The 461,373-nt window shown below is 51.5% G+C and carries 443 protein-coding genes, 5 tRNA genes and 11 pseudogenes; 241 read left to right on the top strand and 218 right to left on the bottom strand.

Translation table 11 applies throughout. The features are described from left to right. Positions 1 to 32: 32 nt before the first annotated feature. From MCON_RS11695 to MCON_RS16945, 7 genes are all read right to left on the bottom strand, one after another. The gene (locus MCON_RS11695; protein ID WP_013720170.1) at positions 33 to 614 is read right to left on the bottom strand and encodes a DUF655 domain-containing protein; all 582 of its coding nucleotides are present in this window, start codon (positions 612 to 614) and stop codon (positions 33 to 35) included. Between the two features lie 5 nt (positions 615 to 619). Next, positions 620 to 964 carry an RNA polymerase Rpb4 family protein gene (locus MCON_RS11690; protein WP_013720169.1) on the bottom strand — a complete coding sequence of 115 codons (345 nt, stop codon included), beginning with the start codon at positions 962 to 964 and terminating at the stop codon, positions 620 to 622. Position 965: 1 nt separating this feature from the next. Next, entirely contained in the window at positions 966 to 1,256 is a 291-nt protein-coding gene (locus MCON_RS11685) for a 50S ribosomal protein L21e (protein WP_013720168.1), read from the bottom strand. After that, the gene (locus MCON_RS11680; RefSeq protein ID WP_013720167.1) at positions 1,222 to 2,577 is read right to left on the bottom strand and encodes a tRNA pseudouridine(54/55) synthase Pus10; all 1,356 of its coding nucleotides are present in this window, start codon (positions 2,575 to 2,577) and stop codon (positions 1,222 to 1,224) included. Before MCON_RS11680 ends, MCON_RS11685 begins: the two co-directional genes overlap by 35 nt. A gap of 441 nt (positions 2,578 to 3,018) precedes the next feature. Then, a complete protein-coding gene (locus MCON_RS11670) occupies positions 3,019 to 3,264 on the bottom strand; it encodes a hypothetical protein (protein WP_013720166.1) in 246 nt (81 codons plus the stop codon). 38 nt (positions 3,265 to 3,302) lie between these two features. Next, positions 3,303 to 3,917, bottom strand: coding sequence for a tRNA (pseudouridine(54)-N(1))-methyltransferase TrmY (trmY, locus tag MCON_RS11665; protein WP_013720165.1), 615 nt, complete (start codon positions 3,915 to 3,917; stop codon positions 3,303 to 3,305). Further along, the gene (locus MCON_RS16945; RefSeq protein ID WP_269798803.1) at positions 3,918 to 4,043 is read right to left on the bottom strand and encodes a hypothetical protein; all 126 of its coding nucleotides are present in this window, start codon (positions 4,041 to 4,043) and stop codon (positions 3,918 to 3,920) included. A 346-nt stretch (positions 4,044 to 4,389) separates the two neighbouring features. Between MCON_RS16945 and MCON_RS11660 the strand changes: the two genes are divergently transcribed. Together MCON_RS11660 and MCON_RS11655 are read left to right on the top strand one after the other, a co-directional pair. After that, positions 4,390 to 5,112, top strand: coding sequence for a hypothetical protein (locus tag MCON_RS11660; RefSeq protein WP_048132418.1), 723 nt, complete (start codon positions 4,390 to 4,392; stop codon positions 5,110 to 5,112). Positions 5,113 to 5,238: 126 nt separating this feature from the next. After that, positions 5,239 to 5,877 carry an HAD family hydrolase gene (locus tag MCON_RS11655; RefSeq protein ID WP_013720163.1) on the top strand — a complete coding sequence of 213 codons (639 nt, stop codon included), beginning with the start codon at positions 5,239 to 5,241 and terminating at the stop codon, positions 5,875 to 5,877. A 59-nt stretch (positions 5,878 to 5,936) separates the two neighbouring features. Here the strand turns inward: MCON_RS11655 and MCON_RS11650 are convergent, their stop codons facing one another. The 5 genes and pseudogenes from MCON_RS11650 to MCON_RS16295 all read right to left on the bottom strand — a co-directional run bounded on the left by MCON_RS11650 (position 5,937) and on the right by MCON_RS16295 (position 9,769). After that, positions 5,937 to 7,187 carry an MFS transporter gene (locus MCON_RS11650; RefSeq protein ID WP_013720162.1) on the bottom strand — a complete coding sequence of 417 codons (1,251 nt, stop codon included), beginning with the start codon at positions 7,185 to 7,187 and terminating at the stop codon, positions 5,937 to 5,939. Between the two features lie 35 nt (positions 7,188 to 7,222). Beyond that, positions 7,223 to 8,137 (bottom strand): formate/nitrite transporter family protein, encoded by a 915-nt coding sequence (locus MCON_RS11645; protein WP_048132416.1) that lies wholly within the window; start codon positions 8,135 to 8,137, stop codon positions 7,223 to 7,225. 178 nt (positions 8,138 to 8,315) lie between these two features. Continuing rightward, positions 8,316 to 8,447 (bottom strand): annotated as a pseudogene (locus tag MCON_RS15735) (zinc ribbon domain-containing protein); the annotation flags it as partial. A gap of 222 nt (positions 8,448 to 8,669) precedes the next feature. Further along, positions 8,670 to 9,596 (bottom strand): sulfide/dihydroorotate dehydrogenase-like FAD/NAD-binding protein, encoded by a 927-nt coding sequence (locus tag MCON_RS11640; RefSeq protein ID WP_013720160.1) that lies wholly within the window; start codon positions 9,594 to 9,596, stop codon positions 8,670 to 8,672. Between the two features lie 20 nt (positions 9,597 to 9,616). Beyond that, on the bottom strand, positions 9,617 to 9,769 hold the full coding sequence (locus tag MCON_RS16295; protein WP_157863800.1) for a hypothetical protein: 153 nt from the start codon (positions 9,767 to 9,769) through the stop codon (positions 9,617 to 9,619). A 133-nt stretch (positions 9,770 to 9,902) separates the two neighbouring features. Between MCON_RS16295 and gltA the strand changes: the two genes are divergently transcribed. The 6 genes from gltA (at position 9,903) to MCON_RS11610 (ending at position 14,976) form a co-directional block, all read left to right on the top strand. Further along, entirely contained in the window at positions 9,903 to 11,315 is a 1,413-nt protein-coding gene (gltA, locus tag MCON_RS11635; protein WP_048132414.1) for an NADPH-dependent glutamate synthase, read from the top strand. An 18-nt stretch (positions 11,316 to 11,333) separates the two neighbouring features. Further along, the gene (locus MCON_RS11630) at positions 11,334 to 11,597 is read left to right on the top strand and encodes a UbiA prenyltransferase family protein (RefSeq protein WP_013720158.1); all 264 of its coding nucleotides are present in this window, start codon (positions 11,334 to 11,336) and stop codon (positions 11,595 to 11,597) included. 18 nt (positions 11,598 to 11,615) lie between these two features. Further along, the gene (gene alaXM / locus MCON_RS11625; protein ID WP_048132412.1) at positions 11,616 to 12,311 is read left to right on the top strand and encodes an alanyl-tRNA editing protein AlaXM; all 696 of its coding nucleotides are present in this window, start codon (positions 11,616 to 11,618) and stop codon (positions 12,309 to 12,311) included. 80 nt (positions 12,312 to 12,391) lie between these two features. After that, positions 12,392 to 13,084, top strand: coding sequence for a hypothetical protein (locus tag MCON_RS11620; RefSeq protein WP_013720156.1), 693 nt, complete (start codon positions 12,392 to 12,394; stop codon positions 13,082 to 13,084). Positions 13,085 to 13,147: 63 nt separating this feature from the next. Beyond that, entirely contained in the window at positions 13,148 to 13,573 is a 426-nt protein-coding gene (locus MCON_RS11615; protein ID WP_013720155.1) for a VOC family protein, read from the top strand. 116 nt (positions 13,574 to 13,689) lie between these two features. After that, on the top strand, positions 13,690 to 14,976 hold the full coding sequence (locus MCON_RS11610; RefSeq protein ID WP_013720154.1) for an anaerobic sulfatase maturase: 1,287 nt from the start codon (positions 13,690 to 13,692) through the stop codon (positions 14,974 to 14,976). A gap of 86 nt (positions 14,977 to 15,062) precedes the next feature. Here MCON_RS11610 and MCON_RS11605 read toward each other — a convergent pair whose 3' ends face one another. After that, positions 15,063 to 17,549, bottom strand: coding sequence for an arylsulfatase (locus tag MCON_RS11605; RefSeq protein ID WP_013720153.1), 2,487 nt, complete (start codon positions 17,547 to 17,549; stop codon positions 15,063 to 15,065). Between the two features lie 619 nt (positions 17,550 to 18,168). Between MCON_RS11605 and MCON_RS11600 the strand changes: the two genes are divergently transcribed. Further along, entirely contained in the window at positions 18,169 to 18,402 is a 234-nt protein-coding gene (locus MCON_RS11600) for a hypothetical protein (RefSeq protein ID WP_048132409.1), read from the top strand. Here the strand turns inward: MCON_RS11600 and MCON_RS11595 are convergent. Beyond that, positions 18,389 to 19,474: an ABC transporter substrate-binding protein gene (locus MCON_RS11595; protein WP_157863799.1), complete on the bottom strand. Its 1,086-nt coding sequence runs from the start codon at positions 19,472 to 19,474 to the stop codon at positions 18,389 to 18,391. The two genes, MCON_RS11600 and MCON_RS11595, sit on opposite strands and share 14 nt — an antisense overlap. Positions 19,475 to 19,804: 330 nt before the next feature. Between MCON_RS11595 and MCON_RS15325 the strand changes: the two genes are divergently transcribed. From MCON_RS15325 to MCON_RS17170, 3 genes are all read left to right on the top strand, one after another. Then, complete coding sequence (locus MCON_RS15325; RefSeq protein ID WP_232844285.1) at positions 19,805 to 21,265, top strand: transporter substrate-binding domain-containing protein; 1,461 nt, start codon at positions 19,805 to 19,807, stop codon at positions 21,263 to 21,265. Positions 21,266 to 21,453: 188 nt separating this feature from the next. After that, entirely contained in the window at positions 21,454 to 21,585 is a 132-nt protein-coding gene (locus tag MCON_RS17175) for a 4Fe-4S binding protein (RefSeq protein ID WP_342766295.1), read from the top strand. Then, a complete protein-coding gene (locus MCON_RS17170; protein WP_342766296.1) occupies positions 21,546 to 21,773 on the top strand; it encodes a 4Fe-4S binding protein in 228 nt (75 codons plus the stop codon). Before MCON_RS17175 ends, MCON_RS17170 begins: the two co-directional genes overlap by 40 nt. A 166-nt stretch (positions 21,774 to 21,939) precedes the next feature. Here the strand turns inward: MCON_RS17170 and mobB are convergent, their stop codons facing one another. Genes mobB through MCON_RS11570 form a run of 4 tightly spaced genes read right to left on the bottom strand, consistent with a single transcriptional unit; the run spans position 21,940 to position 25,866 of the window. Continuing rightward, positions 21,940 to 22,374, bottom strand: coding sequence for a molybdopterin-guanine dinucleotide biosynthesis protein B (mobB, locus tag MCON_RS11585; protein ID WP_013720150.1), 435 nt, complete (start codon positions 22,372 to 22,374; stop codon positions 21,940 to 21,942). A gap of 6 nt (positions 22,375 to 22,380) precedes the next feature. Then, on the bottom strand, positions 22,381 to 23,628 hold the full coding sequence (locus MCON_RS11580) for a M20 family metallopeptidase (protein ID WP_013720149.1): 1,248 nt from the start codon (positions 23,626 to 23,628) through the stop codon (positions 22,381 to 22,383). Between the two features lie 42 nt (positions 23,629 to 23,670). Next, entirely contained in the window at positions 23,671 to 25,200 is a 1,530-nt protein-coding gene (gene gpmI, locus MCON_RS11575) for a 2,3-bisphosphoglycerate-independent phosphoglycerate mutase (RefSeq protein WP_013720148.1), read from the bottom strand. Between the two features lie 30 nt (positions 25,201 to 25,230). Further along, a complete protein-coding gene (locus MCON_RS11570; RefSeq protein ID WP_013720147.1) occupies positions 25,231 to 25,866 on the bottom strand; it encodes a protein-L-isoaspartate O-methyltransferase in 636 nt (211 codons plus the stop codon). Positions 25,867 to 25,973: 107 nt separating this feature from the next. Between MCON_RS11570 and MCON_RS17165 the strand changes: the two genes are divergently transcribed. Continuing rightward, the gene (locus MCON_RS17165) at positions 25,974 to 27,110 is read left to right on the top strand and encodes an RNA-guided endonuclease InsQ/TnpB family protein (protein WP_048132406.1); all 1,137 of its coding nucleotides are present in this window, start codon (positions 25,974 to 25,976) and stop codon (positions 27,108 to 27,110) included. 44 nt (positions 27,111 to 27,154) lie between these two features. On the opposite strand, the gene MCON_RS11560 is transcribed toward MCON_RS17165, so the two are convergent. Beyond that, positions 27,155 to 27,718 carry an HVO_0476 family zinc finger protein gene (locus tag MCON_RS11560; protein ID WP_013720145.1) on the bottom strand — a complete coding sequence of 188 codons (564 nt, stop codon included), beginning with the start codon at positions 27,716 to 27,718 and terminating at the stop codon, positions 27,155 to 27,157. A gap of 145 nt (positions 27,719 to 27,863) precedes the next feature. Here MCON_RS11560 and MCON_RS11555 point away from each other — a divergent pair, with 145 nt between their 5' ends. Both MCON_RS11555 and MCON_RS11550 read left to right on the top strand, forming a co-directional pair. Beyond that, positions 27,864 to 28,076 carry a hypothetical protein gene (locus MCON_RS11555; RefSeq protein ID WP_048132404.1) on the top strand — a complete coding sequence of 71 codons (213 nt, stop codon included), beginning with the start codon at positions 27,864 to 27,866 and terminating at the stop codon, positions 28,074 to 28,076. 252 nt (positions 28,077 to 28,328) lie between these two features. Continuing rightward, positions 28,329 to 29,012 carry a hypothetical protein gene (locus tag MCON_RS11550; RefSeq protein ID WP_013720144.1) on the top strand — a complete coding sequence of 228 codons (684 nt, stop codon included), beginning with the start codon at positions 28,329 to 28,331 and terminating at the stop codon, positions 29,010 to 29,012. On the opposite strand, the gene MCON_RS11545 is transcribed toward MCON_RS11550, so the two are convergent. After that, positions 29,013 to 29,699, bottom strand: a complete 687-nt coding sequence (locus MCON_RS11545) for an N-glycosylase/DNA lyase (RefSeq protein WP_013720143.1) — start codon at positions 29,697 to 29,699, stop codon at positions 29,013 to 29,015. It abuts the gene before it with no gap. A 78-nt stretch (positions 29,700 to 29,777) separates the two neighbouring features. Here MCON_RS11545 and uvrB point away from each other — a divergent pair, with 78 nt between their 5' ends. Continuing rightward, positions 29,778 to 31,754 (top strand): excinuclease ABC subunit UvrB, encoded by a 1,977-nt coding sequence (gene uvrB / locus MCON_RS11540; RefSeq protein ID WP_013720142.1) that lies wholly within the window; start codon positions 29,778 to 29,780, stop codon positions 31,752 to 31,754. Positions 31,755 to 31,829: 75 nt separating this feature from the next. Then, on the top strand, positions 31,830 to 33,224 hold the full coding sequence (locus tag MCON_RS11535) for an MATE family efflux transporter (RefSeq protein WP_013720141.1): 1,395 nt from the start codon (positions 31,830 to 31,832) through the stop codon (positions 33,222 to 33,224). 228 nt (positions 33,225 to 33,452) lie between these two features. On the opposite strand, the gene MCON_RS11530 is transcribed toward MCON_RS11535, so the two are convergent. Beyond that, positions 33,453 to 34,583 (bottom strand): RNA-guided endonuclease InsQ/TnpB family protein, encoded by a 1,131-nt coding sequence (locus MCON_RS11530; protein WP_013720140.1) that lies wholly within the window; start codon positions 34,581 to 34,583, stop codon positions 33,453 to 33,455. A 249-nt stretch (positions 34,584 to 34,832) separates the two neighbouring features. Then, a complete protein-coding gene (locus tag MCON_RS11525) occupies positions 34,833 to 35,054 on the bottom strand; it encodes a hypothetical protein (RefSeq protein ID WP_013720139.1) in 222 nt (73 codons plus the stop codon). 339 nt (positions 35,055 to 35,393) lie between these two features. Here MCON_RS11525 and MCON_RS11520 point away from each other — a divergent pair, with 339 nt between their 5' ends. Next, positions 35,394 to 35,633, top strand: coding sequence for a hypothetical protein (locus MCON_RS11520; protein ID WP_048132400.1), 240 nt, complete (start codon positions 35,394 to 35,396; stop codon positions 35,631 to 35,633). A gap of 16 nt (positions 35,634 to 35,649) precedes the next feature. Here the strand turns inward: MCON_RS11520 and MCON_RS11515 are convergent, their stop codons facing one another. Next, entirely contained in the window at positions 35,650 to 36,117 is a 468-nt protein-coding gene (locus tag MCON_RS11515) for a hypothetical protein (RefSeq protein ID WP_013720138.1), read from the bottom strand. Positions 36,118 to 36,220: 103 nt separating this feature from the next. Further along, positions 36,221 to 37,144, bottom strand: a complete 924-nt coding sequence (locus MCON_RS11510) for a hypothetical protein (protein WP_013720137.1) — start codon at positions 37,142 to 37,144, stop codon at positions 36,221 to 36,223. 333 nt (positions 37,145 to 37,477) lie between these two features. On the opposite strand from MCON_RS11510, the gene MCON_RS11505 reads away from it, so the two are divergent. The 29 genes from MCON_RS11505 to MCON_RS11365 all read left to right on the top strand — a co-directional run bounded on the left by MCON_RS11505 (position 37,478) and on the right by MCON_RS11365 (position 53,546). Continuing rightward, positions 37,478 to 38,317 (top strand): putative RNA uridine N3 methyltransferase, encoded by an 840-nt coding sequence (locus tag MCON_RS11505; RefSeq protein ID WP_013720136.1) that lies wholly within the window; start codon positions 37,478 to 37,480, stop codon positions 38,315 to 38,317. Further along, positions 38,318 to 39,322, top strand: a complete 1,005-nt coding sequence (locus MCON_RS11500) for a 50S ribosomal protein L3 (RefSeq protein WP_013720135.1) — start codon at positions 38,318 to 38,320, stop codon at positions 39,320 to 39,322. A 3-nt stretch (positions 39,323 to 39,325) separates the two neighbouring features. Then, entirely contained in the window at positions 39,326 to 40,099 is a 774-nt protein-coding gene (gene rpl4p, locus MCON_RS11495) for a 50S ribosomal protein L4 (protein ID WP_013720134.1), read from the top strand. After that, positions 40,096 to 40,344 carry a 50S ribosomal protein L23 gene (locus MCON_RS11490; RefSeq protein ID WP_013720133.1) on the top strand — a complete coding sequence of 83 codons (249 nt, stop codon included), beginning with the start codon at positions 40,096 to 40,098 and terminating at the stop codon, positions 40,342 to 40,344. The genes rpl4p and MCON_RS11490 overlap by 4 nt, the downstream gene beginning before the upstream one ends. A 10-nt stretch (positions 40,345 to 40,354) precedes the next feature. Continuing rightward, positions 40,355 to 41,068 carry a 50S ribosomal protein L2 gene (locus MCON_RS11485; RefSeq protein ID WP_013720132.1) on the top strand — a complete coding sequence of 238 codons (714 nt, stop codon included), beginning with the start codon at positions 40,355 to 40,357 and terminating at the stop codon, positions 41,066 to 41,068. A gap of 9 nt (positions 41,069 to 41,077) precedes the next feature. Beyond that, positions 41,078 to 41,488 carry a 30S ribosomal protein S19 gene (locus MCON_RS11480; RefSeq protein WP_048133247.1) on the top strand — a complete coding sequence of 137 codons (411 nt, stop codon included), beginning with the start codon at positions 41,078 to 41,080 and terminating at the stop codon, positions 41,486 to 41,488. A 9-nt stretch (positions 41,489 to 41,497) separates the two neighbouring features. Further along, positions 41,498 to 41,959, top strand: a complete 462-nt coding sequence (locus tag MCON_RS11475; protein ID WP_013720130.1) for a 50S ribosomal protein L22 — start codon at positions 41,498 to 41,500, stop codon at positions 41,957 to 41,959. After that, positions 41,959 to 42,795, top strand: a complete 837-nt coding sequence (locus MCON_RS11470; RefSeq protein WP_013720129.1) for a 30S ribosomal protein S3 — start codon at positions 41,959 to 41,961, stop codon at positions 42,793 to 42,795. The genes MCON_RS11475 and MCON_RS11470 overlap by 1 nt, the downstream gene beginning before the upstream one ends. Before the next feature lie 5 nt (positions 42,796 to 42,800). After that, the gene (gene rpmC, locus MCON_RS11465; RefSeq protein WP_013720128.1) at positions 42,801 to 43,001 is read left to right on the top strand and encodes a 50S ribosomal protein L29; all 201 of its coding nucleotides are present in this window, start codon (positions 42,801 to 42,803) and stop codon (positions 42,999 to 43,001) included. After that, entirely contained in the window at positions 42,998 to 43,291 is a 294-nt protein-coding gene (locus MCON_RS11460; RefSeq protein WP_013720127.1) for a ribonuclease P protein component 1, read from the top strand. Before rpmC ends, MCON_RS11460 begins: the two co-directional genes overlap by 4 nt. Beyond that, positions 43,288 to 43,608, top strand: coding sequence for a 30S ribosomal protein S17 (locus MCON_RS11455; RefSeq protein ID WP_048132398.1), 321 nt, complete (start codon positions 43,288 to 43,290; stop codon positions 43,606 to 43,608). Before MCON_RS11460 ends, MCON_RS11455 begins: the two co-directional genes overlap by 4 nt. After that, a complete protein-coding gene (gene rpl14p, locus MCON_RS11450; protein WP_013720125.1) occupies positions 43,605 to 44,003 on the top strand; it encodes a 50S ribosomal protein L14 in 399 nt (132 codons plus the stop codon). Before MCON_RS11455 ends, rpl14p begins: the two co-directional genes overlap by 4 nt. Positions 44,004 to 44,010: 7 nt before the next feature. Beyond that, positions 44,011 to 44,370, top strand: coding sequence for a 50S ribosomal protein L24 (gene rplX / locus MCON_RS11445; protein ID WP_048132396.1), 360 nt, complete (start codon positions 44,011 to 44,013; stop codon positions 44,368 to 44,370). Next, positions 44,367 to 45,071 carry a 30S ribosomal protein S4e gene (locus tag MCON_RS11440; RefSeq protein ID WP_013720123.1) on the top strand — a complete coding sequence of 235 codons (705 nt, stop codon included), beginning with the start codon at positions 44,367 to 44,369 and terminating at the stop codon, positions 45,069 to 45,071. The genes rplX and MCON_RS11440 overlap by 4 nt, the downstream gene beginning before the upstream one ends. A gap of 5 nt (positions 45,072 to 45,076) precedes the next feature. Next, entirely contained in the window at positions 45,077 to 45,583 is a 507-nt protein-coding gene (locus MCON_RS11435) for a 50S ribosomal protein L5 (protein WP_013720122.1), read from the top strand. After that, positions 45,580 to 45,732 carry a 30S ribosomal protein S14 gene (locus tag MCON_RS11430; protein ID WP_013720121.1) on the top strand — a complete coding sequence of 51 codons (153 nt, stop codon included), beginning with the start codon at positions 45,580 to 45,582 and terminating at the stop codon, positions 45,730 to 45,732. Before MCON_RS11435 ends, MCON_RS11430 begins: the two co-directional genes overlap by 4 nt. A 9-nt stretch (positions 45,733 to 45,741) precedes the next feature. Further along, positions 45,742 to 46,131, top strand: a complete 390-nt coding sequence (locus MCON_RS11425) for a 30S ribosomal protein S8 (RefSeq protein WP_013720120.1) — start codon at positions 45,742 to 45,744, stop codon at positions 46,129 to 46,131. Between the two features lie 8 nt (positions 46,132 to 46,139). Further along, a complete protein-coding gene (locus tag MCON_RS11420; protein ID WP_013720119.1) occupies positions 46,140 to 46,670 on the top strand; it encodes a 50S ribosomal protein L6 in 531 nt (176 codons plus the stop codon). Positions 46,671 to 46,676: 6 nt separating this feature from the next. After that, positions 46,677 to 47,051 carry a 50S ribosomal protein L32e gene (locus MCON_RS11415; protein ID WP_013720118.1) on the top strand — a complete coding sequence of 125 codons (375 nt, stop codon included), beginning with the start codon at positions 46,677 to 46,679 and terminating at the stop codon, positions 47,049 to 47,051. A 2-nt stretch (positions 47,052 to 47,053) separates the two neighbouring features. Then, a complete protein-coding gene (locus MCON_RS11410) occupies positions 47,054 to 47,515 on the top strand; it encodes a 50S ribosomal protein L19e (protein WP_013720117.1) in 462 nt (153 codons plus the stop codon). 1 nt (position 47,516) lies between these two features. After that, positions 47,517 to 48,026, top strand: coding sequence for a 50S ribosomal protein L18 (locus MCON_RS11405; protein WP_013720116.1), 510 nt, complete (start codon positions 47,517 to 47,519; stop codon positions 48,024 to 48,026). Positions 48,027 to 48,030: 4 nt separating this feature from the next. Continuing rightward, entirely contained in the window at positions 48,031 to 48,654 is a 624-nt protein-coding gene (locus MCON_RS11400; RefSeq protein ID WP_013720115.1) for a 30S ribosomal protein S5, read from the top strand. 2 nt (positions 48,655 to 48,656) lie between these two features. Then, positions 48,657 to 49,112: a 50S ribosomal protein L30 gene (locus MCON_RS11395; RefSeq protein WP_013720114.1), complete on the top strand. Its 456-nt coding sequence runs from the start codon at positions 48,657 to 48,659 to the stop codon at positions 49,110 to 49,112. Positions 49,113 to 49,117: 5 nt separating this feature from the next. Next, on the top strand, positions 49,118 to 49,495 hold the full coding sequence (locus MCON_RS11390; protein ID WP_013720113.1) for an uL15m family ribosomal protein: 378 nt from the start codon (positions 49,118 to 49,120) through the stop codon (positions 49,493 to 49,495). Then, entirely contained in the window at positions 49,492 to 51,105 is a 1,614-nt protein-coding gene (gene secY / locus MCON_RS11385) for a preprotein translocase subunit SecY (protein WP_013720112.1), read from the top strand. The genes MCON_RS11390 and secY overlap by 4 nt, the downstream gene beginning before the upstream one ends. After that, positions 51,102 to 51,710, top strand: a complete 609-nt coding sequence (locus tag MCON_RS11380; protein ID WP_013720111.1) for a DUF106 domain-containing protein — start codon at positions 51,102 to 51,104, stop codon at positions 51,708 to 51,710. Before secY ends, MCON_RS11380 begins: the two co-directional genes overlap by 4 nt. A gap of 10 nt (positions 51,711 to 51,720) precedes the next feature. Next, complete coding sequence (gene cmk, locus MCON_RS11375; protein ID WP_013720110.1) at positions 51,721 to 52,245, top strand: (d)CMP kinase; 525 nt, start codon at positions 51,721 to 51,723, stop codon at positions 52,243 to 52,245. Further along, positions 52,236 to 53,426, top strand: coding sequence for an RNA-guided pseudouridylation complex pseudouridine synthase subunit Cbf5 (locus MCON_RS11370; RefSeq protein ID WP_083804725.1), 1,191 nt, complete (start codon positions 52,236 to 52,238; stop codon positions 53,424 to 53,426). The genes cmk and MCON_RS11370 overlap by 10 nt, the downstream gene beginning before the upstream one ends. A gap of 20 nt (positions 53,427 to 53,446) precedes the next feature. Further along, positions 53,447 to 53,546, top strand: a tRNA-Ser gene (locus MCON_RS11365). 115 nt (positions 53,547 to 53,661) lie between these two features. On the opposite strand, the gene MCON_RS11360 is transcribed toward MCON_RS11365, so the two are convergent. The 10 genes from MCON_RS11360 to tgt form a co-directional block, all read right to left on the bottom strand. After that, on the bottom strand, positions 53,662 to 56,853 hold the full coding sequence (locus MCON_RS11360) for a helicase-related protein (protein WP_013720108.1): 3,192 nt from the start codon (positions 56,851 to 56,853) through the stop codon (positions 53,662 to 53,664). 119 nt (positions 56,854 to 56,972) lie between these two features. After that, positions 56,973 to 58,100 carry a Fic family protein gene (locus MCON_RS11355; RefSeq protein ID WP_013720107.1) on the bottom strand — a complete coding sequence of 376 codons (1,128 nt, stop codon included), beginning with the start codon at positions 58,098 to 58,100 and terminating at the stop codon, positions 56,973 to 56,975. Beyond that, on the bottom strand, positions 58,097 to 62,185 hold the full coding sequence (locus MCON_RS11350; RefSeq protein ID WP_013720106.1) for an Eco57I restriction-modification methylase domain-containing protein: 4,089 nt from the start codon (positions 62,183 to 62,185) through the stop codon (positions 58,097 to 58,099). Before MCON_RS11350 ends, MCON_RS11355 begins: the two co-directional genes overlap by 4 nt. Positions 62,186 to 62,385: 200 nt before the next feature. Continuing rightward, positions 62,386 to 63,030, bottom strand: a complete 645-nt coding sequence (locus tag MCON_RS11345) for an MBL fold metallo-hydrolase (RefSeq protein WP_013720105.1) — start codon at positions 63,028 to 63,030, stop codon at positions 62,386 to 62,388. Positions 63,031 to 63,054: 24 nt separating this feature from the next. Continuing rightward, positions 63,055 to 64,398 (bottom strand): adenylosuccinate lyase, encoded by a 1,344-nt coding sequence (gene purB, locus MCON_RS11340; protein WP_013720104.1) that lies wholly within the window; start codon positions 64,396 to 64,398, stop codon positions 63,055 to 63,057. Positions 64,399 to 64,465: 67 nt separating this feature from the next. Then, positions 64,466 to 65,047 (bottom strand): hypothetical protein, encoded by a 582-nt coding sequence (locus tag MCON_RS11335; protein ID WP_013720103.1) that lies wholly within the window; start codon positions 65,045 to 65,047, stop codon positions 64,466 to 64,468. 112 nt (positions 65,048 to 65,159) lie between these two features. Further along, entirely contained in the window at positions 65,160 to 66,098 is a 939-nt protein-coding gene (locus MCON_RS11330) for a nucleoside recognition domain-containing protein (protein ID WP_013720102.1), read from the bottom strand. Between the two features lie 61 nt (positions 66,099 to 66,159). Beyond that, a complete protein-coding gene (locus tag MCON_RS11325) occupies positions 66,160 to 67,053 on the bottom strand; it encodes a class I SAM-dependent methyltransferase (RefSeq protein ID WP_013720101.1) in 894 nt (297 codons plus the stop codon). A gap of 32 nt (positions 67,054 to 67,085) precedes the next feature. Beyond that, complete coding sequence (locus MCON_RS11320; RefSeq protein ID WP_013720100.1) at positions 67,086 to 67,814, bottom strand: VUT family protein; 729 nt, start codon at positions 67,812 to 67,814, stop codon at positions 67,086 to 67,088. Continuing rightward, complete coding sequence (tgt, locus tag MCON_RS11315) at positions 67,796 to 69,157, bottom strand: tRNA guanosine(34) transglycosylase Tgt (protein WP_157863797.1); 1,362 nt, start codon at positions 69,155 to 69,157, stop codon at positions 67,796 to 67,798. Before tgt ends, MCON_RS11320 begins: the two co-directional genes overlap by 19 nt. Positions 69,158 to 69,280: 123 nt before the next feature. On the opposite strand from tgt, the gene MCON_RS16565 reads away from it, so the two are divergent. Then, positions 69,281 to 69,718 (top strand): COG4315 family predicted lipoprotein, encoded by a 438-nt coding sequence (locus MCON_RS16565; RefSeq protein ID WP_013720098.1) that lies wholly within the window; start codon positions 69,281 to 69,283, stop codon positions 69,716 to 69,718. A 68-nt stretch (positions 69,719 to 69,786) separates the two neighbouring features. Here the strand turns inward: MCON_RS16565 and MCON_RS11305 are convergent, their stop codons facing one another. From MCON_RS11305 to MCON_RS11290, 4 genes are read right to left on the bottom strand one after another with little or no spacing between them, the layout of a single operon-like run. Further along, positions 69,787 to 70,311, bottom strand: coding sequence for a ferritin (locus MCON_RS11305; RefSeq protein ID WP_013720097.1), 525 nt, complete (start codon positions 70,309 to 70,311; stop codon positions 69,787 to 69,789). A 38-nt stretch (positions 70,312 to 70,349) separates the two neighbouring features. After that, positions 70,350 to 70,511, bottom strand: coding sequence for a rubredoxin (rd, locus tag MCON_RS11300; RefSeq protein ID WP_013720096.1), 162 nt, complete (start codon positions 70,509 to 70,511; stop codon positions 70,350 to 70,352). 35 nt (positions 70,512 to 70,546) lie between these two features. After that, complete coding sequence (locus MCON_RS11295) at positions 70,547 to 71,398, bottom strand: 2-oxoacid:ferredoxin oxidoreductase subunit beta (RefSeq protein WP_013720095.1); 852 nt, start codon at positions 71,396 to 71,398, stop codon at positions 70,547 to 70,549. Then, positions 71,395 to 73,065: a 2-oxoacid:acceptor oxidoreductase subunit alpha gene (locus MCON_RS11290; RefSeq protein WP_013720094.1), complete on the bottom strand. Its 1,671-nt coding sequence runs from the start codon at positions 73,063 to 73,065 to the stop codon at positions 71,395 to 71,397. Before MCON_RS11290 ends, MCON_RS11295 begins: the two co-directional genes overlap by 4 nt. Positions 73,066 to 73,677: 612 nt before the next feature. Between MCON_RS11290 and MCON_RS11285 the strand changes: the two genes are divergently transcribed. Then, on the top strand, positions 73,678 to 74,193 hold the full coding sequence (locus MCON_RS11285; RefSeq protein ID WP_157863796.1) for a cytochrome b561 domain-containing protein: 516 nt from the start codon (positions 73,678 to 73,680) through the stop codon (positions 74,191 to 74,193). 35 nt (positions 74,194 to 74,228) lie between these two features. Then, positions 74,229 to 74,681 (top strand): Fe-S cluster assembly scaffold protein NifU, encoded by a 453-nt coding sequence (gene nifU, locus MCON_RS11280; protein ID WP_048133240.1) that lies wholly within the window; start codon positions 74,229 to 74,231, stop codon positions 74,679 to 74,681. Positions 74,682 to 74,772: 91 nt separating this feature from the next. Here the strand turns inward: nifU and argB are convergent, their stop codons facing one another. Continuing rightward, complete coding sequence (argB, locus tag MCON_RS11275; RefSeq protein ID WP_013720091.1) at positions 74,773 to 75,648, bottom strand: acetylglutamate kinase; 876 nt, start codon at positions 75,646 to 75,648, stop codon at positions 74,773 to 74,775. 29 nt (positions 75,649 to 75,677) lie between these two features. Further along, on the bottom strand, positions 75,678 to 77,384 hold the full coding sequence (oadA, locus tag MCON_RS11270) for a sodium-extruding oxaloacetate decarboxylase subunit alpha (protein ID WP_013720090.1): 1,707 nt from the start codon (positions 77,382 to 77,384) through the stop codon (positions 75,678 to 75,680). Positions 77,385 to 77,963: 579 nt separating this feature from the next. Between oadA and MCON_RS11265 the strand changes: the two genes are divergently transcribed. From MCON_RS11265 to MCON_RS11235, 7 genes are all read left to right on the top strand, one after another. Continuing rightward, positions 77,964 to 78,371, top strand: coding sequence for a DUF1699 family protein (locus tag MCON_RS11265; protein WP_013720089.1), 408 nt, complete (start codon positions 77,964 to 77,966; stop codon positions 78,369 to 78,371). 84 nt (positions 78,372 to 78,455) lie between these two features. Further along, the gene (locus MCON_RS11260) at positions 78,456 to 79,613 is read left to right on the top strand and encodes an FAD-dependent oxidoreductase (RefSeq protein ID WP_013720088.1); all 1,158 of its coding nucleotides are present in this window, start codon (positions 78,456 to 78,458) and stop codon (positions 79,611 to 79,613) included. Positions 79,614 to 79,751: 138 nt separating this feature from the next. Continuing rightward, on the top strand, positions 79,752 to 80,276 hold the full coding sequence (locus MCON_RS11255) for a hypothetical protein (protein WP_013720087.1): 525 nt from the start codon (positions 79,752 to 79,754) through the stop codon (positions 80,274 to 80,276). 15 nt (positions 80,277 to 80,291) lie between these two features. After that, the gene (locus MCON_RS11250; RefSeq protein ID WP_048133238.1) at positions 80,292 to 81,146 is read left to right on the top strand and encodes a shikimate kinase; all 855 of its coding nucleotides are present in this window, start codon (positions 80,292 to 80,294) and stop codon (positions 81,144 to 81,146) included. Continuing rightward, positions 81,143 to 81,427 (top strand): chorismate mutase, encoded by a 285-nt coding sequence (locus tag MCON_RS11245; protein ID WP_013720085.1) that lies wholly within the window; start codon positions 81,143 to 81,145, stop codon positions 81,425 to 81,427. The genes MCON_RS11250 and MCON_RS11245 overlap by 4 nt, the downstream gene beginning before the upstream one ends. Before the next feature lie 65 nt (positions 81,428 to 81,492). Further along, positions 81,493 to 81,882 (top strand): 5-(carboxyamino)imidazole ribonucleotide mutase, encoded by a 390-nt coding sequence (locus MCON_RS11240; protein ID WP_013720084.1) that lies wholly within the window; start codon positions 81,493 to 81,495, stop codon positions 81,880 to 81,882. Between the two features lie 46 nt (positions 81,883 to 81,928). Further along, a complete protein-coding gene (locus MCON_RS11235) occupies positions 81,929 to 82,360 on the top strand; it encodes a universal stress protein (RefSeq protein WP_013720083.1) in 432 nt (143 codons plus the stop codon). Positions 82,361 to 82,613: 253 nt separating this feature from the next. Here the strand turns inward: MCON_RS11235 and MCON_RS11230 are convergent, their stop codons facing one another. Beyond that, complete coding sequence (locus MCON_RS11230; protein WP_013720082.1) at positions 82,614 to 83,666, bottom strand: M42 family metallopeptidase; 1,053 nt, start codon at positions 83,664 to 83,666, stop codon at positions 82,614 to 82,616. Positions 83,667 to 83,724: 58 nt separating this feature from the next. On the opposite strand from MCON_RS11230, the gene MCON_RS11225 reads away from it, so the two are divergent. The 6 genes from MCON_RS11225 (at position 83,725) to MCON_RS11200 (ending at position 90,584) form a co-directional block, all read left to right on the top strand. Next, a complete protein-coding gene (locus tag MCON_RS11225; protein ID WP_342674285.1) occupies positions 83,725 to 85,005 on the top strand; it encodes a hydroxymethylglutaryl-CoA reductase, degradative in 1,281 nt (426 codons plus the stop codon). Continuing rightward, entirely contained in the window at positions 85,002 to 85,820 is an 819-nt protein-coding gene (pheA, locus tag MCON_RS11220) for a prephenate dehydratase (RefSeq protein ID WP_013720080.1), read from the top strand. Before MCON_RS11225 ends, pheA begins: the two co-directional genes overlap by 4 nt. Positions 85,821 to 86,095: 275 nt before the next feature. Next, positions 86,096 to 87,349, top strand: coding sequence for an IS110 family RNA-guided transposase (locus tag MCON_RS11215; RefSeq protein ID WP_013719824.1), 1,254 nt, complete (start codon positions 86,096 to 86,098; stop codon positions 87,347 to 87,349). Positions 87,350 to 87,465: 116 nt separating this feature from the next. Beyond that, complete coding sequence (locus MCON_RS11210) at positions 87,466 to 89,091, top strand: SagB/ThcOx family dehydrogenase (RefSeq protein WP_013720079.1); 1,626 nt, start codon at positions 87,466 to 87,468, stop codon at positions 89,089 to 89,091. Between the two features lie 125 nt (positions 89,092 to 89,216). Next, positions 89,217 to 89,825, top strand: coding sequence for a hypothetical protein (locus MCON_RS11205; RefSeq protein ID WP_048132393.1), 609 nt, complete (start codon positions 89,217 to 89,219; stop codon positions 89,823 to 89,825). Positions 89,826 to 90,173: 348 nt separating this feature from the next. After that, positions 90,174 to 90,584 carry a hypothetical protein gene (locus MCON_RS11200; RefSeq protein WP_013720077.1) on the top strand — a complete coding sequence of 137 codons (411 nt, stop codon included), beginning with the start codon at positions 90,174 to 90,176 and terminating at the stop codon, positions 90,582 to 90,584. Between the two features lie 193 nt (positions 90,585 to 90,777). Here MCON_RS11200 and MCON_RS11195 read toward each other — a convergent pair whose 3' ends face one another. From MCON_RS11195 to pyrB, 3 genes are all read right to left on the bottom strand, one after another. After that, positions 90,778 to 91,551 carry an FKBP-type peptidyl-prolyl cis-trans isomerase gene (locus tag MCON_RS11195; protein ID WP_013720076.1) on the bottom strand — a complete coding sequence of 258 codons (774 nt, stop codon included), beginning with the start codon at positions 91,549 to 91,551 and terminating at the stop codon, positions 90,778 to 90,780. 126 nt (positions 91,552 to 91,677) lie between these two features. Beyond that, the gene (gene pyrI / locus MCON_RS11190; RefSeq protein ID WP_013720075.1) at positions 91,678 to 92,181 is read right to left on the bottom strand and encodes an aspartate carbamoyltransferase regulatory subunit; all 504 of its coding nucleotides are present in this window, start codon (positions 92,179 to 92,181) and stop codon (positions 91,678 to 91,680) included. A gap of 10 nt (positions 92,182 to 92,191) precedes the next feature. Next, positions 92,192 to 93,118, bottom strand: coding sequence for an aspartate carbamoyltransferase (gene pyrB / locus MCON_RS11185; RefSeq protein WP_048132390.1), 927 nt, complete (start codon positions 93,116 to 93,118; stop codon positions 92,192 to 92,194). 83 nt (positions 93,119 to 93,201) lie between these two features. Here pyrB and MCON_RS11180 point away from each other — a divergent pair, with 83 nt between their 5' ends. Next, positions 93,202 to 94,059 carry a universal stress protein gene (locus MCON_RS11180; protein ID WP_013720073.1) on the top strand — a complete coding sequence of 286 codons (858 nt, stop codon included), beginning with the start codon at positions 93,202 to 93,204 and terminating at the stop codon, positions 94,057 to 94,059. Positions 94,060 to 94,173: 114 nt separating this feature from the next. Further along, positions 94,174 to 95,460 carry a sodium-dependent transporter gene (locus tag MCON_RS11175; RefSeq protein ID WP_013720072.1) on the top strand — a complete coding sequence of 429 codons (1,287 nt, stop codon included), beginning with the start codon at positions 94,174 to 94,176 and terminating at the stop codon, positions 95,458 to 95,460. On the opposite strand, the gene MCON_RS11170 is transcribed toward MCON_RS11175, so the two are convergent. Beyond that, complete coding sequence (locus MCON_RS11170; protein WP_013720071.1) at positions 95,457 to 97,142, bottom strand: Na/Pi cotransporter family protein; 1,686 nt, start codon at positions 97,140 to 97,142, stop codon at positions 95,457 to 95,459. The genes MCON_RS11175 and MCON_RS11170 overlap by 4 nt on opposite strands. A 156-nt stretch (positions 97,143 to 97,298) precedes the next feature. Further along, entirely contained in the window at positions 97,299 to 98,423 is a 1,125-nt protein-coding gene (locus tag MCON_RS11165) for an IS256-like element ISMco4 family transposase (RefSeq protein ID WP_013718283.1), read from the bottom strand. 308 nt (positions 98,424 to 98,731) lie between these two features. Between MCON_RS11165 and MCON_RS11160 the strand changes: the two genes are divergently transcribed. The 10 genes from MCON_RS11160 (at position 98,732) to ftsY (ending at position 106,019) form a co-directional block, all read left to right on the top strand. Next, positions 98,732 to 101,464 carry a cation-translocating P-type ATPase gene (locus tag MCON_RS11160; RefSeq protein ID WP_013720070.1) on the top strand — a complete coding sequence of 911 codons (2,733 nt, stop codon included), beginning with the start codon at positions 98,732 to 98,734 and terminating at the stop codon, positions 101,462 to 101,464. Between the two features lie 225 nt (positions 101,465 to 101,689). After that, entirely contained in the window at positions 101,690 to 102,157 is a 468-nt protein-coding gene (locus tag MCON_RS11155) for a 30S ribosomal protein S19e (RefSeq protein WP_013720069.1), read from the top strand. Between the two features lie 14 nt (positions 102,158 to 102,171). Further along, positions 102,172 to 102,513: a DNA-binding protein gene (locus MCON_RS11150; protein ID WP_013720068.1), complete on the top strand. Its 342-nt coding sequence runs from the start codon at positions 102,172 to 102,174 to the stop codon at positions 102,511 to 102,513. Beyond that, positions 102,510 to 103,193, top strand: a complete 684-nt coding sequence (locus MCON_RS11145; protein ID WP_232844282.1) for a DUF7411 family protein — start codon at positions 102,510 to 102,512, stop codon at positions 103,191 to 103,193. The genes MCON_RS11150 and MCON_RS11145 overlap by 4 nt, the downstream gene beginning before the upstream one ends. Beyond that, positions 103,132 to 103,284: a 50S ribosomal protein L39e gene (locus tag MCON_RS15720; protein ID WP_083804721.1), complete on the top strand. Its 153-nt coding sequence runs from the start codon at positions 103,132 to 103,134 to the stop codon at positions 103,282 to 103,284. The genes MCON_RS11145 and MCON_RS15720 overlap by 62 nt, the downstream gene beginning before the upstream one ends. 2 nt (positions 103,285 to 103,286) lie before the next feature. Beyond that, positions 103,287 to 103,553 (top strand): 50S ribosomal protein L31e, encoded by a 267-nt coding sequence (locus tag MCON_RS11140; protein WP_013720066.1) that lies wholly within the window; start codon positions 103,287 to 103,289, stop codon positions 103,551 to 103,553. Then, a complete protein-coding gene (locus MCON_RS11135; protein ID WP_013720065.1) occupies positions 103,543 to 104,208 on the top strand; it encodes a translation initiation factor IF-6 in 666 nt (221 codons plus the stop codon). The genes MCON_RS11140 and MCON_RS11135 overlap by 11 nt, the downstream gene beginning before the upstream one ends. 15 nt (positions 104,209 to 104,223) lie before the next feature. Next, complete coding sequence (gene rpl18a, locus MCON_RS11130; RefSeq protein WP_013720064.1) at positions 104,224 to 104,412, top strand: 50S ribosomal protein L18Ae; 189 nt, start codon at positions 104,224 to 104,226, stop codon at positions 104,410 to 104,412. Then, positions 104,405 to 104,860 carry a prefoldin subunit alpha gene (pfdA, locus tag MCON_RS11125; protein ID WP_013720063.1) on the top strand — a complete coding sequence of 152 codons (456 nt, stop codon included), beginning with the start codon at positions 104,405 to 104,407 and terminating at the stop codon, positions 104,858 to 104,860. Before rpl18a ends, pfdA begins: the two co-directional genes overlap by 8 nt. Next, positions 104,853 to 106,019, top strand: coding sequence for a signal recognition particle-docking protein FtsY (ftsY, locus tag MCON_RS11120; RefSeq protein ID WP_013720062.1), 1,167 nt, complete (start codon positions 104,853 to 104,855; stop codon positions 106,017 to 106,019). Before pfdA ends, ftsY begins: the two co-directional genes overlap by 8 nt. 48 nt (positions 106,020 to 106,067) lie before the next feature. Here ftsY and MCON_RS11115 read toward each other — a convergent pair whose 3' ends face one another. Together MCON_RS11115 and MCON_RS11110 are read right to left on the bottom strand one after the other, a co-directional pair. Further along, positions 106,068 to 106,694 carry a tetratricopeptide repeat protein gene (locus MCON_RS11115; RefSeq protein WP_013720061.1) on the bottom strand — a complete coding sequence of 209 codons (627 nt, stop codon included), beginning with the start codon at positions 106,692 to 106,694 and terminating at the stop codon, positions 106,068 to 106,070. A 123-nt stretch (positions 106,695 to 106,817) separates the two neighbouring features. Further along, positions 106,818 to 107,528, bottom strand: a complete 711-nt coding sequence (locus MCON_RS11110) for a rhomboid family intramembrane serine protease (protein ID WP_083804720.1) — start codon at positions 107,526 to 107,528, stop codon at positions 106,818 to 106,820. 195 nt (positions 107,529 to 107,723) lie between these two features. Here MCON_RS11110 and htpX point away from each other — a divergent pair, with 195 nt between their 5' ends. Continuing rightward, on the top strand, positions 107,724 to 108,554 hold the full coding sequence (gene htpX / locus MCON_RS11105; RefSeq protein ID WP_013720059.1) for a zinc metalloprotease HtpX: 831 nt from the start codon (positions 107,724 to 107,726) through the stop codon (positions 108,552 to 108,554). Between the two features lie 46 nt (positions 108,555 to 108,600). Here htpX and MCON_RS11100 read toward each other — a convergent pair whose 3' ends face one another. Next, a complete protein-coding gene (locus MCON_RS11100) occupies positions 108,601 to 109,089 on the bottom strand; it encodes a Fur family transcriptional regulator (RefSeq protein WP_013720058.1) in 489 nt (162 codons plus the stop codon). Positions 109,090 to 109,455: 366 nt separating this feature from the next. On the opposite strand from MCON_RS11100, the gene MCON_RS11095 reads away from it, so the two are divergent. The 4 genes from MCON_RS11095 (at position 109,456) to MCON_RS11080 (ending at position 112,216) form a co-directional block, all read left to right on the top strand. Further along, the gene (locus MCON_RS11095; RefSeq protein ID WP_013720057.1) at positions 109,456 to 110,121 is read left to right on the top strand and encodes a peroxiredoxin; all 666 of its coding nucleotides are present in this window, start codon (positions 109,456 to 109,458) and stop codon (positions 110,119 to 110,121) included. 39 nt (positions 110,122 to 110,160) lie between these two features. Then, positions 110,161 to 110,775 (top strand): superoxide dismutase, encoded by a 615-nt coding sequence (locus tag MCON_RS11090; RefSeq protein ID WP_013720056.1) that lies wholly within the window; start codon positions 110,161 to 110,163, stop codon positions 110,773 to 110,775. Positions 110,776 to 110,910: 135 nt separating this feature from the next. Next, complete coding sequence (locus MCON_RS11085; RefSeq protein ID WP_013720055.1) at positions 110,911 to 111,186, top strand: hypothetical protein; 276 nt, start codon at positions 110,911 to 110,913, stop codon at positions 111,184 to 111,186. After that, positions 111,167 to 112,216 carry a radical SAM protein gene (locus MCON_RS11080; protein WP_013720054.1) on the top strand — a complete coding sequence of 350 codons (1,050 nt, stop codon included), beginning with the start codon at positions 111,167 to 111,169 and terminating at the stop codon, positions 112,214 to 112,216. Before MCON_RS11085 ends, MCON_RS11080 begins: the two co-directional genes overlap by 20 nt. An 83-nt stretch (positions 112,217 to 112,299) precedes the next feature. Here MCON_RS11080 and MCON_RS11075 read toward each other — a convergent pair whose 3' ends face one another. Next, positions 112,300 to 112,533 carry a type II toxin-antitoxin system HicB family antitoxin gene (locus MCON_RS11075; RefSeq protein WP_048132386.1) on the bottom strand — a complete coding sequence of 78 codons (234 nt, stop codon included), beginning with the start codon at positions 112,531 to 112,533 and terminating at the stop codon, positions 112,300 to 112,302. A gap of 108 nt (positions 112,534 to 112,641) precedes the next feature. Between MCON_RS11075 and MCON_RS11070 the strand changes: the two genes are divergently transcribed. Continuing rightward, positions 112,642 to 113,865, top strand: coding sequence for an alpha/beta hydrolase family protein (locus MCON_RS11070; protein ID WP_013720052.1), 1,224 nt, complete (start codon positions 112,642 to 112,644; stop codon positions 113,863 to 113,865). Between the two features lie 176 nt (positions 113,866 to 114,041). Here the strand turns inward: MCON_RS11070 and MCON_RS11065 are convergent, their stop codons facing one another. Continuing rightward, entirely contained in the window at positions 114,042 to 114,941 is a 900-nt protein-coding gene (locus MCON_RS11065) for a DMT family transporter (protein WP_013720051.1), read from the bottom strand. Positions 114,942 to 115,219: 278 nt separating this feature from the next. Further along, positions 115,220 to 116,287, bottom strand: coding sequence for an AI-2E family transporter (locus MCON_RS11060; protein ID WP_013720050.1), 1,068 nt, complete (start codon positions 116,285 to 116,287; stop codon positions 115,220 to 115,222). A 121-nt stretch (positions 116,288 to 116,408) separates the two neighbouring features. On the opposite strand from MCON_RS11060, the gene MCON_RS11055 reads away from it, so the two are divergent. The 3 genes from MCON_RS11055 to MCON_RS11045 all read left to right on the top strand — a co-directional run bounded on the left by MCON_RS11055 (position 116,409) and on the right by MCON_RS11045 (position 119,067). Further along, positions 116,409 to 116,990 carry a DUF3786 domain-containing protein gene (locus MCON_RS11055; RefSeq protein ID WP_013720049.1) on the top strand — a complete coding sequence of 194 codons (582 nt, stop codon included), beginning with the start codon at positions 116,409 to 116,411 and terminating at the stop codon, positions 116,988 to 116,990. A 154-nt stretch (positions 116,991 to 117,144) separates the two neighbouring features. Then, positions 117,145 to 118,269 (top strand): RNA-guided endonuclease InsQ/TnpB family protein, encoded by a 1,125-nt coding sequence (locus MCON_RS11050; protein ID WP_013720048.1) that lies wholly within the window; start codon positions 117,145 to 117,147, stop codon positions 118,267 to 118,269. A 3-nt stretch (positions 118,270 to 118,272) separates the two neighbouring features. Beyond that, on the top strand, positions 118,273 to 119,067 hold the full coding sequence (locus tag MCON_RS11045; RefSeq protein ID WP_013720047.1) for a Y-family DNA polymerase: 795 nt from the start codon (positions 118,273 to 118,275) through the stop codon (positions 119,065 to 119,067). 120 nt (positions 119,068 to 119,187) lie between these two features. Here the strand turns inward: MCON_RS11045 and MCON_RS11040 are convergent, their stop codons facing one another. Next, a complete protein-coding gene (locus MCON_RS11040; RefSeq protein ID WP_013720046.1) occupies positions 119,188 to 119,745 on the bottom strand; it encodes a flavodoxin family protein in 558 nt (185 codons plus the stop codon). A 171-nt stretch (positions 119,746 to 119,916) separates the two neighbouring features. On the opposite strand from MCON_RS11040, the gene MCON_RS11035 reads away from it, so the two are divergent. The 10 genes from MCON_RS11035 (at position 119,917) to MCON_RS15320 (ending at position 130,222) form a co-directional block, all read left to right on the top strand. Then, the gene (locus tag MCON_RS11035) at positions 119,917 to 121,434 is read left to right on the top strand and encodes a cobyric acid synthase (protein WP_013720045.1); all 1,518 of its coding nucleotides are present in this window, start codon (positions 119,917 to 119,919) and stop codon (positions 121,432 to 121,434) included. 51 nt (positions 121,435 to 121,485) lie between these two features. Next, complete coding sequence (locus MCON_RS11030; RefSeq protein ID WP_013720044.1) at positions 121,486 to 122,172, top strand: diphthine--ammonia ligase; 687 nt, start codon at positions 121,486 to 121,488, stop codon at positions 122,170 to 122,172. Further along, on the top strand, positions 122,169 to 122,741 hold the full coding sequence (locus tag MCON_RS11025; RefSeq protein ID WP_013720043.1) for a type 1 glutamine amidotransferase: 573 nt from the start codon (positions 122,169 to 122,171) through the stop codon (positions 122,739 to 122,741). The genes MCON_RS11030 and MCON_RS11025 overlap by 4 nt, the downstream gene beginning before the upstream one ends. 69 nt (positions 122,742 to 122,810) lie before the next feature. Then, complete coding sequence (locus MCON_RS11020; protein WP_013720042.1) at positions 122,811 to 123,995, top strand: homocitrate synthase family protein; 1,185 nt, start codon at positions 122,811 to 122,813, stop codon at positions 123,993 to 123,995. A gap of 134 nt (positions 123,996 to 124,129) precedes the next feature. Further along, positions 124,130 to 125,182 (top strand): glucose-1-phosphate thymidylyltransferase, encoded by a 1,053-nt coding sequence (locus tag MCON_RS11015; protein ID WP_013720041.1) that lies wholly within the window; start codon positions 124,130 to 124,132, stop codon positions 125,180 to 125,182. A 5-nt stretch (positions 125,183 to 125,187) separates the two neighbouring features. Then, on the top strand, positions 125,188 to 126,189 hold the full coding sequence (gene rfbB, locus MCON_RS11010; RefSeq protein ID WP_013720040.1) for a dTDP-glucose 4,6-dehydratase: 1,002 nt from the start codon (positions 125,188 to 125,190) through the stop codon (positions 126,187 to 126,189). A gap of 12 nt (positions 126,190 to 126,201) precedes the next feature. Further along, a complete protein-coding gene (gene rfbD, locus MCON_RS11005) occupies positions 126,202 to 127,074 on the top strand; it encodes a dTDP-4-dehydrorhamnose reductase (protein ID WP_013720039.1) in 873 nt (290 codons plus the stop codon). 134 nt (positions 127,075 to 127,208) lie between these two features. Next, entirely contained in the window at positions 127,209 to 127,706 is a 498-nt protein-coding gene (locus tag MCON_RS11000) for a dTDP-4-dehydrorhamnose 3,5-epimerase family protein (RefSeq protein ID WP_013720038.1), read from the top strand. Between the two features lie 6 nt (positions 127,707 to 127,712). Continuing rightward, the gene (locus MCON_RS10995; RefSeq protein ID WP_013720037.1) at positions 127,713 to 129,173 is read left to right on the top strand and encodes a flippase; all 1,461 of its coding nucleotides are present in this window, start codon (positions 127,713 to 127,715) and stop codon (positions 129,171 to 129,173) included. Between the two features lie 56 nt (positions 129,174 to 129,229). Next, positions 129,230 to 130,222 carry a glycosyltransferase gene (locus tag MCON_RS15320; RefSeq protein ID WP_052297572.1) on the top strand — a complete coding sequence of 331 codons (993 nt, stop codon included), beginning with the start codon at positions 129,230 to 129,232 and terminating at the stop codon, positions 130,220 to 130,222. A 48-nt stretch (positions 130,223 to 130,270) separates the two neighbouring features. Here MCON_RS15320 and MCON_RS10985 read toward each other — a convergent pair whose 3' ends face one another. From MCON_RS10985 to MCON_RS16730, 4 genes are all read right to left on the bottom strand, one after another. Continuing rightward, on the bottom strand, positions 130,271 to 131,257 hold the full coding sequence (locus MCON_RS10985) for a glycosyltransferase family 4 protein (RefSeq protein ID WP_013720035.1): 987 nt from the start codon (positions 131,255 to 131,257) through the stop codon (positions 130,271 to 130,273). 101 nt (positions 131,258 to 131,358) lie between these two features. Further along, the gene (locus tag MCON_RS10980; protein WP_013720034.1) at positions 131,359 to 132,327 is read right to left on the bottom strand and encodes a glycosyltransferase family 4 protein; all 969 of its coding nucleotides are present in this window, start codon (positions 132,325 to 132,327) and stop codon (positions 131,359 to 131,361) included. Between the two features lie 35 nt (positions 132,328 to 132,362). Further along, entirely contained in the window at positions 132,363 to 133,487 is a 1,125-nt protein-coding gene (locus MCON_RS10975; protein ID WP_013720033.1) for a glycosyltransferase, read from the bottom strand. Next, positions 133,484 to 133,615 (bottom strand): 40S ribosomal protein S19, encoded by a 132-nt coding sequence (locus MCON_RS16730; RefSeq protein WP_232844281.1) that lies wholly within the window; start codon positions 133,613 to 133,615, stop codon positions 133,484 to 133,486. Before MCON_RS16730 ends, MCON_RS10975 begins: the two co-directional genes overlap by 4 nt. 83 nt (positions 133,616 to 133,698) lie before the next feature. Here MCON_RS16730 and glmU (MCON_RS10970) point away from each other — a divergent pair, with 83 nt between their 5' ends. The 3 genes from glmU (MCON_RS10970) to MCON_RS10960 all read left to right on the top strand — a co-directional run bounded on the left by glmU (MCON_RS10970) (position 133,699) and on the right by MCON_RS10960 (position 138,548). Further along, the gene (glmU, locus tag MCON_RS10970) at positions 133,699 to 134,907 is read left to right on the top strand and encodes a bifunctional sugar-1-phosphate nucleotidylyltransferase/acetyltransferase (protein WP_013720032.1); all 1,209 of its coding nucleotides are present in this window, start codon (positions 133,699 to 133,701) and stop codon (positions 134,905 to 134,907) included. Beyond that, on the top strand, positions 134,907 to 136,712 hold the full coding sequence (glmS, locus tag MCON_RS10965) for a glutamine--fructose-6-phosphate transaminase (isomerizing) (RefSeq protein WP_013720031.1): 1,806 nt from the start codon (positions 134,907 to 134,909) through the stop codon (positions 136,710 to 136,712). Before glmU (MCON_RS10970) ends, glmS begins: the two co-directional genes overlap by 1 nt. A 294-nt stretch (positions 136,713 to 137,006) precedes the next feature. Next, the gene (locus tag MCON_RS10960; protein WP_013720030.1) at positions 137,007 to 138,548 is read left to right on the top strand and encodes an IS1634 family transposase; all 1,542 of its coding nucleotides are present in this window, start codon (positions 137,007 to 137,009) and stop codon (positions 138,546 to 138,548) included. Between the two features lie 47 nt (positions 138,549 to 138,595). On the opposite strand, the gene MCON_RS10955 is transcribed toward MCON_RS10960, so the two are convergent. From MCON_RS10955 to glmU (MCON_RS10920), 8 genes are all read right to left on the bottom strand, one after another. Further along, positions 138,596 to 139,906, bottom strand: coding sequence for a transposase (locus tag MCON_RS10955; RefSeq protein WP_013720029.1), 1,311 nt, complete (start codon positions 139,904 to 139,906; stop codon positions 138,596 to 138,598). Positions 139,907 to 140,089: 183 nt separating this feature from the next. Then, the gene (locus MCON_RS10950) at positions 140,090 to 141,073 is read right to left on the bottom strand and encodes a glycosyltransferase (RefSeq protein WP_013720028.1); all 984 of its coding nucleotides are present in this window, start codon (positions 141,071 to 141,073) and stop codon (positions 140,090 to 140,092) included. Continuing rightward, positions 141,070 to 142,146: a non-hydrolyzing UDP-N-acetylglucosamine 2-epimerase gene (gene wecB / locus MCON_RS10945; protein ID WP_013720027.1), complete on the bottom strand. Its 1,077-nt coding sequence runs from the start codon at positions 142,144 to 142,146 to the stop codon at positions 141,070 to 141,072. Before wecB ends, MCON_RS10950 begins: the two co-directional genes overlap by 4 nt. Positions 142,147 to 142,158: 12 nt before the next feature. Continuing rightward, complete coding sequence (locus MCON_RS10940) at positions 142,159 to 143,355, bottom strand: nucleotide sugar dehydrogenase (RefSeq protein ID WP_013720026.1); 1,197 nt, start codon at positions 143,353 to 143,355, stop codon at positions 142,159 to 142,161. 54 nt (positions 143,356 to 143,409) lie between these two features. After that, the gene (locus tag MCON_RS10935) at positions 143,410 to 144,027 is read right to left on the bottom strand and encodes an acyltransferase (protein ID WP_013720025.1); all 618 of its coding nucleotides are present in this window, start codon (positions 144,025 to 144,027) and stop codon (positions 143,410 to 143,412) included. Next, the gene (locus MCON_RS10930; RefSeq protein ID WP_013720024.1) at positions 144,024 to 144,959 is read right to left on the bottom strand and encodes a Gfo/Idh/MocA family protein; all 936 of its coding nucleotides are present in this window, start codon (positions 144,957 to 144,959) and stop codon (positions 144,024 to 144,026) included. The genes MCON_RS10935 and MCON_RS10930 overlap by 4 nt, the downstream gene beginning before the upstream one ends. Before the next feature lie 2 nt (positions 144,960 to 144,961). Beyond that, positions 144,962 to 146,062: a DegT/DnrJ/EryC1/StrS family aminotransferase gene (locus MCON_RS10925; protein ID WP_013720023.1), complete on the bottom strand. Its 1,101-nt coding sequence runs from the start codon at positions 146,060 to 146,062 to the stop codon at positions 144,962 to 144,964. 70 nt (positions 146,063 to 146,132) lie between these two features. Beyond that, a complete protein-coding gene (gene glmU / locus MCON_RS10920; protein ID WP_013720022.1) occupies positions 146,133 to 147,347 on the bottom strand; it encodes a bifunctional sugar-1-phosphate nucleotidylyltransferase/acetyltransferase in 1,215 nt (404 codons plus the stop codon). A gap of 94 nt (positions 147,348 to 147,441) precedes the next feature. Between glmU (MCON_RS10920) and MCON_RS10915 the strand changes: the two genes are divergently transcribed. Then, positions 147,442 to 148,125, top strand: a complete 684-nt coding sequence (locus MCON_RS10915) for a hypothetical protein (RefSeq protein ID WP_013720021.1) — start codon at positions 147,442 to 147,444, stop codon at positions 148,123 to 148,125. A 39-nt stretch (positions 148,126 to 148,164) separates the two neighbouring features. Further along, positions 148,165 to 148,813 (top strand): annotated as a pseudogene (gene istA, locus MCON_RS15715) (IS21 family transposase); the annotation flags it as partial. Positions 148,814 to 149,319: 506 nt separating this feature from the next. Here the strand turns inward: istA and MCON_RS16415 are convergent. After that, complete coding sequence (locus MCON_RS16415; protein WP_162145018.1) at positions 149,320 to 149,511, bottom strand: hypothetical protein; 192 nt, start codon at positions 149,509 to 149,511, stop codon at positions 149,320 to 149,322. A 67-nt stretch (positions 149,512 to 149,578) separates the two neighbouring features. Next, a complete protein-coding gene (locus MCON_RS10900) occupies positions 149,579 to 150,850 on the bottom strand; it encodes a tripartite tricarboxylate transporter permease (protein WP_013720020.1) in 1,272 nt (423 codons plus the stop codon). 299 nt (positions 150,851 to 151,149) lie between these two features. On the opposite strand from MCON_RS10900, the gene MCON_RS10895 reads away from it, so the two are divergent. From MCON_RS10895 to MCON_RS10835, 13 genes are all read left to right on the top strand, one after another. After that, positions 151,150 to 151,509 (top strand): 50S ribosomal protein L18e, encoded by a 360-nt coding sequence (locus MCON_RS10895; protein WP_232844280.1) that lies wholly within the window; start codon positions 151,150 to 151,152, stop codon positions 151,507 to 151,509. Positions 151,510 to 151,514: 5 nt separating this feature from the next. Then, entirely contained in the window at positions 151,515 to 151,934 is a 420-nt protein-coding gene (locus MCON_RS10890; RefSeq protein WP_013720018.1) for a 50S ribosomal protein L13, read from the top strand. Between the two features lie 10 nt (positions 151,935 to 151,944). Then, the gene (locus MCON_RS10885; protein ID WP_013720017.1) at positions 151,945 to 152,343 is read left to right on the top strand and encodes a 30S ribosomal protein S9; all 399 of its coding nucleotides are present in this window, start codon (positions 151,945 to 151,947) and stop codon (positions 152,341 to 152,343) included. Between the two features lie 6 nt (positions 152,344 to 152,349). Continuing rightward, positions 152,350 to 152,535, top strand: coding sequence for a DNA-directed RNA polymerase subunit N (locus MCON_RS10880; RefSeq protein WP_013720016.1), 186 nt, complete (start codon positions 152,350 to 152,352; stop codon positions 152,533 to 152,535). 3 nt (positions 152,536 to 152,538) lie between these two features. Further along, a tRNA-Pro gene (locus MCON_RS10875) sits at positions 152,539 to 152,613 on the top strand. Between the two features lie 27 nt (positions 152,614 to 152,640). Continuing rightward, the gene (locus tag MCON_RS10870; protein WP_013720015.1) at positions 152,641 to 152,820 is read left to right on the top strand and encodes a DNA-directed RNA polymerase subunit K; all 180 of its coding nucleotides are present in this window, start codon (positions 152,641 to 152,643) and stop codon (positions 152,818 to 152,820) included. A gap of 32 nt (positions 152,821 to 152,852) precedes the next feature. Next, positions 152,853 to 153,455: a 30S ribosomal protein S2 gene (gene rpsB, locus MCON_RS10865; protein WP_048132379.1), complete on the top strand. Its 603-nt coding sequence runs from the start codon at positions 152,853 to 152,855 to the stop codon at positions 153,453 to 153,455. Positions 153,456 to 153,459: 4 nt separating this feature from the next. Next, on the top strand, positions 153,460 to 154,248 hold the full coding sequence (locus MCON_RS10860; RefSeq protein WP_048132377.1) for an MEMO1 family protein: 789 nt from the start codon (positions 153,460 to 153,462) through the stop codon (positions 154,246 to 154,248). Positions 154,249 to 154,260: 12 nt separating this feature from the next. Continuing rightward, positions 154,261 to 155,214 (top strand): mevalonate kinase, encoded by a 954-nt coding sequence (gene mvk, locus MCON_RS10855; RefSeq protein WP_013720012.1) that lies wholly within the window; start codon positions 154,261 to 154,263, stop codon positions 155,212 to 155,214. 16 nt (positions 155,215 to 155,230) lie between these two features. After that, positions 155,231 to 155,983, top strand: coding sequence for an isopentenyl phosphate kinase (locus tag MCON_RS10850; protein ID WP_013720011.1), 753 nt, complete (start codon positions 155,231 to 155,233; stop codon positions 155,981 to 155,983). Continuing rightward, positions 155,980 to 157,077: a type 2 isopentenyl-diphosphate Delta-isomerase gene (gene fni, locus MCON_RS10845; RefSeq protein WP_013720010.1), complete on the top strand. Its 1,098-nt coding sequence runs from the start codon at positions 155,980 to 155,982 to the stop codon at positions 157,075 to 157,077. The genes MCON_RS10850 and fni overlap by 4 nt, the downstream gene beginning before the upstream one ends. Further along, on the top strand, positions 157,074 to 158,411 hold the full coding sequence (locus MCON_RS10840; RefSeq protein ID WP_013720009.1) for an RNase J family beta-CASP ribonuclease: 1,338 nt from the start codon (positions 157,074 to 157,076) through the stop codon (positions 158,409 to 158,411). Before fni ends, MCON_RS10840 begins: the two co-directional genes overlap by 4 nt. 42 nt (positions 158,412 to 158,453) lie before the next feature. Continuing rightward, positions 158,454 to 159,413, top strand: coding sequence for a polyprenyl synthetase family protein (locus tag MCON_RS10835; RefSeq protein WP_013720008.1), 960 nt, complete (start codon positions 158,454 to 158,456; stop codon positions 159,411 to 159,413). Positions 159,414 to 159,813: 400 nt separating this feature from the next. Here the strand turns inward: MCON_RS10835 and MCON_RS10830 are convergent, their stop codons facing one another. From MCON_RS10830 to MCON_RS10805, 6 genes are all read right to left on the bottom strand, one after another. Beyond that, positions 159,814 to 161,145: an amidohydrolase family protein gene (locus tag MCON_RS10830; RefSeq protein WP_048132375.1), complete on the bottom strand. Its 1,332-nt coding sequence runs from the start codon at positions 161,143 to 161,145 to the stop codon at positions 159,814 to 159,816. A gap of 33 nt (positions 161,146 to 161,178) precedes the next feature. After that, a complete protein-coding gene (locus MCON_RS10825; RefSeq protein ID WP_013720006.1) occupies positions 161,179 to 162,261 on the bottom strand; it encodes a hypothetical protein in 1,083 nt (360 codons plus the stop codon). A 4-nt stretch (positions 162,262 to 162,265) separates the two neighbouring features. Further along, positions 162,266 to 162,895: a TetR/AcrR family transcriptional regulator gene (locus MCON_RS10820; RefSeq protein WP_013720005.1), complete on the bottom strand. Its 630-nt coding sequence runs from the start codon at positions 162,893 to 162,895 to the stop codon at positions 162,266 to 162,268. A gap of 268 nt (positions 162,896 to 163,163) precedes the next feature. Then, positions 163,164 to 163,898: a carboxymuconolactone decarboxylase family protein gene (locus MCON_RS10815; protein ID WP_202795800.1), complete on the bottom strand. Its 735-nt coding sequence runs from the start codon at positions 163,896 to 163,898 to the stop codon at positions 163,164 to 163,166. 82 nt (positions 163,899 to 163,980) lie between these two features. After that, positions 163,981 to 164,799, bottom strand: a complete 819-nt coding sequence (locus MCON_RS10810) for a nitroreductase family protein (protein WP_013720003.1) — start codon at positions 164,797 to 164,799, stop codon at positions 163,981 to 163,983. Positions 164,800 to 164,821: 22 nt separating this feature from the next. Continuing rightward, on the bottom strand, positions 164,822 to 165,385 hold the full coding sequence (locus tag MCON_RS10805; RefSeq protein ID WP_013720002.1) for a flavin reductase family protein: 564 nt from the start codon (positions 165,383 to 165,385) through the stop codon (positions 164,822 to 164,824). 99 nt (positions 165,386 to 165,484) lie between these two features. On the opposite strand from MCON_RS10805, the gene MCON_RS10800 reads away from it, so the two are divergent. From MCON_RS10800 to MCON_RS10780, 5 genes are all read left to right on the top strand, one after another. Then, on the top strand, positions 165,485 to 165,877 hold the full coding sequence (locus MCON_RS10800; RefSeq protein WP_013720001.1) for a winged helix-turn-helix transcriptional regulator: 393 nt from the start codon (positions 165,485 to 165,487) through the stop codon (positions 165,875 to 165,877). A 235-nt stretch (positions 165,878 to 166,112) separates the two neighbouring features. Then, complete coding sequence (locus tag MCON_RS10795) at positions 166,113 to 166,496, top strand: hypothetical protein (protein WP_013720000.1); 384 nt, start codon at positions 166,113 to 166,115, stop codon at positions 166,494 to 166,496. After that, complete coding sequence (locus MCON_RS10790) at positions 166,493 to 166,699, top strand: helix-turn-helix transcriptional regulator (protein WP_048133219.1); 207 nt, start codon at positions 166,493 to 166,495, stop codon at positions 166,697 to 166,699. Before MCON_RS10795 ends, MCON_RS10790 begins: the two co-directional genes overlap by 4 nt. A gap of 68 nt (positions 166,700 to 166,767) precedes the next feature. Continuing rightward, a complete protein-coding gene (locus MCON_RS10785; RefSeq protein WP_157863795.1) occupies positions 166,768 to 166,941 on the top strand; it encodes a hypothetical protein in 174 nt (57 codons plus the stop codon). A 30-nt stretch (positions 166,942 to 166,971) separates the two neighbouring features. Continuing rightward, positions 166,972 to 167,313: a hypothetical protein gene (locus MCON_RS10780; RefSeq protein ID WP_157863794.1), complete on the top strand. Its 342-nt coding sequence runs from the start codon at positions 166,972 to 166,974 to the stop codon at positions 167,311 to 167,313. Between the two features lie 141 nt (positions 167,314 to 167,454). Here MCON_RS10780 and MCON_RS10775 read toward each other — a convergent pair whose 3' ends face one another. Beyond that, complete coding sequence (locus MCON_RS10775) at positions 167,455 to 168,105, bottom strand: helix-turn-helix domain-containing protein (protein WP_013719997.1); 651 nt, start codon at positions 168,103 to 168,105, stop codon at positions 167,455 to 167,457. 86 nt (positions 168,106 to 168,191) lie between these two features. Here MCON_RS10775 and MCON_RS10770 point away from each other — a divergent pair, with 86 nt between their 5' ends. The 5 genes from MCON_RS10770 to MCON_RS10750 all read left to right on the top strand — a co-directional run bounded on the left by MCON_RS10770 (position 168,192) and on the right by MCON_RS10750 (position 172,296). Next, the gene (locus MCON_RS10770; RefSeq protein ID WP_013719996.1) at positions 168,192 to 168,812 is read left to right on the top strand and encodes a hypothetical protein; all 621 of its coding nucleotides are present in this window, start codon (positions 168,192 to 168,194) and stop codon (positions 168,810 to 168,812) included. 66 nt (positions 168,813 to 168,878) lie between these two features. Then, on the top strand, positions 168,879 to 169,226 hold the full coding sequence (locus MCON_RS10765) for a hypothetical protein (protein ID WP_013719995.1): 348 nt from the start codon (positions 168,879 to 168,881) through the stop codon (positions 169,224 to 169,226). A 1-nt stretch (position 169,227) separates the two neighbouring features. Then, a complete protein-coding gene (locus MCON_RS10760; protein WP_013719994.1) occupies positions 169,228 to 170,394 on the top strand; it encodes an ABC transporter permease in 1,167 nt (388 codons plus the stop codon). A gap of 2 nt (positions 170,395 to 170,396) precedes the next feature. Next, the gene (locus tag MCON_RS10755; protein WP_013719993.1) at positions 170,397 to 171,557 is read left to right on the top strand and encodes an ABC transporter permease; all 1,161 of its coding nucleotides are present in this window, start codon (positions 170,397 to 170,399) and stop codon (positions 171,555 to 171,557) included. A gap of 31 nt (positions 171,558 to 171,588) precedes the next feature. Then, complete coding sequence (locus MCON_RS10750; RefSeq protein ID WP_013719992.1) at positions 171,589 to 172,296, top strand: ABC transporter ATP-binding protein; 708 nt, start codon at positions 171,589 to 171,591, stop codon at positions 172,294 to 172,296. Positions 172,297 to 172,781: 485 nt separating this feature from the next. Here the strand turns inward: MCON_RS10750 and MCON_RS10745 are convergent, their stop codons facing one another. Together MCON_RS10745 and MCON_RS10740 are read right to left on the bottom strand one after the other, a co-directional pair. Then, entirely contained in the window at positions 172,782 to 172,976 is a 195-nt protein-coding gene (locus MCON_RS10745) for a hypothetical protein (RefSeq protein WP_157863793.1), read from the bottom strand. A gap of 341 nt (positions 172,977 to 173,317) precedes the next feature. After that, positions 173,318 to 173,791 carry a hypothetical protein gene (locus MCON_RS10740; protein ID WP_157863792.1) on the bottom strand — a complete coding sequence of 158 codons (474 nt, stop codon included), beginning with the start codon at positions 173,789 to 173,791 and terminating at the stop codon, positions 173,318 to 173,320. An 886-nt stretch (positions 173,792 to 174,677) separates the two neighbouring features. Between MCON_RS10740 and MCON_RS10735 the strand changes: the two genes are divergently transcribed. Both MCON_RS10735 and MCON_RS10730 read left to right on the top strand, forming a co-directional pair. After that, a complete protein-coding gene (locus MCON_RS10735; RefSeq protein ID WP_013719990.1) occupies positions 174,678 to 176,000 on the top strand; it encodes a tetratricopeptide repeat protein in 1,323 nt (440 codons plus the stop codon). Then, entirely contained in the window at positions 175,987 to 176,637 is a 651-nt protein-coding gene (locus MCON_RS10730) for a TerB family tellurite resistance protein (RefSeq protein ID WP_013719989.1), read from the top strand. Before MCON_RS10735 ends, MCON_RS10730 begins: the two co-directional genes overlap by 14 nt. Positions 176,638 to 177,427: 790 nt before the next feature. On the opposite strand, the gene MCON_RS10725 is transcribed toward MCON_RS10730, so the two are convergent. The 4 genes from MCON_RS10725 to MCON_RS10710 form a co-directional block, all read right to left on the bottom strand. Next, positions 177,428 to 178,309, bottom strand: coding sequence for a hypothetical protein (locus MCON_RS10725; RefSeq protein ID WP_013719988.1), 882 nt, complete (start codon positions 178,307 to 178,309; stop codon positions 177,428 to 177,430). A 77-nt stretch (positions 178,310 to 178,386) separates the two neighbouring features. After that, positions 178,387 to 179,502: a fructose-1,6-bisphosphate aldolase/phosphatase gene (gene fbp / locus MCON_RS10720; RefSeq protein ID WP_013719987.1), complete on the bottom strand. Its 1,116-nt coding sequence runs from the start codon at positions 179,500 to 179,502 to the stop codon at positions 178,387 to 178,389. 216 nt (positions 179,503 to 179,718) lie between these two features. Beyond that, positions 179,719 to 181,113, bottom strand: a complete 1,395-nt coding sequence (locus tag MCON_RS10715; RefSeq protein WP_013719986.1) for a class II fructose-bisphosphate aldolase — start codon at positions 181,111 to 181,113, stop codon at positions 179,719 to 179,721. 54 nt (positions 181,114 to 181,167) lie between these two features. Next, the gene (locus tag MCON_RS10710; protein ID WP_013719985.1) at positions 181,168 to 182,106 is read right to left on the bottom strand and encodes a class 1 fructose-bisphosphatase; all 939 of its coding nucleotides are present in this window, start codon (positions 182,104 to 182,106) and stop codon (positions 181,168 to 181,170) included. Between the two features lie 363 nt (positions 182,107 to 182,469). On the opposite strand from MCON_RS10710, the gene MCON_RS16940 reads away from it, so the two are divergent. The 12 genes and pseudogenes from MCON_RS16940 to MCON_RS10655 all read left to right on the top strand — a co-directional run bounded on the left by MCON_RS16940 (position 182,470) and on the right by MCON_RS10655 (position 192,249). Continuing rightward, positions 182,470 to 182,691, top strand: coding sequence for a hypothetical protein (locus tag MCON_RS16940; protein WP_269798798.1), 222 nt, complete (start codon positions 182,470 to 182,472; stop codon positions 182,689 to 182,691). A 54-nt stretch (positions 182,692 to 182,745) separates the two neighbouring features. Then, positions 182,746 to 183,458: pseudogene (locus MCON_RS10705) on the top strand (RuBisCO large subunit C-terminal-like domain-containing protein). Positions 183,459 to 183,614: 156 nt separating this feature from the next. Beyond that, positions 183,615 to 183,941 carry an ATP synthase archaeal subunit H gene (gene ahaH / locus MCON_RS10700; RefSeq protein ID WP_013719984.1) on the top strand — a complete coding sequence of 109 codons (327 nt, stop codon included), beginning with the start codon at positions 183,615 to 183,617 and terminating at the stop codon, positions 183,939 to 183,941. Beyond that, a complete protein-coding gene (locus MCON_RS10695; RefSeq protein WP_013719983.1) occupies positions 183,934 to 185,967 on the top strand; it encodes a V-type ATP synthase subunit I in 2,034 nt (677 codons plus the stop codon). Before ahaH ends, MCON_RS10695 begins: the two co-directional genes overlap by 8 nt. A 67-nt stretch (positions 185,968 to 186,034) precedes the next feature. After that, entirely contained in the window at positions 186,035 to 186,301 is a 267-nt protein-coding gene (locus MCON_RS10690) for an ATP synthase C subunit, lipid-binding protein (protein WP_013719982.1), read from the top strand. Between the two features lie 28 nt (positions 186,302 to 186,329). Further along, positions 186,330 to 186,878, top strand: coding sequence for a V-type ATP synthase subunit E (locus MCON_RS10685; RefSeq protein WP_013719981.1), 549 nt, complete (start codon positions 186,330 to 186,332; stop codon positions 186,876 to 186,878). 5 nt (positions 186,879 to 186,883) lie between these two features. Then, positions 186,884 to 187,933, top strand: a complete 1,050-nt coding sequence (locus MCON_RS10680) for a V-type ATP synthase subunit C (RefSeq protein ID WP_048132365.1) — start codon at positions 186,884 to 186,886, stop codon at positions 187,931 to 187,933. Position 187,934: 1 nt separating this feature from the next. Beyond that, entirely contained in the window at positions 187,935 to 188,234 is a 300-nt protein-coding gene (locus MCON_RS10675; protein WP_013719979.1) for a V-type ATP synthase subunit F, read from the top strand. After that, positions 188,225 to 189,955: a V-type ATP synthase subunit A gene (locus MCON_RS10670; protein WP_013719978.1), complete on the top strand. Its 1,731-nt coding sequence runs from the start codon at positions 188,225 to 188,227 to the stop codon at positions 189,953 to 189,955. The genes MCON_RS10675 and MCON_RS10670 overlap by 10 nt, the downstream gene beginning before the upstream one ends. Positions 189,956 to 189,967: 12 nt before the next feature. Continuing rightward, the gene (locus MCON_RS10665) at positions 189,968 to 191,353 is read left to right on the top strand and encodes a V-type ATP synthase subunit B (protein WP_013719977.1); all 1,386 of its coding nucleotides are present in this window, start codon (positions 189,968 to 189,970) and stop codon (positions 191,351 to 191,353) included. Positions 191,354 to 191,357: 4 nt separating this feature from the next. Continuing rightward, complete coding sequence (locus MCON_RS10660) at positions 191,358 to 192,053, top strand: V-type ATP synthase subunit D (RefSeq protein ID WP_013719976.1); 696 nt, start codon at positions 191,358 to 191,360, stop codon at positions 192,051 to 192,053. Beyond that, positions 192,046 to 192,249 (top strand): hypothetical protein, encoded by a 204-nt coding sequence (locus MCON_RS10655; protein ID WP_048132363.1) that lies wholly within the window; start codon positions 192,046 to 192,048, stop codon positions 192,247 to 192,249. The genes MCON_RS10660 and MCON_RS10655 overlap by 8 nt, the downstream gene beginning before the upstream one ends. A 10-nt stretch (positions 192,250 to 192,259) precedes the next feature. On the opposite strand, the gene MCON_RS10650 is transcribed toward MCON_RS10655, so the two are convergent. The 4 genes from MCON_RS10650 to rnhB all read right to left on the bottom strand — a co-directional run bounded on the left by MCON_RS10650 (position 192,260) and on the right by rnhB (position 197,082). Beyond that, entirely contained in the window at positions 192,260 to 193,384 is a 1,125-nt protein-coding gene (locus MCON_RS10650; RefSeq protein WP_013719975.1) for an ATP-NAD kinase family protein, read from the bottom strand. A 65-nt stretch (positions 193,385 to 193,449) separates the two neighbouring features. Then, positions 193,450 to 194,802 carry a TrpB-like pyridoxal phosphate-dependent enzyme gene (locus MCON_RS10645; RefSeq protein ID WP_013719974.1) on the bottom strand — a complete coding sequence of 451 codons (1,353 nt, stop codon included), beginning with the start codon at positions 194,800 to 194,802 and terminating at the stop codon, positions 193,450 to 193,452. 466 nt (positions 194,803 to 195,268) lie between these two features. Next, positions 195,269 to 196,414 carry a pyridoxal-phosphate-dependent aminotransferase family protein gene (locus MCON_RS10635; RefSeq protein WP_013719973.1) on the bottom strand — a complete coding sequence of 382 codons (1,146 nt, stop codon included), beginning with the start codon at positions 196,412 to 196,414 and terminating at the stop codon, positions 195,269 to 195,271. Positions 196,415 to 196,449: 35 nt separating this feature from the next. Then, positions 196,450 to 197,082, bottom strand: coding sequence for a ribonuclease HII (gene rnhB, locus MCON_RS10630; RefSeq protein WP_013719972.1), 633 nt, complete (start codon positions 197,080 to 197,082; stop codon positions 196,450 to 196,452). A gap of 266 nt (positions 197,083 to 197,348) precedes the next feature. Between rnhB and MCON_RS10625 the strand changes: the two genes are divergently transcribed. The 4 genes from MCON_RS10625 to MCON_RS10610 all read left to right on the top strand — a co-directional run bounded on the left by MCON_RS10625 (position 197,349) and on the right by MCON_RS10610 (position 201,024). Further along, a tRNA-Met gene (locus MCON_RS10625) sits at positions 197,349 to 197,423 on the top strand. A 371-nt stretch (positions 197,424 to 197,794) separates the two neighbouring features. Next, positions 197,795 to 198,532, top strand: coding sequence for a hypothetical protein (locus MCON_RS10620; RefSeq protein WP_162145017.1), 738 nt, complete (start codon positions 197,795 to 197,797; stop codon positions 198,530 to 198,532). Between the two features lie 516 nt (positions 198,533 to 199,048). Further along, positions 199,049 to 199,915, top strand: a complete 867-nt coding sequence (locus tag MCON_RS10615) for a DUF4198 domain-containing protein (protein WP_157863791.1) — start codon at positions 199,049 to 199,051, stop codon at positions 199,913 to 199,915. 368 nt (positions 199,916 to 200,283) lie between these two features. After that, the gene (locus MCON_RS10610; protein ID WP_013719969.1) at positions 200,284 to 201,024 is read left to right on the top strand and encodes a hypothetical protein; all 741 of its coding nucleotides are present in this window, start codon (positions 200,284 to 200,286) and stop codon (positions 201,022 to 201,024) included. A gap of 193 nt (positions 201,025 to 201,217) precedes the next feature. Here MCON_RS10610 and MCON_RS10605 read toward each other — a convergent pair whose 3' ends face one another. The 10 genes from MCON_RS10605 to MCON_RS10560 form a co-directional block, all read right to left on the bottom strand. After that, positions 201,218 to 202,048: an energy-coupling factor ABC transporter ATP-binding protein gene (locus MCON_RS10605; RefSeq protein WP_013719968.1), complete on the bottom strand. Its 831-nt coding sequence runs from the start codon at positions 202,046 to 202,048 to the stop codon at positions 201,218 to 201,220. Between the two features lie 38 nt (positions 202,049 to 202,086). Next, on the bottom strand, positions 202,087 to 202,836 hold the full coding sequence (cbiQ, locus tag MCON_RS10600; protein WP_013719967.1) for a cobalt ECF transporter T component CbiQ: 750 nt from the start codon (positions 202,834 to 202,836) through the stop codon (positions 202,087 to 202,089). Then, positions 202,833 to 203,255, bottom strand: a complete 423-nt coding sequence (locus MCON_RS15315; protein WP_013719966.1) for a hypothetical protein — start codon at positions 203,253 to 203,255, stop codon at positions 202,833 to 202,835. The genes cbiQ and MCON_RS15315 overlap by 4 nt, the downstream gene beginning before the upstream one ends. A 4-nt stretch (positions 203,256 to 203,259) precedes the next feature. Beyond that, a complete protein-coding gene (locus MCON_RS10590) occupies positions 203,260 to 203,577 on the bottom strand; it encodes a hypothetical protein (protein ID WP_013719965.1) in 318 nt (105 codons plus the stop codon). A 1-nt stretch (position 203,578) separates the two neighbouring features. Then, complete coding sequence (gene cbiM / locus MCON_RS10585; protein WP_013719964.1) at positions 203,579 to 204,208, bottom strand: cobalt transporter CbiM; 630 nt, start codon at positions 204,206 to 204,208, stop codon at positions 203,579 to 203,581. Between the two features lie 8 nt (positions 204,209 to 204,216). Beyond that, positions 204,217 to 205,002 carry a DUF4198 domain-containing protein gene (locus tag MCON_RS10580; RefSeq protein WP_083804717.1) on the bottom strand — a complete coding sequence of 262 codons (786 nt, stop codon included), beginning with the start codon at positions 205,000 to 205,002 and terminating at the stop codon, positions 204,217 to 204,219. Between the two features lie 99 nt (positions 205,003 to 205,101). Then, positions 205,102 to 205,896 carry a DUF4198 domain-containing protein gene (locus tag MCON_RS10575; protein ID WP_157863978.1) on the bottom strand — a complete coding sequence of 265 codons (795 nt, stop codon included), beginning with the start codon at positions 205,894 to 205,896 and terminating at the stop codon, positions 205,102 to 205,104. A 105-nt stretch (positions 205,897 to 206,001) separates the two neighbouring features. After that, positions 206,002 to 206,310, bottom strand: coding sequence for a hypothetical protein (locus tag MCON_RS10570; RefSeq protein ID WP_157863790.1), 309 nt, complete (start codon positions 206,308 to 206,310; stop codon positions 206,002 to 206,004). Between the two features lie 35 nt (positions 206,311 to 206,345). Next, on the bottom strand, positions 206,346 to 207,134 hold the full coding sequence (locus tag MCON_RS10565; RefSeq protein WP_157863789.1) for a DUF4198 domain-containing protein: 789 nt from the start codon (positions 207,132 to 207,134) through the stop codon (positions 206,346 to 206,348). 698 nt (positions 207,135 to 207,832) lie between these two features. Beyond that, on the bottom strand, positions 207,833 to 208,696 hold the full coding sequence (locus MCON_RS10560; protein WP_013719959.1) for a class I SAM-dependent methyltransferase: 864 nt from the start codon (positions 208,694 to 208,696) through the stop codon (positions 207,833 to 207,835). Between the two features lie 308 nt (positions 208,697 to 209,004). Here MCON_RS10560 and nikR point away from each other — a divergent pair, with 308 nt between their 5' ends. The 6 genes from nikR (at position 209,005) to MCON_RS10530 (ending at position 215,096) form a co-directional block, all read left to right on the top strand. Next, positions 209,005 to 209,427 (top strand): nickel-responsive transcriptional regulator NikR, encoded by a 423-nt coding sequence (nikR, locus tag MCON_RS10555; RefSeq protein WP_048132355.1) that lies wholly within the window; start codon positions 209,005 to 209,007, stop codon positions 209,425 to 209,427. Positions 209,428 to 209,452: 25 nt separating this feature from the next. Further along, positions 209,453 to 210,910, top strand: a complete 1,458-nt coding sequence (locus MCON_RS10550) for a tetratricopeptide repeat protein (RefSeq protein ID WP_013719957.1) — start codon at positions 209,453 to 209,455, stop codon at positions 210,908 to 210,910. A 393-nt stretch (positions 210,911 to 211,303) separates the two neighbouring features. Next, positions 211,304 to 212,860 (top strand): 2-isopropylmalate synthase, encoded by a 1,557-nt coding sequence (locus MCON_RS10545; protein ID WP_013719956.1) that lies wholly within the window; start codon positions 211,304 to 211,306, stop codon positions 212,858 to 212,860. 52 nt (positions 212,861 to 212,912) lie between these two features. After that, the gene (locus MCON_RS10540) at positions 212,913 to 213,695 is read left to right on the top strand and encodes a TatD family hydrolase (RefSeq protein ID WP_157863788.1); all 783 of its coding nucleotides are present in this window, start codon (positions 212,913 to 212,915) and stop codon (positions 213,693 to 213,695) included. Positions 213,696 to 213,831: 136 nt separating this feature from the next. Next, on the top strand, positions 213,832 to 214,317 hold the full coding sequence (locus tag MCON_RS10535) for a TIGR00288 family NYN domain-containing protein (protein WP_013719954.1): 486 nt from the start codon (positions 213,832 to 213,834) through the stop codon (positions 214,315 to 214,317). A gap of 23 nt (positions 214,318 to 214,340) precedes the next feature. Then, positions 214,341 to 215,096, top strand: a complete 756-nt coding sequence (locus tag MCON_RS10530) for a rhomboid family intramembrane serine protease (RefSeq protein ID WP_013719953.1) — start codon at positions 214,341 to 214,343, stop codon at positions 215,094 to 215,096. A 338-nt stretch (positions 215,097 to 215,434) separates the two neighbouring features. Here MCON_RS10530 and MCON_RS10525 read toward each other — a convergent pair whose 3' ends face one another. From MCON_RS10525 to MCON_RS10495, 8 genes and pseudogenes are all read right to left on the bottom strand, one after another. Next, positions 215,435 to 216,277 (bottom strand): glutaminyl-peptide cyclotransferase, encoded by an 843-nt coding sequence (locus MCON_RS10525; protein ID WP_013719952.1) that lies wholly within the window; start codon positions 216,275 to 216,277, stop codon positions 215,435 to 215,437. A 142-nt stretch (positions 216,278 to 216,419) separates the two neighbouring features. Beyond that, positions 216,420 to 216,623: pseudogene (locus MCON_RS10520) on the bottom strand (transposase); the annotation flags it as partial. A gap of 439 nt (positions 216,624 to 217,062) precedes the next feature. Further along, positions 217,063 to 218,706, bottom strand: a complete 1,644-nt coding sequence (locus MCON_RS10515) for a WD40 repeat domain-containing protein (protein ID WP_013719950.1) — start codon at positions 218,704 to 218,706, stop codon at positions 217,063 to 217,065. 402 nt (positions 218,707 to 219,108) lie between these two features. Beyond that, a complete protein-coding gene (locus MCON_RS10510; protein ID WP_232844279.1) occupies positions 219,109 to 219,624 on the bottom strand; it encodes a hypothetical protein in 516 nt (171 codons plus the stop codon). Between the two features lie 392 nt (positions 219,625 to 220,016). Next, a pseudogene (locus MCON_RS10505) lies at positions 220,017 to 220,933 on the bottom strand (helix-turn-helix domain-containing protein). Between the two features lie 420 nt (positions 220,934 to 221,353). Beyond that, positions 221,354 to 221,773 (bottom strand): hypothetical protein, encoded by a 420-nt coding sequence (locus tag MCON_RS10500; protein ID WP_157863787.1) that lies wholly within the window; start codon positions 221,771 to 221,773, stop codon positions 221,354 to 221,356. Then, a complete protein-coding gene (locus tag MCON_RS16290; RefSeq protein ID WP_013719948.1) occupies positions 221,724 to 222,038 on the bottom strand; it encodes a hypothetical protein in 315 nt (104 codons plus the stop codon). Before MCON_RS16290 ends, MCON_RS10500 begins: the two co-directional genes overlap by 50 nt. A 247-nt stretch (positions 222,039 to 222,285) precedes the next feature. After that, complete coding sequence (locus tag MCON_RS10495) at positions 222,286 to 223,722, bottom strand: transposase (protein ID WP_157863786.1); 1,437 nt, start codon at positions 223,720 to 223,722, stop codon at positions 222,286 to 222,288. 260 nt (positions 223,723 to 223,982) lie between these two features. On the opposite strand from MCON_RS10495, the gene MCON_RS10490 reads away from it, so the two are divergent. The 3 genes from MCON_RS10490 to pyrF all read left to right on the top strand — a co-directional run bounded on the left by MCON_RS10490 (position 223,983) and on the right by pyrF (position 225,550). Then, positions 223,983 to 224,336, top strand: coding sequence for a hypothetical protein (locus tag MCON_RS10490; RefSeq protein WP_232844278.1), 354 nt, complete (start codon positions 223,983 to 223,985; stop codon positions 224,334 to 224,336). Positions 224,337 to 224,433: 97 nt separating this feature from the next. After that, positions 224,434 to 224,838 carry a hypothetical protein gene (locus tag MCON_RS10485; protein WP_048132348.1) on the top strand — a complete coding sequence of 135 codons (405 nt, stop codon included), beginning with the start codon at positions 224,434 to 224,436 and terminating at the stop codon, positions 224,836 to 224,838. A 52-nt stretch (positions 224,839 to 224,890) separates the two neighbouring features. Beyond that, positions 224,891 to 225,550, top strand: a complete 660-nt coding sequence (gene pyrF / locus MCON_RS10480) for an orotidine-5'-phosphate decarboxylase (protein WP_013719944.1) — start codon at positions 224,891 to 224,893, stop codon at positions 225,548 to 225,550. A 214-nt stretch (positions 225,551 to 225,764) separates the two neighbouring features. On the opposite strand, the gene MCON_RS10475 is transcribed toward pyrF, so the two are convergent. The 5 genes from MCON_RS10475 to MCON_RS10455 form a co-directional block, all read right to left on the bottom strand. Further along, entirely contained in the window at positions 225,765 to 227,906 is a 2,142-nt protein-coding gene (locus tag MCON_RS10475) for a Tex family protein (protein WP_013719943.1), read from the bottom strand. 139 nt (positions 227,907 to 228,045) lie between these two features. Then, on the bottom strand, positions 228,046 to 228,240 hold the full coding sequence (locus MCON_RS10470; RefSeq protein WP_013719942.1) for a cold-shock protein: 195 nt from the start codon (positions 228,238 to 228,240) through the stop codon (positions 228,046 to 228,048). 174 nt (positions 228,241 to 228,414) lie between these two features. Beyond that, entirely contained in the window at positions 228,415 to 230,316 is a 1,902-nt protein-coding gene (locus MCON_RS10465) for a phosphoadenosine phosphosulfate reductase domain-containing protein (RefSeq protein ID WP_013719941.1), read from the bottom strand. A 225-nt stretch (positions 230,317 to 230,541) separates the two neighbouring features. Further along, entirely contained in the window at positions 230,542 to 230,973 is a 432-nt protein-coding gene (locus MCON_RS10460) for a hypothetical protein (protein ID WP_157863785.1), read from the bottom strand. Between the two features lie 119 nt (positions 230,974 to 231,092). Then, positions 231,093 to 231,512, bottom strand: a complete 420-nt coding sequence (locus tag MCON_RS10455; protein WP_013719939.1) for a hypothetical protein — start codon at positions 231,510 to 231,512, stop codon at positions 231,093 to 231,095. A gap of 101 nt (positions 231,513 to 231,613) precedes the next feature. On the opposite strand from MCON_RS10455, the gene MCON_RS10450 reads away from it, so the two are divergent. Then, complete coding sequence (locus MCON_RS10450; protein WP_013719938.1) at positions 231,614 to 232,516, top strand: ArsA family ATPase; 903 nt, start codon at positions 231,614 to 231,616, stop codon at positions 232,514 to 232,516. Positions 232,517 to 232,593: 77 nt separating this feature from the next. Here the strand turns inward: MCON_RS10450 and MCON_RS10445 are convergent, their stop codons facing one another. Continuing rightward, a complete protein-coding gene (locus MCON_RS10445; RefSeq protein WP_052297568.1) occupies positions 232,594 to 234,753 on the bottom strand; it encodes a VIT domain-containing protein in 2,160 nt (719 codons plus the stop codon). Between the two features lie 226 nt (positions 234,754 to 234,979). Between MCON_RS10445 and MCON_RS10440 the strand changes: the two genes are divergently transcribed. From MCON_RS10440 to moaA, 5 genes are all read left to right on the top strand, one after another. Further along, on the top strand, positions 234,980 to 235,924 hold the full coding sequence (locus MCON_RS10440) for a universal stress protein (protein WP_013719936.1): 945 nt from the start codon (positions 234,980 to 234,982) through the stop codon (positions 235,922 to 235,924). Between the two features lie 69 nt (positions 235,925 to 235,993). Then, the gene (locus MCON_RS10435; protein ID WP_013719935.1) at positions 235,994 to 236,596 is read left to right on the top strand and encodes a DUF2284 domain-containing protein; all 603 of its coding nucleotides are present in this window, start codon (positions 235,994 to 235,996) and stop codon (positions 236,594 to 236,596) included. Between the two features lie 102 nt (positions 236,597 to 236,698). After that, a complete protein-coding gene (locus MCON_RS10430) occupies positions 236,699 to 237,079 on the top strand; it encodes an Hpt domain-containing protein (protein ID WP_013719934.1) in 381 nt (126 codons plus the stop codon). Between the two features lie 53 nt (positions 237,080 to 237,132). Beyond that, positions 237,133 to 237,534 (top strand): hypothetical protein, encoded by a 402-nt coding sequence (locus MCON_RS10425; RefSeq protein ID WP_157863784.1) that lies wholly within the window; start codon positions 237,133 to 237,135, stop codon positions 237,532 to 237,534. Between the two features lie 61 nt (positions 237,535 to 237,595). After that, on the top strand, positions 237,596 to 238,531 hold the full coding sequence (gene moaA, locus MCON_RS10420) for a GTP 3',8-cyclase MoaA (RefSeq protein ID WP_048132343.1): 936 nt from the start codon (positions 237,596 to 237,598) through the stop codon (positions 238,529 to 238,531). Between the two features lie 27 nt (positions 238,532 to 238,558). On the opposite strand, the gene MCON_RS10415 is transcribed toward moaA, so the two are convergent. Continuing rightward, a complete protein-coding gene (locus MCON_RS10415) occupies positions 238,559 to 239,467 on the bottom strand; it encodes an RNA-guided endonuclease InsQ/TnpB family protein (RefSeq protein WP_013719931.1) in 909 nt (302 codons plus the stop codon). A 41-nt stretch (positions 239,468 to 239,508) separates the two neighbouring features. Here MCON_RS10415 and MCON_RS10410 point away from each other — a divergent pair, with 41 nt between their 5' ends. Beyond that, entirely contained in the window at positions 239,509 to 240,567 is a 1,059-nt protein-coding gene (locus MCON_RS10410; RefSeq protein ID WP_013719930.1) for an IS5 family transposase, read from the top strand. 282 nt (positions 240,568 to 240,849) lie between these two features. Here the strand turns inward: MCON_RS10410 and tnpA (MCON_RS10405) are convergent, their stop codons facing one another. The 4 genes from tnpA (MCON_RS10405) to mmp10 all read right to left on the bottom strand — a co-directional run bounded on the left by tnpA (MCON_RS10405) (position 240,850) and on the right by mmp10 (position 244,489). Continuing rightward, entirely contained in the window at positions 240,850 to 241,314 is a 465-nt protein-coding gene (tnpA, locus tag MCON_RS10405; RefSeq protein ID WP_013719929.1) for an IS200/IS605 family transposase, read from the bottom strand. Between the two features lie 200 nt (positions 241,315 to 241,514). After that, complete coding sequence (locus MCON_RS10400; protein WP_013719928.1) at positions 241,515 to 241,970, bottom strand: DUF2124 domain-containing protein; 456 nt, start codon at positions 241,968 to 241,970, stop codon at positions 241,515 to 241,517. Positions 241,971 to 242,072: 102 nt separating this feature from the next. Next, positions 242,073 to 243,242, bottom strand: a complete 1,170-nt coding sequence (locus tag MCON_RS10395) for a TIGR04083 family peptide-modifying radical SAM enzyme (RefSeq protein WP_013719927.1) — start codon at positions 243,240 to 243,242, stop codon at positions 242,073 to 242,075. Positions 243,243 to 243,265: 23 nt separating this feature from the next. Further along, entirely contained in the window at positions 243,266 to 244,489 is a 1,224-nt protein-coding gene (mmp10, locus tag MCON_RS10390; RefSeq protein ID WP_048133196.1) for a methyl coenzyme M reductase-arginine methyltransferase Mmp10, read from the bottom strand. A gap of 344 nt (positions 244,490 to 244,833) precedes the next feature. Here mmp10 and smc point away from each other — a divergent pair, with 344 nt between their 5' ends. Both smc and MCON_RS10380 read left to right on the top strand, forming a co-directional pair. Further along, positions 244,834 to 248,349 carry a chromosome segregation protein SMC gene (gene smc / locus MCON_RS10385; protein WP_013719925.1) on the top strand — a complete coding sequence of 1,172 codons (3,516 nt, stop codon included), beginning with the start codon at positions 244,834 to 244,836 and terminating at the stop codon, positions 248,347 to 248,349. Positions 248,350 to 248,357: 8 nt separating this feature from the next. Continuing rightward, positions 248,358 to 249,056 (top strand): segregation/condensation protein A, encoded by a 699-nt coding sequence (locus MCON_RS10380; RefSeq protein WP_013719924.1) that lies wholly within the window; start codon positions 248,358 to 248,360, stop codon positions 249,054 to 249,056. 163 nt (positions 249,057 to 249,219) lie between these two features. Here MCON_RS10380 and MCON_RS10375 read toward each other — a convergent pair whose 3' ends face one another. From MCON_RS10375 to MCON_RS10340, 8 genes are all read right to left on the bottom strand, one after another. After that, a complete protein-coding gene (locus tag MCON_RS10375) occupies positions 249,220 to 252,363 on the bottom strand; it encodes an ATP-binding protein (RefSeq protein ID WP_013719923.1) in 3,144 nt (1,047 codons plus the stop codon). Positions 252,364 to 252,390: 27 nt separating this feature from the next. After that, a complete protein-coding gene (locus MCON_RS10370; protein WP_052297567.1) occupies positions 252,391 to 252,633 on the bottom strand; it encodes a hypothetical protein in 243 nt (80 codons plus the stop codon). Beyond that, positions 252,611 to 253,027: a hypothetical protein gene (locus tag MCON_RS10365; RefSeq protein ID WP_013719922.1), complete on the bottom strand. Its 417-nt coding sequence runs from the start codon at positions 253,025 to 253,027 to the stop codon at positions 252,611 to 252,613. Before MCON_RS10365 ends, MCON_RS10370 begins: the two co-directional genes overlap by 23 nt. Before the next feature lie 48 nt (positions 253,028 to 253,075). Next, the gene (locus MCON_RS10360; RefSeq protein ID WP_013719921.1) at positions 253,076 to 256,039 is read right to left on the bottom strand and encodes a DUF1156 domain-containing protein; all 2,964 of its coding nucleotides are present in this window, start codon (positions 256,037 to 256,039) and stop codon (positions 253,076 to 253,078) included. Between the two features lie 12 nt (positions 256,040 to 256,051). Then, complete coding sequence (locus MCON_RS10355; protein ID WP_013719920.1) at positions 256,052 to 257,125, bottom strand: hypothetical protein; 1,074 nt, start codon at positions 257,123 to 257,125, stop codon at positions 256,052 to 256,054. Next, positions 257,122 to 257,694, bottom strand: coding sequence for a hypothetical protein (locus MCON_RS15310; RefSeq protein ID WP_052297566.1), 573 nt, complete (start codon positions 257,692 to 257,694; stop codon positions 257,122 to 257,124). Before MCON_RS15310 ends, MCON_RS10355 begins: the two co-directional genes overlap by 4 nt. Further along, the gene (locus MCON_RS10345) at positions 257,691 to 258,266 is read right to left on the bottom strand and encodes a UPF0175 family protein (RefSeq protein WP_013719918.1); all 576 of its coding nucleotides are present in this window, start codon (positions 258,264 to 258,266) and stop codon (positions 257,691 to 257,693) included. The genes MCON_RS15310 and MCON_RS10345 overlap by 4 nt, the downstream gene beginning before the upstream one ends. A 233-nt stretch (positions 258,267 to 258,499) precedes the next feature. Then, positions 258,500 to 261,943, bottom strand: coding sequence for a protein NO VEIN domain-containing protein (locus MCON_RS10340; RefSeq protein WP_048133191.1), 3,444 nt, complete (start codon positions 261,941 to 261,943; stop codon positions 258,500 to 258,502). 264 nt (positions 261,944 to 262,207) lie between these two features. Between MCON_RS10340 and scpB the strand changes: the two genes are divergently transcribed. Beyond that, positions 262,208 to 263,263 (top strand): SMC-Scp complex subunit ScpB, encoded by a 1,056-nt coding sequence (gene scpB, locus MCON_RS10335; RefSeq protein ID WP_013719916.1) that lies wholly within the window; start codon positions 262,208 to 262,210, stop codon positions 263,261 to 263,263. A gap of 246 nt (positions 263,264 to 263,509) precedes the next feature. Here scpB and MCON_RS10330 read toward each other — a convergent pair whose 3' ends face one another. Continuing rightward, positions 263,510 to 263,953, bottom strand: a complete 444-nt coding sequence (locus tag MCON_RS10330; protein WP_013719915.1) for a hypothetical protein — start codon at positions 263,951 to 263,953, stop codon at positions 263,510 to 263,512. A 322-nt stretch (positions 263,954 to 264,275) separates the two neighbouring features. Here MCON_RS10330 and MCON_RS10325 point away from each other — a divergent pair, with 322 nt between their 5' ends. The 4 genes from MCON_RS10325 (at position 264,276) to MCON_RS10310 (ending at position 266,831) form a co-directional block, all read left to right on the top strand. Further along, entirely contained in the window at positions 264,276 to 264,734 is a 459-nt protein-coding gene (locus MCON_RS10325) for a TIGR00725 family protein (RefSeq protein WP_048132340.1), read from the top strand. Positions 264,735 to 264,840: 106 nt separating this feature from the next. Then, a complete protein-coding gene (locus tag MCON_RS10320; RefSeq protein ID WP_157863782.1) occupies positions 264,841 to 265,971 on the top strand; it encodes a hypothetical protein in 1,131 nt (376 codons plus the stop codon). Between the two features lie 285 nt (positions 265,972 to 266,256). Next, positions 266,257 to 266,586 (top strand): DUF4258 domain-containing protein, encoded by a 330-nt coding sequence (locus tag MCON_RS10315; protein WP_013719912.1) that lies wholly within the window; start codon positions 266,257 to 266,259, stop codon positions 266,584 to 266,586. Beyond that, positions 266,583 to 266,831, top strand: a complete 249-nt coding sequence (locus MCON_RS10310) for a YgiT-type zinc finger protein (RefSeq protein WP_013719911.1) — start codon at positions 266,583 to 266,585, stop codon at positions 266,829 to 266,831. Before MCON_RS10315 ends, MCON_RS10310 begins: the two co-directional genes overlap by 4 nt. 331 nt (positions 266,832 to 267,162) lie before the next feature. Here the strand turns inward: MCON_RS10310 and MCON_RS15705 are convergent, their stop codons facing one another. Both MCON_RS15705 and MCON_RS10305 read right to left on the bottom strand, forming a co-directional pair. After that, positions 267,163 to 267,411 carry a type II toxin-antitoxin system HicA family toxin gene (locus MCON_RS15705; protein WP_083804714.1) on the bottom strand — a complete coding sequence of 83 codons (249 nt, stop codon included), beginning with the start codon at positions 267,409 to 267,411 and terminating at the stop codon, positions 267,163 to 267,165. Further along, positions 267,377 to 267,634 carry a type II toxin-antitoxin system HicB family antitoxin gene (locus MCON_RS10305; protein ID WP_048132338.1) on the bottom strand — a complete coding sequence of 86 codons (258 nt, stop codon included), beginning with the start codon at positions 267,632 to 267,634 and terminating at the stop codon, positions 267,377 to 267,379. The genes MCON_RS15705 and MCON_RS10305 overlap by 35 nt, the downstream gene beginning before the upstream one ends. Positions 267,635 to 267,874: 240 nt before the next feature. Here MCON_RS10305 and MCON_RS10300 point away from each other — a divergent pair, with 240 nt between their 5' ends. Together MCON_RS10300 and MCON_RS10295 are read left to right on the top strand one after the other, a co-directional pair. After that, positions 267,875 to 268,102, top strand: a complete 228-nt coding sequence (locus tag MCON_RS10300) for a hypothetical protein (RefSeq protein ID WP_013719908.1) — start codon at positions 267,875 to 267,877, stop codon at positions 268,100 to 268,102. Further along, complete coding sequence (locus MCON_RS10295) at positions 268,071 to 268,589, top strand: PIN domain-containing protein (RefSeq protein WP_157863781.1); 519 nt, start codon at positions 268,071 to 268,073, stop codon at positions 268,587 to 268,589. Before MCON_RS10300 ends, MCON_RS10295 begins: the two co-directional genes overlap by 32 nt. A 109-nt stretch (positions 268,590 to 268,698) precedes the next feature. Here the strand turns inward: MCON_RS10295 and MCON_RS10290 are convergent, their stop codons facing one another. Genes MCON_RS10290 through MCON_RS10280 form a run of 3 tightly spaced genes read right to left on the bottom strand, consistent with a single transcriptional unit; the run spans position 268,699 to position 273,055 of the window. Next, positions 268,699 to 268,971, bottom strand: a complete 273-nt coding sequence (locus tag MCON_RS10290) for a type II toxin-antitoxin system MqsA family antitoxin (RefSeq protein ID WP_013719906.1) — start codon at positions 268,969 to 268,971, stop codon at positions 268,699 to 268,701. 42 nt (positions 268,972 to 269,013) lie between these two features. Then, on the bottom strand, positions 269,014 to 271,866 hold the full coding sequence (gene leuS, locus MCON_RS10285; RefSeq protein ID WP_013719905.1) for a leucine--tRNA ligase: 2,853 nt from the start codon (positions 271,864 to 271,866) through the stop codon (positions 269,014 to 269,016). Positions 271,867 to 271,903: 37 nt separating this feature from the next. Beyond that, positions 271,904 to 273,055 (bottom strand): LL-diaminopimelate aminotransferase, encoded by a 1,152-nt coding sequence (locus MCON_RS10280; RefSeq protein WP_013719904.1) that lies wholly within the window; start codon positions 273,053 to 273,055, stop codon positions 271,904 to 271,906. 194 nt (positions 273,056 to 273,249) lie between these two features. On the opposite strand from MCON_RS10280, the gene MCON_RS10275 reads away from it, so the two are divergent. The 4 genes from MCON_RS10275 to MCON_RS10260 are packed head-to-tail and all read left to right on the top strand — an operon-like array spanning position 273,250 to position 278,298. After that, positions 273,250 to 275,559: an ATP-dependent DNA helicase gene (locus MCON_RS10275; RefSeq protein ID WP_013719903.1), complete on the top strand. Its 2,310-nt coding sequence runs from the start codon at positions 273,250 to 273,252 to the stop codon at positions 275,557 to 275,559. Then, positions 275,556 to 276,830, top strand: a complete 1,275-nt coding sequence (locus MCON_RS10270) for a hypothetical protein (RefSeq protein WP_013719902.1) — start codon at positions 275,556 to 275,558, stop codon at positions 276,828 to 276,830. The genes MCON_RS10275 and MCON_RS10270 overlap by 4 nt, the downstream gene beginning before the upstream one ends. A gap of 7 nt (positions 276,831 to 276,837) precedes the next feature. Further along, a complete protein-coding gene (locus tag MCON_RS15305) occupies positions 276,838 to 277,674 on the top strand; it encodes a radical SAM protein (RefSeq protein WP_013719901.1) in 837 nt (278 codons plus the stop codon). Positions 277,675 to 277,686: 12 nt separating this feature from the next. Continuing rightward, positions 277,687 to 278,298 carry an AAA family ATPase gene (locus MCON_RS10260; RefSeq protein ID WP_048133186.1) on the top strand — a complete coding sequence of 204 codons (612 nt, stop codon included), beginning with the start codon at positions 277,687 to 277,689 and terminating at the stop codon, positions 278,296 to 278,298. 263 nt (positions 278,299 to 278,561) lie between these two features. Here the strand turns inward: MCON_RS10260 and MCON_RS15700 are convergent, their stop codons facing one another. From MCON_RS15700 to MCON_RS10215, 8 genes are all read right to left on the bottom strand, one after another. Beyond that, on the bottom strand, positions 278,562 to 280,706 hold the full coding sequence (locus MCON_RS15700) for a transglutaminase-like domain-containing protein (protein ID WP_013719899.1): 2,145 nt from the start codon (positions 280,704 to 280,706) through the stop codon (positions 278,562 to 278,564). A 96-nt stretch (positions 280,707 to 280,802) separates the two neighbouring features. Beyond that, the gene (locus tag MCON_RS15695) at positions 280,803 to 283,211 is read right to left on the bottom strand and encodes a transglutaminase-like domain-containing protein (protein ID WP_013719898.1); all 2,409 of its coding nucleotides are present in this window, start codon (positions 283,209 to 283,211) and stop codon (positions 280,803 to 280,805) included. 105 nt (positions 283,212 to 283,316) lie between these two features. Then, positions 283,317 to 285,755, bottom strand: a complete 2,439-nt coding sequence (locus MCON_RS15690) for a transglutaminase-like domain-containing protein (protein ID WP_013719897.1) — start codon at positions 285,753 to 285,755, stop codon at positions 283,317 to 283,319. A gap of 97 nt (positions 285,756 to 285,852) precedes the next feature. Next, positions 285,853 to 287,994, bottom strand: a complete 2,142-nt coding sequence (locus tag MCON_RS15300; RefSeq protein WP_013719896.1) for a transglutaminase-like domain-containing protein — start codon at positions 287,992 to 287,994, stop codon at positions 285,853 to 285,855. Between the two features lie 100 nt (positions 287,995 to 288,094). Then, positions 288,095 to 290,497 carry a transglutaminase-like domain-containing protein gene (locus tag MCON_RS15295; protein ID WP_013719895.1) on the bottom strand — a complete coding sequence of 801 codons (2,403 nt, stop codon included), beginning with the start codon at positions 290,495 to 290,497 and terminating at the stop codon, positions 288,095 to 288,097. A gap of 274 nt (positions 290,498 to 290,771) precedes the next feature. Then, the gene (locus MCON_RS10225) at positions 290,772 to 291,509 is read right to left on the bottom strand and encodes a hypothetical protein (RefSeq protein ID WP_013719894.1); all 738 of its coding nucleotides are present in this window, start codon (positions 291,507 to 291,509) and stop codon (positions 290,772 to 290,774) included. Between the two features lie 57 nt (positions 291,510 to 291,566). Then, positions 291,567 to 292,322 (bottom strand): RodZ family helix-turn-helix domain-containing protein, encoded by a 756-nt coding sequence (locus MCON_RS15685; RefSeq protein ID WP_083804712.1) that lies wholly within the window; start codon positions 292,320 to 292,322, stop codon positions 291,567 to 291,569. A gap of 545 nt (positions 292,323 to 292,867) precedes the next feature. Further along, positions 292,868 to 293,611: a hypothetical protein gene (locus MCON_RS10215; RefSeq protein ID WP_013719892.1), complete on the bottom strand. Its 744-nt coding sequence runs from the start codon at positions 293,609 to 293,611 to the stop codon at positions 292,868 to 292,870. A 636-nt stretch (positions 293,612 to 294,247) separates the two neighbouring features. Between MCON_RS10215 and MCON_RS10210 the strand changes: the two genes are divergently transcribed. Together MCON_RS10210 and MCON_RS10205 are read left to right on the top strand one after the other, a co-directional pair. Further along, positions 294,248 to 294,922, top strand: a complete 675-nt coding sequence (locus MCON_RS10210) for a tetratricopeptide repeat protein (RefSeq protein ID WP_013719891.1) — start codon at positions 294,248 to 294,250, stop codon at positions 294,920 to 294,922. A 14-nt stretch (positions 294,923 to 294,936) separates the two neighbouring features. Then, positions 294,937 to 296,019, top strand: coding sequence for a transglutaminase domain-containing protein (locus MCON_RS10205; RefSeq protein WP_232844277.1), 1,083 nt, complete (start codon positions 294,937 to 294,939; stop codon positions 296,017 to 296,019). 430 nt (positions 296,020 to 296,449) lie between these two features. Here MCON_RS10205 and MCON_RS10200 read toward each other — a convergent pair whose 3' ends face one another. Further along, on the bottom strand, positions 296,450 to 297,802 hold the full coding sequence (locus MCON_RS10200) for an IS110 family RNA-guided transposase (protein WP_048131613.1): 1,353 nt from the start codon (positions 297,800 to 297,802) through the stop codon (positions 296,450 to 296,452). A gap of 341 nt (positions 297,803 to 298,143) precedes the next feature. Here MCON_RS10200 and MCON_RS10195 point away from each other — a divergent pair, with 341 nt between their 5' ends. The 3 genes from MCON_RS10195 to MCON_RS10185 all read left to right on the top strand — a co-directional run bounded on the left by MCON_RS10195 (position 298,144) and on the right by MCON_RS10185 (position 301,199). Beyond that, positions 298,144 to 298,695, top strand: a complete 552-nt coding sequence (locus tag MCON_RS10195; RefSeq protein ID WP_157863780.1) for a DUF333 domain-containing protein — start codon at positions 298,144 to 298,146, stop codon at positions 298,693 to 298,695. Positions 298,696 to 298,811: 116 nt separating this feature from the next. Continuing rightward, entirely contained in the window at positions 298,812 to 299,543 is a 732-nt protein-coding gene (locus tag MCON_RS16285; RefSeq protein ID WP_013719888.1) for a hypothetical protein, read from the top strand. A 57-nt stretch (positions 299,544 to 299,600) separates the two neighbouring features. Beyond that, positions 299,601 to 301,199 carry an IS1634 family transposase gene (locus MCON_RS10185; protein ID WP_083804763.1) on the top strand — a complete coding sequence of 533 codons (1,599 nt, stop codon included), beginning with the start codon at positions 299,601 to 299,603 and terminating at the stop codon, positions 301,197 to 301,199. Between the two features lie 161 nt (positions 301,200 to 301,360). Here MCON_RS10185 and MCON_RS10180 read toward each other — a convergent pair whose 3' ends face one another. The 9 genes from MCON_RS10180 to MCON_RS10145 form a co-directional block, all read right to left on the bottom strand. After that, the gene (locus tag MCON_RS10180; protein WP_013719887.1) at positions 301,361 to 301,915 is read right to left on the bottom strand and encodes a nicotinamide-nucleotide adenylyltransferase; all 555 of its coding nucleotides are present in this window, start codon (positions 301,913 to 301,915) and stop codon (positions 301,361 to 301,363) included. Positions 301,916 to 301,937: 22 nt separating this feature from the next. Further along, complete coding sequence (gene mer / locus MCON_RS10175; RefSeq protein WP_013719886.1) at positions 301,938 to 302,903, bottom strand: 5,10-methylenetetrahydromethanopterin reductase; 966 nt, start codon at positions 302,901 to 302,903, stop codon at positions 301,938 to 301,940. A gap of 1 nt (position 302,904) precedes the next feature. Further along, positions 302,905 to 303,663, bottom strand: coding sequence for an SAM hydrolase/SAM-dependent halogenase family protein (locus tag MCON_RS10170; protein WP_013719885.1), 759 nt, complete (start codon positions 303,661 to 303,663; stop codon positions 302,905 to 302,907). A 46-nt stretch (positions 303,664 to 303,709) separates the two neighbouring features. Next, positions 303,710 to 304,384: a saccharopine dehydrogenase family protein gene (locus MCON_RS16560; RefSeq protein WP_232844276.1), complete on the bottom strand. Its 675-nt coding sequence runs from the start codon at positions 304,382 to 304,384 to the stop codon at positions 303,710 to 303,712. Continuing rightward, positions 304,381 to 304,956, bottom strand: a complete 576-nt coding sequence (locus MCON_RS16555) for a saccharopine dehydrogenase NADP-binding domain-containing protein (protein WP_202795796.1) — start codon at positions 304,954 to 304,956, stop codon at positions 304,381 to 304,383. The genes MCON_RS16560 and MCON_RS16555 overlap by 4 nt, the downstream gene beginning before the upstream one ends. A gap of 66 nt (positions 304,957 to 305,022) precedes the next feature. Next, positions 305,023 to 305,415 carry a single stranded DNA-binding domain-containing protein gene (locus MCON_RS10160; RefSeq protein WP_048132327.1) on the bottom strand — a complete coding sequence of 131 codons (393 nt, stop codon included), beginning with the start codon at positions 305,413 to 305,415 and terminating at the stop codon, positions 305,023 to 305,025. A gap of 69 nt (positions 305,416 to 305,484) precedes the next feature. Beyond that, complete coding sequence (gene fpoO / locus MCON_RS10155; protein ID WP_013719883.1) at positions 305,485 to 305,661, bottom strand: F420H2 dehydrogenase subunit FpoO; 177 nt, start codon at positions 305,659 to 305,661, stop codon at positions 305,485 to 305,487. Between the two features lie 68 nt (positions 305,662 to 305,729). Next, a complete protein-coding gene (locus MCON_RS10150) occupies positions 305,730 to 306,536 on the bottom strand; it encodes an ABC transporter permease (RefSeq protein WP_013719882.1) in 807 nt (268 codons plus the stop codon). After that, the gene (locus MCON_RS10145) at positions 306,533 to 307,405 is read right to left on the bottom strand and encodes an ABC transporter ATP-binding protein (RefSeq protein ID WP_013719881.1); all 873 of its coding nucleotides are present in this window, start codon (positions 307,403 to 307,405) and stop codon (positions 306,533 to 306,535) included. The genes MCON_RS10150 and MCON_RS10145 overlap by 4 nt, the downstream gene beginning before the upstream one ends. A gap of 94 nt (positions 307,406 to 307,499) precedes the next feature. On the opposite strand from MCON_RS10145, the gene MCON_RS16280 reads away from it, so the two are divergent. From MCON_RS16280 to MCON_RS10125, 5 genes are all read left to right on the top strand, one after another. Continuing rightward, a complete protein-coding gene (locus MCON_RS16280; protein ID WP_157863779.1) occupies positions 307,500 to 307,673 on the top strand; it encodes a hypothetical protein in 174 nt (57 codons plus the stop codon). Positions 307,674 to 308,010: 337 nt separating this feature from the next. Then, on the top strand, positions 308,011 to 309,549 hold the full coding sequence (locus tag MCON_RS10140) for an ABC transporter substrate-binding protein (RefSeq protein ID WP_013719880.1): 1,539 nt from the start codon (positions 308,011 to 308,013) through the stop codon (positions 309,547 to 309,549). A 15-nt stretch (positions 309,550 to 309,564) separates the two neighbouring features. Continuing rightward, complete coding sequence (locus tag MCON_RS10135; RefSeq protein WP_013719879.1) at positions 309,565 to 310,314, top strand: ATP-binding protein; 750 nt, start codon at positions 309,565 to 309,567, stop codon at positions 310,312 to 310,314. 7 nt (positions 310,315 to 310,321) lie between these two features. Next, positions 310,322 to 310,891 (top strand): flavin reductase family protein, encoded by a 570-nt coding sequence (locus tag MCON_RS10130; RefSeq protein ID WP_013719878.1) that lies wholly within the window; start codon positions 310,322 to 310,324, stop codon positions 310,889 to 310,891. Positions 310,892 to 311,166: 275 nt separating this feature from the next. Further along, complete coding sequence (locus MCON_RS10125; protein WP_157863777.1) at positions 311,167 to 312,198, top strand: FmdE family protein; 1,032 nt, start codon at positions 311,167 to 311,169, stop codon at positions 312,196 to 312,198. A gap of 42 nt (positions 312,199 to 312,240) precedes the next feature. On the opposite strand, the gene MCON_RS10120 is transcribed toward MCON_RS10125, so the two are convergent. Continuing rightward, positions 312,241 to 313,410: an MFS transporter gene (locus MCON_RS10120; RefSeq protein WP_048132325.1), complete on the bottom strand. Its 1,170-nt coding sequence runs from the start codon at positions 313,408 to 313,410 to the stop codon at positions 312,241 to 312,243. 226 nt (positions 313,411 to 313,636) lie between these two features. On the opposite strand from MCON_RS10120, the gene MCON_RS10115 reads away from it, so the two are divergent. The 3 genes from MCON_RS10115 (at position 313,637) to MCON_RS10105 (ending at position 316,844) form a co-directional block, all read left to right on the top strand. After that, complete coding sequence (locus MCON_RS10115) at positions 313,637 to 315,028, top strand: NAD(P)/FAD-dependent oxidoreductase (protein WP_013719875.1); 1,392 nt, start codon at positions 313,637 to 313,639, stop codon at positions 315,026 to 315,028. A 144-nt stretch (positions 315,029 to 315,172) separates the two neighbouring features. Next, on the top strand, positions 315,173 to 316,069 hold the full coding sequence (locus tag MCON_RS10110; RefSeq protein ID WP_013719874.1) for a diacylglycerol/polyprenol kinase family protein: 897 nt from the start codon (positions 315,173 to 315,175) through the stop codon (positions 316,067 to 316,069). A gap of 37 nt (positions 316,070 to 316,106) precedes the next feature. After that, positions 316,107 to 316,844 (top strand): head GIN domain-containing protein, encoded by a 738-nt coding sequence (locus tag MCON_RS10105; protein WP_013719873.1) that lies wholly within the window; start codon positions 316,107 to 316,109, stop codon positions 316,842 to 316,844. Positions 316,845 to 317,273: 429 nt separating this feature from the next. On the opposite strand, the gene MCON_RS10100 is transcribed toward MCON_RS10105, so the two are convergent. The 13 genes from MCON_RS10100 to MCON_RS10045 all read right to left on the bottom strand — a co-directional run bounded on the left by MCON_RS10100 (position 317,274) and on the right by MCON_RS10045 (position 331,849). Then, complete coding sequence (locus MCON_RS10100; RefSeq protein ID WP_013719872.1) at positions 317,274 to 318,284, bottom strand: YbgA family protein; 1,011 nt, start codon at positions 318,282 to 318,284, stop codon at positions 317,274 to 317,276. A 41-nt stretch (positions 318,285 to 318,325) separates the two neighbouring features. Next, the gene (locus MCON_RS15290; RefSeq protein ID WP_013719871.1) at positions 318,326 to 321,322 is read right to left on the bottom strand and encodes a PAS domain-containing hybrid sensor histidine kinase/response regulator; all 2,997 of its coding nucleotides are present in this window, start codon (positions 321,320 to 321,322) and stop codon (positions 318,326 to 318,328) included. A 209-nt stretch (positions 321,323 to 321,531) separates the two neighbouring features. Beyond that, positions 321,532 to 323,304, bottom strand: a complete 1,773-nt coding sequence (locus tag MCON_RS10090) for an SLC13 family permease (protein ID WP_013719870.1) — start codon at positions 323,302 to 323,304, stop codon at positions 321,532 to 321,534. A gap of 140 nt (positions 323,305 to 323,444) precedes the next feature. Then, positions 323,445 to 324,980 carry a beta-ribofuranosylaminobenzene 5'-phosphate synthase gene (locus MCON_RS10085; protein ID WP_013719869.1) on the bottom strand — a complete coding sequence of 512 codons (1,536 nt, stop codon included), beginning with the start codon at positions 324,978 to 324,980 and terminating at the stop codon, positions 323,445 to 323,447. Continuing rightward, a complete protein-coding gene (locus MCON_RS10080; protein ID WP_013719868.1) occupies positions 324,977 to 325,624 on the bottom strand; it encodes a coiled-coil protein in 648 nt (215 codons plus the stop codon). The genes MCON_RS10085 and MCON_RS10080 overlap by 4 nt, the downstream gene beginning before the upstream one ends. Positions 325,625 to 325,803: 179 nt before the next feature. Then, the gene (locus MCON_RS10075) at positions 325,804 to 326,943 is read right to left on the bottom strand and encodes a hypothetical protein (RefSeq protein WP_013719867.1); all 1,140 of its coding nucleotides are present in this window, start codon (positions 326,941 to 326,943) and stop codon (positions 325,804 to 325,806) included. 348 nt (positions 326,944 to 327,291) lie between these two features. Further along, entirely contained in the window at positions 327,292 to 328,236 is a 945-nt protein-coding gene (locus tag MCON_RS10070; protein WP_013718511.1) for an IS5 family transposase, read from the bottom strand. 155 nt (positions 328,237 to 328,391) lie between these two features. After that, complete coding sequence (tnpA, locus tag MCON_RS10065; RefSeq protein ID WP_013718496.1) at positions 328,392 to 328,844, bottom strand: IS200/IS605-like element ISMco2 family transposase; 453 nt, start codon at positions 328,842 to 328,844, stop codon at positions 328,392 to 328,394. Positions 328,845 to 328,933: 89 nt separating this feature from the next. After that, positions 328,934 to 329,018, bottom strand: a tRNA-Leu gene (locus tag MCON_RS10060). A 141-nt stretch (positions 329,019 to 329,159) separates the two neighbouring features. Then, a complete protein-coding gene (locus tag MCON_RS16275; RefSeq protein ID WP_157863776.1) occupies positions 329,160 to 329,315 on the bottom strand; it encodes a hypothetical protein in 156 nt (51 codons plus the stop codon). Between the two features lie 148 nt (positions 329,316 to 329,463). Then, on the bottom strand, positions 329,464 to 330,345 hold the full coding sequence (locus tag MCON_RS10055; RefSeq protein ID WP_013719866.1) for a prohibitin family protein: 882 nt from the start codon (positions 330,343 to 330,345) through the stop codon (positions 329,464 to 329,466). An 80-nt stretch (positions 330,346 to 330,425) separates the two neighbouring features. Beyond that, a complete protein-coding gene (locus tag MCON_RS10050; RefSeq protein WP_013719865.1) occupies positions 330,426 to 331,322 on the bottom strand; it encodes a hypothetical protein in 897 nt (298 codons plus the stop codon). After that, complete coding sequence (locus MCON_RS10045; protein WP_013719864.1) at positions 331,319 to 331,849, bottom strand: hypothetical protein; 531 nt, start codon at positions 331,847 to 331,849, stop codon at positions 331,319 to 331,321. The genes MCON_RS10050 and MCON_RS10045 overlap by 4 nt, the downstream gene beginning before the upstream one ends. Positions 331,850 to 332,037: 188 nt before the next feature. On the opposite strand from MCON_RS10045, the gene MCON_RS16410 reads away from it, so the two are divergent. Genes MCON_RS16410 through MCON_RS10030 form a run of 3 tightly spaced genes read left to right on the top strand, consistent with a single transcriptional unit; the run spans position 332,038 to position 335,316 of the window. Next, positions 332,038 to 332,385 (top strand): hypothetical protein, encoded by a 348-nt coding sequence (locus MCON_RS16410; RefSeq protein ID WP_048132322.1) that lies wholly within the window; start codon positions 332,038 to 332,040, stop codon positions 332,383 to 332,385. After that, positions 332,375 to 332,785: a hypothetical protein gene (locus tag MCON_RS10035; RefSeq protein ID WP_013719862.1), complete on the top strand. Its 411-nt coding sequence runs from the start codon at positions 332,375 to 332,377 to the stop codon at positions 332,783 to 332,785. Before MCON_RS16410 ends, MCON_RS10035 begins: the two co-directional genes overlap by 11 nt. Positions 332,786 to 332,844: 59 nt before the next feature. Beyond that, complete coding sequence (locus MCON_RS10030) at positions 332,845 to 335,316, top strand: hypothetical protein (RefSeq protein WP_013719861.1); 2,472 nt, start codon at positions 332,845 to 332,847, stop codon at positions 335,314 to 335,316. Between the two features lie 54 nt (positions 335,317 to 335,370). Here MCON_RS10030 and MCON_RS10025 read toward each other — a convergent pair whose 3' ends face one another. Continuing rightward, positions 335,371 to 336,006 carry a phosphoribosyltransferase gene (locus MCON_RS10025; RefSeq protein ID WP_013719860.1) on the bottom strand — a complete coding sequence of 212 codons (636 nt, stop codon included), beginning with the start codon at positions 336,004 to 336,006 and terminating at the stop codon, positions 335,371 to 335,373. Between the two features lie 54 nt (positions 336,007 to 336,060). Between MCON_RS10025 and MCON_RS10020 the strand changes: the two genes are divergently transcribed. Further along, complete coding sequence (locus tag MCON_RS10020) at positions 336,061 to 336,999, top strand: DHH family phosphoesterase (protein ID WP_013719859.1); 939 nt, start codon at positions 336,061 to 336,063, stop codon at positions 336,997 to 336,999. 10 nt (positions 337,000 to 337,009) lie between these two features. Here the strand turns inward: MCON_RS10020 and MCON_RS10015 are convergent, their stop codons facing one another. Next, positions 337,010 to 338,212 (bottom strand): phosphoglycerate kinase, encoded by a 1,203-nt coding sequence (locus MCON_RS10015; RefSeq protein WP_013719858.1) that lies wholly within the window; start codon positions 338,210 to 338,212, stop codon positions 337,010 to 337,012. A gap of 129 nt (positions 338,213 to 338,341) precedes the next feature. On the opposite strand from MCON_RS10015, the gene MCON_RS10010 reads away from it, so the two are divergent. The 6 genes from MCON_RS10010 to MCON_RS09985 all read left to right on the top strand — a co-directional run bounded on the left by MCON_RS10010 (position 338,342) and on the right by MCON_RS09985 (position 345,586). Then, on the top strand, positions 338,342 to 338,560 hold the full coding sequence (locus MCON_RS10010) for a hypothetical protein (RefSeq protein ID WP_048132320.1): 219 nt from the start codon (positions 338,342 to 338,344) through the stop codon (positions 338,558 to 338,560). A gap of 264 nt (positions 338,561 to 338,824) precedes the next feature. Continuing rightward, positions 338,825 to 339,748: a pentapeptide repeat-containing protein gene (locus MCON_RS10005; RefSeq protein WP_157863775.1), complete on the top strand. Its 924-nt coding sequence runs from the start codon at positions 338,825 to 338,827 to the stop codon at positions 339,746 to 339,748. A 184-nt stretch (positions 339,749 to 339,932) separates the two neighbouring features. Beyond that, a complete protein-coding gene (locus tag MCON_RS10000) occupies positions 339,933 to 343,583 on the top strand; it encodes a PD40 domain-containing protein (RefSeq protein ID WP_013719856.1) in 3,651 nt (1,216 codons plus the stop codon). 172 nt (positions 343,584 to 343,755) lie between these two features. Further along, positions 343,756 to 344,649 carry a pyridoxal 5'-phosphate synthase lyase subunit PdxS gene (gene pdxS, locus MCON_RS09995; protein WP_013719855.1) on the top strand — a complete coding sequence of 298 codons (894 nt, stop codon included), beginning with the start codon at positions 343,756 to 343,758 and terminating at the stop codon, positions 344,647 to 344,649. Next, on the top strand, positions 344,650 to 345,228 hold the full coding sequence (gene pdxT / locus MCON_RS09990) for a pyridoxal 5'-phosphate synthase glutaminase subunit PdxT (RefSeq protein ID WP_013719854.1): 579 nt from the start codon (positions 344,650 to 344,652) through the stop codon (positions 345,226 to 345,228). Between the two features lies 1 nt (position 345,229). Continuing rightward, positions 345,230 to 345,586, top strand: coding sequence for a hypothetical protein (locus tag MCON_RS09985; protein WP_013719853.1), 357 nt, complete (start codon positions 345,230 to 345,232; stop codon positions 345,584 to 345,586). Between the two features lie 110 nt (positions 345,587 to 345,696). Here MCON_RS09985 and MCON_RS15285 read toward each other — a convergent pair whose 3' ends face one another. Together MCON_RS15285 and MCON_RS09975 are read right to left on the bottom strand one after the other, a co-directional pair. Then, on the bottom strand, positions 345,697 to 349,128 hold the full coding sequence (locus MCON_RS15285) for a COG1361 family protein (RefSeq protein ID WP_013719852.1): 3,432 nt from the start codon (positions 349,126 to 349,128) through the stop codon (positions 345,697 to 345,699). Positions 349,129 to 349,441: 313 nt separating this feature from the next. Continuing rightward, positions 349,442 to 349,897, bottom strand: coding sequence for a GIY-YIG nuclease family protein (locus MCON_RS09975; RefSeq protein WP_013719851.1), 456 nt, complete (start codon positions 349,895 to 349,897; stop codon positions 349,442 to 349,444). A 120-nt stretch (positions 349,898 to 350,017) separates the two neighbouring features. Between MCON_RS09975 and MCON_RS09970 the strand changes: the two genes are divergently transcribed. The 3 genes from MCON_RS09970 (at position 350,018) to MCON_RS09960 (ending at position 352,156) form a co-directional block, all read left to right on the top strand. Next, on the top strand, positions 350,018 to 350,608 hold the full coding sequence (locus tag MCON_RS09970; RefSeq protein ID WP_157863774.1) for a hypothetical protein: 591 nt from the start codon (positions 350,018 to 350,020) through the stop codon (positions 350,606 to 350,608). Between the two features lie 227 nt (positions 350,609 to 350,835). Then, positions 350,836 to 350,919, top strand: a tRNA-Leu gene (locus tag MCON_RS09965). Positions 350,920 to 351,235: 316 nt separating this feature from the next. Further along, positions 351,236 to 352,156, top strand: coding sequence for a hypothetical protein (locus MCON_RS09960; RefSeq protein ID WP_013719849.1), 921 nt, complete (start codon positions 351,236 to 351,238; stop codon positions 352,154 to 352,156). 178 nt (positions 352,157 to 352,334) lie between these two features. Here the strand turns inward: MCON_RS09960 and MCON_RS09955 are convergent. From MCON_RS09955 to MCON_RS09945, 4 genes and pseudogenes are all read right to left on the bottom strand, one after another. Beyond that, a pseudogene (locus tag MCON_RS09955) lies at positions 352,335 to 352,793 on the bottom strand (IS3-like element ISMco1 family transposase); the annotation flags it as partial. A gap of 89 nt (positions 352,794 to 352,882) precedes the next feature. Next, positions 352,883 to 353,098 carry a hypothetical protein gene (locus MCON_RS16270; RefSeq protein ID WP_013719847.1) on the bottom strand — a complete coding sequence of 72 codons (216 nt, stop codon included), beginning with the start codon at positions 353,096 to 353,098 and terminating at the stop codon, positions 352,883 to 352,885. A gap of 66 nt (positions 353,099 to 353,164) precedes the next feature. Further along, complete coding sequence (locus MCON_RS15280; RefSeq protein WP_157863773.1) at positions 353,165 to 355,363, bottom strand: tetratricopeptide repeat protein; 2,199 nt, start codon at positions 355,361 to 355,363, stop codon at positions 353,165 to 353,167. Between the two features lie 289 nt (positions 355,364 to 355,652). Next, entirely contained in the window at positions 355,653 to 356,918 is a 1,266-nt protein-coding gene (locus MCON_RS09945; RefSeq protein WP_013719845.1) for an alkaline phosphatase, read from the bottom strand. Positions 356,919 to 357,099: 181 nt separating this feature from the next. On the opposite strand from MCON_RS09945, the gene MCON_RS09940 reads away from it, so the two are divergent. Continuing rightward, the gene (locus MCON_RS09940; RefSeq protein WP_013719844.1) at positions 357,100 to 358,398 is read left to right on the top strand and encodes an erythromycin esterase family protein; all 1,299 of its coding nucleotides are present in this window, start codon (positions 357,100 to 357,102) and stop codon (positions 358,396 to 358,398) included. 56 nt (positions 358,399 to 358,454) lie between these two features. On the opposite strand, the gene MCON_RS09935 is transcribed toward MCON_RS09940, so the two are convergent. From MCON_RS09935 to MCON_RS09920, 4 genes are all read right to left on the bottom strand, one after another. Then, on the bottom strand, positions 358,455 to 359,186 hold the full coding sequence (locus MCON_RS09935) for a fumarylacetoacetate hydrolase family protein (protein WP_013719843.1): 732 nt from the start codon (positions 359,184 to 359,186) through the stop codon (positions 358,455 to 358,457). Positions 359,187 to 359,232: 46 nt separating this feature from the next. Further along, positions 359,233 to 360,003 (bottom strand): dihydroorotate dehydrogenase electron transfer subunit, encoded by a 771-nt coding sequence (locus MCON_RS09930; protein ID WP_013719842.1) that lies wholly within the window; start codon positions 360,001 to 360,003, stop codon positions 359,233 to 359,235. After that, a complete protein-coding gene (locus tag MCON_RS09925) occupies positions 360,000 to 360,899 on the bottom strand; it encodes a dihydroorotate dehydrogenase (protein WP_013719841.1) in 900 nt (299 codons plus the stop codon). The genes MCON_RS09930 and MCON_RS09925 overlap by 4 nt, the downstream gene beginning before the upstream one ends. Positions 360,900 to 361,006: 107 nt before the next feature. After that, entirely contained in the window at positions 361,007 to 361,285 is a 279-nt protein-coding gene (locus MCON_RS09920; RefSeq protein ID WP_013719840.1) for a winged helix-turn-helix domain-containing protein, read from the bottom strand. A 378-nt stretch (positions 361,286 to 361,663) separates the two neighbouring features. Here MCON_RS09920 and MCON_RS09915 point away from each other — a divergent pair, with 378 nt between their 5' ends. The 3 genes from MCON_RS09915 to MCON_RS09905 all read left to right on the top strand — a co-directional run bounded on the left by MCON_RS09915 (position 361,664) and on the right by MCON_RS09905 (position 364,322). Further along, positions 361,664 to 362,995: a phenylacetate--CoA ligase family protein gene (locus MCON_RS09915; protein WP_013719839.1), complete on the top strand. Its 1,332-nt coding sequence runs from the start codon at positions 361,664 to 361,666 to the stop codon at positions 362,993 to 362,995. Positions 362,996 to 363,256: 261 nt separating this feature from the next. Beyond that, positions 363,257 to 363,511 (top strand): hypothetical protein, encoded by a 255-nt coding sequence (locus MCON_RS09910; RefSeq protein WP_013719838.1) that lies wholly within the window; start codon positions 363,257 to 363,259, stop codon positions 363,509 to 363,511. Positions 363,512 to 363,728: 217 nt separating this feature from the next. Continuing rightward, positions 363,729 to 364,322: an acylphosphatase gene (locus MCON_RS09905; protein WP_048132313.1), complete on the top strand. Its 594-nt coding sequence runs from the start codon at positions 363,729 to 363,731 to the stop codon at positions 364,320 to 364,322. A 77-nt stretch (positions 364,323 to 364,399) separates the two neighbouring features. Here MCON_RS09905 and MCON_RS09900 read toward each other — a convergent pair whose 3' ends face one another. The 7 genes from MCON_RS09900 to MCON_RS09870 form a co-directional block, all read right to left on the bottom strand. Continuing rightward, positions 364,400 to 365,620, bottom strand: coding sequence for an ISL3 family transposase (locus MCON_RS09900; protein WP_013718150.1), 1,221 nt, complete (start codon positions 365,618 to 365,620; stop codon positions 364,400 to 364,402). Positions 365,621 to 365,708: 88 nt separating this feature from the next. Continuing rightward, on the bottom strand, positions 365,709 to 368,621 hold the full coding sequence (locus MCON_RS09895) for a DEAD/DEAH box helicase (protein ID WP_013719836.1): 2,913 nt from the start codon (positions 368,619 to 368,621) through the stop codon (positions 365,709 to 365,711). A gap of 92 nt (positions 368,622 to 368,713) precedes the next feature. Continuing rightward, positions 368,714 to 369,175, bottom strand: a complete 462-nt coding sequence (locus tag MCON_RS09890; RefSeq protein ID WP_013719835.1) for a hypothetical protein — start codon at positions 369,173 to 369,175, stop codon at positions 368,714 to 368,716. A gap of 172 nt (positions 369,176 to 369,347) precedes the next feature. Then, positions 369,348 to 370,172 (bottom strand): phosphate ABC transporter substrate-binding protein, encoded by an 825-nt coding sequence (locus MCON_RS09885; RefSeq protein ID WP_013719834.1) that lies wholly within the window; start codon positions 370,170 to 370,172, stop codon positions 369,348 to 369,350. A 158-nt stretch (positions 370,173 to 370,330) separates the two neighbouring features. Further along, the gene (locus MCON_RS09880) at positions 370,331 to 370,765 is read right to left on the bottom strand and encodes a flavodoxin domain-containing protein (protein WP_013719833.1); all 435 of its coding nucleotides are present in this window, start codon (positions 370,763 to 370,765) and stop codon (positions 370,331 to 370,333) included. 122 nt (positions 370,766 to 370,887) lie between these two features. Next, positions 370,888 to 372,123 carry an IS701-like element ISMco3 family transposase gene (locus MCON_RS09875; RefSeq protein ID WP_013718495.1) on the bottom strand — a complete coding sequence of 412 codons (1,236 nt, stop codon included), beginning with the start codon at positions 372,121 to 372,123 and terminating at the stop codon, positions 370,888 to 370,890. A gap of 202 nt (positions 372,124 to 372,325) precedes the next feature. Beyond that, positions 372,326 to 373,351, bottom strand: coding sequence for a hydantoinase/oxoprolinase family protein (locus tag MCON_RS09870; protein ID WP_013719832.1), 1,026 nt, complete (start codon positions 373,349 to 373,351; stop codon positions 372,326 to 372,328). A gap of 80 nt (positions 373,352 to 373,431) precedes the next feature. Here MCON_RS09870 and MCON_RS09865 point away from each other — a divergent pair, with 80 nt between their 5' ends. From MCON_RS09865 to MCON_RS09855, 3 genes are all read left to right on the top strand, one after another. Next, positions 373,432 to 374,523, top strand: a complete 1,092-nt coding sequence (locus tag MCON_RS09865; RefSeq protein ID WP_052297611.1) for a Coenzyme F420 hydrogenase/dehydrogenase, beta subunit C-terminal domain — start codon at positions 373,432 to 373,434, stop codon at positions 374,521 to 374,523. A gap of 19 nt (positions 374,524 to 374,542) precedes the next feature. After that, a complete protein-coding gene (locus MCON_RS09860) occupies positions 374,543 to 375,718 on the top strand; it encodes a redox-regulated ATPase YchF (protein ID WP_013719830.1) in 1,176 nt (391 codons plus the stop codon). A 139-nt stretch (positions 375,719 to 375,857) separates the two neighbouring features. After that, positions 375,858 to 376,367: an HdeD family acid-resistance protein gene (locus MCON_RS09855; protein WP_013719829.1), complete on the top strand. Its 510-nt coding sequence runs from the start codon at positions 375,858 to 375,860 to the stop codon at positions 376,365 to 376,367. Positions 376,368 to 376,463: 96 nt separating this feature from the next. On the opposite strand, the gene MCON_RS09850 is transcribed toward MCON_RS09855, so the two are convergent. Further along, positions 376,464 to 377,135 carry a lactate utilization protein gene (locus MCON_RS09850; protein ID WP_013719828.1) on the bottom strand — a complete coding sequence of 224 codons (672 nt, stop codon included), beginning with the start codon at positions 377,133 to 377,135 and terminating at the stop codon, positions 376,464 to 376,466. 558 nt (positions 377,136 to 377,693) lie between these two features. Here MCON_RS09850 and MCON_RS16935 point away from each other — a divergent pair. After that, complete coding sequence (locus tag MCON_RS16935; RefSeq protein ID WP_269798793.1) at positions 377,694 to 377,816, top strand: hypothetical protein; 123 nt, start codon at positions 377,694 to 377,696, stop codon at positions 377,814 to 377,816. A gap of 324 nt (positions 377,817 to 378,140) precedes the next feature. Beyond that, the gene (locus MCON_RS15275) at positions 378,141 to 379,253 is read left to right on the top strand and encodes a hypothetical protein (RefSeq protein WP_052297562.1); all 1,113 of its coding nucleotides are present in this window, start codon (positions 378,141 to 378,143) and stop codon (positions 379,251 to 379,253) included. On the opposite strand, the gene MCON_RS09840 is transcribed toward MCON_RS15275, so the two are convergent. From MCON_RS09840 to MCON_RS09830, 3 genes are all read right to left on the bottom strand, one after another. Beyond that, positions 379,250 to 380,398, bottom strand: a complete 1,149-nt coding sequence (locus MCON_RS09840) for an RNA-guided endonuclease InsQ/TnpB family protein (RefSeq protein ID WP_048133163.1) — start codon at positions 380,396 to 380,398, stop codon at positions 379,250 to 379,252. The two genes, MCON_RS15275 and MCON_RS09840, sit on opposite strands and share 4 nt — an antisense overlap. A 195-nt stretch (positions 380,399 to 380,593) precedes the next feature. Then, positions 380,594 to 382,180 (bottom strand): sodium:solute symporter family protein, encoded by a 1,587-nt coding sequence (locus MCON_RS09835; protein ID WP_013719825.1) that lies wholly within the window; start codon positions 382,178 to 382,180, stop codon positions 380,594 to 380,596. Between the two features lie 4 nt (positions 382,181 to 382,184). Continuing rightward, positions 382,185 to 382,373 (bottom strand): symporter small accessory protein, encoded by a 189-nt coding sequence (locus MCON_RS09830; protein WP_048132311.1) that lies wholly within the window; start codon positions 382,371 to 382,373, stop codon positions 382,185 to 382,187. A gap of 627 nt (positions 382,374 to 383,000) precedes the next feature. Here MCON_RS09830 and MCON_RS09825 point away from each other — a divergent pair. From MCON_RS09825 to MCON_RS09800, 5 genes are all read left to right on the top strand, one after another. After that, positions 383,001 to 384,254: an IS110 family RNA-guided transposase gene (locus tag MCON_RS09825; RefSeq protein ID WP_013719824.1), complete on the top strand. Its 1,254-nt coding sequence runs from the start codon at positions 383,001 to 383,003 to the stop codon at positions 384,252 to 384,254. 134 nt (positions 384,255 to 384,388) lie between these two features. Then, complete coding sequence (locus MCON_RS16265) at positions 384,389 to 384,553, top strand: hypothetical protein (RefSeq protein WP_157863772.1); 165 nt, start codon at positions 384,389 to 384,391, stop codon at positions 384,551 to 384,553. 261 nt (positions 384,554 to 384,814) lie between these two features. Next, positions 384,815 to 386,107, top strand: a complete 1,293-nt coding sequence (locus MCON_RS09820) for an AAA family ATPase (RefSeq protein WP_013719823.1) — start codon at positions 384,815 to 384,817, stop codon at positions 386,105 to 386,107. Further along, a complete protein-coding gene (locus MCON_RS09815; protein WP_013719822.1) occupies positions 386,104 to 386,847 on the top strand; it encodes an MBL fold metallo-hydrolase in 744 nt (247 codons plus the stop codon). Before MCON_RS09820 ends, MCON_RS09815 begins: the two co-directional genes overlap by 4 nt. A 1,469-nt stretch (positions 386,848 to 388,316) precedes the next feature. Next, complete coding sequence (locus MCON_RS09800) at positions 388,317 to 388,874, top strand: hypothetical protein (protein ID WP_013719821.1); 558 nt, start codon at positions 388,317 to 388,319, stop codon at positions 388,872 to 388,874. Between the two features lie 263 nt (positions 388,875 to 389,137). On the opposite strand, the gene MCON_RS09795 is transcribed toward MCON_RS09800, so the two are convergent. After that, a complete protein-coding gene (locus MCON_RS09795; protein ID WP_013719820.1) occupies positions 389,138 to 390,274 on the bottom strand; it encodes a pyridoxal phosphate-dependent aminotransferase in 1,137 nt (378 codons plus the stop codon). A 3-nt stretch (positions 390,275 to 390,277) separates the two neighbouring features. Then, the gene (ribH, locus tag MCON_RS09790; RefSeq protein ID WP_013719819.1) at positions 390,278 to 390,688 is read right to left on the bottom strand and encodes a 6,7-dimethyl-8-ribityllumazine synthase; all 411 of its coding nucleotides are present in this window, start codon (positions 390,686 to 390,688) and stop codon (positions 390,278 to 390,280) included. Positions 390,689 to 390,801: 113 nt separating this feature from the next. Here ribH and ilvE point away from each other — a divergent pair, with 113 nt between their 5' ends. Continuing rightward, entirely contained in the window at positions 390,802 to 391,668 is an 867-nt protein-coding gene (gene ilvE, locus MCON_RS09785) for a branched-chain-amino-acid transaminase (protein WP_013719818.1), read from the top strand. Between the two features lie 174 nt (positions 391,669 to 391,842). On the opposite strand, the gene MCON_RS09780 is transcribed toward ilvE, so the two are convergent. Beyond that, positions 391,843 to 392,241: a secondary thiamine-phosphate synthase enzyme YjbQ gene (locus tag MCON_RS09780; RefSeq protein WP_013719817.1), complete on the bottom strand. Its 399-nt coding sequence runs from the start codon at positions 392,239 to 392,241 to the stop codon at positions 391,843 to 391,845. A 1,016-nt stretch (positions 392,242 to 393,257) separates the two neighbouring features. On the opposite strand from MCON_RS09780, the gene MCON_RS09770 reads away from it, so the two are divergent. Beyond that, positions 393,258 to 393,833: an acetate uptake transporter gene (locus tag MCON_RS09770; protein WP_013719816.1), complete on the top strand. Its 576-nt coding sequence runs from the start codon at positions 393,258 to 393,260 to the stop codon at positions 393,831 to 393,833. A gap of 107 nt (positions 393,834 to 393,940) precedes the next feature. Here the strand turns inward: MCON_RS09770 and MCON_RS09765 are convergent, their stop codons facing one another. Further along, on the bottom strand, positions 393,941 to 394,828 hold the full coding sequence (locus tag MCON_RS09765) for a hypothetical protein (protein WP_013719815.1): 888 nt from the start codon (positions 394,826 to 394,828) through the stop codon (positions 393,941 to 393,943). Between the two features lie 673 nt (positions 394,829 to 395,501). Here MCON_RS09765 and MCON_RS09760 point away from each other — a divergent pair. The 6 genes from MCON_RS09760 to MCON_RS09730 all read left to right on the top strand — a co-directional run bounded on the left by MCON_RS09760 (position 395,502) and on the right by MCON_RS09730 (position 402,634). Then, positions 395,502 to 397,634 carry a thioredoxin domain-containing protein gene (locus MCON_RS09760; RefSeq protein ID WP_013719814.1) on the top strand — a complete coding sequence of 711 codons (2,133 nt, stop codon included), beginning with the start codon at positions 395,502 to 395,504 and terminating at the stop codon, positions 397,632 to 397,634. A 375-nt stretch (positions 397,635 to 398,009) separates the two neighbouring features. Continuing rightward, positions 398,010 to 398,666 (top strand): RimK-like ATPgrasp N-terminal domain-containing protein, encoded by a 657-nt coding sequence (locus MCON_RS09750; protein ID WP_013719813.1) that lies wholly within the window; start codon positions 398,010 to 398,012, stop codon positions 398,664 to 398,666. Then, complete coding sequence (locus MCON_RS09745; RefSeq protein WP_013719812.1) at positions 398,659 to 399,687, top strand: ATP-grasp domain-containing protein; 1,029 nt, start codon at positions 398,659 to 398,661, stop codon at positions 399,685 to 399,687. The genes MCON_RS09750 and MCON_RS09745 overlap by 8 nt, the downstream gene beginning before the upstream one ends. A gap of 62 nt (positions 399,688 to 399,749) precedes the next feature. Beyond that, on the top strand, positions 399,750 to 400,241 hold the full coding sequence (locus tag MCON_RS09740) for a YkgJ family cysteine cluster protein (protein ID WP_013719811.1): 492 nt from the start codon (positions 399,750 to 399,752) through the stop codon (positions 400,239 to 400,241). Between the two features lie 6 nt (positions 400,242 to 400,247). Next, entirely contained in the window at positions 400,248 to 401,429 is a 1,182-nt protein-coding gene (locus tag MCON_RS09735) for a glutamate-cysteine ligase family protein (RefSeq protein WP_232844275.1), read from the top strand. Positions 401,430 to 401,497: 68 nt separating this feature from the next. Then, a complete protein-coding gene (locus MCON_RS09730; RefSeq protein WP_013719809.1) occupies positions 401,498 to 402,634 on the top strand; it encodes a pyridoxal phosphate-dependent aminotransferase in 1,137 nt (378 codons plus the stop codon). Between the two features lie 233 nt (positions 402,635 to 402,867). Here MCON_RS09730 and MCON_RS09725 read toward each other — a convergent pair whose 3' ends face one another. The 6 genes from MCON_RS09725 to MCON_RS09710 all read right to left on the bottom strand — a co-directional run bounded on the left by MCON_RS09725 (position 402,868) and on the right by MCON_RS09710 (position 404,445). Continuing rightward, entirely contained in the window at positions 402,868 to 403,059 is a 192-nt protein-coding gene (locus MCON_RS09725) for a type II toxin-antitoxin system HicB family antitoxin (protein ID WP_013719808.1), read from the bottom strand. A gap of 33 nt (positions 403,060 to 403,092) precedes the next feature. Beyond that, on the bottom strand, positions 403,093 to 403,317 hold the full coding sequence (locus MCON_RS17015) for a type II toxin-antitoxin system HicA family toxin (protein WP_083804710.1): 225 nt from the start codon (positions 403,315 to 403,317) through the stop codon (positions 403,093 to 403,095). Continuing rightward, positions 403,307 to 403,567 carry a type II toxin-antitoxin system HicB family antitoxin gene (locus MCON_RS09720; RefSeq protein WP_048132303.1) on the bottom strand — a complete coding sequence of 87 codons (261 nt, stop codon included), beginning with the start codon at positions 403,565 to 403,567 and terminating at the stop codon, positions 403,307 to 403,309. Before MCON_RS09720 ends, MCON_RS17015 begins: the two co-directional genes overlap by 11 nt. Positions 403,568 to 403,642: 75 nt before the next feature. After that, positions 403,643 to 403,828: a hypothetical protein gene (locus MCON_RS15675; RefSeq protein ID WP_193373737.1), complete on the bottom strand. Its 186-nt coding sequence runs from the start codon at positions 403,826 to 403,828 to the stop codon at positions 403,643 to 403,645. 57 nt (positions 403,829 to 403,885) lie between these two features. After that, positions 403,886 to 404,173, bottom strand: a complete 288-nt coding sequence (locus MCON_RS09715; protein ID WP_157863771.1) for a type II toxin-antitoxin system MqsA family antitoxin — start codon at positions 404,171 to 404,173, stop codon at positions 403,886 to 403,888. Further along, a complete protein-coding gene (locus MCON_RS09710; protein ID WP_013719804.1) occupies positions 404,140 to 404,445 on the bottom strand; it encodes a DUF4258 domain-containing protein in 306 nt (101 codons plus the stop codon). The genes MCON_RS09715 and MCON_RS09710 overlap by 34 nt, the downstream gene beginning before the upstream one ends. Before the next feature lie 325 nt (positions 404,446 to 404,770). Here MCON_RS09710 and MCON_RS09705 point away from each other — a divergent pair, with 325 nt between their 5' ends. Continuing rightward, complete coding sequence (locus MCON_RS09705; protein WP_157863770.1) at positions 404,771 to 406,648, top strand: DNA polymerase; 1,878 nt, start codon at positions 404,771 to 404,773, stop codon at positions 406,646 to 406,648. Between the two features lie 518 nt (positions 406,649 to 407,166). Here the strand turns inward: MCON_RS09705 and MCON_RS09700 are convergent. From MCON_RS09700 to MCON_RS09665, 7 genes and pseudogenes are all read right to left on the bottom strand, one after another. Then, positions 407,167 to 408,186 (bottom strand): annotated as a pseudogene (locus MCON_RS09700) (IS110 family RNA-guided transposase); the annotation flags it as partial. A gap of 27 nt (positions 408,187 to 408,213) precedes the next feature. Next, on the bottom strand, positions 408,214 to 409,062 hold the full coding sequence (locus MCON_RS09695) for a transposase (protein WP_013719801.1): 849 nt from the start codon (positions 409,060 to 409,062) through the stop codon (positions 408,214 to 408,216). A 122-nt stretch (positions 409,063 to 409,184) separates the two neighbouring features. After that, positions 409,185 to 410,389: pseudogene (locus tag MCON_RS09690) on the bottom strand (IS3 family transposase). 53 nt (positions 410,390 to 410,442) lie between these two features. Further along, complete coding sequence (locus tag MCON_RS09680) at positions 410,443 to 410,949, bottom strand: hypothetical protein (RefSeq protein WP_157863769.1); 507 nt, start codon at positions 410,947 to 410,949, stop codon at positions 410,443 to 410,445. Positions 410,950 to 411,082: 133 nt separating this feature from the next. Further along, a complete protein-coding gene (gene mntA, locus MCON_RS09675; RefSeq protein WP_013719799.1) occupies positions 411,083 to 411,487 on the bottom strand; it encodes a type VII toxin-antitoxin system MntA family adenylyltransferase antitoxin in 405 nt (134 codons plus the stop codon). Positions 411,488 to 411,537: 50 nt separating this feature from the next. Beyond that, complete coding sequence (locus MCON_RS09670; protein ID WP_013719798.1) at positions 411,538 to 414,948, bottom strand: DNA polymerase II large subunit; 3,411 nt, start codon at positions 414,946 to 414,948, stop codon at positions 411,538 to 411,540. Next, positions 414,945 to 415,373, bottom strand: a complete 429-nt coding sequence (locus MCON_RS09665) for a PPC domain-containing DNA-binding protein (protein WP_048133158.1) — start codon at positions 415,371 to 415,373, stop codon at positions 414,945 to 414,947. Before MCON_RS09665 ends, MCON_RS09670 begins: the two co-directional genes overlap by 4 nt. A 539-nt stretch (positions 415,374 to 415,912) precedes the next feature. Here MCON_RS09665 and MCON_RS09660 point away from each other — a divergent pair. The 5 genes from MCON_RS09660 (at position 415,913) to MCON_RS09645 (ending at position 420,702) form a co-directional block, all read left to right on the top strand. After that, positions 415,913 to 416,875, top strand: a complete 963-nt coding sequence (locus MCON_RS09660) for a methanogenesis marker 2 protein (protein WP_013719796.1) — start codon at positions 415,913 to 415,915, stop codon at positions 416,873 to 416,875. A 3-nt stretch (positions 416,876 to 416,878) separates the two neighbouring features. Continuing rightward, positions 416,879 to 417,442, top strand: a complete 564-nt coding sequence (locus tag MCON_RS15270; RefSeq protein WP_052297561.1) for a hypothetical protein — start codon at positions 416,879 to 416,881, stop codon at positions 417,440 to 417,442. Positions 417,443 to 417,539: 97 nt separating this feature from the next. After that, entirely contained in the window at positions 417,540 to 417,686 is a 147-nt protein-coding gene (locus tag MCON_RS16260; RefSeq protein WP_157863768.1) for a hypothetical protein, read from the top strand. Between the two features lie 632 nt (positions 417,687 to 418,318). Next, a complete protein-coding gene (locus tag MCON_RS09650; protein ID WP_013719795.1) occupies positions 418,319 to 419,572 on the top strand; it encodes an IS110 family RNA-guided transposase in 1,254 nt (417 codons plus the stop codon). A gap of 53 nt (positions 419,573 to 419,625) precedes the next feature. After that, positions 419,626 to 420,702, top strand: coding sequence for an RNA-guided endonuclease InsQ/TnpB family protein (locus tag MCON_RS09645; protein WP_157863972.1), 1,077 nt, complete (start codon positions 419,626 to 419,628; stop codon positions 420,700 to 420,702). Positions 420,703 to 420,723: 21 nt separating this feature from the next. On the opposite strand, the gene MCON_RS09640 is transcribed toward MCON_RS09645, so the two are convergent. Continuing rightward, a complete protein-coding gene (locus tag MCON_RS09640) occupies positions 420,724 to 421,413 on the bottom strand; it encodes a HisA/HisF-related TIM barrel protein (protein ID WP_013719793.1) in 690 nt (229 codons plus the stop codon). 26 nt (positions 421,414 to 421,439) lie between these two features. Between MCON_RS09640 and MCON_RS09635 the strand changes: the two genes are divergently transcribed. Beyond that, positions 421,440 to 422,144: a (5-formylfuran-3-yl)methyl phosphate synthase gene (locus MCON_RS09635; RefSeq protein WP_013719792.1), complete on the top strand. Its 705-nt coding sequence runs from the start codon at positions 421,440 to 421,442 to the stop codon at positions 422,142 to 422,144. Here MCON_RS09635 and MCON_RS09630 read toward each other — a convergent pair. Then, entirely contained in the window at positions 422,122 to 422,640 is a 519-nt protein-coding gene (locus MCON_RS09630) for an NUDIX domain-containing protein (protein WP_013719791.1), read from the bottom strand. The two genes, MCON_RS09635 and MCON_RS09630, sit on opposite strands and share 23 nt — an antisense overlap. A gap of 12 nt (positions 422,641 to 422,652) precedes the next feature. Continuing rightward, positions 422,653 to 423,720 (bottom strand): endonuclease/exonuclease/phosphatase family protein, encoded by a 1,068-nt coding sequence (locus tag MCON_RS09625; RefSeq protein WP_013719790.1) that lies wholly within the window; start codon positions 423,718 to 423,720, stop codon positions 422,653 to 422,655. Between the two features lie 108 nt (positions 423,721 to 423,828). Here MCON_RS09625 and MCON_RS09620 point away from each other — a divergent pair, with 108 nt between their 5' ends. After that, a complete protein-coding gene (locus tag MCON_RS09620) occupies positions 423,829 to 424,449 on the top strand; it encodes a thermonuclease family protein (protein WP_013719789.1) in 621 nt (206 codons plus the stop codon). A gap of 77 nt (positions 424,450 to 424,526) precedes the next feature. Here the strand turns inward: MCON_RS09620 and MCON_RS09615 are convergent, their stop codons facing one another. Continuing rightward, positions 424,527 to 425,312: an ABC transporter permease gene (locus MCON_RS09615; RefSeq protein WP_013719788.1), complete on the bottom strand. Its 786-nt coding sequence runs from the start codon at positions 425,310 to 425,312 to the stop codon at positions 424,527 to 424,529. Further along, on the bottom strand, positions 425,309 to 426,358 hold the full coding sequence (locus MCON_RS09610) for a daunorubicin resistance protein DrrA family ABC transporter ATP-binding protein (protein WP_013719787.1): 1,050 nt from the start codon (positions 426,356 to 426,358) through the stop codon (positions 425,309 to 425,311). The genes MCON_RS09615 and MCON_RS09610 overlap by 4 nt, the downstream gene beginning before the upstream one ends. Positions 426,359 to 426,741: 383 nt before the next feature. Here MCON_RS09610 and MCON_RS09605 point away from each other — a divergent pair, with 383 nt between their 5' ends. The 3 genes from MCON_RS09605 (at position 426,742) to MCON_RS15265 (ending at position 433,836) form a co-directional block, all read left to right on the top strand. Next, positions 426,742 to 430,125, top strand: a complete 3,384-nt coding sequence (locus MCON_RS09605) for an S-layer protein domain-containing protein (protein WP_013719786.1) — start codon at positions 426,742 to 426,744, stop codon at positions 430,123 to 430,125. A 698-nt stretch (positions 430,126 to 430,823) separates the two neighbouring features. After that, positions 430,824 to 433,235 (top strand): cation-translocating P-type ATPase, encoded by a 2,412-nt coding sequence (locus MCON_RS09600; RefSeq protein WP_083804707.1) that lies wholly within the window; start codon positions 430,824 to 430,826, stop codon positions 433,233 to 433,235. Positions 433,236 to 433,278: 43 nt separating this feature from the next. After that, the gene (locus MCON_RS15265) at positions 433,279 to 433,836 is read left to right on the top strand and encodes a thermonuclease family protein (protein WP_013719784.1); all 558 of its coding nucleotides are present in this window, start codon (positions 433,279 to 433,281) and stop codon (positions 433,834 to 433,836) included. Positions 433,837 to 433,911: 75 nt separating this feature from the next. On the opposite strand, the gene MCON_RS09590 is transcribed toward MCON_RS15265, so the two are convergent. Further along, positions 433,912 to 434,376: a secondary thiamine-phosphate synthase enzyme YjbQ gene (locus MCON_RS09590; protein WP_013719783.1), complete on the bottom strand. Its 465-nt coding sequence runs from the start codon at positions 434,374 to 434,376 to the stop codon at positions 433,912 to 433,914. Between the two features lie 92 nt (positions 434,377 to 434,468). On the opposite strand from MCON_RS09590, the gene MCON_RS09585 reads away from it, so the two are divergent. Together MCON_RS09585 and MCON_RS09580 are read left to right on the top strand one after the other, a co-directional pair. Further along, entirely contained in the window at positions 434,469 to 434,768 is a 300-nt protein-coding gene (locus MCON_RS09585; RefSeq protein ID WP_013719782.1) for an MTH1187 family thiamine-binding protein, read from the top strand. 76 nt (positions 434,769 to 434,844) lie between these two features. Further along, positions 434,845 to 435,330 carry a hypothetical protein gene (locus MCON_RS09580; RefSeq protein WP_013719781.1) on the top strand — a complete coding sequence of 162 codons (486 nt, stop codon included), beginning with the start codon at positions 434,845 to 434,847 and terminating at the stop codon, positions 435,328 to 435,330. Between the two features lie 65 nt (positions 435,331 to 435,395). Here MCON_RS09580 and MCON_RS09575 read toward each other — a convergent pair whose 3' ends face one another. After that, positions 435,396 to 435,980 carry a restriction endonuclease gene (locus MCON_RS09575; protein ID WP_013719780.1) on the bottom strand — a complete coding sequence of 195 codons (585 nt, stop codon included), beginning with the start codon at positions 435,978 to 435,980 and terminating at the stop codon, positions 435,396 to 435,398. 321 nt (positions 435,981 to 436,301) lie between these two features. Here MCON_RS09575 and fdhF point away from each other — a divergent pair, with 321 nt between their 5' ends. Further along, positions 436,302 to 438,347 carry a formate dehydrogenase subunit alpha gene (gene fdhF / locus MCON_RS09570; RefSeq protein ID WP_013719779.1) on the top strand — a complete coding sequence of 682 codons (2,046 nt, stop codon included), beginning with the start codon at positions 436,302 to 436,304 and terminating at the stop codon, positions 438,345 to 438,347. An 11-nt stretch (positions 438,348 to 438,358) separates the two neighbouring features. On the opposite strand, the gene MCON_RS16255 is transcribed toward fdhF, so the two are convergent. Both MCON_RS16255 and MCON_RS09565 read right to left on the bottom strand, forming a co-directional pair. Beyond that, complete coding sequence (locus MCON_RS16255; protein WP_157863767.1) at positions 438,359 to 438,571, bottom strand: hypothetical protein; 213 nt, start codon at positions 438,569 to 438,571, stop codon at positions 438,359 to 438,361. A 7-nt stretch (positions 438,572 to 438,578) separates the two neighbouring features. Then, positions 438,579 to 438,881, bottom strand: coding sequence for a carboxymuconolactone decarboxylase family protein (locus MCON_RS09565; RefSeq protein ID WP_013719778.1), 303 nt, complete (start codon positions 438,879 to 438,881; stop codon positions 438,579 to 438,581). A 281-nt stretch (positions 438,882 to 439,162) separates the two neighbouring features. Between MCON_RS09565 and MCON_RS09560 the strand changes: the two genes are divergently transcribed. From MCON_RS09560 to MCON_RS17235, 5 genes and pseudogenes are all read left to right on the top strand, one after another. Beyond that, on the top strand, positions 439,163 to 440,539 hold the full coding sequence (locus MCON_RS09560; RefSeq protein ID WP_013719777.1) for a cyclic 2,3-diphosphoglycerate synthase: 1,377 nt from the start codon (positions 439,163 to 439,165) through the stop codon (positions 440,537 to 440,539). 2 nt (positions 440,540 to 440,541) lie between these two features. Further along, on the top strand, positions 440,542 to 441,465 hold the full coding sequence (locus tag MCON_RS09555; RefSeq protein ID WP_013719776.1) for a carbamate kinase: 924 nt from the start codon (positions 440,542 to 440,544) through the stop codon (positions 441,463 to 441,465). A 224-nt stretch (positions 441,466 to 441,689) separates the two neighbouring features. Then, positions 441,690 to 441,816, top strand: a pseudogene (locus MCON_RS17160) (ISAzo13 family transposase); the annotation flags it as partial. 136 nt (positions 441,817 to 441,952) lie between these two features. Continuing rightward, complete coding sequence (locus MCON_RS09550; protein WP_048132297.1) at positions 441,953 to 444,205, top strand: phospholipase D-like domain-containing protein; 2,253 nt, start codon at positions 441,953 to 441,955, stop codon at positions 444,203 to 444,205. Between the two features lie 210 nt (positions 444,206 to 444,415). Then, positions 444,416 to 444,700 (top strand): hypothetical protein, encoded by a 285-nt coding sequence (locus tag MCON_RS17235; protein WP_048132295.1) that lies wholly within the window; start codon positions 444,416 to 444,418, stop codon positions 444,698 to 444,700. Positions 444,701 to 444,809: 109 nt separating this feature from the next. Here the strand turns inward: MCON_RS17235 and MCON_RS09540 are convergent, their stop codons facing one another. The 3 genes from MCON_RS09540 to MCON_RS09525 all read right to left on the bottom strand — a co-directional run bounded on the left by MCON_RS09540 (position 444,810) and on the right by MCON_RS09525 (position 447,863). Continuing rightward, complete coding sequence (locus MCON_RS09540; RefSeq protein ID WP_013719774.1) at positions 444,810 to 445,712, bottom strand: hypothetical protein; 903 nt, start codon at positions 445,710 to 445,712, stop codon at positions 444,810 to 444,812. A 342-nt stretch (positions 445,713 to 446,054) separates the two neighbouring features. Then, on the bottom strand, positions 446,055 to 446,723 hold the full coding sequence (locus MCON_RS09530) for a Dph6-related ATP pyrophosphatase (protein WP_048132290.1): 669 nt from the start codon (positions 446,721 to 446,723) through the stop codon (positions 446,055 to 446,057). A 297-nt stretch (positions 446,724 to 447,020) separates the two neighbouring features. Beyond that, positions 447,021 to 447,863, bottom strand: a complete 843-nt coding sequence (locus tag MCON_RS09525; RefSeq protein ID WP_013719772.1) for a hypothetical protein — start codon at positions 447,861 to 447,863, stop codon at positions 447,021 to 447,023. A gap of 280 nt (positions 447,864 to 448,143) precedes the next feature. Here MCON_RS09525 and MCON_RS15260 point away from each other — a divergent pair, with 280 nt between their 5' ends. Further along, on the top strand, positions 448,144 to 450,570 hold the full coding sequence (locus MCON_RS15260) for a response regulator (protein WP_013719771.1): 2,427 nt from the start codon (positions 448,144 to 448,146) through the stop codon (positions 450,568 to 450,570). Positions 450,571 to 450,581: 11 nt separating this feature from the next. Here the strand turns inward: MCON_RS15260 and MCON_RS15255 are convergent, their stop codons facing one another. From MCON_RS15255 to MCON_RS09500, 4 genes are all read right to left on the bottom strand, one after another. After that, complete coding sequence (locus MCON_RS15255; RefSeq protein ID WP_013719770.1) at positions 450,582 to 451,448, bottom strand: class I SAM-dependent methyltransferase; 867 nt, start codon at positions 451,446 to 451,448, stop codon at positions 450,582 to 450,584. 129 nt (positions 451,449 to 451,577) lie between these two features. Then, positions 451,578 to 451,895: a hypothetical protein gene (locus tag MCON_RS09510; protein ID WP_013719769.1), complete on the bottom strand. Its 318-nt coding sequence runs from the start codon at positions 451,893 to 451,895 to the stop codon at positions 451,578 to 451,580. A gap of 222 nt (positions 451,896 to 452,117) precedes the next feature. Then, positions 452,118 to 453,218 carry a FecCD family ABC transporter permease gene (locus tag MCON_RS09505; protein WP_013719768.1) on the bottom strand — a complete coding sequence of 367 codons (1,101 nt, stop codon included), beginning with the start codon at positions 453,216 to 453,218 and terminating at the stop codon, positions 452,118 to 452,120. A 20-nt stretch (positions 453,219 to 453,238) separates the two neighbouring features. Beyond that, on the bottom strand, positions 453,239 to 453,469 hold the full coding sequence (locus MCON_RS09500) for a hypothetical protein (RefSeq protein WP_048132287.1): 231 nt from the start codon (positions 453,467 to 453,469) through the stop codon (positions 453,239 to 453,241). A 416-nt stretch (positions 453,470 to 453,885) separates the two neighbouring features. Here MCON_RS09500 and MCON_RS09495 point away from each other — a divergent pair, with 416 nt between their 5' ends. From MCON_RS09495 to MCON_RS09480, 4 genes are all read left to right on the top strand, one after another. Next, a complete protein-coding gene (locus MCON_RS09495) occupies positions 453,886 to 455,928 on the top strand; it encodes a putative cobaltochelatase (protein ID WP_048132285.1) in 2,043 nt (680 codons plus the stop codon). Between the two features lie 92 nt (positions 455,929 to 456,020). Then, positions 456,021 to 456,881, top strand: a complete 861-nt coding sequence (locus MCON_RS09490; protein ID WP_013719766.1) for an ABC transporter ATP-binding protein — start codon at positions 456,021 to 456,023, stop codon at positions 456,879 to 456,881. Between the two features lies 1 nt (position 456,882). Beyond that, positions 456,883 to 457,620, top strand: coding sequence for an ABC transporter permease (locus tag MCON_RS09485; protein WP_013719765.1), 738 nt, complete (start codon positions 456,883 to 456,885; stop codon positions 457,618 to 457,620). Positions 457,621 to 457,954: 334 nt separating this feature from the next. Beyond that, a complete protein-coding gene (locus tag MCON_RS09480) occupies positions 457,955 to 458,464 on the top strand; it encodes a hypothetical protein (protein WP_083804765.1) in 510 nt (169 codons plus the stop codon). Positions 458,465 to 459,167: 703 nt separating this feature from the next. Here MCON_RS09480 and MCON_RS09475 read toward each other — a convergent pair. The 3 genes and pseudogenes from MCON_RS09475 to MCON_RS09465 form a co-directional block, all read right to left on the bottom strand. Further along, entirely contained in the window at positions 459,168 to 459,767 is a 600-nt protein-coding gene (locus MCON_RS09475; protein WP_048132281.1) for a hypothetical protein, read from the bottom strand. 39 nt (positions 459,768 to 459,806) lie between these two features. After that, a pseudogene (tnpC, locus tag MCON_RS09470) lies at positions 459,807 to 460,949 on the bottom strand (IS66 family transposase); the annotation flags it as partial. A gap of 103 nt (positions 460,950 to 461,052) precedes the next feature. Then, positions 461,053 to 461,309 (bottom strand): annotated as a pseudogene (locus MCON_RS09465) (hypothetical protein); the annotation flags it as partial. Positions 461,310 to 461,373: the final 64 nt, after the last annotated feature.

Here is a 461,373-nt window from a genome sequence, read left to right as displayed (position 1 = left end):
CGAGCGATCGATCAAAAAATGCTGGCCCAGTCTCATCTTATGCGAGGCATTGTGGTAAAGACCCGGTACTTGATCCGGTCGTCCATCAACTCGTCCTCTATGCGCTTGGCTATGAGCTTCTCTGGATTGTGCAGGCCTTTCACTCTCTCCACCAGATCGGCAAAGCTCTTGAAGGGACCCTTCTTGCGTTCGTTAAGCACCGACCACATAAGCTTCTTGCCTATGCCCGGCAACAGCTCCAGGGCGTGCATGCGGGTGGTGATGGGGCCAGCATCATTGAAGTAGCGGATGAACCTGGGCTCATCCTCAAGCACTATGGTCTGGATGACAAAAGGCAGCTCCAGCTTGGCGCTGTTAGAGAGCTCTGAGTAGTCGATCCTGCGGTTGACATGATCGATCACATCACGGCTACCGCTGCCGATATACACCCGGGCTCCAGCTACAGGGACCACTCCCTCTTTGGGAGTCATCTCCATGAGCACGAAATTGGTCTCACCCACCGCCTGAACCAAAGGCTGCTTCTGATAGGTTCTGCTGTCCGGAGTGCGGCCATAGGGGAGATAATCGAGAACCCTGGCTATCTCTTCTCTCTTCGGCGGTCTCCCCTCAGGCATGCGCCTTACCCCCTGAATGCAATTTCTAAAATATTGCTGAGCTCTTCCTCGCTGAGATTGAATCGCTCCTTGGCGTAGATCGCCCTCAGCTCATCCTTGGTGACGGGCCTGATATCCGCGATCTTAACCGCTATGGTCCTCGTCATCTTCTCCATTTTCATAAGCTCAGCTACCATTGCCGTATTCTCTTCTGCGCTGCCCTTGGAAAAGAGCTCAGCATGCCTTATCGCCCGGCGAAGCTCATAGCCCAGCTCCTCTTCATCAGCTCGCTTCTCTCGGATCTGGTCGAGCATCTCCTTGACCTCCGCCAGGGTCAGGAATTCCTCTTCTAATACGCTCTTGACAATCATCTTATTTTTGCGCCTTAAGATGTTCAGGCAGTGTGATCAAGGTCTTGGTTGCATCGCCATCTGTGACCTTCAGGACGAATGCTCTGCCCCTTTTTCCAACTACCTCGGCAGTCTTCCCATGGAACCTGGGGTGAGGCATGCCCTTATGTATGCTGGGATCGATGAGCACGTGAACCTTTGATCCCGTATCGAACTCTTGAATAGCTCTGACAACGGGAGATATTCCACTGCTCCTGACAGTCTTGCTCAGCTTGTCTCTAGACTTCTTCCGCATTCCGTGATGATGTGCCATCTGATTCTCCACCTACATCTATTACATCTAGCTCTTCAACGACCGCGTCCACTCTGAGGATCTCCGCGAGGTTCGGCTGGGTTCTGCCTCCATCTCCGGAGATCAGCTCCTTGATGTAAAGACCGCTGTCGCCCTTTATATTTATTCGAGCCAGATTGCCTACTACCTCAATAAGATCTGCGCTATAAACCTTCCTCACCCTGAGCTTATCTGCCCTTCGGTGAGACACCCGAGTTGGCGTACGCTGATCGACCTGTCCAACTACTCTCTTCAAGCCAGATTTAAGCTTTTCTTCTGCGACCTCTGCTCCCAATCTGACCAGAGCGGAGTAGGTCTTCAGAAAAGTGGCCTCTTTGAGCCGTTCCACCATGGCGGAATCCGCCACAATAAGCTCAATAACCTCCACCTTGCCCTCTGCATGACGATTGATATTTTCTTGCAGCCCCGCCAGGTCGATGGTCCTTATCCGCGGCCGGACGGCCTCTACTATGAACGGCCTGCCGCTGCCAAGCATGCGGGCGTCGATATCCTCTCGACCGGCTCCGTGAAAGACGGTATCGTCAGCCTCAGCCGCCCGGATCACCGCTGGTCGGATGAGCTCGTCTACTGACTCCTGGTACATGCGGCCCGTGCCGTTGCATCGTGGGCAGCCCCGGCCACGGCACTCGCGACAGGGCCAGCGGGTCTGGGGAATGCCCCTGACGAGCTTTCTGTAGCGGCCGCGGAGGAATAAAGATGCCACCTGCAGCTCTGCCTCGCCCGTCTCCAGGTTCAGGTGCACCACCATATCCGGATCTTTCAGGTCGAACTCCTTTCCAGTGATCGCGGAGAGGCGTTTGCCGACCTCCCGGTTCAGCTCGGACTTGAAAGGCTCGGCATGGCGAGAGCCGCCGTCCGCGAGGAGTAGCTCCTCGTTCTCTGCAAGAAGGCCGGACACTTTTGTGCCCACCAACAGGGTGGAATACTCCCAGCCGGCAAGGGCGGCGGCTGCCCTCTCCGCCCACTTGTCGAGCATTTCTGGCGATATCTCTCCCAGGCAGACGGTGCAGCGAACGTCCTTTTCGCTCTTGCGGCCCAGCTTGAGCCGGGCTGACTGGAAAGAAGGCGCCAGATCTTCCAGCAAAGATATGTCACCCTCTGCGGAGGCCTGCATGGCCAGGACGGTCTTTATAGATCGACCCCGCTCAGCATTGGTAAGGCCGGTGGCCAGCATGGCAAACTGCCTTCCCAGGCAGCTGTCGCAGATGGGACCCAGGCGGACGATCCTCTTGGCCGTCTCCAGGATATCATCTTTGGGATTTTCCATGATCTCTTCACTCATAATGACTCTTCTTTTCCGGAGAGATCGAGCTACTGGTTTATTAGATCTTGCCACATGCCAATCCAGGAATGGTCTTTTCTCCCGGCCTTTTTCCCGAATTTCTGCGTGGTGCAAGCAAATTCATGGGAATCGGGCGCACAGAGAATCCTGACGGTCTATCTTCTGATGAAAAAATAAAGGGCTCTTCGCTGAATCATGTGGGTGAGGTCCGGCAGAGAATATGGCCTCTGTTCCTCTGTGTCTCTATGGTTGGGTCAGTGCATCGCGGTTCACCACAGAGGCGAAAAGATACAGAGAATTCCCGATTTCAAGTTCACCCATTCCAAATAGCGAGGAGCCAAATAGAGATTTCCCGGCACCTCGCCAGGATCACTGGGACTTCCCTGTATCTGGCTTGATACCGGATTATTCAGTACAGATCGTCATTTGCCAATAGAATGGTCATTCGCCAATATATTCACTCAGGAAGTCGAATGGAGCGGGTCTGCCCTTGGCCAGCTGCCAGGCATCGTATGAGCAGAAGATGACGGCCACGATCCATCCCAATCCAGCGCTCATGGCGCCTATCAGGAAGCTCAACAGGAAGAGAATTATTCCTCTCCTGGGGTAGCCCAGATAAATGTGGCCCAGTCCTGCAATGAGGAGGTTCAATATAACCGCAAATATTGCGCTCTTTGAATTCGCCATACAGCATCTCCAGATGATAGTTGATTCGTTAGCCTGTATTATCCGCAATCTGACATAAAGGCATTGGTATCCAGCAGCCAGTTCGTGACCACTATGCAATGATCGGCGTGCAGGCTGGTCGGCCCGAGGGCAACAACCTCTGCCCCGGCTGAGGCGAGGAGCGACTCCTCCTCCGCAGTCATTCCTGTGTGGTCTCCCAGGACGAATGCCATCTCCCTCTCCAGGGGCTCATCCTTCAGGCAGCGGAAATCCCGTCCATCCTCCCTCAGGTACACCAGCCGGACCGATCTCTGCTTCAAATCCTCCAGCAGCTTCTCCAGGCCACCGGTGCGGACGAATATGCCCGAGGTGGACATGGCCCATTCTGGCGTGGCCTCTACTGCCAGGGCCTTTTTGAGGAGAGCAGCAGTTGTTCTCTCATCGGGATTGAGGTGGCGGAGGGTCTCGCCCACCAGCCGGATGGTCTTGGGGGTCTCTCCGCCGAGCAGTACCAGGTACACCAGAACATCCTTTCTGATGCCGTGAGAGAGGACAAAAGCGGCGGTAACGGAGCGGCAGAGGATGTCCAGGCGGCCGGAGGTGCCGGGGATATCCTCTAAAGAGAAGCTGGGCTGGGTGGTAGCCTTGTGGCCGACGACGACGAATATGCGCATTTATCTATCTCCATTGATTCGCAATAGGTTATACATCCACACTGCATCCTCCGCCCTGCCATCCTCGTAGCCCAGTCTGACCAGGTCGGCAATACCTGTGCCCTGAGTGGCCTGGATTATAAGCATGGAATGCATCAAAATTTTCGCCATTATATTTTTCCGTGACATCCTTTTTCACTGGGACTAAGTGGCATGGGCCACTTTATAGCTTTTGACCTTTAATTGTCTGCCTGGGATGCTGGCTGAAAATGCCTCAAGCTCATTTTCTGCATATGATAGTATGGTGGACAAAAGGCGCTTTTGCCTATTAATTTCCTGGATATCCGGCCAATTCGACCATTGACGAGACCGAAATCGTCATATAATATAATCATAATAGACTGCTCAATTGGCTTTCAGAGAGTCTGTGTGATAAGGGCCTTGGAGTGTGGTTAGTACGAAATCCAATGATGTGAGTATAATATGCCATAGATTGATCTCATGCATAACGATTGCCGCCTTCCTGATCCAGGCAAATGCCGACGCTGCCGATCCCCTCGACCCAGGCCAGCTCGGAGAATCGATGTCTATGCCCCTGCCCCAGGAGCTATTATTAAATGCAGTGAAAGCGGGAGTGATAGCAGATTCAGATTCGCTTGACCAACCCGATATCAGCGAGACTTCTATTTCCGTCAGGCCTAAATCGGAGGCAGAGGCATTCAACCCAGCTCATATTAATGTAACCGGCAACTGGCTCCTCAATCTATACGGCGCATCTTTAGAGCAGATGGAGCTTTATCTCTTCCAGAAAGATGATGCGATCTTAGGCCAGGGAGCGATAATCAGAGGAGATGGGAGACAGAACGCTACCGCCAGCGGATCAATATCAGGGGATGAAATGAGTCTGGTTGTGGTTCCCTCAGGATCTTTAGACATGTATCAACTCAATCTATCCTTATCCACCCTGGGAATAGGGAGCTATACTACTTATATGACCAACGGTAGCAGCCGGTCTGGGGAGCTTGCATTCACCGCCACCACCAATATATTCAAGCCTGTATCGCATGAGTCATCGGATAGGTTCGATGCAACGCCTGCACCTGTGCAGCTTTCTGGATCAGCAGGTAGCGACAAGAGGATAAGCTCCAAGACAGCCATCAGCATGATGGATGGTGGGGGTTCCATGAGCCAGGCCACATCCAGCTCTTCGTTTTGAGCCGGCCAATGCAGATGTGACTGAGCGCTATGTTCGTCTTGCCACCCCGCAAGGCGATCTCATGATCCCATCCAAAAGAATAATAAACCTAATAGGCAACTATTTCCTCTTCAACAGGAGTTCAAGATGATTCGCATAATATCCCTGGACATGGATGGCACCCTGGTAAATTCGAGGTTTGTGGACAAGGTCTGGATGGAAGGCATGCCCAGGCTTTATGCCGAGAGTACGGGATTGGACCTTCCCGCAGCCAGAGAATACGTGATTGGCGAGTATATGAAAATCGGCAGCGATCACCTGGAGTGGTACGACCTCAAGTTCTGGATAGACAAGTTCGGCCTCTCCATAGGCAAAGAGGAGCTTTTAGAGCTCTACGAGGACGAGATCGAGGTATATCCCGAGGTAGAGGAGGTGCTGGAGCTCCTTTCCGAGAACTATGAGCTGGTGGTGACATCCAATGCCGCTCGGGAGTTCATCGACATCGAGCTGGATGGCCTGCAGGGCTACTTCCGGGAGGTCTTCTCTGCAACCAGCGATTTCAGGGAGGTGAAGAAATCGCCTCTCCTCTATGGAGCCATCTGCGCTCATTTGGATGCCAGGCCCTTTGAGGTTCTGCATATCGGCGACCACTACAGCTATGACTATGAGTCCGCTTTGGATGCCGGCCTTGATGCCCTCTTCCTGGACCGCAGGGGCGAGCGCCAGGGCCCCGAGGTCATAGGCGACCTGAGGGAAGCAGTGGAGCTGATCGGCGGGTGCGCATGAGGGCTGACCTTTGGTCATCTCTTCATGACTTGATCATCCTGACCTTTTTTTGATGCCTTTCAACGCCGCTCTGGCGACACTACCTGCCGGATGGAGAGAGCGGCCAGCAGGCTGAATGCTCCCAGATAGAGAAAGATGGGGATGAAATTGCCGCCATTCAGATCCAACAGATATCCTGAAAGGGTGGGCCCCAGTGGTCCGGCGAGAAATCCGTAGGCTGCAAAGGTTAGTCCGAATATGGCACCGAAATGGTCCAGGCCGAAGCAGTCCGCCACCAATGGAGCAGAGACGGAGAATAAGGTGCCAAAAGAGAGTCCCACCACTGCTGCCAGGATTGCCGATGTAGGCAGATCTCCTGCCAGGGGAAAGAGAAAATATGCAAGACCAGCAGCAAGGAAGGCCAGGCTCATGACCCTCCTTCTTCCCAACCGGTCGGAGAAGTATCCGCTTGCCAGCCTCCCGGTGCCATTGGTGAGGTTGAAGGCGGTGAGAATGAGAACCGCACCCTCCAGAGGAAGGCCTAAAGATAATCCATAGCCGGTGGAGAGGACGGTCATGGAGACTCCCGCCGCTCCGGCCAGGATCCAGGTTGTCCAGAGAAACCAGAAGCTTCGAGTGTGGAGGGTCTCAGATACTGTGAGTGGTCGCCTCTGCTCATCCTTATCTATCTCATTCCCCTCTCTGATTTGCCGCTTCAAGGCGTCCCTCATTTCGTTTTGCCTTTTTATCGTCTCATCATCCCGCTCCCGGGCGAAATATGCGCCCAGCAGGCCTGCAGTCAGAGTAAGGACTGCCAGGACCAGGCTCATGTTCCTGTAGCCGAATGCATTCAGCATCAGGCCGAATACTGGTGACATGATGGCAGCGGCCAGACCAAATACCATGCTCACCGTTCCCGAGACCAGCCCCTTCCTCTGAGGGTACCACTGCTGCACCAGAGTGAGGGCGGGGATGTAGACAAAGCATGAGGCTGCACCGTTGAGAAAAGCCCAGGCATAGACCATGGTAATCGAATTTGCAAAAGCGGCGAGGATGCAGCCGATGGAGGTGAGGAGGATTCCCAGAATTATCATCCTCCTGATGCCATATCTCTCCTGCCAGCGGCCCGCCAGAAACATGAAGATGCCCACGGCAGAGAGCATGAAGAAGATGGTAGACCCAGTGGCCCCGCTGCCAACATGAAACATCTCCTGCCATAGGGAGGCCATCACTCCGGGAAAGCCGAAGGTGAGGGCGCCCGGCCAGAAAATAGCGATGCAGCAGCCGATTATAGCCAGGGCTCCATTCCTCTCTCCGTTATTTTGATTCATGCTCTATTTGCAGCCAATAGAACTGCCGGGCATTGTTACTTCTTTGCTCCCTTCTCAGGGATTGCCTTGCAGACTGGCCCCTTGAGATAGACATACCAGTAGAGCGCCGCCACGAAGAGGGCCGCTCCCACGATATTGCCCAGCGTTACTGGAATAAGATTGGTGATAAAGAAGTTGTACCATCCCATTCCACCGGCGAGGTTGGTCGTAGCCACTCCAGCGGTCGCCAAATTAGCGGCGATGGCCGGATCGTTGGCGGCGAAGATGCCAAGAGGAATGAAGAACATATTGGCCACGCTATGCTCAAAGCCAATGGTAACGAAGGCCATGATGGGGAACCAGCAGGAGAAGATCTTGCTTATCACGTCCTCTGAGCTGATGGCCAGCCAGACGGCGAGGCAAACCAGCCAGTTGCAGCCTATCCCTCGCAGGAAGGCGGTGCTGAAGTCCAGGCCGCACTTGGTGTTGGCCACGGTTGCCGCCCAGCCCGCCCAGGGGAGGTTATCGAACAGTCCGCACTGGTAAGCAAGGAAGTAGGCGACGAAGACCGATCCCACCAGGTTGCCTACGTAGACGAGCGACCAGTTCTTGACCAGGCCTCCCAGGCTTGCCTCTCCGTTCAGGACGCTGATGGGGGCGAACATGCAGTTGCCGGTAAAGAGCTCCGATCCGGCGATGACGACCAGCATCAGGCCCACGGGGAAGACCGCTCCGGCGGCGAACTTGACCAGGCCCCCTGGCATAGCGATCTTCCAGATCTCGCCGTCTGGGCCGGTTATGGTGCCGTTGGAGAGGCCTCCGGCCACAATCTCGCTCAAAAGGGCTCCAAAGGCGATATAGGCCCCGGCCAAAAAGCCTAAAACCAGCAGCTTCTGCCAGGTCATATTGCATTTCGTGCATCCGGCAGCTATTGCTGCCTTAGCGATATCAGCGGGAACTTTGAATGCTATTGTCTCTCCCTCCCAGACGGGCGAGTGCAGTCCCGACCAGGAGCTGCAGATACTTCATTCCTTGATCTATGCTGCTCCCGGACGAACTGCTCAGTGAATCGCTCGCAATTGTGGACACTCCTTGCCGGGATATGACGTAAAAGGCTTGCGGTTTGCAGTGGGTGACTACTCCCACCCCTTAAAAGGGGCAGGCTTCAACGGTTTTGATTCCGACAGATTGTAGTCCCAATCTGAGAATATTGATTGCCGCATTCCAATCTCGATCCAAGGATAGCCCGCACTGAGTGCAGTTATGGATGCGATCAGAAAGCGGGATGGGGTATGCTTCGGGCCGCGCGCCCGGTTAGCCGGATTTCAGAAACATCCGAACCTTCGGTTTCCTGGATCTGTACATCAGAATAATCTCGTATCAGCGTTCGGTTGCATTATCGCCAGCTAATCAGTCTCAGGAAAACATGAAATCCGGGCGAGGGTTCACTTCATCCCCAACCTAAAGGATGGGGAATTCGTGACCCTCCGCACTCCCGTTGCATTAAACCCCCGCCAGCTTGCAGTTGGCCTCGGTATGCTCTATCTCCTCGACGCTCATTCTCTTTGCAGGGTTGAAGCTCTTCTTATGCCGGCAGTCCATCAATTTATGCCAGTTGTCTCTCTCCCAAATGTTGAAGGACTTGTCCTCCTCCGGTATCAACTGGCGCAGCCTCAGTACCAGCCCATCCCAGTTAATATCGTGCCCCTCGAATTCCGGCCCATCCACGCAGGCGAACTTGGTCTCTCCTCCCACCTCCACCCGGCAGGCTCCGCACATCCCCGTTCCGTCAACCATGATCGGAGTCAGGCTCACAGTCGTGTCCACTCCCGCAGCACGAGATGCATCCGAGGAGACCTTCATCATAAAGGGACAGCCGTGGGCGAAGATCCTGTTGATCTTTTTTCCGGATTGCAGCTCCTGCTCGATGAAGTCATTGGCCCAGGCGGTCTTGCCGCAGCCTGTCACCACATGAACCTCGTCGCTGAATTCTCCCAGCCTGTCCGTCCAGAAGACGAAATCCGGGCCCCGGCCCTCCACCACGGTGATGACATAGTTGCCTTTCTCCTTGAGGGCCTTGACCAGTGGTAGCGAGGGCCCCACGCCGAAGCAGCCGCAGGCGCATATCACCCGGCCGAAGTTCTCGATCTCCGAGGGCTTGCCCAGGGGGCCGGCGATGTTGGCCAGAGAATCGCCTTCACACATGGTGGATAGCTTTGCAGTGCTGGTTCCCAGGACATAGAAGACGATATCTACTGTTCCCTCTTTTTCGTCCCAGCCGGCAAGGCCCATGGGAATCCTCTCCCCTTTCTCGTCCACCCTGATGATCACAAACTGACCGGGCTTCGCGCTGCTGGCGATCTTGGGCGCCTTGAACTTCATATGGATGATATTGGGAGCCACTGTCTCCTTGGTTACTATCTCGTACATCTAGCCTCCTCGAACTTTATTCAGCGAATAGACCACTCCCGCCGGGGACTTTTTGGCGCAGCGGCATAGAGCGCTAGCGCATAAAAGCCAGCTTTTTGGGCCGCTTCTGGAATTGTCGATCCCTTCAAGACCACAACCTCTCGCCCATCGTTGGCAAGCTTGAACTCCGACATGTTCCCGACCGCACCAGAAGATGATGCGGATTGATCGTATTAGTAGGTTGCTCTGAAAGGAAAATCTTTTTTATATAGCAGGGCGATGCTCAGCGCTAAGAGATCATAGCCTCTGAGGCGCGGTGTGGAAGAAATGGCAGAAAAGTTGAAGTTAAACCGGGTGGAGATGCCCAAGCAATCTCCAGAGAAGAGGAGGAGCAATTTCGAGGAGGTTGCCCTGGGCTACACTCCAGAGCAAGCGGCTCTAGAGGCCAACAGGTGCATCCAGTGCAAGAAGCCCAAATGCGTTGAAGGCTGCCCCGTGGGAGTGAACATCCCCGAATTCATCCTCGCCCTGCGGGATGGTGATATGCCCGGAGCGGCATTATCGCTAAAAGGAAAAAACAGCCTACCCGGGATCTGCGGCCGGGTCTGTCCCCAGGAGGTGCAGTGCGAGAGCCGTTGCGTTCTTGGAAAGAAGGGCGCGCCCATAGCCATAGGTCGCCTGGAGCGCTTTGTGGCCGACTGGGAGCGGGTGACGAAAAAGTGCCCGCCCTGCGAGCTGCTGCCTCCCTCAGGCAAGAGCGCTGCTGTTGTGGGCTCCGGTCCCGCAGGGCTCACCTGCGCTGCAGACCTGGCCAGAATGGGCCACAAGGTCACCATCTTCGAGGCCCTGCACGAGGGCGGAGGGGTCTTGGTCTACGGAATTCCCGAGTTCCGCCTGCCCAAGGGGATCGTCCGCTCGGAGATCGAGTATGTCAAGTCCCTCGGCGCTGAGCTGGAGCTGGACTCTGTGGTGGGCAAACAGGTCCAGATAGATGAGCTTCTCAAGGGCGGCTACGATGCCGTATTCCTGGGGATCGGCGCCGGAGCACCACGATTTCTCAATGTCCCCGGCGAGAACCTGAGCGGCATCTACTCTGCCAATGAGTACCTCACCCGGGTCAACCTGATGAAGGCCTACAAATTCCCCGATTATGACACTCCCATTAAAAAGGGTAAGAAGGTGGCCGTGGTGGGAGGAGGAAATGTGGCGATGGACGCCGCCCGGTCGGCATTGCGTCTGGGAGCAGATGAAGTGCACATAATCTACCGCCGCTCTCGGGAGGAGATGCCTGCTCGCCTGGAGGAGGTGGAAAACGCCATGGAAGAGGGAGTGATCTTCGACTTCCTCACCAATCCTACCCGGTTTTTGGGCGACCACCGGGGCATGGTCAATGCCATGGAGGTGGTGGAAATGGAGCTGGGCGAACCAGATGCCTCCGGCAGGAGAAGCCCCAGGGTGAAGAAGGGCTCAGAGCATATAGTGAACGTGGATACAGTGGTCATCGCCGTGGGAACGGTGCCCAATCCCCTCATCACCTCCAGCACGCCTGAGCTCAAGGCGACAAAGTGGGGGACTTTAGTGGTGGACGAACGTGGAAGGACCACCATGGAAGGGGTCTGGGCAGGAGGAGACATCACCACCGGTGGAGCGACGGTGATCAGTGCCATGGGAGCGGGCAAGATCGCTGCCGCGGATATAGACCATTGGCTGAGGAAGAATGGGAAGTGGAGCGAGAGCTGAGCACTAAACCCCTTTTCCATGAGTGACAATTCTCCTGGCACTGGAATTGCAGCAAAGGCAAAAGCAGTGCACGATCTGGTGAAGCCCGAGCTGCCAAGTGCTGCTGGGGTATGCGTTGTGGCTGGCGAGGTGATAGCATCCGGATCAGTGCCAGAAGCCTCTATTGGAATTCTTGGCTTTCTTGCCGGCTTTTTCATCTCCGGCACCGCCATGATCACCAACGACTATTTTGACCTGGAGGTGGATCGGGTGAATCACCCCGCCGATAAGCTGATAAAATAATGGGTTAACATTGTGGCGATGAAGTCAATCTATATCGAAGATAGTTACATACGATCTTTTGATACGACTGTTGCTGATGTAAAGGGGGATGGCGTCATCCTTGAAGAGACTGCATTCTATCCTCAATCAGGTGGACAGCCATCGGATTTGGGGTCATTATTTCGAGATGAGGATGAGTTTTGCGTCTTGAGAGTTGAGCCGTCAGGACCAATCCACATCATGGACAGGACCGGCCTTGCTCCGGGAGATAGGGTATCGGGAAGAATAGATTGGGATCGACGTTACAGATTTATGCGCAGCCATACCGCCTGCCATATTCTCAGCTCGGTAATATTCGATAAAACTGGCGCCAGGATAACTGGAAACCAGATAGATATTGCCCGGTCGAGGGTGGACTTCAGCCTGGAAGCCTTTGACAAATCGAAGATAGCCGAATATGTTGACCAGGCCAACCAGTTGATCTCCGAGGATCATGCTGTAAGGATAAGCCTGCTGCCAAGAGCTGAGGCCATGGCTATACCGGATCTGGTGCGTCTTGCCATGGATGTCCCGGATAGAGAGGAGATAAGGGTGGTTGAGATCGAGGGCGTGGACCGGCAGGCATGCGGAGGGACTCATGTCGGCAGAACTGGTGAGATAAAGGGAATTAAGCTGGTAAAGGCAGAGAACAAGGGAAAGGCCAACCGACGAGTATACTTCGAGCTGACCGAATAAGGTTACAGCATACAGGGTCGGAACCCAGGTCACGAACAGATCTGAAGGTATCAAAAGATTAATTATCTAATCTTTCAATTATGATTCCAGTGATCGGGAATTCATTCTGTCTAATGCTCATCGTGAGTGTGGCGGCAACGGCTCTTGCGGCAGGCTTTTTCTGCGATACTGGAGAAGCAGCAGCAACCGAAATAGAAGATCTTGGCGCCAATCTTCTCAATTCAACTCCCGACCTTGGCCATAATAATCCCATATGTAAGAGCACTGTTGCGGATATGGAGTTTCGTTTTGAAGAATCATCAACGGTGAGGGGTTCGGGCGAGGTTTCCATCAAGGGATCATTTCACGATACTGGAGTGGATTCCAGCGGCTGGATGAAAGGCTCTGGATCGATCAGCCTCGAATCTCTGCGCAACATGAGCAAGATTCGCCAGGAGGTGGAATTCACCCAGAAGGACGATCTGGTCTTCGCTGGCGGACAGCTCAAGAATAGGAAAAGCATGAGCCTGCCCTTATTCGAGAACGGCACCGGCGCAACTGTCCGGGAGAGGTTCAATCTGAGCCATGTGGACCGGAGTGAGACCAATGCGATCAGGTCTTTTGACCGCTTCAATAATTCTATGATCTACGACACAGCGCTCGCCTTTGACGGAAAGTGGGACCTCGAGAACAGACGTGGGTGGTCGATCTATATGAATAGAAGCAAACAGTCCTATTCGGGATCATTCCAGACCCAGAAGAAGATCGTGTTTGATGATTCGGATCAAGGTTAGGTTCGGAGAGGAGCCTTTAATGCCTCTGGCAGCATTAAACCCTCTAATTCAGAGGAGTTAAATATGGAAGCACGATTGAACATCGTCACGCTAGGGGTTCGAGATCTGGATAAAGCCATTCGATTCTATCGAGATGGTCTTGGATGGCCAATGTCCAGCGTTAGCGCAGGAGATTTTGCGATATTCAAATTGAGCACAGGCACTGCATTGGCTTTATTTCCCAGAGAATTGCTGGCCTTAGATGCCAATGTTAGGGATCCTGGAGGATTTGGCGGAATCACCCTTGCCCATAATGTAGCAACCCGTGAAGAGGTGGATTTGGTTTTATCTCAAGCTATTCAATCCGGAGGTAGCATCCTTAAGCCAGCCCAGGCACCCGAATGGGGTGGCTATTCAGGATATTTTGCCGATCCAGATGGGCATCCCTGGGAGATTGCCTGGAATCCTCATTTCGAACTTGAGCAGGGTTGCTTGGTTTTGCCCGATTAGAGAGCGTATTGCAGCGCCAGTCCTACTCCCAGATGACCAGAACGGCAGAGCATCTAGTGGAGCTGAAAACCTAATTGGGGGAAGATTGATTTGCTTTGAGGAAATTTCCACCATCAATGGGAAAGACAGACTCATTGCCCGGCTTTCATCTGCTGGCCAAGCCCACGGGAGCAGCATGCAATTTAGGCTGCAAGTACTGCTTCTTTCTCTCAAAGAAGAGCCTTTATCCTGGCAGCAGCTTCAGGATGTCCGATGAACTGCTGGAGACATATATCCGCCAGTACTTGGAAGCGCAGAGAATTCCACAGGCTACCATCGCCTGGCAGGGCGGCGAGCCCACGCTGATGGGCTTGGATTTCTTCCGGCGTTCGGTCCAGATCGAGCATAAGTACAGCCGTCCGGATATGATTATCCAGAACACCATGCAGACCAATGGCACTCTGCTTGACGACGAATGGTGCGAATTCTTCCGCGAAAACAACTTTCTCATAGGTCTATCCCTGGACGGGCCCAGAGAGTTTCACGACGCTTATCGAGTGGACAAGACAGGAAAGCCTACCTTTGACAGGGTGATGAAGGCGGCCCGACTCCTGCGGCATCATAAGGTGGACTACAACATCCTTACCACAGTTCATGCCGCCAACGGCGATCATCCACTGGAGGTTTACCGTTTTCTCAGAGATGAAGTGAAAGCTAATTTCATCCAGTTTATACCCATAGTGGAGAGAGAAAACGACACCGGCTTTCAGGAGGGAGATGTCGTCACCGATCGTTCAGTGAAAGCGGAACAGTATGGCCGTTTCTTGATCTCTGTCTTCAATGAATGGGTGTGCAGAGATGTAGGGAGGATTTTTGTTCAGATATTCGATGTGGCTTTAGCCGCCTGGTCTGGAATGCCTTCCGGAATGTGCGCATTTTCAGAGACTTGCGGCACGGCCATGGCCTTGGAGCATAACGGAGACATGTACTCTTGTGATCACTTTGTTGAACCGAAATACCTTCTGGGCAATATCTGGAAGAGGGACATGGCCGGATTGGCCAGATCGACAAAGCAGCAGAAGTTCGGTCGGGATAAGCTCGACGCGCTGCCGGAATATTGCCGCCGCTGCGAGGTGAGATTCGTCTGCAATGGCGAATGCCCTAAGAACCGCTTTATAAAAACGCCTGACGGAAAATCTGGTCTAAACTATCTGTGCGCCGGCTACAAGGAGTTCTTCAGGCACATTGACGGGCCGATGCGGTTCATGGCTCATGAACTCCGCCTGGGCCGGGCTCCAGCTAGCATTATGAAATACACCAAGGACGGCAAGATTCCCCAGGTCATCTTCAAGCCAGGAAGGAACGATGCCTGCCCCTGTGGCAGTGGGCTGAAATACAAGAAATGCCATGGAAGGGCGGGATGAATGAATTCCTGTTCCAGTCATCGTTGACCAAGTCATAAAATAAAAATAAAGGTATGGACAGTCTGAAGACTGCCCGTACCTAAGGTTCAGTCGTTAGCGACAGTCATTTCCACTTTCTCCAGATCTCCAGTATACTTGAACGGGCTCTGGTAGTCGTCTGTCACAGGCGTCTGCGGATCTTGTCCAACCTCCAAACCCTCTTCGAAGGAATAGCGTGCGGGCACTGTGAAAGACATATCCACGCTTCCTTCCTCATTGCCATTGATGAAGAGCCTGCCTTCGCCCTTCCACCTTCCGGTCTTCTCGAACTCAAAGCCCAGGGTGGCCTCTCCTTCAGGTACCTCATTTATCGAGGAGACTCTGTAATGCTTCATGTTGAAGAGATTGTAGTCGAAGATGAGGTGCTTATCCTTGACATAGAGCGACAATCCTGCGAACCTGCCACCTATGGAGAAGAGAACGCCTTCGCTATCGTTTCCGGAGGTGTTCACATATGCAGTCAAAGTGTAGGAGCTGTTGCGCGTGTCGGGGATAGCTGGCTCCATGATCTTTTCTACTCCGGGCAGGTAGGTGAAGGTCGATATTCCTCTTGCCTGGAGAGCGGAGTACCTTGCGCCTGCGCGGTCATCCAGGGGCAGCACGTTATACTTACTGGCCTCGGCCCACCAGCGATCCTTCATCTCTTCAAGCTTGGCAGGATACTGGTCTGCCAGGTTGTGTACCTCAGAGACATCGTCGGTGAGGTTGTACAGCTCCCAGGTATCGTTTTGGAAGTCAGGGCCATAGTTCAGGTGGTGGAACGCAACCGCCTTCCAGCCATCGTACCATATGGCGCGGGTTCCCATCATCTCGAAGTACTGGACCTTCTTATGAGTAGGCTCGGTGGAGTTAGCGAAGGTATAGGCCAGGCTAATTCCTTCGATAGGCTTCTGGGTGACGCCATTGTAAACCTCAGGAGCATCGAATTCCAGGACATCAAGAACAGTTGGCACAACATCGATAGCGTGACAGAACTGCGACCGGATACCGCCCTCTTCCTTGATGCCATCAGGCCAGTATATTATCATTGGGTCGTGAGTTCCGCCTTCATGGCTGGTCCACTTGTAGAGCTTGTGGGGGGTGTTGTCGGCCATAGCCCATCCCAGAGGATAGGTCGGGTACGACAGAGGTCCGCCAATCTCATCGATCTTGGAAAGCATAGTGCTGATATTGGTTATATTGCGAATGGGCAGGAAGTCGTTTTGGAATCCGGTCGAGTCTCCTCCTTCGGAAACCGAGTTTGCCCACATGACCGTGTTAGTAAAACCATTGGCGTCACCCTCTGGAGATGCGCCGTTATCAGATATCACCACTATCATGGTGTTATTGAGCTGGCCGCTGTCCTCCAGGTAATCCAAGAACCTTCCAATCTGCTCATCAGTGTAATCGATGTATGCGGCGTGAACCTCAGCAAACCTTGCATAAACCTTCTTCTCGTCTTCTGTTAGGTTGTCCCACGCTTTTACCCACTGGTCACGTGGCGCCAGATCGGTGTTCTCAGGTACGACTCCCAATTCCTTCTCTTTAGCCAGAGTCTGGTTTCTCATGGCATCCCAGCCCATATCGAATCTGCCCTTATACTTATCGATGTAGGCCTTGGGAACGTGATGCGGCCAATGGCCAGCACCGAAGGCCAGGTAAAGGAAGAAAGGCTTGTCCGGCTGGAGGGATTTTCCGTCGCTTATGTACTGTATGGACTGGTTCACCAGGTCCTTGGAGAGATGGTAACCCTCCTCTGGGGTGGCGGGCGGCTTTATGCGGGTACTGCCGGAAACCAAGTCAGGATACCACTGGCTGGTGTGGGACTCAAGGAATCCGTAGAACCTCTCAAATCCCCTGCTCATTGGCCACTGGTCGTAAGGTCCTGCTGCGTTGATAGAATCGGAAGGCGCAAGGTGCCACTTGCCCACGCAATACGTATCGTACCCTTGCCCAACCAGCATCTCAGGCATGGTCGCTGCTTCTTTAGATAGATAAGTCGTATATCCGGGGTAGCCCGATGCAAACTCCATTAAAGAACCGACCCCTACAGAATGAAGATTTCTGCCCGTGAGCATGCAGGCACGGGTGGGAGAGCAGATGCCAGTGGTATGGAAGTTGGTGTACTTGAGCCCTCCTTGAGCCAATCGATCTATATTTGGAGTCTCGACAGGTCCGCCAAAGCATCCAAGGCCACCATATCCAATGTCATCTAAAACCAAGAACACGACGTTGGGCGACCCCTTTGGAGCCTTTACGGTCTCAATGGGACATGGTGTTGAGTCTGCATAAGTCAGGCCAATCTGAGGTACGCATTTCTCACTTGCCTCGGTTGTGCCCTGAGAAGAAGCGGACGTAGATTCGCTCTTTTCAGACTTGATGACCAGTACGGTCTCCTGCTCGGGCGAGATTACGTCCTCATTGGACACATCTGCCAGGGTCGAACTCTCGGATAAGACCTTTCTTCTATTCGTAACCAGTTCCAGGCCAGAGTCTTCCAGCAATCCGTTGCTGGAGCGACCCTTGGCGTCGGCTGCTATCGTCTGGGTGATCAATTGGCTATCAGAAATCGCTAAAGCATCTGATGCTTCAGCAGAATTGCTGCTATCTGCAGAAAAGCTATCTGATGCTGCTATTGCGAATAAAAAAATCAAAAAAGCCATTGTCACTGTGGCTTGATTTGGAATTAGTATTCCTCCTTAATCCAAGGAATGCATCATGGTATAGATAATTATCCGTCCGGTGATCCTGACAAAAACACATTATTGAGAGTATAATAGGGGTGATTTTATCAAAAATCTCATGATAAAATATCCCCTTGCCGATTCCAAAAACCGTCAAATATTTCGAGCTAATTCTTTCTTTTCTCGTAAAAATGATAATATCTTCAATTGATCCGGATGGGGAATACCTTTTGAAGAGGAGAAGACAGTGCAGACACTGTCTGCACAGCTCTCCTGATCACATTTCATATAAATCATCTACATCAAGGATCCTCTGAAGTGCCATCTACCGGAAGCCGGAGGAGCTGGCCAGGCAGGGGCATAAAGCCCTTCACGAGGAGGTTCGCATAACCTTGGATCTGGTCTTATGGGATGGCTCTTCGCTGAATTTTGTGGTGGATTCAAGTTCAACCATACAACATAGCGAGGAGCCTATGGGATCCCATACCTCATGGGCTTCCTGGAGCTGGAGGACGCCAACCGGGCCAGGTGGTCACAGAAGCCGATTCTAACATTATACCTCATGGGCTTCCTGGGGCTGGGGGACGCCAACAGCGAGCGGGACCTGGGGGCGGGTATTCTCAGGTGCTGGAGAGGTTTATGTTTGAGCTGGATCACGGATTTCTCCTTCATCGCCCGACAGAAGCGCATGACCACGGGGAGAAGGACTCCTATCCAGATATAAGCGGCATATTCGTGGATTGCATCACTTCCAAATCAGCAATTTCCCCATCTATCAGCGATACTATGGTTACGTCCTTGTTAGGTATGCGACAGTCATCCTGGTAGCTTATATCCCCTGTCACTCCACTAAACCCTGAAGTATTTCCAAGGGCCTGAAAAATCGCCTCCGGATCGCTCGATCCAGCCCTGTCAATGGCCTCGGCCAGAAGTTTGACTGCATCATATCCCAGAGCAGAGAAGGCGTTCTCAGGAGGATATCCGTACTCGGATTTGTAGGCCCGAACGAATTCACCTGTGCGGGAGGAGTTTTCATCCAGAAGGGCATGTGTCGAAAAGATGATCCTTCCCATCCCATCTCGCCTCAAGTCAAGCGAATCGAGGCTATCGCCGCCAAATATAGGACTATCAATGTCGGCCTTCCGCAGAGCTTCGATCACAGCCTTGGCCTCTTCCGGTCCTGCTGCAAGGTAAATCATCTCAGAATGCGCATCAGAGACTTCCTGGCTCAGAATCGCCTGATCTGAATCATTGATGAAGGCTTCCATGATGATTTCTCCTCCCAGATCTGCATATCGTTCCTTGAAATAGTAGGCCAGGAGGCGAGCGAATTCCATATCCCCATCCACTAGAAGTGAGCATGTTTTGATTCCCATCTCATTAAAGGCATACTCAGCCCCCGCTCTGGCTTGGACATTGTCGCCAAAGCATGCCAAGAACAGGCCTTCATTCTCCTCTGCCAGTCTGGGAGAAGTTGCTCCTGATGTGACAAAAGGTATCCCTGCGGCAGATGTGATTGGTCCTGCTGCTAGGACCATATCTGTGTCACTCAGGCCTATTATTGCCGAGACGTTTTCTGCGATAAGGGCTTTTGCGCATTCACCAACATTTGCAGTATCGCTCTTGCCATCACATAAGATCAGTTCGATCTCTTTGCCATCGATTCCACCAAGTCTGTTGATCTCATCAACTGCAAGCCCAGCTCCCCTGGCGGACGGCAGATCCAAGGGCGATTGCGACCCCACCTGGTTGTATATCGCCCCGATCTTTACCGTCTGTTCAGATGCTCCCTCCATAGCAAATTGATCCCGATCTGTTTGAGCTAATGCCATTGAACCTATGATGCATATCTCCAAGAGTGCAATAAAGGCGAAAGCAGATGCCATTCTACAAATATCTGAACTCAAGACGCGAACCTCCTTTTTTTGATTACTAAAGACAAGCCAAACGCATTATGGCATCTGCAATTTGAACTTTTGCATGCACCTCAAATCGTATGGAGCCCGATACAAAAATGGTTGCGAAATGTTAAAATGCAGTAGTGCCCGTCATTAATACTGACAATTCCAGGAGGGAGAGATATCAGGGTATTTTGTGCATTAAGATATATAGCAATATTGCTTCTAGTGAATATTTCGATAGCTAATATCCCATGCTTGGCTGCTGATCAGACAACGTCAGCGGAGGATCTGACCTATATTACCGAGCAATATCCACCTTACACTTTTCAAGAAGACGGCAAATTGCAGGGGATTTCCGTAGATCTTCTCGAAAGGATATGGCAAAAAATGGGCGTTGACCTTAATAGGAGCATAATATTGCTTCTTCCCTGGACAGAAGGCTATCAGAGGACATTAAGCGAAAATAATACCGTTCTCTTTACAACGGCCAGGCTTCCCGAGAGAGAGCAGCTATTCAAGTGGGTGGGGCCTGCTGCCTCTGGCAGGGATGTTCTCTTGGCAAAGAGGGATAAAAATGTCACCATTGCAGATCCACAAGATCTGAAAAAATATAAAATAGGGGCTATCAAGGATGATGTGGTGGTCGAAAGGCTTCTTAACAGCGGCTTGATGAGGGAGGATCTGATTCTTGAGAACGCATCTGCACCGATTATCGAGAAGCTGGAAGATGGTAGCATTGATGCCTGGGCATATAATGACTTAGCAGGTATCGTGCTTATCCAGGAGGCTGGTGCAAATGTAAGCAATTACGAGATAGCATACGTACTCGCCCAAAACGATGCCTACTTCGCATTTAATAAAGAGACTCCTGATTCAGTAGTGCGGTCTTTCCAAGAAGCTCTGGATAGCATCAGAGAGGAGAAAGATGCAAACGGTGTCTTTATGCTTCTTCAGATTCAGGCGGATTTGCAGGGAAGCCTGAATGATTTAGATTCGGATATTGCTAATGCTGCTCAAAATCTCTCAACAGCAGGCCTCGAGGGAGATGCTGCTCGCAGAGTTCTTGGTGAGCTGATAGGGACTAACTCAAACATAAGCAATGCAGTCACAATTGGCAAGGATGGAAAGATCATCGTAGCTGAAGGCAGAGGAAGCGAGAGAGCCGAAGGAGCCGATATAAGTAACCAGGAACATATTGCCCGCTTATTGCAGACCAAAATCCCTGTGTTTAGCAAACAGCTGCCATTGGTAGAGGGATACAACGGCACATCAATTGCGTATCCGGTATTCTCCCCGCATGGGGAATTCCTGGGGGGCATCAGTGCCATCATTGAACCAGACAAACTGCTAGATGCCATTGTAGCACCCCATCTCTACTATGATGTCTCTAACAGGAGCAATATCACTGACTACAGCTTCTGGTCAATGCATCTGGATGGTCTAATTGCCCACGACCGAGATGAGAGCCAGATAGGGAAGTATCTATTCGAGGACCCGCTTTATGCGCCATATCCCGGCCTGCTGGCCTTGGGAGAGAGGATAATCGTGGACAGGTCCGGGCACGGAAGCTATAGCTTCCAGGTCACTGAAGAAGATAAGAAGGCAGTGACCAAGGACACATACTGGACTACAGCTGGGCTGCATGGCAGGGAATGGAGGCTGGTCATCACCAAGATACTGCAGTAATTTCTTATGTAAGGAATTGCTCATCGTGGGCGTGCCGGTGTACATGGGAAGGGGGCCGGCACTCCTAACCGACTGGCTGCATACAATCAGGGCCTGCCATACCCTGCGGTCTGCGTAATCGTTTATGGCAACCAGACGTTCGAGAAGATGCACTCTCCCGAAATTAAGGATATCCTGGCGAAGGACGGATGCGTCAAGGTCGTCGGAAGGGCCTGGATCGGAGAGCATTCATTCTCGAGGTGAGTGATGCCTGTATCCAGTGCGGGATCTGTGCAGAGGCATGCCCTGTAGGTGCCATCGCCCGGACCACAGCGAGGTGATCGATACAAATAAATGCATCACTTGTTGCGCCTGTATCAAGCTCTGCCCGGAGAATGCGAGGACGATGAAACCTGGCCTGGTCAGGGACGCGCGTCCAAGAGGCTGCATCTCCGGCACTGGAAGCGAAAGGAGCCGGAATGTTTTCTATGATGAGCACCGCATGCTAATAATGGCGGCTCTTCGCTGAATTATGCAGGTGAGTTCAGGCAGAGAATGTAGCCTCTGTGACTCTGTGGTTGGGCCAGTGCATCGTGATTCATCACTGAGGCACAAAAGATACAGAGAATTTGCGATTCAAGTTCACCCATAACAAACAGCGAGGAGCCACAATTTTTTTCGCTGAGGTCAATTCTCTAGCCCGCTGTTTTGTAGTCCTCCATCCCCCGGACCATCTCAGCGAGCTCCGCCACCAGGTCCTCGTCCACCTCAGGGAGCCTCACCCTTCGCACCATGTTCGACACCTCTATATCCGCCATGACGATCTTGAATAGAGAGCTGTTCTTGAAGCCCTCCACCACCGCATAGTCCATCCCCTCTCTCTCCAGCTCCGCCAGGGCAGACTCCAGGTCTCCCCGATCCCGTCTTACCAAAAGGCGCGCCTCGCCCAGACCTATGACCACATCCGCCCCAGCATCGAAGTGCCTTCTGGTGTCCCCCCGGTCCACGGGATGATCGACCATGTTCTTGACTGTCCCCACCTTTCCGTGCTTTGCCAGGGATCTTACCAGCGCCTCCACCAGGGTGGTCTTTCCCGTCTTCTTGGTCCCGACAACCGCTATGACCTTCATATCAGACTACTGCAATAGCTCAATTAAGAATTTGGTATACCCTTCCAGATCAGCTATGCGCACGTTCTCATTTGGAGCATGGATATTGCTCTCCAGCTGCCGGCCCACGCCGTAGACGCAGGTGGGAATCCCCGTCTTCTCTGTGGCATAGGCCTGGTCTAAGCTTCCCTGGGCTGCTGAGAGCTGGGGCATAAATCCCATCCTCCTCTCCACTGCTTCCCTCACCTCATTCACCCAGGCATGCTCCGGGTCAACGCTCATGGGCGGATATCCGGGATAGAACTTCAGCTCAAAGTCGATACCCTCTGACCTCAATGGCTCCAGCGCCCTCTCGATCTCCTCCATCGCCTCTTCCATCCTCTCCTCCGGTATCACCCTGCGATCCCCCCGGAGAACGCACCTATCGGGCACTATGTTCTCTTTGACCCCTCCATTGATCATGGTGATATTGAGGATTGGCATGAGGTTCTCTATTCCCACCGATTTCACCGGCGAGCTGGCGGGAAGGCGGGACCGTCTGGCTTGTACCACCTTCTTCAGGTCTATAAGCCTCTCCATGACCAAAATCGACCTTTCTACCGCATTGACCCCCAGGAAGCTCGATCCGCTGTGGGCCGACCGACCTTTAACCATTACATCCCAGGTTATGATGCCATTGCTCCCGATCCCCACGTCATCGGAAAAGCCATCCATGCAGAGCATCAGATCCCCTTTCACCTGGCCCAGATCAGTCAGATAGCACAGGCCGGAGTAGCCTCCAACCTCCTCATCGGTGGTCAAGAGAATGCTCAGATTGTACTTGGGCTTTTTCTTGGACAAAAGCGCCTTCAGAGCAGCGACGAGGGCCGCGACCGATCCCTTGCAGTCTGAGACCCCCCGGCCATAGACCCGGCCGTTCTTCTGCACCGCACAGAATGGATCGGTGTCCCATTCGCCCTCTGCCGGCACCACATCCAGGTGGGCATATATCACCAGGGTCTTTTCCGCTCCAACCGATAAATCGGCCTGGAGGTTGTACCGGTCTCCTACCAGCCGGCTATCACTGCATTTGGCGGCAAATACCTCCGCGGGCATCTTCATTTTGGTCGTCTCAAATCCCATATCCCTGAATATGGGCTCCAGCCACTCCACTATCTCCTGATAGCAGTCTCCTGGAGGGGCGACCGTCCTGAAACTTATGATATTCTTGAGCAGATCCATAAGATAATCTCGATCTGGAAGAATGGTCTCTTCGGGCTTTGAATCTTCTCGCATCTCTAATCCCTTCTCTAAACAGCTAATTACCAATTCAGCAACCTATAAAATGCTTCTGAGATTTATGAGAGTCCTTCCGGTCATGGCCTCGGGCTGGGGAATATGCATTAGCTCCAATGCAGTCGGTGCCACATCAGCCAAAATTCCGTCCTCTCGCAAGCGGTAGCTTTTCCGGTCAGAGGTGATCAAAGAGATGGGCACCGGATTGGTGGTATGGGCAGTATGGGGCTGGCCTGTATCGGAATCCTGCATCTTCTCTGCATTGCCATGATCTGCGGTCAGAAGGACCGCTCCGCCCAGGCTCAGTATCCGGTTAACGATCTCACCCACGCAGCCGTCCACCACTTCCACTGCCTTCACCGCTGCCTCAAATATGCCGGTATGGCCGACCATATCCGGATTGGCGAAATTGAGTACGACCAAATCATACCGGCCGGAATCGAGACGGGCAAGGAGCTCGTCCCGGACCTCATAAGCGCTCATCTGGGGCTGCAGGTCGTAGGTTGCCACTTTCGGCGAGGGTATCAGCACCCGATCCTCTCCCGGATTGACCTCTTCCTTTCCCCCATTGAAAAAGTAGGTGACATGGGCATACTTCTCAGTCTCAGCTATCCTCAGCTGCTTTAATCCTGCCCGGCTGACCACCTCTCCCAGGGTATCAATGAGGTTCTCCGCTGGATAGGCCACCGGTGCGTTCAGGGTGGCATCATACTGGGTCATGCAGGTGTAATGGACCCGGATCGGTTTGGTGGCGAACTCCTGAAAATCCTTATCCACAAAAGCGCGGGTTATCTCTCGGGCCCTGTCCGGCCGGAAGTTGAAGAATATGATGCTATCCCCATCATCCACCATGCCCTTATCATCCACCACTGTGGGCATGATGAACTCGTCGTTCTCCCCCCGATCGTATCCCTTTCTGACCGCCTCTTCTGCGCTGTCCGCCCGCAGACCCTCGCCATAAACCAGGCAGCGGTAGGCCTTCTCTACCCTCTCCCAGCGGCGGTCCCTGTCCATGGTGTAGTAGCGGCCGCTCACAGTGGCCGTGCTGCCGGTGCCCGTCTGAGAGAATTTCTCCTCCAGATCCCGGAAATAGCCAAGAGCGCTGCGTGGAGGCACATCCCGGCCATCTAAAATGGCATGCACGAATACCCGGGAGAGATCCATGGATCTTGCCATTTCCAGGAGGGCGTAAAGGTGAGTGATGTGGCTGTGCACCCCACCGTCGGAGAGAAGGCCGATCAGGTGAAGCTTACTGCCCCCCTTCCGGGCCAGATTCATGGCCTCATGCAGAACGGGATTACTGGCAAATGTGCCCTTCTCCACCGCCAGGCTGATCCTGGTCAGGTCCTGATAGACGATCCTTCCCCCGCCCAGGTTGAGGTGTCCCACCTCGGAGTTTCCCATCTGGCCTCGGGGCAGACCCACCGCCAGGCCGGATGCCTTGAGGGTGGTGGTGGGATATTCCTTCCACAATCGCTCCAGGTTGGGTTTGCGGGCATGAGCAATGGCATTTCCCTCCTGGGTGGGGCTTATGCCGAAGCCGTCCATGATTATTATCGCTATTGGCCTCATCTTGTCAGATTGATCATTCAGCCGAATATATCAAATCTGCCGTTCTCCAAACCCCTCTTTGCCGATGAGGGGGACGAAGATCACTCCCATCTTTTCCTCCACGGCAAAGCCGTTCTTCCTGGTGACTAAGACCAGCTCCTGTGATGTCTCTCCAACCGGAAGTATCAGCTTGCCTCCCACCCGGAGCTGCTCTTTTAGGGGTTCGGGAACTCTGGGAGCTGATGCTGCAACGCTGATTCTATCGTAGGGAGCATGCTCTGGAAGGCCCAGGCTGCCGTCGCCCTCAACCACGGTGACACCTGCAATTCCTGCCGCCTGCAGATTTTTTCTGGCGGCAAGAGCGAGATCAGGCATCCTCTCCACAGAGAAGACCTGGCCCTCGGGACCTGCAAGAGCTGCCAGCACGGCCGCATGGTAGCCGCTTCCACCGCCCACCTCCAGGATCTTCATTCCCGGCCTGACATCAAGAAGGTCGCACATTATAGCCACCATATGTGGGGCGGAGATGGTCTGGCCAAATCCTATGGGCAGGGGGAGGTCCTCATAAGCCCTATCTCGAAGCTGCGCGGGAACGAATCTATCTCTGGGAACGCGGGCCATGGCTTTCAGGACTGATTCATTTATCCTGCCTCGCATGCCGTCAAGAAGCCTTTTGCCTGGTTCCATATCGTAGGCGCAAGGGGACCCTTCTCCTTTAGGGGAGGGGAGGAATTGTGCCTAGTCACCTCCACTAACCTGCAAATTATTTATTCTCATGTGGTATCTCCTAATTGATGTTTGCTCAAAGAACCTTGCAGATAGTTATCGAGCCGGATGAATCTCTCATCAAGACTCTCGATAGCTTTACTCAGATATGCAATAGCATATCTAAGACTGCCTGGAACTCCGGTAAACCTCTTAAAGCTCTGGATCTGCATCGCAGAGTCTACGATAATATCAAAGGAACCGTATCTAGCCAGCTCACCTGCACAAGCATCAGGCTTACTGCTGGTGCTTATGCTTCTGCCAAAAAGAACGGACACGACTTGGATCATCCTTTCAACTGGCATCGGCCTTTTGCCCTCTTTCTTGTAGGAAAGAGGGGGCGTGATGCCAGTTTCATGAGAGATGGTCTCCTGAGCATTTCTACAATCGATGGCAGGAAACACATTAAGTACACGGTTCCTTATGCATTTAGGGAAGAATTCTGTAATGCCACTGAGATCGATAGCATCATAGTCAAGAATCTTGGAGACAAGATTATTGGTTATGTAGCCTATACAATTGAATTTCCTGATGTTGAGGGGATTCACCCAGTTGGAATCGATCTCAACGAGACTAACGCTATTGTGGCTGTCGATGCAGATGGTAACGAGCTTTTTATAAGCGGCCTGGATCGGAAAATCAAGAACAAGCGCACTTCTAAGACGATCAAGCGACTTCAGAGAAAGCTTGCTCAACGAAAGGCAGAGGGAAAGAATACTCGAAGTGTTGTTCGAGACCTCAAACGGCTGAGAGCTAAGCGATCTCGTAGAACTAAGGATTTCTGCAATTGCGCTTCTAAGGAATTGATCGAATGGGCTCCTGATAATTGTGTTCTTGTCTTCGAGGATCTTAATTTCGGTCAAGGCAAGCATGGATCTAAGGCTTGGGACAGACGGTTCTCCGTCTGGCCTCGTGGTATGATATTCAATATGACCAGCTATAAGATCCAAGGAAAGGGCATAGTTGCTAAAGTCGATCCTAGGAACACTTCCAAGAACTGCTCTAGGTGTGGTCTTCCTGGGACCAGGAAGCGACATTCCTTCAATTGCCCTAAGTGTGGATTCTCGATTCATGCAGACCTCAATGCCGCTTATAATATTCGAAACAGATTTACTAGCTCAAGGGCTAGTGAGGATCAGTCAGTATCCTCTGAAGCCTCGATATAACCAGGAGGCAAGCCCGCTTCCTTCAGGGGGCGGGTAACTGACAATCAGATCTCCCGTCCCCAAACCCGAACGATGTTTTTGGCCTCAGCTGCGTCGGCAAATCCCTCTCCACGCAGCTTGATCTTGACTATGATGAACTGGAAGTTCTCCACCCTCCTTTTCTCGCCCACCTCCAGAAGCTCATCTCCCGGAACTGTGATCTTAAGGGGATGGCTCTTGCCCCCTCGAAATACGGTTATCCTCAGCGGCACCTCGTCCGTAGCCCTTGCCCAGACGGTCTTCACAGTCTCGGCAAGAGCGCTCCTGACACGGCGATCCGTCTCCAGAGAAGTGATCTGGGTCATCACCACATCCTTTGTTGGATCGTCCACCAAAAGCTCATCTCCGACGTTCAGCAACTCATTTGCCCGGATGGTTATAAAATGGGGCAGAGCGCGGTCATCCCAATTGACTATCACCTTGAGGTTGACCAAACGCACCCGTTTCACCTCAACCGGATGAACAGTTCCGCAGTCATCGCAGCGAACTAGGTTCTCCTGTCCGGATTTAATCAGGGTATGGTCGGTATCCGTGCCGCAGGCTGGGCAGAAGATCTGATCTTCAAGCATGGAATACTGTTGTCCTTTGTGGTATTAAGCATGACCGGAGATGATGAGAGAAAAGGAGGCGAGATGATCTGCACTGCTTTTATGCATCCACTTCCGGCTTCTATTCAAGGAAAAATTTTTTAAGCAAGATGTTCAATTAATACTTATGACAAAAATGGATAAAGATGGGCGAGATGGATCTGGCCGGGGAACGGATGAGTGCTGCCTCATAGCAGAGAGCATGATCGATGAATTGCATCAGATCACAATATCTGAGAGAATAGCCACCCCCTCGGGTGGTCGAAGGAACAAAGTCTCATTCAAAAGAAAGATAATGCAGCAGATAAGAAATGCCAGGAGGTTTGCTACGGTCGGTTGAAAATAATACGTGATACTTCTAAATGTTTTATATAATTTATATTCTAAATAAAATCTCTTTCATTCGAAATAACGAACATATTTAATGAAAAATATATTACACTTAATAATAATTTCTTAAAGAGCTTATTCGGAGTATAATCGAGCTATTTGTTATCAATCACAAATTCAAATCATTTAAAATTATTTAAATTATGTGAAAAGGGCCTGCGCCGCGCAAACTATAAATATTAATTTAGCGAGTTACTATAGTGTGAACTCCAAATCATGCTCCATCCCGCAGTCGTGCTCTGAGCTGGAGATAGACCTCAAGAGGCTCGACCGCACGCTTCAGGCCGCTCACAGAAGCTCTATAGACATAAAGGATGCCTATGACTTCTATGTCCTCGCCTTAAAGGAGTTCAACAAGGAGAACCTCTCCGACTCATTTCTCTACTGCGATCGGGCGAACTATGAGCTCACAAGTGCCGTCAACGAGGCCAAGATCAATATCAGAGGCTCCCGGTTCCATAGCCTGAGAACGATCTCCTACTTCTTCCAGCTCTACGGCCTTTATGCTATAGTATTTGCCGTACTGGCCATCCTATTTTTCAGCATGCTGATCTATCAGCATCCTCAAGCGGAGATTCTCGATGTCCCTCTCTGGTCCTCGTTCTTCGCCGGCCTGGGGGCATCAGCTCAGATCCTCACCGGAGTGGCAGAAGACCTGCGCCGCTACGGCCTGGCCACCCGGTACAAGAGGCTCTGGTATATGGCCATACCCCTGATCAGCATGGTCTTCGGTTATATGGCCTATCTGATATCTAGCTCTGGACTGATAGCGCTGAATGACGGTATCGGAGATGGGGTCTTCAGCATAATGTTCATCTGCTTTTTAACCGGTTTCCTGACCAAATGGATAATAAACAGGCTCTCGCGACTGTCCAGGGATATTTGATTACTTGAATATCTCTCCCGCTTCCTTGTACCAGAGCAATAGATCAAGCTGGCCCATCGGAATTCCCGCCTGGGAAGAGAAGGCGGTCATTTGCCTCTCGATCTCAATGTAACGCCTCTTGGTGGGCGATTCGGGAACTTTGTCTATCACTCCCAGCAGGGCTAGATTTTTGAGGATATGCCGGTCGAGAATAGCCAGATCCTCCCCCAGGCCTATGTTCCTCAAGAAATGGCTGGCCTCCTTATAGCCAAGGCCCAGGACGTTCGCCACCAGCCACTCCCGGGCAGCGGCATGACTGGGAAATCCTGCCAGAGTGGTGCGAAGGGATCGATGGCTGAACATTGACCGGGCAAGACATACATACTCCGCCTTCCGCTGGTTGAACCTCACGCCCACCAGCTCTTCTTGAACCTGGCATGGCTCACCAGAAGCGATAAGGCACTTTCTCTCCAGCCTCTCCACCGCCCTCCAGCATATTCTGGCCTTGGACTGAGGGGTGAGAAGGCAGAACACCATCTCACGGAAGAGGTCCTCGTCGCTGGCCGTCTCCCATATGCGCTGAAACTCTGCCAGTCTCTCCTCGATCTGATCTTTTATTGGATCATAGAGCTCATGCAGATCCTGGACGGAGAGGGGCTCGCTTTTTACACTCTCCGGGTTTAATTCTTCTTTGATTTCTGATTTCATCCCTCTTGACCTCTGTCTCCGGATTATTTAGCCATTGTGCAGGGCAAAAGCTATTAGCACCAAGGATTATGCCTGCCAATGAGCATGGCAGAAGATTCATTATCCCAGCACCGTCCGGTTGAGCAGCAGTTCCGCCTCCACTCCAGCTTTGCTCCCTGCGGCTCCCAGCCGGAGGCCATAGATCAGCTTGTTTTGGGCCTGCAAAGGAATGAGAGGTTCCAGACTCTTATCGGAGTCACGGGATCAGGCAAGACCTATACGGTAGCCAATGTCATTTCACAGGTTCAGAAGCCTACCCTTGTGATCGTCCACAACAAGACCCTGGCTGAGCAGCTTTACAATGAGTTCAAGGAGTTCTTCCCGGATAACCGGGTTGAATATTTCATCTCTTATTATGACTACTATCAGCCGGAGTCGTATATCCCCTCAAAGGATCAGTACATAGAGAAGGACTCTCTCATCAATCCCAAGATAGAGCAGATGAGGCTGGCCACCACCGCCTCGCTTCTCTCCCGCCGGGATGTGATAGTAGTGGCCTCCGTTTCATGCATCTACGGCCTGGGCAATCCCGAGAACTTCCAGAGCATGGGGTTTGAGCTGAAGGTGAATGAAAGGATCTCCAGAAAGGATATCCTGGAAAGGCTGGTGGACATCCTCTATGAGCGCTCAGACCTGGACCTCTCTCCGGGACGCTTCCGGGTCAACGGCGAGACCATCGATATCATCCCCGGCTACTTCAACAACATCATTCGAATTGAGCTCTTTGGAAATAAAGTAGAGAGGATCTCTGAGGTCGACAGGATCACCGGCAAGAGAGTCGAGGATATGAGCTACTTCTTCGTCTATCCGGCCAGGCATTATGTCATACCGGAGAACGAGCTGAAAGCGGCGGTCGACTCCATAAAGGCGGAGCTGAACGAGAGGCTTCAAGAGCTTGGGATGATCGAGGCCCACCGGCTCCGGCAGAGAACAATGCATGATATGGAGATGATAGAAGAGACCGGAAGCTGCAAGGGAATTGAGAACTACTCCCGCCATTTTGACCGCCGCCAGCCAGGAGAGCCTCCATACTGTTTGATCGACTATTTTCCCGATGACTTTCTGCTCATAATCGATGAGAGCCATCAGACCCTCCCCCAGCTCAGGGCGATGAACAGAGGCGACCGATCCCGCAAGAAGAACCTGGTGGATTATGGCTTCCGGCTGCCCAGCAGCTATGACAACCGGCCGCTTGATTTTGAGGAGTTTGAGCGGTTCATGAGAAATGTGATATTCGTCTCCGCCACCCCAGGAGACTATGAGCTCGAGCATTCGAAATCTCCAGTGGAGCAGATCATCCGCCCCACCGGCCTTCTCGATCCGGAGGTGGAGGTCCGGCCCATCGACGGGCAGGTGAAGGATGTGATGACGGAGATCTCCGGAGTGATCTCGAGAGGGGATCGAGCACTGGTTACCACCCTCACCAAACGGCTGGCAGAGGAGTTGACCGATTATCTGAGCCAGAATGATATTCGGGCCCGCTATCTGCATTCAGAGATTCAGCCTCTGGAGAGGACGGAGATCATCCGTGAGCTGAGGCTGGGCAAATTCGATGTCCTGGTGGGAATCAACCTCCTCCGAGAGGGGCTGGACATCCCCGAGGTGGGGTTCATAGGAATTTTAGACGCAGACAAAGAGGGATTCCTCCGGGATGAGAAGAGCCTGATCCAGACCATCGGCCGGGCCTCAAGGAACGCCAACTCCCGGGTGGTCCTCTATGCGGACCGGATGACCGGCTCCATAAAGAAGGCGATGGAGACCACGGAGAGGCGCAGATCTCTGCAGATGGCATACAACCAAGAGCACGGCATCATCCCTCAGACCATCAAGAAACCCATCCGGGAAAAGGTGGTGGAGATCACCGACACCAGGCATATTCCAAAATCGGATATTCCAAATGCGATCATCGAGCTGGAGGCGGAGATGATGGCAGCGGCGGAGCGTCTGGAGTTCGAGAGGGCCATTCAGCTCCGGGATACCGTCCGCAGGCTGGAGAGGGAGATGAAGGTGGCTTGAAAAGAGACCATAAGCAGCATCTCTCTTTCCAGAGCTGTGAATTCAAAGGGCCCCAGTGATCGGATGAGCGGTGGGATGGAAGCGAGGGAGGAAGAGGCCCAAAAAGAGATTACCAGAGGGGTTTCCCTGTTGATCGGAGAGCCGAAAAAGGCCCTCTTGAAGCTCTCCGGCCCTATGATCGTCGCCATGTTGATCCTTGCCGCCTACAATCTGGTGAACGCCGTCTGGGTGGCAGGCCTGGGATCGGATGCCCTGGCTGCAGTAGGATTTGTGACCCCCATATTCATGGTGGTGGTTGGCCTGAGCAACGGCCTGGGGGCAGGGGTTTCTTCTTCCATCTCCCGCAGGATAGGGGCACAGGACAAAAGAGGGGCGGATAATACCACCATGCATGCCCTCCTGCTGGTTTTGCTGGTCTCAATGATACTGACAGCAGTCCTCCTCTTAACCCTGGAGCCTCTCCTTTCCGCAATGGGTGCAGGCTCCTCTCTTGGTCTGGCCATGGAGTACGGCAATATCGTCTTTTCCGGATCCATATTTATGGTCTTCACCAACATCGCTTATGCCATCCTGAGAGGAGAAGGGGATACAAAACGCACCATGTACGCCATGGGCGCGGGATCGCTGATCAACGCCGTCTTGGATCCCATTCTGATCTACTGGGCGGGGATGGGGATAGCAGGAGCAGCATGGGGCACAGTCATCTCTCTCTTGATCGTGGCCATGGTACAGATCTACTGGCTGATCGTCAAGAAGGACACCTACGTTTCCCTGTCCCGGAATGCCTTTGTCCCCAGCAGAAAAGTGATGAGTGACATCCTCAAGGTGGGGATTCCGGCCAGCGTCGAGTTCCTCCTTTACTCCATAGATGCCATCATCATCAACAGCATGCTGGTTCGGGTTTCGGGAACGGACGCTGTAGCTGTTTATACTGCAGGCTGGCGGGTGATAATGATGGCCACCATTCCTCTGATCGCCATTGCCACGGCAGAGATCTCTGTGGCAGGAGCAGCAATCGGCGCCAGAAGATATGGCAACCTGCCGGTTATTCATAACTATTCCACAAAGCTTGGCTTCGCCATTGGAACGGTCACCGCCCTCATCACCGGCATATTTGCCCCTCAGATAACCATGTTTTTCACCTATACTCCCGAGAGCGCTCACCTTGCCGGAACAATGGTGGCATTCATGCATGTGATGTGCCTGTTCTACCCATTCATGTCCCCGGGAATAATGTCCGCCTGCCTCTTCCAGGGGGCGGGCAAAGGTCTCACCTCCCTCTTGCTCAATGTCCTCAGAGATGTGGTTCTCATTACAATGGTAGCCTTCATCCTGGGAATGGTCTTGGGGCTGGGTCAGGAGGGGATATGGTGGGGAATCGTGTTTGGAAACATAGCAGGAAGCCTCCTGAGCTATTTATGGGCCAGGCTCTATATATCCCGGCTGATGAAGGTCAAAGGGACAGCATAAAGGATTAGATCACCTATTTATATGATTGATCATATCTGCCAGGTATGGTCGGTAGGACAAAGGAGCGTCTCTACGCTCTTGTGCTTGCGATCGTTGCCCTGTTTGTGTTATGGTTTATCCTCTCCCGGCTCAGGATTATTGTGGTGGCCTTTCTGCCCTGGTGGATGCTCGCTCTTCTTTTCCTTGCCGTTGGGGTGGTGCTGTTTCTGGCAGTGACTGCTCCCCGCCCTAAAGAGCGGGGCTTCCACGGCTTCCTGTGCCGACAGATTGCAATCCCAATCTGAGAATATTTATCGCTGCGTTCCAATCCCGGTCCATCGACAGCCCGCACTGAGTGCAGTTATGGACTCTATCAGACAGCGACTTTTCAATGAGAGTACCACACCTGGAACACATCTTAGACGTATTCCTTGGATCTACCAGGACCACCACCGAACCGGCACTTGCAGCCTTGTAAGAGGTTAAAGTCACTAGCATGTTCCAAGCTACGTCTGAGATGCTTTTAGCCAGGCAATGATTATGAACCATGCCTTTGATGTTAAGATCTTCAAAAGCTATTAGACCAAATCTATCTACCAAGTTATGACTAACCTGATGGGCAAACTCATATCGCTTGTTAGCTATCCGCTCATGGACTCGCTCAACAACCTTAAGAGCTTTCTTGCGATCTGGAGTTCCTTTAGGAGCCTTAGAGAGTTTCCTTTGGGCTCTAGCTAACTCGTGTTCTTCTTCTCGGAAGAATCGAGGATTAGCTATCGTCTCACCATTGGAAAAGGTGGCGAAGCTCTCAAGGCCGACATCAATACCTACTACAGCCCCATCTTTCCAGGGGGGGAGAGGAACATCTTCAGTTTCGACGGAGAAGCATGCAAACCATTTGCCTGTGGCTGTCCTTCTGACGGTCAGCCGTTTGATCTTGCCTTCTATCTGGCGATGGAGCTTGATCTTGATATCGCCTATCTTGGGAAGACGTACCATGCCGTTAACAAGATTGCCGCCCTTCTCAGGTTGTGGATAAGTAAATGAATCGTACCAACCTCTTCCCCGAAATCTTGGATATCCGGGTTCTTCTCCCGCCTTAACCCTTCTGAAAAAGGCTTTAAAGGCTAGATCTACCCGCTCCTGAACATTCTGAAGGGTCTGAGCATATACGTCTCTCAGTTCGGGTTTATCCTCTTTCCAACCAGGAAGAAGAGCGTTCGTTTCATATTTGGAAACTGATTTGCCTTCATTCTCCCAGGCGTTCTTTCTGTATGCTAGAGTCTGGTTGTATGTCCATCGGCACAAGTCCAGCGTTCGCTCCATCTTGGTTATCTGAGACCTTGTGGGATAAAGCCTGAACTTGTAAGCCTTAAGCATGTACAGTTCTACGCTGTTATAGTATATTAAGGTTCATAGCGTAGGGCGGGGTACGATTCATCTCCGGCCTAAAGACCGGAGCCCTCTCTACCCCTGCGCCCCAGCACTGTAGATCAGCTGATGGGTCGCAGCTAGCATATCTGGCGGCTGCGCAAGGGAAAGCAGATCGTTGATCGGTTGCTATATGGCCCGCCGGAAGGGCGGGCCTCATTTGACCTGTCCGGAAACGCATGATCTGTTAAAAATGCTTTAGCTCTCCAACCAGAACTCCTGCGGCCACAGTCCCTCTTCCTGGCGAGCTTCGGTTTGTACCTCCGGCAGGCGGCTGGAGATCATATCTTCTACCTCCTCCAGGTTGATTCTGAATACCTCCGCCAGGATCTCCATTGCTGCCTCCAGCTCCATTGCCTCAAGGCCTCCATGAACTGCCCTTTTATGACGCCTGGTGAGCTGCTCGAAGACTCCTGCCATATTGGGAATCTACTACGTGTAAGTTTAAGTATTTTTGCTAGAAATTGATAGCTGAAAAGCATTTTTACATAATAGAAAGTATGAATAAGATACAAAAGACAGAATGATGATTTCTGGGGCAGGCAATCCAGGGGCTCTCTATGCCCTGCTAATGAAGTGGGGATGGATTGGACAGCTTTTATAAAAAGCGATGGTGGCAGTTCTGGAGATAGAGAGATGGGCCTGAAAAGAATTGTGACCGGCCTTGAGGCTCTATTAGCCAGGTCATATTCATCGGCTGTCGGATGTATGGGGACTGGACTGATCGGTTTATATAGCTTACAGGTCAATTAATCTATTATGCCGGGGAAGCTGAATCCTTCCGGAAGGCTGCTTTATGGCGGAATAGCAGCCTGTCTGTTCATATTAGGGCTCGTTTTGATCGTGCTCTTGTTCTGGCTGGTGTTCCCGGTCATAATCGGATTGGGGCTGTGGTTTTTTGCATTGATATTCCTAAATCTGGCGATGAAGGGGAGGACATTCAGGGACTGGAACGAGGAAAAGATCGCCAAAAGGGTGCTGGCCAAAAAGAGGGGATGAAATGGGTTTATATATTTTATGCGCTCGAGCCAAGAGCAGCGGAGACCTCATTAAGGAGTACCTCTTCCGGTTCGCTGACCGCTACGCCCTGCTCTTTCGCAGCCTCTGCAACCTTTTGTCCTATCGCCAGCACCCACTCTTTGTAGGCAGCAGCCTCTTTTGAAGAGACCTTGGTAAGGGCGGCTGCGGCCGACCTGCAGGCCTCGATGGTCCTAGATCTAAAGCCGTTCTGGTCCTTCTTGAATAGATCCTTCTGCTCATCGATCAGCTCTCTTCCTCTGGATTGGATCTCGCCTGACAGTATGCCGACCAGATCGCTGCTGGCAGAAGCTGCAAGCTTGGCCGGCTCAGTGATCAGCGCCTTAGATTCGTGAAACGTGCCCAGTAATGAGGGTGCGGCCAGGACAATCGCCATTGATACGGCATAAGGAAGGCTGACCAAGCCCCTCCATTCCTCAGCGGTAAAGCTCTCTTTTATTCCCATAATCAAATCCTCTGCATGAATCAAATGAACCCGAATCCATGCTAATGCTGGTATTGCCGTCTTTCTATATATCGATTGTGAGATATCGGTTTTTGGTAAATGATCATACATACTCAATGGTGCAGCACTCCTTATTGACAGCTATATGTTCAGCATTGGCAGACTTAGTAAGAGTTACTTTGACCTTCCCATCAAAGGGAATCTTATCGGCAGGGATCATCAAGTAGCCAATTGCCTGGTAGCCCCAACCCATGGTGTCTGCAGGCATCTGGAACTCAGGATGGGTGTTCTTCAGCGAAACGGTCGAATTTATGTTCCTGGTTCGAGTTTCATATGTTATCCTCACATCGGTTGAATATCCGCTGCCTCCGCCGTTTCCAGAAGGACGAGTTACCAGAGGAGTAAGATAAATGTAAAGCCTCCGATTGGTGGGCAGATTATAAAAAGTCCAGGCTGCAGATTGACCGGGTTGCGTCAGCCAGGTCCAGCCAGATACATTGTTGACGAGGCTTACAAGAAAATCAGCCTCGTTTGTCACAGAGGCTACATTTACTGGGCCGTATTGAGCAACCTTGGCGGGAATGGTTCCTGTGAGTGTCGTCCAGTTGTAGTCATGCGGGCATAACCAGCTGGCGGCATTTTCGGGCATCTTCATCCATCCAGAGAGGAGGGTGCGGTTTGCCGCATCGTCCACAAGGGCGCATTCCCTGGTCAAATCATTTTTAACCAGGTTTTGGCAGTCTCCTGATGCCCCTGAATGCCACTTTGTGCAGCAACGCTCATTCTCAAAGCCCTGGCAATTGCTCCTTACAGTAACCAGTGTGTAGTCTTCCGGGCAAGGGCCATATGGACCCAATATCTCCCAGCCATCGGGCGGCGTGCAGTCCATGCACTCATCCCCTGGCAGGAAACTCGCACATTGCATCGTATCATTGTTGACTATCAACTGAAGTGGCAATGGAGCAGCAACGACAATTCCAGATATTATGAAGAATGCCAGGATGGCCGCAATATTAACGATATTCATACATGACAATTGTTGATAACAAGTATTTTTTATTTTCCATCATGGGGTGAACAGGAAGCGATCAATCGCCTCCTGCATCCATGTGAGCTCTTCCGGAGTCAGGATATCCCGGTAGCGCTCGAACAATCCGGCCATATCCGGCTAGTAAATCACTTCTGGCATCCTAAATCAGATATCGGTTAATATTTGGTTTGGCTTTGAGCATAACTTGATATTCCGGTGAGTTGATAGGTATTTTGGCTCAGCCCATACTGAGCGATTATCGGAACGCGTCCGTTATCTCCCTTCCAAACCTTTTTATATATCCACTCTCTTGTGAGGAGGGAAAACCTGATGACTGGACGCTGCGAGAGAGCCATCCTTATCCCGTCCTCTCTCACCATGGAGAGCAGGGATACGCGTGTCAACACGCTCAAAGTTGGCCAGATCGCAAGGGCAGCAGCAGTCTTCCGTGTAAGCCGCATAGTGATCTACCGGGACCAGGAATACAACGATTCCCGGTTCATATCCATGATCCTGCGCTACATGGAAACCCCCCAATATCTGAGAAAGCTGCTCATCCCCCGCAAAGAGGAGCTGCGCCACGTGGGAATGCTGCCCCCGCTGCGCACAAGTCATCATCCCATCAACTCAAAATCAGAATCGCTCAAGATTGGCGAGTTTCGCGTCGGAGCAGTCGTTGAAAGCGTCGGATCTGATGGCGGCGTATGGGTGGAAATCGGAATCAATCGCCCAATTCCCCTTCGCACCGGAGAAAAGTATCCGGTAGGGCAACGCCTAAACGTCAGAATCTTTTCGCAGGAACCGCTCGCCGCTGAGCCTGTTGACCAAAAGGATATACCCCATTACTGGGGGTACGAGACCGAGGTAGTGGATAGCCTGGAGAGCTATCTGGAATCAATGAGAGATACCCGGATCGTTCTTGCCTCCAGAAGCGGTCGGGCTATAACGCCCCAGGCACTTCTGGAGTTGGTCCAATCGGGCAACAAACGCGACCTTGCGGTGGCCTTTGGCTCACCCGCACGAGGGCTAGATGCGTTCTTGAGTAAAGAATCAATGAAGAGGTATGAAATGATCAACACCATTCCCCATCAGGGAACAGAGACGGTTCGAGTGGAGGAAGCGGTTTTCGCCACCCTCGCCCTTCTCAACCTGATGAGTTTGGAGGACTAAATGGCAACAATACACCGACCTAGACGAGGTTCGCTGGCCTACAGCCCCAGAAAGAGGGCCAAGAGCGAGGTCCCCAGAATCAGAAGCTGGCTCGAGGAGGACAAGGCCAGGATAGCAGGCTTCGCCGGCTACAAAGCAGGCATGACCCATGTTATGATGATAGATGACCGACCGCGCAGCCTCACCGAGGGCATGGAGATCAGCACCCCCGTGACCGTTCTTGAGGTCCCCCCCATGAACGTGGTGGCTGTGCGCGCTTACGAGAGCTACAATGGCGGCCTACGCCCGGCAGGCGAGCTTTGGGCAGAGAACCTAAGCCCGGAGCTCTCCCGAGCGATGACCGTTCCCAAGAAGACCCGAGGAACCGCTCCCGGAGATCTGGTCGCCCTGGGCGATGATATCGCCGATGTCCGCGTCCTGGTGCACACCAATCCCACACTAGTATCCGGAATTCCCAAGAAGGTTCCTGAGATCATGGAGATGCCGATCAACGGTGGCTCGATGAATGACAGACTCTCCTTTGCCCAGACGCTGCTGGGCCAGCAGGTCCCGATTTCCAGCGTATTTGAGCTGGGCGACCTGATGGACACCTCTGCCGTTACCAAGGGCAAAGGCACCCAGGGACCGGTCAGGCGCTGGGGAATCGCCATGGCCAAGAGAAAGCATGCTCGCACAGGCAAAGTCCGCCATGTGGGCAACCTTGGCCCCTGGCATCCAGCCCATATCAGCTGGCGCGTTCCCCAGCTGGGCCAGATGGGCTACCACCAGAGGACAGAATATAATAAGAGGCTCATGTTCATCGGAACCGACGGATCGAAGATCACTCCGGACGGGGGATTCCCCGGCTATGGCGTGATCAAGAACCAGTATATCCTGATCAAAGGAAGCGTCCCCGGCCCCATCAAGAGGCTCGTGCGGATGAGGCATGCCATGAGGCCAGGAAAGAACTTCGTGAAAGCTCCCGAGCTGCTCCATGTGAGCCAGGAATCCAAGCAGGGGGTCTAAGCAATGAAAACCAATGTTATAGATCTATCGGGAAACGCAGCTGGCGAGATAGAGCTGCCAGCAGTCTTTGAGGAGGAGTACCGACCGGATATCATCAAGAGAGCGGTTCTGGCTGCCCAAGCAAACAGGCTTCAGGCTTATGGGCCGCACTTTTATGCCGGCATGAACACCTCCGCCGTCTCCTGGGGCACGGGACACGGCACCTCCAGGGTTCTCAGGCTTAAGAACGGCAGGAGAGCAGCAGGCGTCCCCATGGCAGTGGGCGGCCGCAGATCGCATGCGCCACAGCCAAACGCCGTCTACAGCGAGAAGGTCAATAAGAAGGAGAGAAGAAAAGCCATCCGCTCAGCTATTGCAGCTACCGCCTCATCCGGCCTGGTCGAGGCCCGGGGTCATAAGTTCTCCCGAGAGCTGCCGGTCGTGGCCAAGAACGATCTCGAGGCCCTTAGCAAGACCTCGGATATCATCAAGTTCCTCATGGCAGCGGGCCTCTGGGATGACGTCCTGAGGGCAAAAGCAGGAAGGCACATCCGTGCCGGCAAGGGAAAGCTGCGGGGAAGGAAATACAAAGGCAGAAAGAGCTTGCTCATCGTCGCTGGCAACGACGCAGGCCTGGGAAAGGCAGCCCGGAACCTTCCAGGGGTTGACTTCGTCACCGTGGACATGCTGAACGCAGAGCTGCTCGCCCCTGGAACCCGTGCCGGCAGACTTACCGTATGGACTGAATCATCCCTTGAGAAGCTGGCAGGAAAAGGCTCCCCGGAGGCAAATCAATGATTATCAAGAGCCCCTATGTTACAGAAAAGGTCACCAGCATGATCGACTCCAACGACACCCTGGAGTTCCTGGTGAACACAAATGCCACCAAGCCTCAAATCAAAAAGGCCCTGGAGGATCTTTATGATGTCGATGTCCTGGCAGTCAGGACCATGATCACCTCTCAGGGACAGAAGAAGGCAGTGGTGAAGCTGGCCGGAGAGGGCAGCGCGAACGAGTTGGCCACAAGGCTAGGACTGCTGTAGGTGTAATACAATGGGACATCGAATCATATCTCAAAATAGAGGCGCAGGAGGTCCTAGGTATAGGGCACCCTCTCACCGGTACAGAGCAGACATCAAGCACCTGAAAAGAGATCAGAACGAGACCGTCAAGGGCATCGTCCAGGATATTATGCGAGACCCAGCTCGAACTGCTCCCGTGGGCCTGGTGACCCTGACGAGCGGCGAGATGAGGTACATCCTGGTCCCTGAGGGGGTCTGCATCGGCCAGGAGATAGCCTGCGGCATATCTGCGCCAATCGAGCCGGGAAATACTCTCCCTCTCTCGGAGATACCAGAGGGCATACCTATCTGCAACGTCGAGTCGCAGCCCGGGCATGGCGGCCAGTTCGCTCGCTCCTCCGGAGTCTGTGCCATCCTCGTGGCTCATGATGTAGGCCAAACCGTGGTCCAGCTTCCCAGCGGGGAGATGAAATGGCTCAACCCGAAATGCATGGCGACCATCGGAGTGGTAGCGGGAGGCGGCCGTCTGGACAAGCCCCTGGTTAAGGCAGGAAAGAGCTTCTTCAAGTACCGCTCCAAGCCCAAGAACTGGCCCGTGGTCAGAGGGGTGGCAATGAACGCCGTAGACCATCCCTTCGGCGGTGGCGGCCGTCAGCATCCAGGCAGGCCCAAGACGGTCAGCAGGAATACATCCCCCGGCCGAAAGGTCGGCTCGATCGCCGCACGGAGAACCGGTAAGCGCTAGGTGATAGTTTTGGCAAAGAAAGCAGGATCCAAGCTTCCCAAGAGAAAGGAAGAGTTCTTGTATCGGGGCCGGAAGATGGCCGACCTCGCCAAGTTAAGCATAGAGGAGCTTGCCGGGCTGTTCCCAGCGCGGCAGCGCAGATCGATCAAGAGAGGTCTTGCCAAGGAGAACAAGAAGCTCCTTGCAAACCTGAAGAACAAAGACTCAGTTCGAACCCACATCCGGAACATGCTAATTCTGCCGGATATGGTGGGCAAGAGCATCGAGATCTATAACGGCAAGAGCTTTGAGAAGGTAGAGGTCATGCCCGAGATGATCGGGCACTTCTTCGGCGAGTTCGCTATGACGCGCGGCCGCGTCCAGCACGGAGCCGCAGGCGTAGGCGCTACCAGATCAAGCAAGTATGTGCCGCTGAAGTGAGGTGTGAGATTGGGCAGATTGAACTATTCGCTTACGCCTGCAGAACGCTCTTCAAGGGCCATGGGGATGGAGCTTCACATCTCACCAAAGCATGCCCGCGAGATCTGCAGGACGCTAAGAGGCATGCGGGCTAACCGTGCCCGAGACTATCTGGAAGATGTTATCGCTTTGAAGAGGCCAGTTCCCTTCAAGCGATACAACAGGAATGTAGCCCACAGGCACGGCCTGATGGGCTGGGATGCAGGCAGATATCCCGAGAAGGCGGCACGAGAGGTCCTGAAGGTCCTGGATAATGCCATCGCCAACGGCGAGTACAAAGGCATGGAGTCCGAGAAACTCAGGATCTACCATGCCGGCACTCTCACGGGCAGAACCATCCAGGGCTGGATGCCCCGGGCCATGGGAAGAGCAACCCCTAAGAACACCCAGACCGTGACCATAGAGATGGTCCTGACCGAGGTGAAGAGCTGATGTCCGTCGAGAAGAAGTTCGTGGCCGAGGGCATAACCAAAGCTCTGGTCAATGAGTATCTGGCTGATGAGCTGGAGAGAGCAGGATACGGCGGCATGCAGATGAACCGCACCCCCATGGGCACCCAGATCACCGTCTATGCGGAAAAGCCGGGAATGGTCATAGGCAAAGGCGGCAAACTCATCCGCAAGATAACCCGTGACTTGGATCGCAGGTTCCACCTGGACAATCCCCAGATAGATGTGCAGGATGTGGGTCGGGGCGACCTCAACGGCCGAGTGGTGGCCAACCGTCTGGCATCATCCCTGGAACGGGGCTGGTACTTCCGGAAGGCCGGCCAGTCCATGATGCGAAGGGTGATGGACGCAGGGGCTTTGGGCTGCGAGATAGTGATCAGCGGCAAGCTGACCGGTCCACGATCCCGAACAGAGAAGTTCATCGCCGGCTACATCAAGCATTCCGGCAAGCCGGCCATAGACCTCGTGGATCGGGGCTACTCCGTAGCGGTAAAGAAGCTGGGAGTCATCGGCTGTCAGGTCAGGATCATCCCACCGGATGTCCGGCTGCCAGACGACTTCCAGATTGAAGCTCCACAGGCGCCACCGGCACCAGAACCAGCACCATCAGCCGCTCCTGCTCCTGTGCCCGCGCCAACACCAGCGCCCGCTGAGGAGAAGAAGAGCGAACTGGATCAGCTCCTGGAATCAGAGCCCGAGGCGGCCGAAGTCAAGCCTGAGCCCCTGGAAGAGCCATCCATGCCTGCAGAGAACGCGACAGAGATTGCTCCCCTTTCTGAAGAGAAGGCAGAGAGCGAGTCCGTCCTTAAGGATGAGTGATCCAAATGGCCATCTTCAAGATTGATGAGATAAGAAACATGAACGCGGAAGAGATATCCGAGGAGCTGCATAAGCTCGAGAGTGAGCTCATCCGCGAGAGAGGCGTCGTCACTGCTGGTGGCGCCCCGGAGAAGCCGGGGAGGATTAAAGACATCCGCAGGACGATTGCCCGGATCAAAACGGTCCAGACGGAGCGAAGGAAGTGAAGCTCAACCCCACGAACCTGGCGAGACACGAGCTCATTGGCCTGGATGTTCAGGTCGAGTCCAACAGCGAGCCGGGTATCGTCGGGCTCAGGGGAAGGATTGTGGACGAGACCAGGAACACATTCCTTTTGGAGACAGAGCGCAAGGTCTTGCGCATTCCAAAAAAGAATGCCAGCCTGACCTTCACCCTGCCCGACGGGCAGAGGGCGAGGGTCGCAGGCTCGGTTTTGATCTCGCAGCCTGAGAACAGAATAAGCAAAAGAATGCAGAGGACGAGGTGGAAGTTATGAGGGATATCGGACTGGACGTAGCCCCCCCGGAAAAGGAGTGCAACGATCCCAAGTGTCCCTTCCATGGTACCCTTCCTGTACGCGGCCAGGTCTTCAGTTGCACTGTGGTCAGCGACAAGATGGATAACACCGTGGTAGTTATGCGCAAGTTTGAAAAGAAAGCAACGAAGTACGAACGATTTGAGAAGAGGCAGTCCAAGATCCATGCGCACAATCCTCCATGCCTTGAAGCCAAGGCCGGAGATCGTGTCAAAATAGCTGAGTGTCGGCCCCTCTCCAAGACCAAATCCTATGTGGTAGTGGAGGTCTTGAAATGAGAGGACAGAAGGCCAAGATCCCAAGGGCGATCAACACTGGCGCATACCTGGATTGTGTAGACAATACAGGTGCGCGGACGCTACACGTTATCTCGGTAAAGAACTATCGAGGCGTGAAAAATAGACAGCCCTGCGCAGGAATCGGGGATATAGTGATCGTGTCCGTTAAGAAGGGAACTCCTGAGATGAGAAAGCAGATCTTTAAAGCTGTCATCATCCGCCAGAGGAAGGAGTTTCGCAGGCCCGACGGCCTCAGAGTGAAGTTCGAGGATAACGCCGCCGTCATAGTGGACGATGAGGGCGTACCCAAGGGCTCCGAGGTCAAGGGACCCGTGGCCCGTGAGGTAGCGGAGAGGTTCGGCAAGATCGCCTCCGCGGCATCCATAATTGTGTGATGATTCTATGATTACAAAACAGCCCAGAAAGCAGCGGAAAGAGAGGTACACTGCACCGTTGCATCGGCGTCAAAAGTACATGCATGCTCCCTTAAGCCGGGCCCTGCGTGAAGAGCTGAAGAAACGCAATGCTCAGCTCCGCAAGGGCGATACGGTCAAGGTTGTACGTGGAGATCACGCCGGCACAGAAGGTGCAGTCGAGGACGTAGACATCAAGAGATGCACCATAAAGGTAGCGGGAGTGAGCAACTACCGCGCCGATGGAACTGAGGTGCCCAGAACCATTCACCCCTCGAATGTGGTAATCGTCAAGCTCGAGCTTGAGGATGCAGAGAGGGAGAAGATCTTTGAGAGGCGATCTGAATGAGCCGACATCAGAAGAGGCTGACTATCCCGGTTAGCTGGCCGGTGGCCAGAAAGACCAGCGTATGGGTCCCCAAGAGCAGCCCAGGCCCTCATTCCTCTCAGGAGAGCATGCCTCTCTTGATGGTGATCAGGGATATGCTCAAGCTGGTGGATAACGCCCGCGAGGCCAAGAGGGTCCTTTATGAGGGCAAGGTTCTGGTGGACGGCAAATCCCAGAAGGATCATAAGCTCCCCATAGGCATATTCGATGTGATCGGTTTGCCGCTGCTCGATCAGCAATACAGAATGCTGAAGGACGAGAAGGGGATGTTCTATCTGAGTCTCCTTGAGCCGGGAAGTGCGAGAAAGCTGGCCCGGATCGAGAATAAAACCGTCCTCAGAGGCAATAAGCAGCAGCTCAACCTATCCGACGGCTCGAATAAGCTGGCGGAAGGTGACTACAAAGTGGGCGACTCTCTGGTTCTCTCTATACCCGAAAAAGATATCGATGAAAGGATCGAGTTCAAGGTCGGCAATCTGGCCATGGTCGTGGGCGGAAAGCACAGCGGCCAGACTGGGAAGATCAAGGATATCATAAAGGTGAAGAGCTCTCAGCCCAACCGGGTTATAATATCTGGAGACAAGGAGTTCGAAACCATTGAGGAGTACGTCTATATGATCGGAACGGACAGTCCCGTCATCAAACTGGGGGCCGCCAGATGAATATAATGCTCGAGCCCCGCATCGACAAGGTCGTCGTGCATGTGGGGGTAGGAGAGAGCGGTCAGAGGCTGGTGAACGCCGAGACTATCATGAAGACGATCACCAAACAGCAGCCAGTTCGCTCCATGGCCAAGAAGACTCTGCCCACATTCAACATAAAAAAGAAGGAGCCAATTGGCGCCAAGCTTACCTTGCGAGGGAAAGCAGCGGAGGACTTTCTGGCCATAGCCCTCAAAGCCGCGGGCAACAGCCTGAGGATGAGCCAGTTCGATCAGCAGGGCAACTTCTCTTTTGGTATCGAGGAGCACACCGACTTTCCCGGGATGAGATATGACCCGGAGATAGGCATCTTCGGCATGGATGTCTCCGTAGCTCTGAAGAGGGCCGGCTACAGAATCGCCCGGAGAAGGGTGTCTAAAAAGAAGCTGCCAAGCAGGCAGAGGCTGGGTCAGGACGATACCGTGGAGTTCATCAAAAAGAAGTTCGGCGTTGAGGTCTTGGAGGCAGCATGAAGAAAGGCAAGAAGGTCTATGGAAGAGGAGCAAACGTTTGCAAGCGTTGCAGCCGCAAGAACGGCCTGGTTAGAAAGTACGGTATCTACCTGTGCCGGCAGTGCTTCCGAGAGATAGCCCCTGAAATGGGATTTGAAAAGTATTCGTAGGTGGTTGCGTTGTTATTGGATCCACTGGCCGATGCGATGTCCGTTATAAAGAATGCGGAGAGCGTAGGCAAGCCTGAATGTATCATCCATCCCGCCTCTAAAGTCATAGGCAGGGCCCTGAAGGTCATGGCGGATAGGGGATACATCGGCGAGTTTGAGTTTATCGATGATGGAAAGTCAGGAATGTTCCGGGTGAAGCTCCTGGGAAGGATCAACCGCTGCGGTGTCATCAAGCCGCGGTTCTCCACCAAGGCTACGGAGATGGAGAAGTGGGAGAAGAGATTCCTCCCTGCCAAGAACTTTGGGGTGCTAATACTGAGCACCAACAAAGGGGTCATGGCCCACTCTGATGCCAGGGCCCAGTCCCTGGGAGGACAGCTCCTGGCGTATGTATATTAGGTGGTCTGATGGTCAAAGAGATTGCGCGACAGGTAGAGATCCCGGAAGGAGTTACAGTCTCCGTGGACAGGAATGTCGTCACGGTTAAGGGGCCAAAAGGCGAGTTATCCCGGACGCTCTCCTATCCCGACCTGGAGATCCGCAAAGAGGATCTTCAGGTGATCGTAAATTCCAGGGTCGACCGCAAGCGCCACAGAGCAATGGTGGGAACGCTGGCCTCTCACATAAACAATATGGTTACCGGCGTTACTAAAGGATATGAGTACAGGATGAAGGTCGTGTACTCTCACTTCCCCATCCAGCTCAAGGCAGCTTCCGATGAGTTGATCATAAACAACTTCCTCGGCGAGAGGAAGTCTCGATCTGCTCGAGTTCTGCCGGGAACCAAGGTCGAGATAGGCAAAGACGAAGTCGTGATTACAGGCATGGACAAGGAGAATGTTGGCCAGACCATGGCCAATATCGAACAGGCGACCAGGGTGCATGGCTTCGATGTCAGGATATTCCAGGATGGGATATACCTGATAGACAAGAGGTGAATTCGGATGGCAGAAAGATTGCTAAGAGTCAGAACCAGGCAGAAGTCCAAGAAGCCCGAGTTCAACTTTCATGATTCACATAAAAAGAAGAAGCTTGGCACAAGTTGGCGAAAGCCCCGTGGCCTGCACAATAAGCTCAGGCAGCATATAGCTGCCAAAGGCCGGGTTGTCCAACCTGGCTTTGGAAGCCCAAAGGCCGTTCGAGGATATCATCCCAGCGGAATGGCTGAGATTAGGGTGAACAATGTGGCAGAGCTGGCAGCCGCTCAAGGTTGCGCAGTGCGTATTGCCTCTGCCGTGGGGATGAAAAAACGGCTGGATATTCAGGCTAAGGCTGCGGAGATGGGGCTCAAGATCCTCAATCCCAAAGGAGGGGCCTGAACATGCCGGGATTTACCACCCAGCGAAGGCTGGCGGCATCTGAGCTGAATATCGGCGAGAGTCGGGTCTGGATCAATCCCGATCCTGAGTTGGCAGGCGCCCTGGGCGATGCTATCACCCGGGAGGATATTCGCTCTCAGATCAGCGATGGCAACATCAAAGCCAAGCCCAAGAAGGGCAACAGCCGGGGAAGGATCAGGGCCAAGAATGCCAAGAGAGCCTACGGCCATTGCAAGGGACCTGGACACAGAAGGGGTGCCAAAGGCGCTCGCAGCCCACGCAAAGAGCTGTGGATGACCAAGATCCGGGCTCTGCGAAAGAGGCTCAGGGAGCTGCGGGATACTGGTCAGATCGACCGGCATGCTTACCGACTGCTCTACCGCAAATCCAAGGGTGGAGAGTACAGGAGCACAGCGCATATGAATTCCTTTATAAAGGCCAAGGGCCTTGCTCGGGGTGAGTGACTTGGCAACTGGACCGAGATATAAGGTTCCTCTCCGCAGAAGGAAAGAGGGCAAGACCAACTATCATGTCAGATACAAGCTACTGCTATCCAAGAGACCGAGAGTTGTAGTCAGGAAGAGCAATGCCAGCACCACTCTGCAGCTGGTGGTGGCAGAGCTTGAGGGTGACAAGACCCTGCTGACGGTCAACTCCCGGGAGCTCAAAGGATTCGGCTTCTCCTCAGCTGTCGGCAATCTGCCTGCAGCATACCTTACAGGCCTGCTCTTCGGCAAGAAGATGCTAGCTATTGGGGTAGAAGGAGGAGTAGCAGACATAGGGCTGCATGCCTCCACCAAAGGGAACAGGATCTATGCCGCCATTAAGGGGGTAGTAGATGCAGGAGTAGATGTGCCCCACAGCCCCGAGATCTTCCCGGATGAGGAGAGGATCCGAGGGGAGCACATAAAGAGCTATACTGGAAAAGACACCGTAGCCCAGTTCGAGGCTGCTAAAGAGAAGATACTGGGGTGAGTGTATGGATCAGAAGAAGAAACGCGATTTTTACCAAGAGGAGTGGGTCCCCAAGACGAGGCTTGGAAAGCTGGTCTATGAGGGTCAGGTAACCACTTTCGATGAGGCCATTGCATCCGGCCTGCCCATAAAAGAGGCCGGACTGATAGATGCGCTCATTCCAGGGCTCGAGGACGAGGTTCTGGATATCAACATGGTTCAGAGGATGACCGACTCCGGAAGGAGGGTCAAGTTCAGGACCACAGTAATTGTGGGCAACAGAGACGGCTACATTGGACTGGGCGAGGGAAAGGATGTCCAGGTGGGAAAGGCCATCAAAAAGGGCATCGATAACGCCAAGAGGAACATTATGAAGGTGAACCGGGGCTGCGGCAGCTGGGAATGTGGTTGCGGCCAGCCTCACACTGTGCCCTATCAGGTAGTGGGTGAGTCCGGAAGCGTTCGGGTAGTTCTCATCCCTGCGCCTCGTGGCTTGGGCATTGCGGCCGGAGATACCAGCAAGAAGGTCATGGATATGGCCGGAATCAAGGATGTCTGGACCAGGACCGCAGGCTCCACCAGGACCACCATCAACTTCGCTAAAGCGACATACAACGCGCTCATCAATACCATAACTGTGAGGGCCTGAAGATGTTTGCCATAGTGAGATTGAGAGGGGAGGTGAACCTCAGGCCGGATATCAAGGACACCCTGGCTATGCTCCATATTCATAGGGTCAACCACTGCGTTGTGGTCAAAGAAGACCCCCATTACCGGGGCATGATCCAGAAGGTCAAGGACTACGTGGCCTGGGGCGAGATCGATGATGATACTCTGGCAATGCTGTTAGAGAGAAGGGGCAGGCTGAGCGCCAACCGACGCCTGACAGAGCAGTATTTAAAGGAGAATACACCTTATTCATCTTTTAAGGAACTGGCCAAAGCCATCAACTCCGGCTCTGCCAGTCTGAAAGATCTGCAAATCAAGCCCATATTCAGGCTGCACCCTGCTCGGAAGGGCTTAAGAACTACCAAGAAGACCGCTCAACAGGGTGGAGATCTGGGATTCCACCAGAATTTGGCGGATCTTATCAAGAGGATGAGGTAGAAAAAATGGTTAGACCAAAGACCAAAGAAAAGAGAGGTCATAGAACCTACCACGGCAAGCACAAGAACATGCGCGGAGGAGGAACCCGTGGCGGCCGTGGAGATTCAGGCAAATGCAAGCATCACTTCATGAGATCCATCCTTCTTGGCACCGAAATGGGTAAGCATGGCTTCGTCCGGCTGCCTTTAGCTGAGGAGGTAGATGTGGTCAATGTCGATGAGCTGGACCAGCTGGCCGGCCAGGACGGCAAGGTTGAGATCAATGAATTGAAGGTTCTCGGTCGAGGTAGGGTAACCCGGAAGCTGGAGGTTAAGGCTTTAGGATTCACTGCCGCGGCTAAGAGCAAGATCGAGGCTGCTGGTGGTCAGGCAGTAGTAGTATGAACCAGCAAAGTTTCTTTTATGCGATAGAGCCCTTTGTGCGCCGGCTCCCTTCGGTGGAACGGCCCACAGGGCACGTCCATTTTAAGAGAAAGCTAAGCTGGACTCTGGCCATATTGCTCCTTTACTTCATCCTTGGAAACATACCTCTATTTGGCCTCTCTGCGGCATCTATAGACCTCTTCAGCTCTTACCGTGCCTTTTTCGCCGGATCCTTCGGCACGATGATGCTTTTGGGCATCGGTCCCATCGTTACCGCATCCATTGTGCTCCAGCTTCTGGTTGGCGCGGAGATCATCAAGCTCAATCTGAGCGATCCCCGGGATCAGGCCATCTATCAGGGCACCCAAAAGGCTCTGGTCTTTCTGATGGTTGCCGTAGAGGGCTTGCCCCAGGTGCTGGGCGGCTATCTCCTGCCTGATGAGGGAGTAGCGAACGCTTTAGGCGTATCCCTGGGCATAATATCCTTATTGATATTTATTCAGGTCTTTATTGGCGGATCCCTTATTGTTTATATGGACGAGGTTGTGTCCAAATGGGGCGTAGGATCAGGAGTGGGCCTGTTCATCGTGGCGGGAATCAGCCAGCAGCTGGTCACCGGTCTGATCAATCCGGCTACAGGCGAAGCCGGCCTCTCGGTGGGGATCATCCCCAAGTGGATTGATATCATCAGGCTGCAGCTGATCAGCTTTGACACACTCTTCACCTCTGAAGGCATCCGGTTTATCATGATCACCGGAGGAATTCTGGCCCTCATATCCACCATTCTGATCATATTGCTGGTCGTTTTGGTGGAGTCTACGAGAATTGAGATTCCTCTGGCCCACAGCCGGGTGCGGGGTGCAAGAGGCCGGTTCCCGGTTAAGCTGGTCTATGCATCAGTCCTTCCCATGATCCTGGTGAGGGCTATTCAGGCCAATATCGAGATGCTGGGGGCATTGCTGGCATCAAGGCTTGGAACAGTCTCCACAGCTACTGTGACTGGCGAGGGAGTGACCACGGTCTATACCGGCTACTCCAGCCTCCTGGGCAATTTCATATCTCAGTCCCAGTTTGATGCCGCCACCGGCGCTGCCATCAGCGGACAATCACCCCAGCCGGTATCAGGGCTCATGTATTTCCTCTCGCCCATAGGAGGGCCGGAAGACTGGATTCCCAGCATGGTGACCACCTCTACTGCGGGGATGGCAGAGCTTGGATTCTCGCCCATTGCCGGCTGGCAGATCCTCTTGCATGTGCTCACAGATTCCGCTTTCCTGATCATCGGCGGCATTCTGTTCGCCATATTCTGGATTGAGACCACTGGTATGGGACCCAAGAGCGTTGCTGCCAAGATCCATAACTCGGGACTGCAGGTCCCCGGTTACAGAAGGAATCCCGCTTCAATTGAGAAGCTAATGGAGCGGTACATTCCTAAAGTGACTGTGATCGGCGGCGTGATCATTGGGGTTTTGACCCTGATTGCCAGCCTTATGGGAACCCTGGGTGGTGCAGGAGGCACTGGTCTCCTTCTGGCGGTGAGCATAGTCTACCGGCTCTATGAGCAGATAGCCAGCGAGCAGATTCAGGAGATGTACCCGATGATGCAGAAGTTCTTTGGAGCTTCCGCATGAAGCAATCCATGTCCAGTACGCTGGACAGAGCGGCCCTGGTACTGGGCATCCTCTTTTTTTTGGGGGTGATGATCGAGGATTACAGGAACCTCTTAGGGCAGGTCATGGATCACCTTCTGGGATGGCTGCCCCAGACGGGGCTGTCCTTTCCGGTCATCCTCTTCATCCTGGCGGCCATTACCGGCCTTTATGCCAGCCTGGTTCAGAAGTACACTATGGACTGGGATTTTATGCGCCGCCAGCAGGAGAAGATGAGAGCCCTGCAGGCCAACATGAAGGCAGCTCAGCTGGCTGGGGACCAGTCTAAGGTTCAGTCTCTGCAGACTGAGCAGATGAAGATGGTCTCGGAACAAGGAAAGATGATGCAGATGCAGTTCAAACCCATGCTCTACATCGGCATCATATCTATTCCCCTCTTCATGTGGATATATTTCTACATTCATAACTCCGGTGGAATCAACATGACCTTTCCCTTCTGGGGGACGCATAGTATCACCGAAATGGTTCTGGGGCCGATCCTCTACTGGTTCTACTGGTATTTCGTCTGCTCTCTGCCCGTATCGCAGATCATCAGAAAGGCTCTGGATATAGGGAGCATGAGCTGAAGATGATAATATGATAATCACCGTTAGCGGCTCGCCGGGCACTGGGACCACCACCCTGGCCCGGGCTCTTTCTGTCCAGCTTGGCCTCCCCTGGGTCAACTCCGGGGAATTGTTCCGCAAGATCGCCAGCGAGAAGAACATATCAGTCAAGGAGATGAACCGCATGGCAGAGAAGGGACCGGAGATCGATTATCTGATCGATGATGCCCAGAGGTCTCTGGCCAAAGAGAGACAGGGAGTCTTCGAGGGCAGATTGTCCGGGCACCTTCTGGATGCCGATCTCAAAGTGCTCTTGAAGTCCGATCTTAGGACAAGAGCGGAGCGCATATCCAAGCGGGAGTCCAAGCTGCTGGAGGATGCCTGTCAGGAGACGAGGCTGCGGGAGGAGAGCGAGGCCCGCAGGTACAAGAAATACTATAACATCGACATCAATGACCTCAACGTATACGATCTGGTGGTGGATACGGGCAGGTTCAATGAATCGGGAACTTTGGCCATAGTGCTGGCGGCGGCGAGGTCAAGGCAATGTCCGTGATTCACAGGCCTAAAAGGGAGGGTTCATCGTCATCCGGAGATCGAGGCTCCCGGCCACCCTCAAAATCCTCAAACCGGTCTGATAGACATTCGTCTTCCACTCGACCGCGCTCCTCTTTTCCTGAAAAAAAAGGTGCATATGTCGCATCCGGCTCCAAGACCCTTCCTGCGGACAAGAAGAGGTCGGTCCTGGTCAAAAGGAATGGTAAGACAGATCCCGCTTATGGCACTCCACCTCTCGAGCGGAGCCTGGAGATGCACCTTCGTTTAGGGGCGATCAATCTGGACAAGACCTCCGGGCCGACCAGCCATGAGGTTGTGGCCTGGGTGAAGAGGATTCTTGAGGTGGAGAAGGCTGGACATAGCGGCACTCTCGATCCCAAGGTGACTGGCATCCTGCCCGTTCTCCTGGGGGATGCAACAAGAGTTATGGATACCCTTCTTCTGGCGGGAAAGGAGTACATCTGCCTGATGCATGTTCATAAGCCAGTGCCAAAAAAGCAGATCACCGATGTCTGCGGTCAGTTTGTCGGACCCATACTGCAAAAACCTCCCCTGAAGTCATCCGTGGTCAAGGAATTGCGCACCAGGACCATCTATTATCTGGAGGTGCTGGAGATCGAGGGGCAGCATGTGCTGATGAGGGTGGGCTGCGAAGCTGGAACCTACATCAGAAAGCTATGCTACGATATCGGCCTTGCCCTGGGCACGGGGGCGAACATGGAGGAGCTGCGCCGGACCCGGGCCGGTCCTTTTCGCGAGGATGAAACCCTGGTCACCCTGCACCAGCTGATAGATGCCCATGTAAAATATATGGAGACAGGGAATGAGAACCTGCTTCGCAGGGTGATTTTGCCGGTGGAGGCAGCTTTAGTGCATCTGCCCCGACTGGTGATAGCGGACAATTCGGTGGATGCCATATGTCATGGCGCGCCCCTTGCTGCCCCCGGCCTATTAAGTCTGCAGACGGAGATCAATCGGGGCGATGGTGTGGTGCTCTTCACGCTGAAAGGAGAAGCAGTGGCCGTTGCCCAGGCGGAGCTCTCGAGCGAGGAGATGCTTGCCTCAAAGTCTGGAATCGTGGCTGCGACCGAAAGGGTAATAATGGAGCCGGGCACCTATCCGAAGGCGTGGAAGCTGGCTGAAAGGGACGGCTCCACCCAGCCGGAAACGAAGCGATAAAACCAAAAATCCAAACCTGTGCCGAGGTCGTCTAGCGGTAGGGCGCCAGCCTGGAGTGAGTTTCTCCTGGATAGCTGGTGACTCGCAAGGGTCTCGTGAGTTCGAATCTCACCCTCGGCGCTATTTTACCCGTAAGATGCTTGGGCAGTACGGGCTGGATATCAACGACCCCAAGGAGACGCATGTTCTGCTGGGCTGCTCGCCTGGATATCTCATCTTCATGACAATTGCGATTCTACCAGTTGGTGATGGCATCTTGAACCTTCAAATCTGTTGGAGTGAGGAACTCGTATCCCACCACAGTCAAGTCCTGTGGATTCAGCTTTATACATCTTCTTTTCTCATGGCGGCTTGAGTCAATCTTATACCGCATGAAGAGGGATCTTATGGAAGCGAGCAAAACCTTGGCATCCTGATGAATCCTATAATCTTGATAGAATTCAAAGAACTCATCCTCCCAGGCAACCAGGTTCTGCCTATTCAGTATCGCATAAATCTCAGAAGCATCTTCTCTGGAGATCCTGCCTGCACTAAGTGCAGCAAGAATCATGCCTCGAAGCTCACGTTGGTGCTTGGAGCCTGTCTTTTGGGCATTCTTCGCATCTAGAGGAGAATTTATAATCGATATCAGCTCCTCTCTGGCCTTGGCATCAATTCCTTTGAACAGCCTAAAAGCTTCTAAGCCTTTCAGTGGGATATGCAGTGGATCGTTTTCATCGCATTCCATCCTTTGAAAGATCCAACTCACATCATTGTAGTGCTCAAACCTTTTTCCCTTGAAATCATAGAATAAAAGATGTATTCCCTCCAAGGATTTAATCTCTCGGTAAAATATGATCAAGCCACTCTCCTTAGAGATCTTTCCGCTTCTCTTTCCTGAGCTTATGCCTTTTAGCCCTTTTTCGCCCTCTTTTCGCAAATGAGTTAGGATCATCTGATAGGGGGTTCTTGCAGGCAGAAGCTCAGAATCTCTTTCCATGTCATCCAGAACTGTCTGATCTTGTTTTGCAATCCTGGCCAAGGCATTAAAGTTCTTAGGGGTCTCTTGTTCTCCAAGAATGGTAGAAGGCTCTCCGATTGTCTCGGAGATCTTTTTTATCTTCTCCTCAAGTCGCCTCACCAAGCCGAGAATATCTTCAAGTGCATTCTCTGGCCAGAAAACCGCTGCAGTAACAATTTCGTAATCGCTACCGATACGATCCACTCGGCCCACTCTCTGCACTATGCGCATGGGATTCCAGGGAAGATCGTAATTTATGACGTAGTTGGCGTCTTGCAGGTTCTGGCCCTCAGATAAAACGTCGGTACTGATGAGAATATCCGTCTCCTCTGGGATAGTGCCGGAATCCAGCTTATTGGCCTTTGGAGCGAAGGCCATGATGATCTTCTCTCGCTCGTTGGCTGCGGTCTTTCCGGTAAGGATGTTGATTTTTTTCCCCTGCTTTTGTAGATGCCCTTTGAGATTCTTGTAGATGTATTCGGCGGTGTCCATGTACTGGGTGAACAGCAGGCACTTCTTCCCGTCGCTTTCGAAGACTCTATCCTCAGCTAGAAGCTCTCCTAATGCCAAGAGCTTTTTGTCGGCGTAAGCAGGTATCCGATCCAGATCTCGCTTTAGGACTAGCAGTCTCTCCAGATCTTCTTTGAGGTCTCTTTTCATCTGTAGCTTATCGTACTCCGCGGTCAGGGGAACAAGTTCGATCTTTTCCATTTCAGCGAAGAAAGCTGCTTCATCCTCTAGAGAATTGCCTATTTGATTGAGAGCCTTTCTGAAGGCCTGGCTGCTCAAGATCTTGCCTGAAGCCAAGATCTTGTCGAAATACTCGTAGAATTTCACCAGCCGGATGATGCTGGTTCTTATAGCCTCTACGCTGCTTTCAAACCTCTTGAGAAGACCGAACTTCTGCAGCTCTGCACGCAAATCAGCCTCTTTCCTTGCTTTGTCCTCCAGGGTCTTGATGTAGAAGTCAGCTCGATAGGGCACAAGGTGGAGACCTTCGATGGTATCCAGCACTTTATTGTAGATCTGGTCTCCGAAGAGAGCGGTAAGGCTGTACTCCACTTTTCGAAGCTGTCTCTTAGGAAAGCGGACCGGCTTTCCGTTGATGGTGGTCTGTGGGTAGTTATCGATTATGAATTGTCTTGTCCTTCGGATCATGATCTCGTCTAAGAGGCGCACTATTTGCTCTATTCCTTCCGTCAGTTCTTTTCGTTCTGCCGACAAGAAATGGCTTCTCAGATCAGGAATTCCCAGTTCTGCAAAATAGGAATCATCTCCGGCTGTGATTAGAGTAAGCTGATGATAGAGGTCAAGGAGGGAGTTGTTCACGGGCGTGGCGGTCATGAGCACCACCATCTTCCTCTTGCCTCCGGCGATGAGCTTTAGAAGATTTGCGTACCTATTGGTGGAAGCGTTGCGATAGTTCTGGCTCTCATCGATTACCAGGAGATCGTAATCGATGTACTTCTCCGGTTGGAAGCTCGCCGTACCAGTTCTCTCGATGGTGACGTTCATGGTCTTTATGCTCTCCTCCATGAGCTTTGGCTCCCAGACGGCCTTGAGAACCTGTGATGGAGCGATCACCATGGCCTTCAATCTTCTTACGGCAACGTACTCTCGCAGCAGCTCCAGGGCTATGTGCGTCTTGCCGAGGCCCGTAGAGTCCGCGATTAGCACGCCATTGTACTTGGCGAGAATTCTTTTGGCAGAGCTGAAGGCGTCCTGCTGAAATCCGGCCAGCTCCAGTATCTTGCCCTTATCCTGCTCCAGTTCCTCTAGCCTTGGCCGGTAGTACTCGTAGAGGAACTTCATGTACATCTGGAATGGGTCTAGCGGGTGGCCGAATTTGGAATCCTCCAGGACTCGGATAATCTGCTCCTTGATGTCCGCTCCCTTAGACCATCTTCTCTCAAACCATTGCTCTACCAGATTTTGGGCAGATGGCTGGTAGAGGGCGGCATTCAGCTCGATATTTTTTTTCAGGCCCGGCCTGGTGAAGTTGCTTGATCCCACGACGGCCAGATCATCAAATATGTAGCACTTGGCATGGGAGAAACGTTCAGGATTCTGGCGCAGCTCCACTTTCTCCTGCCTCAGGAATTCGACCAGATCGCTCACGAGAGCAGCGTAATTATCATTTATGGTGAGCCCCTCCAGCTCCTCGGGCAGGGAGCCTTCTGCCTCAGCTTCGCACTGCGGTGTGGCATCCTTCTTGACCACGGCCTCATTGCCGATCAGAAGGCGGAGATGAAAATCATTCTTCTTGGCGGCTTCTTGGAGGGGGCTTCTCAATTCAGCATAGCCCTCCACGTTGAAATAGCCCGTGGCAATGGAGACTCGGCCGTCGTTATCCTTCAAGGCGTTTTTTAGGAACTCGGCCATAGTGCCGTCCTCGTTGTCGATGATCTCCTTTTTGCTCTTGCTCAATTTAGCACCTCTATCAATTCGTCTCCCCACGTCACGGATGACGGGCAAATCCATCTGTGCGTCACAATTGCGTAGATATGACGCGCAAATTCATTTGCTCGTAACGAATGACGTGCGATTCATTTACCCTCTCTCTCAGTTATATCAAGAAGCCCAGAGAATAGATATACTGGAGAGCGGCTTCCCTTTCCCTCACGAAGCAGCCGCAAGATTCCCTTCTGCTCCAATCTCTCAACAATCCTCTGCGCAGTTCTGTTCGGAATCCCGGATTTTATTGCGAAGTCGCGGGAGCTGATGACCGGGCTGGAGAACAAGACATCAATTGCCTGGACGGAGTATTGCGAGCGTGTGATCTCTGGAACCTGCGTTTTCATGTCGTTGAACAGATTCAGAATCGACCTTGCTTTAACGCTGTTCTCTTCTGATTGTAGAACAATGGCTTGAAGGAAAAAGGATATCCATCCGTTCCAATCCCCATCCCTGGATATCGCAAGCAATCGCTCATAGTAGGTTTCCCGGTTTCGTTCTAAGTAGGCGCTGATATAGAACGTGGGCCGGGAGAGTATTTTCTTGTGATACAGGATTATGGGCACAATCATTCTTCCGATTCTGCCATTTCCATCCAGAAACGGATGAATCAGCTCAAACTGGGCTTTGAGGATGGACAACTGGACGAGCGGGTCTCTTTCATTGCTGTAGAGGTATTCCTCCCAGTTGGATAGGGCATCCATCAGAATTGAGGGTGCCGGCGGAATGAAGGTTGCTCTCTCGATGGGAGTGCCAGGAGGTGCAATGTAGTTTTGGATGTGCCGGATCTCGCCGGGGTCCTTGTGCCCTCCTCGAACGCCTGTAAGAAGTATGCGGTGGAGGTTTCGAATGGTGTTGATGCTGAATGGTCGGGCTGCCAGTTCCTCAACCGCTGCACCCATCGCTCTTCGATAGTTGATTATCTCGTGAATGTCCCTGATCTGAGGGGTATCAGGAATTTCTTGATCCGGCCTGGGCTCTCCAACATCGGCCTCGTATTGCAGGACCTCCTCCAGCGATGCTTGAGTGCCTTCAATCCGCGATGATAAGACGGCCTCACGAGTGGTCAGCGGCGATAGCAGCACCTGAGGATTTACCATTCCCAGAAGAATCCCATCGTATCGAGCTAGAGCGGCGTTGGCCTTGCCGATGAGGGTTACGTGCCTCTCCCAGTCTATGATCTTCAGGGGCAAAGTATCGGGAATATAGGGTTCGATCATTCCGCACCCCCATGGGCAGGGCTTTTTTCCAGAGCATCGAAGTACCCCATGACCCTCCGCCGCACCTCACCATTGAACTTACGCATGAGGGTGTCGCTCCATTTTATCTCCTCCAAGCTCTCAAGCCCCGGGTCCTCCTCGAAGCTGGCAAAGCTCTCCAGGATTACAGCCAGATCCTCACGAGAGAGGCCGTAGTGACGGGCTACCAGGGCGTTTAGCTCCGCGGTCATCTCCAGACGCTCCTTCATGGTGAGGGGACCAAAGGGCACGTCCATCGCCTCCGCTAGCTCCCGGAAACGCTCGTCTGGGGAGCTAAGGCGGGCGGCTAGCTGGATGATTTTTTGGGCGGTACTATTATGATAATTAGCGGGGATGGGTGTTTGGTATACGTAGAAGAAGTTGAGATTTATGCTAACGCGAGTTCGAATCAGGAAATCAAACACAAATGAATCGAAAACGCCAGCTAAATAGCCAATAAATTGCAGATAACTCTTCCCCTTTTGAACACAGTTGTTTTCGAGTGGAATTGTTAACGGCGCCTTATTCGAACAGAGTGTTTTTGGCGGCAAGATGCAAGCAATCATGCTACGCACATTTGTGCTGCTTGCTATATCTCTAAAAGCCAATCTAGGCATCATATGCAGGAATCCGTTCATTCCGTCTTTGTAAAATTTGCACCTTGCTGTTCTCTTCAGCCCTTGGTCAGGATCTACGGTAAAGATGGGCTTCTCGTAATCCGGCAAGAACTGGTGGAAAGATTTGCCTTCGATGAGTGGCCAGCCCTGACCATCGCTGCGGAAAAGCTTGCTGTCATTGGTTCTGTGCAGTTCGGCGACAAGGCCTACATGCCATCCCTTCTCCGGGTCTCCCAACAGGGGATGCGCCCTGCAAAGCTTGGTGAACACTCGCAAATGCTGCTGGTTTCTCACCTCAGGAATGGAGAGACTATCTGGGGCACAAATCCGGACTAACTCCATAGGCATCTCCAGAAACTTCTCCTGCTCTGCCTTTCCCTCCAGGGCCCTTACATCCTGCAGGTAGAAAGCCGCCGGAAATACGGGAACTGGCTCGTCCTTGTCCCAGAATAGTAAGGCAAATTTATAGCTTCGATGAACATCCGGAAAAATTCCTCTTTTGTTCTCAAACTCAAAAATGCCTCTGATCTTTCCCTCAAACAGCTTCTCCCTAAGCGGTTTTCCCCCTTCATCCGTGATTATGCCGGATGGCACAACGACAGATAACGTCCCGCCTTTTGCCAGAAGGCGCATGCCTCTTTCCATAAAGAGCTTCCAGAGATTGGTGTCCCCGCTTCCTCTCAGAGAATACTCAGAAGACCGATAAAAATTGATGCGCTGCTCGATCTTTTTTCTGTAATCCAGGTAAGCGGCTTTGGCTGCTGGGTCCAGGAGCAGCTTCTCCATCACTTTTCTCTTCTCAGGTTTGCTCTTTATTCTGCGAAAACCCGGGGATAGGTTGGAGAAGAAATCGTCATCCTCTGGCTTGACCACATCCCAGGGTGGGTTCATCACCACCAGGTCAAAGCCCCACTCCGTCTCTATAAAAGCATCCGGAAACTCATACTCCCAGTGAAAGGCTCGGAACTGCCGGGTCAGGCTTGCGTCTTCGGCCTCTGGATCGATGATGGATGCCACCTGCAGGTCCAGCAGCTCCTCCTGGGGCTTTGTCATCTGCCTCGCCCGCTCGTAGCCCTCCTTGCTTTGTCGCAATTCCTCTAGATTCAGGTCATGGGACTGGCTGACACTATGAAAGAGGGCTTTGCCTGCCGCTTCAAGCTCTCCTGTCCACTGTCGCAGGCGGGTCTGCCGCTCCTCCTGCAGGCTGTTTCGCCATAGTCCCATGAGGCTGTCTCCGCAGCGCATGTGATGATCCAGGAAGGTAAGGGGCGTTCCAATTGTGAAGGACTCCAGCCACAAGGAGAGCTTGGCCAGCTCCACGGCCATGGGATTGATGTCCACGCCAAAGACGCAGCGCTTCATTACCATTCTCTTCAAGATGACGGCATCAGTGAGTTGATCGGCATCAAGCATTATGCCCCTATTGGCCTGCTCCTCCAGGACCATCCTTCTATCCTCTTCCACCTGGGTATTGAGGGGAGCATCCGGGTTCTCATGCAGAAGCGAGATGGCCCAGGAGGTTATCTCATTGGCGGCCGCCACCAGAAAATGACCGCTTCCCATTGCCGGGTCCACGACCTCCAATCCCAGGAGATCGTCGATGCTCTTCATCTCAAGATTTGGGTCGCTGCCCTTCAAGGCGCGGAGCTTTTCCATGTCCTGGCGAAAGAGCGCTTCTCGGCGCCGGAAATGAGGCTTGAGCCCCTCTTTGGCAAGAAATCTGACAATACCGTCTGGGGTGTAGTAGCTGCCGGTCCCTTTCCTAGCCAGTCCCCCTACGGTCAGGTAGATCTCGCCTGCAGGGATGAAGCTCTTGGGCTTGGCCTGCAGATCTGAGGCGAAGGTAGCATCAAGGATGGTCAGGCCGTTCTTGCCGGCACTATCCTTATAGACCATCAAATCGGTGGCAGCCTGCTTGACGGAATATTCGAGCAAGGCCTCATAGATAGAGCCGAGCTGCCGGACGCCCAGGTTCAAGTAGTCGATGCCGGTTCCCGAAGAGAGCATCAGGTCCTTAATGGCTGGGAGGAGATGGTCGTTGACGATCTTTTTGCCATCTACTTCATCTTCTGCAAATAGTTCTCCATCATACTCCGGCATCTGGGCGGCCGGGTTTCCGCAGTGGATCATGCGGAAAAGTGCCTGCAGCGACTCCCAGGCCTCTGTCCCAGAATGAACCTTCTCCAGAGCATTTAAGCGCGACCGCATATTTTCCAGGGAGACTGCACGATAATTTTCGTTTTGCATGGGCAGCAGCCCCCTGGCCTCGGCATAGAGTACGAATAGCAGCCTATACAGCAGCTTCAGCGCCGTTTTCTTGCCCTGCTCAAGGTCAGCTTCGCTGTAACGTCTTCTTTTATCGAAGACAAGCGTGCTCCTCACCAGATTGAGGAATAACTGATCGTTGAATACCTTGCTGCGCAAATCCTCTTCCAGGCCATGGCCAATTATGATGCTTCCTTCGTAGATGAGATCTATATCCGAAATCCCGCCCTTCCGGACAAACGATAACGCAGAGAATATTGCAGCCAAGAAAATCAGGCGCTGATCCGATGGATCCGATAATCCCTCCAGGTTCAGCTCGAAGAAGCTGGTACTCTCAGAGGGCGACTTCTTGCAGTATATCCTCCAAAGAGGGCCATTGCTCAAGAGTGCCCAGTTGAAATCCCGCAGCTTGGCAACCGCCTGGTAGCTGGGCGCAGCCATCTCTCCAGTCCTGAAATCCAAGGAGTCAACGGGAGCAAAGATGCAGCAGACGTCCAGCTCTTCGCCTTTAAAGTCAAGAGCGTATTCAGGATATCCGGAACTTGTCTTTTTATGGGCATTGAAGCCCAGGGCCTCCAAGATGCTCACTGCCTGCAGAGGATCCGAGAAGACACACTTATCAATTTTTGAAAAAAGATCTTGAGCCTCCTTGGAAAGATTGCGCCCTCGCTCAGACATCTTCTTTGTCAGACGCTCCTTTAAGAAGTAATTGGAAAATAGGCCCTTGTTTATGAAAATGGCTCCCACGGACCTCTCCAGAAGCTCTTTGGCCGCCTGAAGCGAGGCATGGGCCATCAAGTCGTCTGATTTAAGATCAAATTTTCGAAGAGCATTCGCCGCTTCATCATAGTCCTCGGACTTTCGCAGAAGCTTGAACAGAGGCTTTTCCCCCTTCCCCTTCCCGAATGTCTTTATCACTAAGACCGCGGCTTCTCCCAGATCGGCTAGGAGCATGAAGTTCTCGGCAGATATTCCAGAGCTCAATCTTCGTATCTCAGATTGCCTTGCGCTGGGGGCATAAATATGCCAGAAGGGAATTGCCAAGTCGGAGGTGAAGCATTTCCAGCTTGTGGGAATGGGCTTGGTTTTAGAAAAGGCAAAGGAGCAAGTTGACCTTTCGCTCTCAGCTACTTTCAGTGCCTCAAAAATTTTTTGAATAAACCTCTGTGCGAGCACGTCTGTCATATGATTAGGCGCCTCCTTCTGGAAGAGATTTTGTAATATCGTGGAGATAGAAGCGCACAAGGTCTGCTGCAAACCCAGATAGATAATAATCGACTCTCTTAAATACTATGCGGCGTTCGCTCATCCTTCCCATCCCTTCGACTTCTTCAATTCTGAATTATCTCTCGATATAGCTTTCGGTAGCTGCTATTTCCTTGACTTTAGCGGGAGGATGCTGTCATGAGCCCAACAAATCGTTCCGGGCTCTCTTCCTGAAGGGAAAACGGACGGTCGTGGCCTGGTATGACCACATCCGCAATTGCGATAATCTTGTTCATGCTGGCCACCGCCAGGGCGCGATCGTAGTGCACTGCCGGAGGAACCTTTTTTTGGAAGTTGCCTAAAGTGGGCAGGGCGTCCCCTGCTATCACCACTATCCGGGTCGCCGGCGCCGTTCCATCCCCTCTGGGAGGATGGATGGCAGCATCGACCAGCACGGATATGCTGTCCGGGCTGTGGCCGGGCGTGGCCAGGGCCCGAACGCCGGGTGCGATCAGCTCTCCATCTTTTGGATATATCGTCTTAGCCCGGGAAAACAGCCGGTTGTTGGCGCAGTGGTCGGGATGGGAATGGGTGTTTACAATTATGTCGATATCCGACTTCTCCAGCCCCAGGTCAGCCAGAGCCTTCAGTATCTCTTCCTCATCTCCCACCTGGCCGGTGTCCACTATGATCCACCCCCTCTCTGTCTTGATCAATGTCACTGAGGAACGGGCGTCCAGGATGTTGCCCCCCTGGTCCCGCAGGATCGAGCCCGGCTTGAGGAGAAAGACCCTGGGCAGCATCTTATCCGGCCTCATTCCCATCGGAGTTCACTTTTTCCGGCCGATCTAAGCCAGGTAGAGCTTTTTCAGCTTCTCGTTGAGCCTTTCCACCTGCAAGACGGCAGTGCCGATGTACTGATGAGGATCAAGAAGGGCGCTGATCTCCTCAGGCTTCAGGAAACTTCTGACCGTCTCGTTCTCCAGGAGAACGTCTTTGAGATCCTTTTTCTCTTCAAAGGCAGTCATGCTGCTCTGGCGCATGATCTCATGGGCCTGCTGGCGGCCCACTCCTTTTTTGGCCAGCTCCACCATCACGTTCTCCGCCATGTTCAGGCCATGCAGGAGCATGAGGTTTCGCTCGATGTTATCCGGCCTCAGCCTCATATTGCTCAGGGTGCGAACGGCCAGGGCGAGGATGTGGTCGGTGAATATGAAGGCCTCCGGAAAGACAACCCGCTCGCAGCTGCTGTTGGTCAGGTCGCGCTCGTCCCACAGGGGAATGTTCTCAAAAGCGGGGATGAGCTGCGCCCGTACCACCCTTGCCAGGCCGCAGATCTGCTCGGACTTGATCGGATTTCTCTTGTGGGGCATGGTGGATGAGCCCACCTGCTTTTTGCCAAAGCCCTCTTCCACCTCGGCGATCTCCGTCCTCTGCAAGGTCCTCATCTCGATGAATATCTTATCCAGGGTGGAGGCGACGAGCGCCATCCAGCATACCATCTCTGCATGCCTGTCCCTCTGCACCACCTGATTGGAGACGTCCACCTCGAACAGCTCCAGGTGGCTCATAACCCTCTCCTGAATCTCCATGCCGAACCGGCCATAGGCGGCCTGGGTCCCCACGGCGCCAGACATCTTGCCCACTGCCGCCCGGGGTCGCAACTCCTCGAGCCTCTGGATATGGCGCCCAACCTCAGAGGCCCAGATGGCGAACCTCAATCCGTAGGTGGTAGGCACTGCTATCTGGCCGTGCGTCCGGCCGGCGCAGACCAAATTTCTGTTCTGCATGGCCAGGTCCAGGAGAAGAGCGAGCATTTTTTTCAGCTTCTCCTCCAGGATTTCCAATGAGGCCTTGATCTGCAGTCCGGTAGCGGTATCCAGGATATCATTGGAGGTCGCCCCCAGGTGGATCCACTCCCCAAACCTGGGGCTCTCCTCGGCCAGGGCGAGCACAGTGGCCATCATGTCATGGCCGATCTCATCCTCGATCTCCTTGGCCCTCTGGGGCCGGGTAACCTCTGCCGCCCGAGCGATCTCCTCTGCCGCCCCGGGGGGAATCATTCCCAGCTCCTCTTCCGCTTGAGCCAGGGCCGCCTCCACCCGGAAGAGACAGCGCAGCCTGAAATCCTCTTCCCAGATGGCCTTCATCTCTCGTGTGCCATATCTGAACTCCATGGGGCGAATAGACATGGCAGGATGGATGGCAGAGGGGATTGATGGAGCTTTTGGTCTGAGAGATAATCGAATATCTTATCCTCTATCTCTTCATCCGCCAAAGGACGAGGATCAGCACAAGGCTTGCGGCCAATGCCCCTGGAGCGGGGCTCTCCTTCTGGCTTTCAGCGGGCTTGTCGGGCTGGGCAAGAGGTTCCGTCTCAGGCTCTTGGAATTCTCCTTCTTCTGCATCCTCCAGGGCGGGCTGATCCACTCTCACAGGCTCAGAGGCACGATTGCCACTTCTTCCAATGATGTTGACATAGCCGGTCTTCTTTCCGGAAGGGGCACCAGCGACGACCACATCTGCCACAAAGGAGTAGTTGCCGGGAAGAAGATCTCCCGCCGCAACAATACAATCATAGTTGGTCACTCCCTGAGGGAAGATGTTCTGGATCTTCTTGGGGCAGGTGATCGTCAGCCCCTCTGATACATTCCTGAAGACCAGTTCCACATAGGCTCTGTCGCTTCCCAGTCCCTTGACCGAGACCGTGAAGTTGGCCTCGCTATTAGGCAGCATCTCCACCGGTGTGATATCGATCACCTGAAACCAGTACGATGCATTTGCCTGGCCCGGAAGAAGCAGAAATACGGCCAGCAGAAGGAGGAAAAAGCAAGCTCTCATAGGATTTAATTGTCTGGATGATTATAAAGATGTTTCGGAAAGCGGCGCAATATCCATCATACGACTCTTTCACCCCCATAAATTGGGAAAGGCGAGAGCTCTGAATTCTAATTCAAGTGGCGAAGAGTAGCAGCAGCAGTACAAGCAGCCTTACCATTATGCTGATGCCCGCTGATACGGCGGTCAGGGAGACTCCCAGCCTCACGCCGAAGATCGACGTATAGTTGGGCAGAGTTGACCTGATGGTGAAGACGGGCAGCATGAACATGCTTCCCAGCATCAGGACCATCAGGGCTTTCAGCTCCGATATACCGCCATTCTGGATCAATGGTCCGAGGAGGACGATTCCCGCCTTGGGGCTGGCCACATAGATGGTCAGCGGTATCACAGTCTCTGCTGGGATCCGGAAGATGCTGGCAAGAGGCGCCACGTTCAGCGACTGCAGTAATCCCGCATCGCTCAAATAGAGAACGAGAAATGTCATAATGAAGTAAAGTGATGCGATCCGCAAAAACAGCTTTTTCTGACCGCTCAGTGATTTTCGGCCAGCATCGATGATGCTCTTCTCCTTTGCAATTGGTGAAGGCTCTAAAGAGGAGATGACCTCTCCTGCCAGATAGGCTCTGCCCAGGATTATGACAATCAAGAGCTTGATCAATCCCGTAGACAGAGACACAACAGCATAAGCTCCTCCCACATAAAGGCCCAGCACCGGAACTACAAAGGCCAGCTGATAGGTGAAAAGCTCTCTGAAATAGACCGGAACGCTGTTCATCAGAGCGGAGAGAAAGGCCTGACGATCGCTCAACTGCCCATCATGCCGGAGCCTGGCCGTCATGGCATTTGCTGCCAGGGCAGATCCCAGGCCTACCACAAAGGTGGAGGCTGCGGCTGCAGGCAGGCGGGATAATGAGACCAGGGGACTGGCAAGATAGGAGAACCTCTGAAAGAGGCCCATCTCATTCATGATGCCGGTAATAAAAAGCATCAGGAATACGGTGCCCATAGTATAGACGGTCCCGTCCAGAGTCTGCCAGAGTATATCGATCAATTCCGCTCCCAACCTCCGAGCTGAATGAACCTTCAGAATGGACTCGAGGTCGAATCAGCCCTCATATCCGGGCAGCACTGTCCTCTTGCGGGCCATATCCGCAAGAGCTGTCCTCCTGCTTCTCCCACCATATCTTCACCCGGATCGATGAGCCGTTCAGAACAAATGCCCCCTCCTCCCATTTCATAGCCTTTTCCAGATAATCACGCAGCACAGCCTTTTGTTCTTTGGTATCAGCCCGGGCCTGGGGGGCAAGCTCTGCCACCGCATCCTCCAGGGTGGAGTGGCGCTGATCGTGCTTCATCCTGAAGGTGGTGATATTCGGATAGATGCCCATCTGGTAGAGCACATTGTAGAGCACGTCGCTCATTGGACCGCAGATATAATTCCTTCCATGCAATCTGGGCCAAAGCTCCTTCCACATCCCGCTCCAGGTGCTCTCCCCGGCGAAATGGTAGAGATAGATGTATCTGGATGAAGCCTGGATCATCTTCTCAATGGCATCGCGGATGTCCATCATCCCTAAAGAGAAGGATGCAACCACTACATCATAAGGAGGATCCAGATCCCTGGCCACATCCACCTCCTCCCAACGCTTCTGGACGATTGTGATGTTCTCGACGCCATACTCGGCCATCTTCTCTCTCATGACGCTGCACATGCCGTCTGCCGGCTCCACCGCCGTTACATGTGTCGCTTTTTGGGCTAAGGGGATGGCCAGGGTGCCGGGCCCGGCGCCGATATCCAGCACGCGAGACTTTTCTGTGATATCCGTCTCCCAGATAACTCTTTCAATCCTGTTCTGCTCCTTTTTGCACATATCCCAGAATCTAAGAGCGCTCTCTTTGCTGCTCCAGATGCGGGCACAATCCCTGCCGGGGCTTGACTCTCTGCTCCGCTTCATCTGGCTCTTCCAGATCTCGTTCCAGTCGATATCTTTTCCTGGGTCGATCATTGTTGCTGCATCCTCTCCTATTTTAAATCGCTTCAGCTCTCCTCATATATTGGCTTCTCGGGAACCAGGTAGATCGTCCAGAAGACCAAAAGAGTGATCGCTGCTTTGACGATAATATTGGTCCAGATCATCTGCACCAGCCCTTGAGTTCCCAAGATACCCATAAAGGCGATCACCGGAAAGAGAAGGCTATCTAAGGGTATGGAGACTGCATTGGAGGCGAAGACTCGCGTCCATTGGGGCCAGCTTTTGCGTGCTCCCTGGGTCCAGATACGATAGACCCTGGTGTCGATCAGCTCCGCCAGGAGTGCAGTGAGAATTGAGGCTAAGACGATTCTCATCTGCAGGGAGAGGACCGACTGCCACCCCTGACCAGAGCTGTCCAGGATCCCGAATAGAAATGTCCAGGCCGCCTGCCCACCGCTATTTGCCCAGTCCGTCTGGGCGGGCAGGAGGACCACGAACTGAAAATAGATGGCCGCAAGAAGATTAAAGCCCGCTGCCAGCCAGATGGTGGTTAAGGCCGCCCTCTCCCCCAGTTGCTTGTGGATCAGGTCCCTCCAGGTGAAGGTTAGAGAATAGATGAAACCGGCATCCATGACCAGGCTGCCGAAGCTTGTGACCTTGGTGGCGGCGATGTTTCCCGCCAGGGAAAAGAAGAGGTAAAAGCCGCAGAGGATTATGGTGGCCTGAGTCTTATCGAGCTTCAGCCGTCCCCATGCGATCAAAGATCCTTCCTTAGCTAAATCGCTTTTAGCCATCTGTCCCTGAGCTCCATGAAGCTGCCACATCTTATGCTTTCCCTTATACTCTCCATCAGCCGAAGCATGAAATGGAGGTTATGCAGGGTGGCCAGTCGGAAGTAGGAGAGCTCTCTTGATACGTATAAATGGCGGAGATAAGCTCGGGAATATGTGCAGCAGGTGGGGCAAGAGCAGGCAGGATCAACGGGCAGATCGTCCCCCTTGAACCTGGCGGACTTGATATTCAAGCGGAACTTGTTTTGCCGCGATCCACCGGACTGGGGCGATAGGAGAAGGCTTCCTCTGCGGGCGATCCTGGTGGGAGAGACGCAGTCGAAGGTATCAATCCCCCTGGCCACGCACTCGAAGATGTCATCAATCTCCCCGATCCCCAATAGGTGCCGCGGCCGGTCGTCCAGCCTGGGGATCGTCCAGTCCAAGACCTGATGCATATCCTGCTTGCTGTTCCCCAAAGATCCGCCGATGGCTATGCCGTCAAAGGGCTGGGAGACGATAAAGTCGGTGCTCGTCCGCCTCAGGTCCTCAAACCACCCTCCTTGGATGATTCCGTAGATGGCCTGGCTCTTATCATGATAGCGAATGGACTCTTCCGCCCAGTCATGAGTCCTGTACATGGCCTTTTTAGTATAATCGTAGTCTGACAGGGGGGAGGTGCACTCGTCAAAGGACATGATGATATCTGAGCCCAGGTTTGATTGAATCCTCATCGACCTTTCAGCATCCAGGAAATGCCAGGCCCCATCGGCCATGGACTTGAAAGAGATGCCCTGGTCTGTGATCTTTGTCAGGTTCTCCTTCCTGGCATTCTTCTGCCCCTTCCCGTCCGCCCTTTTGGATCCTTCTTTCGCTCCCCCTCCGTAGCTCTTCCTGTAGTTTGATCTGTAGATCTCGCTCTCCAATGGCTCCTCTTCGCACTGTTCATCGCCCTGCTGCTGGCAATCATTTCCCCCTGGAATAAGGTTCAGCTCCTGCGGGAAGATGTTGCCGATCTTGGCAATGTTATGCTCTCTTCCAAAGCCCAGGGAAAAGGCTTGAAAGCCGCCCGAGTCGGTGAAAAGGGGGCGGGAAAATCCCATGAACCTGTGCAATCCCCCCAGCCGCCGGATCAGCTCGTCTCCGGGCTTCAAGTGAAGGTGATAGGTGTTGGCCAGGGCACAGGAGACGCCCAGGGACACCAGGTCATCGGAGCCCAGAGCGCGCACGCTGCCCAGGGTGGCCACGGGAACCAGATAGGGAGTCTGGATGTCACCCCTTCGGGTTTTTATCAGCCCTGCTCGGGCATTGCTCACCTGATCCCGGTCCAGTACCTCAAAGGAAAATCCGCTCATCTCGGTCTGCATCCATGCAACTATGTCATTAATGGACTTTATGGCTCTTTTTGCCCTTTTTCTCCTCCGCTACTGAATCGGATCATGGGCAAACTTATTTAACAGGATGCATTAAGGTCTGGGGAGGTGTTAAACATGTCAAAGAGCCGAATGGTTTTATTCATGCTGCTGTGTATATCTCTTCTCTCCATCAATGCCTTGGCAGATGATGAGAACTTCAGTGTGAACATCTCCGCGAGCAAGTTCCTGGGAAGCTATCTGGTGAACGAGACGGGATTTGCCCTTTACTACTACCAAAATGATAGCAGTCTCGATGGAATGAGCACCTGTAATGATGATTGTGCAAAGATGTGGATGCCCTTTTATGTCGAGGATCTGACCCTGCCTGAGAGCCTCAATCCATCCAACTTCGCCACCATCGAGCGAGCTGATGGTTCTAAGCAGACGACCTTCAAGAGCTGGCCATTGTACCTCTATTCCCGGGACAGTTCACCAGGAGATGCTCGCGGGAATGGCCTGGAGGATGATCAGTGGCGCGTCATCGATCCGGCCAATCAGCCCGAGCTCATCTGAAGAGCAAAAAATTGGTGATTAAGCTCTAAATAGCGATTTAAGGCCCCAAACAGAGGCCTCATACCCTTTTATGATGGAAACATCTGGAACCCGCGGGGGAATTTGAAGCCTCTCTTGCCCAGCTCCTCATCCGCTGCCCGGAGGGCTTTTGGATCGTTTCCGGCAGCCAGCACCCTCTTCAGAACACCGTCCGAGGACTCCTCCTCTTCCACCTGCTCGTCCACATACCACTGCAAGAATTTCCGTGTCATTGCGTCCGATTCGCTCTCGGCCACTGCCACCAGATCATGAATCATCCTGGTCACCGCCCGCTCGTGCTCCCAGACGTGAGCAAATGCCTGCTGGGGCGACTCCCAGCTATGCTGTGGCGCCTCCACGGCGAGCATCTTCGCCTTCTCGCCGGAAGCGGCAACATAGTCCAGCAATTTCATGGTGTGGACCAGCTCTTCTCCTGCCTGAACCCTCATCCAGCTGGCAAACCCCCTGAATCCGATGGATTCAAAGTAGTAGGACATGGAAAGATACAGATAGGAGGAGTATAACTCCCGATTTGCCTGATAATTGAGGGCTTCATTCATCCTTTCGCTGAGCATAGTGATCTCCAAGCAGACAAAGCAGCAGATTCTGAGCTTTACTCCACCTTATTGAACAATTCCTTTCCCACGCCGCACTCCGGACAGGTCCAGTCATCCGGCAAATCCTCGAAAGCCGTCCCTGGTGCTATGCCGGATGCCGAATCCCCTTTCTCTGGATCGTAGATATATCCACAGACAGTGCATACGTATTTGTCCATTTCTGTCTCACCACTCCTTCGTTTTTGCCTTCTTGCTAGATGAAACTTTCCAGCTTGGATCCGATCTTATCCCCTCTCGCCAAGAGCGGCTTCGTCTGGCTGTAGGCCTGATCGAATCGCGGTGCGTCAATCTGATAGAACTTGCCCAGGGGTATGGGCGACTCGGAGTCGTCATAGCTCCAGCGGCGTATGATCTCCTGGGCCTGGTCAAAGCTGGCGGCATCGTTTCCTTCCACGGAATAGGTTCTCCTGTTATAGCTCTCATACATATTGAAGTAAGAGACGCAGACCTGTAAGACATCCACAAATGAGAAGCCTTTGTGCAGTATCGCCTCTTTAAAGAGGGTCTGAAGCTGCTCAATCCCGTGAGAGTAGCCCCGGGCGATGAAGGTGGCGCCGGCAGAGAGCATAAGGTCCAGAGGGTTCAGGGGTCGCTCAATGGATCCCTCAGGAGTGGACTTGCCCCGGAATCCGGTTGGTGAGGTGGGCGTGTACTGGCCGGTGGTCAGGCCGTAGACCCGGTTGTCATGCAAGATCAGGGTTATGTCGATGTTCCTCTTGGCGGCGAAGATCAGATGGTCCATACCCTCAGCCAGGCTGTCGCCGTCTCCAGAGAAGCAGATCACATTCAGATCGGGGTTGGCCAGCTTTATGCCTGTGGCGACGGGAATGGTCCGGCCGTGGATGGAGTAGAAGCTGTTCACATCCAGATAGTCCACGATCTTGCCGTGGCAGCCGATGCCCGAAACCAGGACGGTGTTCTCTACTGGGAATCCCTCCTCGTCCATTCGGGCGAGGACCGCTTTTATTGCATTCAGAATGGAGAAGTTACCGCAGCCGGGACACCAGGTATTGCGGGCAGTGGTGGATAGGTCCTGAGGCTTCATGCTTCCCTCCTTTCCAGCTCGATTTCAAGATCGTTCAGGGAAAAAGGCCGGCCGTCGTATTTCAGGATTCGATCATCGACATCGATGCCATACTGGCGGCATAGAGTTGCCAGCTGGCCTGTGGCATTGCATTCCACAGCGATCAGCCTCTCCACACCCCTGAGGGCATCCTTTAGCCTATTCTCAGGGAATGGCCAGAGAACCAACACCTGAACTGCCCTCAGTCCCAGACTATCGGCGGCCTCTTTGCATACCCCCTTGTTCGAGCCCCAAAACAAGAGGCAGGTCCTGCTCCTCTCATCACCTAAGAGCTTCACAGTCTCGTATCCCTCCAATTCCCTGGCCAGGGATTGAGCCTTGAGCACTCTTTTGTCGCTCATCTCCCTTGTTATCTGAGGGTCCTCAGTGGTTATGCCTGTGGCATCGTGCGCATAGCTGTCCGCCTTTATCACCTGCCCCCTCTGAGGAGGATAGGCCAGTGGAGAGACGCCGGTATCGGAGTGGCGGTAGCGATGGTAGTCACCCTGCTCATTCCATAGCTGTGCCGGTCGAGCAGTCTCTGCCTTTCCTGTAAGCCCGAGGTCAAGGCTATACTGGCTCTCGCTGACGATCTTATCCGAGAGGATAAACGCGGGAATCTGATATTTCCAGGCCAGGTTCAAGGCTGCAGCAGACCAGAGATATGCATCCTCTGCGTCACCCGGGGCGATCACCAACCTGGGAAACTCCCCCTGGCCGGCATTGATTACAAAATGCAGGTCGCCCTGTGCGGTATAAGTGGGAAGGCCGGTTGAGGGCCCGGTCCTCTGAGCCACGACGATGGCCAGGGGGATCTCAGCCATCCCCGCCAGGCTGAGGGCCTCGGTCATGAGACAGAATCCTCCTCCTGAGGTCCCCACCGCCGCCCGGACACCGGCATAGGCGAATCCCTCTGCCATGAGGATCACGGCGATCTCGCTCTCCGGATGGACGACCTTCAGGCCGAACTCCTCCGCCGAATTGGCCATGAAGTCAAGAATGGCCGAGGATGGGGTCATGGGATAGGCCACATAGGCCTCAAGACCTGCCCTGATCAGGCCCAGGCTGATGGCCTGGTTGCCGGTGATGATGGGCTCAGGACTGTTGTCCAGCCATGCGATGCGGCAGAACTCCGAGGCCTGGTCATATCCCCGGCGGGCGACCTTGAGGTTCAGTTCCAGCTTCTTTGGGATATGCTTTTTCAAGACCTCTTCCAGCACCGTCCATTCGATGCCTACCGCATGACAAAAGGCACCCAGAATGCAGCTGTTCTTCATAACTGAAGGGGCCCCCTCCTCTTTCAGGATGCCGGTGACGGAAATGCCGCAGCTCTTCTCGGCTATGCCCTCTCCCATTACGTTATCTGCATCGAAAATGAAAATTGAGCCCTCCTTGAGGCGGCCGGAATGTCTATCCACGGTATCCTGATTGAGGGCGATGAGCAGGTCTATCTCATCTCTGCAGACGCCGATCCTCTCGGATGAGGCTCTGACCATCGAGAAGTTGTGCCCGCCTTTGATCAGAGAGGGATAGTCGTAGTACATGAATATGCGATAGCCCAGGCGGTTCATGAGCCGGGCGGCAGTCAGACCCGCCTCGTTTATGCCGTCACCGGCGATGCCGCCTATGAGGATAGAGAAGTCTTCCATCAAATCACCCTGTGCAATTCAATGCAAATAATTTGTCTTTATCTTTGATTGTATAAAGCCCCTCGCATTGGTGCTATCATATAACATATTGAAGAATTCTTCTCTGTTTAACTTGTAGGATTGCGAAGGACGAAGCGGGAAGTCCCCATCCTTCAGGGTGGATCTCCCGGACTGCGAGTCCGGGGGAGTTGCGACGAAGTCGCAACAGGATGAAAGCGGAGTCCTTTGCCCCAATTACATTTGTCCGCGCAGAACAACTATATATCTCATCGTTCCCTCCACTTAACTAAGATATGATTCCATGCAGGCTTCAAGTGCTACTTGGATGATCGATCACTTCTCCCTCGGGGAGATTTTGAATTCGCCAGACGATTCCACAGAGTAGGGAGGGAACACCCCGAACCTGTCCGATGAGATCTGAACCTCTGCATTGCGAATCTGATGCAAGTTTGGGCCAATGAAACGAAAACCGAAAATTCCCGCGAAACGCGCCCCGATGCCAGAGGGCTATGACGGCGTAAAAGCGAAGAAGCAGCAGGGAAGCCCCGGCCTTTAGGCCGTGGGAGGAGTTCACGTAGCATATCCTTCATAGTGATCCGCAAGGTGGCAGTCATGAACAGCAAAGGCATCTTTTTCCGATTATCCTGGCTGGCGATTGCATTGCTGGCAGCGTCTTCCTCACTCATAGCCGCCTCGGCAAATGAGCTCGAGCCCATCGAGGATAAGATCTTGATCCTCTTTCCTTACCATGCCCTCCTGGTGTTATCCGGCCTTCTCTTCCTAATAGCGGGAATGGTCTGTGCTAGGTACCTGAAAGGGAAGAGATGGTGGTTGAAGGCTCATAGGACCCTGGGGATCGCCGGAGCCGCATTGACCCTTTCCGGGATTACCGTCGCCATCTATATGGTCTCAGCAAGCGCGGGATTGCAGCCCCCAGGAGGACCTCATGCCTATCTCGGCATCATCGTCTCCTTAATGGTGATCTTAACTCCCGTTCTGGGTTTCATCCAGCTGAAGAAAAGGGATAAAAGGCTGCAGACAATTCATAGATGGTCCGGCCGGATGACCATAGCTCTTATGATCATCAATGCCTACCTAGGCTGGATGATGATCCAATCATTCCAATAAAATAAAATTTTGTGATGGCGAAAGGTGATAGATGGATGGCACAGATAGGCTACAATGAGACAGTTATGGATCACTTCATGAACCCCAGGAACGTGGGGGTGATCGAGAATCCTGACGGCTACGGCAAAGTGGGAAATCCCGTCTGTGGGGATCTCATGGAGATCTTCATCAACGTCAAGGACGACCGGATCGACGATATCAAGTTCAGGACCTTTGGCTGCGGCTCGGCCATAGCCGTCTCCAGTATGGTCACGGAGATGGCAAAGGGTAAGATCTTGGACGAGGCGATCAAGATCACCCGCGATGATGTAGCCGGTGAGCTTGGCGGGCTGCCCCCGCAAAAGCTGCATTGCTCAAACCTGGGGGCCGATGCCCTGCGCGCTGCTATCAAAGACTACTGGGTGAAGATCGGCAAGATCAGCCCCCAGGAGGCTGCGGTGGAAGAAGAGGTCCAAGAGGGAGATCATTGCGATACCGATGAGGGTTGATTGCATAAAATGAGTCCCGGGCAGGAGGGACGCCGAAAGCGTCATCCTGCCATCCTGAAGATGCCCAGATCTATTGTTATAGCAGCACAATTCAGCTTCTGCTGATCATCGTACCGATTCCTTCTGTGGTGAGCAGCTCCAACAGGATGGCATGGTGCTTTCTGCCATCGATTATATGGGCTTTCTCCACTCCACTCCGCACCACCGATACACATGCCTCCACCTTGGGGATCATTCCCCCCTTGATTATGCCCTCGGCCACCAGCCGGCCGAAGTCCGAAGCAGGGAACTCGGAGATGACGCTCGCCGGATCATCCGGATTCATGCGCACTCCTTCCACATCGGTGATGGAGAAGAACTTCTTCGCCCTCATGGCTATAGCTACTGCTCCCGCAGCGGTGTCGGCATTGACATTGAAGTTATTTCCCTGATCATCGGTGGCAATGGGGGATATAACCGGGATGTAGCCCTTTCCTGCCATGATCATCAGGATCTCCGGGTCCACCTTCTCCACGTCTCCCACAAATCCCAGGTCCACAGGCTCCTTTCCCTCCACCATCTGCAGAGCTTTCTTCTTGGCCTTCAGGAACATGCCGTCCTGGCCGGATAGGCCTATGCCCTTGCCCCCATGCTTGCCGATGAGGTTGACAAGCTCTGCATTGATGTGACCAAGCAAGACCATGCGGGCAATGCTCAGGGTCTCCCGATCGGTCACCCGCAGGCCGCCTACGAACTCCGCCTTCTTGCCGAACTTCTCCATGGCCTGGGATATCTCCGGGCCGCCCCCATGAACGATGATGGGATGGATGCCGATATAGCGCAGGAGCACCACATCCTGAATGAAGTCCTCCAGCACTGCGGTGTCGGACATGATAGAGCCGCCGATCTTGAAGACCATGATGGAATCATAGAACTCCCGAATGTAAGGCAGAGCCTCAATGAGCACCTGTTCTCTCTTAACTGTCAATATTCATTCCTCTCGGATTTAGGGTTCCTCTACTCAATGGATATCAAGACATCGCCGGGAGCGACTGTAGTCCCTTCTTTGACATAGATCTCTCTTATCTTGCCATCCTTATTGGCCAGGATATTCTGCTCCATCTTCATCGCTTCCAGGACTGCTACTGGATCCCCTTTGGCCACCCGGTCGCCCTTCTTGACCTTATAGCGGATGACCACGCCCTGCATGGGAACGGTCACCCCATCAGTGGGAGCCTTGGGCTGGGCTTCTTGAATGGTCATGCCCGCTGGAGCCACCTTGACCAGATAGGCCTCGCCATCGATCTCGACATTGAGGGCCAGGGGCTCGGCTTTTAGGGAAGCTCCCAGATCCGATGCCATATCTTTTTTAACCAGGGATTCCTCTGTGGCTGCTCCCTTGAGGAACTTCAGGGCCACCTGGGGATAGAGGGCGTATGTGAGGTAATCCTCCTCCTTCTTGGCGAGGCCGAGGGCGTCAACTGCTTTCTTTGCCTCCTCATATTCGGGGGGCAATAGGTCTGCAGGCCGTACGGTGACTGCGTCCTCATCGCACAGGACCTTGATCCTGACCTTGGGGTCGATCATGGCGGGCGACTTTCCATACAGGCCTTTGACGTAATCCTTGACCTCTTTGGGAACCATCTTGTAGCGGTCGCCTGTGACCACATTCAGGACCGCCTGGGTGGTCACTATCTGGCTGGTGGGTGTGACCAGGGGAGGATATCCCAGATCCTTGCGAACCTTTGGCACCTCTGCCAGCACCTCCTCGTACTTGTCCATGGCCTTCTGCTCATTCAGCTGGCTGACCAGGTTGGAGAGCATGCCCCCCGGAATCTGATAGACCAGGACATTGGTGTCCACCCTGGAGGCGATGGCATTGAATACCGGGGCATAGATCTCCATGATCCGTTCGAAGTATCTTTTGATCTCAGTCAAGAGCTCTAGATCCAGGCCGGTGTCATAAGGGGTTCCCTTCAGAGCTGCCACCAGGCTCTCTGTAGCCGGCTGTGAGCTGCCGCCGGAGAGAGGAGACATGGCAGTATCCAGGATATCTACTCCTGCCTGGCAACCATGGAAGTAGCTCATCTGAGCCATGCCGCTGGTGCAGTGGGTGTGCAGGTTCACCGGGAGGTTGACCTCCTTTTTTATGGCCCGGATGAGGTCATAGGCATTCTTGGGGGTGATCAGGCCGCCCATATCTTTGATGCAGATGGAGTCGCAGCCAAGCTCTGCCAGCTGGACGGCGAACTGGGCAAATTGCTCATTGCTATGCACGGGGCTGATGGTGTAGCTTATTCCGGCCTGGACATGCTTGTCCATCTTCTTGGCAGCCTTGATCGATCGCTCCATATTTCTTATATCATTGACCGCATCGAAAATCCTGAAAATATCGACCCCGTTCTCGGCTGCTCGCTTCACAAATCTGTCCACTAAATCGTCTGCATAATGCCTGTAGCCCACCAGGTTCTGCCCGCGAAGCAGCATCTGCATAGGGGTGTTAGGCATGGCCTTCTTAAGAGCTCTCAACCTCTCCCAGGGATCCTCATTCAGATAGCGAATGCAGCTATCGAAGGTAGCTCCCCCCCAAACCTCCAGAGAGAAGAAGCCGACCTGGTCCATCTGCTCTGCTATGGGTAGCATGTCCCTGGTCCTCATTCTGGTGGCCAGCAGAGACTGATGAGCATCTCTAAAAACCGTTTCTGTAAGCATTACCCTGCCCATAAAGATCACCTCTTATTTGGTCCCTCTTTAAAATCCCTTCGCCTAATGAATATTGTATCAAGAGCTTCCATCGATCAAGCTGCCATGGATCAAGCGCTTGCATCGATCTGGGATATCATGAGTCAACTGTCGCGAGCCCCTCCATTTTAGCCTGGCGGTGGTATTCCTCTCCTGAGAATCGCGATGCATTTTTTTTTAGCTGTAATGTGTTAAAAAATCTCATTAGATGACTAATTTCCACCAACTCTGCACATTTGCATAATATTTCTTAAAAGTTATTGCATAGAAGCTTTTTTTTTGGGAATTGAATCAGAAAAGCCTCTAATATGCTGGCTGAACTTATCGCAAAGCGAATCAATGGCACTTGCGAAAGGTTTTATTAGCAATCAACTCAGGAGCTTGGGACTATTTGCCTGGAGCGATGCGAACGCAAATGCTTCTTTCTCTCTCTTTCAAAAGAACAGATGAACTAAATTTTTGCCGCTATTAAGTTATCTTGTGCTCGATTTGTACGGAAGTGTACAGCGGAAGTATCTATTAATAATACTACTGCCCTTTAAGGGTTGGAGCTGATTAGAGATGAGACTTAGAGTTGTAAGTGCTAGAAACGAGATATCAAACCTTAATCCAAATGAGAAGACGGTTCATCTGGCATTCAGGGCCAGCAATGTAGATTTTCTCAACTTGATGCAGAGATGCCCAAGGCTAAGAATGATTCAAGTACCACCCTCCTACCGTAAGACCATGTCCAACGCTATCCAGGTGTTCCTCGATATGCAGGGCATAGAGCTATTAGAGGGCGATGTTTGGGGCCACAGAAAGGATCTGGATGAGTACTTCACCGTGGATGATACCACTATCGATGAGATCCGCTCCCTTGCAGCCAGTGGGGCCAGCATGGACGAGGTGGCAAACCAGATTCAGAAAAAGGCCAGGCTCGGTCCAGAGCTGATCAAGTATATCGCCCGGACAAAGATCACCGCCTGATTCTGGCCCAGCCAGATATCAGGTTTGGCTTTGCCTTCTATTTCTGGGAAAGGTTCATCTCATCTGAATATATGATCTATTTTTGTGAACTGCGATGTACTGGTAGTGGGCGCCTCATCTGCTGGTATGATGGCGGCCATATCCGCTGCGGAGGGTGGGGCCAGCGTTATGCTGCTGGACAGAAACCTCGGCCGCCTGCACCATGATGCCAACACCCTCTTCGAGGGAATGGCGGCAGTCTCTGGAATCGAGATCAAGGACTGTCTGCTGAAAAAGGAGCTAGAGGGCATGCGCATTCTCAGCCCCTCGGGCAGGGGGGTCACCATTCCTGCCAAAGGCTACTTCATAGACCGGGATGCCTTTGACCGCCACTATCTCCATCTGGCAGAGAAGGCAGGAGTCGCCCTTCTCTCCGGTGAGGTCCGGAGCCTCCACCTGGAAGGCAATGGAAGGACGGTCGGCCTGAAGGGAGTCCAGATTCATGCGCGAGTGGTGATAGATGCCTCTGGGGTCCAGTCCGGCCTCTCGGAGAAGGCAGGCCTCAAGCCCATGCGCCACCCAGAGGATATAGCCTGGGCAATGGAAGCAGATATAGAATACCCCTATCTGGGCGAGGAGATGTTCTTCCAGTACTGGGTGGGAAGCATGGCACCGGGCTGGAAGGCCACATTCTCGCCCGCCGGAGGTGATCGGGCTACAATAGGGGTGTTCGTGCGCGGCCACGGCCAAAATGTGCAGCCATTCTTCGATAGATTCAGCAGGCTCTTCAAGGCCCAAAAGGCTTCCCAGTACAAAAATATCGACCGGATGAAGGTACTATCTGTCAGGAGGGGAGGCGATCCCATATGCGTCATGCCAGGAGAGATGGTGGCCGACTCCCTGATGGTCGCTGGCGGCGCAGCCGGCCAGAGCGGCCTGGCCTACAGCATGCGAGCCGGCACCATCTGCGGCATAGTGGCGGGGGAAGCCGTCTTGAAGGATGATGTATCTCATCGCTCGCTCTTTGAATATGTGCGGCGGTGGAAGCGGGAGTTCTACTGGCAGTACCGCATGGGCCGGTCATCTCTTCAGACCCTCGGCCAGATGAAGGATGAAGAGATAGAAAGGCTGATTTGCGGCCTCTCTGGAAAGGGGCTCGTCTCCAAAGGACCCTTCTTCAAAAAAGCGCTCTATGCCGGGGCGCTCGTCACAATGATACGCCCTCAGACCCCCTATGACCTGCTTGTGAACCTCATACGATAGTGGTTTTTGCCCTTCTGGATAAATGGGCACTGGGCCGATGGATTGGAGGGCCGCCGAACCTCTGAGATTGTATACTCAAAATGGAGATGGCAGTATCCTTGGAAAAGTCCATTTAGCAAAAGATCGAAAAGGTCAGTTATGATCGAGCTGTCAAGCGACCCCTATGTTCTGAAGACCAGGAACACTCCTCTGACCGAGGCGGACTTCAGGATTCACCTTAACATAAACTGGTGTCGCGGAGTCCTTTTCAACGTGGTGGCATTGAAAAACTCAATCGCTGTAGTGGAGTATGATGCTATTCTATGGTCGGAAGACTCCATAATGTTCATTGAGTACAAGGATTCGCCCGCCGCCTATAAGGATCTCTCTTCCCGAAGGGTCCAGCAGATGAACAGCTTCGCCAAGAACATCGCCCGTGGCCTGGGATTCAAGAGCTTTAATTTCGTGGTGGTGGTAAAGGGTCTGGAGGAATCGACGAGCAAGGGTGGAGTGGTGGTCATGCCCCTGGTTGAGCTGGGAAGCTACCCGCCGAACTTCGTCTCATCAATCGCCGAACTGGAGTATCTTGATAAGATGATTGCCAAGTACTCACGGGCGGGTGAGGTGCAGTTTGCTTTGGATCTGGAAAAGCTCAGGAAGATCTTCGAGATAGAGCAGGCCTGAGGATTGGATCTGATGATGAAAATGAAAGGATACGGATGGTCGAACGGTGCTGCCTCCATTATAAATGCCGTGGCAACCTGGAAGGGCTCGGCCTTTGCCATCGAGCTTGTAACCCGGGCCGTGGTTGAGCTGGACCACTCTTCTGGAATCAAGGGAGAGGTCCCAGGGGTGGATACCCGCTTGATTGAGCGCTGTGTGGAGAGGGTCTTGGACCATCTGGGCCTTGAATACGGGGGTCGGGTGAGAACATCCAGCGAGATTCCCATAGCTAGCGGCCTTAAGAGCAGCAGCGCAGCCGCCAATGCCGTCATCCTGGCAACACTTGATGCACTTGACGTGGATATGGATCTGGTGAGTGCTGCCAAGATCGGGGTTGAGGCGGCAAGGGAGGTTGGAGTCACCATAACCGGCGCCCTGGATGACGCTCTCGCCTCGATGCTCGGCGGGGTGGTGGTCACAGACAATCGCGAAATGTCCCTCCTTCGCAGGGATGAGCTCAACTGCAGTGTTATGCTTCTGGTTCCCGATCAGAGGATCTTCTCCCGGGATACTGATATCTCTCGATCCAGGATCATTGCTCCGATGGCGGATCTGGCCTTCGATCTGGCCATGCAAGCCGACTATGGCCGGGCTATGACCCTGAATGGGCTGGCCTATTGCGCCGCTTTGGGCCTTTCGTCTGAACCCCTGATCCTGGCGCTGGAGAAGGGGGCACGGGGCACAAGCCTCTCGGGGACCGGGCCCTCTTATGCTGCTCTGATCGATGAGAGCAAGATGGATGGGCTTGAAGAGTCCTGGAGGGCATTGGGCGGAAGAGTGATAAGAACGAAAGCAAATAACAGGTGCGCATCCAGGGGGCAAGGATTTTGACGGATCTAAATAAATACAGGAGTGATATCGAGGAGGTCGACCAAACCATCATAGAGCTCATCGATAAACGAATAGGAATCACCAAAAGGATCTTCGAGGTCAAGAGGAGAGAGGGAAAGCCGATCCGCGATCCTGAGCAGGAAGGCCGAGTCTTGAGACGGGCGATGGACCTGGCCACGGAGAAGAATCTGGATGCTGGTGCCGTAAAAAATATCTACGAGATTCTGATCCGTATGAGCACCCAAAAGCAGCAAGAGCTTCAGGGCGAGAATCAGAGCTGAGCTCTCGATGAAACCCTTGATGTGATGGAAGGATTTTTGGCCAAAATTGATCTCTTGGAGCAGCCATGGTTGATATTGCTGTTATTTCGGGGTCCAAATCAGATCAGCTGATTGTGGACAGGATTTTGGGCAGGCTGAAGGATGAGGGCGTCTCCTTTGAGCATCGAGTGCTTTCCGCACACAGAAATCCCAAAGAGCTGGAGGGGTATGTATCTGGAACCGACGCCCACGTCTTCATCGCCGTTGCCGGCCTCTCTGCTGCCCTGCCGGGAGTCATCGCCTCCCAGACTCATCGCCCAGTGATAGGGGTTCCAGTTAGCGCGAAGCTGGGTGGCCTGGATTCATTGCTCTCCATTGTTCAGATGCCTCCAGGCGTTCCAGTGGCATGTGTTGGCATCGACAATGGTGAGAATGCGGCGTTGCTGGCTATTAGAATTCTGGAATCTGGAAGATAGCTATTTATACAATGTCCGTGAGATAACGGCTCAAAGGTGGGATAGGATGTACAAGCGGATTTTGATCGCCACAGATGGCTCAGAGAAATCTAAAGCAGCCGCTAAGGAGGGCATGGAGCTCGCAAAGGCGCTGGGAGCACAGGTCATAGCGCTCAATGTTGTCAACGAAGTCGTTATTGCAAGCGCCGTTCGCCAACTTGGATCAGATAGAAAGGATGTCGAGGCCAGGCTGAAGGCTGCAGGAGAGAAGGCAGTAGAAGAGCTCAAATCCATGGGTGCCTCTGCCGGCGTAAATATCGACACCGTGGTGAGAATCGGCGCACCCGCAACAGCAATCATAGATACCGCAGGGGCAGAGAAAGCCGATCTGATCGTCGTGGGAAGCCACGGGGAGTCCGGTGCCACTAAGCTATTGATCGGAAGCGTTGCACAGAAGGTTCTTTATTGGGCCACGATTCCTGTCCTGGTAGTGAGATGATCTGAATGGAAGCTCTAGTATTGGGAACTCCCTTGCTCTATGCCTCCTTTGCCATTGTATTCGTGGTGGGTGTAGTCCTGGGCTACTTTGTGATTAGCTTGATCGGCTCAAGCTGAAAGGTCGAGGAAGGTCACCGGATCACTCCGGTGAAAACTTTTTCTTTTTCATATTTAATTAAAAGGTGCTATCTTTTGAAACTGCAGAATAAAGCGAGCAGAATAAAAAAGAGTTGAGCCGATTTGACGGCAACGCCTCATTCTTTGAAATATCTGGACGCCGTCTCCAGGCTTCTGGCCATAAGATCTGCTGCCCGTTCTATATCATTTAAATTCAGCACCTCTACTGGCGAGTGGATATAGCGCGTGGCGACGCTGATCACGCCGGTGGGAATCCCGGATCGAGTTAGGTAAATGGAGGTGGCATCAGTCGTCCCGCCGTCCGAGGCCTCGAGCTGCACCGGAATCTCAAACTCCTTGGCCGTCCCCACCAGCCACTCAATCACCTGCGGAGTAGCGATCAACCCTCTTCCCGAGCCGTCGGCCACGACCAGTACCGGGCCTTTGCCCATCTCTATGGGCGCATCCTTCTTCTCAATCCCCGGATGGTCTCCGGGTATGGTCACATCTGAGGCGATGGCGATATCCGGGTCCAGGCCGAAAGCGGCGACCTTTGCTCCCTTCAATCCCACCTCCTCCTGCACTGCGGCCACTGCATAGATGGTTGATTTTGATTTGGTCCTCTTAAGAGCCTCGATCATAATAACCAGGCCGGCGCGGTTGTCGAAGGCCTTGCCAGTTACAGTGTCTCCATGCATCGGTACGAACTCTCGATCTATGGATATTGGCGTGCCCGGCAGGATTCCCAGCTCCTCTACCTCTGCCTGGTTTGAGCAGCCGATATCGATGAACATATCTCTGGCCTCTACCACCTTCTTTCTGTCCTCATCCTTCATAACATGAGGAGGCTTTGAGCCGATCACGCCCACCACCGGGCCGGAGCTGGTATGGATGATGACTCTCTGATTTAGCAGGGTCTGGTCAAACCAGCCGCCAATGCGAATGAAGCGGATGAAACCCTTCTCATCAATCTGTTTTACCATCAGACCGATCTCGTCCGCATGGGCATCGATCATAATCGATGGGCGGTCTCCCTTTTTCGTGGCAATGAGATTGCCAAGCTTGTCCACTCTCACCTCATCTACATAAGGAGAGATCTCTTCCCGTACGATCTTCTGCACCGACCCTTCCCATCCGGATATGCCGTGGGCGTTGCTCAGCTTTTCCAGCAATGATTTGATGTCGCTCATTAAACCCACTCGTGATTATGGGAATAAAGTTTTTCCCTTCTCAGTGTCATCCAGATATCTGATAACGATGACCTCCAGAATACCAGGATTCTACAAGCTTCCTCCAAATGAGAGGCTCAAGGCTGTGGCAGAGCAAGTGGCAGTTGGATCAGAGGAGATCTCTCAGGTTGAGAGGGGTCTGGTCCTTGATCAGGCTGAGAAGATGGTGGAGAATGTGATCGGAATGTTCCAGGTGCCCTTGGGCATAGCCACCAACTTTGTAATCGATGGCCAGGAGGTCCTCATACCAATGGCCACTGAGGAGCCCTCGGTGATCGCCGCCGCGAGCAACGGCGCCCGCATGGCCCGAGGAGGGGGGGGTTTTTTAACCTCCAGCACCGGGCCGGTTATGCGCGCCCAGATCCAGGCCACGGGAATTGATGATCCCTTTGCCGCCCGCCAGGCCATCCTCCTCCACAAGGATGAGCTGATGGCGATGGCAAATGAGTTGGATCCCATGCTCGTCAAGTACGGTGGCGGGGTTAAGGACATCGAGGTTTATGTCATCGACTCCCGGCTGGGGCCAATGGTCGTCACCCATCTCATAGTCGACTGCCGGGATGCCATGGGGGCGAACGCGGTCAACACCATGGCCGAGGCTCTGGCCCCCAGGATAGAGCAAATAGCTGGGGGCCGGGTCTATCTCAGGATCATCTCCAATCTGGCTGATCTTCGTTTAGCCAGGGCTAAAGCGGTATTCAGGGCGGAGGATATCGGCGGCCCGGAGGTGGTGGACGGCATCATCCTGGCAGCAGAGCTGGCGGTGGTCGATCCCTATCGAGCGGCAACCCACAATAAGGGAATCATGAACGGGGTGACGGCAGTGGTTTTAGCCACAGGAAACGATACCCGGGCAGTGGAGGCAGGAGCTCATTCCTATGCCTCCCGAACTGGCCGCTACATGTCTTTAACCAGGTATGAGAGGAACAGGGATGGCGATTTAGTGGGAACGATTGAGCTTCCTGTTGCGGTGGGACTGGTGGGAGGCGCGACCCGGGTCCATCCAGTGGCGAAGACTGCAGTGAAGATCCTTGCGGTGAAAAGCGCAGATGACCTCTCCCGCAAAATCGCTGCGGTGGGCCTCTGCCAGAACTTTGCAGCCCTCAGGGCCCTGGCCTCAGAGGGAATTCAGAGGGGGCATATGTCTTTGCATGCCCGCAATGTGGCCGTCCAGGCGGGAGCGAAGTGCGACCTCATCGAGCTGGTTGCTGCCCGCATGGCTGCGGAGCGGAGGATCAATGTGGACCGGGCGGCTGAGCTGATACGGGAGCTGGAGGATCGTGGGCAGGAGGGAGTTTGAAGACTAGGATCGGAGTCCTCGGCCCTGAGGGGACCTACTCAGAGAAGGCGGCTTTAATCTGGTCAGAGGGCATGCCCTCCACAGTCCTAGTCTATTTCAAGGACTTTGATGGAGTCTTGCAGGCGGTGGAAGAAGGCGAGCTGGACTATGGAATCGTCCCTTTGGAGAACAGCCTGGAGGGTGCGGTGACGGTGGTCAATGATCTTCTTCTGCGCTTGAATGTGGTGATCGTGGGGGAGGTTAACGTTCCCGTTAGGCACTGCCTGGTGGGCCAGGGAGAGAGCGAGATAAAGATCATTCTCTCACATCCCCAGGCTCTGGCTCAGTGCCGCCAGTTCATAAGGGAGCACTATCCAGGAGCGGAGACCAGGACCACGGGATCGACCAGCCATGCCGCCCGCCTGGCCCAGGAATTTGGGGAGATGGCGGCAATTGCCGACGCAGGCGCAGCAGAAAGGTATGGCCTGCGCGTCCTGGCCAGAGATGTCCAGGACGTGAGGGAAAACGTCACCCGATTCATAGTAGCAGGGCGGCAGATCCCCGGGGCCACGGGCAAGGATAAAACCTCGCTCGTCATCCATCTGGCTAAGGACAGGCCGGGGGCACTTTATTCCATATTGCAGGAGTTCGCCCAACGCAGCATAAACCTGACCAGAATCGAGTCCAGGCCCAGCCGTCGAGGTCTGGGAGACTACTACTTCTATATCGACCTGGAAGGGCATCAGGATAACAGCGTGGTTTTGGACGCCCTGGAAAAAATTAGGGAAAAAGCGGGAATGGTCAAGGTTCTGGGGTCCTATCCCCGGGACAGCTGATTAGGATAGTTCAAAATTGCAGCCCTAGTGGTATATACGGGAATAAACCACAAAGAGCCCATGATCCTCAGGCGGGGATCATGCCCAAAGCATGAAAAACCCATAGAGCCATAGGCAAGGCTGATATGGGCAGTGAAGGTTGATCTGTGACCTGAGACATGATCTCGACACAAAGACAACCATGATCTCGTGGATGCCCAAATGCGTCTTTGAACGCGTATGTGAAGTTGCACGCACGAGTGATCATCATCTGCCCATATCAGGCAAGTGAGACGATGGACTCAGATAAGGAAATAGTTTGCGGAGCAGATATCCACAAGGATTTTCTTATTGCTACAATGATATCCCGAAGTGGATTGAAGCTCCAAGAACGTTTTAATATGAACCAAGATGGCCTCTTGGCATTCAGATCCTGGATAATAAACCACAGATGCCAGAGGCTGGCTGTAGAATCCACGGGAGGTTTTTGGTATCCTATCTTCACCATTCTAGAAGGTCATGTCGAATTTATCCTGGCCAATGCATATCAGATCCGGAATATTGAGCACAAGAAAACCGATAAACTTGATTCGGAACGAATCGCGATATATTGTCTCAATAATCTCATCACGCCCTCCAGAATCTATCCAAAAGACTACCGAGATCTAAGAAGCATAACTCGTGCTCGTGAGACACTGGTCAATGCAAGGTCCAAAATCAAGAACCAGATTCATCAATCACTTTCGACCTGCTGCATCAAGCTCTCCTCAGTCATATCCGACTCTTTTGGCAAATCTGGAAGATATATCATTGATAGGCTTCTGGAAGGAAAGACGATCGATCAGATCATATCTGGAATACCTTCGAAGAGGATTCGGAAAAAGGAGGACGAACTCAGAGAAGCCATCAAGAATGGATTAGATCCCGTTCAGGTATTTTTGATCAAGGCAAATCTTGATGTCATAGATGATATTAGCAAGAAGATAAAAATTCTGGAAGCTGAGATCGCCGAAAAAGTCAAACCCTTCGAGGATGATTTGAAAATTATTTTGTCTGTTCCAGGTGTTGGATTCATTTCGGCAGCTACCATTATTGCAGAAATGGGAGATTACAGGGACTTTCCGAGTGCGGATAAGATGGCAAAGTACTTCGGTATTGTGCCTTCGGTCTACCAATCGGCAGGGAAGCTGCGAACTGGGAAGATCACTAAGACGGGATCTAAGCATATGCGAAGGATCTTGGTGGAAGTTGCAAAAGCCATATCCAGGACCAAGAAGAATTCAAGGTTAATGAGATTCTTCCAGAGGATATTGGCGAGGTGCGGAAAGAAGAATATTGCAACCGTTGCGCTCGCCAGAAAAGTGCTCTGCATCATCTATCATTTGCTTATGAATCACGAGAATTATCAAGAACCAGAGGTCACGAAAACCAAACCAAAAATTCCCAGCTCTGTTTCGCCCATAAGAATGATGGATATCGACGAGATGATAAAGATCATCAGTCAGGCAGGATACTTGGTGGAGAAAGATTTGAAGGAGGGATGCGGATGATCCGCAGCATCTTGTTTTTTTAAGTTTTTCATGTGGAGTCACAGAGCGCACGGAGGACGACAACCCAAGGGGGGCTTTTCAAGATTGAATGGAGGGATAATTCTACGTCCGGCGCATTGGAACGGATCATAGCTTATCATCAGCAGACCAAGCACCAGCCCAATCGAATGGCACGCGGCCCGGGGAGGATGGACTGGTCAAATCAGCCAGATCCCTTCCGCAGCTATGAGGGATCAAAGCGATTGGCTCTTGATCGCCTGGGATTCGAAGGGATGACTGGAAAGCTCAGGCCATCTCCTCTTACAAGCGAAAACCTCTCTCGATTCTTCTTCGAAAGCCTTGCCCTCTCCGGCAGGAAAGCAGTTGCGGGCGCAGAATGGACGTTAAGGGTCAATCCATCCAGCGGCAACCTCCATCCCACGGAATGCTATCTTTTGGCTGGAGGGGGGGAGGAACTGGATCTCTCTCCAGGCGTTTATCACTATCAGCCGAAGGATCATTCCCTGGAGCTTTTGGCTGGCATAAGAGAGGAGAGCTGGCAGTCTCTTCACCTTCCCTCGGGCACCATTTTGCTCATCCTCACCACCATCTACTGGCGTGAGTCCTGGAAGTATGGAGCGAGGGCTTTTCGCTACTGCATGCTGGATCTGGGGCATGCTCTGGCTGCGGCTGGCGAGGCGGCATGTTGCCTGGGCTGGACGCTGTCCCTGCAGGAGGAGTTGGGCACGGACGACCTGGCCAGGATTCTATGGAATGAGCCGGATAAAATGACGGATGGCCCCACAGGAAAAGAGCGACCCGATGTGATGCTAGCCTTATTCAGCGATGGTAGGGTCCACAGAATAGATGAGTGCCTGATCTCCGGGATAGAGACTGAGCCTCTATCCCTTCGACCCAATATCCTGAGCCCAAGCATCGTTCCCTGGCAGGAGATCGATATGGTAAGCGAGGCAGCGAAAAAGCTCACCACCCCTGATATCTTCTCGCGATCTGATGTCAAGGCAGAAGAGATAGCGCGGTTTTCATTAAAAGATAACTCAGATCCATCAAAAGAAACAACTGGCTATGCATCTGAACATGCAATCAGGGAATACTGCCACCTATTTCGCAGGCGGCGCAGCGCGCAGGCCATGGACGGGAGGGCCACGATGCCACTGGATAGTTTTCATGCCATCCTGAAGGCGACGATGCCCGAGCGGGCAAAGCCCGGCCTGCCCTGGAGGCTACAGGTCAATCCGGTGCTCTTCGTCCACCGGGTGGAGGAGATGGACCGGGGGCTGTACATCTTCTTGCGAGATGAAAGGGCAAAAGAGGATCTGCGAGGAGCGATGGATCCGGACTTTTTCTGGGAGAGGCCATCGCGCACGCCACCGGGCCTGGAGCTCTACCAGCTGGCCCAGGGCGACGCCCGTCTGGCAGCCAAAGAGTCGTCCTGTGGGCAGGGTATTGCATCGGACGGATGCTTTGCCGTCGCTATGATATCCCGGTTTGAAGATCCTATTGGGGAATATGGTCCCTGGTTTTATTCCCGGCTCTACTGGGAATGCGGCATGATCGGCCAGGCACTCTACCTGTCAAGCGAGGCAACGGGCTACAGGGGTTGCGGCATAGGCTGCTTTTTCGATGATATGGTTCACCGCATGCTGGGCCTGTTCGATTTAGGGTACCAGGACCTCTACCACTTCACCGTAGGCCGGGCGCTCACCGATCCCAGGCTGATCGATCTGCCCGCTTACGGCTGATCGACCTTCCTTCTTTGGCCGGATCGATCAGCTGGCGGGATGATGGCTGACTGCAGTATCCAGGGCCAGACGCATCTGCCTGCTACCAAAAGGATAAAATGGGTCCCAGGAGAATTGGCCTTTTAATGATGATGGCGGCACGAGCGATGCATGAGAAAGGAAAGCTATTCACTCTAACCCTTCTTATGGTGTTGGAACTGGCCTCTTTGGCCTCTGCAGCTCATGAATCCGGGCCGGTAGGGCCCTACAATGTCTCTTTTGATATGAACACCACTGAGGACTACATCGTGGTGGTTGAAGCACCCACTCAGGGCGTTACATCAGATGGGATCAATTTCACCCGATACAATCTGACTGTAGACGGCAGCGATCACTTCATCTTCCTCATTCTCACCAGATATGATGTGCCCATGCTCGCCAATACTACTGCCAATGCGTATATCGTCTGGGACGCCCTCATAAATGCAGGAGCTGACGAGCCGGCCATCTATCAGCCTTTGATCGATGGAAAGCCAGGGGTGCTGGGCAACTTTAGGTTCGAGAGGCAGAATCTGGGCGGGGGGCAGTATGAGGAGGGCGATCTGATCGTCGCGGCCAGCTACTCTCCCGATGGCAAAGAGTATGAGGACGGGATCTACAGGGGAAATACCGACTGCCGGGTCATATCCACCTTCCCCTGGGAGGTTATAAGGGATATGCTGAACACCCTGCATATAGAAGTGCCTGATCAATGACCGGCGCGCACAATGAATGACAGGGTTACTACTGATCTGATTTTTTATGGATCTTCGCGAGGAAGATTACTGGTCGATTGATATCGAAAAGGCTACGCCTCCATCGGAGAAGAGCATTAACGCCCTGTCAGGATATCATGACCGCTGAGGGGTGCCATGCCGATTGATATCGTTTATGTGCCAGCAAGTTTTAGAGCGGCAACACTATTTTTTTTAATTCCAGATTGCCCCCTCCTGCCTCCGAAATGGATTAATTCAGCATCAAGAGGTTCATGGAGGATTCATATAGAAGCTAGGTGATATCTACATAAAAACCACCTTTTAATATTTGGCTAGGGAACAAGGTGCATGGAGGAATCAGAAATAAAAGCAATCAAGTTGATATTGGCAGTGCTCGCATTGGGACTCTTAGTTGCCGTAGGGGCAGCCTTCGAGGATTACGGCGGATCTCATCACCACGGAGGCCCGTCTGATGGTTATCATGACTTCGGCGGATTCTACGACTGGCTCAGCCCAGGTGCATATTACTACAGCTATAGCTATTATCCGACCTATACCTACTACCCAACCTATTACTATCCGACCTACTATTACCCGACCTACACTCCCGTCTATACATATACTGCCCCTGTGGTCTACGATCCTGTGGTCTATGATCCCTGGTGGGCAGCAAATGTCTACGGGCTGGGCGCTACCACATACTACTACACGAACAGCTGGTCCTGGTCGTCATATCGCAGCGGATTCTACTTCCGCTGAAGCATGAATAGCATATAGAATATCCGATGAAAGATCAAAGGGCGCTGGCATTAGATGGCGGGCCCGGCTGAATATGCAGCCCGGGCCTCTCCATGCAATACGATACAAACCAACGGATGCAATGCCTTCGAAGCCCTATAATCAAAAAGTAAAAGAAAAAAAGATTTTATAATTTTATTTATATCTTGGTCTTTTAGACCGCCGCATCACCAGAGACCGAACTCTCCTCTGCTGTCTTTGATTCCATATCCTGGGGCCCCTCAGATCCGCTCTCTTTTCCTGGAGGGGATATGAGCTCAGCCCGGACCTTCTCTCCCGTGTGCTTCTCGATATAGTGCACCTCTTTCATGCCCAGATGCTGGATTATCATCTCAGCCAGACCGCGGCGGATCATAACCCATTCCTTATAATAGTTCAGCTCCCAGGGTACGGTGATCACCGCTACCTCATCCTTTATCTCCGCTTCAAGATCCACCCGGCCAAAGGTCTTGATAAGGGCTTTCAGCCTCTCGGTCTGATCCTCAACCGTTTCCCTTATGGTGTACTCGTAGACTACAGTCTTTCCTGCCAGAGGATGGTTGAAGTCTATGCTCACTTTTCTGCCGATCACCCTGGTAACCGTACCCGTCCGGTTATCCATGCCCACCCGCATTCCGGGAACTGGCCTTTCTTCCTTGAACCTGTTCAACGGCACTAGTTCTATATTTTTGGGATCATGCAGGCCGAAGGCATTCTCGGGATCCATTTCCACCCTTCCAGAGTAGCCTATCTCTTTTCCGACCAGATCGCTCTCAAAGCCTTTTACCAGCTGGCCTGCTCCCACCACCACCAGATGTGGGCCGTACTGGATCTCCTCGCTGAAAATTCCCTTTTCCTCTGCCAGATCCTTAACGGTGGTGGCTATTGCCTGGCCATCAACGAACTCTGTATAGTCAATTCTGATGAAATCGCCATTTTTAACCGTCATTTCTTACTCCATCCTGATATTACTGGAACTTTATTCTCAACCTGGGCCGTCAATTTGCGACGATCCTATCTTATACTTTCGCATCCCCTATGGCTTGGGCGGTCGGTTCTCCATCCGGCCGCCCCACTAGATCAAGTATTCTGCAATCCCATTTGCAAGGGGCTGCTCGCAGTAAAGGCAGCGGAGCAATACCGGATTTTTTACTTTGACCAGCATTCGGGATTTTATCGGCTCATGAGTATTGGATATGCAGTTGGGATTCTGGCAGCGCACCACGCCCACGATCTCATCGGGCAGGTCCACCGGTCGCTTCTCTATCACCCTGCAGTTACGAATGATATTGATGGAGGCAGCAGGAGCTATCAGTGCGATCCGGTTCAGCTCCTCCTCTCGCAGCTCCCGGTCCTCGACCTTGACTATATCCTTCTTGCCCAGCTTCTTGCTCTCCACATTCATCACCACGGAAACAGTAGCTCCTGTGGTACCGGATATGCCCAGGATCTTGAGGACGTTCAGCGCCTGACCACCGGCAATGTGATCGATGACCGTTCCATTATTGATGGGCTTGACCCGGAGCCCTCCGGGCTCTTCTTTATTTTTATCGATTTTTTCGTTATTTTTATCTGTCATCGCGGAAAAATCAGTCAACCTGATCACCCTCTAGGAGCATCTTCAATAGAGCCATTCTCACCGGAACCCCATAAAAGGACTGCTGGAAATAGCGAGCATGAGAGCTGTCGTCGACAGAAGGTGAGATCTCATCCACCCTGGGAAGGGGATGCATGATGATCAGATTCTGCTGTGAGCCGGCCAGAGATTCAGGGGTAATCCGGTAGCTGCTTGCCACCTTCTGGTACTCCACCGGGTCAGGGAATCTCTCCCTCTGGATGCGGGTCATATAGAGCACATCCACATTGTCTATCACCTCGCCCAGGTCGGCTGTCTCGCGCACAATGGTGCCTTTGCTCGATAAGTCGGCCTTGATGGGATCGGGCATCCTCAGGGTGGGCGGGGAGACCAGGGTGATATCTGCTCCATAAAGGGAGAGGGCATAGGCCAGGGAGTGGACGGTGCGGCCGTACTTCAGATCGCCTACCAGGGCGACATGCAAATTCTCCAGGCGGCTCTCCTTTCTGATGGTATACAGGTCCAGCAGGGTTTGGGTGGGATGGTGACCTGCTCCATCACCGGCATTGAGCACCGGCACGGGCGAGAACTGGGAAGCCAGGCGGGCTGACCCCTCCTTGGGATGGCGGATGACCAGGGCATCGGCATAACCACCTATCACCCGAACCGTATCTGCCAGCGATTCACCCTTGGAGATGGAGCTGCCTTCCGCTGGACCCAGGTTGATCACGCTTCCTCCCAGTCGCTTCATCGCCGTCTCAAAGGACATTCGGGTTCTGGTTGAGGGCTCGAAGAAGAGGAGAGCCAGAATCTTGCCCGCGAGCATACTGCTCTTCTTGCCTCGAGCCAAGGGCTCCAGAGACTGGGCAAGGTCCAGAACGGAATCGATCTCCTCTTTGGAAAACTCTCGCATGCTGAGCACATGCCTCTTCCTAAACATATTCGATCCCAACTCATCTCTGAGATAATAAGTCTTCCACTTAATACCACTACATTGATAAACTGTTGAGCCTAAATGCTATTATGTTTCAGAGAATTCTCATTCCAACCGATTTTTCCAGGTATTCGCAGAACTTGCTTGAGTGCATAGCCGAGCTTCCCGGTGAGAAGACTGTGGTGCTCTTGCATGTGATTCAAAGAAAGGCCGTGGAGCGGGTATGGGATCCGACAGCCGAGGTCGCAGAGGCCAAAGAAAAGATCGAAGAGCAGAAGCGCTACCTTGAAGCCCTCAGGATCGAGGTCAAGACCAGGGTGGAGACGATAATGGAGGGAAGTATAGCAAAGACCATCCAGAGGGTAGCAGATGAGGAGAATGCTACGCTGATAATGGTTGGGGCGCGGGGAAGGGGGCGGATAAGCGGCCTACTTCTTGGGAGCGTCTCCCGCGATGTTCTGCGCTATGGGCAAACCGATCTTCTGATAATGCGATACAAGGTTTTAGAGGGAGATAACCTGGGCCGGTTCTGCAGGAGCCTCTTTACCAAGGTCATTTGCCCCACGGACTTCTCAGATCCCGCAAAGGATGCGATACTCCTCGTCAAAGGAATGAAAGAGACAAGCGAGATCGGGCTGGTGTATGTCGTATCCAGCGGCGAGAGCGACGAGCAGATAGATGCTGCTGTGCGGGTGGCTGGCAGCAAGCTCAACTCCATCGTCAAGGAGATTGATAGGCCTGGGCTGAAGGTTACGACCCATGTCAAGGTGGGAGATGCGCCGCATGAGATCAGCTCATTGGCAGACAACGAGGATGCATCATTGATTGCCATGAGCTCACACGGAGCCGGCTGGCTGGAGCAGATGGTTGTCGGCAGCACGACCTATGACACCGCCAGGATCGCCAACCGCCCGGTTCTGATCGTGAGAACAGAAAAGAGGGCCTGATTTCAATTTTTCTGGAATCGCCTTCTTTTTGCTGGCTGCCGGTTTTCAGTTCGATCCTTAATTGAACCAACCCGATCCACCCGTTTTTGAGCGGAAAGAAGAGGTGTTAAAGAGTTGGAGAGATGGTCTTCTCGCCTGGTCTTCGTCCTGGCCGCCATAGGCTCGGCGGTGGGCATAGGCAATATCTGGCGCTTCCCAATGGTTGTGGGACAGAATGGAGGCGGAGCCTATCTAATTCCTTATTTTTTGGCGGTAGTCTGCCTCGCTGTCCCCCTCATGATCCTGGAGATGGCGGTGGGAAGGCACTGGAGGAGAAATCTGGTCGCCTCCTTTGGCCGGGCCGGAAAACGGTTTGAGATCGTCGGCTGGCTGATCTGCCTGATCGTCCTCTTAATCCTGAGCTACTACCTGGTCATAATGGGCTGGACCCTGGCATATCTGCTCTTCTCTCTTCTGGGCTCTACAGTCACCTTCTCCTCCTTCACCTCATCGCTAGAGCCATTAGCATATTTCTTGATCTCAGTGCTGGCGACGGGATTGATTGTGAGCCTGGGGGTGAACATGGGAATTGAGAGGATCGTATCGATCATGATCCCGTTCGCATTTCTCATTTTAGTGGCTTTGGTCCTGTTCTGCGTCAGCCTCCCCGGATTTCATCCCGGCATGGACTTTTTTATCCAGCCGGATTATTCCATGCTCCGCCGTCCTGATGTATGGAGCGCGGCTATTGGCCAGGCATTCTTCTCCCTGTCAGTGGGCATGGGCATTCTCATCACCTATGGCGCCCACCTGGAGGACGATATGGATATACCACAGTCAGCATTGATCATCACCTTCTCCGATCTTCTGGCCGCTATGCTGGCGGGGATAGCCATCTTCTCTTTGGTCTTCACCTTCGGCCTGGAGCCTGCCGCAGGTGCAGAGCTTGCCTTCACCACCTTGCCCAGAGCATTTGAGCTGATGCCTTACGGCCAAATATTCTCCGTGGCCTTCTTTGCTCTCCTGTTCTCCGCCGCCCTCACCTCGTCGATATCCATGATGGAGATGAATGTGGCTGCCATCATGGGCCAAACCAAATCGAGCAGAAAGAGAGCGAGCATCCTTCTGATGATCCTCCTCGTAGCCCTAGGTACCCCCTCCGCTCTGAGCTACAGCTCCCTGGATCTGAGATTTTTTGGATCAAGGATCCTGGATCTGATGGATGTAAGCGTGGGGACAATTGGACTTCCCATTGCCGCACTTCTGGTGGCGATAACCTTCCGATGGCTGATAGATGATGATGTATTGGCCGGCCAGGTACATCTCTCGGAGAGATGGCTCAGAACTCTTAGCATCCTCACAAAGTATGTGATACCAGCTGCCTTGCTGCTGATAACCGCGGCAATGATAATGGAGCTTTAAGTAAGCTGATGCTCCGAGCCGCTCTCTTCAGCGCTGACTTCACTGCCGTTCTCATTATTGGGATCGATCAGATCAGGCATATGGACGGCAGAGGCAGGAATTCCCATTGTCTTTGAGGTTTTCCTAAGCTCTCTTATGATTGATCCTATCCTCTCGAAGGAGAAGAGGATATCTGAGAATATGCCGCCAGAAGAGCTCTTTGCTACCAGTTGGATAAGATATGTTTTATAGTGCCAGTTGAGCACCTGGCGGAGCAGCTCGTCATTGGAGCGCATCTCTTTGTCGATATATTCCGGCATCTCGGGAAATACGCCTATGAGCTGCTCGGTATTCTCTCGGCAGAGGGCCGCCATCTCCTCGATTCCTCGGAGAGATTCAGGAGAGAGCGTGATCTTCTTCTCGTTCATCTGCTCGAAGCTCCTGGCCATGGAGGTCATCTGATGGGCCATCAGAGCGGATAGATCGGTAACCCTTGCCAGAATGGCAACATGAGCCGCATCTTCCACTGAGATGTCACGATTGGTCAGATTAATAACAGCAGACATGATCTGAGTGCGCAGATAATCGATGTAGTCCCGCAAATGGGCAATTCTCGAGCACATATCGGTGTTGCCCTCAGCGACCTCTAGAGTGTTATCGAAGATATCCTTGCAGATGCTGAGCATATGCACGATCTCTCTTTCCACTAATGATGCCGCAATAGGGATGTCGTCCGGCAGTCTGGAGGTGACGTGCTCGGTGACGAAGACTATCTCCCCATCCTTTTGGGGCAGTATGTGCATGATCAGTCTGCTGAAGGGCTTAATGGCCAGCAGGAAGATGACTGCACAGGTGGAATTGAATATGAGATGGGCATTGGCAACCTGTTGAGCAGCTGTGCCTCCCAGGTCCTCGATGAGCAGGGAGAAGTTGTCTATGAAGGGCAAAAAGAGCAGAACTCCAAGGAAATTGAAGAGAAACTGGGCAGTGGCGGTGCGCTTGGCAGCGGTGTTCATGTTCAGGGATACGACCAGTCCGGTGGTTGAAGTGCCAATATTGGCTCCCAGCAGAATTGGCAGGGCCTGAGATGCATTGATCAAGCCGCTTTGGGCCATGACCACAATCAGCCCAGTGGTAACCGAGCTGGATTGGAATAGATTGGTGATGATAAAGCCAATGATAATTGCTATCAGGATATCGTCCGTCATGGAGAGCAGGGAGAGGACCTCAGGATCATCCTGCAGGGGAGCAACTATGGATGAGATCAGGTTGAGGCTATAGAACACCAGGCCGAAGTAGAATACTGGCTTTCCATAGGCTCTATAAGGGGTGCGAATCAGGCTCAGCATAAATCCGGCGATGACGATCAACGGGGCAAATGCGGTCAGCTTGAAGGCGACCAGTTGCGCGGTCAGGGTTGTGCCCACATTGGCACCGATGACAAGGCCCAGGGAGGCCAGAAAGGAGATCGCTCCCGCGTTCACTAGGCCCACGGCGATGATGGTGGTGGCAGTGCTGGATTGGACCAGAGCGGTGACCGCAGCCCCGGCGAGAGCGCCACGCAAGGAGGTCTTCGTCGCATTTTGCAGAATCGTGCGGAAGCGTTCGCCGGCCGCATGCCGGACCTCTTCGGAGAAGTTCTCAATGCCGTAAAGAAATAGAATCACAGCCGGAACAACGGCAATAAGCAGATCCCAAATCATACAGCTCTCATTTCTCTAGAGCATGGAAAAGACGATAATTCCATTCTTCGATTCAGATGCTCATCTCTTGATTTTCTTCTCGGTATCAATTCCACGATTCCGGTAGCGTGCCATATCTGCTGTAATTTCACAGTGGCCCTGTATCCTGATTCCACTCTACTCTTCCAATGATAAATACCTTTTACCTGTTATCCAATCCTCGTTAATGTCCATCATGATGCAAACCGCCACCCTCAGAAGCGACTGATCATTTGAATAGGCTCCAGCCACACGACTTCTTCGTTTCAGCTCCTTGTTGATTCTCTCCAGGACGTTAGTTGTTCGGATCCTTTTCCAGTGCGATCTGGGAAACGATTTATAGTTCCAAAGGTCAAATCGGAAGCTATCAATCGTATCCGCCGACTTTTTGAATCCTTTATCATCAAGAATGACAGCCAGCTCCTGCATCTTGAACTCATCTTCAATAGCATCCTTCAGCATGTAGGCGACCTCCTTTTTCTCTTTCTTAGGTATGTTCTTGAGCACAGCACGCATAAAGTGAACATTACACATTTGCCAAGATGCTCCAAGAAATGACTTCTGGACGGCTGCTTGTATCCCTTTATGCGCATCAGATATCACCAATTTGACTCCTTTAAGTCCTCGAGCCTTCAAGCTTTCAAAACAGTTTTCCCAACAGGATTCATCTTCGCTATCATCCACCGTGGCACTGAGGATCTCGCGATATCCATCATCATGAATGGCAACGACAACGAGCAATGCCTTATTTACGTATCTGCCATCTGTTCGGACCTTGAAGTAGCTTGCATCCACGAATATGTAGGGGATTGATCCTTCGATGGGCCTGTTCAAGAAATCTTTGACCAATTTATCCAGCTTTTTAGCAATTCTTGAGACTTCAGATGCAGATATGTTCTTTAATCCAAACTTCGAGAATACTTTCTCGACTTTTCTGGTTGATACTCCCTCAAAATAAGATTCTGCTACAGCAACTCTTAATGAGTCTTCCACACGAGAAAATCTCTCGAATACTGCGGTTTCGAATGGGAATTCTCGGATTTGAGGTTTATCAAGCTCTATCTCGCCGTAGATGGTCTTTAGTTTTCGCGATCTCGTTCCGTTGCGGTGTGCTCGTCTCTTGCCAGTCCGTTCATAGGGACGGGCCTGGATTTGATTTTCAGCCTCAAGCTGCATTACCTCATTCAGAAAACCCGCGGTCAGCTTCTTCATGCCCTCTTTTCGATCGATAAGATAATCATCTGCTATGTCGGATATATTCATGGCTCTGTGTCCCTCCCAAAGTTTCGACGACTTGGGGATACAGGGCCAATTATAATATCTCATGAAGAAATAACTTGCTGTTATCTCGTGAAGAGCAAGTCAGTTCTTGTTACTGATATTTCTGCAAATTTTACAGCAAAAATGATACGCTACCACGATTCCTGAACGATTTCCCAGAACAAAAGCTTTATGATCACATAGAAAAGGTTTTAATGAATTATCCCTTTTAATGCATATATCTGAGAATGCCTATATCTTGAGGAGCAAATAATTAAAAGATGTATTTTTATTTATAAGGAGTGGATGCGATGGCGTCTGATGCTAATAATAACTGGCATGCATTAAGTGCTGACCGGGTTCTGCAAAAATTGGATAGCACCACCCGAGGCTTGAGTACAGAAGAGGCAGCCAGACGCTACAAGGCCTTTGGCCCCAATGAGCTGGAGGAAGGCGAGAAGCTGAGCAAGCTAGATATTCTCATCGAGCAGGTTAAAAATCCTCTCATTGCCGTGCTCGGCCTGGCGGCGGTCATCTCCTTCATGGCTGACAAATTCATAGATGCTGCAGTGATACTTGCGGTAATTCTCATCAACACATTGCTTGGGTTTTTTAAAGAATACAGCGCGGAAGAGGCCATCTTGGCCCTCAGATCCCAGGCATCAGCCGAAGCCCGGGTCTTGAGGGATTGCCCGGAGACGGGAACCTGCCAGGAGATGCGCATCAAATCCCAGGAGGTAGTGGTTGGGGATATAATTCTGGTAGAAGCGGGGGCAAAGGTCCCGGCAGACTCCAGGATCATAGAGCAGGCGAACTTGGAGCTGGACGAATCCATGCTTACCGGTGAATCGGTACCGGCGAGAAAGATGGCGGAAGCACTGCAGGAGGATCTGATCACTGCAGAGATGGACAATATCATCTTTGCGGGAACTGTGGTCACACAGGGAAGGTGCAAAGCGGTGGTCTTTGCCACCGGAATGGATACCGAGATGGGCAAGATCGCCCACCAGATAGCCAGAACGGAAAAGGCAAAGACTCCTCTCAAGAGGCGCACCCTGGACCTATCCAAGAAGCTGATGATCCTGGCTCTGGTCGCCAGCAGCCTGACCCTGGTAGTGGGCTTTTGGCGCGGATTTGAGCTGATTGAGCTCTTTCTCTTCACCCTGGCCATGGCGGTCTCGGCCATCCCCGAGGGCCTTCCTGCGGCCATAACCGTTGCTTTGGCTGTGGGTGTCAGCCGCATGGCCAGCCGGCATGCCATCATCCGCAAGCTGGATGCAGTGGAGACGCTGGGATCGATAACTGCGGTCTGCACTGACAAAACCGGTACCCTGACCACCAACCAGATGACGGTCCAGAAGCTCTTCCTGGCGGGCAGGATAGTCGATGTATCGGGGGTCGGATTTCAGCCGAAGGGCGATTTTGAGCTGGACGGAGTGCCGCTAAAAGCCTCAGAGGATAAAAGCCTGAGCATGTTCCTGAAGATCGCCTCCCTCTGCAATGATGCCTCCCTCAAGAGCCATAAGGAAGAAGAGGATCGATGGGAGATCCTGGGCGACCCGACTGAGGGCGCCCTGTTAGTGGCAGCGGCAAAAGCGGGCCTGGATAAGAGCGAGCTGGAGGAAAGCCATCCCCGGGTCGATGAGATCCCCTTTGATCCCAAGAACCGATACATGTCAACCTTCCACCGCACCGGCTCTGCTGAGCTGCTGGCATTGCTCAAAGGAGCGCCGGAGACCATCCTGGACATGTGCTCATATGTCCTGGATAGGGGAGAGGTAAAGGAGCTTGACCAGAAGAGAAAGGAAGAGTTCTTGAAGGCCAGTTCGCAGATGGCAGCAGAGGCTCTGCGCGTTTTGGCCCTGGCCTATGTCACCATTAAGCCGGAAGAGGTGGATGAATTCAAGAATAAGGGTCCAGCTAACCTGATATTCACCGGCTTTTCCGGAATGATCGATCCGCCCCGGCCGGAGGCCATAAGATCGGTTCATCTGTGCAAGAGGGCGGGGATCAAGGTGACCATGGCCACCGGGGATCATAAGATTACCGCACAGGCCATAGCCAGGGATATTGGGATCTATGAGGAAGGGTCGAAGGTCCTCACCGGCTCGGATTTGGATGATCTGAGCGATGAGGAGCTGGACGGTCTGATTCAGGATACCTCCGTCTTCGCCCGGGTATCACCCAAACATAAGCACCGCATAGTCCAATCCCTGCAGAGGAAGGGGCATATCGTAGCCATGACCGGAGACGGGGTCAACGATGCTCCTGCCCTCAAGGCGGCAGAGATCGGCATCGCCATGGGGATAACTGGAACCGATGTCACCAAAGAGACGGCGGACATGATCCTGACGGACGATAACTTCCAGAGCATAGTGAACGCAGTGGAGGAGGGCCGGGTAATCTTCGAGAATATCCGAAAGACAGTGAAGTATCTCATCAGCACCAATGCTGGTGAGATCCTCACCATCCTGGTGGCCCTGGTCTTCATGGCCATAAATGTGCTGATCTTCACCCCGGTGCAGATCCTATGGGTTAACCTGGTTACCGACGGGCTCTTAGTGGTGAATTTGGCCATGGAGCCTAAAGAAGAGGATGTGATGGACCAGCCGCCCAGAAACCCCAAGGAGAATATAATCAACATGGATATAGTTAAGAATGTGCTCTTCGTTGCCGCCTTTATGGCTGCGGGCACCCTCCTGGTGTTTACCAGGGAGCTTAACGGTGGAGATATACACCGCGCTCAGACCCTGGGCTTCACCACCCTGGCCATGTTCCAGATCTTCAATGCCCTCAACTGCCGGTCTGAAGACAAGTCCGTCTTCAAGATCGGCCTTTTCAGCAACAAATACTTGATCGGGGCAATAGTTGCATCGATAGCCCTGCAGCTGATGGCGACGACCCTGCCATTCTTCCAGATGGCTCTGGGAACGGTGGCCCTCTCGCTGTATGATTGGGCCATCATCTTCGCCGTCTCAAGCACGGTATTCATCGCCGACGAACTGAGGAAGCTGATAAAAGGGAAGAGTCTTATACGGATCTAGATGATAATAAGCTGAAAGATCAGAAAGGGAAATCCGGGTGGGCTTGAATTCTCCTCAGGCTCAAACATCCCATTCTCTTGGATTGCAGCCTGTGCTTCTACGGGAATGGGGATAATTGCCCTCTTGGAGAATCGCGCCTAGAGTGAATAGTGCGGAAAAAGCATTTATACTTGTTTTGGCGTAAGGGTTCTGGTTTGTTCCTTATCATCTCGGAGGATTGAAAAATTGACAACTGTTTACGACGTACCTCCCCATGACTTGATAGCCGCCACAGCTTTAGAGCTGAAGGCAGCGGGCAAGGTCCAGCCACCTGTTTGGGCTGAATTTGCCAAGACTGGGGTAAATAGGGAGATGCCACCCACCAATCCAGATTGGTGGTTTGTGAGGTCGGCATCCATTCTGCGCAGAATATATATCGATGGGCCGGTGGGAGTATCCCGGCTCAGAACCTTCTACGGCGGAAAGAAGCGCAAGGGAGTGGCCACTGGAACCTTCGCCAAGGGCAGCGGTTCGGTGGTAAGAGAATCCCTGCAGCAGCTGGAGAAGGCAGGCCTAGTTAGGAAGCTGAAGAAGGGACGCCAGATGACCCCAGAGGGCCAGGCATTCCTCGACGGCATAGCCCATAAGGTGGCCAGCCAAAAAGAGGCTTCAATTGCACCCGCATCCGAACCAGCCGCAGAATCGACAGCATAAGGAGGAATCAAACAATGGCTGATGATGAGCTTGCAGAACTGAGACGAAAGAGGCTGGAGCAGATCCAAAGGCAGCAGGCGGATTCGCAAATGGCTGCTGTTCAGCAGGAGCAGGCCCAGCAGGAGATGGAAGCCAAAAAGGCGGCCATAATGCGGACCATCCTCACACCTGAGGCTCGCGAAAGGATGAATGCCATTCGCATGACCCGGCCTGAGTTCGTCTCCCAGATCGAGGCCCAGCTCATCATGCTTGCACAAAGCGGCAGGCTGAGAGGCCCGATCACTGACGAGCAACTCAAGGCGATACTCACCCAGGCCCAGCCCAAGAAGAGAGATATCAATATAACAAGAAGATGAAAAATCTCGGAATCGGTCGATACATGAAGGTTGCAGTCCTATTCTCCGGCGGAAAAGATAGCAGTCTGACGGCCCTCCTTCTCGAGCCATTCTTCGAGGAGATAGAGCTGGTGAATTTCAGCTTTGGCCACGACGATTCCTGGATGAGAGCAAAAGAAGCAGCAAGAGAGCTGGGATATCCCCTGAGAAGAATGGTATTCGATGCGGATGTCCTGGAGAGAGCCCTGAAGATATTGCAGTCCACGGGCTATCCCAATGATGCTCTCAATTATGTTCATCCCATTGCAGTAGAGACAGTAGCAAAAGAGTGCGAATTTGTGGCGGACGGTACAAGAAGGGATGATCGCGCCCCGAAGATGGATTTCGGCGCCATCCGAAGCCTGGAAGACCGGTTGCATGTGCAATACTTGAGACCTCTGGCGGGCCTGGGTGGAAAGGCCATCCGGGCGATGGCCTCGCGCTATTTGGACTTCGAGGAGGAGCTCTCCGAGAAGCATCCTGCCTCAGACTTTGAGGTGGGCCTGAGATATGCGCTAAAAGAGAGGCATGGCCAGATGGAGGTCGACAGGATATTCCCCTCCAATCATACGCACACGAGAGTAATTCGGAGGAAGAGATTTGTCCAAGAAATTAAAGGGCAAGAAGATCAGGCTTGCCAAAGCATTCAATCAGAATCGTAGGGTTCCCTCCTGGGTCATAGTCAAGACCATGAGGAAGGTAGTCGCTCACCCCAAGAGAAGACATTGGCGAAGAAGCAGTCTAGAGAGATGACAATGGCGGACACAGAAAGAGTTTACACCATACCCCTGGGTATTGTGAAATGCGTTCCCGTTTACAGAAGGTCCAACCGGGCCATGGCTGAGATAAGGAATTACCTTGCCCGGCATATGAAGACCCCCGCAGAGGATGTGAAGATCGATCCCGGCCTAAACCAGGTTATCTGGAGAAGAGGGGATATGAAGCCACCAAGGCGGGTAAGGGTGCGGGCGGTCAAGTTTGAAGACGGCGGAGTGGAAGCAGAGTTTGCCGGTGAGAGATAAGAGGATCAAGATTGCAGGTAGCAGTCTGCTGGGTGTATTCGCCCGCTGCACAGATGATATAGTACTGCTGCCAGCAGTAGTCGGGCCAGAGGATCTGGCATTCATAGAAGAAGGGCTTCACGTAAAGGCAGTATGCATCCCTGCTGGCATCGGATCGGTCACAGGCTCGCTCATTTCCGCCAACAAGAGCGGATTTGTGGTCAGCCGCCATGCGGAAGCTGAAGATCTGAAGATCCTCCAAGAGCATGGAAAGGTCTCCAGGCTGCCGACCAGGATCAATGCCGCCGGCAATGTCATCCTGGCCAACGACAGCGCCGCTATGGTTCATCCCGGCCTCTCCACCAGAGCCTGTCGGGCGATAGAGGAGACGCTTGAGGTCAAGGTGCAAAAGGGCACCATCGGAGGCCTGAAGACCGTGGGAATGGCTGGTGTTGCCACCAACAAAGGCCTTCTTGTCCATCCCAGGGTATCCGAACAGGAAATGGCAGTGCTGGAGGAGCTATTCGAACTGCCTGTGGATGTGGGCACAGTCAACCTCGGCTCGCCACTGGTGGGCTCAGGTCTGTTGGCGAACAGCTACGGCTACCTCGCAGGAGACGAGACCACCGGCCCGGAGCTGGGCCGCATTGAAGATGCATTGGATTTCCTGGCGTAATAGAGGTGAAAATTCATGACTAATTTTGAGATCAAGGGAAGATATAAGGGAGGGCTTATTGGCAAGACCTGGCTTCCTTTCAGCAAGGTAGTGGATAGCCAGAACGAGAAGAATGCCAAAAATATGGTCTACTCCCTGATGGGAAGTCAACATGGTCTGAAAAGAGGCCTTATCAAGATAGACGAGGTGAAGACAGTTGAGTAGCTCTCCTGGGAGCGAGGAGGAGATCAGAAGGCTCCTGGCCGCATATGAGCAGTACCAGGCTCAGGCAGAGGGAATCTCCCATCAGCTCGGCCTGAGCCAGATCGCTGCCCAGGGGCTAGAAAGTGCTCTCGCAGCAGTTGATGCTCTGCAGGAGGCTGAGGTCGGTCAGGAGATTCTGGTTCCCATAGGCTCTGGATCTTTCATCCACGGCAAACTCGCCTCCAAGGAGAATGTGATCTTGAATGTCGGGGCAGGTGTGAGCATAGAAAAAAGATCTGAAGAGGCCATAGAGATCCTGAGGACTCGGAAGAATGAGGTTCTTGAGGGCTCGAAAAAGCTCACGGAAGTTCTTGCCAAGATCGATCAAGAGATGCAGAAGATTCAGGGCATAATGCAGCAGTACGAAAGCCGCCTCAGCGGTGGCCAGGGGAGCGAAGGGGTTGTTTAACCGGTTCAAAGAGAAGCTCTCCGGCTTTAAGGAGGCCCTGTCTGCCAAGGTCGCTGAGAAGGTTTCAGCCAAGGGCTCGAAGGGAGCAGCACAGCCAGAGGAGATCGAGGCAGAGGATCGGCCTGCTCTGGAGGCTCCGGATGCCGGCAGGATGGATTCGAAGGCAAAGGAGCCCAAAATGGGAGCATCTTCTGGATCTGCTACGAAGGAGCCCTTGGCCAAGCCCTTGGATAATGGAGAGACCAAAAATAAGAAAGGCAGATTCTCATTCCTGCAGAAGGCCAAGACCCTGGTCTTCGAGCAGGAGATAATCTTAGAGGAGAAGGATCTGGAGGAGCCCATGTGGGCATTGGAGATGGCCCTCATGGAGAGCGATGTCGCCCTTCCGGTGGCTGAGGAGATCGTAAGAGAGGTCAAGTCCGATCTGGTTGGGAAGAAAAAGAAGATCGGTTCGGATACCGGCCAGCTGGCTGAGGACTCTCTTAGAAATGCGCTGATAACCCTTCTATCCAAGAACCACCTGGACTTCGATGAGTACATCCGGGCGAAGGATAAGCCGGTCAAGATCCTGTTCGTGGGAGTGAACGGCACCGGTAAGACGACCAGCATCGCCAAGGTGGCAAAGTATCTCATGGATCAGAGCTACTCTGTGGTCCTTGCCGCTGGCGATACCTTCAGGGCGGGAGCCATTGAACAATTAGAGGTGCATGGCAACAATCTGGGGCTGAAGGTGGTCAAGCACAAGACGGGCGGAGATCCGGCAGCGGTGATATTCGATGCCATCGAGTATGCCCGGGCCCATAACAAGGATGTAGTCCTGGCGGACACGGCTGGCAGGCTGCATACCAACATCAACCTCATGGATCAGATGAGAAAGATCGTCCGGGTCACAACCCCCGATCTGCTGATATTCGTGGATGAGGCAATAGCAGGCAACGATGCCGTGGAGAGGGCGCGCCTGTTCAATGAGTCGGTGCCCATCGATGGATCGATCCTCACCAAGACCGATGCCGACGCTAAGGGCGGATCTGCCATATCCATCGCTTATATAACCGGCAAGCCGGTGCTCTTCCTTGGCGTGGGACAGACCTATCCCGACCTGGTGAAGTTCGAGCCCGAGTGGCTGGTGAATAGATTGATGGGTGAGGCAGAGGCATAAATTCTCGATGATACAAGCCACCTCTGACCTGGTCAGGGCAGCGGCCGCCTATGAGTCCCTTCCCAGCTCCATAAGTGCCGCCTCCCTGCAGCTGTAAGCCTCTACCATATCCGGGTCGATCTGGATGGCCTTCTGGGCAGATGATAACGCCAGATCGTACTCCGACCGGTTGATCAGCGAATTGCAGCGGTTGCACCAGGCCTGGGCAGAGTGGGGATCGATCCCGATGGCTCGATCGTATGCTGCCACCGCCTGCTCATGCCTGTTCAATTGAAAGAGCACATTTCCCTCATTGATCCAGGCCCTGGCATCTTCACCATTCAGCATCGTGGACCTATTGGACGCCTCCAGAGCCTCCTCGTATCTTCCCAGGATGTACAGGACCACTCCCCTATTATACCAGGCCTGGGAATTTTGCGGCTCGATATCGGTCACCCTGTCGAAGGCGATGAGGGCTTCTTCGTACTTGCCCTGCTGGGTTAGAGCAACCCCCTTGTTGTACCAGGCCCGGGCATAATCCGGATAATCCTGGATGTAGCGGTCAAACTCCGCTATGGCCTCATCATATCTGCCCTGCTCGGCCAGGTCTATGCCCTTATTGTAGCAGCTTATGCCTTCCTCATCATGCGAAGCGGGTGCACAGAAGCCCGATTGAGCTATGAGTGATATCTGCATTAAGATAACGCCAGAAACCAGGATACAGATAAAACTCCCTTTAAAGATCATTCCTCCTCAAGGATGTCCATTCTGCATATCTGAAGAAAAAGATTTTGGAGGCCCTTATTGCTCTCCTTTCCCTCAGTGCGACGGGAATAGATGCCGTCTCATGATTGTCTTGTAGGCAAAAGCGAGCAGTAATCCTGCTATGAAACCTCCAATGTGAGCCCAGTAGGCCACACCACCGCCTTCTGCCACCGCTCCCAACGAGGCCACACCGCTGAATAGCTGGATGACGAACCAGACGGTGATGAAGAGCAGCGCTGGTATCTTGGTGATTCGGTAGAAGAATCCGAAGAATATAAACAGGCGTACAGTGCCCGTGGGCAGGAGGACGAGGTACCCGGCCAGAACCCCAGAGATCGCCCCGCTGGCCCCCACATTGGGGATGATTGAGGAGGGGTCAGCAGCAATCTGGGCGGCTGATGCCGCAAGGCCGCAGAGCAGATAGAAGATGAGATAGGGGATGGGGCCCAAGAGGTCCTCCACGTTATCGCCAAATACGGCCAGAAAGACCATATTGGAGAGGATATGCAATATGCCCGCATGGATGAACATGGAGGTGAAGAATGTTGAATATGGTGGCAGCATGCTGCTCTGGACGCTTGTGACATCGGCAGGCACCAGGCCGAAGGTATTGAAAAAGGAATTCAGTCCCTGTGATCCATCTGTGATCAGAATATAGATCTCATAGATAAAAAAAAGGACGTTAATTGCCACTATCACTGCCGTAACTATCGGAAAGCTTCGGCGCGGTATGATCTCCTCTGTGCCCACCGGTGCAAACATCATTCACCTCAAATTATCTTATCCTGTACTCTCTCAGGCTCTTGTGCTCACAATCAAATTACCTGTCAATATACTTATCCTATGCATCGAGTATGGACAACTCCTCTCCCCAAAAAACTGCCTTTGAGGACATCCATTCGATGGTATCCGATCAGCCAATAGCAAAAGATAAATAACTCTCTAGACGAACCAATACCTATGGCCAATATGATCAGAACGACCCTATTGCTGGCCGGTCTGACAGGAATTTTGCTGCTGATCGGCGGCTACTTTGGTGGAAGAGGTGGCATGCTCATAGCCCTGATCTTCTCCATTTTGATGAACTTTGGAACCTATTGGTACAGCGACAAATTGGTCTTAAAGATGTATAAAGCCCGCGAGCTCACAGTAGCGGAGGCTCCGGAGCTCTTCGGCATGGTGGAGAATCTGGCCGCCAACGCTGGCCTTCCCATGCCCAGGCTTTATATAGTCGATAATCCCATGCCCAATGCCTTTGCCACGGGCAGGGATCCCAAGCACGCAGCAGTCGCCGTTACCACTGGGATCACCAGGATCCTAAATAGAGACGAGCTGGCAGGAGTGATCTCTCATGAGCTGGCTCATGTCCGGAATCGGGACACTCTGATCAGCACCATAGCGGCTACCCTTGCCGGAGTGATCACATTTATGGCCAATATGGCCCAGTGGTCGCTGATCTTCGGCGGTGGGGACGATGATGGCCCCAACCCCCTGGGAGTTTTAGCCATGGCCATCCTGGCTCCTTTGGCCGCCACCATCGTCCAGCTGGCGATATCCAGGGGCAGGGAGTTTGAGGCCGATGCCGGTGGAGCGAAGATAAGCGGCAAGCCCCTCTCCCTGGCCAGTGCCCTGGCCAAGCTGGAGTCGGGCAATAATGCAGTGCGTTCGGACGTGAACCCATCTACGGCTCATATGTTCATCGTCAATCCCCTCAAAGGAAAGGCAGTGGCGTCACTCTTCTCCACCCATCCCAGCACAGAGGAGAGGATCGCCCGGCTCAGATCCATGTAAATCAAGTGATTAAGACTGGTATCGACAAAAAGGCTTATAACGATTTTTACTCGGCCGATATTGATTCTGCCGGTGGGGAGGCGCTTTTCAGGGCATCCTTTGCCCTTCGACCGCACAAAGCGCAGATCCCCTCCAGATCAAAGCTCGATCCGATTACAGTGAAGTTCGCCTTGCTGGAGACATTTTTCACCAATTTCTGCATTATCGGGTCCATCCAATCGGTGACGCTGCCGCACTGAAGGCAGACCAGGTGCGCATGGGGCTCTGTATTGGGATCATACCTGGTTTGAGATTGAGGCAGGTTCAACTCACAGATCAGGCCGGTCTTTTTTAGAATTTTTATTGTGGTGTAGATGGTGGCCAGGCTTACGGTAGGATGGGTCTTCTTGACTTCCTGATAAGTCTTCTGTGCTGAAGGATGCTCGTGATTGCGCAGTATGTATCTGCTGATGGCTATTCTCTGGGGAGTGGCTCTATAGCCGCTGTTGCGAAATGTCTTTATGATGGTTGAGTCCAGGCTGTCTGCACTGATCATAGTAATTATTAGCTAATAATCACTCTTAAATAAACATATCCCCCACTGGAATTCAGGGCAGAGAAAGGACTGATTGGTTTGGGAGGTGGGCAGGATCAAACCTCGCGGGCTATCTCCAAATAAAGTGTGTGAGTTCATCTAGGATTTAGGGCAAGAACAGCTGCACCAGCGAGATCCCTGTCCGATCTCAGGTGGAGCTCAAGTGGCATCATAGCTGCAAATTCTGCCAAATGGAAGAGTATTGAAGAAACTGAAAGGCTTCATCTAACAGAACCAAATATATATGATAGAGAGGAGTTATTAAATATGTGCGAATCAGATAGATCCGGCCCCTCGAGGGGATTTGAGCATAGCGGTTTTCACCATATGAGCTACCATATGGGCGACAAAGGTGGCTTCCCATTGATTGGAGATAAGTTCCCTTCCATGGAGGTCAAGACCACCCATGGCATGGTCAAGTTGCCAGATGCATATTCCGGAAAGTGGTTAGTCCTTTTCAGCCATCCTGGGGACTTCACCCCGGTCTGCACCACTGAATTCGTGGCCTTCCAGAAGATGAGGAGCGACTTCGATAAGCTGAACTGCGAGCTTATCGGCCTTTCTGTTGATCAGGTGTTTGCTCATATGAAGTGGACCCAGTGGATCAAGGAGAACCTGAAAGTGGAGATCACCTTCCCCATAATCGCCGACGACCTGGGCAAGGTGGCCATGAGGCTGGGGATGATCCATCCTGGCAAGGGCGCCAATACCGTCAGGGCGGTATTCATCATCGATCCTGAGGCCACAATTCGCCTAATACTCTTCTATCCCCAGGAGATAGGAAGGAACATGGGCGAGATCATCAGGGCTCTTGAGGCGCTGCAGGTCGTGGACAAGAATAAGGTAGCAACTCCCGCAAACTGGCCCAACAACGATTTCCTCGGCGACCAGGTGATCGTGCCCCCTCCGGCGGATGAGAAGGCTGCTGCCGGCAGAAAGACAGGCGGCGGCATGGTCTGTGAGGACTGGTGGTTCTGCCATAAGAAGTTGTGAGCAGACAATTTATGAGGTTGAAAATCAAGGTGATTTTATATGGCTGATAAGAAGAAATACACCCTGCCCGAGCTGCCCTATGCTGGCAATGCCCTGGAGCCCCATATCACCCAGGCCCAGCTGGTGCTGCATCATGACAAGCATCATGCCGCCTATGTGAACGGCGCCAATGCCATACTGGAAAGGCTGGACAAGGCGCGGGAATCCGGATCGGACATCGATATGAAGGCCACGCTAAAGGAGCTCTCTTTCCAGGCGGGGGGCCACGTGCTGCACAGCTTATTCTGGGCGAACCTCGCTCCCGCCTCCAAAGCGAAGAAGGAGCCTGAGGGCGCTTTAGCCGAGGCCCTGAAAAAGGAGTTCGGATCCATTGAGCGCTTCAAGAAGGAGTTCACCACTGCTGCTGTGAGCACAGAGGGCTCCGGATGGGCGGCCTTATCCTGGTGCGGCATGACCGGCAGGCCGATCATTATGCAGATTGAGAAGCATAATGTGAACGTCTATCCCATGTTTCGCATCCTCATGGTCCTGGATGTCTGGGAGCATGCCTACTACCTGGACTACAAGAACGAGAGGGCCAAGTTCGTTGAAGCCTTCTGGAACATTGTGAACTGGGATGAGGTAAACCGAAGGCTGGAGGCAGTAATTAAATAATCACCTCCTTTCACCCTTTTTTTGGGCAGAGTCCTGAAAGCCTGGCATTTTATCATGAAATTTGGCCCTGTGCAATTAGCCATTCTTCTAGCTGAAACCTTCTGCTCGCGGATGACTGAAAACAAAGGCCTTAAGATGAAGGAAGGCATTGACACATTCATGGAGTCGGTTGAAGAGAGGGCAAAAATGCAGCTTTTGGCGATTGAGATGGCCTACAACATCAAGATCCGGAACAAGGATGATGTCGCCAGGATCATTGCAGCCAAAAGCAGGGATAAGTCGGATGTCTTGATGGCATGCACATCCATCAGCACCTGGATTGCCAGAAACGGCATATCTGGAGAGACTGTGCTTCCCATCGATATTGTGATGCAATCCATGAAGGCGGTCAATGACATCGATAGAGGTTGACGGCAGACGGATCGAGGTGCCTTCTGGCTTCTCAGTTAAAGAGGCTCTGGAGAAGCTCGGATATAATATCACATTGCATCCTTCCGACAAAGGATTATTCATGCCCTGCCAGGTGGGAGGATGCTGGGCCTGTGCCCTGAAGATAGATGGAGAGGCTAGGCCGGCCTGCACTGCACAGGTGCAAGAGGGAATGAGGATAAGGACTGCAGCGCCCATGGGGACGCCTCGCAGGATGGTGGCAGGCTTCATGGGCCATAAGACGGGAGGCGTGGGCACACCATGGTGGCTGGAGAGCGGCCTGGGCTTCATAGAAGCGGTCTGCTTCACCTCAGGCTGCAACCTCTGCTGCCCCCAGTGCCAGAACTGGCGGTATGCCTTTATGGATGCAGGCGAGCTCCTCACCCCAGAGGAGGCGGCGGAGAGGATGACTGAGACCAAAAAGCAGTGCGGCGTGGAGCGCATAGCCATCTCCGGCGGGGAGTGCACCCTCAACCGGCCGTGGCTGATCTCTTTCATACGTCTCCTCCGGGAGCAAAACCCAATCGCTCGGATTCATGTGGATACCAACGGCACAATTTTGACCGAGGACTATATCGATGAGCTGGTCGGAGCAGGCATGACCGACATTGGCATCGATCTGAAGGCCCTTAGGATATCCACCTTCATGGAGATAACCGGCCTTTTGGATGAGGGGCTGGCGACCAAATATCTGCAGACCGCCTGGGAGGCAGTGAAATATCTGCACGACAGCCATCCCCAGGTCTTCTTGGGCATCGGCATCCCATTCAATGAGGAACTGATCAGCATATCAGAGATCCAGGAGATGGCGGAGAGGATCGTCAGCATCGATCCCTGGATTCAGGTCTGTGTTCTGGACTACCGGCCGGAGTTCAGAAGGTCGGATCTGGTCCGGCCCAGCCACTGGAAGATGCTGGAGGTCCATTATATTCTTAGAGACTGCGGTCTGGAGTCCGTCGTCTGCCAGACGGAGCGGGGAACGATAGGGCCAGCGGGCAGGCTCCTAGGGTGATGATCGAGAGCAGATAAAATGGGTTTCGATCGGAAATCTTTTCAAGAGCTCTGGCAAGCTTCTCTGGGGACAGAACAGGCAGCCTAGGCATTTGCTTCGACAGTTATGGTGGCTTCGATCTGATCTTCCTCCACCGGTATATCTATGCCTCTGGCGGCGAGGCTTTCGATATATGCTTCGATTGCTTCCTTTGCCATCTCTAGTGCTTCCTCGATGGTATCGCCAAAAGTCAAACAACCAGGAAGAGAGGGAACGATCACCGTGTAGGTTCCGTCAGTCTCCGGCCTGATCGTAATTTTATAACGAAGCGTTCTCATCTGATTTATACAATTGTTCAATGATAGTATTTAATCCTGCGCTGCAACATGTTGCCTGGGATAAGCTGAATCCTAAAACTTAAGGCTCGTGAAGATAACCTCAAAAATATGATCTCCTGCAAAAGCAGCCTTCCTAATTTCCAAAAGAAGCCGAGAATAGCATTCGCCTCCCTTCTCTTGATCTTCGTCCTGTTCTTTTTAGTGTCAATTCCATGTGCTTGTGCCCAGGAATATGTGGCTCGTGACCTGACTCTAGAGCTTGAAGACGGCCTCCAGACCGATGCCCAGCTCACCCTGCCAAAATCTGGCACGGGCCCCTTCCCCGGGTTTCTTCTCCTCCAGGGCAGCGGGACAATAGACATGAACGAGTACCTGCCCCCAGAGGTCACGGGATCGGATGAGCCCTCCCGGCCTTTTTTGCAGATCGCCGAGCACCTCTCGTCTCGAGGCATTGCCGTCCTGCGGTTCAACAAGCGGGGCGTGGGCCTGAACGGCACTATCCTCAATGCCAGCATTGTGGCCAACTCCACCTACCAGAGCTATAAGAGCGATGCCGAAAAGGCGCTGGCGATCCTTAGAGCCCAGCCGGAGGTGGACAAGAACGATATAACCCTCCTCGGCCACAGCGAGGGGGCCATCGTAGCTCCCAGGGTCGCCCGGGAAGATGCAGAGATCCGGAAGATGGTATTATTGTCCGCACCGGCGGGGAATCTGAGGGATAATCTGCAGTTCCAGCTATTGGCCAGGCCGCTACTCTATGCAGAAGAGGTGATAGACAGCAACCACGATGGCCTCCTGACCATAACTGAGGTAGAGGCGACCATGGGAACACCGGGCGAGAGTCTGGCTCCGCTTCAGGCTATAGGATTGGTGATGTGGAACAGTACGACCGAAGAGCACCAGTGGCATTCGGTCATAGCATCTGATCCGAGGGGCAATATTAGCATCAGGGGCGACCTGGAGCCTCTGATCAAAAAGCAGGTTCAGCCCATGCTCTCCAATGAGTCGGTCAAGGCCAGTCCCTGGCTGGCATCCTACTTCGCCCTGAACAACACTACGGACATCATAGGGGATATATCTGCCAGCATCCTGATCCTCCAGGGAGAAAACGATACCCAGATCCCCCTCCCGGAGGCCATGTTGCTGGAGCAGAAGCTGACGGAGGTCAAGCACCCAGATCATACATTGATCATCTATCCGGGGCTAGGTCACAGCTTCCATCCGTCGAAGAACTGGATTCAGCCCCTGGGGCCGATGGAGGAGGTCGTGCTGGAGGACCTCTATGCATGGCTGACGAGCCCGGATAGAAGGATAAGGGAGGGCGCTGGCTAGAGGTGGAAGGAGCCCAAAGCTGGCTTTTATCTATCGAGTGGCTTGGGATGATTAAGATGGAGAGGTTGGACGAGCCAGCCATTTTCGCCCTTCCCTCCAAATCAGGAACTGCGTTATCCTCTGGCTTTGATGGCATGAATCGCATTATATGCCATTTCCTCTCTTCAGCTAAAGATTTACGTCCTTTTCATCAACCGGTTAAGATGATATAAAGCGATCATTATCAGTGCCATTCCAAGGACCTGCATCCAGGAGAGGGTATCGTGCAAGATGAGATAGCCGAAGACCACTGTCACCACTGGAATGAGGTTCAAAAAGGCCGAAACCACCGTTGCTCCCAGCCTTCTGGTGGCATAAATATAAAAAATGTAGGCGAAGCCGGAGCAGAAAACCCCTAGAAAGAGCAGATTAGCAAATACCGGCAGAGAGATCTCGGATATCGCGGGCCATCTTTCGATCTCCGGGATGATGAGGGGAATAAATAGAATTATGCTGACTGTTGATTGAGCAGCGGTTAAAGCCAGGCAGGGGTAATTCTCAGAGAGCCTTCTATTCAGCAGGGTGTAAAATACCCAGCAGATGATCGCTCCCATGACCAGCAGATTGCCGAAAAACCTGGCAGATGATAGATCCACCTTCCCATCGACTGTGACCACCAGAGCCACCCCAATGGTGGAAAAGATCAAGCAGAGAATCATCTTCCAGGTGACCTTCAGACGGAAGAGCATAGCTTCGGCAAATAGGGTGAATATGGGAAGGGCGGCCACGATCATCGAGGCATTGGATGCCGTGGTATACAGAAGCCCGGTATTCTCCAGGGAAAAGTACATCACTATTCCAAAGAAGCTGGCGAGGACGATATATCCCATGTCCCTTCGACCTATTTTGAATGAGGTCCTGGTAAAAAGAACAAGCATTATCAGAGTCGATGCAGCGATGATCTGCCTGAAGAATGCTATCGATACAGGCGGAATCTGTGACAGGACCACCTTGGTGCTTATAAAGGAAAAACCCCAGAATAAAACATCCAGGATTATGAACAATACCGCCAATTGATACTCTTTCTGCCCGCCCATTAAACCTCTCAATTATAATGGATCCTCACGATTTGGCATGGGTAAACTTGAATTGGAGATTCTCTGTGTCTTTTGTGCTTCTGTGGTGAACCGTGGTGCACTGACCCAACCACAGGGACGCAAAGGAACTGTGGCTATATTCTCTGCCGGACCTCATCCACATAATTCAGCGAAGAGCCATTATAATATTGTTGGCTCGGAGGATTCAGCCCCAATTGACCGCAAAATCCCTCATTCTTCACCTGCAGTATCCCCTGAATTGCAGGATGCCACCTGGATTATAATCCTTTCCTTTCAGCATTGATCGACCGGTAGACGGCGAGGAGGAAGCCGTAGAGGGTAGGGCCAACTATCACCCCGATGATTCCAATGACAAATATGGGTGCGGTATAGGCGAGCAGGGTGAGTATGGGGTGTATCCGGGAGCTCATCATGGCCAGGTGTGGGCGGATAACGTTTTCAGGAATTACCATCAGCACCACCGTTCCAAATACCAGGAGGATCAGGCAGCGGAAAAGGTCTCCCACGATCAGATAATAGACTGCTATGGGAATGAAGACGAACGGCGGCCCCAGCAGGGGCAAGAGGGTGAATACCGCCACCACCACCCCCATCAGAAATGGATAGGGGATGCCTAGCAATGAGAAGCCAATCGCTGCCATCACACCGCTGAGCATGGAGGTGGAGAAGTATACGGTAAAGAGAGTATGGTAGATGCTGTAAAGCTCATCCAGAAATCGCCTGACAATACCCTGCTTTTCCTGGGGGACCAGATCCACCGCCTGATCAATAAAAACCTTGCCGTCTATGAGCAGATAATAGGTGAAGAATACCACCACGATCAGATGGGCAAAGAGAATGGGCAGGTTGGAGCCAAAGGCGGTGAGCTCACGCTGCAGAATGGGAAATACCCAGGTGGCGAACGCTATGGGAATGTCGCTTATCTCCTGCGCATAACGCAGAGCGATCTCGATTATGGAGTTGTAAAGCCAGGCGGGGATAAAGCTCTTGGACCAGGCATCGATCTCATTGATGGTCTTATCAATCTCCACATCTGATATGGCCCCTGATGACTGCAGATAGGACAGCTCCACCAATAGGGCGCTGGTGATCCCCAGAATCAGGGAGAGGATAAGGATGAAGACCAGCATTATGGATAAAAATGAGGATATCTGCTTTTTTTTAGTCAGCCTGAAGAACAGGGCATAGAGGGGCTTGAGGAGAAAAACGAGCACCACGCTCAAGAGGATGGTTGTCAGGAAGTTTAAGGTCAGGTAAAGGGTGAGAAGGATTATCAGAAAGACGAAAATTCCCGCCCCTATGTCGAACCTCCGCCCAAGATTCATGCTCTCTTCTCCTCCTTTTTACGGCATAAGCCTTTCTATGTTTTTTCATCTGATCAGCCGAAAGGATGATGATGGCCGCCAGTAATCTTCTTTGAGATGTCTTGCAGAGAGGGGAAGATCAATGGGATACGATATAGCACTGGGCATGGCCTGGGAGGAGCTGAAAGGACTCGGGCTTCCATCCAGCAATATCATTTCACTGTTCCAAGACAGATATGAGATTAAGCAGGCGGAAAGGGAGGTTCTCTTCCTGCCCAGTCGCCGCCAGGCTATTGAGACGGTATCGGTGCTCCTGCTCCATTATCTGATCGGCAGATCGAAAAATGGTTACGAACCTGCAGGAGAATGGATATCCATCAAAGAGACCTATGGAGGAAAACTCTTCTGCTCCAATTTCTCCCGCCGGGCAATCAGGCCGCTTGCAGAGCGATTCAGTCAGAGCCCGGAGGAATTGGTCAGGACCTTGCAGGATGATTTTGCCGGCAGGATGTTGGAGGGGGCGGATGTGGCAGTGGAGGTGGAGACCTTTCCCGGCGTCATTGTCCGAATCCTTTTTTGGAGGAGCGATGAGGATCTGCCAGCAGATGCAACGATGCTCTTTGATCGCGCACTGGCCCAGATCCTAACCATGGAGGATTTGACGGTCTTGCTGACGATTCTGGCAGATGATGTCCTGGAGGGCTCCGAGCAGTCTTCGCAATGATGCAAAACCCGGATTGAAAAGATTTTAGGGAAGGCCGGTTATAACGTCGGGGTGTAGGGGCAGAGAAGACCCCTCTCCTTCAGGGGAGGGGATGAATCGTGCCCCACCGTTGTGCAGAAAACGATAAACACAATCAACCGCATAAAAAGTATCTATGCTCAAGGCATATAAATTTAGGATCTACCCAACAAAGTCCCAAAGGACGAAGATGGAGAGGACCCTAGATCTATGCCGGTGGACATACAATCAGACCTTAGCATACCGAAAAGATGCTTGGGAGAAAGAAGGCAAATCCGTATCCAAGTACGAGACGCACAATCTTCTTCCAACTTGGAAAGAAGAGAAGCCTGAACTTAACGATGTCTTTTCCCAAACCCTTCAGAATGCCCAGGAAAGGGTGGATCTTGCCTTGAAGGCGTTCTTCCGAAGAGTCAAAGCCGGAGAGAATCCTGGATATCCAAGATTTCGGGGAAGAGGTTGGTACGATTCTTTTACCTATCCTCAGAAGGGGTTCAAGCTCAATGCTGGTAAGCTCTATCTTTCCAAGATTGGTAATATCAAGATCAAGCTCCATAGATCCATAGAAGGCAAGATCAAACGGCTGACCGTAAGGAGAGCTGCGACAGGTAAATGGTTTGCCTGCTTTTCTGTGGAGATCGAAGATCAACTTAGGCCTCCCTGGAAAGACGGTTCTCTCGTTGGTGTAGATGTTGGTCTGGAAAGCTTTGCGACTCTTTCCAATGGTGAGACGATAGCTAATCCTCGATTCTTCCGAGAAGAGGAAACGGAACTCGCCAGAGTCCAAAGGAAGCTCTCAAAAGCACCGAAAGGCACTCCAGAGAGAAAAAAAGCTCTTCGGATGGTTGAGCGGGTCCATGAAAGGATAGCTAACAAGCGATACGATTTTGCCCATAAGGTTAGTCGATATCTGGTTAACAGGTTCGGCTTGATTGCCTTTGAAGATCTTAGTATTCAAAATATGCTCAAAAACCATTGCCTAGCAAAATCCATCTCAGACGTGGCTTGGAATATGCTTGTGACTCTGACCTCGTACAAGGCTGCAAGTGCCGGTTCGATGGTAGTACTGGTAGATCCAAGAAATACGTCTAAGATGTGTTCCAGGTGTGGCATTCTGGTTGAAAAGACGCTTTCTGATCGCGTCCATAGCTGCCCTCAGTGCGGGCTATCCTTGGATCGAGATTGGAATGCGGCAATCAATATACTCAGATTGGGACTACAATCTGTCGGAATCAAAACCGTAGAAGCCTGCCCCTTTTAAGGGGTGGGAGTAGTCACCGTTGGCGCTGATCCCAAAGAGGGCAGGGGGCGGGGCGTTGTTAGCAGCGCATCTTATGAGGCCTACCTTGACCTCTCCGGTCGAGTGGAGGATCTCGATCAGGCCGCCAACCTGGCCAGGACAATAATGCAGGAGGTCCTGGATAGAGAGGATCTGAGCTGCTCGGTCGGAGTCGCCCCAAACAAGATGCTGGCTAAGATCGGCTCGGACTTCAGAAAGCCCTATGGATTGACTGTCATCAGTGAAAAGGGAGCTAAGGAGTTCCTCTCTCCTCTGGGAGTCAGGAAGATACCCGGAGTGGGGCCGAGGACGGAGGAGATACTGCTTGATCTGGATATCAGGACCATCGGCCAGCTGGCGGCAGCTGATCCCGACCGCCTGGCAAGGCAGCTGGGAATCCTCGGAAAGAGGCTCTATGAGCGTGCCCAGGGCATCGACCCCAGCGAGGTTGTAGTGAACTATGAGACCAAATCCATTGGCAGAGAGGTGACATTTGAGAGGGATATAAAAGATGCTGCCCCCATCTTGCAGATGATGGACGGGCTGGCAGAAGAGATTCATGGTGAGCTGATCGAGTGCGGCTTTCGCTTCAAGACCATCACCGTCAAGGTCAGATACGAGCACTTCGATACATTTACCCGCGCCAGGTCTCTCTCTTTTTCCACCAATGACCTGGATATTCTCCGGAACAATGGCAAACGACTGGTTGATCAATTCTTGAGAAAGAAAAAGAAGGTCAGGCTGGTTGGACTGAGGGTCTCGGCCTTAAGCAGGGTCTAACGGGCTACAAGCTCCCTCATGCTCCGCAGCTCTGTGCAAATGCCACACCTCACCTGCTTTTTCTTTTGTGTCCAATCCTCCTGTTATCTGCGCAATATCTCAATTCGATGTGGCAATACTCTAACGACCGCCGAGGGCAGCTCCCGCAGACCGCGCCATATCCAGCAGTTCCCCTTTAGCCAGGACGGCATCCGGGGTGATGCCATCTACCATACGAATAATATCCGCCACCTCAAATCCGAGCATCTTCAGGGCGAGGGCAAAATCATCCGCTGCTCTGGCATAGTTCTCAACTTCCGCATCTGCCTGGCTGGTCACAATGATGGCCTTCTTTCCTGGGCGGAGGCGGGGGACGAATGCCGCATCGATCAATGAGTACATCCTGTCCTCCATCAGCTTGAACTGTCCGCTGAACAGGGAGAAGTATATCGGCGAGCCGAAGACCACGGCATCCGCTTCTTTCATCTCCTCTAAGAGCTTTGTGACGTCATCATCCAGGCGGCAGTGATCATGAGACTTGCAGTACTCGCAAGCCTGGCAGCCGGAGTACTTCATCTCATTGAGCAAGTACTTGGAGGTATCAAGCCCCGCCTCCCTGGCTCCTTCCAGAACCCTTGATACCAGGATGTCTGTGTTGCCGTTCTTTCTTGGGCTTCCCACAATTCCTATTGCTTTCATCGCAGTTCACACTCGACAATTATTGGGCCTTCGTATCATTTCAGCATTTCGCATAGCCGATTATGGCCGTAGAATGAAGAGATTGAGCAATGGAGCTGGCCCCAGGAATAGGATGACCGTCCAATTCCATCTTCCAAAAGACAAATAAGCTTGAACATCCTCGCCTTGCCCATGGCCCGCTTCATCGTGGTGCTGGGCACCACCTCCCACTCCGGCAAGAGCACTCTTGTCGCTGCACTCTGCCGCCTTCTGTCCGACCGGGGATACCGCGTAGCTCCCTTCAAGTCCCAGAACATGAGCCTCAACTCCTGGGTCACAAAAAGCGGTGCGGAAATCGGCATCGCACAGGCGGTGCAGGCCCGAGCCGCCAGGGCCGAGCCTACGGAGTTCATGAACCCCATCCTCCTCAAGCCCAAGGGGGATAGAACATCCCAGGTCATAGTCCTGGGAAAGCCCCTGGCCGACAAATCGGCAGAGGAGTACTACCGGGACATTGAGGGTCTGAAAGAGGTGGTGGACCGCTCGGTAAGAGAGCTGGAGAATGAGTACGATTTCATTGTTGTGGAGGGGGCAGGAGGAGCAGCGGAGATCAACCTCTTCGACCGGGATATCGCCAACATTTACGTCGCCCGGCTGCTTCAGGCCCCCATTATCCTGGTGGGTGATATCGAGCGGGGAGGTGTCTTCGCCAGCTTATACGGCACAGTTCAGCTCTTGCCCCCGGACGTTCGCCCTCTGGTCCGGGGCCTGGTGATCAACAAGTTCCGGGGCGATCCCGCGATCCTCGGCACTGGTTTGAGGTCGCTAGAAGAGCTCACTGGCGTTCCCGTCCTGGGAGTCCTGCCCTATCTCGATTTGGACATACCATCTGAGGACTCGGTCTCCCTGGGCGACAAGAAGGCCCGCTTCTCCTCCGAAGCGGTGGAGATCGCGGTGATCAGGCTTCCCCGGATCAGCAACTTCACAGACTTCGAGCCCCTGGAGAGGAGGGCTTATATCAGATATGTGGATCTGGACGAGCCCCTGGGCCATCCGGATGCAGTGATCATACCGGGAACTAAAAACACCATATCTGACCTTCTGGAGATGGAGAAGAAGGGCATGGCGGATCAGATCAGATCCCTGCAGGGGACTCCAATCCTCGGCATCTGCGGGGGCTATCAGATCCTGGGAAAGGAGATCATCGACTGCGGGGTAGAGGATACCGAAGGCAGCCTGCCCGGGCTGGGATTGCTCAATGCTACCACCCGCTTTGACCAGTATGAGAAGAGGACGGTACAGGTGAGAAAGCCAGTCACAGGAGGTGGCCCAATACTGGATAGAATCAGCGGCCAGGAGGTCACAGGCTATGAAATTCACATGGGAGTGACAGCTTCCGTGGATCCGGCTGCCTTTGGAGATGATGGCGCAGTGGCGAACTGCGGCCTGGTGATAGGCACCTATCTGCACGGCATCTTTGACAACCAGAACTTGAGGGACGCATTCCTGGATTTCCTCTATGAGAGAAAGAATTCAACTGGGATCAAGGCGTCAGGCCTAAAGGCAGAGGGCAAGTCTCATCGGGCAAATGCCCAAAAGGGCAGTGGCTACAGAGAGCTTGCCCTGGCGGTAGAGTCCCACCTGGATATGGAAAAGGTCTGGCAGATGCTCGAATTGGAGATGCCAGAAGCTGAGGACAAGGCGAGATAGGCCGCCTTCGCCGCTTAAGCCGACAAGAGAAAAAGGTGCAAAGTGGAATCTATGAGGCTAGGGGTGTTGTTTTCCGGGGGAAAGGATTCGGTATTTGCCTGCTGGAGGGCGCAGGAGAGGAATACCGTAGCCTGTCTGATAACCCTTCTCTCTCAAAATCCGGACAGCTATATGTTCCACACCCCAAACATCTGCCATACCCATTTTCAGGCCGAGGCTATGCACATCCCCCAGCTCTGCCGGCCCACTCAGGGGGTAAAGGAGAAGGAGCTGGAGGACCTGAAATCAGCCATAGCCGAAGCGCGGGACTGTTATGGCGTCCAGGGAATCGTCACCGGGGCGATCGAGTCGATCTACCAGGCGGCCAGAGTGCAGAGGATCTGCCATTCTCTTGACCTGTGGTGCTTTGATCCCCTCTGGCAGACCGATCAGATCGATTATCTTAAGACTCTCTTAATTGAAGGCTTTCGGGTGATCATCTCTGGGGTCTATGCCTACCCCTTTGATGCCAGCTGGCTGGGAGCGGAGCTCACAGAGGAGAAGATCATGAGGCTCGCCCAGCTGCAGGAGAGGTATCAGATCAATCCCTCTGGCGAGGGAGGGGAGATCGAGACCTTTGTCCTGGACGGCCCCATCCCCCTCTTTCGAAAGAGAATCGAGATCTTAAGAGCATCCGGGACCTATGCCAACTACCGGGGCCAGTACATCATTGAGGAGATGAGGCTGGTGGATAAATGAACGGCAAAGCAAAGATCCTCCTGGTGGACAGCTGCTACGAGGCCGATTCCCTCTCCCAATATGAGTTCGTCCGTCCGGTTCAAAGGATCCTGGAGAGGACAGGCTTTCCCTGCCAGGTCTGCCATATCTCCCTGCTGAATGAAGAGCGTCTGAAAAGCTGCGATAAAGTGGTTCTCTGCGGCACTGCCTTGAAGGATAACGAGTACCTGAATCATCTGGAGAGATACACCTGGCTGAAGGAAGGAGACCGGCCCGTCCTGGGGATCTGTGCCGGCATGCAGATCATCGCCGCCATCTTTGGGGGAGAGGTCAGATCGCGACACAAGCCCGCCATCGGCCTGGAGATGATCGAGGTGGTCGGGGAGTCGGATATCCTCGGTCCCTGCCGCAAAATCGAGGTCTATCATCTGCATGGCCTTGATCCCACCCTGCCCGAGGGATTCATCCGTCTGGCAGGGACAGAATTGTCTCCAGAGGCCTTCTCCCACTGCTCTCAACCCATTTGGGGACTCCTGTTCCACCCCGAGGTGCGCAACCGCTGGATTCTGGAAAATTATGCGAATCTCTAACTCTGAACTTGCCGGAAAGCTCATTCCTTCGAAACCAATTTATGTAATGAATCATCATTTAACCGCATTATGCAAGACTATTCCCTGAATCAATTTCTCAGTCTGGCCGGGACTCCGCCTCTGGACATAGAGATCTGCGATGTAACTTTGCGCGATGGGGAGCAGATGCCGGGAGTGGTCTTTAGGGCCGATGAGAAGCTGGATATCGCTCTCCGGCTGGACGAGATCGGCGTGGAGGTCATTGAGGCGGGCTTTCCTGTGGTCTCTGCCGCAGAGATGAACGCGGTGAAAGAGGTCTGCAACCTGGGGCTTAAGGCCAAGATCTCTGCTCTCTCCCGATCGGTCAAGAAGGATGTTGATGCTGCTATTGACTGCGGCGTGGACATGATCAGCGTCTTCATCGCTACCTCGGACCTCCATCTCAAGCACAAGCTTCACATGAGCTGTCCTGAGGCCATAGCCTGTGCTCTCCAAACGGTCGAGTACGCCAAGGATCACGGCCTGATAGTACGCTTCTCAGCGGAAGATGCAACGCGCACCGATTTTGAAACCTTAAAGAAGCTGTACAAGAAGGCTGAGGAATACCATGCAGACTACGTGAGCGTCGCGGATACTGTGGGCATCATGAACCCCCGCACGACTTACTATATGATAAGCGAGCTTCGCAAGTCCATAAAGACCCCGATCTGCATGCATTGTCATGACGACCTGGGAATGGCCCTGGCCAACACCCTTGCTGGGGCAGAGGCGGGGGCCAGGCAATTGCATACCACAGTGAACGGAATTGGCGAGCGCAGCGGCAACACTCCCTTAGAAGAGCTCTTGATCGCCCTGAGGTTGCACTACGATATCGAGAGCTATGATCTCTCCAAGATAAAGGACCTCTCCCAGCTGGTCCAGACCTATTCCGATGTTCCAGTGGCCAAGAACAAGGCGGTAGTGGGGACCAATGCCTTCTCCCACGAGTCAGGGATTCACGTGGCTGCGGTGTTAGAGGAGCCTAGGACCTACGAGCTCTACTCCCCGGAGTTGGTGGGCGCAGCAAGGCATATCATCATCGGCAAGCACACCGGAGTCAAGGCCCTGAAGTACATCACCCAGAGGATGGGCTACTATCTTAAGGATCAAGAGCTAGGCGACCTATCAGAGAGGGTGAAGATGTGCAGCGAGTACAAACATGCCATTAACTGTGAAGAATTGAGAAAGCTGATATTGAACATGGAGAACATCGAGGTCATATACCCGGGTCCTTGAATTGGCTGCCAGGCCAATCGGATTTGCACCACTTTTATCAATGATCTATTCAGCAGATCGAAGGGTATATCTTGCCGTTATGTACAACCCTGAACCCATGGATGCAGAATTAAGGGCTTTTTGAGGTGTGAACTGTGAAGGCGCTCATACTTTCAGGCGGCTCAGGGACGAGACTGCGACCTCTGACCTATTCGCAGCAAAAACAGCTCATTCCCGTAGCCAATAAACCAGTTCTTTTCTATGCCCTCGAGGATGTGATCGAGGCCGGGGCGGACGAGATCGGCATAATCCTGGGGCCGAACAAGGAGCAGGTCATAGAGACAGTGCGATCCGCAGATTGGTCGGTCCCCATCAAATTCATCTATCAGGGTGAGCCCAAGGGACTTGCCCACACCATCCTGGTGGCGGAGGATTTCCTGGATGAAGATTTTGTTATGTACCTGGGGGACAATATCCTAAGAGACGGCATAGTCAGCCATGAGAAGCGTTTTCATAGTCTGGGCAGCAGCGCAAGCGTTCTGCTCACCCCGGTCGACGATCCTCAGCGCTTCGGTGTGGCCGACCTGAACCCGGACGGGAGCATCAGGCGCCTGGTGGAGAAGCCCAAAGTCCCTCCCTCCAATTATGCCCTGGTGGGGGTGTACTTCTTCACCCCATTGATCATAGAGGCCTGCAAATCCATCAAACCATCCTGGAGGAATGAGCTGGAGATCACCGACGCCATTCAGTGGCTGATTGAGAATGGCCATAAGGTGGATGCCTCCTTTGTGGAGGGGTGGTGGAAGGATACCGGAAAGCCAGAGGACATATTCGAGGCCAATCGCCTGATCCTGGACGATATCGATGGAAGGTGCGATGGCGAGGTGGAGGAGTCCCGGATCATGGGAAGGGTGGTAATGGAAGAGGGAACCAGAATCAGAAGGTCGGTGGTAAAGGGGCCCTGCATCATCGGAAGGGACAGCATTATATCCGATTCATATATTGGCCCTTACACCTCAATTGGCATCGGCTGTCAGATATGCGGCACGGAGGTAGAGGACTCGATCATCATGGATGAAAGCAGGATAGTTAATGCTGGAAAAGTGGTAGAGAGCCTGATCGGCAGGAACGTCAGGATCAAGGAATGCGATAGCCTGCCAAGAGGAAGCCGGATGATCGTGGGAGATAACTCCGATATATCGCTGTGATCGCTATGAATCTTCTTGTTACCGGGGGCCTTGGCTTTATCGGCAGCAACTTCATCCGATTAATGCTGAACCGGCATGATGACTGCAGAATCCTGAACCTGGACGCCCAAGGTTTCGGCTCCAACATCCAGAACCTGGCGGACTATAAGGATGACAGGAGGTACACCTTTTTCCGGGGGGATATAGCCGATAGCAGCCTGGTATCCAGTCTGGTGGAAAAGGCGGATCTGGTGGTGAACTTCGCTGCTGAGACCCATGTGGACCGGTCCATCTCCCGACCCGACTCATTCCTGCATAGCAATGTCAATGGGGTCTTTTGCCTGCTGGAGGCCATAAGAGATCATAATCCTTCCGTCAGATATGTCCAGATCTCAACCGACGAGGTCTATGGGGACATCCTCAGGGGCTCATCCACTGAGGATTCGACATTGCGGCCCTCATCCCCCTATTCCGCCAGCAAAGCGGCAGGGGACGTATTCGTCCTGGCCTATGCCCGAACCTACGGCCTGGAGGCCATGATCACCCGCTGCACCAACAATTACGGGCCCTACCAGTTTCCCGAAAAGCTGATTCCCAAGACCATAATAAGGGCTAAGGAAGGGCTGAAGATCCCCATTTACGGCACAGGAGAGAATGTGAGAGACTGGATCTATGTGACAGATCACTGCCGGGCGGTAGAGCAGGTTCTCAATAGGGGGAGAAGGGGCGAGATCTATAATATCTCTGCCGGAGAGGAGAGGACCAATCTGTTTATCGCTAAATTCATTCTCGAGATGCTGGGCAAAAGCGAGGATCAGATCGAGTTTGTGGAGGATAGGCCGGGACACGATGCCCGCTACAGCCTGGACTCGTCCCGGATCAGAAAGGAGCTGGGCTGGCGGCCTGAGCGGAGCTTTGAGGAAGGGCTTCAGACGACAGTGGAATGGTATCTGCAGAACCCTGATTGGTACGGCCCGCTGGTGAACGATTCGGTATTGAGTGCCACCCCCTGGCGGCTGAAGTGGTAGGGGCGATATTCCATGAGAATCTTCATAACCGGTGGCAGCGGCCTTGCGGGAAGCAAGCTGGCAGAGATGGCCTTGGCCAGGGGAGAGCAGGTCTATAGCGGATATGCTCATAACCAGCCCCCCTATGGAAAAGAGGTAAAATTCGATCTCTTGGACGCAAATGGCATCCGCGATACCATCGAGAGGATGAGGCCGGATGTAATCGTGCACAGCGCCGCCCTGACCGATGTGGATCGATGTGAACGGAAAAAGGATTTGGCCTACAGGATTAATGTGGAAGGGACTCGGACGATAGCAGAGGCGGCGAGAAAGGCCGGCTCTTATCTGGTCTACATATCGACGGACTACGTCTTCGATGGCCAGCGGGGGCTGTACCGGGAGGAGGAGGAGACGAACCCGGTTAGCTATTACGGCCTTTCCAAGCTCCTGGGAGAGCAGTTCTGTCTGGATCAGGGGTGTATTGCCAGGACCTGTGTGATCTATGGCAGCCGGCCGGCCAGCGGCAAGGTCAACTTCGCCCTATGGTTGTTAAACGCCCTTAAATCAGGCAAAGAGGTGAGGGTGGTCACAGATCAGTTCATAACCCCCACCCTGAACAGCAATCTGGCGGCAATGGTACTGGAGGCGGCGAACCGGAATCTATCCGGGATCTATCATCTCTCAGGAGCCGCCAGGGTATCCAGATATGATTTTGCCTGCGAGCTGGCCAGGGCATTCGACATTGATCGCCGACTGATCATCCCCTCTCAGATGAGCGACATCGGTTGGCTGGCAAGAAGGCCAATGGATTCATCCCTGGATACCAGCAAAGCCAGCAGGACGCTGAAAAATAGGCCCCTCAACCTTTATGAATCCCTGCAAGTGTTAAGAGATGAGATTCTATAGGGGCTCGAAGAATAGAAGATCTCATGGGATTGCTCTATAGAAAGCCTGAATAATCGGCTGAAAGAAAGCATGGCAAAGGCCAAAAAAAATGGCCTTCGAGAGCTGAAAAAACACAAAGATGATGAGGTCATGTGATGCTGCCAGGAATTGTGATAAAACCCTTGAAGAGATTCGCCGATGAGCGTGGATTTTTCACTGAGATCATGAGGAAGGACTGGAAGGATGTTATTCAGGATGACATTGTGCAGGCCAATATGTCTCTGAGCTATCCGGGCATGGTAAGGGCCTGGCACCGGCATGAGAGAGGACAGGTAGATCATTTCCTTGTAGTTCGAGGCGCGCTTAAGATCTGCGCTTACGATGATGATACCCGGGAGCTTGATGAGATCATCTCCGCGGGAGACAATCCCCAGATGGTCAGGATGCCAGGGCATTACTGGCATGGCTTTGGGGTTGTGGGAAATGAACAGGCCACGCTGATTTATTTCGTAAACCGGCTTTATGATTATGCCAGTCCCGATGAGGAGAGAAGGCCCTGGAATGATCCGGCTATCGTTCCGGATACGATCAATGGCAAAAAGGACGAGCGCTGCAATAGAACATGGGATTGGTTTCTTCCAGCGTTCAAGTGATTTGCAGTGAATACCATTCAGAGGATAGCCAAGAACACCATATTTTTGGCCTCCTCAAATATCATTGGATTTGTATTCAGCTTCTTCTTTTTGGTCTACACCACCCGTTATCTGGGAACGGAAAGGTATGGCCTGCTCTCTTTTGCCATCGCTTTTGCCTCGATTACCATCTTCCTGGCGGATATCGGAATCTCCTCGGTGATTGTCAGAGATGTAGCCCGAGATAGGTCCAAGACGGCAATATATATTGGAAACTCCATATTAATGAAAGTCGTCCTGGCTGCGATCACCCTTATGAGCACGGCCGCCATAGGATTTGCCCTGGGCTATCCGTTCTCCACCATGAAGATAGTGATGGTGATCCTCCTCTCTCTCATCGTCATCTCCTTTTCCGGCATCATCAGCTCAGTCGTTTCCGCTTATGAGATAATGGAGTACATCTCAATAGGCACGGTAATATATAATTTAATTATGCTCACCTTCGCCCTCCTGGCCATAAGTTCAGGGGTAGATGTCTACGGCTTTGCCTATGTATACCTCTTCTCGAGCTTCATCTCTCTGGGCTATTTTGCCCTTGTAGCTCTGAGAAAGCTTCCTCGGCCCAGGTGGAATATAGATATAGACCTCTGGAAATATATGATAAAGGAGGCCATTCCCTTCGGCCTATCCTCAGTCTTTGTGAGGGTGTATTATTATGTCGATACAGTTATGATATCTTTATTGATATTAAATCCCAATGAGGTTATGGGATGGTACAATGCGGCATATCGTATGGTGATCATCCTTTCCTTTATTCCAGTGACTTTTTTGGGGTCAATATATCCCATTATGTCAAAATTTTATGTCTCTTCAGACCAATATTTAGGATTCATGTATGAGCGATCTTTCAAGTATCTGATGGCGATTGCCATTCCTATTGGAGTGGGAACAACGGTATTAGGAGAGGATTTGGTCTCCCTTGTGTACGGGCCGGCCTTCGCTCCATCAGCCATTGCCCTGCAGATATTGATCTGGTCTGAGGCATTGATCTTCATCAATTCAGCTTTTGGGTATCTATTCAATTCCATTAACCGCCAAATGGTCGTGGCCAAGCAGACCATGCTAGCCGCTGGATTGAATATAATCTTGAATCTGTTTCTGATACCTCAGTACAGCTACATAGGAGCGAGCAGCGCAACAGTGGCCACGCAGCTCTTCTCATTTCTCTTCCTCTTGCACATTGCTTCAAAAGAAGGCTATGGGCTTCCCAGGAATATGATTTCCTCTCTCCTCAAGATTCTAGTTGCCTGTCTTGCAATGGTGCTTTTCATAAGAGGATTTGACCATCTTCCGGTACCGTTATTGATAGTGATATCCGCCATTATCTATTTCTTCCTGATAATCATTTTGAGGGTAGTGGATAATGCTGATATCCAGATGGCAGGGCAGCTGCTGAGCGGGATAAGAATACCTCGCAAGAAGGGGTGATTAAAAGAATGACAAAGCCAATCGACCAACAATTAGGCTGCTTGCAGGAAATATCTATGGCCCTCGATCCTTTGGTTTCAATAATTACTCCTACATACAACCATGAAAATTTCATCTCAGAGTGCCTGGAGAGCGTCCTCGCCCAGAGCTATGCCAACTGGGAGCAGATAGTGATCGACGATGGGTCCACCGATAGGACTGCCAAGATAGTCTCCAAGTTTAAAGATGATAGAATCAAATATATTCGTCAAGATAATAAGGGCATTCTTAGGCTTGGCGAGAGCTACAATTTAGCCCTTCAGATCTCAAAGGGCGAGTACATAGCCGTTCTTGAGGGGGATGACTTTTGGCCTTCTGATAAGCTGGAGATCCAGATCGATGCCATGAGGGGCAGTGATGCCGTCTTGAGCTGGGGGAGGGCAGAGGTGATGGACGAAAAGGGCGATCTTCTTGCCGTCCTTCCCAATGATATGGAGCGCTTTATGGGTCTGTCCAGGGAAGAGCAGTTGGGTAATCTGCTCATCGAAAATCCCATGCATTCCTGCACCATTGTCTGCAAAAAGGTTGCATTGCAGTCGATTGGAGGATTCAAGCAGCCCCAAGGACTTCCTTTCGTGGATGGATCGACATGGCTGGAGCTTGGCCTCATAGGAGATTTCTTGCCCATAGATGCCGTTTTGGGCTGCTACCGAAGGCATGATCGCCAGATATCGTCAACCATGAAAAGCTCGATGGTCCGGGCCGGGCTCTACTTCACAGAATTCTATAAAAGCCTTCCTGCAGATGTCAAGGCATCTCTTGCCCATGAGGACAATGATATTGCTGCCAGAATGGATCGGAAGACGAGGGAGATCGATTATTATCTGGGAAGAGCGTACTTGAGAGAAGGCAAATGGTCTGATGCCCGGGAATCTCTCCTAAAGGCCATCAAGGAGGATAATCTTCCCTCTATCAAGGCAAAAGCCATTTTGGGGATCTTATGCGGCCTGCTGAGGACGGATCTGGAGTGGCTGGCTGCATTCATCGATCCAAGAGAGGGCAGGAGATGAGATTAGAGGCTCAGCCATCATATATAATTCAATGCTCTTCAGCCAATTTCAGCCTTCAGCCAGCTCATTTATCGTCTTTATCAACCCATCCTCTCTTCTCTTCTCTGGAAATAGCTCAATTATCCGTTCTCTGGCTTTTTTGCCCCTATTGCTCCGATCCGCCAGGGCTTTTTTGATGGCCTCCGCCGCAGCTCGTGGATCACCATAGGGCACAATAAAGCCAGTATCTCCAATTGCTCTGGGAATGCCGTTGCGATCTGTGCCCACAGGAATGCACTCGCAGAGCATCGCCTCGCACAGTGCATTGGGCAGCCCTTCCCTCATGGATAATTGGCAGAAGACCCTGGCCCTCTGGTAGGACTCAATGAGATCATCATGGGTGACAAACCCCGTGAATTCCACATTATCCGGAGCAATCTCCTTTAACCTTGATAAGGCATCACCTGTGATCCCCACCACCTTGAAGCCAGCCTCCGGAAGATATTTTGCTGATTGTACAAAAACATCGAGCCCCTTTATTACGACCCGGTCCCAGCCCTCTCCCATGGCAACGGTCAGCGCCAAGGGCTCCTTTTCTTCTTTAGGATAAAATTCAGTATCTGAAAAACCTGAAGGAAGATAGTCTATATTATGGCCGTTGATCCCGGCATTTTTTATGGCATCATCCTTTAGGGATGGATCGACCACCAGCACCCTGTCCGCGTACTTTAGGGCAATTTTGGTGAGGATGCTCTTCAACCTGCCCTGAGCGAAACGGCCGTAGTTTATCTCCGGGATGCATGCAACATCGAAGCCGCCAACCACGATGATGGTCTTTTTTCTCAGAATCTTTGAAAGGAGGACTGTGGCTGCTGCATGGCCTCCAGCAAACCATATCAAGGCCATGCGGCATCTTATCATCGCCCCTGCCAATTTCACTGCATCGCCAAGGGAAGATAAGCTGACCACCTCCACATCATAATGGCGGGAGAGCATATCGAGATCTTTTTGGATGAAGGAAGAAAAGTAGCCGTAGTAAACAAGGACGATCTTCATTTGCCTCCCCTTCGTTGCAGTATGATTGGATCGGTCCATACTGCTGCCATCAATCGTTTTGCTTTTCTATTATAAGATAGTTCCTGATAGAATCTACAAAATTAGCTATTCATCAGGCTCTTCAGCAGAGACTGCAATGCCTCCTCTCTTCTCCTCAAGCTGAACCTCTCTTCCACCCGTTTTCTCGAGCCTATCCCCTTTTTTGAGCATAAAGCCTTCTCTATTGCCTCAGCCGTGGCCTTAGCACTGCCGTATGGAACATAATAGCCAGCGTCTCCCACAACCTCAGGGATGGCTCCTCTCTCTGTCACCACCGGCACGCATCCGCAGGCCATGGCCTCAGCCAGAGCCATTCCAAAGGACTCCCGATAAGAGAGCTGGCAGTAGACCCTGGCCTCTTGATAAAAAGCCAACAATTCTTCCCTAGATACATATCCGAAAAGCGAAACGTTTTCCGTAGATCTGGATTGCAGCTCTCCTCGGTCCTGGTCGGATAGTCCCACAATCAGAAATCGGATCTCGGGAAGCAGAGCAGCGGCCCCGATAAACGCATCCAGTCCTTTAAGCTTTATTATGCGACCCGAACCGGAGGCCACCGTCATCACCAGATCCTTTTTCTCCCCACCGGGCTGGAATCTGTCCAAATCGATCCCCGGATAGAGAACCTGAACTCTTTTCGGTTTAGCTCTGGCCAGGACCTCCGACTTGGTGAATTCAGATACAGGAAGGACAATATCCGCATTTCCCAGAACAAAGTCAGAATACACTCTCTTGAGTCTGCCTAAAGTATACTGGCCATAGCTTATATCCGGCTCAAAGGCCACATCGTAGCCCCCTACGACGACCGCTGATCTCTTTCTCAATAGCTTGGAGAGCAGCACGGCAGCGAAAGAATGTCCGGAGGCAAACCAGGAGAATGTGAGATCTGATTGCCAGATCGGCCTCATCATTTTGAGGATGTCGCCGGCGCCGCTGTAGCCCAGCCTTTCGACCAGGAAATGCCCGGACAGGGATGAACAGTCCTGCTTTACGAATGAGGAGCGTGGGTAATATACAAATGCTATATTCATTCTATATTATCCATCACAGTGTTATTTTAGTCGCATCAATCAGCAGCTTCAAGCAAGACCTTCTGATAATCTTTCGAAATGGCCCTCCAGTCATACCGCTCTGCCAGAGACCGGAATCTCTTTGTGGTCGGCTCCACCGACAGAATGCTATTCACCTGAGCTATAAAGCTCTCCACATCATCAAAATAGTATATCTCATCCCCAAGCAGCTTTTCCAATGATATCATCCGGCTGGACAGCACCGGCCGGCCGCAGGCCAGGTAATTGAAGACCTTCCCCCCGGCAGCATACTCGTTCTTCTTCATCATCTTGAGGGGATTCAGGCCGATGTCCATGGCGCTGATGTACCTGGAAAGCTCATTATATGGCACCGCTCCGGTACAGACCACCCTTTCCGCCACCCCTAGATCCTCTGCCATCCTCTTTATCCCATCCCCATAATCGGTAAAGAGCCCTGGCCCCACCACCAGAAGGGTAGCATCCAGGCGCGGCAAAGCCTCGATCACCGTCTCCAGGTCCACCCAGTGCTCCAGAGAGCCGACATATCCCAGGACTGTGCCCCCAAGGCCCAGAGAGCTCTTGGCCTCTGACATGGGAAGCGGTCGGAGGACTCTGGTGTCCACGCCGTTGGGTATCACAGCTACATCTTTTACTCCCACCCCCAGGAGATACTCCTTCAGCTCTTTGGTGACGGTTATGACAGAGCGGGCATGGCGGAGATTGAATTTGGTGATGAAGCTCACCACATACTTGACTATCTCTCCTAAAGCTGAGCCGGGATAGTAGATCGATGCAGACTCCTCCAGGTGATCCAGATAGTCGAATACGATTGGCGTTCGGGAGAAGTTGGCGGCAAAAGAGGGGAGGATATTGGTGGAAAGAATGACATCGATCTTCTTTTCTTTCACAATCCTTCTGATCTTCCAGATATGGTAGGGGAAGTTCAGGATATAATAGAGGGATGGATCCTGGGTCTCTATCCAGCTTGCTTTCAATAGCTGGCATTTCGTCTCTCGCTCTCTCAAATTGCTAAACCTCTTCAGGCCGAAGTGCAGCACATATACCTCATGCTCTTCAGCCAATGTATCGAAGATGAAGTTCAGACGGTTGGGAACGGGATGCCTGATCCAGTCGGTGGTGGGTATTACCAGTATATTCATATTTTGCCTTCATCATGCCGGTTTGCCTTTATCTGCAGGATATCGATCCATTCAGGCGGCATTATCATCTTGCCGGACGACTTTGTCAGGGCTTCTATAAAAGCCTGGGCCTTCCTACTGCTTTTCATTATGATCTATTCATATTTTTTAAGTACAATTGACCGAAAAGATCTAGAGCAAGATATGAGCGTATCCATTTAGCATTCTGGCTGTGATAGATTTGAAGGGAGTGATATTGGCGGCAGGAGAAGGCCGCAGATGCAGACCGCTTACCCAGACCCGATCCAAGGTCATGCTTCCCGTGGGCAACCGGCCTTTTATGGAGTACGTCATTCGCGCTCTGGCTGCAAACGGAATCGAGGACATTTATGTGGTGGTCGGATACCAGAAAGAGAGGGTGATGGACTACTTTGAGGATGGCATAGACTTTGATGTTGCCATCACCTACATCGAGCAGAATGAGCTCTTGGGAACTGCTCATGCCCTGCTCAAGGCCGAGCAGTATGTGGACGAGGAGTTCCTGGTGGTAAATGGAGACAACCTCATAGATAAAAGGGCAGTGAACGAGCTCGTCTCGGCGAAGGGAGATAATGTGATCCTGGCTGCCCTCCGCCGCCATACCGGCGACTATGGAGTCCTGATCGTTGACAACGGATTGGTAACGGAGATAATAGAGAAACCAGGGCGGCCTTGCTCGGGGATTTTGAATACAGGCTCCTATAAATTCACCCCCGATGTCTTTGACGCCCTCAAACAGGCTCCCATATCGGAGCGGGGCTCCTATGAGCTTCCTGAGACCATCATGCAGATGATCAAAGAAGGAACCCAGATCGTTCCCCTCATAACCAAAGGGATTTGGGCGGACGCCATATTTGCCTGGGATCTTCTCAACGCCAACAGCCTGGCTTTAGGAATGGATGAGCCAAAGATCATGGGCGATGTGGAGGAAGGAGCGATGATCAAGGGTCCAGTCCATTTGGGCGAGGGAAGCATTGTTCGTTCAGGCTCCTATCTGGTCGGTCCGGTCTCCATAGGAGAGGACTGCGATATTGGCCCCAATGCCGTCATCCTCCCCTCCACTTCTGTCGGCGACTCAGCCCGAATCGGCCCGCACTCCGAGGTCAGAAACAGCATATTGATGAATGACGCCAGGATCGGATCGGGATGCATAATCTCCGACTCGGTAATCGGAGCAAGCTGCACTCTCCGCGATCAGGTGGTGGTTGAGACAGGTTCTTGCGTGGTGGAGATTGAAGGGGTCTTCCAGAGAGCGGAGTTCGGCGCCATCCTTGCCGACGACGTATCCGTCGGAGCCAGGGTCCTGGCAAGCCCGGGTACGGTGGTGGGCACAAAGGCGAGCATAAGCTCTGGGGCGGCAATCCGCGGCACGATCAATAGGGATAGCAGGGTGATCTGTTAATGTGCGGCATTGTGGCGTATATCGGGGATGATAAGGCTGGACCCATATTATTTGATACCCTGAAGAGGCTGGAGTACAGAGGTTACGACTCTGCGGGAGTGGCTGTTATATCTCAGGGGTCAGTCGAGGTGCTGAAGTCATCCGGGCGGATAGTGGACCTGGAGAAGACCTATAAGAGCATGGGAAGCCCGGGAGAGGGCATGGGCATAGGCCATACCCGCTGGGCTACTCACGGCCGGCCCAGCGACATAAACGCCCATCCCCACACATCCGGGGAGATCGCTATAGTCCATAACGGGATCATTGAGAACTACCTGGATCTGAGAGAGCTCCTCACCGAGATGGGATATGAGTTCCAGTCCGAGACGGATAGCGAGGTGCTGGCTCATCTCATCCACTTTTACTATAAGGGGGATCTATGTGCAGCCACCTTAAAAGCCCTGGAGAAGGTGGAGGGCTCCTATGCCATAGCAGTGATGGCCGCCAGCTCGCCTTACATCGTCTGCGCGAGATATGAGAGTCCCCTGGTTATAGGCAAAGGCAGCTCTTCCGTTTTTGTGGCATCCGATGTACCCGCCCTTCTTCCTTATACAAAAGACATCATCCGCCTGAAGGACGGCAATATTGCCCGTATCTATGCGGACAGGATAGAGGTTATGGATTGCAGCGGCGCGCCTTTGGAGTCGGAGGTCGAGCGCATAACCTGGGATACGGATGCGGCTGAGAAGGGCGGCTATCCTCATTTCATGCTCAAGGAGATTCATGAGCAGCCCAGAGCCATCAGGGAGACCATCGCCGGCAGGATATCAGAAATAGATGGGGATGTGAGGCTTTCCTTGGGCATAAGCGAGGAAGAGATAATGTCGCTGGAGAGGGTGACCATCATCGCCTGCGGCACCTCATACCACGCCGGTATGCTGGCCAGAAACCTCTTCGTTCGCGCTGCCGGCCTGCCGGTGGATGTGGAGGTGGCCTCGGAGTTCCTCAGTCTGCAATTGCGACCCAGAACGCTGCTAGTAGGCATCACCCAGTCCGGTGAGACCGCTGATACCCTTCTTGCCTTGAAGAAGGCCAAGACCTGTGGCGGGCGGAGCCTGGCCATAACCAATGTCGTAGGCTCGACGGTGACGGAGCTTGTGGACGGGACCATATTCACCCGCTGCGGACCGGAGATCGGCGTTGCCGCCACCAAGACCTTCACCTCTCAGATGGTGGCCGTCATCCTCCTTGCCATCCGCTTGGGTCGTGCTCGAGGCCATCTGACCCCAGATCAGGCGAGAAAGATGTTAATCGAGCTCACCAAGCTGCCAGGCCTGGTACAGAGGGTCCTGGAGAAAAGAGAGGAGATCAGGAAGATCGCCGAGATGTTTGCAGGGGCAAGCTGCTACTTTTTCATAGGCCGGGACTACCTCTATCCCATATCCCTGGAGGGCGCTTTGAAGATGAAGGAGATCGCCTACATCCCCTCTGAGGGTTATGCCGGCGGAGAGCTCAAGCACGGGCCCTTGGCCCTGATCACCGAGAAGACTCCGGTGGTGGCCCTGGCCACCTGCGGCAAGAAGATTCAGTCCAATATCAAAGAGGTCAGAGCCAGAGGGGCTGAGGTCATCGCCCTGGCCACGGAGGGGGACCCTGACATCGCCAAGGTGGCAAGCAAGGTGATAGAGCTTCCCGAGACCAGGCCCATCTACTCCGCAGTGCTATGTACTGTGGCAGTGCAGCTCCTGGCCTATTATACTGCCAATAAACTGGGACTGCCTATCGATAAGCCCAGAAACCTGGCCAAGTGCGTGACTGTGGAGTGAACTACCCCCAGTTTGGGGCACTATCTAGAAATCAAGTGAAATTTGTTTTTTACCAGCGATAGATTGTCTCATTTATGATATTATTGCTAATGTGGTTACACAAATCGGCCCATTTGGTTTGATTAAAGCAAATTTATCAGAATAATTTATAAAATAATTTTGTATTTTAAAAAAAATTACTAAGCTAACGCTATTGTTTTAGAACCTAAACTCCCCATAAATTAGGCATATTAAAGTAATTTTCGTTATCTATGACCGAAATCTATAAATAGTATTATGTGCCTAAATATGCATATGAAATCGTTTACCCGAATCAAAAAGATAAATGGCCAGGAATACATCTACGAGATTACACCCTATTACGACAAAGAAAAGAAGCAAATTCGCCAGAAGAGCAAGTACCTCGGCAAGAATGTTAATGGAGTTCCTGTCAAGGTCCGCTCCCAAGACCAAGTACCGAAGAAAGTTCTGTCGCATGGCGAATTTGTGCCGCTAAAAAAGATCGCCGAAGACCTTGAGCTGGAAAAGATCCTATCTGGTGTTCTGCCTGGCAAGGAAGTTTGGCCAATTCTGACTCTGGCAATGAATTATGCTACACGTCCTCGAGCCCTAACCCACATCCAGAGCTGGTACGAAGGTACGACCATATCCGAAGACCACCCAGATCTACCCTTATCTTCTCAGAGCCTTTCCCGAATGCTAAGCCGTATCGGCGAAAGCACTGCGAATCTGGAATTCTCTCGCAAACTCATCCAACAGATATCGACATGCAGCACACTGGTCTATGACATAACGTCTCTGTCATCTTACTCCCAGAGCATCAGTCTCCTGGAATACGGTTATAATCGAGATGGTCTCGATCTGCCACAGATCAACTTGTCTCTCATCGTCGATATGGATCTAGGCATACCGGTGATGTACGATCTTTATCCTGGGAGCATCGCGGACGTATCTACGCTTAAGAATACAGTCCGGAAAATTAAGGCGCAAGGCGTTCGAAATTATACAATGATCATGGATCGAGGTTTCTTCTCAACCGATAACATCGAAGAGCTGGTGGCTGCGGATTTATCATTCATCATTCCGCCAACAAGTACACTCAAGAATGTCAAAGAAGCAGTATCCGCCATTCATAGCAGCATCGATGATCCCGAGCATCTGAAGCTCTACGAAAAAGAACCGCTGTTTGTGATGCCCGTGAGCATCGAAGTAGGAGAAAACAAACTGAGCGGATATGCGTATTACGATCAGAAACGAGAGCAGCAGGAAAGGAGCACATTCTATAAACGACTGTATGATCTAATGGAAGTGCTCAAGTCCAAGAACCTGAAACATTGGATGAATCCTGGAGAGGTTTTCAGGGCGACGGCTAAAAGGGATGCCAAGTACATCGAATGGAAAGCAATCGATGGCAGGTTTCAGGTTGCACTCAGGAAAAATGCAGTCTCACAGGCCATTAATAAAATGGGAAAGTTTGTTCTGCTTTATCGAGGCGAGTTTTCTTGGATCGAGTGTCTTTCGCTTTATCGAAGCAAGGATGTCGTCGAGAAAGGGTTCGATGTGTTGAAGAACGACATTGAGTTGATGCCGGCAAACCTACGAACCAACAGCAGTCTGAGGGGTTATCTCTTCATTGCGTTCATTGCTCTGATTTTGAGAATGAAGCTTACGAGACTGATGATCGATGCAGAGTTGAATAAAAGATACTCCGTGGAAGGACTGTTAACGGAGCTTGAAAAGATCAAGATTATGATCTTGCCGGATGGGGAGAAGATCACAACTGAGATCACCAAGAAACAGCGCGAAATCCTGGATGCACTTCACATGTGTGCCTAAACTCTGGGGAGGTCAGGTTAGAATCTGGTTAGGCGATGCCGAATCTTTTAACCCGTATCTAGAAAAGGAATGAACATAAAGAATGCATTGAGTAGAGACTTTTGAGGCCTTCCAAAGACTCCTGCTCTCTTTAGCGCAGAGAGCTTTATCTGCTCTTTGATTCCTGGTTCCTCTAATTGTTTTTTTCTATGAGTCTTGAGACTTGTTGAATAGTAATTTTCTATGGGATTGTTTGTAGCCGGGGCATTATCGGTAAAGTAAAATGCTGTAAGGTTTGGCCAAAGCTCTTCGATTTTATCCAGCCTCTTTCTAACGGATATCATAAACGAGTCGGATTGCATCTTTAAAAATTTAAAATTATTTAAAGCTTCATGATAAGTTCTTTGCTCAAGGTTTTTGCTTTCTCTTCTACGTCTCAATTCCAGACGTCGAACAAAATCATAAAATAGGTGCTTGGCTTCTGCAATCCATGATTTGTATTCCTTGTTGCTTCTCTGTCTCATCATTTTCTCTTCTTCGATCAAGGTGGAAAGGAATTCAATCTCAAGTTCACGGTTAAAAAATATGTTAAGCATTTTGTATTTAAGCAATTCCTGTTCGATGCTTGTTTTTCGAGGAAAATCATTGACTATGAGCTTATTCAAGTGGAGCAAACAGAATTGATGGATTACCTTGTTGCCGAATACTCTTTTAAAAACATTGCTGTATCCTCTGTAAAGGTCTGTGACAATAAATATCTGCTTTTGAGTGTCGAGATTTCTTCGAAGGAAACCTTCGATAGTATCGGCATCTTTTGAATCGAAAAGCTCATCCGCGATTACTTGCCTTGTTACCGAATCAAGGAGTGTCAAACGATACTTTTGGTTTCGTCCTGCCTTGGGATGTTGCTCGTCATAATGCACGAACTGGATATTTTTGACCGAAGGGACATCTGTCTCCTCAATCGCGCACTGGACCATGTTCCGGATGGTATCTTTATCCCGAGGATACAGATAGCCCATTATCGATTCTATCACTTCATAAGATACGTGATTAAGCCTCAGACGTGTGCAGATTTCCGTGACAATCCCGAAGAAGTCTGCCTTTAGCTTGATCCAGAAGTCTCGATCTTCTTCGGTTGACTTCCCGCAAGCGCCACATAAATATTTCCCGACGTTTGCCCCTCCGAGATGTCTCTTCTGGCAGGTGTTAAAACCATTATGGCTCATTGGATGGCCACATTCGGGACATAATGGCGGCACTATTTTCCGAAAAATACCGCTCGCAGTAAATTCAAAGTCGTTTGAGTAATCCTGGAAGATATTTGAAAGCATTTCACGATACGGAAAATTTATCAAGCTTAATTGCATCTCAGTCATTGTAGGGTCACACAGGGTACATGATTATCATAATATTAATAACTTGTGATAGAATGTGCCCTGCCTACATCACTTATTTAGGAGATTGTGCCCAGTTTGGGAGAGATTGGGATCAGGGCAATTTGGATTTAAAGAATTGAATGGATATTAGAGAGCATCAAAGGCACTTGAGCCTGTGAGCGCTCACAGGCTCTCATAGACCTCCTGAATGACCTTATCGTTTGTGTCCCAGAACCTATAATCCTCCCGGCCCATCGGCTCAGGCTCTCGCAGCAGGTTGTCTCTCACTGCTCTCTCCAGATCCCGGGAGGGTACAATCACCAGGTTCTTTCTCTTCTCGATCATGGTCACCCCCGATGCCACCACTATCTTGCCCAAAGCCAGATACTCATTGAGCTTCCAGACGCTTTTGTCCGTGGAGTAGGGGGTAAGGGCATTCTCCTCCCGGGGAATCAGGCACAGGCTGGCTTTGCCAAGCAGTGCCGCGACCTTATCATGCGGCTGCCAGCCCAGATTCCTGACGTTTGCCGGCTTTCTCCACAGATAATAGCGGGCAAAAGGACCGCCGCCCACAATCCAAAACTCCCTTTCCGGAATTGCCCGGGCAAGCTCCAGCAGTTTTCCGATTCCCTCCTGGGTGCATACCCTGCCGATGAATATTATCGGCCCTTTTCCCGGCTGGACAGTGTCGGATTCATCAACCTTCTGGCAGAAAGAGCGCTGCGGATAGTTGGGAACGATGTAGACCTTCTTTTGAGGGGCATACTCTTTCACCTTCTTTTCAAGAGGCTCATTGACGGTGGTGATGACGTCCGCCGCTTCTGCCAGCTCCCTTTCGAAGCGTTCCGCAAATGCCTTTCCCGGAGCTAGAAAGGTCTGAGCGAACTCAACCCCCCAGGGTGAGCGATAGTCGTAGATCAGCTTTTTATAGCCCCTTCCCCGCAGTCCGGCAAAACCGTGATAGATCACGTCAGGGACATTGAAGATATGAACCACATCCGGCTTATGGTCCAGTGCCATCTTCTTCGCCTGCCTGGCAATGCTGATCCAGTTTCTAGTGCCGAAGCTGGGAACGATTACCTCATGCCCCTGGGACTGGAGGGTGCCCCTGAACATCCTGAGCCTGGTGGTCCTCTCCGGCTGATTGGCTAAAAGGAGTATCTTCAAGATCCACCTGACCCGACCAGCTTCTCGACTAGATCCACGATCATAGCGCTCGCCCTGCCCTTTCCAAATACATCCTGGCGCTCATGCCTCGGCCGGAAATCTCTGATCGCAGAGGCGATATCCTCCCCCGGCCGGACGAGGACGTTCCAGCCGTCGTTTACCGTCTCTATCCATTCCGTCGTGTCCCTAAGGGTTATGCAGGGAATGCCCAAGAGATATGCCTCCTTTTGCACCCCACCCGAGTCGGTGACGATCTTTTTGGCGTTCTTCTCCAAAAGAAGCATATCCAGGTATCCCACTGGCTTTATCATCCTGATCTTTTTTTCCAGATCATCCCACAGGCCGAACTTCTTCAGGTACTTCTCCGCGCGAGGATGGCAGGGAAAGACAACATCATCCAGATCCTGGAGGGCCAGAGCAATCGCCCGGAGGTTTTCTGGATCATCGGTGTTGGATGCCCGGTGAACAGTTGCCAGATAGTAGCTCCAGGGCTTGAGCCCCAGAGCCTCAAGGATATGAGATTCGCTCTCGGCAATCCTCTCGCAATCCTTTTGCGCGTCCACCATCACATCTCCCGTCAGATGGACGTTCTGGACAATCCCTTCTCTTTTCAGGTTATCGATCGCAGTCCTTGTCGGACAGAGGAGGAGATCAGAGCAATGGTCCACCAGCACCCGGTTGATCTCTTCGGGCATCCTCTTGTCAAACGACCTCAGTCCGGCCTCGATATGAGCACACTTGATATGCATCTTTGCCGCCGCCAGCCCACCAGCTAGAGTGGAGTTGGTGTCTCCGAATACTATGACTGCATCCGGCACCTCCTTTTGCAGGACCTCTTCAGTTTTCTTGAGCATCTCACCGGTCTGAAATCCATGGCTGCCCGAGCCTATGCCCAGGTGATAGTCTGGAGCAGCTATCCCCATCTGATCGAAGAATATCCTGTCCATCTCATAGTTATAGTGCTGGCCGGTATGGACTATGACCTCCTTATGGTCTCGCTTTCTTATCTCCTTTGATACCGGAGCCAGCTTGATGAAGTTGGGCCGGGCGCCGACAATGGTTGCTATCTTCATGCGATCAAGTCCCTAGAGTGCTTTCCCAGATTCGAAGTTCAATTGGAAGGGATCGAATACCAGGTCGGCCTCTTCGGGCTTGATGCTTTCAAAGCCCCTGGCGGCCACCTCATCATTGTTCAGCAGTGGATCGGCCACATAGACGTCCAGCCCTTTATCATAAAGAAGCCTTGCCAGTGCAAGGTTTCTGCTGTGATAGAACTCTCTGACCCCCGCACGGAATGTTATGCCCTTGATACAGATCTTGATTTCACAGAGCGGTTTGTTGATCTTCATGCATTCCAGCAATATCCTCTCCGCCCAGTACTGGATCATCTCATCATTGAGGATGCGGGAGGTATGAAGAAGACGGCATTTGTCGAACATCTCTCGCTTTTCCATCTCTTTGATCAAAAACCAGGGGTAAACAGGGATGCAGTGCCCTCCCACTCCGGTGGAAGGCAGGTGGATATGGCAGAACTGATGGCAAGCCTTCTCTCTCGCCTCGAAAAAGTCGATTCCCAGATCCTGACAGATCTTATAAAGCTCATTGGCCAGGGCGATGTTCACATCCCTGTAGCAGCCCTCCATCACCTTGATCATCTCCGCCACACTGGCCGATGAGACCAGATGGAGGTTGGAGATGAACTGCCGGTAGAGCTGATATGCTGCCAGGCCGCTCTCCTCGTCCGTGCCCCCTATCACCTTGGGAAACTCCCTCAGCCGGCTTATGCTATATCCGGTCATTATCCTCTCCGGGGAGTAGGCCAGGAAGAACTCACCTTCCCCAAGACCGCTGCACTCGCACAGCAGCTTTTTGACCCTGCCCGATGTCGTCCCGGGAGGGAAGGTGGTCTCCAGGACCACCAGATCCCCCTTTTTCAGTATCCGGCCTAAAGAGAGCAGAGCCTTATCCATAATCGAAAAATCAGGGTTATTGCTCTGGTCTACGAATAGGGGCACAATCACTATGAAGCTTGAGCAGTCTCTCGCATCTTCGAAGCGTGGTGTGGCAATGAAGCTCTTCCCTCCGTGCCGAATTATCAGCTCCTCCAAACCCTCTTCTTCGGGGATGGGGTTGGTTCCCTGGTTTATCAGCCGGCAGCGCTCATCATTTATGTCAACACCCAAAACAGCAATTCCTCTGTCGGCAATGACCGCAGCCAGCGGCAGGCCGGCATTGCCAAGGCCAACTACCGCTATCTTCGCTTTAATATCGGACAATTCCATAGTTCTTCTCCTTCTCCCGCCCTTCTCCCCTTCTATGCCTTTTTTATGTCTTGGTTATGCCCTCTTTACTATCTCGACATCCGTTCCACAGGATGAACATCTATACACGGTCTTGCTGCCGTCATCATGCAAAATCGTATTCAGACGACGGCCGCAGCGGCAGACCCAACCCCTCTGCCGGCCCGGATTGCCCAGGATCAGGGCATGGGATGGCACGTCCTCTGCCACCACGCTTCCCGCTCCGATCATGGCATACTCGCCTATTGTTATTCCGCATACAATGGTGGCATTGGCCCCAATGCTTGACCCCCGGCAGATCCTGGTAGCCAAGACGTGCTCTTCGTCCCAGATAAAGGCGCGAGGATAGAGGTCATTGGTGAATGTAGCCGATGGGCCCACGAAGACATCGTCCTCGATCTTAACTCCCTTGTAGACGGAGACGAAGTTCTGGATCTTCACATTGTCCCCTACCTCTGCCCCGATATCTATGTAGACGCTCTTACCGATATTGCAGCCCTTACCGATCTTAGAGCTAGGGCGCACATGGGCAAAGTGCCAGATCTTCGTTCCCTCGCCGATGGATTCGCTCTCCACAATGGCTGTGGGATGAGCATAATAGGCCTGGGACTCATCCTGAGAATTGCCTTTAGAATTGCCCTGGGATTTTGTCATTCCGATATTGATCCCTTCTTGGCATTCAATCCCGATTTGATCCTCTCGCAGATCTCCAGGTTCCGTTTGCCCTCTTCTGGAGTGACCGGGAAGCTCTTATTCTGCCGGACGCAGTCCAGGAACGTCTTCAGTTCCACCTTGAGGGGCTCTACCTTGTTAACCAGAACCTTCTCGATGATGTTCTCCTGCATATACCTCTCGTCCTCTACCCGGTATTTTCCTGGTTTTCGGTAGACGTATACCTCCTGGGTCATGAAGTCGCCCTCGGTGGTGAACTCCTCTGCCTCCACATAGAAGGTGCGGAACTTCTTGGAGGACAGGCGGCTGGCGGAGATGGAGACCACGGATTCGGAGAAGACCGCCATCGCCTCGCAGACGTTGCGGCTGCCGGCGCTGAAGATCTGGTAGTCCTCCTCCCCTTTGAAGAGGACATTGAAGACTATGTCGATATCATGGATCATGAGGTCCTCGACCACTGAGGCATCGGTTATGCGGTTGGAGGTGGGATTATGTCTCTTGATGGAGACGTAGTCCGGTCGCTCGGCGATCTTCTTGATCTCCTCCACGATTGGATTGAACCTCTCGATATGGCCCACCCCCACCACAAGATCGGTCTTCTCGATCAGCCCCAAGAGACGCTCTGCCTCCTGGACAGTCATTGTGATGGGCTTCTCGATCAGGCAGTTTACCCCTGCGTTTATGACCTTGCTGGCCGTATCGAAGTGGTATCGAGTGGGAACGCATACGCTTACCGCATCTACCTTTGCCAGTAGCTCCTCGGGGCTTGAGCAGACGGTGGCGAGGTCACTGGCACGCTGAGCATTTTCCGATATGGGATCGTAGACGTAGACTGTATCTACCCCTTTAAGCTCCGAGTAGACACGCACATGATTCTTTCCCATGGCCCCGACGCCAATAACTCCAACGTCCATGTTCAGTCCTCGAAGCAATTTATGGTCTGGGCGATATGCTGGAGATCAGAGGCGCTCAATGAGGGATGCACAGGAAGGCTCATCACCCGACGGGATACGTCCTCTGATACCGGGCACCTATCCCGTCCATAACCCAGCTTTTGGTAGATGGGCTGCTCATAGACCGCTTTGGGATAATGTACTGCGGTGGCGATGCCATTGGCATTGAGATACTCCATCAGCTTCTCTCTGGAGACGGGGAAGTCATCTTCCACCCGCAGTACATACTGGTTGTAGACATGGCGTACATCCGCCGTCCGGAAGGGAACTGTCAGCCCATCGATCTTGATCGTTTTATTCAAGGTATCGGCATTCTCGATCCTCTTGGCGATGAATCCCTCCAGCCGTTTGAGCTGGCCCGAGCCTATGGCACCCTGAATGTTCGTCATCCGGTAGTTGTAGCCTATTGATATGTGGTTGTACTTTCCGGTGTCGCCGTGGTTTCGGAGCAGCCGCATGCGATCGGCCAGGGCGTCATCGTTGGTGGTGATCATGCCTCCCTCGCCGGTGGTCATGTTCTTTGTAGGATAAAAGGAGAAACAACCGGTTCCGAATGAGCCCGCCATCCTTCCCCCCATCATCGCACCGTGGGCCTGAGCGCAATCCTCCACCAGGGCAATATTACGATCCTCGCAGATCTGACATACGGCTTTGGCATCGAAGGGCTGGCCGTAGAGGTGAACCCCGATCACCGCTCGGGTACGAGGGGTGATCTTCTCGGAGAGGTCGTCTGGATCGATATTGAACGTCCTGGGATCCACATCAGCGAAGACGGGCACCGAGCCCTGGTAGAGAACGGTATTGGCGGTAGCAATAAAGGTGAATGCCGGTGAAATGACCTCGTCTCCCGGCTCGAGCCCCAATCCTTTAAGGGCCAGGTCCAGGGCCACAGTGCCGTTGCTGACGGCAATAGAATGCTCTACACCCAAATACTCGCTGAACTCCTCTTCAAAATTCTTGACCTTTTCGCCCTGAGTGAGCATGCCGCTCCTCAGCACCTCTCCCACCGCCTCTATCTCTTCTTCCCCCACCGTGGGCTTGGCTATGGAAATAAAATCTCTCATCAAGATCTCCTTGTATCCTGTTCTGGTCGCTATATCCTGTGCTCATCTTCACCCTTGAAAAGGCTTGTCACTAAAGCCCATTATCTTTCATTTCTGGAGATATATGGCCCCGTATGACCTCTGCAGGCTTGCCCCAGTAGCCGGCCTCAATCACCGTTCCCGGATAGATTGAGGTGTTGATCCCGGTCATGACTCCATGGCCCATGATCACACCAAGCTTGCGCCTGCCGCTGTCTACCTTCTCCCCTTTGAGATATGACTTAATGCTACCCTTATCGTGGCGCAGGTTTGAGCAGATGGTCCCTGCGCCGAAGTTGCATCTCTCCCCGATGATGCTGTCTCCCACATAAGAGAGGTGGCCGATCTTGGTGCCATTCATAATGGTGCTGTTCTTGATCTCCACGGCATTGCCTATTCGGACGTTGTCCCCTATGCAGCATGTAGGCCGGATATAGCAGTTGGGCCCGATCTCCGAGTCCTGGCCGATCATAACCGGTCCCTCGATATATGATCCAGAGCGGACGACTGTTCCCCTGCCGATGGAGATCTTTCCTTTCAGGGTCGCTCCCTCTTCCACCTCTCCTAAGATCCGGGGCTCGACCTGAGCGAGCAGCGCAAGATTAGCCTCCAGGATATCCCAGGGCCGGCCGATCTCCAGCCAGCTGTTCAGCTCTACGATCTCTATGGCCTCTTTGTTTGCCGCCCGGTTCAGGCCGTCTGTCAGCTCGTACTCGCCCCGAGTGGATTTGGGTATTAACCGCAGCTCATCGAAGATCCATTTCTTGAAGAGATAGATGCCTGCATTGGCCAGGTTTGAGGGAGGATCTTCGCTCTTCTCCACCACCGACTGGAAGATGCCGTCCTCCTCCAAAAAGACGCCATACCTGCCTGGGTCATCGACCTTGATCGCCGAGACCGCCATACCCTTGGCAGCCAGCTCCTTCAGTGCGCCAATATCGGGAAGAACGTCCCCATTCAATACCATGAAACTGTCCTCGGCCAGGCTCTCCGCCGCCATCAGCGCATGGGCAGTTCCCAGCTGCTCATTCTGGTGAGCATATTCTATCTTCACCCCGAGGCTCCGGCCGTCCTGGAAATGATCCCGCACTGAGTCGGCGCCGTAACCCACCACCAGAACGAACCTATCAATTCCTGCCTCTTTGGCCCGGAGAACGATATGCTCGAGAAGTGGTCTGCCAGCTATTGGGAGCATGACCTTTGGCACCCCTGCGGTCAGTGGGCGCATCCTGCTTCCTTCTCCCGCGGCGAGAATGATCGCTTGCATTGTCTAACCCTGAGATCTGAGGATGCAAGGGGGATAAAAATGCTTCTGCAAAAAAACCGAAAAGGCTTTACGGTTATTTGTCCCAGAGGTCCTCATGTTGGATGAGTTCGCCCGCTATACCGCCCTGCAGCGCGATCAAATGCCTCTGGCAATGCTGCTCGTCTATCTTAAGAGGAAGGGGGGGTTTGTGCAGCTGAACCAGATCTGGCGGGAGCTGGGGCCCACCGGCGGGGGACCATTCTGGAACCAGACCACCCTCATCAATAAGCTGGACAAGCTGGAGAGGTTGGGGGTAGTGGTCATGGAGAAGAGAATCCTCCCCTCTCCCCGTGCCGAGGCTAAGAAGAAGACCAACACCTTTTACCGGCTCAGTCCGGCCACACCCCTATATCCCTACGTCTATGGCATGCTCAAGATCTACAAAGAAGAGCAGGACCGATACTCCTCCCAGCTGGTTGACAAGCCCTTAGACCATCTCTGTCGCCTGGCGGGAAGGTCGAGTGCGTCCGATCCCCTCATCGGCAGGGAGCTGGAGGTGGCGAAGGAATTGATATCCGAGGTCTTCAGCGTGGGCGGCGATGAGGTGCGGATGATGATCAAGGAGAGGATGGTCCGCAAGGGGATGATACGGGATCGAAGAAGGGCCTCGCCAGAGGAGAAAACGGAGGAAAAGGCGAAAGCCGAAAAAAAGGAGGGCGGGAAGGTGCAGGTCGGGAAGGCTAAAAGGCCGACCCGGAGGAAGAGGAAAGAGGCGCCCGGACAGAAAGAGAGTGAGTGATCAGCTCTCAAACAATGTCTTGGTGATGATTTTCTCGCCATAAGGCAAGATCATCACCCTGATCATCTCCCTCTCGATAAGCAGTCATTCGACAAAGATTTGAGCATCAGCGAGATCGTCAGACAGACTGGACACAGCCGGGTTACGGTGCGGAAGTATCTGAATTCGCAGGTCCCTCCTTTGACCCAGAAGAGATCCCGGAAGCCAACCAAACTGGATGACCTCAGGGAATACATAATCGATAAACTCAAAGAGTGCCCTCTTTCTGCTAGCCGCATTTATCGTGAAATCCAGGATAGAGGATTACAGGAAAATATACAATTGTTAAGGATTTCGTGCATGAAGTCCGACCTAAGATCGGAGTTCCAGCGATATACGATACGAGACCAAACCAGGAATTCAAGCTCAGGTTGATTGGGCCGAATGCGGTTATATCGATATCGGTGGAGACAAAAGGAAACTCTACTGTTTCACCATGGTTCTTGGTTATTCGCGAATGAGATATGCCGAATTTCCTCTGCGAATAGACGTTTATTCCCTCATCCAATGTCACATAAATGCGTTTGGGTATTTTGAAGGTTATCCGCAAGATCTTCTATATGATAACATAACACAAATCGTGAAAAAGCAAGCCCTAAAATCATCGAATTCCACCTGGAATTCTCATTTCCAGGACTTTTTCGAGCATTAAGGATTTATTCCCCGTTTGTGTCGTCCCTATCGACCCCAGACCAAAGATTTTGAGACGGGATTTGGTATTTTTTCATACTCGCAATGTATTGAGATAGATCGAATTTGCGCTTTAGATAAGACCTCGGAGAGTCGGATTCTATAATATCTTTCAGATAGGTCCGTTGTGATACACTCTCTGCCAATTCTCCAAAGTATCGTGGCAAATGGAAGGCAAAAATTATAGTTCTCCTGGGCATAGGAAAATTGCAGTTCGGACATTGGGGAATCTTTGTGAAGATATAAATCAAATATATGATGCCCAGACCCCGAATAAAATCGCTCCATCTGCAATGTATATTCGGCTTTGCCCTCTCTTTGCAATTCTTACAAAGCACCATATATCCTCGATTTATTGTTTTCAACACCAATCTAACAGGCGATTCGCATGGAGAGCCTTTGAGATGAAGGTTCAGGCGGCATCTTAAGGTTCTTAAATAGCCCCTAACTTGCCTAATATTATTACTAATAGGATTCGATAGTATTTAAAATATCGTATATGTTTAGCTGGCTAGTCTTGCGGTTAGCATTTGGAGACACCCCAATCCTCTCTGCCCTATTATTTATCGGCTCCACGTCAGGATTGAGAATGAACGTGAACCAGTAGTCAAACCCTATGCTGATTTTGCCGATGAATTTCCGGACCTTCCCTTCCAAGCACTCTCTATCTGGAAAATTTTTCGGAGAGGACGCCGCAATATGAAGCATCCAAATTATATTTCCGTCAAATATACATCACGATCAGGGGCAGCATCAATACTCCCATGGCATGGATCCGGTGGATGCCTGCCACTGGGGCGATCAGCCCCACGATGGTGGAGAGGAAGAAGACGAACAGGCCGAAGATGCCGGTGAAGGCATAGGTCATTGCCAGCAGGAAGACCAGCACAATGATGCAGAGCCTGGGGTAGTTCAGGCTGGATATGCTCCTGGCAGCCAGCTGGGCAGCGGCGATGGTAGCCAGATATGATGCCAGGACCACAATCACTGCCATAATCATCATCTGAGCCATGATGTTCTGGTCCAGGGTGAGGAGCTGCTGGATGGCTGCCGCAGCCCCGCTCCTGGGCCGGTCTATCACATAGAGGGCGACGAGCGAGAATAGGGCATTGGCCGAGTTCACCCCGGCGATGGAAACCAGAAATTCCTCTGCAGTGCCGGGGGACCCCAGGCGGGCGGCGATCGAGGCCACTGAGGGCGAGACTCCTGGAATCCAGGCCACCAGCGATCCGCCCAGGCCGCCGGACAGTACTGCCTTGGCAATGGTTGGGCCCGGCATCTTGATTTTGCTCTCCGTCTGCTTGGGAATCTGGACCTTTGTGGTGAGGCTCAGGATCAGGGATGAGGCTCCGAAGATCCCTGATAGGAGGGGGAGGAGAACCTGTGGCTCGAGATCCAGTGGGGAGTATAGCAGATCTTCATGCTCAAAGGCGAATATGCCCAGAACGCCGCTGGTCAGAAAGAGCATCCCTGCGATCAATTTATACTTCCAGTGAACCAGACTGCCCTGGCCCTCGATCCACGGTCCCCTCTCGGACTTGATCATCATCAGGGAGATGGCCAGGAGGAGAACGCCTACATACTTGACCAGGTAGTCGTAGTAGCTGGAGATGATCCAGGATAGGGGATAGACCAGGAGAAGGGCGAAGGCGATCGAGCCCGCGCTTCCCAGGGCCGAGAGGCGAACCGCCTCAATCCCCCGGCCCTCCAGCATCAATCTCTGGCCGGGAAGAACGGAGAGGGCGGTCTCTGAGTCAGGTGCTCCCAGGAATATCGCCGGGATAGCATCGAAGAACGTTTGGGAGATGCTGGCGGCGAGGATTATGGAGGCCATCTGAAAGGGAGTCAAGCCGAGGAGGAGGAGCTGGGGAGAGATGGCCAGGAGCATGGAGGCGAAGTTGTTCAGATGCAGGCCGGGTGTCAGGCCGCTGATGATCCCCAGGGCAAATCCTAAAGCTACACAGAACGCGAGGGTCATGTCGATGAATTCGATCATTAAATTCGCCCAGACTAACTTAGCCTTAATTTATAATAAGTCTTCGACGGAGCATGCTGGAATATAATATCAAAAGCAATAATATCCTCAGCAAATATTATCAGCTAATACTATCAGCTACTTTCATCAGCTGATAGGCCCCGCAGCCAAATATCCCCCTAGCAAACCCTTAAATACTGGTGGATTGTCGAGCTACATATTCCGCACAGGGATTATTATGCCCTGGGCGCATGAACCACATGGTTCGAACGCGCACAAGACGCGTGAGTCGGCCTATTTCGGCCATGCGGAGGATTCAAATGACGTTTGAGAAGACAAACCCAAGGATAGTCCGCCTTATCGGCGAATTGAAGGCAGCCACCCGTGATACGGGCGCTCCCCTCTGGCGTGATATTGCCCGGAGATTGGAGAAGCCCAGTCGCAACTATGCTGCTGTGAACCTTAGCAAGATCAACAGGCACACCCAGTCAAATGATACTGTTCTCGTGGCCGGAAAGGTCCTGGCCTCAGGCAATCTGGAGCACAATGTAACCGTGGCTGCCCTCAACTTCAGCAGCCAGGCCATGTCCAAGATTCAGCAAGCTGGCGGCAGGTGCATGCGGATAGAGAACCTGATGCAAGAGCACCCCAAGGGATCGGGCATTAAGATTTTGAGGTGAGAGCGATGTTAGTAGTAGATGCAACTGGATTGGTCCTGGGGCGCTTAGCAAGCGTCACCGCCAAGAGCCTCCTGGCAGGAGAAGAGGTCAATATCGTCAATGCCGAGAAAGCTCTCATCACCGGGGACAAGGAGCACATCTTTACGGATTACGGTCAGACTAGGGCGCGTGGCGGCAAAGAGAGAGGCCCCTACTTCCCCCGACGACCGGAGATGATCCTGAAGAGGACGGTGCGGGGCATGCTTCCCTACAAGATGAGGCGGGGAAGAGATGCATTCTCCAGGCTCAAGATCTATGTGGGCATTCCCAGAGAGTTCAAGGGAATGGAGTTATCCCAGCCTGATGCTGCTAAGATGAGAACTGAGAGCAACAACAAGTACATCGAGCTTGGCGCCTTGAGCAAGAGGCTCGGAGCAAACTTCTGAGAGGTTCAATATGAAGATTATTAATACCTCTGGCAAGAAAAAGGCGGCAACTGCAAGGGCCACTCTGAAGGAAGGAAAGGGCATCGTGCGTATCAACAAGGTGCCTCTGGATATCCACGAGCCCAGGCTTGCCAGACTCAAGATTCAGGAACCGGTCGAGATCGCCGGAGACCTATTAAAAGGAATGAACATCGATGTCGTCGTCAGTGGCGGCGGGATCATGGGGCAGACTGACGCCGTCCGCACAGCAATTGCCAAGGGCATAGTAGAGTGGACGGGCGATACGGCACTGAAAGAGGCCTATTCCGAATACGACCGAAATCTTCTCGTCAGCGATCACCGCCAGAAAGAGAGGAAGAAGTTCGGTGGCCCTGGTGCCAGATCCAAATACCAGAAGTCCTACAGGTGAAACTGCTTGATACCAGTCAGGTGCTTTTCCTGCGGCAGAGTGATATCCCATGTATGGGAGGAATACCGGGAGCGCATCAAGACAGAGCCTCCCGGCAAAGTCATGGATGACCTGGGAATAGACAAATATTGCTGCAGGCGTATGCTGCTCTCCCATGTGGAGATAGTAGATACCCTGAGGCGGTACCAGTAGAAGGGGGTTGTAGGGTAGCCTGGTCCATCCTACAGCGTTCGGGACGCTGTGACCTGAGTTCGAATCTCAGCAACCCCATCATACTCTTCCTTTTGAGGTGGCTATTTGAAGGGCGAGAAATATACCAGATATGAACGTGCGCGCATCGTAGGAGCACGAGCTTTGCAGGTTTTCATGGGCGCTCCAGTATTGATCGATACAAATCATACCGACCCTCTTGAAATAGCGCTTGAAGAGATGAGACTGGGCGTAATTCCCATCACCGTAAAACGCAATCGCTATTAAGGTAGGTGAATTAGTTGGAAGAAGATGAGGTGATGACGGTAGCGGGAGAATATGAGACTCTCATACCGATAGATGAGTACCTCGCCGCGGGCGTACATATTGGTACTCAGCAGAAGACAAATGATATGATGCCTTACATTTACCGGGTAAGGTCAGACGGGCTCTATGTCCTGGATGTTCAATCCACAGATAAGCGCATCCGCCTGGCCGCCAAGTTCCTGTCCAAATACGATCCGACAAATATTCTGATTGTATCCGCCAGGCAGTACGGCCAGAGGCCTGCCCTGATGTTCGCCAAGGCTACAGGAGCAACGGCAAATGTGGGACGCTTCGTGCCCAATACCCTGACCAATCCGGCCTTTCGGGGATTCATAGAGCCGGATGTGATCATTGCCACTGATCCCAGCGGGGACGCTCAGGCGGTAAATGAGGCGGTTGATGTGGGGATACCAGTGATCGCCCTGTGCGATACCAACAATATGACCTCAAATGTCGACCTGGTTATACCCACCAACAACAAGGGCAGAAAGGCTCTCACTCTGATCTACTGGCTCCTTGCTCGCCAGGTGCTGCGTGAGAGTGGACAAGAGGACCGGTTCAAGTACACTATCTCGGACTTCGAGATGGAGTTCTGAGTCCGTGAGGCCTCCAGCTGTTGCCGGCCAGTTCTACCCAGGTAGCTCAGCGGAGCTTAGGCGCCAGCTGGATGAATTTATGCCTCCTGTAGAGGAGATGCCAATAGTGGGCGGCGTGGTCCCCCATGCCGGATATGTCTATTCTGGCCGGATTGCCGCAATGGTCTACTCCCGCTTGCCAAAGAGAGAGACCTATGTGATCCTGGGGCCTAACCATCATGGCTTAGGATCTCCGGTAGCACTATCTCGCGATTCATGGAGAACTGCTCTGGGGGTGGTCACGCCAGACCTCGAGCTGGCCGATCTTCTGACCGGGAGCATCATCGACCATGATGAGGCCGCTCACCAGCATGAGCACTCAATTGAGGTGCAGATTCCATTTCTTCAGAAACGGTTTGAGGATTTCAAGATCCTCGCCATCTCCATGGGAATGCAGGATGAGGAGACGGCAGTAGAGGTGGGCGAGGAGATCGCCCGGGCGGCCTTGAAGCTTGGGCGAAAGTGCACCGTGATTGCTAGCAGCGATTTTACCCATTATGAGCCAAGGGAAGTGGCAAGAAAGGTGGATTCACAGGTCATTGAGGCCATCCTGAATATGGATATCCCCCAGATCTACTCCCGGGTCTACCGCTTTAATGCATCCTCATGTGGCATCGGACCGATTGCGGCAACCATTGCCGCCTCTCGCCTCTTGGGGGCCAGCAGCGGCAAGCTGCTCTGCTACGGCACAAGTGGGGACGTGAGCGGCGACTATAGCCAGGTAGTAGGATACGGAGCGATTGTCTTCACCTGAAGAGGGCTTCTCATGACGATGGCATCGGCTCCCGGCAAAATCATCCTCTTCGGAGAGCATGCCGTTGTCTCCGGCACTGCCGCATTGGGAGGAGCCATAGATCTGCGAGCTAGGGCTATTGTGCAGAGCCTGCCGGGAAGGATTTTGATAGAGACTGACGACCTTTCACTACGAGGTTTTTCTCTGGATCTCTCTACCGGGGAGATCAGGTCAGCCAGTGCGGCCTATGCTACCAGATATGTATCAGCTGTTTTAAAGGAGCTTGGTGCAAGGGATGTTAGGGTCATGATCGAGTCGGACATCCCGCCGGCAGCGGGTCTCGGATCATCGGCGTCCATAGTGGTTGCCACGGTAGCTGCTCTAAACGGTCACCTGGGCCTGGAATTATCACAAAAAGAGATTGCAGCTCTCTCCTACCGCATAGAGAAGGAGGTTCAAAAGGGGAGAGGCAGCCCCATGGATACTGCTCTGGCCACATATGGCGGCTACCAGAGGATTGCAGATGACAACCAGCGTCTCGATCTTCCACCTTTAGAGATGGTGGTGGGATACACCAGACTGCCTCATGATACCTTTTCCCTGGTGGAGAAGGTCCAGCTCTTAAAAGAGCGCTATCCAGACCTGGTGGGTCCCATATTCCAGGCCATAGGAGCCATATCCGAGAGGGCTGCTCCTCTGATCCGAGAGCAGAGACTGAAAGATCTGGGCGAGCTGATGGACATCAACCATGGCCTCTTGGAGGCCCTGGGGGTGGGCTCCAGAGAGCTGTCCGAGCTAGTCTATGCGGCGAGGAATACCGGAGGAGCCTTAGGGGCCAAGCTGACGGGAGCGGGAGGAGGAGGATGCATGATCGCCCTTCCCGGGATGGCCGGAAAGGATGCATTATTGGTGGCCTTGAGGCAGGCCAGAGGAATGGCATTTGCAGCTATGATGGGCTGTGAGGGCGTCCGGCTGGAGGTTGCGTGAGTCGGGAGGGCGAGCAATGGTTCGGGTCTTGAAGATCGGAGGAAGCATTCTGACCGATAAGAGCTGTGAGAGAGGCGCCCTGCCCATGGAGATTGAGCGGGTGGCCAGAGAGGTCGCCTCCAGGCCCCACGATCTGGTGCTGGTGCACGGAGCAGGGTCATTTGGACATATTCCTGCCAGACAATATGGCCTGCCACAGAGGTTCAGTCCGGAGGGCTTGAGGGTGACCCATGAGTCGGTGGTCAGACTGAACCGTCTGGTGCTCGAGGCCCTGGCCAAAGCAGGGGTCGGGGCCCTGCCCGTCCACCCCTTATCCTGCTTGATCCTGTCCGGAGGAAGAATAGAGAGCTTTGCCACTGAGCCGATAAAAAAGATGCTGGAGGATGGCATTATGCCCATATTGCATGGTGATGTGGCCATGGACTTGACTCAGAGGGCAGGGATAGTATCCGGGGACCAGTTGGTAAGCCATCTGGCCAGAGCTCTCAAGGCAGAGATTGTGGCCGTGGGCTGCAATGTGGATGGGGTACTGTTCTCTGGCCGTCCCATGGCAGAGGTCAAGAGATCGGATCTTCCGTTAATTGAGGGAGCCATCGGAGGAAGCGCAGGTATTGACGTCACCGGCGGGATGAAGGGAAAGCTGGATGAATTACTGGACCTGGCAGATATGGGCATGAGCTCAATGATATTCAATGCCTCCAAAGAGGGGAACATCGTGCGGGCTCTGCGGGGCGAGGCCATAGGGACCAAGGTCTGGAGGCCGGATTGACCACCTCCAGTCGAAAGCTCGATCATATCAGAATCTGTCTGGACAATCCTGTGGAGTCTGAGGGAGTGGTGGCTAGGTCCTTTGATGATCTGGTGCTTGTCCATAAGGCTCTGCCGGAAATCGACGAGGCAGATATCGATACTTCCTGCCGGTTTTTGGGAAGAAAGCTATCAGCACCACTCATGATCAGTGCTATGACCGGAGGCCATCCCAGCGTCAAGGAGATCAACGTAAATCTAGCTCTGGCTGCATCCGAGCTTGGCATAGCCATGGGAGTGGGCTCGCAGAGGGCAGCTCTTGAGGAAGAGAGCCTGAAGGATACCTTCTCAGCGGTGCGGGATGCCGCTCCCGATATTCCGATCATCGGAAACATCGGCGCGGTGCAGCTGAAGCGGTCCGGACCCGGGATTTTGGATCAGCTGGCAGAGATGATAGATGCCGATGCTATCGCCGTTCATCTGAACTTCCTCCAGGAGAGCATTCAGCCGGAGGGGGATCGAGATGCCTCCGGGGTGGTCAAAGTGTTAGGAGAGGCAGCAAATGGATCAGTGCCCATAATCGTCAAGGAGACGGGGGCGGGCATATCCAGGGAGACGGCTGCCAGCCTGGCAGATGTGGGAGTCAAGATGATAGACGTATCCGGGCAGGGGGGCCTCTCCTGGGCCGGAGTTGAGACCTACCGGGCAGCTGAGATCGGCGATTGTGACCTGGAGGAGATGGGAAGGCTGTTTTGGAGCTGGGGAATTCCTACTCCTGTGAGCATCGTCGAGTGCCGATCTATCGGCCTGGACGTCATCTCCTCGGGAGGGATCCGGAGCGGCCTGGATGTTGCAAAGAGCCTCTCACTGGGGGCGAGCCTTGCCGGGACTGCCCTTCCCATGCTTAAACCGGCAACAAAAGATGCAAAAGCCGTGGTCAGAGCCATGAGCCCGTATCTGCGCGCTCTGAGGATCTGTATGTTCCTCACCGGTTGCAGAAGGGCTGGGGAGCTGAAAGGAGTCCCTCTTGTGGTTCTAGGAAGGACCAGAGAATGGCTTGGGGCCCGGGGTTATGATTTGAATGAGTTTTCTGCTTATAGAGAGTTGACAAAATGAAAGATATTGCGATAATCGCCGTCGGCGGCTATAATGAGATCGGCCGCAACATGACTGCGATAAGGATAGGAAAAGATATTGTAGTAATGGATATGGGGATCAGGCTGGATCGGGTGCAGATTCATGAGGATACCGATGTAGAGTCCCTGCATGCCGCAGACCTGATCAACATAGGCGCCATTCCCGATGACAGCATAATGGAGAACGTTGATGGAAAAGTCAGGGCCATCGCCTGCACTCATGGTCACCTCGATCATATCGGAGCCATATCCAAGCTGGCTCATAAGTACCATGCTCCGATAATTGCCTCTCCGTTTACGGCAGACCTGATAAATCAGGAGATCAAGTCGGAGAAGATCTTCGGGGTGAACAATCCCCTGAAGACCATGAACGCTGGAGAGCGTTTTCAGGTTACGCCGGATATCGATCTGGAGTTCGTGCGGGTACAGCACAGCATTGTGGACTGCGTGTTTGCCGCCATTCACACTCCCAAAGGGATTATTCTCTATGCCAATGACTTCAAGATCGATCGATCGCCGACATTGGGTGAGCCGCCAGACTTTGCCCGGCTGAGGGCCTTGGGAAAGGAGGGGGTGCTGGCTCTCATCACCGAGACCACCAATGCCGCCATCTCCGGAAAGACGCCGTCCGAGCAGATAGCCAAGGACCTGGTGATGGACGTTCTTATCGGCACAGAGGAATCCAGGTCTGGGGTCATGGTCACCACCTTCTCCTCCCATATCGCCCGGATCAGAGCGATAATCGAAGCAGCTCATAAGATGGGGAGAAAGCCGGTGCTCTTAGGCCGGTCCATGGAGAAGTACTGGGGTACGGCAGTGCGGACCGGTTATGCCCAGCAGGGGGAAGTCTCAGTCTTTGGAAGGAGAAAGTCGGTGGACAAGGCCCTGAAGAGGATCATGAGCGAAGGCAAGGACAAGTATCTGCCCATCATGACCGGCCATCAGGGTGAGCCGGGGGCGATATTGAGCCGGGTGGCCAATGGAGAGACCGACTTTCTGGTGGATTCCGGAGATCGAGTGATCTTCTCCGCAGGAATCATTCCCCAGCCTCTGAACGAGTCCAACCGCCATACTGTGGTGACCAAGCTAAAGATGAGAGGAGGCAGGATCTACGATAATGTGCATGTCTCCGGGCATGCCTGTCGGGAGGATCACTGGGAGCTGTTGCGGATGATCAATCCGGAGCATGTCATACCGAGCCACGGGACACTGAGGAGTCATGGCAGCTATCTGATGATGGCTGAGGAGACGGGCTACTCTCTGGGATCAAATATCCATCTAGTGAGGAACGGCCAGGAGCTTCTCATCGATTGAAGCTCAATTTAAATAGAATCAAGGTAGGTTGTGAGAAGGATGATGGAGGAAGAGCTGGAGAGGCGTGCGGCTCTGGTAACGGCAACCATCGAAAAGCTGCTCCCAGTGATGCATCCGCGCGGCCTGTATGAGGCGAGCCGGCACCTGGTGGACTCCGGCGGGAAGAGGTTGAGGCCGTCGATGCTGCTACTTGCGGCTGAGGCTGCGGGTGGAGAGGCTCTCGCCCTGGCTCCGGCGGCGGTATCCATCGAATTGGTCCATAACTTCACTCTCATTCATGATGACATCATGGACAATGCCGATGTGCGTCGGGGGAGGCCTGCGGTGCATAAGATCTGGGGGCAGTCGGGAGCTATTCTGGCTGGCGATACCCTTTACTCCAAGGCCTTTCAGGTTTTGGGGATGACTGCGGCCAGCCCGGAGCGGATCTTAGGGGCGATGAATATGCTCTCCCGGACCTGCACGGCGATTTGCGAGGGCCAGTGGCTGGACATGGAGTTCGAATCTAAAGACCGGGTGACTGAGAACGAGTACATGGAGATGATCGAGAAGAAGACCGGTGTTCTCTATGGCGCTTCTGCAGGGATGGGGGGTCTCCTGGCCGGGGCATCGCCCGAGGTGGTCAGGGCGCTGGATGAGTTTGGCCGGCTGACAGGCATGGGATTTCAGCTCCAGGATGATGTCATCGATCTTTTGACCCCGGAGGAGGTCTCGGGAAAAAGGCAGGGCGGGGATCTGATCGAGGGTAAGAAGACATTGATCATGATCCATGCCTTTGCCAATGACGTAGTGGTGCCTGTCTTCAGCAAGAAGGATGCATCGGCAGAGGAGATCTTCCGGTCGATCTCCATTCTGGAAGGGAGCGGCTCGATTGAGTATGCCAGGTCCAGAGCAGAGGAGATGGTAGTACAGGGCAAGAGGGCTTTGGATGTTCTGCCTCCATCACCGGCCAAAGAGACGTTGCTCGAGCTGGCCGACTACATGATCCGCAGAAGGTACTAGGTCAAGCGAAGAGTGCAAGAATTGAGCCGGTATCGGATTGGTATCGGCTTTGAGTTCTTCTGATACTATTTTTATCTCTAATTCAAAATCATTTGCATCCAATGGAGATTACCTTTGCAGATATCGATGATATCTTTTCTGAGGCTCTTCGCTGAAATATGTGGGGGAAGTCAAGAAGAGAATATGGCCTCTGTTCCTCTGTTTCTCTTTGGTTGGGTCAGAGCATAGCGTTTCACCACAGAGGCAAAAAGATACAGAGAATTAGCGATTCAGGTTCACCCATTCAAAATAGCGAGGAACCTTTTCTGATTTGGAACGATTGCCCCAGCCTAACGATGAAAAAAACGGTAGAGGACACCCTAAAAGGACCATACGCAATCGAGCTTTCTTGGAGAGATATTCACTGCCCTCTGCTTTGGCAGTCAACCACCCTTCGCCCGTCCCGGAAAAGCATGACCACATTTTGAGCATCCTTAATGTCCTGGAGCGGGTCGCCATCTACTACCAGCAGGTCTGCAGCGCGCCCGGGTTCAATAGCTCCGATGCTATCCGTTCTCAGTGCCCGGGCGGCCTCAATGGTCGCAGCTCTCAGGGCCTCCTGTGGGGTGAGTCCACAATCCACCAGCAGCTCCAGCTCGCGGTGAACGCCGGCGCCGAAGGGAACGCCGTTAATGGGCGCGTCGCTTCCCACAACGATCCAACCTCCTGCAGCATAAAGCTCTCCCACTCGCAGTCTGAGCTGCGAAGAGATCTGTGGAGGAAGTACCGCGTCTGTGACTGACAGCGTCGGCGTAATTGGCACGTTTTGTTCCACCAGTCTGTCCAGGACATCCTCTGGCCAGCCATCAAGAACAGCCCTCGCTTCGACATGCTCCAATCCGTCAACCCCGGCGGCGAGAACGTCCTCCAGGTCTTCGAGGGTGCCCCAATGGGCGGTGACGGCAAGGCCTTGCTCGTGCGCCTCAGTCACAATAGCATCAAGGACTTCGGGGGCTATTGGTTCAAGGTCGCGCCCAGGCCCGCCTCGCTCCTGAACCACCTTGATGAGGTCTGCTCGATCTTCGCCGCTGGCGAGCTCCTTCACTGCTCTGCGGGCTTCTTCCGTGGTGCTTGGAAGTCGCACTGAGTCAGATGCCGGATCAACTCCAAAGGTAGCCACTGGATGGCCGCCCGGCGTCGTGAATATGGGGCCGGCAGCAAACAGGCGCGGCCCTTCCAGGGAACCGTCTCGAAGATGCCGGCGAAGCTCCATGATCCAGCCATGCTCGTTCCCCAGGTCCCGGACGGTGGTGACGCCGTTCTCCAGAAATGCACGCCGCGTATCGGGGTAGAAGCGCACCCAGTCGAAGACCAGCTTTGGCATCTCCAGGATGCCCGGCTCTTCATTGGCTTTATAAGTCTGCGGTCCCAGATGCACATGCATATCGATAAGGCCCGGCATCAGGGTGTAGCTGGTCAGGTCGAGAACTTTTGCTCCAGGTGGGATGTCGATTTTGCCCTCTTCTCCGACCTCAATTATCGTGCCATCTTTAATGAGGACCTCAGCCCTATTGATCGGTTCTAAGTCTTCTCCTTCCAGCACAGTCGCATTGGTCAGGGCAAGGTATCCCTCCTGTGCCGCTCCGGCTGTGTAAAGCGTTGCATTATAGCAGATAAAACAGCCTGCAACAAGGATCGCGACTACTGCAAATGCATCCAGCAAGATGCGCTTCAAGTGAAAGGATTCGCTCATTTGCTTTTCCCCCAAGACGTTTTGAATTTTCTGCTATACCCAAGCTTCATATCTCTTTTTTTCTGCTCTTATCTTCCATGCCGCCAATAGAAGCAGCATAACCACGCCAAGTAAGAAGACTGTTCTCTGAACCAGCTCGTCATAAAACATCGCCTCATCAAATGGCACTAAGAGGAAGGCAATCCATGCTCTGGTCAGGAGAGCTCCCCCAGCCAAAGAGAGTGTATGGGAGGCGCTCCAATCTCTGCTCTGCGACCATCGCCATGTCAGGGCAGCCAGCAGGCCTACTGTGAGGATGTTAATTATGAAGCCTGGCCAGTCGATCATGAACATCGAAGGGATGCCAAGCATTTCGCATGCTGTTTCTATGATGTTCGGCAGGCTCAAGAGCATAAAGGCAGCAGTTCCAACCACCCATGGTTTGGGCAGCCGTATGGCGGCAAAGGGCCGCTCTTCTAATCTGACGGAAAACGCCAGGGCGATCAAGGCCATAACGACGATGGCCGTTCCAGCCATCTGAAGAGCAGATGGGAAAAACTGGTCATCTATAGCTATCCCCCAGCAGAGGATTGAGGACGCCAGGATATACAGGAGCGATATAATAGCTAACCCGAGGTTGCCCAACCACGGCGCCGTCCTGCTCCTGGGAACAAAGGTCTCAATTATTGCGATGGGCGCGCTTATGCTCCAGATCACATGCCCCAAAACGAAATACAGTGCATCCAGATAGCTGATGCCGAGTGCCGGGATATATGTGGGATTTGGCATGTCATGCCATAATTCTGTGATCTGATAAGATGGATCGAACAGGCTGTGGTCGATCAAGCCCGCCATGAAGATTCCGAAAGCAAGTGAGAGCAGAATGATCGTCGGCCAGCCACGGCCTGTGCGGCGAGCGCTCTCTCGGATGATGATGGCTGCGCCACCATAAGTCGGCGCCAAGAGCAATAAACCCATGTGCATCTCTGCAAAAGTCATAGACAAATAGCCGATGAGATACTCCGCAGTCAGAGGTGCCAGGAAGAAGAGTCCGAGCACAGGTGCGATGCTGTTCCAGAAGTCCAATCCCTTTTGGGGCCTGCTCAATCCAACTGTTTGGGATGTCGAATAATCCATAGGTTTACCTCCGATCCGCTTTGGTTGCCCTGTCAAATATCTCGAATATCTCGGCACAGTAGGTCTCCAGGCTGACCATGGCGATGAGGTACTGATCTGCCAGATACTCGCCAATGGCCCCCTGGATAGCGCTGGCCATGGCATGGATATCGAACTCGCGGAACTCGCCGCTGGCCTGGCCTTCGGTAAGGAGCTGTTCAAGCGCATATACAACCGGGTCCTCCCCATCATCGGACAGCTTATAATAGGGAACGTTGTCGGGCGTCCTGGCATTGAAAACGATCTCGATCAGGGCGACGTTATGTTTGGAATGCGTTCCCTGGTATGCAAGCCTTGCCTCGATGAATATGCGCAGCTTCTCCCGCGCTGTACTTCCTTCTTTCAATCGCTCTGTTACATACGCGTTAGCCTCAGAGAGCAGTGTCGTCAAAGTCTGGTTTATCAGGTCGTTTTTATCGCTGAAATGGTATGAGATCAGGGGCGTGCTGATTCCAGCTCTCTTGGCTATTTGCGCAAGGCTGGCGTTTACATAGCCGATCTCATCGAGAGTGGCAATCGTGGCCTCGATTATCTGCTCTCGCCTCGCCTCAGCAATGAACGATTGCCTTTCGTCTGCTTCTTTATCGTTTGTCATCTCTTCTCCCTTTGGGATCGGCCCAAACGCTCTCGTTCAAGCGCCCATGCCTTTTTGACTGTATGCTCAATTTTTTGATCATGCGATCAAAAATCCGTTTCAGCATTCATATATAAATAGATTGTCCACAAGTCAAATTTCCGGGGAAGAATCCTGCTGGAGAAATCCTCCCCCAATGTTGCCCGGATCCAATTCCCTAAACTCTGTTGCCGTTTCGCGCTGTTTCGGGCTTCCCGTTGCAGAGGATTTTACGGCTCCTCGCTAATCTTCATTCATTTTCCTTCATTGAGGCGGCGACCTCATGGGTGGCGAGGATGCCGTTCAAGGCGGCTGGAAAGCCGGCATAGATTGAGATGAGCAGCATTATCTCGACGATCTCCGCCTCGGAGAGGCCTGCCCTGAACCCGCCGCCAATATGAAACCGGAGCTGCGATGGGGCCGTCCCTTTTGCCGCAAGCGCTGCAATGGTCGCGACCTGTCGGTCCCGCAGGGAGAGGAGACCCCGTGCATAGATATCGCCATACCCGAATGCAATGACGTATTTTGCGATGTCCGGGTTGATCGGGTCGTATGTCTCCTTAAGGATGCGTTCCTGTTCAGGCGCAATCATGGCAAGCAGATTCTTCCCTCTTTCATACCTCCCTTCGGATCCGGCGTGAAGGGAATCCGTCGGGAGCGCTTGGCCGGTCTCCTGCAGGACCTCGACAAGCGTCTTCATGGCGTTCAGTGTTGCCGGGAACCCAGCGTACCCGCACATCTGAATGATGACCTCGCGGATCTCCTCCGGTATGCAGCCGACATGAAGTGCGGCATGGGTGTGGACCTTCAGCTGAGGCGCTGCAGTGCCCATGGCTGTCAGGGCGGCAACCACCGCGAGTTCTCGGGTCCTGTTGTCGAGTCCGTCACGAGCATAAATCTCGCCGAACGAGTATTCGATGAGGTACCGGGCAAGGTCGGGGCAGATCCTGTTGATGGTCTCTTCGACCTGGATTCCGGCTTCCATCGATCTGGAGCAGTTTTCTCCTTCCAATCTCTGCGTAGTCTTTCATTGTTCCTCCCTTTCAGGCAAATCCATCATGCCAGCCCTACAGCCACGCAACCACGAGTGGCTTGCGGCGCGGAATCCCGTAGATCTCGTGCTGCGGGTGGCCGAATATCATCGCATAGGCGCTTCTCCGCCCGGCGGGGATACTTAGCTCTTTTTGCAGCGGCTTGTACGATGATGCCGCCATCGCAACAAAGCCGGCCCAGCAGGTACCAATCCCGTGTGCCGGCGCCGCGAGATCGAAGTGGGTGAGCGCAATGATGGCATCGGTCTGGGCCACTGGATATTCTTCCGGTATGGTGGCTACGAGCAGGTGCGGGGCGCCCCGACAGATAACATCGCTGCCGCTCTCCCATCCCCTAATGAGCGCCGGGACGTAGCCGCTCATGGGATGGTTTGAGCCGGCGAGCGTTCTCATCCATTCGATGGTCATGGCAGCGATCTTCTTCACCCTCTCCTGATCGTGGACAACGATCCATTCCACTGGCTGTCTGTTTCCCGCGGATGCGGCGTACCGGGCAATATCGAGGAGTTCGAGGATCTTCTCTTTTGGCACAATGTCCTTCGTATAGTGCCGGACAGAGCGCCGCTTCCTCAGGTAGTATCCCATATTATCAGGTGCAATGTTTCCTGCTCCCTCAGGCAGGCGCACCTTTTCGTCCGGGCGATCGTTCAGGATTAGCGCATGCGACGGGCAGTGGGCTTCACAGTGCCCGCATTGGATGCAAATGCCAGCGTTGGTGTCATTCGTTTTCGGCAGTGAGTTCTCATCGGCAAGCTCGATTATGCCCATTATGCAGACCGTGGAGCAGATCCCGCAACGAGTGCAGAGATCCTGGTCGACCAGTATGGTTGTCATGAAAATCGCTCTTGCTATGATGTCATCGCTGTATCAGCTTCTTTCCGGCGCTCCACGCGTCACCGGCATGCTTCCCAAGCGTCCAGTAGCGGTTGTCGGGCATGGTCAGGAAGAGCGGGTCGATCTCCGGGAAATCAGGCTTTCCATCTTTGATTACCCTGCCATCTGCATATGCACCGACTATCTCGCCGATGTAGAGGCTGTTGGTTGGGAGGGGCACGATCTGGACGAGCCGGCACTCAAGCGAGACCGGGCATTCCCGGATCATCGGGGCGGTCTTCAGCGAGCCGTAGAAGATCTCGAAGGTCTCCGATTTGTCGACCTTTTCTCCAGACACAAGCCCGCAGTAATCGGTCTTATCCAGAAGCTCCGATGATGGGATGTTCACTGAGAAGGTCTTTGTCTCTGCTATGCCTTTCGGTGTATAGTGGTGATTCGCAATCCCGCAGACGAGCATAGGCGGAGTTGCATTTGCCCGCGTGCACCAGCCAACAGCCATGAAATTAGCGATTCCTGAAACCTGCGTCCCTACAAGAACCACAGGCATCGGAATGAAAAAGTTCTGTCCGATCTGCATTTTATCCATAGTCTTCTCCTGTAATCTGAACTGTTAGCGAAAAAATTGCGTTAACTGTATATATAGGAAATACAGTCAAAATAGTAACATACTATCATAGGAGTAACTATGACCTTTACCAAGAACGGGAAGACCTTTCACTGCCCGGTGGAGGCGGCGCTGGATGTGATCGGCGGCAAGTGGAAACCCCTTATCCTCTGGGCCCTCGGAGATGCAGTGTTGCGCTTTAATGAGCTGCAAAAAGCGATACCGGGGGTCAATACCAAGATGCTGACAAAGCAGCTTCGCGAACTGGAGGAGGATGGGGTTATCAAGCGAACGATCTATCCAGAAGTTCCACCCCGGGTGGAATACAGAATCACGGATTTCGGAAAGACATTGATTCCAGTCCTTGAAGCGCTCTGTAACTGGGGAGCAAACTATCTTGGGATCGAGGATGAGGATGCATCCGCGCGCCAGTGTCGACAGAAGCAGCAAAGAAGAAATGAGGTTTGCGAGTGATGTGCTCACTCCAAGATCGAGTTCGCTCTGGCTTTCGTTTTATGGCAAATGATTTTGAGTTAATTGAATCCGGCGCAGCGGATATGCTCACCCACTCGTTTATGATGTTAGAAATACAAAACATTTAAATACCCTATGTGATAAATACCTAACATACAGACAGAGAAACGCTACAGTCCATCAGGAAGGATGGCCGATGACCGAGGCCATCGCCTAACGGACAGAAGAGGTAATCATGAGAATAGATAGATTTTCAGCAGGCATGCTGCTCGGAGCGGCATTGATCTTTGCGGGAGTACTTTTAACTCAAGCGGGATACGATGCATTCTTCCTGGTGGCAGGAGGGGTAGCCGCACTGGCCACGACCGCTGTCCGGCGATGGCAGAGAGGTAATGAGCCGGAAAAGGACGAAAGGACGAATAAGATCAGGGCCTTCGGCCTGGCCTATTCTTGGTTGGTGAGCATAATTATAGTCCTGATCATTTTCTGTGCCACAATCATGGGATTCATCTCTATTGATGCTATCACGGCCTTATCGATCACCATTTACATTATGACCGGCAGCGCCATCGTCTCGCTCGCCGTTCTTCACCGCCGGGGCGATGTGGATTGGTCCTGAGAACGCACATCAAAGAGCTGAGGGCCAGACACGGGCTCACCCAGGAGGAGCTGGCCCGAATGGTAGGAGTGCGGCGGGAGACGATTCTCTTCTTGGAGAAGGGCAAATACAATCCATCGCTGAAGCTCGCCTGCAAGATCGCCCTGGCTCTGCAGGCCAGCATCGATGAGATATTCATTTTCGAGGAGGAGGATCTGAAGTGAGACGAAGCCGAGATCATAGTTTTAGCGATCATATCAAAAAGCTTTCAGGATTATTGCTGCTGATTTCCATGCTCATTCTGTTATCCAGATATGGATATTCCAGTCCCAGCCCCCTTGGCGAAGACGGCTCTTTAATCCCCCGTCAGATACTGTTCGGCAACCCGGACAAGACCAGCGTCAAGATCAGCCCTGACGGGAGCCGAATAAGCTATCTGGCTCCGGTAAACGGAGTCCTCAACTGAATTATTGCGGATTGCCGGATTTCCACGTTGATGGCAATGAAAATGCGTTCGCTGCGGCGAATAAATGCGAGGGCGGGATTAGAAATCAGCTATATGAGACGTCTTCTGATCGTATCGGCAATTCTTGAAGGAATGGCTGGGGCAGCCTTGGTGCTGCTGCCTTCGGCATCGATTTTTATGCTACTGGGTGCGCCCCCAGATACGCCGGTGGCGTTTAGCATTGCTCGTGGAGCTGGGGTGGCGCTGCTTTCCCTTAGCGCTGCATATTGGCTGGCTCGAAACGATGTTTATAGCGTGGCTGCGAGGGGACTGATTATAGCTATGCTGCTGTATAATAGTGCCTTCGTTTATTGCTTCACGTCGCACTCGTGATTTGGTGCGTGGTCTGCCTGAGACGAAGACCGCATACCAAAACTCCTGCGACATCTTCTACTCTGTGACCGATCATGACGCTATGCGATCTAGAAGATCAAAACTGTTATGGCAATACGCTGTCGATAAATCACCTTCGTTTCAGTATCCGGAAAAGATGTGCGATATGATTCGCCCTTCAGCCTTGCGCAGGTGCTCTACGGTCGCAGACTTGCCGATCCCCAGCCTCTCTGCGAGCTGGTCTGCGTTGATCCGCCTGGGGTAATCATAGTAGCCGCCCTTCTTGGCCTTGATGAGGATATCTCGTTGCCTGTTGGTAAGGCAGGATAAGACATCATAATGCTGATAGCTTGCCCTCTGGCAGCTGATGCTTTTAATTTCTCCCAAAAATCTTATCCTCTCGAAGAATCTCTTCAGGTTCGGCTGGTCGCCTATGACAGTGTAGACGAGCTTCTCGGAGGTGAAATAGGTGGGCAGATCCCAGATCAGTTCCAGGTCAAACTCTTTAAACATAAGCCTTAACTCATCTGGCACACCTCCCCTCATCAGACATATGGCCTCTTTCCCGTCAACCTTCAGGACATCCATTACTTCAATGCCTGGCGGATAGGGCAGGTCTTCCGGGGAGTATCCATCCCTCATAATACACCTGACTATAGCCGTCTTGATGTCTCTATCAAAATCGAGGCGGATCATCTGCAAGATTTCGGCGTATTCTATCTTCTCAAAATAATCATGCAGCAAATCCTTCAAAAAAGGTTGCGGGACTAACTCCACTGTCGCCTTTCTCATAAAGACTTGATTCTCTACCAGGTATAAAAAGTACCCCACATGAACGGCACAAGCTAATTATCCGCCAGGTAGATTCTATAACGGCCATGAAGTGTGTATTCTTTCTCCTCATGGCTTCAAGCCTTCTCCTTTTGCCCGCTTTAGGCCAGGAGGTCGTTGACCTCTACTCCGACCTCCAGTCCTGCGATGTGACTGTTGCTGGAACAGGAGCGGGCGATCTGCTCAAGCTAGAGCTCTTCTCCTCAGGGAAGGTATTGCAGTCCAGGACCCTAGCTCTGGACGGTCCGGGAACCTGGGTAGCGAGATGGGACAAAATGCCCTCGACGGAGGGATCCTACAGCGCCCGGGCGACGCTTTTCCGGAATGGATCTCTCCTATCAGAGAAGAGCATTGACTTTCACCATGGTGGGCGGGTTCCGGTGAAGTTCGATGTAAGGGACTATCAAGCAGACAGCAGCGGGGTTCATCTTCTGATCTATTCTCCGGACCTGGCGATAGTGGATATCTATCACATGCTCATTAAAGATGGAAAAGCCCTATATGTCGCTCGCGAAAGCCCCGTTTCCATATCAGACGGCATTCGCAATATCGATTTTGACTGGAAGCAGCTTCTTGTGAGGGGCGAGCAATACTCGGGTCGGATTAAGATCGTAGAAAAGGAGACCGGTCAGACCCGAGCCTTCATGAGCTCCTTTCTGGCCCGGTAGGATGCGAGGATTACCGACACTTATGAGGACGAGACAGGTGCCAGCGCCACGATTCTGGGGAAATCCATGACTCCCTTTCACGGTTTCCTGAGGTTCCTCCTCTCGCAGGATGAAAGGTCCCTCGCTACTCTGGAGAAGAAGACCCCCGTTCTTCTCAAAGGAGATGACGAGACGATTGAAGTATCCTGGAACAAGACCCTGAACCCCGGGATATACCAGCTGAAAATCCAGCTCTTGGGTACAGAAGGAGATCTGATAGACTTTACTGAGAGGGTGATCGAGGCAAAGGCCAGGACTAATCTGACCGCCGTCAAGACAGAAACGCCCAAAGACTCATCCTCGAGCATGATCTTAGGCCTGCTTGGCCTGGTCGCTTTTGCAGGGATCATTTATGTAATCCGCGGGAGGCGCTGAGATGCTGGCCTTCTCTTCATTCGAGATCTTCGTGGCCATGAGACATATAACTTACCGCAAGCGGCAAGCAGCTCTGGCCATAACAGCTGTTGGAATGGCGGTGGCCGTATCCCTCCTGATCATAGCAGTTCAAAACGGCTTCTCCGATTACATGCTGGATATAGTATTCAAGAGCCTCCCTCATATAATCATCAAGCCCATAGACGGAGAGAACTACCTCAACCTCTATCAGAATGTCATAGATGGCGTCTGGGGCCTGGAGGGGGTAGTAGGGGTCTCACCGGTCCTGGCGGCCACCGCGACCTTCACCCACGAAGACAAGGTCGCAAATGCTGCAATGCTTGGAGTTCTGCCTTTCGAGGCCGATAAGATCAGCAAGATAAGTGAGAGCATGGTGCAGGGAGACCTGAACTCCATCATTGGAGGAAAAAAGATCCTCCTGGGCAGATCTTTGGCAGAGAAGCTCGACATGAAGCTGGGAGATACGGTGCACGCTGACTTTCCCGATGCCAGGGACCTCAACCTCACAGTATCGGGGATCTTCGATACTGGTTATGCCTCCGTCGATGAGAAGACATCCTACGTATCCCTGGAGACTGCTCAGGTGTTTTTGAACGAAGGGAATGTAGTGACCCAAATCGATATCAAACTGAATGACATCGACCAAGCCCAAGCCGTGGCTGGGCAGATCTCTTCGGATAGGTACGAGGTCCAGGTATGGCAGGAATCCAATCCTGAAATCGTGGAAAGCCTGGCCTATGAGAAGGCCTCTAACATGATCACCCTGCTTTTGATCATGGTCATCGCCACCTTCGGAATAGCCAGCATCATGAATATGCTGGTCCTTGAAAAGACACGGGAGATAGGGATGCTGATGGCAGCAGGGGCTGATAGCTCTCATATCAGGAAGATCTTCCTCCTGGAGAGCGGCCTTCTCGGCCTCATGGGGGCCTTGCTTGGCTGCGCCATGAGCCTCGTTTTAGCCATCAGGCTTCGAAGCCTTCAGATCGAGATGCCCACCGGCGGCATGGTCGATCTGCCCGTAATCCTCTCCTATCAGGATATGGTCACGCTCTCATTAATAGCGCTGATTCTGAGCCTTGCGGCCGGGATCTATCCTGCACATATAGCCTCGAAGCTGGACCCGGTAGAGTCCCTGAGGGGATAGAGATGTTTGAGCTTATCATTGCCTGGAGGCATATCACAGCCAGCCCCAGGATGGTGCTCTTCCCCGTCCTCGCTGTGGCCCTGGCTGTGATGGTTATAGCAGCTATGATGGGGCTCATGGAGAGTTACAGGGAGGAGATCATCAGCAGCACAGTGGAGAACAGCCCCTACCTGACGGTTGAGCCGAAGGAGGGTGAAGACTATATCCACCTCTACAAGACGCTCTCAAGCGTGATCTGGGGCTATTCCGGGGTTGAGGCGGTCTCGCCCAGGCTCTTGGGGATGGCTGCGGCCAAGTACAGAGAACAGGTGAAAGGAGTCTCCATCATAGGCATCGACCCGCTGCTTGAAGATCCTCTCCTGGGTGTGCAAAGCGACCTGGTCTGGGGCGATTTCAATGATCTGGCTTTCAAGAAGCATTCGGCCATCGTTGGAGCCAAGCTGGCAGAAGATCTGAAGCTGAAGCCTGGGGATGGTTTTTACCTGGTTCGCAAGGGAGTGTCTTTAAAGGTAACCCCAGCAGGCTACATCCGGACGGGAACCGGAGCTGATGAGTCGCTAGTGTACCTTCCCCTGGAGACTGCTCAGAGGCTGATGGGAGAAGGAGATGTAGTCTCTGAGATTGGGATTAAAACATCAGATCTCTATGAGGCCCCAGCCATCGCTTCCGGGTTGAGCCGGGACAGTTTCTATAAGGCCCAGAGCTGGCAGGATAAGAGCCGGAACCTCCTGAATCTCCTGGATACACAGAGGTTTTTCACTTACCTCTTTTACCTGCTCATATTCGTCATCTCCGGATTTGGCGTGGTCAACACCATGATTATGACCATCTCCCGCAGGACCAGAGAAATTGGCATCCTCATGGCCATCGGTGCCAACAGAGGATCTATAATCAAGATCTTTATGGCCGAGAGCCTGATCCTCGGTCCTCCATCAGCCGCTCTGGGATGCCTTTTGGCTTATGTAGCTGCCAAGCTGATCGAGGCATTTCCGATTGAGATCCCCGCTGAGGTCTATGCCGCTTCCAGGATGAGCATCCTCTTAAGCCCCGAGATCTTCGCCTATGCCGTAGCTTTTGCCATGATGGTGGATCTGGCAGCGGGACTGTATCCTGCCTATAAGGCATCTCGAATGGATCCGGTCGAGGCCATAGCCTCGGCTTAAATTTAGTGTTAATTTTCAGGAGAATGATATCATGAACATAATCGTCGCCAATAAGTTGAGAAAGGTCTTCGGAAACGGCGTGGAGTTGCTGGCTCTGGACGATGTCGACCTGACGATCCTGGAGGGGGAGTTCCTCTCCATAACCGGTCCCAGCGGCAGCGGCAAGTCCACTCTGCTGAACATGCTTGGGCTGCTGGATAAGCCATCGGGAGGCGAGATATGGCTGAAGGGCAGGGAAGTGTCGCAATCCAGCTCCCTGGAGAGGTCCCGGCTTCGAAACAAGGAACTGGGATTCATCTTCCAGTATCATCATCTCTTGCCGGAGTTCACTGCGCTGGAGAACGTCATGATTCCTCAGCTCATTGCCGGGGAAGACAAAAAAGCAGCTCGCCATAGGAGCGAGGAGCTATTGCGGGAGATGGGGCTCGTGGAACGGCTGAACCACAAACCAAGCGAGCTGTCGGGAGGCCAGAGCCAGAGAGTGGCTGTAGCCCGGGCCCTGGCTAACAGGCCATCCATCGTGATCGGCGACGAGCCCACTGGAAACCTGGACACCAAGAGCTCGGAGATGGTCTATGAGCTGCTGAGAAAGCTGAACCGGGAGATAAAACAGACCTTCATCCTGGTGACACATGATATGAACATGGCTCAGAAAACCGATCGAATCCTCCGGCTGGTTGACGGGAGGATAGTGAGCGAGATGCGCAGAGAGAACGGCGGATTTGTAGAGTGCCTGTGAGGTCAACTACCCCTCCCCTGAAGGGGAGAGGCTTGTCCCTGGAGGATTGAATGCTCCGAGACAATAGGCTGGTTGACACCGACTTGCAAAATCGGTCGAGCCATTTCGTGGTCGAGGCAGCCCGTAAACAGATCATAGCTTCAAATGCATTTCAGCTTAGGCATTGCTGCCTATTCCGATCTGAGTTATTGTGTGTGTCTCTCAGTCATCCCATCGAACCGTTGGCTCCGGAGAGTGTCTTGTGGTCTGAGAAAACAACATATGGAGGTGGATTTGACATATTAAATAGATTTGCAGCGTGGAGTGAAAGTAAACTGGGACATGTACCCAATTCCTCCCACCCCTAAAGGGAGTGGGTCTCCTTGGTGATTTACTATGAATATCACCGAAGCGGCATAAGTGAGCGCAGCCGGACCTGAGCGGGAAGGCGATCATCGAGCTGCCCAGATGATTGATATTGCCGGATTTTTCTTTTGCCGGTTCGTTTAGCACCAGCCTCCCTTTTTCCGGTATAGAAGCAGCACCACCTCTATCATTTCAGGGGTTGCCATTCCCAATGCGCAGATCGTCTCATAAATCCTCCTGAGAATGCAGGCGCTCGATAGATCAAAGCCCTCTTGGACTCCAAAGAATTCACCTGGATCTGCCGCTCCGCTTGATTTGAGATCAAAGAGACTCAATTTCAATGCGCGTACTTGTTTAGCCTATACAATCGTTAACTGGAGACTAATTTTATGTAGTTGTCTCTAATTAGTTTCATAAGGTGGTTAAGGTCACCCATATTGGCCATCATAATCATACGGCATCGGTTAAGGATTTTCTGATACTATATTAATACTTAATTTTACATTTTGCTATTGAGCCAAAAACTCGAATTTGTTGAAATCAGTACTCTGTGGTCTCAAACCTTTTCTGCAAAAATTGATCTCAAAAAGCTCGGAAGCCTAATTCTATGCATGCTGGTCTTAACCGATGACGCATGCCATCATAATCTTTGTATCAGAAATCAGATTGCGACATGTTATCTATGATGAGGAATCGGCATAGGAATCAAATATTGTCGTGGTTTTTTTGCCAATTCATTGTATTCATCGATTTTTATATTTATAATATCTCTTTGCAGATTGTACTTTTCAATATCAGCATTGTACTTATTTACTAACTCATTGTATGGGTCACGCAAAGAGTTGTATTGACTAACGAGAGCGTTATATGGATCTACATTTTGATTGTATTCAGAAGGAGTCATTTTGTCCATTCGCATCTCCCAAGCATCCAATTGAGCCTTTATGCTATCTCTCTCTGCTTTTCTTTGATCTATTTCTTTCTCTTCCAGGGAGATCGTTTCATTTAAGGATGCAATGGCTTGTTTATCCTGCGAGATCTCACTGCTTAATTGATCCATTTTATTGTAATCTCCTTGATATGACGCATATTGTAAAATATCTATGATAATAATAACCGCTATTATGCCTATCAAAATCTTTAGATTCAATTTTTGCATCTCCTGCCAGAATTTCAATATTTATCAATCGATTGCTAAAATGTGTCATAGGATGGCGGTTCACGAAGCTGTCTTGTCATGCTAATAGTTGAATACAGCCAAAGCTACTGCAATTATATTAATGATTACCCTCCTTAGAATCCAAACAAATCGTTATGCATTTAAGCTTTTTGGTTGAGGTCTCTTCTTGTGTAGTGCAGAAGCTATTGACTTTGTATACCTATCACTGGTTCATCGGAAAGAAGAACAAAACCGGGTCGTGTACTCGAATCATTGAATTGGTATCCTGAATGTGGTCGCGTACGTGATATACAGAAAAGTTCAAACAGGTGATATGATGGGCACATGAGGTCAAAATGAACCCTATGCAACCGATTTTAGCAAGAATTTTCGGTAATTACCACCCGCGATCCGTGAATCATTATGGCGATCTGGGTGAGGTAATGCGGATGCATGGAGTTGATTCTCATGGAGAGATTAATACGGCATATGTTGATCGTCTGAATCTCACAATTCGCAATTCATTGGTTTGATCCGTCTGTAAGAGCATGAATTACAGCTGGATCTTGGGGCGGTATACTCATGTGCTGGACATTTTTCCAGGCTTAGTAACCTTGCCAAGCCTCACAACTTGCTTTGGGGGCTAAGAGTGGATCAGGGCAAGGAGAAATGGATGAAAAGGACACCTGCTATGGCAGAAGGTTTGGCCAATCATGTCTAGACCATTAAGGAACTAATGACATTCATGGCTCCTTTTCAGTGATATGAGTATACAACCTGGATATTGCGACGAGATGATCTCCTAACCGAAGACGCATGCATAGATCTGTTCCTAGCTAAAGATATGTATATATTTTAGTTGGTCATTTCCAACCTCATGAGATTGATCTTTGCCATTTTAGTCCTCCTTCTGGCATTGCTGACATCGGCGCAATGTCAGCAGACGGAAGAGGATTGGTTCTATCAAGGAGTTGCTCTCGCTGACCAGGGTAAGTATGATGAGGCCATTAAGGCTTATGATGAAGCTATTCGGTTAGATCCAACCATTGCCGCTGCCTGGTCCAATAAAGGTGTTGCTTTCGCTGACCAAGGGAAGCATGATGAAGCCATTGAGGCTTATGATGAAGCCATTAGGTTAGATCCCACCGATGCAGCGGCCTGGGGCAACAAAGGTGCCTCTCTCGCTGATCAGGGCAAGTATGACGAAGCTATTGAGGCCTATGATGAAGCCATTAGGTTAGATCCAACCGATGCTATAGCCTGGTTCAATAAAGGCAACTCCCTCAACAAACAAAAGAAGTACGATGAGTCAATAAAAGCCTATGACGAGGCCATCGGGCTGAATCCTGTCCTTGCGGAGCCTTGGATTGGCAAAGGCAAATCTCTCGCTGACCAGGGCAAGTATGATGAAGCTATTGAGGCCTATGATGAAGCCATTAGGTTAGATCCGGCCAATGTAGCGGCTTGGGGCAACAAAGGTGTCTCTCTCGCTGACCAGGGCAAGTATGACGAAGCTATTGAGGCCTATGATGAAGCCATTAGGTTAGATCCGACCGATGCAGCGGTTTGGGGCAACAAAGGCGTCTCTCTCGCTGACCAGGGGAAGCATGATGAAGCCATTGAGGCTTATGATGAAGCCATTAGGTTAGATCCCACCGATGCAGCGGTTTGGGGCAACAAAGGTGTCTCTCTCGTTGATCAGGGCAAGTATGATGAAGCTATTGAGGCCTATGATGAAGCCATTAGGTTAGATCCGGCCAATGCAGCGGCTTGGGGCAACAAAGGTGTCTCTCTCGCTGATCAGGGTAAGTATGATGAAGCTATTGAGGCTTATGATGAAGCCATTAGGTTAGATCCAACCGATGCTACAGCCTGGTTCAATAAAGGCAACTCCCTCAACAAACAAAAGAAGTACGATGAGTCAATAAAAGCCTATGATGAGGCCATCAGGCTGAATCCTGATCTTGCGGAGCCTTGGATTGGCAAAGGCAATTCTCTCGATGATCAAGGCAAGCATGACGAGGCCATCCAGGCCTATGATGAAGCCATTAGATTGGATTCGACCGATGCTAATGCCTGGTATAACAAGGGCGTAGTTCTCCATAACCAAAATAGGCCCGGATCCCATGAGGCCTTCGCCAAGGCAAGAGAGCTAAATGCCGCAAAATCAATAGGGGTCTCCAAGAATGAAACGATTTGAAGCCCTTGCCGCTATACTCTTTATCATTTTCGGAACAAGGGGGATCACATATAATTCAGGAAAAGGAACATTTTTTTGTCCAAGCTGCAATGAATTCCGAGACTATGAGCAAAAACGGTGCAGGAGGGTTTTCACCCTCTATTTCATACCAATTATCCCTCTTGACATTCTCCAAGAGTACGTAGAATGCAAGATCTGCAAGTGTACATATAAATTGGAGGCTCTGCAATATGATCCCGCCGCGAAAAAGCAAAAATTTAAGGCGGAGTTTCATAAAGCCATACTCAAAGTAATGGTGACTATGATGCTTGCAGATGAAAAAATAGAGGAATCTGAAAAGCAGCTAATTTCAAGAGTTTACATCAATTTAGCCGGACATCCTTTGGATGAAGTCGATCTTATCCAGGAAATGTACCAAGTAAAAAATTCAAAGCTTTCAATGCAGGAACTATTGAAGTCTATGACCCCTAGCCTAAACGACTATGGCAAGGAGATGGTGATTAAAGCCGCATTTCTAACCGCATCCGCAGATGGTAAGATTGATAGTGAGGAAAAGAGGTTGCTGACAGAACTCGCTTCTGCATTGGAAATGTCGCCCTCCCACCTGAATGCAGTAATTCAGGAAATGGTTTCGTAATTAACAACCGCATTCGCCGAGGCCAAGTAATCAGGATATCCACGCTGATCCCAGTTCCGAGCATTGTGCGTAACTGTGGTTCTATTTAATACTTTTCATATTTTTGCATGCACGCACTGTAGTTTCCATGCTATTCTTAATTTTTTTTAAACGTAATACCCCGCAGCTCGCTGCGGCTGGGATAAAGGGGTATGAGTATTCAACTTGGGCTTGGATCTGCTTAACCTGTTTCCAACATCATGCGGCAGCGCCTTGGATGCCCCGACGCTTGCGGCGGAGATGAGCTGCCGTCATTTTACTGTTCATAGTATATTATTTATTAAATTTTTAATACGTGTTTAGCTGGCTAGTCTTATGGTTAGCATTTGGAGACAATCCAATCCTCTTTGTCCCCATGTTGCCAGCACCGTCATGATTAGCTCATGAATAGCAGTTCCCTTTCTATTTCTCAAAGTTCCCAAGATTTTTCGGTAGTGTGACGATTTTGCTGTAAAATTTACAGGAATATTCCGTAGCAGAAAACGACTTGCTGCTTACGAGATGACAGCAAGTTATTTCTACGAGATATTATAATTGGCCCTGTATCCCCAAGTCGCAAAACTCAGGAGGGACACAGAGCTGATTTTGGTCGCGTGCCATATCTGCTGTAATTCCGCATTGGGCCTGTATCCTGATTCTACTCTACTCTTCCAATGATAAAATAATCAATATATATTGTAATATGTGATAGACTAAAATATTGGGTGGACAAAGTGAAAAGCTGCTGCTTCGAGCCTTTCGCTGAGCGGGTCTATTTTCTCTTCAGGTGGAATATGTGGACGAGCTTTCTCTTCTCCTCCGGGAGGAGTGAATATGCTATTTTTTCCACCTCCTTTTGATCCTGCCCGCCGGCGATTATTATCCCTTCGATTATGGCAAACCAGCCTTCGTTAATGCCGATATCTTTAAGCTTCTTTCGATACTTTCTTGCCTGGACCCTGCCCATCTCCTCGCTGTATATGGGCAATAGCTCTGGTTTTTTACTGAGCAGCTCCTCAATCTCCTGCCAGTGAATGTCTCTGCTCTCCTGGGACCGCAGAAATGCCCTCAGCCTCTCTGCATCGCTGGGGGCGGCATCCTTGGGTGAGAAAGGCAGCGAGGTTATAATTCCATAGCTCGCTTTAGCCTGGCGGAAGCTGTCGTTGATGCTGCTTTTCATCCCTGAACCGAAAAATATATTGTAGCAGCTGAATGAGCCATCGAAGATGATCTTTCCTTTAAAGGGCAGAAGGGTGGCTTGGACGATTCTGGGCAGATTGCCGATCAGCTCCCACTGCATGGCCAGTCCCTTAACGCCGTAAGCCTTGGGTGAACGGCCTTCATTCATGAAGACTGCATGATCCTTGAGAAATCGGACGATGTAGAATCTGCCTTTCACGAAATGTTGCCAGCTGGATATGATCTCCAGCTCTTCTGCTGAAAAGCCCTGAGGATTCTCCCGCACAAATGAATCGATCTGATCGGGCTTGGAGTAGAGCTTCTCTTTGAGCTTCTCAATGTCCTCCAGAGCCTCCTTGAAGAGATCCTCAGGACTCTGAAAGTCCTTCAGAATTTTATGTTTGTTATTTACATAAAGCAATAGTGGATGGTACAGCTTCAGGAATAGTTTCCTGTCATCATCTGGAAGGTTCATGGCAGATTCATAAAGCTACAAATATTTGGCTTTATGCTCCTCCGCGGATAACACCCATGCGCAGTGTCCCAACAAAATTACTCCGTATCCACGAACCGATCTCTCAGGCAATCCATTACATGAGGCAGGGTGGTATACTCCATTTCCTCCATGGGCAGCCGGTGCGGCTCGAAGGGGCCGTGCGCCCTCATGTAATCGGTGATCTCCAGACACCTCTGCCGGACGCGGTCGAAGGCCAGGTCATTGAAGAGATCCACCGGCCCCACGAACTTCCCCTCGGCTAGCTGGAATCCGGCGGCTATCACCCGTGGCGGGCCGTCGAACCTGGTGGGATGAGCGGTATCAAATGAGCAGGGCATAAGTGGCCCGTTGTGGCTGCCCCGCATCCATCCGCTCACCAGGTGCCCGATGGAGAAGGGCTCGAGCACCTCGCCCAGCGCGGGCAGGCCGGACTGCGACCTCACTAAGGCCACGGGATCGTCCTTGCCCACATACTTGCCAGCGGTCTGGTAGAGCTTCTCAGTGCTGATCACCGCCACCGGCTCACTCTGGGGTATCTTGCTGCCGGGCTTGGCAAAGACTCTCTTGATCACATATCGGCTCTTGGCACCGATCAGCGCCAGCATATCGTACATCTCCTCCGGGCAGTTCATGAGGACCTTCTTGTGCTCTAGGATATCCCAGACCTCAAAAGTGAAGCCGTGATGGAAGGAGGGATCTATTATCAGCCCGGCGGTGTTGAATGGATCGGCAAACATCTTGAAGATGGGGAGATTGAAGGCTCCGGGCTCGGTCTTGTCCATCATAAAAGCGATGATGGGCTCTGCCGTGCGCTCGGTTATCTCCATCTCCGCAACCCCTGGACCCATGCCCTTGATGTTTCCGGAGAAGGCGTCCGCCAGCAGGTCCTGGCCATAGCCATAAAGCTTGAGGCCCTTGGCCGTCTCAGTGGCTGCCTCGAATGTCTCCCAGGCTAGGCCGTGGATGTCGCCGCAGTCGCAGCCCGTCCTGTGGCTCATGAGCAGCTCCAGATCGTCGCCGCAGGCCATAACCCTGTAGTCCACCAGACAGCCGGACTTTTTGGCCTCTTCCAGCTTCTCCTCCGCAGTCTTGATCAATTCTGGATGGACCGAACAGTGGCCGGGATAGCCGCCTACATCGGCTTTTATTAAGCTTATAGTTATCTTTGTCATATCAATCCCACCTGACGCTCCCTGGAGAACGGCGTATTTATCACTATTATCTCTAATAGATACGATATATTATGGCCTTTATGGTCATAAATCTTTGTGGACCAAAATCTCTAATGCGGGATCTCCTGAAAAGAGAGCGTCTGGGAGTTCCCCAGATCATTCCTGATGTTCTCCAACACAGCCGCATTTATGCCGGCATTGCTTAATTGATAACTTTTAGCCCTTCAGCATCTTCGGCATTTCCAGCGGCACATCCGCAGGCTTGATGAATTGATCCAGCACTGGCCGGGTGCCCATAACCATGAGCTTATCGAATAAAAAGGCGAATTTGCCTTCCAGTTCTGCGCAGATCTCATCCCGGACGTCAGTCGGCAGCTGCCACAGCTCAGGCTTGAACGGTCCGAAGCCCTTCTTGCGGGTCTTATAGATGAACTGCTCTTCCGTATCCTTTTCCTTCCATTCTCCTTTCAATTCTCCCCGCAGGTGATCATAGATCTTAGACCGCAGCTGGCCAGGGAAGCTCCTGCTATCATAGATTATGTTCTGAAAGCCTGTCGCCAGGTGAATCTCGGCCGTTCCGGTAGCTGGAAAGCGATCAAAAGCCTCATCTGGAAGGGTTGATGCCCCGTGCTGAACCGCCCCTGAGAGGCCGTATTCGGCGCGGGCGGTCTCCGAGAGCTTCTCCAGCACCTCAAAATCGATCTTAACCTTAGCCACTGTGCCGTCGGCCAGGGGCACGCCGCCATGGGTCGTCCCGGTCTGCACGCTGATCTTGCTGATTCCCTTTAAAGCCGGTCCACGCTTTTTGAGCTCTTCCAGGTAGCCGTCCATGAATGTCTGCAGCTCCTCGACTGTGCTGTTTTTGCCGCCAACCTCACCGATCTCCCCACCCACGGAGACGGTTATGCCTTCCGGCTCCAGATCGCGAATCAAGGCAGTCAGCTCCGCCGCCAAGGTGTAGTTCAATCTCTGCTGATCTTTGATGGTGGCCTTAGATAGATCAACCAGGGTGGAGGTATCGATGTCGATATTGTAAAAGCCGGCCTGGATGGCTTCCCGGATCAAATCCTTGACCGACTGGGTCTCCTTTTCCCCGTCCGCGGCGAACTTTTTGGCGTTTATCTGAAAATGATCGCCCTGCAGGAAGACCGGGCCCCGCCATCCGGATTTGATCGCTGCCGCCAATACGGCACAGGCATACTCCCGCGGCCTTTGCTTGGTATAGCCTATCTCCGAACGGGCGATTTCGAAAATGACCGGACCAACATTGCCTTTCATTGACGCCCTGAATACCGCTTGCGCCACGTGGTAAGTGATGCCCCGGATATTTATCGCTGGAACGGTAAACCCGCTGACCTCTTTTCTGCCCATGGCCTCATACAGGGATTGGATCGATGCAGGCAAAATTCCCATACTGGCAGCGCCCCGACGAATCAGATATGCCGCTGCTTCTTGAATAGCCGGGTCGGGGCTGAAGACGGCAGTATAGATCAAATCATCGATTAGCTTTTCTCTAAAACTGGGCTCATTCAGGACGCGAACATCACCCTCTTGACAGGTGAGTATGGATTCGCATCCCCTTTTCAGCTGATCTTCATTCTGGTAAATCATTGCTGCACCTTTCCCTCTAATGTATTTATTATTTATATGTTAATTATAACTCATTTACTGCGACAGGAATTCTCTCGCCATGGTCACTTCCGTCCTCGAACCGATATAGATGGGCGAGCGCTGATTAACTGAATTCACTTTGAGGGATAGTATATCGTCTTTCCCATCAGTTGCCATGCCTCCTGCCTGCTCCACAATAAAGGCCATGGGCTGAAGCTCAAACAGCAACCGCAGCTTTCCCTGAGGCGATTTTTTCAGTGCCGGATAGGTGAACAACCCTCCCCTCTTGATGATGACCTGATTAATATCGGGGACGAAACCACCGCTATAGCGCAGCTTGTAGCCATCTGCCTCCAGCTTATCGATATACCTATGATGGCTGTCCGTCCAGTCTTTGCGCAGACCGCCAGGGGAAAAGATGGATCCTCTCTCATTGAGCCTGATATTCTCCTCGGACAGGACATACTCTCCTTCGCGATCCAATACGAACTCATGCACGCCCTTTCCTGCAGAGTAGATCATGGTGATGAGCGGGCCGTAGGTGATATAAAGAGCGGCGACCATCGAATTTTTGCCGCAGTCGAATATTGAATTTCTGTGGATGCCGATGATCGTCCCAATGGCCAGATTGGTATCCACCAGGGAAGAGCCGTCCACTGGATCAGCGGTGACAATATACTGTTCCTGCCCTTGACCGATGGTGATGATATCCTCCTGCTCCTCGGAGGCATACTCGCGGACAAATCCGGAGTTCCGCAGCATATTTTTCAATATGTCGTCGGAGATGCGGTCCAGCGCCAGTTGGTCCTCGCCATAAACGTTTTTGAAGCCGGCCAGCTTTCGGTTTGATTCGTGGATCTTTGCAGAGATATACTTGCCAACAACAGCAATCTGCCAGATGAGCCGCCGCAGTTCCACCTCGATGCCACTCATCCACATGTGCCGCCTCAGATCAACGATAAATCGAGTATGATTATTTATGCCGTCAACCATGGATTCTCCTCGATATCTTTTAGCAGTCTGCAAGTTTTTCCTCGATAATAAAGATGTTGCCCCATACTGAAAAAAATGTATTATCGATTCTCTAATTGCCGTTTTTTGATGAATGTGAATCGCAAATTCTCGGTATCTTTGCAGAAGTACTTGTATTTGCCAGAGATATCTATCTGCGGAGTCGGCCAATGAAGCCTAATGCTATTAATAGCGAACGATCTTGCTCGGTCTGATGGGTGGCTATGATTGATGCCAGGAGCGGTAATGGAACTTGCTGCAAAATATCATGTTGAAACCGACCTTCCCATCTAAAAGGCGGCGGAGGCCATTGCTGCCGAGCAGCCGACCGGCAACTGGACCGATGTGCGGGGCCAGGACAATCCGTTGGCCGCGCGGGTGATATCCGTTCAGGGCAGTGAGGTCGAGATCGCATTTCCCGATGATCTCTTCGAGCCGGGAAACGTCCCCCAGTACCTCTCGGTGGTGGCAGGAAACCTCAAGAAGGTGCGCCTGCAGGATGTCATCTTTCCTCAGAGCATAATCCGGGCGCATAAGGGTCCCCGGTTCGGGATAGAGGATGCATGAAGGATTCTGGGCGTCTACGACCAGCCCCTCGTCGGCACCATCGTCAAGCCCAGGATGGGCCTGGTCAAGGACGACGAGGCCCTCACCGATCAGGGCTTTTGCCCCCTTATTCTCAGGCTGGAGGCGGTCATGTCCGCTCTGGGCCGGGTGGAGAAGGAGACGGGCAAGAAGGCCTTCTATGCAGTAAGTGTCACCGCTGGGGCGGACAGAATCCTGGAGCGGGCGGAAGAAGCAGTGGACCATGGGGCCAATATGGTCATGATCGATGTCCTCCCCGCAGGCTTCTCCTCCCTTGAGCCCCTTTCCCAGAACCTGAACGTCCCCATACATGTGCACAGAACCTTGCAAGGCGCCTCTGCCAGGGACAAGAGCCACGGCATCTCCATGCTGGTCATAGCCAAGCTGGTGCGCATGGTGGGAGGCACTAACCTGCATACCGGAAGCTGCATGGGCAAGATGTCTCTTGAGAGGGAGGAGAACGACCTGTGCCGCGACGCTCTGCGAGAGGAATGGGTAGCTATAAGAGGTTCTTCCCCGTGGCCTCGGGCGGGATCTATCCAGCAAAGGTCCACGGGAACCTGGATGGCTATGGCATAGACTGCATCGTCCAGGCAGGGGGCGGCGTCCACGGCCATCCGGATGGTACCACCGCTGGAGCGCGGGCAATGGTGCAGGCGACAGAGGCCTGGTTAAAGCATATTGACTTAAAAGAATATGCAAAAGACCACAAAGAGCTGGAAGTTGCTCTGAAATTTTGGGGATGTTAAGCGATGAGGCAATGGCCCCTCCTCTCTTCAAACCAAAACCGAAGAGTTTATATTGGTAGATGAGGATGCAAAAGAGCGTTTATCACGAGCCAAAAGTGATGTAGCGCTGTTTGAAAAACAGGAGTGGTGTAGTGAGGGAATATGTAGAGGGATCAGATGGCTAGAGACGAAATCTTATCGAAAATCAAATCGGCAGAGGCCCAATCCAGGGCTGCAGTCCAGCAGGCTCTGGAGGAGAAGGAGAAAAAAATAGCCGCTGCCACTACCGAAGCAATGAACCTCGTCAAATCCGCCGAGATTGATGCACAGGACTACTATGACAAGAGCGTTGCCAAAGCAGAGAGCGATGTAAAGGCAAAGAAGCAGTCAATCATCCAGAGTGGCGATAAAAACGTCGCCTCAATGAGCGGCAGCGCCAGTGCCAAGCTGGACAAAGCAGTTGAATATTTGCTAAAGGAGTTTATGGGGTCGTTACATGCTTAGGCCCGTTAATATGAGTCGTGTGGTCGTAGCCGGGTCAAAGGACGTAATATCTCCAGTAGTAGAAAAGCTGCATGAGTTGCGCTTATTGCACATTGTGAATTACAATGGCAACCAGCCTGAATTTGCATTGGGAAAGCCCATAGGCAAAGCCAGGGAGTACTCTGAGAACCTCATTAAGCTCAGATCGGTCACCAGGTACCTTGATATAAAGAACAAGGCGCCTGAGAAGACATATCCTGAGTCACAGGTTCTATCCGAGATGGACAATCTTCTCAATAACGTGGGGGGCGATGTCACTGCCACCTACGAGAGGATCGTTGCTATAGAAGCAGAGATCAAGTCCAAGCAGGATCAGATCAGGGCTTTAACTCCGTTATCCATATTGCCGTTGCCCCTGGAAGCTTATCATGGTTATGATTCTCTGGCGACATTCGTAGGCACTGCTGTTACGCCTGTGGATGCAGATGTAGCCCGGGTCTCTCCAGTAAATGAGATCTTTACCGGCACCGCCAAGAATGCGACTTATGTGGCAGTATTTGTGCCTGCAGAAAAGGCCAGCGAGGTATCTGCGGTCCTTTCCGAGCACGGTTTCTCTGAGATGTCCGTTCCCAAGCTCGAAGGCAGTGTTGATTCAGCTATTGCTTCACTCAATGGCAGCATAAAATCTCTGGAAGGCGAGCTAGCGCCTCTCCATAAGAAGCTTGTCGATGTGAAGAAGCAATATGAAGATCTGATGCTGGCGACGGATGAGTATCTGTCGATGCAGGTCAGCAAGACTGAGTCTCCTCTCAGGTTCGCAGAGACGGACAACGCCTTTGTGATAGACGGCTGGGTTCCTAGCGATCAGTACGGCCGGCTGAAGAGCGAGTTGGAGAGTGCTGCTGGAGGAAAGCTGGACGTCCAATTGATAGCCGACAAAGAGGCCGATGACCTTGTCAAAGGCGGCGAAGACGTTCCAACCAAGATGGACAATCCAAGCATTGTCAAGCCATATGAGTTGATCACCAGGCTATTCGCCATTCCGGAGTACAAGGAGTTCGATCCATCGCTGCTTATATTCGTCTTCTTCCCGATCATGTTCGGCATGATCCTGGGAGACGTAGGCTATGGCATTGTGATCCTGCTGATTCTGACTCTGCTAAAGAAGAGATTCAGGACAGAAGGGTGGCAGCAGCTGATCAACATCGTCATGATTGCGGGAGTATGGTCAGTCATATTCGGCATATTCTACGGTGAGATCTTCGGGCCCCTTGGCCTGTGGAACTATATGGTAGGAATGCTATCTCATCATGAGATGATTGAGCTTCAGGAGATGGGCTTGTTCTTCGGCGAAGGAACTTTCGGCCCGCTGGGAAGGCTTGGCCCGTTGGGGATCTTCCCGTTATATAGATTGGCAACGAATGCTGTTCTGCTTTTGATCGGCGTGAGTCTGTTCATCGGCGTGATCCATTGTTCTGTGGGATCCATTCTGGGAATCAAGACGGAGTTGAACTATGGCGAGAAGAGGCATGCCTATTTCGAGCGGCTTCCTGTGATGCTCTTCCAGGTGTTCTTCGCCGTGGCGCTTCTTGGATTGGTCATGGGACAGATGATCATGGTGTACATCGGTGCCGCAGTGATCGTATTATCCATAGTGATGATGGTCATGGGTCCGGAAGGCGCCATGGGTCTGGCACACGTGCCATCCTATGTGAGCAACCTGATATCCTACCTTAGGCTTCTGGCCATTGGCTTGGCTTCGGTAGGTCTGGCATATGCTGCCAACCAGCTATCGTTCTATGTCATAATGCCCATGTTGAGCGGTGGAGCGACTAACAGTGCCGATTTCTCGATACTTGCGATCATCGTAGGCATAATGGTATTGGTAGCAGTGCATTTCATCAACATTCTGCTGGGAATTCTCTCTCCCTTCATGCATCCTCTCAGGTTGCATTATGTGGAGATGTTCACCAAATTCTACAGCGCGCATGGTGGTGGAGTGGAGTATAGCCCCTTCGGACATGTCCGGAGGTTCTTGAAGGCATGAAAGCGATCTTTGAAATTAGAAATATGAGCACAGATTGTAATATTCATAAAAAGGAGGATTGAGGAAAATGGTAGTTGTAGCAGATGCGGGAATACTGTATGGATTGATAGCTGTCGGCGCTGGCCTCGCTACTGGATTAGCAGGCATCGGTGCAGGTGTTGGTGAGCAGGGTATCGGAGCGGCTGTGGTTGGTGTAGTGGCTGAGGAGCCTGGATTCCTGGGTAAGGGTCTTTTCCTCATGCTTCTGCCTGAGACCCTGATCATCTTCGGCCTCGCTGTATCGCTGATCCTGATGTTCGCCTGGACGCCCTTCTCTGCAATAGTGACACCCTGAGCTGGCCATTTCCAAAGGGTGAGAGGCAATGGCACTAGATGCAGTGGTTGAGTCGGTTCTGGCAACCAGTAAGGACAAGGTCGCTCAGATAACGAGCGAAGCGGACCTTGAGGCTGCAAGAATACTCAATGAAGCTAGGGAACGTGCCGCTGAAATCAAATCCAGGAAGGAGTCTGAGGTCGGACACGCCATAGAGGCTATCGAGCGCAGGGAGATCTCCAGCGCCAATCTCGAGGTTAAGAGATCGGAGCTTAATGTTCACAAGGATCTCCTGGAGAAAGCAAGGACGAAGCTCCTTGAGAAGATATCCAATCTTCCCAAGAAGGATAATGAGGCCATGCTTAAGAAGATGCTCGAGCCATACGATCTCAAGGATATGAAGGTCTACTCCAACAAGCGAGATGAGGCCTTCCTATCCTCTCTCGCCCCCAATTACGGCGGGAACCTGGATATCATCGGCGGCGTTGTGGTTGAGAGCGGTGATGGAGCTCTACGTTACGATTTGTCATATGAAACTCTTGCGCGTGAGGTCTTTAATAACCGCATGAAAGAGGTTTCCAAGGTACTATTCGGGTGAGGACTATGCCTGTACTACGTTTGCCGAAGTTCGGTTTACCGGTGAAGTACGCTTACATCACGGGCAGAGTCAGAGCGATGAAGACCAAGCTCATTCCTGCGGAGATGTATCCCCGCATGATGAACATGGAGATGTCAGAGATCGCACGATACCTGGAAGAGACCCAGTACAAAGAGGAAATCGACGCGCTCGCCAAGGATTACTCCGGAGTGGATCTGATAGAACACGCCACATTCGACAATATGGCGAAGACCTTCAGGAAGCTGGCGGAAGTCTCCATAGACGAGCCATCATTCCTGATTCTGGAGTATCTGAGGCGCTGGGATGTCTGGAACATCAAGACACTCCTGCGAGGAAAGTTCTCGGGAGCCTCCGACACAGAGATCATGAAATATCTCGTGCCTGCGGGCGAGCTATCCCCAGAGCACCTCGAGGAGCTGGCGAAGAAGGATAGCATTCAGGATATCATCTCCGCCTTTGATGGCACCGATTATGCCAGCGCTCTGGCACAATACGATGGCAAGAATCTTGCATCTCTGGAGAATGCACTGGACAAGCTCTATTACTTCAGGATGGAACGCGCTGTAGGCGGCACATTATCGGTAGGAGGAGGACTGCTGCTCAAATACGTTCGCAGGGAGATAGATATCAAGAATCTGATCACTCTCTTCCGGATGAACAAAGCAGGCATCGATGCAGCCGTAATACAGGAGAACCTTATTCCTGGAGGAAAGCTGCACGATGAGCTGTCCCGCATGGCAGGTCAGCCTTTTGGCGAGTTTCTGCGCGGATTGGAGGGATACCCCTTCTGGTCGTCAATATCCGATATCGCAACATCAGATCTTGACGCCGTTAGCAGAGTCGAAGCCAGGTTAAAGGCTTATCTCATACGGTATGCATGGGCTCTTTCCAATTATCATCCGCTATCCATCCTGCCGGTGCTCGGATATATGGTGAGCAAAGAGACAGAGGTTTCCAACATCAGAAAGATCGTTAGGGGCAAGGAAGCTGGACTCCCCTCTGAACTCATAGAGGAACAAGTGGTGGTGGCCTAAAATGGAGATTGCTTTTGTAGGTGGAAGCGAGAGTGTCCTCGGGTTCAATCTGGCAGGAGTCAAGAAGTCATATGCTGCCAACACGGAAGATGAGATGGTCTCAAAGATTGGCGATGTCATGGCCGATTCCAGTGTTGGAATTCTGGTGTTGAAGCAATCGGATTATAATAAGCTGCCCAAGAGGCTTCAGGAGCAGTTATCCGAGTCTATCAAGCCTACCATGATTACCATCGGAACCGAGCAGAGCACAGAGATGAGAGAGAAGATTAAAAGGGCAATAGGTGTTGATTTATGGAAGTAGGGAAAATTAAGCGAGTCGCCGGACCACTGGTTCAGGCCACTGGCCTGAAGGCTTCCATGTACGACCTGGTATTGGTCGGCGAGGAAGGCCTGATGAGCGAGGTCATCGGCATTTCCGGCAATAAACATATCATTCAGGTATACGAGGATACGGGCGGCGTCAGGCCTGGCGAGCCCGTCAAGGAGACAGGCGCTCCTCTCGTAGCACAACTGGGACCAGGCATTCTGACCCAGATTTACGACGGTATTCAAAGGCCGCTACCCAAGCTGGCAGAGGCATCGGGAGATTTCATCAGCCGGGGTCTGTTCGTAGACGGCATCGACCACAAGAAGAAGTGGGAGTTCAAGTCCGTAGTGAAAAAGGGCGATACGGTCAAGCCCGGCCAGGCCATTGGCGAGGTCCAAGAGCAACTTCTTATCAAGCATAAGATCATGGTCCCACCCAACCTAAAGGGCGGTGCCATCAAAGAGATCTATGATGGAAACTTCACCGTTGATGAGACCATTGCGGTCTTGGATGACGGAACCAAGCTCTTCATGATGCATAAGTGGCCGGTAAGACAGGCCCGACCAGTTACAGAAAAACTGGCACCCACCATTCCTCTGAGAACAGGACAGAGGGTCATAGACGGATTCTTCTCCCTGGCCAAAGGCGGAACGGCAGCCATTCCCGGCGGATTCGGCACCGGAAAGACGGTTATGCAGCAGACCCTGTCCAAGTGGGCAGATGTCGACATTGTGGTCTATGTGGGCTGCGGCGAACGTGGCAATGAGATGGCCGACCTGCTCCATGAGTTCCCCGAGCTGCAGGATCCCAGAACCGGCAGGCCTCTGATGGAGAGGTCCATCGTTTACGCCAATACCTCCAACATGCCTGTGGCTGCTCGTGAGGCTTCTGTTTACACAGGAATGACCACCTCAGAGTATTACAGAGATATGGGCTACGATGTGCTGATGACCGCTGACTCCACCTCCCGGTGGGCAGAGGCCATGAGAGAGATGGGCTCTCGTCTGGAAGAGATGCCTGGTGAGGAAGGCTATCCCGCATACCTGGGTGCCAGACTTGCTGACTTCTATGAGCGTGCCGGGCGTGCCGAGGTTTTAAATGGCGGACAGGGTTCCGTTAGCATTGTAGGCGCCGTGTCCCCGGCCGGCGGAGATTTCACCGAGCCCGTTACTCAGAACACACTGAGAATGGTCAAGGTATTCTGGGCTCTTGACTCCAAGCTGACGCAGCGCAGGCATTTCCCGTCCATCAACTGGCTGGATTCCTACTCGCTATACGACCTGGACCTCGAGCCCTGGTTCGTAGAGAACGTCAGCGCTGACTGGAACAAGAACAAGAGACGGGCCATGGCTATACTGCAGGAGAACGCCGAGCTGGAAGAGATTGTGATGCTCGTAGGATCCGATGCGCTGCCTGAGGATCAGCAGGTCACACTGGAAGTAGCCAGGATGATCATCAACTTCTGGCTGGCACAGAGCGCATTCCACCCGGTTGATACCTTCTCTCCCTACAAGAAGCAGTTCGACCTGTTGGAAGCCATCCTGAAGTACAGGGACTACGCCTTCGAGGCAGTCCAGAAAGGCATACCTGTTGGGCAGATCACATCTGTTCCATCCAAGGATGCTCTGGCCAAGGTAAGACTGGAAGCTGAGTATGAGCCCATACTGGCAAAGGTTCTGACTCAGATGGATGCCGAGTTTAAGGCGCTGAAGTGAGGAGGGTTCAAAATGACAAAGGAATACAAGACGATTACTGAGATCTCCGGACCACTCATCTTCGTGGAGAAGACCGAGCCAGTGGGCTACATGGAGCTCGTCGAAATCAGAACTGGCGGAGATCTGAAAAGAGGACAGGTGCTGGATTCCTCTGATGACATCGTGGTTATTCAGATATTCGAGGGAACCGGTGGTCTGTCCAAGGATTCTGCCGTCAGTTTCACCGGAGACGTCATCAAGATGCCATTGTCTCCCGCCATCGTGGGACGCGTTCTGTCCGGATCTGGAAAGCCCAGAGACGGCGGCCCTGAGATCGTACCCGATGTATTGAGAGATATTGCAGGAGCTGCCATCAATCCAGCTTCCCGTGAGAAGCCTCGTGCATTTATCCAGACGGGCATCTCAACTATCGATGGCACAAATACCCTGGTGCGCGGCCAGAAGCTGCCCATCTTCTCGGGCGCTGGTCTGCCTCACAACGATCTTGCTCTGCAGATCGCCAGGCAAGCCAAGGCCCTTGGTGAGGCCGAGTCCTTCGCAGTTATCTTCTGCGCCATGGGCATCACCAACGAAGAGGCTCAGCACTTCCTGGCTGACTTCGAGAGAACTGGCGCTCTGGAGAGAGCAGTCGTTTTCCTCAACCTGGCCGATGACCCGGCTGTGGAGAGGATTCTCACCCCCAGGCTGGGGCTGACCACCGCCGAGTACCTGGCATTCGATCTGGACATGCACGTGCTCATCATCTACACCGACATGACCAACTATTGCGAGTCGCTCAGACAGATGGGTGCTGCTCGTGAAGAGGTGCCCGGACGACGTGGCTACCCAGGTTACATGTACACCGACCTGGCCTGCCAGTACGAGAGAGCAGGGATCATCAAGGGCAAGAAGGGATCCATCACCCAGTTCCCCATCCTGACCATGCCCGGCGACGACATCACCCACCCCATTCCGGACCTGTCCGGATACATCACCGAGGGTCAGATCCTCATCTCCCGAGAGCTGCACAGAAAGGGCATCTATCCGCCCGTTGACATAAGGCCTAGCTTAAGCCGGCTGATGAACTCCGGTATCGGAAAAGGCCATACTCGAGAGGATCACAGAGCAGTGTCCGATCAGCTCTATGCTTATTATGCAGAGGGCAATGATCTGCGCGGCCTGGCGGCTATCGTGGGCAAAGAGGCTCTCTCTGAACGCGATAAATTGGTCCTGGAGTTCGCCGACAAGTTCGAGAGAAGATTCGTCAACCAGAGCAGAGATGAGGATAGGTCCATATTCGAGACCCTCCAGATCGGATGGGATCTCCTGGCCGACCTTCCGGAAGCAATGCTCACCAGGATTGACGACAAATACATCAAGCAGTATCATCCCAAGTACGCAAGCACGGCGAAGAAGTGAGATCATGCCCGTAATTCCTGGAACGAAACCGACCAGGGCGGTCCTGATCGCTCTCAAGAAACGAATGAAGGTAGCTCAAACTGGCCACTCGCTCCTCAAAATGAAGCGAGACGGCCTCATGATCGAGTTCTTCGAGGTGCTGAATAAGGCCAAGACAGTCCGGAAAGAGCTGGTCGAAGCTCTGCTCATAGCTGAGCAGAGGCTTCAAATGGCCATGGCCATCGAGGGAACAGTTGCCATCGGAAGCGTGGCCTACTCCCTGCAAAAAGAGCCAACCATCCAGCTCGAGTCCCGAAACATCATGGGCGTAGTGGTTCCCAAGATCGAGGCTGAAGCCGTGCAGAAGAAGATGTACGAGCGAGGCTACGGCGTAATTGGGACCAGTGCTGCAATTGATGAAGCTGCGGATGCCTATGAGGTCCTGCTGGATAAGATCATCCTGGCTGCAGAGGTAGAGACCGCCATGATAAGGCTCGTCGAGGATATCGATAGCACTAAGAGGCGTGTCAATGCTCTGGAGTTCAAGGTGGTTCCTGACCTCAAGCTAACCATCAAGTTCATCTCCATGGCCCTGGAGGAGATGGAAAGGGACAATCTGGTCAAGATGAAGATGCTCAAGGGCAAGTCCGAGAGGAAAGCCGCAGCAGAACTGGCCAAGAAGGAAGCGGAGATTGCAGCCGCTGCCATGGCTGATGCGTAAACCTGAAGCAATGGGCAACTGGTTTGAGCGAAAATCTGAAGACTGGTTTGGGACGCCTGAGAAGAAGATGCGTCTTCTGCAGTGGTTGGTGTATATCACCAACCTCTACGTTATTTTTGGGATATTTGTGCTGATCTGGCTACTCTATGGTGAGTATATAATTCAGGCCTGGGAGCACTTCACCAGCGCGAGTTAACCATATCACTCTACAGTCTGGAAGCTGCTAGGGTATCCTTCATCTGAGCAATTCTATAGCCAGTCACCACCTGCCTCTTTCCGGCCAGAGATTCATCCAGATCCTCGTCTCCTGTATCCACCAAGAGATAGGGTATCTCAGCCAGCTTATGAGGGGTGGAGATGATTATCAGCTTATCTATGCCCACCCTGCGGATCACCTCAGCGCTCAGCTGCTGATTTCCTCTGCCCAGTATGAAACCCTGCGCTCCTATGGGAGAGATGATGATCATGACCCTGGTCTCTCGGTCAAGCAGCTCCAGAAGGTCCTGCTCAGAAGCATCCGTGATCATCAGCCTTCCGTCCTTGACCACATCCACCCCCAGAAGGGTCTTCTCCAGACCAAGGATATCCGCTATCCGGCTGGTAGTGGTTCCTGCTCCGATTATATAAGCTGAGCCATCTCTCATGAACTCGCTGGCGAATAAGGCGATCTGATCTTTGAACTCATCCTCCTGGTCTGAGCTATAGATCCTTTTTCGCTCCGCTACCAGAACGGGGAGGTAGGGAGTCTTGGCCAGAGCATACAGCTTTGTCTGGAGAATCCCTGCACGATAGAGCTCCTCGTCCACATCCACGATCTCCGTATCCCTTAGATTCAGCTCTCCATTTAGAAATCGTATCACCAAATCAGCTGCTGCCTGTGGGCTGGCGGCAAATACCCCGGAATGCATCTTTACACCAGCTGGAATTGCAAGTATCGGGGTGCTGCCTGCTATTCCCGCCACGTCCCGGGCGGTGCCATCGCCGCCACAAAATAAAATGAGATCCACCCCCTCATCCAAAAAAGCCTGGCAAGTCCTGATGGTGTCCCTGGAGCTGGTGACGGGCAAAGCGGAATATACCACCTTATAGTCCAGGCCGCACTCTTCTAGACAGCTTTCGCCCATAGAGCCGCTGGCAGTAAAAAAGAGAATGGCATCCCTCTCTTTGGAAAGGAGATCAAGGCACGCTCTGGCCCTCTCCATCGCCCTAGGCCTAGCTCCCATAGCTATTGCCTCCTCTGCCAGCCCGTCCGTCCCTTTGAGGCCTACCGGCCCGCCCATGCCGGCAATGGGATTGACCAGAAAGCCAATGCGCCCTTTACCGGCTGCCATTATGTCTTGCTCTTCCTCTCAATTCTTGCTCAATCTTGCTTCTTCGCGCTTTTTCCTTCTTTGGATCAGGGTTTAGGCAGCTTGGCCAGGGACTGCTTGACCAATTCGGCGGGATATACATAGTCCACCAGCTTGCCATCGTTATAGGCATCATAGGATGACAGATCGAAGTGGCCGTGGCCGCTCAGGGAGATGAAGATGACCTTCTCTTCTCCGGTCTTCCTGCAGTTAAGGGCCTCGTCTATGGCCGGCTTGATAGCATGGGCAGATTCTGGGGCGGGGATTATGCCCTCAGTGCGGGCGAAGAGGGTGGCCGCCTCGAAGACCTCAGTCTGCTGCAGAGCAGTGGCCTCGATCAGGCCGTCGTGCACCAGATTGCTGAGCAGTGGTGCATCTCCATGGTAGCGCAGGCCGCCTGCGTGAATGCCCGGTGGAATGAAATCATGGCCCAGGGTGTACATCATGATCACCGGCGCCATGCCTGCGGTATCGCCGTAGTCATAAGCAAAGAGACCTTCAGTAAGGGTAGGGCAGGCTGTGGGCTCGCAGGCTACCATTCTCAGGTCCTTTTTGTCCTTTAGTTTATCGGGAATGAAGGGGAAGACCATTCCTGGGAAGTTGCTCCCTCCACCGCAGCAGCCGAACATCACATCGGGATAGTCCTCAGTCATATCGAACTGCTTTTTCAGCTCCTGGCCCTCGATGGTCTGGTGGAGCAGGACATGGTTTAGGACCGATCCCAATGAATAGTTGGTGTTATCATGGCTTGCTGCATCCTCCACCGCCTCAGATATGGCTATTCCCAGGCTTCCCGGCGTGTCAGGCATCTTTTCCCTAATCTGCCGGCCGAAGTTCGTCCGGTCCGAGGGGCTAGATAGGCATTCAGCGCCCCAGACTCGCATGGCGCTCTTGCGGTAGGGCTTGCTATCGAAGCTTGATCTGACCATATAGACTGTGCACTGCAGGCCGAATAAACAGGTGGCCAGGCTTAGGGCCGAGCCCCACTGCCCGGCTCCGGTCTCCGTCGCCAGCCTCTCTATTCCCTCCTTCATATTGTAGTAGGCCTGAGGGATAGCGGTATTTGGCTTATGGCTACCGGCGGGGCTCACACCCTCATATTTATAGTATATCTTTGCAGGGGTCTTGAGCGCCTTCTCCAGGGAAGCGGCCCGATAAAGCGGAGTGGGCCTCCATAGCTTGAGGATCTCGCGTACCTCCTCTGGGATATCTATCCAGCGCTCAGTGCTCATCTCCTGCTGGATAAGCGCTTTGGGAAAGATCGCTTCCATATCCTGGGCAGTCAGCGGCTTGAGCGTTCCTGGATTCAAAGGCGGTTTCAAGGGCGTTGGCATATCTGCGGCTACGTTGTACCACTTTTTGGGTATCTCTTCCTCGTCGAGCAAGTACTTGATCTTCATCTGGGACACTCCATCTTTATGCTAGCGCACTCCATCGTTGTGCTGAGATGCTGTCTGATGTACATCGATGGTTTCCACGCGTCATTATTTAAATGCTTTGAAATGGTCTGAATAGATTTTGCCTGATCTCCCCAATCCTTGCCCTAGAGGAGAAGGTTTCTGAAGGGAGATCAGATCACTTTGGCCTTCTTCAGCCATGAGCTTCAGGTCCTCTGCTCTCAAGCATTGTTAATGAATGGCCACCCAGGATTCCGCAAGCAGCTCATGTGGATCCAGATCCGGGAAATCGCTTTCGTGCTATGCTTCCCGTTTTCTCTGCCAGATGGTAGAAGTATGCTTTTCTCTTCAAGATATCTGATAATGGCCCAGGAAGTGATAGCTCTATCTGCCAGAGCACGAATTGGCAGGCTAATATCCTTGTGGTAGGCCTTGATCTTCGACCAAAAAAAATTTTAGTGCAGAGCAATCAGCTGTCCAGCACTCTGCTCATCGCCTCCACTCCTACGCCGCAGGAGTGGATATTGCCCTCTTTGAGCAGGATCAGCTCCAGGGTCTGAATAGTCCTCAAGAGGTCGCCGCTAGAGCAGACTCCCATGGTACCGATGCGGAAGATCTTGCCCTTTAGCTGCTCTTGGCCTCCGGAGACGATGACTCCTTTCTTCTTCATGCCGCCGCGCAGCTTGTCATCGCTCACGCCCTCAGGCATCTTCATAGCGGTCACTGTATTGGAGTAATGAGAGTTTTCATTGGTCTGGGGGAAGAGCTCTATCCCCAGCGCCTTGGCCGCAGATCGAACCGATTCCGCCTGTTTTGCTGCTCTCTCTCTCCGGGCGGCAAATCCCTCCTCCGCCGCCATATGCAAGGCCTCCTGCATGGCGAAGAACAGTGGCACTGCTGGGGTGAACGGAGTTTGAGCCGGGCTCTTTCTCGCGCTCTTCAGATGGGCCTTCAGGTCGGCATAGTAGCTTGCGCTCTGGGCAAGGAACCTCTCCTCTGCCCTGGGGGAGACGGATACCACCGCCAGGCCCGGGGGCACAGCCAGAGCCTTCTGCGAGCCGGTGATGGCGATGTCAATGTTCCACTCATCGGTGAGGAACTCATTGCCGCCGATGGAGGATATGCCGTCTACTATGAACACCGCATCGTACTTCTTCGCCAGCCTTCCCACCTCTTTCGCGGGGTTGGTCAGGCCTACTGAGGTCTCATTATGGACCATGGCTACCGCTTTGGCCCCCTCTTCCAGGGCAGCCTCGACTCTATCCAGATCAAATGGCATGCCCCAGTCGAACTTCACGGGCACGCACTTGCCATATCGCTCGCCGATCTCAGTGAATCGCTCGCCGAACTTGCCATTGGATATGGTGACTATCTTATCCTCATGACCGATGATGCCTGCTACGGCCGCATCCATGCCCAGCGTTCCGCTGCCGGTCATTATCGCGATCTGGTTCTTGGTCTGGAAGAACTCCTTGAGCAGTTCGGCGCACTCGCTGTAAATGGCTCCGAACTCGCCGCTTCTATGGCTGATCATGGGCTTGGACATGGCGCGCAACACTCGAGGTGCGACCTTGACCGGCCCTGGAATCATGAGCAAAGTATCCTCTATATCCATTTGATCCCTTCTTAGGCATCTTGATTTCAGGCGGCCTATATAAAACTAGCTTTGATGCGTTGCGCCGTTGTCCAGCTATGCCTGGCGCAGGGCGGGAGGTCTTTATTCTCTCGAACCCACTCCGAGAGAAAGGCGATAGTATCGCGATCATGAGGATATCCACTCCCGATCTTGCAGTGCATCTCGTTCTCCAGCTCCCGCATGGACCGGTCCCTGCGTACCTTGGCCAGAATTGAGGCGGCAGAGACTACATGATGCCTCTGGTCTGCCTTATGCTCTGCGATCAGATCCATGCTGGTTTTTGAATGATTGCGAACTGCCTGGGCAAACCTCTCCGCATTAACATCAGCGGCATCGAGAATCGCCCTATCGGCATGCAGTCGTCCCACCACCTGGGAGAAGCTTCTCACCATGATATCATTCATGGTCATAACCAGGCGCAGTTCGTCGATCACCTCCGCCCTGACCTCTAGAATGTATTGATCGGTAGCAATGGTGGTGATCTTCCTTGCCAGAGCCTCCCTCTTCGCTGGCGAGAGCATCTTGGAGTCTTTCACCCCCAGAACAGCCAGGTCAAAAAACCTCTCCTCATCGATCACCAGTCCAGCGACGAACATGGAACCAATAACAGGCCCTTTTCCTGCCTCGTCTGCGCCCATCAGCAGCATAAAAGATGATTGAACAGGTGATACATTAAGTAAACGAGTCTCAGATTAACGTATCCCGGCAGGCAGATGATTGCCAACCAGTGGCAGACAGCAAATCCAGCCCCTAATCTATCCTCGCCTATTCTGAACGGCATCGGTAGGTGAGGACAATTCAAGAGAAGTGAGGGCAGGACGATCCTCCATATGGGCCTATCCAGGCAAATGGCGATGGCTTCTATACGCAAGCCTTATAAGCAAGTATAAATCACTGAGTATGTCCCATATGAAGCGGGGTAGGGTAGTCAGGATATCCCGACGGGCTCATAACCCGTAGACCAGTAGTTCAAATCTACTCCCCGCTATCACTTTTGCCATCGTTCTCGTCCTGCAGAAAATCATTCTAATTCCCCTTCAATTGCAGATATTTCATGATAAGGGAGGGCTGGCACCGATCAATCTTGCCAGCGGCAGCAATTGATGAGCATCTCATGCTCCCTCCCGGAAAATTTGCCCCATGCATTTTAATGTATTTGTTAATTAAAAAATTATTTAAGTATTTAATAGCGAAAAGCATATAAATATCATAGGTTTAACTATTCTAATACCTGGCAATATTAGGCAAAATAGATATACTTGGAATTAATTGTACCAGCTGTAATCAATCTTTGGAGGATGAAATATGAAAATTGACTGGCTATCTTCGGCCTTAATGACATTTATTCTATTTGCATTTATGTCTGGAGCTAATGGAGCGGAAGCTGTGGCATTAAACAGCCAACAAGGCGGCACATTGGCCAATTTTGATAACTCAGCCCCATTCAATGAATACTATGGATCGATTATGGGATCTGTGCCAACCTCTCTGCTCACAGTTCCCGTGCAGGTTGATCTGACGAGCAATGCACCTGCATATGTCTATTTAGGCACAGCGATGCAGAAGGTTGACTACTCTGCATATCAACCCGCAGCAGTCAGCGATTCCCTATGGATTGCTGGAGCAACGAGCTGGTCACAATATGCCATTGTACCCCAGGGCTCATTGGTGAATCTGTTGGCCATCTCTACCAAGGAAGGTCAGGGAACCTTTGTCGTCTACCATCCCAACGGGCAGAGATATGATTTCAACTGCCTCCTCTTCCCCACCAGCCAGCTTCAGCTATATGCTGATGCACCTGGAAGCTATCAGGTCTCCTTCATTATGGATGGGGCAGCTAGCAATACAGTGATGATAGATGCATTGGGTACTACCCCGACAATAGTAGATACAGGCTACTTGGCAGGAGAGGCTGGCGGAGATTATCTGGCATCCATCTTCGGCGTACCCAAGACCAGCATGGGCCCGCAAGCCGGCCTGGACAATAAGGCTGCTTTAAAGGAATACCAGAAGAAGATCAACAGCGAGTATTGGAGCAGTTCCGACAACGATATTGCTTGGGCCATTGGAATAGACAGGTGGCTGAACGCAGCTTAATTGGCATAGAGCGAGCGCAATCGCTCTTTTTTTTTTAATGCAGTAGTTTAGTTTGCTTTTCCTGATAATTTAAGAGAATCTTAAACAGGATTCAGGGAATCTATTTAACCGGCTCTTCGCTGAATTATGTGGATCAGGCCCGGCAGAGATTATAACCTCTGTTCCTCTGCGCCTCTGTGGTTGAGTCAGAGCATAGCGGTTCACCACAGAAGGCACGGAGACATAGAGTTTTTCCGATTTATGTTCACCCATACCACATAGCGAGGAGCCATTTAACCTGTAGGGTTGCGAAGGACGAAGCGGGAAGCCCCCGTCTTTTCCTTGAAAACAAGATTAAGATGTCGATAGATCTTGCTTTTTATTTGCCTCGTATGGCTCCAGTCCTGAGGCCCATGAGTGTTTAGGGTGGGGGGCGTTCACCATATAGATATTTAATATGACTTAAGATGAGGTTTTTTGGAATTTGTAGCAAAGCTTAAGTATAGTGAAGCGCTAAATCAGATCGGTGTACAATATATGAGAAGACTATTGCTGATAGCTGTGCTGCTAATGCTATTTTCCTCGGCAGCGGTGGATGCGCATCAGATTTTCGTCAGGCCCATATCCGGCTTTGCGAATTTAGGAGATACAGCCATGCTCCCTGTGGCCGCCGGTCATAATACCTCCTCCACAGAGATGCCGGAGGGATTGACCAACCTGACCGTAATCAGACAGGATGGCGGCGTGATCGATCATATCCTCAATGAGAAGAGCGATACCATGGGCAACTGGCCCATATTCAGCTTCGACGTTGAGCATCCGGGATTGTATGTCATAACCTCCTATAACGGCGGTGGAGCCTGGACTCACATCATCACCAATCCCCCGGCGATTGGATACTGGGAGGCGGGAATAGTAGATGAGATCGACTTTGACGCCATCAACAAGACCGGCTGGGCCAAGGACTGGTATGTCGAGAGGTCTTATCCCCTCCACACCTATGGCAAATCATTCATTGCCGGTCCAGAATCTGATTACTCCATAGCCTCAAAGCCAGTGGGACAGATCCTGGAGATCATTCCCCTCACCAATATCACAGAAGTGGGCAATGGCGACTTCGAGTTCCAGGTTTTATATCAGGGCCAGCCTTTCAGCGACCTGGAACTGATCGCTCAGAAGGTTGGCGATGATACGAAGATAAGAGGCACGACCGATGCAGAGGGAAAGGCGATGCTCAATCTGTCCAGCACAGATGAGCTGAGCGAGTGGGTGGTTGTTGCCGATACGCTCATGGACACCAGGGTGGTGGAGGTGAGGGACGCACCCAGAGGTGAGGCCTCCAATGAGAAGTCGTATGTAGGTCCTGTCTACAGGGCGACCGTGGTCCTGAGAACCGACTTTTGATCCAGTGGACTATTTGCTGGTCCTCCTTTTCTCTTTTTTGGTGGCTTATGCCATTCTCCCTGGTCTTTCTTTCTTGAGAGGCCTGTACCGCCATCCAGAGAAATCAATTCCAATCAGAATCCGAAATATCCCTCTTATTGCTACTAAAAACAAAAAGTTTATTAACTAGTATTATCCTAACTCACCGAATAGCGACAAAGCACATTGACCTCCTTTACCGTCGTCTATCTGTCGTTGGGCTCCGGCCAGAGTTGCCAGGCCGGACTCTTCCTCAAAGACCATCCTCTCCTGGTCTGGTTCCTCAATGCGTGGTTCGTCAGGAGGAGAGGCAAAAAGAAAAACCTAGCAAAATTGGAGTGATAGCTTGCATGAATAGCAAAATCGCGGTATCAATTCTGATGCTCCTCGTACTGTCCTGGCCGTCTGTTGGATCGGATTGCATCTATCTGGGAAGCGGAATCAGAGACCAGGTCATAAATCTCGATGCGGGTGCAAGGGTGCCCGGCCAGAACTACCAGTTTACCAGGTCCGGTTTCGTAGCGCCCAGCATTCCCCAGCCAATGGCCCTGAGCCCTAATATTATGATCACTCAAGCTAAGAACTTAATGGATGAGGCTGCTAGAGCCAAAGACGAGTCTGTAGCTGCCAGAAATGAGTCTTTATCTGCCAGAGATGAAGCAAAAGCGGCATATGGCGAGGCAAAATCCTTGTTGGCGGAGATGAACGAGGCGGAGAAAAATATCCAATCCCAACTGGTAAAAGCAGAATCCTGGGCAGATGTCTCTGCCACAAATGCCGTTCGGGCAGGAGGCCTGTTCAATATGACTGATGAGGCTTGCAGAAAGACGCTGGCACTCTCTAAGGAGGTAGAAGGAAATGCGAGCCGGACAGAGTCTATGATGGAGCAAGCCAGAGATTATGCCAATGCATCTGCAAAAAGCGCTGGTCAGGCAATCGAGAGCCAAAACCGCACTTATTTATTGCATAATGAGACGGCAGTCATCTTCAGTCAATCCTCGGTTGTATACAATAACATGACGCTTCTGGCAAAGGAGATGCAAATCAATTCTGATAAAATAAGGACATGGATGAGCGAGAAGACGCCTTGAGTAACAACCAGCTTTGGTATCTGCGTTTCCTATTCCTAATGGAAGCCTGCTCAGATTTGCCCCACTCCTCCACACTTCATCATAGCTCTCCGGTCAGGCCGCCGTGCTTGTGGGGAGCGGGGCGGGGTTTTTTGGGCCAGTAAGATGGGATGCCCTGGCCCATGAAGATCGTATCCGAGGTCTGCTGCCTATCTCATCGATGGAGCATCTCTCTTATAGTCCCAATGGCCTCACCTTTTTTAAAGGGAATGGCACCGGAATACAGGCCCTCCTCCTGCAGAGTCTCGAATAGATCAGCAAGGATGGGCATCTCCAGGCCCAGATCATCCATCAAATCCCTCCTGCTCATGATCTGATGAACACTGCCCTCTGCCACAATGCTCCTATTGAGGAGAAGAACCCTGTCCGCCAGCAGGGGTACAAGGTTTACATCATGGGTGGCGGTGATAATGGCCGTCCCATTCCTCTGCTGCTCTCGGATAAGGGAGACCATCTCCATCCTGGAACGGGGATCCAGGTTCGAGGTGGGCTCATCCAGGACCAACACCGGTGGCCTCATGGACAAGACGGTGGCAAAAGCGGCTCTCTTCCTCTGGCCGAAGCTCAGGTGATGAGGCACCTTTGCCGCCTGGTCGGAAAGGCCAACGCATTTCAGTGCCCACTGCACTCTCTCGTCCACCTCCTTTTGGGATAATTCCATATTCGTCGGACCGAAGGCCACATCCTCCTCCAGACGGGACATGAAGAGCTGATCATCCGGGTCCTGAAAGACCATTCCCACCTGGCTTCGAACCCATCTCAGGCTCTCATCGCCTATCTCTTTATTCCTGATCCTGACCTTTCCCTGCCCCCTCAATAGTCCATTCAAGTGAAGCAGCAATGTGGACTTGCCTGCTCCATTGGGCCCGAGAATCGCCAAGGATTCACCTTCTGCCAGGGAGAAGCTGACTTGATTCAGGGCACGCGTTCCATCAGAGTAGCTGTAGCTGAGGTTCTCAACCTCTATGGCCATTTTTTGATTCATCGTAATACCTGCCAATATCGCCGATCAAATGAGAGTCATTAGACGTATTGTATAATGAGAGCTGCAGCGATGACCAAAAAGCCCTTGAGCAGATCATCGCCTTTGATCATCATCTTCTGGCCAGAGGGCAATCTTCCCTGGTAGCCACGAGAGAGCATGGCATTGAAGACATCCTCCGATCGTTCATAGCTCCTGATGAGAAGCATTGCCACAGACACCGCAAGGATGCGAGCGGATCTGGCAGATGACCTCATCTCAAATCCCTTGGAGGCAAGAGACCTTCTCATGGTCTGCAGATCATCGTAGAAGAGGAAGATATAGCGATAGGCGAATAGGAAGATCTGAGTGAGAGGGCCGGGCATGCCAAGGCTCCTCAGGGCATTGATGTTCACATTGAATGGAGCTGTTCCCACCATAATCAGGGCAAGCAGGGCGGCGGCAATTCCCCTGATCATGAACAGCACTCCGAGTTGCAGACCCTGACGGCTGACAGTCAGAATATGGTAGCTAAACAGGTTATCCCCTCCAGCGGTGATGGGAAGGATGACCAGCAAGGGGAGAAGGAATAGGAAAGGCCACTTCATGAATCTCAGGACATGACTCAAAGGAAGCCCAGATATAAGGACCAACAGCATCGATACTATCAGCCCAGCCAGGGCCTGACCGATCCCTCCCGCAATTACAATGGAGATGAGCAGCATAAAAAGGGATATGAGTTTGGCTCGCGTCTCCCAGCGGTGCAAGGGAGAATCGAGGTCAGAGTACCTTTCCGGGTCGAAGATGCTCATGCTTTCTTCTGGCTTCTCTTTCTGGATATGAAGATCATTGACAATCCTGCGATCCCCAGCAGATAGCCAAGGCCTGCCGCTGCTCGGAGTGGCCGTGAGATCTGCTCTTCCGCTTCCTTCTGCTCCAGGTCAAGCTCCAGCTCTGCCTTATGTCCGGCAGAGTAGCTCACAAACCTGAGATCTCCAGTTCCCTTGCTGGGGCGGAGGACATAGGCACCCTCATCGTCCGTCACCCCTTTTTCTATGGTCTTGCCGTCGCTTTGAACCTCGATCTCTACTCCTCCTGCGGGGGTTCCATCGTCATATAGGGCGGTCACCTGAATCTCGTTTACCTGATAGCCCATCATCATCCTATGGCCGCAAGAAGTATTTAAGGTCAAAAGGAAAAGAAGGAGAATCAGGACTAATCGAGCCTTCATGCCATCACCTGCTTTTTGCGAGGGTATTATTGATGATAATGGATCCCTTCTCAGTATGTCCTCCTCCCTCGACCTCATAGCTCCAGTCTCCCGTTCCTTTTCCCGGAAGAGTGAAGGTAAACCTCCCTGTTGCATCGGTGACGTTTTCGGCAAAAAGAGCTCCCTCCTGATAGAGCTTCACCTCAGCATTGGCTGCCGGGCTGCCATCGTCATAGAAGACGAAAAGGTCCAGGGTTATCTGCTGGCCCACAAACATCCTGTGAGCACTGGCCGCTCCTGCCAGGAGCAGGGCGGCAATAATCACAGCTAGTATCCACCTCATATCAATTTACCTCCATAATCTTACTGCTGCTATCCGCAAGCATTTCTGGCTTGACCTTCAGGAGAAATCCTGCTGCTGCTCCCACAACCAGGGCCTCTATGATTATCACCGGCAGGTGAGCGCCTATCACCAGGAGCGATATCTCGTTGAATGCCTCACCCAGAGCCAATAGCTCCAGGGAGACCAGTAGCACTGAAGTCAGCACTGCCAGCCCCCCGGCCAGAGCTCCGAAGACCGCCTCCAGATGGGGTGACTCCAGGCCTCTTCTCTTCTCAAATAGCTGCCAGGCGAGCAGAGCTGGAACGCCTATATTAAATGCATTGACCCCCAACACGGACAGGCCTCCGTGCTGAAAGAAGACCGCCTGCAGAGTAAGGGCCACAAAAACGCCGATAAAGGCCCTTCGTCCCAGCAGTATGCCAGCGAGACCGTTCATGATCAGGTGCACCGATGTTGGGCCTATGGGGAAGTGGACCAGGCTGGCCACGAACAGCGCTGCAGTGATCAATGAGACCTTGGGAATCTCCTCTATCCGAATGTTTCTCATAGAGAAAACAAGCAAGATAAGAGTGAAGAGGAATCCTGCCGCCAGCATGGCCAGGGGCAGTACGCCATCTGATATATGGACCATCTATCGCCTCAATCGTTCACCCAGAAGGTGAGGTATGCGGTGGGAGCAACCTCTTCGTACTCGATCTGGTCTCCTTTCTTGTAGTTTTCAGATGGATCGTCCTTAACTGCAGTCCAGGTTCCACTTTCATCTATGGTGGCCTCAAATGCCAGCACCCATAATCCCGCTCTTCCAGTGGCAAAGCTGATGATGCCGTCCTCGCTCTCTCCGGAGATCTCGCTCTCCTGGGCATGCTGGACCACCAGGACATCCTCAGGAGAGCGGGTGATGATTGCGCTGTAGCTGCCAGGCACTGGCTTGCCGTCGTAGAGCACACGGGCCCGGAAGTCTTCACCTGATTTGAGCTGATAGGGATCGGCTTCGGGCACGATCTCCAGGCCTTTTCCGCTGGACCAGTCATAGCCCTCGCCCGACTGGTATGGCATGAGGACCCGGCCGTACTTCTCCACCAGGCTCTTTTTGCCCGCTGCTCCAAACGAGGCGGGATCAAATAAGGTTGTATCCATCTGCAGGTCCAATATATAGCAGCCAGGATCATCGAAAGCAACAGATCCCTTGAGCCCATCCTGATAGGGCTCAAAAAATAGCTCGCTCTCGCTGCCGTCTGGAGAGATCAGGCGGGCCAGAGGCAACGATTCAATCTGGGAATCAGCAGATCCTCCGTGGCCATAAGCGATCCAGAATTCGGTCTGGGAGTCGGGGCCTGTGTCTTGGGGAAACTCAGCATAGAGAGAATGAGCTGCTGCTGAGGATATCATCAATCCCAACAGTATCAACAAAGCAATCGTCCTCATAGTATCACATATACAGATATGCCTTAGTGTTAAAAAACCTTTCCATATTAGAATTAAATCATATTTTTTGTGGGAAAAAAAATGAAAAATCCGAAGGGCTCACTTCCTCACATACACCATCATATAGGTGCTGTATCTGGTTGTGTTGTATGGGACCATATCACCAACCTTGTAGTGGCCGGCACTCTCCATTGTTGCCGTCCAGGTTGCGGGCTCGTTGATATCATAGCTGGCGCTGACCTGCCATAATCCTCCCTGGCTGAAATTGACCATAAATGAGCCGTCACTTCCAGTGGATCCGGTCTGAGTGAGGGCCATGGCATTGTTGGGGAAGGCAGAGAAGGTGGCGTTCACAGGCTGGCCGTTGTATTTAGCCAGGAAGGTCACGTTCTCTCCCGCATGTATTGCATAGGGCGCTTTATCGGGATTTATGTCAAATGCTAATCCGGTATCCCAGCTGGTTTTGTTGCTCTCGTTCCCTACATTGATCGCCATTTTGGCAACGCTATAGCCGAGCCTGGGATTGCTGGGGCCGCTGCCATGCCAGGAGGGATCATAGACCGATGGAGTCCGAGCGATAGCGAAGAGGTAGTCGCCCGGCGAGGAATAGGTCATATCGCTGTAAGCATAGCCTATCCAGCCATATCCGGGAAGCCAATCTCCGGTATTCATATCCAGGTCCGTTTTCTGACCATCTGGAGCCAGCAAAAAGGCAGATTCAATTGCAGGAGAGGTTATGCCGGTTACATCATCAAGATGGCCGTAGAGAGCATACAGCCTATCGCTATCTCCTACATCCGCCTGATCCCGCGATTCCAGCCACACACTGTGGCCGCTTGCATTCATGGTCGCTGCTCCAATGAGGAGCAGTAACACAAACAAAGCCTTCTTCATGGAATTCACCAATCCTTATCAGCCTCTTTTGTTAAATACTTTTCTATTAGTAATAATGTGTGTTAAATATTTAAATATTGCAGCATGTCATACCGCTGAGGTTGTCTAGCTCTCCTTTATGCTGAATTGGATCACCTCATCGTGTCCATCCCCGGATATCACAAACATCCAGTCTCCAGCTCCCGTTCCTGGCAGGGCCATGCGGAAGAATCCAGTGGAATCGGTCTGATTTTGGGAATAAAGCGCACCGTTAAGGAAGACCTGAACCGATGCGTCTGCTGCCGGCTCGCCATCGTCATAGATCGCAGAAATCCCCAAGGTCAGGCTCTGGCCCACGAACATCCTATGCCCGGAGGCGGCCATGCTACCGGCCATCAATGTCAAAAGCAATATCAATAAAACGAGCAATCTCAAGCTGATCACCTAAAAAAAGGAATGGCTATCCTCGACTACTTCCTGACCCAGACTGAGAGGATAGTGGAGTATCTGGTGGTGTTGAATGGCACTGCGTCTCCGGTCTTGAATATATTGCTGCTGGAGTCGTAGGTTGCGGTCCACTCGCCATCGCCGATCACATCATAGTAGCAGTTGACAACCCACATGCCGGTCTGGTTGAAGTTGATGACGAAGGAGTCCTTATCATTGGTGAATCCTTTCTGCACCTTGGTAGCAGTCATCTGCGGATAAGCGGAATAAGTAGCATTGACCTGCTGATCCAGATACTTAACGGTGAAGGTTACGTTCTCCTTGTTCTTGATCTGATAGAGAGGCTTTTGGGATGATATCTCCATCGGCAGGCCGGACTTGAAGCTGGCGGAGCTATCGTTGCCGGCATTAATGACGGCCTCAGCGGCGCTGTAGGTCAGGCGAAGGGTTTTGTTGCTGTAGGAGGGGGCGCGGGGTGCGACATAGACGTAGTTGCCCGGCCAGTAGGCGACGACTGGGCTGACGCCAAAGTCTCCTGTCCAGCCGTATCCAGGAACCCATTCCCCTTCGACTTTGTTCGTATTCAACGTGATCTTCTGGCCGTCAGGGGTCATGAGATAGGAGGATTCCATAGCCGGAAGAGCAAAACCTGCCGGGTCATTGGCATGTCCGTAGAACACATAGGCGTCCTGGCTCTCGCCGACCTCTACCAAGTCCTTCACTTCAGCCCATACACCGTGGGCGCTGGCGTTCATGGTCACTGCTCCAATGAGGAGCAGGAACAGTGCTAATGTTGCTCTCGTATTAATCACCAGATAAGTAGTAACATTAATAACATATAAACTCTTCTAAAATATGATTTTATACTATTTATTTATTATATATTAACACACAAACAAGAAGCTGCTTTTATATATAATATTTACATTTATCTCATGCAATAGTAATAGAAATCTTAAAATTTTGTATTACGAAAACAATTTATAATATGATGGCAGAGTACCAGTGCGGAGTCGATACCAACACTCCATCTTTGCGAGGCTGGCATGCATCTTGCAGAGCATATATCTACGTCCATAATCGATGTATGCCTTTTAAAGGCTCATGGGTATCGAACTCTGCTCTTCTTTTTTGGCTCTTCGCTGAATTATGGGGGGTGAGTTGAGGCAGGGAATATGGCCTTTTGTTCCTCTGCGCCTCTGTGGTTGGGTCAGAGCATAGCGGTTCACCACAGAGGCAAAAAGATACAGAGAGTTTCCGATTCAAGTTCACTCATGCCAAATAGCGAGGAGCCTCTTTTTTGCTGGAGGCGGCCATGCGTCTTCTCCCATCAGGATTCGTCGGATGGCACCGCTCTGCAGGATTATAGCCTATGCTCGTCTCTGATGATGACCTTGGGCACCAGGAGCATCACACTGCAATGGCCCCACCTCTGGCACAGTCCTCGCGAGGTTCCCGCCCCAGAAGGCTTTCTCTCTTTTTCCTGCCAGAGACATTCTTCTGATATCCTCTATCTTAAAAGATAAAGCAAAGCGTCTTTGCTCGAGAAGGAGGCCCACAATCCGTCCTCCCTCTCGTGCAGCCGCCCTTCCGACCGCAGGTGATCGGCGATCTCCTCTGCTTTCCTATTGCTGAAACGATACTGTTTTTGCACCATCTCTAAAGGAAGATGATAATCTCTGGGGAATAGCATCACATCGAATTGATGTCCCATATCTTTGAGGATGTTATAGAGGCAGAGGTAGTTAGCCTGGGGCCTGGGACCATAGGCGAATTCGCTCAATGAGTCTGGGGGGCTGCCCCGAAAGACGATAAAAGTGCCCTCTCGAGCGATCTTGATCATCCTAGCCAGAAAGCCCTCTATCTCCTCGTCGAAGAGGCTGTAGGCGGCAAGGGCGTAGTCAACTTCAGGTCGGCTTATCTTCTCTAGCAATCCATTTTCATGATGATCGAACCGACCGTTCCGGCAGTTGATATTCATCTCGATCAGCTCATTGATCTCTCCCGGCCTCGCATCCTTCCATTCCTTCTCGATTATAGCGATGTTTGTCAGGCCCTCTTCTCTGGCCTTGCCAGTCAAGATCTGCAGATGATATGCCGAGGGATCGAGGGCAACAGTTGCAGTGGTTAGATGAGAGAGGGGAATGGCAAAGGCTCCCGTGCCTGCTCCGATGTCCAGGAGGGTCGAGCCGGATTTGATAAAGGATATGATCCTGTTAAGAACCTCTCCTGGATAGCCGGAGTGCTTGAGAGCCTGGTCATAGATCCCGTATCCCCTCCAGAATTGATCATTGGAGATCTTCTCCTCTCCAAGATCGTGCAGATAACTGGTCTCTCTGATGAAGCTCCTCCACTGATCGGTCCAAAAGCTCATCAGGCCCTCTTCACAGATAGAAGACTGTCCGAATTGAATATCCCACAGATGCTGGCAGACTTCACAATACTGGGAGCGCCAATTTTGTGAATCGGAGCTGATATCAACTTGCTCAGAACGCGTCTCATAAATATTTCATCTCTTTTGCTACTAATAAATATAATTATCATATAAAACTTACGATTATTCTTAAATATTCATATAAATTTTATATCAATAGATCTATTGCAGAAATAAATTAACCTTTTTAAGGTTCTATTCCAATAGGCTTATTACTAAGTAATACCATCATTTCGTTTGCGATAAAAATGGAGCAAGACCTGATGAGAATAGGCATATCATTGCCAGAGAATCTTCTTAATAAGTTCGATGAGATAATAATGAATAGGGGCTATTCCTCTCGTTCTGAGGGCGTTAGAGATGCCATAAGAAATTATATAGTCAACTTCGAATGGATGAGCGACGTGGAAGGGGAGAGGGTGGGAGTGATCACCATCCTCTACGACCATTCTCAAAGGGGCCTGATGGACAATCTCACCGAGATTCAGCACGATTTCGGCAGCATAATTCAGTCCAGCCTGCATGTTCATCTGGACCAGGACATATGCCTTGAGGTCGTGGTTCTCCGAGGAGATGGTCCGGAAGTCAGGAAAGCAGCGGAGAGCATGATGGCCTTGAAGGGGGTAAAGCATGTCAAGCTGACCACTACATCCATGGGAAAAGAACTTTAGATGGAAAGGGCAGATCTCAAATAGGATGAATCCATATTCTCAGAGGACCGAATTCACAGGAGGATCTCATATCAAAGCCTTTACCATCTTCATTCTGATAGCTTTAACGCAATCCATGTGCTTTGTATGCTCATGCAGCGAAGAATACACTGCCAATTACTGGCTGGAAAAGGGGGACGAATTCTTAAGGAACTCCACCTTCGAAATCGCTCTTGACTGCTATAATAAATCCATTGAGCTGGATAGCACCAATGCCTCCATCTGGATAAAGAAGGGAAGGGCCTTGGTCGGCCTGAACAGGTATTCAGAAGCTCTCTTTGCCTACAATGAATCCATCCGCCTCGACCCCCAGCAGGCAATGGCCTGGTACAGCAAAGGACTGGCCCTAGCCAATTTGGGCCTGTACAATGAGTCGATTGCCGCTTTTGACGAGGCAATCGTTATTCAACCAGAGGTTGCCCTGTCCTGGCTCAGCAAAGGAATCAGCCTAGCCAATATGGGATTGTTCAATGAATCTCTGCAGGCCATGGATATGGCCGCATCAATGGATGGAAATCTCTCTGACGTCTGGCTCAACCGGGGCCTGGTCCTGGCAGAGCTGGACAGAGACGACGAATCTGTAGACTCATTTCGAAGAGCTGCGCAGCTGGACAAGAGCAGTGAGGAAGCATGGCTAAACCTGGGGCTGGCCCTTATGAGCAAGGGAAACAACAGTGATGCCCTTGCTGCTTATGAGAATCTCACCGAGTTGAATCCGATCAATGCCAATGCCTGGATCAAGAAGGGCGAGGCTCTGCTCACCTTGGGAAGAGCAGCTGAATCCAGCGAGTCTTTCTACAGAGCCACCATGATCGATCCCATCAATGCCGATGCCTGGTATGGCAGGGCAATGGCTCTGCGCCTTTCCGGCAGATATAACGAATCCATTGAGGCCTATAATCGAACAGTTGAGCTGGAACCGGGGAATTCTGATGCCTGGAACGGCCTGGCGATCAGCCATGTGGAGATGGAAAGGTACAATGAATCCTTAGAGTGGTTCGATAGGGCTATCGAAATAGATCCCGATGAGATCGGATTTCAGTATAACAAGGCTCTGGCCTTAAACAAACTGGGAAACTATAGCGAAGAGGTTGCCGTTCTGAACAGGACAGTGGAGCAGCACCCTGATTGTGCCGTCTGCTGGAATAACCTGGGCCTGGCTCTGGCCAGACTGGAGCAGTATGACAGTGCCATTGAGGCTTATGATAGGGCCGTTGAGCTGAACTCCAGCTACATGGAGCCCTGGAACAATCGGGGGATCGCTATGGTGCTTGGATATGAGGATGTTGCTGGTGCCCTCCAGAGCTTTGACAGGGCCATCCAGATCGATCCCCGTTCCGTGGAGGCTTGGGTGAACAAGGCCAATGCCCTGGATATGGCCGATCGGGGACCTGAGGCCCAGGAGGCCCGGGAAAAGGCAAAGATGCTGGGCTACCAGGGGTAGTGGCAATGGAGGCTATAGCAGAGGCGCATCTTTATGGGATCGTCGTTCTTATAAAGTGTAGGAGAATCTGGAAGAATGTCCTGCTATAGCATATTCTTCTTTTTGGCTCTTCGCTGAATTATATGCGTGGGCCCAGCGGAGATTATAGCCTCTTTTTCTCTGTGGTGAACCGCGATGCTTTGACCCAACCACAGGGACGGAGAGGAAATGAGGCTAAAATTTCTGCCGGATCTCATCCACATAATTGCGAAGAGGCCAATTTATTCCTTCATCCTTTTCATCATAAAAAGAAGCATCTGAGACCTAGCCTTCCCTTAAGCTGCTCTACGTCGTCCGGTGTATTGGCCGGCAAAGGTTTTATAGGGCAGGATATCATTGCTCAATCTATGACACATGAAACCTCTGTGGGGAATCGTCTTCTACGACGTTCATTCGCTTGTTAATGAAAAAGTGCGCATTTTTGATACCACCCTTCGCGATGGAGAACAGACTCCTGGCGTCTCTCTCACCACGGATGAGAAGATCCAGATCGCCCGGCAGCTTGACAAACTCGGAGTGAATGTTATCGAGGCCGGTTTTCCCGTCTCCTCAAAGGGCGAGTTTGACAGCGTCCGCCAGATCGCCAGATCCGGCCTGCAGGCTCAGGTCTGCGGCCTCTCCCGCATAGTAAAAAAGGATGCCCAGGCCTGCCTTGACGCTGATGTGGACCTGGTCCATGTCTTTTCTCCCACCTCCGATATTCAGATCGCTCATACCATCAAGATGAGCCATGATGAGATCGTAGAGGGAGCAATGAGGACGGTGGAGCTTGTGAAGGATAACGGACGGACCTGCCTCTTCTCGGCCATGGATGCCACCCGCACATCGCCTGAGTTCCTGCATCGCATATTTAAAGCTGTGGAGGAAGTGCACTGCGATATTATAAATATACCGGATACGGTCGGAGTGGCAGTCCCCTCCTCATTCTACCGGCTGGTCAAGGACATCTGCGACGATGTCCATATGGTGGTGGATGTTCACTGCCACAACGACTTCGGCCTGGCGGTGGCCAACAGCCTGGCTGCAGTGGAAGCAGGTGCAAGGGAGGTCCAGGTCTGCGTTAACGGCCTGGGGGAGAGGGCGGGCAACGCCAACCTGGCGGAGGTGGTGATGGGCCTGCACTCCATCTACAACGCCAAGACCAGCATTAAGACCGAGTACCTGGTGGAGACCGCCAGGATGATTGAGCGGCTCACCAAGGTGAAGATACCCATAACTGCTCCTATTGTGGGTGAGAACGCCTTCTCCCATGAGTCCGGAATTCACAGCCACGGGATTATCGAGAACAGCAAGACATTCGAGCCTGGCATAATGACCCCGGAGATGGTGGGCCATAAAAGGAGGATAGTCCTGGGCAAGCATACCGGAAAGCATGCCGTGGCCAAGGTCCTGGAGGAGGCGGGTTACCGGCCGTCTAATGAGCAGCTTCAGGAGATCTTAGAGAGGATCAAGGAGCTGGGCGACAAGGGCAAGCAGGTCGGGAACATCGATCTTCAGACCATAGCCGATGTGGTCATAGGAGATGTGGCCAAAGAGAGCCAGGCGGTGGTGCTCAAGGAGGTCTCAGTGATGACCGGGAACATCATCACTCCCACCGCTACGGTTAAGGCCATGGTCAGGGGAAAGGAGAAGGTCCTGGCCAATACCGGGGTGGGCCCGGTGGATGCTGCGGTCAATGCCGTACAGGGACTATTGGATAGCGATACATCTATACACCTCTGCGACTTCCGGATCGAGGCCATATCCGGCGGTGCCGATGCTCTGGCTGAGGTGGTGATTGGGGTGGAGGATGACCGGGGCAGGAGAGTCAGCGCCCGCTCGGCACGAGAGGATATCGTCATGGCCTCGGTGGAGGCCCTGGTAAGCGCCATCAACAGATTGATGCTGCTGGAGGAGGCCGCTGCTCGCTAAATCAATGATAGGGGATGTGCAGAGATATATGCAGGGAACTACCCAAGGGAATATGCAGGGAAACGTACAGAAGGCAATAGTCGAGGCAATCGATTCGCATTGCCATCTGGATTTCAAGCATTTCAATAAAGATCGGGAAGCGGTGATGGAGAACGCCCGGAAGGCCGGTGTGGTCAGGATGATCAACTCCGGCGTGGACTACTCCACCAACAGCAAGTCGCTGGAGCTGGCAAAGAATTACGACTTCATCTCTGCCACCCTGGGCCTCAGCCCGAACTCAATTGACGGGAAGAACGATCCGGAAATCAAGATGATCCTGGATCAGATCGAGAGCAACGCCAGCCAGGCAGTGGGAATAGGCGAAGCAGGCCTGGATTACTACCACACTAAAGATGCTCCCAGCAGAGAACGGCAGGCAGAGATCTTCAAAAAGGTTATCGCTATAGCCGAGTCCCTGAACCTGCCCTTGGTCATCCATTCCCGGGATGCAGAACAGCCTGCTCTGGACATGGTCAAGCACCTGGATAAAGTCGTTTTCCACTGCTACAGCGGCACCCTTCCCACCATGAAAGAGGCCCAGGATAGGGGATACTACATATCTTTGGCCACAAACGTTTGCCGATCCGGACATCATCAGATCCTGGCCCGGAATGTCTCCCTCGATCATTTGCTGGTAGAGACGGACAGTCCCTTCCTCTCCCCTCGCAAGGGCAGAAATGAGCCGGCAAATGTACTGGATTCCGTCCGGCTAATCGCCAGGATAAAGGGGCTAGAGCCGCAGGAGGTGGCGGCGCAGACCGCCACTAATACCAAACGAATTTATAACATCCGTTGAAATGACCTAAAATGATTGAGACGTCCTGCATTAAGAGCCTCTGAGGCCAAGAACTCCTGAGGCCGAGACGTTCATGCGCAGGGATGAAGACTGGAAATCAGGTCATGACATCAAGAAAAGGGTCAACATGGATCGGATGACTGTGCCTTTCGAGCATATAATGAAGTATCTGGGCTCGAGAAAGGAAAAGGGAAGAAAGAGAATCGGCCTTCTGGTAGATGGGCCCAATATGCTCAGGAAGGAGTTCCAGATGGACCTGGAGGAGATCAGGGACATCCTGAAGGACTATGGTGACATCAAGATGGGCAAGGTATTCTTGAATCAGTATGCATCTGAGAAGCTGGTCGAAGCGGTGGAGAACCAGGGATTCGAGCCGGTGATCTGCACAAGCGACGTGGATGTGAGGATGGCGGTGGAGGGTGTGGATATGATCTACAATCCAGTCATCGACACCCTGGCCCTGGTCACCCGCGATGCGGACCTGAAGCCGGTTTTAATGAAGGCCATGGAGCATGGCAAAGAGACCATCATCTTCGGGGCGGAGCCCGGGTTCTCTGTGGCCCTGAGAAATTCGGCCGATTATGTGATAGTGCTGCGCGATGGCCAGTATGTTACCGAGTAAAGAGTGATTCTGTGAGGTATAAGGTGCAATTGCAGTCGAATCTATCCTCTTTTTCATGGTTCGCCCGGAAAAGGCTTGCTCAGGAGAGATGGAGCGGGCTTGGACCGCTCCTGGCACGGGCGGGAAGAAGAGAGGACTACAGAAATAGGGACGAATGGGGATATCCAACGGCTCCCAACGCTAGCTGGCAGGATCGCATCGGGGCCCTGATGCCCGTATCCTATTCGGGCATAATATTGCTGATCTGCATACTGGTGTTCCTGTTAAGCCTGGTAGCCCGCGGGTTCGTGTATGACTACCTGGCCCTCATTCCCCATTTTGTGGTCGAAAGGCCCTGGACGATTCTTACCCATATGTTCGTCCACTTCAGTTTCGATCACCTATTCTTCAATATGCTCTTCCTCTTCTTCTTTGGCATGGAGCTGGAGAGAAGGGTTGGGGGGAGAAAGTTCCTGCAGATCTACATACTGTCCGGCATTGTGGCTGCCCTGGCCCAGACGGCGGTCACCAGCGGTTCAATGGTAGGAATGGTGGGAGCGAGCGGCGCGTTATTCGGCGCTCTGGGATGTCTGGCCATAATCGCTCCGGAGATTCGGGTGCTCCTCTTCTTCGTGATACCGATGAGCATCCGCTGGGCAGTGGTGGTCTTTGCCCTGATAGATTTTCTCTTCATGGGCTCTGCGGACAACATCGCCCATATGGCCCATATCGCCGGGCTTTTTGTGGGGCTGGCCTTCGGGCAGATGATGAAAAATCAGCCCCAGTTTTATTATAGGTAGAAAAGTCGAACTGTTGAAAATGGAAATGGGAAACAATTGAGCAATGCAGTCTGGCTGTGATCTGGCGCTGCCGACCTGCAATCCGCTGCTGGGCCAGAGTTAGGCAGTGATGCTCAGCCGCAATTTATCCATCATTGCAGACCATGATATCCTCTGTCTTTGTTGATTTTATTGGCTCTTCGCTGAATTATATATGTGGGTGAGTTCAGGCATAGAATATGGCCTCTGTTCCTCTGTGTCTCTGTGGTTGGGTCAGTGCATCGCGGTTCACCACAGAAGCAAAAGATACAGAGAATTTCCGATTCAAATCCACCCATGCCAAATAGCGAGGTGCCATTTTATTCCTCCTTTGTATCTTCTACTAGCTCGATCTCAAAGAGGCTGGGCCAGAGCTTTCCCGTCACAAAGAGTCGGTCTTCTGATGGATCATAGGCTATGCCATTCAATACATCCACCCATCTCTTGGGGATGTCGCCCTCATCCATGATCCCGGAGAGATCTATCCTTCCGGTCACCTCGCCGGTATCCGGGGATATGATCGCTATCCAGGTGCTGGGCCAGAGGTTAGCATAGATCATGCCGTTGATGTACTCCAGTTCGTTCAACCCTTTTACTGGCTCGCCATCGGCGGTGACCCTTATGCTTCCCTGCAGTGAGTAGTCATTTGGATCAAGAAAATAAAGAGCATCAGATCCATCGCTCATGATCAGCCTGGATGCGTCCGACGTAATCCCCCACCCCTCCCTCCGGTAGGAGAAGCTCCCAGTTCGGGTTAGATTCTCTTTATCCCAGACAAAGCCCTGATAAGACCGCCAGGTAAGCTGGATGATCCTGTCCTTCCAGATGGCTATGCCCTCGGCAAAGAACTCATCCTCCAGGTGGACTATGTCCACAACCCTGCCTGTCTGGATATCGACCCGGCGTAGGCTGGATTGGCCGTAACCCCCAGTCCCTTCGTACAGTAGGCCATCGTCATATTCCAGGCCCTGAGTGAAGGCATTGGGATCATGCGGATAGGAATTAACAATCCTATAGCTATAGGTCTTGATGGAGCTGCTGGTGAATGAATCGATATCAACCTTATCTGCAGATGCAGAGCCTGCTGTTAGCGCTGCTGCCAAGAGGACCAAAAGCAGCAGCCTGGCCATAGGTCTTGTTTTGATATGCTTAATGCCCGCCATTCATTCAGGAGAATGGATAGGGCAGCTTATAGATTTTGTCAGATGATTATAAGGGGCAAAGAGAGGAGAATCTCAGGATCGCATTCAAGGTAATAAGAGCTGAATTATCCAATGATCATCCTTTTTTGACCGCATTTCAAACCATCTTCTCCTGATTTTTTATACTTGTTTCCGTCCCCCTGAATGCTTTTTCGGGATTTTCGTCCAGCTCTCTCCTCCACCGGCAAAGAAGACTCAGATGGATACTATATTCGCGGGCGATCTGAGCAAGTGGCTTGCCTGCCTCAAGTTCGGCTAATACTAATATCTTGAAGTCCCGGTCGTAACGCCGCCGGGTCTTCTTCATGCACTTCTCTCCATTAGTCGGCATTGCTTAGCTTTTTGGTTCACTCGAAGGGGTTCACTCCAACATGCGCTTTCAAGCCTTACCATTCTAAGAAAGATTTGCAATTTAGTTTAAGTCGTTTTCCTGACGATCCCCGCAGCAAGCTGTGGGTTATTCGAATAAATAAAGATGGCGCAGCCTAGGCCTCAATGGACTGCGGGCTTGGTCCCCTCCGTAGCTTTCAAGCTGCTCCACAAGGGAGGGCCCTTCTCTCCTAGCCCTCCAGGGGGTAGCTGAACCTCCTGGAAAGCGGGGGAGATGTATTGCCCCTTTGTAGCTACCTTAAGCTGCTTCCCGGGGTTCCTGGAATACCTCCGGGATCTGATCCCCCTTTAGGGGCTTCTAGGGGGGTCTTGATAAGAGGATCGACTGCTCTAGCATCGCCGATCTTTTATGTTACCTAAACCGCCCAGATGGGAACATAACCATCATTCTGGCCTATGGCTAATTTACTGCTGTCCAGACTAAAGGCTATAGCATAAGGTCCGTTCAATAGCTGCTTCAAAGTAGAATTTAGCTTTAGATCTAGTAGCTTCTCTCCGCTATTCACGTCATATATGAGAATTTTGTCAAAAGATCCCACAGTGACTGCAGCCAACTTGCTGCCGTCAGGGCTAAATGCCAAAGGAGATAATCGACTTCCTGAATTGTCTTTTAGGTTAAATTCTCGCAGTTTCGTCCCGCTTTTCACATCCCAAATTGAGATTTCATCCCTAAGCATACTGTGTAAAGCCAACTTGCTACCATCAATGCTGAAAGCTGCAAAATCCGCCGGATGATTGAGTTCGATTTCTTGTAGCTTCACTCCGTTTGTTGTATCCCAAATGCTAACAGTTCTCTCATCATAATTGCATGCAGCCAATTTGCTGCCATCAAGACTAATAGCTTGAGCCATAGTGCGATTCGTTTCGGTGTACAGTGTCTCTAGATTCGTCCCTCGTATCACATCCCAAATATATATGGTGTTGTCCCCATCACTAGTGACCAGTTCAGTACCACTAGGTCTGAATGCTGGTAAAATGGCCCAATGGTCGATCCATTGCAGCTTCTCTCCGCTATTCACGTCATATATGAGAATTCTGCCCATCGATCCAATAGTGACTGCTGCCAGCTTGCTACCATCAGGGCTGAATGCTAATCTAAATCCATAAAAATCATAAGTTTCCAGCGTCTGTAGCTCAGTCCCGCTTGCTATATCCCAAATGAGTAGAGGTCCTTCATAACTTGAGGCTGCTAGTTTATTGCCGTCGGGGCTAAAAGCTACCGACCATACCCCCCTATACTGACTGCAGTTCAATTGTTGTAGCAGAGTTCCTGCAACTATTTTCTCTTCTGAAACTGGATGAGCTTGCACATTTGTTGTAGGTGTTTGATCAGCTGCAATCGAAGTGCTTAGACTAGCTAACTTATGATTTATGCTGAATGTATATAATTCGTTCATCAAACTAGCTATTGAATCAGCATTCGGATCAGCAGCGTATTTTGCACGAACTTGACTAATGGTATATCTCCCTTGTGAATAGTAGTTAGTTCCGTGTGCTATCACCGAAGCTACCTTCTGTACCATTGCACACCAGCTATCCATGCAGTTAAAGTCGTCTGGCGACGTCGAACCATTTGGTATTCCATATCCAAAGGTATTATGGCATTCCGGGTGTGAAGCAGCCCATCCAAGAGTTCCAAAACCTCCTTCTAGACAGGCTGTCGCAACAAGGAATGCTGGGTTTACATTATTGCTTTGTCCAGCGACAATAAAGCAAGTACCAATATTAGCTTCATTTAACATCGGGGAGCTAGGATATTTTTCATGGATAAATTCTTCAATATCATTTGCAGTAATTGCGTTATCGTTGAACCCAACCATGTTCCGGAGATCAAAGTCAACTGAGTAAGATGATGTTGTTTCAGCATTAGTTGAAACTGTTGATACTTGCATAGCTTTCGTTTCGGTCGCATTTGAAGATGATTTTTCCTCTTCCACGCACCCACAAGACATTAAAACTAAAAATAATCCTAATATAGTAACAAATGTCCCTATCTTCATACAATCTATCTCCCTGTACTTTCCAACTTTTCGCTTTATTTATAATGTATATTGATTATTTAAAAACTTAAATGTGATCTTAATATTTAAAGGTTTTGTTTGTGTTTAGCTCCTGGCATGTATTTAGTTCCCCAACTAACAGGCGGATTTTTTGCCTTTGCCAATAGCTGCTGGACCTCATCCGGAGAACGCGTAACGGGCGCACAACGCAGGAGTTCGCTCAACATGGGGTCATTGATGTCCAGACCGTATTGCCCCTGCAAGCCGATCTTGAAGCGACCTCTCGGATCTCATCCAGCGATTCCCCGGAGAACAGTCGGATGGCATCCTGCAGATAAAGATTGCATCCATCCTCGTCCGCGAGCCTTCAGCTCCCTCACAGCGCCGCCTCCAGATACTTGCCTATAATATCTCTTGGATGACCTGAAGTCTGGCAGTTTTACTCTCTCCTCTCGAATATACCTTCAACTCACGCATTATAAAGGCCACAATTTCATCAGATTCCGTGCTGCAAATAATAATATAATTATACAAATCAATTGCACCAACGTAAATTTTTGCAGGTGGATAACGATCAGATATAACTATGTAGCCGCTATATGGTTTTGATACAAATGACGGGTTTAGACTCTGAAAATTATTTAGAAATTCCTCGGCATTAGTGTACGTTAAATTGATATTCTCAAAACCCGAATAAAATTTCATGAGCAGGTTCATAGCATTCGCGTTCATAAAGTCTTCAATGCTAATATTAAGATCTTCAGGTTGTTTAGGAGTATGAGTAGCCCTACGTAAAATTATATAGGTACTCTCGCCCTCGTTCCAAGACCACTCTAAGGTATCTGGGCCGCTCACTTCAGCATCTAAAGGTGGCGAATAGGTGCCCGTATCGATTGTATAGTTTTTCAGGTCGAACATCTTTGACGCTGCTGGTATTGTAGCCACTAACAGGCATGCAATAGCGAAAATCAAATATTTGGATCGCATAGTTCTTAACCTCTTCCTGACTTGGTGATAGAGATAGCTGACTAACCTTTTAAATATTCGCAAATTGCTTATACGTTATGTGGACCTTTTCGGTAACGTTTCCTGTTGGGGGTGTCCTTCTCGATTTCCAAGTAGTATCGGGTTGCCTGTAAGTGCTCGCATTTCCTTCTGCAATAGACGAAATCATGACACGTGCAAGTTATGCAGCTTGGTGTTGCTTTGACCTTGTAGAAGCACTTTCCGGTTTGGGATTTTGCCTGTGTAGTCCTGAAATTATTTCGCGCCCGACCTAGTTTTATAGTGTTTAAATTATTCATATAATTTCACAACCCAAACAGTCTATGGCCAATTGCGAAATAAGCTTCCAAAGGCATTTTTCGCCTGAAAGCCCTTTCTGGAGTCTCCAAGCTTTGGAAATTCAAGCTTCCATGAGTTTTATCGTTATACCAAGTGATAAACTCGTCGAATGAATGAAAAGCAGACCTGCGCTTGACGTATTCTCCGAAAAACCGTTCTAGCTTTCCGTTTGTCTGAGGATGCTTCACTCTGGCTAATATGGGCTTGATTCCATATTTTTTGAGGTGATCTTTGAATTCGCTGTTCCAGCTTCCGTCGTCGTGGATTCTGTGGGCTCCAAACTCGCTTCTATGATCGAGCATCAGCTCCCTCAGGGGACAGAGCCACCAGAATTTGTCTACCAGTTGATCGATTATCAGCATGCTGTTCTCTGTATTGATCTCGGTAAACTCCCCACCAGCCAGCACCATCCTGGATGCATCATCCAGAATTACGCAAACCTTGACACCAGTCCCATCCCATTCATGCCAGTCAATATGCCCCGCTGACATGCTTTGCTTTCGTTCATAACGAACCCACTTCCGGCGCTTCTGTTTCTTTAGATCTTCCTGGGCCAGACCTGCTGCCTTCAGGTACATGTGTATGCGATTATGTGATATGCAGATCTTAAATTGTTCCGGATCACAGTCTCCAGCATGCGCGCTCCAAAGCGGTAGCGAGCATGAGCTGCTCTGATGACCTCTGTCTCTTTCTCAGTGAAGGGTTTGCGGGTGCGACCAACTTTTTCGCCTAAGACAGGTTCTTGCCCGGTCTTCTTGTATTCTTTAATGATCTGCTGGACTCTCCTTTGTGAGACCTTGACATCCCGCGCAATCTCTTTTGTGGGCACCCTTTTGCGGTTTTGACGAAGAATATAGCGAACCTTCGTCTTGTTCAATTTCATATCTTGGACTATGCGTCCAAGCTTAGATGATAGGCGAAATAATTTCGGGACTCTACAGTTTGGGATTTTGCCCTGAAAGATTGATCGCTGACCTTTTTAACGTTGCCGTTCTCGGCTATCGCCTTTCCTTTGATTTCGCGGGAATCTGGTGCCGTTTGCATACCATAGTGTATACCACTCTAAATTTTTTATGTTTATGTACTATTGTGTACACGATAGTATTATTTACCAATATCGATATACGTAGCATGGCAAGTCAAGCGAAGGTCAAGCTTTGCGGCAGAAAATCGCGACATAGCATAAATCTGCCAAGCGATTTTGTGAAGGAAGTGCTTTTCCGTTTAAGATCTGTGATGTTTTAATGGCGAGGATGGAAGGCAAGATGGCAATTATCGAAAAATCTACGACAATCTGATCTGATTAGATTTCATCAGATTCAGGTTCGTTTTCCGAATCTGATTCAATGCCAAATTTCTTTTCTAAATGATTGAGGTACCTAATTACGCTATCCTTAGAAGCGGTTATATCGTTGCGTTGCTTATAAGCATATATTGAACATGGGATAAAACCTAAGAAAAAAACCGCACAAATCGCCCAAGACAAAAGTTTGCCGGGATATCCAAGAATGACAATATCATCTGTGAATGAATGCACCCCAAAAAAAGCCGTGATTGAAATTCCGAGAAAGAAAGTCGCAAGTGTTAGATGAATTTGTTCTAGCGGGCAAATATCATCGATTAAATCCTTTAAATGGTCCCAATCGTGCGAGGAAATTTCATACTCTAACTGTTCATCGCTTCTCGCTAATACCAGTCTTTGAGGAGGTACATCCAGCTTCATTTGATGCCTTCGCTTCGCCTTCTTTGTATATTCCAGAAACCATTGCATTCATTAAGATAGTATATCCACAATTTAAGCATATTATCTCAACAAGGGGAGTAATTTTCAAATTTTTTAATTCTTTATACTTTATTTCTCTCAATTCATATATGTTATCTGGAATGGCCCAATTTTGTTCCTTGCATATTGGACAAGCCTGCGGCTCCATCCATTTCTGATTGATGAACTCAACAAATTTTTTCTTTTTATCTAAACTGAGTTTCATCTCATGCCATCCACGTCTTTTTATTCGAGTAGTATCTCAAGTAGTTAATAGATTATTCGGTCAAACTTGCAGATAATGCATACGTTGCGCATTTCTTTCCTACATTGATATATATTTTTAATTGTTAATCCAAATTTCTTATAAATAGATATGATAAATTCATCTATATGATATATCATTTTCGTGCATAATTCAGTTCTTGTGCAAAGCCCCAAGAGGCAGAACGTATTTAGCTCCTAAACTCCGCCTACGTGGGGAATATGTTTAGCCCAAGTTTAGCTTCAATATCTCTAATTTTCTTAGGAACTTCCATTATTTTCCCATGTTCTCCAAAATCAATATGATATACTTTGCTGAACTTAAAGAGTAAGTCGTCAGGTGTCATTTTTTTATTTGCCCCAGCCTTCTTTAATAGCAATTCGAGTTTGCAGTAGGCATAAAGAGATAAAAATGCTATAAACACATGTCCAAAGACGCTTTCATCATCATGCAAATATAACCTATCAGCTGATAATGTTGATTTATAGGTGTCAAACATCTTCTCAACACTTTCTCTTCTCTTAAATAATTCATAGGCTTCTTTTTCATTCATTTTTCGATTAGATATGATGAGAATACGCCCTGATTTTTTCATCTCCTCGTGAAGTTCTACCTTTGTGATCCTACCTGCATCCAGTTTATCATAAAGGGTATCGCGCTCTTCAAGCATCAGGACTTGATCCTCGAAGAGATAGAGATATTTGTTTCCTAGCTTCTTGCATCCGCATCTTATCAATCGCTTATGATAGCGAAAATGTTCATTAAGATGAATGCGTTCCTCATAGTAGTGGCTATTTCTTCTTGCAGGAATTAGATATGATATCTCCAATTTATCAAGGAAATTAAATATCTCTTCTGAGAAGAATCCTCTATCAAGAATCAATACCTTGCCACGAATATCGAGTTCAAGAAGTGAGTTGCTTAACGTCTTAATATCTTTAACACTGCCGGGGAGAGGTCTTATCATCGTCGGCAATCCTGTATCAGCGCTACAAAGCAGAACAATATTGATTTGAGGGATATAAATTCGGTCCTTATTGTAGCCCTTTTCGGCCAAGCTTATACTCACCGACCGCGAAAAAACATAGCTCAGATCATAAACAAGCTGTTCACTCCGGTCAAGAAGCGTCCTAAAAACAACACATTGACCATCGCGATTTGTTCCAACCTCATGCAACATCTTAGAAAGATTTTTTGGTTTGAGGTTAGGATTAATTGATTCTATATTATAATATTTCTCCCACGCACTTTCAGCTCTTTTTAACGGAACGTTTCCAGTGACTCGCAATTTTGATAGAGCGTAAACTTCTTCCCAATTTCCAGGAAAAGCTCTTATCAATAATGGTTTTAAGTCTTTTAAGGACTCCTGAAGCAAGATAGAGTTTCCGTACTCGGTAACATTACGCACATCTGTCGATTGCGCCTCTGATCTCTGGCTTTCTTGGTTTTCATGAGATTCTACCATCCCCCTTTCGCGATCAAGTCGTCCCAGATATTTTGAAGTCTTTATTGCTTTCTTGATATTTTTATCCCAATGAGTAGTTGAATGATAAACATAATATTTCGTTCCTCGCTGTTTTATCTCAAGGCACTTAACTCCCAAACTTCTTTGCTCTTTAATCCAGTCAACTACCCAAGATTCCATATTCGTCATATGGGGAATATTAGTAGATAAAAATATCGCTAAAACAGTGATCTGTCAATTAAGAACCAGTCTAAAAAGGCAGACCTATTCCCCAATGGGCAGAGTTAAGGTTAGCTATCTTTAAAGACTATAAGATTGCTGCAAATCGCCAAGAGATTCGATAGCTGTATACCGAGAAACTTGATACAATAACTATTTAATTCTGGTCTGCAATTAGTATTTTATGGATAAAGGTGAAGATAATGAAGCATCCTGACCGCGTGTTCTCGTTTAAGGAGCTTGAAAGCGAGGACGATCTGGTTGAGGCCATGACCAATCACCATTGGCCCATTTGCTATGGTTTTTATTACAGTAATCATCTCTATCTGGGCGATGGAGACAGTGAGAGCGATCCCGAATATGCCGTAACCACCGTCGACAAGACTGAGGGCCATCATGGAGTCCATGGACGCGAGGTGGGCAGGATCAAGCCTAAGGGTATGTCTGCAGATCAGGTGCGCACGTTCATCCAGGAGATTACCGAAGGCAACTACACCAGCGAGAATCCGATCCGAGTCGAGGTTGAGCCGATCTGGCATCACAGCTGCACCTTCTGTCGGCTGGAAGAGGATTGAGAATCGCCGAAATCTGTACTCTGATCACGAGAAATTTGCCCAGCGACAGGCGCATGGGCAATGGGCAATGCGCATTTGCCCTCTACAGGATTTCTTTATGCCGGAAAATATCTTGCCAGTTACTCCCAAAAAGGAGATCACCATAATCAGAGCTGGCAGCTATTGGGCCTTCAAACATTTCTTTGAGGATAAGGAGATCTTTCAAGAGCTTGCCGATTACTATGACAAGGATGGGTTTCGTTTCATCCTCAAGACTCCCGGCGAGAGGAACCTGGTCGCAAAGATCCTGGAGAGAAGGGGATTTTCGGTTAAGGTAATTGAGAGCTCCCGTGGTTATGTGGTGAAATTGAGCCGCAAGAGCAGATATTCCTGGGTGCTGAAGAACTCTCTCGCCCGAATTGAGACTGCTGAGTGGCGCATTTTCCTGATGAAGGACAAAGAATCGGTAAAGGAGGCCCTAAAGCTGGGTGCTATGCTGGTAGAGGTGGATGTACAATTTTGATTTAGCATGAAAGGAAATAAATACTAGAGAATATTTAGGGATATGAATTAAAATGAATAAAAAGAACTCTTTGATCCTGGCGCTGGACGTGCTCTCCCGGGATAAAGCCCTGGAGCTAACCGAGCAGCTCGTTGATCACTTCGATGCCATCAAGGTCGGCTATCCACTCATCCTCCATGCCGGCCTGGGGATAGTGGAGGAGATCAGCTCCATCTCCCCGGTCATCGCCGACCTGAAGATCGCTGATACTCCCAATACCAACCGCCTGATATGCGAAGCGGTGCTGGGTGCAGGCGCCGACGCCATAATCGCCCAGGCCTTTCCTGGAAAGGACTCCCTGGTCGCCTGTGCTGATTGCGCTGAGAGCTTTGGCGCCGACCTGTTTGTGGTCACGGAGATGAGCCACCCCGGTGCAGAGCAGTTCATGGCCCCACTGGCGGAGAGGATGGCCCGGCTGGCAGTGGAGTCAGGAGCCAGCGGCGTCGTAGCCCCCGCCACCCGCCCGGAGAGGATAAGGATGATCCGCTCGATAATCGGAGACAAGCTCATCATCTCCCCCGGGGTAGGAGCTCAGGGTGGCTCAGCCGGAGAGGCTCTGCAGGCGGGAGCGGACTATCTGATTGTGGGAAGGTCGGTCTATGGGAGCGCAGATCCCGTGGCTCAGGCAAAAGAGCTTGCTGCCCAGGTGGAGCAGTCAAGAAGATCCAATTAGCTGCCTGATGAGCTCAAAATACGGAGAATCTTCTTTGGCTCTTCGCTGAATTATGGGGGTGAGTTCAGGCAGAGAATATGGCCTCTGTTCCTCTGTGACTCTGTGGTTGGGTCAGAGCATAGCGGTTCACCACATAGGCATGGAGACGCAGAGAATTTGCGATTCAGTTCACCCATGCAAATAACGAGGAGCCTCTTCCTTTTTGCCAGATTTATCATTTCATGGAAAGGGATATCCTCTTTCTCTCCAGGTCCACATCCAGTACCTTCACCATGACCTTCTGCCGAACCCTCACCACGTCCCCCGGCACCGGGACATAACTTTTGGCAAGCTCGCTTTTGTGCACCAGGCCATCCTGATGCACACCCACATCCACGAAAGCTCCAAAGGATGTGACATTGGTCACAATGCCGGGAACGCTCATTCCCACCAGCAGGTCGCCGATCTCGTTTATGCCCGGGGCAAAGCTGAAGGCCTCGTACTCCCGGCGCGGATCTCTCCCCGGCCGGAAGAGCTCATTTAATATGTCCTGAAGGGTGCAGAGGCCGACGCCCCCCTCCTGGTTCATGTAGTCCTCCAGACTCAGTCCCGACAAAAGCCTCTCGTTCTCCACCAGCTCGCTGATAGAGACCCCGAGATCCTTTGCCATTCTCTCCACAATCGGATATCTCTCGGGATGCACGGCCGTGCGATCCAGCGGATTGTCCCCATCGTGAATGCGCAGAAATCCCGCCGCCTGCTCGAAGGCCTTCGGCCCCAGGCGGGGGACCGCCAGCAGATCCCGGCGGGAGCGGAATGGTCCGTGCTCATTTCTGTATCTCACCACTGCCTCTGCCAGCTTCGGCCCCAGGCCGGAGACCCGGGCCAAAAGCTCAATGCTCGCGGCATTGACATCCACGCCCACCTGATTCACGCAGGCCGCAACCACATCGTCTAAAGAGCGGCCAAGGCTTGATGGGTCCACGTCATGCTGGTACTGGCCGACACCAATAGCCTGGGGCTCGATCTTGACCAGCTCTGCCAGAGGATCCTGCAGTCGCCTGCCTATGGAGACAGCACCACGCACCGTGGCATCCTGATCTGGAAACTCGCTCCGCGCTCTTGCAGAGGTGGAATAGACTGAGGCTCCCGACTCATTGACAGGAACTATCGATATGCTTCGAGGCAGATTGAGCCTGCGCAGAAATGATTCCGTCTCCCTACCAGCAGTGCCATTGCCCACTGCGATCACCTCCACATCATTTTCCTGGCAGATCCTGGCCACCTTTGATCCCGCCTCTCGGGTCTTATTATGAGGCTCATGAGGGTATATCACATCGCTCTTGATCAGCCGGCCCAGTGGGTCGAGAACCACCAGCTTGCAGCCGGTGCGAAAACCCGGATCTACCGCCAGGACGCATCTTCTGCCCAGGGGTGGCTCTAAGAGAAGCTGGCGGAGGTTATCGGCAAAGATCTCTATCGCCTTCTCCTCCGCCCGCTGACGGGCTATAGATATCGTCTCCGTCTCAAGGGACGGGGCAAGAAGCCTGCGAAAAGAGTCCTGGGCGGCAGCCATGACCATGCCGGATGCCGGGCCGTCCCCCTTAATGAATATCTCCTCCAAGACCGCCAGGGCGTCATCTTCGTTCACCGCCAGGCGCAAGCTGAACACCCCCCTCTTGGCCCCTCGGAGGGCGGCCAGCAGACGGTGGGAACTCATGCGGGCAATGGGCTCGGAAAGCTCCAGATAGTCCCTGAACTTGCCCTCCTCCGGATGAGCATTCCCGGCCTTCGCCCGGCTCTCGAGGACGCCCGCGGACCAGAAGAGGGATCTCAATTCAGATCGGGCCCTAATATCCTCGCTGATACATTCGGCTATTATGTCCATAGCCCCCTGGATAGCCTCATAGACCGATGATACGCCCTTTTCGGGATCGATATAGAGGGCAGCCTCCTCTTCAGGATCGCGTTCTCTCTCATCCTGAGCGAGGATGATCCGGGCCAGGGTCTCCAGGCCGCGCTCTTTGGCCACCATAGCCCGGGTTCGTCTCTTGGGCCGGAAGGGAAGATAGATGTCCTCCAGCTCCGCCAAGCTTACAGCCTTCGATAGCTTCTCCTCGATCTCGGCGGTCAGCTGATTCTGTCTGGCCAAAGAGCGAATGATTGCTATTCTCCTTTCATCCATCAGTCTGGATCGGTTGAGGCTGTCGCGGATCTTGCCTATGGCTACCTCATCCAGATCTCCCGTGGCCTCTTTCCGGTACCGGGCGATGAACGGCAGGGTCGCGCCGCTATCAAGAAGCTCCGAAACAGCCCCGACCGCCCTCCGGTCGAGCGATAGCTCTGAAGCTATCCTTTCAATGTGACGATCAAGCATATCGAGCTCCATCCAGGAGGGCGGAGATCAAATAGGCTATGCTCTATGCAAATCATAAATCAGAGAAAGGGGAAATCTGGGCCGGTTTCCCAGCCCATGAGAAAATGTGCTTTTATGAGATGTGCGCGATAATTTTGGATTACTCTTTTGTGACTCTGTCTGCCTTGGGGCCTTTCTCGCCTTCAACTACCTCGAAGCTGACCTTGTCACCCTCAGTTATGGTGACATCCGGCATGAGGCCGGTTGCATGAACGAAATAATCCTTACCGTCGTCGCCTGCAATGAATCCAAATCTCTTGGTTCTATTGAAGAATTTTACTGTTCCGGATACCATTCTGATTCCTCAGTGTGGTATTCTTGCTATTAATCGAATATTTAAATCTACTGGCAGAAGAAGCCCATGAAGATATAGACCTGGCAGCCTTTTCGCAGATCTTTCCTCTCAGCATGCGCTTGGCCCGGCAACCCTTTCATCGAGATCTCGATTGCTCCGCACCTGCGCCCAGCCTCAGCTGGCACCCAAGCCTTTCCAGATCTTCTTCGCCTCATCTATTGCTATGCATCCCCGGTCGCATTTCCCGCAATGATTGCACCTCTCCTGGTTTACAACAATGGTATCTTCCAGGGTGATCGCCCCTCTGCTGCAGTTTCTAATGCAGATTCCGCATTTAGTGCACATCTGCGCCCGAAGTATGACTTCCACCACCTTCTGCAGAAGCTCTTCCGCCTCCTCTCTTCCGGCGATGATCATGATATGGCCGTTAGCAAAGACCGTTGCCCTTCCTTTATCAGTCTTCAGCAATGCGGCTCCCATATCCTCCTCATACTTCGCCTCACCCAGCATACCCAGAGCATTGGCCACACTGGAGAAAGGATGATTCTGGGGTGAGTTCAAGATGGCCTCAATGGAATACTCCAGGCCACATGGGGATCTGCCCCTCACCGCCTGAAGGGAGATCTCCTTTTTCATGCTGCCCTGAGAAGTTAGACCGATACCATAAGAGTCGGCCATCTCGGTGATCTTGGGAGGATGCTTTCGCCAACGCCAAAATCCCCAATCGACATATCTCTCATCAAGATCGTTCTTTCCTCTCCAATCATGGAGGAAGGAGTTCCAGCGGCTGTAGAGATTGGGGTGGCTCTCTTTTAGGCGGGAGAATTCAGACTGCAGAGATGCCGGGCAGAGCCAGCAGCCTATTCGTTCATAGTCCTCATCATAAAGAGGGTTGAGCACCTCACCATTCCAGTGGATGTAGAGCATGACCTCCAGGGCTCTCCAGTTGCGGATGGGTGAGAGCATGGTCTGGCCGGGAACATAGGGGTTCCTCTCCACTGCCTTTATGGAGGAGCGATTGAAGGACTCGTAGACTCTGCGTCCCTCAATGGTCACGCACCCTCTGGGATATTGCCCGGCCAAAAAGGAGGTCATCGGTCCAAGCTTATTGGTTTTGCAGCACCAGCGATAGTCTTTGGCAGGAGGGCCGAAGCTCTCAGCCTGCTTGAAAAAGTCGCTATCCCCTCTGATCTCATGCAGCCTGAGCTTATTGTTTGAGCAGAGCTTTTGCACATACTCCACGGTCTCGGGAAACTCCAAGCCCGTATTGATAAAGAGGACATCAATTCTGGGCATCAGCTTTCTGGCCAGAATGAGCGAGGCCAGGCTGTCTTTCCCCCCGCTGAACGATATGTTCACTGGAAGCCTGGTCCGGGAGAGATATTCCCTTATCTCGGCCATTGCTTCCCTCTCCAGGCGCTTCAGGTGCTCCGCATTGGCCTGGATGGTATCCTTCAATGTGGTTGGTCTGTCGCTCAGGACGAAGTCCCTCTGAGTTACATCCTTGATCCTGATTGCCTGGGCCTCATCTTTCCTGCGCACGGTTCCCACGCCGGAGAACTTCCCGATCCTCAAGACGAGGCTATCTCCTTCTTCTAAAGATGGGGGCAGGCTTACGATCTGATCCCTGGCCAGCCACTTGCCTTTTATGTGGCCCTTCAATATGGTGTCATGACAGACAACCAGGTTCTTCTTCGCCCTTTCTTTAAGCAGTGCAGCGCCAGCGATCTCCAGGTCCAGCCTGTGCTGATCTAGAGTGATATCAAACCAGAGGGTGGCAATATGTCGGCCCTCAAGTATCACCTGATCCCTCCGGTCCATTCCGGCGATCTTGTTGAGCAGGATCAGCCTGTCATCCAGGAAATCTGCTGCACCCCAGTTCTGCAGGAATAGCTCTCTGAGCAGGTCCTTTCCCCGGCGAGAGCAAAGGCGGACGTCGCCTGGGGGAGATAGGGGGATTCTGAAGCCTGAACGATGGCAGAGGGAACAGTCTTCCGATAAAAGAGGAAGGTTACATTTCCTGCACCAGAAGAGCTCACTTGTGCCCGGAGAGAATGATCTTTTGCGGTCTTGCATGGATTTCTGCAAGGTTTTCAGCTGCAGGTATTTAACCTATCGGATTGACAGGAATTATCCGAGAATGCGAGGTCGTCCTGGGAGGACGATGTCTGCTTCATAAAAGCTGCGCTATCTTAGAATGAGTGGCTCAGGACTTTTTTCCTCGGGCCCTTCACCAAATCCTGAGCCTGCGTTATCTCTGCCTTAAGATAGTTATCAGGCAGCTTTTTCTCTGATGGCTTTTTAAATCTGCGGCCATTTTGGCATATTGGGATCATCCCTATACCAGAAAGCACCGTACCAGGCATCAACACCCAGATGCTTGTAATCCCAGGGCATCAGCTGCTTGTACAGCTCTTCACTAGGGCTGGGACACGTGGGACATTCAGGTGTTGGATATATGGGTGTGGGATATGTCGGACACTGCGGACAGATCTGGCATGATTGATAATAACTTGTTGCCTTAAATGGGGAAACTATTGTGTTTTTCGCTGTGCTTCCGATGATTTCCAGGTCTATATCTCCACGGCCATCGGCCACAACCTTCGTATCCTCCACATTGCTTCCCACAATATCCACGACCACTGATCCTGGGCCGCCAAAGGCCATGGCGCTTGATGCCATCAGAATCAGCATTGCTGCCAGTATAGAATACCTCAACTCATTCCCCTCCATTGGACATAATATTTAATGGATGTTTTATATATACTGAAAGTAGAAAAGCTTTTCGGCTGGCGGAAGAGACCTCTAACCGCCTGCCAGCCAGAGAGGCTTTTTTCCATCTTTCTTTGCCATCAGCCAGAGACGCCATTTCCCTGGCCCAGAGAGACTGGCTCTTGATCCATGGTTCCCGTATTCCAGTTGATCATGGGCTTATTGTAGCGGGTGGGAATATAAGAACTCCAAGGATAGCATAAAGGCCTTCTGAAGTCGTCCCATGGCGTGGTATAGATCTTCGGCTCACCGCATGCGCCGCATTCATAGCAATAGCGGCACTGTGATTGTAAATCTTTAGCCAGAGCCCCTACCTGGATATTACTGGTGGTGCTTCCTATTACATCCAGCGCAACCGGAACGCCATCCAGCGATATGAACGTGGTGTTATTCACATTGCTCCCAACGATATCCAGGCTCGCTGTCCTCCCGTCGCTGATACCTTGCGCCCAGCTAATGGACAGAATGAACACTGCAGTTAATATTAGTTGCTTCCTCATCCTTTCGCCCCCTTTTATAATTAATTTCATTAAAATGTCTTGAAAGTAGAAAAACCTTTTTATTAGCAAACAATTAAATCCACCCCCGATCAGTACAGGCCATGAAGCTCATTTATGTAGCAGGCAAGGGCGGCGTGGGAAAGAGCGTATGTTCTGCAGCGACAGGCATATGGGCCTCTGAAAAGGGCTTAGAGACCCTTGTCTTCTCCATGGATCCCGCTCATTCTCTCTCTGATATCTTCGATATAGACCTGGGAAGCCAGCCGAATAAGATCAAAGAGCATCTATTTGCATATGAGCCAGACCTTGCCGAGGAGTCACGCAGCTTCTTTCGCAGATATAAGAACATGATCACTGCGCTTTTCGGCCTCTTCGAGGTGGAGGTGAAGCCGGAGGACTTTGCCAGCATGCCTGGCGTCTCCGAGCTGATATTCATGGACAAGCTAAATGACATCTACGTCCAGAAGAAGTACGATCTGGTGGTCATAGACTCTGCGCCCACGGCCATGGTCCTCCCTCTGCTCCAGCTGCCCTCCATAACCACCGGATTTGTCACCAAGGTGCTGGGGATCAGAAACAAATGGATTGGGGTTCTCAATATGCTTGAATCGGGATTTGGGGATTCCATACTAAAAGAGGTGAGAGCCATGCGGCTGAAGGCTGAGACCATGAGAAATGCGCTTACCGATCCCAAGACCGCGAGCATCACCGTTGTGACCATCCCGGAGAAGGCGGCAGTGGAGGAGAGCAGACGGCTGATTGAGACGGTACAGTCGCATGGAGTGAACGTCTCCGCCATTGTCATAAACCATGTGATTGGAGAATGCCCCTGCCAATTCTGCCAGGAGAAGATGGCCTCTCAGACCTCCTACATCCAGGATATCCGGAATCGCTACCATGATAAGGATATTGTAATTCTGCCCGACTACGGCGGAGAGGTGAAGGGTGATAGGCTGAACCGGGTGGCAGAGGACCTCTATGTAAAGGGGCAGATGGAGATATAAAGGAAAAAATTGGAAAAATCCGGGCCGGGCGAGCAGATATCTCCCGACCCTCCGGTTCGCTCATTTTTCTTGTTGCTCTAACCAGAACCCGAGTCGTCTTCGGCCACCGTCTCATAGGCCTGGCCCTCATGTACCACTATCACCCTCTCACCCAGGGCGAAGTAGCTTCCCAGAACCGGCACTTGGGAGATCAGATCGAAGTACTCCTCGCCCAGGAATGCCACCTTCTTCGTCTTCATGGAGCGGTCAAATGTGGTGTCTATCCAGGTGTCATTTTTCAAGAGGAAGGTCTTGCTGCCCACATTCTTCAACACCTCTGAGACCCGCACCATCTTACTGGTTCCATCAATCCCAGTAGAGACGGACATATTAACTGGCACCGCTGCCCCCACTGGTGCGGCGCTCAATGACTTCTGATAGACGGCTTTCTCTACAGCAGCTTCCCCAAATGCAGGCTCAGCTGCTGCCGCAGCCATTTCCTCCTCGAAGTCTGAAATTGCCTCCTCTCTACCCTTGTCGCTGAAGATGTCCTTCTCCTGCACCAGGAAGGAGGTGTAAGGAGTGATTATGCCGTAGCGGGTGCTAAGGGAGACGATGGAGTCTATCCACTCCTGCTTCTCCCCGTAAAGCCGGATCTGAGTGAGATAGTATCCTACCGCCCGGGTGGCCCAGAGACGGGGTATGAAGTCGTCGCCGCCCTCTTTCCGGAAGCTGAGATCCTCATAGGTATAGCTTCTCTCTTCCTGGTTGACCATTCCCTTCAGGGTGATTTTCGCCGGTCCGCCTTCTCTGTACCTTCCAAGCATGATGAGCTGAGAGCCGGCGAAAAGGTCCGGGATCCTCTGGGGATAGACCTGATCGACTATGATATCGCCCCAGTCTAAGGAGAGGTCGGAGAGGACGGGCATCTTCACCTTGCGGTAGAAGGCGCTGACCTCCTCATCGATCTCTTCCCCTGGACGGACATAGGTGCTCGCACCGCCGTTGTCCATAGAGATCTGGTCAAGCAGGTCGGTGTCCACATCGTCGCCCACCCCAAAGCTGAAGATGCGCACATTATCCGGTGCCTCTCGCGCTACATTGTCAAGTATTGCTCCTGTCACCGTCACTCCCTCGGTGGGCAGGCCATCGGTGAGAAAGATGAGGGTGGTGGGGCGGACTTCTTCCGCCAGGCCCACCGCCTCGATCATCGCCCGGTTGATATCCGTCGATCCCATGGCCTCCAGGCGGTCTAAGAAATCCTTTCCCTTATCTGCCTGGGCGGCGGGCTCGAGACTGGGGCTGAAAGATCTGGTGGTAGTGGCAAAGGAGACGATAGCAAACCGATCCAGAGGATTGAGGTGATCCAGGACATATCTGGCAGCCTCCTTGGCCTGGTCCATCTTCTCGCCTTGCATGCTGCCCGAGGTGTCCAGGACTAGAATTATATCCTTGACCACTATCTCCTCTTCGTTTACCTTTACATCCGGTGCTGCCAGGAGGAGGAAGAAACCGTCTTGGCCCTCCTCTTTAAAGCTGAGCAGGTTCAGGCCGATCTTCTCGCTGCTGATGGTGTAGAAGAGCTCGAAGTCCCTGTCCGGCAGGACATCCGATTGCTCCAGTCCCAGAAGGGCATGGTAGTCATCCTCCCTATCTATGGAGACCTCATGGCGAGAGGAATAGACGGCCTTCAGCGGTTCTCGCGACTCGATCTGGGCCCTGACGACCAGATCTTCCAGCGGCCGGGAGGAGAAACGTTCTGTGCTCAAGGGATAGATGTAATGAACCAGGCCGTTTTCCACCGGCAGGATCTGGCTATACTCCAGCTCAATCTTGCGCTCTTCTCCTGGGGGGATGGGAAACACTGAGGCCTTGAGGGCCTTTCTGCCCACATACTCGAGCAGTGCCGGGTCTTTCATCCTCCGCACTACATCATCATATATTGTCCGGGCCTCATCAGCTTCCAGGATCTCGCCGTGCACTGCCTTTCCATCCACCCACATCACAAAATCGCTCACCGCAGCGCCCTCTGGCAGGGGAAATATGTAGGTTCCCTCAGCAGTCCATGGATTGTCATTGACGAAGACCTGATCCACCCGGGTGGTGGCCACCTGGTCCTTTATCTGGATGTCCACATGATGGTACTTGATGGCCAGAGACTGGTCTAGACGCACGTCCACTCCAGGTGGCGGATCGACGATGATGATTCCATCCGCTCCTGCGGGGCTCATCAGGCCTGAAGATATGGCAATTATCATTAGCAAGATGTATTTCCACATAATCCCACACTCGATATCAGCCCAAAAGAGCCGATAGATCTTAACAAATTATAATGCGTCATTGGTATAAATAGATCTTATCCTCATCATGGCCCTTGCCATCGTCGTTTGATTGATCCAAGACATATCGCCATTTTGATATATTTTGACGAAGACAGATTCATGAACAATTTCTGAGTAGAGAATAGGCGAGGGGTGAGAGAAAATGTTTGAAAAAGTTCTGATTCCGACCGACTTCTCCAGGTACTCCAGCAAGATGGCCGAATATGTAACGGAGATCCCTGGGACCAGAGAGGTAGTGCTTCTCAATGTCCTGGATGCCAGCAATCCCAAGCTCCTGGAGAAGAGCGGATGGAGCTATGACGCCATCATAAGCGAGGCGGCTTTTCGGCTCAATGAAGAGGCAAAGCTGCTCGCTAGTATTACCTGCAAAAATGAGGTTTCTCTCATGGTGAAGCCCATCCTGAAGGTGATAGTGGAGCCCATGAGTGGGGCGGATGGGATAAATCTCAATCCTCCGGAGCCCAGGCAGGATGCGGATTTTGTTTACGGAGGAACTGTGGGCGATGCCATTCAGAAGACGGCATGGGAGGAGAATGTATCCCTGATAATCATGGGAGCAGAAGGTAAGGGAATGCTGGAGGGGATACTGCTCGGAAGCGTATCCACAGAGGTGCTGCGCCAGGGTGAGACCGATCTATTAATCATCCGCCACAAAATGCTGGAAAAAGGTAAAGAGGCAAATATGGAGAGGTTCTGCCCAGATATCTTCTCCAGGATTCTGGTCACAACTGACCTCTCGGCGGCAGCAGAGGATGCCATAGTACTGGCAGGGGAACTGGAGGGAACAAAAGAGATCCTTCTGGCCCATGTAATATCCAAAGAAGAGGAGTTTGGCAGAGCGGCAGAAAAGCTTAATCTGATGCGTCAGGATCTGGAGCAGCCGGGAAGAATGGTCACAGTCCATATCCTCAAGGGCAAGCCTGCCGATCAGATTCTGGAACTTGCCAAAAAGCATGATGTTTCGCTTCTGATCTTCAGCTCCCAGGGGAAGGGCTGGATCAAGCAGATGAGATTGGGCAGCACCTCATTCGATGTCGCCCGGCGATCGGATAGGCCGGTGCTGGTGGTCCGGCAAAAGACGGGCTGAGCCGGGCGCGGATAACGGATAGGTGAATAGAGAAAGGGGCAATGCAAATAAAGAACGGAGGCAGATCTTATGAATGATGAGGATCTGGACAGCATTCTCTTTGAGCTGCAATCGATCCATCCGGATATCCGTCCCATCTCCACCGATCTTATAGTTGTGGCGGATTGGGTGAGGCTGAAGTGCAGATACGGCTGCCGGGCCTATGGAAAGCACCTTTGCTGCCCGCCCTTTGCTCCATCTCCAGAGGAGATGAGAAGGGTCGTATCTGAGTACAAGACGGCTATTTTGGCCAGGTTCCTGGCGGAACCGGGACCGGGAAACGACCCCAGGCACATCCACCATTACCTCTGGGACTCCATTAATAATCTGCATGATACCGTCTACCAGTTGGAAACCAGGGCATTTCTATTGGGTTATTACAAAGCTCTGGGCTTTTATGCCCTGCCCTGCACCCTATGCGAGACATGTGTAGGTGAGGAGATGCAAGAGAGTGGGGAGAAGATGAATCCCCTGGACGTTCTCAAGTGCCGGCATAAGGACAGGATGAGGCCCTCCATGGAGGGTTGCGGGGTGGATGTGTTCAAGACCCTGGAGAATGCCGGATACAGTCCCCAGGTGATCAGGTCTTATTCGGAGAGGGTTGTTCTCTTTGGGATGGTGCTGCTGGATTGATTCTCAGCCAGGAATTCACAATTCAATATTCTGAAAGAAGATAAGAATAAATAGTAAGAAATACGCAAACACGCATCTAATAGATTGCAAGGATGGGCTGAAATGACAGAAGGATATGAAGTCTCTGGCAATGCACTGGATCGATCGGTGCTTGCCAGCCTCAGGGAGCTGCAGGATGATGGCGATCCTGATATTGTTGCTGAGGTGGGTGGCCTCTTCCTGGAGCATTCACCGCAAAAGATTGCAGCGATCCTGAAGGCGGTGGAGAACGGTGATGCAAAAGAGCTGCAGACCGCCGCCCACAGCCTGAAGTCCAGCAGCGCTTATGTGGGGGCGATGCGCCTTTCGGAGCTGAGCCGGGAGCTGGAGATAATGGGCCGCTCCCAGGTGATGGATGGAGCAGAAGAGAAGGCTGAAAAGCTTAACCGGGAGTATAAGCAGGTCATGATGGAGCTTGATGCAGAGATCCAAAGGTCGAATTGAAAGAGGCAAAACGCAATATGCATATGCTTATTTCAATATACACCTGATAAAGGATGATCCGGATGGAGTATCGCTTTGACAACTACATCCTGAAGGCTTTTCTTGCTTCGGGACTGCTGGCAGTGGTGATGATGGCCCTAGCTCTGGGGCTGATCCAGCTCTTCCGCTACGGGCCTGGCCTGCCAGCATCCATAACCCTTATCCTGGCGGCGATCGCTTTTGTCCTCTCTGCCTCGTTCTTCGAGCGCTACGAGGTGGGGTCCATCATGTGGTCCATGTTGGTCTCCATCATCGCCACCCTGATCTTGGCCCTTCTCTCCGGGGGAATAATCTATGCCTTCTCCGAGAACAGCCATCCCTGGGAGGAGTTGCTCAGTGGCTTTGCTATCTGCATAATAATAGCCATGACCCTGCTCAGCTATCTCAAGCGCAGCCTGGGCGAGATAGAATACTAAAATATATAATAAACCTTGCAGAAGAGAGTTCTAATACTAGCAACATAATTACCTGCTTGTAATGGCCGGTCAAATGGTGGACTCTTATGGCCGCAAAGTCACAGGCATACGAATCGCTCTCACCCCTCGATGCAATTTGAAGTGCATCTACTGCCATCACGAGGGAGAGCTGCTGCCTGGTGGCGAGATTCCAGGAGATATGGTGGTGAGCATTGCCAAAGCGGCAGCGGAGCTTGGGATGCGCTCTGTGAAGCTCACCGGCGGAGAGCCTCTGCTGAGAAAGGACCTCGATCTTATCATTGCCCGTATTCCCCAGAGCCTGGATATATCCATAACCACCAATGGCATCCTGCTTGCCGAGCGGGCGGAGGCTCTGGCCCGGGCTGGTCTGGACAGGGTGAATGTCAGCTTGGACTCCCTCCAGCCGAACAGGTATTGCCAGATCACCGGGGGAAGTCCAGGGGATCTGGAGAAGGTGCTGGCGGGGATTGATGCCTCAAGAGAGGCCGATCTCTTGCCCATCAAGCTGAATTTTGTGGTTTTGAAGAGGAATGAGTCGGAGGTCCCGGAGATGATCGATTTCTGCCGCCGGAGGGGGCTTATCTTGCAGTTGATTGAGCTCCTGGACATTCAAGGCCAGGGAATATCCGGAGACATTGAGGGGATCGAGAGGAGCCTTGCTGCCAGGGCGGATTCCATCCTAATCCGTGAGATGCACAGAAGGAAGAAGTATTTCCTGGATGGAGCAGAGGTGGAGGTGGTCAGGCCGATGGACAACACCGAGTTTTGCGCCCATTGCACTCGGCTGAGGGTGACCTCGGATGGTAAGATCAAGCCCTGCTTGCTAAGAAGCGACAATCTGGTCAAGATCGATAGCTGCGACCCGGAGAGGGTCAAGGAACTGCTGCGGGTGGCGAACTCGAGGAGAGAGCCCTACTTCGGCAAGGTCTGCCGATCGGTGGCAGATGCCACTTTTATCGAATCGAAGATATTATAGTCAAATGGCAAAATGGGTCTCTGTAAACTACTCCGGCCTAAAGACCGGAGCTTTCAGTAGCCCTGAAAGGACTGCCTTGATACTTGGAAGTCCTTCCGAGCCTCCAGGCCGGTCTACATAGCGGCCCAAGAAAGCTATATTCTTAGCACCATTGAAATCAGCATCGCCAGACCAACCACACACAGGACACTTGAAGCTCTTGCCATTCCTGATTCCATGCTCACCGCACTGATGGCACGTCTGGCTGGTGTATGCGGGGTCCACCAGAACCAGAGGAACACCCGCCGCGAGAGCCTTATAGCCAAGGAACTCCTTAAGCTGGTAGAAGGCCCAACCATTGACTTTTCGTCTATGGTTTTTTCCTGCTTTCTGGTTGACGCCTTCTCTAATTCCGGTTAGATCTTCCAGAGCTATCTTTGCAGGAATCTCCTGGGCTCTGGTCACAATGGCTTTGCTGATTTCGTGGTTGATCTGCCGTTGGTAGCGTGCTTCTTTGCCTGATAGTCGTTGCTGAAGCTCTCGGCATCTTCGCCTTGAACTCCTTGTACCTTTCACGGCTTTCTGTTGAAGAACAGCACGCATAGACGCATAATGATTCTTGATTAGCTTGATAGTCTTTCCGCCAAACTTCTGGCCTTCGGAGGTCACAGCTATATCAGTTATACCAAGATCGACACCTAGAACTGTATCAACATGTATCTGCTCCGGTGCTTCGCTTTTAACCTGGATGTTGATATAGTATTCAGATCCTTTCTTACAAAGCGTTGCGCTTGTCGGTTTAGAATCCTTGAGTCTGGTTCGCTGATAGTCGCCTAGAACCAACTTGATTCGTTGTCTCGATCTAAGAAGAGTCACGCTGACTTCTTCGTCTTTCTCTCTTAAAGCAAAGATCCTAGTATCATAATCTATACTGGAGGGTTTCGAAAAACTAATCAATCGAAATGTTTATATACTATTAATATCATAATATTTGATGTATGAGGACGCTCATAGATTTTGCCATGCGAGAAGAATATTCTCGGGTTAAAGCTCTCGGCGATGATCTCTCCGATATTAACTCTTTAATCAATTGGGATCGATTCAGATTTTTAGAACCATTGATCTATAAGAATAAAACTAGCCATGGAGGTCGTCCAAACATTGATATTGTAATTATGGTGAAGGCACTTGTACTTCAGAGTTGGTTTGGTTTATCAGACCCAGAACTGGAACGCCAAGTTACGGACAGAATCTCATTTCGAATTTTTCTTGGCACCACAGAAGTGATTCCAGATTTCAGCACAGTTTGGCTATTTCGCGAGCGACTGATCGAATGTGGCAGATACGAGGATCTTTGGAAAGAGCTCCAGAATCAGCTTGATGAGAAAGGATTTGCCGTAAAGAAGGGCACAATTCAGGATGCTACTTTCATAACATCTGATCCAGGGCAAAAGAGGAATAAAAAAGATCAGAAAGACCAAGATAAAAAGGATCCCAATTTAGAAGCCATCAAGGCGAGACCGACTCCTGATTTTGATAAAGACTTGCTCAATATTTCTAATAATATCGTTAGCAGCAATGCCAAACCAAAGAGACTTGATGATGGTCCAATAAATGAGGGGACTTGGGCAAAAAAGGGCAGCAAATCATTTTTCGGTTATAAGGGCCATATTCTAATCGATACCGAGTACCATCTTATCCGAAAAATCGAGACAACAACAGCATCTCTTCATGATAGTCAGGTGGACCTTGGAATCAATGGATTACCACGTTACGCCGATAAAGGATATAGCGGTGCCAAGACACAAGGATACGATGCTGCGATGAAAAAAGCTGCAAGAGGTCATAAGCTGGGAATCAAAGACATTCTGAGAAATAAAAGGATCAGTAGAAAGCGATCGCAAATCGAAAGATGTTTTGCGGTTATGAAACGAGCCCATAATGCAGGTCATGTTTCTGTAACGACTATCGCCAGAGCAGGGATAAAATTCATGATGAATTCAATCGTTTACAACATAGAGCAGTTGAAATATTTAGGGCGTGTTCCTTCAACATAGCGGAGGCTATGAAAGTGCACGAGAGAATAGAGAAAAAGCAAGGCAAAATGCAGAAAAAGAGGCTACATAATGGATGAATTGACCTAAAAACAACCATAAAGATTGAAAATATTAACGCAGGAATTTAAAGCTCTTCTAATTGGTGCTAAATCGAAACCCTCAAGGGGTAATTGCCCTGATTTTGGACTGTTTCATAGATTAAAAATCAAACTGCGCGCGGCCACCCCACCCTAAAGGGATGGGGTATGCTTCGGGCCGCGCGCACGCCCGGTTAGCTGGAGATCAGAAATCATCGAGCCTTCTTTGCCCGGATTCCCGCGATCTGCAAACTTTCGACTCTGCTTTTGGTTTTCCCTGAGATTCCTTAATATAGTGCTGTATTGTGTCAGCGGTCACATTTCCGACAGATCGAAAGAATTTGCCACTTGACCACAAGCTTCCGCCCCAATATCTTTTTTTCAATTCGGGATGAAGCTTGAACATTCTATATGAAATGCCTCCTTTCAAAAATTGAACGACTCTTGAAAGAGAATAGCTCAGGCGAAATTCCAGGAACAGGTGAACATGATCATCTACAATTTCCATTGCATGAATTTTATAGCCTTGCTCCATGCAAATTTTGCTGAGAACTAGCTCGCAATCCTTTTTAACTCGCTTATCATAGAATATCTTGTATCGATACTTTGGCACCAGTACGATGTGGTAGGTAATTTGACCATAGCCATGGCTGAAGCTGCGCAATTCCAACGCTTATCACATCCTAGCCATAGGTGGGTGGCACCACCTGTGGCTAAAGTGCCAAATACGATTTCATTTTAAAAGAAGCAACGGTTGATCGATATGAGTTAACGCAAAAAACGGACGAGGGTTCACTTCATCCCCAACCGGAAGGTTGGGGTATTCGTGACCCTCTGCACTCCCGATGTAATAAAATTATGGTCCCGTCGCTATCTGCAGGATATATCACCCTCGATGATTATGTTCATGACGCTATCGAACTTCAGAGCCTGGCACCAGCCAGCCTTTTCAAATATCGACATGAAACAGACGCCAATCAGCTTCTTGTATTTCATCTTGGCGAGAAAATCTGCCATCTCCTCGGCCTTCACTCCAATCTTGGGCATGGCCATTCCACCCAGAACAACCACGGCATCGGCCTCAAAGCTGCACTTCTCTCCCAACTCCATCCCCGATTCCGTGGCAACCAGCTTCCTGGCTTTTTCACTATCAAGGCCGGGAATGAAGGCCATCTCCTTTTCTCGCACTGGATAGCCCAGGAATAATGCAAAGGGAGTACAAAAACCAGGTGACCCCACGAAAATTATCTTCTGGTCATCCTTGACCAAATCCCTAAAACCGTTCAGCATTCCGCCCAGGCCCTTGACCTCTTGAATCTTCTCCATAATGATCGATTAATCAGTTTCCGCTCATGGGCAATAATGTTTTGGTACCCTGGGCAGCATCTGCTGCTTTTATGCTCGAATTGCCCTCAGGTTACCTCAAAATCATCTTCCGATCATCTTTTGCATCAATGACATGATCCCAGGCCGGCTGCTCCCGCTGCTTCCAGGACCCGTAGCCTCCAGCCCCATGGAGGCCATCATCTCCTTATTGAAGCGGTCGGAGATCTCATCGAATATCCTCTTATAAGCGATGCAGTGAGGATCGACTCCCATAATGATCCCATCTGTCGGAGCTATGGCATTGTAAGGGCAGCCCCCCCGGCAGTAGCGCAAGTGCTTGCAGCCCTTGCAGTTCACATCCACATACTCTTTGAACTGACGCATGCGCACTCCTGCGGGGGAGGCGGCCAGATCCGCCTGGCTGGGGCGGTCGCGAACGTTTCCCATGACGTATTCGGGCATTCCCACAAACCGATAGCATGGATAGATGCTCCCATCTGGGCCCACGGCAAAGGTATTCTCCATGCAGTCCACAAAGGTGCAGACGGTACCCCTTCCGGTGAATACGCACCTCGCGTAATCGTTGATGTTTCTAACCTCGATTCGATCCATATTCTCCAGGTATTTGTCCAGGAGATAGACCAACAGCTCGCCATACTCCTCTGGAGGAAGGGCCCATCGGTCTGGCTGGTCGCTGCGCAGCGATGGGAGGGCGGGGTGGAGCTTGAGGACCAGGCCGTTTTCCCGAAAGAAGTTGAATATCTCCTCTTTGAACTGCACTGAATAAGAGGTGAATGTGCAGATGAATTGCACCTGCAGGCCATGTTTTTTGGCCAGCTCATATCCGGCCATGGTCTTCTCATAGTATCCACTAGACCTTTGCAGGTCATTGAGTTCCTGAGGGCCGTCAAGGCTCGAGCCAATGGGAATCTCATGCTCTGCCAGGACCTCCGCCAGCTCTGGGGTCAAGAGCCACAGGTTCGTCTGCAGGGCGAAGTTGGGGCTGAGATGCTCAAGCTCTCTTTTGAGCATGGGAAGGGCAGCTCTGTAGTAATCCGCACCGGCAAGCAGCGGCTCTCCACCGTGAAACGTGAATGTAACCGGATCATCCCTAAAATCGCGCAACCATTCTACGATCTCCCCTACTGTCTCGATGGTCATTCTCGGGGATCCGACCTCGGAGCTCCAGCAGTAGCTGCACTTGGAGGGACAGCCTAGGGTGGGTATGATCATGACATGAAAAGGCCTCTTCTGTTTTCTCATCTTCTTCATCTATTTTTGCCCCCTCGCTTTGTTCAAATGCCCATGGCATTGATGGCCTCGATCAGCTCTCCGAATGCCTCGACCTCCAGCTCTAGGACTTCCTGGGCGTTCATGGAGATGCTCATCTCGCCGTCCACGGTGAGAGTATCTGGGCCCCGAATTATCATCCTTTCCCTGCCGTCTTTTGACAGGACGCTCTTGATCTCTTTCTCATGGGCCATGGTTCGACCGGGAATGATGACCGTGCCCATGACCTGGTCAAGATCAAGGCCTGAGAAGTCCTCAATGGTAATCAGGCAGCCGATGTCCTTTTCCACCGGCAGGATGCTTACTTTCTCTCCTCCCTCCATCTGACTGAAGATGCCCGTGAGCAAAGGAGCAGCCACCCGGCTGGTGATGATGCTCGCCCCTCTCCTCAGAGGGGGCAGGCGGGATATGATATCTGGATGCCTGGACAGAGCGAAGGGCGCGCCGGTGACCGGATCCCATAGAGGCGTTCCAGTTACCCGGAAGCTGTGCATCTCTGCAGTATGGGTGACCAGGTCTCTGAACTCCTCGATGGTATGAGGGATTATCCCTGGCATAATTGGTCCATTTCCCAGGATCAGGCCCTGATCACGGCGATTGGCAAACCTCATCAAGATCAGGCCTCGTGCTCCCATCTCCTCCAGGTCATTGCAGGTCTTCTCCAATTCATGACCGTCGTTTACGCCCGGAATTATGACTGCGGCGCAGTAGACCTCGCAGCTGTGGCAGAATGTCTTCAAATTTTCCAGGGCGACCTCAGGATGCTTGTCTCCCATATACTTGCGTCGAAGCTCGGGGTTGGTGGAGAAGACGGTGAAAGAGACCTCGTTCACTCCGGCATCGATAAGCTTTGCCGCATCGTCCTTATCCCGGAATCCCTTTCCGCTGGTGTAGCCAAGGCTAATGGGCACTATTCCCTGGCCCACCATCCTCGCCAGTGGTAGAAGGTCTGGGTAGCAGCTCAGGTCGCCACCCCCGCTGATGGTGACCTTGTCCGGCATGCTGCCCATGCACCTCTGAGCCACCTCGAACAAGACGTCGTTCATGGGCTTGAAGCCTGGATAGCCCTCCATGATGGCGCGGGCGCAGTAGTCACAGCCCTTCTTGAAGGGCATGCAGTTCTTGCAGCCGAATGGTGGCACCTTTTTTACCCCTTTAAAGTAGCAGTAGCTGCAAAATCCCCTGCAGTCCAGGCCTGGCCTTCCACCTACATCTGCGAGTACGTCCATTCCCATTTCGATCTGCCAGATGGTAAATAAGCCTTGGGGTAACCCTGAAAACAGGCTTTAGAGGAATGAGAGGGGAAAACTAGAATTATTGGGATGGATGAAATTGTCTATGCTTAAATAAATATATTGATTTTGATAATTTAATAATCGTACTGGATAAAATGCTTAAATATGGGAAAGTGATATATACATCCTCGAATACATGATTAAGTTAGAGCAGAAATCATAAGCGAAAGCCTCAACTGCCTTAAGAAAAAAGAGCGGGATTAAAGCCGAGGGACGTGATTCTAATGTTGAGGAGTATCGAAAGGGCCAGCATTGCAGAATTTGGGCGGAGGTAACCTTTGTACATCAAAGAGGTTGAGCTCAAGAACTTCAAGTCATTCGGCAAGAGCATCAGGGTTCCTCTGAAGAACGATTTTGTAACGGTGACGGGGCCGAATGGAAGCGGTAAATCCAATATAGTCGATGCTCTCCTCTTCGCCCTCTGCCTTTCCAGTTCGCGGGCCATGAGGGCGGAAAGGCTGCCCGATCTCATCTACCGGGGGGATAACGGGAAGAATCCGGATTTTGCCCAGGTAATAGTCAGGCTGGACAACACCAGCCGCCATTTTCCACTGGATCAGGATACGATCGAGGTCTCAAGAAAGATCAAGATAAACCGCGACAAATATGCCTCTTCTTATTCCTTTAATGGCAAGTCCTGTGGCCAGGCAGAGCTTTTGGACCTGCTGGCCAAGGCGGGCATAACCCCAGAAAGCTACAATATCGTCATGCAGGGGGATGTGACCCGCATCATTGAGATGACGGCTGTTGAGCGGAGGAAGATCATAGACGAGATCGCTGGCGTCGCAGAGTTCGATGAGAAGAAGAAGAAGGCGCTGGAAGAGCTGGATGTGGTGCGAGAGCGCGTCGAACGGGTTGACGTCATTCTGGAGGAGGTAGGCGGCCAGCTGGACCGATTGCGGGCGGAGCGGGATAAGGCTCATTCCTACCAGGCGCACAAGGACGAGCTGAAAAGGCAGGAGGCCTTCCTCCTATTGGCCAGGCTCAAAGAGGCATCTGGAGAGCTGGAGAGCCTGAACCAGGAGATATCCTCCCTCCAGGGCAAGAATGATGAGATCAAGCTGCGGGCAGATGAGGATCGCTCCGAGCTTGCCGTCCAGGAGGAGAAGCTGCAGAACCTCGGTCAGGAGATAACCCATAAGGGAGAGGACGAGCAGATCGAGGTCAAGCGGAGGATAGAGGAGCTGAAAGGGGAACTAGCCCGCGAGACCAGCAAGATACAGATGGCGGAGAAGGCCCTGAATGATCTGGATCGTCAGCAGAATGCGAGCTTCATTCAGCTGGGTAACCTCTCTGGGGAGGAGGAGGTTCTGGCGGAGAAGATCAGAGACGCAAGCATTCGCAAGGCCAGCTTAGAAGGAGAGCTTGAAGATCAAAACGATCTCCTCCAGGAGGTTGAAGAGAGCTTAACCCGTGAGGACGCCCAGTTCTCCGCCCTTAGAGAGGAGCTTGAGAGAGCGAGGGGGACCCGGGAGGAGGCCAAAGCAAGGCTTGGAGATCTGCTGCGAGAGCGGGACCGTCTGCTGGATGCCACGAGAAGGGGGAGCCTGGAAAGAGAGGAGCTCTCCGGCGCCATCAAGGAGGCCATGGATGCCCTGGCCGGCAGCGATCATGAGGCCGAACAACTGAAAGAGGAGCTGGCCGGGCTCAACAGCCGAGCGATGGAGCTGGAGAAGGATCGGGATGACCTGGAGAGCGCAAGACTCAGGCTGCGCCGGGAGATCGCCGAGGCAGAGAGGGAGATGAATAAGCTGCAGAGCGAGTTCGCCCGCACCGACAGCCGGATTAAGGCGGCAGAGGACAAAGGCGGATTCAGCCGGGCGGTGGACGCCATCCGCACTGCTCTCAAGAATGGTATGCTCCCCGGCCTTTATGGCACCGTAGCGGAACTGGGGAACGTTCAGTCGCGCTTTTCTGTCGCTTTGGAAGTGGCTGCAGGAGCGCGTATGCAGAGCATTGTCGCCGCCACGGACGAGGATGCCGCCCGGGCCATTGAATATCTGAAGAGGTCCCAGATCGGCAGGGCCACGTTTCTCCCCTTGAATAAGCTGGACCGGGGCAGCCCTTCGGTCAAGCCCAACTACGAGGGGATAGTTGACTATGCCTTCAGGCTGATCGACTTTGATCCCAAGTTTCAGGGGGCTTTCTGGTATGTATTTCGTGATACTTTAGTGGTAGAGAGTTTAAACCACGCCCGAGCTCTCATGGGCCGCTACCGGATGGTCACTTTAGAAGGGGATCTGGTGGAGAGGTCCGGAGCGATGACCGGAGGCCACTATAGGACCAGGATGAAGTTCGCGGCAGAGGAGGGAAAGAAGCTCCTGGAGCTATCGGAGAGGATTGCCAACGCCGATGCCGAGCGCGGGAAACTTCTGGAGAGATTGGACCGGATGGAGGAGCAGATCTCCCACATAACCCGAGAGGTGGAGGAGCTGAACCGGTCCATCTCCAAGAAGACCTTCCAGGCGGACGAGATGGCGGGGTCAAAGCCCCGGCTGGAGAAGAGCATCTCTGAGAAGCGCGAGCGGCTCGTGCAGATGGAGAGCGAGTTTCTCAGCTATAAGGGAAGGCTGGACGCTCTGGAGGGGGAGATCCGGGAGTCTGAGGCGACCCTGGCATCCATGAATGAGACGATAGGCCGGATAGAGGCCGACCTTTCAGGCTCAGCGATCCCCGAGCTGAATCGCAAGGCAGACGCGGCCAAATCGGAGATTAGAAGGCTGCAGGACCGGATAGCCGAGATCGATGCCGAGATCCTCAAGGACAAGATCCGGGAAGAGGGCATAATCGAGAAGCAAAAGGAGATCTCATCCAAAAAGGAGCTACTGGAATCGGAGAAGGCAGAGGCAGCAGAGCAGAAGGAGGCTGCCATGACCATGATCCAGAGCCTAAATTTGGAACTGGATGGGATGAAGTCCAGGGAGGCGGAGATCGAAGTGGAGCTGCACGGCCTCAAAGGAGTGCGCGTAGAGCTTCTTGAGAAGACCATCACCATGCAGCGGGCTATCGACAGGATGGAACGGGAGATGGACCGGATTCAAGCTCGTCTGGATGCCAGCCTCTCCGCCAGGGATGTCATCCAGATGAGGGTGGAGGGACTGCGAAGAGAGATCGAACAGAGCGGCGTAGACTCGACCCAGGAGCCGCCGGATAGCAATACCGTGGCTGAGAAGATCCGGGCCCTGACCCAATTCATGAGAGACCTGGAGCCGGTGAACATGCTGGCCATCGACGAGTACGATCATGTGTTGACCCGTTATGACTTCCTGGCTCTGAGGAGGACCACTCTAAGGGAGGAGAGGGAAGCTATCATCGATAAGCTGGAGAGGTATGACCAGATGAAAAAGGAGGCATTCTTATCCAGCTTCAATGAGATCAACAAGAACTTCAAGAACATATTCCAGGAGCTATCCCGGGGAGAAGGCGACCTGATCCTGGAGAACCCGGAGGATCCCTTGAGCGGGGGGATGACCATCAAGGCCCGGCCGGCGGGAAAGCCCTTCCACCGCCTGGAGGCCATGTCCGGAGGGGAGAAGAGCCTGACCGCCCTCTCCTTCATCTTCTCCATTCAGATGTTCCGGCCTGCGCCCTTCTACGCTATGGACGAGATCGACATGTTCCTGGATGGAGCCAATGTGGAGAGGGTGGCAAAGCTGATCAAGAAGATCTCTGCCCAGGCCCAGTTCATTGTGGTGTCCCTGAGAAAGCCGATGATACTGCAGTCGAAGTTCACCCTGGGCGTGACCATGCAAGAGAACAACATCACCACGGTGACCGGCATATGCACCAGCTGAGGTAGGACTTGTCCGAAGATCCATTCATGAAGAATCCCCGCGATTTCGAGTTCGGCGAGCCGGCGGAGGTTCTGGTGGAGCTTGCTCGTAGAGGGGATATCGATCCCTGGGATATTGATATTGCCAGGACCACAGAGAAGTTTTTGCAGTACATCGACTCCCTGGAGAAGAGAGACCTGCGAATACCGGCCAGGACACTCCTTTATGCCAGCATTCTCCTGAGGATGAAGTCCGACTCCATGGAAGGGCAAAAGGAGGTGGCAGATGAGGAGCCAGAGCCTGAATTGGAGGAGGTGGGGGAGGAGGTCTGGGAAGAGGAGAGGGAGAGCACCCTTCCCCGCCCGCCAGTGAGGAGGCGCACCAAGAGGCCGGTAACCTTAGAAGAGCTGATCTCGGAGCTGAAGAAGGCGGAGATGGTCGGCCGGAGAAAGGCCATGAGGGACCGCTGGCCCTCCACTGAGGAGAAGGCACTGGACCTCTCACACGATGAAGGGATCGAGGAGAGGATCAGGTTCTTGGGACCCATTTTGGATGATATGTTCATGGAGAAGAAGACCATCACCTTCCTGGATATTAACAGCAGAGATGGACTGAATGAGGACGGGGTGACCAACTACGTCTCACTACTCTTCATGGCCCAGAGAAAGCAGGTGTGGCTGGAGCAAGAGGAGATATTCGGGGACCTGTTTGTGAAAAGACATCCCTGAGTGATCGCATTATAGCGGGAATAGTGCCTGTTAATGCTGGCCGCCGAGCCTGAGCAGATCCTTAGCACCATTGATGATCGTTACGGCCTATGGTCCGAAGAGCTGAAACTGGGCTCTAGCGCATAGGACCTCCAGCTCCATATTCCGAGTGAATATCTGTGGCTTAATCCACCTCTACATCGTCCTCAAGGCCCAATTCACGCAAGGCACTTCTCATCTCCTCAACTTCCTCCATAGAGGCGTCTGAAATGTCCACGGCTACCAGCAACTTCAGACCTTTGCGAGCGGCAAACTTGGATAGGATTCTGTTATAGAATTGGGTCCATTTTTGATGAGGTATCTCGCCTGCCCAATGAGGACTTAAGGCCTTGACGATGAGATTCGACGAGCTACTAACGCCCTCCGCGCTCGCTGTGATCGTAAAGAAGCCCTCCTCCATTCCCGCCTGAAAGATCCCGTTAACATCGATTGTGCCGCCTGTGGCCCTCCAGTCTACCCCGGCCAATGGCATTTCAAGGCCATCTGCATCCAGGCCCACGGCGACAAATGTCTGCGTCCTGCCCGGCCCTATATGCGCATCCTGAGGAGAGACAACAATCCTCTTCAATGATCTGCCCCCTGCAGAGATGACGACACTGGCAGATCCAGTAGCATCTCTCGCTGCAGCATTCACAGAATAGGTCCCTTCTATATCCCCTGCCCTGAAGAGGCCGAGCTGATCGATGCTTCCCCCGGTTGCCTTCCAGTCTATGGCATCAGTCTGTACCTCTTGGCCCCGGTCATTCATTACTTTTGCAGAAAATTGGACCTCATCTCCTGGCTTGATGCTGATCTGCTCAGGAGTCACCACTATTGTGCACGGTCCTGACCTCTTGGGAGGCTCCTTTGCTATGAACCATTCCTCAGATATCTCCACATCATCCGGCAAAAGATCGGTGCGGTAATAGATGGGATCGTATTCGCCTTCTTCAGACTGGCCAAAGTAGGCTAATATCCCGTTAGAGACGCCTTTGGATATGGCTTCCTTTACTGCTTGCTGATTGAGCAGGCGGGGGTAGAGAGGGGATGCGAAAAAAGCATCTCGGACGGACCTGGTGGACCAGATAGAGAAGGCAGGTGGCCAGTTCTTGACCAAGAAATTGGGGCTGATGCTGCTTGTGATAATATCCTTCTGCTTTAGCTGCAATAGATAGAGGTCTACAATGGTCCTGGCTGCGCTGGAATGAATTAGGCCGAGGTCCATTAAGTATATCCTGTTATCTTTCCCAAGGAGTGCGAGGTTCTTGTAGCTTCTCCAGACTGCCTCCTTAAGGTCTCGTTTAGCTTTGCCGATCTTCTCATTTACCTCTCTATTCTGCCTCTCATTGAGATGAAGCTGCTCAGATTCAAAGTGGATCTTCTCCCAGGCCAGAGCATTGCGAGCTTCGCTTGTCAGGCTGGCGTCGTTGTCGACCAGGGACCAGATGAGAGCGCTCTTGTAAGTCCTGGAGGAGGCACCATGATCTTTAGTCATTGACTCTATCAGCTCTATTGTCCTGCTGTCCGGTCTGCGGTGATCGGGGGACAGGACAATCAGGGTCAGGGCAGGAGTATCCGGGATATCGCTGCTATTTTCCGGGAAGAATACCGGCTTTATGATGTTGCCCTCATTAAAGACCCTGAAGATAGCATCTCTCAAGCACTCATCAATCTCCTGTTTGGGGACGCTTGCCTTGCGGTCGGCGTGGATCTTGGGTAGCTGAATCTGCAATCCGAATCGGTAGCTTGTCCCGTAGGCCTCCAGATAGTAGCAGTTGACAGAGAGCGCATCCAGGACGGTTTCGATGTTTCCGATGTCAAGATCAGGCTCAGCCACTGCAAGGCGGATCTCGGGAAGAGTGGCCTCAGTGCCGTGGGTCTGGCCGCCATTGGAGGCAAAGAGAATGACCGTCGCCACCTTTCGGTGCAGGCGGGCTTTCTTGATGGCAGAGCTGGCCTCATTGTCCAGTCTTACAGCATGGGCTTCTTTCCGTCCAGCAATGTCAGTTGTGACAGATCCCTCCAGGCGGTCCTCGCCAAGCTGCTCGAATATGGCAGCCCGGAAGATGGGATCCTCCAAGGGAGCGGTGCCAAGGCCGATCAGGGCGTCAGAATGAGCGTCCGTGTAGCTTTCTTGATATACTTTCGATACCCAAAGAGCAAGAAGGCGGAGGATGCCGCGAGTCCTCTGGAAGCGGGGAAGGGCCTGCCACTTCGTCTCAAAGACGGAGAGGACCATAGGGTGAAATGGATATGCCGCTTCAAACATCTCTTCTGCATGGTCGACTGGAAACCAGCCAGGAACCTGATTCCTGTGGGCCTTGACCCAGGTGGCGTATGCTTTGCAGGTCTTTTTGGCCTCGTTGCCCAGAAGGATGGTCCCATCGGGAGAGATCTCCTCCGGACTCCATTCAAACAGCCTGCGACGTATGATCTGAGAGGTTTCAGCCTCGGCAGATATCATCACTGCTTTGCCGTGCTTATCCATGATCTTCTTGAAGCTGTTGTAGTCGGAAAAATCGGCCTCGTTCATCTCCATCTGTGAGCCTGGTATGGAGACTACTAATACCACTTTATCCTCGCCGCTGGCGACGTTTGTGAGGTTCTGGATGAAGTTGTAGAGCTGATCGGAGAGGCCTGAATCGCGGTTTCGGCTGACATAATTCATCAGCTCGTCCATGAGAATCAAGCAAGGGCGATCTTTTGGCAGGAAGCTGCGGATTACGTCGCCTCCCGGCGCTATCCTCTGTCTGTCGTGCTCTTCCACCAGGTCGAAACCCTGCGTGCCGCTCAGTTGGAAGGCGATTTCTCCCCAGGGGGTCTTTCTCAGGGGCTCGCCCGATGCCCCGCCTCCTTTTCCAGTTATGGAGTCAAACTCAGTGCCCACAAAGACGGCTATCGCTGCTCCTGGCACGCTATTGAGGCCTGCTTTGGCCAGGATCTTGTCCACACCGGGCCATCCATTTGCGGCCGGGCCGTTCCTGGCCAGATGGTAGAGTAGAGTGAGAGCATGAGTCTTTCCTCCGCCGAACTGGGTAGCCATGTTGAAGACGGCCGAGGTCTCAGTCTTGATTCCCGAAAAGCGACGCTGGACCTCTGCTGCAAGGGCGGTCAGGTTCTTGGTCAGATAAGTCCTCTCAAAGAACTGCTTAGGATCCTTATAGTCGTCGGGTGCTTTGCCATCCCTGACTCGATCGAGGTTCACAGCGAACTCTGCGGCGTCCAATGGTTTGCCTTTGCGCAGATCAACACGGGGTGTCGCAGACTTGTGCCAGGGTGTGAGTGCCATCTATTGAATCTCCAAGGATGAAAATGGCTACAGCACATTAAAGTTTCCGGTGTTTTTATGAGCGAAAGCCATGACATCCATAGTGAGATACTCACTGTGGGGGACAGGCGGGCTATCCAGCTTGTTTCCCCTGGCGGCAGACATCCAGCCCAGGCGATCGCAGCTCTTGACAACGGCCCTGGTAAGGCAGGCGGTCCAGTCCGCCAGCCTCTCGTCCAATGCTGCAGCCCGAAGAAGTTCTGCGTTCTCATGGCGCTGGACGGTCTGCATGAAGGCCTCTTTCCACTGATTCGTATCTATCCCTGAGGTCAGAATCGTAGTATTCGGCAATTGGATCATCCATGCAATCTGTCCCGATGCTATCGTCCACCACGGAATATGATAGCAAAGTCAAGGCCAAGTGTTTTTTTTTAGAGTCCAGATTTGCTTTGTAGGAGGGATGCTGTCTGTCCGTATCATTCCTGATTAGCAGTCCCAATCGGGTCAAAATTCGAAGAGCCTTTCTCGTGCTGGGCGCAGAGGCTTCTGCCAGCTCCTCCAGGTCCTTAGGCCGGTAGACCTGGAAAGGATCGGCTACTATCTGGGCTATGATCCATGATAGATGGGAATCTCCAAAGAGCCCTGCAAAATGCTGCATATCTATCTCTTCGATCTCTTCAGCCATTGGTTCTCCTTCTGAATTACAAATATTTCGCCGTTTGCCTCTCTGTTTTCACAGCCCCAGTCCCTTCTTCCTGGCCAGCACTCCCTCCACCCACCGCCGCTCATCGCTTCCGGCGGGATAGAGGGCGGAAAGGGACTGGGCTAGGCTCCAGAGCCCCTGATCCTGGCCGATATCCTCTTCAATGAACCGCTTGAGGGCATCGCTCCGGCCAGTGGAGAACAGCAGCATAGCCTGATGCAGCCGGTCCAGTACTGTGGAGCCGGGAGCAGGCAGAGCAAGCTCGCTTGCTGGAACCGTCTCTCTCTCAGCTCGGGCCAGGCTGCCGGAAAGTGTGGTCTGCAGCTCCTTTTTCCTCTTGCGTTCCTTCTTGACTGCAGGAGAGCCCTGGCCGAATAGATATGCAGATCGCTCCAAGACCGGAAGGAGACGGGCCTTGTCGCCCTTCACCTCGACCAGGGTGGATAGGGTCTCCAGATGGGCCCCCAGGCCCTGCGCTATTTTGCGGGCAGCATCATACTCCAGGACGAATCCCGACATCTTGCCCCCTTTTCCCGAGACTCCATCTTCTCCTTCGCTTGCATCTGCTTCATTATCATCAAAGCTGCCGCCATTGCCTCCTGTGGACAGAGTCCAGAGCCACATGGCAGTGAGCCTGGCATCTTCCTCCAGGCCCGATCCATCTGCGCCCTCGAAGATCATGCCCAGAGCCTCGCGGGAGACCGCCGCCCAGACCTCTTCCAGGTATTCCTTCAGGGTGACAACCTCGCCGCTGGCCTTCTCCACGCGGGAGTAGCGGCTGTATATCTCCAGTGCCGGCCCCAGGCAGGAGAAGATGGCATCAGCGCCCACGACGCCCTGAGCGGCCAGGCCAGGTAGCCAGGCGTGAATGCGCTGGGGAAGCTCGGCCAGGACATCACGCCAGTCACCCACGTCGTCTTCCGTGACAGTGCCATCCGGATTCTCACGAGGACGGCAGACGAGATGGATTGAAGACATTAGACGAGCCTGGCCTATTCCTGCGATTTTTGTGGCCATTTCCGTATCGATGGGCCAGGAACCTGTAACTACCCAGCCTGCATTCAATATTGCAGTCAGCACAGCTTCCCAACCAGATGTGGACTTATTGGCAAATACAACGACACCGATGCCCATCGGGTCCAATATTCTTCTGCCTTCAGCCAATGCCAAAGTCATCCTTTGGAGATAAAAGACCTCATCTTTAATTCCAATCCCTTCTACTGGCGTTGGCTCGACAATTATTTCATCCGATTTTGGAGTAAGGTTGGTCGCGAAAAGACTTGAAAACACATCTCTTAACATCCTTTTGAGCCAAACATAAAAGAAATCGGATAACGTCGCATAAGCAATGGCATCATAATATGGTGGATCAGTTACGAAAGCTTGAGCAGAATCATCTATTAGTTGGCATGGAGTGACAGAATTGCAATTAGTATGTCCTGAATTATTACAATTAATATCAAATGAAGTTGCCTCTCGCTCTATAACCTGCACTACCCAGTTCAATGCAGTATCCCAGTCACCACCTGAGCCGGAAAAGGGATTCACCTCGTTAAAATCCCAAACCATAGTTAATGCTTGTCGGCCAAATGCGCCCTGTGGATTTTCTCTTGAAGTATCCCATCTAGCAAGTGTTGATAATTTATCCACTTCCTTATCGAACACTAAAGCTAGGCAAGCTTGTGTGGCTGTGGATAGTCTTTTTTCAGGATTAGTTGCTGATAGCTCCCTATGTTTTTGAACTAACCGAGCTAGTGTTATCAACGCTAACCCCTGTCTAGGCGTAAAAATTTCCCCCCACTCAGACATACCATAGATTGACAAGCGGTTTATAGAGTGAGGCAAAGGATTCACTAATTCATCTGGAATTTGGGATAAAGGCCCTTTATGAATATTCTTAGCTGCCTCTAGCATCACTTCTGCTTTTTTAACAGCTTCAACATCCCTCTCCACTGGAAGCCTGTAGAAACGTCCCTGCTGCCCCGGCCTCGTCGTCACCACGCAAAAGAGCCTGGCATCGGCTGCCCCGCCCCGGCGGGCCTTGAGCTGCTTTCTGACCGAGGCCACGGGCGTGGTATAGCCGCATACCGGGCAGGTGGCCGAGCCCCGGCGCACTGTGCCCTCGCTAACATCCTGAGGCTTGGCCTCCTCAATGATCTCGAAGTCAACCCGCTTCTTCTCGTGGTCAGGGATGAATTTCAGCGCTATCGAGCGGCGGCTCTTCCTGGCCAGCCAGAGCGACCTCATGAGCGGCACCTCCGCCCCGCAGCCCGGCCCCTCGCAGGTGATCGTCCGCGCCCAAAGGTATGCAATCGGCACAGCCCCATCCGGGTCTTTCGGATAAAATTCACCCAGCTCTTTTTCCGCCTCTACCTTGATCCACTCCCCCCACTTGCGCACCTCGTCCGCCAGCGTCTGGCCATACTTGGGAATGTACTCCAGCACCACTTTGTTGAGCAGGACTGCCACCGGATTCAGGTCGCTGGCAAAGGCATCCGCCCCCACCCGCAAGGCTTCCAGAGGTATCGAGCCGCCGCCGGCGAAGGGATCCACTACAAGCGGGCGCGTTCCCGGAGCGCCTCCCAGGGCCTCATGAGCGGACTGGGTCAGGGCGCGGGCCGTCTCCAGATACTCCTTTTTGGTCGAGTTGTCCCAGTTGGCAAAATCGGCGATGAAATCGAGGAGCGCTTTGCGCAGCGCCAGTGGCTCGGAGAAGTCCAGGTCAGTCCTGCCGATGGGATTCCAGAACCGGGCCATGATGACCGCGGCATCCTCCCGGAACCGGAGCGGGCAATCTTCCTGAGCCGGGTCGGGCCAGAGTGCGGCACAGATCACCGCTCGGCAGGCGGCTAAAGGCCGGCGCGCCCACCAGATGTGCAGGGTGGATATGTGGCCGTGGCGGATGGGCTTCTCCCGGCGGGCGTGGGCGCTGATCTTCTTGATGGGCAGGTCGACCTCGATGAGGCGCTTGGGGTAAGTGAGTGGATTCATCATTATCACGCATTATTAAAAATTATCAAATAGGCTTCGTTGTTTCCTGCTTTCCGTGAGATCTATCTTCACCTCATGGACTCTGTCTAAAACCTTATTTTCAATAAGCTGGGGTTTTCTTTGGAAGTAGCGTGATGCAGTTCCTTCCTCATTTATCACGTTCTGAATTCTCAATGCCTCTCTGTGCTGAGCAAGCATATTGCTCATCTTAGCCATCTTTATCTCCAGGGATGGATCACGAGTATATCCATAGGTTTGTGGATCGAACAAGCGTGAACCTTTCTGCGAGCTATCCATCTTGATCCTTCTTTCCGCAGGAATCTTGGATTGCTTATGATTTGCGCCGAGTATATCCATTCCAAAAGTGAGGGTTACGAAATCCCTGGCAAGTGTTATATTTGCCTTTCCGCTGAATCTTCCTTCAAAAGAATTTATGTTATAGATGAAACCCTCATCAAATATGCCAAGACTATGCAAACCTCTTTGAAGTGCTTTTATCCAGGATGGATTTGAATAAAGAGATGATCCATCGCTATCTATGACGAAGGAAGTAACATCATGAGAATGATACAAGTCAAGGACTGTGGGGAGGAATTGTCTGGGCAGCCTTGCGGGAATGATGCCAACAATAGTTTTATTATTTAAAGTCTCTACAATTTTTAGATATTCTTTGATAAATAAAATAAAATTGCTAATCAGCTGCTCGCCTTCGTAGCTCTTGATGATTTCGGGACATAACGGCATAATCGCTAAATCGCTGTTCACATATTGCAGGTCGGCCAAGGTGGCCATCGCATTCTTTTCAGGAACCTTGCACTCTTTGTAGGATAGAAAGAAGAGATTGATCATGTCGTCTTTTCTCTCTCTTCTCGCATCTTTGTTGAATTTCATTTCTGTAGATGCATTTGAGCTTATCAAAGAGATCTTTTCCAGGTCAATTCTGTGAAATACTTCATTTAAACCTGCAACAGGAACTGTTCTATTTAAGGACTTGATTGGTGTGGTGATGGACTTGTCAGCAAATCTGATCTCCATTACACGCATCAGAAGATCTTCATCGACATTATTTACACGGAGATTTGCCTTCATTTTAAGCACCCACTCAGTTCACCAATCAGCTTGTCAGAGATACGGAAAGTACTATTCTTTATATCAGATATGATCAATTTTATATCATCTTCTGAAAACCATCCTTTTTGGCAGAGTCTCTTAATCAAGCCTATCGTACCTGTGAAATGATAATTATGAATAGCTTCGCCTATTATCTTCAGGAATACTTCAGACGAGATTATCTCACAAATTTTCTCTCTCATCTTGCGATCGTCGGTAATAAAAAAATAAGGATTCCCTGTTAGCTCATAATCAAGCAACGCAAGTAAGAATGCCGATAATTCGCCTTCATGCAAATATGGATATCTGTTTACTAAATAATCAAGGGCTTGATCGTATTTCTTATCTCCGGTTTTTCTGAATACATTTATATTTTTGTAATTTATATCAATAGTTTCTCGAGAGAATCTTTCTGATGTCTCTCTTTGAACACAGTCAGTGGTAACAAGAATATACTCGTTCCGGCATACTTCAATCATTTCGATGGATCTTATCTCATTGATAAACGCTGATATTGCAGTGTTATCAAGAATCTTTGACGTGGTCACTCGCGCCACCTAATATTTTTATTCTTCAAGAGTATATCGAATTCTACAGGGGTTAATCCTGCAATCTCTGCCGCTTTGCTAAAGCTAACCTTGTTTCTTCTAAATAGTGAAATGGCAAAATCTTTCCTTCTAGGTTTTAGTTCGTCCCATTTAACAGACTCACTTATATATTTCGGATAAGATACGTAAACAAATGCCAATACTTCTTCGTCATTGAGATCATTCAAAAATCGTTTGAAATCATCTATCACCCTGGCAAGCTCTGGCTTGGGTTTAAGAGACGAATATGCATTCAATCCTGATTTGGTGAGCCGAAAATTGCTGCCGATGGTCTGCACATAGCCAAGCCGGATTAATGATTCCAATACATTATCCAGGGTTTCGCTATATGGGCCAAAAAGATGTGGCTCAAAGTGCAATAAACCTTGAAAATCCTTGAATACATTTGAGATAAGAAACATTAATTTTTGAATTTTTATTCTACTTTTTAAGGGAGAGTTATCTACCGCACCGATCGCATACAGAACCAATTTCTCCTCGTCATTCAGGTGGAACTGCGAATTCTTTCCCATGATTAACATCTTTTATTAATATTATCAGCTACTAACATCCTAATATAACTCGTTATCTTGGCAATTCTACTTCAACCTTTGGGAAGAATGGATCTTCCTACCGCTAGAGCAGTACCTTATCTCACTACGACTACAATATCTAAGCGCTTTTCGGAATAAAGTTGATCGCCATGCGCATCGCGAAAGTGATCGTTCCACTCCATATTCTGCGTCATGACTCATGCAATTTCATTCTAACTCGCCCTGAGGATCTTCTCTGAGTCCACATGATAATGCTCTATCTTCACCAGCGGCTCCCACCCCAGCCTGCTCGGATCCTGGATAGAGTGTATCTCCGGCTTCGAAGCGCAGTTGAAGACCACATAAAGCCAGTAGTCATTTTTCAGCCTCTCCGCCGTCCTGTACTCATTGGATGTCAGGGCAATTTCCCCGACCCCTGCCCGCCCTTTGACCTCGATGAACCTGACCTCGACAGCGGTCTGGGGATCTTCTGGATGGGGTCTCCTTGATATCAAATCAAAACCACGACTATCCTGTTCCACGCTCTCCACCTTCCACCCCCGTGCCTCCTCATAAGCTATCACCGCCTGAACTGCAATCCTCTCCACTCCCTCATCCTGAACCATCTGCACCATTCCCGGCGACCTTCTATCCGGATGCGGAAGCACCCAGGCCCGGCCATGATGCTGGATATCGGAGATGGACAGATTGTGCTCCTGCTTCAGCTCTTTCCTGCGCCGCTCCAGCCTCTCATTTAAATCGTCAATCCGATCGTCAGTCGATTTTATGCTGGCTGCGATGGGCTGCGCCGTCTCACCCCTCTCCCTCTTCTCCATCAGCTCACTTAGAATCAGGTTTTGCCTGACAATCAGCTCATTGAGGCTGATCTCCATGTGGCGCTCGATGGTCTCGATCTCCTTCGTCCTCTGGGCATTTATCTCTTCCAGAAAAGGTACCAGAGCAATGTGAAAGAGGGACTGCTCTATCTGGTCGCGATCTGGCAGTCCATTTCCCTCCGGTATCTTCACTTCGCTCGTCGAGGGAATCAGATCCAGAAAGATCGTAGGCTGCCGAACGGCCAGGGTGCCGGCCATATCCGTCTGGACCACGAATATGCGTCGATGTATAACGTTGCCGCGACCATCCTTGACCGCCGCTGAGTACACATCCAACCGGGAAGGCTCTTTGCTGTAAAGGTCAAAGAAGATGGCACCCTTTCTCAGATCCTCCTCCACCTTCTGCAATGCATAGATTCTGACCGCCTCGAATAGTGGATGGCCTGGAGTCACCCATTCCGCTGTGGAATCCCTGGCCAGGAGGGTTTTATCAAAGACTATCTGCTTGTACTCCTTTCCCAGCTTGCCATACCTTCCTTCATGCGCCTCGCCTATCTGCCAGAGGCTTCGGGGAACCTTTCCACTCGATCTGTAGATATGCGGAGTTTGCTTTGTCTCTTTCAGGGCTATGCCGGCCAGGGGCGCAGCCTTCAGGAAGAAGTCCTCTATCACCTCTGGAACCAGGCGCCTCTCTTTCGCCTCCTCAGACTTGCTCAGGATCGCAGATAGGTTCAGCTCCTTCTTTGCCAGGCCCTCCAGAGTGTGCTCGGTGATCCTCCGGAAGCGGTCTATGTCCACCTCCTCGATGATGCGGCTCTTGATAGCATCTTCCGAGGTGATATTGGCATACATATCCCGCAGCATTCGCTCAAGCTGGTTTGCGGGAAGGACATCGCCCAGAACGTTGAATACCTTGCCCGTATTCTGTGGATCAAGATCCTTCTCTATCTGCTCGATTCTCTGGAAGAGCTTCTGAAGAACCCGCCCTTCACGTGTCTTTATCGAGACGAAGTTCAGGATCAAGCAATCCTTTTCCTGGCCATACCTGTGGATTCGGCCCATCCTCTGCTCCAGCCTCATCGGATTCCAGGGTATGTCATAGTTGATCATGAACCAGCAGAACTGAAGATTGATGCCCTCCCCTGCCGCCTCGGTGGCCGCCATGACCTGGCAGTCCTCCTTGAATATCCTCTCGGCATTAATTCTCGTGCCTGCAGTATCCCTGTCCCCGATCTTCATGCCGCCGTGAATCTGGGTGACGGACAGCCCCCATTCTCTCAGCTTTCCTAGCGGCCGCCCATCCTTTCCATCCCCTGCCAGGTATTCAAGAGTGTCTTTATGCTCTGTGAACAGCAGAAGCTTCATCTTAGGATCTGCAAAGACGCCCTGCTCTTTCAGAACTTCCTTAAGCCTTTGAAGCTTGGACTCTACCTCTCTCTGCTCTAAAAGCCGGGCCTGATCGATCAGCTTGTCCAGCTGGAATATTTCCTCTTTTAGAGCATCAGGATCTATAGAGGCGACAACGCTCTCCAGGTCATCGAATATTTTTTGCTGCTCTTCCTCTGGCAGCTCATCATAATCCTCAGGCACCTTCTTGAAGATCTGCATCTGACGGTAGCCCTCAGGATCTTTTAGCACCTTCTCTCTCTTGTCCCTGATCCTCTCCAGACTGCGCCTCAGGGCATAGATGCTGGAGGCGAACCTCCTTTGCAGCATGGCCATGGTAAAGCCGAGAGCTCGGCCTCGGGCGGAGTCATCCTCTGCAGCCTTAATTGACTGCTCCTGAACATACTCGGCCAGCGAATTGTACAAATCCCATTCGTCACTGTCGATTTCGAACTCAATTGTCCTGACCAGCCTTCTCGTGAAAAGGCTCTTGACCTTGCCGGTGTCAGGATCGGGGAATGTTACCATAGCCTCTTTTACCCTGCGAAGATAGAACGGTGCCTCATGCCTCCTCATCGCCTCTTCCAGGCTCTTTATATCGGCATAGACATCTTTATCCAGCAGCCGCAAGAAGAGGCTGAAATTTGCCGGATCGCCCTTATGAGGGGTCGCGGTCATGAGCAGGAAATGATCGGTTCTATCGGAAAGCGCCTCGCCTAGTTGATAAGCCATGGTCTTGTGGTCCTGGCTGTAGGCACTCATCTTATGAGCCTCGTCCACAATTACAAGATCCCAGTGACTGCGCAGAAGGCTCTCTTTGGCGTCCTCAATTATGGAAACCCAGGGCATAGAGGTGACAATCTGGTTTTTCTCTTGCCAGGGATTCGAGCCATAGTTGGCCCGTAGAATATCGCTTCTCAATACCTCGAAATGTTCTTTGAATTTGTCCTGCATCTCACGCTGCCACTGAAAGGTAAGGTTGGCAGGGGAAACGATTAGTATGCGCTTTATTAGGCCGCGAATTTTCAATTCCTTTATCAGCAGACCGGCCATGATGGTCTTGCCAGCTCCTGGGTCGTCTGCCAGTAGGAAGCGAATGCGTGGAAGCTTCAGGAAATAGTCATAGACTGCCTCCAGCTGATGAGGTAGGGGATCCACTCTGGCAATGGAGAGAGTGAAATAAGGATCATACTCATGGGCTAGGGCCAGGCGCATGGCTTCAACGCCGAGGCGGAAGTTTCCTGCATCGCCATCAAAGGGCTCATTTTCTGGAGTCGTCTCTAGAGCCGCCAGTTGCTCACTGAATAAAATAGGATCATGGAGTTTGCCAGTGTTTAGCCCCTTTCCAATCAGTTTTATGGCATCCCCCATGGGAATCACTGTGATAACCTGCACAGGTTCTGAGAATAGTGATCCTCGGAGGATCATGTTTGGCTTAATATCAATATGGTCCATGATCATCATCCCCTCACAATTTCAAACCAGAATTGACCTCAAAGATCATATTACTGGCTGAATTACGTGATTTAGTGACCGCGGATAGCAAGATATCTCTTGCGGTCAGAATCAGCTATGCTTAATATAAAAAATTAATTCTACTGCAGATATTACAGATCCAGCATTTTCAGGGATCCCTTTTCGCTTTTCCCCAGTCTAAGCAGAACGTCTCTGGCCAAAACTTAAATCCCTCGGGAAGAGATCATCTTTCAGGTCGATCTGATGACGGATTCCAGCGCTAAAGCAGTTATCGAAGCCGCTCTTTTTGCTGCAGGCAGGACGCTCAGTCCCCGAGAATTGGCGGATATCTCCGGCCTCTCCCTCCAGATGGCCGAGGAGGCTGCCCGCGACCTAGCCCAGGAGTATGCCAGTCGCAGCTCGGGAATAGAGATCAAGAGCATAGGAGATGGCTATTCCATGCAGGTCCGCTCCATGCTGGCGGGACGGGTCCTATCCTTTGCTCCAAAGGAGATCGAGGCGCCCCTGATCAGGACCCTGGCCATCATCGCCTATAAGCAGCCCATCAAGCAGAGCGAGCTGGTGCAGATCAGGGGGAACAAGAGCTATGAGCACGTGAAGGAACTGGAGAAAAGAGGCCTGATCAATGCGGTCAAGCACAGCCGGACCAAGCTTCTCACCACCACTCCCGGATTTGCCGACTACTTCGGCATCACCTCCTCCAATCCCGAGGCGGTGAGAAAGGCTCTTCTGCAGAACAAAAAGCTGGTAGGGGTCAGTCCCATGTACAGGACCCTCGCCCTGCGCCTGGGCCTGGACTATCTGGTGGTCAATCCATACAACCCAGGAGAAGAGGACCTATCCCGGCTCGAGGAGATCGACCTTCTGATAATTGCTCCCGGCTACCTGGAGAGGGTGAGAGAACACTACTGCGGAGATCTCATAGAGGCAGGTGTTCGAACCCTCTCCCAGCTTAAAGAGAGCGCAGAGCAGATAGTCCGGGCAGCAGAATCGGGCGATGTGGAGCCACTGGCGGCAGAGGTTGATCGGCTCCTGAAGAGGTTTCGCAAAAGGGCGCAGAAGGCAAGGCCGATCAAGCCTCTGACTCCCATGATCGAGGATATCGCCCGCGATCTCCGTTTGGATGTTCAGGAGGGGGGGCTGAGAGCAGCGCCCAGCTCTGCCCAGATGGAGGCCGAAATTCAGGTGCCTGTCCACCAGCCCTACGATATGGACATAGTGGAGAGGATCGTGGAGCGCTATGAGAAGATCCTTATGGATATTGATGGCGTTTCTTCTGCTGATGCCAAGCCAGATTAAGGTGACTCATGCCAGCCATTTCCTAACTCATTCACAGATCATTATGGCGATAGGCTAGAATATGGTTCTTCGCCCAATTATGGAAGTGGGATCCGGCAGAGATTATAGCCCCTCTGCGTCTCTGTGGTTTGGCTGAAAATTTTTGCTTTCTTAAGAGCTATGCAAAAAAAGTTGCTTTCAGCCCCCAAAAAGGAAGTGGGCGGGCCCAATAATGCCTTTACGGGATCAAGCTACTGGATTTTACTATCACTGCTGATTGGCAACGATCTTGACGTTATTGGTTGCCTCAGACAGCCCCAATGCTATAGCATCCCTGTTGCCAGCGCCGATCTGATCGATATTGACCTTATTGCAGCAATCCAGACAGCTGGGTGACACATTGGCATTTGTCGGGCTGTCCTCAGAGCAGCAATTGCAGTCTCCTGAATTCTGATTCTTCTTGATCAGCAGATTGTTTGTAGCAATAGGATCTATACCGGGACCAATGGCTAAAGCCCGATCGTTTCCAATTTTCAGAGTATCTATATTGACATCTGTATATTCTGGAAATACAAAGGCAGAAGCTTCCAATTCAAGTATTCCACCATACTTTCCCAGAATATCTATTGCGCCGTATCCAGCACCCCCCTGAGCAAATGAGGGAATTATAAGAACTGCCAGAACGAAAGGCAATGCAAACCTCTTTATCATTATTGTCTTACCCCCTGAATCATGAGATTCCATTCATACTAATGCCTAATTATATTTATACTTTTGGTCTGCATATATCTGTTCTGCATATAACATGTTCACAATTTTGGCGCTATCTATGAATATGCCTTCAAAGAGACTTGATACCATGTCCCTGGGCATAATCGTCTTCTACCGGATGGTTCTTTGCCACAGAGGGAAAAACGTCATCATGATCTTATAAGGCCCTCTCGAAAAGTGAGCCTGTCTGAATGGAACGGTCGAGGAATTGCTGCTGCCGGTCTAATGAGAGGGTCTGGCGGAATTATCGTCTTAGGGAGGAATCAGAATACAAATAGCAGTAGTAGGAGGTGGAGACTGCAGCCTTTGCGTCCGGGAGATGGCAGAGGAGCTTGGGAGGCTCCTGGCAGCGGAGGGGCACACCCTCATTTGCGGTGGCCTGGGTGGGGTTATGGAGGCAGCATGTAAGGGTGCAGCAGAGAGCGGGGGAACGGTGGTGGGAATTCTGCCCGGGGACAGGAAGGATGCCAATCCCTATGTGGGAATTAGCGTGGCCACAGGCATGAGCCATGCCAGGAATGCGATAATTGTGAGGAGCTCGGATGCAGTTATTGCTCTGCCCGGCGAGTATGGGACTCTATCCGAGATCGCCCTGGCCCTGAAGATGAATAAAGCCGTGATCAGCCTGGGAAGCTGGGATATTGCCGGGACGTTGAGGGCGAAGGACCCAAGAGAAGCTATTCGCCTGCTCAGCCGCCAATTGCGCCTGGGAATCGCATGAAAAGATGTTTATATGAAAAGATGGTTATATTTAGAGGATCATGGAATAGACTACATGGTAGCGATTTAGCAATGAATGAGCAGAAGCGAAGATGGGAGATGCAGAAATGAAAAATGATGTGCTTCATCCAGCATTAATATCGAATCGGGCATTAGTGGCATCAATAATATTTGTGGCAATAGCTTCATCTGCAATCTTCCTGTTATCAAGCGCAGTATCTGCAGTCAATGCCGATCCCAGGGACGATGCCTACCACTATATGAAAAATGGAATCGACGACCAGCTCTACAATGAATGGTGGTACTTCAATGGGCGGGATGGGGACACTCACTTCATGCTTACCTTCCTTTTGAGCGATCCGGACAACCTGACGGCATACCAGAGGATTCAGGTCCAGGTTATTTTGCTGCAGAATGGCCAAATTCCGATATTGGGATCTCATCAGAGCCGGGGATTTGGCGGGGATCGCAATTCTCCCATGTTCGATATCGACAAAAACGGCTTTTATTCTGATCAAGAGGGGAGGATCCATATTCGGGGAGAGGTCGAGGATGAGGCCACCAGCGAGCTTTTTCGGTGGGACCTGGTCTACGAGGCAGCCGCGGATCCCTGGTATGCTATTCCCACTCAGACAAAGACAGGCCAATCCGGTTGGATGAAGTGGCTGGTCTATATGCCATCAGCCAACGTGACCGGCAGCTTCACCATCGGCAACAGGACGGTGGATATTGACGGGACTGGCTATCATGACCACATATGGGGCAGATTTCCCCTGAATGATCCCCAGTTCACCTGGGCAGAGGCTTCCAACCCCGCTAAGAACTTCAGCCTGAGCTACAGAGAGATCTGGGAGAACAGAACAGAGGATAATCCCAAGGCATATCTGGGAATTCAGAAGGAGGGCGAGTCAATAGAGTTCTCAGGGGGGCAGGTGAAGGCGAAATACGCTGATTATTCAGAATACGCCATCGATAATGCCACTATGGTCCATCCTGCCCGATACAACATCTCAGCAGATAATGGGGATTGGAGCCTGGAACTTGCGGTTGGGGTATTTGAGAGCATTCCCACAGTGCTCGACTATCCCAGGCCGATGCCCGACCGTCTGGACCTCCAGCAACTAGCCCTCCTGCAAGGAACGCTGCGATCAAAATCAGGTGAGGAATACGTCTTTGAAGAGAGGGGCTTTTCTGGCTATTCAAGTCAGCTGGACCTTCTGAGGAACGACGGGGTGTAGGGGCAGGGAATTCCCGACTCTTTAGAGGTGGGATGAATCGTGCCCCGCCTTGATTCCGGGGAGCGGTCACCAGACTTCCTTTGATTGGCAAGCTCATTCTTGCTTTCTCTCGGCCCTGCCACCCCCGAGCCCGTGCACATGCACGCGCGCTCTTGCGGGAGTGGGTGCCAGGCATTGTGCGGGGCACTCGTTCGGGCACTTACCTATGCCGCCATAGTGAATCTAGATAAAGCGCAAAATCATTTGACATAACCTTTAATTATCATAATACGAATTTATTAATACGTGGTTGGAGGAAGCCGGGCAAAACTCGCTGACATCTTGGAAGCCATTCAGCTAGGCCATGTTAGAATAACCGATCACGCCTATGAAGAAGCCAATGCTGACGAGCTCAAGTTTGACGAGATCTACTTTTCGGCTCTGCATGGAGTTGTGATCGAAGAGTACGCAGACGATTCACCTTATCCAAGTGTTCTGATCTTCGGTCAAACCTTTGCCGGCGATCCGGTTCACAGCGTTTGGGCCTATAGCGAGTTGAACGGGTGGGCGGTCCTGATCACGGTCTACCGTCCAGATCCGAATCGATGGATCGACTGCAAAGTGAGGAAGAAATGAATAGCATACCGTTTGAAAAATGTCCTGTCTGTGGTGGGGATCTGATTGAAAAGCAGGTTGAAAAGGTACTGCGTGGGGGCGTCAATACCGCCGTATTAAAGGTCTGCGCGGAGGTCTGCCTGCGCTGTGGAGAACGGCTGTACTCTCAGGAGACTGTGAGAAAGTTTGAACAGATTAGGTCCAAGCTGGAGCGAAAAGAAACAGCGGAGTTCCAGGAGATCGGAGTCTCATATCAGGTAGCATGAGACCAAAGGATAGACCATAGGTCTCAGTAGCTGGCTAGGAATTTCGCCCGGCACTGCTCTAGGCGGGCTGGGCCGGCTGTGGCTGCCATGCGCTGCGCCCGTGCATGTGCGTGCCCTCGCAGGTGGGCGAATCGCGTCCGTGCGGGCAAGCGTTTGGGTGCTATGAAAGTGCAACGCTCTGAGGAATCCTGGTGGATTGGATGCGATTATTCCATATGCATTCAGTCTCAATGCGACAGGCACGGACTTAAGGAATGAATCAAGGCGCTTCCTCACTAGCCGGAGCCTGCCATAGCCACACCATTGAACGTGCTGAGAAGCGCCCAGCTATCTAGTCGGTATCAAACCATTCCTCTCTGCTTATTCCAGCTCTCTTCAAGATCTTTTGCAGGAGAGCAGTACTGATATCGCTTCCATGAGGATTCGGAATACGTACCTCTAAAAGGCCCCTTGACATATACTCGTGACCAGCACCAGGAAAAGGACCCACGAATCCCAATTTGCCCAACCGCCGGATGAGCTCTCTTCTTGGGACCGGCAAAAGCTTATTCGACAATGGACACCGGCTCCGCTGATGCATTGATCGAATGCCCGCCGATGGCGGGAATTGGATGACCAAATCTCAGCTTCAATGCAATCCAGCCCTCGATGACTTCTTGCAGCTCCCTGCGGCAGTCTTCCAGGGTTTTGCCGGTTGCCCATACGCCCTCCAGCTCGGGCACCTCGCCATAAAAGGGCTCAGGGTCATCGATGATCTCGTAGGTGGCCTGATCCATTGCTGCCTGGATGTACTCTGCGAACATCGCAATAATATCCACGGCAATCAGATAAAGCCTTTCGCATCTTTGCACTTGCTCATTTACCTGCCGCCCACGAGCCCGTGCACGTGCACGCAGGCTCTTGCGGGAGGGCGCCTGGCGTTGGCGAGGGGCAGTGTCCACTCGCTGGATTCTGGAGATAGGAATCGCATTCCTTTCTGGCACTTTTTGGGGGAAAATTTAAGAGGGAGCTAAATATAATGTAGATAGGTTTCAGGTGATCATATGGATGCTAAAGGTGCCGCGATGGCGGCCAAGAAGTATTTCCAGGATACTAAGTCGATAATAAAATTTATCTTTGAAACCATTTCTGTGAAGAGGGATGGAGATAACTGGGAAGTAATTTGTTTGGTCCAGGATCTATTCGAGGATGCAGGCAAGGAGTTCAAGGTTATCGTCGACAGCGAGGGAGCAATCCTTGATGTTGAAAGGCTCAGTCAAATTCCCTGCTAGAGTAGTTCTCGATACTGGGCCGTTTCTGTTATTTCTCGCCGGAAATCATGATCCTGAAATGATTCCAGGAATTAAGAGATTAAAATATGATGGTGGTCCCTGCAATGAGGTGCATTACGATATCTTAATGCAGTATTTGAATCACACAAAGGAGCGAATAATAACTCCAGGAATTCTCTCAGAGGCCTGGAACCTTATAGATAATGATATTAGCAATAAAAAAGATAAAAAGGAATTATTTGATTCAAATATTAGATACCTTGAACAAATTAATGAAATTTATGTAACCAAGAATGAAATAATATCAGATGAATATCTTGGCTCGAATGCCTGGAAATTCGGCTTCGCGGACTCATCTATAATTTTATGTGCAAGAAATAATAGCGCCTGCGTATTAACACAGGACTACCCATTATTCAATATTTGCAGGAATCTAGGAATAGAAGCAACTCATCTGAGTTCGATTCTCAGCCTGGCGGATTTGTGAAGCGAGGAGAGGCATCACACGATTGATCGCTGGTTTTCCCGGCCCTTACGCCTCTTTCTGCTGCGCCTATATCGGAACCTTCCTGAGAGAATCTTTAGGCAGAAGACGCTCATGCAATCGAGTCTGCGCGCTGGGGCTTGAATACGACCTCCTTCGCCGCCAGGGGCCGGGCTCGCAGCCGTCCAGCTAAGAATTCCTTCCTGATCCGGTCGATTTCTCTTGATACTTCCAGAGTGTATTCGATCTCGCCGCAAGTATCGCAGATAAGGACCGTGACATCCTTGATGACAATGATCTCATCCTCAATCCTGGCCATGAAATCATGCCTGCCCTCACGCATCTTGCCTATTTTGCAGCAGCAATCGTGGGCAACAGAGCTCATTTGCATCTCCTCTTTCCCATAAAGAAAAAGGGCAGACGAGATTCACTCAATATATATCGCCGGCCTCCCCGGCTCCGCTTGACGGCTCTTGCCCTTGGGATCTGCTCCCGGCTCCTCGGCCGAGTAGACCTCCACCAGCACTCCAAAGGCACCGGCCAGATACTCCTTCTCTCTTGTCAGGGTCTCGTACTCGTCAAGGCCCAGCGCTTCCGCAGAGAGCGAATGCGCCGCCTTGGCCAGCTTTTGGGCATACTTGGGAGCATCTTTCTTGTGCTCGGCTATCGCCGGATTGGCCATTGCCTCCTTCATCAACGCACCCATGTCCAGCTTTCCTCCCGCTGCAGCGGCCACGGCAAGGCGCAGCATCTCCTTCTTCCACCGGGGAGTGGTGTAAAGGGTGATCTTGGCGGGCTTGGTCCCTGTGACATTGACGATCTCCTGCACATCGTTCAGCGTCCTCTCCAGGAGATCTTCTGCCTTCTCCGCCTTCAGGTCGATCAGAGACTCATCCGCCACCGGCCACTCCGCCAAAGAGGCATATCCCTCTCCCAGTCCCGAGGCCCAGAGCTCCTCGCAGATATGAGGGATGAAGGGCGACATCATCCTCACCCAGGCCGACAGCACTGCACGGAGCTGGTTTTTCCCTCCCCGGCGCTGATACCAGCGCAGGTCTCCCATCAGGAGGTAAAACGCACTCTGCAGAGCCCTGCGGGTCTGAATCTCCTCCATGGCCTCCGTGGCCTGGACAATCCGCCTCTGCAGCCGGGAGAGCATCCAGCGGTCGATGAGCGTCTTTTCCGCACTCTCGTCTATGCTCCCATCGGCCATTATCTCCCGCGCCAGATTGTAGAACCGGTCCAGATGAGCATGGGTGGCCTCAACCCCATCATTTCTCCAGTCCACATCCGCCGTCCCCTCGGCATTGCCCAGAATGTAGAGCCTTGTCACATCCGCCCCGTTCTCCGCCACCGCCTGGCGTAGAGTCAGGAGCGGCCCCTTGGACTTGGACATCTTCTGCCCCTCCAGGGAGACAAAACCGTTTACGGCTATCGCCTTCGGCCAGAGCTGCTCCGGGAATATGGCCACATGATGGTAGAGGAAAAAGAGCAGATGGTTGGCCACCAGGTCCTTGCCCGATGTGCGCAGATCTACGGGATACCAGTAGGCGAAGTCGTCGTGAATCTGCTGCACCGTCTGCTCAGGGAGGCCGGTCAGGTTCGCTACAGCTGCGGCATCGCCGTTGTCCATGAAGATGTACTCGAAAAACTCCGGGGGCAAGCTGTCGATCTTCATCCCGGCATTCACATACTTGGCCAGGATATAGTAGGCCATGTAAATGGTCGAGTCTCCCAGGGACTCAATCAGCCACTCCTTATCCCAGGGGAGGTGAGTTCCCAGACCCTTCCGCCTGGCGCAGGCCTTGTCCTTCAGCCAGTCGATCTTGTTCTCGAACTCCACCCGGAACTCCGGTGGTATTATGTTCATCCTGGACAGGCACCATAAAACCCTGCCCTTCCACTCGGGATTGGAGTACTCCAGGAACCACTGGTCCCGCACCATCATGATAACGCACCTGGTGCCGCAGCGACAGATCACCGGGGTCTCGGAGAACTCATAGAAGATCTCGGCTATCCCTCGATCGATCAGATCCCTGAGCAGCAGGTCCTTGATCTTGCTCACCGCCACGCCCGCGTAGCGGCCGGTGTTGGGCTTGAGAACTCCGTTATGAAACTCGCGGCGGTAGACCATTTTGGTCGCTTCCTCCGCTTTGGGGTCATTCTGATCCCGGACCCCGAGCTCTTTCACTGCTTCCACTGCCGGGAACTCCCCGTAGCCAGGCGACTCTATCAGGGATATGAACTCGATTGCTCTCAGGTCCTCTTTGATGCCATACTGGCTCAGGTCTTCCTCGTACAGATCCTTCAGTGCCAGATAATCGTAAGGGGCATGGGCTGGAACGGACATCACAATCCCTGAGCCATTGTCTGGATCCACGAACCCTGCGGGCAGAACGAGCACCTCCGCCCCGGTGAGCGGATTGGTCACCCTCTTGCCGATAAGCTCAATTCCGGGTATCTCCGCTCCCCAGGCCACAGCTCGGTCGGTATAGGTCAGCTTCTCATAGGCCTCTTTCGAGACGATCCAGTTCTCGTCGTTGATCCTCGCCATGACATAAGTGACACTTGGGTTCAGCCAGAGGTTGGTCACGCCGAAGACGGTCTCCGGCCTCAGGGTGGCACAGGGCATAATCGCATCCCCCATCCTGAACTTGATCAGGGCGAAGTCCATAATGGTGGCATCCTCGCCCTTGAGGATGTCATGGTCCTCCACCGGATTCTTGTCGTGCGGACACCAGCGCACCGGGTGGCTGCCCTTGACCACATAATCGAGATTTCGCAGTATGCCGAACTGCCATTCGATGAACTTGCTGTAAGCGGGATCAGTGGTGGTGAACTCTCGCCTCCAGTCTATGGAGTAGCCGATGGACTGCATTGCTGCTTTGGCCTGGCGTCGGAAATAGAGCACTATCTTCTCCGGCGTATTCAGGCTGGCCAGCTCCTCCTCAGGAATGCCATGCAGCCGGGTGTAGACTCCCCAGATGAGAGGATCTTTGTTGGCTATGAGCTCGGACAGGCCCACGATGGGCGTTCCTGTGGCATGAAACCCCATAGGGAAGAGGACATTGTAGCCCCTCATCCTCTTGTAGCGGGCATATGCATCTCCTATGGTGAATGTGCGGGTGTGACCGGCATGCAGATTACCATTCAAATAAGGATAGGGTATGGTCAAGAGAAACTTCTGGCGCTCATCAGGCTCCGGCTCAAAGATCGCATTCTCCTCCCAGATCCTCTGCCACTTGGCCTCGACTTCTTTTGCGGAATAACTTTCAAGCAATATGGTTCCCTCCAGACTTTCTGTGGCTCGAATCCACCTAATCCTTCATCTTCTCCAGGCGCCTTGCTGCCTCTTCTACCCTCTTCGTCTCTCTGGTGATGGAAAAGCGCATGTAGCCCTCGCCGTACTTTCCAAATCCGAGACCAGGCGTGGCCACTATCCCTGTCCTCTCCAGCAGCTTTGCAGCATAATCGATGGAGCTTCCTTTTACCCAGGCCCAGAGGTATAGCGTCGCCCTGGGCTTCTCCAGTACTAGATCGATATCCTTGAGGGCCTTGTACAGGATCTCTATCCGCTGCTGGTAGACCTTGCGGATCTCATCCACCACTTCTTTTGGGCTGCTCAAGGCCACGATTCCTGCATCCTGCACTGCGCCAAAGGTTCCCGAATCGATGTTGCTCTTGACCTTGCCTATCCCGGCCAGGACATCGGCATTGCCCACGACCGATCCTATCCTCCAGCCGGTCATGTTGTAGGTCTTGGAGAGGGAATGAAACTCCACGGCAACCTCCTTTGCCCCATCTATCTCCAGAATGCTCAGGGATCTATTGCCATCGTAGTAGATCTCGGAGTAGGGATTGTCGTGCATTATTATGATATTATGATCCCGAGCGTAGTCGACCAATTCTCCGAAGAACTTCTCGCTAGCCGTAGCACCGATGGGGTTGTTTGGATAGTTGAGAAACATGATCTTCGCCCGTCGGGCGACATCTGCCGGGATGGCATCGAGGTCCGGCAAAAAGCCGTTCTCCCTCAAAAGCGGCATTATGGCGGGCTCTCCGCCGGCGAAGGCCGTGGCCGTTGCATAAACCGGGTAAGCAGGATCAGGGACAAGCGCCACGTCTCCCGGATTGATGAAGGCCAGCGGTGCATGAGCGATACCCTCCTTGGAGCCGATCAGAGTGAGCACCTCGTTCTTTGGATCCAGATCAATATCAAAGGTCTTTTTATACCAGTCTGCCACTGCATTCCGGAAGGCGAGTTTTCCCTCATAAGATGGGTACTGATGGTTCGATGAGTCATTCGCCGCCTGCTTTAAGGCCTGAACAATGTGATCGGGCGTCGGAAGATCCGGATCGCCAACGCTCAGATCGATTACGTCCACGCCTTTTGCCCTTGCCTCCTGTTTCGCCTTATCGATGCCGGCAAAAAGGTACGGCGGGAGATTCTTTATCCGATCGGCATACATTAGGTTCTCTCCATGGAAGATGCATTTATATGATGACGGTAATTCTTTTTTCGTTCCTGTCCAGGTTATTATCCCGCAGGTACTACTTTCACGTAGTATTTAAGATTAGAGGAGCCCGGGCAGATCCTTGAAGGTCATATAGAAGATCGGTCGAGATAGGACGTCTTGAAGTTATCGAGCCGAAAGGGAGATTGATGCTGGAGATTAGGGATTTGAGCCGCTGGCTGCCCCAGGAGGCCATCGAGCTTTACGAAGGGCAGGGGTATAACGAGCTTTATCCGCCACAGGCACAAGCCGTGGAACGAGGCCTTCTGGAAGGCAAAAACATGCTTCTTGCCCTGGCTACCGCTTCGGGCAAGACCTTCCTGGCGGAGCTGGCCATGCTCAAAGCCGCTTTGCAGTCGAAGCGATCCCTTTACATCGTCCCTCTGCGCGCCCTGGCAGCAGAGAAGTTCGATTCTTTTCAAAGATTCAAAGATCTGGGCGTGAGCGTAGGCATAAGCACAGGCGACTTCGATAAGAAGGACGAACGCCTGGGCAGAAATCAGATCATCATCGCCACCTCAGAGAAGGCGGACTCATTGATGAGAAACGGCGCCTCCTGGATTCGAGACCTGGCCGTTCTGGTGATCGATGAGATCCACCTCTTAAACGACGTTGGCCGGGGTCCTACCCTGGAGATGACCATCACCAAGCTGCGTCGCTCTAACTCTGGATTGCAGATCATCGGCCTTTCGGCGACGGTGGCCAACTCCCGAGAACTGGCAGACTGGCTGGATGCAGAGCTGGTGAGCAGCGATTGGAGGCCCATAGCTCTGAAGGAGGGGGTCATCTGCAAGGGCAGGCTGGTCTTCTCGGACGAAGAGAGGGCTCTTGAGGCGAAGAAGGATGAGAAGAAGGACGAGTCTATCGCCCTGGTCAGAGACACCCTCTCTCAGGACGCCCAGATTCTGATATTCGAGAACTCCCGCAAGAATGCCGAGGCTGCAGCCATCAAGCTCAGCAACCTGATTCCTCCAGATCCAAAGGCCGAGACCCTGTCGGAAAGCATCCTGGCCACAGGAGAGAGCGAGACCTGCCATCGCCTGGCCTCATGTGTCTCCAGAGGCATTGCATTTCATCATGCAGGCCTCCTGCCCGATCAGCGCAGGCTGGTTGAGCAGGGTTTCCGGGAGAACAGGATCAAGGTCATCGCCAGCACTCCGACCCTGGCTGCCGGCCTGAACCTGCCCGCACGCAGGGTGCTGATCAAGAGCTACCGGAGGTATGAGTACGGCTCGGGAATGGTCCCCATACCGGTGATCGAGTACCGCCAGATGGCGGGCAGGGCGGGAAGGCCGGGGCTGGATCCTTATGGCGAATCCTTCCTCATGGCCAAGGACGACTCGGAGATGCGTAATCTGAAGGAGCACTATATCGACGGCTCGCCTGAGGAGATCTGGTCGAAACTGGCCAGCGAGAGCGCTCTGCGCACTCATATCCTCTCCACCATCACCGCCGGTTTTGCCCGGACGGAGGGCGAGCTGAAGGAGTTCATTGCCACCACATTTTATGCTTATCAGCAGGATCCCTGGCACCTGGATGCTGCTTTGGAGAAGGTTCTCGCCTTCCTCTCAGATAACGGAATGATCGTGGACAGTCCGGAGGGCGACCTTACGCCAACAAAGCTGGGCTCTCTGGTCTCCAAGCTGTATATCGACCCCTTGAGCGCGGTCATCATGTTGGAGAACCTGGCAGAGAAGGGGGGGCGGGAGGAGAAAAACGGCAAAGAAGCTACAGTGAGAAAGCCCACCGACCTCTCCCTCATCCATCTCATAACCATGACTCCGGATATGGCATTGCTTTACATCCAGTCGGCAGACGGCTGGGTGGAGGAGTTCATCGATCTCAATCAGAGCGAGCTGTTCAATGAGGAGAATTATGATTATCTCCTCCGCGAGGCCAAGACCTCCTCTATGCTGTTCGACTGGATCGGTGAGGTTAAAGAGGAGCTTATAAGCGACCGGTATCGCATCGGACCAGGTGACATCCGCCGGTCTGCGGAGACCGCAGAGTGGCTGATGCACTCTTTAGCAGAGCTGTCCAAGCACCTTGATCTGGGAATCACCTACAGGGCGGAGCAGCTATCGGTTCGCCTCCATTATGGCGCCGGCCAGGATCTCTTATCCTTGCTGGATCTGAAGGGAGTGGGACGGGTGAGGGCAAGAAAGCTCCATCAGTCCGGCATAACCAACCGGGAGAAGCTTAAGAGCACAGATCCGGTGGAGATCGCCAGGCTTCTTGGACCGAAGATCGCAGAGAAGGTCCTCCTTCAGCTGGCTCGTGAGGAGAGGATGGACGGGATGAGATCAGATGAAGCCATTGAAGGATATGGAAAAGACGGAGAGGAAGAGGTGAACGGGATTACGAAAAATCAAGCAGCAAGCGAAGCGCAGCCTCCAGGAGAACGGCCGCCTGCAAACAAGACAAAAGCAAGAAGGTCAAAGCAGGGGAGACTGCCTTGAATTGGCTGAGGAAGATCTTCTCGGGATCGGGATCGGAGGCGGGGGAGAGCCTGAGGCTGGAGGATGTAATCTCCTGGCTGGAGGATAAGGAGACCTCCGCTGGATGGGAGAAGAGCCTCTCCGAGATATATCGCCATCTTGAGGATCAAGCAAAAGAGCTTTCTCTAGACGTCTCCAGACTGGCCTCGGCCGAGCCGGACCCTTCCACTCCTCCAAAGCTCCTCAGGGCAGGGCTCGCCGCCCGGGGTGAGGTGGTCAAGCAGATGGAATCGCTGGAAGAGAAGATAGATCCTCCCAGGAAAATGGATCTTCAGTCCGCCAGCGAGCACCACTGGGCTTTGGTCAAGGGCCTGGAGAGAACGGTGACCACCTTTGGAAGGGCGCAGCGCTATGTAGCTGCCATCTTTCCCAAGAGCCTGGAGAGCATAAACTCCGATCTGGGCCAGATCAGCCGCACTTTGGTCGAGCTGGAAGAGATGATCGACAAGAGAAGGAAGCTGTCTGAGGAGATCTGGTACTCAAAGGAGCTGGCAGAAGAGCTTGGAAAGGGCCTCGTGGCCATAGACTCCTTGAAGAAGAAGGTGGCCGGAGAGGAGGCGCTCATTGGCAGCACTGCTGCTCGGCTGAGGGATCATGAGGAGAGAATAAGGAATCTGGCGGCAAGCGAGCTGGGCAGAAGGACCGAAGAGCTGAAAAAGAGCCTGGAGGAGAAAAAAAGGGAGAAGATCCAGACAGAAGAGGAGCTGAGATCCCTTATCTCTCCCCTGACCAAGGCCCTGGGCAGGATCACCAAGCAAAGCTCGAGCGACAGGATCAGCCTCGAGCATGGCGAGGTTTTCCTGCAGCTGATGAACAATCCCGCTCAGGTCTCGGATAATGAAATTGCCGGATCCCTGGAGGAGTTGCGCGCTCATCTGGCCACCCTGGGATTGAAGGATCGAAAGAAGGAGAAGGTCTTGGATCATATCGATCAGCTGATCGGGAAGAGGTCGCTGGAATTGGCCCGGTCCCGCCATTTCAGCCTGGCAGAGGAGATCAAATCCCTGGAGGGTCAGTTGAAGGAGAGCAGCAAAGAGGCGCTTCAACTGAAAGACACCATCTCTCAGGATAAGAAAGCCCTGATAAAACTCGAGGCTGCACTGGAGCAGAGCCGCAAGGACCTTTTGATTCTGGAGGAGAGGATGGGGTCAAAGCAGTCAGAGCTTCTGGAGAGGCTGACCAGGATCGCCGGCAAAGAGATGAGTCTCATTCTGCCAGAAAAAAGCGGGTGATGAGCTGTTGGTCAACTTTGGGGGCATAGTCCCTCTATCAACAGTGGACTGGCTGGGAAAGGCGGCGTTGGTCGTATTCCTGCGCGGCTGTCCCCTTCGCTGCCCCCACTGCCACAATCATGCCCTTCAGACCGGCGAGAGCGACATCGAATTTCATGCTCTGGCATCGCGGATAGTCTGCCGGACCAAAGGCCTGCATACTCCGGCTATAAAATTGAGGGCTAATCTCCACCAGATCAGCCTGGAGGATGCATCTATTAGAGCATCGTCCCGGCCATTCGTCGAAGCCTTCGTCCTCTCGGGAGGCGAGCCCCTGCAGCAGCTAAAGGCCTGTCATAGGCTGTTTGGCCTGGCCAGGAGCCTTGAGCTGGCCAGCGGGCTTGAGACATCGGGATTCTACCCCGACAGGCTGAAGACGCTGCTTGAGGGGGGCATTGTGGATAAGGTATTCATAGACTTGAAGACGGTGCTTAATGAGCCCGCTTACCAGATGGCCACGGGCATAGGGGGTGTAGCCGCCCGGGTTCGGGAGAGCCTGGAGATCTGCCATGAATTTGGCGTAGCATTCGACGCCAGGTGCACGGTCTTTCCTGAACTGCCCTCCTGCAGTCAGGTGAAGGAGATCGCCAGGATTCTGGAAAAGCTTGGTGGAGAGTACCCTGATAGCCATCTGGAGCACTTTGTTCTCCAGCAGGGTCATCCCAGAGAGGGCGAGTCCTGGTTTGAGCCGGTATCCCTGGAGGCGATGCAGGAGATGGCCCGGGCCGCAGGCCAGCTAATTCCAGTCGCTGTGCGAGCACCGGCTGTGATCAAATGGGCGGGCCAGATCAGCAAGAGCACTTGAGTGGTGGAGATAATGAAGATCATCGGTTTTGTGGGCTTGCCGGGCTCGGGAAAGGGCGAGGCCTCGAAGATCGCCCGAGAGCTGGGTTTGAGCGTGGTGGTCATGGGAGATGTCATCCGCCAGGAGGCTGCCCGGCTGGGCCTGGAGCCGACTGACCAGAACCTGGGCCGGATAGGCAATGCCCTGCGGGAGAAGGATGGCCCGGAGGCCATAGCCAGAAAGACGCTAAAGATGGCTCGAAAGACGGGAAGAGACCTGGTTGTGGTAGACGGTCTGCGCTCCGGAGCGGAGGCGGAGTTCTTTCGATCCCAGGCAGATGAGTTCTACTTAATTGAGGTCCAGGCAGCAGCAGAGGCCCGGCTGGGGCGGCTGGAGAAGAGGGGGCGGCCGGACGATCCCAAGGAATGGGGTGAGGTTAGGGGCAACGCAGAGGCTGAGGGCCAGGCAAAGAGCAGATCAGCTTCCGCTCTGGAGGAGAGGGAGTGCCGGGAGAAGGGCTGGGGATTAGCCCAGGCCATGGAGAGGGCGGATTACCGGATAGACAACTCGGGAAGCCTGGAGGATCTGCGCCGGAAAGTGGTGCAGCTGCTGGGGGATATTGAAAAGGGCACTGGGGAAATATAGAAGAGAATTTATGGATGCTATCCTTTTATGCAGAGGATCTGCTGCTAAAAAAAATGGCGAAGAAGCTAGCAGAGCACGCGATACCAGGACAGCCTTTTTCGATCACTGCCGGATCATCTGCCTCCACTTCTGGCCCAATATCCGCTTCATGTCATGCGCCTTCTTCTCGGTTGCGCCTGCGGGAGCATCGTGGCCCCGGTGATTGAAAATTTAAGATTTCCGGACATTTACCGTCACAAGCAGCCTCGTAGATGATACTGGCATCATACATTGCCTTCCGCATCGGTCTTGATAAGCCACAGATCTCCAATGCCTGCCCCGAAGGAGTATGTAGAGCCCGTAATGATATACCCGCCATCGAGGGTCTGCTGGACTGACTTGCCATCATCATATTCTGCTCCGCCAAACGTTCTATCCCAGATCTTGTTGCCCTCGTCATCGGTCTTGATCAACCATAGATCGCTATTACCTGTCCCGAAAGACCCTGTATAGCCGGTAATTATATACTCGCCATCGAGAGTCTGCTGGACTGAATAGCCCTTATCAGATTCTTCTCCGCCAAACGTCCTCTCCCATAGCCTGTTTCCCTGGTCATCGGTCTTGATCAGCCACAGATCGGAACTGCCTGCCCCGAAGGAGTATGTAGAGCCCGTAATGATATACCCGCCATCGTGGGCCTGCTGGACTGACTCGCCCACATCATCTTCTTCTCCGCCAAATGTCCTATCCCATAGCCTGTTGCCCTGGTTATCGGTCTTGATCAGCCATAGATCTCTGCTGCCTGCCCCGAAGGAGTATGTAGAGCCCGTAATGATATACCCGCCATCGAGGGTCTGCTGGACTGACGTGCCCCAATCATGTTCTTCTCCGCCAAATGTCCTATCCCATAGCCTGTTTCCCTGGTCATCGGTCTTGATCAGCCACAGATCTCTGCTGCCTGCCCCGAAGGAGTATGTAGAGCCCGTAATGATATACCCGCCATCGAGAGTCTGCTGGACTGACATGCCCCAATCATATTCTGCTCCGCCAAACGTCCTCTCCCATAGCCTGTTTCCCTGGTCATCGGTCTTGATCAGCCACAGATCGGAACTGCCTGCCCCGAAGGAGTATGTAGAGCCCGTAATGATATACCCGCCATCGAGAGTCTGCTGGACTGAATAGCTATAATGATAATTTGCTCCGCCAAACGTCCTCTCCCATAGCCCGTTTCCCTGGTCATCGGTCTTTATCAGCCAAAGATCATACTTGCCTGCCCTGAAGGACCCTGTGTAGCCAGTAATGATATACCCGCCATCGAGGGTCTGCTGGACTGACCAGCCTATATTATTTTCTTCCCTGCAAAATGTCTTGGACCAGGACTGGACTTCTATGCCTGAGGTGCTGGTTGTCTGTTGCCCTACGCGCGATTGATTGATACTAACTGCTTCTTGAATTGATTTAGTGACCGTTTGGCCAATGGTTTTGTTGCCAGCCTCCTGCCGCTCAGACGTGCCTTGTTCAGCTTCATCTTCTGGTGCCTCCGGCAGCCTTAGCGGGGTCCTGCTAAAGGCATCTCTTATGCACAGCACTATGTGCTTGTCTCCTTGATAGAACGGCCCTCCGGGGTGAGCAGACCCCTTCTCGTCCGGCCCCCAGTCCAGGTTCAGCCATACGTCTTTAGTGTCAGTATCGATATGGGTATAGATCTTATCCGCATCAAGCTTCTCTTTCAGCCAACCGACGATCGCCTCCACCTGGCCGCCGCTATCACTATTATTGATCCTCCCCAGATAGACCTCAGCATAAGCATGCCCCCCGGTGCTGTTGTTTCTTGCGAGTATGATCCTTGTCGTTCCGCCGATTGACTCCACCAGTGCAGACATGAGTATGGCAAAATCATCGCAATCGCCACCGCCCACACAGTTCGCTCTCTCGCCATTCCTGAGAGTCTGGTTGGCGAACATGAAATCGTCTATGCCCCTGGGGTCAGATACGTATCCCCACCCTTTCTTAGATTCATCACCATTCTTCAGGTAGTCATAGATGGATACTATCTGATCGATGGTCTTCTCGCCGGGATACTTGAGCGCCAGGACCACCGCCTCATCTCGTACCCGCGGGTTGTCAGGCTCTACCCTGGCATCCAGGGTCCTCTTGAGCTCTCCGATGTTCTTCTCCTGTGTCCCTGAACCACTGCCTCCGCCTGTAATCGGGATCTCCAGGGACTCGTTATCAGACGGTGAAGAGACGATGGGCACTCCAGCCAGATCGGGAGATGTGGTATGGTCCTGCTCGATTTGGGCGGAAGTATAGCCAGCTACGTCCGAAGTGCTCTGGTCAAAGACGAAGGGCACATCTGCTGCTGACCCTGATCCAACGAGAAGTACCATGCACAGCCAGATTGCTCCGTGAGCCATAATGATCTGCATTTGCTTGTCCGCTATTAATTATCTAATTCATGCGAAATATATGTGGCTTTCTCCTCTTGGCATCGCATAGTCCATTCAGCTTCGCGGATACAGGCATCATACATTGCCCTGTTCATCGGTCTTGATCAGCCACAGATCTCCTTCGCCTTCCCCGAAGGAGGATGTTTCGCCCGTAATGATATAGCCACCATCGTGGGTCTGCTGGACTGACTTGCCCTCATCATCTTCCGCACCGCCAAATGTTCTATCCCATAGCTTGCTGCCCTGTTCATCGGTCTTTATCAGCCACAGATCTCTTTCGCCTTCCCCGAAGGAGGATGTTTCGCCCGTAATGATATAGCCACCATCGTGGGTCTGCTGGACTGACTTGCCCTCATCATCTTCCGCACCGCCAAATGTCCTACCCCAGATCTTGTTTCCCTGGTCATCGGTCTTTATCAGCCACAGATCTCTTTCGCCTTCTCCGAAGGAGGATGTTTCGCCCGTAATGATATAGCCACCATCGAGGGTCTGCTGGACTGAATAGCCCCAATCACTTTCTAATCCGCCAAACGTCTTATCCCACAGATCATTGCCCTCCGCATCTGCTTTGATCAGCCATAAATCATTGCTGCCTTCCCCGAAGGACTCTGTAGAGCCCGTAATGATATACCCGCCATCAAGAGTCTGATGGACTGACTCGCCCTCATCATAATGTGCTCCGCCAAACGTCCTCTCCCATAGCTTGTTTCCCTGGTCGTCGGTCTTTATCAGCCACAGATCCATATCTCCTGCCCCGAAGGAGGATGTACCGCCAGTAATGATATACCCACCATCGAATGTCTGCTGGACTGAACTGACCTCATCATAATGTGCTCCGCCAAACGTCCTCTCCCATAGCTTGTTTCCCTGGTCATCGGTCTTTATCAGCCACAGATCTCTGCTGCCTTCCCCGAAGGAGTCTGTAGAGCCCGTAATTATATATCCGCCATCGAGGGTCTGATGGACTGACTCGCCCACGTCAAATTCTTCACCGCCAAACGTCCTCTCCCATAGCTTGTTTCCCCGGTCACCGGTCTTGATCAGCCATAAATCGCTGAAGCCTGCTCCGATGGAGAATGTTCTGCCCGTAATGATATACCCGCCATCGAGGGTCTGCTGGACTGACGTGCCATCATCAAATTCTTCTCCGCCATATGTCTTGGACCAGGTTTTTGCTTCAGATACGATGCGATCATCCACATCCGCAGTCACATCCATCGCTACTGAACTCTCTTCAGGTATGGCTCTGTTATCCTCGATCCGATCTTGCTTCACAGGCTGCGTCTGCTCGACCTCAGCTATCTCGAAGCTGGCGACCTTTCTGCTGTCGAAACCTTCTGCTCCTGCGTGCTTTCCATCTCTTATTCGAACCTCGATCTGGTTCTCGCCAGAATCATAATCCTCTGCCGTCCAGGTCCACATATCTTCGTTGATCCATTTGGTTGCAGGCTCATCGTTCAGGTAAAAGCGGTACAGCATTTGATCTTCTTCTGGATCCCTGGCCTCTGCGGTCCAGGTGATGGCAGCACCCGCCTCCTGAGGGCTAGACTTGTCTGCAGTCAGGCTGATCAGCTTTGGTGGTTTATTGGATTTCTCAGGCAGCCTCATGGGAGTCTTCAACACTTTGTCCCTGACACAGAGCACTATGTGCTTGTCTCCCTGGTAGAACGGCCCTCCGGGGTGAGCGGACCCCTTCTCGTCCGGCCCCCAGTCCAGGTTCAGCCATACGTCTTTAGTGTCAGTATCGATATGGGTATAGATCTTATCCGCATCAAGCTTCTCTTTCAGCCAATCAATGATTGCCTCCACCTGATCGCCGCTATCACTATTATTGATCCTCCCCAGATAGACCTCGGTATAAGCATGCCCCCCGGTGCTGTTGTTTCGTGCGAGTATGATCCTTGTCGTTCCGCCGATGGACTCCACCAATGCGGACATGAGTATGGCAAAATCATCGCAATCGCCACCGCCCACACAGTTCGCTCTCTCGCCATTCCTGAGAGTCTGGTTGGCGAACATGAAATCGTCTATGCCCCTGGGATCGGATACGTATCCCCACCCTTTCTTAGATTCATCACCATTCTTCAGGTAGTCATAGATGGAGACTATCTGATCGATGGTCTTCTCGCCGGGATACTTGAGCGCCAGGACCACCGCCTCATCTCGTACCCGCGGGTTATCAGGCTCTACCCTGGCATCCAGGGTCCTCTTGAGCTCTCCGATGTTCTTCTCCTGCGTCCCTGAACCACTGCCTCCGCCTGTGATTGGGATCTCCAGGGACTCGTTATCCGAAGGCGAAGAGACGATGGGCACTCCGGCCAGATCGGGAGAGGTGGTATGGTCCTGCTCGATTTGGGCGGAAGTATAGCCAGCTACGTCCGAAGTGCTCTGGTCAAAGACGAAGGGCACATCTGCCGCTGAACCTAATCCAACGAGAAGTACCATGCACAGCCAGATTGCTCCGTGAGCCATAGTGATCTGCATTTCATTATCCGCTATTAATTATCTAATTCATGCTAAATAATGTGGCTTTCTCCTCTTGGGCACCGCATAGTCCTGTCACAAGCAGCTTCGTAGATGATTCTGGCATCATGCATTGCCCTCCGCATCGGTCTTTATCAGCCACAGATCACTATCGACTGCCCCGAAGGACTCTGTATAACCCATAATGATATACCCGCCATCGAGGGTCTGCTGGACTGAATTGCCCTCATCATGTCCTGCACCGCCAAACGTTCTATCCCAGAGCCTGTTGCCCTGGTCATCGGTCTTTATCAGCCACAGATCATTATTGCCTGCCCCGAAGGACTCTGTATTACCCATAATGATATACCCGCCATCGAGGGTCTGCTGGACTGAACTGCCATCATCCCCATATGCGCCGCCAAACGTCCTATCCCAGAGCTTGTTGCCCTCGGCATCGGTCTTAATCAGCCACAGATCCCCATCGCCTGCCTCGTCGAAGGAGGATGTACCGCCAGTAATGATATACCCACCATCGAATGTCTGCTGGACTGAACTGCCATCATCCCCATATGCGCCGCCAAATGTCCTATCCCAGAGCTTGTTTCCCTGGTCATCGGTCTTGATCAGCCATAGATCACTGGAGCCTGCCCCGAAGGACTCTGTATAACCCATAATGATATACCCGCCATCGAGGGTCTGCTGGACTGAATTGCCCTCATCATGTCCTGCACCGCCAAACGTTCTATCCCATAGCTTGTTTCCCTGGTCATCGGTCTTGATCAGCCACAGATCCCTATCGCCTGTCTTGATCAGCCACAGATCCCTATCGCCTGCCTCGTCGAAGGAGAATGTAGAGCCCGTAATGATATACCCGCCATCACTGGTCTGCTGGACTGAACTGCCCCAATCCCAATCTGCACCGCCAAATGTCCTATCCCATAGCTTGTTTCCGTGATCATCGGTCTTGATCAGCCACAGATCATTATTGCCTGCCCCGAAGGACTCTGTATTACCCATAATGATATACCCGCCATCGAGGGTCTGCTGGACAGAATCGCCCTCATCACATTCTGCTCCGCCAAACGTCCTATCCCATAGCTTGTTTCCATGATCATTGGTCTTGATCAGCCACAGACCATTGTAGCCTGCCCCGAAGGAGGATGTCCAGCCCGTAATGATATACCCGCTATCGAGGGTCTGCTGAACTGACATGCCCCAATCATTTTCTGCACCGCCAAATGTCTTGGACCAGGTTTCTACTTCAGATACGATGCGATCATCCACATCCGCAGTCACATCCATCGCCACTGAACTCTCTTCAGGTACGGCTCTGTCATCCTCGCTCCAATTCACAGGCTGCGTCTGCTCGACTTCAGCTATCTCGAAGCTGGCGACCTTTCTGCTGTCGAAGCCTTCTGCCCCTGCGTGCTTTCCATCTCTTACTCGAACCTCAATCTGGTTCTCGCCAGCATCATAATCCTCTGCCGTCCAGGTCCACATATCTTCGTTGATCCATTTGGTTGCCGGCTCATCGTTCAGGTAAAAGCGGTACAGCATTTGGTCTTCTTCTGGATCCCTGGCCTCTGCAGTCCAGGTGATGGCAGCACCCGCCTCCTGAGGGCTGAGCTTGTCTGCCGTCAGGCTGATCAGCTTTGGCGGTTTATTGGATATCTCAGGCATCCGTAGAGGAGTCTTCAGCACTTTGTCCCTGACACAGAGCACTATGTGCTTGTCTCCCTGATAGAATGGTCCACCTGGGTGAGCGGACCCCTTCTCATCCGGCCCCCAGTCCAGGTTCAGCCATACGTCTTTAGTGTCAGTATCGATATGGGTATAGATCTTATCCGCATCAAGCTTCTCTCTCAGCCAATCGATGATTGCCTCCACCTGGTTGCCGCTATCACTATTATTGATCCTCCCCAGATAGACCTCAGCATAAGCATGCCCCCCGGTGCTGTTGTTTCGTGCGAGTATGATCCTTGTCGTTCCGCCGATGGACTCCACTAATGCGGACATGAGTATGGCAAAGTCATCGCAATCGCCACCGCCCACACAGTTCGCTCTCTCGCCATTCCTGAGAGTCTGGTTGGCGAACATGAAATCGTCTATGCCCCTGGGATCGGATACGTATCCCCACCCTTTTTTAGATTCATCACCATTCTTCAGGTAGTCATATATGGAGACGATCTGATCGATGGTCTTCTCGCCGGGATACTTGAGCGCCAGGACCACCGCCTCATCTCGTACCCGCGGATTATCAGGCTCTACCCTGGCATCAAGGGTCCTCTTAAGCTCTCCGATGTTCTTCTCCTGTGTCCCTGAACCACTGCCTCCGCCTGTAATCGGGATCTCCAGGGACTCGCTATCAGACGGCGAAGAGACGATGGGCACTCCAGCCAGATCGGGAGAGGTGGTATGGTCCTGCTCGATTTGGGCGGAAGTATAGCCAGCTACGTCCGAAGTGCTCTGGTCAAAGACGAAGGGCACATCTGCCGCTGACCCTAATCCAACGAGAAGTACCATGCACAGCCAGATTGCCCCGTGAGCCATAATGATCCGCATTTGCTTTCCGCTATTAATTATCTAATTCATGCTAAATAATGTGGCTTTCTCCTCTTAGCACCGCATAGTCCATTCAGTTTCGCGGATGATACAGGCATCAAACATTGCCCTCCGCATCGGTTCTGATCAGCCACAAATCTCCACCGCCTGCCCCGAATGACCATGTATAGCCCGTAATGATATACCCGCCATCGAGGATCTGCTGGACCGAACTGCCATATTCCCAATCTGCTCCGCCAAACGTCCTCTCCCATAGCTTATTGCCGCTGGCATCGGTCTTGATCAGCCACAGATCATCATTGCCTGCTCCGAAGGACCCTGTAGTGCCAATAATGATATACCCGCTATCGAGGGTCTGCTGGACTTCACCGCCGCGATCACCTTTTGCTCCGCCAAACGTCCTCTCCCATAGCTTGCTGCCCTCGTCATTGGTCTTGATCAGCCATAAATCCCGATCGCCTGCCCCGAAGGACTCTGTATAGCCTGTAATTATGTACCCGCCATCGCTGGTTTGTCGGACTGAACCGCCACTATCAGGTTCTTCTCCGCCAAATGTCCTCTCCCATAGCTTGTTTCCCTGGTCGTCGGTCTTGATCAGCCATAAATCCTGATCGCCTGCCCCGAAGGACTCTGTATAGGCCGTAACAATATACCCGCCATCGAGGGTCTGTTGGACTGACATACCCTCATCAGGTTCTTCTCCGCCGAATGTCCTCTCCCATAGCTTGTTTCCATAATCATCGGTCTTGATCAGCCACAGATCCAGATCTCCTGCCCCGAAGGACTCTGTATAACCCGTAATGATATACCCGCCATCGCTGGTCTGCTGGACTGAATAGCCCTCATCAGGTTCTTCTCCGCCAAATATCCTCTCCCATAGCTTGTTTCCATGATCATCGGTCTTGATCAGCCACAGATCCCCATCGCCTGCCCCGAAGGACTCTGTAAAGCCCGTAATGATATATCCGCCATCGCTGGTCTGCTGGACTGAATAGCCCTCATCAAATTCTTCTCCGCCGAATGTCCTCTCCCAGAGCCTGTTTCCCTGGTCATCGGTCTTTGTCAGCCACAGATCCCCACGACCTGCCCCGAAGGAGATTGTTCCGCCAGTAATGATATACCCGCGATCGAGGGTCTGCTGGACTGCTCCTCCTCTATCACCACGTTCTCCGCCAAATGTCTTGGACCAGGACTGGACTTCTATGCCTGAGGTGCTGGTTGTCTGTTGCCCTACGCGCGATTGGTCGATACTAACCGCTTCTTGAATTGATTCTGTGACCGTTTGGCCAATAGTGTTGTTGCCATCCTCTCGCCGCTCAGGCGTGCCTTGTTCAGCTTCATCTTCTGGTGCCTCAGGCAGCCTTAGCGGGGTCCTGCTAAAGGCGTCTCTTATGCAAAGCACTATGTGCTTGTCTCCCTGATAGAATGGTCCTCCGGGGTGAGCATTACCTTTCCTGTCTGCTCCCCAATCAAGGTTCAGCCAGACATCCTTGCTGTCGGTGTCGATATGAGTGTAGATCTTGTCCGTATCAGAGTTTGATTTCAGCCACTTGATAATATCTTCGACCAGGCTGTTCTGTTCACCGATTTGACCGAGATAGACCTCAGCATAGGCATGTCCGCCGGTAGTATTATTATGAGCCAGAATAATTCTCGTGGTCCCGCCCACGGATTCCACCAGTGCAGCCATGAGGATGGCAAAATCGTCGCAGTCACCTGCACCTGCGCATCCCACCTCTTTGCCTATCTTTATCGTCTCATTGGCATACATGAAGTAGTCTATGCCCCTCGGATCTGGAACATAGCTCCATCCTCTCTTCGAGTCGTCGCCATTCTTGAGATATTCATAAATCGAAGCTATCTGATCAATGGTATGATCTCCTGAATACTTTGCCCCAAGGACAACCGCTTCATAATGGACGACTGGATTATCCGGCTCCGTCCTGGCGCTCAATGATTTTTTGAGTTCACCCACCTTCTTGCTGTTTTCTCCTTCCGGCATACTGCCGCCACCAGCAACAGGAAATACCATAACCTCGTCATCAGCCGCAAGTGTCACCGCGGGAACTCCCGCAAGGTCAGCAGATGAAAGATGCGCTTGTTCAAGTTGAGACGGACTGAAGCCAGCTATGCCCGAAGTGCTCTGGTCAAAGACGAAGGGCACATCTGCCGCTGACCCTGATCCAACGAGAAGTACAATGCACAGCCAGATTGCCCCGTGAGCCATAATGATCTGCATTTCATTATCAGCTATTAATTATTTAATTCATATGTATGAGGATTCTCCTCTTAGGCACCATATAGTCCTGTCACAAGCAGATTCATGGATGACACTGGCATTATACATTGCCCTCGTCATCGGTCTTGATCAGCCACAGATCAGCACCGCCTCCCCCGAAGGAGAATGTACCGCCCACGATGATATACCCGCCATCGAGGGTCTGCTGGACTGACCTGCCCAAATCATGTGCTGCTCTGCCAAAGGTTTTTTCCCATAGCTTGTTTCCCTTTTCATCGGTCTTGATCAGCCATAAATCGCTCCAGCCTGCCCCAAAAGAATTTGTTTCGCTCGCAATGATATAACCGCCATCGAGGGTCTGCTGGACTGAATAGCCCACATCAGGTTCTGAACCGCCAAATGTCCTCTCCCATAGCTTGTTTCCCTGTTCATCGGCCTTGATCAGCCACAGATCATCATTGCCTGCCCCGAAGGAGAATGAATAGCCAGTAATGATATAACCGCCATCGAGGGTCTGCTGGACTGATTTGCCTACATCAAGTTCTGCACCGCCAAACGTCCTCTCCCAGAGCCTGTTTCCCTGTTCATCGGTCTTGATCAGCCATAAATCATAACCGCCTGCCCCGAAGGACCCTGTCAGGCCAGTAATTATATACCCACCATCGCTGGTTTGCTGGACTGAACCGCCACTATCAGATTCTTCTCCGCCAAAGGTCTTATCCCATAGCTTGTTTCCCTGATCATCGGTCTTAATCAGCCACAGATCTTCATTGCCTGCCCCGAAGGAGAATGAATAGCCAGTAATGATATACCCGCCATCGAGGGTCTGCTGGATTGACCAGCCCTCATCAGTTTCCGCTCCCCCAAACGTCCTATCCCATAGCTTGTTTCCCTGTTTATCGGTCTTGATCAACCACAGATCTTCTTTGCCTGCCCCGAAGGACTCTGTATAACCCGTAATGATATACCCGCCATCGAGGGTCTGCTGGACTGAATAGCCCTCATCATTTTCTGCACCGCCAAACGTTCTATCCCAGAGCCTGTTGCCCTGATCATCGGTCTTGATCAGCCATAAATCGCTCCAGCCTGCCCCGAAGGACCATGTAGCGCCCACAATGATATAACCGCCATCGAGGGTCTGCTGGACTGACCAGCCTATATCATCTTCTTCTCTGCCAAATGTCTTGGACCAGGTTTTTACTTCAGATACGATGCGATCATCCACATCCGCAGTCATATCCATCGTCGCTGAATCCTCTTCAGGTACGACTCTGTCATCCTCGCTCCAATTCACAGGCTGCGTCTGCTCTGCCTCAGCTATCTCGAAGCTGGCGACCTTTCTGCTATCGAATCCTTCCGCTCCTGCGTGCTTTCCATCTCTTATTCGAACCTCGATCTGGTTCTCGCCAGCATCATAATCCTCTGCCGTCCAGGTCCACATATCTTCGTCGATCCATTTGGTTGCAGGCTCATCGTTCAGGTAAAAGCGGTACAGCATCTGGTCTTCTTCTGGATCCCTGGCTTCTGCGGTCCAGGTGATGGCAGCACCCGCCTCCTGAGGGCTGAGCTTGTCTGCCGTCAGGCTGATCAGCTTTGGTGGTTTATTGGATTTCTCAGGTAGCCTCATAGGGGTCTTCACCAATTCATCCCTGACACACAGCACTATGTGCTTGTCTCCCTGATAGAACGGCCCTCCGGGGTGAGCGGACCCCTTCTCGTCCGGCCCCCAGTCCAGGTTCAGCCATACGTCTTTAGTGTCAGTATCGATATGGGTATAGATCTTATCCGCATCAAGCTTCTCTTTCAGCCAACCGACGATCGCCTCCACCTGGTCGCCGCTATCACTATTATTGATCCTCCCCAGATAGACCTCGGTATAAGCATGCCCCCCGGTGCTGTTGTTTCGTGCGAGTATGATCCTTGTCGTTCCGCCGATTGACTCCACCAGTGCGGACATGAGTATGGCAAAGTCATCGCAATCGCCACCGCCCACACAGTTCGCTCTCTCGCCATTCCTGAGAGTCTGGTTGGCGAACATGAAATCGTCTATGCCCCTGGGATCGGATACGTATCCCCACCCCTTTTTAGATTCATCACCATTCTTCAGGTAGTCATAGATGGAGACTATCTGATCGATGGTCTTCTCGCCGGGATACTTGAGCGCCAGGACCACCGCCTCGTCTCGTACCCGCGGGTTATCAGGCTCTACCCTGGCATCCAGGGTCTTCTTGAGCTCTCCGATATTCTTCTCCTGTGTCCCTGAACCACTGCCGCCGCCTGTAATCGGGATCTCCAGGGACTCGTTATCAGATGGCAAAGAGACGATGGGCACTCCAGCCAGATCGGGAGAGGCAGTATGATCCTGCTCGATTTGGGCGGAAGTATAGCCAGCAACGCCCGATGTGCTCTGGTCAAAGACGAAGGGCACATCTACAGCTGACCCTGAACCGATTAGAAGAACCATGCACAACCAGATTGCCCCGTGAGCCATAGTGATCTGCATTTCATTATCCGCTATTAATTATTTAATCCATACGACATCCCACGAGCTTATGGCATCCATGAACATGCATCTGCTTCCCTGCGCATCCTCAGGCTCTGGCGCCGCCAACCACAATTCTCGGTGAGACATCGCTACCAATGCTCATTTTTTTTAATAGTGATTGTTATTTTTGTCATGCTATTGTTGCAGATTTTTTGCTATAATCTACTTGTTGGCCAAACCTCCAAAAATTAACCAAAAAAGGGGATAGAGTAATGAGCATAATCCCAGAACTCTATACCACATCGATGGTTATGTAGTTGCTTGGCTTATCGAATATGGTGAACAGCGATACATGCCTTCCCGGTGTATCTGCATAGAACCAGATGTACTTGTAGCCCGGATTGTTGAATCCATAGCTGTAGAGCTTGACAGTCCCGTCAGGATAGAACTCATACATCTTCATGGTTCCGGTGTAGGGCACATACATTAGATTCTGGATCCAGCCGCCAACAGGACAAGTCGCTTGCCAGGACCAGCCGGCAGACGATGCCACCCACAGCAAGGGCGAATTCGCCTGGAATGTTTGCGAGAACGATGCCCAGGGCATGAAAGTGCCGCTGTAATACACCGCCGTTGGTGGGGCAGTCTGGACATTGTAGTTCAGCAGAACCTTCTGTTCAGTGACCGGCGGGGCCTGGGTGGTATAGGTCGCGGTTATTTTGCTATTGGTCGTTACGCTCTCCGCTCTGCCTACTGAGCCAATCTGAATCAACGGCTTTCCTGTCTTTACCGTGGATGTAACTGATTCCTGAACCACGGTGGTGGCTGTCTGGCCAGGCGTAGTGGTGCTGACTATGGTCGCCTGCGCCTGCTGCCCGGAGACGGGCTGTGGTCCCCCAGGATATGCGTCATATGTCCCATCACCCTGATTGTCTGCGGCCAAAGCAAATCCGACTAAAACGATCCCGGCCAATGCAATGCCTAGGCAAAGAAGGCTCACCAGCGACCTTTTAGCTAAGTTGAATATCATATCATCATCCTTTCTTGATCATTCAATTTTCCACAGCTTGAAATGAGATCGGTTGAGCTATGCCGCGTCGACGATAATGTAGTTGCTCGGAATGTCGGCTATAGTAACCATGGTCATGTACCTGCCGGGCGTATCAGCACGGAACCACCTGAGCTTATAGCCCGGAGTGGCAAATCCGTAGTTGACGTATCTTGTTGTGCCGTCGGGGTACAGGTCATACACCTTCATGCTTCCCGTGACCGGGACATACATCAGCTCCTGCACCCAGCTCCCCGCAGGACTGGTGGCATACCAGGCCCATCCCAGGGATGATGAGATCCAGAGTGCTGGGGCGTTTGCTGAGAATACCTGATAGAAAGATGTCCAGGGCAAATATGATCCGCTGTAGTATACCGCCGAGGGAGGAGCGGTCTGAACATCGTATGTCAGCAGTACATTCTGCTGTGTTGCAGGAGGTGCCTGAGCAGAGTAAACAGCAGTGGCGGTGGCTGAGCTAGATGATACAACCGGTGTGGTCATGACTGCCGTTTGCTGCTGTTGCGCTGCCGATGGTGCCACAATGGAAGTGGGTTGCATCTGATTCGAGGCAGGCACTGTCGTCTGTACCTGTGAAGGGATAGTCGTTTGGGTCTCGGCCGTTGGTGCCGGTGTGGGGATCTGAGTGGCCACTGATGTGGGCGCTCCAGGGTATGCATCGTATGTATTCTGCCCTATGGCTAATCCAAAGAGCGATATCCCTATGCATAAGGCCCAAAGGGCCAGCAATGCTTTCCGCTGTCTGTATATCAATATGCTACCTCCTACATCCAACATCTATTTTTTATACATATTCCACGCCTTTATTTATAGGTTATGTGATGGCATATGTTTAGGCGCTCCCTACAAGGTCGAAAAGTGCCCGTTTTCAGTTCACTGATTATTTTATATTTATATATATATTGAACGTGATTGATCTTAATTTACTTTGCCTGAAAAATGAAAAAAAGGGCTATTCGCTGTTTCCGATGAAAAACAAAAAAACCAAATGTTAGTGGCATTATCCATTTACCCCAGATTTTTTCCTTTTAACGTCGTATCCTGCCTGTGCTATGCATTGAATCATGTCTTCGATGGTTAGAATTCCAGGCTCTTCGCTGAATTATGTGGGTGAGGCACAGCAGCGATTATAGCCTTTGTTTCTCTGCGTCTCAACATGAAAAACTCTTAAGGCATACTGGTTTTTCATGCCGCTGATGTATCATCCTTGGTCTGTTGTTTGAGCCTCTCTCTCGCGGCAGCAAGCCTTGCCTTTGTGGAGCTGACGCTGGATTGATGTTCGAGGCCGCGGTTGCGTTCTGAGCTGCGGAGACATTTTGTGCTCACGCCGTCCCATAGACCTGCTCATTTGTGAGCTGGGTATAATCACTATCAAAGTCAATGACTATGGGACTCTCGGTATTGTAGCCATACACCAGAGCCACAGGCCTGCTCCGGAGAGATATGCCGCTGAAGCCCACCAGCACACGGTCCTGGGTCGCGTTTCCAGGAGCTATAATCTCGGTATCGAATCCAATGGTCGCACTATACGGCCAGCCCCACTGATCAAGAAGGACGAAATTCTCTGGACTGAATACTACATCCTGGGTGCCATTGTTCTGGCCACGGACCTGAACCACTATTCCCTGCTCGTCGGGATTGAGCAGCCAATCTGTGATCCCATAGCACCTTATCAACAGAAACTCATTGCCCGCTTTAGGTGTAGCCCACCAGTTGATATTGATGGGCCTTCCGCCCACAGGAGTCGCAGTAATCAACTTGAAGAGGCTGTCTCTGGGAACCACGAAGTAGACCAGCTGCCTTCCCTCGTTCAGGGGTTTGTACATCGCTGGATTGTAAACAGCATCATACTGATCCACTAATTGATAAGTGGCATTCGGGGCGTTCAGAAGCCCGGTATCCACCTTCAGGATCTCCTCACTATCATTTAACTCATATGGCATCCTGATTGACCCAAACAGGATTACTGTAGCATTTCCATCGCTGGCCTGCAGAGGGTAGGCTTCTGCCGGGCCCATAGCCAGTGCCAGTAAGAAGGCCGGAATAATTAAACACATCTTATTCATTGAATATCCCCACTTTTGCTATCATCTCATGTAATGGCTGACTTCATTCTTTTCGCCTTTAATTGCATTCTGCTATTGTCCGTATTTTATCATCCGGTTATATGCATTTGTATATGTTTAGCCGGCCAGCTTTGCCGTTAGCATTGTCCATTCGGAGGGGTTCACTCCACAATTACTTGGTGACGATTCTGGTAGTAAGATCAATATCTCATATATCGAGCGGCTGAATCTCACAATTCGCAATTCATTGGCTGGTTTTGTGCGCAAGAGCATGAATTGCAGTAAGATCTCAGGACGGCATACTCATGCGCTGGACTTTTTCCAAGCTTGATATAACTTTGTCAAGCCACATAAGTCACTTCGGCTAAGAATTGATCAGGGCTGGAAAAAATGAACACCTGCGATGGCAGAAGGAATGACTGATCATATATGGTCTATTAGGGAGCTAATGACATTCAGGATACTAATTCAATGATTCGAGTACACGACCGATGCTTAATCCTTGTTTTTAATGGCCTGCCAGGATCGGTACCGTTGGATCCATGAACACTATAAGGGGATACATCAATGTGACAACGAAGTCAACACAAACTTTTTCATCAAGGACATCAATGATCATTAGTAGAGGAATGATTGATGGGATCACATGCTCTTCTCTGGCTCGGCCTAGTAATATTATTTGGAACTGCAGCAGCAGATGATATTCCTTACGTCTTTAACGAGAATTCTTACGACGTGGGGAGGTATGACTCAGAGCAGCTCGTGAACATCAGTGCGTCCTCTCCGGATCTAGCAGGGGTGCCACCTATATCTTCACCGAAAAATAGCGATATATTGCTGTTTCCGGTCAGCAAATCCTATAAAACAGTGGGTGAGATTAGGGATGAGTATGACTATAAGGTTTGGCAAAAAAAAGGTCAAGTCTTACTCAACCAGAATAGGTACGAAGAAGCCCTTCAGGCATTCGACCAGTCAATTCAGATGAATCCACGATCGGCTGAAAACTGGAACGATAAAGGCGTTGTCCAGATTGCCGCATATAATTTCGAAGATGCACTTAAGTGCTTTGAAGTAGCTATTGCGTTGGAGCCGTCGTTCGCGACAGCATGGAACAATAAAGCTCAAATCCTTTATGCATTAGGCAGATATGATGAAGCCATCTTGACTTGTGATCAGGCTATACAGTTGGAACCAATGTCTGCAGAAGCCTGGTATACCAAGTCTCTGATACTAGGAAAGGAAGCGCAAAAGGCATTTGCCAAAGCAAAAGAGCTGGCACAAAAAAATCAAGGTGCTTCATGTCTCCCTTGAAATTTTTGCTTTGTATGATCCTTCTCATCGGATCAGGTGCTGCAGAAGATGTGCCTTTCGTTTTCGACGAAACGATATCAGATGTGGCTGATTATACATCGTCTCAAATTGAGCGACTCTATATCTCATCTCCTCAACTCGCTGGGATACCAACTGTGATCCAAGCTCTGGATAACGAGACAATGGTGTTTCCTATTACTGGTGGTGGCAGTACTCCTTTAGGTATAAAGGAGAAAAAAGTAGGCGAATTCAAGGCAGTTTTTAACTCCAGAGTGGAACCAGAAAATCCCAAGGTCCGTGAGGAAGCTCTTTTGTTTGCTGCCAAATATCCAGGAGATCTGACAATAGATCAGATCGGCTCAATCTATCATTATCTAAAAAATGGCGAAAATCCGATCAAGGGTTGGAGCTATATCAGAGATCCAAGAGGTACAGATTATTTTAATTATGCAAATGCGTCCCTGCGGATAGGAAAAGCGGCAGGATGTGCGGGGGCTGGAGATTGTGACGATTTTGCAATCCTTATGGCTGCCTTGGTCGAGTCTATTGGTGGAACTACACGAATTATCTTAGCCAATAACAATACGACAGGAGGACATGCATATGCTGAGGTCTATTTGGGTAACCTTAATGCTCCCGATAGCCAAGTCGAAGGTATTATTAGCTGGCTTAGGCAAGAGTATGAAACTGATAAAATCTACACACATATTGATACAGATACCAGAGAAGTCTGGTTAAATCTCGATTGGGGAAAGGATGAAAAAGGCAATTATCATCCAGGTGCCCCTATATTTCAGGGAGATAAGCATATAGTCATTTGCATCCGAGACGATATCGGTAAGACTCCATTAAAAATTCCAGAAAATTATAAATTCCAAGAAAAAGAAACATTTAAACCCCCATTATCTAGCAGAGTTTCCTCATCCCCCAATTCTCTAGATCATTCTGGAGATAAAGAATATGAAATCGACAATCCATTTGAGAAATCTAGTCCATTATCGTTGCCAATACAGCAATCGAGCCAAGTTCCAGGTTCTGATTACATCCCGCTTGGAACGCAACCCACAAGTCTTGCTAAACCAGTTAATGCACCGTAGTATATTTATATATAAAAATATTTATTAATAAAGGTCTAGAGGATTCCTATAAAGCCCAATTTAGAAATGAGAGGCTCGGTTAAGTTATGCATTCGGTTCCGTTTTATGGCTAAAAACATGGGTTTTAGGAATCCTCATCAGATATGTTTAAATATCGGAGGTACGATAAAACTATCATGGAGGGATAATAATATCATGCAAATGGTGCTATCTGTTTCTAGTTTTAGCCTTGATTCTTATGAGTCGTTCGGAGCCTCAAGCTCTTGGCCCCGGTGTCGATCCTGGTGAAGCAGCGGCTGGTAGTTACGGAGAGATCTCGGTTACCTATTCTTCAACGCCATACATAGGAGCACCTTACGGTAGCAATATGGGCCCAAAGGATTCTAGTTTCCCATGGAAAACCAAAAAAAAATCAAATGCAAGAGGCTAGCTATCCACCTCCATCAGATGACCTTTTCTGGTCGGGCTTGTTCACAGAAATATCTTCAAGCGCTCGCAAGAGAGCCTTCTTCCGGCTACTATCGCTCATTCCATAAAAGGCATCTACAATTGCAGCTACCTTATCCGTCAGATGCTCATCCTTCAAAGAAGGTTCATGGCAGGACTCATTTCGACCTTTTTTCCTCTTTCTGCAATCAACCTCTTGATAGAACTCCTGGTTGATCAGAAGATGATAAATCAGACAGATGAGTTTCCTGGCTACGGCAACGATTGCCACATTGTGCTCCTTCTTTTTGCTCAGCCTCTTGTAGAATCTGGACAGCCCTGTATTTTTCATATTAGCTATTGTCTGGGCAGCCTCGACAAGTACAACTCGGATATACTTGGAACCGCGCTTTGTGATCCCGCATTTCCTCTTTTTGCCGGCAGATTCATTTTCTCCAGGATTGAGGCCACACCATTTCGCCAGCTGTTCAGGGGTCTGAAAATCTCTGTAATTTCCGATCTCTGACAGGATGACCGAACCTGAGATAAATGCGATTCCAGGAATGGACATAACGATAGCCAGATCCTTGCTCTTATTTTGAATCTTTTTCAGAATGTTTAGGCTTGTCTTCTCTATTTTGGATTCGACATTGTCCATGATTTCAAGAGAATCGCTGATCAGCATTCGATTTGTCTCGCTCAGTTCATTGGCAAGTGCTGATCTGATCTCGTCTTGCTTTTTCCTGATCTTTCCGGAGGGTATGCCTTTCAGGATCTCTTCGACGGGCTTGTCTTCAGCCAGACCTCTTATGATATGTGTTCCTGATTTGCAGAATATGTCGTCCATAGAAGAGCTGAGTTTAATGCCGTTTGATGAGAGATATTTGTGTATCCGATTCTTGAACTGAGTTCGTGTCTTGACATATCCTGACCTGGCTCGCGTTAGGTTCCTGAGCTCTCGGTCTTCATCGGAAAAAACCCGAGATCTCTTGATTTGATTATTCAAGCACAGAGTTGCAATACGCTTTGAATCTTTTGAATCTGATTTATCGTTTGGAATGGACTTTATCTGCAGCGGATTGGCAACAATGGTATCTATGGTTCGGCTCAGAACATCATAAATCGGGATCCAATAGACTCCTGTAGCTTCAAATGCAACCTGTTCGCATTTGTTGTCTGCAAGCCAGTTTCTGAATCTATCAAGCTCGGATTTTGTTGTCCCAAAATTCTCTCGAATCGACGGCACTTCGTCGCCAGTTATTGTGGCAACGATCAGATCTTTATGGACATCTGCACCGCAAACTCTTTCTCTTCGTTTTTTCATATATGTCTCTGCCTGATATGGGCAGATGATCATTCCCTTATATGGGATAATTTCCCATACGCGTTCTATGACGCAGTCCCGTATTCGAGGGATATTGGCTGGTTTCAATCGCGGGATCAAGCGTCCCATAAACTTGTCAGCCTTCACTGCCCATATCAGACTTAACATGGACGGATTAAAATATCTGGTTTTCCATCCGTCACGTGTGAGCCCCTGCCTGGGCTCATGGGCGTTTCAATACGTATCCAAAAAAAACAAAAGCAAATAACCTAACAAAATCAGCATCATTAACTCAGCCTGCTGTCGCAGCTTCCGCATCTAGTGCAGAAGCATATGTTTTCTCAGAGCCAACAGAATCAGAAAAAGACGTGTTATTGGACTATACTGTCCCAGGCGGAGAACAATCACTCGTCTATTATCATAATATGATGCTTGATTGGAGAACCTTTGTTTCCTCATTCCCTCAAGATGTGCCGATGTTCTGGGTAAAAACCAAAGGCGGCTGGCAATGGTATTCCTCGTGTCCTCTAGGTGGATGGCTACAGGAAATCATGTTCATACCCAAGAGCGGAAAGCTAGGGATGTATGAGACTTATCCGAATCAAACGGTTATGTATTATGATTTCGGCTATGCAACACCGGATTACCACTACATATGGTTTAACGGAGATACTCCAGGACGACATATACAATTAATTACAGTAGACCATATACCAAGCAATGTTCTGGTTTTTGATGTATCACCATCAGAAGAAATGGATATTGCGACTTCAAAAATCAAAGAACCGAATGATCCTGCTGAAGCGTTCTGCATTCAACGAGGCAATCTATATAACAACGGTATTTGCACATTTCCAGGAGGATCATCTTGCGATGCATGGGATTTCATGAGAGGAGATTGCATTTTGGTTGGCAAAAGGAGGTAAGATGCATCTGGAGAAGATTTCCAACCGATTGATTAGGAAGCCATTAGGATCGCCATAGAGGATCAAAATTCATATAAATCTCGGAAGCATGAGGAAGTTATCGTGGAGGGATGTTGATGTTTATAACCTGCAAACTGTGTTATCTGCTTTTAATTTCAACCCTGATTCTTGTGAGTTGTTCGGATGCTCATGATATTCTTGGCCCCGGTGTCGATCCCGGTGAAGCAGCGGCTGGCAGTTATGGAGAGATCTCGGTTACCTATTCTTCAACGCCATACATGGGGACATCTTACGGAAGCTATGCCGGCTCGAACGGATCCAGCTTCAATGCTTATCCAAAAGAATCAAGTGCAAATAGTCAGACAACATCGGCATCAGCAACTCAGCCTGCTGCCACAGCACCCATATCTGGTGCAGAAGCATATGTTTTTCCAGAGCCGTCTGATTCTGAAAAAGATGCATTGCTGAACTATAATGTACTAACTGGAGCACCATCTCTCGTCTACTACAACCAGATAATGCTGGAATGGAGAACCTTTGTCTCTTCATTTCCTAAAAATGCACCTATGCTCTGGATAAATACTCAAGGAGGCTGGCAATGGTATTCGACATGTCCTCTTGGAGGATGGCTGCAGGAAGTCATTTTCATCCACGAGAAAGGGAATCTCAGGATGTATGAGAGTTACCCGGATCAAACGGTTGTATACTATGATTTCGGCATTGCGGCGCCTGGTTACCACTACTTATGGTTCAATGGAGACACTCCAGGACGACGATCACAGTTGATTACTGTAAATGACATGCCAAGCAATGCATCCCACATCCCGCAGGTGGCATTTCTTTTATGAAACATTTTTATGTTGACATGATCTTTTAAGTGGAAAAGGGATATGAAGGGGCTTGAAATGAAATTATCAACGCTATCGCTTGACCACTTAGGTTTAGTTGCCGCGATATTCGATGCTTTGGGAATTTCAGAGGTGATTGATGAATCGATTCCTAAGACTCGTAACTGCAAACTGAGCCATTCTGCGATAATAAAAGCAATGGTGATCAACGGATTGGGTTTCGCGGAACGCAGACTGTATATATTTCCCAGCTACTTTGAAAATTTAGCGCTAGAACGTCTTTTTAATCCTGGTGTTGTCCCAGAAGATTTTAACGAGGATGTTGTCGGCAGAACCCTCGACCGGATCAATAAATTTGGCTCGACGGCTCTTTTCAATAATATAGCCATGAAATGCATGCAACAGCTCGCTTTTGGCACTAATATCTACCATGTTGATACCACGAGTTTTGGTGTTCATGGCGATTACGAAGGACTGGACTGCAATCCTGCTATGGAGATAACTCTTGGTCATCCTAAAGACGGTCGCTGGGATCTAAAACAGTTCATTGTGAGCATGGTGACCAATCAATGCGGTATTCCTCTCTTTGTCCAGGCCCATTCAGGAAATAAATCGGATAAGAAAACTCTTATTGAGACGATTCAGATGTTCAAGTCTAATCTGGACTTCTCCGGAAAGAACTACTTTGCGGCAGATAGCGCCCTCTTCAGTTCCGAGAATATTCGTCTTCTTGGCGATAGCACTCTATGGATAACTCGCGTTCCAACAACCGTTCGTGAGGTTAAAGATCTTCAGAGACTAGATCTAGAGATGAAAACATGCTCTGATGATCGATATAGTATCTTTGAGACGGAAATTAACTATGGAGGAATAGATCAGAAGTGGGTTGTGGTCGATTCCAGAGAAATGCATGCTAGTAAGGCAAAGACTTTCGATAGACGGATCGGCAAAGAGTTCACTGAAGCGCGAAAATCGCTTAAGAAACTGGGATATATAGTTTTTGCGTGTGAAGCTGATGCCAGAAAGGCTGCAGATCGATGGATATCGGAAAATCCTCATTTCACACTAACTGGCTTAAGTATATGTGAAATCTCCAAACGCATCGACTCAAAGAGAGGCCGTCCAAAGAAGGATGAGCAGCTTGAGAAAGGCTATCTCATTGAAGGAGAAGTTCAGCGAAATGAGGCAACGATCGCTAACGAGAGATCTAGACTTGGCAGATTCGTCCTGGCGAGTAACGATAAGACTCTCGAGGGGGAATTGATGCTTCAATATTACAAAGGCCAAAACGCTGTCGAGAAAGGCTTTCGATTCCTAAAAGACAAAAGCTTCCGAGTGGCAGAAGTCTATCTCAAGAAAGAGGAAAGGATCGAAGCTCTATCCATGATAATGGTTCTATCTCTGTTGATCTATTCGATTGCAGAATGGATGATTCGGAAGAGGCTGAAAGAATCAGGAGAAACTGTGTTAAACCAGCTAGGGAAACCCACGCAATGTCCTACGTTGAAATGGATATTCCAAAAGTTCAGGAATATAAATGAGGCAATTATTGAACTGAAGGGATCGGTTCATCGAGAGGTCATTAATCTAAATGAAGAACAAATTAAAATTATCAAGTTGTTCGGCCTAGGATGTGAAAAATGCTATATCGGATGAGAGACATGCGGGATGTGGGATGCATTGGTTTTGGATGTCTTTTGAAAGATTCTATCATCCGGTTATATACATTTGCAAGTGTTTAGCCTGCCAGCTTTGCGGTTAGCATTTGTAGGCTGTTTAGCCCTTTTTGCCCCAGCTTTACGAACTTTCCATCACCGCTAAATCATACTGGAGTTATGCATCGCCGAATCCGCAGAATGTACGCTATCGCTCTTTGATACCTGGCAGAGCCGCTCTACCCCGTTGATCTCCTGGATGAAACCCGCTACTGCCGGAGGCACCAGCCTCTCCCAGTCTCCTCTCTCCCGCATGAGAGCGCGGATGGCCGATCCGGAGTACACATCCCGCTGATACAGGGGGGGCTTTTTCACCTCAACCCCCGCCTCGGAGAAGAGCCGGATGACCAGGGGGTTGTTGGAGTAGACCAGGTCAAAGCAGGGCACCATGGACTGCAGATGTGAGACCCACAATGAGTTGCGGTTGATATCCTGCAGGGTGGTGACGATACACCTCTTCCGCAGCTCCCCTTTGCCAAGCGCGGCATAGATCATCTCCATCCTCTCCCCGCTGGTGAAGGGGTTCTCCGGGCCATGGCTCTCCTGGGCGCTTCCGATCACTATCACTATCTCATCAACCTCTCGTGCGATCTCCTCTAGAACTGCCTGATGGCCGAGGTGATAGGGCTGAAATCGCCCAATGTAAAGCCCGCGCATAGCCTTGACCTTCCTTTCTGGCCTATTTTCCGATGACTTTCTTTCCGATGAGCTTTATGGCGCTCTCTTTATTGGGGCCTATGGGCGAGCCGACCACAATCTGGGTGACTCCGGTCGATAAAAGCTCGTCTATCCTTGCCCTGCAGTCTGCAGGCGCTCCAGATATGGAGAAGGCCTCGGTCATCCTCGGGGTCACGCCATCCATCGCCCCTTTGAAGTCGAATCGGGAGATAGCGTCCGATATGGCCTTGGCCTCATCCATTCCTATGCCGTGCCTCTCCAGCACATTCTCCGGCGATCCGGCGACGATGAAGGCCACCACTATCTTGGAGGCGTTCACCGCTTTGGCCGGGTCCTTGTCGGCGCTGAAGCTGGCATAAGCGCATACCTGGACGTCCTCAGGCTTGCGTCCTGCCTTTTCAGCTCCCGCGCGGATCATGGGCACAGCGAACTTGAAATCATCGGGATGGGAGGCATTGATCAGAACCCCGTCGCTGATCGCCCCGGCCAGCTCCAGCATCTTGGGACCCTGAGCGCCGATATAAATCGGTATCTTCGAGGTGGTAAAGGACATTTGAGCCCCCTTGAACCCCGCCTGGCTGACCTGCTCTTTAGCCAGGAAGGCTCTGATCGCCAGGACAGTCTCCCTAACCCTGGAGAGGGGCTTGTCCCAGTCGATTCCCATCTTATCGAATGTGGCCTTGTCACCGGGACCTATGCCCAGGATTGCCCGCCCGCCGGAGAGCTCGTTTATGGAGGCGATGCTGGAGGCAGTGATGGCCGCATTCCTGGTGTAGGGGTTGGTGACGCCCGTTCCGAGCGAGATCTTATTGGTCAATAAAGAGAGTACGGCGAGGGTAGTCCAGACATCCCTATTATTGTAGTGATCTGTGATCCAGATATTTCCAAATCCAGCATCCTCTGCCAGCTTCGCCATATAGCCGATCTTCAGTACCGATTCATCGGGAACGAACTCTATTCCAAACAACTCAAATCTCCTCCAGCTCGATGCGATCTTGAGCCTTCAGGCAAAAAGCCTCGCTGGCATTTCCCTGGTTGATCGCAATTTCTGCAAAGCCATGGCTCCCCAGGGTTATAAGTGGTTCGATCCTCCGCCCTTCGGCATAGGTTCTCGCCCTCTTCAGCCTGACTCCCTTGAGCATCATATCCTGGGCGGGAAGCCTCTGCAAGTTCAGGATGAGGTTGCCGAAACGGTCGACATAAATGATTGTGGCCTCAAGGCCGTGAGCAGTCTTTTTTGCTTCGCCAAAATCAAGGTCCACAGGCCGGACCCTGGGACCGAGGCTTGCCGGTGGCTGGCCAGCGGCGATGAGGGCCGCAGCGGGGGCGAACACATCCCTGCCGTGAAAGGTGCTGGAGGCCCCAGGATGGGGGGTGATCTCATAGGCCACCGGCCTTCCCAGGGAGCGAGCGGCGGGAATGAGAAGGCCATTGTCAGGTCCTGCGAACATCTGGCCGCCGCTCTCCACCACCAGGCTCCGCCTGGCTGTCCCCACCCCAGGATCGACCACTGCAATATGAATGGTTCCAGGGGGAAAGAACCTGACCGTAGAGAGAAGAGCAAACGCCCCCGCCCTCACATCCTGTGCGGGGATGTCATGGGCAATATCCACGAAGGTTATCTTGCCAGCGATATTTCCTGATTTGCCCTGCAGCCGGGAGAGGATCACCCCCTTCATCTGAGCGGGATAAAAGGAGCCAAAGTCGGAAAGAAGGGTTATGATCAAGATCTATCTCCTCTTTCTCGCTCCTTTCTTCTCTTCATCCTGGCTTTCAGGCATTCAGCGTTGTTTCTGCTTTCACGGGCTTTATCGCTTCCACTATATTGATCTCCCTTCTTTCCAGCTCCCGCATGAGATCGCTATAGGCTTCATCCTTGAAGGCCTCCTCCGGAGCAACAATTCCCTTCTTCTTGATCCTGCCCTGGGCCAGAAGCCTGGCGGCAATTGCTGCGGAGGAGCTGGTCACCCTGGCCATGGCAGATATGCCGTTTTTGCTGTCTGCGCCCGTCCACATGAAGTATTCGGCCTGCTCATCCCTTCCCCAGGCAGTGTTCCACATGACGCAGACGTCCTCGTCACCGGGCAGGGGTCTGAGCTTCGGCTCTATCAAATTCAAGAAGAAGTCCCGGGGGGAGACGGACTGACTAGCATAATTTATAGGAGCAATATCCAAGAGGCCGCACTCTTTCAGGGTGTCAATGGCCTGCCAGTGGCCCGGCCAGCGAACCGTCTTCTCAGAGAAGCTCTCCATATGGTTGTGGGTGTACAGGAAGCTGGGCATCCCTGGGGTGATGGCACACTCCAGCTGCTCATCGATTCCGCATTCCTGGAACCGGAAGCTCTCCCGTCCTGAGGTTGCCGCCACCTCTACCACCTGGCCGTTCTCCAGCACCCTGACCCTGACCATGTACTCGCGCAGAACATGATCAAAGGACCAGGTGATCATATACTGCAATGGGTGGCGGGCCGCTGCCTCTCGGCAGGGAATCCCGCCCCACCCCGGGCCACCGCCCTTTTGGCTCCCACCTTTCTGATTCCCTCGCCCAGGGTGACATTGGAGAGTCCAGGGGCAAATCCCATGCCATCCAGAAGGGCAACACCGCTATCAATAGCCTTTTTGTGCAACGACTCGCCATAATCGTCCAGGGTCATGCCCGTTGGTGCTGCCAAACCCTCCTTCTCATAGGGATCCGGTCGGCGGTGATACTCCTCCAGGATGTCCACAGCATCCAGGCCTGCGCCTATCGCCGTCTCCACCGCTCTATAGCTACTCCTTCTCTCGGGAAGGGCGATGATCCCAATATCATACTCTTGCATCAGCCTTCTGGATTCCCTGGGATCGGAGATATCGATGAGGTGGGGTACAACTCGGTCGCTACCTATCCAATCAAGGGTCTTTTGCAGTGATCTCTCTCTTCGGCCAGCGATTCCCACCACATCGGCTCCGCCGTACCTGGCCAGATCCCAGGCCACCGCCGAGCCGATTCTTCCCGTGCCTCCCAGGACGAGCGCCTTCAACTCTCCTCCTCTCTGTTACCTATCAGAATTAGATTAGCCGTCATTTGGATCTTCTCCCGGGATGGATCATCCTTCCAGCAGCTGGACATCTGCTTTTCTGGATACCTTCAGTTCATCTTTGCCCTGATAACTATTTATGGTTCCGGTGATCCTCACCCGCGTATCCTTCTGAAGCTGAGCTGATAGCTCCTTTGCCCCAGAGCTGGCGGGAATGAAAACGGGCATTGCTGTCGAATCCAGGTTTAAGATCAGATTGCCGCCGCTCCTGGTATTCTCTGCGCTTGTGATCCGGCCGTCCAGAGTGATGAGAGGGGAGCGGGAATTCTCCCCGGATCCCATATCCCCAGAGGCAGGGGTATAGCTCTCCTCAGGGCTGAAGGCCCAGAAGGCGGCTGCCAGTGAGCCTAGTGCCATGAAAAGCAATACCACTACTATCTTCTCCTCCTTTTGCATCCTCATAATCATCATCTTCAGGCATAGCCAAGGCTAGCAGAATCCTAAGAAAAATTATGTTAAAAATAAGTTAATTTATTTTTTCTCTTCAGGCTTGGACCCAAAGCGCTCCTGCCAGCCCTTCTCCAGATGCTCCAGGCAGATGTCGCATACTCCCTTATAGGCTCCCTCAGGATAGGTCAGGTTATGCACCGGAGCCTTGATGGGATAAAGTGTTGGACGAGCACGGGTACATAGATCGCAATCAGCCATATTAGATTCATCTCCTACGCATGGGTGTAGGTTTTTCTCATTGTTGAACTTTTCTGTTGAAAGCGCCATTAATACTGCACCAATCCTCCCTCTGCCTTGACCTTTAAAACCGCCCTCTCGAACACAAACAGGCTCAGTGGAAGCAGCACGATCGAGAACAGGACCAGGCTGAGCAACTCCGGAGCCAGCTCGCCGATGGAGTACCCCTGCAAGAGAGCATGCCTCATGCCATTGACCGAGTAGGTGATGGGCAGGATGTGAGAGATGCTCTGCAGCCAGGACGGGAATACCTCGATGGGAAAGAGGACCCCTCCAAAGAGCTCAGAGGTGCCCATCAGAAGCATGTTAATCGGGTCTCCCCGTTTGAAGACCATTATGAAGCTGGCCGAGAGTATTCCTATGCTGCTGAAGCATATTATAGTGAGGACCAGGATCAATAGCGCGCCTCCAACATTGGCCTGAGTCATATCCACTCCTAAGAGTATGCCTATGACCAGATAGAGCAGCACCCGGAAGGAGGCGAAGATGAAGTTCCACAGGGATGACAGGGCGATGATGCTCGATGTGCTGGTGGGGGTCACCAGCATGGCCTCTAAAGTTCCCATCATCTGCTCATCTCGCACGCTCTCGGAAAAGCTCCGGAGCGAGATCATCAGATATCCGGAAAAGGCCATGCCTATGAGGACGAAGGAGAAATAATCCCCTCCATAGGGCTCCAGGTACTTGGCTGCCCCATCTCCTATCAGCTTGGCGATGAAGTAGTAGGTCAGTATATTGAAGAGCATGAAAAACAGCCTTAAGAAGAAGTCGAACTTGTAGCTCAACTGCAACATATAGCCCTTCTTGATGAACCAGAATGCCTTCTCGAAGATCATATTCCCCTCCTTCTGCCTATTCCCCGCCCTCTGCTCTTCTGCCGGGGGATGTTTACTGGAAATGGCGTCGACTGCTCATCTAGCGATGCCTTGCCGGTATAATGGCTGAAGACATCGCCCAGAGTGCAACCCTGGGAAAGACCGGCCTTCAGCTCCAACGGGCTCCCATTTGCCTTGATCTTCCCCTCATCCAGTATGGCCACTCTATCGCAGAGCTCCTCCGCTTCATCCAGCTGATGAGTGGAGATGAATATGGTCTTGCCCTTCTCTGCCACGATTTTCTCCTTGATGAATTTCCGCAGGTTCCTTGCCGCTCCCGGGTCCAGGCTTCTGGTCGGCTCGTCCATAAAGAGGACTGCAGGATCGTTTAAAAGCCCCCGGGCGATGGCCATCTGCTGCTTCATGCCCGCAGAGTAGCTATAGAAGGGCTCATCTGCCCGGTGTTTGAGCCGGACCACATCCAAAAGCTCCTCTGTTCTTGACCTGACGACGCTCTGAGGAAGATTGTAGAGAGTGGCAAAAAACTGCAGGTTCTCTCTGCCCGATAGCCTCCAGTAGAAGCTCCTCTCATCGGTGGTCACAAAGCCCAGGGACTCCCTTGCCTGCTGACCCTCTTTCACCACATCATAGCCATTTACATATGCCTCTCCCTCTGACGGAAGAATAAGGGTGCACAGTATCTTGATCAGAGTGGACTTGCCCGCTCCGTTTGGACCGAGAAGGCCATAGACCTCCCCCTCTTGAACTTTGATGTTGACTCTATCCAGCGTGGTCAGAATATCTCTATTTCCGGATCTTCTTATGGCATCCAGGAATCCTCTATACAGCACAAAACTCTTGGTTAAATCCCGTGTCTCGATTGAATACATCCATTATCTCTCATCTGTTTATCGATCGGTATGGAACCGCATAAATTATCTAATTTTTTTCGTTATATTTAAGATTGATTCTAAGATTGCCCTGATGAAGGCAGTGCTGGGGATTGCAGGCATATTCATTCGCTGGAATTCCATGGACTATGCGGACAGCCCGGAGAGCTTGGTCTCCACTATAAAGGAGTTCAAGGTCGACCAGGCAATGCTATCTCAGATGCAGAACGCCGGCATGTATCTGCTCAAGATTGCAGGAGTAATGTGATTGGGCATAGATAACTGAAGGCTCTTCGCTGAATTATGTGGGTGAGTCCAGGCAGAGAATATGGCCTCTGTTCCTCTGTGTCTCTGTGGTTGGGTCAGAGCATAGCGGTTCACCACATAGGCGAAAAGATACAGAGAATTTCCGATGCAAGTTCACCCATAACAACAGCGAGGAGCCTAACTGAATAACATTGTTACTATTATTCACTCATAGATTTTAATTCATACTACTAATGGAAAGGTTCTTAAAACAACCTGCGAGATTCTACTGCCAAGGTGAAATTCAAATGCTTATCGGATCATCAACCAGGGATTCCATCTCCATGAGATGCCTCCCAATGATTGGATTTGTTGCAGCTGGATTGCTGCTATTATTGCTTTGCACCGCCCAGGCAGACGATGGCGGTGATGGCCAGGTGCTGACCATTGCCGACTATATCGGCGACTGGGGCTACCCATCGCCCTACGGCCATTACTCGCGCGGCCCAGGATATGTGAGGATGAGCCTGATCTTCGACACATTGGTCTGGAAGGACGAAAAGGGCATCATCCCCGCTCTGGCCGAGAGCTGGGAGATGGAGGGAGATGATGCTTATACATTCAAGCTGCGAGAGGATGTCCTCTGGCATGATGGCGAGAGGTTCGCCGCCGACGATGTGGTCTTTACCATCGATTACATTAAAGAGCATCCCTACATATGGGTCTCCTCCGACATCATAAAGACGGCAGAGGCGGTCGACGACTATACAGTCAGAATCAGCCTCAACCAGCCTTATGCTCCTTTCCTGGAACTGGTTGCCGGAACCCTTCCCATTCTCCCGGAGCACATATATGAGGGCGTAGACGATCCCGCAGAGTTTCGGGAGGATTCCGCTCTTGTGGGCACCGGCCCATTCCAGCTGGTGGACTATGACCAGTCCCAGGGAAGCTATCTCTATCAGGCCTTTGACGACTACTACCTCGGCAGCCCCAAAGTGAAACAGCTTAAGTTCGTCAAGGTAAACCTGGAGATGTCTGCGGCCGCTTTGGAGAAAGGGGATGTGAACGCAGCAAACGTGCCTCCTGAGGTGGTAGAGAACCTGAAAGACGAGGGCTTCACCGTGATGCTCTCCTCCCATGACTCTATCACCAAGATCATGGTCAATCACAAGAAGGAGCCTCTATCTGATTCCCGTTTCAGGCAGGCACTTTACTATGCCATCGATCGCCAGGCCCTGGTGGACAATGCCGCTCGCGGCTACGGAGTCCTGGCCAGCCCCGGCCTTTTCGCTGTGGATAACCACTGGTACAATTCCGATGTAGAGCCATACGACTACGACCCGGCAAAGACAGAGGAGCTGATGGAGGAGCTGGGCTACTCCAAGGTGGACGGCTACTTCTCTGTGGATGGGAGTCCGGTCAAACTGGAGATGCTGGTAACCTCAATCAATGAGCGGGCAGGAGAGCTGATACGCCAGCAGCTTGAGGATGCAGGCTTCATGATAAGCCTTCGCACAGTGGATTCCAAGACCCTTGACAGCATGGTTACTGAATGGAAGTTCGATCTGGCTCTAAACAGCCACGGCGGCATGGGTGCAGATCCCGAGATCCTGAAGAGGATGACCGGCGATGGATACACCTTCAACAGCGCCCGCTACACAGAGAACTCGGAGCTCAATGAGCTGCTGGACGGAGAGGTGGCTGAGATAGACGAGCAGAAACGGGAGGATCTGATCGATCGTATTCAGGTGATCCATGCACAGGAGCTGCCGGTTCTTCCCCTATATTACGCTGACACCTACTGGGCGCACGACGGCAGGGTGGAAATGTATTACACCCGGCAGGGAATTGCCAATGGCGTTCCTCTGGCACTGAATAAGCAGATATTTGTCAGCTGAAGGATGTGAATAGAGATGAAATTTGTGATTTGCGGCAAAGGCGGAAGCGGAAAGAGCACCGTCTCCGCTCTTATCGCCCGGGAGATGGCTTCGAGAGGAGAGAAAGTGCTGGTGGTGGACACCGACGAGTCCAATTTCGGCCTCTACAAGCAGCTGGGCCTGCCCCAGCCCAGGGACTTCATGGACTCCCTGGGCGGCAAGAAGGGGCTGGGGGAGCGGTTGATGAAATTTATGAGGTCGGAGGGAAAAGAAAAGCTCTCCATTCTTCAGGAGTTCTCGATAGATGATATACCCCAGGAGCTGATTGTGGGCGAGGATGGCATAAAGCTGGTTGCCATCGGCAAGATCCACGACTACGGCGAAGGCTGTGCCTGTCCCATGGGCGCCCTGGCCCGAGAGTTCATCGAGAAACTGAAAGCGGATGGAATGCAGGTCATCGTGGATACGGATGCGGGAATCGAGCACTTCGGCCGGGGGGTGGAAGCGGGCAGCGACCGGATAGTGGTGGTCATAGACCCCAGCTTCGAGTCGGTGCAGCTATCAGAGAAGATATCGGAGATGGGGGCGAAGATCAATAAGCCGGTCTGCTTCATCCTCAACCGGATGAATGAGGATGCTGCGGAGCTTTCGTCCCTGGTTGACGGGAAGAAGGTCATAGGCAGCGTGCCTTTTGATCGCGATGTCTTCCAGGCATGTCTGAAGGGCAGCCAGGTGCCCCAGCTGGCGGAGATGAAAGAGATCGTGGACCGGCTGCTGGCGGAGTGATCAAGGTATGATTCTGAAGCCGAATCAGAGGTCGCAGATCATGCCTCTGCCGGTAGTGCTCTTATCTACGATCTCTCAAGATGGAGTGCGAAATGCGGCACCCTGGTCCTGTGTGACCCCGGTCCTCCGGCCACTGGATGAGGTGCTGATCGCCTCCTGGCTAAAAAGAGACACATTGGAAAACATCCGCCAGACGGGGGAGTTTGTGATCAATGTGCCAAGAGCTGGGATGGAGGATGCAGTCATGACCTGTGCTAAGAGCTTCCCCCCAGAGGTCGACGAACTCAAGGAAGCGGGTCTAGTGGCCAGACCCTCAGTCAAGGTCAAGCCACCAGGAATCGAGGGCTGCCTGGCCTGGGCTGAATGCACTGTGGAAGAGGAGATAGCCCGAGAGAAGTATGTGCTAATCGTTGGCCGGGTGGTGCACCTGGAGGCTGACGACAGGTTCTTCTCTCCTGAGAATGGAATGGACTTTGAGAAGGCCATGCCTCTATGCATAATGGGCTCGAACAAGGGAATGCAGTTCGTCCGTCCCACGGCAACAGGAGAAAAGGGCGGATACGCTCATCATCCCTGAGCATCATGTCCTCAAATCTCCCTAAATCTTTTTACGATCACCTCTGCACAGAGCTACAATTGGGGGCGTGGCTCTCGGTGCAATGCTTGCCCCCGGACGCCCCCCTCTTCTGCCATTTCGGCGCTGAAAAATTGTTATAAGCAAAATTTATATTTATTCATATCAAGTATGAATTTTTTCCAAAAAAGTTATAAACTATTCAGATTAACATCTCCACGTCTGCGACTATTCACAGATTGCAAGCACAGTACCGAAGATGAGGCGATAAAGTGAAAATGGAGAAATTTGCAGTAACGGTTCTGCTCCTTTTGGCCCTGGTGCCTGGTATGGCTCTGGCCGAAGGGGTGGACATGTATCAGCTCGGCACGAATGCAACAAACTATGCCATGACCGAACTGGGGTTTGAGAAGGGAGATGTGAACGTCCTGGCCCTTACCAACGCCGGATATCCGGTAATCGACGGCCAGACGACCGATATGTGCCTTGATGCCGTGGTGGAAGTCTCCGGCTGCACTCCTGGAAAGGAGAACCTGGTCAACATCTTGAGCGCACCCTGGAAGCCCCTCTGGTTCGGCTTCTTCAACAAGAACACCGGAGAGGCGGTATACATGAAGATGAACGCTGACGCCTCCGGCTTCGAGATCCAGGATAAGGATAAGATCGATGCAGAGACCGTCCTCGCCAACGTCGAGACCTGGGAGCCGGGCAACTTCAGCCACATGCTGCCCATCGCCAATGTCTGGACCCACGAGAAAACCCCATATGTCTTCATGAAGGCCGTCCAGCTCCACGACCACCTCTGCCCTGGAGTCTCCAGCGGCTTCTTGCTCGCGAGGTACATGGAAAAAGAGCTCCCCATCGATGACCCTGCCAACCAGAGCTACAAGGTAATAGCCTGTCCCAACTGGTGCAAAGATGACTACTTCCAGATCGCTTGGGACTGCACTCCTGGAAAGAGCGGCATCTTCGTCAAATGCCTTACCGAAGATGAGACAAGCGCTCTGACGGAGAAGTATAACGGCACCAGAGTCGCAGGCATATTCATCCGTTGGGACGCTTCGTCCAAATCTGGTGACGGCCTGGTCCTCGGGTTCGACTTCAACAAGGCCGGAAACATGAGCAACATAGATACCTGGCCAAGCTGGGCCTACAGGCTGAAGGAGGACTTTGTCCTGATGGACGCCGCCGACTCTCCGGAAGAGTTCGTCTCCACCATCAAGGAGTTCCACCTGGAAAGCACGGAGGAGCTACAGGCCCTCCAGGGCGCGGGCGTGCACCCCCTGAAGGTGCTGGGAGTAGAGACCTGAAACCGATTCGAGGATGGATAAGTTGACCATCCCCCCTATTTTTTATGAAAGCCTCCGCGGGTATCCAACGGCTGAAAAGAGCAAAGCTGCCAGGAGGATCAGAAAGGGGAAGACGGAAAGGGTGGCGGTGAGCCCGAACTGGTCGGCAATGGCACTCGATACCGAGACACCAAGGCCGCCAGCGCCCATAGCGATACCCATGAAGAGGCCCGAGATCAGGCCAATCTTGCTCGGCATAAGCTCATGAGCCATGGCAATCGTCACCGAGAACGAGGCCCAGAGGAAAAACCCGAAGCAGAGTATCGCGAAAATCTGAAGCGCATCATTCGTCAGAAGAATCGCGGCAAAAGCCGGGATGGAACACAGAGTTGTCGCGATAACTACCGGTTTCCGGCCCACCCGATCGGAGAAGTAGCCTCCGGCAAGCTGCCCGACAACCCCAGCTAAGAGCATGGAGCTGATGAAGAAGGTTGCCTCAAGCAGAGGGTACCCGTTCAGGACAAGGTAGGTGGGGAGGAAGGTCATCGTCCCGACGGTGACCCAGGAGCGGAGCGTAGAGCCGGTGAAGAGAAGGATCACCGGCTTCCAGTTCTCCTCGCCGTCGGACTCTGCCTGTCGTGCCGCCACCGGGCAGGTGTCTGGGATCGGACGAATAAGGAGGAGAAGTGCGCCGATCACAGCAGGTATCAAAAGCCAGGTTATAGCAGAAAGGCCTCCAGCCGTGATCACTATGCCGGCAAGGATCGGTCCGAGAGCATGACCGAGGTTTCCGCCCACGATAAAGAAAGAGGTGAGACGGCCCCGGTTACTCAAGACAGCAATCGAAGCTACCTTGCAGAGTGCACCCGGATGGAAGGTTGCAGCGCCAACAGAGGCGATTGCGACGCAGCCGAGCATGGCCAGGTAGTGGTTCGATAGCAGGCCCAGAACGGCTATCCCGCAGCCAGAGAGGAGGATGGAGACTGCCACACTGACCCGAAACCCTCGCTTGTCTGCGAGACTACCGAAGACCGGCTGGAGCAGCGAGGAGATCAGGCTGTGCATCACCGGGAGGAGCGCGGCCTGGACATAACTGTACCCGAGGGTGGTGATGAGAAGCGGCTGAAGTGCCATCAGCACCGGAGCATAGATATCATTAACGAGGTGCGCAAACGACAGCTGGGCGATCTCCCATAACCGTGATGGGGGTTGTGCCAACTGATCTTGCGACATGGATGTGCTCTCGCTCGTGCTGATGGTCCTTATATACCCTTGTATGAGGCAGGCTCCTCAATGCCCTTATTGTAGACAAAATCAGAAGCGGAAAAGATCTGGGCAAGAAGGACAAGCGATATCTCGATTTCTTTTCTTATTACAATGATCCGAAGGTTAATCGCGCGATCGCTAATATTCGCTCAGACGCAGATATAAATAGCCATAACACTAATATCATTTTTGTATGGTCGATGTGATCATCGTTGGTGCCGGCCCTGCGGGACTGTTCGCCGCTTTAGAGCTTTCCAGGTCAGATGCTAAAGTACTGGTGATAGATCAGGGAAAGGACATCCGGGATCGCAACTGTCCCATGAAGGATAGAGGCCACTGCTTTCACTGTTATCCCTGCCAGATAATGTGCGGGGTGGGAGGAGCAGGCGCATTCTCTGATGGCCTTCTCAACCTCCATCCCACAATTGGAGGTGACCTGGAGAGCCTGGCGAAAAGCGAGGCCTGGAGGCTGATCGATGAGGTCGACTCCGCTTTTCTCAGATATGGTGCGCCAAACATGGTCATTGAATCATCAGAATACGATAAAGAACAGCTCAGGCGAAAGGCGGCTGCTGCCGGAGCCCGTTTTGTGCCCATAAATCAGCGCCATATGGGCAGCGACAGAACGCCCGAGATAATAGCCGCGTTCAAGATGGATCTGGAGCGGAGGGGAGTTGTGTTCCGGCTGAACTGCCGGGCGGAGGATCTGATTGTTGAGGGCGAGAGGTGCACAGGAATCCGGCTGGCCGATGGCACAGAGGAGAAGGCCTCCCGGATCCTGCTGGCTCCAGGCAGGATAGGAGCACAATGGATCAGCATTCTCCTGGACAGGTACGCTATCAAGGCCAGGTACGGGCCCCTGGATGTAGGTGTCAGGATAGAGGTGCCCTCGATCATAATGGATCCCATCACCCGGATAAACAGGGACCCTAAGTTTCACATAGTCACTCGCAGGTACGACGACTTCGTCCGGACCTTCTGCACCAATCCGGGTGGTTTTGTGGTCAAAGAGGAGTACCCTGATTTCATCGCCACCAATGGCCACTCCATGATAGTAGAGAAGTCTGAGAACACCAACTTCGCCTTCCTGGTTCGGCTGGAGCTTACCCGGCCGGTGGAGAACACCACCGCTTATGGCATGTCCATAGCAAAGCTGGTCACAACCATTGGAGGGCATAAGCCGGTCATCCAGAGGCTCGGTGATCTGCACAGGGGCCGCAGGTCAACTGAGGAGAGAATAGCCCGGAACACTGTGGAGAATACCCTCAAGGATGTGACCCCGGGGGATATTTCCATGGCCCTGCCTCACCGGATAGTGATGGACATCATCGAGGGCCTGGAGATCCTAAACCAGATCATCCCCGGAGTTAATGCCGACTCCACCCTAGTATATGCTCCCGAGATCAAGTTCTATGCCCGGAAGATCGAGGTGGATGGCAGCTTCCAGAGCTCTCTGAAAGGGCTATATGTGGCAGGAGACGGCGCGGGCCTGTCTAGGGGGATAGTGAGCGCAGCGGCAACGGGAATTCTGGCTGGAAGGGGAATACTGTCGGACCTAAACGGGGATCGAATTGAACCGGCATAGCTCTTTGATACTGATTTATCCTGATTCACTCTGATTTAATAATCCCTTATCAGGCGGCAATGAAGCACACCATTCTTTTATATACCTCCGGGTCAATTGCCCGATATCGATCAGCTACATGGTTGCTATCGATCAGGAGAGCCCTTGTCCCATTCCAATCCAACCTCGACCGAGCGCTTCAAGCTCCTCCTCGTCAGCATCATCGCTGCAATGTTGATAGCCACTGCCATGGAGGTCTTCATAGGTGTAGGGGGAAGCACCCGGATTGAGATACTCAGTGGCTGGTTCTCGATCCTGTTTCCCCTCCTGGGAAATCTGATATTTCCCGTATTGTATTTCGTGGGACTTATCTTCGGCAGCTACCAGGTATCAGGGAAAGAGATGTGGTGGCTGGACCTGGGGCTGGTTGTTGCCATCGCCGGCCTGGGATATGCCGTTGCCGAGGCAATAGTCTTCCGGGAGAGGAAGGCAAAAAACAGAGATGATGAGCGGGCGAGAAAAGCTCTGCATATTGCTTCCAACCTGGCTACATGCCTTTTGATCTGGATTTTTGGCATCCGGACGACATCGATCTTTGTCCTCTTATTGACATGCACAGAGATCCTGCTCATTCATCTGATCGCATCCGGGATTAAGGTACCAGGGATGAAGGAATGGGTGGAAAACGTGGGCCGGGAGGGAGAGATCCCGGGTGAGGGAGCGCTTTACAATGCCCTTGGAGTCCTCTTTGCCCTGGGCCTTTTGAGGGACCATCCAGCGGCAGCGATCGCTGTTATCATCATACTGGCTATGGGCGACGGCCTTGCCACATTTATGGGAAGCAGCTATGGCAGACATAAGCTGCCCTGGAATGAGAGCAAGACCTTTGAGGGAACTGTTGGCTTTGCCGCAGGGGCTATGGGTGCATTTATGGTGCTGCCGACTGTAGGGACCCTAGCCATTGTGCTCCTGTCCAGCATCATTGAATCGCTCCCCTTAAAGGTCAACGATAACATCGTCCTTCCAGTAGCAGCTTCTCTAATGTATTATTTAGTGCTCTGAATAAAGAATAGACGCATATTCGTCTGGATCAGGTGCAATGATGAAACCATTGATCGAGCAGATCATCCTCATAAGCGCAATAAGCATAGTCCTTTTGGTTTTTATCAGCGGCTGCATTATGCCCGGCTGCATTCAGGGATCAGGAAGTTATGCTTTTGAGAACAGGACGGTTGACGACTTCAGCAGCATCGACCTGGCGGGAATCGGTGATGTCTATCTCGTCCAGGAGGAGAAGCATTTGAGAATTGAGGCAGAGGATAATATCATTCAATATATGAAAACCGATGTTTCTGGCGGAAAGCTCACCATATATCAAAGGGCGGACTGCATAAATCCCCATGAGCCCATCAAGATCTTCGCCTCCACCCCAGTGCTGGAGAGCATAAGCATCAGCGGCTCTGGGAGGATCATCAGCCGGTCCCCTATAGAATCTGATGCTCTCAGCCTTGGCATGAGCGGCTCGGGAAGCATGGAACTGAACATCCTCTGCCAGGATCTTCGGGCGACAATATCGGGCTCGGGCGATGCCCTCTTGAAGGGCGTGACAAAAGACAGCGATATTATGATCAGCGGCTCGGGGACGATGCACGGCTATGATCTTATGACAGACCGGTCTGATGTAACCATCAGCGGCTCTGGAATGGCTCAGGTAAACGCCATGGATGAGCTGAATGCCCTGATAAGCGGCAGCGGAAGCGTTTACTATAAGGGCAATCCCAGGAATGTCAGCCAGATGGTCAGCGGCTCTGGAAAGGTGATCGTCTCTGAAGGGTGATCGTTCGGAAGAGCGATATCTCCGGAAGATGGGATGATGATGGGATGGGAATGATGAAAGGGAATAGCAATGAGAGCTAATAAAGTTGGATGGCTCCTCGCTATTTGGTGTGGGTTCGTGCGCTATTCACAGGAATTCGACATTTTTTCATGATCCTCTGTGCGCTCTGTGACTCTGAGGTTTTTTTCCGTAACTACCATGTGTTTGAATATTCAGCTACGAATATTAACCGCAGAGTTCGCAGAGACGTGAAAATTTGCCTTATTACCAGCACTTGAAAAAATAGCATATTTCTGAGCGAATAGTCGTCTCCGTTCGTTCGTCCTCCGTGCGCTCTGCGCCTCTGCGGTTTTATTCCGTATTCCGTAAACCACCAGTGTTAATTATCCCGCTACCCACTCGATACAGCGAAGAGCCAGTTGGATCAATTTAATCAGCTCTGCCCGCTTTTCTCCCTTCAAATAGATCTGCTCCCGCCCATTCGCATTGAGTGTCCCGGCAGAGCTCTATCAGTTTCTCTGGAAAGGGCTCGAAAAAGGTCTGCTCCTTCAAATACTCCTCATCGAAGCGGGCAATCCAGCTCTGCAGGATGGAGAGCGGTGCGCTGAACGGAAGCTTCTTCTGCTTGTACTTCTCAATGCTCTGCAGAAAGAAGGCTTTCTCGGCAGAGGATAGCTCATGGGAGAAGTATCCCAGGGAGTGCATGAGCACATTGGCTTTGGAAGTGTACCTGGGAGGCCTCATCAATGCCATTGCCAGATGCTCATGGTACTCTCCCAGGAGCTTTGAAATATCCTTTCCCTCCCGGTTGGCCACTATATTTCCCAGGACCTTCGCCTCCTTCTGGCTGTGTGCTGCCAGCAACAGCTTGTTGGTGGAATGAAAGCGAATGAGCTTTGCCATATTGACCTCTCTTTCCACCTCTCTGTAGGCGGCCAAGGTGAAGATCCTGGTCAGAAAATGCTCTCTGAGATTGTTGTTTCTCAGCCTTCCCTCATCCTCAATGGCCAGATCTGGAAAACTCTTGACCACAGCTCCTCCGAAAAAGCCAGCTGCTTTGGTTGCAGTGCTTGGACCGTCCTGGCTGGAGTAAACCTTGATATCCTTCATGCCGCAGGATGGCGAGCGGAACTTCAGAATGAATCCATCAATTCCAGATAGCGAACAAAGGAAGCTCCTGGAGAACGATACCATCCTATCGGTCACATCCAGACCGGTGGCCGGTTGGATGAGCCTGAGCTCTCCCTTAACAGACACAATCCGAATAGAGCTTCTGGGAACTCCAAGGCCTATCTCCATTTCCGCGCATACCGGGATGAAGTGGGCATGAGGCTTGAGAGCTGCTACAAAATCGCTCGTTATCATGCTCCCGTCATAGCGGCAGTGATCAAACTCTATGCATCTGCTTATAACTATATTCGGCCTGGGAAAGCAATTCATTTAAAATTGACTTATGAGCTGATTGCTATTAATCATTATCATCACACCGACGTCGAATCTCTCTGATATTTCTCCAGCTCCCGAGCCAGATCCTCTTTTCGAAGTGGTTTGCTGATATATCCGTCCATTCCTGCTTCAAGGCATTTTTCCATGTCACCAGGCAGGGCATAGGCGGTGAGAGCTATGATCTTCAGTTGGCTCTTAGGCCAGCGCTGGCGGATGATGCGCGTAGCCTCCAGACCGTCCATCTCAGGCATCCTCCAGTCCATAAGTACTACATCGAAATCGTGCTGCTCCAAAGCCAAAAGGACCTCTGATCCGTTACATGCTGTATCCGCCCTATATCCCAGTCTTTTCAGCATCTTCTGGGCCACCCACTGGCTTGGCATATCATCCTCGGCCAGGAGTATTCTCAGAGGGCTGATCTGAGGTTTTTCTTTTTTGACAGGTTCTTTTCTTATCTCTTTTTCAGAGCTGTTGGGAAGGATGTCAGACAATGCTCTATGCAGCTGAGTTGGTTTGAGTGGTTTGGTCAGATGAGAATAACCGTCAGGCACCTGCTTTCCCCGGGTGGTAAGCAGGAGCAGAGGCATGGTCCTCATGCATCTTTGGATCTCCTCGGCCAGTTCCAGGCCGCTATTGTCCAAAAGATCCGTGTCCAGTATAGCGATATCAACACCGCCCCGCTGAATGCACTGGATTGCCTCCCAAGCAGATGAGGTAATAAGCGGAATCATGCCCCAATCACAGATCTGTTTGCACAGGATACGCCGGGTGGTCTCGTTATCCACGATTATCACAACCCTTCTGCCTATCATCTGGGATGTTGCTGCCGGCGAATCGAACTTTAGTTTCACTGCAGGCGCTCTGATGGTGAAATGGAAACTGGAGCCTGTACCCTCACTGGACTCCGCCCAGATTCTTCCCTTCATCATCTCCACCAGCCTCTTGGATATCGCCAGTCCCAGGCCCGTCCCTCCGTACAGCCTGGAGGTCGACGGCTCCATCTGGCTGAAAGGAAGGAATAGAAGCTTCATGCGATTCTGTGGAATGCCTATCCCCGTGTCCCGAACCTCGAATTGAATCACATTATCGCCATCGACCTCCTGAGCTGAGACTGTGACCACGACCTCGCCCTTATCCGTGAACTTGACTGCATTGGAGAGCAGGTTTCCCAGCACCTGTTTGAGCTTGGAAGGGTCGCCTACGATCATTTCAGGAACGCTTTTGTCGATTGAATAAGCCAGGTTTAGGCCTTTATTAGCGGCATTGATCCCCACCAGATCCAGGGAATCTTCAACACACTGAGCAATAGCGAACTGACACTCCTCCAGAACGGTCTTATTGTTTTCCATCTTGGAGAAGTCGAGGATATCATTGATCACTGTTAAGAGGGCGTCGCCGTTGGTCTCAATTACCTCGATGCAGTCTCTTTGTTCTGGCGTCAGCGGCTCCTCCAAAAGGAGGCTGGTCATTCCTATTATGGCGTTCATGGGGGTTCTGATCTCATGGGACATGTTGGCTAAGAAATCCGATTTGACTCTGGCTGCCTCTTCTGCCTCCCTCTTTGCTTTTTTCAGTGCCTCCTCTATATGCTTTCTTTCGGTCAAATCCACAGCCACCCCCACCAGACCGATGAGCTCTCCCCGGCCATCTCTTATGCTGCTAAAGCACTGATGGAAGGGCACAGTGCTGCCATCCTTCTTCTTGAAGTAGAACTCTCCATCCCAGTTGCCTCTGTCTTTGATAAGGTCTGAGATCACCCTGTTCATCTTGTCAAGTCCCCATTCCGGCACTACGGTCTCAGCGATATTCTTGCCCATAGCCTCCTCCGACTTCCAGCCCAGGAGGGTCTCTGCAGACTTATTCCAGTAGATTATATTCCCTTCCAGGTCTGTTGCGATCACAGTGTTATGGACCTGCTCTAAAAGATCGGCTTGGAAGCGTATCCTCTCTTGGGCCTTCTTTATATCGGTGATATCTCTTATTATGCCCACAATAAGCCATTTTCCATCGGAATCAATGATGGGTATCCTCTTGATGAGAACAGTGGCTGGAGCACCTGGAGAATAGGAATGGATTTCCTCAACTACAGTCTCCCTGCGGCTGTTAAAGACCTCTTCGTTTCTCTGCCAGTGGTCGTCTGCCATCTCCCTGGAGAAGCAGAAATCGTGCACCTCCTCGCCTAAGAGATCCTCTTTAGGGAGGCTCATGAGCCTGCAAAAAGCGGCATTGACGAGCACCAGACGATGTTCTCTGTTTATGACAAATATCGGATCGCTGATGGAGTTGATTATCATATCCAGATAGTCTCTTGATCTCTCGAGAGCTGAGTTTGCTAGCTCGAGCTCCTTCGTCCTCCAGGCGACTCTTTCCTCCAGCTCCATCTTCGATCTGCGAAGCTCATCGTCGTTAAGCTTATGATCGGTTATATCCTTGATAACGGCAAAATATGCTATGGTAGAGCCGGATTCGTCAAGCTGGGGTATCAGGGTTATGTCCTGATACTTCAGACGATCTCCTGAGGGGAAGGTTATGCAGGAGATCACCTCCTCACCTGAGAGGACCCGCTGGATGAGAGGAAGATATGTCTGGTATATCTCCTCGGGCAGGATATCGGAGATATGCCGGCCCACCATCTCTGAGCTATCAAGGCCCAACCAGTTGGCGTAGGATTGGTTGACGAAAAGGTAGCGCTGATCCGAGCTGATGTGCACGAGCATAAATGGCAAGGGACGATTGTCGCTGGCAGGAGCCATGGTATTCTCTTCAGGGTCCTGTTCTGCAGATTGAAAGGATTTGGGCTTTTCATCTTTTAGATGGGGCTGCAATCCCAGGGGGGATTCATTATTCTGGGCATTTGCTGAATCATTGGCAAGCAGTGAATCAAAGACCGCCTTTGCCTGTCTCAAGGGATCGTACAGAATCTCTTCTGAATTGCTTTTATCGCTAAAATCCCATTTTTTAAGGTCATTAAGCCTATCCTGGATATCGGATATCAAGCTTAATACCTCGTTGCTGGCAATTCTGCAGTTCATAAACAGGCACCTATCCGGAGACACATTATTCAAACCGTTTGAATATAAGATATTTTCGATCGCATAATCAAATACTAAATAAATTTTTAATTGCTTCAGGATACTCCGAATACAGGTCAGATATTTTCTAGCTAATAAATCTCTGTCTTGAGCCAGAAGTTCCTGTCGACCTGTTCTTAGACTGCGCCGGATACTGGATACCGTTCTTATTAGAACAACGGCCAGAACCATAATATCAAGGGAATTGCCACCGCGGTGACGATAATAGATAGCGGCAGGCCCATATGCCAGTAGTCGCCGAACTTATAGCCCCCTGGCCCCATCACTAGAGTGTTGGACTGGTGGCCTATCGGGGTCAGGAAAGCGCATGAAGCGCCAATGGCTATCGTCATCAAAAAAGGATCGGGAGACGCACCGATGACCAGGGCCGTGTCATAGGCGATTGGAGCCATGAGGACGGCTGCCGCTGCATTGTTCACCACATTTGTGAGGACCATTGTCCAGACCAGCAGGACAGTCAAAATGACCGCTGCGGGAAACTGGCCAAAGACCTGCAGCAGGTTCCCGGCAAGCAGCTCCGCTCCTCCGCTGCTCTCCAGAGCCTGGCTGACGGGAATCATTGCTCCCAGGAGAATGATGATCGACCAGTCTATGCTCTCATAAGCCTCCTGCAAAGTCAGGATTCCAATCAGGACCATGACCGTTGCCGCGCCGACAAAAGCAACCTCCACGGGAAGCAGGCCCAAAGCTGAGCCGATGATGGCAAGAGCAAAGATGACCAAAGGCAGAATCATATTTTTTGCCTGGCCCAGCTTTAGGCTGCGCTCTGCCAGCGGCAGGCAACCCAACAGTTCCACAATTCCAGGCAGGGAATCCGCTGAGCCCTGCAGGAGCAGAACATCCCCTGGATGAAAAATGATCTGGCTCAGGCGCTTCAGGCTTTTGGAGTCGTGGCCGGCCACAGCGATCAGATTGACACCATAGTGCCGACGCATGCAGATGCTGTTTGCGGATTTTCCTGCCAGAAGGGAGCTGTTCATCACCACTACCTCCATCAAGCCGATCCTCTCTGACTGAATCGCTCCTGCCTCCTTTGAGCCCACCAGCTCAAGATTGGCGGATTTGAGCAATTTGTCCAGGGCATCGACGTTGGTCTTGATGATCAGAATGTCATCCGGCAAGAGAGCCTCACTACCATTCAAATCCGGCAAGCATTGCTGTTCTCTCCATAGTCCCAGGAGCTGGATATCAGATCCTGCTGCAGACAAAAGCTCATGGATGCTCTTGCCCGATGTCATCGAAGTCTGGGGGATTCTCACCTCGGTATAGTAGTTTTCAACCTCAAATTCCTCTTCCCCGGAGGCCTGCCCCTGGCGTATGGGGGTTAGCCTCCATCCTATCAATGAAATGAAGACCAGGCCGACGAATGCTACTCCCAGGCCGACGGGCGTAAAATCGAACATAGTGAATGGCTGTCCAAGATTATCTGCCCTGAAAGTGGAGATGATGATGTTAGGAGGAGTTCCAATGAGGGTGATCAGGCCGCCCAGAAGCGAGCCGAAGGCCAGGGTCATAAGGTAGAGGGATGGCGAGCTGCCGCCGGAGCGAGAGATGCGGATGCTTAAAGGCATAAGAAGGGCCAGGGCACCCACGTTGTTCATGAATCCTGAGAGGAGGGCCACCAGACCGGTCAGGGAGAGAGCCTGACTATTGACTGAGCGGTTCGACTTCGAGATATGCCGGAAGATGAATTCAATTAAGTCGGATTCCAGAAAACAACGGCTGATTATAAGCACAGCCGCTACGGTAATAACGGCAGGATGAGCAAAACCGGAAAACGCCTGGCTCCAGGGCACGACGCCTGCAATGACCGATGTGAGCAGTGCCATCATGGCAACCAGGTCGTAGCGCCATCGCCCCCAGATGAAAAAGGCAAAAGCAATGGATATGATAATAAAAATTGCGGCCTGATCTGAATCCATTGTTCGTTATTAGCACGCAGAAGGATTTATTTTTTTTGTTTAGTCAGATTTTTTTAGAGGGCCCAAGAATGGCAGATAGATATCATAGACGGAACCATCTGAGCCGGATGGGCTCAGGCGGAGATCAGTCGTGAATAGAATCATTGGAGCGCCCTGATCCGAGCCCCTTCATTTCGGGCTCTTGTGATCATGACCTCTCCTCCCACAGATCTCATTACATCATGAGCTGCGGACTCGATGTCTCTTGTCTGGGTATCGGTGATGACATAAACCGTCGGCCCAAAGGAGCTGAGGCCGGCGCAAGCAGATCCCGCTGCTCTCATCTCTTCCATCAGGCTGCGCACCAGGGGATGCTGGAGCATTATCTCGATCCTCTTGAATCCGATCTCTTGAATCCGGTTTATCGCCGCTCCAAACTCATCCAGATCCTCTTCCACCACAGAAGGCAGTATCCTCACAAGGATCTGGTAGCAGAGCTCATGAACTTCGGCTGGAGGCAATGGGCAGTACTTTTTGAAGATATCCGCCTCCTGCTGGCCATGAGCGCCCCTGGGAACCTCGGGTATTGCGAGCAGTATATTCCAGTCCTGGGGAAAATCGTGGCGAGCTGTCGCTCTCGCCGGGCGAATGCCTGATGAGACAGACGAAGGCCTGAAATCCGTCTTCTCTCTGCCCGGTCCAAAGGTGTGCCCTCCATCGATTATAAAGCCGCCCATATCGAAGGCCGCTGTCCCGATCCCGCTTGTTCCGCCGCGGTTGATGGTCCTGGCGATCTCCCGCACGCCAACCTCCTTATGATAAAGCTCGCAGATCGCTTTTCCTGCTGCAATGCCAAGCTGCGTTCCCCTGCCCAGGCCCACATGCATTTTATAATTCTCTCTCAAGGTCAGCCGCGCTCCTCCCAGGCCAAAGCGTTCCATTACTGCCTGGGCGGCAGCCTTAGCCCGGTCGGCATTTTCTCCCGTGACCAGGAGTTCATTGCTTCTCTCCGCTTCAAGCAGGATCCCTGGCTCGTCCAGTGTGATTCCTGCTCCACCATCCACGCGGCCGGATGTGCCAGTCAGATCGGTCAGAGTCAAATGGATCCTGGCTGGAGTCTCTATCACCACTCTATTGGCATCCTGAAAACTGTTGTAGGGGAACGTCTCCTCAATAGCTATCAGCGGTTCTCCTTGCCGGATGATTTTATAATTGCGCTGGAGCGCTAGCTCCTTTGGAAAGATGTTGAAGATCTGGCCCAGCTTCCTGTCGGCCTGCAGGAATCCTGCACTGTTAATTTCTCGTCTGGACTCGATTTTGTGCTTTTTCAGGATGACTCCAATTGGAATATCTGCTCGGGTTAGGTCGTCCCGAAAGCTATCCTCCAGCCTTTTTAGAGGCGTGTGAGATACAGCATAAATGAGAGTTTCGCCTGTCCCTGCCTTCTTCAGCTTCACCACCCGATAGTTGACATCTTCTCCGGGATTCAGGTTCAGCTCTTTTGCCACCGCTTGGTCTGCAGGGATGATCTCTTGTGCTAACGTTTCGATCTCGATGGGACTTCCGGTGAGAATCTCCAGAAGGCTGGTCACGGACCCATCGGTCCCTAAAAGCATCTTCTGCACAGGACTTAGCCTGCCTACAATGCTCTCCAGCTCAGAGATCCTTTGAATAGGACATTTGTGAGGACTCTTCATTGCAGAGCCTTCAAGAACTCCCTTTGAGCGGCATCGGCTTCGGCCCGAGTCTGATCGGCCTCTTTGAAGTTGCTGATCATCTGATCGTGGCATTCCTGGGCCATTTCAGCGAAGTTGATCACTTTATCGTGGTAGCTGGATGCCTGGTCTCTCAAGGATTGCGCTTCATCCAGCAGCTTTTTCATCTCCTCTGTCTTCTCAAGCTCCTCTTTTCTTCCATTGAACTCCGCCTGCAGGGCAGCAATTTTGTTGACCAGTTGCTTCTCTTTGTCCGGGCTTAAGACCTCAGTCTGTTGCCGGAACTCCAGATAATCTATCTCCCGGCGCAGGTCGGTTATGGACCGCTCACCGGCGCGGTGGTTGCTGTGCTGTTTTCGGATTGAGTCGATCTTTTGATAGAGCTGGCTGACCAACTCATTGCACTCATCCCACTTCCTTTTGGACTGTGCCACATTCTTATTGCATTCGTCCCGCAGCTTCTTGAAATCCTGTGCCGTATCGATCAGCTGTTCAGTGGCCTGGTTGAGCTCATTTCGCCTGGCGGCCCACTTGCTAGCCTCAGCGTTTTGCTCCCTCGGTCCATCCTTGAGGCCAAGGGACTTCTGTCCGAGTTCGCCTCTCTTATCATCCAGTTCTCTCAGCATTCCCCACATGCCTCCTATTTAAGCCCGCGATCGGGACTGGGTCCTACCGAAATCAAAAACCCGGGAATACATCCTGGGCGGCCAAGACTAATGAAGTACGCCGGAAGATTTATAGTTTCTGTCAATGCCTCCTTTACATGGAATAATATGCAGTGGCAAAAAAAAGATATAAGGATTGTCTAAATCTGAGTCTGAGCCTCCGCAGAATTCCCTAATAAACCACCGCTGCTAGAGTCTCTTAATCCTGTGCAAAAGCACTGACCATTTACCCAATTGCAATAGGGGTTCTGCTGACAGATCGTAGCCTCATCGGGTTCGGGAGAGGGTTCAGGTATGGGGTTTAAGCCGCGGCAGAGACACTGGCCGTTCACCCAATCGCAGTAGGGTTTCTGCTCGCACTTCTCCTTTTCCGGATCAACGGGATCCGGCATAGTGCAAAGGCACTGGCCGTTCACCCAATCACAGTAGGATTTCTGCTCACACTTCTCCTTTTCCGGATCAACAGGATCTGGCATAGTGCAGAGACACTGGCCGTTCACCCAATCACAGTAGGATTTCTGCTCGCACTTCTCCTTTTCCGGATCAACAGGATCTGGCATAGTGCAAAGGCACTGGCCATTCACCCAATGGCAGTAGGAGTTCTTCTCGCATTCCTTCTTAGGGTCGGTGGGGGTTACCTTCTGATGGTAAATGCCATACACGTCGATGGTCACAGCATTGCTAACACTGTTGCTTAATGCGAATAAGCTTAGATGCCTGCCCGGAGTGTCCGCATAATACCAGATATAGTAGTATCCCGGCGGGACTGATCCCAGGTCGTGCTTCATTACATATCCGCTGGGATAAATCTCAAATATGGAGATCGGAGAAGCTGTCGGCACATAGAGAAGCTCCCGTGCCCAGCTGCCCAGAGGCATAGTGGCGTACCAAGACCAGCTCACCGATCTTTCAATCCATAGGCCGGGAGAGGCGCGGGGATATTGAACTTCAAATCCGTTCCATCCCAAATAGCTCCCTTTGAAGAAGACGTGCGTGGATTGGCTGGCTTCGGCATCAAAGGGCAGGAGCGTCAACAGCTCAGTGTTTGTCGGTGTCTGTGTGGTAGAGAAGGCTTGCTCAGTTCCTGCTGCGGTGGCAGTCATTTGTGGTATCTCTGCACCGGCAAGAGCGCCGGCGCCAGCCTCAATTCCCTGCAAGGCGGAGCTGGAAGTGCTAAGGCTCTCTGCTTTTTCGCTTCCGGATAGATCATATCCACCTAAGGCTATGCCTGCGAAGGAGATGAAGGCTATCAGAGTCCAGATAACGGCTCGATTTATCACGATTTAAACCTCTCATTCAATTCTTAGTCATATTCGAGTATCACATCTGTTCAAACCGGGGGCTGAAGACATGCAGGTTTTTGTGGATAGGGCTAGAATCTGCAAAGTTCAGTCCTAGCAATATAAAATAAACAATCCGAATTTCGTCTATTTAATCTTTATTCCTGCAAAATGTTTGCATACCAAATTATAAGTTTTATGCTAATGAGGATTCCGATTAACGTGATGTCGATGGTCCCCATAATGGAATCCGTCAATATTTTGACGTTTTCACTCTAATTTTTCCAGCTCTTGCCTCCTGAATCCCTCATTTTCCTCTTATTTTCCATATTTTTTCGACAGCTAAAGCTAAACCACCATTTTGCTTTTGGCCGAGGCCAAATGATAGACATTGAAAACGATACCCGTAATCATCATCTTGACTCGAACTCTGGCAACTGTAGTAACAGCGACATGCCCTGCTTTGCAGACACACTTGATGAAAGCGTAGAACCTCTCTACAGGCGATCTTTTACTGGAGATCCGCTTGTTGCGCATTTCATCCTTGTAACTTAAAGGATGGCCTCGGGTGGCTTTTCTCATGGCTGCATCATATCCTTTTGTCTTCGCGCCAGAATATCCTTTATCCGCATAGCGAACTTCGCCTTCTTCTGCTAAATCTACTTGACTATCATGGACATTAGCAGCTGTAACCTCGATCCTTCTAATCAAACCAAATTTCTCGTCCATGGCATCATGCAGCTTGTAGCCGAAAAAGGATTTAGTTCCTTTTTTCGCCCATGCTCCATCTTTACTTCGCCTGGTCTTGGCTTCATCGCCACGAGGAGTATCTGCTTTGGCATGGCCAGGATCAGATGTTATGAACGTGGCATCCTGCATGATTCCCTTTTGCACCTTGAGTTTCATGGCATCAAGTTGCCTTTGCATCTCAGCCCATATTTTCTGGTCTGCACCGGTCTCAGCAAGGCGTTCTCTGAACTTCCATATCGTTGTGGAATCTGGAACAGTCTCCGTTGTGCCAAGAAACACTCTAAACGAGATGCGATCGGCAATTTCCCGTTCAAGCTGCTCATCGGATAGGCTGTATAGCTGTTGAATGAAAAGCGACTTGAGCATCACGATCACATCGAGATTCGGTCGGCCGCCGCATTCGGTATTGTTCCTGTACATAGCTTCAAGCGGCGGTCTGAAGCCTTCCCAATTTAGTCTACCCCCAATATCGACCAGCTTATCTCCAAGATCTTTGACCCGTTCGTATTCCAGACGAAGGGCAAAATCAGTGAGGTTCCTCATGTAACATTATATACTAACAATAGTATTTATAGTTATCGATTAAATGGGGTTTTTCGGAATTCTCTAATTATAGTCCTTATCCTGAAATGACCTGTTTTTATAGTCAAACAGCGCACCCCGCTGCAAGCAGCGGGGCATGTTCGCGCCGTTTGCCGTCATTCGAAATCTAACAAGTTCATTTGCTTATATGCTTCCTTTTCTTCAGGCGATCCTTGAGTTTCAACGTAATTCCGTATAGTGTCGGCCATAACACCATCACCTACTGTTCCAACATAACCTCCATCGCTCCAAAATTCGCCACCCCAAAGCTGTTTTTTCACTTCAGGATACTTCTTAAAAAACTCTCTTGCGGTTATACTTTTTACAATTTGCATAACCTTTGATGGCGAATATCTTGGCGCTGCTCCAACAAAGATATGAACATGATCACCATCAGTACCAATTGCATCGAAATCGAAATAGTATCGTTCACCGATCTCACTGCATACGAATTTGATATAATTAATGCGATCGATATCCTGAAGCAATTTTCTTCTATATTTTATACTAAATACCATATGATATCGAATTTTGTAGGCACAATGGCTTGCTTTTTTAACCTCAATCATCTAACATAGAATATGCCCCTTTCCTTAAGTCGGTTTCCTGACCATCCCAACCGCAGCAAGCTGCGGGGTATTCATTTAAAAATAAAATATGCGGGGAAAGGGATTCGAACCCTTGAACTCCTGCGAGAATAGATCTTGAGTCTATCACCGTTGGCCTGGCTTGGTTATCCCCGCATACGACCTGCATCTATTCGATCGACTTCCAGCAGATCGAGGATAATGCAATCACCTGCTGGTTTATGAATCTTGCCATCCGCATTCCTCCTGGCCTGGGCCCTACGGGGCGGGAGGCAATCACCATAAAAAACAAGCCTCTCAGGCATCCACATGATTCACGCAGATCCAGTGATAGTAGCCGAAAATCCCTGTTCCTGTGACCTCGTCGAACTCCTCCAGCTCGCAGCCACAGATCTGGCAGACCTCGCCATCCGGAACCTCGATCTCAGCATCATTACATAGAACTGTTACCATAATCGGGCTCCATAGCAAATAACTCAAATCCTTCAATGGCATACCTCGATTGTATCCAAGCCTCTCCGGCGTTGAGGGAGGCCAGCAGGCCGACTCGCGGCGTGCACAAAAAACAGCCTCCCCATATCAATATTAACCTTAATAACCCTCAGCTCTTAAGCCCAGGGGCGGGGAGGTTGAAGAGCACCTCTCCCCCACCCGAGCCGATGGGCACGTAGAGCACATTGGGGTTGTTCTTGATCGCCTGCACGAACTCCCAGGATACCAGGGTTGGCGTTACCGATTCTCCCTTGATCCGGTTGGCCTCCGCTATGCCCTTGGCCTCGATCACCAGCCTCTCCGCTTCCTTCTCAGACTGCTGGATGGTAAACTGCATCTGCTGGGCCTGCTGCTGCTTTTGCTGTTTGGTGGTGATGGCCACCTGGAGTTCAGTCGGCAGGAAGATCCCCCTCAGCCAGACTCTCTCGATGATGATGCCGGTTCTATCTAGCTCCATCTTGAGCTGCTTTTCCACATCCGCCTGGATCTCAGTCGACTTATTGGTGTAAATGTCCTCGGCGGTGTACTTCTTGATCTCCGCTCGAAGCAGGCCCATGAAGGAAGGAGTCAGCTTGGTGTCCACATAGTCTCCTCTTACCGATCTGAAGATGTCCGGAGCCTTGGCCGGATCAAGGTGCCACAGGACGCTGCTGTCCAGATTTATCTCCAGGCCCTCACGGGTCAACGTCCCGGTTACCTGCTTGTACTCTATCTGCTGGGTCTGGGTGTTCATCTGGTGGACGCTGGTGAGTGGATCTTTGAGGTTGAATCCCGGACTCAGGACAGTATCGGAGACCACCCCAAACCGGTCCTGCACCCCCACATGCCCGGCAGGGATTATGGCAATGAAGGATCCTCCCACTAAAACCAGCAGCAGCAATAAGATGATTGCAGTGGCAATGAAAGCTGTTGCTCCGAGAGAGAAATGTGGTGGCTTAGGCATCCTCTCTCTTATTTTTTCCCGTAATATATCGCTATCTATTCCGCTCATCTATTCCTCCGCTATATACTGCTATGCTCATTAGCTTTGCTTTGCTCTTTATTGGTGAGATATTTCTCATCCCAGGAACATCATGTCATATCTCCATAGAACTTGAAGACCGTGTAGCCATTGCCCACCACCTTCATCTCCGAGACGCCAAAGAACTCTCTGTTCCAGCTGGTGGGCAGATATCTGGCCACCGCCAGAGCCACCCCACAGATGAACAGTATAATGAAAAAGAACAGCCTGCGCTCGATTAGCGAGAAGGCGCCTATTAAAAGACAGATCAGGGATATAACTGCCATTGTGTTTCCCAAAAATACATGCTTCAGCCCGCTGGTGGTCTGAATGGTGTTGTCGTCCACCCGCTCGACTATGAGCATTATACTCTTCATGTTGATGGACATCGACTCTTCCAGCCGCTTATCTGTGCCCATCACATCTGAGGGATTCTCAAAATCAAACTGGGCACCATCGTCGGTCATAACCACCAGGGGAAGATCAAAGCTCCCCAGGAAGCTGCCGCTGGTATGCTTGCCATCGATTATGTACTCGTCCACCAGCTCCAGCGGCTTTATCCTTCTGACAAGAGCGACCTTTTCCGAGTCAGAAGGCACTTTCACCTGCCTTGACAGATTGACCAGATCGCTTGCCGCCTGGCTGGTGTCGAAGTTGCTCAGCCTGTTTATGGCATCCATGCCGTTCTTGAATACGAAGTCGTCGGCCACCTCCGGGAATATATTCCGCCCCGGCGTCTTGTAGCGGTTTTTAATTGCCTTCTTCAGTTCGGCCAGGCTTATCAGGAACGCCGGCCCCATAACCTCTATCTTATTCTCAGAGGTGATGACCTTGGGATTCAGAAATTTTACCACCCTGGAAGAAGCCTTCCCGCCTATCTTCTCAGAAGCTAGATCATTGGAGAAAGAGTGCTTTATCGCCTCTAGCTCTCGGTCCAAGAGGCTGGAAATCTCCCTGATTTCGTTCATAGCTTGGCCGCTCCGGGCTGACCATCCAGGATCACCAGGGTGAAAGGACTCTGGATAGAGATCGTCCCCGTCTGGCGGAATGTCCTCTCGTCCATCCTCACCACATCAGGATCCCTTCTTGGCAGCTCATCCAGAAGCCTGGCCGGGCGATCAATCTCTCGGGCCAGATCCGAGCGCTTCGGCCCGCTGACAGAGCACATCCCCTCCTTCAGATAGAGGACGCCCGGATCTCTTGCCGAAAAAAAGAGCATCTCGCAGGAATCCATGCTCACTTCCAGGTCTTCTGGGTTGTCGATGTTGCAGCAGGTCAGCTGTCTGGACTGGAAGGGCTCGCCAAATCCCGAGATTCTTATGGACAAGGGCTCAATTGAACTAGCGAGGAATGTCGCCTTTCTGGTCCGGAAATATCGAACGGGTGTGCAGGCGAACTCACAATCCAGGCATGACTGCAGCCGCCTTGCAGTCTCCGGATCGATTCCCTCCAGGTTTGGCAATTGCCTCAATTCTTGCTGCGTATCTTGCTGCATATCTCTCACTTACCTAATTGGCGTTATAGATGTTAATAGCTTTCCTAATCCAAGGCGCAACCAGAACCCGCGGATATTCATGATCCGCCCCTTAAATTCGATAAGCTTCGATATCAATCTTCGATATCGATAATAGATAATAGACTCCAATTAAGTTAGTTATTTATACTCAGATTATCAATAATTGATTGATACCTGAACAGGTCGGCTTATCTGTTATACAAAATAAGGGATATAGGGGCTTTATGTTGATTTCCTTGCTTGGATACATGGGGATAGGCCTGATCTGGGGCTGGTGGATTGGCAGTCTAAGCGGCAAGATCACTCGTCCGCTCTTTGATGGTATAGCAGCAGGAGCAGCGACTCTGATGTTTGCTCTTTGGGCATTTTATCTCTCTGGCATGTGGGCTCCTGTGCTTTTCTTTTGTGCTGGAGGATTGACTTTATATCTTCATCTTGCCTGGAGACGAGAGCTGATCGATCGTTTTAGTCTGCCTGACTCAGAGTGGGAAAGGAGGCAATATCATGTTAGATGAATCGGTAATTCAGATGATTCAGTTGATAGGCGCGCTGCTATTTGGCACCATAATCGGATGGTATGTTTATCTAATAAATCGGTATAGAAAAGGCGATGTCCAGCTGAGCGACCTGGCAGCATTGATTGGCGTCATAGGCGGGAGCGCAGTCCTCGCTCTATTCGATCGAGAGGGCGGCCTCTTCGGAGCATATGGCATAGGGCTTGCCATTGGCTTTTTCTCCTACTTCCTCTCCCTGATTGTAATGGTATCGAGATCTGATAACTTCAATATTGACTGGTTCTTAGACGGACGACGCAGAAAGCCCTCCAGCGACTATGTGATCCCACCGGGCACTGCAGTGACGGTGACGCCAATGAACGCGGGAGATGGCAGCGGAGGCAAAGTTCCCCCGGATTGATGAAGACGCTGGATGGGCGCTCATAATTGCTCCTGGGAAAAAGGGATGTGTGAGATGGAATGATCGAACAATCCATAAGGGATCTCAAAGAAGCAATCTTTAGCGAGAAGGGGCTCAATCCAGATCTGCTTATTCACCTCGCGCCTTATCTGACTGAGCCACTTCTTTCAAGAGCGATATCGATTGCCTATGCAGTTTCAGATCCTTACCAGCGCGCTCTTATACTCCTGGCGCTGGCTGAATCCGCCCACCTTTCTGATGCCAGGAAAAAGGCCTTGGTGGATGCTGCCCATGAAGCTGAGCACGAGATTACTTCGCAACCGGAAAGAATCAAGGTGCTGAAAAGGATCCTTCTGCTCACAACCAGTCAGGACCGCATTTTAGTTCAGGCTGAGCTGGTTCAAGAGGAAAATTGGGAGGCAGATCTGAAAGGGCGCCCATCGATATCGTCTAAAGATCTGGAAAAATGGGATTTGATGCTCAAGGGGGTCTCAAATAGTGTCGACGATTTTAAGGGAGGGGGATGGACACATTATTCTCCCAAAGCGGAACAAAAAGGGCATCCTCCTCCAAAGACGAGAAAGGATGAGGCAGATGTATTCGAATCAGTAGCATCTAAGGACGATGGAATTGGGATGTCTCTGCCAGAACAGATAGCTTCCATGAGTGAAGAGGAGAGAAGGAATCTATTCAGAGTAGCTCTGACTCGCCTTCAGATCCGTACAGTCAACACCGGCTTTGCACCCTCGCAGCATGCTGACAATCCCCTAGATCCTCAGACTCCCTTAAAGCCTGGTCAGACCTATTGCTTTTGGCTTGATATTGGCCGGCCAACTCTGAAATCTATCGAAACAGCGCCTGCAACGATTCCTGATTATGTGCCACCGAAAGCCAGGCTGGTGGTAGCCATCTTTCCCTTCGATGGTGAGATCGAGATCACTGAAGGGGCGGATGTAGGGGAGCTGGAGCTTCAAGATGATGGAACTGCCCGTGTGTTGCACCAGCCGGATCCATCAATGCGGGCAGTATCAGATGTAGATATCCTTAACCGACGCCTGCTCTTCCCGGTCAAGTCACCGGCACAAGAGGGCACATTCCGGTTGCGCTGCAATATTTATTACGAGCAGATCCTCATCCAATCCAGGCTGATAAGAGCTATCGTAGCAAATCATGGCCTGCAAAAAGAGGGAGCCCTGAGCTCGGAGGTTGATTACACCCTGAGCCACACCCTATGGGCAAATCATCTCAGGGGCTTTGCTCCTCACCGCCTCAGCATTCTCCTGAACAGCAATGGCGATGGCACCCATACCCTCAGCTTCTTTGGTGCCAAGGAGCAGGAGCCCATTTTCAAGAATAGCGCTGTGATACCGGCGACCGAACTGAAGAATCTGACAGAGAATGCCAGAAAAGCCCTGTGGAAAGCCTCATGGGGGGAAGAAAAGCCCTGGAAGGAGGGTGAAGGGCAGACCTATCGCTATCTAGATCGCTTTTCTGATGAGAATTTAAGTCTCAAGAGGCTTGAAGAGGATCTGATATCTCTGGCCAGAAGAGGGTATTTGCTTTATGATGCCATAATTGGAAAGTTCATCAAAACCCACAGCAAGACCAATGAGCTGGCGAGGTTGATGCTCAATCCTGGCATGGTGCAGATCGCCATAAGGGACTCGCCCACCCAGATTCTCCCGGCAGCTTTGATCTATGATTATCCTCTTGATACCAAAGCAGGTAGCTACAAGCTCTGCGAGGCTTTCTCCGCCGCACTTCAGAGCAATTCGCCTTTGGACAAAGCACCATGCTTTAATGGATTATGCCCCCACTCCAAGCGAGACGAAATGGGCAACCCAGATGGCTACGTCTGTCCAAGTGGATTTTGGGGCTTCAGGCATATCCTGGGATTTCCCACCTCTGTGCCCGACGAATCATCCTCGGAGATCGTCATGGATGATGGTCCGCATATGGTGGTATGTGTAGCCACAAACCTCGATCGCCTCGATGGGCATATGAGGGCGTTGCGAGAAATCAGGACCGATATATCCTGGCATTATTCAGATAAGCGGCTGGAGATCATCAATAACCTAAAGAGCCCGAAATCGCATCTGATCTATTTCTACTGTCATGGCGGGATTTCCACTAACAATATTCCCTACCTTCAGGTCGGAGATGGAACGGGCAACGATTTCATAGATGGATCGAATCTGAATGCTTTCAACATCGAATGGATAGAACCCAAACCACTGGTTTTTATCAATGGTTGCCACACTACTGCCCTGGACCCGGAAATGGCAATTAATCTGGTTGCCGACTTCGTCCGCTCGGGCAGCGCAGGGGTCATTGGGACAGAGACCACCATCTTCGAACCGCTGGCATGTAGCTTCGCCGAGGCGTGTCTGGGGCATTTTCTCAAAGACAAAAGCTCGATCGGAGATGCCATAAGGATGGCCAGGTTGAAGCTGCTCAAAGAATACAATCCCCTCGGTCTGGTTTATACCCCATTTGTCCTTCCCGATCTTCATGTAAAAGATAAGAGCTAAGTGCCACTGACTGCGGTTGCAGTCGGAGCAGACCGTTTTGATCGGGAGACGATACTATTCCCTCTTTTCCGCCGCCCTGAGGAGACGGATGACATCCTCATCCTCAAGCTGTGCAAACTCCTCGTAATGCTCAGATACTGAACAGAAATCAGGGGGCACATCCAGGGCGACAAGCTCATCGGCCTCTCTTCTGATCTTCTCTGCTGCCTCCATCGAAGAGACGGGAACGGCAACCACTATACTCTTAGGATGTTGCTTTTTCAGCACCATAATGGCCAGGAGGACGGTAAGCCCGGTGGCCATGCCGTCGTCAACCACTATGGCCACCTTCCCTCCCGCATTCAGGGGCGGTCTGCCTTCAAGATAGGCTCTTCGCCGCCTGTTCGCCTCTTCCATCTCCTCTTCTGCCCGCACGCCGAGCCATGCGGGATCCAGGCGGGAAGCGCCCAAGCTGTCGCATATCATCTCCCCATCCTCGGATATTGCGCAGACGGCGCATTCCCGGCTGCCGGGATAGCCGATCTTTCGGGTTATGAGCAGATCCATCGGAGCATCAAGGTGGCGGGCTACTTCATATCCCAGGACCACCCCACCTCTGGGAAGGGCATAGACCACCGAATCCTGGCCTATAAACCCGTCCAGGGCCCCTGCCAGCGCCTTTCCTGCCTGGGATCTATCCATAAAGAGCATAAAATATTGTCTGGCGGGAAAGAACTTATCTCTTTGGATTTGACCAATTCTCTTATGCTCATCTCAGAGGCCGAGTTCGGCTCCATCGTCAGCAGATACAAAAACGTCCTGTACCTGTGCCACCGCAACGCCGACCCTGATGCCATAGGGAGCGCCTTTGCCCTGGCCGGGGCCTTCGGAGGGACAGTGGGGGCGATAGACGACCTGAGCCGCATCGGAGAGGCTCTATCTGATATCATAGGAGCACATATACTGATCGATCCCTCAGAAGAGGGCTGGGACCTGATTGTGGTGGTGGACACATCCGTCCAGTTGCAGCTGGGCAGAATCCAGCTTGCCAGATATGGACTCATAGACCACCACCAGGATGAAGGGCTGACCCACAAGGCAGAATTCTATATCCAAAGGCCGGCCAAATCCACTGCGGAGATCGTCTGGAAGATCCTGAAGGACAATGGACGGCAGCCGAGCAGGGAGATGGCCCTGGGGTTAATGGCGGGGATTATCTCGGACACTGGGCGGTTCAAGCGAGCCAGCGCGGAGTCATTTCTGGCGGCCTCAGAGCTACTAGAGGCAGGAGGATTTGATTATGAAGAGGCATTGCAGGCCCTATCCGTTGCCCCGGACATCTCTCAGAGGATAGCAGTCCTCAAGGCAGCCTCCCGGGCAAAGATCGAGCGCCGGGGAGAATGGCTGATAGCCGCCTCCAGGATCAACTCCTTCGAGGGCTCATCGGCAGCAGCGCTGATAGACCTGGGGGCAGACGTGGCATTTGTAGCCGGAAGGCATGGCGATCGGGTCAGGATCAGCGCCCGGTCCAGCCGCAAAGCAGCGAATGCCGGCTTGAACCTCAACCAGATCCTGGGTGACATCGGCAGAGCCCATGGAGGTGACGGCGGAGGCCACAGTTCGGCAGCCTCCTTTGATGCCAGGGGCGATCCTGAAGCCCTTCTGCAGGAATGCAGAAATAGGGTGGCAGAGTTGCTGCCCTGATATTTCTTTTCTAAGCCTTGCGTACTTTTAGAGCGTACTTTTTCAGGGCTTCAATTCCCGGCAGGGGCTCTCCCGATAGGTAGGTGATGCTCGCACCGCCGCCCATGCTCACATGAGAGAACTTGGACTCCAGCCCCAGCTGTTCGATGGCGGCCACGCTATGCCCTCCGCCGGCGATGGAGTAGTCCGACTCGGCTGAGGCCTTCAGGAGCTCAGATGTCCCCAATTTGAACTTCTCCTGCTCAAATATCCCTGCCGGCCCGTTCATGACTGTAACCCGAGCATCCTTTAGCTCTTTGGAATAATCGACTATGGTCTCCAGACCTATGTCCGCTATAGGCAGATCGTTGGAAAGGGCGGAGACTGCGACGTCGATCCTCTCTCCATTCTTATTCAGGGCCACATCCACCGGCATTGCGATCTTGTCCGGATACTCTGCCAGAAGCTTAGCTGCAACCGGTATCTGCTCAAGATACTCCTGATCCTCTACGAACTTTCGATTGGCTTCACCAACATTGATTCCTGCTGCCATCAAGAAGACAGTAGCTACAACCCCGGAGGTCAGAATCTTGTCCGCTCCGCCGCGCCGCAGCACATTCTCTATCACCTTGATGGAGTCGTCCGCTTTGGTACCTCCTAATGAGTAGATCGTGGGATGCTCATCGCCCTTCAGCCCTTTGTCCAGAGCAGTGATCTCTTTGTCCATCAGAAGGCCGGCAATGCTGGGCAGAACCTCGGTGAATCCGACTACAGAACAATGAGAGCGATGGGAGACGGCAAAAGCGTCATTTATGAACAGATCGAATAGAGGAGCCAGCCTCTTCACCATATGGCTTTTAGCATGATCGGCAGGCGTGCGGTTCATGTTCTCTTCTGCATAAAAGCGGGTGTTCTCCAGGAGAAGAACCTCCCCTGGCATTAGGGATCTTATGGCCTCTCGAGCATGAGAGCCGAAGATGTCATCGATATAGGCAACATCGCGTCGAAGGAGTCTGGTGGCAGAGCGGGCATGGGCTTCCATGGTGGTATAGTCCTTCTTTCCCGCCCTGCTCTGATGGGCCATGAGGACCACCCGGCAATCCTCCAGAGCACGCAAAGTATCTAAATGGCTCTTGATCCGCTTGTCATCCAGGATATTTCCGCTCGGGTCCATGGGGGAGTTGAAGTCGACTCTAACCAGGACCCTTTTATTATCGAGTTTGACATCTTCCATCGTGAGATAATCCTTCAACTAAAGTTCCTCCCGGTGTGTTAGGGGTTATCGGAAGGAGTATAAAGTCGTTGCTGATTTGGGAGAAGCTATCAAAAAGGATTAAGATAGTGGATTGAGAGAGGCGACCGCATGGTAGAAGGATCAAATCTCCCCGTGATTGAGGCCCGCGAGATCCTGGAGAGGATCGAACGTGGAGAGCCAGTCATCTATGAGCACGCGGCGATAGCTGGCGATATTGACCTATCCAGACTTGATCTGCCCTTCATAGAAACCTCAGGCCGGAGAGGAAAGCCGTACGCTTTCCAGGATTACTTTCGCAATGCAATACAAACATACTTATTCTCATAATACCATCTCCACATGTTGTTTTCTCAGACCACAAGACACTCTTCGGAGCCAACGGTTCGGTGGGATGACTGAGAGACACACACTGACTCAGATCGGAATAGGCAGCAATGCCTAAGCTGAAATGCATTTGAAGCTATGATCTGTTTACGGGCTGCCTCGACCACGAAATGGCTCGACCGATTTTGCAAGTCGGTGTCAACCAGCCTATTGTAGCGGGGAAACATCTTACCTCAGTTACAAGCTCCGGTCTTTAGGCCGGAGTAGTTGACTCACAATGAAAGGTCTCGGGATATGTCCGCTCTGGCCCATGTACTGGCCTCTCGCATCGAGATCAGGAACTCGGTTTTTTTAGGGAGGGTCAATTTCATCAATTCTATATTCCGCGAACCTCTTGACCTCAGCGGCTCGACCTTTCGCCAGGAGGCGAGCTTCTCTTCTGCTACCTTTCTGGCAATGGTCAGCTTCGCCTCTGCCCACTTTCAGGAGGATGCGCTCTTCGATGGGACGGCATTCATGAAGACAGCAGACTGTTCCGCGGCCAGTTTCCAAAGAGAGATCACCTTTGCAGGCGCTAGCATCAATAAAATGCGTCTCTCAAGAGCACAGATCTCCGGTCAGTTGTCCCTTCAAAACGCGGAGTTCAACCGTCTGGAGGCCAGATGGCCAGTGCTGTGCAATCACCTGAGATATGATGGCGAAACCTACCTCTCTTTGGCCAGGAACTACAGGAACCTGGAGTGGTTCGAGGATGCAGACGACTGCTATTACCACTACCGTCGCGCGAGCCAGGCGGGCAAGAGCTTTGCCATCCGGGAAGGGGAAAACCGAAAGATCAACTGGTCCAAGCTCTTGGACGGCCTGGCCTGGATCTCCTGCGGTTATGGGGTTCGGCCCAGATATACCGTCTTCTTGAGCTGCTTTTTCATCCTGCTGTTCGCATTTCTCTACTGGCAGGGAATGGGAATCGTGGTGGAGCCTCTGAATGGATCTGAATACCTCCAGGGTCAAAACGAGGAGCTCACGTTCCTGGACAACCTATATTTCAGCGCCATGGTCTTCACCGCCAAGACCCAGGTCAAGTGGTACCCAGTAGGAGTCTACCGCTACCTGGCCACATTGGAGTTCATCCTGGGCTGGCTGCTCCTTGCTTTATTCCTTGTGAGCCTTGGCCGGACGATGATCCGTTAGAGCGCCGGATCGATCCATCCAGGCCCTGAAGAGAGGACCATTGCCTTTGGGTGCCGCCGACAATGGATCCAAATCCTTTTGGATTGATCACGGCAAACGTCGAGAAAAGTCCTTATAGTGGTTCGCCAAAACCATCAGACAAGTATCGAGGAAGAACATCATAGATCGATCACAGAGTGATGAGATGCATAAGGCAATTAGGCTTTTGATCATAACGGCGGCCCTCCTCTTGGCGGGAGCGGCCAGCGGGGCTGACTTTGGAAAGGAGCGTCCTATAGCGATCATTGTGGGCTCAGAGCAGCTGCAGCCTGCAATAGATGAATACGTCGTGGCCTGGTCGGATAACAGGAGCGGAAATTATGACATATTCATGTACGACCTGGAGACCGGCCTGGAGAGATGGGTTTGTATCGATCCCTTCTTCCAGATCAGTCCCGCCGTCTCCGGTGAACGCATCGTCTGGCAGGATATGCGCTCCGGTAACGGGGACATCTATATGTATGATGTCATCAACAAAACCGAGTCCGCGATCACCACCGCAGAGGGAAACCAGACTCAACCGGACATCAGCGGAAATAGAGTGGTCTGGGCAGATGACCGCAAAGGCACCTATCAGATCCATCTTCTAGACCTCTCCTCCAGAAATGAGGTGGAGATATCCTCTGCAAAGGGCGAGCAGATCAGGCCCAAGATCAGCGATGACCGAATTGTATGGATGGATGAGCGTTCCGGTGATTTTGATATCTATATGTATGACATCTCCACCGGCAAAGAATCCGCCGTTTCTACCGGTCCCGGTGATCAGTCGTTTCCCTCGGTCAGCAAAGACATCGTAGCCTGGGCAGACAACCGCACAGGAGAATCCGATATCGCCTTTATGGATCTGTCGAGCGGCAAGGAGACGACCATCAATAAATCAGGCATACAGACCGATCCCAGGGTCTATGGCCGCTACATCGCCTACCTCAACAACCACACGGACATCAATCTCTATGATATCGAGACCAGTGCAGATATCGCTCTTGCTCCAGGCAGCATCAAGATGGAGCCGGCGATCAGCGAACGAGGAGTGGTCTGGACCGATTACCGGAAAGGAACCAACGATCCGGACATCCAGATGTTCGACTTCGAGATACTGGCCGATATATCCATAACCAGTGGTCCTTTCAATCACACCAATCCCTCGATCTCCGAAGATAGTGTCGTTTGGACTGACAACAGAGACGGCAACTTCAATGTCTATTTGTTCAACATCACAACCGGAAAGGAGACGCAGATAACCGAGGACAGCTTCGATCACAGCAGCCCTGATATCAGCAACAAGAATCTGATCTGGACGGATATGAGCCTGGGAAATCTGCAGATATTCCTCCGCAACCTGTCAACCAAGGAGACCAAGCAGGTAACCATAGATCAGTCCGACCACCGCTATGGTATGATCGATGGAAACAACATCATCTGGATCGATGCGCGCTCAGGTGGAGAGCAGATCTACCTCTATGATATCATCACGGGCCAGGAAAAGCAGATCACTGCCGCCCAGTCCCTGAAGCTCTCCCCGGTGATCCATCAAGACAGAATCGTCTGGATCGATTCCCGCAGCGGCGAGGATAAATGGGATCTGTATCTCTACAACCTCACCACAGGTGAGGAGACGGCTATCTGCACCAACCCGGCGCGTCAGGCCCAACCCTGGATCTGGGGGGATAACGTGGTCTGGGCTGATGGCAGAAACGGGAACTGGGATATTTATGCTTATGACCTGGCCACCAATACGGAGAGAGCGGTGGTGATAGACACTGCAAATCAGGGGAACCCCGTGGTCCATGGCAACTACCTGGCCTGGCTCGACGTCCGGCAGGGGAATTCGGATATCTATCTGTTTGACCTGAGAAAAGGGGTGGAGGTGCCTGTTGCCACTCTTCCCACCCAGCAGACCCCTAACGACGGCAAGGGCGATCCCTATCAGATCAAACCCTATCACTCAAGCAAGATCATAAGCGACAACAAAATCGTGTGGATGGACAACAGCGATGGCTATTCGCAGATAAAGATGAGATATATCAACTCCGATCCGCTTCTGCTTTTAGAGGCTGACTATCCAAGCACCAACGGCAGCCTGCTGGTATGGAGCGATAACAGGAGGGGCAACTGGAATATCTACGGCTTTGACTTCTTCACCCGATCGGAAAAGCCCATAACCAAAGGGGATTACGATCAGCTCTATCCCAAGGCCTCGGGGGATATAGTGGTCTACTCGGACTACCGGAGCGGAGACTCAGACATCTATATGACGAACATTGCCACCGGCGTCGAGTCCCCTGTGGCTACCGGCAAACGCGACCAGATGTGGCCTTCCATCTCCGGCGACCTGGTGGTCTGGCAGGACAACTCCAGCGGCAACTGGGACATATATATGAAGGAGCTGTCCACGGACAAGACGACTCCCATCTACAAGGGATCGGGGCAGCAGATGTATCCAGCCATCAGCGGCGATCTGGTGGTCTGGCAGGATAGCAGAAACGGCGACTTCGATATTTATGTGAAGGATCTGGTCAATGGAACCGAGACCAAGCTCACTGGAGATGGAGACCAGCTCTATCCGGATATCTCCGGATACACCATTGCCTGGCAGGATGCCACGACGGGAGATATCTCTTATTACTTCTGGGACAAGAAATGGGGCAAGACCTATCCCCGGGAGGGAGAGCAGACCAACCCCGTGGTATCGGGCAATTATATCGCCTATGTGGACGGCTCGGGCGAGGACACTTCCATTAGGAAGCTGGACCTGGCCAGCTGGAAGGATGAGCTGGTCCAGGCAGGCCCAGGCCAGGCCAAACCGAGCATGGACAAGAAGCTGGTCTGGATCAATACCCACAGCGGTAAGCCAAGGTCAGTGGCAGTTGCCGCCGGCCAGACCAGCGTTATCAGCAAGGTCCCAGGAGATCAGAGCCATCCGGTTGTAGGAGGAAACGATCAGGTGGGCTACTATGTGGCCTGGATGGACAACCGCACCGGCGATCCCGATGTCTACGTCTACAGCCTGGCTCAGGAGCTGGAGCTGCCGCTTGCTGCCAGTCCCTACGAAGACATGTATCCGGATATAAGAGGAAACATCATCGCCTGGGTGGCCAGAAATCCGGACAATCAATACCAGATTGAGGACTACTGGTGTATCAGGACGTTTGACATATCCATAGACAACTCAACTGAGCTGGTCTATGGCCTGGAGAATTCCACCCCCATCTCCCTGAGCGACGATTACCTGGCCTATCTGAGAAAGACCTACTTCGGTTGGATGGTCTACTCCCGGCCCCTATACGAGAAGGAGACAGCACCTGAATCACCTCCTAGCGGCATCAATGTCCGGGCGGGAGGGGATTATTTGGTCTTCCAGAACAACAAGGCAGGAAGCTGGGATATCTTCCTCTGGAAGCAGGGCATGGGCACGCAGCCGGTGTCGATTGTAGCCGATCCTGCCGACCAGATCAATGCGTCGACGGATGGTCGCACCGTGGTCTGGCAGGACAACCGCAATGGAAACTGGGACATCTATGCCTACGACCTGAACACGAGCAAGGAGATGCAGATAACCACCGATTCAGCCGATCAGATCAATCCCGATGTAGAGAACGGGGTCATCGTATGGCAGGATAAGCGCAATGGAGATTGGGATATTTATGTCTACGACCAGAACGTTGGAAGGGAGACGCCCATCTGCACCGATCCTGGCAATCAGATGGAGCCGCGCATAAGGACTGGGAGGATCGTCTGGACGGACGACCGAAGCGGAGACAAGGATATATACATCTACGAAAACTATATGCCATAAGAGGGAGTGGGTCGGGCTCGTTCCTCCCCTTCTCCAATCTTTTATGACCTTTTTTGTCGCTATCCTTCGGATTTTTCATCTGATTTTTTTTGAGGGATATCGCAGTCCGTCGGGGCAAAGTTTATTTATTCTCGGTGTTTAGCTATCCCCTTAAGAATATTTGGGGCAATTCATGGAACTTGAAAATCTTCGATTTGGTACGGAACTGCTCAAACGTGGTTTCGCAAAGATGCAGAAAGGGGGAGTGATCATGGATGTCACAACCCCTGAACAGGCCATAATAGCAGAAGAAGCAGGTGCTGTTGCGGTAATGGCCTTACATGCCGTTCCCGCTGACATCAGGAAGATGGGTGGAGTGGCCAGGATGGCAGATCCCCTGGTCATTGAGTCGATCATAGAGGCGGTGACCATTCCCGTCATGGCAAAGGCCAGGATCGGCCACTTCGTTGAGGCCCAGATACTGGAAGCACTGGGCGTGGATATGGTGGATGAGTCCGAGGTCTTGACGCCTGCTGACGAATTTCATATCGAGAAGACGAAATTCACCATTCCTTTCGTCTGCGGAGCCCGGAACCTGGGAGAGGCCTGCCGGCGGATAAAGGAGGGGGCAGCCATGATCAGAACCAAGGGTGAAGCAGGAACCGGAGATGTGAGCCAGGCGGTCTTGCATATGCGCATGATCCTGGGCCAGATCAGGAGCCTGAAGGGAATGGACGATCTTCAGCTGATGAAAGTGGCCAGGGAGATCGAGGCCGATCTGGATCTGGTCAGGGAGTGCGCCCAGATGCAGCGTCTACCGGTGGTCAACTTCGCTGCCGGTGGGGTGGCAACGCCTGCAGATGCTGCTCTCATGATGCAGCTGGGCGCTGACGGGGTCTTCGTGGGCTCGGGAATATTCAAGTCAGAGAGCCCGGAGGCGATGGCCAGAGCGATAGTGGAGGCGGTGCATCATTATGATGATCCTGCTCATCTGGCTAAGGTCTCAAAGGGTCTGGGGGCGGCCATGAAGGGGCTGGATGCGGCTAGCATTCCCGAAGCTGAAGCCCTGCAGACGAGAGGCTGGTAGGTGCCTAAAATAGGAGTGCTGGCCCTGCAGGGCGATGTCTCGGAGCATGTCGATGCTCTGCAGAGGATTGGGGAAGGCATAGATGTGCTGGAGGTCAGAAAGCCCGGCCAGATCGCATCCTGCTCCGCCCTGGTTCTGCCTGGCGGAGAGAGCACAACCATCGTCCAACAGCTGAATAGCTCCGGCCTGGCCGGGGAGCTGGAGGCAGCTGCGACGACGGGCTTGCCCATCCTTGCCACCTGCGCCGGTCTGGTGCTGATCTCCAGAGAGATAGAGGGCGACAATCATGTTCAGCCCCTGGGCCTGATGGATATCAAGATCAGCCGGAATGCATTCGGCCCTCAGAGGGAGTCCTTTGAGGCAGACCTGGATGTAGAGGATATGGACCGTCCTTATAGGGCGGTCTTCATCCGCGCCCCTGTGGTATCCGAGGTGGGACGAGATGTGCAGGTCCTGGCGAAGGTGGGTGGTTTGCCGGTCGCTGTCCGGGAAAAGAACCTGCTCGGCCTTGCCTTCCACCCTGAGCTGACGGATGATATGAGATTTCACCAGCTGTTTTTGAAGATGCTGGAGGCTTGATATGTTCTCAGAGAAGGATCTGGTGGCCAGAAGCATAGAGGATATGGCTCAAGAAGTAGAAGAGCTGCAGGCTCTGGCCAGGGAAGAGAGGGAGAAGAGCGAAGCTCTCAGTCAGAAGGAGATCGAGCTGCGCCGGAAGTCCGTGGAGACGAGATCAGTGAATGCCGAACTGGCGGAGAGCTTCTGGCAGGAGGCAGAGAACATCCGAGATGAGTGCCGTGAGTTGATGCGGCTTTTTATGGAGCATAAGCTGCGCGCGGCTGAGGTTCAGCATCGCATCGATATACATGACCAGATCGAGTCTCTGGATGATTATGATGAGGTCTGGAGACAGGCAGCCAGTGCCAGACGGGGCTAAGAGCCCTGTCCATCATGCTCTTTGCAGTGAAAGCTTCCATAAGAGCGATATAATTTTTAAAAAATAGCAAAAGTCAATCGAAATCTTACCATAAGGCTATATTTCTGTCTCTACTTGCCGTCCTTGAACTGGATATCCTTCTCCGTCTGGAAGGAGCCCTTATACTGCTGATCTGCCTTGACCTTCTTGAAGAGCTTGGCATACTTGGTCTGGATATTCCAGGTTCCATTAAAGGCCTGTTCGGTCTTGAAGTTCAGGGTGTTGTTGGCATAGCCGGCGCTGGATACGCTGGAGCTCTCAGACCGGTCCACATGGCTCAGGTTGTACCTCTCGCTGACTGATGCACCCATGCCGCCATCAAACCTTGGCGATTCGACGGTCTTGTGGCCTTTCAGGCTGCCGCCAGTGAAAACCAGATCCTTGGTCTCGGTGAAGTTATCTATTGATTGCCTTCTCTCAATGCTCCTCTGGCTCTCCATGGATATCGATCCGCTGCCCATCATATTCTCATTGTAGTTCATCGCCACTCCATTGAAGTTGTCCTTTATGGAGACCTCCCCCTCGCCTTTTACCGATGAGGACTCAATGAATAGCTTCTTATTAAGTGTTGAGGAGGTGCTCTCCTCTCTCTTCGCATCAGGAGCGACATTGACAGTGCTCCAGTGGATCAGATAAGGACCGCCTTCAGCAGTGCTCGATCCATCGGTCATCCAAACTGAGAGCGGCATATAGGTGCCTGCCGATCTGCCGGGTATGGTGCTGCTCCAGTATCCATCCATCTCATCTCCCGACTCAAGTACCATCTTTGTGTCGTATACCCTGTCTATTCCTTTCATGCTCTGTCTGGTCAATGGTGCATCAGAGAGCCCGTACTTCACAGAGGCATCCGTTATTGGAGATGGGCTCTTTATATGAACAGTGACCTTGACATCCTCCTCTGCAGCCGGCTGGCTGGGCTGGGCGTTCACGTCCAGTATGGCGATCGCCCCGTGCTCAGAGCTTTTCACCCCCTCGATGCTCAGCTCATAGTTTTCTTGGCCAGACAGGTTCTTCTCCTTAGATTCTGGCTGAGTCGACATATTAATAGAGGGCACTGCTGTCGGCTCATCCTCATGAGCAGACTCGGGGCTAATGGTCTCGTCCGCCTCGGACTCATTTGTCGCATCCTTATCAGCTCCCACGATGTCGGAGATGCCCAAGAGCGTTTCTACATAACGGAGGAGGTTTGAGACTCCTTCTACCACGGCGTTGTCGGACTTCTTAGCGGATTGCTCCACATCTCGAGCCATCTTTCCGGATACCTGAGTGATGGTCGATTTCTCTTCTGGCAGGTTGAAGGGCAGGCTGCTGTTTCCATAGCTGACGCGAGCCGGAACCATCCTGACGTTATAGTCTGGGTAATCGTCCGATGGCTTGACACTCCCTTCAGCAGATGCGCCCTCTATCAGGGCCAGGTTCAGATTATACTCTCCCCGCACCGAACTCCTGTCCATGGTGAAGCCCTCGGCGGTTATGGTGTCTTCTCCACCCCTGCTGATCGACTTTTTCGCAGTGATCGTCTTCTGGTGCTTGGGGGAGAGGATGTCTATGCTGCCCAGCGGGCCTAAACTCTCGCTTATGACGAAGATGCTGTACAGTGGCACGCTTCCCATATTGGCCACGGTGCAGGTGATGCTGCTCGTGCCTCCGGGGGCCACGGCCGAGGGCGAGGCGCTTGCAAAGACCCGGATCGCCGTTGTGACCGTCATCGCCTCAACTGCCATCCGGTCGGACCAGACCTCGCCCTGGGAGTCTTCTCCAGCAACGGCGAACTGCAGGGTGCTGTTCTCCTCGATGAGCGGCCTTGCTTGGACCACTCTGAACTCTCCCGGCTCAAGATCGCCCAATGAGCTGAGCTTTGCGCCATCCAGGGTGAGGACCACCTCCCTCAATCGGTCCTCGCCGGAGTTGGTGACCAGACAGCTGATCTCTGCTTCGTCACCCGGTGCAGCCTCGATCTTTTCAGGCATGACTTTCAGGCTAATTCCAGGCTTGATGGCCCTCAAGAGCACACTTCCATTGGTGGTGGTCTCAAAGCCGCGGCCGTCCATTCCCCTGGCGGTGACATTGATCCAGGTGCTGTCATTCTTGCTGTAGATGGCGGCCATTCGTACCGATCTTCCCGGGAGCATCTGGGGCAAAATGCAGTCCGTTCCGTTCCCTTGCAGCGTGACATTGAACAGTGTTTCCTGGCCAGTGTTCTCCAGGATCCAGGTCACCTCTGCCGGCTCTCCGGGATATGTGGCCACTTGCGTGCTCTCGCTCTGAATCTCGAGCGATGAGTTCATCACTGCAATCGTCTGGCTCTGGCTGGAATAGACCTCTCCACCGACCTCGTCCCGGGCGGATACCATGACCTCATAAGGCAGGCTGTGGAGAATCGTCCTATTCTGTTGCACTGTCTTGGCCTCTCCTGCCGCGAGTGCAGGAATCCGGGCCACCTCTCCGAATCCATCATCGACCTTCAGGTCGGTCAGATTATCCTCACCGCTATTCTCGATCCGGATCAGGATGGAGGCGTTCTCCCCCCGGTGAACAAGCTCCGGAGCCTCCAGCAGGAGGTTGATCTGAGGGGAGATCATGCGGATATCGATGCTTGTGTTGTTGGTATAGATATTGCCCTTGCCATCCTTGGCGCTGGCCTCGGCCAGGAGGCGGGTGTTATTCTCGACCAGCAGAATGCCATCCAGCTCCAGCTCCTTGTGCGGAGTGAGAAAACCAGTGGATGCGAGCTTGCCCGCACAGGTGATGCGAACATCGGAGAGCTCATCCTGGCCAATGTTTGTGGCCAGGCATCGGTAGCTTATCGCCTCTCCTGCCAGGCAGGCCGATCTATTTACTGATATATTCAGAGCTATAGAAGTGGAGCTGGAGTTCTGGGGGATGGCTGGAATGACAGGCTCTTCTGCTATTGGTACTTCCGCCTCCGCCGGAATGGCGCCACCGGCGGGAATGGCGCCACCGGCGGGAATGGACATGGAAAATAAAAGCGGATCGAATATCGTCTCTAGGCCGACATCCTCGGATGCATTCTTTTCTTGCTTTGTGGAGTTGTATTTGACCCGGCCCTGAATCTCCAGGCCGGTTGGATCCAGAGCGAAGACCGATAGCTTTTCCGCTCTGCCGCTTATGGACAGGACCTTCTTCTCCCCCGGGTCGAGCTCGGAGAGGGTGCCCAGGGATCTATCCCGATCCGTCACCTTGATCCTATGAAGCTTTGTGATGCCGTTGTTCTCCAGGTGGACCTGGGATAGATTCGGGCTGGAGTTGACCACTGCCAGCAGGGAGACGTCTGAGGAAGCAATCCTCAACACCGGCTCAGAAGAACTGCTTTGAGGATCTTCTTTTTCGGTTCTTGCCGGGGAGCTGACAGAGGGATTCTCAATACCAGAATCCTGGTCAGAAGAGAGAGAAATGGAGGATTTAGTATCTTCTCCTGTGGGAAAAAGATAGAATATGGTCGGAACTAGAATAACCAGAAATATGGCGATGCCCATCATCATAGGGCTTGCCTTTGGACTACGCTTCCCCCTTGGTAGTCTGAGCTTGGAGCTCCTCCTCATCCAACTACTCCCTTATTGTATCTAATCTATCCCTTCAATAGATTGTGACTTTGGTTCCCTGCTAATTTATTATGATTATTTCCCTTTTGAGCATTTTTTATATTTCAATCTATAAATGGGTTTCGGATGTTTGGGCAAAAAAGGGGAATGCATGCATACTTTTAGATTTATAGCAGTGGAGATATATCACTATCAGCTGAACTTATACCGCTTCTATAACTATTTTTTCATTTTATTTAGTTTATAATTTTGGTTATTCTCGCGATGGCTCAAGCGTCATTGATGCCGCCCGAGAATGAGCAAGAGATACCGCAGCCATCGTGCTCACCAGATCCTCTCCATAGTGAAGGTGGCTGATGCAGCGGCAATCGCTAGAGCCAAATCCCTTGATGGGCACAAGACGCTCTCCTACCATTTCCGCTATACTGCATTCCAGATCTCGCGATGTCCTGGTTATGAACACCTCGACCAGGCCCGCCTGAGCGAGGAGATAATCTATATGCCATCTCCTGGTGTTTCTAGTGCCCCGCAATATCTCTATATGGCGATCCACCCTCTTGCAGCCGCCAGGCCCCCGGGCAGAGCCGGTATAAGCATAGCATCCGGGGGCAAAATCGATCTCACCCAGGGCCCCTATACAGATCTGCTTCGCCTTTTCCAAAGAGAGGATGATGGTGTAGATTCCCAACTCATCACAGCCATATCTCATATGAATCCGTTTCCCATTATCGCTATTTGATACTAATGCTCTTTTGGAGGGATGATACGAGATTTATATCAAAGCAAGACTTTTCTAGGATGAGGAGCAAAGAGAAGCTCGGTGAATTGTGTGAGAACAGTATTAGCATTTGCATTGGTGCTGATGCTCTCCTCTCTGGCTATATCTGCGCCGGAGAGCAGTCAGCTTGGACCGTATGCCGTCACTTTCGATATGAATACCGAAATGCAGTATGAGATGATACCGCTGGAGGCCGGAGAGTCTGATGCAGCTGCATTTTACGGCCTGCAGGTAGTAACAGACAACTCCACCTGGGCAAGGGTGGTCATAACCGAGTACAAGGAGCTTATAGATTCAACCATCGCTCCCCAAAAGACCATAACTGTCCTGAATGCCGCCGTTAACGGCTTCAATGTTACCAGTGTAGAAGACACGGTCATAGATGGAAAGGAAGGATATGTAGCCAGCGGAGTTCCCTTCCCGGGGATCACAAGCATTCCAGCCGATACCCAGCTCTTTGAGGCCGTGTACTGGCTGGACAGCGAGGAGTGCGAGTGCGGACCAGTCTCTGTAGGCACGACAAGTGTAGCTATATCCTCAACCTACCCAGAGGATGTGACCATGAACCTGATCAACAGCCTGAAGATAGTCAAGGGCGAGGCAGCAGCAGTAGCGGGCGAGCAGGTTCTGCCTCCGGAATAAGCAATACGGATAGATAAATAATATCAAGATACGGCAAATAGAGAGTAAAAGCACTGGAATAGGCTTTGGGCCATTGGCTCATTGCCGATCCCTGATGCTATATCGGCAAAGGCAAGCCCATACGGGCCTCCCCTTTGCCTCTAAACAGATAATATTCCTTTTTCTGAGATCATTCGGGAAACTATTTATCCATCATGTCCTATTGTAAGCGGCGGCCTTATATGGTTGCGGGGTTCGCCAAGCTGGCCAAAGGCGCAGGACTTAAGATCCTGTCTCGCAGGAGTTCGCGGGTTCGAATCCCGTACCCCGCATTAAACTTTTTATATGATACCGATTTTGGCATTGACTGCCTTAGCAATACCCAGATGCTTGCATCAGGGATAAGGGAATCCGTGTCCAACTTAGGGATTGAATTAGATTCGAGTAGTACTATCTTTATGCGGCGACGCCTCGGATGCCTCATCTGCTTGCAGGAGCACAGAGATAGTCTTAATAGCAGTGCATGCAATGTGATAGCAGATGTTCGAGAAATAAATGATAGCTGTAATATTCATTCAAAAGGTTCTTCATCTGAGGCATCTGGTAGAGGCTGAAGAGAAGCATGGTTGAGGTTTCGAGGCAAGAGACATGGCTCAAGAAAATATATCCAAGAGTATTGATATTGTCAAGGATCTCAAATTCGTACCACTCAGTACAGAACCCATTAGATATTTTCCCAAAGCCCATATTGATGAATCTAGTTTAATAGTCTCTGAAGCGGCTATTGTAGGTGTTTTCGATTTTCTAGGGTTCAAAAAATTTATGTCGCAGCCAAATCTATATGAGATTTATTCCGAGCTTATTGGAATATCAAATCTAGTTAAAAGATGTGGCGAAGACTGTGAAAGGAGGTTTAAAATTAATGGCAAAATCAGTGAAATATCTGCTCAAACGGTTCAAATATCAGATACAATTATTGTTTACAGTATGTTGCGAGAGCCACAAAATATCAAACATTTTTTGTATAATGCGCACTGCATGATGTTTTATGCAATTCTTGCCGGGCATCCGCTAAGAGGGGCGTTATCTACAGGCAAGTTATTAATTAATAAGGACCCTGTTTTACTGTTAGGCGGAGCACTTGAGGAAGCTTTTGAGTTCGAAAAGCGACAAATATGGTCTGGAGCCTGCATTTGCCCATCATTGCAGCAATATTTAAATGAAATCGAACTACTAGATGGACTTTCTCCACTAATTCTCCCATACTCGATTCCATTTAAAAATGAAGAATCCAAATATGGAGAAATGCTACCCAGATTTGCCCTTAATTGGATTGATGAATTTAATTGGATATCACCTGACCATATAATTAAAAAGTTTCAGCCATTCGACTCAGGATCTCATGAGGAAAAGATTTTTGCCAATACTAAAAAATTTTTAAAATTTGCAACTGACCAGATAGCTAAGTGCGAAATGGATTGGGGCCCCATCAATAGAAAAATAGTTTTCGAACAAGCACCGGATTTAGGTGGAAATATTATACGCATCGTCGATGGGAAGGACGATTGAACAAGCATGCTGAAATGGATATTCCAGATGCTCACGAATATAAACGAGATAATTATTAATTTAAGTGATCTTTTCATACAGAGAATATCAATTTCTGTGAAGAATTAAACTAAACTTATTAATAGTTCTGCCCAGTATGTAAAATACTATATCGGATGAGAGACATGCGGGATGTGGGTTGAATCTCGTCTCTGAGGACCGTATTTTCGGTATTCTCAGAGGTATCTGAATTCTGCTCTATTCGCCATTTGCAGTAGCCGCTGCGACTCACATCCTATGCATAACATGATTGGGATATGGACAACTGAAGGCAGCTCGAATGAGCTTCCTGGATAATCATGTACCGCCTATTAGTGTCGGTTTTAGTCTTTCCTCCCTGACTTTCTTTTGGGTCATGGCGAACGCTTTTTTTTAAAAGCTCGTTCTCGGCATGAGCTTGACCTAGCAGCCTCTCAAGCTCGGCGATCATGGTCTCGTACTTGCATCGATTGCCATTGGAGCTGTTCGCTCTTTCGGGATTCTCGGCCAGTTCATCTCGCCACCGGCAGGGAAGGCTGGGATGGATGCCATATTCGCGGGCGATCTGAGCAAGTGGCTTGTCTGCCTCCTTCATGCACTTCCTCCCATGAGTCGGCATTGCTCAAAATTGTCCACTCTTAGGGGTTCACTCTAGAGAGACAATCAGAAATGCTCAAATTTAGCGTATAAATGCTAAAATTAATATTTTTATCTCTGCTTTTTGTAATAGGGGGATAACCTATAAGATGCTAATGCCAAAATAATAGTTATTACTGATCCCAAAAAGAAAGATCCATATTCTGAATCCATTAGAAGCCAGATCGAGGCGACACCAAAAAAGAGAGCTAAAACTCCCAAGATTAGTGCGGGAATTGCATATAATAATGTGAACCATGCTGCTAATGCATTGGCAATTCTGCTCATGATGGTTGTGAATAGATTCCTTGTTAATAAATGTATATGTATCTACTCATGTCAACCCAAAAGAAGTCAATTCATCAATGCTTCTATCATGCTATTGAAAATCACTCCATCAATGGGAACCTGAAAAGTTCTATTTTCAACTGTTATATTGAGATAGGTCTTATTAATACCTTTAAATGTCTGTGTTCTTGCCCTGCCTTCCTTTCCAATTACTATTCCATCCCTATATGGCTCAATAGATATGATTTTCTTAAGTAATATGTCAGAGCTATGTGATCCTCCTAAAAATACAATCCTCCGGTTTGTGAGTGTCAGTGTGCCTCTATCAATTTCAGTAAGCACTTCATGAGATTTAGATCGAAACGTTCCGCCTCCAATTGATACACCTTTGGCTACTCTGACGCGAGAACTGCTATAATTCCCCGTACGCACACTCCTGTTCTCAAATAGAGATATATCACCCAGCGTGATTATTGCAGTTTCGTTCCTCTTAAGTATGATCGGAGGATTGTGTTCAATAGGGAATCCCTGACCACGTCTGATATCAGCTAGCCATGTATCTCTAGCAATGTTTTTATGAGCCTCCCACGTTCTCATGAACTCCTTTGTATCCGGCAATTTTGAATAGCATTTATTACAGGTAACATCATGTTGAGTCATGAGTCCTAATAGCTTTTTTCTATCTGTTACTATCAATCGTCCCATCTTGCAAGCAGGACATGCATCAAATTCAATCACGTTATGTGTATTAGTTTCCGAAATTGTTTCAATCTTCGAATTCTCCTGGGTACCTAATAATAAATCTTTTGCTTTCTGAACCTCTGGTGTTAAAGTAGGATCTAGCTCAATAGCCTTGTTATACGCCAGGATAGCCTCATCGTACTTGCCTTGTTGATGGAAGGAGACTCCTTTGCCAAAGCAATCAACTGCTTCTTCCGTATTGAAATTTCCTAGCTTTCGCAGTATTAATGTTTTGGTCGTTTGAGCCGCTTTGTAATTAGGATCTAGCTCAATTGCCTTATTGACCGCGTTTAGAGCTTCATCATACTTGGTCTGTTTAAAGAGAGCAGTGCACTTAGCATTCCAATAATATGCATTTTGTTGATCGATCTCAATGGCTCTATTAAAAGCCCGAACGGCTTCATCATAATTTCCCTCGCCAACAAAAGCAGCACCTCTATTGTTCCAGATAGATGCATTTAAAGGGTCTAGCTCAATGGCCTTATCGTAAGCCTCTATTGCTTCACCATATTTGCCTCGGCCAGTTAGAATCCCACCTTTTATGTTCCAGGCACCCGCTAATTGCGGATTGATTTTTATGGCCATGTCGAGTGCTACTATGGCCTCATCATATTTAGCCTGATAGTGATAGAGATTTAATCCTTTGTTGGCAAAAGAATCTGCATCTTGAGGATTTATCTCTATGGCCTGATCATAAGCCCTGATAGCTTGATCATATTGGCCCAAATCATCGAGAACAGCGCCTTTTCCACTCCAAGAGCTAGAATCTAGTGGATTAATCTGGATTGCCTTTTCATAGGCTGCAACTGCTTCATTAAACTTTCCTTGTTTATGGAGCGCAATGCCTTTATTTCTCCATGCATCCGCATCTTGAGCATTTGTCTCGATGGATCTGTTAATCTCCTCTAAATTTTCAATGGCGTTGCCTTTGTCTCTCCAAATAGTTTTGCTAGTTAGTTCAAATGATGTATTGTTCTCAATGCAATTTGGTTGCTTATTCTGAACCTCATCTATAAGTGACGAGTCATCATCAGAGTGTTCAAGCATGTCGGTTATTGGTTCATTTTTTGCCAAGGCATCTATTTGGGAAAGAGGGGATCCGCACTGTGAACAAAACTTCCCGTCATCTTCTGCCCCGCACTTTGGGCATTTTAATCGAGTCGTAGATGTTTCGATCCTTGTCAACATCCTTGCCATTTCTTCGGCTTGTGCTACCTGTGCATCGCTAATAAATAAATTAACAAATCCACCAAGTCCTGCATCTGGAAAGTATACATGAAATTGTCTAGTGCCTAGAAATTTCGCCAATTCAGCTTTTATAATATTTTTTCTGGAAATATTATATGTCTTGCTTATTTTTGAACTATCCCATTTTGGAGGCGGCAAGGTAAACATCTTTTGCTTATATATTTCTATTCTAACAGATTCTTTATTTATCAGCATCTTACCATTAATGCATTCAAGGCTTGCTAAAACCGATTCAGTTGGCACCATCATACCCCTGATTATAATTACCTGAGTCAAAATGACAAACTAATAATAATGCCAATGACACATGCCCCAGATATTCTTTCTATTATCCATAACATTCATAAATGCATAGAGAACAGCATATTAAAAGAACTTTCCGGTGATTCATTCTGATGATTCTATGAGCTGCTATCCTGGGAGCAATGAATTGGCTGCTTTCTGTGCTATCTTGCCTCGAACTTATGAGATAGATTTTTTCAGATAAGCATGCTTGACGCAATCAATGATACTGCCTGGACCATTCTTTCACCTTCATCATTCCCTTCAAAAATTGTAAAGAGGCCTAGAATCCGAAGGCCTCTTTCATTATCTCAAAGATCCGGGTATTGTCTATCACGCCTTTGCTGACCTTTTCCGCACCAGGGCCCGAGGCCATGATGGGAACATCCACTGCTGTATGGGTGGCCTCCTCCATCTCCGTTATGAAATCGTATCTGGGTCCCTGGGTCTTTGTAGTCCCAGAAGCAAACAGGGGATTGATGCCTCCTGCCTCATACACATCCAGATTCTCCGGCTGCAAGACCAGCCCACCGCATTCGTGATCTGCAGTTACAATCACCAGTGTCTCATTTTTCAATGAGGCAAAATCCGTTGCGACCTTCACTGCCTCATCAAAGGCCAAGGTGTCGGCGATGTTCTTGCTGATGTTCCTCTCATGCCCTGCATGATCGATCCTTCCTCCTTCAACCATAAGGAAGAAGCCCTTGGGATTACGGGAGAGAATGGAGATTGCCTTGCGGGTCATTTCAGCGAGGCTTGGATCCCTCTCCACTCCCGAAAGCCTCTCCAGATCGTACTGCATATGAGAGCTATCGAATAGGCCCAAAAGCCTCTCTGTGGTGTTGGAATCTACCTTCTGGAAGCTCGATCCATTATAGACCAGAGCATAACCCTGCGACTCGAATTCATTGAGAAGGTCTCTCTCGTCGCCTCTCTTTCCATAATTGCCCAGGGGATCAGTGTCATTCTCTCCTGTGAAGTACTGCAGACCTCCTCCCAAAATCACCTCAACGCCGCTGGCCAAAAGCTGATCTGCTATCTCGCTCTCATTATCCCTGTTATCCACATGAGCGTAGAAGGCGGCTGGCGTGGCATGAGTTATCCTGGTGGTGGTGATAAGCCCGGTGGAGAGGCCACTATCTTCAGCCATCTCCAGAATGGTGGTCAGGTTCTCTCCATCTCTCTTTCCCTGGATGGCGGCGGAATTTTGGCTGATAACACCATTGTTCGTCTTTTCACCGGTTGCCATAGCCGAAGATGCAGGAGCAGAATCGGTTACCAGTGAGTTCGCGCTGGATGTCTTGACCATCCCTGTCTGCTCCATTCCGTCCATGAAAAGCTCGACTGAGCCATACTGGGTGACATTTCCTCCTGCCTTATCGATCCTGGCCAGCGTCAATTGGGGAAATCCCATTCCGTCGCCGATAAGGAGAATTACATTCTTTGCCGAAGTCTCATGCGTTGCATTATCTGCCATACCCAATTGAATTGAGCTGCAGATTATGGCAATAGCTAAGAAGAGCTTTGCCGGAGATGATCTGGTATTCATTTCGTTACCTCCTGTGAGGATTACCATCTGAATATATGATTTTAATCAAAATAGAATATACATATTGCATGATACAGTTTATCTAATTATTCAAAAAATAGAGGTATATAGATTACTTTTCCCACTGAAATCCTTTTTATGACATCAATGTGCAGCTTTGAGATGCCAGAGGTTACTGGAAATGGATAGCTTATCTCGCAAAGGCGGCTTTGAGCCCGGGTATTCCACCCTGGAAGATTGGATCTTGGCCCAGACGATCCCATTCTCTCTCGATTCAACCGAATTGAACGATGCCATAGATAGGGCTATGGCCAGAATAGGGGACACAGTGAGGCTCCTGGGCTTTGGAGAGGCTCTTCATGGGAAGAGCGACATCCTCCTCTTGCGCAACCGGCTTTTCATTCGCCTGGTGGAGAATCACGGCTTTGTGGCCATAGCCATTGAGAGCAGCTTTCCCCGCGGGCGGCTGGTGGACCAGTATATCGCCGGCCTGGGCCCGGATTCATTCGATGATATCCTGGAGTTGGGCTTCAGCCACGGCTTTGGCCGCCTTGATGCCAATCGAGAGTTGGTGGAGTGGATGAGAGAGTACAATTCGGATCCGTCTCATGTCCACAAGCTCCATTTCTACGGCTTTGACAGCCCCACGGAGATGTTGGCCAGCGACAGTCCAAAGCAGCTGATATACTTCGTCCTGGACTTCCTCGGCACAATCGACCCGGTTCAAGGAGAGGAGCATCGCCAGAGGATCGAACCCTTCCTGGGCCAGGAATCCGATTGGGATAATCCGGATTCTCTGATCGATCCGGCAAAATCCATTGGCCGCTCTCCCAATGCGATCGCGCTGCGCGCGGAAGTGGAGGACCTCTATGAGGAGCTGCTCGTTCGCCGCCCCGAGCTGGTGGCCGGAAGCGATCCAGCTCGCTATCAGGAGGCAGTGCATTATGCAGCCCTTGCCCGGCAACAGCTTAGCTATCATGCCGAGCTTGCCGGAAACTCACTCGACCGAACAAGCAGGCTCCTTGGCATTCGTGATGCCATGATGGCGGAAAACCTGGCGTATATAACGTCCCGGGAGGGCAGCCAGAGGGGAAGGGTGATGGCCTTCGCTCACAACCGTCATCTGCAACGGGGTCGGGCTGAATGGCAATACACAGATGACCTTTATTCCTGGTGGCCGGCAGGCTCTCACCTGGATCAGATCATGGGTTCGGGCTATGCGGTCATAGGAACCGCAGTGGGCGTATCAAGCTCCAATGGCATAGGCAAGCCTGAGGAGAGCACCCTGGAGGCACGACTGACTGCTGCACCTGGTCCGGCACGGCTCATCCCCACCTGCAAAGGCCAGGGGCTTCCTGCAGATGAGATCGCCTCTCTTCCGCGCCGATCCGGAAGCGCAAAGAATCCCACCTACTTTCCCCTGGGGCCAGAGAGCTTCACCGACTTCGACTGGCTGGCGGTTCTAGACTCGACGGCATGAGCGTTTGCGCCGGGAAGGATAAAAAATTGGACAATGCTGGCAGTTAAACGATCCCTTCAGCTCCTGTCGGCAGCCACCACAGAGTTCTTGAGAACGCCTATCCCCTCGATCTCGACCTCCACCAGATCGCCCCGATGCAGCTGTCCCACTCCCGGCGGCGTTCCAGTGGCTATCACATCTCCCGGCTGCAGAGTCATGATGCCGCTTATGAACTCGATGAGCCTGGGAACGCCGAATATCAGGTCCGAGGTATTGGACTTTTGCACGGTCTCGCCGTTCACCCGGGTCTCGATGTCAACGCCAGAGGGATCAATCGACGCAATCCATGGGCCGAAGGGAGCAAAGGTATCAAAGCTCTTGGCCCGGGTCCATTGAGTATCTCTTTGCTGCAGATCGCGAGCAGTAACATCGTTAAAGCAGGTGTATCCCAGGATATGACCTTCCGCCTCATCTGCCGGGATATTCCTGCCCCTCTTTCCTATCACCACCGCTAGCTCCCCTTCATAGTCCACCTGCCGGCTGGAGGGAGGATATATGATCTCGCCCCCAGGGCTCAACGCGGCAGTAGGGGGCTTGAGAAAGATGATGGGCTCCTCGGGCAGCTTCATCTTTAATTCCCGGGCGTGCTCCACATAGTTCAGGCCCACGCAGATTATCTTTGATGGCTGACAGGGTATGAGCAGCTCTGCATCCTCCAGGGGAATTACCTCTCCTCCCGATACTATTCCATGCTCAATGCTGTACGAGCCGCCCCGGACGAGGCCGTCCTTCTTGAATCTGACAATCATCTCTTTCATCCCCTTTCTTCATCGCCTTTCTTTACCCCTATGATTTTCATCCCCTGCAGGGCCCCTTGACACCTGTCGGTCCGCGGCGGTACCGGCCAAACTCGCTCTCTAGAAGGCGATCAGCCCTGATCACCGGCCCTTCCACGCAGACTCTCAGCCCATCCGGATCCAGGCAGCATGATCCGCATATGCCCTCAGCGCATTTGAAGTAGCGATTGATGCAGGCCTGAGTTTTTTTGGCATGCTCTCGTGACCGGGAGATTACATCCCACATCATCAGCTCCGGGCCGCATAGATAGATCTGGTCGTAATCATCAAGGTCCAGAGCCTCAAGGCCCGCGGCCACCCGGCCCCGGATCCCGCTCGAGCCATCGTCAGTGGTGACGATCGTTTTGCCCAGCCTCTGGAACCTCTTCAGGAATATCATATCGCTACAGCAGCGATAGCCGATCAGCGATGTGACCTCCATGCCCGCATTCATAGCCTGCTCGCCCAGGAAGGCCAAAGGCGCAGTTCCCACCCCGCCTCCGATGATCAGAATCCTTTCTCCCAGAAGAGTAAAACCTTTGCCAAGAGGTCCACGCAGCCCAATGCTCCTTCCCTCGCCCAGGGAATTGAGGGCCTCGGAGGCCTCACCCACCGATTGCACGGTGATGGTATCAGGTCCAGAGAAGCTCATGGGAACCTCATCCAGTCCGCGAATCCAGACCATGGCATACTGTCCGGGATGAGGATCCAGGCTCCTGTCCAGCCGTAGGGTCTTGATCAGAGGGGTTTCGGATTGGACTTCCATTATAATGGTGTCGATAGGTCTCATGAGCACCTCCCAGCCATGCCGCACAGCTCATCTAGTGTTATTGATTTCCTCTCCAGGTATGCTGACAGGCCGGATGCGATCTCCTCGAATATGCCATAGCCCTGCAAAAGGGCGGTCCCCACCTGAATAGCAGAGGCTCCTGCCATGATCATCTCCACCGCATCCTCCCAGGAGGATATTCCGCCCACCCCGATCACCGGGATCTCCAGACGGGAGGCAAGATCGTACACCGCACGAACGGCCACCGGCTTTATAGCCCGTCCGGATAGGCCTCCGAAGCGGTTGCCCAGAATGGGATAGCCGGTCTCAATATCTATAGCCATGGCCTTCAGAGTGTTGATGGCCACCACGGCATCAGCTCCTCCCCTTTGGGCGGCGAGCCCCAGCTCTAGGATGTCGGCGGTGTTGGGGGTTAGCTTCACCCAGACTGGAACGCTTGAGGCTGCCTTCACTGCCCCGGTCACCGATTCTACCAGATCGGGATAACGTCCCAGCTCGCTGCCGTACTTCTCGGCATGAGGGCAGGATAAATTAAGCTCCAAAGCATCAGCATCTAGGTTTCGAGAGATCTGAGCAAACTCCTCTGCGCTGGATGCGAAGATACTGGCGATGACAGGTACCCCCCCTTTTCTGGCAGCATCGATCTCGGCCTGAAAATCCTTATAAGAGGGATTGGGAAGGCCCATGGCATTGATGAGACCACAATCCACATGAACGATGCAGGGACCGGGATGGCCCGCTCTTGGCACAGAGCCAATGGATTTGGTGACGACCCCTCCTGCACCCGCTCGTGATGCGCGGCAGAGGGATGCGCCTGTAGTGCCCAGGATGCCTGCGGCGAGAAGGACCGGATTTTTCAGGTCGAGGCCGCCAGCATGGACAGAAAGCGATGGCATAGTGGGAGATGGTAGAAAAAGGATAAAAGCATTGGGATAGGCAATACTGCAAAGATGGCAGTACTTATATGATGATTACCGTATGATTGTTATCCCAAAATGAGAATTTAGGCCGATGTCGGAGTGGGGAGCGAATCCTGATATTCGGCCAGAGTGCTATGGACCTGATCTATCGCTTTCATCAGGTTCATTCCCTTCTCAGTCGTCTTATAGACCACGTGTGGTCCTTGGCTGGAGACTATCAGGTCGTTCTTAATGAGAAGCTGCAAATAGGGATCAGCCGTTCTGAAGTTAAGGTTTGCCTGATATACCACTTTTGTCTTGCGTGCTCCTTTTATGCAAATTCTAAGAATCTCTGAGATGATCTCATTTCTATTTCGTTTCATCATCTTCCTCCACTCTGGTCCTAATCTCTTGCCTGTATTATAGACGATTATGTCTAATCAGAAAAAAAACTGTACTGAATTAGCTGCAATTAAAATCCTTATCATCTATCCTTAGCGTTTATTCGTGTTATAGATAATTGCTTAATGCATGCTGAGTTCAGATTTTGCGACAAAGAATTTAGCTATTGTTCCACTATTTGGATCCATCTCCCATTCTTAAGGCGTAATCGGTCCCGAATTCGGGTTGATAAGATACCTTGGGTATGCTTTTTAACTCCTTGCAGCGGAAGAATTGATATACCCTGACGTTTTCTCTCATGACACCGTGTAGCATTAGCAGCATCATACGAGCAAGATCAAATTCACCAGGGTATGAAAATGAATTACTGGCAACCGAAATTGGAGTTAATGGAAAGAAGTGAGCTGGAAGAGCTGCAGCTCAAGCGGCTCAAGAGCATCGCAGAGAAGGTCTACAATAGCGTTCCATTTTACCGCAATAAATTCAAGGAGGCAGGTGTTTCTCCAGATGATATAAAAAGCCTCAATGACCTGTCAAAGCTTCCAACCACTCGCAAGCAAAATCTCAGGGAGAACTACCCCTTTGGCCTTTTCGCTGTTCCTCTGGACGAGGTTGTGCGGGTTCATGCCTCTTCCGGAACGACGGGAAAGCCCACCGTGGTCGGCTACACCGCCAGAGACATTGAGACCTGGTCAGACCTCATGGCCAGAGACTTTGTGATGGCGGGGGTAAGAAAGGGAGACATATTCCAGAATGCGGTGAATTACGGATTCTTCACCGGAGGGCTTGGAGTTCACTATGGCATCGAGCGGATGGGTGCCATGGCTGTTCCTTCCGGTGTGGGAAATACTAATCGCCAGCTGGAGATCATGATGGATTTCGGGGTGACCGTCCTGCACTGCACGCCCTCTTATGCCCTCTACCTGGCAGAGACCGCCAAGGCCAATGGAGTGGTGGATAAACTCAAGCTGAGGATCGGCTGCTTTGGAGCTGAACCCTGGTCGGACGAGGCACGCAAAGAACTGGAGGAGGCCCTGAACATCAAAGCCTACGACTCTTACGGTCTCTCTGAGATGATGGGTCCGGGCGTAGCTTTCGAGTGTCAGGAGCAGAACGGTCTGCATATCTGGGAGGACCATTTCTTGATTGAGATCCTGGATAATAACGAGCAGCCATGTGCGCCTGGTGAGCCCGGCGAGCTGGTGGTTACCTCCCTGACCAAGGAGGCTATGCCTCTGATAAGATACCATACTGGCGATGTGACCTATATTATGGAAGAGAAATGCTCCTGTGGTCGCACCAGCAGAAAGCTGCATAGATTCCTGGGAAGAGCCGATGATATGCTCATTGTGCGGGGCATCAATGTCTTCCCCAGCCAGATCGAGGATGTCTTAGTGAGCATTCCAGAGATTGGAAACTACTTCCAGGTGGTCGTGGACAGAAAGAAGCACGGTCTGGATGAGATCAGCATTCAGGTTGAGCTGAAGGACGAGGCATTTACCGGTGAGTTGGCTGACTTGGCCCGGATCCGGAAGATCACTGAGGATAAGCTGAAATCGGTCTTGAATGTGCGGAGCAGGATAGAACTGGTGGAGAAAGGGTCGATTCCAAGAACGGCTGGTAAGTCAAAGAAGGTCGTGGACCTGCGAGACGTCTACGCCAAGGATGAGAGGGCAAAGGGAAAGAGCTGAAAGTATAGCTCTAAATCGCCTTCCTCACATTTTCTCCATTTTTTTCAATATTTTAAATACATATCGCAGGAGGGAAGAGTTATATAGTCTATAATTCTTAATAGTTATATACATCATCTCAATGCGCCTGTAATGCACCTGATGTATATTGTGATGACATATGCGGCACCGGCATGTTCCCTGATATGGATCGTTAGGCTGCGGCTTTAACGGCAAAAACCAATCTCCGGTTCCGAAATATGGCTAGAGGAGTAGAAGGACATGATTGAATTTGCAGAAAAAGGGAAATCCGATTCGAAGAATGGCCAAAGCGAATTCTTTGAGCATACCTGCGGTGCTGAAGATCAGAGAGATTGCATTATGATGAAGCACATCATCATGGCCGAGGTTCGCAAATCCAATGTACCTTCTTGGGTCTCAGATGAGTTGGAGAAAAAGTTCGAATGTCTCGGCTGCTGGAATTCTCTGGGTGGGAAGCCGAAGATTGAGCTTTTGCATCGTTCGCATGGACGATAGATCATTCTCAATTTCAGGATGAGGCCTGAAATTGGCAGAGCATTGCTGGTATAAGAATCCATGTGATCGAATGATTCCTTATGATTTCTAAAACTCCGGATTTCCTGCACAAGTGGCTAAATCCGTTATCGTTAAAGATAGCTTTTCTGCAAAATTCAGATTTGTGGCAATCCTCCCTGGAAAGATTTATATTCAAAGGCACATAATATGCGATTTAATGATGCGATTGACTGCCATGATCTCGGGCAAGGTGCAGCGGGTTGGCTATCGCGCAAAGGTAGTATCTGCCGCTCAAAACCTGGGGCTGACAGGTTTTGTCCAGAACCGTCCGGATGGTCACGTCCTGCTGATTGCCGAGGGCAGCAGGGAAAACCTGGAGAAGCTCGCATCAGCTATAAAGATAAAGGATCTCCTCATAGATGTGCATGAAATTGAATCTGAGTTCTCAGAAGCTTCGGGTGCTTATCCAACCTTCCGAAAAATGACTGGGCCGGATGAGGTGGGTGAACGCCTTGATGATGGTATAGAGATTCTGAAAGAGCTCGTCGTAGGGGTCAGAGTAATCGCATCAAACACGGAAAAGCTTCTTTCGATAACAGGCAACGGCTTTGCCGAGTTGAATGGAAAGATGGACCAAATGCTAGACAAGCAAGACCAAATGCTAGACAAGCAAGACCAAATGCTAGACAAGCAGGACTCCACTATTGGAGAAATACAAAAATTGAGGTCTGACATGAAGTGTCATCTGGATCGGAGATTCGATCGCATCGAAGGCTATCTAAATGTACAAAAAGAAGAAAGCTTGCCATAAGTGAGAGTGGGCTCGCATGGCCCATTGTATTCCCCATCTTTTTCATAAGGCCTTCTGGAATTTGGCTCCTCGCTGTTTCATGTGGGTAAATTGAATTTGAGTTTCCCTGTCCTGATATAAATAATAGTAATGAAATTTTTTGTTGATCTGAAACCTCTGGCGCTATCCTTTGCAGCCTGAATCAGACTATTTGTTCCTTCCAGGATACCATTATCGATTTTTGTTTTAATATAATTAGTCACGCCATTCCAGTGATTCTTTATCATTTTAGCGCATTCGATCACAGGATCGAGTCTGCTATGCGTAGCCCAATAATACCAGCGTTTGAGGTAGTCCTCGGCGGATTTCCGATATTCATAGCTCCAAAAGTCGCGAAGGGCTAATTTAATATTATAAGCTCTCATCGTTTTTAATCGGATGCTTTTTAGTGGCGTTAGCATCTTATTCTGATTGGCTGTGAGGTTCTCGGGATTTTTGAGCCAGATATATCTTGTTCTTTTCAGCAAAGCATTGTGTGATTGTTCCTCACGTCTGACTTTATCAACAGCTTCATTCATCAATTTCATAACATGGAATTTATCAAACGTTATCGATGCATTAGGAAAACTATTCTCTATACCAGATATAAAAGCTGGCGACATATCGCAGCAGAAATTTTCAATATTTTCGCTAGATCCGTTATGCTGCTCTAGATCATCTTTAAACGATCCGATAGTTGAGGCATCTTTTCCTTCGCATACATGGATAACTCTCGACTCATCTAGATCTATAAATACTGAAACATATTTATGTCCTTTAGCTCTTGATGTCTCATCAACTCCGATTGATTTGACCATTGAAAAGTCCTCATTGGATCTAGCTTCTGCGACATAATGTTGCAGGACTCTCCATATCCGAGTATCATGTTCATCAATCATTTCAGCAATAGCAGTAACAGTCATGTATTGAGCCATAAGGACTATCAGAGAATCCATAAGCAAGGTGAAACCGCTACCTTTTCTTGCCCAGGGAACCTTTGACTGCTTCACTCCGCAGTCTTCACAGATCGTGCGAGGGACACGACAGTGGATATAGGTTTTAAACTGAAAGAAGTTCAAATGTCGCCAGGTTCTTTCGATAGTATCATGCACGCTGCAACCTGGATTGCCGCATTTCGCACAAGGAAATTTGCTGCCTGGTTCGAAGTCAACGTGTATATCAAGTTGCTTTCCTTCGGCACTGAAATCTATCGTCTTGATGTACCAAGGATCTTCAAGATTCAATGCTATCTTAAATAGGGCTTCCTGGGAGATTGACACGGCTAATTTTCTAGCATGAGTTGCTATAAAGACTTAACCAGCTACCCACAGAGAATAGCGAGGAGCCTGGAATTTCTAAAGGATCGCATCAACCCCAGAATCTCTTTGTCCTAGCATACTCCTTTTCCGCTTTGAGAATGTCCCTGTAAAACTCGATCTCGTCCTTCTGAAGCTTGCCTATCACCCTCGCTGCGGTCTCAGGTCCTAAACCCCGGCTGGCAAGGGCAATGGCTGCGGTCTTGCCATAGCTTAAGACCAGGTTTGCATTGCGAAAGACCCTCTTGGTCCTGCGCTTCTCATCAGAGGTCTTCTTATCCCGCTTTCGGACCACTTTGATCTCATCCTCCTCCCAGGGCTTGAGAGCAGCCACCATCCTGGAACCACAAAGAGGGCACTCAGGTCGGTCGGGCACCCGTTCGACCTGACGCATGGATTTCCATTTCTTGCAGTTCACGCAAAATAGCAGTACGCGGTCTTTCATAATCCTGTTTTTGAGGAGTTTGATCACTGCAGCATCCGCATTCTCCGGAGAGGTTACATCCTTTCCGCCTCCCCGGCCACTGGTCCCAATAGGCGAGAGGCTGCTGGTGGTCATGGCCATCGAGCCATCCCTGATCCTCACCAGAACCATCCTGGTCCGCTCGATATCCAGGCGATCGTGATAGATCTCCCGCAAGGCCTCTCGGTACATGGGGGTGCCCTCGAATACTGCCAGCAGCTTTGCCATGCTCACTCTCTGATAGTCAACATCCCTGGATAGGGCACCGAACTTGCGGGCCACATGGATCATCTTCCAGCGAAGGAGGGAGGTGTTCTTCAGGGTCATCTCCAGGATGGGCTGAACATAGTCCGGATCAAGATCCTCAATCAGCTTCTCGATCTCTTCCGCCAGCAACGCTTTAGGAAGGGTCAGCTCAATTCTGTAAGGATCGATCTGCAAGGCCACGCTGCTCCCAAAGCGAGCGGATAGGATGGAGGTTATAACCCTGCCCAGAGTATCATTTGTTTTATGGCCGAAGCAGCAGTTTATGATCGCTCCCTCCCCACCGCCTTCCACTACCACCAGAGATTCGTTTGGTACAGGATGATTCTTTTCCCTCTGTCTCATTATGAGATCAACCAGCTCTCTTGCCGCCTCATCTTCCACCGGGTAGCAGCTCTGGAGCCACTCTTCAGCATCTTCCGCTCCCTTGCCCGACTCGAACATCTCGCTGATCTCCCTCCGGATCCGGCCCACCTCCTGGGCCACATCAAAGGGGACGGGAATCTCCTCTCCTGTCCAGCTGGGAATCTCTCCGCTTCGCTGAATGGGAACCACCTTAATCTCCTCCTCAGCAATCTCGGTTATCTCCCAGATTTCTCCCTTGGTCACGAATGTGGCGCCGGGCTGGGCGAAGCCAACCACAAATGCTTCATCCAGGGTTCCCACCGATCTGCGTCCCACTATGTCGTAGACATTGTACCTCTTCTCATCCGGGATCATGGAGAGGTTCTCGATATAGTACTCCCGTGCCTTGCGAGTCCTCTGCAGGATGCCTCCCTCTCGCCGGACCAGTCTGTGCTCCTCCATCTGAGAGACTACTCCCTCCAGCTCCTCCACCGTCAGGTCCCGGAAAGGATAAGCTCTGGAGACGATCTGATGGACTCTCTGGAGGCTTATATCGCCAAAATCGATCTCCAGTCCCACTATCTGATTGGCCAGGACATCCGTCGGCTTCTCATGGATCTTGATCTCCTCCAGCTTCGAGTCTGCCGCCCTCCTAGCGATGGCGCAGGCCTCAGCCACATCGTCGGCACAGGTTGCGATTATGCTTCCAGATGAGACGAGACCTATCTTATGTCCGGCACGACCAACCCTCTGCAGCATCCGGGAGACCTCTCGGGGAGAGCTGTACTGGATGACATGATCCACATCGCCAATATCGATTCCCAGTTCCATAGAGGAAGTACAGATGAGGCCCTGCAGCTCTCCCGCTTTAAAGGCCTCCTCTGCCTCCACCCTCGCCTCCCTCGATAGGCTGCCATGATGAACTCCAATGGGCTCACCAAGCTGTCTGAACCTTGAGCCCAGAACCTCGGCCGCCTGTCTGGTGTTGACGAAGATGAGGCATTTCTTATCTCTCACCTCATCTCGGATCCAGCGGATCTGAGCAGCCAAACGGGGGTCGCACTCCAATGTGCTGGCCAGGGAATAGTCCCCGCCTTTGGGCTGAGGGCTGACCACCTGGTAGTTGCTTGCCCTTTCCACATCTGCACAGACGATCCTGTATCCTCTATTTGTTCCAACGAGCAGTCTGGCTACGGTTTCCGGAGATCCGACGGTGGCAGAGAGGCCGATGCGCTGAAAATCTCCGGCGATCTCAACAAGCCTTTCCAGGAGAACAGAGAGCTGAGAGCCGCGTTTGGAGGAAGCCATCTCATGAACCTCATCCACCACTACCGTCCTGACGGTGGAGAGATTAAGGCGCAGCCTCTTTCCGGTGAGCATGACCTGCAGAGTCTCGGGGGTGGTGATCAAGATGTCAGGTGGACTCAATGATTGCCTCCTTCTATCGCTCTGGCTGGTGTCGCCATGGCGAACCGCCACTGAGATCCCCAGGCTTTCGCCCCAGTCATGAAAGCGGCGAAGCATGTCTCTGTTCAGGGCGCGCAGGGGTGTGATGTATACCGCTCTTATTCCTTTTATGCCGTTGGAATCCATACCTCCAGATTCCATAGCGCTGGATTGCATTCCGTCAGAATCCATCGTCCTGCTTGCTTTTTTCTTCTCCCGGCCATGCTTTGGAGTATTGTTGCTCTTTCCTTCGCCGGATAATATCTGGTGAAAGATGGGCAAGCTTGCAGCTTCTGTCTTGCCTGTACCTGTGGGGGCGATGAGGAGAACGTTCTCTCCTTCTAGAATTGTTGGTATCGCCTTCTCCTGAGGGAGCGTCGGCTCGATTATGCCCTGCTCTTGCAGTATTGCTCTGATCCTATGATGAAGATGATCGAAGGCGCTCACAGTCGGTTATTCACAGAATCGGATATGAATACTTTGCGGCAAATTCGGAAGAATGCTACGTCGATGAACGATTAAAGCGTATCTATCTCTCACTAGCTGCAGGGAAGCCAATCTGGTCCTGAAAATCCATAGGAATCGTTGCTGCTCAGATGTATGAACCTCTCAATGTTGAGGACGCCGATCAAGTCCTCCTGCACCAGTCCATAAACCGCATGGCGGCCATAGGGACCTGATTTTACATCTTTGGACTGCCAGGCGATATGAGCCTTGCCGATAAGAGAGGATGCAATCCTGGCCTCTAGAGTAGCATTGCCTCTGCTGCTATCATCCTTGATGCCGGATGGATGAAAAGACCTGCTATTGATCTCCGTCTCCTTTTCCAGATGGTCGAATTCGGAGTATGACTCAGTAACGCTAGCGCCTGCATCATAGTTCTTGACGCAGAGGTAGTCTGAGGTGTTCATCTGGGTCATAGCCTGATAAAATGAGGCGGGCATGCCTGAAACTGCAAGGCCTGCCAGCAGAAAAGCAATGGACAATGAGATCAGGCTCATAAATACCGGCCTCGTGAATATTGGCCTTGTGAATATCTGACTCATAATCCAAATCATCCTCTCGATTGAAGGACAATCTTCTATTTAAGGTACATGCGTGCATCTAAAAAAGACAAAATCGTAATGCCTGCTATGCTTCAGTCACCTAAAATAAAAATGGGGTTATCGTCTCTCAGAGCGGTATGAATCCATACTCTGTGGCGACATCCCGTCCCTTGGAGCCCAGCATGAAGTCAATGAAGGACTGCGCGCCAGCAGTTGCCTCATCGTAGGTATAGAAGTATAGCTCGCGAGCCAGCTCATAGCTTCCGTCCTTGATGGTCTCTTCTGTTGGTAGAATCCCATCCAGGCTGATGGTCCCTACTGAGTCGTCCTGAACATAGGAGTATCCCAAGTATCCAATGGCCTGATCGCTCCCGGTCAGAGCGGTTTTTATCTCTGCATTGCTGCCAGCAACTGTGCTCACGCCCGGAGTCTCAGCGGACTTATCGCCCATGATCTCCTCATTGAAGGTATCCCTGGTTCCAGAGCCTTGCTCTCTGCCGATGACCAGTATCTCCTCATCCGGACCATCGAGCTCCTCCCAATTGTCGATCTCGCCTGCATAAATCTCTTCGACCTGTTCCTTGCTCAGGGAGGTCACGCCCGCATCATATATCTCCCGGCTGACGGCGATAACTATCCCATCATAGCCGATGAGGTTCTCCTGGAACTTGTCTCCGAACTTCTCCCGCTCCTCATCAGTGACCTCTCGAGAGGCCATGGCTATCTCGGAGTTGCCCTCGGCGATGTTTTTCATCCCCACACCTGTGCCGCCTCCAGTGACAGTAACCCTGTAATCAGACTGCTCAGCGTTAAAGACCTCTGCCCCGCCTTCTGCAAGAGGCAGTACAGTTGTTGATCCTGCAACACGAACATCTTCCATAGCCACAACCATAGTAGTGCCGATTGCACATACGATCAAGGCTATCAATAGAGCACCAAATAGCTTTCTCATCAATTCACCGGCGGAAGCTTTGCATGGATAATATGTAAACCTATCCAACATAAAATATAGTATTACCCTTACCAAAGTTATCGAAACATAAACTATATAGATTTCAAATACACGCTAGATTTTACCTAAACGCTGATATTTTCTCTTTTCGAAAGCATCTAGTTCAACAAACCATTGGCTACCGCTTTTCCGAGGTCCGTGCATCTCTCCAGGTCCTCTTTAGTGGGAAGTTGGACCGCCGTTGTTCCCGGCTCTATCACCGACATGCCAAAAGATTTCATCCGATCGATTAGGATAGGCACCCCCTCACCACTCCATCCGTATGAGCCAAAGGCCACTCCCACCTTCCCCTTCAGGTCGAGCTTCTCCAGCTGGGCCAGGAATGGGTCCATGGTCTTGATAAGCTTGCTGTTATAGGTTGAGCCGCCAAGAACCACTGCATCGGCGTCCAAGACGTCGTCAGGCTTCGCCTGAAATACGTTTTTCAATAGTACATCCACACCCTCAACGCTCTTCGCTCCATTGGCAATAGCCTCTGCCATCCTCTTCGTCTTTCCAGACTGGCTGGCATAAATAATGGCAATCTTTGGCATTATAATCCCCGCAGGTTGATCATTACATATTTTATAACTAGTTAATGGTTGATGGGAATTATAAAAGAAACTGTACTTTCCAAGTTTCTCCCTTGTTTATAATTTTTAATTTATCATATTATTCATATCTTCATTCCAAGGCTCTTGAGTATATAAAGCAATCCTCCATCAGGTACAGGCAAATTAAAATATGTCATGACAAATTCAAATGTTTCTCCAACAGCTTGCATTTTTACTCTATCGACCATGTCGCCCATCGTTCTTGATTTTGAGCCATCTTTAGGTGGCGGATTATCTATTTCCCATAAGAGAATTGCAGTCCATACTGAAAAAACCATTTGAATAAATCTTTCAATTGAGTGTTTATCTCTTAATTGGTAATCTTTAAATCCTAATTTTTGATTTGCCTCTCTATGAGCTGTTTCTATATCCCATCTGTCCTCGTAAATTGAGAGTATTTCTTTCAATGAAAGCGATCCATTAGTGCTGATTATATATTTTGTCGTGCTATCTTTTTTTCTCTTGGAGATAACAAGCTTAACTTCGCCTACCTTGTCTATGATTACCTTCTTTTCAAATGCATAATAGGTCTTCTTTTTTCCACGAACGCTAACTGTTGTCTTAATAAAAAATTTATCTTCAATTTGATTCGCTAGATCTCTGACTTGGAAATACATATCCTTATTTATTCCGACTTTCTTATCAGACTTGATTTGGCATACGATATTATGCCCTAGCTTAAGGCACTTGCTAAATAGATCAGAAGAAAACCACCAGCTATCGAAAACGATATAAAGATCGATGCTTTTTGGTACAACTAATGGTTTGATGATCTCTTCAAAGGCAATCTCCATTTTTGTTTTAAAATTCTCATTTTCGTCATCATTCTTAATATACATCTTAGCTTTATGTGGAATAAATAGTCCTTTTGATTGGACAACAGAGGTAACGAAATTGTTACCCCAAATATAGGCTTCTTTACTATGATCGTAAAATTTGCCCACACCATCTGTTTGATTTCCTTCTTTCTCATTGTATGTATCATCAATTATTAATAATAGTTTATCGTTCTCTTTCAAACATAAACTATCGATGAAAAGATCCACCTTGCGTTGTGCAACTTCATTTTCATCCCAATTCGCATCGCTAAAGAACCAATTGTATGAAGAACGTGATTTTTTCCCTTTGCTACAATCTGCCATAGTATCACAAAGGTTAGAAACGGTCTTGGATTTATCACATACGCTCAACGCGCCACACAGATCTCGAAATGATCTGTAACTCGGTTTTGTGAAGAGATCCCTAAACTTATCTAAAAACGGCTCCAATTGCAACGGTACCTTTACTATTTTGATCATTCTACTCCCGAAGAAGGGATTCGGATCCAAGTATAAAAGCTTTAATTTTCTATAGGAAATTTATGGTTTGAGTTAACAGGAGAATATTATAAATCTATTAAAAAGTTGGAAAGTACAGAAAAGAAATAGAGACTGAAAAGGATCTTAAATATTAAATTAATTTATATTTTAAAAAATAGAGGACGGTGGCAAATCTCATATATCATCCCTGAAGATAGACGGGATATGTCTCCAGTAGCCTCGCGGCTGCATAAGCAGGGAAGACATCCGATATCCTGCTGCCATACAATTCAGAGAGCAGAATGCACTCCATGCCCAGCGTATTGGCCGCCTCGGCAATCAACCATTCTCCAATTCCCGCTGCTGCCACCCTTTCCAGGCCTTGCCTTTCTGCCTGCCTCTCCATGGCCGCAACAAGAGCTTTCTTCTGCTCTGTGCAGGCCTGCTCCGCTATGGCCAAAGCTCCGCATTCCCCTATCTCCTCCAGGTCGGCACAGACGGAGCGCGCCAGCCGGCGGAGGGAAGAATGTCGGCCCTTGTCTTTTCCGTCTGCAGTATCGCAGGCATACCGATCCAGATCTATATGGCCCAAAACAAGACGAGCATCAGCGATGATGGCGAAAAGCTCTGGGGCAAGCGGCACATAATGGCCTCTGATCCTGGCCACGGGCAGAATGCAGGCAAGACCGGTGCGCAGGAGGCCCATATAGACCAGCTCTCCTCTGGCCAGGCGGAGGAAATCGGTCTTCGCTGCCAGGGGCCTAGCCCTAATGGGAATCAGGTCTGTGGTGGTGCTGCCCATGTCCACAAAGAGGCAATCACCTATCTCGCGAGCAAGAAGCGCAGCCGAAGCGGACCAGTTGGCTGCGGCGACATGCAGAATATCGGTCGTGTTGATCATATCAATTATACCGGTCGAGTTAGTCGGATTTATGATGTCGTTTCGGGCAAATCCATCATGGCCCCAGAAATAGACCGGACAGGAGAAGGCACGGCATGCCACGGCCATGATGCTTTCCACTCCCTCCCTTTTGGAGGAGAAGCAGTCTGCCAGCTCGCCAGTGATGACCACAGCTACTGCCTCCGGCTTCTGCTCGGCATTGATCCTCTTTAAGACCTTCTCCAGGGGCGAGTTCTTCCAGAGGGGAAGATAAACGCTTTTGGCATACTTGCTGTCCGCACTCGCCGCTTTGGTGTTCGCCCCCCCAATATCCAGACCCAGGATCATCTACGCTCAAACCTCATTCGAACCATAAAAGCTTTAGGTCGGGAGGTGATTTAGCCCTCTAACTTTTGGAGATCATGATCATGGCTGCTAAGGAGAAGATTGCAGAGCCCACTTACCTGGAATGTGGTTTCGGAGAGCTGGAGTATAAGGTCATAAAATCGGATGTATGCTGTCGCTGTGGCACATGCGAGGCCCTCTGCCCCAGGATTGAGCATGTGGAGGACAAGCCAGAGCTGGTGATGTACGATCCCCACTGCGGCCTGTGCTTCACCTACTGTCCCAGAAACATCCTGGATATGGGCCAGATGGAGTCCAAGCTCTTGGGGAGGACTCGTAATCCCGAGGAAAAGCTGGGCATATACAAGAAGGCCATATCCGCTCAGGCTGTCTCCCGCGAGGGTTTAGCCCAGGATGGCGGCGTGGCCACTGCTCTGCTTGTTTTTGCGCTGGAGTCGGGGATGATCGATTGTGCCATCGTCACCGACAAGGATGATGAGTGGAGGACGGTATCTCGGGTTGTTACCACCGCCGATGAGATCAGGGCTGCCGCTGGCACCAAGTACACCATAAACAATAGCGTAAATTCATTGGCTGAAGCCCTAAACATGGGATTCGAAAAGATCGGATTTGTAGGAACTCCCTGCCAGATCCAGGGCCTCAGAAAGGTTCAGCTGCTGGAAGAGCCCTATCAGATCGGCCAGGAGAAGATCGCTCTGCTCGTTGGCCTGTTCTGTATGGAGAACTTCGACTACGATCTGCTCATGAACGGCCTGGTGAAGGGCAGGTTCGGCCTGGATCCCAAGAATGTGGCCCGGTTTGAGATCAAGAAGGGTATGTTCAGGGTGATAGATAAACAGGGCAAGGTCGATGAGGTGAAGCTGGAGGAGACGGACCAGTATAACTTCAAGGGATGCGGTCCATGCTTCGACTTTGCCAGCGAACTGGCGGACATCTCCGTGGGCAGCGTGGGATCGGGTGATGGCTGGTCGACCGTTCTCACCCGCACGGACAAGGGAGAGAAGCTCTACTCTGATGCCCTTGCTGCAGGTGTCCTGCAGGAGAAGGCTGTCTCGGAGAAGGGGCTGGCTCTTGCTGGCAAGCTCGCCGGGAATAAGGCAGCCCGGTTTGAGGCCAAGTCCGTCGAGATGAATGTCAAGAACATCTCTCGCTGAGCGGGAACTCTGACCTGATATGCTCTCTGTCGGGCTGGCTGGAAAGCCGAATTCTGGCAAATCCACCTTTTTCAAGGCTGCGACCCTGGTAGAGGTGGATATAGCCAACTATCCCTTTACCACGATCGACGCCAACCATGGCGTCTCTTATGTGCGCGTCCCCTGCCCCTGCAAGGATCTGGGGATTGAGAAGGGTTGCGGAAGATGCAAGGACGGGGTGCGGTTCATCGCCATCGAGCTGATCGACGTTGCCGGCCTGGTGCCGGACGCTCACCTGGGCAAGGGCCTTGGGAACGAATTTTTGGATGCCCTGCGAGTGGCGGAGGCGGTGATTCATGTGCTCGATGCTTCGGGCGGCACAGATGCCGAAGGAAACCCGGTAGGTACGGGCAACTACGATCCGGTCTCCGACGTAAAATTCCTGGAATACGAGATCAGCATGTGGCTTAACGGCATCCTAAATCGCAACTGGGAAAAATTGATGAGGAACTTCCGGGCATTGGGCGGCAAGCCGGATCAGGTCTTAATCGAGCAGATGGCGGGAGCGGGAGTTTCTGACAGCCAGATTCGCCGCGCTCTGACCGAGATGAAAAAGGACCTGGGAAGCTGGAATGCAGAGGATGTGAAGATGTTCGCCATTCTCTTGCGCAGGTACAGCAAGCCCATGATCCTGGCAGCCAATAAGATGGATGTTGCCCCCCCGGAGAACGTGAAAAAGCTTCTGGCTCTGAAAGAGGAGGTGGTGATACCGGTCAGTGGAGCAGCGGAGATCGCTCTTCGTATGGCAGAGAAGGCGGGACTGATCAGCTACCGGCCAGGGGACCCAGACTTCCAGATCAAAGGCGATCTCAATCCTGCCCAGAAGACGGGGCTGGAGAAGATCAGAGCTTTAATGAAGCAATACGGCGGAACCGGGGTGCAGGAGTGCATTAACCGAGCGATCTTCGAGCTTTTGGACTACATCGTCCTCTATCCGGTGGAGGATGAGAACAAGTTCACCGACCGCAAAGGAGTGATACTGCCTGACGCCTTCCTGATGAAGCGGGGGAGCACCGCCCGGGACCTTGCCTTCCGGGTGCATTCGGATATAGGCGAGAGCTTCCTATTTGCCATCGATGCCCGGACCAAGATGCGCCTCGGGGAAAAACACGAGCTTAAGGACGGGGACGTGATAAAGATCGTCTCGACGAAGTGAGAGGGGCAGGCGGTCTATCAAGCGCTCTTTCTTTTTAAAAAGAAGAGTAGAAAATGCTTATATATCAATAACCTATATTTCTAACTAGTCCAATTATTTTCGATATAGACACGATTTGCAGTAAAGGAGGCAGGAATTCATGTCTAAAGGGAATCTCGTTCCTTGGTGGTTGATTCTGCTGCAAGGACTGGCTGCACTCATTATCGGAATCTATTTGATCCTTTATCCGATAATGACCACGATATATCTGGTTCAGGTCTTGGGATGGTACTGGATTTTCGTCGGCCTATTAACCCTGGCCACAATCCTCATGGACAAGACTGACTGGATGTGGAGAGCTCTGAGCGGCATCCTGGGAATCATTGCGGGAATGGTGGTCATAGGCCATCCATACTGGAGTGCCATATTAGTGCCAGAGACGCTTGTTATTGTGGTGGGAATACTGGCTATTTGTTTCGGAGCGCTGAGCCTATTCTGGGCAATGAGGGAAGGATGGGGTGCAGCCATCATGGGAGCCTTGAGCATGATATTTGGGCTGCTGATCATCGGCTCTCCATTTGTTGGTATCGCCATTTTGATCTATCTCTTAGCAGTGCTGGCAATTGTGGGAGGCATGGCCACCATCTACCTGGCTTTCCAGCTGCGTTAAAAATTGAACGATTGTTTAGCAATCGAGGGGCTCGATCGGCTGGCCGGGCATGATTGCTTGGCCAGTATATTGCCCCTTATTTTTTTCTATAACAAATCAGTATCCAAGGCTTTCGTCTATCAATAGAAGCGTGACCCTGCCAGGCTGGGACTCATTGGCAAGGATGACGCATTTTCCAATCTTGCTCGGAACGCCATATACATTCCGGGAGCGAAGATCCTCCAAGGGGAAGGTGTACTCTCTTATGCGGCGCAGAGCGTCATCCAATGAGGGGACGATCTTATTCGTTCCCGCTACCAGCAGCAGGTTCCCGGCGCCGTAGGGCCACGCGCCTACTCTGCTTCCGGTGGCATCACAGCCCACTAGCTCCCCGGTCATGGCTATGGCATTCACTCCGGACAGGAAATAATCGGAGGTAACGGTCTTTCGCCTGATCTTGGCTCTTTTCTGAGCATCGTTCTCCCCGGTCACCATCAGCTTCATATCCTTCCATTCGTGCTCGCCGCTATCCATAAGCTCCTGAAAACCAATCTCGATGAGGGTGGTCGAGGAACCATTCATAACCTCCGAGCCGGGAGGAATCAACTCTTTGATCTTGGCCAAAGCCTGATTGCCATCTGGCAATCTCACCACTCTCACGCCTCTCTTTTCGATGGCTTTTATGGTTGATGCGATGGACTCTTCACTGGGTATTTGGCTCCATTTCTCTTTATCAAGATCAAGCTCAGGTAGTAGGTTAATTGCGCTATATTTGCTTGGGTATACCATCTCTATCTCCCCCGAATAATTGATCGCCTCGCCGTTATGGATGAATAAAATTTTTCCGATTTAGATGCAGGATAGAGGGAATTATAGTCCTGCAATAGATAAAGTATTCCCCAGCAGTTTATGAATATCTTTTCGAGATTGGCATGATATTCTATGGATGAGGTTTCTCTGCCACCTCTGGTTGCGCACTGAGCGACTACGCTGATCAGAGATGCTCATTATTCATACTTATTAGTCATGCTGATCTATCATGCTTATCGGAGACCCCCTTTATGAGTCCCGGCAAGCATGAAAACCGCCTCTCAGGGAATTAAGCGGCGCCAGCTAAAGAGTAATGTCAGTTTTAGATGAGAGATTATTTGTAATTGCCGTGATAGAGCTCTGGTTCTGAGACCGAAATCCTTTTATGCTTATACTTAATAATTAATAGTTATAGATAGTAGGTGAGATGCATTGAAATGGAGGAGGATGAAAGTGTCTGTGTTAGATGATCTTTCACACCAAAAAACCGCTTTGCTCAAACGCAGGTCGGCACTGTTAAAGCAATTAGAGCTATGCATGGCGGAGGCAGAGGAGATAGATCGAAAGATCTCAGTGATAGAGAGCTGTGAACTCGAATACGACCTGCATAAAAACATAGAGATAATGACATCAGGGCGCAGGAAAATGAATGCCATTTAGGCAATACTGAGATATTGAGATGTGGCATTGAGGAGGATGGCTCAATGAAGGAAATGTATTGGCAAGGACTGCGAAATTTTAAGAGCGGACGCTCTTGCTAGCAGCGTTGCAATATCCACAGTTGCCATGTTCGACCCTTTTGCTATTCAATAGCAGTTTGGGGCAAGCCCGGATAATTAGAATCCTTTGGTTAGGCTATAATTGCTAAATATACCCCGGTTTTCGGTTTTTCATTCCTATCACAGGCTATATCCTACCGTAGGCTATATTTTCTCTGGCCTCATAATGGCCTGAAATGAGAATTTAGTTAATGAGGGCTTGAAAATGGGAATGTCTGCAGCTAAAGTGTTATTGATAAGCCTGTTCTTGATAGCGGGAATGCTGCTGCCAGGTATTGTCTGGCAGCCCAAAGGATCCTTTGAGGTCTGGAATATCATGGAGAACGACTTTCCTCGCAATGGAAGCTCAGAGGAGAAGATGACCTTCCTGCTAAACTATGCCATACTCGCTCCTTCCATCTATAATACCCAGCCCTGGAGGTTTAATGTATCTGATGGATCGATTATGGTCATGGCCGACGAATCCAGGTGGCTTGAGGCTGCCGATGGCAATAAAAGGGAGATGCATATCAGCATTGGCAACGCACTGGAGAACCTGATCATAGCAGCAGATCACTTCGGCTACAACCACACTATAAGCTACGTCCCCGGGGAGGAGAGCATCATAGCCAGAGTATCATTGCAGCCCAATGCCCAGGCCCCAATGGATCCCCAGCTATTCTCTGCCATCACCTCTCTTGAGAAAAGCTCCCCCTCAAAAACAAATGAGGTCCTCCGAGAACAGGATTCCGTGCCGCAGACTGCAAATCAAATCGATCTTGCTAATATTGAATCCATAAGCACCGATCAGGATATTCGCGTTTTTCTGATAGATGATCCAGACATTAGGAGTAGATTTCTCAATCTGACATTGAATGCCGATCAGGTCCTCTACTCCGATATCGAATTCAAAAGCGAGCTGGGCCACTGGATATCCCGGGGAGCTATGGGACCAACTGGAGTTCAGGCTAAGATCGATCAGATAAAGGTAGCCTTCCTGGATAGCGTTCCTGGTCAGATAGAAAAAGACTCCGAGATCATCAATAGCTCTCTGTATCTGGGCTTTATCACGAGCCAAATGAATGATCCAGAATCTCAAGTGAGGGCCGGGCAGCTATTCGAGCGAATCCGACTTCTGAGCTCTTCTGCTAACTTAAGCCTCCAGCCCATGAACCAGGCACTGCAGGCTGTGGAGACGGAATCAGAGGTGAATGGACTGCTAGGAGAGAAATCAGAGGCACTAAATAGCCCCTTTGTTCAGCAGATCTTCTGCCTGGATGTTGTTGGGCCCGCCAACGAATTGACCCCCCGAAGACCGCTTGAAGAGGTCTTGATCTAGCCAGTGACTACTCCCGCCCTCGAAAGGGGACGGGCTTGGACGGATTGAATACCGACAGATTGTAGTCCCAATCTGAGTATGTTGATTGCCGCGTTCCAGTCTCTATCCATCGAAAGCCCGCATTGAGTGCAATTATGGACTCGCTCAGATAGATCTTTTTGAACCAGAATGCCACATCTAGAACACATCTTTGACGTATTTCTTGGATCTACCAGGACTACCATCGAACCAGCACTTGCAGCCTTGTACGAGGTCAAAGTCACAAGCATATTCCAAGCCACATCTCCAATGCTTTTGGCTAGGTTGTGGTTATGCATCATGCCTTTTATATTGAGATCTTCAAATGCGATTAGGCCATATCGATTGACTAACTGGTTGCTGATCCGATGGGCAAATTCGTATCGCTTATTTGCTATTCGCTCATGGACTCGCTCAACAACCTTAAGGGCTTTCTTGCGCTCTGGCGTGCCTTTAGGAGCTTTAGATAGTTTTCTCTGAACTCTGGCTAACTCGTGCTCTTCTTCTCGGAAGAATCGAGGGTTAGCTATCTTCACGCCGTTGGAGAGGGTGGCAAAGGACTCTAGACCGACATCTACGCCCACCAGAGAGCCGTCTTTCCAGGGTGGTTTGGGCAGATCTTCCAGATCTACTGAGAAACACGCATACCATTTCCCAGTTGCTGACCGGCGAACAGTTAGCCGTTTGATCTTGCCTTCTATGGGCCGGTGGAGCTTGATCTTGATCTCCCCGATCTTGGAAAGATACAACTTTCCAGAATCGACCTTGAATCCTTTCTGAGGATAGGTGAAAGAGTCATATCGACCTATGCCCTTGAAACGGGGATATCCAGGCTTCTCCCCGGCCTTGACACGCCTGAAGAAGGCTTTGAGCGCCAGGTCCACACGCTCATGGACATTCTGGAGAACCTGGGAAAAGACCTCTTTAAGCTCCGGTTTGTTTTCTTTCCATTCCGGAAGCAAGTTATTTGTTTCGTACTTGCTCAGAGACTTACCTTCGTCCTCCCAGGCGGTCTTGCGGATTTCCAAAGTTTCGTTATATGTCCATCGGCATAGATCTAGAGTCCGCTCCATCTTTGTCCTTTGGGACTTGGTTGGATAGATCCTAAATTTATATGCCTTAAGCATAGACATAGATATAGTTAAGCTGTTATATGATATATAGTTTTTGAGCTTAACAGCAGTACTTGCGGCATTCATTCCCTAAAGGAGAGAGGTCTTCTGCCTGCTTTTCTATAACATCTAAGCTAGAATCAGGCTTAAATACTGCAGAGCTGGAGGCTCTTGGAAGCTCTGAGGAGAATGAGATGAGGTGGTTGTCGATCATCTCATTCCCTTGAAGCACTCATCTAGGTGCTTTTTGTCCATTCTCTTGGTGATCAAGCTCACGGCAATGGTTGCGAGCATCGCCAGAGGCAAAGCGACCAGGATCGGGTCCACCACCGGCCAGGGCATCTGTGTGATCAGCAGATCTCTTCCCAGGAGCATTTTGCTTATTCCCAAAGGCACTGCCTCCGCTTTATGGACAAACAGATACCAGAAGATGGTTACAAATGTTCCCGTCAACAGGCCGGCAATGGCTCCTGCTTTGGTAGCTCCTTTCCAGTACAGGGCCGCGGTATACATAGGAAGGAATGCGGATGCGCAAAGGCCGAAGAAGATAGCTGTGCCCCGGGCGATGATGTTATCTGGAAGGATATAGCCGAGGGTGACGGCAATTACCATGGCAACTATTATACCTGCCCTGGTGACCATTATTGAGCTTCCGCCCTTCTTATGGCTGATCGTCTCGTAAATATCCCTACCAATGGCGCTTCCCTGAGTATGAAACTGAGAGCTTGATGTGGACATCGCTGCTGCCAGGAGGGTGAGCATGAAGAGGTAGACGAACCACTCCGGCATTGCGGCATTGATGTAGATAGGAATTATGCTGTCGGCATTGCCCTTGGCTACAGTGATGGCTATGTCACCCTGGGTGTTAAAAAAGAAGACATTGGAGAGGGCCCCTACTGTGAAGGCGACACCGGTCATGAAAAGAATGAATACCCCACCGATCAGGGTTCCCCGGTGCAGCTCCCTGCTGGACTTGACTGTCATGAACCGGACTGCGAGCTGCGGCATGGCTAAAACCCCTATTCCCACCCCTAAAACTATGGTGGAGACCAGCGTCCACCACCAGGTGCTGCCGAGAGTTGGCATTTCCGTCCATCCAGTATGGCCCATCAAAGCGAGATTCTCTGGGACGAGATGGGCCATGTTTGTAAGTGCCTGATGAGCGACGGTTATTCCTCCCAGATGAGCATAGGTCATGAAAAGGAGAAAAGCCATGCCAAAGAACATAATGGTACCCTGAAAGGCATCGGTATACATGACCCCACGAAGCCCTCCCCAGATAACATAGGCGGCGATGATGACAGAATATATCAACAGAGCCACATGGAAGTCTATGGCTAAGGTGGTCTCCATGAAACGCGCTGCTCCTATCAAGACCACCGCCGCATAGAGAGGCATTCCAAGAAAGATCACCACGCCGCTGAAGTACTGAACGAATCTGCTGTCGAATCTCTTTCCTAATAGCTCTGGGAAGGTCATAGCATTGAGGTTGTGGCCTATCTTTCTGGTCCTCTTGCCATAAAAGACGAAGGCTATGAAAATGCCAACAAATATGTTGAAAAACGTGAGCCAGAGCAAACCCATGCCGAAAAGCCCTGCATTTCCGCCGAATCCGACTATAGCCGAGGTGCTGATGAATGTGGCACCATAGCTCATGGCCATGATATAAGGATGGGCCTTCCTTCCTGCGACAAGATAACCCTCTGTGTCCTTTGTGCCCTTCCATCCACGATAGCCGAGATAGAGAGTGACCAGAAGGTATATTAATATGATGACGTTGAATAAAAGTAGATTCATCCGATCACAGCCCCAGCTCTTTCTCTTGCATCTCTTCCTCCTCCAATTCCCAGGCGGCTTCCTCGGAGATCTCCCCTGCCTCCTCCTCACCGCCCTTATTCCATTTAATGGTGCCGTAGATCACGCATAAAAGCGCGCTAAGAATACAGAGAATATAAACGCCCCAGATCCAAGGATCCTCAATGCCTAGCATGCATAACACCAACCTCATTGTTATAGCCTATTTGCTCGCTGCAGAGCTAATGCAGCGAACCTTTCAGCTTTTGCATTTCCTGATTGCGCAGACAGCCCCTTAGATCGTTAAGGGACCAATATGGCATGTGGTAGCACGTAGCAATGACGAAGCTATAAGGATGTCGGTCAGAATTATACATTATGTTCATTTCCAGGCCTTATGTCCATGATCTAATTAATTTATATTAATAGTTTATATATTGCCCTGGGCGGAACATTGAGATTTTTCACGACTATATCCACAAAAAGATTCTCTTGTTGCTGCCGCAACAGTCCAGAATTGCCGTCCAGAGCCCGTCCTTCCATCTCCGTAGACATGAGCTTAGCCTCAGTTGTGAGCTGCTATTCTCTGACCCAACCACAAAGAGCCCATGATCCTCAGGCGGGGATCATGCCCAAAGCATGAAAAACCCATAGAGCCATAGGCAAGGCTGATATGGGCAGTGAAGGTTGATCTGTGACCTGAGACATGATCTCGACACAAAGACAACCATGATCTCGTGGATGCCCAAATGCGTCTTTGAACGCGTATGTGAAGTTGCACGCACGAGTGATCATCATCTGCCCATATCAGGCAAGTGAGACGATGGACTCAGATAAGGAAATAGTTTGCGGAGCAGATATCCACAAGGATTTTCTTATTGCTACAATGATATCCCGAAGTGGATTGAAGCTCCAAGAACGTTTTAATATGAACCAAGATGGCCTCTTGGCATTCAGATCCTGGATAATAAACCACAGATGCCAGAGGCTGGCTGTAGAATCCACGGGAGGTTTTTGGTATCCTATCTTCACCATTCTAGAAGGTCATGTCGAATTTATCCTGGCCAATGCATATCAGATCCGGAATATTGAGCACAAGAAAACCGATAAACTTGATTCGGAACGAATCGCGATATATTGTCTCAATAATCTCATCACGCCCTCCAGAATCTATCCAAAAGACTACCGAGATCTAAGAAGCATAACTCGTGCTCGTGAGACACTGGTCAATGCAAGGTCCAAAATCAAGAACCAGATTCATCAATCACTTTCGACCTGCTGCATCAAGCTCTCCTCAGTCATATCCGACTCTTTTGGCAAATCTGGAAGATATATCATTGATAGGCTTCTGGAAGGAAAGACGATCGATCAGATCATATCTGGAATACCTTCGAAGAGGATTCGGAAAAAGGAGGACGAACTCAGAGAAGCCATCAAGAATGGATTAGATCCCGTTCAGGTATTTTTGATCAAGGCAAATCTTGATGTCATAGATGATATTAGCAAGAAGATAAAAATTCTGGAAGCTGAGATCGCCGAAAAAGTCAAACCCTTCGAGGATGATTTGAAAATTATTTTGTCTGTTCCAGGTGTTGGATTCATTTCGGCAGCTACCATTATTGCAGAAATGGGAGATTACAGGGACTTTCCGAGTGCGGATAAGATGGCAAAGTACTTCGGTATTGTGCCTTCGGTCTACCAATCGGCAGGGAAGCTGCGAACTGGGAAGATCACTAAGACAGGATCTAAGCATATGCGAAGGATCTTGGTGGAAGTTGCAAAAGCCATATCCAGGACCAAGAAGAATTCAAGGTTAATGAGATTCTTCCAGAGGATATTGGCAAGGTGCGGAAAGAAGAATATTGCAACCGTTGCGCTCGCCAGAAAAGTGCTCTGCATCATCTATCATTTGCTTATGAATCACGAGAATTATCAAGAACCAGAGGTCACGAAAACCAAACCAAAAATTCCCAGCTCTGTTTCGCCCATAAGAATGATGGATATCGACGAGATGATAAAGATCATCAGTCAGGCAGGATACTTGGTGGAGAAAGATTTGAAGGAGGGATGCGGATGATCCGCCGCATCTTGTTTTTTTAAGTTTTTCATGTGGAGTCACAGAGGAACAGAGGCTATATTCTCTGCCGGACCTCACCCACATAATTCAGCGTAGAGCCAAATATACTTTATGTGAAAGATCGAAACGATTGCATGAGGAAGCTGGCAATCAGTCTTCTGGATGAGAAAGATTACAAAAAGTCGGCAGACACAGTTGATGGCTTCGGATTCGACCTATGGAATTATAAGGGAGACGTGCTGCTATTGGCTGTATTTTCGGGGCTTGGCGCTACCTGTAATGCAAAACTCGACGAGTAGAGCATGAGAATTGCATCCGGGCTCGATGAAGAAAAGGCGCCAACGCTGCCACCCTGCGAGAAGGCAGGCATTGTACGTTTGGCTTAAGGCCGGTCCAGGAGCAATCACTTGCCCAGGATTTTCTTCTGGCGAAGGATCGCGAGATCTGCGGCCAGTGGGCATATGGCGCATCCTGTCCGGCCCATTCTGCGGCCAGACCACAGAAAGCTTTATCTCATTTTATGGTCCACTGCTTTAGTTCAGTTCCGGGGAGTTAAATAGATGGGCTCAGAGAATGATCTAGATAAGTGCGGAGCAATTGAGGTTGCAGAGCTGCTTTTAACCGCAGACATATACAACCGCAAGGAGAACCTGACTGAGGACGACCTGCCACCCAATATTCGCAAGCATTATTTCGATGCGAATACCAAGAGCGTAAAGCGGCCGATTTACGTAACCAGCAGCGATGTTCAGAAGATCTACGGCATAGATAACGTCAAAGCGGCCATCAAGGATCTTACTTTTGTATCCTTCGAGGAGTTCGGTTCGCAGCTAAGGCTCACGGTATTCGATGTGGCCGCGAAGTGGTTTGCCAATCAGAAGGATCTTGCCAGGATCAGATCCAATCCCGCTCTTGCCTACTTTTATGAGAACTATGACTCCATGGGGGTAAGCTACTCCGAGGCCAAGAACGGCAACAAGCCACTTTCTGCAGACCGCGAGTGGATCGACGCCCGCATAAAAGAGCTGTGCAAGGACCAAAAGGAGGCAGATGAGCTTCTCAAGCTGGCTTACATCAAAGCGCCAGAGGATGTAAGAGACAGCATCTCCGGTTTGATCCTGACCGATGATCAGAAGACTGAGATCGAAAAGACGGGAAAGGCGCTGGAGAACAGAGAATACCTGCGCCAGATAGGCCTGTTCGAGATCGGCAAGCTACTATTCGTCGGCCCGCCGGGCACGGGAAAAACCTCCACCGCCCGGGCACTCTCCAGCTGGTTTTCTCTCCCAATTGTAGAGGTCCGCCTCTCCATGATCACCAGCCAGTACCTGGGGGAGACATCCAAGAACATAGACAAGGTATTCGAGCTTGCCAAGAGGCTCAGCCCCTGCATCCTTCTCATCGATGAGTTCGATTTCGTGGCCAAGACCAGAACCTCAGACGAGCATGGTGCCATGAAAAGGGCGGTCAATACCCTGCTAAAGGCCATAGACGAGATCAACCTGGTCGAGCACGGCGTCCTCCTTCTTGCGGCCACAAATCACCCCCAGCTGCTGGATTATGCCGCCTGGAGAAGGTTTGACAAGGTGCTGAACTTCCCCTTGCCTGACCAGGAGACGAGAAAGAGGATCTTAGACAAGATACTGGAGCCCATCAATGCCAATGTGGATACCGCTACGCTGGCAAAGATGACCGATGGCTACTCGGGCTCAGATCTGCGGCTTGTGATCAGAGAGGCGGTGCTCAATGCACTACTGGAGAACAGAAAGGGGCTATGCCAGCAGGACCTCCTGAACTCCATAGATGACTTCCGCCAGAGGATTTCGGACTACAAGCGGAGCATTGAGGCATGAAGGTCACCCTCCTGGGCACAGGCGACGCCATTGGCACCCCCAAGATCGGCTGCAAGTGTCCCGCCTGCATGGATGCCCTCCGGGGAGGGCGCAGCCGGAGGATGAGGTTTTCCATCCTGCTGGAGTCGGACGAGGAGGACGGCCGGGTGCTGGTGGACTCGAGCCCAGACCTGCGATGGCAGCTCTTGAAAAAGGATATAGCGAGCGTGGACGGGGTGATCTGGACCCATGCCCATTATGATCATTATGCGGGCTTCGGAGACTTCCATCGGGTGCAGAGCCACGTGGACGTCTATGCTCTGAAGAATACTATGGACTACATCCTCAATTACCTCTACTTCCTGGCCCCAGTGCGCCATGATGTCATAGCTGGCCAGCCCTTCGAGATAGCAGGAATGCAGTTCACCCTCTTCAATGTCAACCACCCCCCAATTGAGACCGTGGGGGTGCGGATAGACAATGGAAGCAAGGTGGTGGTCATTACCAGTGACACCAAGATGGAGGTCCCTGAAGAGAGCCTGGAGCTGATGAGGGACGCTGACCTGATGCTGGCCGATGCCATAACCCCGCCGGGCTATACTATTAGCAAGCACATGACCGCAGACGAAGCCATGGAGCTGGCGGAGAGGCTGGGAACTAAGAGGCTGATCCTCACCCATCTGAGCCATCTGTATCCGCCCCATGAGGAGGCTCTAAAGAAATGGCCGCTAGGGCATGATATGATGGAGATCGTATTGTAGACTCTGTACGTAAGCTACTCCGGCCTGAAGACCGGAGCTTTCAGCAGCCCTGATCTGGTCTGTTCCAAAAATCAGAGACCAGATCGGACCTCCAGGCCAGCCTACATGCAGCGACGATCTGCAGAGGTCCCAGTCTTGCTGGAACATTGGCCTCAGATCTGCCAAAGACGGCTTCAAATCGTGTTTCGACCGCACCCTTTCGGGCAAGAGTCTGGCAGAGCCGTACCGGATCAGTATCAAGCGGTTTACCGCGAGGTTGCCTAAGATGCCCAAGTACAATACAGGAGATGGATTTGACATGTTAAATATGTATGCAGAGCACAGCGAAAGTAATGGGTGGGGCACGCTCCTCCCCGGCCTAAAGACCGAGGCTTCCGCCGCCCCTACACCCCGGAGCGATCTGTGAATGCTCCTAGGACTTCTCGCTTCGTCCTTCGCAATCCTACGAGTTAAACGTCACGGGACGAATGAGAGATAATCGATTCTCAGAGGAATGGTCGCAAAAGCTCTGCCCGATCATCGGGCAATAGGCCGTCATCTCCATGGTTAAAAAAAGCTGCCGCGGAAGAACTATCAAAAAAAGGAATCGCAATGCTGCTCATCTCTGAGAGCCAGAGCAATCAGCTCTCAATGCTTATGGCAGCATTGATGGGTGTGGTTATGATGCTCTTTGTCGTGAACATGTTCGTGCTCATGCATCTTTCCGTCATGCTCATGAGCATGGATGTGTTTTTCTGCGGTATGACAGCACATTTGGTTTCACCTCCGATTTTTCTTTCACAATATAATTTCAATTAAAATGCTATATAAGCATTACTGTTATCGATTATTTCCGAATATGTTTAAATTTTTTAAAGGAAGATTTTATGGTTTGTTATAATTATGCGCTGTATAATATGAATAAATCGTATATCGAATTTCTTGGTTCCAATTAGTATCACCTCATTGATCCCCTACCCTACCTTATAACCGATGACGGATCGATCATCGAGGCCGCAAGTCTCCTCTAAATCGTGGATGAGTTGAACACTCAGAAGAGAACTTTCGCTGCTATTCGACTCATTTTTTCCCGAACAATTCTCGCGCAGGGATCATAGCTAAGAAGTTCATCCTCAGAAATCCGACCACTTGCGGCATATTGTGGGCCATTCTCAGGGATGGAAAGGATAAGCCAATTCAGAAAATAGAAAAAATCGCAAGTATGCTTATTAGGGTAGCAATCATTCTTTTGTCCAAGAGGATATGTGATCAGCTTCGGTTGAGGAGGATATGCTTTATAGCTTTGGAAGAGCTCTCAAATGCTTGCGAGAAGATCCAATAGTGATCAAAGACAATGGGATTCCGGATCTTCAGCTATGGCAGGCATTACCGATCTGATCTGGACTATTGGCGAGATGATGATATTGTTAGTGGTTCCTGATAATACTAAAGCATGTCAAAGACGAGGCTAACTCTGAGGAGCAAATTTCATGTCAGACCCATTCGTGGAGACCATCGACAGTTGGACGAACTTCTTCATGCTGACCGGCTCTGTAGCCGCAACCCTAATTGGCCTTATCTTCGTCTCAGTCTCTCTTCATATAGACTTCATAGCTAGCGTTAGAAAAGATAGCGACATGAATACCATGGCCAGGCAGACCTTCGGCGATTTCTTGATGATTCTATCTTTCGCCTTCATATTTATGGTTCCGTTTGAAACACCGATGGGCGTCGGAGTACCGCTATTGATTCTGGGATTAATGATGCTTGCCCGTACGGGAAAACTTTGGCTTAAATTCGCGAGAAGTAGAAGTTCGCGGGGGCGGGCCTTTACTTCCAACCAGATGCTAGGAAGGCTCCTGATTCCCAATACCGTTTGCTTTGCAATTGTAGTCTTCCTGGCAATAGGAATTCTTCACGGTGATACACGTTATCTGGATTGGATAGTTCTGGTAGTAATTTGGTTGATGATATCATCCACCATAAATGCCTGGGATCTGATGCTCCAAGTGGCTGATATGAAAAGAGAGAAGGAGCAGCAGGGTTAAGCTGGTGCAGCATTCATATTAACGGCTCCTCGCCATTTGGTATGGGTGAACTTGAATCGCAAAAACTCTATGTCTCGGTGCCTATGTGGTGAAACGCTATGCTTTGACCCAACCGCAGAGGAACAGAGGCCATATTCTCTGCCTGAAATCACCCACATAATTCAGCGAAGAGCCAAAAATTGAACTATTAGATAGCGATAGATAAAAGAAAAAGCAGGAAAAAGATGAGGTGCATCCGTCGAAAAGTAATATTATATTTATTTTCACATAATAAGCTTCTCTATCCTCTCCAGAGCCTGACGGATCCGATTCTGGCTGGTGGCGTAGGAGAGCCGGACATAATCCCTTCCCCCTGGTCCAAAGGCAGATCCGGGAGTGGCGGCAATGAGGGCCTCTTTGAGCAGCCTCTCGGTGAATAGATCTCCTCCCCCAAAGCCTGATACATCCGGAAACACATAAAAAGCGCCACCTGGAACGCTGCAGGGAATTCCCAGGCTCTTCAGGCCTGCGACCAGGAGATCCCGGCGGGCGCGAAACTCCGCCACCATCATATCGACATCATCCTCGGGCCCCTGCAGGGCGACAACCCCCGCCCGCTGCACAAAAGTGGTGGCCTGGGAAACGGAATGTGACAGAAGCCTGATCACCCACTTCATCGTCTCCTTGGGGCCGGTCAGATAGCCCAGACGCCAGCCGGTCATGGCATAAGCCTTGGAGAATCCATTTATGGTAACCGTTCTCTCTTCCATTCCCGGCAAGGAGCCCATGCTGATATGTTCATGATCATAGATTATCTTCTCATATATCTCATCGGAGATCACAAAAAGATCGTGATCTATTGCCAGGTCGCGGATCTCCTCCAGCACAGGCCGCTCGAAGACCGCTCCGGTGGGATTAGAGGGGGAGTTGATTATGATCATCCGGGTCTTGGGACTTATCTTCTCCGCGATGTTCCGGGGCATGAAATCGGCATCAACCTCGCCCCAGACCACCGATCCTCCGGCAAAGGCCACGCTGGGCTCGTAGCTCACCCAGGAGGGACCTATCAATATGCACTCCTCGCCCTCCTGCAAGAGGGCCTGGATGGCGGCAAAGACGGCCATCTTAGCCCCTGGAGTCACTATCACGTCCTCAGCGGTAGAATGAATCAGATTCTCCCGGTTTAGCTTTTCTGCTATCGCCTGCCGCAGCTCGGGAATGCCGCCGGTTGGTGCATAATGAGTCTCGCCCATCCTGATGGAGTTGCAGCCCGCCTCGACGATATGCTTAGGTGTGTCGAAGTCCGGCTCGCCAACTCCCATATCGATGATATCAAGGCCGCTGGCAGTGAGCTTCTTCGCCGTGGCCGAGATCTTCAGGGTGGTTGACTCATGAATGGAGGCTATGCGCGCGGATACCATTCTTTAATCCCCACCGAGCCTCTGCAGGAGCTTGACCGCCGCCTCCACCGCCCTCTTGGAATAGTCCACCCTCTTTTGCGCATCTGCCCGGGACATCTTGGGGCCGGTGATCCCCAGGGTTACCGGCTTATTGCATTCAAGAGACAGATCCATCAGCTTTCTGGCTGCATGATTGACCACAACTTCATCATGGGCGGTCTCTCCCTGTATCACACAGCCGATTGTCACGACGGCATCGATGTCCTCGCGACAGAGCATCTTCTTCACTGCTATCGGCATATCAAAAACTCCAGGAACATAAACCACCGCTGCGACATCTGCTCCCAGGAACTGGGCATGCTCCCTGCCCAAAAGCTCCATCTGATAGGTGATGTCCCTATTGAACTCCGAGACGACGAAACCAAGTTTAGCCATTGACACCAAACCCCATGAAGAGTAGGCACCTAGCTGCCTTCCTTCCATAATAAACCCATCGATTCAATCAAAATGCATTTATCCTTGGTAATGATGGAGATACAGGATTCCCTATGAGCCTTATTTATATTGATGGTGAATATGTTCCAGCTGAAAACGCTGCGGTTTCTGTTTTCGATCATGGTTTTCTCTATGGCGATGGTGTCTTCGAGGGCATAAGAGCATATGGAGGACGGGTCTTCCGGCTGGAGGATCATGTCCGGAGGCTCTTTGATTCTGCTCAAGCCATCATGCTCTGTATCCCCCTGAGCCAGGAGGAGATGGCTCTGGCGATCAGAGATACGCTGCGCAAGAACAACCTGCGCGATGCCTATGTCCGGCCTATAGTTACCAGAGGATATGGAGATCTGGGCCTGGATCCACTGAAATGCAGGAAGCCCACGGTAATCATCGTTGCAGTTGAGTGGGGGGCGATGTATGGAAGCCTCTATGAGGTCGGCCTGACCGCCATCAGTGTCTCTGTTCGCAGAAACGCCCCCGATGCCCTGCCCCCGAATATCAAGAGCCTCAATTATCTGAACAACATCCTGGCCAAGATTGAGGCCAATGTCAAAGGGGGAAATGAGGCTATTATCCTTGATTCCCAAGGAAGGATCTCTGAGGGAAGTGGGGATAATATATTTGTCATAAAGAATAAAAAGGTATACACCCCTCATACCCTCAATAACCTGAAAGGGATAACCAGAGAGGCGGTCTTCGAGTTGGCGGAGAAGAATGGGATTGAGGTCATAGAGACTGATCTGGGCCTTTTCGACCTTTACACTGGGGACGAAGTCTTCGTCACTGGCACTGCAGCAGAGGTTGCTCCCGTCACCAAAATCGACGGCAGAATAATAGGCAGTGGCAAGCCTGGACCGATAACAAAAGAGCTCATGGTGGCATTCAGAGAATTGGCAATGAGCTCGGGAACTCCTATCTGATGCCTCAGGATAGCGAGACAGGTGCCAATTGCTCTGGCAAAAAAGCGAGCGAATAAAGACAAGAAAAGTACATTGGATGAGGGGACTGGCATAAGAAAAGGGATATCTTTCCTCTCTTACCTTTTTCGTCCTTTTGATCTCTTTCTCCAAGCACTAGATTAATTTATGCTATTTTTATAATTTATACGGGATGGTCTTGATGTAAATTCTCCTCCTTCTCGGACCGTCAAACTCGAAGAAGAGAATTCTCTGCCATGTTCCTAATTTCGGCTTGCCCTCTGCGACAGGGATTGTGATGCTATTGCCAATGAGCGTTGCACGCAGGTGGGCATGGGCATTTCCATCATGATGATCATGAAGATAGCCGCCGTTCTCGGGTGCCAGTCTCTGCAGAAGGTTTTGTATATCCTTCATTAGGGGGGGATCTGCTTCATTTACCGTCAGGGCGGTGGTGGTATGGAGGGTGAAGACAAAAGCAATGCCTTCTTCAATTCCTTCCTCATGCAGGGCCAATATTACATTTGATGTGATATCTATCGCTTCTGTAGGCCTGGTTGTATCGATCTCGATCATTGCCAGTCACAGTTCATTAAGGTGCTATATGATAGATCAAAATTCCGGTTGATCGCAATAGAAGACCGCCCATAATCTCAATGCGGATCATTTTCAGATAATTCGAGAGGAGGATCCGGGTATATTCATCTTGAGGGGATGGATGACTTAAAAAGTCTTTAAGCGAATCCCGGATCCTTGGTCTAACTTATCGGCCATCATATATAAATTTTACTGTATATGGTGGACAGAATTGCATTCCAAAGTATTTTAGTCCACCATTCTGTGATGAATTGATAAAGAAACGAGATAAAACTATACTATGAAATAAAAATAAAAAAAAGCATCCACCATCATATCTAACAGTCCATTGTATGCGGTCTCCCCAGAGTACTGGAATGGGTAGGGACCATGGAAATTGGACGTTCTCTGGATAAAGAGATACGATATGGGGCTTAAAAAAAACCCCATGACATATAAAAATTTTTTAAATTAGATTGACATTCTCGCTCTCTTTGGATTGGCATATATAAGATATTATCATAAGCAGGGTGTGAGATTCATTTTTGCAGTTGCAGTTAAATCGGTGTCAATTAAAAATTTTAATATATAAATTAAATGCCCTTGGCTGACATTTCCTGAGCACAATGGGTTTGTTTGCGGCTTCGGGCTGCGATTCCATTTGTCTTTGTGGGATATGCAGAGCCAGTAGAATCTGCTTTTCATTTGCTGCTATCCACGCGAATTTAACCTTTGATATGCCGATCCTCCCACCCATATCTTATAAAAAAAAAGCTGATATAATGATTTAATGGCCCTGATGGCGAGGGTGATTTGCAGGAGCACATCGTCCTCCAGTAAGTGTATTATTTATCATTAACTTATCAAAAAGATATCTAAGTAGGGTTGATATCGATCATTTAGCATTATTATCAATTAATATTTTTAAGGATAAAGGATTAATATTTAGTAATATAATGATGGCTGCATCAGTAATCTAGGAGGGAAAGAATACGGAAGATTTTAAGAAAGGAGCGATGAGTTCGCTGCGACTAATCGATAACACCGCAAATCCAGCTCCATTAGGCCTGCTGGGCTTTGGTATGACCACTGTTCTGCTGAATATTCACAATGCAGGATACTATGAGCTGAATACAATGATCCTGGCCATGGGAATATTCTATGGCGGCATGGCCCAGATCATCGCCGGAATAATGGAGTGGAAGAAGAACAACACCTTCGGGACCACTGCCTTCACATCCTACGGCCTCTTCTGGCTCACTCTTGTGGGATTGCTCCTCATGCCAAGTCTTGGCCTTGGCACTGCAACCAGCAAGGTTGCCTTTGCGGCCTATTTCTTTATGTGGGGGCTGTTCACCTTTGTGATGTTCATCGGAACCCTGAGGATCAATAGAGCTCTGCAGGTAGTATTCTTAACTCTAACCATTCTATTCTTCCTGCTGGCGGCCAGAGACTACTTCGGAAGCGCCGCCATCGGGACGCTGGCCGGATATGAAGGCATCATCTGCGGACTGTCTGCAATCTATGCAGCACTGGCTCAGGTCTTGAATGAGGTATACAAGAAGGTGGTCTTGCCACTGGGACCAGTATAAAACGGTAGCAGCTTTCGCATAATAAGGATCGTGACCTTCCGATCCTGCAATTCTTTTTTTAGCAATGCCTTATAAAAATAGCAAAAAAGGTGATTGCCAGGAGCTACCTAGCAATCTATGCCATCGCAGGGTGGCTGGTGGTCCTTTTCGGGTACGGGATTCTCATGGAACTTTATGAGCTTCTCAGCCTCGAATGTTCCGGAGAACAGCTCGTGGGCTTTGATGTCCTTGTAGAATATCCTATGCCATGTGGCATCCGTGCCCCAGGTACCATTGAAGGAGTTCTTGGTCTCCAGGCCGATCAGGTGGGCAGGGTTATAGGTACCATCCTTGGAGGTCATCAGCTTCTCGACTGCATCGGTGTCCCTACCGGCATTCTTCAGCCTTTTTATGAGCTCCTCAGGAGTTATGCTATGCTTGGATTCGGCCATGTACTTGGAGTACTCCAGAGGATAATAGGTCTGAAGGAGCTTCAAGTAGTCATCGCACTGAGGATCAGCGGGCTCCTGGGGATCGTATGGCGTGGTTGAGACAAAGAATGTCGTCTGGTCCTTCTCCATCTCTGTTACCGCGAAGGTCTCCTGGACGTTGGCTCCTATGCCGCCATAGAACGCCTTTGAATTGAGGAACTTGGCTCCCATCAGTGGCGTGTCTCCAGCATAGGTCAATTTCGTACTCTCATACATGTTCAGGCCGGATTTGTTACCACCATTAACCGAAGATATATTTCTCTTCAGCTTATCGGAATTTTGCGAATAAGCATGCTCAGAGTCGAGCTCGAAATCGCCATCTCCAGCCATTGTATTGTAGTATTCGAGAGCGATCTTCTTATCGACTATGGATGTGCTAACATCTATGATTCCGGTTCCGGATACCTTTTGGCTCTCACAAAACTGTTCATACTGTACAGGAGGCACAAGCGGTGGATTAGCCATCGCTATGCAGCAAAGCAATTGGGCTACGACTATAGCTATCGCAACTAATACTCCCTTCATATTTCAAATTCACCCCTATACTCCAAAGAGTATACTCCCAATTTATCTCAAAAGGATATAAACATATCGAATACTGTAGAGATGGAGTATCATCTGAATATTCGGAGAAATGATAGCAATCATATTAAAAATAATGGTGATGATATTCTGATAGAGATTTGGATTAAAGAGTATCATAAGATCTTACCAGATGGTGTTTGGTGGTATTGACAAGAAGAAATATTTTGGCGCGAATCTTTGACAGATCTACAATACAAATAATATTAGTATTATACGTGAAGAGCAGGATCTCAGACCGCTGATCAAATCTGACGGATCAAATCTGACGGCTCCTCGCTATATTGTATGGGTGAACCTGAATCGCAAACTCGTTGCATCTTTGCGCATCTGTGGTAAGACGCGATGCTCTGACCCAACCACAAAGGGCCCATGATCCTCAGGCAGCGATCATGCCCAAAGCATGAAAAACCAGTATGCTTTAAGAGTTTTTCATGCGGAGACACAGAGTAACAAAGGCTATAATCTCTGCTGGGCCCACCCACTTAATTCAGCGAAAAGCCAATCTGACTCTTGGCCATGCGTTTGACTCTATTTGATCCGACTCATCAAGAATCCCGTCTGATATACCGATCTGATATATACAAGAGAGCATCAATAGCTATCCAAGGTTGCCATGACAGAAGATCCCAGCTCCGGCATAGATCCGTCAAGATCCAGCTGCCAGCAAAACCGCCTTTGTAAAGAGAAGAGCCCCTATCTATTGCAGCATGCCTGCAATCCAGTGGACTGGTACCCCTGGGGAGAGGAGGCATTCGAGGCAGCCAGAAGGGAGGATAAACCGATCTTTCTCTCTGTGGGCTACTCCACCTGCCACTGGTGTCATGTCATGGCCCACGAGTCCTTTGAGGATCCCAATGTGGCCCGCCTCCTGAATCAGTCCTTCATCTGCATCAAGGTCGATCGGGAGGAGAGGCCGGACATAGACCAGATCTACATGGCCGCGGCCATAGCTGTCAGCGGCAGAGGGGGATGGCCATTGACCGTTATGATGACTCCTGATAAAAAACCCTTCTTCGCTGCCACTTACATACCAAAAAAAGGGCATATGGGCCTGACGGGATTGATGGAGCTGATCGCTCAGGTCAAGGAGATGTGGGATAACGATCGAGAGAGCCTCATGAGCTCGGCGAACATCATCGTGGATCATCTGAAGGGACGGCAGAGCGGCAGGGGAGCAGGCGTGCAGAAGGAGGCTCATAAGGACTCCCTCTCGGGGTCGCCATTCGATTCTTCTCTTCTTTCCCGGGGCTATAGCGCCCTCTCTTCGATCTACGATCCTGAGAATGGTGGCTTTGGCACCGCCCCCAAGTTTCCCACCCCCCATCACATATTGTTCCTTCTGCGCTGCTGGAAGAGAACCAAAAACATCCTGCCCCTGGAGATGGCCAAGACCACCCTTCAGGGCATGAGGATGGGAGGGATCTACGATCATGTGGGATTCGGATTTCACAGATACTCCACCGATCCGGAGTGGTTCGTACCCCACTTCGAGAAGATGCTCTATGACCAGGCGCTCCTGGCCATGGCCTATGCTGAGGCCTATCAGGCCACGGGTGAGGAGGAGTACGCTCAGACGGTGCGCGAGATCCTGGAGTACATCCTGAGGGATATGACCTCTCCCGAGGGAGGCTTCTACTCGGCTGAGGACGCTGATAGCGAGGGAGAGGAGGGCAAATTCTACACCTGGACCGCAGTTGAGCTAAAGGAGTCCCTGGGCGAAGAGGATTTCCGGCTATTGATCCGGCTATTCGATGTCTATGAGAGCGGGAACTATGAGGGGGAAAGAAACATCCTCAGGCAACGATCAAGCTTTAGCGATGCTGCTAGTGTCCTGAAGATCCCGGAGGAGGAGCTGTACCACCGCTCCAGCGATATGATATCCCGACTCTATTTGGCCAGAGAGAAGAGGGTCCATCCCCTCAAGGACGACAAGATCCTCACCGACTGGAATGGACTGATGATCGCTGCCCTGGCACGGGCGGCAGGAGCCCTGCAGGACCCCGATCTCGCTACGGCAGCCAGCAGGGCGGCGGACTTTCTCTTAGAGGTGATGCGGACCCCTGAGGGGCGTCTGATGCATCGCTACCGGCAGGGAGCAGATATTCAGGCCAACCTGGATGACTATGCCTTCCTCATCTGGGGATTGATCGAGCTGTATGAGGCGACATTCGATGTCAAGTATCTGAAGGCGGCAGTCCATCTGAATGAGATCATGGATAAGCACTTCTGGGATGGGGAGGCAGGGGGCTTTTTCTTCACTGCGGATGATGGCGAGGAGCTGCTGGTCAGAAAGAAGGAGTACTACGATGGCGCTCTGCCTTCTGGAAACTCCATTGCCCTCCTAAACCTCCTCAGGCTGCTGCATTTGACGGGAGATACAAGCTTAGAGGAGAAGGCCGCCCTCCTCGCTCGCTCTGCCCTTCCTGCAGTCTCCGCCCAGCCCCTGGGGTATACAATGCTTCTCTGTGCCCTGGACTATGCTCTGGGACCTACGTATGAGGTAGCCCTGGTCGGCAGCCTGGAGGACGGGGGACTGAAAGAGATGCTGGCCGCGATAAGAATTAGATTCCTGCCCAATAAAGCGGTGGTTTTAGCATCAGGAAGCGAGATCGTCATGCTCGCTCCCTTTACCAGAGATCTGGTCCCGGTCAAGGGAAAGGCCGCGGCTTATGTCTGCTCGGATCACGTCTGCCAGCTTCCAGCAACCAATGCGGCAGAGCTGATGGCTCTATTAGAGAAAAATTAGCATCCGCCCTTGAATTGGGTGGAATGAGTGCTCTGGAATATCCTCGCGAAATATCTCTGAATTCCAGGGGCCGATTTCCATTTCTTGTTGGAATAAATCGAATCTGATCCGGACGGGGGATTTCAGGGATCGGTTCAAAGGCATCTGGACGACAACGATAAATACTACATGCTGACTAGAACGCTCTTCGGGGATTTCAGATTTCAGAGATTGAAGTTGCATCCGATCCGGAGCGGCACCGTAGTCACATAAGGCACCGTAGGGTACCGTCTGGAAAAAAACCTGAATGGCAGCACAATATAGACAATGTGGACGCAAATCTGTCCAAAGCAAAAGACCTATTCTCTCACACGCAGATCGTGCGGTGATCATTTAATGAACCAACGACGGGATCAGATTCCTAAGAAGGATATAATGTACACCTTAGTGGAAGATGACTCTCAGTACATCGTCAATGAGAGCTACTTCTACAAGACTGAGCCGTACTATGCCATTGTCAAGAGTGAGAATGAGGGGATCATAACCACTCCCAGCAGCAGGGATGTTTTAGACGCCTATATCGTTCCTATATGCCTGGAGAAGGCCAAGCTGGCGGGCATCTCCGTCTGCGACTGGACTGTATCCTACCAGTTCGTGCCCCTTCCGGCCATCATCTATGGCCTGAACTACTTCTCCACTCCCAGTGAGTACTTCCTGGTGAATGATCATGACGAGGCAAAGAAGGTGGTAAAGCACATCACCAACCACGGAAGGTATCCTTTCTGCTACCAGAAGATCGCTGATACCTCTGCCGTTACCAGATGCGTCTCCATTTTCGGCCGAAGCCTGAACTGCTGTGAAGAGGTAGCAGAGATTGCGGAGAAGATCTACCAGGTCTTCAAGCTGCCATTGGTGGAGATCGTAATGGTGAAGGACAACTCTGGCACCTATAATCTCTCTTCCCTGGCGCCGGTGAAATACTCTCAATTATCCAAAGAGGAAAAAGAAATGCTCCAGGACCTTCTGGACAAGAGGGTGAAACGCTTTGAGTAAACTTGGAATCTTCGTCAATAGAAAGACATTGAGCAGCTCCTCTCAGCTCATGGCCCTGGTGAAGTGCCGGGATGTGGCAGAGAGCATGGGCCATACCGTCGAGTTCATCTTTCCCGTGGATATGAAAAAGATTCCCCGACTGGATGCGCTCTTCATCCGTGCCGACACAGATCCCATGAACACCACCTACGTGGCCGCCAGGATGGCGGAGATGTACGGCGTGCCGGTGATAGACGACCCCACATCCATCAGGATCTGCGCCGACAAGATAAACATGTACATGCACCTGCAGAAAGAAGGCGTCTCCATGCCTAAGACCAGGTTTCTGAAGAAGAGGGAATTAGATGACCAGCAGGCAAGGCAGCTTTTCGATGAGCTGGGCAGCCCTCTGGTTCTCAAAGAGCCGTCAACATCCTTCTCGGTGCGGGTGGAGAAGGTCTCGGATGTGGAGGAGCTCTTGAAGGTGGCCAAGAGGTTCTTCAAGCTATCCGACTGGATTGTGGTTCAGGAGTACATCGAGAGCCGGTTCGACTGGCGGGTGGGGGTGATCAATGGCCAGTTGCTTTACGCCTGCCGGTATATCATACCCTCGGAGACCTTCAAGATCCAGGCCTCTGTCAACGGCCATATCGTCTATTGCGATGTGGAGAGCGTGCCCGCTGATCAGGTGCCGCCAGAGGTAATAGATCTGGGAAAGCAAGCGGCAGGGGCTATCGGTAAAGGATTGTATGGAGTGGACATAAAAGAGAGCAACGGAAAGCTCTTCGTCATCGAGGTGAACGACAATCCCTCTCTGGAAGGGGGAGAGGATGAACATTACCCGGAGATGTTCGGACAGATCATCTCTCATCTCGTATCCGCCCAGGCTCTGGACGATGCCCGAGACCTTTCCATGGGGACGATCTCTTCTGCCGGTCTGATGGGCAGATATCAGCAGGAAGCTGAATTTACCTATGCACAGGTCGGCCAATGGGGCGAGAGCGACATCTACTCCAGCGACATCGACTCTAAAGAGGGGTAGATCAACTTTTTTATTGAATAGGCTAAATGATGATTTCGCACTATCTAAGAGATGATATTTGAATGGATGAGGACCTTTGCCAGACCCTGAGCCGGGCCTGCGACGATTGCCATCTGGCTGGTGGCTGCTGCTTTGAGGCCAGGCCTCCCCTGAGCCAGAAGCGGATTGATATACTTATGGAAAACGGCGTCAGCGCGGATGCGATCGAGTTTGTCGGATATAAGAGGCTCCGCCTCAGGCAGGATGGATTCTGTGTGCTCTTCCGGGATGGGAAGTGCAGCATCCATGATATCAAGCCTGAGACCTGCGTGGCCGGGCCGTTCACCTTTGATATTGAGGATGATATGCTGCAGATATTCCTCAAGAGGGAGAGCATCTGTCCCATGGTTCGATTCCTAAGAGCTAACCGGAAGGCATACGATGCCCTCTTCGAGACCTCTGTGGAGAAGATCATGGATCTGATAAGAAGCGTGCCTGAGGAGGAGATGGCCCAGATTCTACAGATCGATGAGCCCCAGACTGATCTTGTGGCGGAGATCCGGCTGGAGGACTGAAAAAGGATGCCATTGCAATTCGGGAGAGTATCCAGGGCAGCAATGCACCGGGCACAACCCGCACAATCTCATTTAGGAACGGAGCACGAGTACTCCATAAACGATAGCATCTTCCGCCCCCTGGCCATATCCGACAGGATCATCGAGAGGATAAATGGCAGGGTGGAGCATGAGGTGGCCTTCGGGGGAATTCGGGTGTCCAAAGAGCTGCAAAAGCATGTCCTGGAGTTGATTCCGGCGTCTCCGGGCAACCTTGGCCGCCTGGAGGAGAATCTCTTTTCGGGACTGCAAGAGCTTTTCCGGGCGACGAAAAATGAGTACCAGTTCCTGGGCCTGGGAATGCATCCCCTGCTAACCCTGGATCAGACGACCTACTGGGATCACGATGAGCAGGACTATTACCAGGCATACGACCGGCTCTTTGGCATCAAGCAGCATGGCTGGCTGAACATCCAGGCGCTGCAGATCAATATTCCTTATAGGGATGAGCAGGAGCTGGTGGGGATGTTCAACAAGATTCGCTCGCTCATGCCCTATCTGGTGGCGGTGACTGCCTCCTCTCCCTTTGTCGAGGGACAAGTCAATTCCTATATGGACAGCCGGCTGGTGTACTACCGAAGAAATCAGTCCCAGATCCCCCAGATCTGCCGGAATGTGATTCCCGAGAGGCTGGAGGGTATCAGAGATTATGTCGAGATCAACCGCAATATCTATCGGGAATTGAAAAAGCAGCATGCTCAGATACTTTGCCACGAGTGGGTGAACTCCAGAGGGGAGATCGTGCGCTTCACCAGGAGGTGCCTGGAGATCAAGGCCATAGATGAGCAGGAGTGTCTGCATTCGGATATGGCGATCTGTGCTTTCATCATGGCCCTCCTCCGCACTGACTTGGAGCTGGAGGATAGTGAAAGCCATCTATTAGCTATGCTGGAGGATGGCATGCGTCGCGGGGTCGCCGCTATGAGGCCGGAGCTGGAGAGGCTATATGCCCTGGCGGTGAGGAATGCCACACGGGAGGAGCAGAGGTATCTTCCCCTGATCGAAAAGAGAATCGAGCAGGGCAGCCTGGCTGAGATCATGGTACAGAGGCAAAAGGAGGAGAAGGAGATCCTGCCCATGCTCTCTCAGCTGGCCTGGTGCTTGAAGGAGAATATCCCTTATTCTGCTGAGCCGGGACGTTGCGGATGAGTGAGATGCTAATGAAAGGCGTTATTTAGGTCAACCGACAACTGGACTGACAGCATGGGAGAAGGATCTTGATCGCCAGGAGAGCAGAGGAGATAGCGCCTTTCATTGTGATGGAGGTTTTAGAGAGGGCAAGGGAGCTGGAGAGGCAGGGAGTGGATGTCATCCATCTAGAGGTGGGAGAGCCGGATTTCGATGTACCTTTAGCGGTCAAGGAGGCGACGAGAAAGGCTCTGGACCTGGGATTAACCCACTACACCCACAGCCTGGGGGATCTGGAACTCAGGGAGGCCATTTGCCGGCATTATGAAAAGACCTATGGCGTTTTTATAAAGCCCGAGCAGGTGGTGGTGACCTCAGGCACCTCGCCGGCGATGATGCTGGTCTTTTCCTCTCTCCTGGAGAGGGGCCAGGAGGTGGTACTCTCCGATCCAGGCTACTCCTGTTATCCCAATTTCATAAGCTTTCTGGGGGGAGTGCCGGTAAGGGTTCCGGTCTATGAAAAGGACGGCTTCCAGCCGAGGGCGGAGGCGATCCGAGAGCGGATCAGGGACCAGACCCGGGCCATTCTGATCAACTCCCCCTCCAATCCCACTGGAAACCTCCTCTCTGAGGAGAACATGAAGGCCATCGCCGGGCTCGGCCCATACATCATCTCCGATGAGATCTATCACGGACTGGTCTATGAGGGAAAGGAGCATTCCATCCTGGAGTTCACAGATCATGCCTTTGTGCTGAACGGCTACTCCAAGCTCTATGCCATGACCGGGCTGAGGCTGGGTTATCTGATCGCTCCGGAGAGGTTCGTTCGGCCCATTCAGAAGATGCAGCAGAACTTCTTCATCTGCGCCAGCTCCCTTGCCCAGAGGGCGGGGATTGCTGCTTTAGAGGAGACCGGCCCGGATGTGGCGGAGATGAAGAGGATTTACAATCAGCGGAGGAAGTTCATGGTCCGGCGATTGAGAGAGATGGGCTTTGGAATTACCGTTGAGCCGACGGGAGCTTTTTATGTCTTCGCCAATGCTCGGCATTTATCTGGAGATTCTTATGCTCTGGCCTTCGATATTCTGGAAAAAGCCCATGTGGGAGTCACTCCGGGTATTGACTTTGGGCCCAATGGAGAAGGTTACTTGCGGTTTTCTTATGCCAACTCTCGAGAGAAGATAGCTGATGGGCTGGATAGGATTGAGAGGTATTTGAAGGGATGAGAGCTGGAGATAATTTAATGATCATTGCCCTTCTTGCCCGGCAAATCGATCCCATTAGCCACCGGTATGATTTCAAAGGAGTCCGATCTATTCATGCTTTTCAGTGGATGACGCGAGTCGGCCCTCCGGGCTGCGGCCAACGAGACCCCCTCAGCGCCGGAGAGGCTTGAATAGGCAGGAAGGACGATATAAATACAATGTCTTGCTAGCGACTTGCGAGGTGAAACTGGGGCCTATGCAAGACTGGCAATCAGGCTTCGCTTCTGAGGAACGGGAATCGATCTGCCTATCTTTTTTGCAGTCTCCAGCCATAGTTTCATGGCGATCTTGACTTCCTGCAAAGCCCTTTCCTCTGTCTCGCCAAAGGCCGAGCAGCCAGGAAGCTCAGGTACAACGGCGATGGAGTAGATGATGGGAACGCACATTTTTTATCCCTTATGCCTTCTACACTCTTCAAATCAATTAGTCGATAGCCACTCCTCGCGGGAAATCCCACCTTCTCGAAGTATCTCAACAAGCAAGCTTATGCCTATTTCTTGTTTATGAGGATTGGGAATTCTGATGCGAGCGAATCCTCTGACCATGAATGCATGATCCGGTCCGGCGTACGGCCCAGAGAATCCCAGGCTTTTCAATCGTTTGATCAGATCCCGACGAGATACTGCAGTGAGCCTACTCGGCAACAGTCACCGACTCCTGCGGGGTGCTGATGGTATGGCCACCGATAGGAGGGATTGGATGCCCCAGCCGGACACCTAGAAGTATCCACTCTTCGATAACTCCAATAAGCCTTTTTCTGGCCTCTTCTACCGTCTTGCCCGTTGCCCATGCGCCGGGAAGCTCAGGGACCGATACAAAGATCGGCTCGTCTTCTCCTTCAAGCGTTTTATAGACTGCTCGCTCCAAGGATGCCTGAATGTATTCTGCGAACATATCATGACTCTATTTCCCGGAGGGAATTTAAAAGTAGTTATGTGCGTGGCCGCCACCACCGCCCCCAGGCGAGGATCATAAAAGGTGATTGCTGCTGCAGCGGGTGAGCTGTGCTATTTGTGCAGTGCCATGCCATAGCGCTAGATGGCACCTCTGCACGATCAGCAGCGAGCCCCTGGGGATGTCGGGCAGAGGGGGCAGCGGCTCGGCGGGAGTGATGGGCGAGGAGACCGCGATGGAGTAGATGATGTGTACTGTCAATTCACATTCCTCCAAGATCCAGGCCTTCCTCCTGCCACTCTACTATTGGTGCTCCAATCAGGCAACCTCTTTCATTTTGAGTTCGACCTCACCCGCTGCAATGGGCTTTGCCAGGAGTCTTCCTTCACGAAAATCCTTGACAATCTTGTCGATCTCTCTGGAAGATTCTGGTGTCAGATAAGCCTCATCACAGATATCGCATATAAGGGCGGGTACATTCTTGATCACTAATACTCCATCATCAACCCTGGTGAGATACTCTGTCTTGCCCCGATGCAATCTTCCTCGACCGCAGTTGCAGATATCAGGAATCAATTCATTCTTCTCGTCATATTGTCTTTCCATTCTCCATCCTCCGGCCAATAGACTGTGATTATTCGCAGATGGTTTTCGCAGAGAGCTACCACGGCATGACAATATCGCCAGCCAGCTCTGCCAGCTATGAGAGCAGAGGGGCACGGCCTGCTGTCTGGATAGTCCTCTATTATACTTCCATCCAATATCAAATTAACTAAATCCTCAGTAGAAATGCCCCTCTCATCCATTCTCCTGTGGGCATGAAATGTTATTATATAATTATTCAGCAAGATTTGCTCCTTGATCTTGTCTATCAGCATTCCTCTGCCTCCTCCCTTTCGACCATTTACTGATACATTTAATACTATTTGGTATTAAGGATCTTCTAGAGAAAGAACAATAGCATCTAACCTGGCCCGACAGGCCTAAAAAAAGGTTAGTATTCTCCAGGCGGCCCCGGTAGAACTGTATACCTGCATGCAGTTCAAGCCTGTAGCTCTATTTCTCCGTCGGAAGCGTCACATCCACCACCTGGCCCACCTGTCACTGCATGGCCCTGCGATCCCGCCCACCGTATCGAGGAGAGATGCTCTTCATTGAGATCCCCAGAAAATTTATAGTGATTCTTCACAATTATTGGTTGATATGATCGATCGCCTTGAGCCCCAATCCATCACAATGGTTCAGTCGCTGCCTGAATGGGAATCCATATTAGGAGAGATAGAAATGGCTGAATTCTTTGGCCTTAATTTGACCGCCACCGGCCCCGATCCTCTCTGCCATGAGATCCAGCGCATTTCTCTCGCCCTTCCCAATGCTCCCAGCAGCAGCACAGTCTATACCGTCGATATAGCTGACCGCCCTGAGCTGAAAGAGAGCATTATCGGTGACCTGGCTGGGCTCTTGGAGAACGGGAGGATCAAGAAGACTCTGCACGACTCGAAGTTCGTTCTCTCATTCATCAGGGCAAGAGCCGGTCGAAAGCTGAACTTCTGCAGCATCTTCGACGTCATGCTCGCCTCTCAGATCTGCTGGTCTGGGTACTACTATCTGACTCCATCCGGCAATCCCAAAAATCCCTGGACGAAGAGGCTTGTCGATCACAGCCTGGCCTCCCTGGCGGAAAGGCATCTGGGAATCATTCTGGATGAAGAGGGGTGCCCTGCCCAAGGAGCGGCCGCCCTTTTGCCGCTTCATGATATCCTGGCAGATTTATTGGCCAAAAACGATTTGCAGAGGGTGGCCGACCTGGAGTTTCGCGCAGCTATTGCCCTGGTGGAGATGGAGATCTCTGGGATTGGCCTGGACTCCTCTGGAGCAAGAGATCTCATCGACCAGGAGGAGGATGAGATCATCGATCAGATCTGGAGGATGCAGGATGAGGCAGAGAGGAAGGGATTTGTCACAGTCTCATTTGACGGCAAAAGGCTCTGCTGCTATCTGAATCCCGACCGGCAAGAGGATGTTATGGCCTTTCTGGCGAAGAGGGGCTACAGGCCTGCCAACACCAAAGCGGAGGTCCTGAAGAGCCTTGCTGCCGCAGGCTGCTCTTTCGCTGAGGCTCTTATGCGCTACAGGCATCTCTCCTATAATCTGCTGTTTCTGAACAAATGGCTGGAGAAGGTTCATCCTCTGGACGGCAGGGTTCATCCTCAGTACTTCCAGATTCCCTCCTCTACGGGGAGAATCAGCTCCCGCCATCCCAACGCCCAGCAGATCCCTCGCAGGGGAGATGATGCCCCGGCAATTAGGAGGCTATTTCGTCCGGCTGCAGGCAAAAGGTATGTCAAGGCCGACCTCTCCAATATCGAGCTGCGCATAATGGCCCGTATCTCCGGGGATGAGGCCATGCAGGAGGCCTTTATAAAGGGAATCGATCTGCACCGCCTGACTGCTTCCCGGATCAGCGGAACGCCCTTCGAAGAGGTGACTGATTCGCAGAGGCAGGCGGCCAAGGCTATGAACTTCCTTCTCATCTATGGAGGATCGGCGAAGAGCTTACAGTGGCGCATCCTCTCCGATTATGGCGAATTCATCTGCCTGGATGAGACGGAAGAGCGCCTGGAGAGGTTCTTCTGCAGCTATCCGGGAGTGAGAGAGTGGCAGAAGATGCAGCTATCCCAGATGAGTTACACTATGCAGCACCACTTCCATAACTGCGTGCGTGGATTCTTCTCCCTGCCACTGACAGCCACCAGAACGATCCTCGGGCGGAGGCGGATCTGGCCGCGCTTTGGGGCAGGGATCACCGCCAGCAAGTTCCAGATGTACAATACCCCCTGCCAGGGGACGGGAGCGGATCTGATCAAGCTGGTGATGGCCGAGGTCTATGAGAAGCTGTCGGACGAGGAGGCGAGGATAATAGGCTCTATCCATGATGAGATCATCCTGGAGGTTCCGGAGGATCGAGCAGAGGAGTATGCAGCAAGGCTCAAGGAGATCATGGAGAGGATAGGATCCGAGATGCTATATCCAGTGCCTGTGAAGGCTGAGGCGAAGGTGATGAGAAATTTGGCGGAATGATCCGGCAAATTTTTTTTGAGGGCTGTATTCGCTGCGTCGATGGTTTTGGATTGCGATAGAAAATTCGCCAGGCGGGCCTGGCCAAAGGTTTGAACTGCTTCTATGAGGCTCGGAGGATATTGGATATAATGATTTACCTAATCAAGTGCTGTTATCAAGGTTCTTTTGAATTACACAGACTGTTTTTTTAGTGCACGCCGCGAGTCGGCCCTGTGGGCCTCCCGCGCTAATGCCCTGGGCCCCCTCAACGCCGGGAGGCTTGGGTACAAACGAAGCTGGCCGTTGATGGTCTTAGATACAACAATACGAATATTATTTGTATGTAGAATGAAAGTGCAACGTAAAACTCATATGCAAAAGCGAATGTTTAATTATTTTATAATTAGCATCGAATTTTACAGGCGGGCAGGGGCCACTTCTTAGCAGAAATGGATAGGCCCTATTTTTGGGGAAGGTTGCGTTGGTTCCCATTGGTGTTTCCCATGGAAAACCAAAAAAAATCAAATGCAAGAGGCTAGCTATCCACCTCCATCAGATGACCTTTTCTGGTCGGGCTTGTTCACAGAAATATCTTCAAGCGCTCGCAAGAGAGCCTTCTTCCGGCTACTATCGCTCATTCCATAAAAGGCATCTACAATTGCAGCTACCTTATCCGTCAGATGCTCATCCTTCAAAGAAGGTTCATGGCAGGACTCATTTCGACCTTTTTTCCTCTTTCTGCAATCAACCTCTTGATAGAACTCCTGGTTGATCAGAAGATGATAAATCAGACAGATGAGTTTCCTGGCTACGGCAACGATTGCCACATTGTGCTCCTTCTTTTTGCTCAGCCTCTTGTAGAATCTGGACAGCCCTGTATTTTTCATATTAGCTATTGTCTGGGCAGCCTCGACAAGTACAACTCGGATATACTTGGAACCGCGCTTTGTGATCCCGCATTTCCTCTTTTTGCCGGCAGATTCATTTTCTCCAGGATTGAGGCCACACCATTTCGCCAGCTGTTCAGGGGTCTGAAAATCTCTGTAATTTCCGATCTCTGACAGGATGACCGAACCTGAGATAAATGCGATTCCAGGAATGGACATAACGATAGCCAGATCCTTGCTCTTATTTTGAATCTTTTTCAGAATGTTTAGGCTTGTCTTCTCTATTTTGGATTCGACATTGTCCATGATTTCAAGAGAATCGCTGATCAGCATTCGATTTGTCTCGCTCAGTTCATTGGCAAGTGCTGATCTGATCTCGTCTTGCTTTTTCCTGATCTTTCCGGAGGGTATGCCTTTCAGGATCTCTTCGACGGGCTTGTCTTCAGCCAGACCTCTTATGATATGTGTTCCTGATTTGCAGAATATGTCGTCCATAGAAGAGCTGAGTTTAATGCCGTTTGATGAGAGATATTTGTGTATCCGATTCTTGAACTGAGTTCGTGTCTTGACATATCCTGACCTGGCTCGCGTTAGGTTCCTGAGCTCTCGGTCTTCATCGGAAAAAACCCGAGATCTCTTGATTTGATTATTCAAGCACAGAGTTGCAATACGCTTTGAATCTTTTGACCTAAACTCCGCCTACGTGGGGAATATGTTTAGCCCAAGTTTAGCTTCAATATCTCTAATTTTCTTAGGAACTTCCATTATTTTCCCATGTTCTCCAAAATCAATATGATATACTTTGCTGAACTCAAAGAGTAAGTCGCCAGGTGTCATTTTTTTATTTGCCCCAGCCTTCTTTAATAGCAATTCGAGTTTGCAGTAGGCATAAAGAGATAAAAATGCTATAAACACATGTCCAAAGACGCTTTCATCATCATGCAAATATAACCTATCAGCTGATAATGTTGATTTATAGGTGTCAAACATCTTCTCAACACTTTCTCTTCTCTTAAATAATTCATAGGCTTCTTGTTCATTCATTTTTCGATTAGATATGATGAGAATACGCCCTGATTTTTTCATCTCCTCGTGAAGTTCTACCTTTGTGATCCTACCTGCATCCAGTTTATCATAAAGGGTATCGCGCTCTTCAAGCATCAGGACTTGATCCTCGAAGAGATAGAGATATTTGTTTCCTAGCTTCTTGCATCCGCATCTTATCAATCGCTTATGATAGCGAAAATGTTCATTAAGATGAATGCGTTCCTCATAATAGTGGCTATTTCTTCTTGCAGGAATTAGATATGATATCTCCAATTTATCAAGGAAATTAAATATCTCTTCTGAGAAGAATCCTCTATCAAGAATCAATACCTTGCCACGAATATCGAGTTCAAGAAGTGAGTTGCTTAACGTCTTAATATCTTTAACACTGCCGGGGAGAGGTCTTATCATCGTCGGCAATCCTGTATCAGCGCTACAAAGCAGAACAATATTGATTTGAGGGATATGAATTCGGTCCTTATTGTAGCCCTTTTCGGCCAAGCTTATACTCACCGACCGCGAAAAAACATAGCTCAGATCATAAACAAGCTGTTCACTCCGGTCAAGAAGCGTCCTAAAAACAACACATTGACTGGACTGCACCCCTGATAATGGACAAATAGTTAAGCAATGGTATTTAAGGCAACCTCCACTTCGAACTGAACCGGAGATCTGTAATTGAGAGCTGAATGCAGCCTCTTATGGTTGTACACATTTTCAATAAAGTTGCATATGTTCCTGAATGCATCTTCAAATGTCTCATATTCATTGAGATATACCTCCTCGACCTTCAGTGTTTTTATAAAACTCTCAGCAAAAGCATTGTCATAAGGATTTCCTTTTCTCGACATGCTGATCTGGATGTCATGCGCCTTAAGACAGTCTACATAATCCTTGGACGCATACTGAACGCCTTGATCAGAATGATGAATAAGACCCTCAAGGGATTCCTTGGAACGGTTCTTCAATGCCTTTGCCAGAGCACTCATGGCCAGATCGCTTCTTATGCTCCTGCTCAGCTCCCACCCGATGCACTTTCTGCTGTAGAGATCCAGGATAACCGCGAGAAAGATATGCTCGTGCTGCAGCTGGACATAAGTGATATCAGAAGCCCATGCCTGGTTCAGTCCCGTGATTTCCCTGCCTTTTAGAAGGTTAGGATAGACCGGCAGACCATGAGTGGAATCGGTTGTTACCGGCTTGAACTTCTTCTTATAGCAAAGCAACTTCTCCTGGCGCATGAGCCTCAGCACGCGCTTATGGTTGACCGCATAGCCGCGATTTTGAAGTTCTGCTGTAATTCTCCTGTACCCGTAATAAGGAAACTCCAAAGCTATCTCTTGAATCTGGTTAACCAGATCCGAAGATTCGCTATTCTCCGCAGTGAACTTTTCGGACCGCTTCAACCACTCGTAGTAACCGCTGCGACTCACATCCAGCGCCAAGCAGGAGTGAGATATTGGCAACAGAAGGCCATCTGATTGAGCTTCCTGAATGATCATATGTCGTCCCTCAACATCGGCTTTCGTCTCTCCTCGCGGACCTTCTTCTGGGTCATGGCGAAGGCTTTTTTTAAAAGGTCAATTTCAGCATGAGCCTGGCCCAGAAGTCTCTCCAATTCTGCAATCTTCGCCTGATCTTTGTACTTGTTTCCGTTACCCATGAATGCTTTTTCGGGATTTTCAGCCAGCTCTGCCTTCCATCGGCAAGGAAGACTCGGATGGATGCCATATTCGCGGGCGATCTGAGCAAGTGGCTTGCCTGCCTCAAGTTCGGCTAATACTGATATCTTGAAGTCCCGGTCGTAACGCCGCCTGGTCTTCTTCATGCACTTCCCTCCATGAGTCGGCATTGCTTAACTTTTTGTCCACTCGGAGGGGTTCACTCCAGACCATCGCGATTTGTTCCAACCTCATGCAACATCTTAGAAAGATTTTTTGGTTTGAGGTTAGGATTAATTGATTCTATATTATAATATTTCTCCCACGCACTTTCAGCTCTTTTTAACGGAACGTTTCCAGTGACTCGCAATTTTGATAGAGCGTAAACTTCTTCCCAATTTCCAGGAAAAGCTCCTATCAATAATGGTTTTAAGTCTTTCAAGGACTCCTGAAGCAAGATAGAGTTTCCGTACTCGGTAACATTACGCACATCTGTCGATTGCGCCTCTGATCTCTGGCTTTCTTGGTTTTCATGAGATTCTACCATCCCCCTTTCGCGATCAAGTCGTCCCAGATATTTTGAAGTCTTTATTGCTTTCTTGATATTTTTATCCCAATGAGTAGTTGAATGATAAACATAATATTTCGTTCCTCGCTGTTTTATCTCAAGGCACTTAACTCCCAAACTTCTTTGCTCTTTAATCCAGTCAACTACCCAAGATTCCATATTCGTCATATGGGGAATATTAGTAGATAAAAATATCGCTAAAACAGTGATCTGTCAATTAAGAACCAGTCTAAAAAGGCAGACCCATTCCCCAATGGGCAGAGTTAAGGTTAAATGTGATAAAACTCTCATTTCAGGCTCTGGCCAGGAAGGCTCTATCAAGGCGGTCATACATATGCTTCAAGTCCAGATATTCCGATATTAGATGAGCCTCGAAATCGATCCTATTCTCTTGATCTCTTTCCAATACCACTATCCCATTGCTTATAACCTCATACTGAAAATATACCGGAGCATAATTGAGAATACGAACATCGAACTCCATCCTGGGCTCCACTCCTTCTTCCAGATCCCTCGCAACCTTCCCAGAAAACTTGAACCTTTCATAAGGGGATTTCTCTCTGCAAAGATGAATGGCTAAGTCAATATCATGAAAGTCGTCTCTCTTGAGAAATGATCCAAAGACATAGGCCAGATCGATCTCGTCAAATCCATCAAGGATGAAACCAATGCTCTCAAGGACTCTCTTTTTATCCATTATCTGGCCCCAGTGTGTTCATTTGCAGCCTTATATGTGATAAGACTTTCTCACATGAAATCCGCAAGCCCGGTCTGCCTGGCCTTCTCGTTCTTGAAGAGGGAGTCGATCTCCATCTTCAAAAGCTGCAGCCTCTGCTTGGTGTAGCTGCTCACCCCATACTCCTCTGCCACCTTGATCGAGACCTCCAGATACTTCCGCACGCTGCCCTCATGCACAGTGAGAATCATCCTGCCGCCGCATTTGGGGCAGGTCTCTTTCAGTGGAGGCCTTCTATACTTGGCTCCGCACTTCACGCACCTCACCTTCTGCTTGGAGAAAGCATGCAGATTGCCAATAAGGTCGGGCAGGAAATGAGAGTTGATCACCCGCTCTGCTACGTCCTGCTCGTCCACCGCCCGGATCATCCGCGCCAGCTCCAGCTGGGCATCCATCTTATCGATCATGGTCTCCAGTGTCTTGTAGGCGCTGTTCTTCGGCCCGGCGGCGATGTCCGTGGTGGCATGACTGAAGTTGAACCCCTCATACTGCTGGTCGGTGCCCAGCCGCTTGGACACCAGATCGAACCTCCCCTCCAGGTCCTTGGGGCTGGTGTTGGTGAGGGTGGCCTCGTAGAACTCCAGGGGATAGACCGGGGTCAGATCCAGGTTATGAGCCTCCTTGTCCACCTCCGCCGGGTTGAGAATGGTGGTCATGACCAGACAGGCGTCCATCTTCCCACCCCTTTTCGCGGGAAGGTAGGACATGGAGAAGTTTATCAGGGCATCCATGAGCAGCATGACGCAGTCCTCGTCCCCATCGCAGTTTCTCCGTTTGGCCGCATGGAAGAAGGGATGGCCAAACCCAGCCGATGCCGGGCTGTAGCCTATCAGCCGGCATAGAACTCCTGCAGAGGTATGGGGGGCCAGGCCCACCATCAGCTTTCCGATCAGATCCTGGGGGGTTTGGGCATTATAGAATGGTTCCAGATGATAGAACTTGGCCAGCAGCTCGTCCACAAACCAGGATACCTTCAGGAGGTATTCGCCCGCATCCCGGGATAGGACGATATCCTGGATCCTCAGCTCGCAGACCTGATCCGGACGGGTTAAAGGATCGCCATGCATATCCACGCCATAGCCCAGGCTCTGCAGAACTTCCGGGCTGGTGCCGATCTCGTCCGGCCGGAAATGGGTGAGGGGCAGATCGGTGAGGTCGTATCTCACTGTGCCGTCCTTGAAGATGTTAATCCCGTGCTTGGCCCTCAGGATTCCCTTCTCCAGGGGCTCAGGGGTCTTGTCCCGGGAGAAGAGTCCTAAAACCCCTTTCAGCGACTCGGGCTCCCTCTCCCCCAGACTCTCCAGGGCCTGAAAATAGAGCTTTTTGACATCGATCTGCATATCTGCTACCGCATTGGTCTCCTGGCCGCATTTGGGACACTTCTCAGGAGCGGGGATATTGCATTTGGGGCAGACCCTCTTCTTCTCAGTATGGCTGCCGCACTCGCAATTGAAGGCGAATCCCTCCTTGCCGCAGCTCTTGCACACCCGCCGCTCGATCTGAACATTGATGATCCCGGAGGAGCTGTTGGTGGAGTGCTTTGCCGCCTCCTGAATGGACCGGCCCTTGCCCCCTTCCTCTCCCGCGGGGAAAAGAACATGAGGCGGCGGCCTCATCAGCCTCTTGTCAGACTTCTCGGGCCGGCCCATGCGGGCTCCGATGCGAGTGGGCGCCCGGGCCCGAACCACAATGCCAGTGAATCGGTTGACCCTGGCCAGGATCGAGTCCTCTGCCTGATCGACCCCACCCGGCTCGCCCCCAGCCTCCTCAGCCCTCCTCTTCAATGAACCACCCTCCCAGTCAATTCCCAGACACAGCAGGAAGGGCAGAGGGTCCTCGATTATTATTCTTCCATCTCGGACCTTGTGCAGCACCAGCAGGGTCTCTAAGGACTCCTTGGCCTCCAGAGGCAAAATCAGCCGTCCCGACTCCAGAATGCCTTTTGATGCCGCAACCTCCCGCAATAGGTCGTAATCCTCTATGGAGAGGTCATGCCACAGGTGGGTATGAGCAGGATGAAGGGGAACGCTATATTCTCTGGACAAGGCAATAGCCTCTTCGCCATCCATAGACTCTTTGCCCGATGGATCGCCGCCCGCTTTTAGTAGCTCCGCCGCCCACCACTCAAAGGCATATGAGGCCGGTGCCAAAGGTCGGTTGTTCTCTAAAAACTCCCCATAGCTGATCAGGATCTCTCCCAGATCCAGGATCCTGGATACATGGGCCTTGAGGGCGATCTGGATGGTCTTGGGATCTTTGCAGCTGATAGGCATCCACTCCAGTATATCCTGGTCGGAGTCAAAGCGCACCACATCCCCGTTGAGCAGCCGCACTGTGGGCCCCTCAATCGAGCTGACTGGCGCTACCGCCGCCGCTTTGCCCGGCTGCTCCACCTTGATCTGGGTTCCCGCTGCCATGAACTCTCCCAATAAAAGCATGCTGGCCGGATTGATACCTGCAGCAGCAAGCCCGGTGTTCCTCGCCCGGCCATAGCGCAACCTGAATCCCCCCGGTCGGGAGGGATGGGAGAAGACCGGCCTTCCCGCTATAAGGTCGCGGAGGAACTTGGGAGTTGAGTCCCCGCCATCCTTCTTGCCGCTGGCCAGGGAGTCCAGCCACTCCCAGCCGGAGATGCCTAGCTTGCTGACATGCTTTTTGAGCTTGGGCCGCTTCAGGGCTATGCCCTCGGCCGAGACCAGGGCGATACCCCCTCGCACCCGGTTGGTCTCTATTCTGTCCAGGTCCCGGTATCCAGAGACCTCCTCCTCCTCGGTGGGCTCGCCGTCTATGCAAATGGGGCAGTTTCTCACAATGGTTCTGATCTCATCGTCCGAGGGGGAGTACTGCAGGCCCGCCACTCGCTTGTACAGGCCGATCTCCTCCACATAGCGCTCCACCTCCTCCGGGCGCGGCTTCCAGGGGGCGATGCCCACGCTCCTCCTCACATAATCCGCAACGAGAACGGAGAGCGCCTGAGCAGTACCCCCGGCAGACCTTATCGGCCCGGCATAGTAGACCTTCAGATACTCAGTGCCGTCATCGTTCTTTCCCAGGTCCACCCGGGCAATGCCCTCCATGGGGGCGGCTACTACGCCCTCGGTGAGCAGGGCCACCGAGGTGCGGATGGCGCTCTCCACCGACTCGATCTTGCTGGCCCCCGCACCCAGCCGGCCCTCAGCGAAGTCGATACCAATGGCAAGCGCGGCCTCCTCCCGGCTCAATCCTTCCGCTTCGTGATGCCGGATCCTCTCTGCAATTCCCTGGATGCCGATCAGCTTCTCCACCCTCTCCGCCAGGTCCACCGCCAGGGGTATCTCCACATCAGTCGTGGGGTCCCGTCCCCGTCTGCGAGCCATTTTGGCTATGGCCATGGCATCATCCAGGCCATCCTGCAAAAGCTGGAAATAATCTTGGTTGTTCACTCTTCTCTCCACAGATTAAGCCCGGTGATGGAGTCTTTAGATCTTATCAGATCCGGTCCGACAAGCTCCTGAACATACAGCTCTGCGGCAAAGATCCGGCCCGAGGTCAGGTGCCCCGCCCAGACCTTTCCCTTCATGCCGGAGAGGACGGCATGAACATGAGCATATGGCTGGCCGGCCAAAAGGGATATGTTACCGGAGCATGAGGCCAGCTCCACTGGCTCATTGATCTGAATGCCCTGGTAGCTATGAGAGACTTGGTCGTAGTAGCCGATCTCCGCCTGGTCCAGGGCGCCAATCACATTCAAGTGGCCTGCTCGGATATCATTCTCTCTTATGACGCGGGTAATCTGGCCGATTATCTCCGCCCCATGCTCCAGCGTGGCCAAAAGGTGCCGCCCGCCCTCAAATTCCCTGATCAGCAATCTGGATCTCTCCTTCCCGCTATTCTGATGCATCCATGAGCCATTATCTCATTTCACCAATCAGATACAGGAGTCATGGGCTATTGAAGGATGCGCCCGGAATCTACATTTGAATGATACTTCAATGGAGATGGTAATTATTAGCAGTGAGGTCGGATTGGAGTTGCTTTAGATCCCTTTTGAGATGCTTGCCCGCAAATAGCGTTTCGATTCGTGGATTCTGCGATCGAGGCTATCAGAGGACAAACTTTATCATATATTTTATTAGTTAACCCCTTTTTTTCTATTGCATATATGGATTATTGCATATTGTTTTTATCAGAAAAAACCAGTAAAATCCATTATTATTCTTTACATAGTTCTCGAAAAGCGGCATCCATAAAAACATTACAAACTTTTCGATTAATCATTTCCATTGGAAACCTGAATGCAGAAATCCGCTGCAAAAAACCCATTTTATTGATGGAGTCAACCGGTTAAGAGCTTTTCGCCCGAGTTTTAGCGACACCTATTTTTGATCAGAGCCCCAGCATACTCCGATGAATCTTGAGTCTCTGGCAGCTGAGCTGCGCGGATTTGTGGGAGTCACCAGGAAAAAGCAGATTGGTGAGCTGATATCATTCTTTCCTATAGAATCCAAGCAGATCATTGCATCCTTCGGTGAGGATGCGGCAGTGATAGACGACGGCGATGAGGTCATGCTCTTCGCCGCGGACGGCATCTGGTCCAAGCTTATGGACGCCGATCCCGAGTGGTCGGGCTACTGCTCCGTGCTGGTGAATGTGCACGACATCGCCGCTATGGGCGGCTGGCCTGTAGCCATGGTGGACGTCCTATCCGCAGGAGACCCCGAGATATCAAGGAGGGTTCTAGAGGGCATGAAAAAGGGAATAGAGAAGCTCCGTGTACCGATCATCGGCGGCCACCTCCATCCCGATACCCCTTACAGCGCCCTGGACGTTGCCATCCTTGGAAAGGCGAAGAAGAATGCCGTGATCCTGAGCAGCACAGCGCAGCCGGGTGAGGTGGTCATAGCCGCTTATGATACCGACGGAAAGCCCCATCCCCAGTTTCAATTGAGCTTCGACTCCACCAGCTTCAAAGAAAGCAGTGTGCTGGCGCAGCAGCTGGGAGCGATGCGAGAATTGGGCGAAAGCGGCCTGGTCCGGGCGGGCAAGGACATCAGCAACCCCGGCCTCCTGGGCACCCTGGCCATGCTCATGGAGACGAGCAAGGTGGGTGCGGTGGTGGATGTGGATGCCATAGTGGTTCCCGAGGGCCTAACCCTGGCCGGCTGGCTGCAGATGTATCCGGGAATGGGATTCGTGGTCACCACCAGGCCCGAGAACCAGGAGAAAGTATTGGAGGTCTTCACCAGGCGCGGCCTGACCGCCAGGGTCATCGGCCGGGTGACAGACGAAAGAAGGCTGATAATTCGCAGCGGAGAAGAGGAGTCTGTTCTCTTCGACCTGGCCCGGGAGTGCGTGACCGGAATTCATTAGGATATGGACGCAAGCTTCATAAAATCCCTGCAGGATCGGGCGGAAAAGACTCACGCCCGCATAGGAATCGGCATCTGGAACGCCGACCGAGAGCTTATGGCATCCCTGCACTCGGCGGAGAGGTTCGCAGAGCTGCTGGTGGTGGGCAACGTCGATGAAAGCTGCCCATATGAGCATATTTGCACAGATGAGCCCTGGAGGGAATTGGTCGGGCTCCTGGCGAACGGGGTGATCGATGGCGCTGTACGGGGAAACCTGCCCGCAGGAAGGACCATGCGCGCCCTGGCCGAGGAGTTCCGCCTGCCCGTCCGCCGCCTGGCTCTGATCGAGCTATCCGGCTGGGCCTTTCTTTTAGGGCCGGTGGGAATCGATGAGGGCGAGACAGCCCAGGACCGTTTGGATCTGCTGCTTGGGGGCTCAAAGCTCCTGCAAAACATGGGCGTCCTGCCCCGGGCTGCGGTCCTCTCCGGAGGCCGGAGGGAGGACCGGGGAAGGTGCGAACGAGTGGACAGGAGCCTTTTGGAGGGCGACCAGATCGCCGCCCCGCGCTCTCAAGGCGGGAATTGATGCAGAGCATAAGGGAATTCTGATCGAGAATTGCAGGGGAGATGACATCGTCATCGCTCCTGATGGCATCTCAGGCAACCTGATCTTCAGGACGCTGATGCTCCTGTGCGGGGCTCAGTCCTATGGCGCTCCAGCTATGATGGAGAAGATATTCATCGATTCAAGCCGGGCTCGAAGCGGATTTGACGGGCCGGTGATGCTGGCCGGGGCAATGGCCGGGATGAGAAAGGTGGAGGGAAAATAGCATTTCAGCGCCTTTATGCGGTCTTGACATTTTTGGCTTTTCGCTGAATTATATAGGTGGCTTCAGGCAGAGAATATGGCCTCTGTTCCTCTGTGACTCTGTGGTTGGGTCAAAGAATAGCGGCTTTCCAAGAGGCGAAAAGATACAGAGAATTTCCGATTCAAGTTCACCCATACAATATCGCGAGGAGCTATAATGGCTTTCTGCCCTCCGGATATCTTCCTCCTATTTTTTTCCTCTAATTAAGGCTCAAAAAAGCATCTACAGTGCTGGGGCGCAGGGGTAGAGAGGGCTCCGGTCTTCAGGCCGGAGATGAATCGTACCCCGCCCTACGCTATGAACCTTAATATACTATAACAGCGTAGAACTGTACATGCTTAAGGCTTGCAAGTTCAGGCTTTATCCCACAAAGAGCCCATGATCCTCAGGCGGGGATCATGCCCAAAGCATGAAAAACCCATAGAGCCATAGGCAAGGCTGATATGGGCAGTGAAGGTTGATCTGTGACCTGAGACATGATCTCGACACAAAGACAACCATGATCTCGTGGATGCCCAAATGCGTCTTTGAACGCGTATGTGAAGTTGCACGCACGAGTGATCATCATCTGCCCATATCAGGCAAGTGAGACGATGGACTCAGATAAGGAAATAGTTTGCGGAGCAGATATCCACAGGGATTTTCTTATTGCTACAATGATATCCCGAAGTGGATTGAAGCTCCAAGAACGTTTTAATATGAACCAAGATGGCCTCTTGGCATTCAGATCCTGGATAATAAACCACAGATGCCAGAGGCTGGCTGTAGAATCCACGGGAGGTTTTTGGTATCCTATCTTCACCATTCTAGAAGGTCATGTCGAATTTATCCTGGCCAATGCATATCAGATCCGGAATATTGAGCACAAGAAAACCGATAAACTTGATTCGGAACGAATCGCGATATATTGTCTCAATAATCTCATCACGCCCTCCAGAATCTATCCAAAAGACTACCGAGATCTAAGAAGCATAACTCGTGCTCGTGAGACACTGGTCAATGCAAGGTCCAAAATCAAGAACCAGATTCATCAATCACTTTCGGCCTGCTGCATCAAGCTCTCCTCTGTCATATCCGACTCTTTTGGCAAATCTGGAAGATATATCATTGATAGGCTTCTGGAAGGAAAGACGATCGATCAGATCATATCTGGAATACCTTCGAAGAGGATTCGGAAAAAGGAAGACGAACTCAGAGAAGCCATCAAGAATGGATTAGATCCCGTTCAGGTATTTTTGATCAAGGCAAATCTTGATGTCATAGATGATATTAGCAAGAAGATAAAAATTCTGGAAGCTGAGATCGCCGAAAAAGTCAAACCCTTCGAGGATGATTTGAAAATTATTTTGTCTGTTCCAGGTGTTGGATTCATTTCGGCAGCTACCATTATTGCAGAAATGGGAGATTACAGGGACTTTCCGAGTGCGGATAAGATGGCAAAATACTTCGGTATTGTGCCTTCGGTCTACCAATCGGCAGGGAAGCTGCGAACTGGGAAGATCACTAAGACGGGATCTAAGCATATGCGAAGGATCTTGGTGGAAGTTGCAAAAGCCATATCCAGGACCAAGAAGAATTCAAGGTTAATGAGATTCTTCCAGAGGATATTGGCAAGGTGCGGAAAGAAGAATATTGCAACCGTTGCGCTCGCCAGAAAAGTGCTCTGCATCATCTATCATTTGCTTATGAATCACGAGAATTATCAAGAACCAGAGGTCACGAAAACCAAACCAAAAATTCCCAGCTCTGTTTCGCCCATAAGAATGATGGATATCGACGAGATGATAAAGATCATCAGTCAGGCAGGATACTTGGTGGAGAAAGATTTGAAGGAGGGATGCGGATGATCCGCAGCATCTTGTTTTTTTAAGTTTTTCATGTGAAGTCTCAGATAACCAAGATGGAGCGAACGCCGAACTTGTGCCGATGGACATACAACCAGACTCTAGCATACAGAAAGAACGCCTGGGAGAATGAAGGCAAATCAGTTTCCAAATATGAAACGAACGCTCTTCTTCCTGGTTGGAAAGAGGATAAACCCGAACTGAGAGACGTATATGCTCAGACCCTTCAGAATGTTCAGGAGCGGGTAGATCTAGCCTTTAAAGCCTTTTTCAGAAGGGTTAAGGCGGGAGAAGAACCCGGATATCCCAGATTCCGAGGGAAGGGTTGGTACGATTCATTTACTTATCCACAACCTGAGAAGGGCGGCAATCTTGTTAACGGCATGGTACGTCTTCCCAAGATAGGCGATATCAAGATCAAGCTCCATCGCCAGATAGAAGGCAAGATCAAACGGCTGACCGTCAGAAGGACAGCCACAGGCAAATGGTTTGCATGCTTCTCCGTCGAAACGGAAGATGTTCCTCTCCCCCCCTGGAAAGATGGGGCTGTAGTAGGTATTGATGTCGGCCTTGAGAGCTTCGCCACCTTTTCCAATGGTGAGACGATAGCTAATCCTCGATTCTTCCGAGAAGAAGAACACGAGTTAGCTAGAGCCCAAAGGAAACTCTCTAAGGCTCCTAAAGGAACTCCAGATCGCAAGAAAGCTCTTAAGGTTGTTGAGCGAGTCCATGAGCGGATAGCTAACAAGCGATATGAGTTTGCCCATCAGGTTAGTCATAACTTGGTAGATAGATTTGGTCTAATAGCTTTTGAAGATCTTAACATCAAAGGCATGGTTCATAATCATTGCCTGGCTAAAAGCATCTCAGACGTAGCTTGGACCATGCTAGTGACTTTAACCTCTTACAAGGCTGCAAGTGCCGGTTCGGTGGTGGTCCTGGTAGATCCAAGGAATACGTCTAAGATGTGTTCCAGGTGTGGTACTCTCATTGAAAAGTCGCTGTCTGATAGAGTCCATAACTGCACTCAGTGCGGGCTGTCGAGGGACCGGGATTGGAACGCAGCGATAAATATTCTCAGATTGGGATTGCAATCTGTCGGCACAGGAAGCCGTGGAAGCCCCGCTCTTTAGGGCGGGGAGCAGTCACTTCTTTCACTGTATCCTTTTCCGAGGAATCATTCCATTATGAACCGCCGTGGCCACCAAAGCCCCGGAAAAGCCGACCTTTTCCAGAGCCTCCAGATCCATCTCATCCTTTACCCCACCCCCCAGGATCAGAGGATGGCGGCTTCGAGCCCTGGCTTTCTCTAAAAACTCCCCATCCAGACCGGCACAGGTCCCTATCCGATCTAGCTCCATGATTATCACTCCCTCCAGGTCGATATGATTCAGCTCCTCCAGAACCTCCAGAGGGCTACGATCCGCCATGGCCTTATCCCTTGACAGGACCCTGCGCTTCGACATATCCAGGCTGGCTATCGTCCTCCTTTGGCCTGAGACCTCCTCTATCAGGGAGATGGAGGCCGTCTCCGTCCCCAGAACCGGGATAACGGATGGAGGAAGGAGATCCAGATCGCTTGATCTAGAGGCGCCAGTGTCCGCCATTGTCTTTGCCCGCTTGGATATCTCCTGGATCAGCTCCATATTATTTCCCCGGCCCATGATCATATCCAGGTCTGCTACATATACCTGAACCGGCCGAAGCTCATCCATAATCAGCAGGGGGTCGGAGGATTCTATTACCTGGCTGAATTCAGCAACAGGCTTATAGCGGCTGCGCTCTCCCCGCAGGGCATGAACAACAGCACCATTAAGTATATCGAAGACGAAGATGCATTTCACATTTGCCCAATCGGGATTGAGAGAATATGAGATTATTGGTCAGCCCCATGAACATGGAAGAGGCGCATGCTGCACTGGCGGGCGGCGCTGATATTTTGGATGTGAAGAACCCCAAAGAGGGATCCCTAGGTGCGAACTTCCCCTGGGTCATACGCTCGGTAGCAGACCTGGCAAGAGGCAAGGTGCCGGTAAGTGCGACCATCGGCGACATGGAGTTCAAGCCGGGAACAGCGAGCCTGGCAGCTTTGGGCGCAGCGTCCTCAGGCGCGGATTACGTCAAAGCGGGCCTATTGGGAGTGAAAACATGTGATCAGGCAGAGGAGATGCTCAAAGCCATCGTACGAGCGGTAAAAGACCTCGATCCAAAGAAGAAGGTGGTGGCTTCAGGCTACTCTGACTACCTTCGTGTTGGAAGCATATCTCCCATGCTCCTGCCCGCAGCCGCCTCTGAGGCAGGGGCAGATGTGGTGATGGTGGACACCGCCATAAAGGATGGAAAGCCGACATTCGACTTCATGGGCGAGAAGGACTTGGCGGATTTCATTGAGCTTGGCCATAGCAATGATCTGGAGGTTGCCCTGGCTGGCAGCATCGGATTTCCTCATCTGGAAACGCTCTTGCGCCTGCAGCCGGACATCATCGGCGTGCGGGGCATCGTCTGCGGGGGAGACCGCAGGAGTGCGGTGAAAGAAGAACTGGTGGTGAAGGTCAAGAGCGCTCTTGAGAGATGAACTCATCCTGATCAATTTCGGGATGATGCACATCTGGGTGATCCAGGGCATGCAGCAGCCGGTCGATGAAATCCTGCTGCCCTTTGTGGATCTTTTTCCGGGCAGACTCGACATCAAACCATCCTGCCCTGTCGATCTCGGGAAACTCCCGCATTATCCCTGATCTCCTGGGCCACTCAAGCATGAAATTATTGCTCACAATCCTCCTCTCATCCAGGTCCTTTTCTACTGCCCAGGCAAAAACGATCTTTCCGCTGGGCTGCTTTATCCTTCCCAGCTCTATGAAAATCCCTTCAACCTCAAAGCCAGTCTCTTCTTTAAACTCCCTTCTTGCTGCATCCAGGGGGCTCTCGTTCTCCTCGAAAAGGCCTTTGGATATAGACCAGGCCCCCTCGTCCTTCCCTGCCCACAAGGGCCCACCGGGATGGACGAGCAAGACCTCAAGATGGCTATCTTGAAACCTGAAAGGCAGGATCCCGCCGCTCTTTTTGCTCATAATTTTTTTATCTCACTTGTATCTTGATCGATGGCTCTTGTCTCTGCCTCTCTCCCTTCTCAAGACGCTTGTCGTGGTGGACCATCTAATATCCGATTCCGGCAGCTCAAAGCGGGCGATCACCGGGGCATGATCGGACTCGGGATAGAAGATCTTGGGAGCAAAGACTATGGATTCATCATGCAAGAGCTCGTTGTGCACCTCAGAGCCCTTGAAGAAGGCGAGCATCGTCCTTGATACCAGAATATGGTCCAGCATCTTGCCCTTGCCGTTATGCAGAAGAGAATAGCGTGCGGGCTCGGGAATGTTTCTCTCTGTTGGCACCATGACCCTCATGGCCAGGTCCATGTTCCCCGTGTTCTCCACGTCACCCCGGATAGCCTCTATGGAGACTTCATCGAACTCCTCGTTGAAATCCCCGCAGACGGCAATGAGAGCACAGCGATTGTCATCGAATAGATTGTCTATCAGAATGCGAGTCTCAAGAGCCTGGCCAATGCGTTTCATGCTGGATATGAAGACCCCTTCTGCCCAGCCGAATGCCGTCTTCCAGGTTCTCTCGCTTAGCTTATGACCCTGGATGTTGGTCGGCCGGCGGGATTTGAGGTGCAGGTTGATCACATCCAGAACCGCTCCATTGGGCAGCCTGACCTTTGCGTGGAGAATGGGCCTCTCCCAGGAGATCTCCCGTGCCTCCAGCTCCTCGGGCAGGGCAGTGACCTTCTTGTAGCTCGGCGAGGGGGCATACTCATGCTGATATTGATGCTGCTCCATGATATCGAAACGGCTGAGGATGACCAGATTGTGATGGCTAAGGTAATTTCCATCCCGGTCCACGGTTGAGGCCCTATTGAAGCTCTCATAGGGAGTTCCTTCTAAGAGGCGGTCCAAAGCCTCCAGGCGAGGCCTCCCGTTACGCTCGTGCTGGGCGCAGATCTCTTGCAGGCAGAGAATGTCAGCGTCCAATCGGATGAGCTGAGGCCGAAGGACTGGTATGCGTTCATCCAGGCTGGGGCTTCTATCTGGCCGGTCGTCCAGGCTCATGAGGTTGAATGTCGCTATGCTCACCTTGATTGTCATCCGATCTCTCCTAGCTACTCCTCTTGTTCATACTATCCTGTCGAGGAGAGGATTTATCCTTTATACTTGTATGGTTGAGGCAAGATCGCAAATCATGCAGAGGTTGCTATGAATCTGAAGCTGGCAATTTTATCGATCATGATAATAGTGATCTTTGAGGCGTTTAATCCTGGTGCTCTGGCCGTCCCCGATGAAGCAGTAGGGCGAATTGTGAGCGTGATCAGCGCAGACTCACTGGGAATAGAGATGGTGATCAATGATCCCAGGACTACAGGGGTGGACAGCGTGAGGCTGGCGGATATTGCCGCTCCATCCACAGTGACCCCGCAGGGAAAGGCGGCCCGAAAAGCGGCTGATCTATTGCTGAAGGATCAGATCGTTTATATCGATATCGATGAGAACAGCACTCTAGGCCGCAATGAATGGGGGCAGATGGTCTGCGTAATCTATCTCATAGATTCCCGCTACCGTCCGATATGGCCTCCAGTGAACAGAATGCTAGTGGACGATGGCCATGCCGATCTTGCGGAGGACGGCAATAATGAGTTTAACTCATCTGCCTGGTGGGAGGATCCCATTCCCCAGGGATCGAAGGGGAATATATCAAAATATAAGGAGATTATGACAAGTCCGAAGGCATCATCCGAAAGCCAGAACAGCGCGAGCAAAAGCAGCGTTCTGGACATGGAGAGCAACGCCGGCCGGATCAACATCGGTTATCGCGCATAAGCTGGGTACAGATGCAAGCCCGGCATAGATTAGTCAACTGCCGCGCCCTTAAGAACGCAGTGGTTGACTAATCCAGATCAGTTCACCTCAGTGGTCTCGAATAGATATGCTCCCAGGAACAGCATTGCCGCACAGCATACCCCCAGAACGGCAAAGTCAGTAAGGGGCGAGAAGGCGCTTATGCCTATCAGGCAGTATCTCAGTCCATCCACACCATAGGTGAGGGGATTGAAATAAGCCAGGATCTTGATAATCTCCGGGAACTGGTCTAAGGGATAGAGCGCTCCGGAGAGGAAGAAGAGCGGGAATATCAGGAAGTTCATGATCAGGCTGAATCCGGACATATCCTCCATCTTGGACGCAAAGGCCAGACCCAGGCCGATGAACGTCGTTGCTATGAGAATCATAAAGACCAGGGATAGAATCAGCCCCTGGATGCTGGGAATGCCCATGCCCAGCAGTATCCCCGAGAGCATTATGATCAAAGCCTGAAGAATGCCAGTGGTCAGGCCGCCAGCGGTGCGTCCCAACACTATCGCTATCCTGCTCACCGGCGAGACCATTATCTCCTTCAAGAAGCCAAACTCCCGGTCCCAGAGGACAGATAGGCCGGCAAATGTCGCCGAGAAGAGCAGGGTCATGCCTATGATTCCCGGGGTGAGAAAGCTCATGTAGTTCACTCCTTCGGGAATTCCAGGAATTCTGCCGATATTGTTAAAGCCAATCCCCAGAAATGCCAGGAAGAAGAATGGAGAAGCAACCGAGCCGAACAGCCGGCTCTTGAGCCGGAAGAAGCGCAGCATCTCCCGAAGCCAGATGCTATAGATGGCGTACAGATCGCCTTTGACCTTATCTGCGATCATCTGCCGCCTCTGGGGAGAGCGATATCTGCACCCCGATCTTTGCCGCCGTTCTCTTTTATCTTCTTGCCAGTGTATTTGATGAATACATCCTCCAGCGTTGGTTTGTGCAGACCGACAGAGGTTATGACCGCATTGTTCCTGCTCGCTTCCAGCACCACTTCTGCTATTCTGGACTGAGCATGATCAACATGAAGCTTGATGCTTCCATTATCCGAGCTGATGGACTTGATCCAGGAGAATGACTGCAAAGACCGGACGAGGGCGTCCCCGCCGCTATCAGTCATCAGGGTTATGGTATCCGAACCGATGGTATCCTTAAGGCTCTCCGGCCTGTCCAGGGCCACGATCCTGCCGCTGTCCATGATGGCGACCCGATCGCACAGATAGTCCGCCTCCTCCATATAATGAGTGGTGAGGATCATGGTCACATTCATCTCTTTGTTCATGCGGCCGATGTACTCCCAGATGTATCGCCTGGTTTGGGCATCAAGGCCGATGGTGGGCTCATCTAGAAACAGGACATGAGGGCGGTGCATCAGCCCCCGGGCGATCTCCAGCCGGCGTTTCATCCCACCGGAGTAGTCCTGCATCTTGGTGTCTGCCTTCTCCTTCAGGTCGACCAGCTCCAGGACATCGGCGATTCTGGCCTTTCTGAGGGCAGCGTTCATTCCGTACATCCTGCCGTGAAAGTCCAGGTTCTCCCTACCGGTGAGCATGCCATCCAATGCAGGATCCTGAAAGACGACCCCGATAGAGGATCGCACCTCGTTCCTCTCCCGGACGATGTCGTAGCCCCAGACCCTGGCCTCGCCTGAGGTGGGGGTGAGCATGGTGGTCAGCATCTTGATAATGGTGCTCTTTCCCGCACCGTTGGCGCCCAGAAGTCCGAAGAGCTCCCCCTTTCTGATCTGAAGGTCTATATTGTCTACAGCGATCGTCTCACCAAACCTCTTGGTGAGGCCTCTTACAGAGATTGCCGCATCATCTGCTGCTTTTGTGGGCATATCCCCGAGATTGATATCCTTTGCCAACTCCTTGCCCATCATCGCTCCTGTCTGTCATCCATCTATCATTATCATATCCAATCTGGTCAGCCAGCACTTGAAGATATAAAAGAGCAACGGATAGAGAAGATGTGATCTCTTGCATTGAACTCTTGCCTGCCACATGAATTCAAGCTGTATATGCCCCTTTCGGAATCAGATTTATAAATGTGAAGCGTCCTTCCATCCTTTAATAGGGGCATAACAAAAAAAAGGCATTAAGATCTGAGGCCATGTAATTAGATCAAAAGAGAAAATATAAATCAGCAAAATAAGGGTATTGACTGGGATCTCGTTGAATTAATGTATTGGAATATAAATCTAATAACAATAAATAAGTCTGATTAGGATAAAAGGCATATAGCATCAGGTACGGGAGGATATCCATGGACTATGTCAGGATCGGTGGAGTTTGTCTGCTTCTCATAGTTTTAGCTGCAGCTCTGCCAGCAGATGTATTGGCGCAAGCCTCTGAATCATCAAGCGGGGCAGCCCCAAGCATAAGCCATAGCCTGCTTTCAGGAAGCAGTGCACAGGAATCGTCGATTTCAGCAGAAACACTGTCTAAACGAAACATCGGGTTGAAGCCTCTGGGAAGCAAAAGCAGCACTCCGACCGGTGCTGCTGCATCAGATCAATCCGCAGCCCAGGCGTCATCTGCCTCGGCAGCGCCTGCAACTCAAGCGGCTACCGCTCCTGCAGCAGCAACTGTAACAACATCACAGGTGAGCTCTTCTGCGCCTGCACAACCGGAATCAAGCTCGCAGAACGCTCCCCCAGCTGAACAGACCAGCAGTGCATCTCAGCAGGAGTCTAGCGGGAGCGCCACCACTCCAGCATCTAATGACATCATCACTCCAGACCAGATCTCTCAGGATACTATCGCCGCAGATGCGAGCACCGATAGCGCTGCAACAACCCCAGCAGAAGCTGCCAGCTCCGGCACCTCCTCCGGTGGATCCGCAAGCGAGGTTGTCACTCCTCCAGAGGACGTTGCAGCAGGAACGGTAGTTTCAGCCACTGATTCTGCGGCTGATGCCTCCACTGAGGCAGCCGAAAATGTAACCGATGAACAATCAACTGATGAGCTGACCGCAGAGAATGAATCGCAGAATGAGACCGAGACAGAATCCGAAGAGGCTGAGGAAGAAGAGATAGAAGAGGGAGATAATAGAATCTGGAGAGAAGGCAAGAGTCCATATAAATACACCTGGACGCCAAAGACTTTTTCTGGATTCTTCTACGATCTGGAGAATGAAGTGGGCACAGAAAGGCTCACAGTAGACCTGGAGCCCAATGAAAGGTCCCTTGAAACCGGCAAGATCTCTTATTCCACTAAGCCTGAAGCTACAGACTTCGAGTTCGATGACTGGGGAGAGTATGAGGTCATAGGCTTCATGGCTGAGAAGTACTTCGCGGGCTATAAGGCAAGCGACCTCATCAATGACGACAGAAGCCTGATAAACGACGGCCAGTTAAGGCGTGTGCTGGTCGACAGCGACGAGGAGAAGACTGTAACCACCGGATCGGTTCTCCCTCTGGAAGAGGGCTATGAGCTACGCATTAAACAGATAGATATCGATGGCAATAAGGTCTATATGGCTTTAGCTAAGGACGGGGATGAGATAGACAGCAAGGTCATAGACCCAAGCAATCTTGATAGCTCCACCTACAATTATGAGGTTGAAGTTGCCGGAGAGGATACATCACTGATCCTGGCCCATATCTCCAATGTCTTTGCCAGTACCGAGTCCGCCCTGGTGACCATCGACGGCCTCTTCCAGATCTCCGATACCTATGCCTCGGTGGAGGACGGCGACAAGTATGGCAAGATGGAGGTCAAGAGCGTATCTGATGAAGGAGTCGAGATGGAGAACGAAGACTCGCTCACCCTGAGAAGAGGAAGCACAGTGGAGATCTTCGGAGATGTCTCATTCCTGGTTGCCGATGCCGATGAACTCCGGTTTGCCCCCTTGGTCAAGAAGACGGGAAGCTATGATGTCAGAGGCACAGTGATCGATCCATCAGAGACGAGCGAGTTCACCTGGAATCCTTACAACTTCGAGGGATTCTATTATGACATAGACGATGACGTCGGCACTGAGAACATGACCATGAGGATCAGTGGCGGCAGCAAGATCGAAGAGGGCGACCTGGAATACTCCACAAAATCCCAGCCGGTGAAGTTCGAGTTCAGCGATTGGGGGAAGTACGATGTAATCGGCTTCATGGCGGACAAGTACTTTGCCGGCTACAACGACGAGACGGAGTTCACCGATGAGGCCAGCATTATAGGGGAAGGCCAGTTGAGGCGCGTCCTGACGGACAGCGACGACAGCCGCACCATTGCCAGCGGATCTGTCCTCTCTTTGGAGGAGGGCTATGAGCTGCGCATCAAGCAGGTGGACCTGAACGGAAATAAGGTCTATCTCGCTTTGGCCAAGGACGGAGATGAGGTGGACAGCAAGGTAGTCACTCCATCCAACGATCCGACTGACGGTTCGTCCAATTACCTATACAAGATAGATATGGGCGGGGAGAAGGATGTTCCACTCATCTCTGCTCATGTCGAGAGCGTGTTCAGAAGCACTGAATCAGACCTCGCCACCGTGGACGCCATATTCCAGATATCCGATAGCCCCGAGTCGGTTGAAGAAGGGGAGATGCATGGTAAGATGAAGGTGGATTCCCTGGATTATGACGGCATAACCCTGACCAATGATGGTACCATAAGCCTGTCCAGGGGTAAGGACGTCGATATCATGGATAACCTGAGGATTCAGGTCGCAGACAGCGATAAGAGGTTGCTGGCCCCAATTGCCACCAAGACGGGCGAGGGAACCGCATTGTCCTTGACGGTCTCTGGTGCGGTTGTGGACAAAGCAGCCCAGATTGCCGTCCGCTCTGGAACTTCAGCCCTATCCGGTGTAGCGATCTCAATCGATGGCAACACCATTGGAACCACCGATTCAACCGGATCGATCAGCTACATCCCAAAGAGCACAGGCACTGTGAAGGTTGTTGCCAGGAAGACCGGCTACAATGATGCTACCGCCGATATGGTGGTAAGAACTGTGGAGGAGGCCTCACAGCTTACCGCTGCTCAGAGGGCAAATGTCACACTGGCCAATCAGCTTATTCTCAATGCCCCGGCGGAGGTGTCAGCTGGAGAGAACTTCTTGATAACCGTCACCGAGGGGATAAACCAGACACCTGTGGCAGGCGCACAGATCCTCTTGGATGACAATGAGATAGGAAACACCAGCTCTCAGGGTACCTTCACTTATGCAGTCAATTTGACCGGAGAGCATTCCCTGAAGGTGGAGAAAGAGGGATACAGTTCCGCCAGCAGGAAGATAATGGTGACCTCGGCATTGGAGGTTATGGACTTGACTCTGCCCGAGACGGCTAATGCCAAGCAGTCCATGAAGATCTCGGCTGTTGTGCATAACAAGGGCAGCGAGGTGGATACCATCACCCTTAATCTGATGGTAAACGATACCCTCGCCGAGAGCAAGGATGTGACTGTAGAGGCGGGCGAGAACAGCACGGTGCAGTTCAGCTACAATCCGGATGAGACGGGATTGCATAGGTTCAGCCTGAATGGAAAAACCGGGACAGTGAATGTGGAGGAGGCGCAAACCAGCAGCTGGCTGATAGGCCTAATCCTCGTTTTGCTCATTGCCATCGGGGCAGGAATCTATCTGTATCAGACCGGAGAGCTGGATAAGCTACAGCGGCAGGTCAAGAAGATGATGCAAGGGCGATAATAATCGCTCTTTGCATCTTTTTTTTTAATGGCCGAACACCGACAATATAGCTTATACTCCGGTGTGATATTCTTCCCCACAATTTTTTGGGCTCGTCCCTTAATGACGTCATCCAGCATCCATGATGCCCAGCGCGCAGATGATCAAGGAAAGGAAGCCTGGAGGCATTCATGAGAATGTGCAGTATGGACCTATATCGAAAACTATATATCTCGGCAATCGACTATATACATGATGGCGAAAGTCGTTACATCCCCTCTTACACTTCATTTTAAAACGGCTTTCCCCTCCCTCCTTCCTCTCCCTTCTTTGCTTGCATCTTATGCGGCCATTTTTTCAAGAGCGTTTTATCAAGCGAAAACATTTTTTTGATATCGTCTTTTCCTTTAGTATTGTTTCATCTTAGCAGGTTTTTGAGCCAATACAGTATCTATCAAGCTTTACAGAAAGCTGGAGCCCGTACATTGGATTGATATACCCAAAGATATCTAAGCAGAAAAGATCTGAAGTGTTGGATCAGCCAAGGGCAATCGCTTCAAAATCAAATGGCAGCAGCACTTGATCCAGGCTTCTATTGCAGCATCTTCCGATGATGGAAGAGATGGATGAAGGGATGAGAGGCTCTGCGGGCAGATCCAGCAGAATAGTGATCAATGTAATTTAATCGCATTCGACAAGAGGCGAGAAAGGAATAAAATATGAATGATCTGGACGGACTCACATCAAAGGAAGTGGTGGAGCGCCAAAGCCAATATGGGCCCAACGCATTACCCCAGACTCGACATCGTTTGATTCGGCTCATCCTGCGCCAGTTTTCGGGAATCTTCAACTTGCTGCTCCTGGCCGCATCAGCGGTGACCTTTGCATTGGGCGAGGTGATTGACGGTGCATTTATCCTGTTCTTTGTATTCCTTGGAACCGCCTTAAATTTATATCAAGAGTATAAATCAAATGCAGCAGCGGATAAGCTCAAGTCCTATTTCGTCCGCTCGATAACCGTTCGACGGGATGGCAAAGATCAAGAGGTCCCCGTGGTTGAGATCGTTCCAGGAGATATACTGAACCTGGAGTCCGGCGATATAGTCCCTGCGGATGCCATAGTTCGAAGGGCGCATAATCTGCTGGTTGACGAGACGACCTTTACAGGTGAGAGCATTCCGGTATCCAAACAGGCTGCCGATTCATCAATGCAAGAAGCAGATGACGAACACCGCCTCCTGCAGGGAGTGGTTATTGTGCGCGGCAACGCCCTGGCTCTGGTCACTGAAACCGGCAATAAGACTCGCTTTGCCGCGATTGCCAAGACCGCCTCCGAGGTTCAGGCGGAAAGCGAGCTTACAAAGGGCATCGACCGCATCAGCACCTTCATACTGCGAACAACCATCATCACTCTGCTGTTCATCATCCTGGCAAATGTGCTGATCGAGGGCAAGAGCACCGATATTCCCCAGCTTCTGATATTTGCAATCGCCCTGGCAGTCTCGGTAATTCCCGAGGCCCTGCCCCTGGTCCTGACGTTTTCCCTCTCTCGGGGAGCCCTCCAGCTGGCCAAACGCGACGTGATAGTCAAACGTCTCTCCTCAGTGCAGGATCTGGGATCGGTGAACCTGCTATGCACTGATAAGACCGGCACCATCACTGAGAACCGCCTGGTCTACCAGGGAAATTACCTGGATCCCGACTCCCGCTTCCATCCACTGCTGCTGGCCCGTCTGGCTGCTCACGGCCTTGAAGAGCGCAGTCCAGAGCCGTTTGATCGAGCTGCAGACGAGGCTCTCACCCCTGAGCAGAGAAAGGAACTGGAGGCTTTCAGGATTCTGCAGGAGGAGGCATTCGATCCCGCTCTGCGCAGCAATGGGGCGATAGTCAGCCTGAAAGACGGCTTACAGCTTCATATCCGCCGGGGCAGCCCGGAGTACTTCTTCGATCAGGGGCTGGTCAACAGGGATCGACTGGGATCATGGCTGGCGGAGGAGGAGAATCACGGCCGGAGGGTTTTGGGTGTCAGCTATGATGATGGCAGTGGACCTCGATTTGCCGGTTTTGTATCCTTTGTTGATAACCTGAAGGACACAACCATCGAGACCATCGATCTAGCCAGGGAGCTGAATGTGGCCATCACGATCATCACTGGCGATGCCCTCAAAGTGGCAGAAGCAGTGGGTAGGGAGGCTGGTCTGGTATCAAGCAGCGATGAGGTTATACGGGCAGCGGAGTTTTTGGCCCTTCCTGCCCAGGAGCAGCATAAACGTATCGGCAAGATTCGGGTCTTCGCTCGCACCACTCCCGAGCAGAAGTTGCAGCTGATAGCGCAGCTCAAAGAGCAGTATACAGTCGGCTTTTTAGGCGAGGGGATAAACGATGCCCCAGCGCTGAAGGCGGCCCATGTCTCAATGGTGGTACAATCGGCGGCAGATGTGGCCCGTGAGACTGCCGATATAGTCCTGGTGAAAAACGACCTGCGGGTCATTGTCGACGGCATACGCCTCGGGCGGGAGACGCATGCCAACACACTGAAATACATCCGGGCGACCCTTGTCTCCAACTTCGGAAACTTCTATGCCGTAGCCATCGGATCGCTGTTCATCACCTTTCTGCCCATGCTGCCAAAACAGCTTCTGCTCCTCAACCTCCTCTCGGATTTCCCGATGATGGCCATAGCCTTTGACCGGGTCTCGGCAAAAGAGGTGTCACGGGCGCAGAGCTACGACTTCCGGTCGCTCTATATTATTTTTATCACATTGGGGCTGGTCAGCACCGTATTTGATTTCATATACTTTGCGCTGTTCTATCGCATATCGCCTGAAGTGCTTCAGACCAACTGGTTCATCGCCAGCGTGATCACCGAGCTGTTGCTCATGGTCTCCATCCGGTCCATGCTGCCGATAGAGAAGGCTGGCTGGCCCGCGCCGATCGTTGTGCTCATCTCAGCTCTGGCTTTCGTAATCACCCTCGCATTGCCGTTGATTCCTCAGACTGCCGCTCTCTTTGAGTTCACCATGCCGACATTAGATCATCTGGCTCTCATCATGGGGCTTGCTGTGCTTTACCTCATCGCCACCGAGGTTGTTAAGCGGCCGATCGCCCGTTTCCTGAACAAGGACCAGTGATTAAGGGGAAAGATACAAGAGCATCAGAAAGGATGGACAAGCCATGATACCGGGAAAAGCCCTCTGTACGCTTATTCTATTGCTCTATATAGCCCTCGCCTCGGGCGCTCCTGATGAGGCTTCAGGTAGAGTGGTTCTTGTTACAGATGGAGATACCTTTGACGTCGAGATCGATGAGCATGATGGCCGCATCCAGGAGGATACGATAAGGATCAGGCTGGCAGACCTTGATGCTCCTGAGCTCTACGGCGAGAGGGCCTGCAAAGAGGGCGAGTGGGCAAGAGACTACACCTACTCCTGGCTCATGGATAATATAGTGACTCTGGACATCGACGATGTGAACGGCCAGGATGAATACGGTCGATGGATAGCTGTCTGCTATCTTGAAGACGGCAGAAACTTCAATAAGATGCTGGTGGATTCAGGAAATGCGACAATAAAGGATTTCCGGAGCAATGAGTTCGATCCATATGCCTGGATGGATATCAAGGTCGAGGATGTGGTTCCGGGAAAAACCTCTGAGGAGGCTTCGGACTCCAGCCTCTGGAGATTGCTGACAGAGCTGCTGGAGTTGATTCTCCGGCCATCAACGGCATCGTAGCCATAATGCGAATTTATCGGTCTTGCTCGGTTCATCAGTCTGTTATGCTGATTCCCTGCAAGGTCAAGATCCAGACTATTCGCCCATCATCTGCAGGACGAGCTTACGGTGGCGTTTGCGGTTATCCAGCTCCAGGAAGACGATCTGCTGCCAGGTGCCCAGAATCAGCCTTCGCGCAGCAAAGGGCACAATCAGGCTCGGTCCAATGAGCGAGGCCCGGATATGAGAATGGCCGTTGCCATCGTGCCAGCGCAGATTATGGGAATAATCGATATTCTGTGGCGCAATCCTCTCCAGGGCATCCCCCAGGTCCGCCACCAGACCGTCCTCATACTCGATGGTGGTCACCGCTCCCGTAGCCCCGGGAACGAAGATCACCATCGCTCCCGCCTTCAGCGAAGTGCTCTCCAGGCTCTTTTGCACCTCATCTGTTATATCCACTACCTCGCCCTTATCGGTCTCAAATTCGATGTATCTGGTCTCGATCAATGCTCCTCTTTCATCAGAGAGACGAATCACGCATTTCTCATTTGCGGTCATAAACGGATCTTTCAAGATGATTAAACTACGAGCATGAGCGAGCTTTAACATCTAGAAAACATTTCTATATCTTGCAGTACTACAGTATTATCATGATAGTAGCTGAATTCTCCATGGTCCCCATGGGATCGGGGACCAGCGCAGGAGACTACATCAAAGCCATCCACCATATTTTAGGGGAGGCAGAGGTGAACTTCATTCCAGGTCCCATGTCCACCGCAGTAGAGGGCAAGAGCCTCCAGGAGCTATTCGATCTGATGGAGAAGGCCAACGATAAGCTCGTTCAGATGGGGGTTAAAAGGATAATCACCACTATAAGAATAGACATGCGCCTGGACAAGGAGATCTCCATGCAGTCAAAGCTGTCCAGGGTGAGATCGGACAGCAATTGAGCTGTTTCGAGCCCAGATGTTGCAGCAGTGGTAGATGAGAGAAAATGATACATACAATTGATGCAAATGAGTGGTTATGATTAATTCATCTCCAATGATACTGATGCTCTCATTGATTCTAATTCTTGTCGCCTGTGCAACTGCCGACGGCCTGGCCGCTCCTTCCTCTGGTCCAGTCTGCCCGGATGACATGTTCCCCTGCAACGGAACCTGCATCAATATCACCTCGCCCTGCAATATGAGCTGTCTGGATGGCATGTTCCCCTGCAATGGAACTTGCTTCGATTTGTCGACAGACACTCAAAACTGCGGATCGTGCGGAAATGTCTGCTCTTTAGGAATGGTCTGCATCAAAGGTGTTTGCACCTGCATGGCGGGCCTGGATGTCTGCAATGAAAAGTGCACTGACACCAGCATCGATCCACTGAACTGTGGTGCATGCGGAAATATCTGCCCTGCAAATGCGATCTGCATCGATGGAAGCTGTTCCGATATGTCTCCTCAGATATGCATCGATGGCGATTGTTCCTATCCGATTACTATGCAGCTCCGGAACCTATGATGAGGATCGTCCAATCATATCGATTTGATGAATAGAATCGGGCAACGGTCTCTTGGCATATAGCTTCAATCGGAATCGTCCCCATTATCCTTTAGGGCAGACACTTCGGGATAATCGCATTGAAGCTCTAGACTCTGATCTTCATAGATGCCGCTTTTCATCTCTCTTATGAATGAGTTGAGCTTCAAAATGGGCACCATCGGCACGCCCTCATAGGATTTTATCTCTTCTTCGATCAGAGTCACCACAACTGCAATACCCTCTGTTCCCGTCAGCGTCCGGTAGAATTCGCATCGTTCCTTATGCTGCTCAATAGCTCTTCTTAGAGCCGATAACCGGGAGCGATGGCCTGACCATTTCTTACACTCCACCAGAATCGTACTGTCCATCCTGCGGGCGATAACATCGTACTGCCTGCGTTTTCTCTTATGGGTTTTCACCGCATTTATCTCAACTAAAAAATCATTCTGCTCAAAGATGTAAGCGGTCAACTTCTCGAAATTTTGCCAGATTACCTCTCTTGAAGCCCTCTCCAGGTCGGAGAGGCACTTGATCTGAGCAAAATCGCTGATCTCCTTCTCGCTCTTATTCTTGCCTTTTCTTGCAGGCCTGAGGGGGATTGAATTTAATCCTTCAATCTCAAAGGCCATCTTTTAAATCCTCTCCATTGCATGCTTAAAAGTGACTGTGGGAATGTAGGTCCGATTGAGGCTCCCAATATTTAAAATAGATCCGGCCGAAGGCCCGAACTACTAAACCATCCATATCCATACTACCTTCCAGGTTCTGCAATGCCTGCAACATGCAGAGTTCGAGCTGAGATATAGCAGTCAGCGTTGATGCGTTGATGCAATATATTCATATATTAGATACCCGGAATGTATATGCTGGCAGGTGCTACTGATGGTGAATATGCTGACCATTGTGAATGACGCTCGCAAGAATACAGTTCTGGATGAGGTGCCACTATTATGTCGACCAAGCTGATCGCATCCCTGTGCCCCTATTGTGCTGTGGGCTGCGGCCTATTCATCCAGGTCGAGAAGGGCAAAGCAACAGGCATCAAATACATGATCGACCACCCAACCTGCGTTGGCGCTCTCTGCCCCAAGGGGAACTCCGTTCTGGAGCTTTTGAATAACCAGGAACGCCTCGTGTATCCCCTGAAAAGGTCTGGAAGCGATTTCATTCCCATAAGCTGGGACGAGGCCCTGGAGCTGGTGGCTCAGGGTCTGGCAAGGAACCTGGAACGGTATGGCCCGAAGTCCCTGGGCTTTCTCGTCTCCTCCCGCTGCAATAACGAGGAGAACTACCTGATGCAGAAGATGGCCCGGCTCCTGGGATCGCCCAACGTGGACAACTGCGCCAGGCTCTGCCATTCACCCACTGTGATGGGTCTGGGCGCCTCCTTTGGCGCCGGCGCCATGACCAACAACCTTCTCGACCTGGAGAACTCCAAATGCATTTTCGCCATCGGCACCAACTTCACCGAGGCCCATCCAATCGTCTCCCGCTGGGTAGAGAAGGCAAAGGACAATGGGGCAGTGGTGATTGTGGCCGATCCCCGGATCACCTCCACCACCTGGATGGCGGACATTCACCTTCGCCTGAATCCTGGATCGGACATAGATCTTCTCCGGGGGATGATGAAGGTCATCGTCGATGAAGGTCTGGAAGATGCTGATTTTATTAGCTCCCGCACCACCGGCTTCCAAGAGCTCAAAGAGAGCCTGTCGGTTTTCTCAATAGAAGAGGCGGCAGAGAAGACGGGCCTGGACGTTGCCGAGATCGTAAAGGCAGCCAGGGTCTATGCAAAGTCTTCCGCCTCAGCTCTGCTCTATTCCATGGGCATCACCCAGCACGTCTCTGGAACTGATAACGTTATGACCTGCGCCACCATTGCCCTCATCTGCGGCCAGATAGGAAGGCCTGGAGCCGGAGTCTGGCCCATGCGCGGCCAGAACAATGTCCAGGGGAACTGCGATGTGGGGGGAATGCCGGAGTTCTATCCTGGCTACAGGAGATCGGTGGATCCCAAGACGATTGAGTTTTTCCGGGCGGCCTGGAATGCCACTGACCTGCCCCTCGGCCCAGGCCTGACCTCGACCGACATGAACGATGCAGCAATAGACGGACGCCTCAAGGCCCTTTACATCACCGGAGAGGATCCGATAGTATGCGACGCCAATGTCAATAAGACCCGCCGCGCTCTGGAGAGCCTGGATTTCCTGGTGGTGCAGGAGATATTCATGACTCCCACAGCGAAGATGGCGGACGTCATCCTGCCTGCTGCCGCCTGGGCGGAGAAGAGCGGCAGCTATACCTCCATGGAGAGAAGAGTGCAATGGATCGACAGGGCCATAGAGCCTCCGGGGGAGGCAAAAGAGGGAGTCTGGATCATCTGCGAGATCGCCAGGCGGCTGGGACTGGGAGAAGTGATGGCTTATGATAATCCCTCCCAGGTGTTAGAGGAGATCCGCAGCCTGGTGCCCCAATACAAGGGCATGAGCCAGGAAAGGATATCGAGGGTCGGTGGGGTTCTCTGGCCCTGCCCGGATGAGCAGCATCCCGGAACGGAGATACTGCACCTGCAGAGGTTCTCCACCTCAGACGGCAGGGCGAGGATCTTCGACCTGCAAAACACTCCTCCCGGAGAGGTCACCAGCCCGGAGTATCCCATTCTGCTCAGCACAGGAAGGATAGTGCTTCATTATAATGGCGGCTCGATGACCATGCGCAGCCCGTCACTGCAGGAGCGGGAGTCAGAGCTATATGTGGAGGTCAATCCCGTTGATGCCTCAAATCTCAAGATCGCTGAGGGCGAAATGGTGGCAGTGAAAACCCGCCGGGGGGAGGCGGAGGCCCGGGCAAAAATTTCGGATAGGGTCATGTCGGGGATGGCCTTCATGCCCTTCCATTATCACGGGACCAACCTCTTGACATCCGACGCCCTTGATCCCGTATCCAGGATCCCGGAATACAAGATGGCCGCCTGCAGAATTGAGTCCAGGAGATGATTTGGCGATATTCATGCCGCTTTATCGTTCCCTGCTCTCCTGAAAAGCGATCTTGGCCTGCCTGGTGATGAAAGAGCCTTCCGGGCCCTCTGGGCCATCGCCCATCTGACGGGGAAACGGTCATCGGCATTCCCGGGACAGTCAGTTACCCACAACATTGAGACAGCCGATGATATCGCCGTCCTGCAGAAGGGGTCCAGGCTATTGTACGGGATCAGAGACATCAGGTTCCTAATCATCCAGGATGATGGATGCAGTGGCAAAGCCTGAGCCCAGGCGGACCAGTCCCCCAATGGCCGCTGCTTCCAGCATCTCCTCTTTGCTTACTCCTGCCATTTTGGCCACTTTCTTATGAAACTCGACACAGGTGTCGCATCGAATGGCCACAGCACATGCCAGTCCGACGATCGCCTTATCTTTGGATGATAGCGCACCGTCCTTCATGATCTCATTTCTCAAGGATGCAAAAGCGGAATTGACGCCTTCGTCCAGTGCCTCTGCAAATATGATCGGTTTAGGCTTCTTTTCAGTCATCTTTCCTACCTCCTAATCTAATCGAAATTCTTCTCTCTCTGCTTATCTGCTATCCTCTGAGCTATGCAGAGCTATAAAGTCGTATATAGTAAAGGCGAATCGGTATATATACATAACACAGCTGCACCCAAAAGGGAATTTAAGGACTGCTGCTTTTCCCAGCCATTGCATATGCTGCCAGCAAAAACCTATATTTTATAAGAGGCGTCTACTACTGTTAACATGCCAGTATAATGCCCGCGTATTGCCAAATTGGACCAGATATCGATGGAGGAGCGATCATGTATACAGCAGATAAGAAGAGGGAGCGAATTTTAATCCTCGGGGCGGCAGGCAGAGACTTCCATAACTTCAATGTATTCTTTCGCAGCAGGCCCCAGTTCGAGGTGGTGGGATTCACTGCCGCTCAGATACCGGATATTGCCTGCCGCCTCTATCCGCCAGAGCTCAGCGGCGAGCTCTATCCGGCTGGCCTTCCCATCTGGCCGGAGGATGCTCTTGAGGAAATAATCATCAAATGCCGGGTGGACAGATGCATTCTATCCTACAGCGACCTGAGCCATGAGGATGTGATGCACCTGGCAGAGAGGATACTGGCCACGGGCACAGACTTCGGATTCCTGGGCGGACGGAATACTATGCTCAAGTCAAAGAAGCTGATGATAGCGGTCTGCGCAGTGAGAACCGGAGCCGGCAAAAGCCAGGTTGTTAGATACATTGCAGACATCATTCCCCAGGCCGGGCTGAAGGCAGTTGTGGTGAGGCATCCCATGCCCTATGGAGATTTGGCTCGACAGGCGGTGCAGAGGTTCTCCTCTCTGGCGGATCTGAACGCCGCTGATCTGACCATCGAGGAAAGGGAGGAGTATGAGAGGCATATAGACAAGGGCACAGTGGTCTATGCAGGAGTGGACTACCAGACTATTCTTGATCAGGCGGAGAGGGAAGCGGATGTTATTCTCTGGGATGGGGGAAACAACGACACCCCATTTTTCAAGCCCGATCTGTGGATCACCGTTGCCGATGCTCTCCGACCAGGGCATGAGATATCCTATTACCCCGGAGAGACGAATTTTCTGGCTGCAGATCTAATTGTGATAAACAAAGCCAACTCCGCTGCAGAGGAGGACATCATAACTATACAGGCCAATGCGTCAAGGCTGAATCCAAAAGCAGGAGTGGTGGTGGCCGGATCAGAAGTCACGGCAGAAGATCCTAAAGCAATATCCGGCAAGAGAGTGCTAGTAGTTGAGGACGGTCCGACCATAACCCACGGGGAGATGGCCTATGGTGCCGGCCAGGTGGCAGCCAGGAGGTACAACGCAGCAGAGATCATAGATCCCCGGCCTTATGCCGTCGGATCCTTAAAGGAGATCTTCTCGAAGTTCAGACATATCGGAAGGGTTCTTCCGGCCATGGGCTACTACCCCCAGCAGATCAAGGAATTGGAAGAGACTATAAATAAAGCTGAATGCGATTCGGTGATCATCGCCTCGCCCATAGACCTGCGCCGGCTCATCCAGATCAACAAACCATCCACCTATATTCTTTACGACCTGGTGGACATGGATCGGCCATATTTGAGGGAGAAGATCGAGGAGTTCATATCCAAATCCATATCCAAATCAATGCGAGACTCCGCATCAAAGGGGGATTGAAATTGGCAGGACCGACAGTTCTCGCCTTTGGCGGAAATGCCCTGCTCCTCGATCCTCACAATCCCGCAACTCAAGAGAGAACCGCAGCAGCATTTGCCCGGGCGGTCAGGATGCTTATGGACCGAGGAGAGGGAATGGTGCTTGTTCATGGCAACGGCCCTCAGGTGGGCATGATACTGCTGCGGATTGAGGCCACGAAAGACTGCATACCGCCCGAGACTCTTGATATCATGGTTGCCGAGACCCAGGGGAGCATTGGTTACCTTCTTTGCCGATCTATGAGAAACGAGATTCCTGAGAGGGAGATAGCAGCATTGCTGACTCAGGTCCTGGTGGATCCCGATGATCCAGGCTTTGCCAGCCCTTTCAAGCCCGTCGGCCCCTACTATGCCATGGAGGAGGCGGAAGGGCTTGTCAAGTCTCAGGGGTGGAGAATGTTGGAGACCGCGGGCAAGGGATGGAGAAGGGTGGTTCCTTCGCCCCGGCCGCAGGAGATAATCGAGCTGCACACCATAATGGATGCTGTGGGCCATGGCCATTTGATTATCGCCGGGGGAGGCGGTGGGATACCGGTGATAAGAGACGAATGCGGTGGGCTTCATGGAATCGAGGCGGTGATCGATAAGGACCTTACCGCGTGCAAGCTGGCAATGGCCACCAGGGCGGAGAGATTTGTCATCCTCACCGATGTGCCCCATGTCTCGACCGGTTTTGGCAGCACATCCGAGAGGCGAATCGGCAGGATGAAGGCCTCTCGAGCCCGAAGGCTATTGGCTCAGGGAGAGTTTCCCCCTGGCTCTATGGGCCCGAAGGTGGAAGCAGCGGCGATCTTCGCCGAGCGCACCGATCTATCCGCATTGATTACCAATATCGAGCTACTGGAGAGGGCGTTGGGAGGGAAGGCGGGGACGTGGATCGATCCCTAATGGATAGAGAGAAGATTTCTTCAGGCAGGACTTGGGGGCTCTTCGCTGAATTTTGTTGGTGAGTTCAGGCAGAGAATATGGCCTCTATTCCTCTGTGTCTCGGTGTTTGGGTCAATGCATAGCGGTTCACCACAGAAGCACAAAAGATGCAGAGAATTTTCGATTCAAGCTCACCCATACTGAATAGCGAAGAGCCTTAAAAAATGGTTTGTTAGTTATTGCAGGGAGAAAACCATAATACCGCAGAATTTGCTGTTGAGAGCATCAAACAGCGGTGGATTTTAGTTGAAAAAATATTATTATGCGGCCTGATATTGCTCCGATAAAGGGGTAAGCAACGGAAGCCGTAACGGAGACTGATAATTCATTTGCAGAAAATCTGTATGCATCTGCATCTCGTTATGCATCCATGGGGAAGGCATAGTCGGCACAGATATTTATCGTATTAAACGCATAATGCATCTGGCATTCAGGAGTGTGGCATATTATGGTGGCTGATCCGAGCAAGTGGCTTTTAGAATTTTCTGATAAGGGAGGTGGCCGCCCCTGGGGAGACGGAACCTGCATGGCCATGCGGCAGGGCGAGAGAGAGCCCTGGGACGAAAACTGCCGTGTAATTCCATTGATTGGCGGATACGAGGGGATGTCATCAATAAGAGAATCCCTGGAGGCAGCAATTGACCAGGCCCGGCAGGGCAAGAAAGGGCACGTCTATATCGCAAACTGGCGGCTTAATCCCTTGAGAGATCTATCGGAAGACAATCCCTGGATCGTCCAGAACCGGCCCTGGAATGAGAGCGATTCTGCAGTGAAGGATCAGACCATAATCGGATTGATCCTCCGTCTCATGCAATCCGGCATCACTGTCAGGATACTGTTATGGATGCCGATGAAGGCATCGATAATTGCGGGGCTCGGCCCGCATATGAGCGACCACAATTACATATCCGATGCTGTCAGCAACGAATGCAAAAGGCTGAGCCGAGACGACCCCAGTGCAATAGATCGTGGCATTGTGGCTCTGGATATGAGGGTGGCACCACCAGTATCCTCTACTCATCACCAGAAGATGATAGTAATTCGGGTGGGCAACATAAACGTGGCATATTGCGGGGGCATGGATCTGGCATTCACCAGGATGGACGCGCCAGACCCATTGCATCTCTACAAATTCGATCCAAAGGCTTCGCTGGATGATCTGGTCGATCTTGCAGGATTAAATCCGCCTCAGTTCCTGGGAGGGGACTGGCAATCAGGAGAAATGCTGTCAGAGGCAATTGCCGTCAGAAACGGTGCTTATCAATGGCCGAGGGGACCGGACGCTATCTATGATGCACTGAAAGATGCAACTGGAACCACCGTTCCGGAAACGGATCTACCGAATGAGGTCTACGGGAGTGAATATCAAATCTGGCATGATCAGCTACTGAAGCTCGAGGGGCCGATCGTCAAAACTCTGGAAGAGCAGTTTTCTGAGAGATGGCAGGACGGAGGAAGAGTCTATGAGACGGGTTTTTGGGGCAGTTTGCATCTGCTAAACAGTCAGGTCATCTTCAGCTCAAACACTGCCATCAAGGACGGAAAGATATTGCCTCTGCCCGTGTCCTCGGAGTCCGATCAAAAACAGCAATATGCGGGCTCATCTATAGTGCAGATGTGGCGTACCATTCCCCTCCGCCCGGAGCGCAATAAGCCACCGTTTTTAAGAGGGGAGTTTACCATAATGGCTGGAATATCCAATGCCTGCCAAGCTGCAGAGGAGTTGATCTTGATCTTTGATCAATACTTCTTCAGCGGACCGCTGGCCAGGTTGCTCAACCACAGGATCAAGAGCGATAAAGAAAAAAAACTCTGCGTAATTCTGATTCTTCCGCCCTATGCCGATGAGCATACGCTTGAGGAGCACCATGCAAGAAAGCTGGCCCTCGACGACCTGATTGAGGGCCTCTCGAAGGATCAGAGTCAGAGCATATTCGAGCGGGTGGCTGTGTACGACCTGTGGCACCCCAATCGAGTTCCAGGAGGCATTTACTGTCATGCCAAGGTTCAGATGTATGATCTCAGCCTGCTGGTCTGCGGTTCTGCAAATCTGAACCGCAGATCCTTTACCTGCGACACTGAGCTTGATTGCGCAGTCCTTGATGACGACCTGGTTATAAAGCACTACCGCAGGCTGTGGAGAGTCCTCTTTCCGGATATCGCCTGGCCGGAGCATATCGACTTTTCTGAAGGGAATGGCGGTTGGGGAAGGCTGTTCTTTGATGCCTTCAAGAATGCCGCAAGCTCTGACAGTTCATTCCTGATACCAGATCCCTGGTGGAATTCCACTGTCCAGATAAAGCCGGTCAATACCAATGGCAAGACTACAGCAGAGATAGTTATGAAGCCGCCGAGGCTTCCTGCCAACCCCGCCGAGGCAAGGAAAGGACCGGAGAGCTGGACGGGAATCAAAAGAGAGCAGGACTTCAAAGATGATTATCTGGAGGAGGCAAGGACTGCTCTGAACAATCCCGATCTGCAGCCGGAGGATATCCAGTGGTCGCCGTTGAGTGACGGTCTGGCAAAAGTCAAGGATGCTTTAATGGATCCAAGCTCTATCAATATAAAGATGGAGTCTGAGATCTGCCCTGATTCAATCATCGCCGATGGAGACCCTGTGGCTCCTGGGAGGCTGGACCAGATAGTGTTTCTCATTGAGAACTGCGGCCAGGGAGACAATTGGCCGTATAGGGTGGCATGAGAGCCTTGGATTTTTGCCTACCACCAGCAGGCATATCCTTTGTGGCGATCTAGCGTGTTGGCTGCAGCAAAAAGGGCGGACACTGCTTTATCAATCGATCACCTCATGCTTTATACAATCGAGTGGTCTTGCCGCAGACATTGGGCCCCAGAAGGATTATGATGGCTCCCATTCTCAAATGCAGGCCAACATCGCCCAAGACCAGACGGGATGTTGCAGCTCAAAGAGATGTCCCAGGTAGGCGAAGTCGTCAACTACTGCCAGAAAGGAGGCGCCAAATGGCAGGGACAGGGGATTCAGTGTCCTGATCCAGCAGAAGATCATGCGCAACATATGGTAAACGACCAGCCCACTAGGCCGATGACACCGGCCACGGCCACCGCAGAAGATGCGGCAAGAGATGCTGGCGCAATTAAAATGATCTGGTATCTTTCCGGATTCATGGCCACGGTGCGGGCCTCCTCATCGCCCAAAGCGTGGGCATTCAGCCTCTAACACTGGTCGCAGGCAGAGGGCTATAGCTAGCTATTGCCTCCAACAGATCGATTGTGGGCCCTGACTGTATGTTTCTTTATTTCTATTATAAAAAAAGCTTAAGCCCCCTTCAGGGCTTAAACTGATACTCCTGCGTGGGGAACTGTGCTTTTGTCGTGTTCCACGCTGGTTTCATGGTGGAGATTGATTCCTCCCGGCAGGAGCAGTCGAATATTCCCTTCCAGCTGGCGTACTGTACATTGAAGTTATAGGATGGAAGGTCGAAGAAGCCGCCCATGCAGCAGGGGAGCCAGTCCTTCTGAGAGGTCTCTCTGTCCTTGGTAATCTCCAGCTTCATCGTCTTTTGAACCTGGAAGTTGCCGATGTAGTCATTTTGAACCTCGATTATGGGATCAATTGTATTTGGCTTAATCTTTTTCTTTCCCTCGGGGTCCACCTTGGGATTCACATTGGGGCTCAACAGCAGCTCACCTATGTGAAGGGTACCCTGAAAAACATCGTCATCGATCTTCATGCTGAGAATGCCCACGCCATCTGTCTCGGCTGTGGGTCCAGTACAGTTGATGTCCACAGCAATGTCTCCTTTGAGAGCATGAGCATACTCCACCTGGCGGTGCATTGACGCAGACTCTTGATAGCTCCGGGCCTCGGTCTTATCCTTGATAAGGGAATTGTACTCAATGGGATTCGCGGCATACCAGCCAGTGCCATAGGCAAATGTAGTAGGCGACTGGACATTATCATACTGCCTGGTGTAGCTGACGACGCTGTTAGCACCCTTTAATGCTTTCTTCATTGTTCCATCGTAGTCCAGGTAGTAGTAGGAGCCGCTGGTGGTCTTCTGCTGGGAGTTGAGTATATCGGCCATATCCACGGATCCGCTGCCATGGTAGTACTCCAGCAGGGAGAGGTTATTTGTATTTATACTCTTATACTCCACAGCAAAGCCCTGTCCGGTTACATCATCGGTCATCTCATGCTTATACTTGATCGCTTCTCTTCCAGGATTCATATCGTATTTTCCTGCCCAGGTAATTCCTGTGATTAGCAGCAGAAAAATTAATACTAATCCTATCTTAACTAATACTTTCTTTATACTAAACCCTCCTTTGTTCTCACATGTCTGCGAAGGCAGTTATGTTTATTCATATTTAGCCTTTTCTTTGTATGAGCGAGTCCAGGCATATTATGTGTTGTAGCACGCAAGTATTAAAAATATTTTGCTTGGCAGATTTTTTCTTCCATCCAACAGATTGTGCAGGCAAAATCGCTTGAGATTTGCTGCCAGGGGCGTTCCCCATAAAACAAGCATGTCTGGGGCCCATGCGAGGGGACGCTTTCAATGAGGGCTTCGTCATAACTTTTCCTCAATTGAAAACTCCTTTATGTTGAGGAACCAGTAGCCTTCCCTCAATACCGCCTCGCTTCCGGACAATATAATCCTCTTCTTGAAGATCGGGCCGTCTGTGACGATGGTGTGAAACTCCCCATTCTCTCCGCAGGGGTCAATGGATTGGTCCAGATCCTTCAGATCCTCAGAAAATTCTTCATCAATCCTCCTGCCCAGCCATTCTCTGCCCATGAGGCCATCCTTGACGCTTATCACTATCACCTCAAAGCCCAAACCTGTGATCTCCTTTAAGATCTTCCTCGAATCCTGTTGCCATAGGGGCAGCAGTAGATCTAGATTTAAACTAGTACAGATCCTGTCCACCAATTTTTTGTGGGTCTGGATATGGCCGAAAACAGCTCCATCGATCTTCTCCCCATTGGCGCGAAGATCCAGAATGGTCCTCTTGAACTCCTGCTCATAGGAGGTGAATTCCCTATGAATGAGTGGAATTCCAATTGCCTCTGACTGGGCCAGAATCAGCTCTGGATTTATATCATGAGATCCGATCCGTGATATATTCCTGAAGCTGAGAAGATAATTGACCCGCCATCCCTCTTGCATCGCTTTATAGCAGGATAAGCATCCATCCTTTCCTCCCGTCCAGGAGACGACTGCATTTCTCAAATTCATCTCTCTCCCTATCAAATCTGATACACAATTATGGCCTGAGAGCAATTGCCGGTCGTGAATCAATTATGGGTTGGTATTTAGGCCTGCAGCAGAATTAGGCATCATTGAATGCTGATTTGCCCAGAATGTCCTCTCTCGAGCGCGTCCGAGAGACCGCAATCGTTAATCGAGTTTTAGAAACTTCAACCTATTTTAGGATCACGACCCAATTGCCAGAAATCAGATAAAAAAGGGGCGCAAGCAGAAGCAGTCAGACAGAGCTGGATCTGCAGGCGTCCAATGAGCATTCTTGATTCATTACTTGATTATTCCCTTTTGCATCAGGACAAATGGCGTTCTCTTGGAGTCATCCCAATTATCGACATCTGCATGGTATCCGTCTCTAATCCAGACCTCAATCATGTATATGCCGGCTTTTCCCGTGCTCGTTTCCCAGGACCAGACACCGTTCGTGCTCCAGTCGGTCATGGGCACCCACTGTTCATCTGTTGAAGGCCCCTTAAGGACATAGCGGTATAGAACCGTATCCATGTCCGGGTCTGTCGCCTTAGCCGTCCAGGTAATAGTGGCGCCCTTATCCTGCGGGGTTTGCTTATCAGATTTCATGCTGGTCAGAGTCGGCTTGGAGTTCGATTTCGAGCTGCCGGCAATGCCAGCACTCTCGCTGATGATATATTCTGCGCTGACATGGGCATCATGACCCCAAGGGGGAGCATGGCGTCCATCCCTGATACGCATATCGATGACATTATTGCCAATGTCTATGGCGCTGGTCTCCCAGGTCCAGGTATTGTTCTTGCTCCAGGTGTTCATGGGCATCCAGGTGTTTCCCGTCATCGGCCCGTTCAACCAGAACTGATAGTATAGCTCATCCTCTTCGGAGTCAAAGGCATCGCCTGTCCAGACAACCGGTGTGCCTGCTGTCAGCGGCCCTTCCTGATCGGGAGTCAGGCCTTTGGCCACAGGGGCCTGGTTCATGGCATCCGCCACCACTGTCGAAATGGGCTGTGTTGTTTGCGGGCTCTTTGCAAATATGAGGTCCTTAGTGGTAATGGCCTGAGCCGAACTGAAAATCAAAGCGATTAGCAGAGCAGATATCAAAAAAGCCCTGCAATGAGTTCTCTCCTTCGAATAATTCACAATTAATCCCCCTTATGCTCAATCCATAATTCATATCATTATAGTTAAATTTTTCTATTATTTCCGCTCAAGGCCATAGGTGCTGATCTGGGCAATGATGCAAAGCTTTTTCTATCAGTATTAGAGAACCTGATCTGCATTCAGAGACAATATTATGCCGAAAAAGGCTGCGAAAAAAGGAAGGCTAATAATTGATACATCTTCACCAGGGGTTCTGAAGACAATTATGATAGGCCAATAATAGAGATGCACAGATAAGCCGCAAGATGAAGGTTTGCCCATGATCTCTGATCAATGCATAAAGTCGATCATACCGTTTAACATGGCCTTGATGCTGGCCTTCATAGTTGCCCTCTGCTCAATCTCATTTAGCATCCACTTAAAAGATGAGCTGCAGATCACGGCGAGCGATATGCTGGCGATCCTGGTCGATTCTCTGGCCACACTAGCCCTTTTTTATGCCGCCAGGAGGTCTTCTGTCTATGGGAGACAGGTCCGTTTAGCCTGGACGGTTCTTGCCCTTGCCCTGGTGGCCCATACTTTGGGTGATATCGCCTGGGCTTATACTGAGATAGTGCTGGATCAGCCACCCTTCCCATCCGTGGCAGACTGGCTATTTCTGATTCATTACCCCCTATTAATCGCGGGCATTCTCCTCTTGCCTACCCAATCCCTGACCTCCAGTGAACGGCTGAAGGTCATGCTGGATGAAGGGATCGTGATCATCGCCTCCGTTATAATATTCTGGGTGGTTTTAATCGCACCCACGATCGAGTCCAGCGCAGGAGCAATCTTCCGCACACAGGCATTATCCGTGGCATATCCCGTCTTGGGTTTGATGCTTCTCTTAGCGCTGGTTGAACTCCTCCTTCGGCGGATCCGATTTCAGCAGATGGGTCCAGTGCTTCTTCTGGTAATGGGAACGATAGTGATGATCATCGCTGATCTCATCCTGGCATACCAATCATTAAACAACATATATGATTCCGGCGGCATTTGGGACGTGGGCTGGATAATGGCCTACTCGATGATCGGCCTGGCGGGAATACTGCAGGCCAGCACCTCACCCAGCGATGCACCTCCATTCCAGAAGGTTCCCTCCGAAGAGCCTGCTTATGCCCGCACCGTTGCATCCTCTGCGTCTCCTTATGCTCTTGATTCCGGCATGGTGCGGTTTCCTGGTGCTCACTACATCCCTTACATCTTCGTTGCTGGCGCATACATCATCCTTATCTGGAGCTTTGACCGTCCTCTTGCCATAAGCACGCCTCATCTATCTTATTCTGTGGGGGGGATAATAGGTCTGATAGTCATTCGCCAGATCGTCGCTCTGAAGGAGAACGAGAGATTATTCCAGACATCCAAAAGAGCAGAGGAAGAGGTACGAAGGCTTAACCAGCATCTAGAGAGCAGGGTTATGGATAGGACGGCTATGCTGAAAGCGGCAAACCGAAAGCTAGAGGAGGATATTTTAGAGCGAAAGAAGATCGAAGAGGATCTGAGAAGATCCAAGGAGGCGGCAGAGGCGGCAACCAACGCAAAATCCGAATTTTTAGCCAATATGAGCCATGAGATCAGAACCCCTCTGAATGCCGTCATCGGCCTCACTGGAATTCTCCTGGGCACGGACCTGAATAGAGAGCAACGCGACCATATGGAGATCATCAGAAGCAGTGGAGATGCACTTTTAGCAATCATCAATGATATCCTGGACTTCTCGAAGATCGATAGCGGCAAGATGGAGCTGGAAGTCCAGCCTTTTGATGTCAAAAAGAGCATTGAGGATGCTGTTGATCTGATGGCTCCAGTTGCCCAGGAAAAGGGCCTGACCTTGGGATATGATATCGAAGAGAGCATTCCAAAGACCATTGTCAGCGATCCCACCAGGCTGCGCCAGATACTGGTCAACATATTGGGCAATGCGGTGAAGTTCACCAGCTCTGGAGAGGTCAGGATCCTGGTTTCGGGCAGAGATTTGGGGGGTAGAGAGCATGAGATCCACTTCGCTGTTATGGATACGGGCATCGGAATACCAGCAGAGAAGATGAACTGCCTCTTTCAGTCCTTCTGCCAGGTTGAGCCCTGTACCACTCGCAGGTATGGTGGCGCGGGCCTGGGCCTGGCAATAAGCAAGAGGCTCGTGGAGCTCATGGATGGCTCGATTTGGGCGGAGTCAGAGGAGGGCAAGGGATCAACATTCCATTTCACTATAAAGGCAATGGAAGCGTTATCGCCACCGCCCGGAGAGCTGGCAAAAGGGTCGAAGAGCAGCATCTCTATGGGCCCCCAGCGTCCTCTACGTATACTGGTGGCGGAGGACAACATAATCAATCAGAAGGTTATTAAAAAGATGCTCCATAAGCTCGGCTATCGCGCTGATGTAGCTGCTAATGGCCTGGAGGTCCTTGTCGCCCTGGATCGCCAGGATTACGATGTGATCCTCATGGACATTCAAATGCCAGAGATGGATGGGCTGGATGCCGCCAGAAAGATCAGAGAAACCCGGCCGACATTGCCAAAGATCATCGCTATCACCGCATTTGCCATGGAGGGTGACAAGGAGAAATGCATCGATTCGGGAATGGACGGCTACATCAGCAAGCCGGTGAACCTGGAAGAGTTGAGAGCGATCTTGAGATCTGATGTCAGTGCGATTGGCAAAAACGATGGAATTGGCAGCTGGTCGAGGGGCGGAGGGCAGAACTGACTGCTAAAACTCTATATCTTTTTGCACCTTACATATATCCTGTATCCGAAAAGACTTAGCTTGGGCCATAGTGGCACAATCCGTTTCTCCAGTAATTGGGAGATGCGCTCCTGCAGATAAGCCGGATCGACGACCGGCCTGTAGCGGCTCATAAATAAGTAGCCTTGGCAGAGCTTGAAGTCGAAACCGAGATGCTCTTCGATCTGAAAGCCGGCATTCTCCAATTGATTCTGGAATTCTGAAAAGGAGAGATACTCCGGCGGAACTATCCGTTCTCCGAATAGATATTTTCTCGCCAGGGTGTAATGGGATAGGCGGTTGAAGAAATCCACCACCAGTCCTCCGCCTGGGCGGAGAACCCGATTGAACTCCTGCAGGGCCTCTGCCATCGACTGTGGAGAGGCAAGACAGGTAAGAACGCCGCTGCTCACTACCCAGTCGAATGACTGATCAACAAAGGGAAGCGAGGTTATGCTTCCCTGAAGAAATGCTGCCCTCGGATCACCGGATGTGCGGAATCTGGCCCGACCAAGCATGTTGGCAGAGAAGTCCATGCCGATGAACCTGGGCCCATTTTCCTTTGCCATCCCCATCTCAAGGGCTGCAATTAGCAGCTCCCCATTGCCGCACCCTGCATCCAGGACCATGCCACCTGATCCGGCAAAAGAGAAGGCTGTTGCCCTCTCCTCAAACTCCCTTTGCAGGCGTAATATGAACTGGGGAGTATCATCGGGTAGATCGCGGGCCATCTTGAGATCGCAGTCGTCGCCGCATCTCCTTTGTCGCTCCCAGAAGGCCAGCTCCTCTCTCTCCAGGCATAACCTATCTTCACCATAGTTATATTTCATAAACTCAGAAGCGCTATTTGATCTGGACATCCCTTTGATCTCACAGGCAATGAACTATCGGCCTTGAATATGAGGGCTATTTATAGCTTGTCGGCCTCGTGCCGCCGGATTGGCATCACTGGTGGTAGGTGGTGAGGGAAGCATTAAAAAAATTGAAGTTCAATCCAGCCACTTGTAGCCTGGATCTTTTATTCGATTGAAGTTTCGGATGAGATCGGCAGCATCCCTGCGGTTGATGCTTGCATCCATCATCCTGGAACAGATATGTCTGATGGCAGCCTTCTGCTCCTTGATCTCATCGCTGTCCTCCGGCAGGGGATTCAGTCCAAAGCTCTCGAATAAATGCTCCTTTTCATCCAGATGAGCGGTCTTCCCCCACTTTCCGAACATCTCTGCTGCACGATCGAGAAGGTCCTGATTGAACATTTCAGGGAATGCATATCCTTCAATCTGTTTTAGGAATTCCTCTTTCTTCATTATGACCACCCTTTAAGCCATATGCTATTAGTTATTCATGATATAAGTAACTTAGATAGGAATTTAGGACTATCGCCAAATTGGATTGGATGATAGAAATTCCAATGACTGATGCTAACCTGGACGGTGCGGTTGACGATCTGGATCAGGAGGCGATGGCGAAAAAAAGGAAGATGAGGCACCCATAATCGATTGGATCCTTCATCCTTCGGACAGGCATGCCTACCAGAACTCCCTCTTCCTGCGCATGAAGAGGTAGACGAAGAATGGCACCCCTAAAAAGGCGGTCATTATTCCCACGGGCAGAATCACTGGAGCGAGAATGGTCCTGGCCAGGGTATCAGCTCCTAAGAGAAGCAGCGCCCCCACCAGAGCAGAGGCGGGAAGCAGGAACCTGTGATCCCCACCAATTGCCATCCGGGTTATATGAGGAGCGACCAGACCGATGAAGCCTATGGTGCCAGTAAAGCATATCACCGAGGCGGTTATGAACGAGACCAGCATCATGCTGATCACCCGGGTCCTCTCCACATTCACCCCCAGGCTCTTGGCGGTCTCGTCACCTGCCCCCATGGCATTTATGTCCCAGGATTTGATGATAAGATAGGGAAGGCAGATGGCTATGACCGCGGTGACTATCCAGACCTTATCCCAAGAAGAGCGGCCCAGCGAGCCCATCGACCAGAAGACCACCTCCTGAACCTGCTCTGCATGGCCGATATACTGCAGAAATGAGGTCATGGCACTGAAAAGGTATGAGATGGCAATTCCCGCCAGGATCATGGTCTCTGGTGTGACTCCTTTATATTTTGCCAGTCCATAGACCGCCCCCGCAGCGAGAAGAGTGAAAACAAAGGCATTGCCGATGATCAGCCATTCTCCGCCCATGAACCCCGCCCCCATGATTATGGCCATGGCCGCACCAAAGGAAGCAGCTGATGAGATGCCCAGGGTGAAGGGGCTGGCCAGGGGATTTTTAAGGATGCCCTGCATGACCGCTCCGGCGATGGCCAGGCCGATTCCTCCCACTATCCCCATAAGGATTCTATGCAGCCTCAGTCCCCAGACGATGGTATCTGAGAACCAGGTGGTCTGGAAATACTGGGGAAAGAACTTTGCCAGGATAGTGGAGTAGACATCCATCACGCTGATATCCGCCGATCCCCGGGTGGCAGCATAGCCCGCCAGCAATACAATGCCTAAGACAAGAGCAGCGAGAAAGAGCATCTTCCTTCCGATGAACTTCTGGTACTCCGCCCTCAGCTCCTGAGCAGCAGTCGTCCTGGGCTGAGTCTTCTGGCCCGCGCCCAGCTTCTCTTTCATTTGTGATTCGGACATCAGCCTCATGCCTCAGAATAAGAGATGAAGGCTCTATTTATAGCATCAACCCTGGATTCCGGGAGCAAACCATAGCCGTTCAGATGTGATTGGCCAAAATCATTGCCCTTGATGATCGTTGCCGGCGGAAAATCTCTATCGGGCTCATTCTTTCTGCTGGGCAGCCCCACAGCAGGGCTGATCTCATCGTGGTTTGCGCCTTCAGGGGCAGCCTTACTCTCTCCTGATTCGATCATCGATATCATCTTGCTGGTTTATACCAATATTAATAAGTCTTTTGGTAATTGTATTACTATATCACAATTGTTCTCCCAGTTCATCCGCTGAAGGCATCAAATATCACTGCAAATTATTAGTATGCTAGAAATTCTCTAAATAGCAGAAAGCTCTTTTCTATATGTGCATTCATCGATATCATCTCATCAGACTGGAATTTGAGCCGAAAATCCTTGGTCCCTGACAAGCGCATTGCATATCACATAGAAGAATTCATATAAGAAATCAGATCTAATTCGAGATTCGCGCATAGTATAAGACTAAATTTAGATCTATATGTAACAATTAATTAAAAAATTATTTGAAATTTCTTACTTTTTAATATGACATAAGCCTTATATACGTCAGAGATACGCTAAATAAAAAAGGCGATTACATGCACCATTTGAAGAGAAGGACCATACCATTTACATCCATAGTAGGGCAGGACGACATGAGATTTGCCCTGATTCTGAATGCCATCAATCCCCGCATCGGCGGCGTCCTGATCCGGGGTGACAAGGGAACTGCCAAATCCACAGCAGTAAGGTCCTTGGCAGATCTGTTGGAGACCATTCAGGTGGCATCTGACTGCCCATTCAACTGCAATCCGGAGAATCCAGAGGATATGTGCGACCTGTGCTACCAGAAGAGCCAATCAAATCAGATCACAGCAGTAGAGAAAAAGACCCCTGTAGTCGATCTGCCGCTGGGAGCAACCGAAGATCGGGTGGTAGGATCGCTGAACGTGGAACGGGCCATAAAAGAAGGAATAAAAGCGCTGGAGCCCGGCATTCTCGCAGCCGCTAATCGCGGCATCCTCTACATTGACGAGGTTAATCTTCTGGACGATCATGTGGCAGATGTGCTGCTGGATGCTGCGGCCATGGGCGTCAACATTGTGGAACGGGAGGGCGTATCCGTTGCTCATCCATCCAAATTCATCCTGGTGGGGACGATGAATCCTGAGGAGGGAGAGATCCGGCCCCAGCTTCTGGACCGATTCGGCTTACAGGTGAGCGTTGCTGGAATTGAGGACGTGGAGCAGAGAATGCAGATCGCCAAGATCGCAGAAGCTTTTGACCTTGATCCAAAGGGATTTGCCAAAGAATGGCAACAAGAACAGGTGGATATGAAACAGAAGATATCCAGGGCTCGCCAGCTTCTCAGTCAGGTGAGCATGAGCGATGACTTCCTCCGTTTAATCGCTTCCACCTGCATCGATCTTGGAGTCAAGACACACCGAGCGGAGATAGTCATCACCAGAACCGCCAAGACCATCGCCGCCTTCGATGGCAGGACCGAAGTCAACCAGGAGGATGTCAAGAAAGCCATGGAGCTAGCCCTGGCCCATAGGATGAGGAGCAGGCCATTTGAGCCGCCCACACTGAACAAGGAACGGCTGGAGAAGTCCATGTCTCAGAAGCAGCATGAACACCAGCATCAGGATCAAAAGCCCGAGCAGCAGAAGAAGAATGAGCAACAACCACAGGAGCCGTCGGAACAAAAGGACACGGATCAAAAACAGGCCGCTAAGCCCCAAGAGAGGATATTCGAGATCGGCACGCCTATCGATGTGCGTGCCATAACGATGCCCCGCAAGAGGGACCGAATCGCCCGCCGCAAGACCAGCGGCAGGAGGATGAATACACTGGCTCTGCGCAACCGCGGCCGGTATCTGCGCCAGAAAATGCCCCAGGAAGGAAAAGATATTGCCATTGATGCCACCATTCGTGCCGCTGCCCCCTATCAAAGGATCAGATCCGGCCCCAACGCCATCATCGTGAAGGGCGAGGATATACGGGAGAAGGAGAGAGTGGGCAAGACCTCCGCCGTAGTCCTCTTCGTGGTAGATGCCAGCGGATCCATGGGGGCCAATCAGAGGATGGAGAGCGCCAAGGGTGCAGTTCTCTCCCTCTTAATGGACTCCTACCAGAAGAGAGACAAGATCGGCATGATAGCCTTCAAAGGAAAGGAAGCCGAGATCATACTTCCCCCCTGCACCAGCGTGGATCTGGCCCTTGGCCGCTTGCGAGAGCTTCCCACCGGGGGCAAGACACCTCTATCCGCCGGCCTCTCCCGCGGATTGCAGCTCTTGCAGGGAGAACTGAGAAAGGATGAGGAGAGCAAACTGATGATGGTTCTCATATCCGATGGCAGGGCTAATGAGGGAATGGGTGGAAAGATCAAAGACGAGCTGATGGCGATCTCAGAACGGATAAAGCACCTGGGAATCCATACCATCGTCATCGACAGTGAGGTCGTAGACAGCTCCTTCCTGGATATGCGTTTAGGCTATTGCCATCAGATCGCGGATCAGTGTCAGGGAAAGTACTATCCCCTATCCAGCTTAACCCCGGAGTCCCTTCTCAGGATCGTAGATGAAGAGCAGAAGCTTCTGTTCGATGACGCGACCATAAATGAATATGCTGCAACATAATGCTATTATAGAGATGATGATAGAAATAAAGAATTAATAAATATAATTAACATATATAATTAATATATGCGGTTAATATAATTCAGATAGATATGAGCAGTATGATCGAGATATCGGGCCTGAAGAAGGAGTACTCGAGGAAGAAGGTAGTAGATAACTTGAATCTTGAGGTCGGACAGGGAGAACTCTTCGGCTTCTTGGGGCCAAATGGAGCTGGCAAGACCACCACCATTCGCATCCTTACCACCCTCACCAAGCCCTCGTCCGGACGGATTCGGATCAACGGCATCGATGTGGCAAAGGACCCGTCCAGGGTGAAGTCGGAGTTTGGCGTGGTTCAGCAGCACTTGAGCCTGAACCGGGACCTGACCATCGGCGAGAACCTGGAGCTTCATGCCCGGCTGCACCACCTCCAATCCAGGGAACGAAAGGAGAGGATCGCGGAACTGCTCGATTATGTGGGGCTGTCCGATCACTCCGATCAGCTCATCGATAGCGTCTCTGGGGGAATGAAGAGGAGGGCCATGATAGCCCGGGCGCTCATCCACAGGCCCAAGCTCCTCTTCCTGGATGAGCCGACGGTGGGATTGGACGCTCAAACCAGACGCCGGGTCTGGGATCTCATCCGCAGGATGAACCTGGAAGGCACGACGGTCTTCTTGACCACCCACTATATCGAAGAGGCCGAGGCCTTGTGTCAGCGGGTTGGAATTCTTCATCACGGCAGGCTCATAGCTCTGGGAAGCCCTCTGGAGCTGCGGCAAAGGCTGGGAATGATAGCGGTAGAGATGCAGGGGGAGGCGTGCGGCACAACTTACCGCTACTTTCCGGATCGATCAAGTGCCTCCCGGTTTATTCAGGATCTTCCAGGCTCGGAGAGGGTGGTCATGCGAGAGTCCAACCTGGAGGATGTGTTCATCGAGCTGACCGGTGAGAAGGTGATGGGAGACTAGCATGATCGATGCCTTCAGCATACTCTGGTCGGACCTGACAGCACTCAAGCGGCGCTGGCCTCGCTATCTTCTCACCACCCTGATGAGCCCGCTTCTCTATCTGGTGGCCTTTGGCTGGGGCCTGGGTCGCGGGATAGATATGAACGGAACCAGCTATCTTGATTTCGTGATACCGGGAATCATCGCTCTGACCGCCATGACCACCAGCTTCAATGGAGCCGGCACCAGGCTCAATGTCGATCGCCTCTATTTCAAGAGCTTTGATGAATGCCTCATGGCCCCGGTGGAACTGCCCTCCATTCTCTTGGGAAAAGCGCTGATTGGGGTGGTGAGGGGTATACTGAGTTCGGTAGCGTTCTTGCTCGTAGCCTTTCTCATCGCCAGGCATATCCATATCACTCTGCCCTTTGTATTAGGATTGCTGCTTAGCTGCCTGACCTTTGCCTTTCTGGGTGTTCTGGCTGCCCTGCTGGCCCGATCTCATGAGGATATGGCCACCTTTGGCAGCCTGATTCTCATGCCGATGACATTCCTGGGCGGAACCTTCTTCTCCGTCTCCCAGGTTCCCTTCGGGCTGAAGATGGCGCTGTACGCCCTTCCTCTCACCCACTCCAGCCTGTTTCTGAGGGCGGCTGCATTGGACCAGCCTCTTCCCTGGTCATCGTTCCTGGTTCTTTTCCTCTTCTTTCTGTTATTCTTGGGCGGAGGGATGATGGCCCTCAGGAGGATGAGCGTTTAGCAGAGCTATGGAAAGATTTATATCTACAATAGTTCAGGCAAATTATTGTGACGAGTTATGAATATTTTTAGAATAGGTAACAATAATAGATCTTTTGTCGTGAATCAATTATGGGTTGGTATTTAGGCCTCCCGCAGAATTTATTGAATGCTGTTTTGCCCAGAATGACCTCTCTCGGGCGTGTCCGAGAGACCGCAATCGGTAATCGAGTTCCAGAAACTTCAACCTATTTTAGGATCACGACCCAGATGGGAGACTGTGTGGCCAAATGGCTTCGCTTTCGCCCCGCTCCCTTGCCTCGCCCTGATATCCTCGAAGCACCTTGTTCTCCATCATGGAGATCGAACTCTGCCCGACCGTCTCCCTCCTCCCCGAGACCTTCAACGTCCTGGTCGCCCCGGTGGAGCTGATGGCCGGTGCTATCAACAGCCATCCTGAATTGCAGCGCTATAAGATCCTCTTCATCAGCGGCAACTACTCCCGCATCCTCAGCCGGCTGAACCGGAACATCACCGAGCTGGAAGTGCGCCGAGCCTTCACCTCCTTCCAGCTCATGACCATACTGGAGGAGAACCACCACAGCATCCTGATTGTGGAGCACGACCCCTTACTCTACGAGGACTCCCAGGAGATGGTGGGCTACCTGGCCCAGGCCCTCAAGCAGACCTCCAGAGAGGCAACCATTCTTCTCTATGCGCCTGCGCTGGATCCCCACCTGGAGAAGATAACCGAATTGGCCGACCGGGTGTTCTGCATCTACAGTGAGCCAGCTGGAGCAAAGGGCCGGGGGAAGGCAGAGGCGAGGATGGCCGGAGAGCAGAGGACTCTGGAGGCGTACTCGTGAAAAGAGTATAACTCCTTTCCTGCCTCTAAGGCATTATCGCAAGGCGGGAGGAGAGTTCGGAGAGTGGCTTAAACAGGAAGTAGCCAAAGCAGCCGAGGACCATGGGTTGCCAAAGCCTGTTCATATCTCAATCATTCTCAGGCTGGTCTCCACTCGAAGGGGATCTGATGGCTTGAGTTCCGCAGGAACTGCAAGAACGAAAAATGCCCGGATTGGCTGTGGATTTGAGCTGACATTCAAAGAACCTGTCATCGCTCCTGTAACTCTTGGACTGAATGCACATTTCGGTTTGAGGCTATTCGTATCTGAATAATATTGTTGATTGCTTCTGGATTACGCACACTGATCGACTAGGGCCGTACGTCCACATGGGTGAAGCCAGCACGAATGAATCGTTAGCGACGCGGCTGATCTTTAATACTCAAAATCTCAATTCCTTCTGTGACTGAAAGTTTCAGCGCACTCCATCCATGGAATAAATAAAAAAAAAGATAAAAAATTATTAAAAAATCAAACTGCGCGCGGCCACCCCACCCTAAAGGGATGGGGTATGCTTCGGGCCGCGCGCCCGGTTAGCCGGATTTCAGAAACATCCGAACCTTCGGTTTCCTGGATCTGTACATCAGAATAATCTCGTATCAGCGTTCGGTTGCATTATAGCCAGCTAATCAATCTCAGGAAAACATGAAATCCAGGCGAGGGTTCACTTCATCCCCAACCTAAAGGATGGGGAATTCGTGACCCTCCGCACTCCCGTTGTATTAAATTCTTGTAATATTATTGAGCTTTCAATTATAAAATCGATACAAAATTGTGCATCTTCTTTGGTAGATGTGTATTTTGATTTATTTGAAGGATAGTAAATATTATAATCTTTATAAACTTTTTGTGGTTGCATATGAGTTCTATTTTCCTTACTCACATTAGGTGTTAATAAATAAAACTTCATATATTTCCGATAATCAATCCCAATACTGATGATCTCCAATGTGTCTTGAAGCTCAGATATGCAATCATCCACATCAGAGAAAGCACTCTTTACCTCTGATGCGAAAGACTCCACGTCGCTGGCTAGGTCAGAATCGCTACTGGTAGAAAAGAAAATAGAGCCACTAACAGAACTATTAAATGAAAATGGGTATTTGTCGAATTTGTCCTTGACTCTATTCTTATAATCGTCCAAGAGCTGTGAGAATGCAACTGCTGCTAATTCCATGGAATCTTCATTTTTCCCCTGTTTTAGCAACTCTTCTGATTCTTCAAGAGTTGCTCTGGTATTTTGACAGTAAACCAGATGGATCAAGCTAATATCTGAAAAGCCAACATCAAAAATCGTATGTGTTTAGCATGCCAGCTTTGCGGTTAGCATTTGTAGGCTATTTAACCCTTTTTGCCCCCATGTTGCCAGTGTCGTCATGATTCGCTCATGAATCGATGTTCCTTTATCATTTCGAAGGGTGCCCAGGATTTTTCTCAAGACGACATGTGGTCGCAATGCTCTCTCTGCCCTGTTGTTAGTCGGCTCTACACCCGGATTGATGATGAATGTGAACCAATACTCGAATCCATTATTGATTTTCCCGATGAACTTTCGAACTTTCTCTATAGAATACTCTTTCGAGATCCAATGCCGAAGCGCTTCTCGCGCCAATTCCCATAAAGTCATTCTGACTTCTGGCGGTGGATCGTTTTCCAGAGCTTTGGTTAGTAGGTCGTAGAGCTCTTTGAGTGCGTTATGTAACGGAATAGCTTCCTCGAACTTCTCTGCAATGTCTTTTGACTCTCGAAGTAGATGCGCCCAACATCTCTGAATGCGATTTGTAAACCTGGCATACGGCTTCCACCCGTCACATACGATTATTCCCTTAAATCTCCGAGTTAAAACTTCCATCAGAACCTTCATGCCTCGGCTCTTTCGAATCACGAAAAAGGTCTCAGATGGCGTAGTAAATGCCCAGATCCAGCACATTTCTCCCTGAACGCGGATTCCTGTTTCATCCACGTACAGGATCGGAGCGCGTCGAATTTTTCTTAAGATTGCATCATATTCGGGTTGGATGGCGTCTGCAGCGCGACGGGTCAAGTCTAATATCGTTGCAGGGCTTATTTTCAGCCTATACAACCTCATCATTGCGTCGTGAATCTTTCTGTGAGGCAGCCGATCCTCATATTTGAGCACCGTTGCCAGAGCAATTACGTTGTTTCCAAATTTGCCTTCTTGCGGACAGCTTGGGTCTTTTGCAGCAACTTCTTTCAGGCAACATGGACATTTGTAATGAGCAATTTTGTATTCAGTAACCATGATCGGCTGAGGTTCTGGGATTTCCTCAACGATCTTGGAATCAATTCGAAAAGGAGAACCAAGCTCTGCCCCGCAATCGGGACAGCGATCCATAGTAACTTCCACTTGCCGGTCTGGAGCCACAAACGGTCTTGTTACGCCTTTATGTCCGACCTTTTGACCAGGTTTTCCTTTATTATTTTTTTACCGCAATACCCCGATGCTTGCATCGGGGATAAAGGGCATCCGTGTCCAACTTAGGGATTTGATCAGATCCGAGTAGTACTATCTTTATGCGGCGACGCCTCGGATGCCCCGTCTGCTTGCAGCGGGGTGCGTCGCCGCCGTTTCACTGTTCGTATCTCGATCTTTTTTGCGATTACGGCCTCGCCTTAGACTTGGTGGAGTATGTGCATTCTCATATTGAGCTAATCGGGCTTCAAGTTCGCGGATCTTTGCCTTAAGCGGCTCAATTTCACTTGCTCTGGCCTTAAGCAACTCGTTCTCTAGCTTTAATTGCTTGTTTTGTTCCTGAAGTTGCTTGATAATTTCATCTTGGTGCATACTCCCAAATATTGGATATTATCGCCATATTATTTAATCTATCTGGTCTAAATAGGTGCCACTA

The organism is Methanothrix soehngenii GP6, assembly GCF_000204415.1.
In the GTDB taxonomy this organism is placed as follows: domain Archaea; phylum Halobacteriota; class Methanosarcinia; order Methanotrichales; family Methanotrichaceae; genus Methanothrix; species Methanothrix soehngenii.
Note: the sequence above shows the minus strand (reverse complement) of the source record. Positions and strands in the feature narration are given on the sequence as shown.

Coding starts and splice junctions, on each gene's coding strand:
- MCON_RS11695 (WP_013720170.1), bottom strand. CDS start 614: ATGCCTGAGGGGAGACCGCCGAAGAGAGAAGAGATAGCCAGGGTTCTC.
- MCON_RS11690 (WP_013720169.1), bottom strand. CDS start 964: ATGATTGTCAAGAGCGTATTAGAAGAGGAATTCCTGACCCTGGCGGAG.
- MCON_RS11685 (WP_013720168.1), bottom strand. CDS start 1,256: ATGGCACATCATCACGGAATGCGGAAGAAGTCTAGAGACAAGCTGAGC.
- MCON_RS11680 (WP_013720167.1), bottom strand. CDS start 2,577: ATGAGTGAAGAGATCATGGAAAATCCCAAAGATGATATCCTGGAGACG.
- MCON_RS11670 (WP_013720166.1), bottom strand. CDS start 3,264: ATGGCGAATTCAAAGAGCGCAATATTTGCGGTTATATTGAACCTCCTC.
- trmY (WP_013720165.1), bottom strand. CDS start 3,917: ATGCGCATATTCGTCGTCGTCGGCCACAAGGCTACCACCCAGCCCAGC.
- MCON_RS16945 (WP_269798803.1), bottom strand. CDS start 4,043: ATGCTTATAATCCAGGCCACTCAGGGCACAGGTATTGCCGACCTGGTC.
- MCON_RS11655 (WP_013720163.1), top strand. CDS start 5,239: ATGATTCGCATAATATCCCTGGACATGGATGGCACCCTGGTAAATTCG.
- MCON_RS11650 (WP_013720162.1), bottom strand. CDS start 7,187: ATGAATCAAAATAACGGAGAGAGGAATGGAGCCCTGGCTATAATCGGC.
- MCON_RS11640 (WP_013720160.1), bottom strand. CDS start 9,596: ATGTACGAGATAGTAACCAAGGAGACAGTGGCTCCCAATATCATCCAT.
- MCON_RS16295 (WP_157863800.1), bottom strand. CDS start 9,769: ATGTCGGAGTTCAAGCTTGCCAACGATGGGCGAGAGGTTGTGGTCTTG.
- gltA (WP_048132414.1), top strand. CDS start 9,903: ATGGCAGAAAAGTTGAAGTTAAACCGGGTGGAGATGCCCAAGCAATCT.
- MCON_RS11630 (WP_013720158.1), top strand. CDS start 11,334: ATGAGTGACAATTCTCCTGGCACTGGAATTGCAGCAAAGGCAAAAGCA.
- alaXM (WP_048132412.1), top strand. CDS start 11,616: ATGAAGTCAATCTATATCGAAGATAGTTACATACGATCTTTTGATACG.
- MCON_RS11620 (WP_013720156.1), top strand. CDS start 12,392: ATGATTCCAGTGATCGGGAATTCATTCTGTCTAATGCTCATCGTGAGT.
- MCON_RS11615 (WP_013720155.1), top strand. CDS start 13,148: ATGGAAGCACGATTGAACATCGTCACGCTAGGGGTTCGAGATCTGGAT.
- MCON_RS11610 (WP_013720154.1), top strand. CDS start 13,690: ATGGGAAAGACAGACTCATTGCCCGGCTTTCATCTGCTGGCCAAGCCC.
- MCON_RS11600 (WP_048132409.1), top strand. CDS start 18,169: ATGGGCTTCCTGGAGCTGGAGGACGCCAACCGGGCCAGGTGGTCACAG.
- MCON_RS11595 (WP_157863799.1), bottom strand. CDS start 19,474: ATGGAGGGAGCATCTGAACAGACGGTAAAGATCGGGGCGATATACAAC.
- MCON_RS17175 (WP_342766295.1), top strand. CDS start 21,454: ATGCGTCAAGGTCGTCGGAAGGGCCTGGATCGGAGAGCATTCATTCTC.
- MCON_RS17170 (WP_342766296.1), top strand. CDS start 21,546: ATGCCCTGTAGGTGCCATCGCCCGGACCACAGCGAGGTGATCGATACA.
- mobB (WP_013720150.1), bottom strand. CDS start 22,374: ATGAAGGTCATAGCGGTTGTCGGGACCAAGAAGACGGGAAAGACCACC.
- MCON_RS11580 (WP_013720149.1), bottom strand. CDS start 23,628: ATGCGAGAAGATTCAAAGCCCGAAGAGACCATTCTTCCAGATCGAGAT.
- gpmI (WP_013720148.1), bottom strand. CDS start 25,200: ATGAGGCCAATAGCGATAATAATCATGGACGGCTTCGGCATAAGCCCC.
- MCON_RS11570 (WP_013720147.1), bottom strand. CDS start 25,866: ATGGAACCAGGCAAAAGGCTTCTTGACGGCATGCGAGGCAGGATAAAT.
- MCON_RS17165 (WP_048132406.1), top strand. CDS start 25,974: ATGTTTGCTCAAAGAACCTTGCAGATAGTTATCGAGCCGGATGAATCT.
- MCON_RS11560 (WP_013720145.1), bottom strand. CDS start 27,718: ATGCTTGAAGATCAGATCTTCTGCCCAGCCTGCGGCACGGATACCGAC.
- MCON_RS11555 (WP_048132404.1), top strand. CDS start 27,864: ATGACAAAAATGGATAAAGATGGGCGAGATGGATCTGGCCGGGGAACG.
- MCON_RS11545 (WP_013720143.1), bottom strand. CDS start 29,699: ATGAAATCAGAAATCAAAGAAGAATTAAACCCGGAGAGTGTAAAAAGC.
- uvrB (WP_013720142.1), top strand. CDS start 29,778: ATGAGCATGGCAGAAGATTCATTATCCCAGCACCGTCCGGTTGAGCAG.
- MCON_RS11535 (WP_013720141.1), top strand. CDS start 31,830: ATGGAAGCGAGGGAGGAAGAGGCCCAAAAAGAGATTACCAGAGGGGTT.
- MCON_RS11530 (WP_013720140.1), bottom strand. CDS start 34,583: ATGCTTAAGGCTTACAAGTTCAGGCTTTATCCCACAAGGTCTCAGATA.
- MCON_RS11525 (WP_013720139.1), bottom strand. CDS start 35,054: ATGGCAGGAGTCTTCGAGCAGCTCACCAGGCGTCATAAAAGGGCAGTT.
- MCON_RS11520 (WP_048132400.1), top strand. CDS start 35,394: ATGCCGGGGAAGCTGAATCCTTCCGGAAGGCTGCTTTATGGCGGAATA.
- MCON_RS11515 (WP_013720138.1), bottom strand. CDS start 36,117: ATGGGAATAAAAGAGAGCTTTACCGCTGAGGAATGGAGGGGCTTGGTC.
- MCON_RS11510 (WP_013720137.1), bottom strand. CDS start 37,144: ATGAATATCGTTAATATTGCGGCCATCCTGGCATTCTTCATAATATCT.
- MCON_RS11505 (WP_013720136.1), top strand. CDS start 37,478: ATGACTGGACGCTGCGAGAGAGCCATCCTTATCCCGTCCTCTCTCACC.
- MCON_RS11500 (WP_013720135.1), top strand. CDS start 38,318: ATGGCAACAATACACCGACCTAGACGAGGTTCGCTGGCCTACAGCCCC.
- rpl4p (WP_013720134.1), top strand. CDS start 39,326: ATGAAAACCAATGTTATAGATCTATCGGGAAACGCAGCTGGCGAGATA.
- MCON_RS11490 (WP_013720133.1), top strand. CDS start 40,096: ATGATTATCAAGAGCCCCTATGTTACAGAAAAGGTCACCAGCATGATC.
- MCON_RS11485 (WP_013720132.1), top strand. CDS start 40,355: ATGGGACATCGAATCATATCTCAAAATAGAGGCGCAGGAGGTCCTAGG.
- MCON_RS11470 (WP_013720129.1), top strand. CDS start 41,959: ATGTCCGTCGAGAAGAAGTTCGTGGCCGAGGGCATAACCAAAGCTCTG.
- rpmC (WP_013720128.1), top strand. CDS start 42,801: ATGGCCATCTTCAAGATTGATGAGATAAGAAACATGAACGCGGAAGAG.
- MCON_RS11455 (WP_048132398.1), top strand. CDS start 43,288: ATGAGGGATATCGGACTGGACGTAGCCCCCCCGGAAAAGGAGTGCAAC.
- rpl14p (WP_013720125.1), top strand. CDS start 43,605: ATGAGAGGACAGAAGGCCAAGATCCCAAGGGCGATCAACACTGGCGCA.
- rplX (WP_048132396.1), top strand. CDS start 44,011: ATGATTACAAAACAGCCCAGAAAGCAGCGGAAAGAGAGGTACACTGCA.
- MCON_RS11440 (WP_013720123.1), top strand. CDS start 44,367: ATGAGCCGACATCAGAAGAGGCTGACTATCCCGGTTAGCTGGCCGGTG.
- MCON_RS11435 (WP_013720122.1), top strand. CDS start 45,077: ATGCTCGAGCCCCGCATCGACAAGGTCGTCGTGCATGTGGGGGTAGGA.
- MCON_RS11430 (WP_013720121.1), top strand. CDS start 45,580: ATGAAGAAAGGCAAGAAGGTCTATGGAAGAGGAGCAAACGTTTGCAAG.
- MCON_RS11420 (WP_013720119.1), top strand. CDS start 46,140: ATGGTCAAAGAGATTGCGCGACAGGTAGAGATCCCGGAAGGAGTTACA.
- MCON_RS11415 (WP_013720118.1), top strand. CDS start 46,677: ATGGCAGAAAGATTGCTAAGAGTCAGAACCAGGCAGAAGTCCAAGAAG.
- MCON_RS11410 (WP_013720117.1), top strand. CDS start 47,054: ATGCCGGGATTTACCACCCAGCGAAGGCTGGCGGCATCTGAGCTGAAT.
- MCON_RS11400 (WP_013720115.1), top strand. CDS start 48,031: ATGGATCAGAAGAAGAAACGCGATTTTTACCAAGAGGAGTGGGTCCCC.
- MCON_RS11395 (WP_013720114.1), top strand. CDS start 48,657: ATGTTTGCCATAGTGAGATTGAGAGGGGAGGTGAACCTCAGGCCGGAT.
- MCON_RS11390 (WP_013720113.1), top strand. CDS start 49,118: ATGGTTAGACCAAAGACCAAAGAAAAGAGAGGTCATAGAACCTACCAC.
- secY (WP_013720112.1), top strand. CDS start 49,492: ATGAACCAGCAAAGTTTCTTTTATGCGATAGAGCCCTTTGTGCGCCGG.
- MCON_RS11380 (WP_013720111.1), top strand. CDS start 51,102: ATGAAGCAATCCATGTCCAGTACGCTGGACAGAGCGGCCCTGGTACTG.
- cmk (WP_013720110.1), top strand. CDS start 51,721: ATGATAATCACCGTTAGCGGCTCGCCGGGCACTGGGACCACCACCCTG.
- MCON_RS11370 (WP_083804725.1), top strand. CDS start 52,236: ATGTCCGTGATTCACAGGCCTAAAAGGGAGGGTTCATCGTCATCCGGA.
- MCON_RS11355 (WP_013720107.1), bottom strand. CDS start 58,100: ATGATCGAACCCTATATTCCCGATACTTTGCCCCTGAAGATCATAGAC.
- MCON_RS11350 (WP_013720106.1), bottom strand. CDS start 62,185: ATGACAGACGTGCTCGCACAGAGGTTTATTCAAAAAATTTTTGAGGCA.
- MCON_RS11345 (WP_013720105.1), bottom strand. CDS start 63,030: ATGGGAATGAGGCCGGATAAGATGCTGCCCAGGGTCTTTCTCCTCAAG.
- purB (WP_013720104.1), bottom strand. CDS start 64,398: ATGTCTATTCGCCCCATGGAGTTCAGATATGGCACACGAGAGATGAAG.
- MCON_RS11335 (WP_013720103.1), bottom strand. CDS start 65,047: ATGAGAGCTTGCTTTTTCCTCCTTCTGCTGGCCGTATTTCTGCTTCTT.
- MCON_RS11325 (WP_013720101.1), bottom strand. CDS start 67,053: ATGATCGACCCAGGAAAAGATATCGACTGGAACGAGATCTGGAAGAGC.
- MCON_RS11320 (WP_013720100.1), bottom strand. CDS start 67,814: ATGGCTAAAAGCGATTTAGCTAAGGAAGGATCTTTGATCGCATGGGGA.
- tgt (WP_157863797.1), bottom strand. CDS start 69,157: ATGCAGACCGAGATGAGCGGATTTTCCTTTGAGGTACTGGACCGGGAT.
- MCON_RS16565 (WP_013720098.1), top strand. CDS start 69,281: ATGTCAAAGAGCCGAATGGTTTTATTCATGCTGCTGTGTATATCTCTT.
- MCON_RS11305 (WP_013720097.1), bottom strand. CDS start 70,311: ATGCTCAGCGAAAGGATGAATGAAGCCCTCAATTATCAGGCAAATCGG.
- rd (WP_013720096.1), bottom strand. CDS start 70,511: ATGGACAAATACGTATGCACTGTCTGTGGATATATCTACGATCCAGAG.
- MCON_RS11295 (WP_013720095.1), bottom strand. CDS start 71,398: ATGAAGCCTCAGGACCTATCCACCACTGCCCGCAATACCTGGTGTCCC.
- MCON_RS11290 (WP_013720094.1), bottom strand. CDS start 73,065: ATGGAAGACTTCTCTATCCTCATAGGCGGCATCGCCGGTGACGGCATA.
- MCON_RS11285 (WP_157863796.1), top strand. CDS start 73,678: ATGAACAGCAAAGGCATCTTTTTCCGATTATCCTGGCTGGCGATTGCA.
- nifU (WP_048133240.1), top strand. CDS start 74,229: ATGGCACAGATAGGCTACAATGAGACAGTTATGGATCACTTCATGAAC.
- oadA (WP_013720090.1), bottom strand. CDS start 77,384: ATGGGCAGGGTAATGCTTACAGAAACGGTTTTTAGAGATGCTCATCAG.
- MCON_RS11265 (WP_013720089.1), top strand. CDS start 77,964: ATGAGACTTAGAGTTGTAAGTGCTAGAAACGAGATATCAAACCTTAAT.
- MCON_RS11255 (WP_013720087.1), top strand. CDS start 79,752: ATGATCGAGCTGTCAAGCGACCCCTATGTTCTGAAGACCAGGAACACT.
- MCON_RS11250 (WP_048133238.1), top strand. CDS start 80,292: ATGAAAATGAAAGGATACGGATGGTCGAACGGTGCTGCCTCCATTATA.
- MCON_RS11240 (WP_013720084.1), top strand. CDS start 81,493: ATGGTTGATATTGCTGTTATTTCGGGGTCCAAATCAGATCAGCTGATT.
- MCON_RS11235 (WP_013720083.1), top strand. CDS start 81,929: ATGTACAAGCGGATTTTGATCGCCACAGATGGCTCAGAGAAATCTAAA.
- MCON_RS11230 (WP_013720082.1), bottom strand. CDS start 83,666: ATGAGCGACATCAAATCATTGCTGGAAAAGCTGAGCAACGCCCACGGC.
- MCON_RS11215 (WP_013719824.1), top strand. CDS start 86,096: ATGGACTCAGATAAGGAAATAGTTTGCGGAGCAGATATCCACAAGGAT.
- MCON_RS11205 (WP_048132393.1), top strand. CDS start 89,217: ATGATGATGGCGGCACGAGCGATGCATGAGAAAGGAAAGCTATTCACT.
- MCON_RS11200 (WP_013720077.1), top strand. CDS start 90,174: ATGGAGGAATCAGAAATAAAAGCAATCAAGTTGATATTGGCAGTGCTC.
- MCON_RS11195 (WP_013720076.1), bottom strand. CDS start 91,551: ATGACGGTTAAAAATGGCGATTTCATCAGAATTGACTATACAGAGTTC.
- pyrI (WP_013720075.1), bottom strand. CDS start 92,181: ATGACAGATAAAAATAACGAAAAAATCGATAAAAATAAAGAAGAGCCC.
- pyrB (WP_048132390.1), bottom strand. CDS start 93,118: ATGTTTAGGAAGAGGCATGTGCTCAGCATGCGAGAGTTTTCCAAAGAG.
- MCON_RS11180 (WP_013720073.1), top strand. CDS start 93,202: ATGTTTCAGAGAATTCTCATTCCAACCGATTTTTCCAGGTATTCGCAG.
- MCON_RS11170 (WP_013720071.1), bottom strand. CDS start 97,142: ATGATTTGGGATCTGCTTATTGCCGTTGTTCCGGCTGTGATTCTATTT.
- MCON_RS11165 (WP_013718283.1), bottom strand. CDS start 98,423: ATGAATATATCCGACATAGCAGATGATTATCTTATCGATCGAAAAGAG.
- MCON_RS11160 (WP_013720070.1), top strand. CDS start 98,732: ATGGCGTCTGATGCTAATAATAACTGGCATGCATTAAGTGCTGACCGG.
- MCON_RS11150 (WP_013720068.1), top strand. CDS start 102,172: ATGGCTGATGATGAGCTTGCAGAACTGAGACGAAAGAGGCTGGAGCAG.
- MCON_RS11145 (WP_232844282.1), top strand. CDS start 102,510: ATGAAAAATCTCGGAATCGGTCGATACATGAAGGTTGCAGTCCTATTC.
- MCON_RS11140 (WP_013720066.1), top strand. CDS start 103,287: ATGGCGGACACAGAAAGAGTTTACACCATACCCCTGGGTATTGTGAAA.
- rpl18a (WP_013720064.1), top strand. CDS start 104,224: ATGACTAATTTTGAGATCAAGGGAAGATATAAGGGAGGGCTTATTGGC.
- MCON_RS11115 (WP_013720061.1), bottom strand. CDS start 106,694: ATGCAGATATCACTCATAGCTCAATCGGGCTTCTGTGCACCCGCTTCG.
- MCON_RS11110 (WP_083804720.1), bottom strand. CDS start 107,528: ATGATGTTTGCACCGGTGGGCACAGAGGAGATCATACCGCGCCGAAGC.
- htpX (WP_013720059.1), top strand. CDS start 107,724: ATGGCCAATATGATCAGAACGACCCTATTGCTGGCCGGTCTGACAGGA.
- MCON_RS11100 (WP_013720058.1), bottom strand. CDS start 109,089: ATGATCAGTGCAGACAGCCTGGACTCAACCATCATAAAGACATTTCGC.
- MCON_RS11095 (WP_013720057.1), top strand. CDS start 109,456: ATGAGCTACCATATGGGCGACAAAGGTGGCTTCCCATTGATTGGAGAT.
- MCON_RS11090 (WP_013720056.1), top strand. CDS start 110,161: ATGGCTGATAAGAAGAAATACACCCTGCCCGAGCTGCCCTATGCTGGC.
- MCON_RS11085 (WP_013720055.1), top strand. CDS start 110,911: ATGAAGGAAGGCATTGACACATTCATGGAGTCGGTTGAAGAGAGGGCA.
- MCON_RS11080 (WP_013720054.1), top strand. CDS start 111,167: ATGACATCGATAGAGGTTGACGGCAGACGGATCGAGGTGCCTTCTGGC.
- MCON_RS11075 (WP_048132386.1), bottom strand. CDS start 112,533: ATGAGAACGCTTCGTTATAAAATTACGATCAGGCCGGAGACTGACGGA.
- MCON_RS11070 (WP_013720052.1), top strand. CDS start 112,642: ATGATCTCCTGCAAAAGCAGCCTTCCTAATTTCCAAAAGAAGCCGAGA.
- MCON_RS11065 (WP_013720051.1), bottom strand. CDS start 114,941: ATGGGCGGGCAGAAAGAGTATCAATTGGCGGTATTGTTCATAATCCTG.
- MCON_RS11060 (WP_013720050.1), bottom strand. CDS start 116,287: ATGAATCTTGGGCGGAGGTTCGACATAGGGGCGGGAATTTTCGTCTTT.
- MCON_RS11055 (WP_013720049.1), top strand. CDS start 116,409: ATGGGATACGATATAGCACTGGGCATGGCCTGGGAGGAGCTGAAAGGA.
- MCON_RS11050 (WP_013720048.1), top strand. CDS start 117,145: ATGCTCAAGGCATATAAATTTAGGATCTACCCAACAAAGTCCCAAAGG.
- MCON_RS11040 (WP_013720046.1), bottom strand. CDS start 119,745: ATGAAAGCAATAGGAATTGTGGGAAGCCCAAGAAAGAACGGCAACACA.
- MCON_RS11035 (WP_013720045.1), top strand. CDS start 119,917: ATGGCCCGCTTCATCGTGGTGCTGGGCACCACCTCCCACTCCGGCAAG.
- MCON_RS11030 (WP_013720044.1), top strand. CDS start 121,486: ATGAGGCTAGGGGTGTTGTTTTCCGGGGGAAAGGATTCGGTATTTGCC.
- MCON_RS11025 (WP_013720043.1), top strand. CDS start 122,169: ATGAACGGCAAAGCAAAGATCCTCCTGGTGGACAGCTGCTACGAGGCC.
- MCON_RS11020 (WP_013720042.1), top strand. CDS start 122,811: ATGCAAGACTATTCCCTGAATCAATTTCTCAGTCTGGCCGGGACTCCG.
- rfbB (WP_013720040.1), top strand. CDS start 125,188: ATGAATCTTCTTGTTACCGGGGGCCTTGGCTTTATCGGCAGCAACTTC.
- rfbD (WP_013720039.1), top strand. CDS start 126,202: ATGAGAATCTTCATAACCGGTGGCAGCGGCCTTGCGGGAAGCAAGCTG.
- MCON_RS11000 (WP_013720038.1), top strand. CDS start 127,209: ATGCTGCCAGGAATTGTGATAAAACCCTTGAAGAGATTCGCCGATGAG.
- MCON_RS15320 (WP_052297572.1), top strand. CDS start 129,230: ATGGCCCTCGATCCTTTGGTTTCAATAATTACTCCTACATACAACCAT.
- MCON_RS10985 (WP_013720035.1), bottom strand. CDS start 131,257: ATGAAGATCGTCCTTGTTTACTACGGCTACTTTTCTTCCTTCATCCAA.
- MCON_RS10980 (WP_013720034.1), bottom strand. CDS start 132,327: ATGAATATAGCATTTGTATATTACCCACGCTCCTCATTCGTAAAGCAG.
- MCON_RS10975 (WP_013720033.1), bottom strand. CDS start 133,487: ATGAATATACTGGTAATACCCACCACCGACTGGATCAGGCATCCCGTT.
- MCON_RS16730 (WP_232844281.1), bottom strand. CDS start 133,615: ATGAAAAGCAGTAGGAAGGCCCAGGCTTTTATAGAAGCCCTGACAAAG.
- glmS (WP_013720031.1), top strand. CDS start 134,907: ATGTGCGGCATTGTGGCGTATATCGGGGATGATAAGGCTGGACCCATA.
- MCON_RS10960 (WP_013720030.1), top strand. CDS start 137,007: ATGAAATCGTTTACCCGAATCAAAAAGATAAATGGCCAGGAATACATC.
- MCON_RS10955 (WP_013720029.1), bottom strand. CDS start 139,906: ATGACTGAGATGCAATTAAGCTTGATAAATTTTCCGTATCGTGAAATG.
- wecB (WP_013720027.1), bottom strand. CDS start 142,146: ATGAAGATAGCAACCATTGTCGGCGCCCGGCCCAACTTCATCAAGCTG.
- MCON_RS10940 (WP_013720026.1), bottom strand. CDS start 143,355: ATGGAATTGTCCGATATTAAAGCGAAGATAGCGGTAGTTGGCCTTGGC.
- MCON_RS10935 (WP_013720025.1), bottom strand. CDS start 144,027: ATGACAAAATCCCAGGGCAATTCTAAAGGCAATTCTCAGGATGAGTCC.
- MCON_RS10930 (WP_013720024.1), bottom strand. CDS start 144,959: ATGGACGTTGGAGTTATTGGCGTCGGGGCCATGGGAAAGAATCATGTG.
- MCON_RS10925 (WP_013720023.1), bottom strand. CDS start 146,062: ATGAGAGATTTTATTTCCATAGCCAAGCCCACGGTGGGGGAAGAAGAG.
- glmU (WP_013720022.1), bottom strand. CDS start 147,347: ATGCAAGCGATCATTCTCGCCGCGGGAGAAGGAAGCAGGATGCGCCCA.
- MCON_RS10915 (WP_013720021.1), top strand. CDS start 147,442: ATGTTGGATGAGTTCGCCCGCTATACCGCCCTGCAGCGCGATCAAATG.
- MCON_RS10900 (WP_013720020.1), bottom strand. CDS start 150,850: ATGATCGAATTCATCGACATGACCCTCGCGTTCTGTGTAGCTTTAGGA.
- MCON_RS10895 (WP_232844280.1), top strand. CDS start 151,150: ATGACGTTTGAGAAGACAAACCCAAGGATAGTCCGCCTTATCGGCGAA.
- MCON_RS10890 (WP_013720018.1), top strand. CDS start 151,515: ATGTTAGTAGTAGATGCAACTGGATTGGTCCTGGGGCGCTTAGCAAGC.
- MCON_RS10885 (WP_013720017.1), top strand. CDS start 151,945: ATGAAGATTATTAATACCTCTGGCAAGAAAAAGGCGGCAACTGCAAGG.
- rpsB (WP_048132379.1), top strand. CDS start 152,853: ATGACGGTAGCGGGAGAATATGAGACTCTCATACCGATAGATGAGTAC.
- mvk (WP_013720012.1), top strand. CDS start 154,261: ATGACGATGGCATCGGCTCCCGGCAAAATCATCCTCTTCGGAGAGCAT.
- MCON_RS10850 (WP_013720011.1), top strand. CDS start 155,231: ATGGTTCGGGTCTTGAAGATCGGAGGAAGCATTCTGACCGATAAGAGC.
- MCON_RS10840 (WP_013720009.1), top strand. CDS start 157,074: ATGAAAGATATTGCGATAATCGCCGTCGGCGGCTATAATGAGATCGGC.
- MCON_RS10835 (WP_013720008.1), top strand. CDS start 158,454: ATGGAGGAAGAGCTGGAGAGGCGTGCGGCTCTGGTAACGGCAACCATC.
- MCON_RS10830 (WP_048132375.1), bottom strand. CDS start 161,145: ATGAGCGAATCCTTTCACTTGAAGCGCATCTTGCTGGATGCATTTGCA.
- MCON_RS10825 (WP_013720006.1), bottom strand. CDS start 162,261: ATGGATTATTCGACATCCCAAACAGTTGGATTGAGCAGGCCCCAAAAG.
- MCON_RS10820 (WP_013720005.1), bottom strand. CDS start 162,895: ATGACAAACGATAAAGAAGCAGACGAAAGGCAATCGTTCATTGCTGAG.
- MCON_RS10815 (WP_202795800.1), bottom strand. CDS start 163,898: ATGGAAGCCGGAATCCAGGTCGAAGAGACCATCAACAGGATCTGCCCC.
- MCON_RS10810 (WP_013720003.1), bottom strand. CDS start 164,799: ATGACAACCATACTGGTCGACCAGGATCTCTGCACTCGTTGCGGGATC.
- MCON_RS10805 (WP_013720002.1), bottom strand. CDS start 165,385: ATGGATAAAATGCAGATCGGACAGAACTTTTTCATTCCGATGCCTGTG.
- MCON_RS10800 (WP_013720001.1), top strand. CDS start 165,485: ATGACCTTTACCAAGAACGGGAAGACCTTTCACTGCCCGGTGGAGGCG.
- MCON_RS10795 (WP_013720000.1), top strand. CDS start 166,113: ATGAGAATAGATAGATTTTCAGCAGGCATGCTGCTCGGAGCGGCATTG.
- MCON_RS10785 (WP_157863795.1), top strand. CDS start 166,768: ATGCTCATTCTGTTATCCAGATATGGATATTCCAGTCCCAGCCCCCTT.
- MCON_RS10780 (WP_157863794.1), top strand. CDS start 166,972: ATGGCAATGAAAATGCGTTCGCTGCGGCGAATAAATGCGAGGGCGGGA.
- MCON_RS10775 (WP_013719997.1), bottom strand. CDS start 168,105: ATGAGAAAGGCGACAGTGGAGTTAGTCCCGCAACCTTTTTTGAAGGAT.
- MCON_RS10770 (WP_013719996.1), top strand. CDS start 168,192: ATGAAGTGTGTATTCTTTCTCCTCATGGCTTCAAGCCTTCTCCTTTTG.
- MCON_RS10765 (WP_013719995.1), top strand. CDS start 168,879: ATGACTCCCTTTCACGGTTTCCTGAGGTTCCTCCTCTCGCAGGATGAA.
- MCON_RS10760 (WP_013719994.1), top strand. CDS start 169,228: ATGCTGGCCTTCTCTTCATTCGAGATCTTCGTGGCCATGAGACATATA.
- MCON_RS10755 (WP_013719993.1), top strand. CDS start 170,397: ATGTTTGAGCTTATCATTGCCTGGAGGCATATCACAGCCAGCCCCAGG.
- MCON_RS10750 (WP_013719992.1), top strand. CDS start 171,589: ATGAACATAATCGTCGCCAATAAGTTGAGAAAGGTCTTCGGAAACGGC.
- MCON_RS10735 (WP_013719990.1), top strand. CDS start 174,678: ATGAGATTGATCTTTGCCATTTTAGTCCTCCTTCTGGCATTGCTGACA.
- MCON_RS10730 (WP_013719989.1), top strand. CDS start 175,987: ATGAAACGATTTGAAGCCCTTGCCGCTATACTCTTTATCATTTTCGGA.
- MCON_RS10725 (WP_013719988.1), bottom strand. CDS start 178,309: ATGAACCTTCCAGATGATGACAGGAAACTATTCCTGAAGCTGTACCAT.
- fbp (WP_013719987.1), bottom strand. CDS start 179,502: ATGACAAAGATAACTATAAGCTTAATAAAAGCCGATGTAGGCGGCTAT.
- MCON_RS10715 (WP_013719986.1), bottom strand. CDS start 181,113: ATGATTTACCAGAATGAAGATCAGCTGAAAAGGGGATGCGAATCCATA.
- MCON_RS10710 (WP_013719985.1), bottom strand. CDS start 182,106: ATGGTTGACGGCATAAATAATCATACTCGATTTATCGTTGATCTGAGG.
- ahaH (WP_013719984.1), top strand. CDS start 183,615: ATGGCTAGAGACGAAATCTTATCGAAAATCAAATCGGCAGAGGCCCAA.
- MCON_RS10695 (WP_013719983.1), top strand. CDS start 183,934: ATGCTTAGGCCCGTTAATATGAGTCGTGTGGTCGTAGCCGGGTCAAAG.
- MCON_RS10690 (WP_013719982.1), top strand. CDS start 186,035: ATGGTAGTTGTAGCAGATGCGGGAATACTGTATGGATTGATAGCTGTC.
- MCON_RS10685 (WP_013719981.1), top strand. CDS start 186,330: ATGGCACTAGATGCAGTGGTTGAGTCGGTTCTGGCAACCAGTAAGGAC.
- MCON_RS10680 (WP_048132365.1), top strand. CDS start 186,884: ATGCCTGTACTACGTTTGCCGAAGTTCGGTTTACCGGTGAAGTACGCT.
- MCON_RS10675 (WP_013719979.1), top strand. CDS start 187,935: ATGGAGATTGCTTTTGTAGGTGGAAGCGAGAGTGTCCTCGGGTTCAAT.
- MCON_RS10670 (WP_013719978.1), top strand. CDS start 188,225: ATGGAAGTAGGGAAAATTAAGCGAGTCGCCGGACCACTGGTTCAGGCC.
- MCON_RS10665 (WP_013719977.1), top strand. CDS start 189,968: ATGACAAAGGAATACAAGACGATTACTGAGATCTCCGGACCACTCATC.
- MCON_RS10660 (WP_013719976.1), top strand. CDS start 191,358: ATGCCCGTAATTCCTGGAACGAAACCGACCAGGGCGGTCCTGATCGCT.
- MCON_RS10655 (WP_048132363.1), top strand. CDS start 192,046: ATGCGTAAACCTGAAGCAATGGGCAACTGGTTTGAGCGAAAATCTGAA.
- MCON_RS10650 (WP_013719975.1), bottom strand. CDS start 193,384: ATGGCAGCCGGTAAAGGGCGCATTGGCTTTCTGGTCAATCCCATTGCC.
- MCON_RS10645 (WP_013719974.1), bottom strand. CDS start 194,802: ATGAAGATCAAGTACTTGCTCGACGAGGAAGAGATACCCAAAAAGTGG.
- MCON_RS10635 (WP_013719973.1), bottom strand. CDS start 196,414: ATGGATATAGAGGATACTTTGCTCATGATTCCAGGGCCGGTCAAGGTC.
- rnhB (WP_013719972.1), bottom strand. CDS start 197,082: ATGCTGCTGATGGGCGCAGACGAGGCAGGAAAAGGGCCTGTTATTGGT.
- MCON_RS10620 (WP_162145017.1), top strand. CDS start 197,795: ATGTCTGGAGCTAATGGAGCGGAAGCTGTGGCATTAAACAGCCAACAA.
- MCON_RS10615 (WP_157863791.1), top strand. CDS start 199,049: ATGAGAAGACTATTGCTGATAGCTGTGCTGCTAATGCTATTTTCCTCG.
- MCON_RS10610 (WP_013719969.1), top strand. CDS start 200,284: ATGAATAGCAAAATCGCGGTATCAATTCTGATGCTCCTCGTACTGTCC.
- MCON_RS10605 (WP_013719968.1), bottom strand. CDS start 202,048: ATGAATCAAAAAATGGCCATAGAGGTTGAGAACCTCAGCTACAGCTAC.
- cbiQ (WP_013719967.1), bottom strand. CDS start 202,836: ATGAGCATCTTCGACCCGGAAAGGTACTCTGACCTCGATTCTCCCTTG.
- MCON_RS15315 (WP_013719966.1), bottom strand. CDS start 203,255: ATGAAGGCTCGATTAGTCCTGATTCTCCTTCTTTTCCTTTTGACCTTA.
- MCON_RS10590 (WP_013719965.1), bottom strand. CDS start 203,577: ATGAGGTGGATACTAGCTGTGATTATTGCCGCCCTGCTCCTGGCAGGA.
- cbiM (WP_013719964.1), bottom strand. CDS start 204,208: ATGGTCCATATATCAGATGGCGTACTGCCCCTGGCCATGCTGGCGGCA.
- MCON_RS10580 (WP_083804717.1), bottom strand. CDS start 205,002: ATGAGGACGATTGCTTTGTTGATACTGTTGGGATTGATGATATCCTCA.
- MCON_RS10575 (WP_157863978.1), bottom strand. CDS start 205,896: ATGAAGAAGGCTTTGTTTGTGTTACTGCTCCTCATTGGAGCAGCGACC.
- MCON_RS10560 (WP_013719959.1), bottom strand. CDS start 208,696: ATGAGCTTTTGGACCGATCAGTGGAGGAGCTTCATCAGAGAGACCAGT.
- nikR (WP_048132355.1), top strand. CDS start 209,005: ATGGAGCAAGACCTGATGAGAATAGGCATATCATTGCCAGAGAATCTT.
- MCON_RS10550 (WP_013719957.1), top strand. CDS start 209,453: ATGAATCCATATTCTCAGAGGACCGAATTCACAGGAGGATCTCATATC.
- MCON_RS10545 (WP_013719956.1), top strand. CDS start 211,304: ATGAAACCTCTGTGGGGAATCGTCTTCTACGACGTTCATTCGCTTGTT.
- MCON_RS10540 (WP_157863788.1), top strand. CDS start 212,913: ATGCAGGGAAACGTACAGAAGGCAATAGTCGAGGCAATCGATTCGCAT.
- MCON_RS10535 (WP_013719954.1), top strand. CDS start 213,832: ATGACTGTGCCTTTCGAGCATATAATGAAGTATCTGGGCTCGAGAAAG.
- MCON_RS10525 (WP_013719952.1), bottom strand. CDS start 216,277: ATGGCGGGCATTAAGCATATCAAAACAAGACCTATGGCCAGGCTGCTG.
- MCON_RS10515 (WP_013719950.1), bottom strand. CDS start 218,706: ATGAAGATAGGGACATTTGTTACTATATTAGGATTATTTTTAGTTTTA.
- MCON_RS10510 (WP_232844279.1), bottom strand. CDS start 219,624: ATGTTCGACCTGAAAAACTATACAATCGATACGGGCACCTATTCGCCA.
- MCON_RS10500 (WP_157863787.1), bottom strand. CDS start 221,773: ATGAAGCTGGATGTACCTCCTCAAAGACTGGTATTAGCGAGAAGCGAT.
- MCON_RS16290 (WP_013719948.1), bottom strand. CDS start 222,038: ATGAAACTCAGTTTAGATAAAAAGAAAAAATTTGTTGAGTTCATCAAT.
- MCON_RS10495 (WP_157863786.1), bottom strand. CDS start 223,722: ATGGAATCTTGGGTAGTTGACTGGATTAAAGAGCAAAGAAGTTTGGGA.
- MCON_RS10485 (WP_048132348.1), top strand. CDS start 224,434: ATGCCGGAAAATATCTTGCCAGTTACTCCCAAAAAGGAGATCACCATA.
- pyrF (WP_013719944.1), top strand. CDS start 224,891: ATGAATAAAAAGAACTCTTTGATCCTGGCGCTGGACGTGCTCTCCCGG.
- MCON_RS10475 (WP_013719943.1), bottom strand. CDS start 227,906: ATGCTTGATCGTCACATTGAAAGGATAGCTTCAGAGCTATCGCTCGAC.
- MCON_RS10470 (WP_013719942.1), bottom strand. CDS start 228,240: ATGGTATCCGGAACAGTAAAATTCTTCAATAGAACCAAGAGATTTGGA.
- MCON_RS10465 (WP_013719941.1), bottom strand. CDS start 230,316: ATGCAAGACCGCAAAAGATCATTCTCTCCGGGCACAAGTGAGCTCTTC.
- MCON_RS10460 (WP_157863785.1), bottom strand. CDS start 230,973: ATGGAGGGGAATGAGTTGAGGTATTCTATACTGGCAGCAATGCTGATT.
- MCON_RS10455 (WP_013719939.1), bottom strand. CDS start 231,512: ATGAGGAAGCAACTAATATTAACTGCAGTGTTCATTCTGTCCATTAGC.
- MCON_RS10450 (WP_013719938.1), top strand. CDS start 231,614: ATGAAGCTCATTTATGTAGCAGGCAAGGGCGGCGTGGGAAAGAGCGTA.
- MCON_RS10445 (WP_052297568.1), bottom strand. CDS start 234,753: ATGATAATTGCCATATCTTCAGGCCTGATGAGCCCCGCAGGAGCGGAT.
- MCON_RS10440 (WP_013719936.1), top strand. CDS start 234,980: ATGTTTGAAAAAGTTCTGATTCCGACCGACTTCTCCAGGTACTCCAGC.
- MCON_RS10435 (WP_013719935.1), top strand. CDS start 235,994: ATGAATGATGAGGATCTGGACAGCATTCTCTTTGAGCTGCAATCGATC.
- MCON_RS10430 (WP_013719934.1), top strand. CDS start 236,699: ATGACAGAAGGATATGAAGTCTCTGGCAATGCACTGGATCGATCGGTG.
- MCON_RS10425 (WP_157863784.1), top strand. CDS start 237,133: ATGATCCGGATGGAGTATCGCTTTGACAACTACATCCTGAAGGCTTTT.
- moaA (WP_048132343.1), top strand. CDS start 237,596: ATGGCCGGTCAAATGGTGGACTCTTATGGCCGCAAAGTCACAGGCATA.
- MCON_RS10410 (WP_013719930.1), top strand. CDS start 239,509: ATGAGGACGCTCATAGATTTTGCCATGCGAGAAGAATATTCTCGGGTT.
- MCON_RS10400 (WP_013719928.1), bottom strand. CDS start 241,970: ATGGAGAAGATTCAAGAGGTCAAGGGCCTGGGCGGAATGCTGAACGGT.
- MCON_RS10395 (WP_013719927.1), bottom strand. CDS start 243,242: ATGAAGAAGATGAGAAAACAGAAGAGGCCTTTTCATGTCATGATCATA.
- mmp10 (WP_048133196.1), bottom strand. CDS start 244,489: ATGGACGTACTCGCAGATGTAGGTGGAAGGCCAGGCCTGGACTGCAGG.
- MCON_RS10375 (WP_013719923.1), bottom strand. CDS start 252,363: ATGGCACTCACACCCTGGCACAAGTCTGCGACACCCCGTGTTGATCTG.
- MCON_RS10370 (WP_052297567.1), bottom strand. CDS start 252,633: ATGCAGACCGTCCAGCGCCATGAGAACGCAGAACTTCTTCGGGCTGCA.
- MCON_RS10365 (WP_013719922.1), bottom strand. CDS start 253,027: ATGGCTGAAGAGATCGAAGAGATAGATATGCAGCATTTTGCAGGGCTC.
- MCON_RS10360 (WP_013719921.1), bottom strand. CDS start 256,039: ATGATGAATCCACTCACTTACCCCAAGCGCCTCATCGAGGTCGACCTG.
- MCON_RS10355 (WP_013719920.1), bottom strand. CDS start 257,125: ATGAAGGCAAATCTCCGTGTAAATAATGTCGATGAAGATCTTCTGATG.
- MCON_RS10345 (WP_013719918.1), bottom strand. CDS start 258,266: ATGGGAAAGAATTCGCAGTTCCACCTGAATGACGAGGAGAAATTGGTT.
- MCON_RS10340 (WP_048133191.1), bottom strand. CDS start 261,943: ATGGACCATATTGATATTAAGCCAAACATGATCCTCCGAGGATCACTA.
- scpB (WP_013719916.1), top strand. CDS start 262,208: ATGACGGATTCCAGCGCTAAAGCAGTTATCGAAGCCGCTCTTTTTGCT.
- MCON_RS10330 (WP_013719915.1), bottom strand. CDS start 263,953: ATGATAAAGAGGTTTGCATTGCCTTTCGTTCTGGCAGTTCTTATAATT.
- MCON_RS10320 (WP_157863782.1), top strand. CDS start 264,841: ATGAAAAATGATGTGCTTCATCCAGCATTAATATCGAATCGGGCATTA.
- MCON_RS10310 (WP_013719911.1), top strand. CDS start 266,583: ATGAATAGCATACCGTTTGAAAAATGTCCTGTCTGTGGTGGGGATCTG.
- MCON_RS15705 (WP_083804714.1), bottom strand. CDS start 267,411: ATGCATCAGCGGAGCCGGTGTCCATTGTCGAATAAGCTTTTGCCGGTC.
- MCON_RS10305 (WP_048132338.1), bottom strand. CDS start 267,634: ATGTTCGCAGAGTACATCCAGGCAGCAATGGATCAGGCCACCTACGAG.
- MCON_RS10300 (WP_013719908.1), top strand. CDS start 267,875: ATGGATGCTAAAGGTGCCGCGATGGCGGCCAAGAAGTATTTCCAGGAT.
- MCON_RS10295 (WP_157863781.1), top strand. CDS start 268,071: ATGTTGAAAGGCTCAGTCAAATTCCCTGCTAGAGTAGTTCTCGATACT.
- MCON_RS10290 (WP_013719906.1), bottom strand. CDS start 268,971: ATGAGCTCTGTTGCCCACGATTGCTGCTGCAAAATAGGCAAGATGCGT.
- MCON_RS10280 (WP_013719904.1), bottom strand. CDS start 273,055: ATGTATGCCGATCGGATAAAGAATCTCCCGCCGTACCTTTTTGCCGGC.
- MCON_RS10275 (WP_013719903.1), top strand. CDS start 273,250: ATGCTGGAGATTAGGGATTTGAGCCGCTGGCTGCCCCAGGAGGCCATC.
- MCON_RS10260 (WP_048133186.1), top strand. CDS start 277,687: ATGAAGATCATCGGTTTTGTGGGCTTGCCGGGCTCGGGAAAGGGCGAG.
- MCON_RS15700 (WP_013719899.1), bottom strand. CDS start 280,706: ATGCAGATCATTATGGCTCACGGAGCAATCTGGCTGTGCATGGTACTT.
- MCON_RS15695 (WP_013719898.1), bottom strand. CDS start 283,211: ATGCAGATCACTATGGCTCACGGAGCAATCTGGCTGTGCATGGTACTT.
- MCON_RS15690 (WP_013719897.1), bottom strand. CDS start 285,755: ATGCGGATCATTATGGCTCACGGGGCAATCTGGCTGTGCATGGTACTT.
- MCON_RS15300 (WP_013719896.1), bottom strand. CDS start 287,994: ATGCAGATCATTATGGCTCACGGGGCAATCTGGCTGTGCATTGTACTT.
- MCON_RS15295 (WP_013719895.1), bottom strand. CDS start 290,497: ATGCAGATCACTATGGCTCACGGGGCAATCTGGTTGTGCATGGTTCTT.
- MCON_RS10225 (WP_013719894.1), bottom strand. CDS start 291,509: ATGATATTCAACTTAGCTAAAAGGTCGCTGGTGAGCCTTCTTTGCCTA.
- MCON_RS15685 (WP_083804712.1), bottom strand. CDS start 292,322: ATGTTGGATGTAGGAGGTAGCATATTGATATACAGACAGCGGAAAGCA.
- MCON_RS10215 (WP_013719892.1), bottom strand. CDS start 293,611: ATGAATAAGATGTGTTTAATTATTCCGGCCTTCTTACTGGCACTGGCT.
- MCON_RS10210 (WP_013719891.1), top strand. CDS start 294,248: ATGGGATCACATGCTCTTCTCTGGCTCGGCCTAGTAATATTATTTGGA.
- MCON_RS10205 (WP_232844277.1), top strand. CDS start 294,937: ATGATCCTTCTCATCGGATCAGGTGCTGCAGAAGATGTGCCTTTCGTT.
- MCON_RS10200 (WP_048131613.1), bottom strand. CDS start 297,802: ATGATCATCTGCCCATATCAGGCAGAGACATATATGAAAAAACGAAGA.
- MCON_RS16285 (WP_013719888.1), top strand. CDS start 298,812: ATGTTTATAACCTGCAAACTGTGTTATCTGCTTTTAATTTCAACCCTG.
- MCON_RS10185 (WP_083804763.1), top strand. CDS start 299,601: ATGAAATTATCAACGCTATCGCTTGACCACTTAGGTTTAGTTGCCGCG.
- MCON_RS10180 (WP_013719887.1), bottom strand. CDS start 301,915: ATGCGCGGGCTTTACATTGGGCGATTTCAGCCCTATCACCTCGGCCAT.
- MCON_RS16560 (WP_232844276.1), bottom strand. CDS start 304,384: ATGATCACCTGGTCCTTTGATCATGTTCTGCGCGAGTACATGGTCAGG.
- MCON_RS10160 (WP_048132327.1), bottom strand. CDS start 305,415: ATGAGGATGCAAAAGGAGGAGAAGATAGTAGTGGTATTGCTTTTCATG.
- fpoO (WP_013719883.1), bottom strand. CDS start 305,661: ATGGCTGATTGCGATCTATGTACCCGTGCTCGTCCAACACTTTATCCC.
- MCON_RS10150 (WP_013719882.1), bottom strand. CDS start 306,536: ATGATCTTCGAGAAGGCATTCTGGTTCATCAAGAAGGGCTATATGTTG.
- MCON_RS10145 (WP_013719881.1), bottom strand. CDS start 307,405: ATGTATTCAATCGAGACACGGGATTTAACCAAGAGTTTTGTGCTGTAT.
- MCON_RS16280 (WP_157863779.1), top strand. CDS start 307,500: ATGAAGGCAGTGCTGGGGATTGCAGGCATATTCATTCGCTGGAATTCC.
- MCON_RS10140 (WP_013719880.1), top strand. CDS start 308,011: ATGATTGGATTTGTTGCAGCTGGATTGCTGCTATTATTGCTTTGCACC.
- MCON_RS10135 (WP_013719879.1), top strand. CDS start 309,565: ATGAAATTTGTGATTTGCGGCAAAGGCGGAAGCGGAAAGAGCACCGTC.
- MCON_RS10130 (WP_013719878.1), top strand. CDS start 310,322: ATGATTCTGAAGCCGAATCAGAGGTCGCAGATCATGCCTCTGCCGGTA.
- MCON_RS10125 (WP_157863777.1), top strand. CDS start 311,167: ATGGAGAAATTTGCAGTAACGGTTCTGCTCCTTTTGGCCCTGGTGCCT.
- MCON_RS10120 (WP_048132325.1), bottom strand. CDS start 313,410: ATGTCGCAAGATCAGTTGGCACAACCCCCATCACGGTTATGGGAGATC.
- MCON_RS10115 (WP_013719875.1), top strand. CDS start 313,637: ATGGTCGATGTGATCATCGTTGGTGCCGGCCCTGCGGGACTGTTCGCC.
- MCON_RS10105 (WP_013719873.1), top strand. CDS start 316,107: ATGATGAAACCATTGATCGAGCAGATCATCCTCATAAGCGCAATAAGC.
- MCON_RS10100 (WP_013719872.1), bottom strand. CDS start 318,284: ATGAATTGCTTTCCCAGGCCGAATATAGTTATAAGCAGATGCATAGAG.
- MCON_RS15290 (WP_013719871.1), bottom strand. CDS start 321,322: ATGAACTGCAGAATTGCCAGCAACGAGGTATTAAGCTTGATATCCGAT.
- MCON_RS10090 (WP_013719870.1), bottom strand. CDS start 323,304: ATGGATTCAGATCAGGCCGCAATTTTTATTATCATATCCATTGCTTTT.
- MCON_RS10085 (WP_013719869.1), bottom strand. CDS start 324,980: ATGAAGAGTCCTCACAAATGTCCTATTCAAAGGATCTCTGAGCTGGAG.
- MCON_RS10080 (WP_013719868.1), bottom strand. CDS start 325,624: ATGCTGAGAGAACTGGATGATAAGAGAGGCGAACTCGGACAGAAGTCC.
- MCON_RS10070 (WP_013718511.1), bottom strand. CDS start 328,236: ATGAGGAACCTCACTGATTTTGCCCTTCGTCTGGAATACGAACGGGTC.
- tnpA (WP_013718496.1), bottom strand. CDS start 328,844: ATGATTGAGGTTAAAAAAGCAAGCCATTGTGCCTACAAAATTCGATAT.
- MCON_RS16275 (WP_157863776.1), bottom strand. CDS start 329,315: ATGGTAACAGTTCTATGTAATGATGCTGAGATCGAGGTTCCGGATGGC.
- MCON_RS10055 (WP_013719866.1), bottom strand. CDS start 330,345: ATGAGCGGAATAGATAGCGATATATTACGGGAAAAAATAAGAGAGAGG.
- MCON_RS10050 (WP_013719865.1), bottom strand. CDS start 331,322: ATGAACGAAATCAGGGAGATTTCCAGCCTCTTGGACCGAGAGCTAGAG.
- MCON_RS10045 (WP_013719864.1), bottom strand. CDS start 331,849: ATGCAGCAAGATACGCAGCAAGAATTGAGGCAATTGCCAAACCTGGAG.
- MCON_RS10035 (WP_013719862.1), top strand. CDS start 332,375: ATGTTAGATGAATCGGTAATTCAGATGATTCAGTTGATAGGCGCGCTG.
- MCON_RS10030 (WP_013719861.1), top strand. CDS start 332,845: ATGATCGAACAATCCATAAGGGATCTCAAAGAAGCAATCTTTAGCGAG.
- MCON_RS10025 (WP_013719860.1), bottom strand. CDS start 336,006: ATGCTCTTTATGGATAGATCCCAGGCAGGAAAGGCGCTGGCAGGGGCC.
- MCON_RS10020 (WP_013719859.1), top strand. CDS start 336,061: ATGCTCATCTCAGAGGCCGAGTTCGGCTCCATCGTCAGCAGATACAAA.
- MCON_RS10015 (WP_013719858.1), bottom strand. CDS start 338,212: ATGGAAGATGTCAAACTCGATAATAAAAGGGTCCTGGTTAGAGTCGAC.
- MCON_RS10010 (WP_048132320.1), top strand. CDS start 338,342: ATGGTAGAAGGATCAAATCTCCCCGTGATTGAGGCCCGCGAGATCCTG.
- MCON_RS10000 (WP_013719856.1), top strand. CDS start 339,933: ATGCATAAGGCAATTAGGCTTTTGATCATAACGGCGGCCCTCCTCTTG.
- pdxS (WP_013719855.1), top strand. CDS start 343,756: ATGGAACTTGAAAATCTTCGATTTGGTACGGAACTGCTCAAACGTGGT.
- MCON_RS09985 (WP_013719853.1), top strand. CDS start 345,230: ATGTTCTCAGAGAAGGATCTGGTGGCCAGAAGCATAGAGGATATGGCT.
- MCON_RS15285 (WP_013719852.1), bottom strand. CDS start 349,128: ATGATGATGGGCATCGCCATATTTCTGGTTATTCTAGTTCCGACCATA.
- MCON_RS09975 (WP_013719851.1), bottom strand. CDS start 349,897: ATGAGATATGGCTGTGATGAGTTGGGAATCTACACCATCATCCTCTCT.
- MCON_RS09960 (WP_013719849.1), top strand. CDS start 351,236: ATGGCTCAAGAAAATATATCCAAGAGTATTGATATTGTCAAGGATCTC.
- MCON_RS16270 (WP_013719847.1), bottom strand. CDS start 353,098: ATGAGCAGAATTGCCAATGCATTAGCAGCATGGTTCACATTATTATAT.
- MCON_RS09945 (WP_013719845.1), bottom strand. CDS start 356,918: ATGAATACCAGATCATCTCCGGCAAAGCTCTTCTTAGCTATTGCCATA.
- MCON_RS09940 (WP_013719844.1), top strand. CDS start 357,100: ATGGATAGCTTATCTCGCAAAGGCGGCTTTGAGCCCGGGTATTCCACC.
- MCON_RS09935 (WP_013719843.1), bottom strand. CDS start 359,186: ATGATTGTCAGATTCAAGAAGGACGGCCTCGTCCGGGGCGGCTCGTAC.
- MCON_RS09930 (WP_013719842.1), bottom strand. CDS start 360,003: ATGAGACCTATCGACACCATTATAATGGAAGTCCAATCCGAAACCCCT.
- MCON_RS09925 (WP_013719841.1), bottom strand. CDS start 360,899: ATGCCATCGCTTTCTGTCCATGCTGGCGGCCTCGACCTGAAAAATCCG.
- MCON_RS09920 (WP_013719840.1), bottom strand. CDS start 361,285: ATGAAACGAAATAGAAATGAGATCATCTCAGAGATTCTTAGAATTTGC.
- MCON_RS09915 (WP_013719839.1), top strand. CDS start 361,664: ATGAATTACTGGCAACCGAAATTGGAGTTAATGGAAAGAAGTGAGCTG.
- MCON_RS09910 (WP_013719838.1), top strand. CDS start 363,257: ATGATTGAATTTGCAGAAAAAGGGAAATCCGATTCGAAGAATGGCCAA.
- MCON_RS09905 (WP_048132313.1), top strand. CDS start 363,729: ATGATGCGATTGACTGCCATGATCTCGGGCAAGGTGCAGCGGGTTGGC.
- MCON_RS09890 (WP_013719835.1), bottom strand. CDS start 369,175: ATGAGCCTGATCTCATTGTCCATTGCTTTTCTGCTGGCAGGCCTTGCA.
- MCON_RS09885 (WP_013719834.1), bottom strand. CDS start 370,172: ATGAGAAAGCTATTTGGTGCTCTATTGATAGCCTTGATCGTATGTGCA.
- MCON_RS09880 (WP_013719833.1), bottom strand. CDS start 370,765: ATGCCAAAGATTGCCATTATTTATGCCAGCCAGTCTGGAAAGACGAAG.
- MCON_RS09875 (WP_013718495.1), bottom strand. CDS start 372,123: ATGATCAAAATAGTAAAGGTACCGTTGCAATTGGAGCCGTTTTTAGAT.
- MCON_RS09870 (WP_013719832.1), bottom strand. CDS start 373,351: ATGATCCTGGGTCTGGATATTGGGGGGGCGAACACCAAAGCGGCGAGT.
- MCON_RS09865 (WP_052297611.1), top strand. CDS start 373,432: ATGGCTGCTAAGGAGAAGATTGCAGAGCCCACTTACCTGGAATGTGGT.
- MCON_RS09860 (WP_013719830.1), top strand. CDS start 374,543: ATGCTCTCTGTCGGGCTGGCTGGAAAGCCGAATTCTGGCAAATCCACC.
- MCON_RS09855 (WP_013719829.1), top strand. CDS start 375,858: ATGTCTAAAGGGAATCTCGTTCCTTGGTGGTTGATTCTGCTGCAAGGA.
- MCON_RS09850 (WP_013719828.1), bottom strand. CDS start 377,135: ATGGTATACCCAAGCAAATATAGCGCAATTAACCTACTACCTGAGCTT.
- MCON_RS16935 (WP_269798793.1), top strand. CDS start 377,694: ATGGCGGAGGCAGAGGAGATAGATCGAAAGATCTCAGTGATAGAGAGC.
- MCON_RS15275 (WP_052297562.1), top strand. CDS start 378,141: ATGGGAATGTCTGCAGCTAAAGTGTTATTGATAAGCCTGTTCTTGATA.
- MCON_RS09840 (WP_048133163.1), bottom strand. CDS start 380,398: ATGCTTAAGGCATATAAATTTAGGATCTATCCAACCAAGTCCCAAAGG.
- MCON_RS09835 (WP_013719825.1), bottom strand. CDS start 382,180: ATGAATCTACTTTTATTCAACGTCATCATATTAATATACCTTCTGGTC.
- MCON_RS09830 (WP_048132311.1), bottom strand. CDS start 382,373: ATGCTAGGCATTGAGGATCCTTGGATCTGGGGCGTTTATATTCTCTGT.
- MCON_RS09825 (WP_013719824.1), top strand. CDS start 383,001: ATGGACTCAGATAAGGAAATAGTTTGCGGAGCAGATATCCACAAGGAT.
- MCON_RS16265 (WP_157863772.1), top strand. CDS start 384,389: ATGAGGAAGCTGGCAATCAGTCTTCTGGATGAGAAAGATTACAAAAAG.
- MCON_RS09820 (WP_013719823.1), top strand. CDS start 384,815: ATGGGCTCAGAGAATGATCTAGATAAGTGCGGAGCAATTGAGGTTGCA.
- MCON_RS09815 (WP_013719822.1), top strand. CDS start 386,104: ATGAAGGTCACCCTCCTGGGCACAGGCGACGCCATTGGCACCCCCAAG.
- MCON_RS09800 (WP_013719821.1), top strand. CDS start 388,317: ATGTCAGACCCATTCGTGGAGACCATCGACAGTTGGACGAACTTCTTC.
- MCON_RS09795 (WP_013719820.1), bottom strand. CDS start 390,274: ATGGTATCCGCGCGCATAGCCTCCATTCATGAGTCAACCACCCTGAAG.
- ribH (WP_013719819.1), bottom strand. CDS start 390,688: ATGGCTAAACTTGGTTTCGTCGTCTCGGAGTTCAATAGGGACATCACC.
- ilvE (WP_013719818.1), top strand. CDS start 390,802: ATGAGCCTTATTTATATTGATGGTGAATATGTTCCAGCTGAAAACGCT.
- MCON_RS09780 (WP_013719817.1), bottom strand. CDS start 392,241: ATGATCGAGATCGATACAACCAGGCCTACAGAAGCGATAGATATCACA.
- MCON_RS09770 (WP_013719816.1), top strand. CDS start 393,258: ATGAGTTCGCTGCGACTAATCGATAACACCGCAAATCCAGCTCCATTA.
- MCON_RS09765 (WP_013719815.1), bottom strand. CDS start 394,828: ATGAAGGGAGTATTAGTTGCGATAGCTATAGTCGTAGCCCAATTGCTT.
- MCON_RS09760 (WP_013719814.1), top strand. CDS start 395,502: ATGACAGAAGATCCCAGCTCCGGCATAGATCCGTCAAGATCCAGCTGC.
- MCON_RS09750 (WP_013719813.1), top strand. CDS start 398,010: ATGAACCAACGACGGGATCAGATTCCTAAGAAGGATATAATGTACACC.
- MCON_RS09740 (WP_013719811.1), top strand. CDS start 399,750: ATGGATGAGGACCTTTGCCAGACCCTGAGCCGGGCCTGCGACGATTGC.
- MCON_RS09735 (WP_232844275.1), top strand. CDS start 400,248: ATGCCATTGCAATTCGGGAGAGTATCCAGGGCAGCAATGCACCGGGCA.
- MCON_RS09725 (WP_013719808.1), bottom strand. CDS start 403,059: ATGTGCGTTCCCATCATCTACTCCATCGCCGTTGTACCTGAGCTTCCT.
- MCON_RS09720 (WP_048132303.1), bottom strand. CDS start 403,567: ATGTTCGCAGAATACATTCAGGCATCCTTGGAGCGAGCAGTCTATAAA.
- MCON_RS09715 (WP_157863771.1), bottom strand. CDS start 404,173: ATGGAAAGACAATATGACGAGAAGAATGAATTGATTCCTGATATCTGC.
- MCON_RS09710 (WP_013719804.1), bottom strand. CDS start 404,445: ATGCTGATAGACAAGATCAAGGAGCAAATCTTGCTGAATAATTATATA.
- MCON_RS09705 (WP_157863770.1), top strand. CDS start 404,771: ATGATCGATCGCCTTGAGCCCCAATCCATCACAATGGTTCAGTCGCTG.
- MCON_RS09680 (WP_157863769.1), bottom strand. CDS start 410,949: ATGGAATCTTGGGTAGTTGACTGGATTAAAGAGCAAAGAAGTTTGGGA.
- mntA (WP_013719799.1), bottom strand. CDS start 411,487: ATGGATAAAAAGAGAGTCCTTGAGAGCATTGGTTTCATCCTTGATGGA.
- MCON_RS09660 (WP_013719796.1), top strand. CDS start 415,913: ATGAATCTTGAGTCTCTGGCAGCTGAGCTGCGCGGATTTGTGGGAGTC.
- MCON_RS15270 (WP_052297561.1), top strand. CDS start 416,879: ATGGACGCAAGCTTCATAAAATCCCTGCAGGATCGGGCGGAAAAGACT.
- MCON_RS16260 (WP_157863768.1), top strand. CDS start 417,540: ATGCTCCTGTGCGGGGCTCAGTCCTATGGCGCTCCAGCTATGATGGAG.
- MCON_RS09650 (WP_013719795.1), top strand. CDS start 418,319: ATGGACTCAGATAAGGAAATAGTTTGCGGAGCAGATATCCACAGGGAT.
- MCON_RS09645 (WP_157863972.1), top strand. CDS start 419,626: ATGGAGCGAACGCCGAACTTGTGCCGATGGACATACAACCAGACTCTA.
- MCON_RS09635 (WP_013719792.1), top strand. CDS start 421,440: ATGAGATTATTGGTCAGCCCCATGAACATGGAAGAGGCGCATGCTGCA.
- MCON_RS09630 (WP_013719791.1), bottom strand. CDS start 422,640: ATGAGCAAAAAGAGCGGCGGGATCCTGCCTTTCAGGTTTCAAGATAGC.
- MCON_RS09625 (WP_013719790.1), bottom strand. CDS start 423,720: ATGACAATCAAGGTGAGCATAGCGACATTCAACCTCATGAGCCTGGAC.
- MCON_RS09620 (WP_013719789.1), top strand. CDS start 423,829: ATGAATCTGAAGCTGGCAATTTTATCGATCATGATAATAGTGATCTTT.
- MCON_RS09615 (WP_013719788.1), bottom strand. CDS start 425,312: ATGATCGCAGATAAGGTCAAAGGCGATCTGTACGCCATCTATAGCATC.
- MCON_RS09610 (WP_013719787.1), bottom strand. CDS start 426,358: ATGATGGGCAAGGAGTTGGCAAAGGATATCAATCTCGGGGATATGCCC.
- MCON_RS09605 (WP_013719786.1), top strand. CDS start 426,742: ATGGACTATGTCAGGATCGGTGGAGTTTGTCTGCTTCTCATAGTTTTA.
- MCON_RS09600 (WP_083804707.1), top strand. CDS start 430,824: ATGAATGATCTGGACGGACTCACATCAAAGGAAGTGGTGGAGCGCCAA.
- MCON_RS15265 (WP_013719784.1), top strand. CDS start 433,279: ATGATACCGGGAAAAGCCCTCTGTACGCTTATTCTATTGCTCTATATA.
- MCON_RS09590 (WP_013719783.1), bottom strand. CDS start 434,376: ATGACCGCAAATGAGAAATGCGTGATTCGTCTCTCTGATGAAAGAGGA.
- MCON_RS09585 (WP_013719782.1), top strand. CDS start 434,469: ATGATAGTAGCTGAATTCTCCATGGTCCCCATGGGATCGGGGACCAGC.
- MCON_RS09580 (WP_013719781.1), top strand. CDS start 434,845: ATGATTAATTCATCTCCAATGATACTGATGCTCTCATTGATTCTAATT.
- MCON_RS09575 (WP_013719780.1), bottom strand. CDS start 435,980: ATGGCCTTTGAGATTGAAGGATTAAATTCAATCCCCCTCAGGCCTGCA.
- fdhF (WP_013719779.1), top strand. CDS start 436,302: ATGTCGACCAAGCTGATCGCATCCCTGTGCCCCTATTGTGCTGTGGGC.
- MCON_RS16255 (WP_157863767.1), bottom strand. CDS start 438,571: ATGTCTCTGATCCCGTACAATAGCCTGGACCCCTTCTGCAGGACGGCG.
- MCON_RS09565 (WP_013719778.1), bottom strand. CDS start 438,881: ATGACTGAAAAGAAGCCTAAACCGATCATATTTGCAGAGGCACTGGAC.
- MCON_RS09560 (WP_013719777.1), top strand. CDS start 439,163: ATGTATACAGCAGATAAGAAGAGGGAGCGAATTTTAATCCTCGGGGCG.
- MCON_RS09550 (WP_048132297.1), top strand. CDS start 441,953: ATGGTGGCTGATCCGAGCAAGTGGCTTTTAGAATTTTCTGATAAGGGA.
- MCON_RS17235 (WP_048132295.1), top strand. CDS start 444,416: ATGTTGCAGCTCAAAGAGATGTCCCAGGTAGGCGAAGTCGTCAACTAC.
- MCON_RS09540 (WP_013719774.1), bottom strand. CDS start 445,712: ATGAATCCTGGAAGAGAAGCGATCAAGTATAAGCATGAGATGACCGAT.
- MCON_RS09530 (WP_048132290.1), bottom strand. CDS start 446,723: ATGAATTTGAGAAATGCAGTCGTCTCCTGGACGGGAGGAAAGGATGGA.
- MCON_RS15260 (WP_013719771.1), top strand. CDS start 448,144: ATGATCTCTGATCAATGCATAAAGTCGATCATACCGTTTAACATGGCC.
- MCON_RS15255 (WP_013719770.1), bottom strand. CDS start 451,448: ATGTCCAGATCAAATAGCGCTTCTGAGTTTATGAAATATAACTATGGT.
- MCON_RS09510 (WP_013719769.1), bottom strand. CDS start 451,895: ATGAAGAAAGAGGAATTCCTAAAACAGATTGAAGGATATGCATTCCCT.
- MCON_RS09505 (WP_013719768.1), bottom strand. CDS start 453,218: ATGAAAGAGAAGCTGGGCGCGGGCCAGAAGACTCAGCCCAGGACGACT.
- MCON_RS09500 (WP_048132287.1), bottom strand. CDS start 453,469: ATGATCGAATCAGGAGAGAGTAAGGCTGCCCCTGAAGGCGCAAACCAC.
- MCON_RS09495 (WP_048132285.1), top strand. CDS start 453,886: ATGCACCATTTGAAGAGAAGGACCATACCATTTACATCCATAGTAGGG.
- MCON_RS09490 (WP_013719766.1), top strand. CDS start 456,021: ATGAGCAGTATGATCGAGATATCGGGCCTGAAGAAGGAGTACTCGAGG.
- MCON_RS09485 (WP_013719765.1), top strand. CDS start 456,883: ATGATCGATGCCTTCAGCATACTCTGGTCGGACCTGACAGCACTCAAG.
- MCON_RS09480 (WP_083804765.1), top strand. CDS start 457,955: ATGGAGATCGAACTCTGCCCGACCGTCTCCCTCCTCCCCGAGACCTTC.